This is a genomic window from Sphaerisporangium krabiense, from assembly GCF_014200435.1.
GTDB lineage: Bacteria > Actinomycetota > Actinomycetes > Streptosporangiales > Streptosporangiaceae > Sphaerisporangium > Sphaerisporangium krabiense.
The window spans coordinates 1-404,476 of the sequence record NZ_JACHBR010000003.1 but is presented as its reverse complement, the minus strand read 5'-3'; the positions used below and the strand labels follow the sequence as shown (position 1 = coordinate 404,476).

The window sequence follows — 404,476 nt, the reverse complement described above, 5'->3', positions numbered from 1 at the left end:
CGGCACGGTCCCCGCCCCGAGGCCCACGTCGACGAGCAGGTCGAACACCTCGCGGCGGCGGGCGGCGGTGGCGATGGCCGCGTCGATGAAGCCGGGCGACTGCGCGGCGCGCGCCAGCAGGTCGGTGGTGCGCAGGTGCCGTCCGAGCGCCTCGCGCAGCTTGCGCCGGTACGCGCGCAGCGGGTCGCCGTCCGCCTCGACGGCCGCCTGGCCCGCGAGCCGTCCCGACAGCAGCGCGTAGTAGATGCCCTCCCCCGTCAAGGGGTTGATCAGGCCGGCGGCGTCCCCGGCGAGCAGCACGCGGCCCGCCCCGGGCTTCGGCCGCCCCGGCGACAGGGGCAGATGGTGGGCGCGCAGGTTCCGCGCGGGCAGGTGGGGGAGCAGTTCGGCGAGGCGGCCGTGCAACACCTGCCTGCCGGGCAGCCCGGTCGCGCGCAGGCGGGGCAGCAGCATGCCGAACCCGACGTTGGCGGTTCCGTCCCCGATGGGGAACGACCACGCGTACGCGGGCCAGCCCTCGGCCTGCATGGCGATGTGCTGGACGTCGTCGCCGGCCGGCACGTCGGCGTACCCGCGGACGGCGATGGCGGTGTGCCGCGGCGGGGCGGCGGGCAGCCCGATCAGGCGGCGCACGGCGGAGTTCGCGCCGTCGGCGCCCACGACCACCCGCCCGCGCAGCGCGCCCCCGGACAGCAGGACGTGCCCGCCGGCGAAGGTCAGGTCGCGGACGTGGTGGCGGCGCACCTCGACGCCGCGTCGCCTGGCGGCCTCGACCAGCCGGGCGTCGAAGACCATGCGGGGGACGACGTGGTTCGGCCGGGCGACGGTGGCGCGGACGCGGGCCCCGCCGGGGGAGATCACCTCCAGGTGCGGGACGGGGCGGTGGTCGTCGATGAGGCCGGGGACGCCGAGCAGGGCCAGTTCGTCGCGGCCGTGCGCGGCGATGCCGTCCCCGCACGCCTTGTCCCGGGGAAAGTCGGATTTGTCGAGCAAAAGCACCCGCGCGTCCGGCCGCACGCGCTTGGCGCCCAGCGCCGCCGCGGCCCCCGCGGGACCACCCCCGACGATGATCAGATCCCACCCGTCGCCCACACGGATCAGCCTGCCATGCCCCGCCCGCCCGATGCCCGACCGGCGGGGCACAGGGACCGGAAGAGGGGCCGTGCGGTGGCAAGGCTTTGTCGGTGGCCGGTTGTAGAGTTCGCGACGTTCTTCGACGCGGGGAGGGTTCGATGGGGATTGGTTTCAGACGATCGTGGATGTCCAGGTGTCGCCGGAGAAGGCGGACGCGCTGGCGGCGGAGGTCCGGGATTGGCTGACCTCGTCGGGGATCGTGTCGGCCGAGCGTAAACCGTGTGTGCTGGGCGGTCATCTCGGGTTTCCGCCGGGTCCGCGCGCCGACGAGGTGGTGGACGTCTCGGGCTGGAGCCTGCCCTGGCAGGACGTGTGGTTCAACGGCCTGGACGTCGCCGCCGGCCGCACCGTGTTCGACGCGGGGCAGGGGGAGCCCATGGCGGTGACCTGCCCGCACTGCTCGGTGAGGATCGAGCTCGTCGATGAGAACTTCGCGCTGGTGCACACGGCGTGGGACCCCTTCCACGAGGTCGTGGACGGCTGGCGCGAGGGACGCGACGTCGTCATCCCCTGCCCGGCCTGCGCCCGGCCGGTCGAGCCGGCCTCCTGGATATGGGCCGATGACCACTTCGCGTTCGGCCATCTCGGCTTCACCTTCTGGAACTGGCCACCACTACGGCCGGAGTTCGTCGCCGAGCTCACCCGCCGCCTGGCAGGCCACCGCGTCGTGCTCCTCGAGGGTAAGTTCTGACCGCCAACGGCTCCGCCTGGGCGTGATCTCCCAGGTCTTCACCATGGAGGATCTGGAACGCTTGAGCGGGGCGTGACAGGGGTAGCGTGGCGTTGGAGTGGATCTCGGGAGTGCGGCCCGCGGGGGAGGGGCGCCGCCGAGGTCGTCCGGCGGGGACGGCGGCGCCCGGCTCGGGCGGGCTCGGACCGGGGCCGATTCCGCGGGAACGTCAGGGAAGGGAAGTGCCATGGAGGACCGCGCCGGAGCGCCGATGCCGGAAGAGATCGGCGCGGAGGAGTGCTTGACGCTGATCTCGCCGGGAGGTGTGGGCCGGGTCGGGTTCGGCGCGCCCTCGGGCCCGCTGATACTCCCGGTCAACTACACGGTCCACCAGGGCTCCGTGCTGTTCCGCACCGCGTTCGGCGGGCCGATGGACCAGCAGCTCGACACCGGTGTCCGCGGCGTGGAGTTCAAGATCGCCTTCGAGGTGGACCACATCGACCCGGCGTCCCGCCAGGGCTGGAGCGTGCTCATCCAGGGCGCCGCGCACCGGATCTCCTCGGAGGAGGAGCTCACCGCCGCCAAGGCCGCCGCCGTGGAACCGTGGGCGGGCGGGGAGCGGCGGCTGTACATCCGCATCACCCCTGTCCAGATCACCGGCCGCCGCATCGTCCGTTCATAGTCCCGTGCCCCGGTGCCGGGTGGCCGGGCGCGATCGCGGCGAAACCGCCGGCGTGGTCGTTTCTGACCCGGCACCGAGCGGGAATGGCGTCAGGGCGGGACATGGCGCGCTTGCCTGTCGGAAGGTGCCATTCCCTCGCTTTCCCGCCGGTGCCGGGAGCGATCAGAGGGATTCTGGCAGCGTGCCGCATTATCAGCCCCATGACAATATGTAACGAGATATCTACCGATCGTTATATCCGTTCGGCATGACGATCATCCGGGCTCGCGTCCGGGCACGAATAACAGGCAGGGCCCCCGGCGCGAGCCGCCCGGCGCTCGCGGCGGCAGGTCCGCCGGCCCGTCCGGTGACGCCGCGACCCGCCGCGCCCGGTCGGGATCGGGGTCCGTGTCGCGGTGCCAGGACGCGTGTCGAGGGAACGATCCGGCGGCGGTTTCCTCACGGCCGAGTGCATCCCGGCGTGTCCCGCCATATAACGAGAGCCGGAAGGCTAGCTCTTTCGCTGTCATATGGTGCCAGTCGCTTAGAAACGGACCGACATGAGCGAGATCCCCGCCGGACACCGCCCCTCGAACGACCTCAGAACCGACCTGCCGCATTCCGCGCGCATCTGGAATTACTGGCTCGGTGGAAAGGACAATTACCCGGCCGACCGCGAGGCCGGCGACATCGTCGAACGCATGATCCCTGGGATCATCGACTCGGCCCGCGCCGACCGCGCGTTCCTGACCCGGGTCGTCCGGTACCTGGTGGCCGAGGAGGGGATCCGGCAGTTCCTCGACATCGGCACCGGCTTACCCACGGCCGACAACACCCACGAGGTCGCCCAGCGCTTCGCCCCGGAGTCGCGCGTCGTCTACGTCGACAACGATCCCCTGGTGCTGGTGCACGCCCGCGCGCTGCTGGTCAGCAGTCCGGAGGGCGTCTGCGACTACATCGACGCCGACGTGCGCGACACCCGGCGCCTCCTCGACGCCGCCGCCGCGACCCTGGACTTCTCCCGTCCGACGGCCCTCATGCTGCTCGGCATCCTGAACCACATCGTGGACGACGAGGAGGCCAGGTCGATCGTGCTCGAACTGCTCGACGCCCTGCCGTCCGGCAGCTTCCTGGCCATCGGGCACCCGACCGCCGAGGTCCACGGCGAGGCCATGCACGAGTCCATGCGGGAGGTCATGAGGCGGGGCGGCACCCCGATCGTCGCCCGCTCGGCGCGCGAGCTCGAAGTGTTCTTCGACGGCCTCGAGCTGCTGGAGCCCGGCGTCGTGTCCTGCTCCCGGTGGCGGCCCGAGCCGACGCCGTTCGGCGAGCCGCCCGAGGTGTCGCAGTTCTGCGGCGTGGGCCGCAAGCCCTGACATCCCGTCACGACAGGACACGCCACCCGTGAATCGGGCCGGCGAGGACCGAGACGGGCCGGACCGGCCGAGACGGAGGTCGCGGGCGCCCGCGACTTTCGTCTCGGCCGGGCGGGGGAGGGGCGACGTCGGTCGCGGTGGAGCCTCCCGATGCCCGATGCCCGCCGGGGCCGCCCGCTCCTAGCGTCGGTGACATGCGCAAACCCATCCAGTTCCTGGGGATCTTCCTGGTCCTCGAAGGCGTGAGCGGCTTCCTGGACCACGTCTTCGTCCAGCCGTTCTTCGGCATCGTGCTCAACTTCTTCAACCGGGTCGTCATCCCGCGCGTGGACCTTCTGGCCGGCCACGAGATCTTCGCGAACCTGTCGCTGGCCGCCCTCGGCGTCGTCGTGGTCGTGGCCGCCGAGCACGCCGGACGGTGACGCGGTTTGACAACGGTTCGGGTCCTCCTGTATTTAACCTATCGGTTAGATAACCGAGTGGTTGGATGGAGATGGCAACGGACACCCTGAGCGTCACCTTCGCCGCGCTCGCCGACCCGACGCGGCGCGCGATCCTCGCCCGCCTCGCGCAGGGCCCCGCGACGGTCAAAGAGCTCTCGTCGCCGTTCGCGATGAGCGGTCCCGCCGTGTCCAAGCACCTGCGCGTGCTCGAACGCGCCGGGCTCATCGCCCGCGGCCGCGAGGCCCAGTGGCGTCCCTGCACGCTGGAGGCGGCGCCGCTGAAGGCCGTCGCCGAGTGGGCCGCGACCTACCGGCGCTTCTGGGACGAGAGCCACGACCGGCTGGACGACTACCTGCGGCGCCTGCAGGGGCGGGAGGACGACGATGGACATCGCGCATAGGCTCGGCGGCGGCACGACCTTCACCACGCCGTCGGACCGCGAGATCGTCGTCACCCGCGTGCTGGACGCGCCGCGGCGGCTCGTGTTCGACGCGTGGACCAGCCCCGAGCACATCCCGCACTGGATGGGGCCGAAGGCGTGGACCATGCGGGTATGCGAGATCGACCTGCGCCCCGGAGGTGGGTACCGCTTCGCCTGGAGCGGCCCGGACGGCGCCGAGATGGGCATCAGCGGCGTCTACCGCGTGATCGACCCGCCCGGCCGCCTGGTCACCACCGAGTCGTGGGACGAGGGGCCCGAGGTGCTCAACACGCTCGTCCTGAACGAACAGGACGGCGTCACGACCATGACCTGCACGGCTCTCTACCCCTCCAGGGACGTCCGCGACGCGGTGCTCGGCACCGGCATGCGCGCGGGCATGTCCGAGGGTTTGAACCGTCTCGAAGAACGCCTGCGCGCTCGCGCGGGCTCGTCCGAAGGGAAGACCACCGTGGATTGGAAGCTGGAAGCCGTTCCGCTCCCCGTCACCGACGTGGACAGGGCCAAGCACTTCTACGGCGAGATGGCCGGCTTCACCGTCGACCACGACCACCGGATCGGCGAGGACTTCCGCGTGCTGCAGCTCACCCCGCCCGGCTCGGCCTGCTCGATCGTCGTCGGCACCGGCATCGTCGCCACCGAGCCCGGGTCCGTGCAGGGCCTCACCCTGGTCGTCCCCGACATCCACGCCGCCCGCGCCGAGCTGACCGGGCGCGGCGTGGAGGTCAGCGAGGTCGAGGACCTCACCGCGCCCGGCAAGCCCACGGTCTCGCACGCCTACTTCAGCGACCCGGACGGCAACGGCTGGGTCCTCCAGCAGCGCATCCACTTCCCCGGCTGAAGGACGGACATGGCCGCGTCAGAAGACCAGATCGCCCTGCTCGGGCGCGCGCTCGACCAGACCGGGGCCCTCATCGCGGGCATCCGCCCCGAGGAGGCCGGGCTGCCGACCCCCTGCCGATCATGGGACGTGCGCGCCCTGGTCGACCATGTCGTGGACGAGGTGCGCCGGTTCGCCGCCGTCACGGCCGGAGGCAGACGCGACCACCAGGGCACCGACCTGATCGGCGACGACCGGCACGGCGCCTACCGGGCGGCGGCGAGGGAACTGCTCGCCGCCTGGCACGGCCCCGGCGCGCGGGAACGGCCGCACCGCCTGCCCTTCGGGGAGATCCCCGCCGAGTGGGCCGTCGGCCAGCACATCACCGAGCTGGTGGTCCACGCCTGGGACATCGCCAAGGCCACCGGCCGGCCCACCGACCTCGACCCCGAGCTCGGCGAGGCGGCCCTGGCGTGGGGGCTGGCCAACCTCACGCCGGAGCACCGCGCCGACGAGGCGGACGGCGGCCACATCGGCCCGCGGGTCGAGGTCCCCGAGGACGCCCCGCTGTACGACCGCCTCGCCGCGTTCGGCGGCCGCGACCCCCGCTGACCACGCGCCGCGTCCCGGCCCCGCCGGCGGCCGTCACCGGGCGGGGCCGGGATGCGCGGGCGCGGCGCGGTGGGGTAATCTGCCTGTCCTACGACGGACCTACCGGGGAGGTGAGACCCATTACCGCCAGATCGGGCAGGGTGCTCTCGCCGCACGGCCGTGGGGTCCACCGGGGTTAGGTGACCTGCGGAGCGCCCACGGCACTCCGTTAGGACCTTCATGTCGCTCTCACCTTCCTTGTCCATGTCAGACGTCGTGAGCACGCTGCGCGCCGCCGGGTGCGTCTTCGCCGAGGACGAGGCGCGGCTGCTCGTCTCCGCGGCCGGAACCCCCGCCGGTCTCGCCGCCATGGTGGAACGCCGCGTGTCCGGGGAGCCCCTGGAACACGTCCTCGGCTGGGCCGGGTTCCACGGCCTGCGCGTCGCCGTCGACCCGGGGGTCTTCGTGCCCCGCCGCCGCACCGAGTTCCTCGTCGACCAAGCCCTCGCCGTCACCCCGCCGCGCGCCCGGGCCGACCAGGCCCTCGCCGTCGCCCCGCTCCACGCCCGGCCGGTCGTGGTCGACCTGTGCTGCGGAACGGGGGCGGTCGGCGCCGCGCTGGCCGCGGCCCTCGGACCCGTGGAACTGCACGCCTCCGACCTCGACCCGGCCGCCGTCCGGTGCGCCCGCCGCAACCTCGCCGCCCTGGGCGCCCGGGTGTACGAGGGCGACCTGTACGAGCCGCTGCCCGCCACGCTGCGGGGCCGCGTCGACCTCCTCGCCGCCAACGCGCCGTACGTCCCCACCGCCGCGGTGGCGCTGCTGCCGTCCGAGGCGCGCGACCACGAGCCGTTGACCGCCCTGGACGGCGGCGCCGACGGCCTGGACATCCTCAGACGCGTGATCGCCGAGGCCCCGCCCTGGCTGACCCCCAGCGGCCACCTGCTGGTCGAGACCAGCGAACGGCAGGCCCCCCACCTCGTCGAGACCGCGGACCGCCACGGCCTGCACGCCCGCGTGGCCGTCTCCGACGAGGCGGACGCCACCGTCGTCATCGTCACAACGCCTGCCACCCCGTCATCGACGGGTCCCGCGGGCTCAGTCCCTCAAGGGTGAAAGGCCCTGCCACCAGGCGTACAGCGGGCGTGGGGTCCAGGCCTCGGCGGTCATGGCCACGGACCGGCCCTTGTACGTCCAGGACATGGCGTAGTACGGCCCGTTCATGGTGCAGAGCAGCCTGCCCCTCATCCAGGTGCCTTTGTACTCGGCCCCGGTGGCGCAGTCTCCTGCCCGGCCGTCGTGCAGGGCCCACCAGTACGAGTCCACCCACGTCTCGGCGTCGGTGTCGGTGTCGAACAGCACGATCATCGGATCGTGAACGGGACCGGAGCGGACGGCCGCGCAGTCGAGTGCGGCCACCGCGCCGGCCGGAGGACGAGCGGCGGGCCGGCAGTCCCTCAGGTCCGCCGAACCGAGCATCTTCTCCAGGCGGCACTCGCGCGGCGTCATGACGCACGCCGACCCCACCCGCCTCGTCGGCGGGTCCTCCGCCGTCTGAGCCGATGGGGTCGGCGGGTCCTCGTCGGTCCGCCCTCTCGGAGTGTTCTCGTCGGCCGTCGGCTCCGGTGTTCGGGAAGGAGGGCCGGAAGTGGGCGTCGCCGACGCGGTGCCGGGAATCGAGCCGGTCACCGTCACGGCCGGCGTAGGCGTCGGTGGCGCGGGTTCAGGATCTCCCCCTCCACCCGTCCGAAGCGCGACGAGAGCGACGATCAATCCGGCGATGCCCGCCAGGGCGCTCACCATCTCCCAGTGAATGCGTTTGTACAGGGATGTCCGGGCTTGCTGAGCCGGTCGTGCGGTGTCCTTCGATTCGGGGGCCGAGGGGCCGACCGGAGTCACGTCTGACCTCCTGCTCATGGAAAGACCAGACGCCGAGCATGACATCACCATCGACACCCGCACTACCGGCCGGCGCGAGGATCATGCCGTCAGGAGCCGGTGTGGACCGATTGGTCCCAGTCGATGCGGTAGTCGTAGATCCAGCGGCTCGGGTCCTCGCCCCTGCGGGCCATACGCTTCAGCGCCGCCGCCATGATGAGGTCACGGGGGATACGGGCCACGGGCCCGAGTCCCTTCCAGGCGCCGGTGCTGTTGCCCTGGGCGACGACCCGTTCCACGCGCTCGCGGCGAAGCCGTTCGTAGGCGGTGAAGGCGGCGGTGACGCCGGGGCTGTCACGAAGGCACTTGGCCAAGACGACGGTGTCCTCGATGGCCATCCCCGCGCCCTGCCCGATGGAGGGGGCGGTGGCGTGGGCGGCGTCCCCGATGATGATCATCCGGTCGCGGTGCCACCGGGGTACGGCCGGGACGTCATAGGTCTTCCAGGCGGCGAAGATCTTGCCGGAGGCCGCGATGAGGTCGGTGGCGGGGCCGTGGTCGTGCCGGAACAGGTCGAGCAGGTGGGCTCGCCATTCCTGCGGGCTGATCGCGCTCAGCTCGGCGGGGGTGGGCTCGGCTTTCCTGGCCGGGTTCGCCGCCCACCAGACCTCGCCGTCCGGATGGGTGAGGTGCAGGAAGAAGGCGTGCCTGCCGAAGACGGCGCACATCACGCCCGGCTCGGCGCCCGTGCAGACGCCGCGCGCGTAGCCGCCGGTGTTGAGCAGCCCGGAGTAGCGGACGCCGGGGGCATGCGGGTCGATGATCTCGCGGGTGCGTGACCACAGCCCGTCCGCGCCGATCAGCAGGTCGCCCTCGGCCGTGCTGCCGTCGGCGAAACGCGCCAGCACCGCGCCGCCCCCGCTCTCGGCCTCGACGAGCCGCTTGCCGTACTCGATCCGCACGCCTCGCCGTACGGCGTGCTCGCGCAGCAGCCGGTAGAGGTCGGCGCGCTTGACGGTCCTGCTGACGGTGCCGTCCTGCAGGGGGGCGCCGTACTGGAGTTCGCCGAGCTTCTTGCCGGAGCCGCTGGTGAGGGCCATTTTCGGCGTCTCGAAGCCGATCTCGCGGACGTCTACGCCGAGGGTGCGTAAGGCGTCGAGCGCGTTCACCGCGAGTGTCAGGAAGGCGCCCACGTTGTCGGCGTCGCGATCGTAGGCCTCGTAGATGACCGACCCGATGCCCGCCTTGCGAAGCGCGATCGCGCTCAGCGTGCCGGCGATGCCGCCGCCCACGATCAGTGATGTGTACGTCATACACTGACTGTATGGCATACACTTCGAAGGGAGGCAAGAGTGAGGCGGAGCGATGAGAGAACAACTGCCGGCAGGGCTCGGCGAGCTGTGGGCCCGCCTCGACGAGCCCGAACCTGAGACGCGAAACCGGCTGACCCTGTCCCGCGTCATCGGGGCGGCGGTGGAGCTGGCCGACACCGACGGACTCGACGCCGTGTCGATGGCCCGGGTGGCCGAGCGGCTGGGCTTCACCACGATGTCGCTCTACCGGCACGTCAAGAGCAAGAACGAGCTGCTGCTGCTGATGCTGGACCGGGTCGCGGCCCTGCCCCCCGCGCTGGACGAGCCCTGTGACGGGTGGCGCCCGTGCCTGGAGCGCTGGTGCCACGCGCAGTGGGAGATGCTGCACGCCCACCCCTGGACCGTGCGCCTGCCGATCACCGGGCCGCCGATCACGCCCAACCAGCTGGCGTGGAGCGACCGCGCCCTGCGCGCACTGCGGGGCACCGGGCTCGCCGAAGCCGACAAGGCCGGGGTGGTGCTGCTGGTCGCCAGTCACATGCACACCATGGCGCGGCTGAACGCCGACCTCGGTCCGGCCGCCTCCGGGGAGTCGATCGCCGCCTACAACACGCTGCTGCACGGGCTGGTCGACGGGCGGCGCCTCCCGGCGCTGCGCGCCGCGATCGACGCCGGTGCCTACGACTACCCAGCGGACACGCCGCCGGGCGAACGACGGCTGGACTACCGGTTCGGGCTCGCCCGAATCCTGGACGGGGTGGACGCGCTGATCCGCGCCACGAACAGGTGAGCGGTCCCACGCGCCGCCGTCACCCCGGGCAGTTCCACGGGCCGACGCTCTGCCCGTCGCCGACGACGGTGATCTCGGCACGGCTTTGCGGCGCCGTGGCGGCGGCGGTGCACACGATCTGGGCGACGGCCAGTGGGGACAGCTCGCCGGCCGGAATGGACTGGGTCACCTTCAGACGGCCGGCCGGCTCGGCGGTCACCGAGAACGGGCCGGCTTCGGGCGGGACGTCGGTGGTCAGTCCGTCCGCCTGTTCCGTCGCGCTGGGGCCGGCGGCCAGCAGCGCGAGCGTGTCCGCTTGGGACAGCCGGCCACCGGGGCGCGTCACCACCCTGAGACGGCCGTTCCTCACCAGGTAGAGGGTGATCTTCAGGTCTGGTGCGATGGTCGGCGCGACGGGTCCGTTCGGCGGGTCGCCGGCGCGGATGGCGTCGCTGGGTTGCACGCCGCAGCCGGCCACGGCGACGAGCGATATGAGACCCGCGGCGAGCGCGCGGCGGGTGAGCCCGGTCCTCATTCGGGGCCTCCGTCCGGTTCGTGCGCCCGGCGTGGCAGGCGCAGCGTGAACACGGCGCCGCCGTCGGGGGCGTTGGCGACGGTGAGGTCGCCTCGGTGCAGGCGCGCGTTCTCCCGCGCGATGGCGAGGCCGAGGCCGCTGCCCTCGGACCTGGCCCTGGCCGCGCTGGCCTTGTAGAACCGGTCGAACACGTGCGGCAGCACCGCCTCGTCCAGCCCCGGCCCGTGGTCGCGGACCTCGAAGGCGATCCAGTGCGGGTCGGCGGAGAGCCGCACCGACACCGGTGGCTCGCCGTGCCGCAGGGCGTTGCCGACCATGTTCGCGAGGACGACGTCCACGCGGCGCGGGTCCAGCCGTGCCGTCACCCCGGGGGGAAGCTCGGTGCGCACCTCCTCCGACCAGCCCCGCGTACGCAGGGTCGCGCGCACCAGCTCGGCCACGTCGATGTCGTTCAGCGCGAGGGCCGCGACGCCGGAGTCGAACCTGCTGATCTCGATGAGGTCGTTCACCAGCCCGGTGAGGTTGAGCGTCTCCTGGCTGACCAGCCGGGCGGCCCTGCCGGCGGGCTCGGGCAGCCCGGCCGCCTCCTCGTCCAGGACGTCGGCGACCGCGGTGAGCGCGGCCAGCGGGGTGCGCAGCTCGTGGGACACGTCGGCCACGAACCGGCGGGCGTCGGCCTCCATCGCGCGGAGCTGCTCGACGTGCCGTTCCAGCTCCGCGGCGGTGTCGTTGAACGTGCGCGCCACGTCGGCCAGCTCGTCGGAGCCGCGGACCGCGATCCTGGTCCGCATCTCGCCCTGGCCCAGCAGGCGCGCCGCCCGGCCGAGCTCGCGCACCGGGCCCAGCACGCCACGGGTGGCGAGCAACGCGAGGACGACCGCGAACGCCAGGGCCGCCCCGCCGTTGCGCCAGGCGACCGCGGTGAGATCGTCTATGCTGCGCTGCTCGGAATCCAGGCTGTGCGCGATGTAGACCTCGATGCCGGACGCCCGCGTCGGCCGGTCCCCCTCGGTGATCATCAACGGTGTGCCGATGATCAGGAGGGGCTCGTCCTGCCACACCACGCGTTGCCACGCGATGTCGCCGTCGGCCACCATCCGCCGCAGCCCCTGGGGAATCATCTCGGGCTCCAGGCCATGACGGCATTGCCTGAGCAGAGGCAGGCATGGCCGGTCGCGGCCGGCCAGCGAGCGCGTCCCGTGGTAGATGGCGACCGCGTCGTCGTTCCCGTCGGTCACGGCGCCGGCGATCATGCCGAGCTCGCGCGGGCCCGGCGCCGGATTCCCCAACGGGTAGAGCGCCTGCAGGCGGCTTCTCATCGTCTGCACCGCGGCGTCCTGGGTCCGCTGCAGGATGGCGTTGCGGGCCTCGACGTAGATCCCGCCGGTCACCGCCGCCGCGGTGACCACGCACAGCAGCGCGAACGCGAACAACAGCCGGGCACGCAGCCCCAGGCTCGGCCGAGGTGTCACCGGCGCCTCACACCGGCCCGAACCGGTACCCGAACCCGCGTACCGTCTGCACGTAGACGGGCGCCGCCGAGTCGTCCTCGATCTTCGCCCGCAACCGCTGCACGCACGCGTCCACGAGGCGCGAGTCGCCGAAGTACCCGTGCTCCCACACCGACTCCAGCAACTGCTGGCGGGTGTGCACCCGGCCCGGCGTGCCGGAGAGCTCGAGCAGCAGGCGCAACTCGGTCGGGGCGAGGCCGACCGGCACGCCGCGGTGGGAGACCACCAGCCCGGCCCGATCGATGGTCAGGTCCCCATACCGCTCCAGCTCCGCCTGGTCCCGGCCGACCCGCCGGAGCACCGCGCGAATGCGCGCCTCCAGCACCCTGGGCTGCGCCGGCTTGACCACGTAGTCGTCGGCGCCCGCCTCCAACCCGGCCACCACGTCGATGTCGTCGCCGCGCGCGGTCAGCATGATGATCGGCACGTCACCGGTGGCCCGGATGCGGCGGCAGACCTCGAACCCGTCCATGCCGGGCAACATCAGATCGAGCACGACGACGTCGGGAAGGTCGGCGCGCAGCCGCTCCAGCCCCTGCTCGCCGGAGCCCACCGCGCGCACCCGGTGCCCGTGCCGGGTCAGGGCCAGCTCGAGGCCCTCCCGCACGGCAGGGTCGTCCTCGATCAACAACACTCGCGCCACGCTGCCGAGTTTCACCGCACGCTCCGTCACTCGCCCGCCGGTCGACCCCATCCACTGTCGACCGGACGTGTCCCCGCCTCGTCCGCACCATGTCATGGTCGTGTCACGATGGCGCCCACCGTGGCCGCCGTCGATAAACCATGACATGCAGCGGATAACGCGCGCACATTCGGCGCCGATCGTGGTTCGTCATGAACGAGCCACGTACCATCCCGTCCCGGCCCCGGGACCGGTTGTTCGCCGCGGCCACGCTGGTGCTCGCCGTGCTCCTGCTGCCCGCGGCGTTCGCCCGCCGTCCCCGCGGCGCCCGCGAACTGGCCGGCCGCTGGGCGTTACGGATGCGATTCCCCGCCGAGGACCTCACCGGGCTCACCGACGGCGCCCTCGCGGCGTTCACCGCGGCGCGCACCGAGGCGCTCTGGCGTCACGGCCAGCTCATCGGCCTCACCTCGGGATACCGCTCTCCCCTCGTCCAGCAACGGATGTTCGACGAGGAGGTGCGCCGTTCCGGCTCCCCGGCCCTGGCGCGAATGCTCGTGCTGCCACCGGCGGAATCCCCCCACGTCAGGGGCATCGCGCTGGACGTGCGCCCCCACGAGGGCGCGCGCTGGCTGGAGGAACACGGCGCCCGCTACGACCTCTACCGCATGTACGACAACGAGTGGTGGCACTTCGAGCACCGCCCGGACAGCGGCGGCACGCCCCCACGACGACGACCTCACCCCGGCGTGCGCTACGTGAGCGAGTACGGGGACCGGCCATAGCCCCGGATCGGGTCCATCCATGACCGACGGGACGTCCGACCAGGGGTTAGGGGTATGTCAGTGGGAAGCACGAACAAGTCCGGGTCGCTGGGATGGCGCCTGCGAGCAGCGCGCGAGATGGCCTTCGTGGGGCGGGAGGAAGAGCTCGCCGTTTTCGGCGCGGCGTTGCGCGGCGACGGCCGCGGCGTTCTGTACGTGCACGGTCCCGGCGGCATCGGCAAGTCGGCCCTGTTGCGGCGATTCGCGCACGAGGCCGCGGTGGCGGGGCGGCCGGCGACCCTGGTGGACGGGAGCACGCTGGAGCCGTCGCCGGCGGCGTCCGAGGCCGAACCGGTGCTCCGCGACGCGGACGCGGTGCTTCTGATCGACGGCGTCGAACGAATCCAGGGCCTGGAGGGATGGCTGCGCGAGCGGTTCCTGCCGCGGGCGCCCATGGGGGCGCTGGTGGTGATCGCGGGGCGGAACCCGCCGGACCTGCGGTGGCGGGCGGATCCGGGATGGGCGGGGACCCTGGAGGTGCTGCCGCTGCGCGGCCTGCGGGCCGGAGACGCGCGGGCCCTGCTGGACTTCTCCGGGGTGCCGGCCGAATCGTGCGCGCCGCTGCTGGCCTTCGCCGGTGGTCATCCGCTGGCGCTGCTGCTGGGGGCGGCCGTGGCGGCGAAGGACGGTGGGCGCTGGTCGCCGAGTCAGGACATGGTGGCCACGTTGCTGGATCAGCTGGTGGGCGAGCCGCCCACGGCGGCGCATCGGCACGCCCTGGAGATCTGCGCGCACGCGTACGCGACGACGGAGGACCTGCTGCGCGCCGCCTCGCCGGAGGACGCCGGGACGTTGTTCCGGTGGCTGCGGCGGTTGCCGTTCGTGGAGTCGGGCGGTCGCGGGCTGTTTCCGCACGACGTGGTGCGGGAGGCGCTGGAGACGGACCTGCGATGGCGGGACCCCGAGGGGTACGCGGCGATGCACGGCCGCGTCCACGCGCACCTGGCGGAGAAGGTGCGCACGGCGAACGACGCGGAGGTGCCCGGCGCGGTGGCGGCGCTGTTCTACCTGCACCGCGACAGGGAAGCGCCGGCCGGGTTCCACGGCCGCCACGACGAGGACGGGTTCCAGGAGGAGCCGCTGCGCGAGGACGACCTCGGGACGCTGCTCCGGGTGGCGACGGCGGCGGAAGGCACGGAGGGCGCGGCGGCCACGGACGGCGCGGCGTCCGCGGCGTGCGCCGCCTTCTGGGCGGAACGCCGGCCGGAGGCGTTCCGGCTGTATCGGCGGGCCGCGACGGGCGAGCCCGTGGCGTTCTCCGCGTGGCTGCGGTTGGCGGACCTCGCCGAGGAGGAGCTGACGGCCGATCCCATCGTGGCCATGGCGTGGGCGCACGCGCGTGCCACCACGCCGTTGCGCGCCGGTGAACATCTGGCGGTCGCCCGGCTGTGGGCGCCGCCGCGGTACCGCGGCGACTCGCCGCTGATGGATCTGATCCAGTGGCGGGCGATCGGCGATTGCCTGCGGTCCGAGCGGATGGCATGGTCATATATCGAGATACGGCATCCGAACCACGCGTGGATGGAGCGTTTACCGCGCTACGGGATGCGTGACATCTCCGCGCGGCCGGCGGATGACGCCTACGGCCTGTTCGTTCATGACTGGCGCGCGGTGCCCGCGCGGGCGTGGCTGGAGCGGATGAACCGGCCGCTCGTCGCGGGGCCCGCCGGCGGCCCGAGTGCCGCGACGGCGGAGCTGGCGGTGCTGTCCCAGGAGAAGTTCACCGAGGCGGTGCGCAAGGCGTTGCGCCGGCTGTCGCGGCCGGACGCGCTGGCCGCCTCCCCGCTGACGCGCACCAGGCTGATCGCCGAGCGGGACGGGCGGAACCCGGCCACGGCACTGGGCGACCTGCTCCGCCAGGCGATCGACGACCTGCGTGCGGATCCGCGCTCGGTCAAGTCCCACCGGGCGCTTTCCGTCACGTTCCTCCACGGCGCGCCCACCCAGGAGCTGGCCGCGGAACGACTCGGCCTCCCTTTCACCACCTACCGCCGCCATCTGACGGCCGGCATCGAACGCGTCTGCGCCGACCTGTGGCACCGGGAGCTGTACGGCACCGGCGCGCCGACTGCCCCCCGATCCACCTGAGCCGCCCCATCGTGCCGGCGACGAACGCTGCCGAGGGCATGTCAGCCGGCGAGCGCGAAGCCGGCCGCCGCCTCCGCGTGCAGCCGGGCGCTCGGCAGCACCGGGATGGCGCAGTCCTTCTCACCGATCAGCAGCTCGATCTCCGTGCAGCCGAGGATGACGCCTTCGGCGCCGTCGTCCGCGAGCTCATCGACGATCCGGGCGTAGGCGTCCCTGGACGAGGGCCGGAGCACCCCGCGCACCAGTTCGTCGAAGATCACGCGATGGACCAGTTCCCGCCGCTCACGCCGCGGGACGACCACGTCGAAGCCGTGGGCGGCCAGCCGATCCCGGTAGAAGGGCTGCTCCATGGTGAAGCGGGTGCCCAGCAGGCCGACCCTGCGCATGCCCCTGGCGCCGATCTCGGCGCCCACGGCGTCGGCGATGTGCAGCACGGGAACGCTCACGGCCCGCTCCACGTCGTCGTTCACCCGGCTGAAGGTGTTGCTGCAGATGAGCAGGAGGTCGGCGCCGAGATCCTCCAGTGCCCCGCCCGCGCCGGTCAGCAACGCGCTCACCTCGTCCCAGCGGCCGGCGAAGATGAGATCCTCGACGGTCGTGTAGTCCACCGACCAGATGAGGGTGTTGGCGGAATGGCTGCCGCCGAGTCGCTCGCGTACCCGCTGGTTGATGATCTGGTAGTAGATCACCGTCGATTCCCAGCTCAACCCGCCGATGAGACCGATAGTGCGCATGGAACTCCCTTTCGCCCGGCTTGTGGGCGTGCTCAGCTCGGCGGCGCGGCCAGCGCACGGGCCAGGGCGCCGAGCCCGATCTCGCTGGACGCCTTGACGAACACCACGTCTCCCGGTTCGACAAGCGCGGTGGCCAGCCTGAGGGCCCCGGCCACGTCCTCGGCGGCATGGACGGCCACGCCCGGGTTCGAGGACTCCGCCGCCTCCGCCATCGCGAGCGGATCCCCTGCTCCGACCGCGATCAGCACGTCGAAGCGGAGGTCGGCGACGAGCCGGCCCATCTCGGCGTGCCGGGCGCGGGAGGCGTCCGCCTGCTGCCCCATCGCGCCGAGCACGGCGACGGTTCGGCGGGCGCCGGCCAGGGCCTTCACCGCCCGCAGCCCGGCCCGCATGGATTCGGGGCTGGCGTTGTAGGCGTCGTTGACGACGGTGACGCCGTCAGGGCGTTCGACGATCTCCAGCCGGCCGGGGGAGCGCCGCCGCGCGGCGTTCAGCCCGCCGGCGATCTCGGCGACGTCCAGGCCGAGCGCGGTGGCGACGGCGGCGGCGGCCAGGGCGTTGCTCACCTGGTGCTCGCCGATGAGGTCGAGCGCGACCGGGGCCCGCCCCGAGGGCGTCACCAGCGTGAACGCGGTTCGCGCCCGGTCGTCCATCCGCACGTCCTCGGCCCGCACCTGCGCCCGCGCCGACCCGCCGTACGACAGGATCCGGGCCCTGGTGCGGCCGGCCATGCCCATGACGTACGGGTCGTCGGCGTTGAGCAGGGCGAACCCGTCCGCAGGAAGCGCCTCGACCAGCTCGCCTTTGGCCTCGGCCACGGCGGCCGGCCCGCCTCCCATGCGCTCCGCGTGCGCGGTGCCGACATTGAGCACCAGCCCCACCTGGGGCGGTGCGATCCCGGTCAGATACGTCAGGTCGCCCTTCCGGCTCGCGCCCATCTCCAGCACCAGGTATCGGGTGGTGGCGTCGGCACGCAGCACGGTGAGCGGCAGCCCGAGCTCGTTGTTGAACGACCTGTCGGTGGCGACCGTCGCGGCGTGCCGTTCGAGCACCTGGGCCAGCAGGTCCTTGGTCGTGGTCTTGCCCACGGAGCCGGTCAGGCCGATCACGGCCGGGCCGAGGTGTTCGAGCACGTGCCTGGCCAGCCGGCCGAGCGCGAGCTGGACGTCCTCGACCACGAGGGCGGGCACGCCGACCGGCCTCGAGGCCAGCACGGCGACGGCGCCGCCCTCGATGGCACGGGCCGCGTAGTCGTGACCGTCGACGCGGGCGCCGGGCGTCGCGGCGAACAGGCCGCCGGGCGCCACCTCGCGGGAGTCGACCGCCGAGGGCGCCGTCACCGGCTCCCGCGGGTCGCGCACGTCATGCAGGCTCGCCCCGACGACCTGCGCGATCTCGTCCAGCGTCATGGGGATCATGAGCCGCTCCTGGCGAACGCGAGGTCGATGAGGCGGCGCAGCAGGACGGGGTACGGGACACCGCTGGCGGCCCAGGCCCTGGCGTAGACGGAACGGGACGTGAAGCCGGGCATGGTGTTGACCTCCAGCACGTACAGGCGCCCCGTGTCCTCCTCATAGAGGAAGTCGACGCGGGACAGGCCGTAGCCGCCGATCGCCCGGAAGGCGCGCAGTGACAGCTCGCGCACGTCCTCGGCCACGCGTTCGGGCAGCGTCGCGGGGATGACGGCGATCTCGGCCCGGCTGAGGTACTTGGCCTCGTAGTCGAGCCAGTCGCCGGGCACGATGAGCTCGCCGGGCACCGAGGCGTCCGGAGTGTCGTAGCCGCCGAGCACACCGCAGATGAGCTCGCGTGCGGTCACGCCCTGCTCGACGATGACCACCCGGTCGTAGGACAGCGCCAGGTCCACGCCCGCGCGCAGCTCCTCCATGGAGGTGACACGGGAGATGCCGATGGAGGACCCCATGTTGGCCGGTTTGACGTACATCGGCCAGTCGAGCGACTTCACCAGACCCCAGTGGTCGGTGGTGGCGCGCCATTCGTGCGCGGTGAACCACACGTACGGGGTGATCGGCATGCCCTCCGCCAGGAGCGTCCGCCGCGTCGCGACCTTGTCCATGGCCACGGCGGAGGCCGTGACGCCGCAGCCCACGTACGGGATGCCCAGCGTCTCCAGGTGACCCTGGACGACGCCGTCCTCGCCGAACGGCCCGTGCAGCACGGGGAAGACCACGTCCGCCACATCGCGTCGCAGCTCCACCGGCCACCGGCCGTGCCGGTCGATGATGACGGCGACGGGCTCGTACAGATCCCTCGGCAGGGCGTCCAGCACGGCCTGCGCCGACTGCAGCGACACCTCATGCTCGGCGGACGGCCCACCCGCCAGCACGGCCACGCGCACGCGTTCAGCCACGATCAGCCTTCCTCAGGGGCACGGAGACGGCACCGGCGGCGGCATCCTCTCCGCCGTCGCAGGACCCTGAGTGTCGGCTCTTCGCCTGACCACTTCCCAGACCATTCGCTGTCCGTTTCCGCACCGCTACTTGACTTTATCTAGTACCTGACACAGTCTAGGAGTGTGACCTCAAGCCATGACCCGCAATTGCTGAAGGGAGTCCTGTCGCTTCTGCTGTTGCGACTGCTCGCCGAACGGGAGTCCTACGGGTACGAGGTGGTGCAGCGGCTGCACGAAACGGGCTTCGTCGACGTCCTGGAAGGCACGGTGTATCCGGCGCTGGCCCGGCTGGAGCGGGAGGGGCGGCTGGCGACGCGACTCGTCCCGTCGCCGAGCGGGCCCGCGCGCAAGTACTACCGGCTGACCCCCGACGGCCACCGATACCTGCGGACCGCGACCGACACGTGGAACCGCCACGTGGACGGCGTCAACGCGGTCCTGCGCAGACCACTCCCCAACGACCCGGAAGGGACGCCGACATGACGCACCCCGTGACCTTATTCGACCGCCTGCGCATCGAGCGCCTCGTGTGGACGCTGGACCAGCAACTCTACGACCTGCCGCACCACTCGCGCGTCGCCAAGCGCCGCGAGGTCCGCGCCAACCTGCTGGAGGCGTCCCGCGACGTCGGGACGTCGGCGGCGCTGAAGCGCCTGGGCGGCAGTCGCCGGCTGGCCGCGGAGTACCTCGACGCCGAACTCGGACGCCGGCGGCACTCCTGGATCGCCGCCGTCTACTTCCTCGGCGGTGTCCCGCTGCTGCTGAACTTCTTCCTCTCCGAGGCGGCCGGGGCCTACGAGCGGGCCATCACCGCGGCCGACCCCCACGCCACCGGCACCTACACCTGGCGCGGCGTCAGCTACCTGCAGTCCGCCATCACCTACACCTTCGACCAGGGGCACGCCAGCCACGTCGGCGGCGCGTGGAGCCCGCTCGTCTACGTCCTCTGGATCGGCGGAGCCGTCGCCTGCGGCCGGTTGTGGCGGCTGCTCCCGCGCGCCTGACCGGGGCACGACGCGGCCGCGGCCAGGGCGCTCCCCGTGCGGCGGCCGGCCTGGAGTTCTGGGCCGGTCTTCCCGCACGATGGTCTGGTCCGTGCGCGCGACGCGCGAACGGAGGGGGACCAGCGGTGGATCGAGACGAAGGAGTGTCCGATGCACGTGACCGACGCCTACCGCGCCGCCCGGGACCTGCTGATGGCGCTCCGTGAGGATCTTCCTCGTGCGGTGGCGGAGTTCCGCTGGCCGGAGCTGGGGGACCGGTTCAACTGGGCGGTGGACTGGTTCGACGCCATCGCGCGCGGCAACGACCGGCCCGCGCTCATCGTCGCCGAGGAGGACGGGTCCACGACGTCCCGCACCTTCGCCGAGATGTCACGGGACTCCGACCGGCTGGCGGCGTGGCTGGCCGCCCACGGGGTCGGCCGGCGGGACCCGGTGCTGCTGATGCTCGGCAACCAGGTCGAGCTGTGGGAGTCCACGCTCGCGCTCATGAAGCTGGGGGCGGTGATCGTGCCCACGACCGGCGCGATCGCCGCCGCCGACCTCGCCGACCGGATCACGCGCGGCCGTGTGCGGCACGTGATCTGCAACGCCGCGGACACCGCGCGGTTCGAGCGGGCGCCCGGCGACTACGGCCGCGTCAGCGTGGGCGGGGCGCCCGGCTGGGCCGACCTGCGCGGCGCCCGCGAGCTGGAGCACGTCCCGGCCGCCCATCCGGGCACGGCGCCGGACGACCCGCTGCTGCTGTACTTCACCTCGGGGACGACGTCGCGCCCCAAGCTCGTCGAGCACACGCAGGTCTCCTATCCGGTGGGACACCTGACCACCTTGTACTTCCTCGGGCTGCGGCCCGGCGACGTGCACCTGAACATCTCCTCGCCCGGATGGGCGAAGCACTCGTGGTCCTGCTTCTTCGCGCCGTGGATCGCCGAGGCGACCGTGTTCGTCCACAACTACCGGCGCTTCGACGCCGCCGCGCTCCTGGACCTGTTGCGCGAGCGGCGGGTCAGCACGTTCTGCGCGCCGCCGACGGTGTGGCGCATGCTGATCAACGCCGACCTGGGGGAGCGTCCGGCCGCGCTGCGCGAGGTGGCCGGAGCGGGGGAGCCGCTCAATCCCGAGGTGATCACGCGGGTACGCCGCGCGTGGGGCCTGACGATCCGGGACGGGTTCGGGCAGACCGAGACCACCGCCCAGATCGGCAACACCCCCGGCTCGCCGGTGCGGCCGGGGTCGATGGGCCGCCCGCTGCCCGGCGTGCCGGTGGTGCTGGTCGATCCGGTCGGCGGCCGCCCGCTGGACGGCCCGGGGGAGGGCGAGATCTGCCTGGACCTCTCCCAGGCGCCGCTGCCCTTGATGCGCGGCTACCGGGACGACCCGCTGCACACGACCGCGGCACTGGCGGGCGGCTACTACCACACGGGCGACGTGGCCGGCATCGACGCCGACGGGTACATCACCTACGTCGGCCGGACGGACGACGTGTTCAAGGCCAGCGACTACAAGATCAGCCCGTTCGAGCTGGAGTCGGTGCTGATCGAACACCCGGCGGTCGCCGAGGCCGCCGTGGTCCCGGCCCCGGACCCGGTGCGGCTCGCCGTTCCCAAGGCGTACATAGCGCTGGCGCCCGGGCACGAGCCGACGCGGGAGACCGCGCACTCGATCCTCCGGCACGCCCGCCGGAACCTGGCGCCCTACCAGCGGGTCCGGCGGATCGAGTTCGCCGAGCTGCCCAAGACGCTCTCCGGGAAGATCCGCCGGGTGGAGCTCCGGGCCCGCGAGGACGACCGGGCCGCCGAAGGCGGCGGCGGCGCCGAGTGGCGTGACGACCAGTTCCCCGATCTCGGGAACTGACGCGCCGGCCGCGGGGCAGGGCTCCGTCCCCCGGAGGGCTGGACGGCGCCCGCCCTCGTCAGGTACCTTACTCAACCTCAAGGTTGATAAACCGAAAGGTTGAACGCAATGCTCCTGGAGAACAAGGTCGCCGTCGTGTACGGCGCGGGCGGGACGATCGGGGGCGCGGTGGCCAGGGCCTTCGCGCGTGAGGGGGCGCGGGTCTTCCTCGCCGGGCGCACCGGGGCCACCCTGGGGAAGGTCGCCGCCGACATTCGCGCCGCCGGGGGCGCGGCCGAGACCGCCGAGGTCGACGCGCTGGACGAGGACGCCGTCGAGACCTTCGCCGCCGCGGTGGCCGCGCGGGCCGGCGGGATCGACGTCTGCTTCAACGCCATCGACGTCCAGGACGTGCAGAAGCCGCTGATGGAGATCACCGCGGAGGAGTTCGTCCGGCCGATCCTGACCGCCACGCGCACGCACTTCCTGACCACCAGGGCGGCGGTCCGGCACATGATCCCCCGCGGGTCCGGGGTGATCCTGTTGTTCGGCGGCGGCGGCCCCCAGACCGTTCCGGGGCTCGGCGGGTTCAAGGTCGCGCTCGACGCGCTGGAGGGCCTGCGCAGGCAATGGGCGTGCGAGGCCGGGAAGCACGGCGTCCGCGTCGTCACCATGGTCACGGGCGGCGTGCCGGAGAGCCTGCCGGAAGACTTCCCGGGCAGGGAGGAGCTCACCGCCGCGCTGAACGGCGAGACGCTGCTCGGACGGGCCGCCACCCTGGCCGACGTGGGGAACGTCGCCGCGTTCGTCGCCTCCGACCTGGCCAGGACCATGACCTCGGCGACCGTCAACGTCTCGTGCGGCGCCATCGTGGACCACTGACGTGCCAGGCGACCGGCTGAGCCTCACCTTCGCCGCCCTGGCCGACCCGACCAGGCGCGCGATACTCGCCCGGCTCGCGGAGGGCGAGGCGACGGTCAACGAACTGGCCGAGCCGTTCGACATGAGCCTGCAGGCGGTCTCCAAGCACCTGAAGGTGCTGGAAAGGGCGGGGCTGATCACACGGGGCCGCGACGCGCAGTGGCGTCCGTGCCGCCTGGAGACCGAGCCGCTGGACGCGGCCTCGGAGTGGATCACGCGCTACCGCGACCGCTGGGCCGCCCGGCTCGACCGCCTCGACCAGGAGATCAAGCGTATCCAGCGAGGAGAACACCATGAGTGAGACCCAGTTCGTCATCGAGCCCGGCCGCCAGGACATCGTCATGACCCGCGTCTTCGACGCCCCGAGAGAGCTCGTGTTCCGGGCGATCACCGACCCCGAGCTGCTGCCGCGCTGGTGGGGGCCGCACTCCATGGCCACCCGGGTGGACCGTATGGAGCTCAGGCCGGGCGGGCTCTGGCGGTTCGTCAACATCGACGCCGACGGCCTGGAATGGGGCTTCCACGGCGTCCACCACGACGTCGTGGCGCCGGAGCGGTACGTGCGGACCTGGGCGTTCGAGGGCGCGCCCGAGGACGTGGCGCTCGAGACGGTCAGCCTCTTCGAGACGGACCGCGGGACCGAGTACGTCGCCCGGACCGTGCACCCGTCGGTGGAGGCCCGCGACGCGATCATCCGCGCCGGCGGGCTAAGAGGCGGCCAGGAGTCGATGGACCGCCTCGCCGTCGTGCTCGCGCGCCGCGCGGCGGCGTCGTGATCGGTGTCAGGCCGTCGTGGTCGCGTCCGGGCCGGCGGGCGGGGGAGTGAGGCTCTCCGGCACGGGCGAACGCCGGGCCAGGGCCCAGAGCAGGGTGGCGAGGAGGGCGCCGAGGGCCAGGAGACCGAAGTAGGGGTCCTCGGCGCCCGCGCGGTCGTTGGCGAGACGGCCGGCGGCGGCGACGTTCGCCGGGCTCGTGTGCGGTACCCAGGACGCCGCGAACTGCAGCAGCCCGTCCGCCACGATGAAGATCGCCAAAGCCGCGACGACCGCCGCGCACAGCCCGGCGATCAGCACCTGATCGCCACCCTCGGGCCCGGAATCCTCCACCTGGGAACCCTCCGGCCCAGGACCTTGCGACCCGGGTACCTCCGCCTCGTGCCCGGCGTCGACCGGCCGTCTGGCGGTGATCAGCATGGCGGTCAGGGCGGCGCCCGCGAGCGCCGCGAGCGCCCGGCCGCTGGACGGGGGCAGCGGAGGCCACAGCAGCACGGGCGCCGTGAACGCGGTCGCCGCCGCGGCGCCGCAGCCGCCGCCGATCCGCAGGGCGCGCGCGGGCGCGGCCGACCGGAGGGACGTCACGGCGAGAAGAGCGGTCATGGAGACGCCGAGGACGCAGGTCAGGATCGGCAGGCCCACCCAGGCCCTCTCCTCCACGCGGCCCGTCGCCGCGCCGAACTCGGCGAAGACGAGCACGGCCGCCGCGCCCACCAGAGCGCAGCCGCCCGCCCGCAGCAGCCGGGTGGTCCCGGCGCGGGCCGCCGGGCCGAGCGGGCCGCGCAGCCGGCCGAGCCACGCGAGCACGAGCAGGACCACCACCAGTCCGACGAGGGCGTCGCGGAGCGGCCCGTAGGCGACCCCGCCGGTCGTGACCAGCGCCGCCGCGATCACTCCCAGCGTGAGCAGCGCGCACGCGGCGGTGCCGAGGAGGCGGGGGCGCGTCAGCGCGACCCGCAGGCAGCCGAGGGCGAACCGCCAGCGCGCGGGCGCGGGCTCGATCCCGGCCAGCTCGGCCCGCATGGCCGGTCCCCACTGCCCCCGTCCCTCCGGCAGCAGCCACGCCGCCACCGACAGCAGCCGCGCGGCCCCGTCCGCCGGGACGTTGTCCCGGGGGCCGGTCACCAGGCGTTCCTCGGGCGAGGCGAAGGGGCGTGTTCGGTGGCGGACGACGGGGCCTGTCCGGGAGCGGGGGCGTGGTCGGCGGCGTAGCGCAGGCCGGCGGGGGTGAGGCGGTACAGGTGGCGGGGTGGCCGGCCGGGGGGCGCCTCGGCCTCCCAGGTGTGTTCGAGCAGCTCACGGTCGCACAGGCGCATGAGGATCGGGTACAGCGAACCCGCCTTCAGCCCCACCTCGCGCCCGAGCTCGTACCCGTACCGCCAGGCGGCGGGGTCGGCGGCCAGGGCCGCCAGCACGGCCATGGTCTGCCGTGAGGGTCGTCGCGTCACGGCCGGAACTCTACCTATATAGAGTTAATGCCGGCAAGGCCGGGCCCGCGATGCCACGCGTCCGGGCGTAGGGGTGCCCCCAGAGCCCCGCCCTTCTCTCTTGTCTCCGCAACGCCGCCTTTCTAGCGTCCATGTCGTCTAGCACGGGTTCTCTCGTCGCCGGCCGCGGCCGGCGCGGGCAAGGGAGCGTACATGTCGAAGGAAGAGCACGCCACGTCACGGCGTGGAGTGCTGAAAGGTCTCGTGGCGACGACGGTGGCGGCGGCACCGCCGGTCTGGGCGGTGTCCCAGGCCTCGTCGGCGCTCGCCGAGTCGGCCACGGTGACGGCGGGGGGACTGGACCTGCCGCCCGCCACCGAGGCGATCACCCCGTTACGCCTGCACGTCCCCGCGTCGGTCCTGACCGACCTGCGCAACCGGCTGGCGAACATCCGCTGGCCCGGCGAAGAGCTGGTGACCGACTGGTCGCAGGGCACGCCGCTGCGCCGCCTGCAAAAGCTGACCGAGTACTGGCGCACCCGCTACGACTGGCGGCGCCTGGAGAACCGGCTCAACGCCGTCGGCCAGTACCGCACGCTCATCGACGGTGTGGCCGTCCACTTCCTGCACGCGCGGTCCCCGCACCGCGACGCCACGCCGATCATCCTCTCGCACGGCTGGCCGGGTTCGGTCGTCGACTTCCTGGACATCATCGGACCGCTCACCGACCCCACCCGCTACGGCGGGCGGCCCGAGGACGCGTTCCACGTCGTCGTGCCCTCCCTGCCCGGGTTCGGCTTCTCCGGCAAGCCGGAGGTGACCGGCTGGAACTCCGCCCGTATCGCCAAGGCCTGGATCGTGCTCATGCGGCGGCTCGGCTACCAGCGCTACATCTCGCAGGGCGGTGACTGGGGCGGCTGCGTCGCCACCTTCATGGGCAAGCTCCGGCCGAGGGAGCTCGCCGCCGTCCACCTGAACTTCCCGATGCTGATGAACGCGCCGCTGGTGGGCGAGCCGACGCCGGAGGAGCAGGAGGCCCTCGCGCAGATCGCCGAGCACGGGGCCAACGGCGCGGCCTTCTCGCAGGCGATGCGGACCGAGCCGCAGACGTGGAGCTACGGCCTGACCGACTCTCCGACCGGCCTGGCGGGCTGGATCTACGAGAAGCTCGCCCTGTGGAGCGACAGCGGCAGGAACCCCGAGGGCATCTGGAGCTACGACCAGATCCTCGACACCATCATGATGTACTGGGTGCCCGACAACGTGGCGTCCGCCGCCCGGCTGTACTGGGACGGCCTCGCCACCGACTACGTCACCCAGGAGCTGGACCTGCCGGTCGGCGTCAGCGTGTTCCCCAAGGAGCTGTACCGGCCGCCGCGGATCTGGGGTGAGCGCGTGTACCACGACCTGCGGTACTGGAACAAGCCCGAGCGCGGCGGCCACTTCGCCGCCTTCGAGCAGCCGGAACTGTTCACCGAGGAACTGCGCAGGTTCGCCCGCGTCGTGCGCTGACCTTCGCGGCGCCCAGGAGCTCCGGCCGGTGAGGGCGACCCGCGAGGTCGCCGTCATCCGCCGGAGCTCCGTCGCGTCGACGCGCCCCGGCGCTCAGGCGCGGGGCGCGCCGGGTGCGGGGGACAGCAGCTTGGTCAGCAGCGCGCGCAGTTCCTCCTCGGGGGCGGCGCCGAGGAGGCCGATGACTTCGGCGCGCAGGCCCACCATCGCGGCGCGGACGTCGGTCAGGCGGTCGCGCCCGAGCGGGGTGAGCTCCAGGGCGTAGCGGCGGCGGTCGCGCGGGTCCCGGCCGCGGGTGACGAGACCCGCCTCGGCCAGTTCGTCGATCACCTGGGCCGCGGACGGCTCGGTGATGTTCAGGTGGCGGGCGAGCTCCTGCTGCGGGCACGGCGCGAGCAGGGCGAGCGCGGACAGCGGGCCGAAGTGGCGGGTGCGCAGGCCGGCGCCGGACAGCAGCACGTCGCCCTGCCGGCGCAGCCGGTGGTACGCCTGGGTGACCAGGTACTCGATGCTCTGGACGGCCGGGGACTCCGGCTCGGGGAGCATCTTGGCGAGCAGCGCGGCGAGCCGCGCGCGCTCCTTCGAGGTCAGCGCCGCGGTGACGCGGGCGTCCCGGTCGGACACCGGCCGCCGCATGGCGTCGCGCGCCGCCCGCCCGGCCGGGGTGAGCGTCAGAACGTAGGAGCGCCGGTTCGCCGGGTTGCGCGTCCGGGTGACGTGCCCGGCCTCCTCCAGCCGGTCGATGAGCCGCACCATGATCGTGCGGTTGATGCCGAGCTTCTCCGCCAGGTCCTGCTGGGAGTGGCCGTCCTGGTCGGCGAGCGTGTCGAGGACGACGAAGTCACGTGACTGCGGGCCCTCGCGCATGGCCTCGGCGGTGAACAGCATGAACACCCGGCGCAGCATGTTCCCCACCGAGAGGCCGAGCAGCGCGGTCAGGGTCGTGTCCTCCGCGGGCTCCGCCTCGCCGTCTCGCCGCACGCGCCACCTCCGTCCCCACACCTTACCGAAGCCGTGATGGTTGGCTGGTTGATGGTTGGCAGTGAATTAGTTGGCATGTTGACAGTTAATCAAATGGACGATTAGCGTCGAGCCCGGACGGCCGGACGAACAAGGATCCGGCACAGGCCAGGACTGGAGACCGCCATGACCGGCACGACCGCCCGCCTCGACATGACGATGATGTACGCGACGCACGACGCCCTCCGGCGCGACGCCGAGCGCGTCGCCCGCATCACCGCCCGCGGGGACGACGACCCCCGCCGCCTGCTGCGCGCCGCCGCCGGATGGGAGATGTTCAAGAGCTACCTGCGCGTCCACCACACGACCGAGGACGACGTCCTGTGGCCGGACATGCAGCGAGTTCTGGCGGGCCGGCCCGACGACCTGGCCCTGCTGGACGCCATGGAGGCCGAGCACGGCGCCATCGACCCGCTGCTGCACGCCGTCGACGCCGCCCTCGCCGACCGCGAGTCCGGGCCCGAGCGGCTCGGCGGGCTCACCGACGCCCTGGTCACGACGCTGACCGGGCACCTGCGCCACGAGGAGGCCGAGGCGTTGCCGCTCATCGGCGCGACGCTGGGCGAGGCGCGATGGCGGCGCTTCGGCGAGGAGCACCGCGCCCGTATCGGCACGGACGTTCCCCGCTACCTGCCGTGGGTGCTGGACGGCATGGCCGCCGAGCGCGCCGCGCGGATACTCGACGCCATGCCCGAGCAGGTGCGCGCGGACTACCACGACGCGTGGCGGCCGTCCTACGCCGGGCTCGCCCCCTGGGGCCGCGGGGAGGAGGCGTGACCGGCCCGCGAGGCCCCGGCGCGCGGGCCGCGCGCTGGTGGTGATCGCCGCGGCCACGCCACGGGCTTCCTGGCCGCGGGCGTCCTGTACGGCGCGGCGCCGGCCGGCGCGGCGTGGCTGCCCGCGTGCCTGGCGGCCTTCGGTCAGGTCCTGAACCAGGCGGTGGTGGACGGGGCCACCCTGCCCGGGGCGGCGTCGTCCGAGGCCAGGACCGGTTCCCCCCACGGCGCCTCGTACGGCTCGGCGCCGAAGACCGTGACGCTGACCAGGTCGCCGCGCCGGAACGCGACGACGTCGGAGCGGCCGGCGGGCACCCATTCCAGCGGGCCGCCGATGCCGCGCCGGACCTCCAGGGCCCGCCGGTGCAGATCCCACGTCGAGCCGGGCGTCCCGATCTGCGACTCGATGGCGAAGCCGGCGAACCAGTCCGGCTGCGGCAGCCACGTGTCGCCGGAGGAGGAGAAGCCGAACGAGGGGCCGGCGGCGGTCCAGGGGAGGGGGACGCGGCAGCCGTCCCGCCCGTAGTCGGCGGTGCCCGAGCGCAGCCAGGCCGGGTCCTGCCGTGCCTCGTCGGGCAGGTCCATCACCTCGGGGAGCCCGGCCTCCTCGCCCTGGTAGAGGTAGACCGATCCGGGCAGCGCCAGCACCAGCATCATCGCGGCCCGCGCCCGGCGCACCCCGAGCGGGACGTCGACCTCGCCCCTCGGCCGCGTGGGCGGCCCGCCCGTGTAGGACGTCAGGCCGTACCGGCTGACCGCGCGGTGCACGTCGTGGTTGGCCAGCGTCCAGGTGATGGACGCGCCGGTGGCGGCGATCTGCTCCAGGCCGCCGCTGATCGAGGTGTGGAACCGGGCGGCGTCCCACGGGCACAGCAGCAGGTCGAAGTAGAACGCCTGGGGCAACTCGTCGGGACGCAGGTAGAGGGCCAGGTCGTCGATCGTGGGCACCCAGATCTCGCCGACCAGCGTGAGGTCGCGGCCGTACCCGTCGGCGATCTTGCGCCAGCGGCGCAGCACGTCGTGCACCTCGGGCTGGTTCTGGGCGAGGATGTTGTACTCGGGGTAGTTCGGCCAGTCGGGCAGGTCGGCGTGCTTGAACAGCATGTGCGCCACGTCGATGCGCATCCCGTCCACCCCGCGGTCGAACCAGAACCGCAGCACCTCCTCGAAGTAGGCGGCGACCTCGGGGTTGCGCCAGTTGAAGTCGGGCTGCCCGCGGTCGAAGCTGTGCAGGTACCACTCGTCGCCGGCCCTGGTCCAGGCGGGACCGCCGAACGCCGACCGCCAGTTGTTCGGCGGCAGGTCCCCGACGCCGGGGCGGAAGATGAACCGCTCGCGGGCCGCGGCGTCGCCCGCGAGCGCCGCCTGGAACCACGGGTGCTCGGCCGAGCAGTGGTTCGGCACCAGGTCCATGAGCACCTTCAGGCCGCGGGCGTGCGCGTCGGCGAGCGTCCGGTCGAAGGCGGGCAGGCCGCCGTACCGGGCGTCGATGCCGGTGTAGTCGGACACGTCGTAGCCGTGGTCGGCGCCGGGGGAGGGGTAGATGGGGTTGAGCCAGAGGCCGTCCACGCCGAGGGACCTGAGGTAGTCCAGCCGCCGGCGGAGCCCTTCCAGGTCGCCGACGCCGTCGCCGTCGGTGTCGGCGAAGGAGCGCAGATACACCTGGTAGATGACGGCGTCCTGCCACCATGTTCCGTTCACTCGGCCTCCTGGGAAGATGGGCGACACATGGTAGGTCCCTTGCCCGCCCGCCACCGTCCTGCACCTGGTGATGCCCGTCCCGGCCGCCGGCGGCGCCGGGCGGAATAACCGCGGCCCCGGTGCGCTTATCTCTACCATCCCTGCGGGAAAACCATGGATTCTGGAGGAGTCACATGCCGAAGGCGTACGTCTTCACGCGGTACGGCGGACCTGAGACGGAGAGCCTCACCGACCTCCCCCGGCCGGTCCCCGGGCCGGGCGAGCTGCTGGTCGCCGTGCGCGCCGCCGGCGTCAACCCCGTCGACTGGAAACGGCGCGCGGGCTACCTGGCGGCGTTCGCGCCGGTCGAGTTCCCGGCGGTGATCGGCTCTGAGGTCGCCGGGGTCGTGGTGGAGGCCGGCGAGGGCGTCGAGGGGTTCGCCCCCGGCGACGCGGTCTTCGGCAACCCTCTCACCGGGGGCTACGCCGAGTACACCCTGCTCCCCGCGGAGACCACCGGCCGCAAGCCCGAGGCCGTCTCGTTCGCCGACGCCGCGACGCTGCCCGTGGCCGCGGCCACCGCCTACGACGGCGTGCACCAGCTCGGGCTGCCGCCCGGCGCCACGCTGCTGATCACCGGCGTCGGCGGGGGCGTGGGCGTGGCGGCCGCGCAGATCGCCCGGCACGCCGGGCTCACCGTCGTCGGCACCGCGAGCGTCGCCAAGAAGGAGTTCGTCGAGTCCCTCGGCGTCACCTACGTCGAGCCGGGCCCGGGGCTGGCGGAACGGGTGCGGGCCGCCGCGCCCGGCGGAGTCCAGGCCGTCTACGACCTGGTCGGCGGCGCCGCGCTCGAGGAGGCCGCCGAAGCGCTCGACGACCGGTCCAAGCTGATCACCGCCGCGGACCGGGAGACCGTGGCGCGGCTCGGCGGCTCCCCGGTGGAGCGGGCCCGGAGCCGCGAGGTGCTGGAGGAGGTGGCGGCGCTGGTGGAGCAGGGGGTGCTGCGGCCGTTCGTCACCGCCACCCATCCTCTCTCGGAGGCGTCGACGGCGCTGCGGGCGGTGGAGGAGGGACACGCCCGAGGCAAGATCGTCATCGAGGTCCCCGGTGACTGATCCGCATCCCTTGGATTATCCCGCCTGGTCGTCGCTGACCGGCGCGCACGCCCGCCTCGCCGAGCGGCGCGGCAACGCGCTGCGCTACCCGCCGGACGTCTCCCCGTTCGTCGCGCTGCCGCCGCAGCCGGAGGCCGCCGACTGGGCCGACATGGCGGCGCTGGCCGGCCCCGGCGGGCTCGTCCCGCTCGCGGGGGTGGAACTCCCGCCGCCGGACGGCTGGGAGGTCGTCACCGAGGTCCCGGGCGTGCAGCTGACCGGCGAGGACGTCACGGGCACGCCCGAGCCCGAGGCCGTACGGCTCGGGGCGGCGGACGTGCCCGAGATGCTCGACCTCGTCGCGCGGTGCAGGCCGGGCCCGTTCCTGCCCCGCACGGTCGAGATGGGGACCTACCTCGGCATCCGGCACGGCGGCGCGCTGGTGGCGATGGCCGGCGAACGGCTGCGCCCGAAGGGCTGGACCGAGATCAGCGCCGTGTGCACCGACCCCGGGCACCGGGGGAAGGGGCTGGCGTCCCGGCTGGTGCTGGCCGTGGCCGCGGGGATCCGGGCCCGTGGCGAGACGCCGTGCCTGCACGCCGCCGCTGCCAACACCACGGCGATCCGCCTGTACGAGACCCTGGGCTTCCGGCTGCGCCGCCCCGTCCCCTTCACCACCGTCCGCACCCCCGCCGACGTCCCCGTCGCCTGAACCTCCCCGCCCCGGCTCTCAGGCGGCCGGGGCGGCGGTGCGGTGGCTCAGGTGGTGGTCAGGGGCTTGCGGTAGACGTGGATGTCGCAGGGGGTGGCCAGCAGCGGGGCCAGGTGCGGGTGGCCGTCGGTGACGTCGCGCGTGCCCGCGAGACGGTAGCCGCGGCGGGTGTACCACTCCCGCAGGAAGACCTTGCCCGGGTGCCTCCAGTCGCGCGGGACCAGCAGCTCCAGCCGCATGGCGGCGAGCCCGCGGCCGCGGCTCAGGTCCTCGGCGAAGCGGACCAGCTCGCGTCCCACGCCGGACCCGCGGTGGGCCGGCGCCGACACCAGCATGCCGAACTCGCCCTCCCCGCTCTCCAGCCGCCGCACCCGCACCCCGCCCGCGATCTCGCCCGACACCCGGGCCACGGCGATCTCGCCGGCGGCGACCAGCTCCGCCATCTCGCCGGCCGTGGTCCGGGCGGCGCCCTCGGCCCACAGGCCCCGCTCCGCCACGGCGTACACCTGGTTGACGAGCTCGGTGAGCCCGGCCACGAGCGCGGGGTCGTGGCCCGCGGCGGAAGGGAGCATCTGGATCTCGGCGGCCGGCATCGCGCCCTCCTCGCTCGGGGACCTGCCCGGCCAACCTACCCCGCGCGGACCCGCGCCGGTCGCCCGCGCACGGCGCCTGCGCCGCGGCTACCGCTCCGCCGAGTCCGCCGTCTCGGGCGCGGCCAGCGCGAGCGTGAAACGGTCCTCCAGGACGGCGGGGTCGGACGGCAGCGGCTGCCGCTCGCCGGTCGGGGAGAAGCCGTGCCGGGTGTACAGCGCGCGGGCCCGGTCGTTGGGGACGGTCACCCACAGCTCGACCTCGCGCGCGCCGCGCTCCCGCGCCCACTCCAGCACCGTCGCGATCAGGTGGTCGGCGGCGCCTGAGCCGCGGGCGGCCGGGTCCACCCACATGCCGACCAGGTGCACGGTGCCGGGAAGCTCGCTCACGAAGCCCGTGGCCGTCCCGACCGGCCGGCCGCCGTCCTCGGCGAGGAACACCGCCGAGTCCTTCCCGGCCACCCGCTCGGCCCATACCTCCGGGCCGAAGGCGCGCTCGCGGTCGAGCGTCGAGGCGAAGGCCGAGGGGGCGTCCTCGAGCGCCCTCAGCCTGATCTCGCGCAGCCGCTCCTCGTCGCCCTTCCCCAGCCGCCTGATCTCCATGCATCCGGACCTTACCGGCAGGGCGCGCTTCTTCTCACAAGGAGGGGCCGACCAGGGCGACCAGGACGACGTTCAGCGTGATGATCACCGCGGAGGCGCAGGCGGCGGCCAGCGTCGTGGCCCCCCGGTTCACCCACGGGCCCATCACCTCCGCGCGGCGGGTCAGCAGCACCAGCGGGACCAGCGCGAAGGGGATGCCGAACGACAGCACCACCTGGCTCAGCACGAGCGCGTGCGTCGGGTCGACGCCGAACGCCAGCACGGCCAGGGCCGGCACCACCGCGACCAGCCGCCGCGCCCACAGCGGGATCCTGCGGCGCAGGAAGCCCTGCATCACGATCTGCCCGGCGTACACCCCGACGCTGGAGGAGGCCAGGCCCGAGGCCAGCAGCGCGACGCCGAACAGCAGCGCGGTGAGCGCCCCCGAGCCCTCGGCGAACCGGTCGAAGGCGCCGTGCAGGGTCGGCTCCGCGCCCGTGCCGCGCAGCAGGGTGGCCGCCGACACCAGCATCGCCATGTTGACGAGCCCGGCCACGCCCATGGCGAGCACGACGTCGAACCGCTGCGCGCGCAGCAGGATGCTCCGCTGAGGCTCGCCCATGCCCGCGAACCGTTCCTGGGTGAGCGCCGAGTGCAGGTAGACGGCATGGGGCATGACCGTCGCGCCGACGATCCCGGCCGCGAGCAGCACGCTCGCGGCCCCGTCGAACCGGGGCGCCAGCCCGCCCGCCAGCTCGCCGTACGGCACCGGCGCGCTCAGCGTCTGGTACAGGAACGCCCCCACGACGACGGCCAGCAGCGCGGTGATGGCCGCCTCGAACCTGCGGTGCCGCGCCGACCGCACGGCCAGCACCACGAACGACGCGACCGCGATGAGGACGCCGCCCTGCAGCATGGGCAGCCCGAACAGCAGGTTCAGCGCCACCGCGCCGCCGATGAACTCGGCCAGGTCCGTCATGATCACCACGATCTCCGCCTGGAGCCACAGCCCCCAGACGACCGGCCGGGGATACCGTTCCCGGCACAGCTCGGGCAGGCTGCGCCCGGTGGCGATGCCGAGCTTGGCCGACAGGTACTGGAGCAGCATCGCGACGACGTTGGCGGTCAGCACCACCCACAGCAGCAGGAACCCGAACCGCGTGCCGCCCTCGACGTTGGTCGCGAAGTTCCCGGGGTCGACGTACGCGACGGCGGCCACGAACGCGGGGCCCATCAGCCCCACCACGCGCTGCCGCATCCGCCCCGGGGCGGGCGGCGAGGCCGCCGGGGACGGCGCGGCGGCGGGCTCCGAGGCGCTCTCCGGTTTCGGGGCGTGCGGAACGGGATTCACGGCACCTGCCTTCGGGGTCGTGGACGGACGAGAGGACACGGCCTGGACGCCGGCGGCGGTGCGGAGGACGGGTCCGCGGATGCGGAGCGACCATCGTGTGACTTACACGCTTTGTTGTACTGCGTCGATTCATTACCGTAACTAGGCGACTACGCTACGTTTCGCTAACCGCCAACCGCGCCCGCGATCGTGGTCGTTTGACGGCGTCCGAGGCGTTTGCGATCATCGGCCGGGTGGCGGACACCGTGACGTTGCGCGCGTTCACCGAAGACGACCTCGGGTTCCTCGATCGCCTCGGCCGCGATCCCGACGCCGCCGGCTCCTTTCTGTGGACCGGGTTCACCGATCCCCGGGCCCGCCGCCGTCGCTGGGAGGAGGACGGCTACGTCAGCCCCCACTCCACCGCGCTCGCCGTGCAGCTGGCGGACGGGACCGTGGCGGGCCTGGTGAGCTGGCAGGCGAGCGGCGTGGCCGCCCACAACCTCGGGGCCAGGTACGAGATCGGCGCCGCGCTGCTGCCCGAGCACCGGGGGAGGGGCATCGGCGCGCTGGCCCAGCGCGCGCTCGTGGACCACCTGTTCAGGTACACGCGCGTACATCGGCTGGAGGCGTTCACCGAGAGCGGCAACCTCGCCGAGCGCAAGACGCTGGAGCGCGTGGGCTTCACCCTGGAAGGCGTGCTGCGTCACACGCACTTCCGGGACGGCGCCTGGCGCGACGCGGCGGTCTACGCGCTGATCCGCGACGACGGCCCCGCGTAGGGCCGCGGGGCCGGTCGCGGCGGTCACAGGAAGCGGGGGCCTCTGGTGGCCGGGATCTCGGCGCGCGGACGGCGCGGGGTGTCCCCGTAAGGGGTGCGGGGGCGGGGGAGCGGGCGGTCGCAGGACTCCTCGCCGCCGTTGACGACGACGATCGGGCAGTGGGCGTGGCGCAGGCAGGCCAGCAGCAGCGGGCCGAGGTGCGTCTCGGGCCCGCCGGGGGCCGAGCCGACCACCAGCAGGTCCGCGGCCTCGCAGTGCCACAGCAGGTCCCGCACGGGGTTGTCCCCGCTCAGGTGGCGGTCCACGGCCAGTCCCGGATACCGCTGCTCGATGGCCGAGACCGCCCGGTCCAGCGCCGCGCGTTCGCGGGCCCGCCGGCGCTCGGCCTCCGCCCGCCGGGCCACCGGCGCGTACGGCGCGGGGCTAGGCGCCTCCAGGGCGTGGACGACGACCAGGTCGGCCCCCCGCCGGAACGCCTCCGCGGCCGCCCAGGCCAGCGCGCCCCGTGACTCCGCTCGATGGTCCACTCCGACCACGATCCGCTCGACGCGTTCTTCGCTCATCTCCGCCTTCTCCGCTCGCCGCGGCCCTCGCCGGGGCCGCGCCCGTCCCCCGTGTCGCGGCCCGGGGCCCCGCCCGCCCGCGCGGGAAGGCGTCCCGAGGCGGCCCGGCACCGTACGCCCGCCATCGCGGGCCGCGCGTGCCTTCGATCGTCACCCACCGTCGCGTCCGGCGGGAAGCGCGCGGGCGAAGCTCAGGTGTTCTTCGTCAGGCACGGCCGTGTCACGGGGTGGTCCGCGGGGCCCTTAGCCTTCTGGGGAGGGGGATCGGAGGGCGGTACGACGGTTCCCGGAGAGCGGGAAGAGCACGGAAGGGGGCCGGGCGCGGTGCCGGACAGGGCGGCCAGACCGGATCTGCGGGCGGACTGCGCGAGCTGCTTCGCGCTGTGCTGCGTCGCGCTGCCGTTCGCGGCCTCGGCGGACTTCGCCGTCGACAAGCGGGCCGGAACACCCTGCCGGAACCTCGGCGCGGACTTCCGCTGCGGGATCCACCGCGAGCTTCGCCCGCGCGGTTTCGCCGGGTGCGCGGTGTTCGACTGCTTCGGCGCGGGGCAGAAGGTCTCGCAGGTGACCTTCGGCGGCCGTGACTGGCGCGGCGACCCGCGGACGGGGGCGCGGATGTTCGAGGTGTTCCCCGTCATGCGGCAGCTTCACGAGCTGCTGTGGTACCTGAACGAGGCGCTGGCCCTGCCGGCGGCCCGCCCCCTGCGCGAGGAGATCGGCGGCAGGCTGGCCGCGATCGAGCGCCTCGGCATGGGCTCCCCGGCCGAGCTGCTGGAGCTGGACGTCGCGGCGCTCCGGCGCGAGACCGCGCCGGCGCTGCGCGCGGCGAGCGCGCTGGCACGGGCGGGGCGCGGGAACGCCGACCACGCGGGCGCGGACCTCGCCGGCGCCGGCCTCAGGAACGCGCGGCTGAGCGGCGCGGACTTCCGGGGGGCCCTGCTGATCGGCGCGGACCTCAGGGGCGCCGACCTGAGATCGGCCGATCTGCTCGGCGCGGACCTGCGGGGCGCGAAGCTCGGCGGCGCCGATCTGACCGGCGCGATCTTCCTGATCCAGGCCCAGCTCGACGCCGCCCGGGGCGACGCGGCCACGCGGCTGTCCCCGTGGCTGGCCCGCCCGGCGCACTGGAGCGCGGACGGCGCCCCCTCCGGCCGTCGCAGGGCGTCCGCATGAGTGCGGCGCGGCCCTGCTCTGGCCGCGCCGCACGTTTCTCTGCCGGGCCGCACGGTCAGGGGCCCGGCATGCGCCGGAGAGGGTGCCGGGAGGTCAGCGCACGTCGACCCGGATCTGGACGATCGTGTGGTAGGGGATCCTGGTGTAGGAGGTCTGCCCGGCGGGCACCCACGGTCCGTCGATGGGGATGTAGCCCACCTCGGCCAGGAAGTGCTTCTCCATGACGAAGATGCGGTGCTCGCCCGTGCCGCCGGAGCAGTAGCTGCTGGCTCCGTGCTCGCCGGGGATGGGGTCGAGGGTGTAGGTGCAGCCGGTGGGGGAGGCGGAGGCGCCGGTGGCGGTGGCGGCCACCAGCCCGGTCGTCGCCAGGACGGTGGCGAATGCGGTCGCGGCCAATCTTCTCGCGTTCATGCGTGGCTCCTGGGGGGTGGCGGGAAGGCGTCTGCGGACCAGCGCGTTTTCAGTTAGGAAACTTTCTTAATAGAAAGTAATCCGGCCGGGGAAGGCCGTCAATATCCCGGGCGGCGACGCCGCTGTCCGGTTCCGGACATCCGTTCCGCCGATAAACGGGTCTCCTCAGCCCCAGCGCAGCTCGTCCAGGTTGACGACGACGGCCTCCTGCGTGCTGCGCGCGATCACCACCACGGCCTCGGACTCCGGATCGGGGTTCTCCTCGCGGTGCGGCACGAACGGCGGCACGAAGACGTAGTCCCCGGGCTTGGCGTCGATGCGCACCTCGCGCGGCTCGTCCCCCTCCATGTCGAGGAAGACGAACGACGGCGTGCCGCTGACCACGTAGATGGCCGTCTCGGACTCGCCGTGGTGGTGGTTGGCCGACACGGTGGAGGGCGCGACGTGCGTCTGCCCCATCCACAGCCGGGACGAGCCGACGCTCGCCCCGCTGATCGCCGCGCGCCGCACCATGCCGCCGGTCTGCGCGGTCTCCGCGCTCAGCCCCGCCGGGACGATGTGGTGCAGCCTGCGGTGGAACGGATCCTGCGGCGGCTCGCTCGCCATCATGACTCCAGCCGTGTCTTCCGGGTGATCGGACGGGCACCATCCTCGCGCATCGCCGGCGCCGAGGGCCGTCACCGCACGAGGCTGTGCTTGTCCTTGGGCAGCGCCTCGATCCACTCGCGCGGGAGGTTCAGCGTGTCCGCGCCGACCTGCGCCGGGGTGTTGGCCAGCCACTGCGCCGCCGAGACGTCGGCGAAGTACGGATCGCGGAACATCTCCAGGAACACCAGCGGCTCGTCGCCCAGGTTCTCGATGTAGTGGCCGAAGGCGAACGGCACGTACCCGACGTCCCCGGCCTGGAAGTCGAACGTGCGGGCCATCCCCGAAGCCGCGAACACCCCCATACGCCCGAAACCGGAGATGTAGTACTGCCACTCGTCATTGGTGGGATGCCAGTGCATCTCCCGCAGGCCGCCGGGCTCCAGCTCCACCAGCGCCGCGCAGATCGTGGTGGCCGCGGCGAAGGTCACGTTGTCGGCGACGCGCACCCGGCCCCCGTCGAAGCGGAGCGGTTCCTGGGCGAGCATGCGGTGGGTGAAGGAGCGCGGCACGTCGCCGGTCGGGCTCACGACCCGGTCGGACTCCAGCGGCGGCGGCACCTGCCCGGGGAAGATGTACCTCTCCTTCTCCGGCAGGCTCCCGAGCCGCCCGGACGGCCAGCCGAAGTTCTTGGCCAGCACGCTCCTCGGCGTGTGCGCGAACCAGTCGCTGACCAGGAAGGTCGAGTTCTCCGAGAAGTCGCCGTCGTCGAACACCAGCAGGAACTCCACGCCCTCGTCCAGGGCCTGGATGTGGTGGGGAACGCCCTTGGGGAAGAACCACAGGTCCCCCCGCCGCACGTCGTCGAGGAAGTTGCGTCCCTCCTGGTCCACCGCGCCGATCCGGCAGCTCCCCTCCAGGACGTAGGCCCACTCCGCCTGCTTGTGCCAGTGCAGCTCGCGGTAGGCGCCCGCGTTGAGCTTCATGTTCACCCCGGCCAGTGTCGTGGCGACCGGCAGCTCCCGCCGCGTCACCTCGCGCGCCCACCCGCCCTCCTCGATCCGGGTGTGGGCCATGGAGAAGGAGAACTTCATGTTGGGCAGGGTGCCGCTGTCGGTCGGCGGCGGGGTGAGCAGGTCGGGGTTCTGCCGGTCGAGTTCGAGGTTCCTCGGCCCCGTGTCCGTCCCTCCCTCGCCGTCGCGCTGCGGCTGGGGAACCCTCTCGTACGCGGTGCGGTCCATGGCGTCTCCTTTCCTGCGCGCCCCGGCGGATCCGCCGGCGGCGTCGAGCGGGGCCCGCGTCGTCGCCCGCGGGTCAGTGTCCGACGACGGTGGTGAGCGCCAGGACGCAGCCGAGCAGCGCGACCACCCCTCCTGCCGCGCCCGCGACGCGGGTGGTGAGCGGGGCGTTGACCAGCGGCCCCATCACCGAGCGGTCGCGGCAGAACAGCACCAGCAGGAACAGCGCCACCGGCACGCCCAGCGAGATGACCACCTGGCTGGCGATGAGCAGCCCGGTCAGCGACGCCCCGAGGAGCAGGGCGGCCACGGCGGGTGCCATCGTCACCAGCCGGCGCGCGTGGACGGGCACCCGCCGGCCGAGGAACCCCTGCATGACGACGTCGCCGGCCAGCGTGCCGACCCCGGAGGAGGAGACGCCCGAGGACAGCAGGGCCACGGCGAACGCCAGGGCCGCCGCTCCGCCGACGCGGGAGGCCAGCTCGGCGTGCGCCTCCAGCAGGTCCCCGGCCCACCGCCCGCCCGTCGCGGCGCCGAGCCCGGCGCCGAGCGCCACCATGGAGGTGTTGACGACGGTGGCGACGCCGAGGGCGAGCACGCAGTCCAGCCGCACGGCCCTGCGGATGAGCGCCGGCTGCCGCCAGGCGGCGTCGGAGGCGGCGTCGTGCCCCTGCACCAGCGCCGAGTGCAGGTAGACGGCGTGCGGCATCACGGTGGCGCCGACGATCCCCATCGCCAGGACCAGCGAGGCGTGCCCGTCCAGGACCGGCAGCAGCCCGGCGGCGAGCCCGGCCGCCGACTGGTGCCCGGTGACCAGCACGTCGTAGCCGATCCCCGCGCCCACCAGCAGCAGCGCGGCGGCGCTCGCGAGCTCGAACGGGCGCGTCCTGCCCCGGCGGCGCAGCTCGAGCAGCAGCAGGGACGCCGCCGCGGTCACCACGGCCGACAGCGCGACCGGCATGCCGAACAGCAGCCGCATGCCGATCGCCGCGCCCACGAACTCGGCCAGGTCCGTGGCGAGCACCACGACCTCGGCCTGCAGCCACAGCAGCCGGTTGCCCCACACGGGGAACCGCTCGCGGCACAGCCGCGGCAGGCTCCTGCCGGTGGCCATGCCGAGCTTCGCGGCCTGGTACTGCACGAGCATCGCCACGAGGCTGGCCGCCACGACCACCCACACCAGCAGGTAGCCGGACGTGGCGCCCGCGGTGAGGTTGGTGGCGACGTTCCCGGGGTCGACGTACGCGATCGCGGCCACGAACGCAGGGCCGATGACCTGCCGGGCGCGCGCCACGCCGGGCGGGGACGCCGCCCGCGCCTTCCCCGGACGGCGCGGATCTGTCGTTCTGCTGGGGACGAGCACTGATTCGCCTCATATCGCCGCCCGCGACGGATCGCGGTCTCTGCTGCGCGGGGCCGGCCGCGCCGGCGTGAACGAGGAATACCCTCGCGGCGCGGCGCGTGATCTCCCGTCCGGGCAAACGAAGAGCGGTGATCACGGAAAACGCGAAACGGCGGCCGCGTGGTCATCGGGGTGACCACGCGGCCGCCGGGTTGCGGGGCCGGCCCGGGACCTCACTTGAGGATCGGGAACCGGCGGACGATGGCGGTCCTGCCCCACCAGCCGCCGAGGCCGAGGGTGTCGCCGGCGCCGGCCAGCGCCAGCCCGGCCAGGACGACGGCGTAGACGAGGTGCTCGTCCATGAAGGGGTTGGTGGCCAGCGGCAGCTCGGCCGCCCACATGAAGACCAGGAGCAGGCCGCCGGCGGCGGCGGCGATCCGCATGCCGGCGCCGAGGATGAGCGCGGCGCCGATGCCGAGCAGGCCCGTCATGAACAGCCAGTCGACCCAGCCCTGCCCGGCCAGGGTGCCGAAGGCGTCGCCGAGGGCCTTGTCCGCGGTCCCCTTGAGGAACCCGGTGGTCGGGCTGCCGCCGTTGATCCAGGCGCGCTCGGCGGGGGTGGCGAAGCCCCAGCCGAACAGCTTGTCGAGGAAGGCCCACAGGAAGACCCATCCGAGGCCGATGCGGGCCGCGGCCCAGACGTAGGCCTGGGCGGTACGGGTCCGGCGCGGGGGTGCGGTCTCGGCGGTGGGCCGGGGAACCGCGTCGTATCGGGCGTTGATCTGGTGACGGCGCCCTTCGGTGATCGTCATGGCCGGACCTTTCGGTGCTGGGGGACTGTGTCCGCCGATTCCTGTTTTCCTTCGCGCTCCAATCACACCGTTGCGCCGCCGCGCGGTGCAGTGCCGTAGTGCTCGCCTCCGGCGCCGGACGGCCCGGCGGGAACGGGACTTTCGGCCCTGCCCCCGCCCCCGCCGCCGGCAGAAGTCTCTGAGGGGGAAGGCGCCGGGGCCGCTCGGCGCCGCCCTTCGATCGGGAGGAGTGGCCATGCCGTACCCCACCGCCACCGACCTCGGCGTCCGCCGGCTGCTGTGCGCCGCCGGTCAGGCGCCTTCGGTGCACAACACCCAGCCGTGGCGGTTCAGGGTCGCGCGCGAGGGCGCCGTCGAGCTGCTGGCCGACCCGGCACGACGCCTGGTGAGGAGCGACCCGCGCGGCAGATCCCTGCACGTGAGCTGTGGCGCCGCGCTGTTCAACCTGCGCCTGGCCGTCCGCGTGGCCGGATATCAGACGTTCACGCGGCCGCTGCCCGCGGAGGGCGGCTCGCGCCTGCTCGCCGTCGTCCGGCCGGGCCCGGCCGCCGCGCCCACGCCGGCCGAGCTGGAGCTGTACGCCGGCATCGGGCGGCGGCGCACCAACCGCGAGCCGTACGAGGACCGGCCGTTGCCCCCGGCGGTGGTGGCCGACCTGCGCGTCGCCGCCTCCCGGGAGGGGGCCGCCCTGGTGCCGCTCGGCGGGTACGCCGCCACCGAGCTCCTCGACCTCGTCGCCGCCGCCGAGGACGAACTGGCCGCCGACCACGCCTACCAGGCCGAGCTGCGGACGTGGACCACGCGCGAGAGTCACCACGACGGCATGCCCGCCCGCGTGCTCGGCCCGCGCCCGGCCGGCGACCTCCCGCCGACCCGCGACTTCGGCGCGCACGCCGCCGGTTCCCGCGCGCGGTTCGAGCCCCGCCCCCGGCTCATGGTGCTCACCACCCGGGGAGACCGGCCCGCCGACTGGCTGCGCGCCGGGCAGGCCCTGCAGAGGGTGCTGCTGGTGGCGTGCGCGCACGGGGTCTCGGTGTCGTTCCTCAACCAGCCGCTCGACCTGCGCGACATGCGGCTGCGCGGCGACCCGGGCCACCGGCGCGGCCACGCCCAGATGATCCTCAGACTCGGCTACGGCCCCGCCGTGCCGCGCGCGCCACGCCGCCCTCCCGCCGAGCTGATGGCCGGTGTGCGCGAGAACCCGCCCGCGCGGGGCTTCCGTCTCCTGCCCCCTGCCCGCGCCCGCGGATGAGATCGGGACAGAGGCCGCCCCTGCGGGCTCGCCTCCCCGCCTTACGGGGGAGGGGAGCCGGCGGAGGCGGCTCAGCCGGACGGCTGCCCGGCCCTCAGCGCGGCGGACACCGACGCGGCCCAGGCGGCCACGTGGCCGCGGTCGCGGTGGTCGCCGGCCATCTTCCTGGCGAGGGACGCCGCCATGACGCCCTGCGCGTCCGCGGCCAGCCGCCCGCCGAAGGTCGCGTGCCCGCGCGCGCCCAGCCGGGCCATCCGCCTGGCGACCCCCCGCACCGGCGGGATGTCCTTCTCCTCCGCCGAGCGGTCCAGGGGGCCGCTGCTGAACAGCCACACCGGGCGCTCGCGCAGCGCCCGCGCGTTGCGGCGCGCGAAACGGCGGGCGTCCTTGTGCCAGATCCCCGCGTACAGCGCGCCGCCGATGACGACCGCGTCGTAGCCGGCCACGTCCGTCTTGCCCCCGGCCTCCAGCGCGGGCACCACGTCGGCGCGGTGCCCGTCCCGCCGCAGCGCCTCGCCGACCCACCGCGCGATCTCGGCGGTCGATCCTCTCGTGGACCCGTAGGTCACCAGCACCCGCGCCATGCGGATCACCTCCGGCCCCAGCGTGCTCCTCGCCGAGGCGGCCGGGCAGGGACGGAGGTCCCGGATCGCCGGGACGTCCGCCCGGTGCGCGCGGTGCGCGACGTGTGATGGCATGACGGTGGAAATAACGTCCGGCCGGTCCGGCGGAAGAAGGGTTGTGCATCATGTCTGGAACGATCGTCGTCGGAGTCGACGGTTCCTCGCCCGCGACGGCGGCGGTGGAATGGGCCGCGCGCGACGCCGCGCGCCTGAACGCCGCCGTGCGCATCGTCCACGTGCGGGAGCCGTGGAGCGACGCCGCCCCCTTCCACAACGTCCCCGGCTTCCAGGACTCCCTGTCGGAGTTCTGCGAGGGCGTCGTGGCCGCCGCGGCCGAGCGGGTCCGCGCGGCCGCGCCCGACGTCGAGGTGTCCACGGTCCTGGCGGCGGGCACCGTCGTCGACACCTTGCTGCGCGAGGCGCGTGACGCCGAGGAGGTCGTGCTGGGCAGCAGGGGCATGGGCGGCTTCGCCGGGCTGGTGCTGGGCTCGGTCGGGCTCGGCGTCGCCGGGCACTTCCCCGGCCCCGTGGTGGTCGTGCGCGGCTCCGCCGAGACCAAGACCGGCGAGGTCGTCGTCGGCTACGACGGGTCGCCCGCCTCCGAGGCGGCCATGGACTACGCCTTCTCCCAGGCCGAGGCGCGCTCGGCGCGGCTGCGCGTCGTCCACGCCTGGCAGAGCCCGCTGTTCTCGTCGTTCGCGGTCGCCTACACCGACCTCGTCTCGGACCTGTACGAGACCCACGCCGAGGAGTTCCAGCGCTCCCTGGAGCCGTGGCTGCGCAAGTACCCCGGAGTCACGGCCGTCGGATCCTCGGTGTGCGGGGCGGCGGTGCCGGCGCTGGCGGAGGCCTCGCGGCACGCGGACCTGGTCGTGGTCGGCTCGCGCGGCCTCGGCGGCTTCGGCTCGGCCGTGCTCGGCTCGGTGGGCCACGGTGTGCTGCACCACTCCCACTGCCCGGTGGCCATCGTCCGCCCCCGCGCCGGGGACTCCCGCGACGGCGCGTGACGGCGCTCGCGGAGGGTCAGGCCGTCGCCTCGCCCTGAAGGCGCTCCGGCCTCGATCGGCGGATCGGGGTCGCGAGCGCCGACAGGGCGACGGCCGCGCACACCGTCCCCGCGGCCAGGCAGGCGGCCGCCACGCCGTAGCGCGCCGCCGCCGCGGTCAGCAGGGCGGCGCCGAGCGGGCCGAGCGCGCTGTGGATCGTCCAGAACGCCGAGGTGACCCGGCCCAGCAGGTGCCCGGGCGTGACCTCCTGGCGCAGCGACATGGAGCAGATGCCCGCCAGGCCCGTGCAGAAGAGCTGCGCCGTCGCCAGCGCGCCGACGGCGAGCGCGCCGGGGGAGAACCCGAGGAGCGCCACGGTCACCCCGGCGAGCGCCCACGCCCCGATCCAGCACGCGCCGAACCCCAGGCGCCCGCGCGCGGGGGCCACGACGGTGGCCGCGAGCAGCGAGCCGACCGTGGCGGCGGCCAGGACGTACCCGACGGTGCTGTCGGGGGTGCCGAGGTCGTTCTTCAGGTAGTAGACGATCACGTCGGTCACGCCGAACGTGACGAAGACGAGCAGGGACAGCAGGACGGTCAGCGAGCGCAGCACCGGGTGCCCCCACAGGAACCTCGCCCCGGCCAGGAAGTCCGCGACGAGCACCCGGCCGCGCGGCGCCGGCGGCACGGACGCGTCCTGCTCCGGAGCGCCCGAGGTCTCCGGTGTGGCGGGGGCGAGCCCGCCGGGCGCGGGACGAGGGCGGACGAGCAGCAGACCGGCGGCGGAGATCGCGAAGCTCGCCGCGTCGATCGCGATGGCCGCGGCCGGCCCCGCCAGACCGGACAGCACGCCCGCGAGCGTCGGCCCCGCGACGCCCGCCACCGAGTAGGCGGCGTACAGGTGCCCGTTGGCGCGGGTGATCTGACCGGCCTCCACCAGCGCGGGCACGAAGGTCACGTACGTGACCTGGAACTGCATCCCGAACGCCGCGGCGAGCGGCACGACGGCGTACAGCAGCCAGACCTGCGGCGAGACCAGCCACACCACCGGGACCAGCGCGAACAGCAGGCACCGCGCCACGTCGCAGGCGATCAGCAGTCGCCGCCGGTTCATCCGGTCGGCCAGGTAGCCGGCGACCAGGCCGGTGACGATCGAGGAGACCCCCGCCAGCGCGGTGACGGCGCCCATCTGGACCACCGAGCCGGTCGTGTGCAGCACCAGCAGGGGGATCGCCACGTAGGAGAAGGAGTCGCCGAGCGAGGACAGCGTCTGGGCGACCAGGAAGACGCGGAAGTTCCGGTTCCCGCGCAGCGAGCCCGTCGCCGGGGACCGCCCTTCGGGATGCGCGTCCTCGTCCGGCATCGGCTTCCCTTCGCGAGCGACGGTCGGCACCGAGAAGATCCGGACCAGAAGATCAGGCCCCGGGACCGCCTGTCAAGAACGGCCCGGGACGCGGGCGTCGAGCAGGCGCACCGTCTCGGGCAGGACGTCGCCGAGCCGGGCGTCCACGGTGAGCGTCGCGTAGTCGTCGCCGCGCGTCGCGCCCTGGTTGACGATCGCGACCGGGATGCCGAGCTTGGCGGCGCGCAGCACGAACCGGCGGCCGGACATCACCGTGAGCGAGGAGCCGAGGACCAGCAGCAGCCCGGCCCGCTCCACCAGGGCGTAGCACCGGCTCACCCGGCCGGGCGGCACGGTCTCGCCGAAGAAGACCACGTCCGGCTTGAGCACGCCGCCGTCGCAGGCGCGGCAGCCGACGGTGCGGAACCTCTCGGCCTCGGCGTCGGGCAGGTCGACGTCGCCGTCGGGGTTGACCTCGCGCGCCTCCGCGCCGAACCGCGGGTTGGCCAGCGCCAGGCGCTCGTGCAGCTCCTCGCGGGAGGTCAGGTCGCCGCAGCCGAGGCAGACGACCCGGTCGAGGCTGCCGTGCAGCTCGATGACGTCGCCGGCGCCGCCCGCCTGGTGCAGGCCGTCGACGTTCTGGGTGATCAGGCCGCTCAGCAGGCCCCGTCGTTGCAGGGCGGCCACCGCGCGGTGGCCGTCGTTCGGCGCGGCCCCCGCGATGGTCCGCCACCCGATGTGGCTGCGGGCCCAGTAGCGCCGCCGCGCGGCGACGTCCCCGGTGAAGGTCTGGTACGTCATGGGGGTGTGCCGGACCAGCGCCCCGCTCGGCCCGCGGTAGTCGGGGATGCCCGACTCCGTGGAGATCCCCGCCCCGCTCAGCACGACCACGTCACCGGTGGCCAGCATGTCCGCCAGCACGCTCGTCCCATCCACCACCCCTCCATGCTGCCCCATGGCCGGGGATGCGAGGGCCGCGGCCTCAGACGGGCAGCCGCGCCACCCGCCGGGCGGACGCGGGCGGCGTGCCGAGCAGGAAGTCGTCCACGACCAGCGTGGCCGCGCCGAGCGCCACCGCCTCCGGCCCAAGGCCGCCCGCCACCACCGAGACCGCCTCGTACGGCTGGACCAGCGAGTTCTCCGCGACGGCCCCCTTGATGCGGGCCAGCTCGTGCCGGGCCAGGAGCAGCCCCACCCAGCCGCCGATCACGACGCGCTCGGGGTTGAACAGGTTGACCAGGTTGGCCAGCCCCGCCCCCAGATAGCCGACCGCCTCCTGGACGGCCGGGTGGCCCGCGCGGACCAGCTCGCCGAGCGCCTCCTGCTCGCGATCCGGCCCCGCGGACACCTCGGCCCGCGTCAGGATGCCCTGCGCGCCGACGTAGGCCTCCAGGCAGCCGCGCCCGCCGCAGCGGCACGCCCGCCCGCCCGCCACGATCTTGGTGTGGCCCCACTCGCCGGCGCTGCTGTTGGCGCCCCGGTAGGTCAGCCCGCCGGTGATGATGCCCGCGCCCACGCCCGAGCCGAGCAGCACGACGACCGCGTGCCGGCAGCCCCGGCCCGAACCGAACCACAGCTCGGCCTGCCCCATGACCTTGGCGCCGTTGTCGACGTACAGGGGCAGCGAGGTGCCGGCCCGCAGCAGCGCGCCGAACGGCACCGCGTCCCAGCCGAAGGCTTCCGCGTGGACCAGCGCGTCCCGGCCGCTCTGCACGATGCCCGGCACGCCGACGCCCACGCCGAGCACCCGGTCGGGGGAGGCGCCGGAGGCGGCCAGCACGGCGTCGACGCCCGCGAGGACGTGGCCGGCGATCACCTCGGCGTCGCGCTCCCCGGCGCGCAGGGCGGCCTCGGCCTCGCCGCGCAGGGTCATGTCCAGGTCGAACAGCTGGACGCGCACGTGGGTGTCGTCGACGTCCACGCCGATCGCGTACCCGAAGTCGCGGTTGACGCGCAGCAGCGTGCGCGGCCGCCCGCCGTCGGAGTCGACCAGGCCGGCCTCCACGACGATGTTCTCGCCCAGGAGGTCACCGGTGACGTTGCTGACGGAGGCCGCGCTCAGGCCGGTGAGGTGGCTGAGCTCCTGGCGGCTGGCCGGGCCCGCGAAGAACAGGTTGCGCAGCAGCACCGCCCGGTTTCCGCGCCGCAGGTCGCGCACCGTGCGGCGCTCGGGGCCGGCCATCCCTCCCACGTACGTTCCTTTCCGGTGCCGCGAGCCGGATCACGCGCCGGCCACGCCGCGCAAGGGCGCCGCCGCCGGTCATCGTGGGGCGATTCGATCGAACCTGAGGAAAGCGTACGCCCTCCGCGGACCCCTCGTGATCTTTACGGCGCGCGGGCGCCCGGCCCGGCTAGCGGCGGGTCACGGAAGGCGGCCGACGTGGGCGAGCGCCTGCTTCAGCAGCACCCCGTGCCCGCCGGTCATCTCCTGCTGCACCTGCGGGGAGGCGGCCTCCTCGGGGGTGAACCAGATCAGGTCCAGCGCGTCCTGGCGGGGACGGCAGTCGCCCGCCACCGGCACGATGTAGGCCAGCGACACCGCGTGCTGGCGCGGGTCGTGGTAGGCGGTGACGCCGGGGGTGGGGAAGTACTCGGCGATGGTGAACGGCTGCGGCGAGGGGGGGATGTTCGGCAGGGCCACGGGCCCGAGGTCCTTCTCCAGGTGGCGCACCAGCGCGTCGCGCACCCGCTCGTGCAGCAGGACGCGCCCGGAGACCAGCGCGCGGCTGATCGTCCCGTCCGACCCGATGCGCAGCAGCAGGCCGACGCGGGTCACCACCCCGGTCTCGTCCACGCGCACCGGCACCGCGTCGACGTAGAGGATCGGCATCCGGCCCCGCACCGCCTCAAGCTCCTCGGGAGCGAGCCAGCCAGGTGCGGTTTCGGTGGTTTCGGTCACCCACCGATGGTACTTCCCCCGGGCGGGTCGATCGGTGCGGGACCTCCGGGCCGGTTCCGATCACGGCCATCGGAGGCTCCCGCGCACCCCCCGGCGCGTTCCCTCGGAAAAGCGAGCGAGGAATATCCCGCAAAACCGGATAAAAGCCACTTATCCATTCACGGTGTGTGCCGGCCGCCGCGGGGATCCTTCCCGTGCCGTGGCCGTTTTACGGAAAGCCGCAATTCGCCGCGCCGGGCCGGGGCGGGTGCGCGCCGGCGCGAAGGTCTTTCGCGGGTTCGCCGTGCGCGGCGCAGGTTTTCGCGTCCGGCCCCCGGATCACCCGTGGCGTTCCGCCCCCGAGCGATCCGGCGCCGGGGCGGAGGCGGCGGCGTGACAGGCGCCGCGGCCGTCGGCGCGGGCGACCACCCGGCCGCCGGCCACGCGCAGGGCGGTCTCGGTGTCGTCGCCCGCCGCCACGCCCGCCGCCGCCGCCAGGGCCCCGGAGTCGTCGGGCACCACGCGCAGCCGGGGCCAGGCCGCCGCGGGGAAGGACTCGCGCAGGCAGCCGCACAGCCCGGCGACCACCAGCCGGGCCAGCGCCGCCAGCTCGCCCGGATCGCCGGTCACCATGACCGCGGTGACCTGCGCGCCGGGCGGGGCCGCGCGCACGGCCTCCTCGACCGCCTCCAGGCGGTGCAGGCCGAGGACCGCCACCACCCCGTCCGCCGTGAGGTCGGCTTGCCCGCCGCGCACCAGGTCCGCCGGCTCCGGCTCGCGCGGCGGGCTCCACGGCCGGTCGAGCGGCCGCGCCGGGGGCACCGGCGGGACGATCGGCAGCCCGCCGCCGAGCTCCAGGCCCACCAGCCGCTCGCAGACGCTGACCACGTCGAAGGGCTCGACGAACCCGGGCGCGGCCGCGGCCATCTGGGTGGCGCCGTGCAACGTGGTGAGCGCCGCCTCGGCGACCCGCACCTGACGCTCCGGGGGAGCGCCCGGCGGGCGCAGCCGTTCGAGCGCGAGCCCGAGCAGGATGGCGTCCAGCTTCATGAGCTGCGCGAACGGGCGCCGCGTACGCTCGTCGGCGAGGATCTCGGGCATCAGGTCCATGGCGAGCCAGGCCGGGCCGTGCGCGCCGTCGGTGGCGAGGGGGAGCCGGCCCACCCAGGCCCGGGCGAACGCGCCGAGCGCCTCGCGGGCGTCGCGCCCCGGCTCGGGGCCGGGTGCCTCGGGGGCGCGCGCGGCCAGGTCGGCGAGGACGGCGAAGTACAGGGCCCGCTTGCCGGGGAAGTTGGAGTAGACCGCGCCGCGGGTGAGCCCCGCGCGCTCGGCGATGCCGTCGATCTTGGCCTCGCGGAAGCCCAGCTCGGTGAACTCCTCGCGCGCGGCGGACAGCACCCTGGCGCGGTTGCGCTCCTGGGACTGCGCCCTGGTCAGCCTCGCCATCGGCGCCCTCGCTCCCTCCCTCGGCAACGGCATGGAACCGCACGGTACCGAACGGCGCCCGGCCCGGTGCGCGGGCTGCGCGGGCGGGCCTCCAGGTTTGCCGTGCGCCGGGATCCAAGATACCGTGACCATCCGAATGATGAGATCATATGGTCCGGCCATTCGAAACCTCCGGAGGTTCCCATGACCGCCGCCGGCCAGGCCGCGAGCGCCGTCCCCGAGATCGAGCTCACGGCCGAGGTCCTGCGCGACCCCTTCGCCGTCTACGGGCGCGCCCGCGAGCGTGCGCCGCTCGGCCGGCTGCTGATCCCGGGCCTCGGCCCGGTGTGGGCCGTGCTGCGGTACGGGCCCGCCAAGGCGATGCTCGGCGACCCGCGCTTCCAGCCGAGCTCCGCGAGCTTCATGCGCCCCGGCGTGCCCGGCGACTGCCTGCCGTACATGACGACCATGACCGAGCGGCCCGCGCCCGAGCACGCGCGGCTGCGCAGGCTCGTCTCCCCGGCCTTCACCCCGCGCCGCGCCGCCGAGTTCCGCCCCCGTGTCCAGGCCGTCGTCGACGCCCTGCTCGACGCGCTGCCCGCCCACGCCGGCGAGGACGGCGTCGTCGACCTGCTGCGCCACTTCGCCTGGCCGCTGCCCATGGAGGTCATCTGCGAACTGGTCGGCATCCCCGAGGCCGGCCGTCCCGTCTGGCGCGAGTGCGGCGCCTTCATCGCGGCCGGCGCGGGCCGCGGCTTCGCCGAGTCCCTGCCGGGCGTCATCGCCGGGGCCAGGGCCGCCGTGGCGCGCCGCCGCCGCGAGCCGGCCGACGATCTGCTGTCCGACCTGGTCCGCGCCCAGGCCGACGACGGCGACCGCCTGACCGACACCGAGCTGGTCACCATGGTGTGGCACCTGGTGCTCGCGGGCCAGACCCCGGCCAACCTCATCGCCAACGCCGTCGCGGCGCTGCTGTCCCACCCCGGCCAGCGGGCCGCCCTGCGCGACGAACCGGGGCTCATGCCGCGCGCCGTCGAGGAGCTCACGCGCTGGTGCGGGCCCACCCTGCTGTCCATCCCGCGCTACGCCCGCGAGGACGCCGAGCTCGGCGGCGTCACCGTGCGCGAGGGGGAGGGCGTGGTCGCCGTGGTCGCCGCCGCCAACCGCGACCCGCGCGCCTTCGCCGACCCCGACCGGCTCGACGTCACCCGCGCCCCCGGCCCCGCCGCCCACCTGGGCTTCGCCCACGGGCCGCACTTCTGCGTGGGCGCCGCGCTGGCCCGCGTCCAGGCCGAGGTCGCGCTCACGACGCTCCTCGGCCGCCACCCGGGCCTGTCCCTGGCCGCCGGCGACCCGGTCCCCGCGCCCGACCCCGGCGTCTGGCGCCCGTCCGCCCTGCCGGTACGGCTCTGATCCGCCGGCCCCCGCCCAGGCCCGGCGACCGCCCGGGCCCCGACCTGTCGAGGAGGCATTCCCTGTGGCACACACCGGCGACACGCTGACGTGCTCGTTCTGCGGCAAGAGCCGGCGGCGCGTGCGCAGGCTCATCGCGGGGCCGGGCGGAGTGACCATCTGCGAGGAGTGCGTCGAGATCTGCAAGGAGCTCATCGAGGAGGAGTTCGGCCCGCCCGGCCCTGCCGCGCCCCCGCGCGCGCCCAAACCCCGTGAGATCGACGAGTTCCTCGGGCGGCACGTCGTCGGGCAGGAGGCCGCGCGCATGGCCCTGTCGGTCGCCGTCTACAACCACTACAAGCGCGTGCGGCCCGCCGCGCCGCCCCGCCGGAGGCGTTCCGGCGACGAGCCTCCGGTCGAGCTCGGCAAGTCGAACATCCTGATGGTCGGCCCCACCGGCTCGGGCAAGACCCACCTGGCCCAGACCCTGGCCCGCATGCTGGACGTCCCCTTCGCGATCGCCGACGCCACCACGCTCACCGAGGCCGGCTACGTCGGCGAGGACGTCGAGAACATCCTGCTCGCGCTGCTCCGCGCCGCCGACCACGACGTCAGGAGGGCCGAGACCGGCATCGTCTACCTCGACGAGATCGACAAGATCGCCCGCAGGGGCGAGAACCCGTCGGTCACCCGGGACGTCTCCGGCGAGGGCGTCCAGCAGGCCCTGCTGAAGATCATCGAGGGCGCGGTGGTGAGCGTGCCGCCGCAGGGCGGACACCGGCGCCCTGACCGGGAATTCGTCCAGATGGACACCAGCCGCGTCCTGTTCATCGCCGGCGGCGCGTTCACCGGGCTCGAGCAGATCATCGAACGGCGCGCCGGGCGGACGGCCGCCGGCTTTCGCGCAGAACCCGCCGGGGCGCGCGGCGAGGACGACGTCCTGGCGCGGGTCACGCCCGGCGACCTGCTGGAGTTCGGCCTGATCCCCGAGCTGGTCGGGCGGCTCCCCGTGGTGACGGCGCTGCGGCCGCTCGGGCTGACGGCGCTGACCCGGGTGCTCACCGAGCCCCGCGACGCGCTGGTCAAGCAGTACCAACGGCTCTTCGCCCTCGACGGCGTCGAGCTGGAGTTCACCGAGGAGGCCCTCGCCGCGATCGCGGGGCAGGCCCTGCTGCGCCGCACCGGCGCCAGAGCGGCCCGCGCGATCCTCGAGGAGGTGCTGCTCAACGTCATGTTCGAGGTGCCAGGCCGTGACGACGTCGCCCGGGTCGTGATCACCCGGGACACCGTGCTGCACCACGTCAACCCGACCCTGGTGCCCCGCGAGCCGCCCGGCCAGGGCCACGCGCGCCACGGGAAATCCGCCTGACGCGCGGACAGAACGCCATTTCGGCCGCCATTGTCATGAGCCGCGCTCGCGATTTTGGGTTTCCATATCGTACGGCTATATACGCAGATACATGACCGCCGGTCAATGGCCGGTCTCGCGAATATCGCCTCGGTCGTGAATAAGGGCGAGTCCGCTATATCGGCCACCCCATACGGGCCTCGGGCGTGGCGGAACTCCGGGGCGGCCGCACGGGAACGGGTGGCGGCGTTCCGGAGGCGGAGGACGACCGGCGAAGCTCCGGAGGGCAGGGCGTCCGGGCGCGGGACCGACCCGCGCGATCACCGCTGGTACGTGGGCGGACACGGTACGCGCGCACACGTGACGGGCTGCCGGGCGGCTCTGGGCCCCTGCCGGGGTGGAGCATGCCCCCCGGACTTGACAGGCGAATTTTCGACATTTGACCGAAAGCGGTCATCTGATCGTCGGGTGCGTCGAGTGGGGGAGTGGGGAGCCGCCCGAGAGGAGGCGTCTCGGACGTGACCCTGCCGGACCGGGCTGGGCGGCGATGCGGGCGGCCCTCGGACCGGGACGCCGGTAGGGGTCCTGACCGGCGGCGTTGTGCCGTCCGCCGTGGCGTCGCCCGGTCTCGTGCGCCGCGCCAAGGCGTGCGAGGTGACACGGCGGCGGGGGAGTGGCCGCGACGCGGGCGCTCTATCAGAAATTTCCGGGAATGTATATAAATTTCGGATAAAGATTAACTTACGCCGTTCGCCTCGGTTAAATGCGAGCATTTGGAACCTTGACGAAGATCCTCCGTTTGGTAAGAATTCGTGCCAATTGCGCGCTTCCTGTAGGGATGCCCCTATCCCGGGTCGCGCGCCAACTGGAGGAATCTCATGAGGACTTCTCTTGGCAAAGGCAGGAGGCACGCCCGCGTCGCGCTGGCGCTGGCCCTGCCCATTACCCTCTCCCTCTCCCTGAGCCCGATCCCGGTTCTGGCCCAGCCGTCCCCGCCCGTCAGTGAAGTGGCGCCCGACCGGCAGTCGAGCGGCGAGCAGAACGGCGTGGCGCTGATGCGCGTCGTCGTCCCGGACGAGGCGGCCCTCGACCGGCTCAACTCCATGGGCCTGGACCTGGCCGAGTACAAGAAGCCCGTCGAGGACGGCATCGAGGTGCACGCCGTCCTCAGCCCGCAGGAGACTAAGAGCCTGCGCGACCAGGGCGTCGACGTGCGCGGCGCCATCTCCGACCAGGGCGACGCCGCCGCCAACGCGGCCGAGCGGCGTTCGGCGATCGCCGAGTCCAAGGAGGCGGCGTCCGAGACCGACACGCTCACCGTGCTGCGCTCGGAGTGGTTCACGAGCCTCGACGGCCAGCGCTTCCTGTCCATCGAGGTCAAGTCCAGCGCCACCGGCGCCGAGACCGTGCTGACCGCCGCCTGGGACAGCGGCAAGGGGACGCCCCCCGGCTCCGGCGGCACCGCGACGATGTCACGCTTCACCGACGCCGGCCAGTACATGTACCACCGGTTCACCACGCCGCTGCCCGTCGACCAGGCCCCCACCAGGGCCACGATCACCAGCAGCGGCGGCGGCACCGTCACCGTCCCGGTGACCAAGTGGCTGGGCGAGCCCCGTAAATCTCCCGGCAGGCACTACGTCGCCGACTTCGTGGACCACTACATGGACCCCACCGAGGTCACCGGCCGCATCACCGCGCTGGCCAAGGAGTTCCCGAAGATCTCCGAGATCGTGGACCTGCCGTACAAGACCAACGGCTACCGCAGGGCCGCCCAGGCGCAGTTCGGCACCGCCGCCGCGAGCACCTTCTACGTCACCTCCAAGACCTACGGGCACGAGGGCGGCAACGACATCAGCCTCGCGCTGGTCAAGCCCGACGCCCCCTCGGCCGCGCTCGGCGTGACCGTCACCGGCAAGGACATCGTGGTGAGCCTCGCCACCGACGCCTCCGCCGCGATCGCGAGCACCGCCCGCCAGGTCGTGGACGCCCTCAACGGCGCCGCCGCCGCCTCCGCGCTGGTGACCGCCTCGACCTACCGGGGCAACGCCGGGGCCGGCCTGGTGGCCGCCGCGCAGGCCACCAGGCTGACCGACAACCTGAAGGCCCCGCAGGCCATCAAGCGCGAGCCGTTCCAGGTGAAGGCGCTGCGCGTCGGCAAGAGCCGCACCGGCGCCAAGACCGGGGTGTTCCTGTACTGCCAGGAGCACGCCCGTGAGTGGGTCACGCCGCTGACCTGCGTGGAGACCGCGGAGCGCCTCCTGCGCAACTACGCCAGGGACGCGGCGACCAGGAAGCTGGTCGACGACCTCGACATCTTCATCATGCCGACGATCAACCCCGACGGCGCCCACTACAGCATGTACGACTACAACTTCCAGCGCCGCAACATGACCAACCACTGCGCGGCGAACCTCGGCGACCCCGCCGCCCGCAACGCCTGGGGCGTGGACCTGAACCGCAACTTCTCGGTGGGCTCGCTCTTCGACGGCTACAGCGGCGCGTCGGCGAACTGCAGCAGCGACAACTACGCGGGCCCGGCCGAGCTATCGGAGCCGGAGTCGCGCAACGAGGTGTGGCTGACGCACAAGTTCCCCAACATCAAGTTCGCGATGAACACCCACTCCTACGGCGGCTACTTCATGTGGCCTCCGGGCGCCTACAAGGCCCAGGGCCGTGAGACGCTGCCCCGCGTCGACTTCGGCACCGAGGAGTACTTCTGGAAGTCCTCCGGCCACATCCTGTCGGCGGTGCAGTCCTGGCGCGGCACGGCGATCTGGCCCGGCCGCACCGGCCCGGTCCCGGACGTGCTGTACTCGGCGGCGGGCAACAGCGCCGACGAGCACTGGTTCAACCGCGGCATCATCGGCTGGGACTTCGAGGTCGGCGCGGACGTCTACAACCAGGCGACCAAGCAGTTCGACCCGGTCGGCTTCCAGCCGCCGTTCGCCGAAGGGCACGAGGAGGCCATGGAGTTCTCCTCCGGCCAGATCGCGATCCTGGAGGTGGCCCGCGCGTTCGCCCGCGACGAGGAGCGTCCCGGCTCCGACCTGAAGGTGACCGGCAGGACCGACACCTCCGCGACGTTCACCTTCACCGTCGACGAGCCCGCCAACGTGTACTACACGCTGGACGGCAGCCGTCCCACGCTGAACTCGCCCAAGCTCACCGCCGCGGGCGTGCGCGAGGGCGCGCAGCGGATCACGGTCGGCAAGACCACCGAGGTCCACTGGTTCGCGGTGGACATCGCCGGCAACGTCGAGCACGGCTACAAGCCGGACGGCCACGGCAACAACTACCGCAAGGAGAGGGTGGTGGTCCGCACGCCTTGATGACGCGCCCTTCCGCATGACCTTGTGACCATCCTGTGGGGATGCGCGGCGGCCGCCGGTCCACCCGACCGGCGGCCGCCGCCTTTCCCGGCGTCTCGCTATGAATCTACAACGTAAAGGGCTCCGGACGTTTCAGTCGCCTCTCCCGTCAGGAGATGACCGGACTGCGGCGCTCCACGAGGACGACATCGCGCCAGAGGCCGTGGTGGCGACCGATACGCTCGCGGGTTCCGACCACGCGGAAGCCGGCGCGGGCGTGCAGGGCGAGGCTGGCGGTGTTCTCCGGGAAGATCCCCGACTGGATGGTCCAGATCCCGGCCGCCTCGGTCGAGGCGATCAACGCGCGGAGCAGCGCCAGGCCGGCGCCTCGTCCCCGCGCGCCGGGGTGAACGTAGACGGAGTGCTCCACCACCCCCGCGTACGCGCAGCGGTCCGACACCGCCACGGCCGCCGCCCAGCCGAGCACCCGCCCGTCGCCGTCCAGGGCCACGTGCCGATGGGCGGCCAGCTTCGCGGCGTCGAACCGCTCCCAGGTGGGGGCGGCGGTCTCGAACGTCGCCTGGCCTTCGTCGATGCCGAGCCGGTAGATCGCCAGCACCTCGCCGGCGTGCTCAGGCGTCATGGCGGCGACGCGCGGGCTGTCAGCGGGCACCGGTGCTCCGCCCCGGGAGGAGTTCGGCGAGCAGGCCGCGCACCCGCCGCTCGATCTCGTCGCGGATCGGGCGGACCGCCGCCACGCCCCGGCCCGCGGGGTCGTCGAGCCGCCAGTCGAGGTAGCGCTTCCCGGGGAAGAAGGGGCAGGTGTCGCCGCAGCCCATGGTGACGACGACATCGGAGGCGCGCACCGCGTCGGTGGTGAGCACCTTGGGGAATTCGGCGGAGATGTCGATGCCGATCTCTTTCATCGCCTCGACCACGGCGGGGTTCACCGCGTCGGCGGGCGCCGACCCCGCGGAGCGGACCCGGACGCGGCCCGGCGCGAGATGAGTGAGGAAGGCGGCGGCCATCTGCGAGCGGCCGGCGTTGTGGACGCAGACGAACAGCACTTCCGGGATGTCGGACACGAGACGGCTCCTCGCAAGGGCGGTCAGGCGGGCTGGGGGTGGATGCGGCGGCGTAGGGCCAGGGAGAGGTAGACCAGCGCGACGAGGGCGGGAACCTCGATCAGCGGGCCGACCACTCCGGCGAGGGCCTGGCCGGAGGTCAGGCCGAAGGTGGCGATGGCCACCGCGATGGCCAGCTCGAAGTTGTTGCCCGCGGCGGTGAACGCCAGCGTCGCGGTGCGCGCGTACCCGAGCCCGGCGAGCCGTCCCAGCGCGAACGAGCCGCACCACATGATGGCGAAGTAGGCCAGCAGCGGCAGCGCGATCCGGGCCACGTCCCACGGTTTGGCGGTGATGGCCTCTCCTTGCAGGGCGAACAGGATCACGATGGTGAACAGCAGTCCCCACAACGCCGCAGGCCCGATCTTCGGCAGGAAGCGGGTCTCGTACCAGGCCCGGCCCTTGAGCTTCTCGCCCAGGCGGCGGGTGAGGTAGCCGGCGACCAGCGGGACTCCGAGGAAGATGAGGACGGAGCGGGCGATGTCCCAGGTGGAGACGTCCAGCCCGGTCGTGGGCAGGCCGAGCCATCCGGGCAGGACGCCGAGGTAGAACCAGCCCAGGGCGGCTAAGGCGATGACCTGGAAGACGCTGTTGAGCGCGACCAGGACGGCGGCCGCCTCCCGGTCGCCGCAGGCCAGGTCGTTCCAGATGACGACCATGGCGATGCAGCGGGCCAGGCCGACGATGATCAGCCCGGTCCGGTAGGCGGGCAGGTCCGGCAGGAGGATCCACGCCAGAGAGAACATGATCGCCGGGCCGAGGATCCAGTTGAGCACCAGCGAGGAGACCAGCAGGCGCCGGTCGCCGGTCACCGTGTCGAGGCGGTCGTAGCGCACCTTGGCCAGCACCGGATACATCATGACCAGCAGGCCGAGCGCGATCGGCAGCGAGATGCCGTCCACCTGCACGGCCTCCAGCGCGCCGCCCAGGCCGGGAATCGCGCGGCCGGCCGCCAGGCCGAGGGCCATGGCGGCGGCGATCCAGAACGGCAGCAGCCGGTCCAGCATCGACAGCCGTGCCACCACCGCCGCGGTGCCGCCGGTGTTTCCTGAGGCCACCGCGGTCCTGGGCGTGCCGGTCATGCCCCCGCCGCCACGCGCGGTCCAAGGATCGCCGACAGCCGCTCCAGCGCTCCGGGGTTGATCCAGTAGTAGACCCAGGTGCCGCGCCGCTCGCAGTCGATCAGGCCCGCCTTCCTGAGGACCTTCAGATGGTGGCTGATGGTCGGCGCGGTCAGGTCGAAGGCGTCGGTCAGGTCGCACACGCACGCCTCGCCGCCCTCGTGGCAGGCGATGAGGGACAGCAGCCGCAGCCGCACCGGGTCGGCGATGGCCTTGAACAGCGGGGCCAGCTCTTCGGCCTCGTCCTGACCGAGAGGCTCACAGGCCAGCGGCGTGCGGCAGGCCGTGCCGCAGGCGTCGCCCGCGAGAGGCTGGATGACCGGCAGCCCTTGTTTCGACATGCTTCTAAGTTGACAGACATCTAAGCAAGCTGCAAGCTGACGGCGGGTCGCTGATTAGACGTACATCTAAACAGCAGCCTTCGGTGGTGGATGCCACCGCTCGCTCGCCCGTCCGAGGAGGAACCATGTCCCGCGTCCAGCTCGCCCTGCGCGTCTCCGACCTGGAAGGCTCGATCGCCTTCTACTCCAGGCTCTTCGGCGTCGAGCCGGCCAAGCGCCGCGAGGGGTACGCCAACTTCGCCATCGCCGAGCCGCCGCTGAAGCTCGTCCTGATCGAGGGGGAGGCCGGGCAGGAGACCCGCCTGGACCACCTGGGGGTCGAGGTGTCCTCCACCGGCGAGGTCACCGCCGCCACCGAGCGGCTGAAGGAGGCGGGCCTCGCCACCTTCGAGGAGAACGACACCTCCTGCTGCTACGCCCTGCAGGACAAGGTGTGGGTCCACGGCCCCGGCCGTGAGCCGTGGGAGGTCTACGTGGTCAAGGCCGACGCCGGCACTCTCGGCAGGTCGGCCGCCCCCGGCGACCCGGCGGCTCCTTGCGTCTGCGGCGGCCCCGGCGCCGAGGACGCTCGGCCGGCCACCTCCGGCTGCTGCTGACCGTCACCCGCGCCCGGTTCCGCCCTGAGGCGGCCGATGGGGGTCGGCGTGTACGTGCGCGCGCATTCCCTGCGGGTCGAAGAGGATGAGAAGTTCGACGACGCCGCCGTCGGCGGTGCCCAGCCAGTGGGGCAGGGACGTGTCGAACTCGGCCGCCTCGCCGGGCGGCAGCGTCAGGTCGCGCTCGCCGACGATGAGCCGCAGGCGTCCGTCGAGGACGTAGAGCCACTCGAAGCCGTCGTGGGTCTGCAGGGCCGGCGTGAGCGGTTCCGGCTGGGCGGGGATGATCATCTTGAACGCGTGCGTCCCGCCCGGCCGCCGGGACAGCGGCACGAAGGTCATCCCGAACTTCCGGATCGGCGTGAGGTGGATCCGGGGGTCGCCGGTGCGCGGCGCGCCGACGAGGTCGTCCAGCGGGACGTCATAGGTGCGAGCCAGCGGCAGCAGCAGCTCCAGGGTCGCGCGGCGCTGCCCGCTCTCCAGCCGGGACAGGGTGCTCTCCGACACGCCGGTCGTCGCCGCGAGGGCGGCGAGGGTGATGCCGCGGTGCCGGCGCAGCGCACGCAGTCGCGGCCCGACGGCGTCGAGCACCTCGTCCGTCTCAGGGTCCACGGCACCATCTTGCCAGAACCGCAAGATTTCGTGCCAATTCATGGCGTGGCTGGTCAGACTGGGCGGCGTACCGACAGAAGGAGGCTTGATGAGCACCACCGACGCGGTCACGTTCTGGGACGACGTCTACGCGGACCGACCGGCGGCCGTCGACCCGCGGCCGAACGCCCGTCTCACCGAGACGGTCACCGGCCTCGCGCCCGGCCGCGCGCTGGACCTCGGATGCGGTGACGGTGGCGACGCGCTGTGGCTCGCCCGCCAGGGGTGGCACGTCACCGCCGTCGACATCTCGGCCGTGGCGGTCGACCGGCTCGCCGCCCTCGCCCGCGCCCGCGACCTCGCCGACCGGGTCGTCACCGCGCGGCACGACCTGCAGGAGTCCTTCCCCTCAGGCGAATTCGACCTGATCTGCGCCCACTACCTGCACACGCCCCTGGACCTGGACAGGGCGGCCGTGCTGCGCGCGGCCGCGCACGTCCTGCGCCCTGGCGGGCGGCTGCTGGTCGTCGACCACGGCTCGACCGCGCCGTGGTCATGGAACCAGGATCCCGGCATCCGGTACCCGGCCCCCAGGGAGGTCGCCGCCGGTCTCGATCTGGACGCGGCGACGTGGACGGTCGAGCGGGCCGGCTCACCCCGCCGGATCGCGACCGGGCCTGGCGGGCGCACCGCCGAGGTCACCGACCACGTGCTGCTCATCCGCCGCACCGCCTGACACGGCGAACAGCGCCGTCCCCACCCCACGAAGGAAGGAGACCACCATGTCCGACCCCGCGCGCCGCCGCCGCGACACCCCGCCGCCCCGCACCGGGAGCGGCGAGGCCGAGGTCCTGCGCGGCTTCCTCGACTACCTCCGGGCCTCGGTCGCCGCGAAGGTCGACGGCGCCCCCGAACCACAGGTGCGAACGGCCGCCGTGCCGTCGGGCACGAACCTGCTCGGCCTGCTCAACCACCTGACCTGGGTCGAACGCGCGATCTTCCTGGGGGAGGAGGTCACCGACTGGCAGGCGACGTTCCGGGCCGCCCCGGCGGACGGCGTCAAGGATGTCGTCGCCCGCTACCGCGAGACGGTCGAACGCGCGAACGACCTGCTCGACCGGTGCGCCGATCTCGGCGCACCGGTCCCGCGACCGCGGCAGGGCCGCCCCGCGCCCAGCGTCCGCTGGGCGCTCACCCACATGATCGAGGAGACCGGCCGCCACGCGGGCCACGCGGACATCCTCCGCGAACTGATCGACGGGACGACCGGACGCTGACCGCTCACGCCTCGATGGTGGCGAGGTCGTCCAGCCCGTTCCTGGCGTAGGCGTTCTCCACGCCGACCAGGAGGTCGACGACCTCGAAGTACCGATCCCAGAAGGAGGTGTCGCGCAGCGCCTCGATCAGGAGCCGGTACGCCTGGTGGTCGCGTGCCTCCCACACCCAGACGTCGGTCACGCGTGCCGAGTAGAACTCGGTGTCGTAGAACCGCGACCGGACGTCCCTGACCTTGCTCGTGATCGCGGGGACGATCTCGGTCCTGAAGACGTCCACCCGTTGCTCGACCGACAGGCCGAGCCACTCGGGTGTGGTCTTCACCAGCATGAACGCCGTCAAGCCGGCTTCGGGTGACTCCGTGGGCATGGCATCTCCCTATGTTGTCTGGGCTCAGGCTTCGGCGTACGCGCCGGCCTCGATGTCCTCGATCAGGGTCGGCCCGGCGGGGGTCCAGGACAGCAGGTCGCGGGTGCGCGCGCTGGAGGCGGACATGTCCATCCCGAAGAACCGGCCGACGAATCCGAAGTGTCCGACGGCGTTCCCGGGCGCGACCGACACGACCGGCAGCCCGAGCGTGCGCCCGATCCCCTCCGCGATCTCGCGAACCTGAACCTGCTGCGGGTGTTCGACGCGCTGCTCCAGGACGGCAGCGTCACGGCGGCGGCCGAGCGCCTTCACCTGTCCATCCCCGCGACCAGCCGGGCGCTCGGCCGGTTGCGGCGGGCGATGGGCGACCCGATCCTGGTGCGCGCCGGTCGTCAGATGGCGCCCACCCCGTTCGCGCTTCGGACCGCGCCCCGGGTCCGTTCACTGCTCCAGGAGGCGTCGGCGCTGATCAGCGCCGACCGTGAGGTCACGATCGCCGACCTCACGCACACCTTCACGATCCGCATCAACGACGGCGTGGCCGCGACCCTGGCCTCGGCGGCGGTCGAAGCCACGGCCGCGGACGCCCCGGGCGTGACGCTGCGTTTCGTCACCGAGGGCACTGAGAGCGTCGAGGCGCTCCGCGACGGTTCGGTCGATCTGGACATCGGCGCCGGCGACGCCGCCGCTCCCGACATCCGGACGGCCGTGCTGTACCGCGAACGCATGGTCGGCGTCGTCCGCGCCGACAGCCCCCTCGGCCGTCACCGCCGGCCGACGCTGGCGCAGCTGTGCCGGTATCCGCACGTCTCGGCCTCGCGCCGTGGCCGTGCCCGAGGACCACTCGACGACGCGCTCGAAGCCGCGGGTCTGCGACGCCACGTCGCGGCCGTCGTCCCCACCTTCGCCGTCGCCGCGCTCCTGGTGGCGTCCACCCCTTACATCGGGCTCGTCCCGCAACGCCTCGCCGAGCAGTACGGCCAGGCCCTCGGGGTCCGCTGGTTCCCCGTCCCCGCGGACCTGCCGGAAGTGGACGTACGCCTGCTCTGGCACGCACGCCTCGACGCCGACCCGGCACAGCGCTGGCTCCGTGACACGATCCGCGACGCGTTCCGCTCTCCGTCCTGACGTCGGATGTAGCGAATCTACAATGTAAAGACACTGGGTTGGTTGTTCTACCAGCAACCGATGACACCCTTCAGCTCCAAGGACGAGAGCATCGCCGCGGCGCTCGCGGGGCCGACAACAAATCTCCGTCCGGTTTTTCGTCGATCACGTCAGGTGCTTGGCCGGGCGTGCGCTGGCAGCGTTGACGCTGGATGTCCTGGTTCATCCGGGACGCAGGGTCGTCGAGGGGAGACGGGTATGAACGCGGGCGCCTCGGTCACCGGGATGGGGGCGACCACGCCGCTGGGCGGGGACGTGGCCTCCACCTGGGAGGGCATGCTGGCGGGACGGTCGGGCGTGGTGGCGGTGGAGGAGGAGTGGGCGCGCGAGCTGCCGGTGCGGATCGCCGGGCGCATGCGGGTCGACCCGGCCGAGGTGCTCGGCCGGGTGAGCGCGCGGCGGCTGGACCGCTGCCAGCAGGCCGCCGTGGTCGCGGCGCGGGAGGCGTGGGCGGCCGCGGGCGCGCCGGAGGTCGAGCCCGAGCGGCTGGCCGTGGTGATCGGCACGGGGGTCGGCGGGGTGCTGACCACGCTGGCGCAGGACGACCTGATGGAGGCGTCCGGGGCGCGGAAGGTGTCGCCGTACACGGTGCCCATGTTGATGCCGAACGGGCCGGCGGCGGTGGTGAGCATGGAGCTCGGGGCCAGGGCCGGGGCGCACACGCCGGTGAGCGCGTGCGCCTCGGGGGCCGAGGCGATCGCGATGGGGCTGGACCTGATCCGGCTCGGCAGGGCGGACGTGGTGGTGGCCGGGGGAGCGGAGGCGTGCCTGCACCCGCTGACCATGGCGGGGTTCGGGCAGGCCAGGGCGCTGTCCACGCGCAACGAGTCCCCGCGGGAGGCCTCGCGTCCTTTCGACGCCGGGCGGGACGGGTTCGTGCTGGGGGAGGGGGCGGCCGTCATGGTGCTGGAGCGTGAGGAGTTCGCGGCGGCGCGTGGTGCGGGGGCGCACGCGCGGCTCGCGGGGGCGGGCACCAGCTCGGACGCCCATCACATCACCGCGGCGGATGTGGCGGGTCAGGCGCGGGCGATCCGGCTGGCGCTGGCCTCGGCGGGGCTGGCGGCGCTGGACGTGGGGCACGTGAGCGCGCACGCCACTTCGACGCCGATCGGGGATGTCACGGAGGCGCGTTCGATCGCCGAGACGATCGGCACGCACGCGGCGGTGACGGCGGTGAAGTCGATGGTGGGGCACCTGTGCGGGGCGGCGGGGGCGCTCGGCGCGATGGCGGCGGTGCTGGCCCTGCGTGACGGGGTGATCCCGGCGATCCGGAACCTGGAGGAGCCGGACCCGGAGGTCAAGCTGGACCTGGTCGGCGGGGAGCCGCGCCGTGGCCGCTGGGACGCGGCGCTGGCGAACGCGTTCGGCTTCGGCGGCCACAACGCGTCGCTGATCTTCACCAGGGCCTGAGGCGCCGGCGGGTCGCTCCGGGCCCCGCGTTGGGGCGCCTGGGGTGACCCGCGTCCGACGCCGGGTCCGGAAACTTTTGTCGAGATCGTGCTGTCACCGCTGCGACATGCGGTTTCGTAGTCAAGCGTGATGACGACACGCTGACTACGGCCTTCACTGTTAGGAAACTTTCTTTTATATTAGGCTTATCACCCCCCAGTGAAGGAAGCGCGACATGCGAAGAGTAGTCACGTTGCTGTCCTCGGCGGCCATCGCCGCGGCCAGCGTGGTGTTCGTGGCGACGCCGGCCTCCGCGCACGGCTACATCGTCTCGCCCCCCAGCCGGCAGGCGAACTGCGCCCAGGGCAAGGTCTCCAACTGCGGCCAGATCATCTGGGAGCCGGCCAGCGTCGAGGGTCCCAAGGGCCTGAAGAACTGCAGCGGCGGCGACGGGCGCTGGGCGCCCCTGGACGACGACAGCAAGGCGTGGCCGGTGGCCAAGGTCTCCGACACCGTCAACTTCCAGTGGACGATCGAGGCCCGGCACGCCACCAGCACCTGGGAGTACTACGTCGGCGGCACCCGGATCGCGGTCTTCGACGACAAGGGCAGGCTGCCCGGCTCGACCGTCTCGCACACGGTGAGCCTGGGCGGCAGGACCGGCCGCATCAAGCTGCTGGCCATCTGGAACATCGCCGACACGGCGATGGCGTTCTACAACTGCGTCGACCTGCAGGTCGGCCCCGGTGGCGGCGACCCGACCCCCACCCCCACGCCGACCATCACGCCGACCGTGACCCCCACGCCCACCCCGACCCGGACGCCGACCCCGACCCCGACGGTCGTCCCCACCGGTCCGTGGACGGCGGGCACCGCCTACACCGTGGGTTCGCAGGTCACCTACAACGGCGCCACCTACCGGTGCCTGCAGCCGCACACCGCCCTGCCCGGCTGGGAGCCGCCGAACGTCCCGGCGCTCTGGGCCCGCGTCTGATCGGTTTCCACTGACCCCCCGGCCCCTGGCGCTTAGGAGCGGCCCAGGGGCCGGGGCTTTTCGTCATGAGCACCGGGGACGCCGATCCGCGGCGTACCGGGCGGGTGCGGCGCGGGCACTGTCGCGGGCGGCGCCGGCCTGGGCGATCAGGGGCACGGCCGCGGCCGCGAACCGCCGGCCCGCGGAGGTCACGGCGAGCACACCCGCAGGATCGCGCTCGACGAGGGCGACTCCGAGTTGTCGTTCCAGACGCCGGACGCGCTTGGTCAACGCCGACGAGGTCAGGTGCAGCCGCACGGCCGCACGCCCATAGTGCCGCTCCTGTACGAGAACCAGGAAGTCGGCGACCAAACCGAGATCCAGATCCATACCCACCTCTGCGTGGTGGATGAGCCAGGCGACCGATCCGGGAAGGCGAGTCAGGGACTCTGCTCACGTTTCGGGCGCCCTTCTCCTTTGACGCTCCTGGTCCGCGTTCGTGAATTACGCCCGGTGCTCACGCGTCCACGATTCAGGGCGGGAAGAGGGGCGGCATCGGTACCCCCTACGCAAATTCCCGCCGGGCTATCTCGTAGATCATCACATGGGCCCTCGGTTCCCGCACATCGTCGGACAGGTCTTACGGCTGCGCACCACCGCGCAACCGTACATTCCAAAACTCGCCGCAGAATTACGGGGCACGTAATACCAATTCGGTCCGGGTGCTACCCTGCATACCCGCTGATCCGGAGGGCAGGGAATCCACCGGTCTTCCTGGCTCGAAAGCGGGTTTCGTCCGGATCCCCGCCATTCCCCGCGACGGCCGTCGCGGAGAACTCAGGCCGACAGGTGGGTGGGGCCGAACAGCACATCGTGGTTGTTCACCGGATATCGACCGTTTGCCGAACTGTCCGTACCTTACTGTTATGCGAGGCTTATGGCCGTTCGTCGCGCGGGCATCGGAGCTGGGCCGGGTACGCTCGGCGAGCCTCCGGGGTAACGGGCTCGTGGTCGCCGGGCCGGCGGGAGTGGGGAAGACCCGTTTGGTCACCGAAGCGCTCGACGGCATCGCCGGTCGTCCCGTCGTCCAGGTGTTCGGGACCAACGCCGGGGCCGCCATCCCGCTCGGCGCGTACGCCCACATGCTCCCCGCCCGGTTTCCCGTCGGGGGATGGGGCAACCTGTTGCGCTGGGCCGCCGACGCCGTCGCGCCGTCCCCCACGCTGCTGCACGTCGACGACGCCCACCTGCTGGACGCGACCTCGGCCGCCCTGGTACACCACCTGGTCGTGCACGGCCGGGCGACGGCGGTGGTCACCGTCCGCAGCGGCGAGCCCTCACCCGACTCGATCATGGCACTGTGGAAGAACGACCTGATACCCCGGCTGGAACTCGCCCCCCTGTCGGCGGAGGAGACACGTCTGCTGCTGTCGCGGGCCCTGGGCGGGCAGGTCGCCCTATGGACCGCGCGACGCCTGCACGCGGCCGCCCTGGGCAACATTCTGTTCCTGCGCGAGCTCGTGCTGGCCGGGCAGGAGCAGGGATGCCTGCGCAGGTCACCTCAGGGAGTCTGGCAGTGGCAGGGCGAACTGCGCGTCTCCTCCCGGCTCAGGGAGCTGATCGAGGCCCGGCTCGGCGGTGTCGGCGACGCCGAGCGCGAAGTGCTGGAGTTCGTCGCCCTCGGCGAGCCGCTGGACGCCGACATCCTGTCGGGCCTGGTGCCTCGCCCGGCCGTCGACCGGGCCGAGGCCGGGCAGTTCATCACCACCGGCTGGCAGGAGGACCGGCTCGTGGCTCGGCTCGCGCATCCGCTCTACGGCGACGCGGTTCGCAGCGCGATGGGACCCTTCCGGACCCGCTCCCTGGTACGCCGGCTCGCCCAGGCCGTACAGGCGGCCGGGATGCGGCGTCGCGGCGACCTCGTCCGGGTGGCGGTCTGGCAGCTCGACGGCGAGCGGGCGGCCGACCCCGCCCTCCTGATACAGGCATGCCAGGCCGCGTGGGCGGCGTGGGACCTGGATCTGGCGATCCGGCTCGGCCGCGCCGCCCTGGACGCCGGTGGCGGCGCCACCGTGGCGGCGACGCTGGGATCGCTGCTGCTCTTCACCGGCCAGGGCCGGGAGGCCGAGGCGGTGCTGGTCCGTACGCGGGAGCTGATCGCCTCCGACGAAGAGCTGGTCGCGCACCACGTCGTACGCGCCTGGAACCTGATCTTCGGCCTGGGCCGGGAAGCCGAAGCCTTCCAGGTGCTGGCGGTCGCGGAGGGGGCGACCACCGTTCCCGCCCTGCTGCAGCACATCTTGTCGATGAGGGCCGGGTTCCACATGTACGCCGGGCGGCTGCGGGAGGCCGAGCAGGACCTCGACCGGGCACGCGAGCTGGGGGAGCTGGAGACCTGGCTCACCGGCATGATGAACGCGCTCTCGGCGTGGATCCTGGTCCTGCGGGGGCGGCTGGGGGAGGGGCTGGCCCTGGCGGCCGGCACGCTCTCCGGTAGTGAGACCTGGCGGGAGAAGACGCCGTTCGTCGAGCATGTCCTGGAGGACGCGATCTGCCTGGCCCATCTGTTCGCCGGTTCCCTCGACGCCGCCGAGGCCGTCGCCACCGAACGGCTGGCGCTCGATGGCCCGCGGCCGGGCCCCCGGGCGACCTCCAGCGGAGTCCTCGGTATGGTTCATCGGCTCCGCGGCCAGGTCCAGGACGCGCTGCGGTGGTGCGGCGACAGCGCCGAATGCTGGGACTCGATCCCGCTGGTGACCACGGCCCCCTGCCGGGGCGAGTTCGCGATCGTGGCGGCCTTGGCGGGCGATCTGGAGGCTGCCCGGAGGGTGTTCCCCGGCGACGAGGAGTCGGCGCCGCTCCTCTCGTTCACAGGGGTGGGCTTCTTGCTGCCGCTGGCGCGGACATGGATGACGGCGCTCGCGGGAGACACGCAGGGCGCCATCGCGCGTGCGCTGGCCGCCGCCGACGACGCCGAACGGCACGGTCTGCACAGCTGGCAGGTTTTCGCGTTGCACGATGTGGTGCGGCTGGGCGCGGCCACGCGGGTCGCCGGCCGGCTCGCCGGTCTCGCCGATCTGGTCGAGGGTGAACTGGTCGTGCTCTGCGCCAGGCACGCCGCGGCCCGTACCGGCAAGGCGCTGGAGGAGGTTTCCGCGGACTTCGAGAGGCTCGGAATGATCCTCTATGCCGCCGAGGCCGCCGCCCAGGCGAGCCTCGCCCACGCCGCCGAGGGACGCGAGCGTCACGCGCGGGCCTTGGCGGGACGCGCCTATGACCTCGCGAGCCGCTGCCAAGGCGCGCACACGCCCGCCCTGGCGCACCTGTCCGCTCCCCGGCTGACCGCGAGCGAATGGGAGATCGCCCGGTTGGCCGCCGCGGGGCTGACCAACCGCCAGATCGCCGGCCGGCGGGTCATCTCCATACGGACGGTCTCCAGCCATCTGAACCGCGTCTACCACAAGCTCGGAGTCAGCGACCGGACCGGCCTGGCCCGCAGGCTGAACACCCTCAGCCCGCACCAGGCCGGCCCTTGGACCGGGACAGGTTCAGGTGACGGGGGCCGATTTGATCAGACTGCTACGTAGTGCGTCCAGATGCAGAGGTTCGATCCCCACTCGACCGTCACCCAGGTGCGGTGGGCGTCGCTTGTGCGGCTGGGTGGTGCATGCGCTCAGGGGCTGAGGCCTTACCGGCTGAGGCACTCGGTACCGAGAAGACCACCGATCGCGGCCGCGGCGGCTGCGATCAACGCCGCACGCGCGATGCCGGCCGACACGCCTTCTCGCATCGACCTTCCCATGGCGGTGAATGTGAATCGCATGAAACTCTTCTTCGGTCGGTCCGGGCGGCATGGCCAACGGCCACGTGCCTTGATGGGCGGTTCCGTAAGCCACCCCTGCATACGGAGCCGATCGCTGCACTCCTGGAGGGGCCGGTATTCGTCCGGTATCCAGATATGGCCGACGCCGATATCGACGGGGTGGCTTCGCGGCCCCCCACGAGATCCGGAGTGCTGGTAACCCGTTTCTACGCGTATCGGCGGACCATGCCCTCCCCTCGTTCCAATGAGGAATCGGGTCTTGACAGGTCGGTTCGCTGACCAGGCTCAGGTCATCAGGACGCCTTCGCTGTGGGGGCGGGTTCGGAGCGGGCGGCGGGCGTGCGGGGACGGCCGGGTAGCAGCGGGGTCGCGGCGAGCGCGCCGACGGCGGTAGCCGTCGCGGAGGACTACGCCGATCAACGCCGGCAGTGGCCCATCCAGACGAGCGTCCCGAGAACCCTTCGGCGCTGCTGCGGCTTGAGAGGTCGGCGAGCAGGACCGGCTGACCGGCCTTTTCAATAATGATCTACATTGTAAAGGACGTCGGTTGCAAGAAAAACACCCAAACAGCCCAAAAAACCTCGCCGCTGCGAAGCAGCCCGTGCGCGATTCATCGTTTGTGCCGCATTATCGACGGTGACGCGATCTCGTTTTCGGACGCCTGCGAATGAGGTCGCGGATCGGGGCCTGGATCACGGTCGGTGGCATTCGGGTGAGGGAGTGGACATGGTGGCTGTTCGGGAGAGCACCGCGGTCGTGATCGTCGGTGCGGGGCCGGCGGGGCTGACGCTGGGGAACCTGCTGCTGCGGGCGGGTGTGGAGTGCGTGGTGCTGGAACGGCGGAGCCGGGCGCACGTGGAGGAGCGGCAGCGGGCGGGCGTGCTGGACCACGCCGGTGCGCGGATCTTCGAGGAGTGGGGGCTGGCGGACGGTGTGCTGGCGGGTGTGCCGGGGGACGGGGGGCTGGAGATCCGGGTCGACGGGGAGCCGCGTTACCTGGACTTCGCCGAGTTGTCGGGGGGCAGGACGGGCCGGTTGATTCCGCAGCAGATGCTGGTGCGGCGGCTGATGGGGGCGTTCGAGGAGGGGGGTGGGGATCTGCGGTTCGACGCGGGTGAGGTGGCGTTGCACGGGCTGGACGGGGACGGGCCGTGGGTGTCGTACCGGGACGGGGGCGGGGTGGTGCGGGAGATCGGGTGCGCGTATGTGGCGGGGTGTGACGGTCATCATGGGGTGAGCCGGGCGAGTGTGCCGGCGGGGGCGTTGACGACGTATTCGCATGATCATGGGATCGGCTGGTTGACGGTGCTGGCGGATGTGCCGCCGCCGCGTCGTCCGTTGATGGCGGTGGCGTCGGAGGGGTTCGCGGCGCATTTCCCGCGGGGGCCGATGGCGAGCCGGTTCTATCTGCAGTGCGCGCCGGAGGAGGGGGTGGGGGATTGGGGCGAGGAGCGGATCTGGGCGCAGTTGCGGTCGCGTCTGGGGGATGCGGGTTTGCCGGCCGGGCGGATCACGGAGATGTCCGTGGTGGAGATGCGGAGTTTCGTGGTGGATCCGATGCGGTTCGGCAGGCTTTTTCTGGTGGGGGATGCGGCGCATATCGTCACGCCGATGGGTGGTAAGGGGATGAATCTGGCGATCGGTGATGCGGATGTGCTGGCGCGTGCGTTGCGGGCGGCGGTGCGTGAGGGGGATGGGGAGGGGGTGGCGGCGTATTCGGCGGTGTGTCTGCGGCGGGTGTGGAATTACCAGGAGTTCTCGCGGTGGTTGACGGAGATGACGCACGACGCGGGGGATGTGCGGGTGGCGGGTGAGTTCCGCCGCCAGTTGGCGAGGGCGCGCCTGGAGCGGTTGTTCAGTTCGGGGGCGGCGGCACGGGCGTTCGCCGATCTGGTGGCGGGCGGGTGAGGGCCGGTGCCGGTCGTGGTGGTGCGGGGCACCTGTTGGCGGTGCTGAACGTGTCCCCAGCCGCCAGGCGAGGGTGATCTCGGCGATGTGTGCGGAGCGTTCGCGGCTGGTGTCCGCGTCGGGATGTCGCATCGCGGCGAAGGCGCCCGCGACGATTGCCGTTATCTCGTCGACTGTCACGTCGTGACATACGACACACCCGTGGTGGTCCTGTTGACAGGCAGACGTGATCAGCTTGCCGAGCCGGTAGAGCGCGTCAGGCCCCTTGCGCCGCTCGGTGGGAATGAACAGATCGGGATGGGTCTGCTCGACGGAATCACCGGCGGCGCGGCGGCGCGGCACGGTGTGCGACATGTCGTTGGTGATGACCGGTGCGCGGCCACCGTGCTTGCCCTTGCGGGCGGCTCGTCCAGGCCCTCCAAGGTGGCCTCATGGATGTTCTCGCGCCCGGTCTCGGCCATCGCGGCGAAGAAGGCGAACAGCGGCCGGCTATCTGATCTTGATGATCACCTTTCCGAACGGGCTGGCCGATTCGTAGTACCTGTACGCCGCCACGGCTTCTTCGAAGGGGAACACCTGGTCGAGGACCGGCCGGAGGCGATGCGCGGTGATGACGTCGTTCATCTCGATGAACTGGGCGCGACTGCCGACGGCCAGTGCGCGCACGGTGGCGGCGACGCCGAACAGCAGGCGAGGGTCGACCGGTGGCCACTTGCCGGAGAGGGACCCCACGAAGGCGATGTGTCCGTCGACGGCGACTGACTTCAGCGACTGCTCAAGCGTTCCGGCGGTGTCGACGACGCGGTCGACTCCTCGCCCGGCGGTGCGTTCGCGGGTGGCGGTGTGCCAGTTCGGGATGTCGCGGTAGTTGATCACCTCGTCGGCTCCCAGATCGCGAAGGCGCTGTTCCTTGTCCGCGCGGCTTGTCGTGGCGATCACTGTCGCGCCCAGGAGTTTGGCGAACTGCACCGTGAACAGCGACACGCCGCCGGAGCCGGTGACCAGCATGGTCTGTCCGCGCTGGATTCCGCGGCCGTCGCCGGTCAGGGCGTTCCATGCCGTGACGGCGGCGCAGGGAAGAGTCGCCGCCTCGGCGTAGGAGAGGTGGTCGGGGATGTGCACGAGCGCGTCCTCGGGGAGGATGGCCAGTTCGGTCAGCATTCCGTCGAGCGAGCCACCCAGTTGCGGCAGGTATGCCGGTTCCAGTGGGCCGTCCAGCCATCGCGGGAACAGTGCGGCGGTGACGCGGTCGCCTGGGCGTACCCGCCGGACATCCGGCCCGACGGCGACTACCTCGCCGGCACCGTCCGAGACGGGTATGACGTCCGGTTTGACGGGCAGCACGTAGTGCCCTCGTAGTACCAGGAGTTCGCGGAAGCTGAGTGAGGTGGCGTGGACCGCGACCGCGACCTCCCCCTCCCTGGGGGTGCGTGGTTCGTGCGTGCGCAGCGACAGGCCATCGGTGCCGCCGCCGGTGGTGGCGTGGTAGCTGCGCACCATCGATGGGCGTATCGCGATCATCGCGGTCATCCTTCGATGAACTGGTAGTCGCTGACGATGCGGCCGTCGGGGCCGAGCATGAGGATCTCCAGCCCGACGCCGGCGACCTCACCCCCGTCCCGGGGTGCCATCTCCCAGTTGAACTTGACAACGTCGTGGAGCCGGTCGGGGTTGCCGCGCGACCGAAAGACGAAGGTGCCTGGCGCGACGAACTCCTCGTAGGCGCGAGTCACCCGGAACTCCAACGCGTGGTGCCCGCGCGCCTCCAGAAGGAGACGGGCGAAGCCCAGCCCTTCGGCGGTCTGCAGGAGCTCTTGGGGAGGCTGCAGCACATGGACCGCGTCGGCGGACCACAGCTCGCGAATCGCGGTGCTGCGGCGCTCCGCGTCGGGTTCGTTCCATACGGCAACGTAGCGGTCGGTGAGGTCGTGGATGTCGATGTCAGCCATGGTTGATCCCTCGGTTGCTCATGGTCGGCGTGCGGCAACGACCTTGCTGCACCGGTCGTCGCGCGGCAATTCCTCGCAGGGAATCGCGGTTCAGCAGCCGATTGGGTTACACAAGAGGGGTGATCAGCGAATCGACCAGAGGCGGGCTCGCCGGAGCGTTGCGTGAATGGCGCAGTCGGCGGCGCGTCAGCCAGCTGGAACTGGCCATGCGCACCGGCACCACGCAGCGGCACGTCAGTTTCATCGAGAGCGGACGGTCGACCCCTGGCCGATCAATGATCATCCGGCTGGCCGAATCCCTGGAGGTGCCGATCCGCGAGCGCAATGAGCTGCTCCTTGCAGCCGGATTCGCACCGGTCTACCCGCAGACCCGCCTGGACGACCCTCAACTCGAACCAATTCGCACCGCCCTCGAACGGATCCTGCACGGCCACCTGCCGTACCCGGCGGTGGTCGTCGAGCGGCACGGAGACCTCGTCTCGGCCAACGCCGCCTTCCACGCCCTCACCGCGGGTGTGGCTCCGCATCTGCTCGTACCGCCGGTGAGCGTTCCCCGGGTGTTGCTGCATCCGCAGGGCCTCGCGCCACGCATCGTCAACCTCGACGAGTGGGCGTGGCACATCATCGGCCGCATCCAGGCCGAGAGCGTGCGCAACCCGGACGAGCAACTCCAACGCCTGGCCTCCGAACTCAGCGACCTGGCGCCACCACGTCCGCGCGAGTCACCGGACCACCTCGGCTTCGCCGTACCCCTGCGCCTGCGGGCACATGATCCAGCCGACGGCAGAGAGTTGACGCTCATCACCACGCTCACCCATTTCGGCACCGCCATCGACGTCACCATCGCCGAACTACGACTGGAGGCGTTCCTGCCGGCTGACCTGGCGACCAGTGCCATGCTGGCCGAACTCCTCGAGCGGTAACCGATCCGCCCGCCACAGCCCCGCGCAGCGACTGAACCGCCAGATGCGTCATGCGCTCGCTCACCGCATTCGAAGCCACCGACCCCTTGGACTTGATCATCTGAGGAGGTGGAGCCCAGTCGCCGCGAGGCCGTCGTGCGGTCGGATCGCTGACAACCGGCGTCCCGGAAATTCTGCGCAGAAATCCGGGAGGCGGTGTCGGATCGGGGCGGTGGCGTTCGTAGCAGGGGTGAGGCCGCCCGCAGGGGGGGCGGCGCCAAGGCAAAGGAACCGCGATATGAAGCTGACGACCATGACTCAGGTCACCATCGATGGGGTGATGCAGGGGAACGGCGCCGCGTCGGATGACCGCAGGAACGGGTTCGAGCGCGGCGGGTGGGCCCGGGGGAAGGGTGACGACGAGACCAGGACGTTCATCACGCAGGCGTATCAGCGCGCCGAGGCGTTCCTGTTCGGCCGGCGCACTTATGAGCTGTTCGCCGGCTCTTGGGGGGCAATCGACCAGATGCGTGCGCATCCCATCGGCGTGGCCTTGAACGAGGCCCCCAAGTACGTTGCCTCGACCACGCTCACCGCCCCGCGGTGGCAGGACACGACCGTTCTCCGCGGTGACCTCGCGGCGGCCATCAGTGAGCTGAAGGCCAAGCCCGGGGGTGAGCTGCAGGTGCACGGCAGTGGCATCCTGATCCGGTGGCTGCTGGAGAACGACCTGGTCGACGAGATGACTCTGATCACCGTCCCGGTGGTCGTCGGCCAGGGCGCGCGGTTGTTCCCCGACGCGGGCCCGGATCTCGCGCTCGACCTGGTCGAATCGCGGGTCGACTCCAAGGGTGTGTCGATCCAGGTCTACCAGCCGGCTGGGCGCCCGCAGTATGCGACGGCCTGAAGTCCCTGACCACCGGACCACGCTGGCTCGACGCCATAGGAGTTGATCTTCAAATGCGGTACCTGGTTTCCGTGATCGATGACAAGAGCGATCCTGGCAGCACGGACAGACGGCCCGCTATCAGCGCGTTCAACGAACGGCTGATCGCCGAGGGTTACTGGGTCTTCTCGGGCGGACTCGCGGACACCGACGCGGCCACGGTCGTCGACAACCGGGGCGAGCAGGCGGTGTTCAGCGACGGGCCGTTCGTGGAGTCGAAGGAGTACCTCGCCGGCGTCTGGGTGTGGGAGGCCCCCGATCTGGATGTGGCGCTCAAGCTCGCCGCCGAGGCCTCGAAGGTCTGTGATCGGAAGATCGAGGTGCGGCCGTTCCTGTGAGCGACGTCGAGGAGGCGGTCACCCGGGCCCACCAGGGGGAGTGGGCCCGGGTGGTCGCCGCCCTGACCAGGCGTTTCGGTGACCTCGACATCGCCGAGGAGGCGGCCGCCGAGGCGTTCGCGACCGCCGTCGAGCGGTGGCCGGCCGACGGTACACCCCCCAACCCCGGCGCCTGGCTGACCACCACAGCCAACCGCAAGGCCATCGACCGGATCCGCCGTGAGAACAAGCGCGACGACAAGCACAAGGAGGCTCAGATGACGTACGACGGCCCGCCCGAGCCTGTCGGCGCCATCGACGACGACCGGCTCCGGCTGATCTTCACCTGCTGCCACCCGGCGCTGGCGATGCAGACCCGCGTAGCGCTGACCCTGCGCATGGTCGGCGGTCTGACCGTGCCCGAGATCGCCCGCGCCTTCCTGGTGGCCGAGACCGCCTTGGAGCGGCGGATCACCCGCGCGAAGGCCAAGATCAAGGCGGCTCGCATCCCGTATCGGGTGCCGTCCGCCGAGGATCTCCCGGCACGCGTCTCCGGCGTACTCGCCGTGCTGTATCTGGTGTTCAACGAGGGCTACCTGGCGACCGGCCCCGACACCGATCCCCTGCGTCACGACCTGACCGCCGAGGCGATCCGGCTCACCCGCCTGATCCGTGCTCTCATGCCGGGCGACGGCGAGGTGGCCGGGCTGCTGGCGCTGATGCTCCTCACCGACGCCCGCCGCACCGCCCGGATCTCGGCCGGCGGCGAACTGGTCCCGCTCGACGAGCAGGACCGTGGGGCCTGGGACACTGGCCTGATCGCCGAGGGCCACGGGCTGGTGCGCGAGCGCCTCGCCGCTGCCGCCGCCGGGGTGGCTCCGGGCCGCTACCAGATCCTCGCCGCGATCAACGCCGTGCACACCTCCGCCCGCGACATCCGCGACACCGACTGGTCACAGGTCCTCGCCCTCTACGACCAGCTCGCCCGCCTGGACCCCTCGCCGATCATCGCCCTCAACCGGTCCATCGCGGTCGCCGAACTCGACGGCCCGCGGGTGGCATTGGCGGCCGTCGACCGCCTTGAGGACGAGCTGGCCGGCTATCACGCCTACCACGCCACCCGCGCCGACCTGCTGCGCCGGCAGGGCCACAGCCGGCAGTCGCGCGCGGCCTACGACAGAGCCATCGAACTTGCGGGCAACACCGCCGAGACCGCCTACCTGACCCGCCGCCGCGACCAACTGCGGTAGCGCCCGCCGATACTGCCTTGCAGAACGCGGTCGAGTGCTGCCCGGCCGGCGGGTCTCCATGTTGGCTTGCCGCCGGGGAGGCCCTGGTCTCCGTTCTGGCCTATCAGCATGAGGATCAGGCTTTTCAGGGCGGCGAGCCCGCGGGCGCGCCGGAGCGTCGCCTCGTCCGCGTGTCCGTATACGTCGAAGAAGCGTGAGGCGCCGCCCGCGGGAAGGACCACCCATGCGGCCGCGAGGTCCCACGCCGGGTCGCCGGCGCACAGGTCACCGAAGTCGATCACGCCGGAGAGCGTCCCGTCCGAGATGATGACGTTCGCGGGATGAAGGTCGCCGTGTACCCATACCGGCGGGCCCTCCCACTCGGGGGCCGCGACGGCGTCATCCCAGACGGCCCGGACCTCGTCGGCGATGCCGCCCAGGGCGACGGTTTGGAAGAAGTGGTCGAAGCCGTCGGTGTACCGCTCGGGGTGGGCGCCGCGGTCGGAACCGGTCGGTGCCTCGGCGGGTGCCTTCACGTGGAGCGCTCTGAGGAAGCCCGCCAGAGTGTCGGCCGCGTGCTCGCCGCGGCTGATCGAGGCGTGGTCCAGTGGCTCGCCGGGGACCCACGTCATGATGGTCCAGGGTCTCGGGAAGCGCGCGGACGGTTCGCCGATCCGTACAGGGTTCGGGACCGGGAGCGGTAGGCGCGGGGCCAGGACGGGCAGCCAGCGGCGCTCCTTGCGCTGCAACTCCGGGGCACGTTTCGTACGCGGCATGCGCACGGCCAACTCGTCCCCAAGGCGCCACTGCTGGTTGTCCCATCCGCCCGCCACCTCACGTATGGCCAGCCCCGCAAGGTCGGGATGCTGCTCCTTCAGCAGGCTGTGGACCAGGTCTGCGGTGATCTCGATCTCGGGGTCGTTCATACGACGCGACGGTACTAGGGCAGGCGCCGACTCCGGCTCCGCTCTCTGGCAGTTGCCCCGACGCGTGCGGCCGTCCGGACGACAGGGAAGGCTTCGATGCTCGGCCGCCCGGTCACGGACATCAGCCGCCGACTCGAACGGGGCCAGGGCATAGGTCTCAGAGGCCCGCGTCTTGGCGGATGTCGAAGGCGTCGCGGGCGTGTTCGATGGCGGGCATGTGTTCGGACGCCCAGGCGAGCAAGACGTCGATGGGCTGTCGCAAGGTCTTGCCGAGCGGTGTGATCCGATACACGATCGCCACCGGCCGGGTGGAGAGGACCTCGCGTTCGATCACTCCGTTGCGCTCGAGGCGGCGAAGGGTCGCGGTCAGCGACTTCTGCGTGACCGCGGGCATGGCCCGGCGTAGCTGGTTGAAGCGGCAGGGGCGTTCGCAGAGCTCGTTGAGCACGCCGAGGGACCACTTGTCGAGCACTTGATCGAGGAGTTCGCGGTGTGGGGCGTCGATGCGGAGTTCGCTGTCGGTATCCATGGTGAAACCTGGTCTCGTTGAAGTGTCCTTCTCCTACTAGGTAGCTTACAGATACCTACGTTGACGAGGAGAAACAGCTGTGGCCGTCAAGTACTTCACCCCTGAAGGTCTGCTCCAGCCCACCCCTTACCACCATGTCGCCGTCGGCACGGGCACGACGCACGTCCATGTCAGCGGGCAGGTCGCACGGCGGGCCGACGGGACCCCGGTGGCGCCCGGCGATCTGGCCGGACAGGTCGCGGAGGCTCTGCGCAACACCGCCGTCGGCCTGGCGGGCGCAGGTGCCTCGTTCGCGGACGTGTTGCGCCTGACGTTCTATGTGACCCGGTGGAGCCCGGAGAAGATCGGCGACTTCATGGCCGGAGTCGAGGCCGTCGCCGAGGAGATCGGCCTTCGGCTCCCCATGCCGCCGGCCTCCCTCATCGGCGTCGACCACCTCTTCGAGCCGGACGTGCTCGTCGAGGTCGAGGCGACCGCGCTGCTCGACTGATCCGGTCGAGCCGGCGCCGAGACGTCCCGCCACCCGGTCACGCCGTATCTATGCCGCGGGCCCGAGCCTGCACGTCCATTTGCCTAAAGCTATTAGGTGAATATGCTAGAGCCTTAGCTATAAGGGAGGAATGTTATGGTAAGGGCAGGGCTGAGCCCGGAGCGTCTGACGCGGGAAGGGGCAGAACTCGCCGACGAGGTCGGCTTCGATCAGGTGACCGTGTCGGCGCTCGCCCGGCGGGTCGGCGTCAAGGTCGCGAGCCTGTACTCGCACCTGAAGAACTCCCAGGACCTGAAGACCAGGATCGCGTTGTTCGCCCTGGAGGAGCTCGCCGACCGGGCGGCCGCCGCCGTGGCGGGGCGGGCCGGGAAAGACGCTCTGGCCGCGTTCGCCGAGGCCTACCGCGGCTACGCCCGTGAGCATCCCGGCCGCTATGCCGCCGCCCGGCTCCGGCTCGACCCCGAGACGGCGGCCGCCAGTGCCGGCGTCCGGCACGCGCAGATGACGCGTGCCATCCTGCGCGGCTATGACCTGACGGAGCCGGACCAGACGCACGCGGTCCGGATGCTCGGCGGCGTCTTCCACGGCTACGTCAGCCTGGAGCTGGCCGGTGGCTTCGGCCACACCGCCGTCGACTCGCAGGAATCCTGGGCCTGGATCATCGACTCCCTCGACACCCTGCTCCGGCGGCGAGCCGCAGCCTGACCGGCAGCGGGCGAACCGGAGAGGGCCGCCGCACACCACCATCGGCAACACCGATCAACAGGTAGAGACCATGCAGACCGAACACGACTGGATCACCACACCCGTCACCGCGGACATGCTGCGCGGCTTCCTCGACGTCGAACAGACCGCTCACGGCCTGCTCCCGCACCGGCTGCCCGCTCCCGCACGCCGGCAGATCCCCGACGACCAGCTGGCCATCGCCGAGGCGCAGCCCTCCGGCGTCCGGCTCGCCTTCCGCACCCGCGCCACCTCCATCGAACTGGACGCGCTGCCCACCAAACGGGTCTACCGGGGTTTTCCCGCCCCGCCGGACGGCACATACGACCTGCTGGTCGACGGCCGTCTCACAGCGCAGGCCACGGTGCCCGGCGGCAGGGTCCACGCCATCACCGACATGCTCACCCAGTCCGCCGAACTCCACGAGGGGCCCTCCGGCACCGCCCGCTTCACCGATCTGCCGGCAGGCGACAAGGACATCGAGATCTGGCTTCCGCACACCGAGATCACCGAACTGATCGCCCTGCGCAGCGACGCCCCGATCGACCCGGCGCCCGCCGGCGGGCGCCGGGTGTGGCTGCACCACGGCAGCTCCATCAGCCATGGCTCCAACGCCGCCCACCCAAGCGCCACCTGGCCGGCCCTGGCGGCGGCCCACGGCGGAGTCGAGCTGGTCAACCTCGGCTTCGGCGGCGGCGCACTGCTGGACCCGTTCACCGCCCGTGCCATGCGGGACGCTCCCGCGGACGTGATCAGCGTCAAGATCGGCATCAACGTCGTCAACACCGACGCGATGCGCCTGCGCGCCTTCGCCCCGGCGGTGCACGGTTTCCTCGACACCATCCGCGAGGGACACCCGCGAACGCCGCTGCTGGTCGTGTCGCCCATCCTGTGCCCGGTCCAGGAGGACACCCCCGGCCCCCTCGTACCCGACTTCGGCGGCGGGATGCTGCGGTTCAAGGCCACCGGCGATCCCGCCGAGCGCGCCGCCGGCCGCCTGACGCTCACCGTCATCCGCGACACACTCGCCCGAATCGTCGAGCAGCGCGCGGCCGGCGACCCGAACGTGCACTACCTCGACGGCCGTGACCTGTATGGCGAGACGGACTACGCCGAACTCCCGCTGCCCGACGGGATCCACCCCGACCCGGCCGGACACCACCGCATCGGCGAGAACTTCGCGCGCCTGGTGTTCGGCGACCACGGCCCCTTCCACCGCTGAGACCGGCTCCAGCGGCCACCTCGATCTCGTGACGGCGGGGCCGGTCAGGTGCTCGCGGGCGGTTCGCCTTTCACCACGGTGGCCAGGAACGCGCGGAACAGCTCGCCGATCGCCACGTCCCGGGAGTTGAGCAACCATTGGAGCTGGAGCCCGTCGTTGACCGCGATGATCAGGGGCGCGGCCTGATCCGGGGTCAGTCCGCCTGGTAACCGGTCGCCGTGCTGTGCGCGCAGGCTGTCGGCCAGGGCGTGGCGGGAGCGGTCGTAGCGTGTGGTGAAGAACTCGTGGGCGGGGTGGTCCTCGGCGACGCTCTCCGCGGACAGCACGGTGTAGGAGTGCACTAGGCCGCGCCAGTCGAGGTTGAGGTCGACCAGCCGGGCCATCGCCTCGATCGTCAGTCCCATGTCGGCGACGATGCCCAGGTTGTGAAGGTCTCGGCGTTCCAGCACGGCGACGAGGAGGTGTTCCTTGGTCGGGAAGTGGTGGAGCAGGGTCTGTTTGGAGATGCCCACGGCCTCGGCGATGGCGGCGAGTGAGCCGGCTCGGTAGCCGCGTTCGGCGAAGACGCTCTCGGCGGCGGCCAGGATCTCCGCACGTCGCTCATCGGCACGCTTGCGCCGCTTCTGGTGCACGGCAACCACCTCCAAAAATAACGAAAATATAACGTAATCTACCGCTCGGTCGATTAACCGGTGATGCTGTCCCTGTACCTCCACGACCGTGTCCGGACGCTGCCCTTCGACCGCTTCAAGGGGAGTTCTATGATCGAGCTGTTTCCCCGCCCTCGGCTCATGACAGTCGCAGAAGAGGGTGCCGGCCTTTCCGTCCCCGTCGCCGAGATCGTCGACGGGAGCCTTCCAGTCCAAGGCTTCACCCTTGACACCACCGGACCGGACGTCACCCTGCGGCACGCCGACGACGCCGGACTCCGCTACGGCAGGGACATCCTCCAGCAGCTGCGCGCCCAAGGCGACGGCGCCTGGCCGGCGGTTCACATCGAGGACTGGCCGGACCTTCCCGTACGGGGCTTCCTGCTCGACGTCAGCCGCGGCCGCGTCCCCACCAGGGAGAGCTTCGTCCACCTCATCGAGGTGCTGCGCCTCGCCCGCTACAACCAGCTCCAGCTCTACACCGAGCACACCTTCGCCTACACCGGCCACCAGGAGGTGTGGCGCGGCGCATCCCCCATGACCGCCGCCGAGATACGCGACCTCGACGCGCTGTGCGCCGGCGCCGGCATCGAGCTGGTGCCCAACCAGAGCACCTACACCCACATGGAGGCCTGGCTCTCCCACAGCACCTACCGTCACCTCGCGGAATGCCAGGACGGCTTCGCCGTGGCCGGATTCCCGATGCCCTCCGCCACCCTCAAGGCAGACGAGGAGAGCGCGGCGTTCGCCCACGGCCTGCTCGCCGAACTGCTGCCCAACTTCACCAGCCGCCAGGTCAATGTCAACTGCGACGAGCCCTTCGAGCTGGGCAGGGGCGCCGGCGCCGCCCAGGTGGCCGAACTCGGGACCGGCGAGGTCTACCTCAGGCATCTACGCCGCCTGATGGAGCCCCTGCTCGCCCAGGGCCATCGGCCGCAGTTCTGGGCGGACTTCATCACCCACCACCCGGAACTCGCCGAAGGCCTGCCGGCGGGCTGTACGGCCATCGCCTGGACCTACGAGTCTCCCCGCCCGAACGGGGAACGCGTCGAGATCCCGCCGGACTTCCAGCGGCTCATCGACGAGCTGGGCGTCAACATCGCCTTCGACGGCTTCTCCGAAGCCCTCAAGGGGCTGCCGGGCAGCGGGGTGCCGTTCCTGGTCGCACCGGGCACCGGCACGTGGAACTCGCTGGTGGGCCGCATCGACAACGCGATGGGCAACATCGCCGACGCGGTGCGCACCGGCCTGGCGAACGGAGCATGCGGCCTGTTGCTCACCGAATGGGGGGACAACGGCCACTTGCAGGCGTTCTGTACGTCCTACCCGCCTATCGTGTACGCGGGTGCGGCGAGCTGGTGCCTGGCGAGCAACGCGGACATCGAGCCGGCGGCGGTACTCGACCGGCATGTCTTCCGCGACCGCGCCGGCGTGCTCGGCGGCGTGCTCGACGCCGTCGGGCGGGTATGGGGAGGTACCGGCCAGCGCTCGTTCAACAGCAGCCCACTGCAGGCGGCCCTGATCCCTGAGCAGCGGCATCTGGTCACGCACGAACCCGACGCCGGCCTGGTCGAGGCGGTCATCGCGACGCTGGACCAGGCGCTGAGCGAGCTGGAACAGGCCCGGCCGGCCTCGCGTGATGGCGCGCTGGCGGTACGCGAACTCGCCGCGGCCATCGGTCTCGCGCGGCACGGGGCCTGGCGGCTGGGCCGTACGGCGGGGCTGGCCGGCCCCGGAGACCTCGCGCTGCGCGCCGACCTCAACGCGTTGATCACCGAGTATCGGCGATGCTGGCTCGCGCGCAACCGGCCGGGCGGGATGGAGCGCGGCTTCGAACCGCTGACCTCGACGCTGAAGTCCTACGCGCGGTGACGGCCCGGCCTCGGTACGGCGATGACCGCTCCCGACCGGTCGTGCGGGCGCGCGAAATGGGGGCGGGTGGAGTACCCGCCCCCTTCGTCACCGTGGTGTCACGGTGTCATGGTGTCGCAGTGGTGCCCGGCGGTCAGAAGCCGGCGGTGATGCGGGTGAACTCCCACTCGGCCTGCGGCAGGCCGCCGCCGTTGGCGCGGTCGCGGTTGACGGCCCAGAAGGTGAACCGGGTCAGGCCCTTGGACTTGGCCCAGTCGCGGATCTGCGTCCAGATGGCGGGGGTGGTGCTCTCCCCCTGGTCGGACTTGCCGTTCATGCCGGAGATGCCCATGTGGGCGTAGGCCTCGGCGTCGCTCCAGCCGAAGGCGCTCTTGAGGGAGCTCTTCAGGCCTTCGGAGGCGTTGATGGTGTCCTGGTACATGTCGGTGCCGCTGAAGTCGAACGGCATGATCGTGTAGTTGTCGATCGGCACGCCCAGGGCCTTGGCCTGGTTGACCAGGCGGATGCCCGTGGCGCTCAGGCCGGTCTTGAAGGTCGGGATGGTGACGACGATCTTGACGTTGGGGTTGGCCTGACGGACGAGCTTGAGGCCGTTAAGGATGCGGTCCTGGACGGTGTAGTTCTCGAACTCGTCGGTGTTCTCGATGTCGAAGTCGACCACGGCCGGGCCGTGGGCGTTGATGACCTGCTGCACCGCCTGGGCGAAGGCCTGCGGGGTGGAGCAGTTCGGGCCGAGCTTGTTACCGCTCCAGCCGCCGAAGGAGATCTCGACGCTGCCGCCCTTGGACTTGATCGTGTTGATCGCCTGGGCGTCGGTGCCGCCGGTCAGCGGGCGCTGGCCGTCCCAGGCCGGGGTGCAGCCGCCCTGGGCCAGGATGAAGGCCATGGTGAAGGACTTGATGCCGGTGGCGTCCATGACGGTGCCCGGGTTCGGCGGGTTGCCCCAGCCCATGTACAGGTAGGGGGCGCCGGGGAGCTTGCTCGGGTTGGGGTTGGTGCAGCCGGTGGTGGTGGCGCTGACGTCACGGCCCGCCGACTCGCCCTGGGCGTTGTAGGCCTTGATGGTGTAGGTGTGGTTCTCGCAGGTGCCGAGGCCGGAGATGGTGGCGCTGGTGCCGGTGACCTGGGCCTTCTGGGTGGTGCCCTCGTAGACGCGGTAGCCGGTCACGGTGCCGGTGGAGGCGCCCCAGGACAGGGCGATGCTGGTGTCGGTCGTGGTCGCCGAGGCGGTGCCGGGCTGGCCGGGCGCGCCGCTGTTGCCGCCGGTGGTGGTCGCCGACACCGCGGCGCTGGCCGCCGAGCGGTTGCCCGCCGCGTCACGGGCCCGCACCGTGTAGCTGTAGGTCGTCTGCGCCGTCAGACCCGAATCGGTGTAAGAGGTACCGGTCGCCGTCGTCACCAGCGTCGTGCCGCGGTAGACCTCGTAACCCGTCACACCGACGTTGTCGGTGGAGGCGTCCCAGGACAGCGAGACGCTGTTGGAAGTCGTGGCGGTGACGCGGACGTTGCCGGGGACCGAGGGCGGCGTGGTGTCGCCGGGGTTGCCGGTGGCGACCTTCCACAGGGCCGGCACGTTGGAGGGCTCCCAGCCGGGCAGCGAGGTGTGGCTCTGCAGGCACTGGTAGTCGACGCCGTTGTAGGTGACGACCGTGCCGGCGGTGTAGGCGGTGTAGGGGGCCCATGCGGCTGCGGCGGCCTGGACGTTCGCCTGCCGTGCCGCGCTGGCTTCGGCCAGCGTCGGGAGGCCCACGCCGGTCACGAAGACGGCGAGGAGTGTGAGGACGAGTACACGGAATCTCACGTGACACTTCCAGGGGGGTGGGGGGTGGAGTGTGCCTATGGCTCGCCCGCGGCCGTCCTCCCCGCGGGGGCGGGGGGTGGCCACGGGCCGGGTTGTATGCACCGCCGGGCGTTGCCGTGCCGTGTTCGGCACAGCGTGGCCTGCCGGTCGGACCGCGAGGCCGCTTCGGCGCGGGTAAGCGTGGTGGAGCGGCCTCAGAGAGGGTGAAGAGGCAGGGTGGCGCCCCTGTACCCAGCTTAATCTTTAGTAAACTTTACTAATAGTTTCGGATTGTAGCCTCCCCTGTCAGACGCTGCAAGGGCCCAAGTCGACATGCGCCCGGGGTGTCCGGCGCGCCGACGCGGCCGGGCGGGCCCCGCGCGGGGACGGCCCTAGGATGTCCTGAATGGTGGTTCCTGCCGTTGCTGTCACTGATGAGATTGAGTTGCGGTCGCTGACGCAGGGGGATGCCGAGGCGCTGTGGCGGGCCTATGTGCGTAACCGGGAGCATCTGCGGCCCTGGGAGCCGCGGCGCGGGGAGGACTTCTTCACCATGGAGGGCCAGCGGGCGTTCGTGGCCGACCGGCTGGCGCAGCGGGCCGCGGGCCGGGCGCTGCCGCTGGTGCTGGCCCAGGGGGAGCGGATCGTCGGCTCCATGACCCTGTCCACCATCGTGCTCGGCCCCTTCCGCAGCGCGAGCCTGGGCTACTGGATCGACGCCGGGCACAACGGCCGCGGCCTGGCCACCACGGCGGTCCGCCTGGTGTGCCGCACCGCCGACGAGTACCTCGGCCTGCACCGCCTGGAGGCCAGCACGCTGGTGCACAACGCCGCCTCCCAGCGCGTGCTCGGCAAGTGCGGCTTCTCCCAGATCGGCGCCGCCCCCGACTACCTGCACATCGACGGCGCCTGGCGTGACTGCCTGCTGTTCCAGCGCATCTTGAACCGGCGCTCCCCGATGCCGTAGCCGGGCAGCCCCTTTCAGGCGTCGCGCCGGCGCAACAGCAGATAGGCCGCCAGCAGGGCCGCGCCGGCCCAGCAGGCCAGCACGCCGAGCCCCGCCCAGGGGCCGAGGGGCATCGACTCCAGGCCCCGGGTGGCCTGGACGGCGAGCCCGGCGTTCATCGGGGTGAGGCTCCACAGCGTGCGCCGCAGGTCCTGGTCGGAGACCAGCGTGGCGAGCAGCGGCAGCAGGTAGAGCAGGCCGAGCACGACGCCGGCCGACAGGGCCGCCTCCCGCGCCGCGGCGCCGACGCCCAGCGCGAGCAGCGCCACCAGCACCAGGTACAGCACCGTCCCGGCGGCCGCGCGCAGGGTGGGCCCGTCGGCCAGGGACAGGGCCGGGTACCCGCGTCCGGGCAGCAGCAGCCGCCCGGCCAGGGCGCAGCCGAGCACCGCGGCGGTCCCGGCGGCGAGCGTCAGCCCCGCCACCAGCACCGCCTTGGCCGCCAGCAGGACGCCGCGGCGCGGCGTGGCCGCCAGCGTGGTGCGGATCATGCCGGTGCCGTACTCGCCGCAGACCACACCGACGGCCAGCAGGACGGCGAACACCTGGCCCGCCTGGACCCCGCTGAGGGTCAGCTTGACCGCGTCCTCGTCGCAGCGGCCGTAGGGGCAGGTCACGGTCGCGGCCAGCACGGCGCCCACGGCGACGGTGAGCGCGACGGCGGCGGCCTGCAGCCACGCCGGGCCGGGCAGGGTGCGCAGCTTGGTCCACTCACCGTGCAGCGCGCCCCTCACACGTCCCTCCGGCGCAGCCTGAAGATCGCCAAGGCGAGCGCGAGCGCGGCGTACCCGCAGGTCACCGCGAGACCGGCCCACGGCGGCAGCGGGAAATAGCCGGTCTGGGGCGCGTAGTAGCCGGTCACGTGCGCGTACTCGGGGATGCTCTGCTGGACGGCGAACCCGGCCGCGGGGGTGAGGCACAGCAGCCACCGCGCCAGGCCGGGCGGCAGCACCGAGGCGGTCGCCAGCACGTACGGCAGCACCAGCACGCCGATCGCGGTGATGACGGCCGCGGCGCCGCGCCGCAGCAGGGCGCCCAGCGCCACGGCGAGCACGGCCGCGGCGGCGGCCAGCGCGGCCACCCCGGCCGGCACGCGCAGCCAGGTGAGCGCCGGCACCGGCAGCACGAAGGTGCCGCCCGCCTCCAGCAGCCGCGTGGCCGCCGGCAGCGTCACCGCGGCGGCGGCCAGCGTGACGGCGAAGGTCGCCGCGGCGGCCACCACGGCCTTGGCGGCCAGCACCCGGCCCCGCCGCGGGCTCGCGGTCAGCGTGGTGCGGATCAGCCCGCGCCGGTACTCGGCGGTGACGAACAGCACCGCCACCACGATGGCCGGGACCAGCGCGGGCAGCGCGCCGGTCAGCGTCCGCTCGACCGGCATGCCCTCATCGGCGCCGAGCGGCGCCATGTCGCCGTTCCCGGTCACGGTGAACGCCCCGCCGGCCTCGCGGACCTGGCCGGGGTGGTGGACGCCGCCGGGTCCCTGGCCGGGGGAGGCGCCGATGTCGGCGCGCTGCCAGGCGCCGGGCGCGCCGGTGTGGGTGACGTGGTCGAACACGGCGGTGGCGGTGGCCAGCCGCGCCTGGGTGGTCAGCCCGCCGAGCTCGCCGCGCTCCACCGACAGGTCGCTGGGGGAGGTGACGAAGAACCCCGCCTGCACGGTGGCCGGCAGGCCCGGCAGGCGGGCGGTGCCCACGGTGGTCCAGGTGCGGCCGTCGGGCGACTCCTGGCCGGTGAGGGTGTCGCCCGAGCGGGTCAGCCGCAGCCAGCGCGGCGCTTCGGCCGAGACGCCGCCCGGCCGCCCGGCGACGTCGTGGACGAAGTCGTACTGCATGCGGGTGCCGTGCGCGGCGGTGACCATGACGGCGGCGTAGGAGGAGCCCTGCCGGGCGCCGTCCTTGACGATCACGCCGGCCTTGGCCCACGGCACCAGGCCCGGGACGATCTGGTCGTGGTCGGGCGGGGGGTAGGTGATGAGGCCGCTCATCGCGGTGAGGCGGGCGGTGATGGAGCCGTCGCCGGTCAGCGGGCGGTGCACCAGGTAGAGCTTGTCGCGCACGGCCTCGCCGCCGGGTCCGCGCGGGGGGACCGGGCAGGGCACCTCGACCGGTCCCTGGCTGCAGGAGCTGCGGCTGCCCGCGGCGAAGGTCAGGCCGAGCTGCGGGATGAGCAGCGCCATGACGGCCAGGCCGAGCATCCAGCCGCGCACGGTGCGCAGCTTGGTCCACTCGGCGCGCAGCAGTCGGGTGAACCGGCCGGCACGCGGCCCGGCCGGTGCGGCGGCGGGCGGGCGCGCGGCGGTGGACCCGGCGGCAGCTCCGGCAAAGGACGCGGCAGAGGGTGCGCCGGAGAGGGACGGGCCGGACAGAGGCGGGTCGGAGGGAGGCGGGCCCGGCGGGACGGGAGGGGGGGCGGCCGGGGTCATCGGGCCGGCTCCGGGTGGGTGGCGGCGCGGAACTCCACCGCGTCGCGGGTCAGCTCCATGTACGCCTCCTCCAGCGTCGCCCGGTGCGCGGCGACCTCCGAGAACGGCACCGCCGCCGTGCCGAGCAGCTCCACGACCCGCTCGGCCGCCAGGCCCGACACGGTCAGGGCGTCGGGGCCGGTGGCGGCCACGGTGGCGCCGGCGGCGGCCAGCGCGGCCATCGCCTCCGGCCGTGCCGTGGTGCGCACGTCGACCCGGCCGCCGGAGGCCGCCGCGATGAGCTCGGCCACCCCGGCGTCGGCGATCACCCGGCCGGCGCCGGCCACCACCAGGTGCCCGGCGGTGTCCTCCAGCTCGCTCATCAGGTGGCTGGACACCAGCACCGCGCGGCCTTCGGCGGCCAGCGAGCGCAGCAGGCCGCGCATCCACACGATGCCTTCGGGGTCCAGGCCGTTGAACGGCTCGTCCAGCATGAGGACCGGCGGGTCGCCCAGCAGCGCGGCGGCGATGCCGAGCCGTTGCCGCATGCCCAGGGAGTAGCCGCCGGCCTTGCGCCGGGCCGCGGCGCCGAGCCCGACCAGCTCGATCACCTGGTCCACCCGGCCGGCGCCGAACCCCTGGGAGTGGGCCATCCACAGCAGGTGGCCGCGGCCGGTGCGGCCCGGTTGCAGCGCGTCGGCGTCTAGCAGCGCGCCGAGGCGCGTGAGCGGGGCGGGCAGGGCGGCGTAGCGGCGGCCGCCCACCACGGCGGTGCCCTCGTCGGCGGCGTCCAGGCCGAGGATCACCCGCATCGTGGTGGACTTGCCCGCGCCGTTGGGGCCGACGAAACCGGTGACCCGCCCCGGCGTCACGGTGAAGGTCATCCCGTCCAGTGCGAGGGTACGGCCGAACCGCTTGCGCAGCCCGGTGACTTCGATGGTCGCTTCCATGCCCGGCAGGCTAGGCCGCGGCGGCCCCCGGGGACGTCACGGCGCCGAGCGATCTTCGCCGTCGCGGGCGCGAGGGAGGGCATCCCTCGTGTGAGGGATGCCGGAGGGCCCCGGTCACGGGACAATGACCTGCGTGGATCGACCGCACGACCGGCACACCGGACCTCGCGCGCCCCGCCCGGCCGCGGCCCGGCCGCCGCGATGACCGCCCCAGGGCCGGCGCCCCGCACGCGCCACGGCCGCCGGCCGGATGCCCGCGGCCCCGCCGCGCCGGCCGGCGCGAACGGCGGCCGGCGGGCCGGAGGTGCCTGGGCGCCGGGCCGGGTGACGGGGCGAGTGGCGGGGCGGATGCGCGCGGTGGCCGCGGGCGGGCCGGTGGCGGGGCCGCGCGCGGTGGCCGTCGGCGGGGTGGTGGCGGTGGTGCTCGCGCTGGCCGAGACGATCGTCCGCGGCCACGGGGTGCCGGCGCGTTTCGCGCACACCGTCAGCGTGCCCGCCGGCGGGACGGTGCCGGTGATCGCGCCGCCGGCCGGGCCGCGCGACGTGACGGCCCTGGTGGTGCTCTGCCTGCTCGCGCTGGCCACCACGCTGCCGGTCGCGCTGCTGTGGTCGCAGCGGGCCGCGGCGGGCGTGGTGGTCACGGCGACGGTCGTGCTGTCGTTGACCGCCTTCCAGACCTTGACGGCGGCCGGCCTTGTCGCGCAGCTCGTGGCCGGGTACCGGCTCGGGCACGGCGGCCGGGGCGGCCTCGCCGTGGCGCTGGCCGCGCCGTTCCCGCTGCTGGCCCTGGCGGGGCCGCCGGACGGCGAGGCGGGCGTGCTGACGGTGCTGCTGGCCTCGCTGGCCCCGGCCGCGGCGCTGGCGGGGATCGCCCGGCGGGCCCGCGGCCAGGCGCGGCGTGACACCGCCGCCCGGCAGGTCGCCGCCGAGAGCCTGCTGGAGCACACCGCGCGCGGCGAGCGCGCCCGCATCGCGCGCGAGCTGCACGACGTGGTGGCCCACCACATCTCGATGGTGGCCGTGCAGGCCGAGACGGCCCGGCTGACCACGCCCGGCATGCCGCCGGCGGGGGCCGAGCGGCTGTCGGCCATCGGCGACACCGCCCGGGCGGCGCTGACCGAGATGCGGCGGCTGCTCGGGGTGTTGCGCGAGGACGCCAAGGGCGAGGCCGAGGGGGCGCAGCGGCGGCCTCAGCCGGGGCTTCGGCTGGGGGAGCTCAACGAGCTGGTCGACGGCGCCCGCCAGGCGTCGGGGTCGGCCACGCGGCTCATCCTGCGCGGCCCGGCCGAGCCGCTGGATCCCGGGGTCGAGCTGGCGGCCTACCGTATCGTCCAGGAGGCCCTGACCAACGCCCGGCGGCACGCGCCCGGCGCCGCCGTCGACGTCGAGCTGCACTACACCGGCCAGGACCTGCGGCTCCGCGTCCGCGACAACGGTCCCGGGCCTTCGGCGTCCGCGGCGGGGCACGGGCTGGCGGGCATGCGCGAACGCGCGGCGGCCGTCGGCGGCGACCTGCGCGCCGGCCCCGCCACCGGCGGCGGGTTCCTGATCGAGGCCCGCCTGCCCGCGGGCGGGGAGCGGTGAGGGCCGGTGCGCCGGCCGCAGGGACGCGGGAGCAGGGCCGGTGAGCGACGCCGGGTCCGTCGGCGCCGATGTCGCCGGGAGGGGGGATGAGGATGCCGGGTGCCGTGCGGGTCGTGGTCGCCGATGATCACGCCGTGGTGCGGAGCGGGTTCGCCGGGCTGCTGGCCACCCAGGTGGACTTCGAGGTGGCCGGGACCGCCGCCGACGGCGCCGAGGCCGTGCGCCTGTGCGAGCAGGTGGCGCCGGATGTGGTGCTCATGGACGTGCGCATGCCGGTCATGGACGGCATCGAGGCCACCCGCCGCCTGGCCGCCGCGGGCGGCGGCGGGCCGCGCGTGCTCATCCTCACCACCTTCGACCTGGACGAGTACGTCTACGACGCGCTGCGCGCCGGGGCCAGCGGGTTCCTGCTCAAGGACGTCACCGCCGAGCGGCTGTTCGACGCCGTGCGCGTCATCGCGGCCGGGGAGGCGCTGCTGGCCCCGGCGGTCACCCGCCGCCTGATCGGCGAGTTCGCCCGCCTGCGCCCCGGCGCGGGGCCGTCCTCCCCGGCGGCGCTCGCGGCGCTGACCCCGCGCGAGACCGAGGTGCTGCGCCTGGTCGCCGAGGGCCTGTCCAACCCGGAGGTCGCCGCCCGGCTGACCGTCACCGAGGAGACCGTCAAGACCCACGTCAGCCGCGTGCTCGCCAAGCTCGGCCTGCGCGACAGGACCCAGGCGGTGGTGGCCGCCTACGAGACCGGCCTGGTGGTGCCCCGCTCACGCGGCGGCTGACCTCCGCCCCGGCGGGATCACCGGCGGCGTCCCGGTCAGGCGGGCACGTCCCACAGTTAGGGTACGGGCGCCGACGAGCCGGCCGATGCGGGCGAGCACCTCCCCGCATGGGCGGGCAGGCGGCGGCCGTCGCGCAGGCGCAGCGCCACCTCCTCGGCGGCGGCCTCCCGCGAGCCGATCACGGCCTGGTAGGGCGCCAGCCGCTCGCGCCGCACCCGCGCCGCGAGCCCACCCCGCTCCGGGCCGCAGACCCGCGCGCGCAGCCCCTGGCCCAGGCAGCGCTCCAGCAGCCGCCCGCCCGCCTCGCGCTCGGCGTAGGAGAAGCGCGCGCCCCTGGCGCGTCGGCCGGGCCTACGCGGAACGGCTAGTCCGAAGACCCTATTTTGGGACGGTTCCATAATGTCGCGATAGGACCGAAACGATAGTTCCGCTTGCAACGGGTCGGCGGGCTACGGTGGCGGCGCATCCCCCAACCTTCTAGGAGTACCCATGCTCCGAAACCGCGCGGTCACCGCCGCATGCGTTCTCGCCGCCGGCGTGCTGGCCCTGCTGGTCTCTCCGGCCGGTGCAGAACCCAAAATTTCGGACCAGTCCGCAAACGCCTCAATCAAGCCCCCGCCGGGTATGGTCCAGGCTCTCCAGCGGGACCTCGGACTCACCGCCGCGCAGGCCGAGTCGCGCCTGCTCAACGAGTCCCGCCTGACGAACGTCGAGGCCAAGATCCGCAAGCAGCTCGGCGGGGGCTTCGCGGGCTCCTGGCTGAGCGGCCCGACCTCCTCCACCCTCACGGTCGCCACCAGCGACGCTTCGGCGACGTCGCAGGTGAGCGGTGCCGGCGTCCAGGTCAAGGTGGTCAAGCACAGCCTGGCCTCCCTGAACGCCGCCAAGGACGCCCTCGACAAGGCCAGCGCCAAGACCGCCACGAGGTCGGCGCCGGTGTGGTACGTCGACGTGCGGACCAACAGCGTCGTCGTGCAGGCCTCCAAGCCCGCCGACGCCGAGGCCTTCATCGCGGCCAGTGGCGCCGACCGGAGCGCCGTGCGCGTCGAGGTGTCGAACGAGACTCCGCAGACGTTCTACGACCTGCGCGGCGGCGACGCCTACTACATCGGCAGCGGCAGCCGCTGCTCGATCGGCTTCCCGGCCACCCGCGGCACCCAGGGCGGCTTCGTCAGCGCCGGCCACTGCGGCTCGGCCGGCGCCACGACCACCGGCTCCAACCGCGTCGCCCAGGGCACCTTCCAGGGTTCGTCCTTCCCGACCAACGACTACTCGTGGATCGCGACGAACTCCAACTGGACCCCGCAGCCGTGGGTGAACCAGAACGGCGGCAACCTGCAGGTCGCCGGCTCGACGGTGGCGGTCGAGGGCGCCTCGATCTGCCGCTCCGGCTCCACCACCGGCTGGCACTGCGGCAGCGTCCAGCAGCGCAACAGCAGCGTCACCTACTCCCAGGGCACCGTGTACGAGGTCACCCGTACCAACGTGTGCGCCGAGCCCGGTGACTCCGGCGGTTCGTTCATCTCCGGCAACCAGGCGCAGGGCGTGACCTCCGGCGGGTCGGGCAACTGCTCCTCGGGCGGCACGACCTACTTCCAGCCCGTCAACGAGATCCTCTCGGTCTACGGCCTGACGCTGAAGACCACCGGCAGCGGCCCCGGCCCCAGCCCCACCTCCGGCCCCACCGACCCGCCCAGTGGGTCGTGGGCGGCCGGTACGGCGTACAAGGCCGGTGACGTCGTGACCTACAACGGCGTGACCTACCGCTGCCTGCAGCCGCACACCGCCCTCCAGGGCTGGGAGCCGCCGAACGTTCCCGCTCTGTGGGCGACCGCCTGACCCGATCCCCTGCGGGCTCCGCTTCCGTGAACGTCCCACGTGAACGCCAGCGGAGGCGGGGCCTGCCGGCACGTGAGCACTCTGACCGACGATGCTGTATCCCAGGCAGACCTGGGGGGACGGAACCCAGCCAGGGCAGGGTGCGCAACTGGACGGCAAGCCCGAGGCGATCGGCTGGTCCCCGCCCCCGGCCTGGATCGATGAACTCCACGTCCGCCGCCGTCAACGTGAAGAACCGGATCAGCTCCTCGCGGCCGATCTCCGGGAACGACCGCAGTCGCGCCTGGTCTCTTCGTCGGTGAGCACCCGGGTCGCCAACGCGCCTCACCCGCCCAGTTCAACCCCCCCGAAGCCGTGCAGCCCGCTCCGGCCGCATGGACGCGCGTCCTTTTCCCCGCGCGGTCAGCCGCCGGTGACGCAGGCGCGCACCGCCGCGACCAGGCGGGTGGCGCGTGCGTCTCCGTAGCCGACCATGCGGTTGGCGACATAGGCGAAGCCCACCCCGAACTCGTCGTCGCCGAACGCGAACTGGCCGCCCGCGCCGTCGTTGCCGAAGCCGCGCGGGCCCAGCAGGGGACGGAACGCGCAGTCCAGCAGGAAGCCCGAGCCCCAGCGCTGGCCGGCGTCCATGCCCGACCAGGTCTTCCCGGAGGAGACCTCGCCGACCGCGCCGGTGAGGGTGTCGCGGGTGAGCAGCGGAGCCGTGCCGTCGATCCCGGTCACGGCCGCGGCGTACACCCCGGCCAGGCCGCTCGCCGAGGCCACCGCGCCCGCCCCGGGGATCTCGGCGCCGAGCAGCGCCGGGTCGTTCCACCCGCGTGGCTCCTCCAGGCCGGGGAAGGCGAAGGCGCCGTTCATCGTCACCATGCGCATGATCAGCGACTCGGCGGGCGGCATCGGGGGCCGTCCCTCGGCCTCGGCCAGCCGGGCCAGGTGGCTCGACTCCCGCGCCGGCAGGCCGATCCAGGCCCGCAGCCCGAGCGCGTCGCCGAACGCGCGGCGGAAGTAGGCGCCGGGGGTGAGGCCGGTGATCCGGCGGATCACCTCGCCGACCAGGAAGCCGAAGACGTGCGCGTGGTACTCGTAGGCCGTGCCCGGCTCCCACAGCGGGCGCTGCTCCTCGATCGCGCGCACCACGGGCGTCCAGGCCAGCACCTCCTCGAAGGACAATGTCCGGTCCAGCACGGGCAGCCCGGCGCGGTGGCCGAGCACCATGCGCGTGGTGATGGCCTCCTTGCCCGCGGCGGCGAACTCCGGCCAGTAGCGGGCCACGGGGGCGTCCAGGTCCAGCCGTCCTTGCTGGGCGAGCAGGTGGGCGCAGACGCTCACGATGCCCTTGGCGCAGGAGAAGACCGGGACGACGGTGTCACGCTCGAAGGCGCGGCCGGTGCGCGCGTCGGCGACGCCGCCCCACAGTTCGACGACCTTGCGCCCGCCCGCGTAGACGGTGACGGCCGCGCCCAGCTCGCCGGGGTCGGCGAAGTTCGCGGCGAACGCCTCCGCCACGGCTCCGAAGCCTTCGTCGGCCCAGCCGTTGTGCTCCACGTCCCGATCTCCTTGCTCGTGCCGGCGGCGGATCCGCGCACGGCACCTGACCGGCACCGTCACCGGCGTTGTGACCGGGACAGGCTACGCGGCGCACGGCGGCCCGCTCCAGCGATTTACCGGCGCGCGCGGCGGTGGACGTGGTCAGGCGGCCTGCCCCGCGAGGGCCTCCTGGGGGCAGGTGACGAGGATCTCGCCGGTGTCGCGGTCGGAGACGGCCGAGTAGCCGGCGCCGGTGAGCACGGTCAGCAGCGCCAGGTGGACCGCTTCCCGTACCAGCCGGTGGGCGGCCGGGTTGCGGGTGCGCAGGGCGGCGGTCTGCCAGCTCACCACCACTCCGCGGGCCGGATCGTCATGGAGCCGCACGTCGGACTCGATGGCGCCGGCGGCCGCGTCGACGAGGTAGCCGGCGCGGGTGAGCTCGAGGCGGATCGCGTCGATCGAGGGGGAGGGGGCGGCCAGGCAGGGCATCACGACAGTCTCCGCTGGGCTGATCAGGCGGCCGGCAGGTCCAGGCCGGGCAGATGGGCGGTGCGGGAGAAGAACGCGTTGATGTGCTGGACGGTGGCGGTCAGGCCGGTGAAGTCGACCGGCTTGGTGACGTAGGCGTTGGCGTGCAGCTGGTAGGAGGCGGTGATGTCCTCCTCCAGGCCCGAGGTGGTCAGGACGATCACGGGGATCGTGCGCAGCGCGGGGTCGGACTTGATGTGCGCCAGTACCGTGCGCCCGTCGCATTTGGGCAGGTTCAGGTCGAGCAGCACCAGGTCGGGACGGGAGGCGCCGGCGTAGTCCGCGTTCCGGTTCAGGTAGCTCAGGGCCTGCTCCCCGTCCGCCACCACGACCACCTCGGGGGAAGGGGTCAGGGCGTGGTGGGCCAGGGCTTCGCGGATCAGCAGCTGATCGCCGGGGTCGTCTTCCACGACCAGCAGGGACAACGCCCGCCGGGTCTGGCTCATCGGCTCACACCTCGCCGTGGTGGCGCGACGGCTGGTCGGCCGGGCGGACCTCGTCGTGACTGGTGAACATCGCCAGCAGCCCCGCGACGCGGTGGTCGGCCTCCGCCGGGTGGCGGAACGGGCGGCTGGCGTCGACGCTGTAGTGGTTGCGCCGTCCCACCCGGGTGCGGGTGAGGTAGCCGGCCTCCTCCAGGTCGGTCACGATGGTCTGGGCGGCACGCTCGGTGATGCCGATGCCGGCGGCGATGTCGCGCAGGCGCGCGTCGGGGGAGCGGGCGATCTCGACCAGCACCCGGGCGTGGTTGGTGAGGAAGGTCCAGCTCTTGTGGTCGGCTGCGTTCTCCGTCCCGTTGCGGGTCAATTGCCCGGCGAGTTCCACGGCCTCCTCCTTCGCCCGCGACTCCGGCCCCTGTGACCGGAACAGCAATGCACGATACACGACTACCGAATAATACTTCCTGAATCGTATCTCGTCACTAGTCGTTCGTGTGACGCGTGCGAGGCGGGGGTCACGGCTCGATCAGGCCCGCGCGGATGGCGTGGCGGGTGAGCTCCAGACGGTCGCGCAGGCCGAGCTTGGCCAGGACGTTGGCGCGGTGCCGTTCCACCGTCTTGACGCTGATCACCAGCATGTCGGCGATCTGCTTGCTGGAGTTGCCCTCGGCGATGAGCTTGACGATCTCCTCCTCGCGCGGGGTCAGCACGGACTCGGGCGCCGGCTCGCCCTGCCGGTGGCGCAGCAGGTAGTCGCGGATCAGCGCGGTCACCGCGCCCGGGTAGAGGAACGGCTCGCCGCGCATGGCGGCCCGGCAGGCCTCCAGCAGGTCGCGGTCGGCGACCGACTTGAGCACGTATCCGCAGGCGCCCGCCTTCAGCGACTCGAACAGGTACTGCTCGTTGTCGTACATCGACAGCATGAGCAGGCGGATGCCCGGCGCCCGGCGGGAGATCTCGCGGGCGGCCTGGATGCCGGTCATGCGCGGCATGGCGATGTCCAGGATCGCCAGGTCCACGCCGGGGTCCGCCCCGGAGCGGGTGGCCAGCTCGACCGCCTCGGCGCCGTCGCCCGCCTCGGCCACCACGGTCAGGTCGGGCTCGGCGTCCAGGATCATGCGCAGCCCGTGCCGGACCAGCGCGTGGTCGTCGGCGAGCAGGATCCGGGTCGGGCGGCCGCTGGTCATGTCGCCTCCCGCGACGAGGAGGGGACGGCGCGCGCGGGGCCCGGGGCGGGCACGGTGAGCCGCACCTCGGTGCCGCCGCCCGGCCGCTCGCCGATGGTCAGGTCGGCGCCGATGAGCAGCGCGCGCTCGCGCATGCCGCGGACGCCGGTGCCCTCGCGGATCGGCCCGCCGCGCCCGTCGTCGGCGATGCGCAGCACCACCGCGCCCTCGCCCTCGGCGCGCAGGGAGACCTCCACGCGGGAGGCGCGGGCGTGGCGCGCCACGTTGGTCAGGCCCTCCTGGGCGATGCGGTAGATCACCAGCTCGGCCTCCCCGCCCAGCCCGGGCAGCCGCGCGTCCAGCAGACGGGTGACCGGCACGCCGCTGACCTCGGAGAACTCGCTCATCAACGCGTTCATCGCGGCCCGGAGGCCGAGATCGTCCAGCACGCCGGGCCGCAGACGGCGGGCGATGCGGCGCACCTCGTCCAGGCTGGCGCGGACGGTCTCCTGCACCGTGCGCAGGTCCTCGCGCAGATCCTCCGGCGCCCGGTCCACGCCGCGCTTGAGGCCGAGCAGCACCACGGTCAGGCTCTGGCCGATCTCGTCGTGCAGCTCGCGGGCGATGCGCTGCCGCTCGGCCTCCTGGGCGGCCAGGGCATGGGCGCTGCTGGTGCTGCGCTCGGCCTCCAGCCGGTCGAGCATGGCGTTGAACGTCCCGACCAGGGCGCCGAGCTCGCCGCCGCCCGGCTCGGTGCAGCGCGCCGAGGGACGCAGCAGGTCCACCCGTTCCATCAGCGCGGTCAGCGCGGTCAGCGGCGCCAGGCCGCGGCGCAGCAGCAGCGCGTTGGCGCCCAGCATCAGCGCGAGCCCGGCCGCCAGGACGGGCACCTCGGTGAGCAGCACAGGGGAGGAGATCGTCGCCGGGGACACCGCCAGGAACGTCAGCCCGGCGGCGAACACCAGCCCGTTGATCAGCATGATCCGCCCGAGCAGCGCCGAGGCCATCGGACGGGCGCGCTCGCGCGCGTCCCTTCCCGGCCCGGCGTGGCGGCTGGCTGCAGCGGTCATGCCTCCAGCCTGCCGGACCCGGGCGCGCGGCGTCCATCGGCGTCCCCCCTCATCCGCGCGGCACGCCACCCGCACGCGCCGTCCCGGTCTACAGGGTCACCACCAGCGAAAATGGGTGCCGGCACCGATGGCGGGGCTCCGGTGGCGGGCGAGAGACTGGACGACGGGGATCCCCACCAGATGACGCCGCCCGCGGCGGCCCGGCGAAAAGGGGCCGCGCCGGGCGGGGGCCGGGCGGGACGACCGGCCGTGGCAGGACGGCGGGCCCGGACCGGCGGGCCGGCCACCCCGGCCACCACGCACCACATATCGACATATCGACGGAGGTTCTTTGGTGAACGCCCCACCGGCCGCCACGGTCACCGGCTCACCCCTGGCGATGGTCGCCAGAATCGTGCCCATCGTGGCCGTGGCCATGCTGATCGGGGTGTGGGGACGCGAGCTGCCCGTCCCCGTCGAGGTCGTCGTGGTGGGGCTGCTGGCGGCCGCGGTGCTGGCCGCGGTCCACCACGCCGAGGTGGTCGCGCACCGGGTGGGGGAGCCGTTCGGCTCGCTGATCCTGGCCGTGGCCGTCACCGTCATCGAGGTCGGCCTCATCATCACCTTGATGGTCAGCGGCGGGCCGGCCACCGCCTCCCTGGCCAGGGACACCGTCTTCGCCGCCGTCATGATCACCTGTAACGGCATCGTGGGACTGTCGCTGCTGGTCGCCGCCCTGCGCACCCGCACCGCCCGCTTCAACGCCGAAGGCACGGGCGCGGCGCTCACCACCGTGATCACGCTGGCGACGCTCAGCCTGGTGCTCCCCACCTTCACCACCAGCGCCCGGGGCCCGGAGTTCTCCACCCCGCAGCTCGCCTTCGCCGCGTTCGCCTCCCTCATCCTGTACGCGCTGTTCGTCTTCGTGCAGAACGTGCGCCATCGCGACTACTTCCTCGCCCCCGGCGCCCGCGAGTCCCGAGACGGGGAGGAGGACGACACCCACGCGGCCAGCCCGTCCAACCGCACCGCCATGATCAGCCTCGTGCTGCTGCTGGCGGCCCTGGCCGCGGTCGTCGGCCTGGCCAAGGTGGAGTCCGGCACGATCGAGCACAGCGTCGCCGCCGCCGGGTTGCCGCAATCGGTGGTCGGCGTGGTCATCGCGCTGCTGGTCCTGCTGCCGGAGACCCTGGCCGCCGCGCGCAACGCCCGCCGCAACCGTACCCAGATCAGCCTCAATCTGGCCCTCGGCTCGGCCATGGCCAGCATCGGCCTGACCATCCCGGCCATCGCCGTGGCCTCGATCTGGCTGTCGGGCCCGCTCGTGCTCGGCCTCGGCGCCACCCAGATCGTGCTGCTGGCCCTCACCGCCGGGGTCGGCATCCTCACCGTCATGCCCGGCCGCTCCACCCTGCTCCAGGCCGCCGTCCACCTCGTGCTGTGCGCCGCCTACCTGTTCCTCGCCGCCAACCCCTGACGCCGCGCCACGAAAGATATGCTCGGCCTCCCCCGGGCGATGCGCCCGGGGACCGCTCCGAGTGAAGGGCCGGGGAGGACACGCCATGGCCACCGCTTCGCCCGTGTCGTTCGACGACGTCCGCGCGGCGGCCGCCCGCCTGGAGGGCGTCGCGCACCGCACCCCCGTCCTCACCTCGCGCACGCTGAACGCCCTGGTCGGCGCCGAGGTGTTCGTCAAGTGCGAGAACTTCCAGCGCGCCGGCGCCTTCAAGTTCCGCGGCGCCTACAACGCCGCCGCCCGGCTCGCCCCCGAGCGACTGGCCAGAGGCATCGCCGCCTACTCCTCGGGCAACCACGCCCAGGCCACGGCGCTGGCCGCCCGCGAGCTCGGCACGAGCGCCGTCATCCTGATGCCCGCGGACGCCCCCCGCTCCAAGACGGCGGCCACCGCCGCCTACGGCGCGCGGATCGTCACCTACGACCGCTACACCGAGGACCGCGCCGCGCTCTGCCGCGCCCTGGCCGAGGAGCACGGCCTGGCGCTCATCCCGCCCTACGACCACCCGGACGTCATCGCCGGCCAGGGCACCGCCGCCCTGGAACTGCTCCAGGAGACCGGGGAGCTCGGCGCCCTCGTCGTGCCCGTCGGCGGGGGCGGCCTCATGGCCGGCAGCGCGATCACGGCCCGGGCGCTGCACCCCGCGATCCGGCTCATCGGCGTGGAACCGGAGAACGGCGACGACACCAAGCGCTCCCTGGAGAGCGGGGAGCGCGTCACCATCCCCGTGCCCCGCACCATCGCCGACGGCCAGGCGCTGGCCACCCCCGGCGAGATCACCTTCGCCGTCAACCGCGGCCTGGTCGACGCGGTCGCGCTCGCCGGCGAGGAGGAGATCGTCCAGGCCATGCGTTTCGCCTTCGAACGCCTGAAGGTCGTCCTGGAACCCAGCGGCGCGACCGCGCTGGCCGCCCTCATGGCCGGGCGCGCCGGCCCCCTCCCGCGCCGGGTCGGCGTCATCGCCTCCGGCGGCAACATCGACGCCCGCAGGTTCCGCGAACTCCTCGGCGACTGACCCCCGCCCGCCGCCACGGCGGGCGGGTTCGCGGCGCTCCAGGCGACGGGCGGGGCCGGTGCGGCCGCTCGGCCGGCGGGCGCACCACGGTGGCCGGATCAGTCGGCGGGCGTGCCGAACCAGCGGGAGAGGTGGTCGTCCAGGTCCTGCTGATCGTCGCCGATCCAGGCGACGTGGCCGTCGGGGCGTAGCAGGACGCACGGGACATCCAGCACCGCGGTGGGGTCCGCGAGGTGGTCGACCCGGTCCGACCAGCGGCCGGCGGTCAGGCGTTCGGTGCGGTCCAGCAGCAGGCCGCGGCCGCGATGCAGCAGACCGTAGAGGCGGCCCTGTTTCACGTCGATGTCGGGCAGGCGGCGGCCGAGCAGGTCGGGGCCCTCGCCGAAGTCGTAGCGGATGCCGATCGCGGTGATCTTCTCGATCAGGTGGCGGTTCACCTCCTCGAAGTCCATCAGTTCGGTGAGCAGCCTGCGCACGGCCCGCGGGCCCGGTTCGGGGGACAGCAGCTCCATCTGGGCGCGGGTGTTGTCCAGCACGTCCGCGGCGACCGGATGACGTTCGGCCTGGTAGGTGTCCAGCAGGGTTTCCGGCGCCCAGCCGCGGATCTGCGCGGCCAGTTTCCAGCCGAGGTTGATCGCGTCCTGAACGCCCAGGTTGAGGCCCTGACCGCCGGTGGGCGGGTGGATGTGCGCCGCGTCGCCGGCCAGCAGCACCCGCCCGACCCGGTACCGCTCGGCCAGCCGGGTGGCATCGCCGAAGCGGGACAGCCAGCGCGGGGAGTGCACGCCGAAATCGGTTCCGGCGATGGCGCGCAGCTGCTGCCGGAAATCCTCGAGGGTGGGCGGTTCCGCGCGGTCGCCGACTCCCGCGGCGGGGACCACGACGCTGTAGACCCCTCCGCCGAAGGGCCGGAGCCAGAACGGCCGGTGAGGCTCGCCGACCTCGGCCACCTTGGCGGCGATCTCCTCCTGCGGCACACCCACTTCCATCTCGCCCATCAGCGTCTCGTTCCGCGAGGGCTCGCCGGGGAAGCCGACGCCGAGCAGTTTGCGCACCGTGCTGCGCCCGCCGTCACAGCCGACGAGATAGCGCGACCGCAGCCGTTCCCCGCCGGCCAGCTCGACGGTCACCCCCTCCTCGTCCTGCGCGAAACCGGTCACCGCACAACCGCGCCGGACGTGCGCGCCCCGTTCGATCGCATGCTCTTCCAGCAGACGTTCGATGACCGGCTGCGGGATGCCCAGCAGATAGGCGTGCGCGGAGTCCAGGCCCTTGGGCGCGGGTTTGGCGATGGCGGCGAAGAAACCGCCGGCCGGACGCGGTCTTCCATGCGGGAGAAGGCGATCCAGCAGGCCGCGCATCGCCATCAGCTCGAGGCTGCGAATGTGCAGGCCGACAATGCGGACGAACGACTTGGGCGCGGTTTCCTTCTCCAGGACGAGTACCCGCACGTCGTGCAGCCGTAGTTCGGCGGCCAGCATCGCGCCGGTCGGCCCGCACCCGGCGATGATCACATCGAACATGAGGGGTGCGCGGTCGGCGCCGGAGTCCGGCGAGCGGAGTCCGGGGACGTCGCCCGAGGCGGAGCCGGGCTCGGCCATGTCGTGCGGCGACGGCTCGGCGTTGAACTGCGGAGCATGCATAGGTGTTGCCTTTCGGGAGTGCCTTGGTGGCGAGGCGCTCCCGGCGACACCTACGTCAATCGCCCGGCCGTGACGGAAAGGGGGAGCACCCACATCGATACAGCGTTCATGGGTCTCACCTCCTCGGGCGGTGTCACGGTCGAGTGCAAGCTACAAGCCCGAGCGTCATGCCGTCCACCCCTTTTCCAGCCACATGATCACGGCTCCGAAGGGGCCCGTACGGCTACCCTGTGATACCGTATAGTGGTACTTGGTGCCACATAGTACCGAGGCGGCGAAGAGGATCGGGATGGACGACCTGACGGAGATGCTGAAGGGCACGCTCGAGGGCTGCGTGCTCGAGATCATCGGCAGCGAGGAGACCTACGGGTACGCCATCACGCGCCGGCTGAACGAACTCGGCTTCGCCGGCGTCATCGAAGGAACGGTGTACACCATCCTGCTGCGACTGGAGAAGAACGGGCTCGTCCAGGTGACGAAACGACCGTCCGGGCTGGGCCCGCCGCGAAAGTTCTACGCGCTCAATGACGCGGGGCGCGCAGAACTCGCGACGTTCTGGGCGAAATGGGAGTACCTCTCATCGCGGATCGACAAGCTCAAGGAGGGGGGGAGATGAACTTCTGGGAGACCATCACCGGCAGCGATCTCACCAGGGAATGGAAGACGTTCGAAGCCCGGGCCGCGGCATTGCCGGCCGACCACCGGGCGGCGTGGGAAGAGATCAAGGTTCATCTTCTTTCCTACGGGGACTTCACAGGCCGAAACCTGATGCCGATTCTCGACGGCGCTCTGGGACTGCTCGAAGAGACGGCGTCGGAGGGGCAGAGCGTTCACGAGGTGCTCGGGGACGACATCGGGGGCTTCTGCGCGGCGCTGGCCGGCGGTGAGGGGGCCCGGAACTACCGCGACCGGTGGCGCGAGCAGTTGAACAGGAACGTCGCGAGGAAATTGGGCCGGCCAGGAGGCTGACGTGGGCATCCAAGACATCATCGAGGGCAAGAAGCAGTGGCGGGCGCACATGGCCCGGGTCAAGGCGCTCCCGCGGGACTACCGGATCGTCTACAAGGAGATCCAGAGGTACTTCTTCAAGGTCGGGCCGGTCGGGCTGACCGACGGGACCCTGCTCTCGGGGATCCTCGACTTCTTCGAGGAGGGGGCCGCCGCCGGCAAGGGAGTCCTGGAGCTCATCGGCGACGACGTCGCGGCCTTCTGCGACGACCTGGTGAAAGACTCGCCCACCTACGCGGACATCTACCAGGAATCCCTCCGCGGGGAATCCGGCACGGCCGAGAAGTAGCACCTGCGCCCCACGCCGCCGGCGGGCGCTCCTCGACCGGGACGCCCCTTTCTCCGGTCCGGGCGTTCATCGCCGGCGGGCGGGGCCGCCGAACGCTTAGCAACCTTGGTTGACTAACGCGGAATCAGTCAACTATGGTTGCTTGCATGCCGGGAGAAGAACCGTCCGTTCCCGAGGAGCCCGCCGAGGCGCTGGCGGCGGTGGTGGCGCTGCGCCGCCTGGCCGACCGGCTGGAGGACGCCGCCGTCGAACGGGCCATGCGCGAGGGCTGGAGCTGGCCCGAGGTGGCCGAGGCCCTCGGCGTCACCCGCCAGGCGGTCCACAAGAAACACGCCAAGCGGCTCATCGCCGCGGGCGTCGCGCTGCGAAGGCGACGATGAGCGCGATCGGCCACCACAGCACCGCGATCATGAAGCGCCCGCACGCCGAGGCCGCGGGCCGGATGACGAGCGCCCGCCGCACCTTCGCGCACGAGAGCCGGTAACCCGCTCTCCACGGCCCCGGCGGCGCCATCCCCTTCCCTTGTCGCACCACGGCCCGGCGCCACGCCGCGCCGCGATGCGTCATGCCCTCCTCCCGGGCGCCCCCGCGGGGCATGCCCCCACCCGAGAAAGGCGACCACATGACCACGAGCGGGAAGGTCGCGCTCGACGTCGACGGGCTGCGCATGCGCTACGGCGCCGTCGACGTCCTGCGCGACGTCACCTTCCAGGCGCACCACGGCGAGGTGCTGGCCCTGCTCGGGCCCAACGGCGCGGGAAAGACGACGACGATCGAGATCCTGGAGGGCTTCCGCTCCCGGTCCGACGGCCGGGTGGAGGTGCTCGGCAGCGATCCCGCGCACGGCGGCGAGGCGTGGCGGGCCCGGCTCGGCATCGTGCTGCAGTCCTGGCGCGACCACGGCAAGTGGCGCGTGCGCGAGTTCCTCGCCCACCTCGGCGGCTACTACGCCGCCTACTCCACCGCCCGGATCACCCGCCCCTGGGACCCCGACGAGCTGATCCGGGCGGTCGGCCTCACCGAGCACGCGGCCAAGAAGATCAGGACGCTGTCGGGCGGCCAGCGCCGCAGGCTGGACGTGGCGATCGGCCTGGTCGGCCGCCCCGAGCTGCTGTTCCTCGACGAGCCCACCGCCTCGTTCGATCCCGAGGCCAGAAGCGAGTTCCACGACCTGGTGCGCGGCCTGGCCGGCGCGCGGGAGACCACCGTCCTGCTCACCACCCACGATCTGGACGAGGCCGAGAAGCTCGCCGACCGCATCCTGATGCTGCACGGCGGCCGCATCATCGCCGACGGCACGCCCGGCGAGCTGGCGCGGCGGATCACCGGCGAGGACGAGGTGCGCTGGCTGCGCGACGGGCGCCGCTTCACCCGCAGAACCGCCGACTCCACCGGCTTCGCCCGCGACCTGTTCGCCCGGTACGGCGCGCGGATCCAGGAGCTGGAGGTGCACCGGGCGTCCCTGGAGCAGACCTACCTCACCCTGGTACGCCAGGCCGAGTCCACCAGCGGGCCCGCCACGCGGGACACCACGGAGGCCACCCGATGAACCCGGTCACGACGGCGCTGCGCGCGGGCCGGTCCCGCGGGCTGATCGAGCTGCGGCAGTCCTTCACCAACGGCGCCGACCTGGTCTCGCACTTCGTGTGGCCCGGGCTGATGGTGGCCGTCCTGTTCTTCATGCGCGACGCCTCCTTCGGGTCCGGCGGGCTCCTGCTGGGCACGCTCGCCCTGCCCGGCGTGCTCGGCATGAACGCCGCGTTCGGCATGATCGGGATGAGCCAGCAGCTCACCGCCGACCGCGAGGACGGCACCCTGCTGCGCGCCAAGGCGACCCCGCACGGCATGCCCGCCTACCTCACCGGGAAGGTGATCTCGGTCTCCGGCGTCCTGCTCGCCGACCTGGCCATCTTCCTGCTCCCCGCGACGCTGATCGTGGAGGGCCTGCGCACAGGCCCCGGGGCGTGGCCCACGCTGGCCTGGGTGCTGGCGCTCGGCATGGCGGCGACGCTGCCGCTCGGGGCGATCATGGGCTCGGTGTTCACCAGCGTCCGCGCCCAGGGCCTGCTCCAGCTCCCCGTCTTCGCCGTCGTCGGCATCTCCGGCGTCTTCTACCCGATCACCGCGCTGCCCGGCTGGGTGCAGGGCGTCGCCCAGGTCTTCCCCGTCTACTGGATGGGCCTCGGCATGCGCTCGGCCCTGCTGCCGGACGCGGCGGTCGCCGTCGAGATCGGCGCGTCCTGGCGGCCCCTGGAGACCGCCGGCGTCCTGACGGCGTGGGCGGCGCTCGGCCTGCTGCTCGCCCCGGTGGTGCTGCGGCGGATGGCCCGCCGCGAGTCCGGCTCCCGCGTGGCCGCCCGCCGCGACCGCGCCCTGCGACGGGTCGGCTGACCCGCCCGCGCGAGCGGGCCGAGGAGATCCGCGATCGCGCCCGGGGGGCCCATAACGCCTGGATATGAGAAGTTGTTGCTTTCCGTAGCGGGTGTCCGGTGTCAGCGTGAGGGGAGGCGGTGTGCGGCCCGGTCGCGCCGCGGACGTGGAAGGGAGGCACGTGACGTGAAGCGCCTGGTCCGCCTGTGCGCGGTGGTGCTGGCGGCGGTGATGGCCGGAGGCCTCGCCGACCCCGCGCTCGCCACCCCGCCCGAGCCCGACTACACCGTCGCGCTGACCGAGACCTCGGGCACCACCGACCAGGGGGGCGTGGCGAGCACCACGTTCACCAGCACCGTCATCACCGGAGGCACGACGATCGCCCTGTCGGCCCGTGGCGCGCCCGAGGGGGTGACCGTGACCTTCGCCCCCGAGTACACCTACAGCGGCGGCGGCTCGGCCATCGCGATCACGACCTCGCGCGCCACGCCGCCGGGCACCTACCCGATCGCCATCGACGCCCGGGCCGGCATCAGCCACTCGGTGACCTACACCCTCACCGTCCTGCCGGTCGATCCGGCCAGCGACTTCACCGTGGCGCTCGGCGACCCGGCGCCCACCGTCGACCGCGGGACCTCCGGCGCCGTCACCCTGACCAGCGCCACGGGCGGCGCGGCGCCACAGACCGTGGCGCTGTCGGCCGTCGTCGCCCACCAGGGCATCGGCGTGTCCATCGCGCCCGCGACGATCACCAGCGGCGAGAGCAGCGTGATCACGCTGTCCCCGGCGAACCTGCCGTTCGGCTCCTACAACGTCATCGTCTACGCCACCGGTACCGTCAGACGTGCCGCCGTGCTGCGCCTGACCGTACGGGACGGGCGTCCCGACGACTTCTCCGTCCGGCTGCTGCCCGCCACCGCGACCGTCGACCCCGGGCAGGGGGCGAGCACGACGGCGCTGCTGCAGACCACCCAGGGCCGCAGGCAACGGGTCACCTTCTCCTCCTCCGGCGCGCCGGAGGGCGTGACCGTCACCGGGTGGCCCAGCCCGGCCGACAGCGACGCCTACGTCGCGGTGCGGGTGGTGGTGGGCCAGAAGGTCCCCGGCGGCACCTATCCGATCACCCTGGCCTTCACCGGCGCCGTCACGCGCACCGCCACCTACACCCTGACGGTGCGGCCCCGCGTCATCCCCGCCTGGCAGGCCGGCCACGTCTACTTCGTCGGCGACCTGGCGCTCTACGACGGCGTGGTCTACCGGTGCACCTACCAGCACACCTCCATGCCCGGCTGGGAGCCGCCGCGGATGCCGAGCCTGTGGGCCCTGTGGTGACGGGTGGAGAAGGGGCCCGCAGCGCTCAGCCGCCGCGGCCGCCCGGGGACGGTTCGTGCCGGCGGGGCACGCCGGTGCGGCCGGTGGTGACCAGGACGCCGGTCTCGGTGTAGCCCGCGGCGCGTTCCCCGACCTGCGGCGGGCCGGAGGTCAGGGACGCCGCGCGGCCGCCGGCCGGCAGCGTGCCGCGGGGGCGGACGCCGTGATGCGCGTGCCCGCCCGGGCGGGCGCGGCCCGCCCGGTCAGAGCGGCCGGAATCCCCGCCGTGGTCATGACCGCGATGCTCTTTGTGAAAGCCATTTTCGTTTTCCTTTCGCGTGGGCTGAAATGCGCGGCCGGCCGGCGCCCCGGCGGCCGTCCGTCCTTTTGCAGAAGCGGCGTGCGGCCGTTTTCCGTGCCGGTGGCCGGCGTGGGCCTTTGACGGTTCCGAGCGTGCCGCCCGCCGCGCGAGTACCGCTTTCATGGCGCCTTAGTGGCTGGTCAGAGGGGTTCGCCGCAGATTGTTCCGCTCGCCTTCCCCCGCGCGGGCTACCGTAGATTCAGGGCGGGGGTCAAGGGAGGTCGCGTGGCGGATGCCCTGGAGACGATTCGGTTTTCGTTACTGGGTCCGCTGAAAGCGTGGCGGGATGAGGAGGAAATCGACCTGGGCTGGGCCCGGCAGCAGGCGGTCCTGGCGGTGCTGCTGCTGGAGATGAACAGGCCCGTGTCCGTCACCGCGCTGGTCGACGCGGTCTGGGGGCACGACCCGCCGCGTAACGCGCGCAGCACCGTGCAGACCTACGTCAGCCGCCTGCGGCGCGTCCTGCAACCGGGCCTGACCTCGAACGCGCCGCAGGCGATCCTGGTCTCCACCGACGCCGGCTACCAGGTGCGCGGCGATCCGTCCGAGCTGGACGTCGTGGCCTTCGAACGGCATCTGACCGCGGCCCAGGACCATCGCGAGCGGGGCGACCACGAGGCGGCGGCCCGGCGGGTGACGGCGGCGCTGGCGCTGTGGCGGGGTGAGCCTTTGGGCGGCCTGCAGGGGCCCCGGGCGGAGGCCGAGCGCAGGCGGCTGTCGGAACGTCACGGCCTCGCCAGGGAACTGCTGGCGGCGATCCGCGTGGAGCTCGGCCAGAGCACCGAGGCCATCGCCGAGCTGACCCGGCTGATCGGCGACTTCCCGTTGCAGGAGCGCCCGCGCGGCCTGCTGATGCTCGCGCTGTACCGCGCCGGCCGCCAGGCGGACGCCCTGGCGGCGTTCCAGGACGTCCGCCGGCTGCTGGCCGAGGAACTCGGAATCGACCCGGGACCGGAACTGCGCGACCTGCACGAGCGGATCCTGCGCGGCGAGGACGACCTGGCGGGACCGGTGCCGCGGCTCCCGGCCGCCGAACCGGTTCCCGAACCGGCTCCCGCACCGGCTCCCGTCGCGGACGAGGACGCCGGGCGCGTCGCCGCCCCCGGCGCCCACCACCGCCTCGACCGGGCGGCACGTGAGCTGGCGCTGGCCGTCGCCCACCAGTGGACGGCCGAGGCCGCGCGGTCCCTGTACCGGCCGAAGCCCGTCCGCGTGCGCTGGTCCAGTACGGGCCGGCCCATCACCGCCACCGCCTCCGCGGTGCTGGGCGAGGAGCGGGCGGCGCGGGCCGAGCGCGTCGATCTGCGCGGCGATCTGGAGGAGCTGGTCGCGGCCTTCCGGCGGCTTCCGGCGCGTCAGCTCGTGATCCTCGGCGAGCCGGGCGCGGGCAAGACGGTTCTGGCGACCCTGCTCACCCTCGGCCTGCTGGAGGCCCCCGAGCCGGGCGAGCCGACACCGGTGCTGGTGCCGCTGTCGTCCTGGAACCCGCGCCGCGATCACCTGCACACCTGGCTCGCCGGCAGGCTGGTCGAGGATTACCCGGGCCTGGCCAACCGGACGGCCTACGGCCCGGACGCCGCGGCGCGCCTGGTGAGCACCGGACGCGTCATGCCGGTCCTGGACGGCCTCGACGAGACCCCGCCGGGCCTGCACGCGCTCGCGATCGACGCGCTCGACCAGGCGATCGCCGGCGGCCGCCCGCTCGTGGTGACCTGCCGCAGCACCGAGTACGAGAAGGCGGTCCAGCACGGCGGCGCCATCCTGGCCAGGGCGGCGGTCGTCGAGATCGAACCCGTGGACCTCGACGAGGCGATCACCTACCTCACCGCCCGCCGCCGCCTCGGGGAGGACCGCTGGAACCCCGTCGCCGACCACCTGCGGGCCCATCCGGAGGGCCCGCTGGCGTCCGCGCTGGCCACCCCGCTCATGGTGGACCTCACCCGAGGCGCCTACGCCGACCCCACCGGCGACCCCGCCGAACTGCTGGACGCCGTCCGCTTCCCCGGCCAGGCCGAGATCGAGGAACACCTGCTCGACGCCTTCCTGCCCGCCGCCTACCGGCCGCGTCCGCCCGCCCCCGGCGCGCCGCCTAACCCCGCGCCCCGATACCGGCCCGAGCAGGCCGAGCGGTGGCTGACCTTCCTCGCCGGTCACCTGCGGCGCCGGCACACCCAGGATCTCGCCTGGTGGGAGCTGGCCGACGGCCTCCCGCGCCGCACCAAGGGGCTGGTCCTCGGACTCCCGCCCGCCCTGCTGTCCGGGCTCACCGGGTGCCTGGCGGCGGGACCGGCGACCGGGCTGGTCTACGGGGCCTCGTTCGCGCTGGCCGGCGTCATCGCCGGCGGGCGGGGGAGACGGCGGGGGCCGGTCCGGGTCGAGACCCGGTTCCGCGGCACCACCGTCCGCTTCCTCAGCCGGTTCGCGATCGGCCTCGCGGTCGGCGTGGGGCTCGGGCTCGGCTGGTCGCTTCCGCTGCCGGTGACGCTCATGCTCTGCGCGGTCTTCGGGCTGGCGACCGGCTCGCACGTGTGGCTGGACACCCCGGCCGACGCGACGCGGGCCTCCAGCCCCTCGGCGGTCCTGCGGCAGGACCGCGCCGCCACCCTGTCGCTCACGCTGTCCACCGTGCTGACGCTGGGCCTGTTCTACGCGACGGCCTACACCTTCAGCGGCGACGTGCGGGTGATCCCCGTGGTCGGCGGCGTCTTCGACCTCGAACTGGCCGTGCCCGCCGGCCTGGCGGCGGCCCTGCTCGGCCGTTCCCTGTTCGGCCGGGTCGGCGCGGTGACCTACGGGCTCGCGGGCGCGGCCGTCGCCGGCCAGGTGATCGCCACCACGAGCACCTTCGCGTTCGGGCTCCTCGTCGGCCACCTCTTCGGGCTCGCGGTCGGACTCGCCGTCGCCTCCTCCCGGGCGTGGGGCGCGTTCGCGCTCACGCGCGTCTGGCTGGCCGTGACGGGACGCGCGCCGCTGCGCCTGATCCGGTTCCTGGACGACGCCCACCGGCGCGGCGTGCTGCGCCAGACCGGCGGGGTGTACCAGTTCCGCCACGCCCGCCTGCAGGACCACCTCGCCAACGGCCGCTAGCCCGCCGCTCGCCGGGCCGGTCATCTCCGGCCGGCCTCCTCGACGGACTTGAGGACGGCGTCGGCGATCGAACGCGGGTCGACGCCGAAGTGCTCGCGTACGGACTCTCGGGTGCCGGAGAGGCCGAACCCGTCGGTGCCGAGGGAGGTCCACGGCCGGTCGATCCACGGGCTGATCTGATCCGGCACGGCGCGCATCCAGTCGCTGACCGCGATCACCGGGCCCTCGGTCCCGGCCAGGGCCCGCTGGAGGTAGGGCACTCCGGAGGAGGTCATCGCGTCGCGGCGCAGCTCGCTCCACGAGGTGACCGACCAGACGTCGACGCCCACGCCGTACTCCTCCTGGAGCAGCCGCTGCGCGGCCAGCGCCCAGTGGATCGCGGTGCCGCTGGCGAGCAGATGGGCCTGGCCGCCGCCGGAGGAGTACCGGTAGATGCCCTTGAGAATGCCCTCGCGCACCCCCTGGGGCATCGCGGGCTGGGCGAGCGGCTCGTTGTAGAGGGTGAGGTAGTAGAAGACGTCCTCGCCATCGGGCCCGTACATGCGCCGGAGCCCGTCGCGCACGATCTCCGCGACCTCGTAGCCGAAGGCGGGGTCGTAGGCGAGACACGCGGGATTGGCGGAGGCGAGCAACTGGGAGTGCCCGTCGGCGTGCTGCAGCCCTTCGCCGGTCATCGTGGTCCGTCCCGCGGTGGCGCCGATCAGGAATCCGCGGCCGAGCTGGTCGGCCAGCGCCCACATCTGGTCGCCGGTCCGCTGCCAGCCGAACATCGAGTAGAAGATGTAGAACGGGATCATGGCCTCGCCGTGGGTGGCGTAGCTGGAGGCGGCGGCCGTGAACGACGCCATCGATCCCGCCTCGGTGATGCCCTCGATCAGGAGCTGGCCGTCGACCGCCTCCTGGTAGGACAGCAGCAGGTCCCGGTCGACCGACTCGTAACGCTGCCCCAGCGGAGAGTAGATCTTCGCGGTGGGGAACAGCGACTCCATGCCGAAGGTCCTGGCCTCGTCGGGGACGATGGGCACCCAGCGGCGGCCGGTCTCCGGGTCCTTCATGAGGTCCTTGACCAGGCGGACGAAGGCCATCGTGGTGGCCACCGGCTGCTTGGACCCCTTCTGCAGGGACTGGAACGGCCGCTCGGCCGGCGCCGGCAGCGGCCGGTGGGACACGGTTCGGCGGGGGATGGGCCCACCCAGGGCGCGGCGGCGCTCGGCCACGTAGCGGACCTCGGGCGAGTCGGGCCCGGGGTGCAGGTACGGCGGCAGGTCCGCGTCGAGTGCCTCGTCCGGCACCGGCAGTCCGAGCCGGTCGCGCAGCGCCCGGAACTCGTCCTGGGTGAGTTTCTTCATCTGGTGGTTGGCGTTGCGCGCCTCCACGCCGGCCCCGAGCGTCCACCCCTTGACGGTCTGCACGAGGATCACCGTCGGCGCGCCGTGGTGGTCGAGGGCCCGGCGGTAGGCGGCGTGAACCTTGCGCGGCTCGTGGCCGGCCCGTGAGCCGCCGACGACGCGCCGCAGGTCCTCATCGGAGTACGGCACGTCCAGCCCGTGGAACAGATGCCGCCTGATGTAGGCCCCGGTCGAGGTGGCGAAGGTCTGGAACTGCCCGTCCGGCATCTCGCCCAGCCGGGACACCAGCTCGTTCGAACCGAGCAGCCCGTCCCATTCGGCGCCCCACAGGGCCTTGACGACGTGCCAGCCCGCGCCCCTGAAGACGCCTTCGAGCTCCTGCACGATGCGGGTGTTGCCGCGTACCGGCCCATCGAGCCGCTGCAGGTTGCAGTTGATCACGAAGGTCAGGTTGTCCAGCCCTTCGCGGGCGGCCAGGGTGATGGCCGCCGTGGACTCCGGCTCGTCAATCTCGCCGTCGCCGAGGAAGGCCCAGACGTGGCTGAGCGAGGTGTCCTTGATGCCGCGGTTGTGCAGGTAGCGGTTGAACCTGGCCTGGTAGATCGCGTTGAGCGGCCCAAGTCCCATGGACACCGTGGGGAACTGCCAGAACCCGCTCATGCTGCGCGGGTGTGGGTACGACGGCAGCCCGCCCTCGGGCTCGCGCCGGAACAGGTCGAGTTGGCCCTCGGTCAGCCGTCCCTCCAGGAACGCGCGGGCGTAGACGCCCGGGGACGCGTGGCCCTGGAAGTAGACCTGGTCATGACCGCCGTGGAAGAAATGGTTGAACCCGACCTCGTACAGCCAGGCCGCCGAGGCGTAGGTGGCCAGATGGCCACCGAGGCCGAGCCGGCTGCCCCTGGTGATCATCGCCGCCGCGTTCCACCGGTCGTAGGCCGCGATCCGCTCCTCCAGTTCGAGGTCACCGGGGTAGCCGGGCTCCTCCGACGTCGGCACGGTGTTGATGTACCGGCTGCTCGTGGCCAGCCGCTTCAGCAGGTATTCGGCCCGTTCGGGGCCTGCCGCCCGGCGGACCGCCTCCAGCGATTCCAGCCATTCCGCGGTCTCCTGCGGGTCAATGTCCTTCTCCATATCTGCATTAAACACCCTATGATCGATCATCGGATGTTTCTGTCCGGCATTATGGGACTGTGAAACCCGTCATGCGACTCCCGCTTCGTGAACAGATCCGGCAGGCCGTGCTCGACGGCCTGATCAGCGGCCGATGGGAGCCCGGTGACCGCGTGGTGGAACGGCGCATGGCGGCGGAGCTGGGCGTCAGCCAGGCTCCGGTGCGCGAGGCGCTGCGCGAGCTGGAGGCGCTCCGGCTCATCGAGTCCTCGCCGCACAAGGGCGCGCGGATCCGCCGGATCACCGCGACCGACCTGCGCGAGATCTACGAGGTGCGGGCGGGCCTGGAGGAGACGGCCGTGCGGCTGCGTCGCCCGCCCGTCGAGGCGCTGCGGGTCCACCTCGCCGGCCTGCGGCAGGCCGCGGCCGCCTCCTCCCTGTTCGACCAGGTACGCCACGGCGTCGCGTTCCACCGCGAGATCGTCGAAGCCTCGGGCAACGACGTGCTCCTGTCGGTGTGGGAGTCACTCGGCATCGAGGTGTGGACGCACCTGTCGATACGGCTGTTCCGGATGCGGCTCTGTGAGAACGCCGCCGACCACGAGCCGCTCATGGCGGCGTTCGAGCGCGGGGACCCCGACGCGGGGACTCTGCTTCGCGACCACATTCTCGGCTACGCCCCGCTTGACTGATCACACCTGGTCTCCGCCGTTCCCCGGCCTCGGTCAGGGGGAGAGCAGGTGGGTGCGCCGGCCGTCGTGGTCGAGGATGGCGAGGACCTCGGCCGGGCCGTCGTGGGAGCCGAAGGCGTGGGGGATCATGGTGGAGAACTCCGCAGCCTCGCCGGCCTGGACGCGGATGGTGCGCTCGCCGAGCAGCAGCACCAGCGTCCCGGACAGCACGGTGAACCAGTCCCTGCCGGGGTGGACCTTCATCTCGTCCACGCCGCGCCGCACGGGCTTGGTGAAGCGGATCCTCGCCACGGTGAAGCCGTGCGGGCCGGAAGCACCGCTCAGCGTCCAGGAGGTCCGGCCCCGCGCCTCGTCGTGCCGGGGTTTGATCACCACGTCCTCGTCGCCGACCGGTTCGACGAGCTGGTCCAGGGTGGTGCCGAGGGCGCGGGCGAGGGAGGTGAGCTGGTCCAGGCCGATGCGCCGGTGGCCGGTCTCGATGCGGCTCAGCGTGGAGGGGCTCATGTAGCAGCGCCCGGCCAGCTCGTCCAGCGACCAGCCGAGGGCCACCCGCATGCCCCTGATCCGCTGGCGCACCAGGACGTCCACGGGATCCTCTTGCGTCATACGCAAGATGGTATGCCCACCGAGCAAGCGGCTCGTAGGGTCGGACCATGACGAACCACACCCACCATCATGGTCACGCCGGTCACGGCCACCACCACGGCGCCGCGCACGACGACGCCGCCCTGGCGGAGATGCTGGACCTGGACGCCGAGATCCTGCACCCGATGGTGTCGGAGATGACCGCCTGGCTGGCGGACCTGGCCGGCGAGCCGGCTCCGCGGCGGATCCTCGATCTCGGCAGCGGGACCGGCTCCGGCGCCTTCGCGCTGCTGCGCCGGTTCGACGGCGCCGAGGTGACCGCCGTGGACGCCTCGGACACCATGCTGGACCGCCTGCTGCGCAATGCCCGCGAGCAGGGGCTCGCCGGCCGCATCCACGCCGTCCGCGCCGACCTGGACGAGGGGTGGCCCGCCGTGGGCGCCGCCGACCTGGTGTGGGCCTCGGCGTCCCTGCACCACCTGGCCGACCCCGGCCGGGTGTTCGGCGAGGTGCTGGCCGCGCTGCGCCCCGGCGGGCTGTTCGCCGTGCTGGAGATGGAGTCCTTCCCGCGGATCCTGCCCGACGACCTCGGCGTGGGCCGTCCCGGGCTGGAGGCGCGCTGCCACGCCGCCCTGAAGGAGCGCCGCCGCCATGACATGCCGCTCATGGGCGCCGACTGGGGCGAGCTGCTGTCGGAGGCCGGCTTCGCCGTCGAGGCCCGGCGCGACCTCACCCTCACCCTGACCACCCCGCCCCCGGGCCTCGCCGGCCGCTACGCCCAGGTCATGCTGGACCGCCTGCGCTCCCACCTGCGCGACGACCTGGACGCCGGCGACCTGGCCACCCTGGACGCCCTCCTGGAGACCGGGGGACCCCACGACGTCCGGCACCGGACCGACCTGACGGTCCGCGCCACCAGACCGGCGTGGGTGGCCCGCCGCCCCTGAGCCGGCCCCGGCAGGTCACATCGACATCCCCCCGTCCACGGGCAGCACCGCCCCGGTGATGTACCCGGCCTCGCGGGAGGCCAGGAACCCCACGGCCGCGCACATCTCCGTGGGGTCGGCGAACCGGCCCATGGGGATGGCGGCCGTCATCTCCTCCCGCTTGGGCGGCGGGATGGAGGCGATCATGCGGGTCTCGGCGTTCGGCGACACCGCGTTGACCGTGATCCCGAAGCGGGCCAGTTCCTTGGCCGCGGTCTTGGTGAACCCGACGATGCCCGCCTTGGCCGTGGAGTAGTTGGCCTGGCCGACGTTGCCGCGCAGCCCGGAGTAGGAGGTGACGTTGACGATCCGGCCGTAGCCGCGGGCGCGCAGGTGGGGCACGACGGCCCGGGTCATGCGGAAGGTGCCGCCGGCGTGGACGGCCATCACCCGCTCCCAGTCGTCGTCGGTGAGCTTCCACAGCACGGTGTCCCTGAGGATCCCCGCGTTGTTGACCAGCACGTCCACCCGTCCGTGCCGTTCCACCACGGCCGAGACGGCGGCGTCCACCGAGGCGGTGTCGCTCACGTCGCAGCGGGACCACCCCGCGCCGATCCCGGCCGCCGCCGCGGCAACGCCGTCGCCGTCGGAGTCCAGCAGGTGGACCCGCGCGCCGGCGCCGGCGAAGAACCGGCCGATCGCGTGGCCGATGCCCTGCGCCCCGCCGGTGACCAGGACGACCTGCCCGGAGTAGTCGAAGGTCATCGTGGTCACGACAGGCGCTCCAGGAGCATCGCCATGCCCTGGCCGCCGCCCACGCACATGGTCTCCAGGCCGATCTGGCGGTCACGGGAGCGCAGCGCGTTGATGAGCGTGGCGGTGATCCGGGCCCCCGTCATGCCGAAGGGGTGCCCGAGGGCGATGGCCCCGCCGTTGACGTTGAGCTTGTCCTCGCCGACGCCGAGCGCCCGCGCCGAGGGGATCACCTGGGCGGCGAACGCCTCGTTGATCTCGACGAGGTCGACGTCGCCGATCGTCATGCCCGCGCGGGCGAGCACCCGCCGGCAGGCGTCCACCGGGCCGAGGCCCATGATCTCCGGGGACAGGGCCGACACCGCGGTGGCGACGATCCTGGCCAGCGGGGTCAGGCCCAGTTCGGCGGCCTTGGCGTCGCTCATGACGACCAGGGCCGCGGCGCCGTCGTTGAGCGGGCAGCAGTTGCCCGCCGTGACGGTGCCGCCGGGGCGGAAGACCGGCTTCAGCGCGCTCACCGCCTCCAGGGTGACGCCCGGGCGCGGCCCGTCGTCGGCGGTGACCACGGTGCCGTCGGGCAGTGTGACCGGGCTGATCTCGCGGGCGAAGAACCCGTCGGCGATGGCCTTCTCGGCGAGGTTCTGGCTGCGCACGGCGAAGGCGTCCTGGTCGCGCCGCGACACCTCGGCGTGCTGGGCGACGTTCTCGGCGGTCTGACCCATGGTGATGTAGAGGTCGGGCGGCGCGCCCGTCCCGCGGGGGTCGGTCCAGGGGCCCGCCTCGTCGATCCGGTCCCGGGTGCGGCGTTCGGCGGCGGCCAGGCGCGGGTTGTGCGTGCCGGGCAGGTCGTCGGCCACGCCTTGGCCGTAGCGGCTGACCGTCTCCACGCCCGCGGAGACGAACACCTCGCCTTCGCCGGCCCTGATGGCGTGGAAGGCCATGCGGGTGGTCTGCAGGCTGGAGGAGCAGTAGCGGTTGACCGTCACACCGGGCAGGTGGTCCATGCCGGCCAGCACCGCCACCGCGCGCGCCAGGTTGTGGCCCGACTCCCCGGCCGGCTGGGCGCATCCGAGCATCAGGTCGTCGATGTCGTGCCGGTCCAGCCCGGGCACCTTGGCCAGCGCCGCCTCGACCATCTGGACGGCGAGGTCGTCGGGCCGCATCGCGGCCAGCGCCCCCTTGCGCGCGCGTCCGATCGGCGACCGCGCGGCCGCGACGATCACTGCTTCCGGCATGGGTGTTCTCCTTCGTGTGTCACCGGATCGTGCCACCGGTCCAGGTCACGGGCTCGTGTCACCGGCCCGCTCACGACGCCGGCCCCTCGAGCGCCTGCCAGCGCGGGACCGGCGTCCTGCCGTTCGGGACGCGCAGCAGCCGGGGGTAGCCGTACTCGCGCAGCGTCTCCAGGGTGTGCTCCCGGCCGTAGCCGCTGGCCTTCACGCCGCCGAAGGGGCTTCCGGTCAGCATGCGGTTGTAGTTGTTGACCAGGGTCATGCCGACCTCCAGGCGGCCGCAGATCGCCATCGCCCGCGAGACGTCCGCGGAGAAGACGCCCGCGATGAGGCCGTACTCGGTGTCGTTGGCGATCGCGACGGCCTCGTCGTCGCCGGCGAAGCCCATGATCGCGGTCACCGGCCCGAAGATCTCCTCGCGGGCGACGCGCATGTCGCGGGTCACCCCGTCGAGGACGGTGGGGGCGACGTAGTACCCGCCCGCGAGGCCGGGGTCGGCGGGCAGAGGCGCCTGCGCGCGGACCGTCGCGCCCTCGGAGACGCCGATCCTGATGTGGTCGAGGATCCGGTCGCGCTGGGCGGCGGTGACCACCGGGCCGACGTGCGTGCCCGGCCGGGCGCCCGAGCCGACGACCAGCCGCTCGGTGGCCCGCGCGAACAGCGACACGAACTCCTCGCGCACGGACTCCTGGACCAGGATCCGCGACGCGGCGGTGCAGGCCTCGCCCTGGTTGAAGAAGGCCCCCTCGACGGCCCAGGCCACGGCCGAGTGCAGGTCGGCGTCCTCACAGACGATCAGGCAGTTCTTGCCGCCGAGCTCCATCAGGGTCGGGGTGTGGTTGACCGCCGCCGCCTGGATGACGGCCCGGCCCGCGCCCGGCGAGCCGGTGAACGCCACCTTCCTGACGCCCGGGTGGGTCACCAGGATCCGGCCCTGCTCCGGCCCGCCGTGCACCACCGACACCACGTCGTCGGGGAGCACTTCGGCGACGAGCTCGCAGATGCGGGTCGGCGTCATCGGGGTCTGCTCGCCGGGCTTGAGCACGACGGCGTTGCCGGCCGCCAGGGCCGGCGCCAGCTTGCCTCCGGTGTGGATCGGCGGCCAGTTGAACGGGATGATCGCGCCGACCACCCCGTACGGCACCAGCTCGGTGGTGTCGAGCGAGAACGGCGTGTGCCGGGCCTGGCCGTGCTCGGCGACGATGGCTCCGGCGAAGAAGTCGAACAGGCCGACGCAGGCGAACACGTCGCCGCGCGCCTGGTCCAGCGGCTTGCCGTTCTCCCGGGTCTCGATCCGGGCGATCTCCTCGGCGTGGGCGCGGAGCGTGCCGGCGACGGCGTTCAGCGCCCTGGCCCGCTCGGCGGGAGGCCGGGACGCCCACACCGCCTGGCCGGCGGCCACGCGTTCGACGGCCTGGCCGATCTCCTCGCCGCTGTGCGGGCGGACCCGGGTGATGGGCGAGCCGTCGGCGGGATCGTTGACGACGAAGGGGTCGAGATCGCTGCGGCTCGCCCATCGGTGCTGGTAGAGCTCCACTGGTGCAGTCCGTTCTGCTGGTTCCGGTGCGGACGGGTTCACAGGCCGAGCACGCGGCGGGCGTTGCCGTGCGCGACCTTCTCCTTGACCTCGTCGGAGAGGTTCGCCTTCTCGACCGACGCCACCGCCGCCGCGGTGTCCTCGTAGGGGTAGTCGACGGAGAACATCACCGCGTCGGCGCCGGCGGTGAGCACCGCCGCCTCGACCGCCTCGGGGGCGAGCACGCCGCTGGTGGTCAGCAGGATGTTGGTGCCGATGTACTCCGACGGCATGCGGTTCAGCGGCGCGTCCACGCGCAGGGTGCGGTACCGGGAGTCCAGGCGGGAGCGCTGGAAGGGCAGGAACTCGCCGAGGTGGCCGAGGATGAGCGTCGCCCGCGGGTGCCGGTCGAACACCCCCGCGTAGACCAGGCGCATCGCGTGGCCGCCGGTCTCTGCCTGCCAGCTCCAGCTCGCGCCGTACATCTCGGGCCGGCCGCGCATGACGTGCCAGTCGTCGGCGGGCACCGAGCCCGGGTGCAGGTAGAGCGGCACCCCGAGCTCCTCCAGCGCGCTCCACACCTGCTCGTACGCCGGGTCGTCCAGGTACCGTCCCTGGGTGTGGTCGTTGACCAGGGCGCCCACGAAACCGAGGTCCCGCACGCAGCGCTCCAGTTCGGCCACCGCGGCCGCCGGGTCCTGCATCGGCAGCGCGGCGAACCCGCGGAACCGGGAGGGATGGCGGGCGACGGCCTCGGCGAGGAAGTCGTTGGCGAACGCGGCGTTGTCCACGGCTTTGCGAGCGTCGGTGTCGGCCTGGATGCCGGGCACCGTCAGCGACAGCACCTGGATCTCGACGCCGTGGGCGTCCATGTCGGGCAGGCGGTACTCCTCGAAGTCGGGGAGCCTGCGCCCGCACAGCTCGGCGTACTCGCCGGTCACGCGGATGCGCATCGGGGTGGCGGGCTGGCGCGCGGCCAGCTCGGGGATCGCGAACGCCTCTTCCAGGGCGATGTAACGCATGCCGTCCTCTCAGGTCGACGCCGTGCGGCGGCGGACGATGGTGGCCACGGAGACGGCGATGATGAGCGCGGTCCCGTAGAAGACGTTCTCGATCCACCCGGTGTAGCCGAGCATCTGCAGCCCGAGGATCCCGGTGGCGAGGAAGTAGATCGCCACCATCGTGCCGATCGGGTTGTGGCGGCCGGGCCGCACGACGGCGGTGCCGAGGAAGGTCGCCGCGAAGGCCGGCAGCAGGTAGGTGGGGGAGACGGTGGAGTCGTAGCCGCCGACCGAGGCGACCAGCAGCACCCCGCCGATGCCCGCGAGCGTGCTGCCGACGACGAAGGCGCCGAGGCGGATGCGGTTCACCGCGACCCCGGCCAGCCGGGCGACCTCACGGTTGGCGCCGACGAAGGTCATGTGCCGGCCGAGCGGCGTGAAGGTGAGCACGTAGCCGATCACCAGGGCCAGGGCCAGGCCGTAGAAGAAGCTGATCGGAAGCCCGGCCACCTCGAACAACGCGATGTCGGCGAAATCGGACGACAGGCCGGACACGGTGGTCTGGTGCGAGACCAGCGAGGCGATCCCGAGCATCAGCGTGGAGCTGCCCAGCGTCACGACCAGCGCCGGGACGCCCACCTTCACCACGAGGAACCCGTTGACCAGCCCGCCGAGCGCCGCGGCGAGCACGGCGACCACGCAGGCCAGCGCCAGGTTCCAGCCGTGCAGGATGGCCAGCACCGGCACCAGCGTGGCCGACAGGCCGAGCGCCGAGGCGATCGACAGGTCGAACTCGCCGACGACGAACGTCATCATCGCGGCCATCGCCAGGAACACCAGCGCCTGCTGGGAGGCGAAAACGCTGCGGAACGTCGAGCCCTGCAGGAACGTGTCGGGCATCAGCACGGCGTAGAAGGCGCACATCAGGATCCAGATCCCGACGATGGCGTAGCGGCTGGTGAACCGCTGCCAGTCCAGGCCGCCCTCGCGCGTGCGGCGGCGGTCCTGCCGGGCGCCGGCCTGGCCGGGCTCGGGCCCGCGGGCCGGCGCGGCGACCCCGCCCTGGTGCTTCATCTGGGACATGGGTCGGCCTTTCCGTGTGGATCCGGGCGTGGATCCGGGTGTGGATCCGGGTGCGCGGACGGTGAGGTGTCGGCGTACACCGCCTCGACGACGGCGTTCTCGGTGGGCGCGGTGATCTCGCCGTCCACGCGGCCCTCGCGGAAGATCAGCACCCGGTCGCAGACGGCCGCCAGGTCGCTCGGCTGGATGGAGGCGACGACGACGGCCACGCCCCGCCGGGCCGCCTCGGAGATGGCCCGCAGGATGTCCTCGCGGGCGCCGACGTCGACGGCCTGGGTGGGCTCGTGCAGCACCAGCAGCTCCGGGCTGCCCGCGAGCCACTTGCCGAGCATCACCTTCTGCTGGTTGCCGCCGCTGAGCTGCCCGACGGGCATCTCGGCGCGGCGCGGCCGCACGTCCAGCGACTCCAGGACCGCCTCGATCTCCGAGCGCTGCCAGCCCCGGCCGATGGTCCAGGGACGGCCTTGCCGCCGGACGCGGGGCAGGGTGATGTTCTCGCCCACCGGCATCGTCAGCGCCAGGCCGTCGTCGATGCGGTGCTCGGGCAGCAGGGCGATGCCCGCGGCGATGCAGTCGGCGCTGCGGGCGCGGGCCAGATCCAGGGTGGCGGCGCCGATCGTGACCGAGCCGCGGGACGGGCGGCGCGCCCCGGTCAGCAGGTACGGCACCTCGTCCCAGCCGGCGCCGGCGACGCCGGTGAGGCCGAGGACCTCACCGGGCCGGATGTCCATCGTCACCTCGTCCACGGCGCGGCCGGTGAGCCCGCGCACCGCGATCGGGGCCGCCGGGCCGGGCGCCTGGTCGCGGGTGTGGACGCGCTGCTCCACGACGCGGCCCAGCATGCGGCGCGCGATGTCCTGCTCGGAGGTGGCGGCCGTCTCCAGGGTGCCGTCGACGACGGCGCCGTCCCGCAGCACGGTGACCCGGTCGGTGACCTCCCTGATCTCCTCCAGGTTGTGGGAGACCATCAGGGCGGCGCCGCCCTGGCCGACCACGCTGCGCAGCACCCGGTAGAAGTCCTCCAGGCCGTCCTTCGGCAGCGCCCGCGTCGACTCGTCCAGCACGATCAGCCCCTCGCCGGGCCGCTGCGCGCGCAGGGCGCGGGCGATCGCGACGATCGAGCGGTCGGCGGGGCCGAGCGCGCCCACCGGCCGCGCGGGGTCGATCCAGGTGACGTCGAGACGGTCCAGGATCTCGGCCGCGCGGCGCGCCTCGGCCCGCCAGTCCACCCGGCGCGTCCACCGGGTGGTGATGAAGGACCCGACGGCGATGTTCTCGGCGACCGACTTGTCCTGCACCAGGCCGAAGTCCTGGTGGACGATGGCGATCCCGGCCGTGCGCAGGTCCCGCAGCCTGATCGGCGTGGCCAGGTCCCGGCCGTCGACCAGGATCCTTCCGCCGCGGTCCGGCGGGTGGTACCCGGCGAGGATCTTGATCAGCGTGGACTTGCCCGAGCCGTTCTGGCCGACCAGGCCGTGGATCTCACCCGGTCCGACCGTCAGGCCGACGTCGCGCAGCGCGCGGACCGTGCCGAAGGACTTGGACAGTCCCGCGAGCTCCAGGCGAGGCGGCGCGGAGGTCACCGCGCGCTCCACAGGCCGGTGAAGGCCTTCTGGAAGACCGACGGGTCGCCGAACCACTCGCCGCTGACCTCGGCCTGCGGGGTCAGCTTCAACTGGCCGATGTTGCCCTTGGTGATGGCCCGGGCCATCGAGGGGTACTCCGCCGGCGGGGCCTCGCCCGCCAGCATGCGCAGCACCGAGTCGGCGATGGTCCAGGCCAGGTACGGCGGGTTCACGCCGACCACCGCGATGAGCCGGTCGTTGGTCTTGACCTGCTGCACCGCCGCCAGCGTCGCCCCGCTGGTGGCGATCTTGACGCTGCGGGCCTTGCCGCTGGACTGCAGGCCGGTGGTGACCGCCGACAGGTAGGTGTCGTACTGGGGGACCACGTAGTCGATGGACGGGTCGGTGATCAGCGCGCTGCTGACCAGCGACGGCACGTCCTTCATCCGGCTGAGGTTCACCTGCTTCTCGGTGACCTCGCAGCCGGGGCAGGCCTGCTTGAGGTGTTCCAGGGCGTGCACGCCCGAGCGGCGGGTGCTGGAGCTGTCGGTCACCGACAGGAACAGGATGTGCGCCTTGGCGTCGGAGTCGGCGATGACCGCGTCGCCGATGCCGTCCATCAGCACGAACCCCTGCGGGTCGGGGTCGCCGAACGCGAACGTCGCCGACTGCCGCGTCCCCTCGGGGCCGGCCGCGCCCGCCACGTACAGGGGGATGCCGCTCTTGCGGACCCGTTCCAGGGCGGTGGGCACCATCTCGTAGGGGACGTAGTCGGTGATCACGGCCGCGGGCTTGGCGGCGATCGCCTGGTCGAGGCAGGCGCTGATCCCCGATGGGTTCCCCTGCCCGTCGCAGGGATAGACCTTGACCCCGACGCGGCCGAGCGCGTCGGTCAGGTTCTTCTCGACCAGCGGGAAGTGGCCCACCTTGAGCGCGATCGGCACGTAGTAGACCGTCTTGCCGGCCAGCTTCGAGGTGTCGACGGGCTTGCCCGGCTCGGCGATCTCGCCGGCGGGCTCGGCCCGCGCGGCGAGCGCCGCCTGCGCGGTCTTGCCGGCCGCCGACGCCGGACCGGACGCGGCGGAACCGCCGCCGTTCCCGGAGGTCGCGGAGGTGCTGTCGTTTCCGTTGCCGCACGCGGCCAGGGTGACCGCGAGCGCCGCGGCCAGGCCGGCGGCCGCCAGGCGGGTCGCGGTGACGGAGAGGGCCGTTCGGGTGAGGGCGGTGGTTTTCATGCGGACTTCCAGGGGTTCAGCGGTGGGGCGGGGGGTCCAGCAGGACGGCGGTGGTGGTGACCGCCTTGCGGGCGAGCGCGGCGAACAGGGGCTCGCCGCCGGTGTCGGCGACGGTGGCCAGCAGGCGGCCGCGGTCGTCGAGGCAGCAGGCGATGGGAAAGCCGGGCGAGGTGCCGATCGACTCGGCGAGCTCGCCTTCGCGGACCCGGGCGACCACCTGCCCGGTGGTGGTGGCCACCCAGACGCCGTCGCCGGCGGGCCAGATGCCGTCCGGCCTGGCCTCCGGGCCGACCAGGCGGGCGATGTCGGCGTAGGTGCGCCGGTCGTGCAGGGTGCCGTCGGCGGCGACGCGGAAGGCGGTGAGCCGTTGCCGCGAGGTCTCGGCGACGACGAGGGTGGCGCCCCCGTCGAGGAAGGCGAGCCCGTTGGGGAACTCGACGTCCTCGGCGGCGACCGCGGTGGTCCCGTCCGCGCGGACCAGGATGATCCGCCCGGGGCGCGGCGACTCGCCGCGGGCGGCGGCGAAGGCGACGTCGTCGACGTACAGGTTGCCCGCGGCGTCGCCGACCAGGTCGCCGAGCGGGCCGACGCCGAGGGGGGCCAGGTCGGCGTAGGTCTGCCAGCGGCCTCCGTCCCACACGCCGATCCGCTTCTCGTCCATCATCGCGCCGGTCAGGCGGCCGTCCGGCAGGAACCACAGGCCGTTGGACACCGACTCCAGCGGCGTCGCGGTCCAGGCGCCCCCGGCGTCGGTCCACAGCCGGCGTCCCTGGGTGTCGGACAGCCACAGCGCGCCGTCGTGCCAGCGTGGCCCTTCTCCCCAGGTCATCCCGGTCGCGTAGGTCCTCATGCCGCCGCCCGGGCGGGCAGGAGGCGCTCGCTCAGCGCGCGCGTGGCCTCCTCCAGCGCCGCGGCGCCGGCGACGGCGGCCTGGGTGTACCGGTCCGGCCGGACGATCACCGCGTCGGCGCCGTGGGAGGCGAGCCAGGCGGCCAGCGCCGCGGGCGGCTCGTCGAGCACGACCGCGCCCAGCCGTTCCCACGCCTCGCGGGTGTCCTGCGACACCGCCCCGATCGTGGCGCGGTCGCCGGCGACCAGGAAGCGGTAGCCGACCAGGTCGTCCAGCAGGACGCCCTCGGCGGTGCGCGGCTGCGGGCTGAGCTGCCCGGCGACGCCGTCCGGCGCGGCCACCAGGCCGGGGCCGAGCAGCGGGCGGTAGCGCTCCAGCACCTGGGCGGGGCCGGGTTCGGGCCGCGCCGCGGGGTCGGCGAACGCCTCGATCATGTTGGACTGCCGCGCCGACTCCACGATGTAGGGGCGCACGTGGGGCGCCCGTTCGCTCTCGTAGGTGTCCAGCAGCGCGGCGTCCGCGCCGGACAGCACGGCGCTGAGCTTCCAGGCCAGGTTCATCGCGTCCCGCAGGCCCGAGCACATTCCCTGGCCGAGCATCGGCGGCATCTCGTGGGCGGCGTCGCCGGCCAGCAGCACGCGTCCCTGGCGCCAGCCGCGCACCAGGCGGGCGTGCCACTCGTAGACGTCGGTGCGCAGGATCCGGTACGAGCCGGGCGTCAGCCACCGCGACAGCAGGTCGTAGGTGCGGGCGGGGTTCTCCAGGGCGCGGGCGTCGTCGCCGTCCTTCAGCATGAACTCGAACCGCAGCTTCGGCGGGAAGATCGGCACGTAGGTGACGGGCCGCTCGTCCTCGCAGTAGATGAAGCCGCTGGTGACGGGCAGGCTCGCCGGGTGCTCGAAGGGGTGGACGTCGATGATCAGGGAGCGCTGGGTGCCCTGGAGGTCCTCGACCTCCACGCCGGTCCCGCGGCGGACGAAGGAGTTGGCGCCGTCGGCGCCGACCAGGTAGGCGGCCCGCAGGACGCGCTCCTGGCCCGTACGGCGGTCGAGCACCCGTGCCGTGACGGCGTCGCCGGTCTGGGAGAAACCGGTCAGCTCCGCGCCGAGCAGCAGCTCCACGTGCTCGTCGGCCAGCAGGCCCCGCAGCCGGGACTCGAAGTCGGGCTGGTGGAACTGGTAGTCGGCGAACCAGCCCTGGTCGGACTCCCGGGCGGGCATCTCGAAGGTGAGGAACACCGAGCCGTCCGCGCCGCGCAGCTGCCAGCCCTCCTGGCGCAGGAAGCGGGGTTCGAGGTCGGCGGCGCCGAGCGTCTGCAGGGTGCGCATCGTCTCGTCGTCCAGATGGGTGGCGCGCGGGTGGTGGCAGACGACGCGGTTGGGGTCGACGAGCGCGACGCGGTGGCCGCGCATCGCCAGCAGCCGGGTGAGGGCCAGGCCGACCGGCCCGGCGCCGGCGACGATGACGTCGTGGGTCGCGGTGGTGGGGTGGGTCATGGGGGTTCCTCCTGGCCGCTCAGGGGGCTCGGTGGGCGCCGGCCATCAACGCGGCGAGGTCGTCGGGGGCGATGAAGGACGGGGGAGGCGGCGGGCCCCAGCTGTAGAGGCTGTGCGCGGCGTCCCAGACCTCGGGCTTCCAGAGCGCGTCGTCGACGACGCAGTCCAGGTCGGAGTAGTACTCCGAGAAGTTGCCCGCGGGGTCCTTGAGGTACCAGAAGAAGTTGGAGCCGATGTGGTGCCGGCCGAGGCCCCACACGTGGCGTTCGGGGTGCTCGCGGAGCATCTCGGTCGCGCCGCGGCCGATCTCGTCGACGTCCTCCACCTGCCAGGAGGTGTGGTGCAGGAAGTTGACCGGCGCCTGGCTGACCAGGACGTTGTGGTGGTCGGTCGAGCAGCGCATGAAGGCCGCCATCCCGGGCACCACGTCGCTGACCTTCAGGCCCACGCCCTGGGTGAAGAACCGCTCGGTGGCGGGCTGGTCGACCGAGCCGATGACGACGTGGCCGAGCTTGCGGGGGCGGACCGGCGTCTCGCGCAGGATCGCCGGGGCCCGCGTCGTGCCGCGGGCGGGGTCGCCGGGGGCGTTGTAGGGCGGGGCGGGGACGCCGGGCTGGTCCAGCCGGTCGCCGACCCGCGCCACCACCCGCACGCCGCTGACCGGCTCCTGCACCGACAGCCGGTCCTCGGTCACGGCCACGTCCAGGTCGAGGGCTCGCAGGCTCCGGCTCATGCGGGCGACGTCGTCGGGGTCGTCCACTCCGATCTCCAGCTCGACCAGGCGGCGGGTCGGCGTCGTGACCAGGCGGAGCTGGCGGCCGCCGTCGACGGTGGACAGCCAGCCGCCCTCTTCGGGGCGCAGGCCGAAGTCGCGGTAGTAGGCGATCGCCGGGGCGAGGTCCGGGACGCCGATGGTGATCGAGGTGAGTCGGTGCAGTGCCATGGCTACTCCTGGGCGGAGACGAAGGTCTGGGTGAGCCGGCCGACGTTCTCCACGAAGGACACGAGCGTGTCCCCGGGCGCGAGGAAGCGCGGCGGGTTCTGGGCGCCTCCGACTCCGGAGGGCGTGCCACTGAAGATGACGTCGCCGGGGAGCAGGGGGGCGACGGCCGACAGCTTGGCCAGGAGCACCGGCACCGAGAAGATCATGTGACGGGTGCGCGACTTCTGGACCGTCTCGCTGTTGACCGCGCAGCCGATGGCGAGGTCGTCGGGGTTGTCAAGCTCGTCGACGGTGACCAGGAACGGTCCGGTCGGGCCGAACCCAGGATAGGACTTCGCCAGACTGAACTGCGGCAACGGGCCGACGTGCTGAAGCCTGCGCTCGGAGAGGTCCTGGCCGGCGGTCACGCCCGCGACGTACTCCCACGCCTCCTCCCGCGAGACGTTGCGCGCCTCGCGGCCGATGACCACCACGAGCTCGACCTCCCAGTCCACGTTGCCCTCGGGCAGGGTGACCTTGGTCACCGGCCCGGTCAGCGAGGTGGGGAACTTGGTGAACACCGCGGGCTCCTCGGGCACGCCGACGCCCGACTCGCCGGCGTGCTCGGCGTAGTTCAGCCCGATCGCGAAGACCTGCCGCGGCGAGGGGGCGGGCGCGCCGATCTCCTCCTCGGTGAAGTGGCGGACGCCGGCGTCCAGCGGCGCCCGCGCGGCCCAGGCGCGGAAGTCGGTCCAGCGGTCGTAGAGCGACTGCATGGACGGGCCGAAGGCGCCTTCGCTGGCGGTGGCGATGTCGATCCCGGTGTTGTCGCCGGTGATGAGAAGCGCCCGTCCCCCGACGTTTCCGATGCGCATCGATGGTTCCTCTCTCAGATGGGCTGGTCACACAAGATGCGGCACGACTTTCGCATGTGTCAAGAGAGTTTCGAATGTTGCCGGTAAGTTTCGTATCCAGCTAGGCTGCGCTGCATGCCCCAGCAGCAGAACGGCCCGAAGAAGACGCGGACCGACCGGGTCTACGAGCAGATCCGGGCCGACATCTTCGCGGCGCGCCTCAAGCCCGGCGCCCGCCTGAAGTTCCCCGACCTGTGCGCGGCCTACGACACCAGCGTCGGCGTCGCCCGCGAGGCGCTCGCCCGGCTCGCCGCCGAACGCCTGGTACGGCCACAGCCCCACCAGGGCTACACCGTCGCCGAGCTCTCCCAGGACCAGCTCACCGACCTGACCATGGCGCGGGTCGAGATCGAGGCGATGACCTTCCGCCAGGCCGTCGTGCACGGTGACATGGCCTGGGAGGGCGAGATCGTCGCCGCCCACCACGTCCTGTCCCGCATCGACCCCCGCGAGTTCGCCGAGGCCACCGCCGACGTGCTGGAGGAGTGGTACGCCGCCCACGAGGTGTTCCACCGCGCGCTCCTGCGGGCCTGCCCCAGCCGGCGCATGGTCGACATCGCGCTCGCCCTGCGCGACGAGGCCGAGCTCTACCGCCGCTGGGCCGGACCGCTCGGCAACGAGAAGGACCGGGACGTCGCCGGCGAGCACCGCGCCATCCTGGAGGCGGCCCTGGCCCGCGACGCCGACCTGGCCGCACGGCTGCTGCGCGACCACATCGCCCACACCACGCAGGTACTGATCTCCGGCGTCGAGTCCGTCGACGCGCTCACCCCCGAGTGATCGCCCGCCCGCCCGGGAAGGAGCCCTCGCCATGCCCCACGTCCTTCCGGACTGGACCCCGTCCGCCGACGCCGTCGCCGGCGCCCGCATCACCGGCTTCGCCGCCTACGCCTCCGAACTGACCGGCCGTGACCTCACCACCGGCTACCACGACCTGTGGCGGTGGTCGGTGGAGGACCTCGACGGCTTCTGGTCCGCCCTGTGGGACCACCTCGGCCTGCCGCCCCGTCCCGCCGGCGCCCCGGCCCTGGCCGGGGAGGACATGCCGGGGGCGGTGTGGTTCCCCGGCACCGTGCTCAACTACACCCGCGAGGTGTTCCGCGGCCGGCCCGATCACGAGGTCGCCGTCATCGCCGTCGAGGAGTCCGGGCGGACCCGGGAGGTCACCTGGGCCGAGCTGCGCGCCCAGGTCGCCTCCCTCGCCGCCACCCTCACCGGCCTCGGCGTCCGCCCGGGGGACCGGGTCGCCGGCTACCTGCCCAACGGTGTCGAGGCGGTGGTCGCCTTCCTCGCCACGGCGAGCCTCGGCGCCGTGTGGGCCATGTGCGGGCTCGACTACGGGGTGTCGGCGGCGCTGGCGCGCCTGGCGCAGCTCCGCCCGGCCGTGCTGGTGGCCGCGGCCTCCTGCGTGTCGGCGGGACGGCGCGTGGACCGCGGCCGCGAGCTCGGCGAGCTGCGCGCCGGCCTGCCCGGCCTCGCCGCGACGGTGCTCGTGGGAGACGCGACGCTCCCCGGCACCCTGCCCTGGGCCGAGGCCGCCGGCCGGACCGGCGTCCCGCTCACCCCGCTCGACGTGCCGTTCGACCACCCCCTGTGGGTGCTGTTCTCCTCCGGCACCACCGGGCGGCCCAAAGGCATCGTGCACGGCCACGGCGGCGTCGTGCTGGAGCACCTCAAGACCACCGCGCTGCACTTCGACCTGCGCGCCGGCGACCGCATGTTCTGGTACACCAGCCCGAGCTGGATGATGTGGAACTACCTGGTCGGCGCGCTGCTGGCCGGCGTCGCCATCGTCTGCTACGACGGCAGCCCGGCCCACCCCGCGCCCGACCGGCTCTTCGACATCGCCGCGCGCACCCGTGTCCAGGTGCTCGGCACCAGCCCCGGCTACCTGGCGGCGTGCCAGAAGGCGGGCGCCGACCTCGGCGCCCACGACCTGGAGGCCCTGCGCTGCCTGGCCGTCACCGGCTCCACCTTCCCGGCCGACCTGCACCGCTGGGCCGTCCGCGGCCTGGGCTCCCGGGTGCCGGTGGTCACCACCAGCGGCGGCACCGACGTGGTCACCGCCTTCGCGGGCGGCGTCCCCACCGTGCCGGTGTGGGCGGGGGAACTGTCCGCGCCGTGCCTCGGCGTGGCGCTCGCCGCCTACGACGCCTCCGGCGCGCCGGTGGAGGAGACCGTGGGAGAGCTGGTCGTCCGCCGGCCGATGCCCTCCATGCCGCTGCGGTTCTGGGACGACCCGGGCGACGCGCGGCTGCGCGAGGCCTACTTCGAGACCTTCCCCGGAGTCTGGCGGCACGGCGACTGGGTCACGATCACCGGCCGCGGGTCGGTCGTCATCCACGGGCGCTCCGACGCCACCTTGAACCGGCGCGGCGTCCGTATGGGCAGCGGGGACATCTACGCGCCCGTGGAGGAGCTGCCGCAGGTCGCCGAAGCCCTGGTCATCGGCCTGGAGGAACCCGGCGGCGGGTACTGGATGCCGCTGTTCGTCACCACGGTTCCCGGCGTCGAGCTGGACGAGGCCCTGCGCGAGGCCATCAGGACCGCCATCAGGACCCACGCCTCGCCCCGGCACGTGCCCGACGACATCATCGCCGCGCCCGGCGTCCCCCACACCCGCACGGGCAAGAAGCTGGAGGTGCCCGTCAAACGGATCCTGCGCGGCGACGACCTCGCGAGCGTGGTGGACCCCGCGGGCATCGACCGGCCCGACCTTCTCACCTGGTACCAGCAGATCGGCGCCCACCGCCGCGCGACCATCTCCTAGCCGTGGAGTCAGCATGGGCATTCTCGACAGGTTCCGCCTGGACGATCGCGTCGTCCTGGTGACCGGGGCCTCGTCCGGGCTGGGCGTCGGGTTCGCCCGCGCCTTCGCCGAGGCGGGCGCCGACGTCGCGCTCGCCGGACGGCGCGCCGACCGCCTGGAGCGGACGGCGGAACTGGTGCGCGAGACCGGGCGCCGCGCGCTGCCGGTCACCGCCGACGTGTCCGACCCCGACCAGGCCTACGCGCTCGTCGACACGGTCATGGCCGAGTTCGGCAAGGTCGACGTGCTGGTGAACAACGCCGGCGTCGCCAGCGCGCACCCGGCGCTGCGGGAGACCCCCGAGCAGTTCCGCCAGGTCATCGACACCAACCTCAACGGCTGCTACTGGGTCGCCCAGGGATGCGGGCGCGTCATGCGGCCCGGCTCCTCCATCATCAACGTCTCCAGCATCCTCGGCGTGGCCACCGCCGGGCTGCCGCAGGCGGCGTACTCGGCCAGCAAGGCCGCGCTGATCGGCCTGACCCGGGACCTGGCCCAGCAGTGGACCGGCCGCAGGGGCATCCGCGTCAACGCCGTCGCGCCCGGCTTCTTCGCCTCGGAGATGACCGGCCAGTACACCCCCGGCTACCTCGAACGGATGATGCCCCGGGTGCTGCTCGGCCGCATGGGGGAGGTGGAAGAACTGGCCGCCACCCTCGTGTGGATGGCCTCCGACGCCGGCGGCTACCTGACCGGCCAGACCGTGATCGTGGACGGCGGCTACACCGTGAGCTGACCCGCGGACCGGCCGCTCGTCCGCGCGTGGTCAGCGGCGGCGCAGCGACGGGTCCAGCAGGGCGGGCGGGGTGTCGTGCTTCTCGTCCGGGGCGAGGTCGAGACCAGGCGGGACGATCTCGTCGATGGCGTCGAGGACGTCGGCGGAGAGCACGGTGTCGGCGGCGGCGAGCTGCGCGCGCAGGTGGTCCAGGGTGCGGGGGCCGAGGATCGCGCTGGTCACGCCCGGGTGGGCGGTGACGAAGCCGAGGGCGAGCTGGATCATCGTCAGGCCGGCCTCGGCGGCGACCTTCGCCAGCCGCTCCACCGCGTCCAGCCGGGCGCGGTTGGCCGGGATCGCGGTGTCGAAGCGCTCCGGCATGAGCGTCGCGCGGTGGGTGTCGATCTCCCGGCCGGCGCGGACCGCGCCCGACAGCCAGCCCGAGGCCAGCGGGCTCCACGCCAGCACCCCGAGCCCGTACTGCTCGGTCACGGGCAGCACGTGGGTCTCGATCCCGCGCTGCAGGATCGAGTAGCTGGGCTGCTCGGTGACGTAGCGGCCCAGGTGGTTCTCCCGGGCGGCCCACTGGGCCTGCACGATCCGGTACGCGGGGAAGGTCGAGGAGCCGAAGTAGCGGATCTTCCCCGCGCGCCGCAGGTCGGTGAGCGCCGACAGCGTCTCCTCGTCGCCGGTCTCCGGGTCCCACCGGTGGATCTGGTACAGGTCCACGTGGTCGACGCCGAGGCGGCGCAGGCTGGCGTCCAGCTCGGTGACCAGCCAGCGGCGTGAGGAGCCCTGGTGATTGCGCCCGCCCATCGGCATGCCCGCCTTCGTGGCCAGCACGATGTCGTCGCGGCGGCCGGCGATGGCCTTGCCGACGATGACCTCCGACTCGCCGTCGCCGTACCTGTCGGCGGTGTCGATGAGGTTGACCCCGGCCTCCAGGGCCGCGTCGACGATGGCGGTGGCCTCGTCCTGGGTGGTGCGCCCGATCGCGCCGAAGTTCATCGCGCCGAGCACGAGGGAGCTGACCTGCACGCCGGTGCGGCCCAAGGTGCGGTACTGCATGACTTCTCCATCTACGGGTGGGATGCCTGGCTTGGTCTGCCGGCCGCCGCTCTGGCATCATGAGCAAACGGAACCTGGTTCCGCTAACGATACGGAACTCGGTTCCGTTTGGCAAACCTGGCAGCGAAGGGGACGGCACGGTGAAGGACGGCGACGGGGGAGCGGGGCGGGCGGCCCCGCGCAAGCGGGCCGACGCGCGGCGCAACGAGAGGACGCTGCTCGACGCCGCCGCCGCGGTCTTCGTGACCTCCGGCGTCGAGGCGCCGGTGCGCGACATCGCGGCCAGGGCGGGCGTCGGGGTGGCCACGATCTACCGCCACTTCCCGACCCGGGCGGATCTCATCATCGCCGTCTACCGGCACCAGGTGGAGGCGTGCGCCGAGGCCGGCCCCGCCCTGCTGGCGAGCGGCGCGAGCCCGCACGCGGCCCTGGGGCGGTGGATCAACCTGTTCGTGGACTTCCTGGTCACCAAGCACGGGCTGGCCGCCGTGCTCCGATCCGACGACGCCGGCTTCGACGCGTTGCACGCCTACTTCCTCGACCGGCTCGTGCCCGTGTGCGCCCACCTGCTGCGAGCCGCGGCCGACGCCGGGGAGATCCGCTCCGACGTCGACGCCTACGAACTCATGCGCGGCGTCGGCAACCTCTGCATCGGCGCGGACAGCGACCCCCGCTACGACGCGCGCCGGCTGGTGGAACTCCTCGTCGCGGGCCTGCGCCTCCCGCACTGACTCCCTCTACGGGCGCCGACCGGTCCAATTCCTGAGCGCGGGCCTGCCGCGGCCCGGAAACGCTTGTTCCCATACGTGGGTGAGTCGGCGCCATGCGGATCGGAGTTCCGGCTGCCCTGCGGCTCGTCCGCCGGGGTGTTCAGCCTCGCGGCGCATCGGGGTCGCCGTCGGCGCCGAGAGCGATCGCCGCGCGGGCGAGCTCGGTGCGGTTGGCGACCTGGAGCTTGGCGTAGACGTGCGCCAGGTGCGTCTTGACCGTGCCGCGGCCGACGAACAGGCGGGTGGCGATCTCGGGGTTGGACAGCCCCTCGGCGGCGAGCCGCGCCACCGACCGCTCGGCGGGCGTGAGGCTCTCCCACCCCGACTCCGGCCGGCGGCGCGGCCCGCGGGCGCGGGTGGCGTAGCCGACGGCCGTGGCCAGGTCCATCGCGCGCCCCCGCGCCACGGCGTCACGCAGGTCCGGCTCCTCCAGCCGCGCCCGCCACTCCGCGTTCGTGACGGTGACCCGCCGCGCGGCCCCGAGGTCGGCGCGGGCGCGTTCCGCGGCGCCCGCGAGGATCCCGGCCGTCTCGGCCGCCCCGCGCCGCAGGTTGACCGCTGCCAGGTGTTCCAGGCCGTCGACCTGCCCGAGGACGAGGTCGTGGTCTGTCCGGATCCGCAGGGCCTCATGGTGCAGCCGCAGCGCCTGCTCGATGTCGGCCGCGTGCAGCGCCAGCTCGTCCAGCACGCCCGCGCGGATGCGCGGCATCTGCCCGGTCACCGGCGCGTCGGACAGGGCCCGCAACACGCGCGCCGCGGCGGTGTGGTCGCCCGCCTCGCGCAGGGCGGTCGCCAGCACGAGCTGGGTCTCGGGCGCGAGCCATTCGGTGCTCGGCTTCTCCTGCCACCGTCCCTCATGCCGGCACCAGTCCGCCGCCTCCTCCGGGCGGCCGTGCTCGAGCGCGAGCAGCGCCTTGCAGCGCTCCCAGCCGGTGATGAACGGCAGCGGCCCCGATCCGGCGATCAGGCGGTCGATGGGGGCCAGCGCGGCGGCGGCCTCCTCCGGGCGGCCCTGAAGGAGGCGGATCTCGGCCAGGATCACCCGGGCCGAGCCGGTCCAGTGCAGGTCGCGCAGGGGTTCCGCCGTGGTCACGGCACGCTCGGCCGCCTCGCCCGCACGCCGGAGCGCGCCCGACCTGGCGGCGGCCAGCGCCAGCCAGCCGAGGGCGAAGGACCCCGTGCCCCGGTCGCCGCGCCGCAGAAGCCCTTCCACGGCGTGCTCCAGGCATCCGATCGCCTGACGGTAGTCGTCGGCGAGCACGTGCATGAGCCCGATGAACGCCTCGGCGGAGTCGGCGACGAATCCGTCCCCGGCCGCGACGGCCTCGCCTCTGACCGCCCGTGCCTCCTCGAGAGCTTCGGGCAGGCCCACGGCGAGCCGTCCGATGGCGTCCAGCGATCGGGCCAGCCGTCCCGCCGCCGGCGCGCCGGTCTCCTCGGCCATGGCCCGCGCCGTCCGCGCCACCTCGAACGCCTCGATGCCCGGCTCGGCGGTGTTGAGGACCAGCGCCAGCGCCGCCAGCACCTCCGCCTGCAGCGGGCCGCGCTCGTCCGCGCCGCGCGCCACGGCCTTCCGCAGCAGCCGCGCCCCGTCGGCGCCGCGCCCCTCCAGGTGCCACAGCCACGCGCAGGCCGCGGCAAGGCGCCGCCCCCGGGCCGGGTCGGCGCGCGACAGCCCCCACTCGATCGCGGCACGGACGTTGGGGTAGGCGGCGCCCAGTCGCGCCCGCCAGGCGTCCTTGTCGGTGTCCAGCAGCGGCGCCAGCCGCTCCAGCAAGGACGCGTAGACCTCGAGGTGCAGGTCGCGGGCGGCGTCGGCCTCCCGCGCCTCCTCCAGGCGGGCGAGCGCGTACGCCCGGACGACCCCGAGCATCCGGTACCTGGCCACCTCACCGGTCGTGTCCGCTACGACCAGCGATTTGTCGATCAGCCCCCGCAGCCCTCTGAGCAGGCGTTCGCGGCCGGGGCCGCCGAGCGCGGCCAGGCGGGTCACGGCGTCCGCGGTGAAGCCCGGCTCGAAGACCCCGATCCGCCGGAACAGGACCCGCTCGTCGTCGTCCAGCAGGTCGTGGCTCCAGTCCATCGAGCCCTGGAGCGTCCGCTGCCGGAACGGCGCGGTCCGCGCGCCGCCGTCCAGCAGGTCCAACGGCGCGCTGAGAGAGTCCGCGATCTGGGCCGGCGACAGGGTGCCCGCCCAGCCGGCGGCCAGCTCCAGCGCGAGCGGCAGCCGGTCGAGCCTGTCGCAGATCCGCCGCGCCCCCGAGCGGACCTCCGACCCGCCCGCCGCGTCCGGCGCGCCGGCGCGGACGCGTTCGAGGAACAGCTCCAGCGCGTCGGCCAGGCCCATCGGCGGCACCGGCCACACGCGCTCGCCGGCGACGCCGAGCCGGGCGCGGCTGGTGGCGAGCACCGCCACGCGCGGGCACTGCGACAGCACCGCCGCGACGACCTTGGCGGCGTCGTCCAGCACGTGCTCGCAGTTGTCGACCACCACGAGCAGCTCACGGTCGCGCAGCGCGGCGACCAGCGCCGGCAGCGGGTCCGGCCCGGAGGGCAGCGGGAGGTCCAGCGCCGCCGCCACCCGGCGGGCGACCTGGCCGCCGTCCGTCTCCTCCTCCAGACCGACCCAGAACACCCCGTCCGGCCACGCCTGCGCGGCCGCCTGGCAGACGCGGATCGCCAGCCGGGTCTTCCCGCACCCGCCCGGCCCGGTCAGCGTCAGCACCCGCCCGGCCGCCACCGCGTCGCCGATCGCCGCGAGCTCCGTGGCCCGGCCGACGAACGACGACAACTCCGGCGGAACACGATGGACGGCAGGCATCCAGGAAGTATGCCAGCAGATCGGCCACCGGCCGGTCGGCATCTCTGCCAGATGGCAGATGTTCCTGACCTGCGCGGACGAGAGGATTGCCGTACACGGCGCCGCCCGGTGCCGCTCACCGAAGGAAGACCGCGAATGTCGCACGACTCCCACGCCCGCGCCCGCAAGGTCGTCGCCAACATCTCGCTCTCCCTGGACGGCAGGGTCAGCGGTCCCGGCGGCGAGGCGGACATGAGCTGGATCGTCCCCCACGCCCTCACCGACGCCTCCCGCGACCACATGGTGCGGGTGACGGGCGCCGCCACCACCGTCCTGCTCGGCCGCAAGAACTACGAAGGCTTCGGCTCCTTCTGGCCGGCGGTCGCGGGCGACGACAACGCCGACCCCCGGGACCGCACCTTCGCCCGATGGCTCGACGAGACCGAGAAGGTCGTCTTCTCCTCGACCCTGACCGAGGCGCCGTGGCGGAACTCCCGGCTCGCCGAGGCCGATCCCGCCGCCGAGGTCAAACGGCTCCGCGAGCGGCCCGGCGGCGACATCATCGTCCTGGCCAGCGGCAGCGTCATCAAGGCCCTGCTGGCCGCGGACGAACTCGACCGGCTCAGCATCACACTCTGCCCCGAACTCGCCGGCGCCGGCGCCCGCCTGTTCGACGACGGCCTTCCCACGACATCCTGGTCCCTCACCGACCTGTCGACCACCGAGTCCGGCGCGATCTGCCTCATCTACGACCGCGTCAGAAACGCGGACTGACCTCCATGACGAGAACGGGCGATATCCCCTGGCACCTGATATCAGAAGCCACACAGCCCCGGCTTCTGATATCACGGTCCTGAGCTACGTACCGACCTCCGAGCCGCGGCGTCATGGTCACCTCCCGCCGCGACGGCAAGGAGGTGCTGTGTCGCGGCGATCGCGACAGCGTCGCCCGCATCCTCAGCGCACCAGCCCCGGTACCACGTTCAGGCCGTCCTTACGCAATGCGAAGAGTTCTCTGCTCTTGCCCGTCCGCACGTCCACCGCGTAGACCACGGACGGGGTCCCGCTCGGAGAATCGGGGACGGCCAGCACGGTCACCTCCGTGGCGTTCAACCAGGCCCCCAACCGCGAAGGACGGAGCCCCTCCGGTAGCCCGGAGATCGAGGTACGGCTCTCCCGACCGGCCTGCGTCGCATCGAAGGTCACGATGGATCCGTCTCCCTGCGCCATCGGTCGCCGATTCCGGTCGACGGTCTGTCCTAGTCGGGCGAGTGTCCGTCCGTCAGGTGCGAGGCCGCTGTAGTGGTACGTGAAGTCCTGGATGGTGATCGGGGCGTGGCCGAGCACCCATACCTGGCTGGTCATGTCGTACGGCTTGGCCAGCACGACGGGTCCCGGACCGTCCGAAACGCTCACCGGCCACCATCCCCGCTTGAGGTCGGTCACCGTCCCGCGTTCCACGTCCACCAGCTTGTTCGGCTCGCGCCGGCCGCCCCACCCGGACACGACGAACCGCAGCCCGTCAGGCGACAGCCGCAGCGCGTACTCGACCGCGAAGTCCTCTGCGGGCTGCTTCAACGGCGCCTGCCACGTCTTGCCGCTCGCCAGGTCGCGCACGACGATGCCGCGATGCTTCGCGCTGTAGTACGCGATCCTGCGGCCGTCCGCCGTGACCTCCAGCGGTCCGGTCGCCTCCTTGCCCAGTTGGTAGGTGTCGCCCTGGCGCGTCACGATGTGCCAAGGACTTCCGGCGCACGAGCCACCGAGGCAGCCCGGCCGGAAGGCCTGCTCCACCGGCCCGACTCCCTTCGCGGGCAACAGGGGGGCTTTCGTCTCCGGCGGTACGAACACGATCGGGGGCGTGGGCCGTACCCGCAGCAGCAGGGATCCGCCGCCCAGCGCGATCAGGCAGGTGACGGCGGCGGCCGCCACGGCCAGCCGGGTCGCGCGCCTCCTGCGCGCGCCCCGCACCGCCTGTGCCGCCAGATCGACGGTGGGCGCTTGCTCGGCCAGCGCGTGCAGGTCCTCGCGCAACGTGTGATTCATCGGTACACCTCCTTCGGGGTGAGCGCGCGCAGCTTGGACAGCGCGTAGCTGGTCTGGCTCTTGACAGTGCCGATCGAGACGCCCATGAGCTGCGCGGTCTCGTGCTCCGAGCGGTCTTCGTAGAAGCGCAGTACGATCACGGCCCGCTGCTTCGGCGTGAGCTTCGCCAGCGCGTTGCGCAGGGCGAGACGGCGCACGGTCGCCTCGTCGTGCTGCCCCGACTCGGCCGGCTCCGGCAGCTCGGCTCCCGGTAACTCGACCCGCTTGCGCCTGCGCCACGAGATGGCCTGATTCACCAGGGCTTTACGGGCGTACGCCTCGGGGTTACCGTCCTTGGCGAGTTTCGCCCAGTGGGAGGCGACACGGGTGAGGACCGTCTGCAAAAGGTCCTCGGCGAGATGGGGGTTCCCGGTGAGCAGGTACGCCGTCCGCATCAGCGACTGCTGACGCGTGCGTACGAACTCGTGGAACCCCTCGTAATGGTCCATGTATCGAACCAACTCCGGTGAGGGACTCCAGGTTGGAACGCCCAGCGTAATCTTCCGCGGACAAGGCCCCCGACTTCCGGGCCAGGCCCAGATTCGTGGACACGCGATGAGAGCCGCCAGGATGTCGCGCTTGGTCTCGGTCGAGGTGGCGGTGGGTGGGCTTCGCCGGGCTGACAGACTGCTGGCCATGGCGGAGGCGATCGAGTCGTGGGGCGACGGTGGACCGGTGCGGGTCGGCGTCCTCGGTTCGCTGGTGCTGGACACCGCCAGCGGCCCGACGCGGGTCGGCGGCGCGCGGCTGCGGGCGTTGCTGGCCCGGCTGGCCTTGGACGCCGGGCGTGCCGTCCGTCCGGCGACCTTGGTCGAGGCGCTGTGGGACGAGGCGGCACCGGCCGACCACCTGCACGCGCTGCAACTGCTGGTCTCCCGGTTACGGCGCGTGCTCGGCGACCCCGGGCTGCTCACCCTGGACCCGGCCGGGTACCGGCTGGCCGTCGAGCCGGACGCGATCGACGCCGTCCGTTTCGAGCGGCTGGCCCGCGCGGGCCGGCGGCTGTACGCGCAGGACCGCCCCGCCGAGGCCGCCGCCACGCTGCGGGAGGCGCTGAGCCTGTGGCGCGGCCCCGCCTTGGCGGACGTGCGCGAGGCGCCGTTCGCCGGCGCCGAGGCCGAGCGGCTGGAGCGGGCCCGGCCGGCCGCCCTGGAGGACCGGATCGAGGCCGAGCTCGCGCTGGGCGCCGACCTGGACCTGGTCGCCGAACTCGAAGCACTGACCGCCGCCCACCCGTTGCGCGAACGGCTGCACGCCCAGCTCATCCGTGCCCTGGCGCGGAACGGCCGCGGCGCCGAGGCGCTGGCCGCCTATCAGCGGATCCGCGACCTGCTGGCCGAAAGTTACGGCAGCGATCCCGGGCCGCTGCTCCAGGAGGCACACCTGGCGGTGTTGCGCGGCGGCCTGCCCCCTCCCCGCCGGTCGCACGGCGATCTGGACGTCCCGCTCACCAGCTTCGTGGGCCGCGACGAGGACGTCCGCCGCGTGGTCGGCCTGCTCGGCCGGGGCCGGCTGGTCACGCTGGTCGGTGCCGGGGGAGCGGGCAAGACCCGGCTGGCCAACAGCGTCGGCCGGCGGCTCTCGCCGTCCGGCGGGGTGTGGTTCGTCCCGCTGGCGCCGGTCGGCGCGGACGAGGTGCCCCGCGTGCTGCTCGACGTGGTGCGAGCGCGCCAGGAGGGCGCACCGCAGCGGCACGTCACCCCGGAGTCGGTCCTGGACCGCCTGGTCGAGTCGCTCGCGGACGACGATCTGGTGCTGGTGCTGGACAACTGCGAGCACGTGATCGAGGCCGTCGCGGCGCTCGCCGGCGCCCTGCTCGGCCGGTGCCCGAGACTGCGGGTGCTGGCCACCAGCCGGGAACCGCTGCGGATCGACGGGGAGACGCTGCACCCGGTGCTGCCGCTGGAGCTGCCCGAACCGGGGGCGACGGCGGAGCGGGCCCGAGCGTGCGCGGCGGTCCGGCTGTTCCACGACCGGGCCGCCGCGGTGCGGCCCGGCTTCACCGCCGAGGGTGACGCGCTGGCGGCGGTGGTGGAGATCTGCCGCCGCCTGGACGGCCTGCCGCTGGCGATCGAGCTGGCCGCGGCACGGCTGCGCGCCCTGCCGGTCGAGGCGGTCGCGGTACGGCTGGACGACCGGTTCCGGCTGCTCACCGCGGGCAGCCGCACCGCACTGCCGCGCCACAGGACCTTGCGCGCCGCGGTGGCCTGGAGCTGGGACCTGCTCGACCCCGACGAGCGGACGCTGCTGGAACGGCTGTCGGTCGTGCCCGGCGGCTTCACCGAGGACGCGGCGCAGGCGATCGGCCGGTCGGGCGAGGTCGGGGAGCTGCTGGCGGCGCTGGTCGACAAGTCCCTGCTGCACCCGGTGGAGCCCGCCGACCCGCTCGAACCGCGCTACCGCGTGCTGGAGACCATCCGGGAGTACGGCCTGGAGCGACTGGCCCGGCGCGCGGAGGCCGACCTCGTACGCGGATGGCACGCCGGGTTCTTCCTGAAGCTGGCCGAGACCGCGGATCCGCAGCTGCGCACGTCCGGCCAACTGCGCTGGCTGGCCCGCCTGTCGGCGGAACGGGACAACCTGTCGGCCGCGATCCGCTGGGCGGCCGAGTCGGGGGAGGCCGCCCTGGCGGTCCGGTTCGGCGTCGCGCTGAGCTGGTTCTGGTTCCTGCGGGACCATCCGCCGGAGTCGGTGGACCTGCTCGGCCGGGTGCTCCAGGTCCGCGGCCCGGCCGAGCCGCGGGCCCGCGCGCTGGTGGTGCTCGCGCACGCGCTCGCCACCACGGAGGCCGTCGGCCGGCCGGAGGAGGCGGAGGCGGCCTTCGCCCGGATCAGGACGGCGCTGGAGTGCGTCGCCCCCGGCGCCCACCCCATCGTGGAGATGGCCCGGTTGGCGCTGGCCATAGGCGCGGGCGACCGGGCGGCCTCGGAGGTGTCCCTGGAGGCGTGGACGGATCCGTGGCACCGGTCGCTGGCCCTGCTGGTCCGAGGCGTGGTGGCCATGAACACCGGGCGCGCCGCCGAGGCGAAGGACCTGCTGTCGCACGCGTTGGCCGGCTTCGAGGAGCTCGGCGAGCGGTGGGGCCTGGCCACCACGATGAGCACTCTGCACTCGGCGTCGCGGCGGGCCGGTGAACCGGACGGCGCGCCCGCGCTCGCCGAGCGGGCCACCCGGTACTTCCGGGAACTCGGCATGCCCGAGCACACGATGGAGAACGAGGTGGCGGCCGCGCTGCACCGGGCCCGGACCGGCGACGTGGCCGGCGGGCGGCGGCGGCTCACGGACCTGCTCGGCCAGGTGGAGCGGACCGGGTCGGCGGAGTCGCACGCGCAGGTGTGCCTGGGCCTGGCGCGGCTGGAATGGCGGGCCGGACGGCCAGGCGCGGCCCGCGAACACGCCCGGGCCGGCCTGGCCAAGGCGTCACCCGGCCGGGCCACCCCGCACCTGGCCGCGTTGCTGCTGGGCGTGCTCGCCCAGGTGGACGTCGCGGAGGGTCTCCCCGACGAGGCGATGCGCCGGCTCGACCACCCGGCGGTGCACCTGACGCTGACCTGGCACACGCCGGTCGCGGCCTCGATCGCGAACGTGGTCGCCGCGATCGAGCTGTGCCGCGGGCGGGCGGCGCGGGCGGGACGGCTGCTCGGGGCCGCCACCGTGCTGCGCGGCTGGGACGACCTCGATGACACCGGCATACCGCTGACCACGCGGCGGGCCACGGCCGCCCTCGGCGCCGCCGAGTTCGCGGCCGCGCACGCCGCGGGCGCGGCGATGTCGCGGTCCGAGGCCGAGCACCTGGTGTCCACGACCATCACCGCACCCCGCACGGGAAGCGCAAAGGAAGCGGTCGGCGGGGCGGCGACAACGCGTTGAGAGCGGTTTGAGAGTGGCGGGTCGGAGGGTGGGGTCGTCCGCGTCACTTATCAACCCGGAGGAACGGGTCAATGTCTCAACGTGTTCTCTCGTCGGATCGTGCGGTGCGGTCACGGGTGCCGCGCGTGGTCACGGCGTCGGCGCTGGTCGTGAGCCTGGCGCTGGCGGCGACGCCGGCCGTCGCCGCGGCCACGCCGGCCGCGGGCCGGAGCGACACCACGGCGCAGCGCGCGCGGCTCCAGGAGCTCGCGCGCAAGCTGGTGGACGCCGGGGCGCCCGGCGTGATCGTGCGGGTCGACGACGGCCGTGGCCGGCCGGTCGAGATCGCCGCGCAGGCCCCCTGGACCAGACGGGATCACCTGCTGACCGCGGCGGACGAGTACCGGATGGGCTCCAACACCAAGACCATGATGGCCACGCTCGTGCTGCAACTGGTCGCCGAGGGCAGGCTCGCCCTGGCCGACCCGGTGGACAAGTGGCTGCCGGGCAAGGTGCCGGGCGGTACGGCGATCACGTTGCGCATGCTGCTCAACCACACCAGCGGCCTGTTCGACTACACCAAGGACGCCGCGATGCGGCGGTCGATGCTCGGCACGGACCGGCGGCGGTGGACCTCGGAGAAACTGCTCGCCCTGGGGGTGAAGCACGCCCCGCTGTTCGCGCCGGGCGCGAAATGGTCGTACAGCAACACCAACTACGCCGCGATCGGCGCCGTCCTGGAGCGGGTCACCGGGGCGAGCCTGGCCGATCTCGTACGGGACCGGATCGCGCGGCCGCTCGGCCTCGAACACACCTACTTCGCCACCGACGGCACCTGGCGTGGCACTCATGCCCACGGCTACGAACCGGACGCCGCCCACATGCCGCCGGGCGTGCCGGCCGGGTTCCGGCACTTCGCCGGGCCGCGCCGCCACGGTCACGTGGACGTCTCCGGCAATGACCCCGGTTGGGGCGGGGCGGCCGGCGCGGTGGTGTCCAGCACGCGGGACTGGTCCCGGTTCTTCACCGCGCTGATGTCCGGCACGCTGCTCCCCGCCGCCCAACTGGCACAGATGCGCACCACCGTGCCGGTGGACCCGCGGCAGCCGGACGGGCCCGGCTACGGGCTGGGCATCCAGACCGGCCCCCACCCGTGCGGCACGTTCTGGGGGCACGACGGCGGCATCCCCGGTTACCTCACCGTCAACGTCACCGACCGCGCCGGCGGCCGCACGGCGATGGTCCTCGTCGCGACGGAGTCCTGGATCGAGTTCGAGACCGACCCGAAGATCGCCGAGGCCGCCGGCGCGCTGCAGACCGCCGCGATCTGCGCGATGTTCGGCAAGCCGGCGCCGGCCGCTGGTTAGAGGACGGTTGTGACGCCGGCGAGCCCGTTCAGGGCCTGCGGCCGTGGAAGGTGCGGCGCAGGTCGTTCACCCAGGCGTCGGGGTTCTCCCAGGGGATGAAGTGGCCGCCGTGGTCGTGGGCGTTGACGTTGACGTGGTTGAACCAGCCGCCCTGCGGGCCGGTCTTGAACGCCTGGACGCGCTCGGCGGCGGTGTGGATGCCGGGCGGGTTCTCGTAGGTGACGAAGGTGAGGCCGACGGGGGCCTGCACGACGGGGGTGCGGTCGTGGGCGGGGGCCCAGGGGTAGCGGTTGGCGTTGGCGTAGTAGCGCATCGACGTGGCGATGGAGTTGTTCACCCAGTAGATCGTGGCGTGGGTGAGCAGGTCGTCCTTGGTGAAGACGGTTTCGACGTCGCCGCCGTTGTCGCTCCAGGCGTTCCAGCGCTCCAGCAGCCAGGCGAGCAGTCCGGCGGGTGAGTCGCTCAGCCCGTGGGCCAGGGTGGCGCCGTCGAGCATGTGCACGGCGAGGTGGCACGCCGAGCGGTGGTCCAGCTCGACGATCCGGGCGCGGACGTCGGCGGGCTGGTCGTCGGTGAGGGGGCGGTTCCGGGCGAAGTCCCAGGCCCGGGGGCCGGTGAAGAAGTCGAGCGGCAGCCCGGAGCCGATGTGGATGCCGTACAGCTCGCCGGCGTACTTGTGGCCGAGCTGGCTGGAGACGATCCCGCCGATGTCGCAGCCCCCGGCGGCGTACTTCTCGTAGCCCAGGGTCTCGGTCATCAGGGTGTGCCAGAGGTCGGAGACCTTCCAGAAGTTGACGTCCGGGAAGCCGGTGAGCGGGCCGGGGAAACCGAAGCCGGGCAGGGACGGCACGATGACGTCGAAGGCGTCGGCGGGGTCACCGCCGAACGCGGCCGGGTCGGCGAGCGGGTCGATCACCTTCGACCAGTGCCAGAACGTCCACGGCCAGCCGTGGGTGAGGATCAACGGAATCGGACGCGGGCCGCGGCCGGGCTTGCGCATGAAGTGCACCGGGACGTCGGCGACGCTCACCTGGTAGTGCTCGTAGACGTTGATCGCGGCCTCGGCCTTGCGCCAGTCGTAGCCGTCCCGCCAGTAGGCGACCAGCTCACGCAGGTAGCCGTCCGGCACGCCGTAGGACCAGTCCTCGTTCCCCTCGTCCAGCGGCGGACGGGTCAACGCCAGACGGGCGCGCAGGTCATCGAGGACCTCGTCGGGCACATGGATCGGAACGGGCGTCAGAGGGAAGGCGTGCGGGGTGCTCATCGCGAGGTTCCTTACTCGGGGTGTGCCGTCGGCCTGCTGGGCGGCGAACCGTGACGGCCTTCCGCCAGAACTCTCCGGCCGTCCGGCCCGTCGGCGAACGACCGAATGACGACAGGCACCGCGAGCGCCCAACGAACCAGGACATTCCGGTGCGAAGATGCGTCGCCAATCCAATCACATCCGACGTCGCGATGCTGTGGCGCATGCGGAGCACAGCTGTTCACCGGCGCGTGAAGCGGGGCCGCAGGCCGGGGCCTTCAGGACAGGAACCGGTCGAGCATCGTCGTCAGGGCGGCCCTCACGGGCCGGAGGTGAAGAACGCGGCCAGCTGCTCCAGGCCCCGCTCGCCGAACATCGTGTCCAGGCTGGCGGCGGACTCGGCGGCGGACGCCTCGCCGCGCGAGAAGAGTGCCTCCTCGTACGCGGCCAGGGCGGCCTCGGTGTCGCCGGGATGGGCGGCGATGGCCAGGGCGAGTTCGGCGCCGTCGACCATGGCGAGGTTGGCGCCCTCCCCGGCGAAGGGGGACATCAGGTGGGCGGCGTCACCGAGCAGCGTCATGCCTGGGACGCGGTCCCAGCGGTGCCCGACGGGCAGGGCGTGGATACGGCGCGGGATGATCGTGTCCGCGTCGGCGACCAGGCCGCGCAGGCCCTCGTCCCAGCCCTCGAAGTGGGCGAGGACCGCGGCCTTGGCGGCGGCCTGGTCGGTGAAGTCGACCGTGTCCAGCCAGCCTTCGTCGATCTTGAGTGCCGTGTAGACGTGGAGGCTGCCGTCGGTCTCCCGGTGCGCGAGAACACCGCGTTCGTGCCCCACGGCGATGAAGAACCCGCCGCCGATGAGCGCGGCGCCGCGCGGGTGGCGGGTGTCGGCGTCGAAGAGGTCGGTCTCGACGAAGGAGATGCCGGTGTAGGCGGGCCTGGCGTCCGATACCAGCGGCCTGATCCGGGACCAGGCGCCGTCCGCGCCGATCAGGAGATCGGTGGTGATGGTCGAGCCGTCGGCGAACGTCACCTCGTGGCGCCCGTCGCCCAGCGCCCGGGCACCGGTGACCTTTCGTCCCCAGTGGACCGTGCCGCCGGGCAGAGAGGCGAGCAGCAGGTCACGCAGGTCGCCGCGGTCCACCTCCGGCCGGTCGCCGGTGTCGTCGTCCTGCTCGGCCACGTGCACCGTGCCGTCGGGGCCGAGCAGGCGCATGGCCTGTCCGCCCTCGTGGACGATCTGCAGGAAGTCGTCGTGGAGGCCGGCGGTGTGCAGTGCCTTCTGCCCGCTGTCCTCGTGGATGTCGAGCATCCCGCCCTGGGTACGGGCCGCCGCCGACGCCTCCCGTTCGAAGATCACCGACTCGATGCCCTTGACGTGCAGGACACGGGCGGCGGTCAGGCCGCCGAGCCCTCCGCCGATGATCGCGACAGGAGAATGACTCGTGCTCATGGGGCTGCCTCCGGAAGAAGTAGGGGAGCACCTCTGTCCGCCGAGTGATCGCCGCCGACGCCGCACGGCCCTTCGAAGGGCGGTGTCCGCGACGGGGCGGCAAGCGATGCCTCGGCCACTCCCGTCAGCGTAACGAACATGTTCGTTGCGAACAAGTTCGTCGAATCGAGCGCCGACAGCGGGCGGCGAGATCTCGGCTCCCAAGCCCCCTCCGCCGACAGGGCGGCCCACGCGCCCAGAGCTCAGTCCACTGTGCCCGGAACCGGCGTGTGCGTGATGCCGTTGACGAGGACGTCGAAGCTCCAGTGCATCCTGTCCCGCACCGAGCCGCCGATCAGGGCGGGCATGTGCGCGGTGATCGCCGGATGCGTGGTGGCGTCCACGGCGTGCAGCGCATCCACGGCGGCGTTCCAGTCGTCCTCGGAGGCGGGGTCGTGCTCGTGCGTCGCGTGCTCGGCAGCGGTGACCGTCGCATCCTGGAGCAGTTTGTCCACCCCCCAGGCGACCTGTTCGCGGCCGACGCCACTGCACGAAAGGAGAGCCAGGATGCGCTCCACCAGACGCAGATAGTTCTCCCCGCTCGGGCGGGCGACGAGCGCGGCCCGCGCGAGCTGCGGGTGCTCGAACAGCACCAGGGTGTACGACGTCATGACGGCACGGAGCTGCTCGCGCCAGTCCTCACCGCCGTCCCGTCCGGTCAGGTCGACCTCGCCGAGCAGAGCATCCAGAACGGCCGCGTGCAGCTCGGCGGTGTTGGCGACGTAGACGTACAGCGACGCCGGGCCGGTGTCCAACTCCTGCGCCAGGCGGCGCATCGTGACCTTCCCCAGCCCCTCCGCTCGCATGATCCGCGCGGCGGCGTCCACGATCCCGCGCCGAGACAGTGCGGGCTTCGCCGGACGCTCCCGGCGGCTGATCGGCTCTCTTCTCCCACTCACGACCCGATCGTAACGAACATGTTCGCGATGACCCGGCGTGGTACCGGCCGGCGGGGGTCCCGGTAACGGGACGAGGGATGTCCGGTTGTTGGCGCCGTTCCCAGGGCGCCGGCCACGTCCCGCCGTCGATGCCTGTTCCGCCGGTCACCGCTGGATCAGCTCCTGAGTCCGAACGCTTGCTTGGCCAGTTCGATGTGGCTGCGCTGCGCGCTGTCCAGAGTGCGCGGTCCGCCGGTCCGCAGGTCGTTCATCGCCCTCATCAGCCAGCCCAGCGACGTCCTGGCGCGGAAGAACGCGTCCGCTTCGGGGGTCGTGCTCGCGCCGCCGGTGCCGGCGTACGCCTGCCGGAAGACGTCTTGGAGCTCGGCTATCTCGGGAGGCGTCAGCTTGAGGTTGACGCTGTAGTGCGCCACCTGCTGGGCGAAGTTGGCGACGTCCCGGGACGGAGCGCCCATGGGCCGGCCGCGGGCGTCGATGGAGAAGTGCAGCGTCGTGGTGTCGATCATCGTGACCCCGGTCGCCGGGTTGTAGAAGTAGTTGCCGGGATGGGAGTCGCCGTGCACCAGGGCCGCCCCGCCGGGGTTCGCCCGGAACCCGGCGACCAGCGTGTCGATTCTCGACTGCAGCTCGGCCACGTCGATTCCCACCCTGGCCAGCTCGGTGCGAAGACCGGTCAGCTGGGAACGCCTGCGGAGCATGTCGTCGATGTGCCGCCCCATGAACGCGGGTGCGACCGCGCCGCCTGAGCCGGTCGGGGCGTTGTGCAGCCTGGCGAGCGTGCGTGCGATCCCCGCGACCGCCGCATGGAGTTGCCCCAGCTGTCGTCGACGTTCCGGGCCCGCCGGGGTGGCCCCGGTCTCGCGCATCATCCCCTCGACGTCCTTGCCGGAGGCCGGGCTCAGTACCACCATGCCGGCGGCCCCGGGCTTCTTCGACGTGCGGGCGACGCCCAGCGCGTACACGGCCCGGCCGTCCACGATCCGCACCCTGCCGAGCCGGGCCAGCGCCGACAGTTCCATGGCGAACTCCTCCCGGTTCGGGAAGATCTTCAGCACGCCGAGAAGCGTGTTCCCGGCATCGAGGATCCGCAGGACCGGCGCGCCGGAGAACCCGCCGCCGACGGGGGCCAGGGTGATGTCACCGGCGGCGTTGACGACCTGCCGGGCGAACCGCCTCATCGCCGGCTCCACCCGCGGCACCACCGGCAGTGATTCCATCAGCCTGCCGAGGGCGTCCGGCTCGACGCCCCCCGTTCCCGTCCGTGTTCCGGCCGCGCGTTTCGATGCCTGGCTGGTGAAGAAGCGCCGTCGTGCCACGCTGGTCGCGGCCTTGGCCCCGCCCTCGTCCAGGATCTGCTGCCGGCCCTCGCCGAGGGGCGTTCCGTCGCGCCTCAGCTCGCGCCAGTACCCGGGGACCGGTGCCTGCAGGATGCGCAGCGGGTCGTCGCCCCATTCCATGCCGTGGAATCTCAGGGGGAGCTTCCTGCGCAGGTTGGCCTCGGTCTCCCGCACCGCGGGGAGCTCGATGTCGACGAGCACCGAACCGGTCGCGTACTGCCGCAGGAAGATGTGGATCTCCTTGCGCAGCCGGCTCGCGTAGCGCTCCGAGAACGCCTGCCACACCGGACGGACGACGGGCCAGTTGTCGAGCAGGACCAGCCCCTGCGTGACGTTGTAGAACTCCTGCGCCTCCAGCGTCACGAACCCGAGGGTTATGGCGTAGTCGCTGAGGTCCTCGCCCTTCGACCAGAGCGCGCCCTTGCCCGGCGGGATCCGCATGGTCGTCATCAGCGCGTCCGCGACGACCTCGAAGTGCGCCGCGTTCCTGTCCCGGAGGCCCGCGATGACCAGGTACCACAAGCGCTCCGCCCGCACGGTGGAGAGTTTGATCTTGGCCGCGCCCGCCATCCACTTGGGGCGCTCCGGATGGTCGTACGGAACCCGCAGGTGGACGTCGGTCAGGTGGACGAAGCTGTAGACCACACGGCCTCGCGCCGTGGTCTTCTTGGTGAGCTTGCCCTCCTTGACCCACTGCTCGGCGTACTTGCGCGCCTGCGTCTCGCCCAGCCGAAGGACCTTCGCCAGTCCTGGCACGGGATCGCCCATCGTGCCGGGCATCTCGGTGAGGGCGAACGCGCGGTTCGTCTCCTTGAAGACCTTCTTCGCGTCGAGCAGGTACTGGTCGGTCGCCAGGTGCTCGAACCTGGCGCGCGGGTTGATCGCGCCGTCGAAGACGAAGAGCACGGCGGCGCCGGACCTGGGGTGGACGGCCACGGACAGCAGGGTCAGGCGGTGCCGCCTTTTGATCGCGGGCAGCCCGCGCCGCACGGCGTCCACGTCACCGGGGGTGCGGTCGGCCAGTCGCCCCGCCTCGTGTAGCGCGGCCATGAGCTCCCGGCGCAGCCGTTCCGGCGACGTTTCGTCCTTCCTGCGCTTCTTGCGCTGGTCGGTTCTTCTCGGGGGTCTGCGCCGATCGTGCACGCGCGGCCTGCGCCGCGGGGTGATCGGGCGGCCGTCCGGGGCGCCTCCGGGTCCGCGGGGCTTCCTCGAGCGGGGTTTGATCTTCGCCCAGAGCTTCTTGACCAGGTCGACGATCTTGTCGATGACCCGGTCGATGGCGCGGTTCACCGGACGGGAGAGCTTCTGGAAGACCTGCCGCACCTTGCCGGCGATGCCGCCGATGCCCAAGAGCGCGGCCAGGGCGCCGATCAGCACCGGGATGGAGCGGGCCAGCGCGCGTTCCACCAGGGCGGGTACGCCGCCGCTGCCGCCGCGTGCGATGGCGATGACGGCGTCGAGCACCGCGTTGACGAAGTCGATGATCTGGCGGGCGTTGGTGACGATGAACCGGACGATGTCGATGATCATCTTGACCGCGCGGACGAACGCCGAGGCCGGGTTGAACAGCGACAGGATCCAGGTGACGCCGGCCATGATGATGGTCGGCAGCAGGTAGGAGACCAGGTTCCCGATCAGTTCCTTCTTCAGGTCGCCGACCCGCGTTCTCAGGTCCTCGTACATGCCGGCCACGCCGCGGCGTTTGACCTGGGCGACCAGCGGCACGGCCGTCTCGGCGGCCGTGATGGCCTGGTCGGGGACCCTGCGGGCCAGGCGGGCGCGGATGTTGGGCCACGACAGGCCCAGCATCGCGGCGATCATGGTCAGGATGCCGAGGACGTCGAAGCTGCCCGGCAGTTGGAGACCGGCGGCGGCCGCGGAGCCCAGCAGCCACGCGAGGACGCCTTGCTCCAGGTGGCGGCCGGCGTTCTTCATGAACAGCCGCAGGCCGCCGCCGACGGCGGTGACCAGGTTGCCGAGGAAGCCGATCGGGTCCCGCAGGATCGCCTCGATCGCGGTCACGGCCTTGCGCAGGACGCCCATCAGCATGCGGCCCAGTTCGAGGATCGCCTCGATCGCGCCGCCGACGGCGTCCACGGCCTTGGCGACCAGGCCCTTGTTCTTCTCCTTCTCCGCCGCTATCTCCTCGTCGACCGCCTTGACGGCGTCGGTGTACTTGGTGGCCAGGGTGTCGACGAGTTCGGTGCCCTTGTCGTTGACCGTGTCCTTCAACTCGTCGAACCTGCCGGCGAAGTCGGCCGCCGCTTCCCGGCCGATGGCGCGCAGGTCGGCCGGCAGCTTGTCCACCGCGGCCTTCAGGTCCTTGCGGCCGGTCGCGATGCGGTCCTTGGCGCGGCGCAGTTCCCGCTCCACCGTGCCGGCGATGTCGGTGATGATCTGGTTCATCGCCGTCAGGTAGTTGTCGCGGGCCCGCTCGTAGATCCGGTCGGCCTCCTCGGGCAGGCCCGCGAACAGGTCCCTGGTCCACCGCAGCCAGCCGTCCCAGCCGCCGTACCGCTCGTCCTTGTAGCGGCGCATCCCCTCCTCGTGCTCGGTGGTGAAGCGGTCTCGTGCGCGCCTCTCCTTCGTGGTGAACTCCTCGTCGACCTTCTTGTCCAGGTCGGACAGGATCTTCTCGACGTCGGTCTTGGCCTGGTCGAAGACCTTCTGCAGGAGGTCGGTGACCTGGTGCCGCCTGTCCTCGTCGCGGCTCTTGGCGCCGGCCTTGCCGGTGCCGACCTGCTTGCCGGTGGACACACGGGTGGCGTGGATGCCCGCCATCGCGGCCGAACCCTGCGCCGCGGCGGTGTTCCTGACGTTGGTGAGTTCGCGGGACTCGCCGGCGCGCAGCTGTTTCGGGGCGGCCGCCGCGTGCGCCTCCATCGCCTTCTTCTCCCGTACCGCCTTGTCGAAGGCGGGTTCCCGGGAGTTCTTGAACGCCAGCTGCCGCTCGGTGACCTTCGCCTCGGCCATCTGCCGGTCGACCCGCTGCGGGCCGGCCGACATGTCCGTGGCCGAGGCGGGCAGCGGGTCGGGGACGGCGTTGCCGGGGTTCGGGACGCCCGGCCGGGCCGGCACGTTGTCCGGGCGCATCGGGACGACCTGCTTGGCGTCCGGCGCCGGCTGCGGCACCGCCGCCGTGGTGTCGGCGATCTCCCGCGCCGAGGCGTCCTTGCCCGCGCCGACCTTGCCCTGGACCTCGGTCTTGACCTCCGCGGCCTTCCCGGACTCGCCGAACTTGTCCGCTTCGTCAAGGTTCTTCGGCGCACGGTCGGCGACCGCCTTGGTGACCGCGTCGATGAACGCCTGCTTGTCGAACTCCTTGGGCTCGGCCGCGTCCATGACCTCGGCGTGCGCCGCCTTGCCGCGGGCCTCACGATCGTCGGCCGGTGGCACCGCCGCGGCCTGTGCCGCACCGGCCTCGGCCGTCGCCGGCGGGTGACTGGAGCCGATGGTCTTCTTCTTGGCGGCGACGTCCTTCTTCAGCGCCTGGAACTTCGGGTCCGCGCCCGGTGAGCGCCGGCCGGCGGCCTTCTCCTTGCCCGCCCCCTTGTCCGGGCGCTCCGCGGTGGAGGTGTCCCTCACGGCCTGCTCCCGCTCGGGGACGGCCGCGGGCGGCGCGGCGGCCTTCGGACCGATGGGCGAGGCCGGTGGTTTCCGCGCCGCGGGGGCGGGCGCGGCGGCACCGGGCAGGGGGGCGCCCGGCGCGGGGGAGCGGGGCACGGCGGGCGCCGGAGCCGACGTGGCGCCGCTCGCCACGGCCTGGTTGCCGACCAGGTTCTGCCCGGCCAGCAGGATCTGCGCGCTCCACGCGGCCGGTCCCGGTTCCGTGCCACGTGGCGCAGCGCCCAGGGCCGTCACCGCCGCGTTGCCCATCAGCGTGTGGGCGCGGACGACGTCCGCGGGGCCGGAGTCCTTGGCGGGGTTTCGGGTGTCCGGGTGGCGCAGGCGCACCGCCGGCGCCACCACCGGCGCGGGCGGTCGTGGACCGCGGGCCTTCACGGGAGCGGGCATCGGCGCCTTCGCTGATCAGGAACCAGGAGGGCCTCAGGATGTCACCCTGCCCATCGCGGGACCGCGATCCGGGCGTCACCGAGGCGTCGCGGGGACCTTCACGTCGTCAGGCTGTTCAGGACGGACAGGATCTCCTCCCGTGCGTGACCCGTGGCCGAGCCCAGCAGTTCACGCAGCGGCTCGATCGCCCGGTGGACGCCCAGCCGGCCCGCCGCCCGGACCGCGCGGCGATCCGCGTGCAGGCGGAGCAGGACGAGGTTCTCCACGAGGGTGCGTTCCCGGCCGGTCAGCTCGCCCAGTCCTTCGACGCGGAAGTCGGCCCTGGTGCTGTCGATGCTGTCGATGAACCGGCGAAGCGGCCGGTTCCTCATGTCGGCATGCCAGGTCAGCCCCAGTTCCTCGGAGGTCTTGCCCGCCTCCCACTCGGCGAGCACCGCGCGCAGCTCCGCGGCGGCCTCGTCTCGCACGGTCGCCAGGGACGACAGCAACCGGCCGCGGATGCTCAGCAGCACCTCACCCAGCGCCGTCTCCTCGCCGTCCAGGCCCACCACGCGCAGCAGGGCGTAGGTCGCCTCCGACCGGGCGGTACTGTCCGGATCGGTCGACGCCACCTCCAGCAGGAGTTCCTTGTCCGGGTCCGGAAGCCCGGCCAGGAGCCGGGCGGCGCCGCCGCGGTCGGTTCCGGTGCCCTCATGCGCGCGCAGGATCCGCACGAGAGCGGCGCGGCCCGCGTCGTCGTCCAGCCTGAGCAGCGCTCCGGCCGCGAAGACCCGCATGGCGGGCTCTGCCGCCTCGGTGGTCGCCTCGATGAGCGCGGGAATGGCGCGGACGCAGCCCGCGTCGGCGAGGGCGACCGCCGCCCGGCCGTCGTTCTCGGCGAGCTTGGCGATGAGGATGTCCTCCGCCTCGATTCGCTCCGCACCGTCCAGCAGGTACAGCGCCTCGATGCCGGGGATCTCGTCGAGTGAGTCACGGGTGAACGCCACGGGCGTGTTCACCCCCGCCAGGAATTCCTGGAACGCCTCCGAACGCGCCATGGCCACCAGCCTCATCTCAGGACTCGCCGTGCTCACACCGGGCCGCGACGCGGCGCGGGGCGGGGTGCCGAGACCAGTGTGCCTCTGTTCGCGTGAAGACAGGGCTGGAGCACCCTCAAGCCCCTCCGGATAACTTGCGGGAACTCACATTCCCGTGGGTTACCGGCTGCCGATCGCCACGCAACGGATCTTATTTTTCGGATTTGAATTTCTGGAAAATAAAAAATGCTAGGGTGCTCGGTATGACGGTGCGGGCGGGCGAGGGCCCGGCGGGGGCTCAGGACGGCGAGGCCGAGGCGGTCGCAGGGGCGGCGGTGCGGCCGTGCCGGCACTGCGGGACCGCGGTCGAGCAACGCGGCGGGCGGGGAAGACCCCGGGAGTACTGCGCGCAAGGCGACTGCCAGGCCGCCGCCAAACGGGAACGCGAGCTGCGCCGGGCCACCCCCGGCCTGGAGGGGTCGCTGGCCCGCGCCGAGGAACTGTACGAACGCATGGAGAAGGGGCTGGCCGCCGCGATCGCCCCGCTGGCCCAGGTCCTGGCCGACGAGCTCAGCCCGGCGGGCGTCGAGGCCAGGATCAGCGCGGTCCAGGCCGAGGCGCACACCCGCGTGGCCATCGCCCGCACCGAGCGTGAGCAGGCCTTCGAGCAGGTACGGCTGGCACGTGAGGCCACCGAGCACGCCCGCAGGGAACGCGACGGGATGCGCCGCCAGGCCGAGGAGGCCCTGGCCGAGCGCGACACCGCGCTCGCCGACGCCGAGACCGCGCGCGAGCAGGCCCTGGCCGCCCTGCGGGAGGCCGCCTCCACCGAGCGGGTGGCCAAACAGGCGGCCGAGCAGGCCGCCCGGCGCGCCACCCGCGCCGAGGCCGCCCGTGACCAGGCGGTCCGCGAGATGCACGAGCGCGTCGAGGCCGCCACCACCGAGGCCGAGCAGGCCCGCGCCGACGCCGAGCAGGCCCGCGGCGAGGCCGCCCGTTCGGCGCGGCAGGCGGACAAGGCCCGCGCCGACCGCGACGCCGCCCGGGCCGAGGCCGAACAGGCGCGGACCGCACGCGTGCAGGCCGAGCACGCCGCCGCGGCGGCGACGGCCCGCGCCGAGGCCGCCGAGGCCGAACGCGACCGCGCGCAGTCGCGCGCCGACACCGCCGAACGCGCCCGCGCCAAGGCGACGACCCAGGCCGCCCGCGCCGAGGCCGACGCCGAACTGGCGCGCCGCGACGCGGCCGAACGCATCGAGCAGGCCCGGCGGCAGGGCGACGCCCGGGCCGAGACGGCCGAGCGCGACGCGGCGGCCCGCGTCCAGGCCGCCGAGCAGGCGGCGACCACGTCCCGCGACCGGGAACGCACGGCCACCACCGAACGGGACCGGCTCACCGCCCTGCTGGAGATCGAACGCGCCCGCGTGGAGGATCTGCGCGCCCAGGCCGAATCCCTGCGCGCCGAGGCGGCCCAGCTCCGCGAGCGCGCCGTAACCGCCGAACTCCACGCCACCCTCGGCAGCAGGCCCCCCGCCCCCGGCGGCGCGGCCCCGGCCGGCGCCTGACGAGCACCGGCCTCCGAAACCGGGCGGGGGCCGTGCCCGGACCTGGGCCGTGACGGCGGTCGGCACTTGGAGACGATCACGTCGGCAAGCCCTCTACCGTGGGGCGGATGACGATGGAGATCGATGAGGTCGGGGAGTGGCTGCGGGAGCGGCTGCCGGGGCTGGCGCAGGAGCACGGGGTGCCGGGGGTGGCGGTCGCCGTCGGCGCCGGCGGGCGGGTGGTCGAGGCGGCGGCGGGGGTGCTGAGCACGGCGACCGGGGTGGAGGCGACGGTCGACTCGGTGTTCCAGATCGGGTCGGTCACCAAGGTGCTGACGGCGACGCTGGTGATGGGGCTCGTCGCGGAGGGGCTGGTGGAGCTCGACGCGCCGGTGGGGAGGTACCTTCCCGGGTTCCGGGAGGCGACCGTCCGGCAGCTGCTGTGCCACACGGCCGGGTTCGAGGGGGACGTGTTCACCGACACGGGCAAGGGGGACGACTGCCTGGAGAGGTACGTGGACCTGCTGGCCGACGTGCCGCAGATCTTCGCGCCCGGGGAGATGTTCTCCTACAACAACGCGGGCTACAGCGTGCTCGGGCGGATCGTCGAGGTCGTGCGGGGCGAGCCGTTCGACCGGTGCATGCGGGACCACCTGTTCACGCCCCTGGGCATGACGCACGCGGCGAACGATCCGTACGAGGCGATCCTGCATCGCGCGGCGGTGGGGCACCTCGGCGGGCGGCCCGTCCCGGTCTGGGCGATGGCGCGCTCGAACGCGCCCGCCGGGTCGATGCTCGCCATGACCCCGCGCGACCTGCTGGCCTTCGCCCGGGCGCATCTCGCCGACGAGGGGCTGCGGGCCATGCGGGAGCCGCAGGTCGTCCTGCCGGACATCGGCTGGGGGACGGCCTGGGGCCTGGGCTGGACGCTCTACGACCTGCCGGGCGGCCCGGTGTTCGGCCACGACGGCAACACCATCGGGCAGTCGGCCGTCCTGCGGGTCGACCCCGGCCGCGACGTGTCCGTGGCGATCTTCACCAACGGCGGCGACCGCAAGCCGCTGATGAAGGAGATCCTCGACAGGGTCGTCGAGTCCCCCGCCGAGCCCGTCCCGGACCCCGCGGCGCGCCCGGACGCCAGGCGCTGCGCGGGCGTCTACCTGTCGAGCACGAGCGAGACCACGGTGAGCGCAGACCAACGGGGACGGCTGTGGCTCGAGCAGATCCCCCTCGGCCTCGCGGCGGAGGCCGGCGACGAGCCGTACCGCACAGAGCTGCTCGGCTGGCGGGGGAACTCCCTGCTGCCCGCGGAGCCCGGCCACCGTCCCGTCGCGTTCCTGGGAGACGACGGCGAGGGCCGTGCGCGTTACCTGCACACGGGCCGCGCCGACGTTCGTGCGGCCGGACGAATCGAAGCCTGAACTCTCGCTGGACCGGACGAGCACCGTCCCGGGCGGGCCCCCGATATCAGCGAGTGGATGCGCGGAAGAACCTGGCGATCCTGGACTTGTCGGTTGAAATCCGGCACGGGTCCCCGGTCGCTCGGCCCGTCAGCAGATATGACGACTTCGTGAAGTCGCATCGTCGAATAGGGCATGCTTGCCAAAAAGGACGTAGGTGAAATATGCGACATCTTAGAATACGGCCTGTGCAAAAATGGTCACCTCGGAGAATTTCGTACCTGCGAAGTCGGCGGCGCCGGAGAAGGTCACGTGAGAGAGCCAGACGCTCCGACGGAATTTCACACACGGGAGAAGCGCGCCGCGGTGAACAGGCCGAGCTCTCTTGAACCGTGCGTAGCCGAAATCCGTGAAGTTCATAGAAAGTTCGCGTCACCGCGAAAGACGGCCTCCTCGAAACGCCCAGGACCGTGAAACGTGCTCTGATGAAGTGCGCTTCAGCGATTCGGCATTCCGAGAAGTCTGCATCGATGAGCCGCAGGTGAACGCAGATGAGATCGACGATGACCTGCCGGTGCTCGGGGGCGTCCTTGCCCGGGCGCTTCAGGGCGTACAGCCTGGCCAGGCCGATGGCGGCCTTGGTCAGGTTGTCCCCCCGCCCGGGCTTGGTCACCTAAGGAATCACGTCCATTACATCGGTTGATTCTCCATCGAAGTGTCACCAATTCCCCCGCGGGCCGAGACGCGACGGCCCACCGTTCGCCGTCTACGCGAAGGCGTGATCCGGCTCAGACCACGCACGGAGTTACGCAACCCGCCCAGCCCTGACGCTGACCCTTTTCAGCGCCCCAGCGCGGCCGAGAACCGCCGGCTCACGCCGGGACCGGCCATCTTGTCTGACATTCGATTCCAGCGACGGATCCATTCATATCGGACGCCACATTTCCGTTCCGACCTGGCCCTGCATGAATCGTTGACCGCCCTCGACCACGCCCGTACCTTGAAGGCATCGCCACTCGGCCGACCCCGGCCGTGGGAGTCAAGGAGGAGCATTATGGGTACACCATTCAGGCGCGGTTCCGCCTGGTTAAGGTACTCGCTGAAAACCGCCTCCGGTACGGCGGCCGTCGCGCTGTTCGGCACGCTCACAATCGCCACACCCGCCCACGCGGCGAACCTGGCGCTGTTCTGCCCGCCCTCGGGGACCACCGGGACGATCGGCCTCCAGGCGTATCAGTCTCCGAACAACACCGACCGCTGCGCCGGTCCCTTCCACAGCTCGGTCAACTGGATCGAGGCGCGCAACACGACGGTCGGGATCTGGAAGTGCGCGGTCCTCAAGCCCAACTCCAACGGCAGCGGCGGCAACGTCGGCGGCGTCGCGGCGGCCTGCACACCGGGAACCACCACCGCCGTACAGGTCCTCTCGCCGCCGCGCGGCGGCTACTCGACGATCATCAACCAGGACACCTTCACGGCGGGCGGCTTCTCGGGACGGCTGGAGTTCAACTAGGAGAGCCCGTGAACGTCGGCACAAGCGCGAAAGGGATCGCCATCTGCGGGGTGGCCGTCGTGGCACTCAGCGCCTGCTCTTTCAGGGCCGATCAGGTCTCAACCGGCACCGCGAGTGCGGACGCCCGCAACGGCGCGCGTCCGCCACTGGCGGTGCTGGACGACCCACCGCCGACGCGTCGCATTCCCTACCTCGCGGATAACCCGGACATCGCGGCGGCGTCTGGAATGGACTTGGCCGGTGCGCGCGTCGCGGCGACCGACGCGGCCGGAAGCGATCTGATCGCGCTCACCCGGCACGGCGACAAGGAGGTCTGTGTCATAGCGACCGACCCGGTGGTGCTCCGCACCGGTGCCGGATCGTGTGCGAGCGTCACCGCCTTTGCGACCAAAGGGGTGTTCGCCGTACTTCTCGCCAAGGATTTCCGGGAGGTCGTCGGGCTCGTTCCCGACGGCGTCGCAACGGTCGTCGCCGGCGATGCCCACGGACACCACACAACGCTCCCGGTGCACAAGAACGCGATCCGCGTCCCGCTCGACCATGTGACCACCCTGACCTTCTCGATCAGCGGACGGCAGGTCGTCCAGGACTTCACGCAAGCACCTACCAAGATCTGACCACTCGGCCCGTGGCCCGTCTCCGCTGTCCGCCCAGGGAGAGCACAGGCGGGCCACGTCCGCCCTACGAGAGATCGAAGGGGGCGGGGGAGTGGCCTTCCCAGATCAGGCGGGAGGCCTGTTCGGGGTAGGGCAGAGTCTCCGACTCGGCGTCCAGGACGCGGGTGAGCCGCTGGTCGGGCCGGTAGGCGGGCCATCCGGCGTCGCCGGTGGTGACGAAGCGGACCCATGCCTCCTTGAGTTCGCGGGAGAGCGCGACGGCCTCGGGGGTGGGCTCGTCGCCGAGGAGTCGCGCGCCGACGGGGCTGGCCGGCGTACCGAACGCCAGGGGGACGTCGAGGCTGTGGCAGGCGCCCAGGGCGCCGCCGAGGGCCGGGGCGGTCCAGCGCAGTTCGAACAGGTACGAGGTGCCGCCTGCCGCGGCGTTCGCCTCGGCCAGCTGCTGCGACGGCATGCGGAACAGGGCGTCGGAGTACACGGTCTCCACCAGCTCCTCCGGCCCGGCCTGCGGAAACGCGGCACGGTACGCCTCCGCGCCGTGCGGCTTCGGGGCGAGCAGTTCCAGGGCCGCACGGACGTCCTGCTCGGTGAAGGTGCCCTGCCGTCCGCTCATGACGCTGAACAGCCGGAACTCGTCCCGGGCGTGGCCGACGAGCAGCTCGGTCCCGCTCGCGCGCGCGCCGGTCAGCGCGGGCCAGGGCGTTTCGGGGAGGACCTCGCCGTCGACGACGGGGCACAGGGCGGTGCCGGTCTCCGTGAGCCGTCCCCAGCTCTCCCGGTGTGCGTGGAGTCCGGCGTTGAAGGAGGTGAGCTCCGCGGCCAGGCGCCAGGGGTCGGTGTCGCGCAAGGCCGCGGCGGTGGGGGCCGCCGCGCCGAGCCGGCCGGCGAGCGCGGCGGTGACCTGCCGTGCCAGCGCGGGGGTGCTGTGCAGCCCCGGCACCGAGTGGGCGATGGCCCGCCGGAACAGGCCGCGGGCCGGCTTCATCGTCAGGAGGGCGGCGACCGACCCTGCCCCGGCGGACTGTCCGGCCACGGTGACCTGGTCGGGGTCGCCTCCGAAGGCGGCGATGTTCCGCCGCACCCACTCCAGCGCCGCGATCTGGTCGAGGAACCCGCGGTTGGGCGGCGCGTCGTCGAGGAACGCGAAACCCTCCACGCCCACGCGGCAGTTGACGGTCACCACGACGAGTCCCGCCTCGGCCAGCGCCGCCGGGTCGTACATCGGGTCGCTCGACACCGCCGAGATGTAGCCGCCCACGGGGAACCACACCAGCACCGGCAGTCCTGCCGCGCCCGGATCGGGAGTGCCGACGTTGAGCGTCAGCCAGTCCGTGCCCTGCGGTGGACCCGTGTCGACCGGCAGGGACAGCGGCACCACGGGGCCGAACTCCGCGGCCTGCCTCGTCCCCTCCCAGCGGTGCGGCGGGGCGGGCGCGGCGAAGCGGAGCGCTCCCACCGGGGGCTGGGCGTAGGGGATGCCGCGGAACACCGCGTGCCCCTGCCGCCGGCGCCCCTGCACCACGCCTTCGGTGGTCCGCACCCTTGGCCGTCCGGGCAGTGGTTCAGGCATGACGCTTCCTTCCCTCGAGTGGACTCCAGGGTTATAGGTCAACTGTATTATGTCAACCGTATTGGAAAGGCGCCGTGGTAGGAGGGAGAGGCCGGCGATGCCGAAACAGGTGGACCACCGCGGACGCCGCGAAGCGATCGCCCGCGCGCTGTGGCGGGTGGTGGAGCAGCGCGGCGTCGCGCATCTGACGATGCGCGTGGTGGCGCAGGAGGCGGGCATCTCCCTCGGGCAGCTGCAGCACTATTTCGCCTCCCGGGCCGCCATGCTCTCCTTCGCCATGGACTTCGCCTCCGAGCAGACCTCGCTGCGCGTCGGCCAGGGACTCGAAAGGCTCGGTGACCGTCCGCACCCCCGCGACGTGCTGCGCCTGACGCTCGCGGAAATGCTCCCCCTGCATGCCGACGCCCGCGCGACCAGCCGGATGAGCGCCGCCTACGTCCTGGAGGCGCTGCACGACGAGGCCGTCCACGAGCAGGCCCGCCGCGGCCTCGTCCAAGGACGGGCCCTCATCGAGCGGTTGGTCCGCCAGGCGATCGCCGACGGGCACATCGGCGCCGACCGCGACCCGGCGACCGAGACCAACCTGCTCCTCGCCCTCACCGGCTTCACCCCCCTGATCGAACTGGACGTGATCGGGCCCCGGGACGCGCTCAGCGCGATCGATCTGCATCTGGACAGGCTGTTCAGCGGGAACGATCGGAGGGCGTGACCCACGCCCGCGCGCAGGGATCACCCGTCATGGAGCGGGCGCCTCCAGGCTTTGACGACCTTGTCGAGCACTGGACGGCCGAGGTGAGATGGAGTGATGGTGGTGGCGGAGATCGAGACCGGGGTCGTCGTCGCGGGCGCCGGCCCGACCGGGCTGATGCTGGCGTACGAGCTGGCCCTGGCCGGGGTCGAGACCCTGGTGCTGGAGAAGCTGTCCCAGCGCGTCGACCAGGTGAAAGGCGGCGGCATCCAGCCCCGCACCGCCGAGCTGCTGGAGTCACGCGGGCTGCTCGAACCGTTGCTGCGGCGGACCACGCCGCAGGAGCCGGTCGGCGGGCACTTCGCGGCCCTGCCCGTTCCCCTGGACTGCACCCCCTGGCGGACCAGGCACCCTTTCCCGATCGCGATCCCCCAGGGGGAGATCGAGGAGGTGCTCGAAGAGCGGGCGAGCGTCGCCGGCGCGCGGGTTCTGCGCGGCACCGCCGTCTCGGGGGTCGAGCCGGGCGACGACGCCGTGGTCGTGACGGCGGAAGGACTGCGGGCGCGGGCGCGCTACCTGGTGGCTTGCGACGGCGGCCACAGCACGGTGCGCAAACTGCTCGGCCTGCCGTTTCCCGGCAGGCCCGGAACCCATGAGGCGGTGCTGGCCGACATCCGCCTGTCCGCCGTTTCGCCGCTGGTGCCCCGGCGGAGGGGGCACATGAGCAGCCTGACCCGTCAGGCGGGCGGCTACTGGGCCATGCTGGTCCCTCTCGGCGGCGACCGGTACCGGATCACCTTCGGACGGGCGGACCAGGCGGACATCGACCGCGACACCCCGGTCACCCCAGACGAGATCAGCGCCGGGCTCCAGGCCGTGTACGGCGATCAGACCACCCTCGGCACCGTGGACAACGCCTCCCGGTTCACCGACGCCACACGGCAGTTGGAGCAGTACCGCGCAGGCCGCGTCCTGTTCGCGGGCGACGCCGCGCACATCTACCCGCCGCTGGGCGGACAAGGTCTCAACCTCGGCATACAGGACGCGTTCAACCTCGGGTGGAAACTGGCCGCGACCGTCCAGGACCGGGCGCCGAGCGGCCTGCTGGACAGCTACCACGCCGAACGGCATCCGGCCGCGGCTCAGGTCCTGCAGCACACCTCGGCGCAGCGCGTCCTGGCGGCTCCCGACCCGAGCGAGGACGTGGCCGCCCTGCGCGCCATCTTCATCGATCTGCTGCGCCTGCCCGACACCAACCGCCACCTCGCCGGCCTGATGTCCGGCCTCTCGCTGCGCTACGAACTACCCGGCGATCACCCGCTCACCGGACAGCGCACACCGGACGCCGCCCTGGTCACCGAAGCCGGCCCCACCCGGCTGTCGGCACTGTTCCGTTCCGGGCACGCCGTCCTGCTCGACCTGGCAGGAGCCGTTCCCGACGGCCTCCGGCTCCCCCCACGAGTCGACCTCGTCCGCGCCACGTGCGCCGACGATCTGGGCGCCGCCGCCCTGCTCATCCGTCCCGACGGCTACGTCCGCTGGGCCGCGGACGGCACCGCCTGCCACGACACCCTGCTCCCCGCGCTCGCCGCCGGCGTCGCGAAGACGCCCTGAGCCTGGACGCACGAGCAGGCTCACTCGCCGGAAGCCGAGCCCGCGCGGTTCGGGAGCGGTCGATTCCTTTGCGTGGTGGCCGAGGTCTCCATGGTGGGAGGCGCGGTTCGCGCGACGGGCCGGTCGGTCTCTCTCATGTACGCCTATAAGAAAGGGCTGATCGCCAATGAGCGTTCCGGCGACCATGCGCGCGCTGCAGCAGACTTCCCTCAACGGCCCGCGGGACATGCGCCTGATCACCGACGCGCCGGTGCCGAGCCCGGGCCAGGGCGAGGTCCTGATCCGCGTCACCGCCGCCGGGGTCAACTTCGCCGACATCTCGAAGGCCCACGGCACGTTCGCCGGCGGCCCGCGGCCACCGTACCTGGCGGGTTTCGAGGCCGCCGGTGAGGTCGTCGCGGTGGGCGAGGCGGTGATCGGCCCGCAGCCGGGGGCCCGCGTGGCCGGCGTCGCCGACGGCGCCTTCGCCGAGTACACGGTCCTGCCCGCGGCCGCGGCGGTACCGGTGCCTTCGGGCTGGACCGAGCAGCAGGCGCTGGGTCTGGTCGTGAACTGGCCCACCGCGCTGGCCGCGCTCAAGCCTCTGGGCGGCATCGCCGCCGGGCACGTCGTGCTGATCCACGCCGCGGCGGGCGGGACCGGCCAGGCCGCGGTGCGAATGGCCAAGCACTACGGCGCGACGGTCATCGCCACCGCCTCGCCGGGCAAGCACGAGACGGTACTGGCACTGGGAGCCGACCACGTCCTGGACTCTCGCGGCGGCGACCTCGCCGCCGAGGTGGCGGAGCTGACCGGCGGCTGCGGCGCCGATGTGGTTCTGGAGTCCGCGGGCGGCGCCACCTTCACCGCCGGCCTGGCCGCGGCCAAGCGGGTCACCGGCCGGGTCATCGTCTACGGCCTGGCAGGCGGCGAAGCCCCGATCACCAACCGGGAGCTGGTGTACAAGCACCAGGTCCACGTGATCGGCCTCAACATCGGCGTGCTGATCCAGGCCGCGCCGCAGATCTTCGGCGAACTCATGGGTGAGCTGTCCGCGCTCATCGCGGCCGGCGTTCTTCCCCCCAGCCGGCCCACCGCGTACGAACTGGCCGACGGTCCGAAGGCGCTGATGGAGCTGGAAGCCAGGGCCACCACCGGCAAACTGGCCCTGCTGCCCTGAGAAAGCCCCCGTGTCCGCGCCATGATCCTGCGACTCGACGAGGTCTGATCGTAGATGCCGCCTCCGCCAGAGAGAGCCCGTGTCGTCGATGGCGGCCAGAGAAAAGAGGTCTGGCGTCGCCGGCGACATCGGCACGTGAACCATGCCCGGATGTGTCGCGGCCCTAGGCTCGCGGCGTGACAGCGCATCCGCGGGCGGCACCGGACCACGACCGGTTCACCGCCGAGACCGAACGGTTCCGCCGGGAGCTGCTGGCGCACTGCTACCGCATGGTCGGCTCGGCGCACGATGCCGAGGACCTGGTGCAGGAGAGTTATCTGCGGGCGTGGCGGTCCTACTCCGGATTCGAGGGCCGGGCGTCGATCCGGTCCTGGCTCTACAAGATCGCCACCAATGTCTGCCTGACCGCGTTGCGGCCGCGCCCGATCCGGGTGCTGCCCTCAGGTCTGACCGGCCCGTACGACGGACCCGATCGTCCGCCGGGTACCGTCGCGCCGGACGAGGTCTCGTGGCTGGAGCCGCTGCCGGACGCATGGATCGCCCCGCCCGCCGACGATCCGGCCGCGGTGGTGATCGAACGCGAGTCGCTGCGGCTGGCGCTCATCGCCAGCCTGCAGTACCTGCCCGCCCGCCAGCGCGCGATCCTCATCCTGCGCGAGGTGCTGGCGTTCTCGGCGGCCGAGACCGCGGAGATCCTCGGCACCACCACGGCGGCGGTCAAGAGCGGCCTGCAGCGCGCCCGCGCCCGGCTGGACGAGTCAACGCCGCAGCAGGAGGAACTGCTCGAACCGACCGACCAACGGGCACGCGCGCTGCTCGACGGTTACATCGCGGCCTTCGAGCGCTCCGATGCCGCTCTGCTGGAACAGGTGCTGCGCACGGACGCCACGCTGGAGGCGACGCCGTTCCGTGACTGGCAGGCGGGCCGGGCGATGTGCATCCACGTACTCGGCGCGTACGTGCTGGGCACACCGGGCGACTGGCGGATGATCGCGACCACCGCCAACGGCCAGCCCGCCGCCGTGGTGTACCACCGGGACGCGGACGGCGCCCTCCGAGCCGACGGCGCCGTGGTGCTGGCCCCCACCGCCACCGGCGTCCTCCACGTGATCAAGTTCCATGATCCCGCGCTGGTCGCGGCGTTCGGCTTCCCGGACGTGCTCGCGCACTGACCCGCCAATCGGTACGGCCGAGCGAGCCTGTTCGAACCCTCGGCGTTTCGCGTCGCCGTCAGCACGTTCCCGCAACCGTTCGGCCGCGCAAGGCGGCGACGTTCGCGACGGCCGAACGGCCCCCAGCCGCGCTGAGGGCCGTTCGCCGCGTTCGTAGAGCGGGAGATCAGACGCCGAACGCCGCGGGGTAGCGGATGACGCCGCTCGGGACCGGCCGTGCGGGGTCGAGGGCGAGCGCCATCATGTACTTGTCCTCGACGTCGAAGGGCGGGCGGATGCCGTACCCGGAGGCCGGGGTGAAGCCGAAGCGCGGGTAGTACTCGGCGTGGCCGAGCACGACCACCAGGTTCTCGCCCTGCTCGCGTGCCGCGCGCAAGGCGGCGCGGATGGCGGCGGAACCCGAGCCCCGCCGCTGATGCTCGGGCTTGACGGCGCACGGGCCCAAGGCGAGGGCGGGTGAGTCGCCGACGTGGCAGCGGGTGAGCAGCGCGTATCCGGCGAGATCGCCGCCCGGGGCCTCGGCCAGCCAGGACAGGCCGGGCAGCCACGCCTGCGGGTCGGCCCGCAGCGCCTCGACGAGGTCGGCCTCGTGCGGACCGGGGAAGGCGGCGAGGTTGATGTCGCGGATGGCTGCGACGTCGCCGGCCCTCTCGGGACGGGTGGTCCAGGAAGGGGTCATGGTCGGGTTCGTCTCCTTGTCCTTCTGCGGATGCAGGACGTGGCCGGTGTACTGGTGGTCCGCGCCGTGCTCGCGGCGCATGATGATCTCTTGCAGGGGGACCGCGACCATCTCGCGCATCCCCGGTACGGCCAGGTGTGCCGCGTGGGCGCTGTGACGGCGGCGTGTGGTGCTCCTCGGACCGGCCGCGGTCGGGGAGGGCGGTCGGACGCGGCCGGTCATGGCTGCCGGTCCCGGAACCTGTAGGTGGCGCGCAGGTGACCGGTGATGGCCTTCTGCTGGTCGACGCGTTCCTCACGCAGCCGGGCATCGGTACGTGAGGCCGCCCAGGCGTTCTCCCGTTGCAGCTTTCGGTAGCTGCGCAGGCGACGTTCGGGCAGTTCACCCGCCGCGATGGCGGCCTGGACCGCACATCCCGGCTCGGTGTCGTGGGCGCAATCGCCGAAGCGGCAATGCGCGGCGAGGTCTTCGATCTCGGCGAAGACCTGCTCCAGGCCGTCGGCGGCGTCGTGCAGGCTGATCCCGCGCAGGCCGGGCGTGTCGATGAGGACCCCGCCGCCGGGCAGGGGGAGCAGCTCGCGGCGGACGGTGGTGTGGCGGCCCTTGCCGTCCTGCGCGCGTACCGTGCCGGTGGCCAGCGACTCCTCGCCGAGCAGCGTGTTGCCGAGGCTGGACTTGCCCGCGCCCGAGGGGCCGAGCAGCACGGTGGTGCCGCGCAGCAGCGCGGCCAGCACGTCGATGTTGTGACCGGTGGCGGCGCTGGTGACGAGGATGTCCACTCCAGGCGCCAGCGCTTCTGCCTCGGCGTGGACGGCCTCGGGATCGTCGACCAGGTCCGCCTTGGTCAAGACGATCACCGGCTGCGCCCCGCTCTCCCAGGCCAGGGCGAGCAGCCGCTCCAGTTTGGCCGCGTCCAGGGGCGTGGTCAGGGACAGGGCGATGACGACCGTGTCGACGTTGGCGGCGAGCACCTGTCCGTGGGAGGACCTGGACGCCGACGAGCGCACGATCGCGCTGTGCCGCGGCAGCAGCGCCACCAGGTGCGGAACGGCGCCCGGGCGCAGCGCGGCCCAGTCACCGGTGCAGGGCGTCAGGAGCGGGCCGGGCGGGTGCGGCGCGACGAACCTGGCCCGCATCGGGCCCGATGCGGTGATCGCCGTGCACAGGCCGCGGTCGACCCGGGAGACCCGGGCCGGCACGAGGCCCGCTTCGTAATGTTCGGAGAAGGTGTGGTCGAGTGCGCCGGTCCACCCGTACCGGGACAGGCCGGATGGATCGGTGTACGAGTCTGGCAACGTGAGACCCTTGCGGAGAAGGGGCCCCGACGAGACGCGGAATCACCCCGCCTGACGAGCCGGACGGCTCAAGGCTGGGGGAAGAAGTGGGTCAGACCGGGGCCCGGGACGTGAGGTCGGTCCGGGCGCTGCGCAGCGCAGCGGTCTTCACCGCGGTCATCGAACCTCACCTCCCTCCCATGCTGCTCCAATACCGATCGAACGGCAGCCTAGCACCCGGTCAGAGGCAGCGGTACCGCTGCCATTCCCGCTCTTAGCCGGTCATACGCGTGCCTGGCGGGCGAGACGGCGGCCCGAACGGCCGGGTCCACTGGCCTGCCGTGCCTGGACGATGCCGTTAAGGGCACGGGCCTGTTCAGGGGAGTCGCCGGGCAGGAGCTCCAGGGCGTGCCGATGGTGCTCGACCGCCTGGGCGGGAGCTCCGGCGAGCAGGCACAGCTCGCCCAGGGCGTTCCACGCGCACGCCTCGCCCTTGCGATGGTTGAAGGCCCGTGCCAGGTGCAACGCACGGGTGTGCTGCTCATGGGCCAGACGGTGAGCCCCCAGGCTCTGGCAGACCAGGCCGTGCCCGGTCAGCGCGAGTACGTGCATCTGGCCGCCGATCTGGGCGGCCAGGTCGAGCGCCTGCTCGGAGTAGGTCAGCGCCTGCCGGAAGTCGCGCATGCCCAGATGGACGGCGGCCAGGTCGTTCAGGCTCTCGGCGCGCAACGTGCGGTCCACGTCCGGTCCTGCCGCCAGGGCGAGCCCTCGCAGGCAGCAGGAACGTGCCCGGTCGTGGTGGCCGAGCCGTAGGTAGGTCTCTCCCATCGATACCAGGGCGTTGACCTGCATGTCGGGTGGATCTGGCGGACCTGCTCGCCGGCGGCCCGCTTCGACAGTTGCCGATAGGACAGACCGGACCACAGGCGAAGCCGCCGTAACGCCGACAGGAACTCGGCCGGGGTCTGTATCGAGGACGGGTCAGGAACCGTCTCCTTGTCCAACGCGCAGCCCTCCGCACTTGGGAAGGGCGGTCCCCTGTGCTCAACGGCCATCCGCACCGGCCACCCGTACAACACAACAGACCACATCGAGGCGCGCCCTCACAAGCATCAATGGTCACCCACACTCGGCATCGGCGAGCGGCCCCGCAGGCGTCCCGGCGTCGTCCTTGGTGACCTGCTCCGACCACGACATCTTGCGGGCGACGCGCGTATCAGGAGGACCTGCGGCGGGTGTCGCGTCGTGATCGACGCACACCACGCCACGAGGTCCTCCCCATTTCACAATCCTCGACGGCGGGTCTCGAATCTCATTCTTCTGTCACCGGCGGCCGAGCTCAGGACGACTAACTCCGCGGATGCGGCACCGCGTGCGGTGCGTAGCACTTGTCAGTGTCCATCCATGACTCCGTCTGGGATTGATGAGCGTAGTCGAGCGGTACGACGTACGGCCTGCCGAGGGTTCCCGTATCGATATCGACCTCGATGGCATGGCCGATGCAATTCCAGATCCCCCTCGTCCCGGTCTTGGTGAACTTGAAGCCCCGCGGCGGAGCCACATGCTCGAGCGTTGCTTTGTAAACGCCCTTCTTGTCGAAGTACGCCGTCCTACCCGAGTAGTCGATCACATGGCATCCGGCCGCGCCGCCGAGGTCCACCGACGGTGCCGGTATGGAGAGGGACAATCCGCTGAGACCGACTGCGGAGATGCACAGAAGGTCCTTGTGGCGCGGGACGTCATATCGCCAGTAGACCTTGCGCTTGCGCCACTGGTACTTGTCCTTGAACTCCCGGATGATGTCCTGTTTGTCGACTGGAACCTGATAGAGCGCCAGGAAACCGAGAGAGGTCGTCACCACCCAGTGGTTGGCGACCGCGTTCTGGCGGCACCACAGATCGTAGTACTTGACCTGGGCGAGGAGCCTGCCCGGCCAGGGATCCCAGGACGCCCAGCGAAAGTCCTTCTGTGCCCGCGGATTCATGATCCTTTTGACGCCGCGGTTGCTGCGCACCCAGGTGACGTATTCCTTTCCCCTGTCCTCGTCACGGTAGCAGTGTTCGTCGGGCAGGGACGTGGTGGCGTCGGCCCGGACGGAGGAGGCGGATGGTGCTTGCGCCTGGATTTCCGTGTCGGTGATCAGATCCGGTGGGCCGGCGAGAGTCGCGTCGTTGTCGACCGTGTTCATGAGCTTTCCGGCACGGTCGAAGTGAAAGAGTTTCCGGTCGGTAGTGCTCTCCTCCGTCCTCTTCTCGTCCACCGTGCCCCTGTTTCTGATGACGGTGGCGTTCTGCTTGATGTTTCCCCTGACGACGACCTCCCCGTCCGCGGCGGTGAACACCACGGGCTCGGCCATCGTGACGCTGACGTTCTCTCTGGTGGAATCGCTGGCCGCCAAATCGTCGCGCGTGGCCACGAGTTCCTGATTGGCCAGGGCGAGTGCTCCGGAGACAGGCTGGTCGGGCGCGCTGGCGGGTAACGCCCAGACGTTGGCCGCCGTGCCGTCGATGACGGCGTTTCGCGCCTCGTAGAGGGCACGGATCGCGGCCGTGTACCGGTCAGCCGATCCGGATATCGCATGAGGTGAGACCGGGCCGCCGTCCGTCCAGGGGCCGGCGCCGTTCGGGGAGGTGGCACGGAGGCGGATGCGATAGGCGCTGTCGTTGGTCAGCGCCGTGAAAGCGGCCTCCTGCTCGCTCGTCCGCTTCGTCGCCACGACGGCGTCAGCGGCGTCCAGGATCTGAACTTCGTAGTCGTCGATACCGGACGCGGATCCGGTCTCGTCCACTCCTTCCCACCGTACTAGGGCGCTGCCGTCGCCTGCCATGACGGACGCACCGGTGACCTGGCCGGGCGGGCCCGGCGGGAAATAGGTGACGATCAGCGACGCCTTGGGCTGGTCCTCCACCCCTCCGAAGGTGATCGGCGTGCTGCTGTCCGACTCGAAGATGAACGCCGCCCACTCCTCCAAAGTGATATCGGTCATTCGGGGTGAGTCGAACTCCGGTATCGAGTCGACTGGCTGTGCCACACCGAGTTCGGCTGCGGGCGCGCCGACGTCGCTTCGGCCATGGCTGATCCGCCCATGTGCGGAAGCGCCCTCGCAGAGGTCAGGGAAGAGATCGCACCACGGGTCTCGCGTGGGAGTGGGTGTCGGCGTGGGAGTGGGAGTGGGTGTCGGCGTGGGAGTGAAAGTCGGCGTCGGCGTGGGAGTGGGCGTCGGCGTGGCGGTTGGAGTCGGAATCGGTGTTGGCGACGGCGACGGACTGTTAATAGGGGGTTGGTTGACGAACTGCCAACGCCGGCTATCAGGATCGGCCCCGACCACCAACTCCGCGCCCGTCTTGCGTGCGAGTGAGGTGGCCGTGGACTGTGCGACCGTCCAATTGACGTCCGCAGGGCATGGCCCCCCCTCACAGGAGGGCATCCCTGGGTCGAGCACGAGCTTGGTGATGCGTGACCCGGGCGGCAAGGCGCTGATGTCCACGGTGACGGCACTCGCCAGCTTGCCGTCCCCCGTGCCGCCGGCCTTGATCGTGTCGCTGTCCGCCAGGACGCAGCCGCCCCCGTCGCACGCTGTGGCACCGACCTTGGCGGACTTGATGCGGAGCTTGTCCGCCCCGAACACGATCCTGTGCGTACCCGTGGCCGGATCCACCTCACCACCTGGAACGGTGAACGTGACCGGCGCCGATTTGGCCGAGCACACGTCCTCGACGCACGCTTGCAACTGCCACTTGTACGTAAGCCCAAGGAAGACCAGGTCGTCGGGCACCCTGGCGGACACGCGCTGCCCTCCCACGACCGCGGCCTGAGCCAGTGGGCTGCCGCCGACCGGGTTGCCGTTGGCATCGTAGAGATAGAACTTGCCGGTCACCGGCCCGCCGGAGGGCCTCGATACGACCCCGGACAGCACAGGATTGGCAGGCTGTACCAGCCCGGTATCGAGGTCGCTGGGAACCAACGGGGCATCGGAGGTGATCCGGTAGGTCGGGGTCAGGTCGCTGCACTTGCCGTTGCGGCAGGCGCGAACCTGGAAGGTCCAGCTCTCCGGGTTGCGCAAGGTGGTGGTGAAGGTGGCTTGCTGCCCGGAAGGGATGCCGCGGACGTAGGAGATGCCGGGCATGGGGCTGATCGAGCTGCGGGTGTAGATCTCGTAGTCGATCGGGCCGCCGTCCTGGCTCTGCGCGGTGAAGCCGATGGTGACGTTGTTCGTGCGCACGATCGCGTGGGTGCCGTCCATGGAGTCGGCCGACGAGACCGACACCTCCGGCGTGGACGGGCGCAGGTTGTGGTTGACGGTCAGCACGGGCCGGTAGGCGGCGGAGTTGATCTCGTTGGAGTAGACGGTGGTGTAGATGGTGCCCGAGACGGTCTCGTCGGGCACCTTGAGCTGGATGCCGTGGTTGGCCACGCCGGACAGCCACTTCTTGACCATGCCGGTCACCGGGATGGTCATGGGTACGCAGCCGGTGTTGTACTGGGCGTCCTCATCGGTGGTGGCAGGTTGGTCGCCCCAGTCGAGCCAGTACGGGTCCCAATGTTCGGTGACCCGGCGGGCCTGCACCTTCTTGGTGACGTTGCCGCTGGCCTCACCGTTGCAGGTGCTCTGCTGGTAGACCTTCAGATTCAGGAACGCCGACTCGACGATCTTGTCGCGCAGCGGGGCGACGTCGAACAGCAGGTAGGAGCGGGCGATCTCGCCGCTGGCCCACTTGCCGATGTTGAGCGCGTTGGAGGCGGCGTTGGAGCCGGGCCAATTGGGGTCGACCCAGGCGTCGGTGAGCACCCCGAGAGTGGTGGTGGGGTCCACGCGTACCGGGTACGTGACGGCCGGGTCGGCGAGGAAGGCCGGATCGGGGCGAAGCACCAGGGTCGAGACGCCCCCGCGGGTCTCGACCGTGGTGGCGACCGTGGCCCGGCGCGGGGCCGCCGGCGGCGACAGTGCCGTCCCGTGGTCCCACATCATCGGCTGCGGCGCGGAGGCGATCACCTTGCCCTCGGGGTCGGTCAGCTCCAGCCGTCCCTGGCCCGCGCGGCTTTTGCCGTTGCGTGCCCGGGACTGGGAGAGCTTGAGGCCGGAGAGCGTCAGCGGCAGCCGGATCTCCAGTGGGCCTTCGGGGCGCCGGCGCAGCAGCACGTCGTGCGTGAAGCCCGTGGGCAGGGCGGTCACGACCAGGTCGGCGCCGGGTCCCGCGGCGTCGGGGTAGGTGGCGGTGGCGCCGTTGACGACGGGCTTGGGCAGGGCCGTGGGCCAGGCGACGCCGAACGTGCCCTTGCCGTGCGTCAGCCGGGCGAAGGGAGCGCCGCCGCCGGTGGAGAACTCCACCTGCGCCTTGCCCAGGCGGGGGCGCAGCCTGCCGTCGCGTTCGACCAGGGTGGTGTCGATCCACTGCCATCGACCGTCCTGCTTGACCCGCATGGGGCCGGCGTAGAAGTCGGTGGCCATGGTCCCGTCGGGCCGGACCCAGGTGGAGGAGTCCTCGGCCGCCTCGTCGAGGACCTCGACCGGCCGGTTCCGCCTACGCGCCTCGGCCAGCGCCGCGATCCGGGCCGGTGCCGTGTCACGTACGCCCTGGGCAAGGGGGAACGCCCGCCACTGCGGAGGGCTTTCCATCGGTGCGGCGAGGGGAGAAGGGGGGACCACGGCGGTCGCCTCCGGCACGGACGCCAGGGAGGCGATCAGCCCCGTGACGGCCAGCGCGGACCACAACCGCATGAACCTTTCGCGTTTTCTCATCGGCAGATCTCCAGGAATGACAAAGTCGCCTCCAAAGAGGGCGGACACGTGAATGCGCGTCACGATTACGTCGAAGAGCACCGCGGATCACCTCTTTTAGAGGGATTCCTTTTCTTCGCGTGACTCACGAAGTGTCAGTCGGGCGCACCGGCTTTGCAATATCGCCATGTGTTCTGCCATGTCCCGCATTGTTCAGAGACATCTGGCCAGTTCAGCGAGCTGCCCGTCGACCAGAACGGACCAGTTTGGAACGGCGGGCGGCGCGCCCGTCCCCTCCGGGATCTGTCGCCCCGCCCTGGAGCCGGACTTTGTGATTCCAATCACAATCTATCCCTCTGGTGATCCATTGCTGCGAGGATCTGCTGTATGGCTAGCGCCCGCGCACGGCATCGGATGTGACGGATGGCCGGTGTTCGCCAGTGGTTGGACAGGACGACCGAGACATGGGCGCCGCCGGCATCCGGTGATCTGACCAGCTCGTTCCGCTTCCTTCTCTGGCTCACTCGATCGCAGTCACGACGGGTCGCGCTGGGTGCGGTGTTGAGCAGCTGCTGGATGGCCGGCTTGGCGGTGACGCCATGGGTGATGGCCCGCGTGGTGGATGAAGGGCTTGTCGCAGGGGATGCCGCCGCCCTGGTCGGGTGGGCTTCGGTCCTGCCGGCCGTCGGCGTGCTGAACGCGCTGTTGGGGGTCGGCCGGCATCGCACGATGACCAAGATCCGGATGGACGCGTCGTTTCGCTCGATCCGGGCGACGGTGTGGCACACGTCCCGTCTGGGGGCGTCTCTGGCGCGTCGCGTGAGCGCTGGGGAAGTGGTGACGGTCGGCATGGCCGACGTCCAGACCGTCGCGCAGGCGCTGACCGTCACGGGGCCCGGCGTCGGCGCGGTGGTCGCCTACGCCGCCGTCGCGGTCGTGCTGTTCACGATTTCCCCCTTGCTCGCGGCCGTGGTCCTCGCCGGGGTTCCCCTCCTTGCCATCGCGGTCGGCCCCTTCTTGCGGCGCATCGAGCGAACGAGCGGCGAGTACCGCGTGCACCAGGCGCGGTTGACGACTGGTCTGGTCGATGTGCTGGCCGGACTCCGCGTGCTCAACGGCCTGGGCGGGAAGACGTTCATGGCCGAGCGGTATGGACGGCAGTCGCGGGAGTTGGTGGATCGCGGCTACCGGGTCGCCGGACCCTCGAGCTGGGTCGGCGCACTGTCAGGCGGTTTGCCGGCACTGTTCCTGGCCGCGGTGGTGTGGTCGTCGGCGCGGATGGCCGCCGCCGGGGATATCACGATCGGTGATGTCGTCGCCGTCTACGGCTATGTCGCCGTGCTGATCGTTCCCGTGTCGTCTCTCATCGAGGGTGGCGGTGACCTCGTTCGTGCCCGGGTGGCCGGTCAACGGATCATCGATCTGCTCAACCTGCCGGTCGCTCACGACGGCGACCGCGATCCCGTGACGATCCCGGCCGGCTGCGGCCCGCTGGCCGACCCTCACTCGGGAGTGATCGTTCGTCCCGGCCTGTTCACCGCGTTGGTGGCCGCCCGACCGGCGGAGGCGATCGCGGTGATCGAGCGGCTGGGGCGCCTGAGCGGCGATTCCGAGGCGGGGGTGACGTGGGCGGGTGTGCCGATCGCCGAGGTCGCTCGCGAGGAGTTCAGACGCCGGTTGGTCGTCGCCGACAACGATGCCGAGGTGTTCGCCGGTTCGGTTCGTGACATCGTCGCCGGACGTCTGAAGCCTGACGACGGCCGGATTCGTGCGGCTCTGCGCGTCGCCGTGGCCGAGGACGTCGTGGAGGCGTTGCCCGGCGGCCTGGACGCGGCGGTCGCCGCCGGCGGGAGCGATCTCTCCGGTGGGCAACGGCAACGGATCCGGCTCGCCCGCGCCGTCTACTGCGCACCTGACGTCCTGCTCGCCGTCGATCCGACCTCCGCGGTCGACGCGACCACCGAAGCGGTCATGATCGACCGGCTCCGCGAGGCACGGCGCGGCCTGACCACGGTGATCACGACGACGTCGCCGCTCGTGCTCGACCGTGCCGACGAGGTCATCGTCCTGGCCGACGGTCACGCGTCGTCGGCCGGGACGCACGCGGAACTTCTGCGCGGCGATACCGGCTATCGCGGTCTGGTGTCCCGTGCGCTGGACGACACCGAAGGCGATCAGGTGGGCCGATGAGCAGGCCGCTGCCGGTCGCGGGCCCGGCCGAGGTCCGTGCCGCGGCGATACGTGACCTGGGCGCGGACCGTGGCGCCGTGGCCGGGGTCGTCCTGGTCAACGGGCTCGCCTCCGCGGCGGGTTTGATGGGTCCGTGGCTGCTCGGCAGAGTCATCGACACGATCCAAGCCGGGTCCGGCGACGTGCTCGGCGCGGTGGACCGTCTCGCATTCGGCGCTGTGCTGTTCACCGTCGCGCAGACGGTGCTGGCGTGGTGGGCGCTCAAGATCGGGTATCGGTTCGGCGAACGCACCGCGGCACGTGTTCGCGAGCGATTGCTGAAGCGGGCCTTGGCGCTGCCCCCTCGAGTGGCGGACCGGCTTCCCTTCGGGGATCTGATCGCCCGCGGCAGCACTGACGCCTCTCTTGTGGCCGCGACTCTGCGGTTCGCGGTCCCGGAGGTTCTCGTGGCCGTGGTGCACGCCCTGTTCCTCATCGTCGCGGTGCTCGTCCTGAACCCTCTGCTCGGGCTTTGCGGGCTGGTGTGCTCGATCGGCGTCGCAGCGGCGGTGCGCTGGTACCTGCGACGCGCCAGGCCGGCCTATGCGGCGGTCGCGGCATCCGGCGCCGAGCTGGCCGATGTCATCGCCGGCACCGCCAAGGGCGCCCGTACGGTCGAACTACTCGGGCTGGAGCATCGCCGGACACAGGCGACCGAGGCCGCCTTGACGCACGCCCGGTCGGCACGCCTGTGGGCATTGTGGCTGCGAACGGTGCTGTTCTCGTGGTCGGACGTCTCGCTGGCACTCCCCGTGGCGGGCGTCCTTCTGGTCGGCGGCGCCCTGTACACCAATGGTCTGGTCAGCCTCGGAATCGTGGTGACGGCCACGGTCTACTTCCGTCAGCTCGTCGGCCCACTCGACACCCTGATGCTCTGGATCGAACAACTCCAAGGCGCCGGAGCCTCCTACGCCCGCGTCGAAGGGGCGGCCGGCATCCCCGGCGAGGAACCCCCGCCACCCCCGAACGCACAAGACGCCGGCCCCGCCGACGGTGACCGTATCGAGGTGAGCGACGCTCACTACAGCTACACGGGTGCTCGGGACGTACTCCACGGAATCGATCTCGTCGTGCGGCCCGGCGAACGGCTGGCCGTGGTCGGCACCTCCGGAGCGGGGAAATCGACGCTCGCGCGTCTTCTCGCCGGGCTCGACCGCCCGCACACCGGGTCGGTGACCATCGGCGGCACACCGGTCGCCGACCTGCCGCCCGACCACCTGCGCGAGCACGTCGTGCTCATCACCCAAGAACATCACGTCTTCCACGGCACCGTGCGCGACAACCTGCGTATCGCGCGGCCGAACGCGACGGATGAGGAGATGCACGCCGCGTTGGACGCCGTCGGAGCCGCGTGGCTCGCCGGCCTGCCACGCGGGCTGGACACCGAGGTCGGCCACGACACCCACCTCGACGGCGCCGGCGCCCAGCAACTCTCCCTGGCGCGAGTCGTCCTCGCCGATCCCCACACCGTGATCTTGGACGAGGCCACCGCGCAACTCGACCCCGGCACCGCGCGGCGAACAGAACGGTCACTGGCGGCCGTCCTTCGGGGCCGGACGGTCATCGCGATCGCGCACCGCCTGCAGACCGCGCACGACGCCGACAGAATCGCGGTCATGGAAGCCGGTGAACTCGTCGAGCTCGGCACCCACGACGAACTCGTCAGCGCGGGACGCGTATACGGCAGACTCTGGCGGTCATGGCATTCAGGGTCAGAGAACCGTCGTCGTCCGGGGAACCGGGACCAGGTCAGCAGGTAGCGGGCGTCCCGGTCGGCCTCCTATCGTCCTCATCGGGGAGGACACCGGGGGCGGAACGGGGGTGGTGAGGGCCGTGAGAAATTCTGGAAATCGGCACGCGCCGGGTGTCGAGAATCTGGGGGCGGCTCCGTCCCAGGGGCACGAGCGGCCACGACGGGCCGCGTGACGAAGGAGAACTGCCATGAAGTACCTGCTGCTGAAGCACTACCGAGGTGGCCCGTCCCCCGTCGTCGACTATCCGCCGATGGACCAATGGAAGCCGGAGAGGGTCGACGCGCACGTGCAGTACATGCGCGACTTCGCGGCCCGTCTGGAGGAGACCGGCGAGTTCGTCGACGAGCGGGCGCTGGCTCCCGGGGGCACGTTCGTGCGGTATGACGGCGAGGGGCGCCCCCCGGTGACCGACGGCCCGTTCGCCGAGACCAAGGACCTCATCGCCGGCTGGATGATCATCGACGTGGAGTCCTGGGATCGCGCCGTCGAACTCGCCGGGGAGCTGTCCGCCGCTCCCGGCGCCGACGGCGAGCCGATCTACGAGTGGTTGGAGGTCCGGCCGTTCCTCTCCGAGTCGCTCACGGTCACCGAGTGAACGAGTCGCTGCTGCGGGAGCTCGTGCCCGCGGTGATCGGTGTCCTCGTCCGACGCGGAGCCGACTTCGCGTCGGCCGAGGACGCCGTGCAGGAGGCCCTGATCCGGGCACTGGAGACCTGGCCGGACGATCCGCCGCGCGATCCGAAGGCGTGGCTGGTCACGGTCGCGTGGCACAGGTTCCTCGACGCCGTCCGTGCCGAGGCGTCGCGGCGGGGCCGGGAAGTGGCCGTGGAGGTCGAGCCTCCGGCCGGCCCGGCGCCCGCCACGGACGACACGCTGCGGCTCTACTTCCTGTGCGCGCACCCCACCCTGCCGCCGAGCTCGGCCGTCGCCCTGACGCTGCGCGCGGTCGGCGGTCTGACCACGCGGCAGATCGCGACCGCCTACCTCGTCCCCGAGGCGACCATGGCGCAGCGGATCAGCCGGGCCAAACGCCGGATCGCGGGGCTGCCGCTCGACCGGCCCGGCGATCTCGGGACGGTGCTGCGCGTGCTCTACCTGGTCTTCAACGAGGGGTACGGCGGGAACCTCGACCTGGCGGGCGAGGCCATCCGTATCGCCCGCCAGCTCGTGGCCCTGACCGACGAGCCCGAGGTCGCCGGGTTGCTCGCGCTCATGCTGCTGCACCACGCGCGCCGCGCGTCCCGCACCGGCCCGGGAGGCCGCCTGGTACCCCTCGCCGAGCAGGACCGATCGCGCTGGGACACCGCCCTGATCGGCGAGGGGGTGGCGATTCTGCAGGCCGCGCTGGCCCGCGACCGGCTGGGCGAATACCAGGCACAGGCCGCCATCGCCGCCCTGCACGCCGACGCCCGGAGCGCCTGCGAGACCGACTGGGTGCAGATCGTGGAGTGGTACGACGAGCTGCTGCGCCTGACCGGCAGCCCGGTGGTGCGGCTCAACCGCGCGGTGGCGGTCGGGGAGGCCGACGGAGCGCAGGCAGGTCTGGCGGCGCTGGCCGGCGTGCGCCCCGACCTGCCCCGGTACGCCGCGGTGACGGCGTACCTGCACGAACGCGCCGGCGACCTGGAGCGCGCCGCCGACCTGTACGCCGAGGCGTCGCGCGCCGCGACCAGCGTCCCGGAGCGCGACCACCTCACCCGGGAGGCCGCACGGGTGCGGCACCTGTCCGCCAACGGCGCACCTTGAACCTCAGGTGGAGCACTCCTTCGCCCTGGATGACGACGTGGGGCTGCTCCAGGAGGTGCCGGCCGTCGATGCCGCCGAAGAAGCGTCTGCCCGACCCGAACACCACCGGCACCACGTCCATCGCGACCTCGTCCACGAGACCGGCCGCGAAGATCTGGCCGCCCACGTCGCCGGCGTTCACGGCGACGGCTCGATCGCCGGCGAGTTCCCTGGCCTTGTCGATCGCGGCGGTCACGTCATCGACGAAATGGTACGACGCCTCAGGGTGCCAGCCTTCGGGCTTGGGCCGGTGGGACACCACGACCACGTGGTCGCCCGTGGGAGGCCGCCCCTCCCAGCCGTTCACCAGGTCGAACAGGCGGCGGCCCATCACGATCGTGCCGATCGTGTCCCACGTCGACTGGACGTACTCCGCCGATTCACCGGAGACCTTGAGGCCGGTCCCGGCTCCGGAATGGTCGTACTCCCGGTCACCGCCCGCGGTGATCGGGATGTCGCCGTTGAAGTACCAATCGTGGAGTGGCGCGACGTCGTCGTTCTCGTCGGCGATGAAGCCGTCCACCGACACCACGTTGTGCATGATCACTGTGCCCATGGGTTCCCCCGTAGTCTCCTCGCGTGTTCGCCCCCGATCCTGCCGTCCGGTGGGGTGAGGAGGCTTGTAAAAAATCACTCGGCGGGCATCGGACCGCTGTCCGGCGGGAACCCCCGCTCGGCGGGGAACCTGCGGCGCAGGGCCAGGTAATCCGTCGGGGTGTGGCCGGTGAACTGCTTGAACTCCCTGCTGAAGTGGGCCTGGTCGAAGTAGCCCGCCGTCTGGGCGAGCCGCGCCCAGTCGACCGGACGCAGAGCGTCCACGGACACGATCAGCCGCGCGAAACGGTAGATCCGCGCCACCCGCTTGGGGGTGACCCCGACATGGGACTTGAACTGCGCGGCCAGGTGATTGCCGCTCACCCCGGCGGCATCGGTCAGCGCACCGATCGGGACCGCGCCGTGAGAGGTCTCCAAACGCCCGCCTACATGCCGGACCAGGTCGAGACCACGCCATGGAGCCTCGGCGAGTCGCGATCGCAGCTCCGCCTCCAACACCCGCAGCGTCTCGCCGGCCGACGCGGTGTCGCCGACCTGGTCGCGAATCCGCTCCAGAGACCGCTGCCAGACGGCGTCGACCGGCACCCACCGGTTCCGCAGCTCGGTCGCCGGCATGTCGGCGAACGGCGAGATCCCCCAAGGCTTGAAGTGCACCCCGACGAGCCGCACCGGCGTGGGGTACTCGAAGAGGAAACGCCTGGTCCAGACACCCATGAACCACCCATCGGTCAACACCGCCGGCGGTACCGAAGGGTCGGAATCCCAGAGGCGGACGGGGCCGCCCAGGTTGACGAACAGGTGTGCCGACGGCATCGGCGGCACGTTCATCCGGCGGTGGCGCGGCACCCCGGACAGGCAGTAGATGTCGTCGATGAACCGGTCGAGCGGCGGCGCGGGCACCCGGACGACGTATTCCATGACGTCAGTGTGGCCGACGAGCGTTCGACTGCGGTGACCCGGGCAGATTCTCGGGCCAGGCGCCGCGCTTGTGCGCGGCCATGCCGAATGACGCCTGCCACCTGGAGCCGGTCGGCCGGTGTCGTCGTGGATGCCCGGCAGGCTACGCTTTTCGGTCATGCAGGGGACACGGCTTGACACCGCTCGTATCCGGGCGGCTCGCCGGATGATCGACCCGATGTTCCTCGACACCCCGCTGTACCGGTGCGAGGCGCTGGAGCCCGACCTCGGGTGCGCGGTGAGCGTCAAGCTCGAAACGGCGAACCCGGTCCGCAGCTTCAAGGCCCGTGGCACCGAGCTGGTCGCGAGCCTGCTCGCCGGCCAGGGCCCGCGCGCCGCGGTGTGCGCCAGTGCGGGCAACCTGGGCCAGGCTCTCGCCTGGTCCGGTCGCGCCCGGGGGCTCGACGTCACCGTCGTGGCGTCACGCTTCGCGCCCGCGGTCAAGCTGGACCGCATCCGCGCGCTGGACGCCAGGTTGGAGCTGGTGGACGGCGACTTCGACATGGCCCGCGAGCGGGCGGCGGCCATCGCCGAGCACGACGGCATCCGGCTGGTCGAGGACAGCCTGGACCTCGAGACCTGCGAGGGCGCGGCGACCGTCGGCCTGGAACTGGTGGACGCCGCGTCGTCCTTCGACGCCGTCCTGATCGCCCTCGGCGGCGGGGCGCTCGCCACGGGTGTGGGTCATGTGGTGAAGGCTCTGGCGCCCGGAGTCGAGGTGATCTGCGTGCAGCCGCTGGGCGCGCCGGCGATGACGTACTCCTGGCGCAGGCGGCGCGTCGTCACCACCGACTCGACCGACACCATCGCCGACGGCGTCGCCGGCCGGCGACCCATCCCGGCCGTCCTGGACGACCTCCTCCTGGTCGCCGACGACGCCGTCCTGGTCCGGGAGGAGTCGATCATCGCCGGGATGCGGATGCTCCTGCACCACGCCGGCCTCGTCGTCGAACCGTCGGCCGCGCTCGGCGTCGCGGCGATCCTCGAAGACCGTGACCGCTTCGCCGGCCGGCACGTGGTCACCATCGTGTGCGGCGGCAACGTCGACCTGGACGCCTATCACGGCTGGGTCGGCGCGGCTCCGCTCCGCTGACCTCGACGACCGCCCACGCGACGGACGCCTCGCGAACTACTGGATTGACGCGGGACGCTCGGACGGCCGCTCGCGGGCGCGGAGGTAGGCGTCCAGGTCGGTGGCGCCCTTGAGCATGGCGCGGCCCCGGGTGGACAGGCGGGCCTGCCAGTCGTGCAGCGTCGACTCCAGTGGGGTGATGCCGCCGGCGGAGCGGACCTGGGCGATCAGCGGGGCGATCTGCTCCAGCAGGTAGCCGCCCCGCCTGAGCTGGTGGGCCAGCCGGACGTCCCGCACGTCGGCCGCACTGTAGATCCGGTAGCCCGTCCGCGGATCGCGGCGCGGCCGGACCAGCCCGGCGTTCTCCCATTTGCGCAGGGTGGCGGCGCGGAGGCCGAGCCGTCTGGCGAGGGGGCCGATGAACGTGTCGCCGCGCTCCTGCGGCACGGGCGCCAGGTCGCGGAGCGCGGCTTCGACGGCCTGGAGGGTGCGCCGGTCGTCGAGGAGCTGGCCGTGGCTCTCGTCGATGAGCCGCAGCGCGTCCTCGGTGGCGCCCGCGTTGACGGCCCGCATGATCGACGTGGCCGTCTGGTGGCCGTGCCCGGGCACCAGGGCGAGGAACGCGCGCAGGGCTTTCGCGTGCAACGGCGTATAGGTGCGGTAGCCGTGCACGGTGCGGTCGGCGGCGGGCAGGATGCCGGCGTCCTCGTAGTTCCTGATCGCCTGGGTGGACAGGCCGTGCTCGCGCGCCATGTCCACTGGCCTCATGGATTCATCACCGATTGAAGGTCCGTCGCGACGAAGGTGGGGATTCCCGGGAAAAGTTTACATTGAAGGTTCAACGATACCGTTGAAGGCATGGACATCAAGGACACGGCCCGCCCGCTCGACGGCGCGGGACTCTCGGCGTTCCTCCGATCGCTCCCCGCCAAGCCCCTGCTGCTCGGCCTGGGCGAGGCCCGGCACTTCGTGGGGGAGCTGGGCGACCTGCGCAACGAGATCTTCCGGCACCTGGTCGCGCACGAGGGCTACCGGTCGTTCGCCATCGAGAGCGACTCCCTCATGGGCCTGGTGGTGGACGACCACATCACGACGGGCGCGGGCACGCTCGACGACGTCATGGAACGCGGCTTCAGCCACGGCTTCGGCGCGTCACCGGCCAACCGCGAGCTCGTGCGCTGGATGCGGGCGTACAACGAGGAGCACGAGGAGCAGGTCCGGTTCTTCGGGTTCGACGGCCCGCTGGAGTATTGGGCGGCGAGCCCGCGCCAGGCGCTCACCGCCCTCCACGCCCTGCTCGACGGCCCCCTCCCTTGCAGCGGCGAGACCCTCGACGCGCTGCTGGGCCCGGACGAGCGGTGGTCGAACGAGGCCGCGGCCATGGACCCGTCCCAGTCGATCGGCCGGTCGGTCGAGGCCCAGCGGCTGCGGCTGATCGCCGACGACCTGGTGGCGCTGCTCGACACGCAGACGCCGCGGCTCAGCGCGGCGGACAGGGAGCGGGCGGCGCTGTACGGGCGCACCGCCGTCGGCCTGCTCCGCTACCACGACGGGATGGCCGACGCGTCCCCGGCGCGGTGGGCCCGGCTGTCGGCCCTTCGGGACGCGATGATGGCCGCCAACCTGCGTGCCGTCGCCGGGCACGGCCCGGCCCTGGTCTTCTCCCACAACCTCCACCTGCAGCGGAACAGGAGCCTCATGCCGTTCGGTGACCAGTTGCTGGAGTGGTGGAGCGCGGGGGCGATCACCGCGGCGCACCTCGGCGACCGGTACGCCTTCCTGGCCTCGGCCCTCGGCACGGCCGGCGACGACACCCCGCCGCCGGACACCGTCGAGGGCCTGCTGTCCACGCTCCCGTGGGACCACTCGCTCATCGACGCCCGCCGCCTGGCCGAGGCCGTCACGAACCCCGCCCCGCGTACCTCCGACGATTTCCGCTACTTCCCGCTGGACCCGGCCCGGCTCGACATGATCGACGGCATCGTCTTCCTCAAGCGGGCGGTCAGGCTGGGCTAGCGAGGCCCGGGGGAGTCGTCTCAGGTCACGTTGAGCTGGTGTGCCGCCGCCTGGACCGTCTGGGCGAGCAGGACGGCGATGGTCATGGGGCCTACGCCGCCGGGGACTGGGGTGATCAGGCTCGCCCGGTCCTTGGCGGTCTCGAAGTCGACGTCTCCGACGTTGCCCGGGTTGTAGCCCGCGTCGATCACCACGGCGCCGGGCTTGATGTCCCGGCCGCCGATGAACCGCGGCCGGCCCACCGCGGCCAGCAGGACATCGGCCTGTCGCACGATCGACGGCAGGTCGGCGGTACGGGAGTGGCAGTAGGTCACCGTGGCGTTCCTGCCGAGCAGGAGCATGCCCGCGGGCTTGCCGAGAATGGCGCTGCGGCCGACCACCACCGCGTGCTTGCCGGCCAGTTCGACCCCGTACTCGTCCAGCAGGCGCATGATCCCCGCCGGCGTGCAGGACACGAAGCCCGGCAGGCCGAACGCCGTCGCCGCGAAGGAGCGCATGGTGACGCCGTCCACGTCCTTGTCCGGGGCGATGGCCTCGAAGGCGGCGCGTTCGTCGATGTGCGGTCCCACCGGGTGCTGGAGCAGGATGCCGTGCACGCCCGGGTCCTGCGACAGCTCGGTGATGGCGTGGACCAGGTCAGCGGTGCCGACCGAGGCGGGCAAGGCCACGTGCCGTGACTGGATGCCCGCCTTCGCACACCGGGCGCGCTTCATCTGGACATATGTCACCGAAGCGGGGTCTTCTCCGACCAGCACGGTCGCCAGGCACGGGGCCGTTCCCGTGCGCCGCCGGATGTCCTCGGCGGCGGCGGAACTGGTCTCGATGATGCGGGCGGCGAGGCGGGTGCCGTCCATCAGGCGAGCGGTGTGCGTCTGGGCCATGTGCGACTCCTGGAATCCGCGGTGGGGTCGCCCAGGCGCACGGCATCGACGAGTCGCCGGGCCGCTCCCCGGTGGTACTCCACCTCAGCGCCAGTCACGGCCCGATCCCACCATAGCCAACACCGGCCGAGCCCACAGGCCGATCCGCTGCCGCCCGCGGTGGATGCTCGAGGTGGCCCTCGGCCAGGGGTTCGCGGACGGGGCTCAGGAGGCCGGGTCGCGGGGGCGCAGGCCGCTGAGGGCGGTGGTGACGACGCTGTCGGCGTAGTCGGTGGTGAGGGGGGCGGCGCGCTGCAGCCAGCGGTTGAGCACCGGGCCCCACACCATGTCCACGGCCACGTCCAGGTCGAGGTCCTCGGCGAGCTGACCGGCCCTCTGCGCGCTGCGCAGCCGCTGCTTCTTGACCTCCTTCATCGGGCCGTCCAGCCGTTCGGCGTAGGCGGCGGCCAGGACGGAGTCCTCCGTGATCGCCGTGTTGAGCGCCCGCATCGGCTCGTCGTAGCTCGGGTCGTTCAGCTCCTCGACCGTCGCGCGCAGGACCGTCTTCAGGTCCGCTTCGAGATCGCCGGTGTCGGGCAGCGCCGCCGGCTCTCCGTCCTCACCCTCGTTGAGCATGAGGAACGCCTCGAAGAGCACCGTGCCCTTCGACGGCCACCAGCGGTAGATCGTCTGCTTGCCGACGCCGGCGCGCGCGGCGATCCCCTCGATGCTGAGCTTGGCGTAGCCGACCTCGTTCACCAGCTCCAGGGCCGCGGTGAGGATGGCCCGCCGGGAGGACTCGCTGCGCCGGGAGGCATTGGGGTGCGTCACCATGCCCACATTCTAGACGAACCGGACCGTCTTGACTCGTGCGCCGCAAGGGATTATCGTCGTCGCCTGACAAGACGAACCGTCTCGGTTCGACGTGGTGACGGCCGTCCGAGGCCGACGAACAGGAGCTCTCCCGTGCGTACTTCCCCCGCTTCTTCCCGCACCTGGTTCATCACCGGCGCGAGCCGCGGCCTCGGCCGTGCTTTCGCCCAGGCGGCTCTGGAACGCGGCGACCGGGTGGTCGCCGCCGCCCGCGGTATCACGCCGGGCGCCTTCGAGGAGCGGCACGCCGACCGGCTGCTCGCGCTGCCGCTGGACGTGACCGATCGTGCGGCGGTGTTCGCCGCCGTCGCACGTGCCGCCGAGCACTTCGGAGAGATGGACATCGTCGTCAACAACGCCGGGACCATGTCGTCCGGCATGGTCGAGGAGTTCACCGAGGCCGAGGCCCGGGCCCAGTTCGAGGTCAACTTCTTCGGCGCCCTGTGGGTCTCCCAGGCCGCCCTGCCCCACCTGCGCGCCCGCGGCACCGGCCATATCGTGCAGATCTCCAGCATCGCGGCCCTCGGCGGCTTCCCGTCCACCGGCATGTACAGCGCGAGCAAGTTCGCCCTGGAGGGCATGAGCGAGGCGCTGGCCATGGAGGCGGCGGCCTTCGGCGTCAAGCTCAGCATCGTCCAGCCCGGTGGCTACTGGACGGATCTCTACTCCCAAATCGCCGTGACCGACCCGATGGAGCCCTACGCGTCACTGCGCGTCGAACTGGAGAGACAGTGGGCGGAGGGCTCCGTCGACAGCGAACCCCGCCTGGCGGCCGAAGCCCTCCTTAAACTCGTCGACAGTGACGACCCGCCGCTACGCCTCCTGCTCGGCAGCATGGTCTACGACCTGGCCGTCGACATCTCCCAACGACGCCTGCGCACCTGGGCGGCATGGGAAGAGATCAGCCGCGCCGCCGAACACGCCGTCCCCGCTCCCGGCACTCCCACATGAGGCACGGGGCGGTGCTCCGCGCCGCCTTCGACCCCCAGGAGCACGACCGGTACCGCGTCTGACCTGGGCTAGCGTCAGAAAAGGCGCCGGGAGACCGCCCCCGATGCCGAGACCAGCACCGGTCGGTCAGTGGGGACGGTGCCGGTGTTTCAGGCCGGGCCCGCGAGTTCCCTGCCGGGACCCATGCCTTCAGCGCGGCTGGGTGGGGGCGTGAGGGTAGTGGCCGATTCGGCGAAGGCGGTGGCCGTTGGGAGCGGGTCGGCAGGCAAGGCGAGAAGGATGGCGCGCTCAGCAGGCGGGTCCAGCGGGATCGCATGCACGCCCGGGCGATGGGCGGGCAGCGACAGTTCAGGGACGATGCTCACCCCGAGCCCCTCGGCGACCATGGCGAGAATGCTGCTGGTGTCGCGCACCCGGTAGTGGCACTTCAGGCTCGCCCCGGCCGCCCGCGCGAGTGCCGTGATCAGAGGCTCACAGCCGCCCGTGGACATGATGAACGGGTGCCGGGACAGTTCGACCACCGATGCCGAGTCGCGGACGGCCAGTTCGTGACTGCTGGACAGGACGGCCAGCATGCGGTCGGTGGCGAGCGGTCGCGCCATCAACCCTGCGGGGAGCGCGGCCGTGGTGGCCCGTGCGCCCGCCACCCCGGCTGACACGGTGGCGATATCCGCCGCTCCCGTTTCGAGCCACTCCAGCACCTCGTCGTCCGAGCCCTCCATCACCGTGAGCCGCACCTGCGGATGCGCATCCTCGAACCGCCGCAGGATCGGCGGCAGCAGCCGGACGTTGGCGCTGGGGATGACACCGACGCGCAGGCTGCCACGCTCATGCTTCCGGGTTGCGGCCACCTCCTGCTCCAGCGCTTCCACCTGGGTGAGGATGAGCGTGGCGCGGCGGCACACGGCACGCCCAGCCGCTGTCAGGCTCACCCCGTGGTTGCCCCGCACCAGCAGCGCGACCCCGAGCTCGCCCTCCAGGGCGCGCAGCGCGTGGCTGACGGCAGACTGCGTGGTGGCCAGCTCTTCGGCGGCCCGGGTCATGTTGCCGGTGCGTGCGACCGCCTGCAGGATCCGCAGTTGGGTGAAGGTCACAGCGCCGCACGCAGCAGGCCGACGACCAGCGGGTGCGGGGCCCCGGGACGCGAGCGGGTCTGCGGCACGAACAGTGTGGCCACGTAGTAGGGGTGGCCGGGAATCTCCAACACCCGGGCCTCGCCGTCACCGTCCACTCCGATGACCGAGAATCCACCGTCGTGCAGGGTCTCCTGCCGGCTGGGGTCGAGACCGAAGTTGCAGTAATACTCCTCGTCGACCTCGGTCCGTCCGTACAGTGCGGCCACCCGGGTACCGGGGACCAAGGTGACGGGCATGGTCTTGCCGGCCGGCGAGCAGGTCAGTTCCGACACGAAGAGGGTGGAGGCGTATGGGTCGTACTCCGCGTGCTGTGCGTCCTCGTAGCCGAGCACGTGGCGGGCGTACTCGATGATCATGTGCTGGCAGCCGCCGCACGTCCCCAGGGTGGGCACGCTGTGCTCACGGCCGTGCCGAAGCGCGGCGAGGGCACCGCGCAGGCTGCGGTACGGACTGCCGGGCGCGCACCACAACACGTCGGCGGCCTTGACCTCGGCCAGGTCGGATTCGAGCGGTTCGGTGGCCAGCCAGCGGATGTCCACCCTGATGCCGAGGTACGCGGCGGCGTGCCGCAGCGCATCCTCGGTGGCCAGGTGCGAGGGGAAACGTGGGTCGCGGTCGCCAATGACCGCGACGCGCAGAGATCGGTCCATGCCCTCACTATGCGACGTTCCGGCCTGAGCGCCAATACCAGACCATGCGTCCGCCATGAGCGAATGCTCATATCCAGATCTCGGCGGGAAGCGCATCCCCTCGCCTCTTGCCGAGGGCCGTGCGGCCTGTCGCCCTGCCCACCGGCGGGGTCAGGCAGGCCGGCCTGTACGGGTTGGCGGTGCCGGGGGCGCCGGCCATCGCCACCTCCGCCTGGAGGGTTTCCAGGTGGGAGCCGGTCGACGGCCTGCGCCCAGGGAGCCGTCCCGCCGCGGCCTGAGGGTAGTCGTCCGCCGCGGTCGGCAGGCTGGGGGAGGACCTCGAAGACCTGTCCTACCTCCTGTGCTCGTCTCCGTTCACCGCAGCGGCTTGGTCTCGTTGGCCGACCCGGCCGGCGTGCCGCAGAACACTTCCTCGACCAGCCCGTCCAGCAGCTTCTGGAAGTCCTTCACCGGTCCCCGGGTGGCCGAGTCGACCCAGGTCACCGAGCCGGTCAGGGTCGTCTTGCCATCGGGCGAGCTGTACATCAGCGCGCCGTAGCCGTGGGGCGGGCTGCCGTTGTGCTGGTAGACGGTGCCGCAGTCCGGGCCCAGGTCCTGGACGAACACCCCGAGACCGTAGCCGAGCTTCCCGTACGGCTCGCGCATCTCGGCCAGCAGTTCGGCGGGCAGCAGCTTGCCACTGTTCAGCGCGGAGAAGAACGTGGTCAGATCCTGGGTGGTGGAGATCAGGTCACCGGCGCCGACCAGCAGGGACAGGTTCTGACGGGAGATGTCGACCGTCTTGCCCTGGTAGCTGTAGTAGGCATGGGCGTGCGGCCCGGGCAGCTGTGTCCGGTCGCCCGCGGTCCTGGTGGCCGACATCCCGAGCGGTCGCAGGATCCGTCGTTGCAGCTGTTCGTCGTAGGAGCGGCCGGTGACCTTCTCGATCAGCAGCCGGATGAGCGTGTAGTTGGTGTTGGAGTAGTTCTGGTCCGTGCCCGGCTCGAACCTCGCCGGCTTGGACAACGCCAGCCGTACCAGCTCCTCCGGCTGGTAGCTGTGGAACCGGTTGTTCAGCCATGCGTCGCCGGTGGCGGGGATCCCCGGCACGAACCTGCCGTCGTCGTAGTACTCGCCGGTGTAGTTGAACACCCCGCTGGTGTGCCGCAGCAGCATCCGCACGGTGATCCGCCGGTCCAGCCCGAACCCGGGCAGGTAGCCGGCCACCGGATCGTCCAGTCCGATCTTGCCCTCGGCCACCAGTTGCAGCACCAGGGTCGCGGAGAAGGTCTTGACGACGCTGCCCGTCCAGAACCGCCCGTTCGTCGGCGGCTTCGCGGCCGCACCCAGCTTGCGCACTCCGGCGCTGGCGGCCCACTCACCCCGCCGGTCGTTCACGCGCAACTGCACCCCGGTGAAACCGGCATCGACGAACGCCTGCATGGCCTTCCGCAGCTCCGGGCGGTCCTGGCTGGCAGCCGCTGCCGGCACGGTCACGCCGCTGTCCGCGATGGCCGACCCGGGGGTGGCCGTTCCGGCCAGCAGCGCGGCGGCCACCGCTGTGACGGCTACGTGCCGCAGCGCCTTGGTCGCCGGTGGGGGTTGGGTTCTCATCGTTCCTCGTCTTCAGTGTCTTGCCCATGCGAACAGCTCGCCGGGCAATGGGGGGATGGGAGGCCGGGTGCCGGTGGGCGGCCGCGTGTGCCGTCGGCTCGCCTACCGGCAGGTGCGTCACTCCGGGGGTGTTTCCGGTGCTCGAGCCCCGGTCATTGAGCCGGTCCGGCCTGGCCGCTGCCGAACACCTCGGCGACGAGACGCCGCGTCGCCTGCTGGAACGCCGCCCCCACGGACATGGCGGAGTCGTCCACGTAGTTCAGCGCGGCGGTCAGCGTCCTGGCTCCGTCGGGCGTGCTGTACATCAGCGCCGCGTGGCCCGCCATGCCGCCGTTGTGCGTGATGACCGTGCCGCCGTCCGGCGCCGGCTGCACGAACACGCCCAGCCCGTAGCCGGCCTTGGACTCCGGCGTGCACATCTCGGCCAGCAGCTCGGCCGGCAGCAGCTTGCCGCCCAGCAGCGCGGTGATGAACGTCCGCAGGTCCCGGGTGGTGGAGATCATGTCGCCGCCGCTGGAGATCCAGGAGGGGTTGTGCCGGGTGACGTCGACCGTGTGGGTCTGGCCGTCCTCCTCGTAGCGGTAGTAGGCGTGCGCGTGCGGTGCGGGGATGTCCTGCTCGGTGGTCGGCTGGACGGTGCCCGTCAGGCCGAGCGGCCCCAGGATGAGGCGCTGCATCTCCTCGGCGACCGGGCGGCCGGTGACCTTCTCGATCAGCAGCCGGGCCAGCACGTAGTTGGTGTTGGAGTAGCTCCAGTCGGTGCCCGGCTCGAACCTCGCCGGCTTGGACAGCGCCAGCCGTGCCAGTTCCTGCGGCCGGTAGCTGTGGAACCGGTTGTCCACCCACTCCTTGCCCGCGGGGGTGGCGGGGATCCCCGGCACGAACGTGCCGTCCTCGAAGTACTCGCCGGTGAAGTTGAACACCCCGCTGGTGTGCTGCAGCAGCATCCGCACCGTGATCCGCCGGTCCATCCCGAACTCGGGCAGGTAGTCGTCCACCGGGGTGTCCAGTCCGATCCGGCCCTCGGCCACCAGCTGCAGCACCACGGTGGCGGTGAACGTCTTGGTGTTGCTGCCGATCCGGACATGCCCGTTCGTCGGCGGGGCTTCGGTTTCTCCGAGCTCGCCCGCCCCGGCGCCGCCGACCCACTCGCCTTGCTCGTCCTGCACGCGCAGCGTCACCCCGACGAAACCGGAATCGACCATCTCCTGAATGATCTTCCGCAACTCCGGGCGGTCCGGTCCGTCAGCGGCACGCGGCGCGGCCCCGCCGTCCGCGCTGCCGGACGGGGCGGCGTCGAGGGCCTCAGTGATCTTTCGCGCCATCTCCGCCAGGGTGGGGCCAGGCGCGCCCAGCTGGGGCCGGGTGCTGGCTTCGATGGCGACAAGGAGGGTACGACGGAAGTTACCGGCCTCGGCCGGATCCTGCTGGTTGAGCAGGCTCATGGACGCCGTCAAGGCCGGCAGCACCTGGTCGGCCAGTTCGGCCACCGTCCTGCCGTACTTCACCCCCTTGGGCGCCTTGGCGAGCACGTGCCCCACCAGGCCGGTCGCTGAGGTCAAAGCGATGGAGCCCTCGGTGGCGACCTTGTGGGCCGAACCGGCGGCACCGGCGGCCGACATCAACGAAACCGCGCCCCACGCGGCCGTTCGCAGGGTGGATTCGTCCTGTTCGGACAGAGTGATGGACATGCTTGCATGCTCCTTGCACCAAATCGGAAATCGCGGGAACGGACCGATGATGGTTGTGCGGTCCGCTGGTGCCCGAGGTCTGGATGCGCTCGGGCCGGGTCGGGGCGGGTGGACCGCCGGCGTCGAGGCCGCGATCATCGATGCCGGTGATGGCGGCTGACATGACGCGTCGGCCGGGTCGGCGTCAGCCCGTAGGCGGCGCGATCCACTCGGTGAGCTGGATCGCCACGCCGTTGGGGTCGCTGAGCTGCATCGTCAGCTCCCCCCATGGCTCCCGCCGGAGCGGGACGGTGATGGCGGCGCCTTCGCGACGCAGCCGTTCGCACTCCGCGGCCAGGCCGGTGACGGCGAACACCACGATCGCGTCCGTGTGTTCCTGCCTTGGTCGCCAGTGCTCGGCGTCGCGCTCCACCAGGAGCAGATCGACGGCCGCGTCGTCACGGCCGAGCGCGATGAATCCGTCGCCGGCCAGGGTTTCGCGGAAGCCGAGGTGACTGGTGAAGAACCGGCTGGAAGCGGCCGGATCGTCAACGGTCAGGGAAACCGCGGAAGAGACGATGTTCATGCCTTAGCACCAGAAAAGGACACGTTCCCATTCACCTCCCGACAGGGGCGTGTTCTTCAGACGGACCAAGCATCACGTCGGCCGGTGCCGGGGATCAACGGCGACCATCGCAACGGTCGTCAACCCGGGGTCAATGGTCCCAGCCGGGCAGCGGTCCCACCTCGCGCACCACCCGGGCGAGGGCGCGGATCATGTCGTTCTCCGCGTCGCTGCGCCACACCAGCGCGTATGGCAGCGGCTCCATGTCGGTGACCGGCCGGTAGACGATGCCGGGGCGCGGGTAGTAGCGGGTCACGTGGGCCGGGAACAGGGAGATCGTTTCCCCCATGGTCGTGTACAGGAGGATGTCCTCGATGTTGTGCACGACGGCGGTGCGTTCGATCGGGCGGCCCTTGGGGGTGAGCTTGGGAACGTAGCGATCCATCCAGTCACCGGGCACCGACTCGACGATCACGTGCCGGTAGTCGCCGACCGCCTCGATGGAGGCCGTGGACCATGTGGCCAGGTTGTTGTCCTCGGCCATGGCCAGCACCCTGGGCTCGGCGAACAGTAGTGGGCCCACGGTCAAATCGGGCTCCTCCGGCGGCCAGGTGACCAGGACATCGACTTCCCCGTCGCGCAGCTGGGCGAACGGATCCGGATAAGCCGACACCCGCAGCCGCAGCTCCCACTGCGGGTGTCGGGAACGGAAGGTCTCCCAGTACCGGCGCATCTCCTGGATGTTGACGGGAAACAGGCTGACCCGCAGCGTGCCGGTCTTGCCCCGGGCCGCCAACCGGGCCCGCTCCAAACTCTTCGTCAGCCCCTGATGCAGCTCACGTAGGTCGTCGCGAAGCTGCTCTCCCACCGGCGTCAGCCGTACATTGCGACTGTTCCGGGCGAACAGCTCGACCCCGATGGCCCGTTCCTGCTTCTTGAGCGCCTTGCTCACCGCCGCCACCGACACGTGCAGCCGCTCAGCGGTCCGGCCGAAGTGCAACTCCTCGGCCAGGGTCAGGAAGATCTCGATGTCACGCAGCTCCACCTGTCCCCCCCTCGTCCCACCTGCCAGAACTGTTCATTCGGTGCGAAGTATGACAGGTCTGCCGGTTTCGCCGGCTGACCTGTGGCGGCCGGGGATTCCCTTACGGGCGCGGATGGTGCCGTCAAGTCTTCAAGCGCGGCCGCTGCCGCACCGATTAGGTTTCCGCGCCGCGCCCGTCTGTACGTGTGAGAGCGACTCACGAGAGGCTGGCACGATGCGGAAACTGATATTCGGCATGAACGTGACCCTGGACGGCTTCATCGCCGCGACCGGCGACGACATCAGCTGGGGTGGGGGAGAGGGACCGGACTCATCGTCGAGCGCCGAGCTGTTCCAGTGGTGGTATGACCAGATGCGGGCGAGCGAGCTGTCGCTGTACGGGCGCAAGCTGTGGGAAGCGATGAGCTCCCACTGGCCGACCGGCGACCAGCTCCCCAACGCCACCCCGGCGGAGATCGAGTACGCGCGCCTCTGGCGGGACATGCCGAAGGTGGTGTTCTCATCGACGATCGACAAGGTCGACTGGAACACCCGCCTGGTCTCCGGCGACGCGGTCGCCGAGATCACCCGGCTCAAGGCCGAGGACGGCGGCCCGATGGACATCGGCGGCGCGACGCTCGCCGGGGCGGCCATGCGGGCCGGGCTGGTCGACGAGTACACGCTGGTCACCGTGCCGGTCCTGGTGGGCGGCGGCACGCCGTTCTTCACCGCGCTGGACAGCTGGGTGAACCTGAAGCTGATCGAGACGCGGACATTTCCCGGCGGCGTGGTGCTGACCCGATACGAGAGGAGGCGATGAGCACGGGCCGAACGCTCGGCTCGTAAGGCCGGGTCGAGATCCTTCCTGGCGTGCTCACCGTGACCTTCGGCGATGAGGGAACCTTTTCCCGCCCCTTCCTCGCGTTCCGAGTGAGCTGTTGGCCGACTCGCCGAAGATGAGCACGACGGTGGCGCCGGCCCGTGCGCTGGACTCGTCGGCGATGGGGACTTGCCTGGTCACAGCGTCGCGGGCAGGCTCAGCCATGGTTTGTCGGTGGCGTCGAACCCGGTGAGTTCGGCGACCTTTCCCCCGACGATGCGCAGGACCGCGATGTTCAGCAAACGGTATTCCGGGTCGTCGGGGGTTCGGAGGTACAGCGCGGCGGCAGGCATGCGGTTGACCGTCGTGGCGATGCAGCGCCAGTCGTCGTGGCCGCGCTGGAAGAGCCCACCGGAGACCCAGCCGTCCACCGCGTCCTTGGCCGTGACGATCAAGGTGCCCGGCTCGGGCAGCATCGCGAAGCGCAGGTCGTCGCGCAGCAGGGCCATCAGCCCGTTGAGGTCGTTGCGCTCATGGGCGTCCATATACGACTTCAACACGCCGCGCTCGTCATCCGACAGCTCGTACGTGGCAGGGCTCCGCCAGTCGAGGCGCCGGTCGGGCAGCTGCTCGCGCATCGTCACGCGCGCCCGCTGCAGTGCGCTGGTCACCGATGCGACGGTCAGCTCGAGGGCGTCGGCGGCCTTCGACGCCGGCCAGCCGAGGACGTCGCGCAAGATGAACACCGCCCGCTGCCGCGGCGGCAGGTGCTGGACGGCGACGATGAACGCCAGCTCGATCGTCTCCCGCGCCACCACCGATTCCTGGGGGTCCTCCGGGAGCATCCGGTCCGGATAGGGCTGCAGGTACCGCACTTCCGAGCCCTCGCCCGGCAGCTCGGCAGGTACGGGTGTGCGGTCGTTGCGCTTCTCCAGGAAGTCGAGGCAGGCGTTCGTCGCGATCCGGTACAGCCAGGTCCGCAGCGCGGCGTGGCCCTTGAACGACTCCCGCTTGTTCCACGCCCGCAGGAACGTCTCCTGCGTCATGTCCTGGGCGTCCTCGTAGTTCGCGAGCATCCGGTAGCAGTGCACCTGCAGCTCACGCCGGTAGCGCTCCGTCATGAGCGCGAACTGCGCTGCGTCGGCCGAGCGGGCCGCCGCGATGAACGCGGCCTCGTCGCCGCCTGGCAGTCTGGCGTCGGTCATGGTCGTCAATCCTTCCGCGGATGGCGAGGGGCTACCAGAACCGACGACGTGGCGGAAGATTTCTGAGCGGTGAAGCCGCTGACACCGGGCCGTTCGTCAGCCCGGATGGGTCAGGTCGATCGAGGGGACGTGTCCGGGCCGGGCACACCCTCGATGCCGAGGTGGATCCCCGTAGTGCTGGGGAAAGATCGGGGGGACCGGTTCAGGTCGCGACTCAACCCACCGCTGAACGCGGCCGACAAGAGGGACTCAACGGCCTTTCCGGGCAAACAGCAGTAGCAAGTCACGGAAGACTCGATACCGGAGCTTCGCCTGCCGCTCGTCGGTGGCGAACAGGGCTGCCAGCATGGCAACGCCGACGTACACCGTGAACACAGCAATGATCGCCGCGACGAACACGGCGACCCAGGTCGCTACCGGAGCGAGCTCGGCCAGCGCCTGAAACAACAGACTCGCCATCAGCATGACTCCTCATGCTTCAGGCGGGAGTGCGTGACCTGATGGGGTTATCAGGACGCCTCACCCGCTGAACGGGTGCAGTGCGCGCGGTTCGCGGGTCGACCGAGACGCTTCACCCGTCGCAGATGGGAGGGGACCTGGGCGAGCCTGAGACTGGTGCAACGACGTGCATCGCGCTCCCCTTTCCACTCCAACGCCCGTGGCACTAGGCGGGCCTGTCTCCTGGTGCTACGACGCTAACTGTTCAGACGGGGCGTACCGGTAATCGGTTCACAGCCACATCCCACTTACTTCCGACAGGCGTGCGGCCGCGTCACGGCTGCCTCGATCCAGTACAGAGAGTTCGCGTTCGATCATGAGCGCCAGGCCACGCGAGGGCCTGCGCGCCGGGCTCGTCGACGGCGCCGCGCGGGCTGTGTCGGTCCCTGATCCTCTCAAGATCCTCGAGCAGGTCGGGCTGAATCTGCTCGACGGACTCGCCTCCCGCGCCAGCGTCCACGGAAGGTGCTAGCGTAGGTGTCCGAGCGATGACCAGTTCGCTCACGGAGATCTGAGGAGGTGTGTTGATGACCGTCGTGGAGAAGCCCGCTGTGTGCGGCGCCCGGATCATCCTCACCTCCCGGGCCTCGTCCTGACCTTCGCCTGCCTTCCTCCTTCATAGGGAGTGTTCTCGGCACGCCTGTCGTCCGGCGGGGCCCCCGTTCAAGGGTCTCCACGTTGTTTCATCAATCCACTTCATCCCCACCTGCTCTCTCTGGTGAGCGAGTCCTGACTCTGGCCGACTACGGCTGGGACACGGAACGTGAGCGCTCCTTCGCCCCGTCGCGGGCCGAGGGACCGGTTCCGGGCCGTGTCGTGCGGGCCGAGCGCGGCCTATGCGGCGTCGTCGCCGAGCCTCGCGGTGGCAGCCACCACCGGCTGCAGCGCGAGAACACCTACGCCGCCTCCCGCACCGAAGCGCGGCTGCGCGCCGAGCTGGAACGGCCCCTGAAGCAGATCTCGCGCCAAGTGCGCGCCCTCAAGCAGTCTCCCCAGGCATGACGAAAAGGAATCAGGTCATGGACCTTCCCCGCATCTTCACCATCCGCGAGAGCAACCACCGCATCCACAACCCGCTGACCGCGGACAAGTTCGCCGCCCTGGGCGAATCCCTCCGACTCCCCGCTGGGACACGGGTACTCGACCTGGCCAGCGGTTCGGGCGAGATGCTGTGCACCTGGGCACGTGACCTGGGCTTCGCGGGCACCGGGGTGGACATCAGCACGGTCTTCACCGAGCAGGCCCAGGCCCGTGCCGCCGAACTCGGCGTCGCCGACCGGGTCGAGTTCATCCACGGTGACGCCGCCGGCCACGTGGCCGACCAGCCGGTCGATCTGACCGCCTGCGTCGGCGCCACCTGGATCGGCAACGGCGTCGCCGGAACAACCGAACTCCTCCAGCGCAGCCTGCGCCCCGGCGGAATGATGCTGATCGGCGAGCCGTTCTGGCGGCAGACCCCTCCGGACGAGGAGACCGCCAAGGCATGCCACGCCACCTCCATCGCCGACTTCCTGCTCCTCCCCGCTCTGATCGAGCAGTTCCAGGAACTCGGGTATGACGTCGTGGAGATGATGCTGGCCGACCAGGACAGCTGGGACCGGTACGCCGCGGCCCAGTGGCTCAGCATGCGCCGCTGGCTCGATGAGAACCCGGACGACGAACTCGCCCCCGAGGTACGGGAAGAACTCACCACCGAGCCCGCCCACTACGCCCGTTACGGGCGTGAGTACCTCGGCTGGGGCGTCTTCGCCCTTATGAAGCGCTGACAACCCCGTCCCGTGAGGGGCCCAGACGTCATCCCGTCTGGACCCCCTCACGGGACACGTCGTCACCGCGCCGCTTTCTAAGGGCACAGCGCAGAGGTCAGCAGGGTCATGGCCGCCTGGTGAGGGTCGCCGGAGAACGGGGTGATCGACAATGTGACCTGTCGCGAACCGTCGGCTGAGTTGAACGCCACCGTGAGGTAGCCCGGGGCACCGCCGCCGTGGCCGAACGCAGTGCCGCAGGGAAGAGGCGCCAGCTCCAGCCCCAGCCCATACCCCTCGGTCGTGCCGGGATCCTTCATCTCCTTCAGCAGACCAGGGCGGAGCAGCTTGCCCTGGAACAGGGCGCGGTAGAACCGGTTGATGTCCCCGGTGGTGGAGATGATCTCGCCCGCCGCACCGGCCATCGTGGGATTGAACCGCGTGACGTCAACGGGGACGATCTTGCCACCCCTGGTGACCGGCACGTATGCGTGGGCGTGCGGGCCGTACACCTCCGGCGAGGATCCCGGCACGCGGGTGTGCCGCAGGCCGAGCGGTCGCAGGATCCGCTCCCTGATCTCTGTCGCGTACGGCCTGCCGGTGACCCTCTCGATCAGCATGCCGAGCACGATGTAGTTGGTGTTGGAGTACCTGTACTCAGACCCGGGTGGGAAGTCGCGCGGGAGCCTTTCCGCTCTTTCCACCAGTTCGCGTGCCGACCAGGTGCGGTAGCGCTCCTTGGGGATGCCCGCCTCGTCCATCATGCCCGTCGAGTACTCGGGAAGGCCGCTGGTGTGCTGGAGGAGGTGCCTGATCGTGATGTCGGCGCCCCTGTCCACGAGCTCCGGCAGCCACTGCTCCACACTGTCGGACAGGTGCAGCTTTCCCTCTCCCACCAGTTGAAGCACCGCGGTCGCCGTGAACGACTTGGTCACGCTCCCGGCCCGGAAGCGCCCGTCCACCGGGGCAGGCTGGGCATGGTTCATCTTCGCCTTGCCGCTGGCGGCTCGCCAGGTCGTGTCCCCGTCGCGAACCTCGGCGATCGCGGCGACCGCACCGCCTGCGACGACCTCGTCCAGCATCGCCTGCAAACTCGGCCGACCGCTCGGGCTCGCGTCCGCCGCCGCGGTGGCGGTCACGGCAGGCGTCGCCGGCAACGACACGGTCAAGCACGCCACGACGGCCGCGCTGGTGCGTCTTCCCTTCACGTTGCTCCTCCGATGCACGGAGTCCGGCTCTCGGCCTCCGCCGTATCAAGATCCGGCACGAGAGGGCGGTACCGCATCGGAGTCATCCCCTACGGAAACCCTGATTCCACACCGACGATCTCCCACTCGGGAAGGACGCCTGCTGCCGGAATCTCTCATGCCACCAGGGCCGCTCCGCCGCGCGCGTGCGCGACGGCGACCTCGTTGAACGCGCGGATCGCCGCGGTCTCCGCGGCCTTCACCCAGGCCAGGGCGAGGATCGAGGGAGGCAATCCCACGACGGGGACGAAGCTGATGTCCGGGCGCCGGTGGTGCAGCGCCGTGGGGGTGCAGAAGAGCATGCCGCCCCGGTTGAGCGCCACCTGGGTCAGGCCCTCCTGGCAGGTGGCCACGGTGCCGCCGCGGGGAATGGGGCGGCCGGAAGGAGTGAGGGACGGTGCGACGAGCTCGCGCCAGGTGCGTGGAGCCGGGTCGTCCAGGCCGATCAAAGACACCTCGGTCAGTTCCTCCGCGCTGATGCTCGCACGCGCGGCCAGCGGATGACGTTTGGAGACGCCCAGCCGGTAGGAGACCCGGTTCAGCGCTTCACCCGTCGCCAGGTCGGACTCCTCCACCGGCAGCAGCGTGAACGTGATGTCCACCTGCCCGGCCCGCAGCTTTCCGAAGGGGTCGGAGAGCGGGATCTCCACGAGTTCCGTCTCGCACCCCGGGTACCGGCGCTCGAAGGCGCGCACGCTGTCGGTGACGACGTCGGTGGGCGTGGCCAGGAAGCCGAGTCTGATCACGCCGGTCACCTCGCGGGCGGCGGCCTTGGCCCGGCTGATCGCGTTGGCGAGACCTTCGTAGGAGGGACGCAGGTCGGCCAGGAAACGTTCGCCCAAGGGCGTGAGGCTCACGTGCCTGCTGGTCCGGTGGAAGAGCCGGCCGCCGACCCTGGTCTCCAGCGAGCGCATGAGCTGGCTCACCCGGCCGGGGGACAGGTAGAGGCGCTCGGCCGTGCGGGCGAAGTGCAGTTCCTCGCTGAGCACGACGAAGCACTCCAGCTCCCGGAACTCCATCTCCGCCTCCCTCTGATCGCTTAGTCCTCCTAAACCAAGCCTTCGAGCTTGGCGATTGTTCCCGCCGGTGGTCCGCAGAAGGCTGACTGGCATGACCATGACCGACATTTCCCTCGCTACCCGGGCGCGCTGGCTCGCCGTGTTCTCGGTCTCGGTGGGCACCTTCACCCTCGTGACCAGCGAGATGCTGCCCGTCGGCCTGCTGACCTCGATCGCGGCCACCCTCGGCGTCTCCGACGGAACGGCGGGGCTGATGATGTCGGCGCCGGGGCTGGTCGCCGCCGTCTGCGCGCCCGTGCTGGCGTTCGCCACCCGGGGGCTCGACCGGCGGGTCACGCTGATGGGGCTGATGGCGCTGCTGGCGGTGGCCGACCTGGCGGGCGCGTTCGCGCCGAACTACCCCGTCATGCTGGCCGCCCGGGTGCTGACCGGGGTGAGCATCGGCGGGTTCTGGGCCTTCGCCGCCGGACTCGGGGTGCGCCTGGTCCCCGAAGGGGCCGTCGGGCGGGCCACCTCGATCATCTTGGCCGGGGTGTCGGTGGCGTCGGTCCTGGGCGTGCCCGTGGGGACGTTCATCTCGTCGTTCGCGGGCTGGCGGACCGCGTTCGCCGCCATGGGCGTGCTGGCCCTGGCCCTGGTCGCGCTGCTCGCCACCACCCTGCCGCCCCTGCCCGGCGAACCGCGGACCCGCGCGTCCGAGCCGTCGCCCCGGGCGACCCCGGTCCGCGCGCCGCAGGCGTGGCTCTCCGGCCCGCTCAAGGTCGTCCTCGTCCTGACCGTTCTGATCGTGTCCGGCCACTTCGCGGCCTACACCTACGTCCGGCCGTTCCTGGAGCAGATCTCGCACGCCGGTCCGGCGTTCGTCGGCGCCGCCCTGCTGCTGTACGGCGCGGCGGGCGTGGCCGGCAATTTCGCGGCGGGCGCGTGGGCGGCCAGGAACCCCAGGCCGGTCCTGGTCGTGCTGGCCGTGCTGATCGCACTCGCCACGGTGGCGCTGCCCCTGATCGGCCTGCCCCTGGCCGTGCTGGTGGTGTGGGGCCTCGGCTACGGCGGAGTGGGGGTGACGTTGCAGCTGTGGATCATGCGGTCCGGCGGCGGCGAGATGGGCACGGCGCTGTTCGTCGGCGCCTTCAACGTCTCCATCGCGCTCGGCTCGTTCGCCGGCGGCCGGGTCGTGGACGGCGTGTCACTCTCGGCGGTGATGTGGGTGGGCGCCGCGCTCGCCACGGTCAGCGCGGCCGTCGCCGCCCTCTCGGGCCGCGCCTTCGGCGACGATCCCCGGGGCCGCTCTCGCCGTTGACGTGCATACACAGCCGCCGATTGCCTTCTCATTATCGATAATGATAACGTCCAGGTGTGGGCATTTCGACTGAGCGGTGGGCCGAGCTGGCGCTCCATCCCGTGCGCATCCGGATCCTGACCGCCGTGGCCGGGACTCGTCGCACGGCATCCGACCTGGCCGGCCTGCTGCCCGACGTGCCGCAGGCCACCCTCTACCGGCAGATCGCCGCGCTGGCCAAGGCCGGACTGCTGGAAGTGGTGGAGGAGCGGAAGGTCGGCGGCGCGACGGAGCGGGTCTACGCCCTGCCCGAGGACGGCCTGACGCCATCCGCCGAGGCGCTGGCCTCGGCGTCGCCGGAGGAGCACGCGCGGTACTTCACCGCGTTCGTCTCCACCCTCCTGTCGGAGTTCTCGCGCTACCTGACCAAGGAGCACATCGACCTGGTGGCCGACGGCGTCGGCTACCACCAACTGGTGCTGCACCTGGACGACGAGGAGTTCGCGCGGTTCGCGCAGGGCTTCGCCGAACTCGTGCAACCCCTGCTCGCGAAGGAACCGGGAGGGGACCGGACGCCCCGGCTGCTGGCGACGATCCTCCTCCCGTTGACGAAAGGTGGAGACCCATGGCCACAGTCATGATCACGGACGGTTCGATCGCCATCGAGTTCGGCCCGTGGGAGAGGATCTTCACGGGCCGATCCCGGCACACCATCCCCCTGCGCGCGGTGCGACGGGCGGCCGTCACCGACCGGCCGCTGCGGGTCGCACGCGGCGCGAGACGCGGACTCACCGTGTCCGGGCACACCAAGATCGGCGTTTGGGGCCTGTTCGGCGGCCCTCGGCAGTTGGTGGCGGCCGACCGCCACCGGCCCGGCGTACACCTCGTCCTGGATCGCGATGGATCCGGCGGCGAGTTCGACGAGGTCGTCGTGTCGGTCCCCGACGCGGCCCGGCTCGTCGAGACCATCAGGCGCGTGGCCACGTGACCGGCGTAGAGGTGCGCGACCTGACCAAGACCTATGGCCGGGTCACCGCCGTGGACCACCTGAGCTTCACCGTACGGCCGGGCGCCGTGACCGCGTTCCTCGGCCCCAACGGCGCCGGCAAGACCACCACGGTGCGCATGATGATCGACCACGTGGCGCCCACCTCGGGGGGCGTGACCATCGGCGGGCGCCGCTACCGGGACCTCCCGCGTCCGACCCGCGTGGTCGGAGCGGCCTTCGACGTCGCCTCCTTCCACCCGCGCCACACGGCGTGGGACCACTTGCGGATCTATGCCACGATGGGCGGCCACCCCGGCGGCCGGGTCCCGGAACTGCTCGATCTGGTCGGGCTGGCCGGGGTCGCGGGACGCAGGACCGGCGCCTTCTCCACCGGCATGCGCCAGCGGCTCAACCTGGCCACCGCCCTGCTGGGCGACCCCCAGGTCCTGTTGCTGGACGAACCGGGCAACGGCCTGGACCCCGAAGGCATGACGTGGCTGCGTTCGTTCCTGCGCGGGCTGGCCGACGAGGGGCGGACCGTCCTGGTCTCCAGCCACGCGCTCGGCGAGATGCAGCAGATCGCCGACGACGTGGTGGTCATCCGGCAGGGACGGTTGCTCGGCGCCGGACCGCTCCGCGAGCTGTCCGGCCCGGCGCCGGCCGTACTGGTGCGGACGCCGGACGGCGCGGCGCTGAGCCGGATCCTCGCGCGGCAGGCGCGGGTGGAGGCCGACGGGGCAGGCGAGCTGCGGGTCCGCGGGCTGGAGGCCGCGGCCATCGCCGACCTCGCCGCCACGCACGGACTGCGCGTCCACGGCCTGACCAGCGAACGGCCCAGCCTCGAACGGCTCTTCCTCGACCTGACCGGCGAACGGACGAACGCATGACACCCCTGATCCGCGCGGAGGTGCGCCGGCTGCTCGCGACCCGGATGTGGCTGGGCGCCCTGCTGGCGGCCGCCCTGCTCGGCGGCGGCCTGATCGGCCTGCTGGCCGTCGTCGGGCCGGAGAACTTCCAGCCCCCGATGCCCGGACTGCACACCGAGGCCGGGGTGCGAGCCGTCCTGGGTTTCCTCGGCTTCACCGCCTTCGTCCCCGCCGCGCTCGGCACCCTGGCCGTGACCTCCGAGTACCGGCATCGGACCGTGAACTTCACCTTCCTGTTCGTGCCGGGCCGCTGGCGGGTGCTGGCCGCCAAGCTGGTCACCTACGGCCTCGCGGGCATGGTCTACGGGCTCGTCCTGTCGGGCACGGCCGCGCTGGCCCTGTTCGGCGCCGCCGCGGCCCGCGGCGTGGATCTGGGACTGCCCGCCGGGACCATCGGGGGACTGCTGGCCCGGCTGGCGGTCGCGATGGTCGCCTACACGGTGCTCGGCGTGGGCATGGGAGCCCTGATCCGTCACCAGGTCGCCGCCCTGTGCGTGGTGGTCGGCTACCTGTACGGGGCCGAGCTGCTCCTGATGACGATCCCGGGTGTCCGCCACCTGTATCCGTGGCTGCCCGGCGGCGCGACCTCGGCGTTGACCGACTTCACCGCCGTGGCCGACGCCCTGTCCCAGCAGTTGGCCAGTGAACCGGTCCGGCTCCTCTCGCCGCAGGCCGGCGCGCTGCTACTGCTCGGATACACGGTGCTGGCGAGCGCCTTCGCGCTCCTCAAGCCGATGCGCCGCGACGTGACCTGACCGCCCGGCCGCTCGCCGGTATCCGGCGTGCGGTCGGCTGTCGTGCTCATCTGGTGGATCGGCGTGCCCGTCGTACTTCGCGGTCGATCGCCCAGGCGTCCGCCACCGGGCCCACGTGCCGGAGCTTGTCGGGGTTGATCACCGAGCGGATCGTCTGGATCCGCCCGTCGAGCACGTCGAGCGTCATCGTCTGCAGCACCTTGCCGTCCCGGTCACGGAAGATCGCGCCCGGCTGGCCGTTGACCTGGTTCGGCTCGGCCAGCACGCCGATCCCGGCCAGCTTGGCGTAGACGGAGGAGAGCAGCCGGGCCACGTTCGCGGCGCCGACGATGGCCCGGGCGAGTTGCGGGGCCTTGCCGCCGCCGTCGCCGGCCATCGAGACGTCGGCGGCGAGCAGCTCCTGCAAACCGGCGACGTCACCTTCGCGCAGCGCGTCGAAGAACCGCGACGCCAGCTCCTCACGCTCCTGGCGGAGCGCTTCGAAGCGCGGCCGTCCGGCCGTCACGTGCCGCCGGGCCCGTACCAGCAACTGCCGGCACGCCGCCTCCGAGCGCCCCACCGTCGCGGCGATCTCGTCGAACCCGAAGCCGAACACCTCCCGCAGCACGAACACGGCCCGCTCCAGCGGGCTGAGCCGCTCCAGCAGCAGCAGCGCCGCCATCGACACCGAGTCGGCCAGCTCCGCCGACCGCGCCGGGTCCTGGTACGGATCGCTCAGCAGCGGCTCGGGAAACCACGGGCCCACGTACTCCTCCCGCCGGGACCGCGCGGAGCGCAGCACGTCGATCGAGATGCGCGTCACCGTGGTCGCCAGAAACGCCTTGGTCGAGGTGGGACGGGTCGCCGAGCCGTCGAAGCGCAGCCACGTCTCCTGCACCGCGTCCTCGGCCTCGCCCACGCTGCCGAGGATCCGATAGGCGATCGAGAACAGCAGCGGCCGCAGCTCCTCGAACTCCTCGACCTCGCTCACGGCCGATCCCCTTCCGTGAAGCCCTCCTGCCGGGCCGTGCTCGCTGGAGCAGGCGTCATCCGGTGAACAGGCAGGCCAGAGTAGCTGCCCCGCACCCGTCGGCCCGGAGGCGGACCCCCGGGCCGGCGGCCGATGCCGTTCAGTGGAATCGGCCGGGCTCGTAGTCGCCGGCCGGCTGCCGGGTGATGATGTTCAGCCGGTTCGCCGTGTTCATGAAGGAGATCAGCAGCACCAGGGCGGTGAGCTGCTCGTCGTCGTAGTGCGCGGCGGCGCGCGCCCACACCTCGTCGCCGACGCCGCCGGCCGCGTCCGCGACCCGGGTCCCGTCCTCCGCCAGTTCCAGCGCGGCGCGTTCGGCCTCGGTGAAGACGGTGGCCTCCCGCCACGCCGCGACCAGGTTCAGCCGCACCGAGGTCTCGCCGCCGGCGGCGGCGTCCTTGGTGTGCATGTCGACGCAGACGGCGCAGCCGTTGATCTGACTGACGCGAAGCGCGACCAGCTCCTGCGTGGCGGCCGGCAGCGAGGATTCCTTGAGGGCCTTGCCTGCCGACATGAGGTGCTTGAGCGCCTTGCCGGCGGTGGGGGAGGCGAAGTAGTCCAGTCGCGCGTCCATGAAGTGCTCCTCTGTGGTCGTCGGTTGCTCCACCCCCTGAGACGAGGTGGCCCGGCCCCCTGTGACATGGACGGATGTGACGTGCCTCACCGGTCCGGCGGCGCGGCGCCCGCACCTGTGAGGTGACGCGCCGGCCTGACATTTCACCCCGCCGTCTTGTCGAACCGGTGAGAGCGGACGGTCTCCCACGAGCACAGGATGGATGGACGGATGACGACACAAGCGCTGAAGGCGCCGCTGCACATGCGGCGGAACGGGTTGGACCCGGTCGAGGAACTGGCCCGGGCCCGCGAGGACGAGGGTGTGGTGCGGGTGGAGACGCCGTTCGGTCCGCCCGCGTATCTGATCTGCCGCCATGAAGATGTCCGCCAGGTGCTGGCCGATCCGACCCGGTTCAGCAGTGCCCTGGCGCCGTTACCGGGATCCGGATACGTGGACGCCGACGAACTGGAGCGGCTGCGGGCCGGGCAACTGTTCAGGTTGGACCCGCCCGAGCACTCGCGGCTGCGCCGGATGCTCACGCCCGAGTTCACGATGCGGCGGATGCGCGGCCTTGAGCCGCGGATCACCCAGATCGTCCACAAGGCCCTGGACGATCTGGAGCGGGCCGGCAAGCCGGCCGATCTGGTGGAGCACTTCGCGCTGCCGGTGCCCTCGCTGGTGATCTGCGAGCTGCTGGGCGTGCCCTACGCCGACCGCGCCCGGTTCCAGGAGCGTGCCGTGCGCCTGCTGGACACCTCCTTGCCGATGGAGCGGCGCGTCGCGGCACAGCGGGAGGACCGCGCCTACATGGCCGACCTGGTCGCCCGCGCCCAGGCCGCCCCGGGCCAGGACATGCTCGGCATGCTGGTGCGCGAGCACGGCGACGACCTCAGCACCGACGAGCTGATCGGCATCGCGGAACTGCTGCTGCTGGCCGGGCACGAGACCACCTCCAACATGCTCGCCCTGGGCACCCTGGCCCTGTTGCGGCACCCGGACCAGCTCGCCGTGATCCGCCAGGACCCGGCCCAGGCCGAACCCGCCGTCGAGGAGCTGTCGCGCTGGCTGTCCGTCGTGCAGTCGCTGCCACCGCGGATGACCACGACGGATGTCGAGATCGCCGGGCAGGTCATTCCCTCGGGCTCGCTCCTGATCTGCTCGCTTCCCGCCGCCAACCGCGACCCCGCCTTCGTCCACGATCCCGAGACCCTCGACGTCACCCGCGCGGCGGCCGGCCACCTCGCCTTCGGCCACGGGGTGCACCACTGCCTCGGGGCGCCGCTGGCGCGGATGGAGATGCGCATCGCCTTCCCGGCCCTGCTGCGGCGCTTCCCCGGGCTGGCCCTGGCCGACCCCGACGAACAGGCGGACTTCCGAATCTTCACCACCGTGTACGGCGTGAACGCCCTGCGAGTGACCTGGTGAACGGACGGCCCCCAACGTGGAGCGAGCTCTCGGCTCCTGGCGCGCCGGGAAACCTTTTGCGGGCAACCGCGAAGCGCGGGCACAGTGACCGGATGAGCGACCGTATCGAACTCTTCTCACGTTCTTGGGCGGCGTTGCGCGCGGCGGTGGCCGAGACCGCGGACGAGGACTTCGCGCTGCCGTCCGGGTGTGCCGGCTGGCTCGTGCGGGACCTGGTGTGCCACCTGGTCATCGACGCCCAGGACGTCCTGATCACCCTGGTCACGCCCGCCGCGACGGAGCCGACCGTGGACGCGGTCACCTACTGGAACCTCGTCGAACCTCCCACCGGGGACGACCCGCTCGACGCGCTGATTCCCCGGCTGGCCGCCGCGTACGGCGAGCCGGGACTGCTGAAGTTCCACCTGGACGACGTCGGCTCCGCCGCGGGCCGCGCCGCCGGGCTCGCCGACCCGGCGGCGCGCGTCGGCACCCGCGACCAGGTGCTCACCGTGGGCGACTACCTGTCCGCGTACGTGCTCGAATGGGCCTTGCACCACCTCGACCTGGTCGCGTATCGGCCCTCGGCCGCCCAGCCGGCCGCCGAGACCCTCGCGGCGGCGCGCGACTCCCTGGAGAAGATCGCCGGGACCTCGTTCCCCGCGTCGTTCTCCGACGAGGACGTGCTGCTGGTCGGCACCGGACGCCGGGCGGCGAGTGAGGAGGAGAAGGCCGCGCTGGGCGGTCTGGCGGCGAGGTTGCCGTTCGTGGTCGGCTGATCGGGGCGGTCCCCGTGTGGCGCCGGCGGGCGGGACGGAAGCGGTCAGGAATGGAGAAGCGCCGGTCAGCGGGCCGCGGCTAGCGTTTCTGGCGTACGGCGGGTCGCGACGACCCACGACGTCAGGAGTGACCATGAGCGATTCTTCCCTCCAGGGGATCAAGACCGTCCTGCACCCGGTGTCCGACGTGGCGAAGGCCAAGGCGGTGTACGCCGCCCTGCTCGGCGTGCAGCCGCAGGTCGACGACTCCTACTACGTCGGCTTCGAGGTCGCGGGCCAGCACGTCGGGCTGGTTCCGGGCGGCGGGTCGCAGGGCATGAGCGGGCCGGTGGCCTACTGGCACGTGTCCGACATCGAGGCGAAGCTGGCCGAGGTGACCGCCGCCGGCGCCACCGTCAAGGACGCCGTGCGCGACGTGGGCGGCGGCCGCCTGGTCGCCACCGTCACCGACCTGGACGGCAACGTCCTCGGGCTGCTCCAGGACCGGTAGGCGCCGCGCGAAGAACCGGACAGATTCCCCTAATCTGGTCAGCCCCAGCCAGGCGACGTTGACAGGAGCCCGCGAAGGCGGCCCGCCCGAAGAGCAGATGGAGACACGATGAGCAAGGCCCCGAGGACGGACACGCGCTCGCCTGCGCCGCACGTCGCCGACAGCCACGATCTGATCCGCGTGCACGGCGCGCGCGAGAACAACCTCAAGGACGTCAGCATCGAGATCCCGAAGCGCCGGCTGACGGTGTTCACCGGGGTATCGGGTTCGGGCAAGAGCTCGCTGGTGTTCAGCACCATCGCGGCGGAGTCGCAGCGGCTGATCAACGAGACCTACAGCGCCTTCGTGCAGGGCTTCATGCCGACGCTGGCGCGGCCCGAGGTGGACGTGCTCGAAGGGCTGACGACCGCGATCATCGTCGACCAGCAGCGCATGGGCACCGATCCCCGCTCCACGGTCGGCACCGCCACCGACGCCAACGCGATGCTGCGCATCCTGTTCAGCCGGCTCGGGCGGCCGCACATCGGCTCGCCCAACGCGTTCGCCTTCAACGTCCCTTCGGTGCGGGCGAGCGGCGCCATCACGGTCGAGCGCGGCAACAAGAAGACGGTGCGGCAGGACTTCACCCTCACCGGCGGCATGTGCCCGCGCTGCGAGGGCCGGGGCACGGTGTCCGACATCGACCTCACCCAGCTCTACGACGACTCCAAGTCGATCGCCGAGGGCGCGTTCACCATCCCCGGCTGGAAGTCCGACAGCTTCTGGACGGTGCGGGTCTACGCCGAGTCGGGCCTTCTCGACCCGAACAAGCCGATCCGCAGGTTCACCAAGAAGGAGATGCAGGACTTCCTCTACGGGGAGCCGACCAAGGTGAAGGTCGAGGGCGTGAACCTCACCTACGAGGGGCTGATCCCGAAGATCCAGAAGTCCTTCCTGTCCAAGGACCGCGAGGCGCTGCAGCCGCACATCCGCGAGTTCGTGGACCGGGCGGTCACCTTCACCACCTGCCCGGAGTGCGGCGGCACCCGGCTCAGCGAGGGGGCCCGGTCGTCGCGGATCAAGGGCGTCAACATCGCCGAGGCGTGCGCGATGCAGATCAGCGACCTGGCCGAATGGATCGGCGGCCTCGACGAGCCGTCGGTGGCGCCGCTGCTCGCCACGCTGGGGCGCACGCTGAATTCGTTCGTGGAGATCGGGCTGGGCTACCTGTCCCTGGAGCGGCCCTCGGGCACCCTGTCGGGCGGCGAGGCGCAGCGCGTCAAGATGATCCGCCACCTCGGCTCCTCGCTCACCGACACCACCTACGTCTTCGACGAGCCCACCACCGGCCTGCACCCCCATGACATCCAGCGGATGAACGACCTGCTGCTGCGGCTGCGGGACAAGGGCAACACGGTGCTCGTCGTGGAGCACAAGCCGGAGACGATCGCGATCGCCGACCACGTCGTGGACCTCGGCCCCGGCGCCGGCACGGCGGGCGGCTCGGTCTGCTACGAGGGCACCGTCGAGGGGCTGCGGGGCAGCGGCACCATCACCGGCCGCCACCTCGGCGACCGGACCTCCCTGAAGGAGAAGGTGCGCACGGCCACCGGCGCGCTGCAGATCCGCGGCGCGACGGCCAACAACCTGCGCGACGTCGACGTGGACATCCCGCTCGGCGTGCTCACCGTCATCACCGGCGTCGCCGGGTCCGGCAAGAGCTCGCTGGTGCACGGGTCGATCCCCGCCGGCGCGGGCGTGGTGTCGATCGACCAGGGCGCGATCCGCGGCTCGCGACGGAGCAACCCGGCGACCTACACCGGGCTGCTCGACCCGATCCGCAAGGCGTTCGCGAAGGCCAACGGCGTGAAGCCGGCGCTGTTCAGCGCCAACTCCGAGGGGGCCTGCCCCGCCTGCAACGGCGCCGGCGTCATCTACACCGACCTGGCGATGATGGCGGGCGTCGCCACCACGTGCGAGGAGTGCGACGGCAAGCGGTTCCAGGCCGCGGTGCTGGAGCACCGCCTCGGCGGCCGTGACATCAGCGAGGTGCTCGCGATGCCGGTGACCGAGGCCCGGGAGTTCTTCGGCGACGGCGAGGCGCGCACGCCGGCCGCGCACGCCATCCTCGGCCGGCTCGCCGACGTCGGGCTCGGCTACCTCAGCCTCGGCCAGCCGCTCACCACGCTGTCCGGCGGCGAACGGCAGCGCCTCAAGCTGGCCACCCACATGGGCGAGAAGGGCGGCGTCTACGTCCTTGACGAGCCGACCACCGGCCTGCACCTGGCCGACGTCGAGCAACTGCTGGGCCTGCTGGACCGGCTCGTCGACTCCGGCAAGTCGGTCATCGTCATCGAGCACCACCAGGCGGTCATGGCGCACGCCGACTGGATCGTCGACCTCGGTCCCGGCGCCGGCCACGACGGCGGCCGGATCGTCTTCGAGGGCACCCCCGCCGACCTGGTCGCCGCCCGCTCCACCCTCACCGGCGAGCACCTCGCGGCCTACGTCGGCGCCTGATCGAAGCCACCCGCCGGCGTCCCGCCGCCGGCCCCCGTCAGGCCTGGAGGTGGCGCAGGACGGCGAGGACCCGGCGGTGGTCGGTGTCCGACGCGGGCAGGCCGAGCTTGGCGAAGATCTGCGACACGTGCTTCTCCACCGACCCGTAGGACAGGAACAGCGCGGCGGCGATGGCGGTGTTGGACCGCCCCTGCGCCATCATCGCCAGCACCTCGCGTTCCCGGGGGGTGAGCGCGCCGAGGGCCTCGCTGCGCCTGCTCGCGCCCATGATCTGGGTGACGACCTCGGGGTCCAGGACGGTCTCCCCGGCGGCGATCCTGTCGAGCGCGGCGAGGAAGTCCTTGACGTCGGCCACGCGTTCCTTCAGCAGGTACCCCACCCCGTGGGCGCCGCCGGCGAGCAGCTCGGCGGCGTAGCGGGTCTCGATGTACTGCGAGAACACGAGCACGCCCACACCGGGATGGTCGCGGCGGACGCGGATCGCGGCCCGCAGGCCCTCGTCGGTGTGGGTGGGCGGCATGCGCACGTCGACCACGGCGACGTCCGGCGCGTGTTCGGCCACGGCCGCCCGGAGCGCCTCGCCGTCGCCCACGGCGGCGACCACCTCCCGGCCGCGGGCGGTGAGCAGCATGCGGAGGCCGTCTCTGAGGATCACGGCGTCCTCGGCGATCACGATGCGCATGCGCGGGTCCGTTCAGATGTGCGGGGGAAGCTCTACGGTGATCACCGTAGGGCCTCCGGCCGGGCTGCGGACGCCGAAGGCGCCGTCCACCATCGCGACCCGGTCGGCCAGTCCGCGCAGCCCCGACCCGCCGCCCAGCACCGCGCCGCCGGCGCCGTCGTCCCGCACGAGCAAGGTCAGCAGGCGATCGTCCGCCCGGACGACGACCGAGGCGCCGGCCGCGCCGCTGTGCTTGACCACGTTGGCGAGCAGTTCCGCCGCGCAGAAGTAGGCGATGGCCTCGATGGCAGGGTCCGGCCGTTCGGGCAGGCGGACGTCGAGCTCGACGGGGATCGGGACGCGGGCGGCCAGCGTGGCCAGGGCCGTCTCCAGCCCTGTGTCGAGCGCGGCGGGGAGAATGCCGCGGATCAGATCGCGCAGTTCGGCCACCGCCTCCTTGGCGCTGCGGTGCGCGCCGTCGACGAGGGCGCGGCCACGCTCCAGCCGCTCGGGGTCATGGGCGTGTTCGAGTTCCTCCTGGACCATGCCGAGGCTCAGCGCCAGCGTCACCAGTCGTGCGGCCGTCCCGTCGTGCAGGTCACGCTCGACCCGGCGGAGCCGCGCCACCGCGTCGTCGACCGCCATCGCGCGCGCCTGCTCCAGCCTGCGGATCCTCGTGTCACCCGGTGCCGGGCCGAGCAGCGCCCTGGCGAGCGCCCGCTCGGGGGCCAGCGCGACGTGAACGCACCAGGGGGCCAGGAGCAGCAGGATCAGCCCGGCCGCGCTGACCAGCACCGCCCCCGGCAGGCCGCCGGGGGACGGTAAGGCGGTGAACCGCCACCACAGCGGATGGCAGAGCAGCAGCAGGCCGCACCCCCAGGTCCCGGCGGCGACGGCGACGGCGAGGGCGGCGGCGGGCAGCCGGGTCAGGCCGTGGACGACGGCGCGCCATCCCGTCACATCGCCGAGCACCGCCCTGAACCGGTTGACCAGGCCCGGCCGGGAACGCAGCGGGGGAGGGGCGGGCACCGGCACCCCGGCGAGCGCGCGGGCCAGCCCCAGGTTGGCCGCGCCGAGACCTCTGGCGGCGCGCACGCTGAGGGCCAGTAGCGGCACGCCGATGAGGTTGAGCGTCGTGAGCAGGCTCAGCGACACGAGGACGAGATGGACCAGGCCGATCCCGGCCATCACCGGCATCAGCGACGCGTAGGCCAACTCCCGCCACGCCCGCCGTGCGACCGATGCCCACCATGGGCCCGCGCCGCCTCGCGTCCGCTCGTCCACGCGCCTCCTCGCCCCGGCGACGGCTCGCCGGCCGCGTCGCCGTACAGCTTGGCGGAGGTTCGCCGCCGTGGGCCAGCCGGACGGCCCCGGGGGGACATCCCGAAGCGGATGTGGAGGATGTCCCGGTGGTGGCGGGCCGTCCGCGTTCGCCATCGTGATCTTCATGATGACGACGAGGGAACGGCGGCCGCGCGGCGCGGCCACGTGGCTGCTGGCGGGGGCGACGGTGGCGGCGCTGGTGGGCGCGGCCCCGGCGTCGGCCGAGGAGCGGCCGGCGTGGCGGGACTGCGCGGGTGAGGGCGCGCCGACGGGGCTGCAGTGCGCCACGATCGAGGTGCCGGTGGACTGGGCCGCGCCGGACGGCCGCAGGATCCGGCTGGACCTGGCCCGGCTGCCGGCCACCGAGCCCGCGCGGCGGATCGGCAGCGTGCTCGGCGTGCCCGGCGGCCCCGGGGCCGAGGGCATCGAGGACCTGAAGCTCGCCGCCGGCGACCTCACCGAGCTGCGGCGCAGGTTCGACCTGGTCGGCTACGACCCCCGCACCACCGTGTGGCGCGACCGGTGGCCGCAGGAGTGCGCGCGGCCGGGCGCCGCGCTGTCCGACCCCCGTGACCAGAGGGAGTACGCGGCGCTGGCCGCGGCGATGACCAGCGCGTTCACGCGATGCCGCGCCGCGGACACGACCGGGCTGTTCGCTCACATGGACTCGCTGTCGGTGGCCAGGGACATGGACGCGGTGCGGCGGGCCCTCGGCGAGGAACGCCTGAGCTTCATGGCCAACTCCTACGGAGGGGTGGCCGCCGCCGCGTACGCCCGGCTGTTCCCCCGGCGGATCCGGGCGATGTACCTCGACGGGGCGGTGAACCAGGTGGACGGCTGGCCCGGCCAGCACCTGCGGGCCCTGCCCGTCCGGGAGCGGATCTTCACGCGGTTCACCGCCTGGTGCGCGGCGACCCCCGCCTGCGCCTTGCACGGAGAGGACGCCGGGGCGGTGTGGCGCGGGCTCACGCGTGCGGCCGACCGCGAGCCGATCCCCGTCACCTCACCCGAGTTCGGCAGGGGCGAGCTGACCGGATGGCATCTGAGGAGCTTCGCCTTCCCCGGCGACCCGGGGCCGGGCGACTCTCACTGGCTGGCCTTCGCCGAGGCGGTCGGCAAGGCGCGGCACGGGGACGGATCCGGGTTCGCCGACCTCGCCCTCGGCAACGCGCGGGTGTGGGCCATGCCGGCGGCGCTCGCGATGACCTGCGCGGACGGCCGCGGATACCGTGACTACGCCGAGCTGGACAGGTTCGGCGCGCAGGCGCGGACGGTATCGCCGAACTTCGGGGGAGCCTCGTTCGACGCCCTCGGCTGCGCCGGCTGGCCGCTCCCGGTGGTCAACCCGGCCCGGCCGCTGCGCACCCGCGGGCTGCCGCCGTTCCTGGGGGCAGGCAGCACGTGGGGCGACTACGTGTGGACCGAGAGCTTCACGCGGATGGTCCCCGGATCGGTCACCGTCGCCTACGACGGACCCGGCCACGTCCTGTACCTGGCGGGCAAGAGATGCCCGATCCGCTACGCCACCAGCTACCTGACCGAGCTGAAGCTACCCGAGCCGGGGACCACCTGCCCCGCCGAGTGACCGTCACGGCGTCGGGCACGCCCGCCGCGCGGTCACGCTCCGGACGTCGCGGCGGGCCGCGGCCAGTTGCGCAGGGTGACGTCGAGGGCGTCGAGCATCCGCTCCCAGGACGGGTCGGCGCCGCGCGAGTGATGGCGGAACCCGCCCGCCCGTTCCAGGCTCACGAAGCCGTGAAAGGCGCTGCCCAGCAGCCGGACGGCGTCGGTCTGGTCGGGCTCGCCCAAGGCGTACCCGCGCAGGATCGCGCGCATCATGTCCGAGTGCCGTCGCGCCGCGCTCGCCTTCGCCGTCTCGGTGTCGAGTTCGACCTGCGCGGCGGCGTACCTGCCCGGATGCTCCCTGGCGTAGTCGCGGTAGGCGGTGGCGAAGGCGACGAGCGCGTCCTTGCCCGCCCGCCCCGCCAGCGCGCCCGCCGCCCGGTCGGCGAGCTCGGCCAGGGCGAGCACGGCGACCCGCACCCGCAGCTCGTGGGCGTTCCTGACGTGGGAGTAGAGGCTGGCGTCCTTCACGCCGAACCTGCGCGCGAGCTCCGCGAGCGTCACGTTCTCCAGCCCCACCTGGTCGGCGAGCTCCGCCGCCGCCTCCGCCAGCCGTTCGGCCGTCACCCCGGCACGTGCCACGCACCACGCTCCTTTCCTAGGACTCCTAGGATAGAGACTATTCAGTTGCCGTGCCTGCTTACGGTGGATAGCTTCGTGCCATGAGACCGCTCGCCGAGCCGGAGATCCGCGCTTCTTTCGTCAACTGCACCAAGGGCGAGGCCAAGCGCCTGGCCGTGCCCAGGGACCTGAACGCCAGGCCGTGGGACGACCTGGACTTCCTCGGCTGGCAGGACCCCGCGTCGCCGGCCCGCGCCTACCTGGTCGCCGAGCACGGCGGACGGCTGGTCGGCGTGGCGTTGCGCCGGGCCGCGCCGCATGCCGGGCACGTGCGGCGCAGCATGTGCTCGCTGTGCCTGACCACGCACACCGGGGACGGCGTCTCGCTGATGACGGCCCGCCGCCCCGGTGGCGGCGGCAACTCCGTGGGCGCCTACATCTGCACCGACCTGGCCTGCTCCCTGTACCTGCGCGGCAAGAAGGACGTCGGCCCCGGCGGGCGCATGCACGAGTCGCTCACGCTCGACGAGAAGATCGGCAGAACCGCGGTGAACGTGACCGACTTCCTGGAGAAGGTCACCCAGTGATCAGCTCCGGCCGGTCGCGCCGCGGCTCTTGCGGTGCCGGGCGATCAGGGCGGCGGCGCAGCCCAGCGCGACCAGCCCGAACCCGGCCGTGATGAACCCGTTGAGGTCGGCCACGTGGGCCACCATGCCGCCGACCGCGCTGAGCAGCAGCACCAGCCACAGCACCACGCGCGCCGCGCCGCGCTGGGCGCCGTCCTTGGGGGATGAGTGGGGGCCGGCCATGCTGCGCTCCCGGTGCCGTGCGGAGTCCCGCGGTGTGTACGTCGATGAGGCACCAAGCTAGGCGCCGCCACCGCCGCCGCCGATCCCGCAGACGAGACCCGAACGGTAGAGCAGGCTGTACCACGTACCGGGATCCGCGTGTCCGGCGTCGCCGGCTCCCGGTCAGCGCGGCGTCGCCGCGAGCTCGCGCCGGGCGAGTTCGCGCAGTTCGGCGGTGCACATCATGAACCTGCCGGTGGGCAGGTGCGCCACGTAATGGTCCAGGTCGGCGCCGAGGGCGAAGACGTGGACCGGGGTGCCCGCGCCGGCGCCGGACTCGACCGCCTGGCGCAGACCGTCCAGGACGGCGGGATGCCGGGTCTGGTAGGAGGGGGCGACCAGGTGGTTGCCCCGGTCGGCGGCCAGGTAGAACTGGGTCAGATCCTTCGTCCCGACGAACAGCTCGCTGGCTCCGGCGGCGCAGAACCCGGCCGCGGAATGGACGGCGGCGGGAGTCTCGACGAACACCGAGAGAGGGAGGTCGCCGGGCAGGCCGAGGTGCCGGCGAAGGCGCAGGAACTCGTCCTGGTCGTTGACGAAGGGCACCGCGAAGCTCACCCGCGCCGCCTGCGGGCCGAGCCGTTCCCGCACGTGCGCGCGAAGCGCGCCGAACGCCCGCGGGTAGTGCTCCTCGTTCAGCAGCCCGCGCGCGCCGTGCAGGCCGAGTTCGGGGTTGGGTTCGTGGTCGACCTCGACCTCGGTGGTGATCCGCGCGGCGTCGTCGGAGCGGAGGTCGAGCAGCCTCATGACGATCCGCTGGCCGGGCAGCAACTCCCGGACCAGCGCGCACAGCTCCGCGGCGACCGCGGCGCCGTAGCGTTCGGCCTCGCCGGCGCCTGCCCGCAGCGCGTCCAGCGGGCTCAGCCCGGCCGACAGGCAGAGGAACTCCTCGCGGATGAAGAAGCTCTCCACCTGCTCGACGCGCGGGGTGAGCGTGTTGATCGTCCGGACGTCGGTCGCGGCGGCGACGACCACGCAGATCGACCCGAGGTCGCCGGGAGTGACGACCGGGGAATCGGGAGCGCGCGCCGGGGTCTCGGCGTCGCCGAGCAGGACGGACTGGCGGTCGGCCGAGACGGTGACGTATCCGCTGACCTCCGCGAGGTCGGACGGGGCGACGCGCAGGACGGGAATCCCCCGGGTGCGGCACAGGGACTGCATGTGGCCGGTCCGCCCGCCGCGCGAACAGATCACGGCGGAGGAGGCGATGACGGCCTTGTACAGTTCCGGGCCGAGCGCCTCGACGACCAGCACGGACCCCTCGACCGGCTTCCCGGTGCGATTACAGAACCCCCCGACGGTCGTCGACGGCGAACCGGCGAGCAGAACTCCCGGAATCTCGCGAGCACTCAAGGTCGTCTCCCATGGCCACAGGTCGGTGACGACGACGAGAGCGCCGGCGGGCGGCTGCCTCGGCGTCGTCATGGCTCCGCCGGAATCCGATGGAGCCATGAAACGAGCGTCGCAGCCGTCCGTCGGGCCACGCGTCTTCTCGAATGCTGATCAGCCGTGAGAGGCGTCGCCGGGGGCCGGCGGGGTTCAGGTGGCCGGTTCGGCGAGCCCGAGGAGGGAGCGGAGGTCTCGGGGGGTGACGGACAGGTCCGTCATCTTCACCGTCGCGGCGGCGTTCACCGCGAACCGCAGGGCGGGAGTCGTCGCGGGGGTGCCGCCGGCGCGTGTCGTGATCTCGCGGATCCTCTGGATGCTGTCTTCGAGGCGGCCCTCCAGGGCCTGGCGGTCGGCGCGTCGCCGGGACGCCATCCGCCGCACGTCGAGCATGATCGAAAGGCCGGCCTCCTCGGTGGCGCCGGTCAGCGCGGCGACGTCATCGGCCCGCTCGTCGTAGCAGGATTCCAGCCGGTGCAGGACGGTGGCCGCGACCTGGACGGAGTGGTTCTTGATGGCGGCGAGGTTGAAGGCGAACGCCCCCGTCCGCCCGTAGCGGACGATCTCGTCGCCCTCGCGCGGGCCGCCCACCACGGAGATCGGGCCCGACGGGACGCCCGACGGGCCGAGCAGGACGCCGCGCTCGTCCACCTCGACGCCCCGCCCGGTACGCCCGTGCGGCAGCGCGAGTCCCTTCCGCAGGAGGTTCGCCCAGAGTGCCGAGTCGACGCGCTCGTAGTCGGACTCCCGCCCGAAGTTCAGGATCACCAGGTCGGCCTCGACGGTCCGGGTCGAACTCCGCCCCTCGACCGACAGGGCGAGCCTGCCCGCCTCGGCGTCGCGGATGTCCGCGATTCTCCCGGTGGTGAGAACGATCTGCCCGCCCGCGGCCATCGCGGCGTCGACCAGTTCCGTCGTATACGCCACGGCGCCCACGCGCAGGACGGCCAGCAGACTTCCGTAACCGTCGAGAAGCGCGCGGAGATCGGCGGACGGCACCCGCCGCAGAATCTCCGGCATATAGGGTTCCCACGATTTGGCGACCCTTTCCGTTATCACCTCCGACGGCACGTCGGGATACTCGCGTGCGACGGCGGCGCAGGCCCGTTCCCATTCCTCCGTGAGGCACCGGACGAATTCCTGGAGCCCTTCGTAGGCGTCGCGGTGCAGCCGGGGCGGTGGCAGGCGGAGCACCTGGTGCCGGTGGTCCGGGGGATATGTTCGCAGCGTCAGGCCGGAGCGGGAGATCATGTGAATCGTCCCCGTGTGGCCGCGGCGCAGCAGCAGCGCCGCCGAGTCGTAGGCGCTGAGCAGCGTGCCCACGATGGCCACGACGGCGTCCCGCCTGACGTCGAGAATCCGCGCGATCCCCGCCTCCGAGTACGGATGCCGTACGAGCGCGGGATGGTCGATGACGCGGGCCGCGAAGGCCGGCCGCTTTCTCTCGAGGCCGGTCGCCAGCACGACGTGGTCGGCTTCGAGCACCGTCCCGCCGGATCCGCCGACGTTCTCTGACGTGGGGAAACCGTCGAGACCTTCGATGACGACGCGCACGTGGCCGCCGACGACGCCGAGGTCGACCACCTCGCCGCCCGCCTCTACCAGGGTCACGCCCGGGGACGCCTCGCGCGCGGCTTCGGCCAGGCGGCTGGCGAGATAGTCGGGATAGATGCGCCGGGGAGCCGGACCGGATTCGGTGAACTCGGTGCTCCGCCATTCCGCGGGCCAATCGGTCCGGTCGGCCTCGTGGTTGGCCCACAGCACGAAGTCGTCGACGTCCTCGCGGAACATCGACATGCGACCGGCCTGAATGTTGAAAACGTGGTGCCAGTGGTTGCCGGCCCGGTGATACGCCACCCCGGCCCCCCGATATTCGGGGAGCCGTTCGAGTAACACGACCTGCAATGGTTCCCTGGCGAAACGAAGAAGACGGATCGCGGTGGCGGTACCTGCCAGGCCCGCCCCGACAATGACGACCCTGCGAGTACGGCCGGCGCGCGTCACCCTGCTTCTCTGTCCTTTCCGGCACGGCCGGTGAGAACCGGAGGACTCGACCGGGGTCGCGTCGTTCCCGTGCGTCGAATCGAGCTGCCAGTGGGCACGCTACCGCCGCCCCGTGCCGGGAAATAGCGGACCCCATAAAGACCCCCGGAACGATAGGGGTGGTTATGGGGTCCGTTTCCTTCAGGGGCGCCCGAATACGGCGCGGCCCTCGATTTCGACGACCGTTCGAGCGCCGTTCATGGTCGTTTCCGCGATGGACGCCGGTGCGCGGAGGAAGGGGTCGGGTGCGCTCAGGTCGCGGGGTCCTGGCGGGCCTTGGCGTAGTGGCGGGCGGCCCTGGCCCGGTTGCCGCAGCCGGCCGAGCACCATTCCCGCCGCCCGGTCTCGCAGCGGAAGTAGAGCACGCAGCCGGGGCCGTGGCAGGCGCGCAGTTCGTGACGCGCCGCTCCGGCGAACAGGTCCACGGCCTCCTCGGCCATGGCGGCGAGGACCGCCGAGACCGGGCGTCCCGCCGCGCACACCGTCGCGTGCGGCTCGGGGGCGGTGCGCAGCTCGCGCCACCGCGGGGTCAGGCGGGCGTGCCGGTTGAGGGTGGCGACCGCGCCGGGGTCGGCGTCGCGGCCCGCGATGGCCGCGGCGGCCAGGGCGCGGACGGCTTCCCGGATCTCCCGGGCGGCGCGCAGGTCGTCGCCGGTCACGCCCCCCAGGTCGGCGTCGGTGAGCGCGACGGCCAGGCGCGGGCGCACGTCGCGCAGCCACGCGGCCAGGTGTTCGACGGTTTCCAGGCCGTCCTGGGGACGGCCCCTGACCGCGTAGGCGGTGTTGCCCAGTTCGATGGGCGGCGGCTCGCCGAGGATGGGCGCGCCGCCGCCCTCAAGGTTCGCGACGTCCACGCTTCTAACGCTACCGCCCGGTTGACACCGTTAGAAGCCGCACGGCATATTCTAATGGCAGCAGGGCCGTCCAACCATTAGAAATGGTGTCGTCCCTGGTGAGCGCCCTTGTCCGCCGAAGGGCCCGCTCACACGTCCACGCGCGTCCATATCGGGGGATCCCATGAGCACACCCGCCCTGCGGACCGGGCACGTCGGCCTCAACGTGACCGACCTCGGCCGTTCCACCGCCTTCTACCGCCGGGTCTTCGACTTCGAGCTCCTCGCGGAGCGCGCCGACGGCGACCGCAGGTTCGCCTTCCTCGGCCGGGACGGCAGCCTGCTGGTCACCCTGTGGCAGCAGAGCGGCGGCGCGTTCGCCGCCGACCGCCCCGGACTGCACCACCTGGCGTTCCAGGTGCCCGACATCGAGGCCGTCCGCCGCGCCGAGGCCGCCCTGCGCGACCTCGGGGTGCAGCCCCTGCACGACGGCATCGTCCCGCACGGCGAAGGCGCCTCCTCGGGCGGCGTCTTCTTCACCGACCCCGACGGCATCCGCCTGGAGATCTACGCCCCCACCGGCGCCGACATCGCGCCCGCGCCCGTCAAGGACGCGCCCACCTGCGGCTTCTTCTGACGGCTCCCTCCGAACGGAACGCACGTGCGCCCGGACCGCGTGCCGCCGGTCCGGGCAGGCGACGAGAAGGGATCCGCCCATGCTCCACCACGGCGAACAAGCGGTCCAGCGCCGCGCCGGCGTGACGGCCGCCGGCCTCGGATCGGCCGGCGTCGGCGCGACCATCCCGCCGGTCGCCGCCGAGTTCCTCGGCGCGCAGCGGCTGGCCGTGATCGCGGCCCCCGACGAGACCGGCGCGGTGTGGGCCGGCGCGCTGACCGGTCCGCCCGGGTTCATCACCGCCCCCGACGAGCGCACCGTCCTGGCCGACCGGCTGCCCGGCCCCGGCGACCCGCTGGCGGGCCGCTTCGACACCGAACGGCAGGTCGGCATGATCGTGATCGAGCCCGCCACCCGCAGGCGGATGCGCGTCAACGGCCGGGCACACCGGCACGGCGACGCCCTGGTCGTCCGCACCGACCAGGTGTACGCCAACTGCCCCAAGTACATCCAGACCCGCACCCCCGCCGAGGACGCGCCCGCGCCTGACAGGACCGCGGCCGTCACCGGCGACCTGACCGACGCCCAACGGCGGTGGATCGCCGCGGCCGACACCTTCTTCGTCGGCACCTACGCGGCCGGGCTCGGCGCCGACGCATCCCACCGCGGCGGCAACCCCGGCTTCGTCACGGTGACCGGCCGCGCCCGGCTGACCTGGCCCGACTACGCCGGCAACTCCATGTACATGACGCTGGGCAACCTGGAGGTCGACCCGCGCTGCGGGCTGCTGTTCCTGGACTGGGACAACGGCCGCACCCTGCAGCTCACCGGCCGCGCCCGCGTCGACTGGGACCCCGAGCGGGCGGCCGCGGTCCCCGGCGCCCAGCGACTGGTGGACTTCGACGTCGACAAGGCCGTCGAGATCGCCGGCGGCGTCCCCCAGCGCTGGTCCTTCGGCGGCTACTCCCGCTTCAACCCCGCCTGAACACGCCCGGAGACGAGGGAGCCATGCGCGTCCGTGTCGACATGACCCTGTGCCAGATCCACGCCCAGTGCGTGTTCGCCGCCCCGGAGGTGTTCGCGCTCAACGACGACGACGAACTGATGTACGACGCCGCGCCGGACGACGCGCTCGCGCCGTCCATCGAGGAGGCCGCCCGCGCCTGCCCCGTCCAGGCCATCCACCTGGACGACTGAGCCGTGGCGCATGGTCCCGGCGGCGCGAAGGGCCGGTCTCGCCGCCGGACTCAGGCCTCCGACGGGGAGCTCGGGGTGAGAGGTGTCCGGGCGGGCGAGGTGGCGGCGCGGGGGCGGTCGAAGAGACGGAAGGCGGCCCAGCACACCAGCAAGGCCAGGGCGAACGCCGGGTGCCAGGCCAGACGGGCGAGCACCCAGGCGGGCGAGTCGGGCACGGTGTGCAGGCCGGGCAGCGCGGCGCCGCTCAGCATGCCCAGCGCGGTGACGGCGATCATGGCGGTCTGGTGCCACAGGAACACCGTCATCGCGGACAGGTTGAGCAGCGCCACGGCCGCCCACGCGGCGGGACTCCGTCCCAGCAGCCGCCGCAGCGGGCCGAGCAGCAGCGAGGCCGCCCCGCACTGGGCCAGGCCGAAGGCGACGGCCGCCAACGTGGGCGGGGCCTGGTTGGAGACGGCCGCCCCCGGCACGCCGACCATGGCGGCCGGGTAGCCGCCCCACACCACGAGCACGGCGGTCGCGGCGGCCCCGCCCGCCAGCAGCCCCCACCCGGTCGCGCGACCGCGCGACCGGCCGCGTGCCCAGGCCGCGCCGAGGCAGTACGGGACCATCCAGCCGGCCATCACGTTCGCCCACGCGGGCCAGGCGGGGCCGCCGAGGCCGAACCTGACCAGGTCGGTGAGCGCGACGACGGCCAGCGGCCACGCCGGGTGCAGCCGGGCGGCCAGTGGAGTGACCGCCGTCAGCGCCGCGAACACCGGCAGGAACCACAGCGGCCCCCAGACCAGCTTGGCCAGCGCCCGCACGGTGTCGGGGTCGGCCCCCGCGGCCAGCGAGCCGGACACCACCACGCTCCACACCGCGGCCACGGCCACCACCGGCCGTGCCAGCCGCGCCGTGCGGACGCGCAGCCACCGCCCGTACCTGATGCCCTCGGCCCGGGCACGGGCGTGACTCTGGGCGGCCATCTGCCCGCCGACCAGGAAGAACACCGCCATGGTCTGCAGCAGCCACGACGCGGCGGCCAGGCCGGGCATGTACTTGAGCGGGCTGGTAGTCCGCAGGGTCCCGCTGTCGGCGACCAGGGCCGTGACGAGCCAGTGGCCGAGCACCACACCGAGGATGGCCAGCGCGCGCAGGGCGTCGGCGGCGCGGTCGCGGCCGGGCGGCGTCCGCGCGCTGATCCGGCTGACGAGGTCACCCATCGCGTCCCCCCGTGGATGGCGCCGGGACGACGGTCACGGGGGAGAGGACGGACGGAGCCCTGAACCCGCTGCTCGCGAGGGGATGGTCGTGAGGGGACGGCCGGGGTGGTGTTCGGATCACGGGGTAACCGTGGCGGGTCGCGGGGTGAGGCGGCATCGGACCGCCGGCCACTTCCACGCGGGCCCAGGTCACCCACGGGAGTACGTCCGCGGGCCGATGCCCGGCCGTGCGGGCGCTGGCTACGATCGACGCATGTCCGCCGCACCGCTCGCCCTCTCGCGCCCCCGGAAGGTGGTGCGCTCGGCGCCGGCCTGGTGCGGGGCGCTGGTGTTCCTCGTGGTGGTCGCCGCCGAGTCGAGGAGCTGGCCCCGCGACCCGCTGGCGCTGAGCCTGCTGCTCACGCTGCTGGTCACGGCGATGCCGGTCTGGCTGCTGCGGCGCAGGCCACTGCCCGCCCTGGCGATCATCCTGGCCGGGACGCTCATCGTGGCGACGACCGCCCACTCCTGGCTGATCACCTATCCGCTGGTCGCGGCGGGGGACGCCGCCGTCGCGTACATCGCGGCCACCCGGAGGCGCCCGGTCGCGGTGTGCGGGGCGCTGATGGCGCTGGGCGCGCAGATCGCCTGCGCCCTCTTCTTCACCAACGGCGGGGGCGTCTTCACCTCGACCGTCGCGCTGCTGGTCCTGGGGGTGGCCACGAGCTGGATGGCCGGCCACTCGGTGCGCGAGCGGCGTGAGCACGCCACGGCGCTGCGCGAGCGGGCCACGGCGCAGGCGGTGACCGCCGAGCGGCTGCGCATCGCCCGCGAGCTGCACGACATGATCGCCCACAGCATCGGCCTCATCGCCATCCAGGCCGGGGTGGGCAGCCGGGTCATGAACACCCAGCCCGGCGAGGCGCGCAACGCGCTCATGACCATCGAGGCCACCAGCCGCGAGACCCTGGCGGGGCTGCGGCGCACGCTGGTGGCGCTGCGGCACGGCGACCTGGGCAGCGGGCCGGGGGAGCCCGCGCCCGGGCTGGGCGACCTCGAGCGGCTGGCCGCGGCCACCACCGAGGCCGGGGTCCGCGTGCGGGTGGTGTGGCACGGGCGGCGGCGCGCGCTTCCCCCGGACGTCGAGCTGGCCGCGTTCCGCATCGTCCAGGAGTCCCTGACCAACGTCGTACGCCATTCCGGCGCCCGCGACGCCCGGGTGACCGTCGATCTCGGCGAGGACGAGCTCACCATCGAGGTCCTCGACGACGGCCGTGGCGGCGGCGGACGCGACGGACACGCCATTGGATTCGGCCTCGTCGGCATGCGCGAGCGAGTAGCCCTCCTGAACGGCCACCTCACCGCGGCCCCACGACCTGAGGGCGGCTTCCGCGTGCAGGCCCGGCTCCCCGTGCCGGCGGCCATGGAAGTCACCCCGGCCGCCGGCACGGCGATGCCCGCAAAGCCCGCCACGAAGCTGAGCGCGGGGCCGGACACACCCTCGGCCGCGAGGACGGGTGCGCGGGCCGGCGCGGAGGTAGGGGTGGAGACGGGCGGACCCTCGGGTGCAAAGACGGGTGCGCGGGCCGGCGTGGAGGTGGGGGCGGAGACGGGCGGACCCTCGGGTGCGAGGACGGGTGCGTGGGCCGGCGTGGAGGTGGGGGCGGGCAGGGACGCACATTCGGGTGCGGGGCCGGGCACGCGAACAGCCGCAGAGGTGGAGGCGGAGGCGGTCGCAGGTGGGGGGAGGGGCGGTGATGGTTCGGGTCGTGTTGGCTGATGATCAGCCGTTGGTGCGGGCGGGGCTGCGTGTGCTCATCACCGATACCGCTGACATCGAGGTGGCCGGCGAGGCCGGCACCGGAGCGGAGGCCGTCCGGATCGTCAGGGAGCTCGGGCCGGACGTGGTGCTCATGGACGTCCGCATGCCGGGCATGGACGGCATCGAGGCCACCCGCAGGATCATGACCGGCCCCGGGCACACCCGTGTGCTGGTGCTGACCACCTTCGACGACGACGAGTACGTCTACGGCGCCCTGCGCGCGGGCGCGAGCGGGTTCCTGGTCAAGGACATGGCGCTGGACGACATCCTCGCGGCCGTCCGCGTGGTCGCCGCCGGGGACGCCCTGATCGCCCCGAGCGTCACCCGCCGCCTGATCGCCCGCTTCACCGGCCGTCCCGACCCGGCACCGCCCCGGCTCCTGCCCGAGGGCGTCACCGAGCGGGAACGCGAGGTGCTGAGGCTGATCGCCCGGGGCCTGACCAACGGTGAGATCGCCACACGACTGTTCATCAGCGTGGCCACGGTCAAGGCCCACGTGGCGCGCCTCCTGGCTAAACTCGGCGCCCGCGACCGCGTCCAACTCGTCATCGCCGCCTACGAGGCCGGCCTGGTGTCCGCCTCGGCGTGAGCGTCACCGTATCGGCGTAGATGTCTCCCTCGGCGTGAGCGTCATGGCCTAGGCGTGAGCGTCACCGTCTTGGGGTGAGCGTCACCGTCTTGGGGTGGATGTCTCCCTCGGCGTGGGGGTCGGCGCGGTAGTTGCCGGCACCGCTGGGTACCGCGTTGGGCGGCCCGCCGGCCGGGGCGCTCAGCGGGGCGCGGACGTCGCAGGTGTCCGCGGCGGCCATCGTGGTGCTGGGCGTGGCCGCCGCGGTCGTCCTGCTCGTCAGGCGCGGTCGACGTACTCGCGCAGGTGGAGGGCGGTGAGGGAGGTGCCGGTGTCGACCAGGTCGGCCGGGGTGCCGGAGAAGACGACCTGGCCGCCGTCGTGGCCGGCGCCCGGGCCCAGGTCGATGATCCAGTCGGCGTGGGCCATCACGGCCTGGTGGTGCTCGATGACGATGACGGTGTTGCCGTCGTCGACGAGCCGGTCGAGCAGTTCCAGGAGCTGGTCGACGTCGGCCAGGTGCAGCCCGGTGGTCGGCTCGTCCAGGACGTAGGTGGTGCCGTTCTTGGCCATGTGGATGGCCAGTTTCAGGCGCTGGCGCTCGCCGCCGGACAGCGTGGTGAGCGGCTGGCCGAGGCCGAGGTAGCCGAGCCCCACGGCGGCCAGGCGGTCCAGGATCACGTGGGCCTGGCCGGTCGGGAAGAACGCGCACGCCTCGGCGACCGGCATGGCCAGGACCTCGCTGATGTTCTTGCCGCGCAGCGTGTAGGACAGCACCTCGGGGGTGAAGCGCCTGCCTTCGCACTTCTCGCACACCGTGGCGACACCGGCCATCATCACCAGGTCGGTGTAGATGACGCCCGCGCCCTTGCAGGCCGGGCAGGCGCCCTCGGAGTTGGCGCTGAACAGGGCGGCCTTGACGCCGTTGGCCTTGGCGAACGCGGTGCGGATCGGGTCCAGCACCCCGGTGTAGGTGGCGGGGTTGCTGCGGCGCGAGCCGCGGATCGGCGACTGGTCGGCCACCACCACGCCCTCACGCCCGGCGACGTACCCGTGGATCAGCGAGCTCTTGCCCGACCCGGCCACGCCGGTGACGACGGTGAGCACGCCGAGGGGGATGTCGACGGCGACGTCCTTGAGGTTGTGCAGGGTGGCGCCGGTGATGGACAGGTGGCCGCTCGGCTGCCGCGGCTTCTCGCGCAGGTGGACGCGGTGGTCCAGGTAGCGGCCGGTCAGGGTGCCGGAGGCGCGCAGGCCCGCCAGGTCGCCGGCGTAGCAGAGCCGCCCGCCGGCCGTGCCCGCGCCGGGGCCGAGGTCGACGACGTGGTCGGCGATGGCGATCGTCTCCGGTTTGTGCTCCACGACCAGGACGGTGTTGCCCTTGTCGCGGAGCTGCAGCAGCAGCCCGTTCATCCGCTGGATGTCGTGCGGGTGCAGCCCGGCGGTGGGCTCGTCGAAGACGTAGGTGACGTCGGAGAGGCTGGAGTTGAGGTGGCGGACCATCTTCACCCGCTGCGCCTCGCCGCCCGACAGCGTCGCCGACTCCCGGTCCAGGCTGAGGTAGCCGAGGCCGATGGCGACCAGGGAATCGAGGGTGTCGCGCAGGCTGTCCAGCATCGGCCCGACCGAGGCGTCGCCGATCCCGCGCACGAACGCGGCCAGGTCGTCGATCTGCATGGCCGCGCACTCGGCGATGTTGCGGCCGTCGATCCTGGCCGCCAGAGCGGCCTGGTTGAGCCGGGCCCCCTCACAGGCCGGGCACGGGGAGAGCTTGATGGCGCGGTCGGCGAAGGCGCGGGCCGAGGGCTGCATCGACTCGCGGTCCTTGGCCAGGTAGATCCGGCGGACCTTGACGGCCAGGCCCTCGTAGGTGAGGTTGTTGGACCCGACCTTGACCTTGGTGGCGGGCTTGTGGAGGAAGTCCTCCCACTGGGCGGAGGTGTAGTCCTTGAGCTTGACGGCGGGGTCGAAGAACCCGGAGTGGGCCATCACCTGCCAGTACCAGGTGTCCACGCCGAACCCGGGCACCTTGATGGCGCCCTCGTTCAGCGACAGCTCCCGGTCGACGAGCGCGTCGACGTCCATGTCGGAGACCTTGCCGAGCCCCTCGCACTCCGGGCACATGCCTTCGGCCAGGTTGAAGCTGAAGGCGCCGGCCGAGCCGACGAAGGGGGTGGCGATCCGGCTGAACACGATGCGCAGCATGGTGTAGGCGTCGGTGGCGGTGCCCACGGTGGAACGGGCGTTGGCGCCCATCCGCTCCTGGTCGACGATGATCGCCGCGCTCAGGTTGCGCAGCGCGTCGACGTCCGGACGGCTGAGGCTCGGCATGAAGCCCTGGACGAACGCGGTGTAGGTCTCGTTGATCAGCCGCCGGGACTCGGCGGCGATGGTGTCGAAGACCAGGGAGGACTTCCCCGATCCCGAGACCCCGGTGAAGACGCTGAGGCGCCGTTTTGGGATGTCCAGGGACACCCCGGTGAGGTTGTTCTCCCGGGCGCCACGGACCTCGATGGAGTCGTGGCCGTCGGCGGCCGCGTGGTCGGATCGGCGGCCGGTGTCATATCCGGCCGTGTCATATGGCGTGGCGTCAAATCGGGCGGTGCTTGGCTGGTCGCTGGAGACCACGGAACCCTTCCATCGTCAATGGTCGATTCGGCCGGCGATCACGGCAACGGCCGTGGTCGCCGGTGGGGGAGCCGCCCGCGTTCGCGGGCGTGACAAGGGTGCTGCCGGCCTTGGGGGAGGGGGATCCGGACAGCCTACATCGGGCGTCGCATGGCCTTTTCCCGTTTCGCCGCCACGCTGGAACCCGACTCGCGGCGCGCCATCCGGCGCAGCACGATGGGCGCGAGCACGAGCCCGGCCACGGCCCAGGCGCCGAGGACTCCGGCCGTCTCCAGGTGCCGCCAGGAGGCGCCGATCTCGGCGGCGGCCATCCCGTCCGGCAGCAGCGCCGAGCGCAGCCCGAGCCCCATCCAGTACAGAGGGAAGACCTGCGCGACGACCTGCACCCAGCCGGGCAGGGCGGTGATCGGGTAGAACACCCCCGAGACGGCCAGCAGCACCATGATGGGCAGGCTGACCACGCTCAGGCTCTGGGTGCTCGCCGTCAGGGAGCCGATGACGGCGCCGAGCGGCAGGACGGCGGCCAGGCCGAGCGCCAGCACCCACGCCACGGTGAGCCACGAGGACACCGAGGCCAGCCGCAGGCCGTCGAACAGCAGCGCGGCGGGGACCAGGGGGACCAGCACACTCAGCACGACCACGCCCGACCGGCCGGTCACCTTGCCGACCAGGTAGCCGAGCATGCCGCCCGGGATGGCCTTGGCACGCAGCAGCGTGCCGTCCTCGCGGTCCATGGTGAGCACCACGGCGACGGCGGTCAGCCCGTTGAACACGACGTTCATCGCCAGGATGCCCGGCACCGAGTGCGACCCGACCGAGAAGCCGGTGCCCGGGACGGTGTTGCCCCGCAGCAGGAACATCACGACCAGCGCGATGAGAGGGAAGAACAGCGCGCCCCACAGGTCCTGGGCGCTGGTGACGCTCTGGCGGAACTCGATGCGCCCGCGCTCCAGCCCGGCGCGCACGGCGACGGCGGTGGGGTTCACGCGTCCACCCCCGTCAGCTCGCCGGGCGCCGTGGCGGGCCGTCCCGACTCGAACTCGCGCACCATGGCCAGGTAGACCTCCGCCAGGCTCGGCCGGCGCACCTCCAGGTCGCCGATCGCCGCGCCGTGCCGGGCGAACAGCTCGCGCACGTACCCGGTGGCGTCCTCGACCGAGACGGCGTGGTGCTCGCCGTCCTTGCTGTAGCGGACCTCGGCCTTGGCCGAGACCCGCGCGGCCAGCTCCGCCGCGCTTCCCTCGGCGACGATCCGGCCGCCGGCCAGCAGCGCGATGCGGTCGGCGAGGCGTTCGGCCTCGTCCAGGTCGTGGGTGGTGAGCAGGATCGTGGTGTCCTCCAGGTCCGAGAGACGGCGCACCAGGTCGTGGAAGTCCTGGCGGGCCACCGGGTCGAAGCCGACGGTGGGCTCGTCCAGGAACAGCAGGTCGGGCCGGCCGACCAAGCCGACGGCCACGTCGAGCCTGCGCCGCTGGCCGCCCGACAGCCGGGCGACCATCGTCTCGGCCTGCTCGGTCAGCCCGACCAGGCCCAGCAGCTCGCCGGTGTCGTAGGGGCGGGGACGGCCGGGCGTGCCGTAGGGGGTGTAGTAGCGGCCGAGGTGGGCCAGCAGCTCGCGCACGCGCCAGCGTCCGTGGTCGCGCCAGGACTGCAGCACGATGCCCAGGCGGGCGCGCCAGGCCTCGTCGCCGTGGCCCGGGTCGGTGCCGAGGACGCGCGCCTCCCCGGCCGAGCGGCCGCGGAAGCCTTCGAGGATCTCGATGGTGGTCGTCTTGCCGGCGCCGTTCGGGCCGAGCAGGGCGAGCACCTCGCCGCGGTGGACGCGCAGGTCCACCCCGTGCAGCACGTCGGTGTTCCCGTAGCGCATCCGCAGGCCGCGGGTCTCGATGACCGGGTCGCCGTCGCTCTGGTCAGGGAGCCGGCCCGGTGATATGTGACGAACGGGATCCGTCGTCGCGACATCTGGTTCGCGGGAATCCATGCCTTCAAGTCTCTCATTGAAGCACCTGTGGAGGCTTTTCCCCGTGAATCGGCTGCTGTTCTGGGAGTGAGCACCGGTAACCTTCAACCAGTAGAGGAAAGTCTGATGTGAAGGGGCCGGGGTCGTGGGGCGTGAGGATCCGGGGCTCCGGCCCATCGATCTGGCGCGGCTGGCCGGTGTCTCGGCGCAGCAGATCCGCAACTACGCCGACGCCGGCGTGCTGCCGCCCACCCCGCGCACCCCGTCCGGTTACCGCAGGTTCGACGCCCGCCACCGCCTGGCCCTGATCACCTACCGGGCGCTCGGCGCGGGGTACGGCTGGGAGCCCGCGCGGCAGATCATGAAGGCCGTGCACGCCGGGCAGGAGGCGGAGGCGCTGGCGCTGGTGGACGCCGTGCACGCCGCCTCGCACGAGCGCAGGCTCTCGTTGCGGGCGGCGGGCGAGGCGCTGGAGGCGGTCGCCGGGCAGACCCCGAACTCCACGGCCGCGCCGCGGGCGGGACTGCGCATCGGGGAGGTGGCCGCGCTGCTCGGCGTGCGCACCTCGGCGCTGCGCGTGTGGGAGTCGTGCGGCCTGCTGACGCCCGCGCGCGAGCCGATGACCGGATACCGCCGCTACGGCCCCGCCGACGTGCGGGACGCGCGGATGGTCGACATGCTGCGGCGCGGCCGCTACCCGCTGCCGCAGGTGCGGGCCGTGCTGGACGGCCTGCGCCGGACCGGGAGCACCGACGCACTGCGCACGGCCCTGGCCGAACGGCAGGCCGAACTGACCCGCCGGGCCGCGGCGATGCTGGAGGCCGCCGGCCGCCTGCACGCCTACCTGGCCACCCTGCACGAGCGCACCGCCTCGCCCGGCGCCGGTCCCTGGCGGCCCAGAACTCCCATGGCCGCGGCGAGGGGCGGAGTGGGCGGCGATCCCGCGTTCTACCTGGGGTTTTCTGGGGAGTGGTCCGGGTCACGATCGGAGGTGGACATCGAGTAGGAACGCAGTTCGGGAACTCGCCATGCGATCGCGGCGACGGCCACGGTGGTCAGGAGACCTCCGGCGCAGATCGCTGTTCGGGGCCCGAGGAGCGACGCGGTGGTCCCGTGCAGCAAGTTCGCGAGCTGTGGTCCACCGATGAGAACAACGGTGAGCGCTCCTTGGATCCGGCCGCGCATGGCGTCGTCGGTAAGGGCTTGGGAGATGGCGTTGCGGAAGGTGCTGAGCACGAAGTTCACGGCTCCGCCGAGGACGAGTGCGGTCAGCGCGATCCACAGCTGTGCCGCCACGCCGAGTACGACCACGGTGATGCCCCACGCGGCGGCGGCTGCCGCCATGAGAGCGCCTTGGCGGCGGGCGCGGGTGAAGGTGCCCGAGAGGAGACCGATCGCGAACACCCCGGCCGGGTAGGCGGCGTAGAGCAGTCCCAGTGCCGGACCGCCGCCGCTCGGGCCGCCGTAGGTCCGCTGGGCCAGTTCGGGGAAGAGTGCGACCGGCATGCCGAAGACCATCGCCGAGAGGTCGACCGCCAGCACTGCCACGAGCAGTCGGCTGGCTGCCAGGTACCGGAACCCGGCCAGGATCTGGGCCAGGGCCGGATGATCCCCGCGGTGCGGTCCGGCCGGAACGTTCGGCGCTCGGGCCGGCTCCAAGCGGGGCAACTTGGCGACGGCCCACACGACGGCCGGCAGCGCGAGCGCGTCGAACAGGTACAGGGTGCCGAGCCCGACGAGCGGGATCAGAAGGCCGGCGAGCACGGGGCCCAGAATCGACCCGGCGTAGCGGACCAGCGAGCTGAGGCCGTTGGCCGCTGGGAGCAGGTCGACCGGGACGAGGCGGGGCAGCACGGCGCCCATCGTCGTCATGATCGATCCGAAGGTCAGTCCCTGGCACGCCACCAGCATCATCAGGATCGGGACGGATCGGGCGTCCAGCACAGACTGAGCCCACAAGGCCGCGTAGGTCACCGTCAGGCCGCAGTGCGCCGCCAAGAGTATCGTTCGCCGGTCTCTGACGTCGGCGAGAGCACCTGTCCCCAGAGCCGCCACCACCAGCGCGACGAACGACACGACGGCCGAGGCGCCCACGGCCGCCGATGAACCGGTCATGGTGAACAACTGCGTCGGGATCGCGGCCAGGCTGAACGACCCGCCGACCGCGCACACCGCCGACGCCACCCACAACCGCCGGAATGCGCCGACCCCCAGCGGCCGACGATCGACGATGATGCCGCGCCCCGCCTTGAGCGTGGGGGCGCGCGTCACCGGCCGGCGACGTTCCGGACGGCGTCCGCGGCGTCCAGCGGTACGACGTCGGCGACGACACAGGCGATGTTGTCGGGAGCACCTGCGGCGTACGCTCGCGCGATCAGTTCGTCGAGTGCCCGCTGCGGGCCGTCCTCCTCGGTCAGCACCTTCCGCAGGGACTCGGCCGAGATGACGGCCGACAATCCGTCGGAGCACAAGAGGTAGCGGTCACCGGCGGCGGCCTGGTGAAGTGACAGGTCCGGCCGCGTCCCGCCCGTGCCGGTCAGTGCTCGCACCAGCAGTGAGCGCTGCGGGTGCGAGGCCGCTTCGTCGGGGGTCAGCCGTCCTTCGTCGATCAGGGACTGCACGAAGGTGTGGTCATGGGTGATCTGGGAGAGCTCACCGTCTCGCAGGCGGTAGGCGCGGGTGTCGCCGATGTGCACCAGTCCCAGGTGGGAGCCGGACCACAGCAGTGCGGTCAGGGTGGTGACGGCCTCACCATCCGATGACGCCGCGGCGATCGTCCCGATCTCGGCGTCGGCATCGCCGACCGCGTCGGCCAGCGCGCCGAGGAGGTCTTCGGCGGGCATGGCGAGAGCCTCCAGCGGTTTGAGCGCCTCGATGACGGTCGCGCTCGCGAGGTCTCCGGCTCCGCCGCGGACGCCGTCGGCCACCGCCAGCAAGCGGGGGCCCGCATAGGCGGTGTCCTCGTTGCTCGTCCGCACCAGTCCCGACTCCGAGCGGGCGACGTAACGGATGCCGAGCATGGTCGCGGAATCGTCCATAGAGCTGCCTCTTCCCGTCAGGTAGTCGACGAGGAAGTTCGCCAACCGGCCGCGAGCGGCGGTCTCGGCCAGGAACCGCTCCCAGTAGCCGGCGATCTCCTCGGCCGCCGTCTCGGCAGGTAGATCGCACACATGCCGGATACGCGCCAAGGGCATGCCCAGACGCCGCAGCCAGGCGATCAACCGGGCTCGCTCCAACTGCTCCGGACCGTAGAACCGGTATCCCGAATCGCCATCGACGGCGGCCGGCGGCAGGAGCCCGAGTTCGTCGTAGAGCCGCAGGGCCTTCGGTGACAGCCGAGCCGCCCGAGCGAACGCTCCGATCGTCAGCAGCTCCCGCACCACTCCTCCTCGTCCCGGCCACGACGACCGGTGTCAACGATGCTGGGGCTTCACCCAAGGGGAAGGTCAACGACATCACCACCCTTCCACGCGCCTTGGCAGGACCGCTCCGAGCTCCCTGGCGATCGCTGCGCGCCGACCCCGAGATCGAGACGGCTGTCCACGTCGAGGCGGAACCGGCCGTAGGGGGCGAGGCTCGGTCCGGTGGAGCGATCCATATGCCGGGTTCCCGGGAAGCTGGGAGTATCGCCGGACCTATCTGGAGGGGGATTGACGTGAGTGAGCCCGCGGTCCGGCCGAACGAGACGACGGTGCCGTTGATGCCGTGTGCGTCGGTGGAGGAGACTTTGGCCTTCTACACGGCGCTGGGGTTCGAGGCGACCTACCGGCAGACCAGACCCTATGTGTATCTGGCCCTGCGGTGGAGCGGCTTCGACCTGCACTTCGGCCCGGCGCCCAAGGATCTGGACCCGGCCCAGGAGCAGGCCGGGGGCTGCCTGGTCCTGGTCGACGCGGTGGCGCCGTACCACGCGGCGTTCGTCGCGGCGATGCGCCGGGCCTACGGAAAGGCGCTGAGCTCCGGCCGTCCGCGGATCACCCGCTACCGGCCGGGCGCCTCCCGGTTCACCCTGGTCGATCCGTCCGGGAACTCGATCATTTTCATCCAGCGCGACGAGCCCGCCGAGCTGGAGTACGGCGGCTCCAAGCGGCTGACCGGCCTGGCCAAGGCGCTCGACAACGCCCGCATCCTGCGCGAGTTCAAGAACGACGACCTGCAGGCGTTCCGCGCGCTGAAGTCCGCGATGCGCAGGCACGGCGCGGACGCCGCGCCGGTCGAGCGCGCCCTGGCCTTGGGCCATCTCGTCGATCTGGCCACGGTCCTCGGCGAGCCCGCCGACCCGTGGGCCGCCGAGCTGCGCGGCCTGGAACTCACCCCCGCCGACCGGCGGCACGTGGAGTCGGAGCTCGGCCAACTGCCCGGGCTGCGGGAGTGGCTTGCCTGAGCGGGCGGCCTCCGGCGGGCGGGATATGTCCACTCATGTCGCCATTGTCCAAGTTTGTCGTATCCTCTCTGTACTCCATTGCCAAGATCCTCAAGGGGTAAGTCTCATCATGAGCAGCACCGAAAGCGGCGCGTACGAGGGATTCACGGCCGAGGAACGTGCCGCGATGAAGGAGCACGCCAAGGAGCAGAAGAAGGCGGCGCGACGCGGCTCGCGCGCGGACAAGGCGGCCGAGGCGGCCCAGGACGTGCTCGCGAAGATCGCCGAGATGAACGACCCGGATCGCATCATGGCCGAGCGGGTCCACGCCGTCATCATGGCCAGCGCCCCGGCCCTGGCGCCGAAGCTCTGGTACGGGATGCCCGCCTACACGCTGGACGGCAAGGTCGTCTGTCACTTCCAGCCCGCGGAGAAGTTCAAGACCCGCTACGCGACGCTCGGGTTCAGCGACCAGGCGAACCTGGACGAGGACGCGATGTGGCCGGCCGCGTTCGCCCTGACCGAGGTGACGCCCGAGGTGGAGGAGCGGATCGGCGCGCTGGTGAAGCGGGCGGTGAGCTGAACCGAGGTGCGGCGGCGGCCGGGATTCCGGTCGCCGGACTCCCCGGCACCGCCCGCGTCGCGGTCACACGTCCCAGGTGACCGGGAGGCTCTTGACGCCGTAGATGTCGGCGGTCTCCGGGCGCAGGGCGACCTCTTCGGCCGGTACGGCCAGCCGCAGGGTGGGGAAGCGGGTGAGCAGCGCGGGGAAGGCGACCCGCATCTCGACGCGGGCGAGCTGCTGGCCCAGGCACTGGTGGATGCCGTGACCGAAGGCCAGGTGTCCGCCGTCCTGCCGCCGGAGGTCGAGCGTGTGGGGGTCGGGGAAGCGCTCGGGATCGCGGTTGGCGGTGTTCAGGGACAGGATGACGGTCGTGCCGGCCGGGATGGTGTGGCCGCCCAGCTCGACGTCCTCCAGCGCGACCCTGAAGAACTGCTTGGCGACGCTCAGGTACCGCAGCAGCTCCTCCACGGCCTGCTCGGCGAGCGCGGGGTCGGCGCGCAGCGCGGCGAGCTGCTCCGGGTTCCGCAGCAGCGCGAAGGTGCCGAGCGCCAGCATGTTGGCGGTGGTGTCGAACCCGGCCGACAGCAGGATCAGGGCCATGCCCCTCAGCTCCTCGTCGGTCAGGTCGCCGTCGGTGAGGTCGCTGAGCACGTCGTCGGTGGGGTCGGCGCGCTTGGCGGCCACCAGCTCGGCGAGGTAGTGCTGGACCGCGGTGTAGGACGCGATCAGCTCCTCGTCGCCGACCTCTCCGCCGAGGAACTTGTCGATGTGCTCCTGGAAGAAGCCCCGGTCCTCGTACGGCACCCCCAGCAGATCACGATGGCGGGGACGGGCTTGGCGAACGCGGTCACCAGGTCCACCGGAGGCCCGGCCTTCTCCATGGCGTCCAGATGGTCGGCGGTGATCTGCTCGACGCGCTCGGTGAGCGCTCGCATCCGCCGTACGGTGAACTTTCCGATGAGCGGTTTGCGGTAGCGGCCGTGCCGCGGCTCGTCCATGAGCAGGAACTCGCCGGGCGGCGCCGGGGGGACCTCGATGTCGCCGTAGTCGATCAGCGGGTGGTGGCGCATGAGCTCCTTGCGGGCGCTGAACCGCGGATCGGCCAGGACGGACCGGACCAGGTCGTAGCCGGTGATCAGCCGGCCCTGGTGTCCGTCGGGGAAGGGGAAGCGGCTGATCGGGCCGTGCTCACGGGCCTGGAGCAGCTCCGCGGGAGGGTCGAAGGGACAGCCGGGCGGACGCGCCGCCGGCATCGCCGGGACGGTGTGGACGGACTCGGTCATGATTCTTCCTTGCTGCCAGGACCTAGGAGATCTTGCGGCGGTAGGTGTTCATGGCGAAGAGGTACGCGACGACGAGGATGCCGGCGCACCAGGCGAGGGCGATCCAGATGTCGGTGCCGACCGGCTGCTGGGTGAACAGGCCGCGGATGGCGTTGACGATGGCGGTCACCGGCTGGTGCTCGGCGAAGGCGCGCACCGGGCCGGGCATGGTGTCGGCGGGCACGAACGCCGAGCTGACGAACGGCAGGAAGACGAGCGGGTAGGAGAACGCGCTCGCGCCGTCCGCGGACTTGGCGGACAGACCGGGGATGACGGCGATCCAGGTCAGCGCCAGGGTGAACAGGAGCAGGATGCCGGCGACCGCGAGCCAGGCCAGTACTCCCGCCCCGGACCGGAAGCCCATCAGCAGGGCGACGAGCACGACGACCACGAGGGAGATCAGATTGGCGACCAGCGAGGTCAGCACGTGCGCCCACAGGACCGACGACCGCGCGATCGGCATCGACTGGAACCGCTCGAAGATGCCCCCCTTCATGTCCAGGAAGAGCCGGAACGCCGTATAGGAGATGCCCGAGGCGATGGTGATGAGCAGGATGCCGGGCAGCAGGTAGTTCACATACGAGTCCGACCCCGTTCTGATCGCGCCGCCGAACACGTAGACGAACAGCAGCATCATGGCGATCGGCATGACCGCGGTCGTGATGATGGTGTCCAGGCTGCGCGTGATGTGGCGCAGGGATCGTCCGAGCAGGGTGATGGTGTCGCCGAAAAAGTGCTTGGTCATCGTCGGTCCTCACTCGCCGGTGCCGTCGTGCGGTCATCGCCGGCGTCGCCGTCCTTGCCCCCGCCGACGAGCGCGAGGAAGACGTCCTCCAGGGTCGGCTGCTTCTCGACGTACCGGACCTCGGCGGGCGGGAGCAGCCGCTTGAGCTCGTCGAGGGTGCCGTTGACGATGATCCGGCCCTCGTGGAGGATCGCGATCCGGTCGGCGAGGTGTTCGGCCTCGTCCAGATACTGCGTCGTGAGCAGCACCGTCGTGCCGTGCTCGGCGAGTTCCCTGACGGCCTGCCACACCTCGATGCGCGCCTGGGGGTCGAGCCCGGTCGTCGGCTCGTCGAGGAAGACGACCGGCGGATTCCCGATGAGGCTCATCGCGATGTCGAGGCGGCGGCGCATGCCCCCCGAGTACGTCGCCACCTTCCGCGCCGCCGCGTCGGTCAGCGCGAAGCGTTCGAGCAGGTCATCGGCGATCCTGCCCGGATCCTTGAGATGTCGCAGGCGGGCGACCAGCACGAGGTTCTCGCGCCCGCTGAGGATCTCGTCGACGGCGGCGAACTGTCCTGTGAGGCTGATGGACTCTCGCACGTCCGCGGCCTGCGTGGCGACGTCCGACCCGTTGACGGTGGCGGTCCCCGCGTCGGCCTTGAGCAGCGTGGAGAGGATCTTCACGACCGTGGTCTTGCCCGCGCCGTTGGAGCCGAGCAGGGCGAAGATGCCGCCCCGCGCCACGGCGAAGTCCACGCCGCGCAGCACCCGCAGTGTCTTGTACGACTTCTCCAGGCCCCGCACCTGGATCGCCTCGGATGTCGTCATCGGTCCGTCCCGTCCTGTCCGGTGTCTTCGCCCGCGGCGCGCTGGATGGCGCTGGTGAAGCGGTTGCGCTCCCGGGCTCTGTACTGACCGGCCGGGTAGTTGGCCATGAACGCCTCGACGAACTCCACCGGGTCCGCCCCGAAGATGTCGCGAATCGGGGTGCCGTCCGCGACGCTCTGTTCGAACAGGTCGGCGAGGTCCTCGTACATCGACATCGCTCCGGCGCCGTCGGCCGGTCCGAAGTGCATCAGATACCGCTCCAGCGCTTCGACCGCCGTGCGATAGTTCTCGGGAAGCCGCTTGACGCGCGCCTTGTACTGCCGGTAGCGCCGCTTTTCCTCCAGCGACCCCGTGACGACCTCCAGGTACTGCAGGTAGCGGCTCTTGGGTTCGTTCGGCCCTGCGGCCATGTTCACTCGCCTCCTTCGCGGAGCTGTTCGAGCCTTTCGGCAAGGAAGCTCCAGGTTCTCCAGAACTCTTCGAGGTACTCCCGCCCCTGGGCGTTCAGGGAGTACACCTTGCGCGGCGGCCCCTTCTCGGACGGGACCTTCTCCACGTCGACCAGGCCGCGCTGCTCGACCCGGACCAGCAGCGCGTAGATGGTGCCTTCCGCGATGTCGGTGAAGCCCTGATCCCGCAGCCACGCCGTGATCTCGTAGCCGTACGCGGACCGGCCGGACAGGATCGCCAGGACGATGCCCTCCAGCGTTCCCTTGAGCATTTCCGTCACCTGCTTGCCCACGGATCACTCCCTCTTGGCTACTTGGTGACGCTGACTACCGGTACAAAGTAACACTGACTACCGGTACTCAGCAATACCGATTAGCGGAAGACGCGGGCCGGGACCGCGGTCGCGCATGAGAGGGGGCGGCGCGGGTAGGAGGTGATAAAGGTGCAAATCCCTCCAAACCACGACAGATCGGGGTGTGGATGTGCAGGTGCCCTCGCCACGCGGCCCTCTCACCTGGTGGCTCCTGGAGGCCCTTGCCCGCCCCCCGCACGAGCTGGGGCCCTGCCCGGTTCCGTCCGGCGCCTGCGCGCTGACCGACGAGGACATCCAGCTCGCGCTGTTCGCCTGCTACGAGCTGCACTACGGCGGTTTGGACGGCGTGGACGACCGGTGGGAGTGGAACCCCTCGCTTCTGGAGCTGCGAGCACGGCTGGAGGAACGGCACGCGGCGGACCTGGCCGCGGCCGTGCCGGCGCCGCCGCCCGCGGCGGCCGGGGAGATCCCGCAGGCCCTGGCCGAGCTCATCGCCTCCCAGGAGGAGGGAGCCGCCATGGCGATCTTCCTGCACCGCGCCGCGGACGCCGAGCAGTTCCGCGAGTTCCTGATCCACCGGTCGCTGTACCACCTCAAGGAGGCCGACCCGCACACCTGGGCGATCCCCCGGCTGCGCGGACCGGCCAAGGCGGCGCTGGTGGAGATCCAGGCCGACGAGTACGGGGGCGGTCGCCCGCACCGGATGCACTCGGAGCTGTTCCGCGCCACCCTGCGGGAGATGGGCCTGGACGACTCCTACGGCGCCTACGCCGACCGGGTGCCCGCGATCACGCTGGCGATCGGCAACACCATGTCGATGTTCGGCCTGCACCGGCGGCACCGGGGCGCGATCCTCGGCCACCTGGCGGCCCTGGAGATGACCTCCTCGCTGCCCAACCACCGCTACAGCCAGGGCCTGCGCAGGCTCCGCGCCGGCGCGACGGCGCGGCGCTTCTTCGACGAGCACGTCCAGGCCGACGCCGTCCACGAGCAGATCGCCGCCAACGACATGTGCGGCGCGTTCGCCGCCGAGCACCCCGGCCTGGCCGGGGACGTGCTGTACGGCGCGGCCTGCGCGGTGACGCTGGACCGGCTCTTCGGCGAGCACGTGATGCGCCACTGGTGCGCCGGCCGCACGTCCCTGCGCGACCACGCCGGGGCACGCCGGTGATGGACCTGGACTACGTCCTGCCGCTGCGCTGGGACGACGACGCCGATCCGGCGGAGCTGACCGGTTACCTGCGCCGCCTGGCCGGGCAGGTCCGCGTCATCGTGGTGGACGGCTCACCCCCGCGGCAGTACCGGCGGCACGCCCGGGCGTGGGAGGGGATCGTGCGCCACGTGCCGCCGCGGGCGGTGACCGCCAACGGCAAGGTCGGCGGGGTGCTCACCGGCGTGCGGCTGGCACGCTCGGACTACGTGGTCATCGCCGACGACGACGTCCGCTACGACGCGGCCGGGCTGGCCGCGCTGCGGGCGCTGCTGGAGGAGGCCGAGGTGGTCCGGCCGCAGAACCACTTCGACCCGCTGCCCTGGCACGCCCGCTGGGACACCGCCCGCACGCTGGTCAACCGCGCCTTCGGCGCCGACCATCCCGGCACCCTCGGCGTGCGCAGATCGTTCTTCGAACGCATGGGCGGCTACGACGGCGAAGTGCTGTTCGAGAACCTGGAGCTGGTCCGCACCGTCCTGGCGCACGGCGGGCGTGAGCGCCACGCGCCCGGCCTGTACGTGCGCCGCCTGCCGCCCGACGCGCGGCGGTTCTGGGCGCAGCGCGTCCGGCAGGCCTACGACGACCTCGCGCAACCCGCGCGGATGGCGGTCTTCCTCGCGGTCGTCCCCGGGCTGGGGTACCTGCTGGCGCGCGGGCGCCTGGCGAGCGTGCTCGGGTGCGCCGCGCTCACCGCCGCTGTGGCCGAGGCCGGACGGCGCAGGGCCGGCGGGCGCCGGGTGTTCCCCGCGTCCTGCGTGCTGTTCGCGCCGGTCTGGGTGCTGGAACGCGGGGTGTGCAGCTGGCTGGCCCTGTACCGGCGCGGGCGGGGCGGCGTCCGCTACGCGGGCCGGACCATCCGCGTGGCGGCGCACTCGGCCCGCGAGCTCAGGGCCCGCCGTCAGGGCGGCGTCTCGGGCTCGCTGGGCGCCCGGAAGCCGACCACCTTGTGCGAGCCGTCGCAGAACGGCTTGGTCGCCGACCGGCCGCACCGGCACAGCGCGACCGTCGCCCGGCCGGGGTCGATGACGCGGCCGTCCTGAGTCGTGATCGTGAACCGGCCCCGGACCAGCAGGGGCCCGTCCCGGCACGGCGTCACGGTGACCTCGCCGTCCTGCTCCTCCACGCCGGCCCCTCTCCGTCGCGCTCCCCGTCAGGACCGATTGCCCTGCTGGGAGCCCGCAAACCCCCGGCCTGCGGCGCCCGCCGGTCAGGACCCGGCCGGCCGTAGGTGGCGCCGCCGTTGCCCCAGACCGTCACGCCGCAGGGCAGCCTCTGGGAGAAGACGCCGAGGCCGTAGCGGGTGCCGGGAATCCACGGCCTCGATGTCGGACACACCCGCCGAGCCGAACCAGACCCCCGCGCGGTCGCGCACCGCGATGCTGCCCGCCGGTGAGACCTCGAATCTGCGGACCGGGTCCCCGGAGCCGCGCCGCATGCGCGGGACCCGGCCCAGATCGGATGGTCCTCGGCCGGGGTGGGATCGGCCTGCCGGTCAGTTGGCCATGTCGGTGAACTGGCCGGACCGGTAGGAGCCGCCGGGGTTGCGCACGATCACGTTGAGGCGGTTGTTGGCGTTGATCATGGCGATCAGGGAGACCAGCGCGGCGATCTGGTCGTCGTCGTAGTGCTCACGCGCCTTCGCCCAGGTCTCATCCGACACGCCGTGGTGGGCGTCGGCGATCCGGGTGCCCTCCTCGGTGAGCGCCAGCGCGGCGCGCTCGGCGTCGGTGAACACGGTGGACTCGCGCCAGGCGGCGACCAGGTTCAGCCGGGTCTGGTCCTCTCCGGCGGCGGTGGCGTCCTTGGTGTGGTAGTCGACGCAGAAGCCGCAGCCGTTGATCTGGCTGGCGCGCAGCATCACCAGGTTCTGGGTGGCCTCGGGCAGCGGCGACCGGACGATGGCCAGGGCGACGTTGTAGATCCGCTTGGCGATCTTGGCGCCGAGCTCGTTGGTCATCAGGTCGAAACGGGGTTCCATGACGGGGTCCTCACTCTGGTGGGAATCTGCTGGTGTAGCCGGTCGGACAAGAGATGCCGGCGACCCGATCCTTGTGACAGCTCGGCCGTGTGACCTACGCCACCGGGCACGGATGTCACACGGCGGCAGGGGCCGGCGTCCTGTGTGCGTGGCACGATCGAGAGCGAACAGGCAGAGGAGCCGGCGATGAGCGAACACGGCGAGCCGACCGGGGACACGGCAGGGCCACTCGCTGACGGCGGCGGGATGGACTCCGCGACCGAGACCTTCGTGACCCACCGCAACCTGCTGTTCACCGTCGCCTACGAGATGCTCGGCTCGGCCGCCGACGCCGAGGACGTCTTGCAGGAGACCTGGCTGCGGTGGGCGGACGTCGATCTGGCCACCGTGCGAGAGCCGCGTGCGTACCTGGTCCGGATCACCACCCGCCAGGCGCTGAGCCGGCTGCGCACGCTCGGCCGCCGCAAGGAGTCCTACGTCGGCCCCTGGTTGCCCGAGCCGTTGCTGACCGCGCCCGACGTGGCCGAGGACGTCGAACTGGCCGACAGCGTCTCGATGGCCATGCTGCTGGTGCTGGAGACGCTGGCGCCGACCGAGCGGGCGGTGTTCGTGCTGCGTGAGGTGTTCGATCTGGAGTACGATGAGATCGCCGAGGCCATCGGCAAGACCCCGGCCGCGGTCCGCCAGATCGCCCACCGGGCACGGGCGCACGTCGCCGCGCGCCGGCCACGCGGAGTCGTTTCCGCGACCGAGACCCGAGAAGCGCTCGAGGCGTTCCAGCGAGCGATCGCGACGGGCGATCTGCAAAGCATGCTCGACATCCTCGCGCCGGACGTCGTCTTCCTCGGTGACGGCGGCGGAATCAAGGAGGCCGCGCCGGCACCCATCGTGGGGGCCGATCGAGTGGCCCCTCTGGCCGTAAGCCTGCGCAGGTTCAGCGCCACGGCATCGCTGCGGCCCGCACAGGTCAACGGCTATCCCGCACTGATCCTCCGGCTCGACGGCGAGATCGACACCGTCATCGCGGTGCGCGTCGACGGCGGCCTCATCACCGGCCTGTACGCCGTGCGCAACCCCGAGAAGCTGTCACGTGTCGAGCGGGAGACCACCCTGCGCCGCTGACCCTGTTCTCTGGGACGCCGTTCTTTCTACACTTTCCGGCAGGAGGTGAGGGCCGATGCCGGGAGGCAGGCTCACCCAGGAGGACCGCCGGACGATCGCCGCCGGGCTGGCCGAGGGGCTCACCTACACCCAGATCGCCTCACGGCTGCGCCGGGTCGCCGCCGATCCGCACGGGCGCGACCCGGCCCTCACGCGGGCGCTCGAAGACCGGTTCGTCGCGTTGCTCACCAGGTCAGGGCTGTCACGCATGACGGCCGGGGTGCTGACCTTCCTTTACCTGACCGACAGCGGCGCCCTCACCGCCGCCGAGCACTGGCGCCAGGTCTACTCCGAGCGCCGTTGACGACCCTGTCACCGGCCGCGCGCGATCAGCCCACGCAGAACTCGTTGCCTTCGGGATCGTGCAGGGTCACCGCGTAATGATCGATGGCCGGCTCTTCCGGCACGCGGACCACGGTCGCGCCGAGCGCGGTCAACCGCTCGACCTCGGTGTCGACCTGCTCCCGGCGCGTCTGGAGTGCCGCCGTTCGATCAGCGACCTTGATGTCCAGGTGCAGCCGGTTCTTGACGGCCTTGGTCTCGGGGACCGGCTGGAACCAGATCCGTGGCCCGGCCCCGTCAGGGTCGACGATGGAGTCCGCGTCATCGTCGGCCATCTCTTCGAGCTCCTCCTCGGGGACTCCGAGAGAGCGGTAGTACGCCTTCCAGGTCGCGTGGCCCGCGGGCGCCGGTTCCCGCACGTAGCCGAGCGCGGCGGCCCAGAAGGCGGTCTGCCGCGCCGGGTCGGCACAGTCGATGACAAGCTGAAAACGCGCGCTCATCCACCGAACCTAACGCGAGCCCGCCGCCGCCGCGACGTAAGGCTCACGACGGGCTCTCCGCCTTCCCCGTTCGTCGGTCGATGCGACCCAGCCAGGCGTCCTGGGCGTCGGCCAGTCGCTCTGCCAGCGGTATCGGGACGAAGCGGCACGCGAACAAAAGACCGGCATCCCCGCCATCGCCGTGAACATGGTGATGCCATGTGTCATCACTGTCTGCAGGGGCTGTGAGCTGGAAGAACGTGGTCTGCCGTGGCTGCCCGGTCTCGGGGTGCGGTCTGTCGTCCACCGCGATGGGCCGGATGATGGAGACTTCGGTCAAGCCGGTCTCCTCTGCGACTTCCCGCAAGACAGCCTCTTCCAGGCTTTCGTCCGGCCGTCCCCCTCCCGCCGGCACTTGGGTACCGGCTTCGGGCGCGCCGATGTGATCGAAGACAAGGAGCTCCGGGGTGGATCGGTAACGGATCACGTAGGCGGCGACACGAATCCGCGGAGGAGACATCCGACCATCATCTCAGATAACGATCTTGAGGCGAAGGTCCGCTCGACGACCCGGCGTTGTTCGCCCAGGCCGGAGCCCTGCTCGGTGCCGCGCCGGGCGATCAGCGGCCTGATCTGCAGCTGGGGGACCAGACGGCGGTGGTCGAGGTGGGATATCTTGACGGGACGGCGTCCGTCCGCGCCGAACCTTCGGCGACCCGCCCCAGCCGGGTCACCCACGAAGGCAAAGGGAGGTCCACCTCTCGGCCGGAGCTTCGTTGCCGATCGCGCGTCCGCCGCACCGGTCGCTGGGGGATCTGCGGATGGGCCGCGCGGGAGATGACCATGACGAAGCGGCCCGACTTCAAACGGCGCGTGCGTGCCCGAATGGCCAAGACCGGCGAGTCGTACGCGACCGCCCGCGGCCGGATCCTCGCCGGGCGGCCGGCCGACGACCGGATGGTCGCGGCGTTGCATGTCGGCAACGGCGACGCCACGGACCTGCCGGGCACCGGGCTCGCCCGGCGCGTGGTGTTCTGGCGCGACGTCCTGCACGATGGCCCGGTGCCCGCGGTGGGGGCCGAGGAGCTCCGCCGTATCAGAGCCGCCTTCCTCGTCGAGGCGGGCGCGGATGAGCGCGGTGAGGCCGCGGCGATGTTCGCCGAACGTGACCGCATCCTGGAAGCCAACCGAGACGGCGAGTACGTGCTGTGGTTCGAGGCCGACCTGTACGACCAGTTGCAGATCATCCAGATCCTCGCCCGCCTCGCCGACCTCGGCGTGCCCGCGCGGCGCATCACCTTGATCTGCATCGGCGAACACCCCGGCATCGCCCGCTTCGGCGGCCTCGGCCAGTTGACCGCAGAACAGCTGCGCGAGCTGCCCGCGACGAAGGCGTGCGCCCGGCTGACCCCGGCCGCGCTGCGGCTCGCCGGCCGCGCCTGGGCCGCCTTCCGTGCGCCGACGCCCGACGGCCTCGGCACCATCGTCGCGAGCCGCTCGGCCGAGCTGCGGTTCCTGGGCGAGGCGTTCGACCGGCTCAGCCGGGAGTACCCGGCCACCCGCGACGGGCTGTCGCTGACCGAACGACGGGTGCTCGCCGCCGTTGCCGACGGCGCGCCCGACGCCGGAACTGCGTTCGCCCGCGCGGCGGCGCGGGAAACACGCCCGTACCTCGGCGACATCTGGTACTTCGCGATGATCGACCGAATGGCTCGCGCGCCGGTCCCGCTCCTCGACGTCACACAGGCGGGCCATCGAGTCGGCCGCGCCACCCGCCTGCGCCTGACCGACACCGGAGCACGGGTGCTCGCAGGCGAGGCCGACCACGTCACGCTCAACGGCCTCGACCGCTGGATCGGCGGCGTCCACCTGCGCGGCCACCACGCGCGCTGGCGCTGGGACGACGGGATCGAAACCATCACCGGGCCCACCGAACCCGGCTCTTGACCCTCACGTGGCGTCAGGCTGCATATTCGGTGCCGTGGAGGATCACTGGACCGTGGGACATGTGGCCGAGCTGGCCGGCGTGAGCGTCCGCACGCTGCATCACTATGACGAGATCAGGCTCGTTCGGCCGTCGGCGCGAACCGCGGCCGGGTACCGGGCCTATTCGGCGGGCGACGTGGAGCGGCTGCGGGAGGTCCTGGCCTATCGGCGGCTGGGCTTCGGGCTGCGGGAGGTCGCTGAACTGGTCGGCGACCCGTCCACCGACGCGGTCGCGCACCTGCGCCGGCTGCGCGGCCTGCTGCTGGAGCGGCGGAATCGCGCTGAGGCCATGGTGGCGGCCATCGACAGGGAACTCGAGGCACGGGCGAGGGGACTGAAGGTGACACCGGAGGAGCAACTGGAGATGCTCGGTGCACGGCTGTACGACGCGATCGGCGGCGCTTACCCCGCGACACGGCGTACCGAGCCGCGGATCGCCGCGCAGATCTGGGACGCGCTCGGCGACGCGCGGACGGTGCTGAACGTCGGTGCCGGCACCGGCTCCTACGAGCCTGCCGATCGTGACGTGACCGCGGTGGAGCCATCGGCGGTCATGCGGGGGCAGCGGCCTGCCGGCGCGGCGCCGTGCGTGGCCGCCGCCGCGGAGAGCCTGCCGTTCGAGGACCGGTCCTTCGACGTCGCGATGGCCGTCTCCACCGTTCATCACTGGGGGGACCCGATAGCGGGGCTGCGCGAGATGCGGCGTGTGGCCCACCGCGTGGTGGTGCTCACGTTCGACACCGACGAGCCCGGATGGCAGGACCGGTTCTGGCTTACCCGTGACTATCTGCCCGAGTTCGCCGCCGTCCTCGCGGAGTTTCCCTCGCTTGCGGGGATGGCCGGCGCGATCGGCGCCCGGGCTGAGCCGGTGCCCATCCCGTGGGACTGCGCCGATGGCCTGTTCGAGGCGTACTGGCGCCGGCCGGCGGCGTATCTGGAGGATCGCGTGCGCCGTGCGATGTCGGTGTGGACGAGGGTCGGGCCGGAGGCCGAGCAGCGGGCGGTGCGAAGCCTCGGCGACGACCTCGACTCCGGCCGGTGGGCCGTGCGCAACGGCGATCTCGCCGACCTCGACGCGGCAGACCTCGGCCTCCGCCTGCTCATCGCCTGAACCGCGTCGCGGCGTCAGCGTCTGGGCGGTGCCGTCCCGTGAAGCCGTGGCGAGCCGCCGGTGCCGCGGCGTTCGGCGGTCAGGAGGGCTGGACTTGGTCGAAGAAGGCGATGGCTTCGGCGGGGTCCGGGCTCACGAGGCGTTCCAGGCCGGCGGTCGTGATCTTCGCCCACTTGCCGGCCCGTGCCCACATCTGTTTCTCGAAGGCGCGGACGGCCTCGTCCAGTTCGCCAGGGCCGGGGGCGGCGGCGACGGACTCGGCGAGCTCGGCGCCTTCCAGCATCGCGAGGTTCGCGCCCACCCCCAAGGGGGGCATCAGGTGGGCGGCGTCGCCCAGGAGCGTCACCCCGGGGACGTGGGCCCAGGTGTGGGACACGGGCAGGACGTGGAGGGGACGGTGGGCGAAAGCGGTGCCGTGGCGCAGGAGGTCGAGCAGGGGAGCGGCCCAGCCGTCGAACAGAGCCAGCAGGCTGGATCGCACGGCCTCGACGTCGGCCAGGTTCAGGTTCGTGTGCCAGTCCAGCGGGGCGCGGAACTGGGCGTACACCTTGACGTGGCCGCCGCTGTTGCGCTGGGCGACGAGGGCGCGGTTCACGCCGTACACGGCCATGGAACCGTCGCCGACCAGCCGGGCGAGGCCGGGGTGGCGGGTGTCGATGTCGTCCAGGGCGGTTTCGACGAAGGTGACGCCGGTGTAGCGCGGCGTCGCGGGCGAGACGGCCGGGCGGACCCGGGACCAGGCGCCGTCCGCACCGGCCACGAGGTCGAACGTCTCCTGCCGCCCGTCGGCGAAACGGACCAGCACGCCGTCCGGGGTCCCCGGCACCACCTCGGTCACGCCCCGGCCCCACTGAACGTCCAGGGGGCCGAGCAGCAGGTCACGGAGTTGCCCGCGGTCGATCTCGGGGTTGGCGTGGTCACCCGGACGGGGGCGCCAGTCGCGCAGGACGGTCCCGTCCGCATCAAGGATGCGCATGGCCTGCCCCTCGGGACGGGACAGCGCCTGGAACTCCGTCAGCAGCCCCGCCTTGTCCAGCGCGAGCTGGCCCATCCCTTCGTGCATGTCCAGCGCGCCACCCGGGGGACGGGCGTCGGGGGCGGGGTCGCGTTCGAGGACGGTGACGGGGTGATCGTGCCGGTGCAGGACGCGGGCGAGGGTCAGGCCGGCGGGGCCGCCCCCGACGACCGCGATACGATGTCTCATGTCGATACACTGTATTTAGTCGATACGGCGTATCGCAACAGTACGATGTAACCCATGACCGTGTGGGACCGGCCGGAGCCGCCGACTCGCCCCGCCCCGCTCGACCGGGCGCGAATCGTCGCCGCCGCCATCGCGCTGGCCGACGAGGGCGGGCTGGAGGCGGTGTCGTTGCGCAAGGTCGCCGCCCGGCTCGACGTCGGCCCGATGCGGTTGTACGGCTACATCTCCACCAAGGAAGAGCTGTTCGACCTCATGGTGGACGAGGTCCACGCCGAGATCCTCCCCGAGGAGCGGCCCGGCGACTGGCGGGAGGCGCTGCGCGGCCACGGCCACCGCGCCAGGCGAGCGGCCCTCCGTCACGAATGGCTGGCCGACCTGCTCGGCGGCCGCCCGAGCCTGGGCCCGAACGCCTTCGCCGTGGCAGAGGGCACGCTGGCCGCCCTCGACGGCCTCGCCGACCTCGACACGGTCATGCGCGCCGTGGAGACCGTCAGCGCCTACATCAACGGCGCGATCAGGCGCGAGATCACGAACCTGCGCGCCGAGCGCGCCACGGGCCTGTCCAAGCTCGACTGGCAGCGCGCCCACGGCCCACATGTGAGCAGGATGCTGGCCACGGGCCGCTTCCCCGCGGTGGCCAAGGCCGTGTACGACGGCACGGAGGTGGAAGCCGAGACGTCCTTCACGACCGGCCTGGACTGGGTCCTCGACGCCGTGGCCGCCAAACTCACCCAGCCGCCGGAGTGAACGCCCGAGATTGACCAAGCCGGCCCGGCCCGCGACGCCGTCGCGACGCCCGGATCGCGGTGCTGCGACGGGCATGATGACTTCCTGAGGGCCTCCTGGTTCCTGACCAGGAAGGCTCATGGGTGCGGGTGCGGTGGCTCAGAACCGCTGTAGCCCGGTCACCCTCAGGAGATCGAGCGCCGCCGCTTCGGAGGAGCCCGGTTCCGCGGAGTACATCAGCACCGTCTGGTCGCCGTCAGGGAGCAGGAGGACGTCGCAGTCGAGGGTGATCGTCCCGAGCGCCGGATGGTTGACGCTCTTGGCCGCGGCGCGCCACGCGGCAGAGCGCCGCCGCTTCCAGAGCTCGTCGAAGCGCGTACTGCCACGCCGCAGCTCATCGATCAGCCGGACGAGGTCGGGGTCCCGGGGATCCCGGGCCTGGGCGGCGCGCAAGGTGCCGACCGAGGCGCGGGCGGCGTCCTCGCCCGCGTCCAGAGCGACCTGACAGCGGCTGCTGCCGAGAAAGCGCTGCCAGATGAGATTGCGCCGGTGGCGGGGCCAGGCGGACATGTCACCCTGCAGCGCCGCCGCCAGCGGATTCCATGCCAGTACGTCTCCCTTGGCCGACAGCACCAGCACGGGCAGGTCCGCCATGCGGTCCAGCAGTCGCAGCACGCTGGGCCGGACGACCATCTGGACGCGCCCGGACCGGCGGCTCGTGCCCGGCGAGCCGCCTCCCTGGCCAACGCCGCCGACCCCGCCCGCCCCGAGCACGGTTTCCTGGCCCTGGACTACGCCTCGTCCAAGACGGCGCTCAACGTGATCGTGTCCCAGTACGCCCGGGCGCTGCCCACGTTCAAGATCAGTGCCGCGGACCCGGGCAACCCCGCCACCGACATGAACCATCACACGGGCATCCACACGGTGGCCGAGGCCGCGGAGGTGATCGTCGGGTTGGCTACGCTGGACCAGGACGGACCGACCGGCGGCTTCTTCGGCGGCGACGGCCCGATCCCCTGGTAGGAGACGACATGACCAAGATTATCTCCATCGGCCTGCACCCGAGCGCGATCGACTACAGCCGGCTTCCCGGCCTCGACGAGCAGACCCTCACGGCCCGCATCGAGCAGGGCGACGCGGCGCTGCGAGCGGCAGGACTCGACGTGACGACCTGTCTCGTCGGAGCCGACCCGGATGCGGCGGAGAAGACCGTTCGCGAATGCCTGGAGTCCGGGCCCTCCTTCGGCGTGGCCATGATCGGAGCGGGTGTGCGGGCGATCCCCGAGCACACCCTGCTCTTCGAACGACTGATCAACGTGCTGGCCACCGCGGCGCCCGGCATCCGCTTCTGCTTCAACACCTCGCCGGAGACGACGATCGACGCGATCCGCCGCCAGTTGTAGGGGACCCCGGACCGAGCCGGGCCTCGGCGGGTGGCACGCTCGCGCGCGCCATGAGCTGTCGCGGCACCACTCGCCTGGGCCGTGTGCCGCGATGATCGCCAGCGGGCCGCCTACCGGATGATCTGTACCTCCGCACCGGGTAGATCGGACCACCAGCGGTCATAGCGGCGGTACACCCCCGGCTCGCGGTCGGCAAGCAGTGCCGCCAGCGCCTGCGCCTCGGCGGCCAGCTCGTCCCACACCTGGCCGGGCACACCGTGCACCCGCCGGACCTCTTCGCCGTGCACCCCTTCGCCCGCCTGGACGACGGCCAGGCCCATGCCGAGAAGATCGGCTTAGACGACCTTCTCGAGCAGGGCGTCCGCGCTGCCGACACCCTGCCGGACGAGATGGTGTACGCCGGTTGGTCGCTCGGCGTCATACCGGCCCAGACGCTGGCACAGACCCGGCCGAGGGCCCGCGGGGCGCTGCTGCTGGAGGCCTGCCTACCCGCCGCGGAGTGGCCGCAGGAGCTGCCCGTGCAGATCCACGGCATGGACGCCGACCCGTTCTTCGCCGGCGAGGGGGACCTGGACGCGGCCCGCACGCTGGTCGCCTCGGCGAAGCACGGCGAGCTGTGCCTCTATCCGGGTGACCGGCACCTGTTCGCCGACGCCGGCCTGCCCTTCTTCGACGCCCAGGCGAGCGCGCTGCTCATGCGCCGCGCGCTCGACTTCCTCGGCCGAACCGCACCGTGACCAACAGGCCGCCCGCGGGGCGTGCACGGGTGGTGAGGTGGTGGGGAGCGCCCGAGTGACGGCGGCTGGGGCTGCCAGGGGTGAGGGGCGCGGTCAGCCGGTCACGACGCGGGCCAGGACGAAGCCGAAGGCTCCCGCGCCGAGGCCGGCGGCGATGCCGGCCACCACGTTGGCCACGGCGGCGAAGCGGGCGCCGTCCTCGATGAGCCGCAGCGTCTCGTAGCTGAAGGTCGAGTAGGTGGTGAGCGCGCCGCAGAAGCCGATGCCGGCGCCGGTCATCACCACCTGGTCGGCCGGCAGGGCGGCCAGGAAGCCCAGCACCGCCGACCCGGCCATGTTCACCGCGAAGGTGCCCCACGGGAACACGGTGTCGTGGCGGGCCTGGACCAGGCGGTCGGTCAGGTAGCGCAGCGGCGCGCCGATCGCCGCGCCGGCGGCGACCAGCAGCACGGCCAGCGGGCCGGTGAGCGCGCCGCTCACCGCGGGCCTCCCGGGGAGCGGCCGGCGTAGCGGATCACCTCGACCTCGTCCAGGATGACCAGCCCTTCGCCGATCAGCTCGTCCAGTTGCGGGAGGAAGGCCCGGATCGGCTCGGGTTCGTCGACGATGACGATCGCCACCGGCAGGTCCTGCGACAGCGACAGGATGCGGGTGGTGTGGATGAGGCTGGAGGCGCCGTACCCCTCGACGCCGCGGAACACGCTGGCCCCGGCCAGCCCCGCCGCGTGCGCGCGGTGCACGATCTCGTGGTACAGCGGCCGGTGATGCCACAGATCGGTCTCGCCGACCAGCACCGTCAGCCGCAGCGCGGCGCCGTGCGGCCTCATCGCGCGCTTCCTTCCCCGCGGGCGCCGACCTTCCGGGTGGCCGCGCTGCCCGCCCACACCGCCGCCAGCGCCAACACCGGCGTGACCAGCAGGTACGCCATCGCCGCACGGGCCTGCCCGCCGGCCAGCAGCCGCCCGATGTCCACGACATAGGTGGAGAAGGTGGTGAATCCCCCGAGCACTCCGACCCCCAGCAGGGGCCGTACCCAGCCGGGCGCGGTCCACAGTTCGGTGATCGCGACCATCAGCACCCCGATCAGCAGGCTCCCGCTGGTGTTGATGGCCAGAGTGGTCCACGGGAAAACCCCCGCCGGCTGCGGGAAGGCCACGCCGAGGCCGTAGCGGGCCAGGGACCCGGCCGCGCCGCCCGCCGCGATGACCCCCAGCGTGGCCCACGGCGCGCGCCGGAGCTCGGCGCGCTGGGCGGGCTGGTGAAGATCGACGTCGGAGTCGACGGGACGGCCGGGGTCGTGACGCGACATGTGAATCCTCCTACCAGCAGCACGACATCACCTCTGGTAGGGACCGTTGGCGAGCGACGGTCGCGGTTCCCTGCGCCGCCTCTTCGCGAGGTGCGAGGACGGCGGGCCCCACCGCCGTGGCCCCGTCCCGCGGGGCGTGCCCTCACCCTACCAACCGCCCGCCTCAGGTCCGCTCGTACACCGAGACGTGCTGCCGGTCGGCCGCGGTGAACGGGGCGCGGTCCCAGCCGGCGTACCGATCCCGCAGCCGCATCCCGGCCAGCCGGGCCATCAGGTCCAGCTCGCTCGGCCAGCAGTAGCGCAGCCGCAGGGGACGCAGCGTCGTGCGTCCCGCCTCGAAGGCGACCCGCTGGTAGGTGATGACCTGACGCACCGGGTCGTGCCGCTGGAACTCCATGTCCACCGAGTCGTCGGTCAGGGACCGGGTCGCGACGAGCTGGTCGTCCCGGAACCCGGTCAGGTCCTGGACGAAGGCCTCGACGACGAACAGGCCGCCCGGGGCCAGGACCTTGGCCACGTTGCGGAAGCAGTCGACCTGCCGGTCCTGGCTGGTGAGGTTGAACAGCGTGTTGTACACCAGGTAGGCCAGCCGAAAGGGGCCCTGGACGGGCACGTCGGCCATGTCGCCGGTGGTCACGGGGATGGCGGCGCCGCCGGGCTTGGCGCGCATCCGCTCGGTCATGGCCTCGGAGGCCTCGACGCCCTCGACGGCGAGGCCGCGCCGGGCCAGCGGCACCGCGACGCGGCCGGTGCCGCTGGCCAGCTCCAGCACCCGGCCGCCGCCGGGGACCAGAGCGGCCAGGAACTCCACGGCCGGGGCCGGGTCCAGGGGATGACGCTCGTCGTACTCGTGGGCGTAGCGCTCGCCGAAGAAGGCCGGGTCGTCGAATCCGCTCATGCGGGCAACCCAACCAAGCCGCGTCCGGGCGGCGCCATCGAATATCGGGGCGGCCGGTCAGGGGGCCGGGGCGTCCAGGAGCGGCACCAGGTGTTCCTCCTCGTAGTCCAGGTGGGCCTCCAGTTCGGCGGTGAGCCGCTCGACCTGTTGCGACAGGCGCGCGGGGTCGGCGGCGGCGGCGGACAGCACGGCCTTGAGCTGCTCCATCAGCGCCGCGATCGCCTCGTGCTCGCGGCCCAGCCGCTCCAGGACCGGGGCCAGGTGGGGGTGGTGCTCGCCGAGGTAGGGGAAGATGCCGGTGTCCTCGCCGACGTGGTGGTGGTGCAGGCCCTGGCAGACGGTCAGGCAGTTGACCCGCAGCTGGGCGCCCAGCACCGGGCCCGAGCGGGCGACGTCCTGGCGGATCAGGGCGAGCTCCCTGCGGAAGGACTCGTGGATGAGCTTGAGCGTCGCGCCGAACGAGCCGGCCCTGGGCGGCCCGTCCATGATCTGGTACAGGGCGACCACGGGCAGCGCCCGCCCGGACTTGGCCTCGTAGCCGGTCCAGCCGGGGTCGGCCTCGGCGGCGCGGGCGAACAGCCGGTCGCGTTCCTCGCCCTGCAGGACCACGGCGCGGGCCTTGACGGTGAACAGGCCGAACTCGACCGTGACCTCGGGGTCGGCGAGCACGTTGTGGAACCAGTCGGGGTGGCGGGGCGAGCCGCCGGCCGAGGCGATGACCAGGGTGCGCTCCACGCCGTCGGGCAGATAGGCGAGGGGCGTGGTGTGCGGGCGTCCTGACCGCGCTCCCGTGGTGGTCAGCAACAGCAGCCGCCCGCCCGCGAAGGGCCCGCCGACCTGTCCTTGCCGGGCGCGGAACTCCTCGATGACCTGCTGGTTGAAATCAATGGGCATTGTGGTGGTGTTCTCCGTTTCCTGGGCCGCCGCGAACCGTTCGCGGGCATGGCGAAGAACCGCCCGGCGGGCGGTCGGGATTACCTCACGGCGTCGTCGCGCGCCATGGGGGTGGTAAATGCGGTCGCGCGCGCGAATTCCGGTCCTATCGCGCGGGAATTCGCCTCCGGCCCGCGACCGTCCCACCGGCGTCGTGGCATGGGAACCGCAGGTGGAAGCGGTGCCGGCGAGGCGGGGGAATGCGGGAGGAAATGCGCGGATGAGGGGGAGGCGGGGCTCTGGCCCGCCCGGCGCTCACGTGGAGGCCGGGTGACTCTCTCGCTTTTGGCCCATGGCCGACCCGGCAGTCACGAAGAAAACCCTAGTGCGGCCGCCGCGCCGGGGCAACCGGCGTTCTGCGGAGAATTTCGCGGCTCACGATTCGACGCCGCTCCGTCACCGCGCGCCGTTTTCCACGGGGAATGCCACCGTGGGGGAATCGCGGCGCGCGGCGGGCGTCATCGCCGGTGCGGCGTGCCGCCGGGCCGGTCCCGGGGGAGCAGGGCCGGGTCGGCGTCGGTGATGCGGGTGCGCAGCGGACGGCGGTCCAGGGCCCGCAGGGTGTCCTCGATCAGCCGGCTGAGCGGGTAGGGCAGCTCGGCCTCCAGCTCGGCCGCCGCGGCGGCGGTGGCGTCCCATTCGGCGCGCAGCAGGGGCAGCAGCTCCTCGGCCCTGGGGGTCAGGCCGGCGACGCGCTCGCGGGCGTCGGCGCCGGGAGTGAGCGTGACCAGGCCGTCCTTGGCCATCTGGGCGACGGTCTGGCTGGCCGCCGAGTGGGTCACCCCGGCCGCGCGGGCCAGGTCGCGGATGGAGGCGGGGCCCGAGTCGGCCAGGGATCGCAGCATGGGGGTGTAGCGCGGGCGGAACCCGGCCAGGCCGAGCCCGGCGTAGACGGCGGCGACCTCGCCGTCCAGCAGGTCGATCAGGTGGCGCAGGCGGGTGCCGAGGAACGCGGGGCCGTGCGGGCCCGGGCCGGGAGTGGACACCCCCATAATGTAACAGCACTGTTGTATCGAGGAAGGGAACCCCCGCCATGGACGCGCTGTACCCCCCTGTGGAGCCCTACGCGCACGGCATGCTCGACACCGGCGACGGCGACCGCGTCTACTGGGAGACCTGCGGCGATCCCGCCGGCAGGCCCGCACTGGTCGTGCACGGCGGCCCCGGCGGCGGAGCCGGGAGCGGCTACCGGCGCTACTTCGACCCCGGCCGCTACCGCGCCGTGCTGTTCGACCAGCGCGGCTGCGGGCGCAGCACCCCGCACGCCGCCGACCCCGCCACCTCCCTGCGCCGCAACACCACCGACCACCTGATCGCCGACATGGAGCGCCTGCGCGAGCACCTGGGCGTGGAGCGCTGGGTGCTGTTCGGCGGCTCGTGGGGCTCGACGCTGATCCTGGCCTACGCCCAACGCCACCCCGAGCGGGTCGGCGGGATCGTCATCTTCGACGTCACCACCACCCGCCGCTCGGAGATCGACTGGCTGTACCGGGGGGTCGGCAGGTTCTTCCCCGAGCAGTGGGAGCGGTTCCGGGCCGCCTCCGGCCTGTCCGGGGACGGCGACCTGATCGCGGCCTACTCCCGCCTGCTGGAGGATCCCGACCCGGCCGTGCGGGCCCGGGCGGCGGCCGACTGGTGCGCCTGGGAGGACGCGGTGGTCTCCATGGAGCCCGGCGCGCCGCCCGCCCCCTACGGCTCCAAGCCCTCGGCCGACCGGCTGGCGCTGGTGCGCCTGGCCGCGCACTACTTCGCGCACGGCGCCTGGCTGGAGGAGGGGGTGCTGCTGCGCGAGGCGGGCCGGCTGGCCGGGATCCCCGGCGTGCTGATCCACGGCCGCCTGGACCTGAGCAGCCCCCTGGACACCGCCTGGCGCCTGGCGCGCACCTGGCCGGACGCCCGGCTGGTCGTCGTCGACGACGCCGGCCACATGGGCAGCGACACGATGCGCCGCGAGATCCGCACCGCCCTGGACGCCTTCGCCGCCCCGTGAACCCGGCGAGCACGTCCCGCCCGGGGAAGCCTCGCGGCGAAAAGGGACCGGTGGAGGGTGTCGCCGCCCGTAGCGGGACTGCGAGTCAGGCGGGCCGCGCGACGGCCTCGCCGGCTTTGCGGGCCTTGCCGGTCTCGCGGAGGGTCAGCAGGCCGGTGACCACGATCAGCGCCGACGTCAGGCCGTGGACGCCGAACGCGGCTGCCGTGGAGCCGTGGTGGGCCAGCACGTCGATCATGTCGCCGAACGGGGTGACGGCCTCCATCAGCAGGACCCAGCCCAGGGCCCGGCGGTGGCCCGTCAGCAGCAGGATGCCCAGGACCAGGCCTGAGGTGATATCGCGGATGCCCTTCAGGATCAGGAAGCCGTCGCCGTCGCCGGAGGGCCGGTTCGGCAGGCCGAAGCCCGGGGCGGTCGTCTCGGGGGTCAGAACGTAGGACACCCCGATGTAGAGGATGAACAGGACTCCGGCGGTGGCCAGGAAGGTGTTGAGGGTCCTCAGCGACATGAATCTTCTCCTTCGACGTGCGAACCAGGGGCGGGGCAGGGTTCAGCCGCGGACGCGGCGGATGTGGCGGGGGCGGCCGATGACGTGTCAGATGACACGGACCGGCGCGGGGCCGCTGAGGACCAGGGCGCGCTCGGCCGGGTTCGCGTCTTCCAGGACGGCGCCGAAGACCGTGAGCAGGGTGCGCTCGGGCGTGTTCTTCACCAGGTGATCGCCCAGGGAGGCCCCCTCCCGCTCGGTGCTGTGCTCGGCCGCGAGCGGGAGGAGGGTGGCCTCCTCGTCGTCGAGGTGTTCCAGCGGGACCGCGCGGTGTTCGGCGAGGGCGGCCAGGAGGATGTCGCGTTCGTCCTCCTGGGTGTTGACGCCCATCTGTTCCTGCCCTTCATCGATTGCGACGTGTTCAGGCTGCTCCTGGGTGTTTGGAGGGGATTTGGAGGCGGCTTGGAGTGGTGCAGGACGTGGGTCATGGTCTTCGCCGGGTGCTGGGCTCGTTCGCGGCCGAGGTCGGCGGTGAGCTCGCTCGCCTGGGCGGATCGCGGGCACGGAGTCGCGCCCCGACCGTGAGGACCACCTCCGCACCGGTCGCGCGCAGCGGGGCAGCCCCCCGGACGGCGGGCACGGCCGGCGGGGGCTCGGTCGGTCTCAGTGGGTCAGGCGGGCGGCGCGGGAGTCCAGGTAGCGCTGTTCGGGCAGGCTGGTGGTGCGGCGGGCGGCGGCGCGATAGGCGGCGCGGGCGCCGTCCAGGTCGCCGTCCATCTCCAGCAGGTGGGCGCGCACGGCGTCCGGCCGGTGCGAGCCCGCCATGCGCTCGTCGCCGTCGAGATCGGCCAGCAGGTCCAGCCCGGCCCGTGGGCCCTTGACCATGGCCACGGCGACCGCGTGGTTGAGGGTGACCACCGGGTTGGGGTCGATCCGGCCGAGCAGCCCGTACAGCTCGACGATCTGCGCCCAGTCGGTCAGCGCGGCCTCCGGCGCCTCGGCGTGCACCGCGGCGATGGCCGCCTGGAGCTGGTAGGGGCCGAGCGGCGCCCGCGACAGCGCCTCGGTGATCAACGCCACGCCCTCGGCGATGTGGCCACGGTTCCACAGCGCGCGGTCCTGCTCGGCCAGGGGGATCAGCGCGCCGTCGGGGCCGGTGCGGGCCGGGCGGCGGGCCTCGGTGAGCAGCATGAGCGCCAGCAGCCCGGAGACCTCGCCGTCCTCGGGCAGCAGGCGGCGCACCGCCCGGGTCAGGCGCAGCGCCTCGCCGGTCAGCTCCGCCCGGTGCAGGTCGGGGCCCGAGCTGGCGGTGTACCCCTCGTTGAAGATCAGGTACAGCACGTGCAGCACGGCGGCCAGCCGGGCGGCCCGCTCGGCGGCCGGGGGCGGGGCGAAGGGGATGCCGGTGGCCTTGACGCGCTGTTTGGCCCTGCTGATGCGCTGGGCCATGGTCGCCTCGGGCACCAGGAACGCGCGGGCGATCTGGGCGGTGGTCAGGCCGCCGACGGCGCGCAGGGTGAGCGCGATCTGCGAGGCGGCCGTCAGCGCCGGGTGGCAGCACAGGAACAGCAGGGTGAGGGTGTCGTCCTGGTCGGGAGTCCACTCGCCGGGCTCGGGCGGCGCGGCGTCCTTCGCCGGGGTCATCGCCGCCAGGGTGACCTCGCGGGCGCGGCGAGCGTGGTCGCTGCGCCACTGGTCGGTGAGCCTGCGGGAGGCGACGGTGATCAGCCACGCCTTGGGGTTGCCGGGCACGCCCTCACCGGGCCACTGCAGGGCGGCGGCCAGCAGCGCCTCCTGCACGGCGTCCTCGGCGGTGTCGAAGTGGCCGTGGCGGCGGATCAGCGCGCCCAGGACCTGCGGCGCCAGCTCGCGCAGCAGCTCCTCCACGCCCGCGGTTCCCGCCATGCTCCCGATCGGCCCTTCCCCGCCCCGCGACGGCCCCCTGAGGTGCCCCTTTTCAGGACATCAGAATGTACCCCACGCCGCGCCGGCGGGAGCGCCGATCGCGGGGGCCGGCGGCGGGATCAGCGCCAGCCGCCCTCCTCCACCCCGCCGGGCACGGGCGCGGCGGGGTCGTAGGGCCGGCGGGTGAAGATGAAGGTGTTGAGGTCGATGTGGCTGGCGGTGCCGTCGGGGCGGCGCACCACGCGCAGGACCTCGCCGGCGTAGTAGCCGTCCAGACCCAGCCAGGTGCCGTCGGCGCGGGCGGCGAACCGGGAGGCGCGGCCGTGCGGGCCGAGCGGGGTGAGCTGCAGGTCGCGGCCGGGCAGCAGCCGCAGCAGGTAGGCGGCCGGGCCCCAGTACCAGGGGCCGGTGAGCTCCAGCAGCTCCGGGTCGGCGGCCGCGGGCGACCACTCGGCGGGGATGGCCGGCTCGTGGGTGTCCAGGATGTCCAGAAGGTCGGTGGCGATCGAGCCGCGCAGCCCCGAGGTGGTGTTGGCCATGCACACCACGCCGGTGCGGTCGGCGGGGTCGACCCACACCACCGCCAGGAACCCGGGCATCGACCCGCCGTGCCCGGCCAGGCGCCGCCCCCGGTGGCGCAGCAGTTGCACGCCGAGCCCGAAACCGGCGCTCCAGACCTCGCCGTCCTCGACGACGGCGGCGGGCTCGCGCATCTCGGCGAGCGTCGCGGCCGGCAGCACGCGCGCGTCGCCCGCGGCCAGGAACGCCGCCCAGCGGGCCAGGTCGGCCGGGGTGGACCACATCTGGCCCGCGGGGGCCATGGCTCCGGCGTCGTGCTCGGGCTCGGGCAGCAGCACGTCGGCGAAGGGGTGCACGGCGTAGCCGCGGGCGTGCGGCTCACGGGGCCGGGGGGTGGTGTCGTTCATGCCGAGCGGGCGCAGGACCTCCTCGGTCACCGCCTCGTCCCAGCCGACGCCGCGGTGGCGGGCGACCAGCTCGCCGAGCAGCGCGAAGCCGACGTTGGAGTAGTGGAACCTGCGGCCGGGGCGGTGGCGGGCGGTCTCGGCGTCCAGCGAGCCGGTCAACGCCTCGGCGGTCACGCCGGGGGTGCGCTCCCACCACGGGCCGGGGGGCTCGGCGGTCAGGCCGCCGGTGTGGGACAGCAACTGGGCGACGGTGACCTCGCCGACCGGGGTCGCCGGGACGTGCTTGCCGATCGGGTCGTTGAGATCGAGCGCGCCCTCGTCGCGCAGGCGCATCACCATCGTGGCGACCATGGTCTTGGTGATGGAGCCGATGCGGTACTGGGTGTCGCGGGTGGGGGCGGCGCCCTCGACGGCGCCGCGGGCGGCGAACCAGGCCGGCGCCCCGTCGCGGACCACCGTGACGGCCAGCGAGGGCACGCGCGCCTCGGACTGCTCGATCGCCACGCGCCGTAGCAGCGCCCGCGCCGTGACCTCCAGAACCGCCGTCATCGGGTCGCCTCCCCGTCATCCGTACGCCGCTCGCCGGCAACCCTGCCACACTAGCGGGGATCTTCGCCCGCCCGGCCGCGGATCCCCGCCTGCGGCCATGACCGCGTGATCGCCCCACCGCCACGCGACCGGACGCGCGAGCCCCCCGGGCGCGTCCCCGCCCCGCTCACGGCCTGGAGGCTTGTCATGATCACCCTCGACCTGGTCGTCGTCTACACCGACCGGCTGGAGGAGGTCCGCGCCTTCTACGCCGGGCTGGGCCTGGAGTTCACCGGCGAACGGCACGGCCAGGGGCCGGCGCATCACGCCGCCGTGCTCGGCTCCACCGTCCTGGAGCTGTACCCGGCGGGGGAGCGCCCGCCCACCGGCCGGCTGCGCCTGGGCCTCACCCTGTCCGCCGGGCCGCCGTGCCCCCTGCCGCCGGGACGTCACACGCTGACCGATCCCGACGGGCGGACCGTGGCCGTGACCGTGACGGCGTGAACGCGGGTGGACCAGTGACCCTCGAGGGGAGTCGCCGGGCTTTCGTCTGTTCGATCGACCCGGGCGGCACCCTCGAGCCTCACTACAGCCGGCCGGCGCTTCGTTATGTGAGCCATTTCGGCGGCGTGCGTCCCGATACCCGGGCCGCTTTCGACTTCTGCGATGTGAATTCGGGCGCCCTTGTCTCCTCGCGCACCATCACCGGCGAGTGCGGCGCCGGACCGGTCGGCCCGCGCCTCGGCCACCTCGGCATGGCCGCCTGAGCCGCTCCGGCGGCGCCCGCCGGGCCGATCGGGCTCATCGCCGGCGAATCCGGCGATCTCTCGGACAGGGCCCGGCTGCTCTACTCTTGGCGAAAGCGCTGGGGGGAGGGGGCTTCGGTGACGACGGCCGGATCGGACGCTCCCCCTGGTGTGACCTTGCAAGGCGTGCTGGAGCGCATCACCTACGCCAACGAGGAGACCGGGTACACCATCGCCCGGGTGGCCCCCGAGCGGGGCGGGGCCGATCTGGTCACGGCGGTCGGCCCGCTGCTCGGCGCGCAGGTGGGCGAGAGCCTGCGGCTGCGCGGCCGCTGGGGCTCCCATCCCAAGTACGGCAGGCAGTTCGAGGTGTGGTCCTACACCACCGTGCTGCCGGCCACCGTGCAGGGCATCCAGCGTTACCTGGGGTCGGGGCTGATCAAGGGCATCGGCCCGAAGATGGCCGAGCGCATCGTCGGCCACTTCGGCACCGACACCCTGGAGGTGATCGAGTCCGCGCCCGAGCGGCTGGTGGAGGTGCCGGGCCTGGGGCCCAAGCGCACCAAGATGATCGCGGCGGCGTGGGAGGAACAGAAGATCATCAAAGAGGTGATGATCTTCCTGCAGGGGGTCGGGGTGTCCACCTCGATCGCGGTGCGCATCTTCAAGCAGTACGGCGACTCCTCCATCACCGTGGTCAAGTCCGAGCCCTACCGGCTGGCCGACGACGTGTGGGGCATCGGATTCAAGACCGCCGACACCATCGCCCAGGCCGTGGGCATCCCGCACGACAGCCCCGAGCGCGTCAAGGCCGGCCTGCGCTACACCCTGTCGCAGGGCGCCGACGCCGGCCACTGCTTCCTGCCGGCGCCCAACCTGGTCGGCGACGCGGTGAAGATCCTGGAGGTGCCCGCCGAGCTGGTGGCGAGCTGCCTTGAGGAACTGGTGGCCTCCGAGGGCGTGGTGCGCGAGGAGGTCCCCGCCGCCGAGGGCCCGGTCCCGGCGGTCTACCTGCCGCCCTTCCACCGCGCCGAGCAGGCGCTGGCCGGGGGGTTGCGCCGCCTGCTGGACTCCGGGCACGACCGGCTGGCCGCGTTCGCCACGGTGGACTGGGAGGCGGCCTTCGGCTGGCTGCGCGGGCGCACCGGCGCCGAGCTCGCCCCCGAGCAGGCCGACGCGGTGCGCCTGGCGCTGACCTCCAAGATGGCCGTGCTGACCGGCGGCCCCGGGTGCGGCAAGAGCTTCACCGTGCGCTCCATCGTCGCCCTGGCCCGCGCCAAGAAGGCCCGGGTGATCCTCGCCGCCCCCACCGGCAGGGCGGCCAAGCGCCTGGCCGAGCTGACCGGGCACGAGGCCACCACCGTGCACCGCCTTCTGCAGCTGCGCCCCGGCGGCGAGGCCACCTTCGACCGCGACAACCCCCTGGACGCCGACCTGCTGGTGGTCGACGAGGCCTCCATGCTGGACCTGCTGCTGGCCAACAAGCTGGTCAAGGCCGTGCCCTCCGGCGCGCACCTGCTGTTCGTGGGGGACGTCGACCAGCTGCCCTCGGTCGGCGCGGGGGAGGTGCTGCGCGACCTGCTGGCCGCCGACGCCGTCCCGCGGGTGCGGCTGACCCAGATCTTCCGCCAGGCCCAGCAGTCCGGGGTCGTGGTCAACGCCCACCGGGTCAACACCGGCCTGGCCCCGGTGCTGGAGGGGATGACCGACTTCTTCCTGTTCCCGTGCGAGGAGCCGGAGGAGATCGCGGCGCTGACCGTCGATGTGGTCGCCCGGCGCATCCCGCGCAGGTTCGGCCTGAACGCGCGCCGCGACGTGCAGGTGCTCGCGCCGATGCACCGGGGCCCGGCCGGGGCGGCCAACCTCAACACCGTCCTGCAGGAGTCGCTCACCCCCGCCCGGGACGGCCTGCCGGAGCGGCGCTCGGGCGGGCGGGTGTTCCGGATCGGCGACAAGGTCACCCAGCTGCGCAACAACTACGACAAGGGCGCGGCCGGGGTGTTCAACGGCACCGTCGGCGTGGTCACCGACCTGCGCCCGGAGGACGGCAAGCTCACCGTCCTGACCGACGAGGACGAGAGCGTGGAGTACGGCTTCGACGAGCTGGACGAGCTGGCCCACGCCTACGCGGTCTCCATCCACCGCTCGCAGGGCAGCGAGTACCCGGCCGTGGTGATCCCCCTGTCGACCAGCGCGTGGATGATGCTGCAGCGCAACCTGCTCTACACCGCCATCACCCGCGCCAAGAAGCTGGTGGTGCTGGTCGGCTCGCGCCGCGCGCTCGGGCAGGCGGTGCGCACGCGCGGCGCCGGGCGCCGTCACACCGGGCTCACCCACCGGCTCCGCCAGGACTGACCCCCGCCGGCGCCCGGCGGCGGGCGCCCGCGTAATGATCTTCATCACCCCGCCGGACGGGCGTTTCCTGACCCCGCGCGGAGATCTTCCTGACCGCACACGGTGATCTACGGAACCACATTCCACACACACAGTGACCGAAATGTGATCTAAGTAGCCCAAAAGATGTGCGTCCAGGTATGAATCCCCATTAGGGTTTTTTAAAGGGACTTTGCCGCTATGGGGGAGAGGTCTGTGCGGGACTTTAGTCAGCGTCTGAGAGCTCCGCTCTCCGTGCTCGCCGTGGTGACGGCCGGCGTGCTGACCGCGTCATGTTCGAACGGGACACCGGGGGCGGGCCCGGGATCCACCGGCAAGGGCGCCTCGGCGGCGCCCACGCCGCTGCCCGTCATCCAGATCAGCCCCGTCAAGGGCGCCAGCAAGGTCCGCCCCGAGAAGAACGTCGTGGTCACCGCCAGCAACGGGGAGCTGGAGGAGGTCACCGTGCAGGCCGAGGGCGCGGGCGGCAAGGTGCTGGAGGGCGAGTTCGACGCCGGGCGCACCAAGTGGGTCTCCAAGGGCCCGCTCAAGCCCGCCAGCGACTACACCGTCTCGGCCCGTGCCACCGGCAAGGGCGGCCCGGCCACCGTCACCTCCAGCTTCACCACCCTCAAGCCCGCGCAGGAACTGCGCATCGCCGACATCACCCCCAACGTCAAGGGCGAGACCGTCGGCGTCGGCATGCCCATCATGGTGCGCTTCGACCAGCCGGTCGCCGACAAGAAGACCATCGAGAAGGCGCTGCAGGTCACCGCGGAAAAGCCCGTCCAGGGGGCCTGGCGCTGGATCGACGACAAGTTCGCCATCTACCGGCCCGCCAAGTTCTGGCCCGCCCACCAGAAGATCCGCTTCACCGCCGAGCTGGAGGGCGTGCGCGCCGGCAAGAACATGTACGGCGTGAAGAACTACGCCACCACCATGCGGGTGGGCGCCGCGTGGATCAGCAGCGTCGACACCCGCACCCACCAGATGGTGGTCCGCAAGGACGGCAAGGTCGTCCAGCGGATGGCGATCAGCGCCGGCAAGGCCACCACCCGCGAGTACACCACCACCAACGGCGTCCACCTGACCATGGAACGTGGCAGCCCGGTCACCATGATCTCCCCGGGCAAGAAGGAAGGCGACCCCGGCTACTACAAGGAGGTCGTCGACCACGCGGTCCGCATCTCCAACAGCGGCGAGTACGTCCACAGCGCCCCCTGGTCGGTCGGCTCCCAGGGCCGCGCCAACGTCAGCCACGGCTGCGTCAACGCCCGCCCCGACCAGGCCAAGTGGTTCTATGAGAACTTCCACCGCGGCGACGTCGTCAAGATCGTCGGCACCAACCGGGCGCTGGAGTGGAACAACGGCTGGGGCTACTGGCAGATGTCCTTCAAGCAGTGGAAGAAGGGCAGCGCCCTGAACGGCTGAGCGGCCCCGCACCCGGGCCTGCGAGCCGGCCCCGCCGGTCTCACGGCCCGGTGTGGACGTAGGAGGCCCACACGCTCGGGGCCGCCGGGTGCGCGGCGCGCAGAGCCCGCACGGCCTCGTGCAGCGCGACCGCCGGCCCCACCCCCTTCGCCAGCGCCCCGTACACCGCGCGCGTGACCTCCACGCTCGGCAGGTCGTACACGCTCCACAGCGTGGCGATGACGTGCCGGAACCCGGCGATCTGCAACGCCGAGGCCAGGTGGACGCCCTCGTCGGGCAGCTCGGCCCCGCCCGTGGCGGTCTGGCACGCCGACAGGAACGCCAGCTCCCCGCGCACGTCGAGCCCGGTCAGGTCCCGCACCGCCAGCACCCCGTCGTACAGCACCAGCCCGCCCCGCGACGGCGCGGTCAGCTCCTGGGTGCCGTGCCCGCTGAAGTGCAGCGCCCCGCAGCCGGGCAGCGCCGCCGCCACCGCCGCGCGGGTGGCCTGCGCGCCGTGCAGCCGCACCGGCGGCACATCCAGCACGCGCCGCAGGAACGCCGCCTCCTGGTAGGGGCCGGTCAGCGTGCGGACGCCCGGCGCGGCGGGCACGGTGACCACCAGGGCGGGCGCCCCCGGACGGGGCTCGCCCTGCCGCGCCCGGTCCAGCGCGCCCAGGGTGGGGGTGTAGGAGGACACCACCCGGTCAAGGACGCTGTCCCCGTCCTGCCCGGTCCCGGCGGCGTGCAACGGCAGCAGCGTGAGCGCGCCGGTCGGGCACCACCACACCCGGGGCCACGGCCCGCCCCCCGCCGGAGCGCGGGTGTGGCCCAGATGGGCGAGCACGGGCTCGGCGACCGCCGTCCACAGCCAGGCCAGCACGTCCCCCAGGAAGCCCTCGCTGCCCCGCAGCAGGCCCGAACGCCGCTCACCCGGCTCCATGGCCATGGGCACCGCCATGGAGCCGAGCACGTCCAGGTACATGGCGGCGCGGAAGGCCGCCTCGCGCGAGGTCAGGCCGGGCAGCGGGACGGCGGCCACGCCGCCGGAGGTGACCACCAGCGCGTCGCAGCGCCGCTCGGACAGGTTGACCACGACCACGGCGCCCTCGCGCGCGGCCTCGCGCAGCCGGGCGAAGCGGACCGGCCGCAGGAAGTCCTCGAACCCGGGCAGCCGCCTGGCCTCGGCCAGCAGCCGGTCCCACCCCCGCGCGTCCTCCACGGCCCGCGCCGGGGCGCCGGCCCGCTCGGCGGCGGCGTCCAGGCGGGCCCGGACCTCCCGCAGCGCCCCGGCCAGGCCGGGGGCGGCCTCGGCCAAGGCGTCCAGATCGCCGCGGCGGTGCAGCAGGCTCGACCACATGACCGCCCGGCCGCGTTCCACCAGCTCCACGGCCGTCTCCACCTCGCCGGCCTCGATCGCGCACGCGCAGGCGTCCACGCCCAGGCCGGTGAGCGACCTGCGGGTCTGGATCTCCTGGTCGCTCCAGCTCAGCCCGTGCCAGGCGACCGTGGGCACCAGGTCGATGGCCAGCCGGTAGGCGCGCAACGCCTCGGCGTGGTCCCCGTGATCGGCGGCCAGGTCCGCCCACAGCCGCGCGGCGGGCAGCCGGTGGGCCATCGTCCCGGCCTCGGCCAGCGCCGCCTCCCGCGCGGCGGCCAAGGCGTCCTGGTAGTCGCGTTCGTCCCCGTGGTCGCGGTAGCGGGCCTCGGTGACCGAGGCCAGGTTCAGCAGGAACGCCGCGCGCAGCCCGTGCCCGGCCGGCACCGAGGCCAGCGCCGCGCGCAGCCGTGCCACGGCGGCGTCCGGGTCCTGCTCGGGCGCGCCGGCCGCCGCCCGCATCCGCGCGGCGACGGCGAGGTTGGACAGGTGGACGGCCAGGCGGGGATCCCCCTCGGGCGTGGCCGCCACCGCCCGCGTCAGCACCTCGAAGGCGGCGGCCAGGTCGCCTTCGTCCCGGCCGTGCTCGTAGCGGTGGACCAGCGCCATCCCGTGGGCGTTGAGCCGGGCCGCCTGGCCGGGGCCGGGGACCTGCGCGGCGGCGCCCAGCAGCGGCAGGGCCTCGGCGATGTCGCCGGGCGCCCCGCCGACCCCGTAACGCACGGCCAGCGCCTCGCCCAGGCTGACCTGCGCCCCCTCGCCCGCGCGGTCGGCCGGCATCGCCTCCACGGCGCGGCGCAGCATGACGATCGCCTCGTCGATGTCGGCCGAGGCGCCCTGAAGGTGGTAGCGCAGCCGCAGCGCGTTGCCCAGGTTGGCCGGCCACCGCCAGGACTCGCGCCCGGCCTGCTCGGATGAGGCCGCCTCGCGCAGCACGGCGATGGCGGCGTCCAGGTCGCGCGGGTCGCCGAAGCGCTCGTAGCGCGTCCTGAGGGCGAGCCCCTGGTTGGACAGGTAACGGGGACGGTCGCGGTCCCCCGGCGGCACGGCGGCGACGGCCTCGGCGTGCAGGACCAGCGACGCCTCCAGGTCGGCGTCGTCCTGGGCGCGCTCGAACCGCGACTGCACGATCAGGCCGAGGTTGGACAGGCGGGACGCGCGGGCGGGGTCGGCGGGATCCATCGCCTCCACCGCGGCGGTGTGCGCGGCGACCGCCGCGTCCAGGTCGGCCGGGTCCCCGGTCAGGTCGTGGCGGGCGTGCAGGGCGTTGCCCAGGTTGCCGTGCAGATCGGCCAGGTGCGGGCCGCCGGCGAGATGATCGGCCCGCGCCTGCGACAGCAGGTCCACCACGGCGGTGAAACCCTCCGGGGTCCCGGCCAGCTCGGCGCGGGCGTGCAGCGCGGCCGAGAGGTTGACCAGGACGACCAGGTGCCCGGGGCTCCCGGGCCGGGCCTCTCGCAGGGCGTCCTGCAGGAGCGCGACGGCCCGCTCGAGGTCGGCCGGGTCGCCGTCGCGTTCGAACCGGCGCAGCAGCACACCCGCCAGATCCTCCGGCGAGGGCACGGCCCCCGCCTCCCGCCCCTCACCGGCGTCCAGGACGGTCGTGTGGTCCGGGGCGGCCGCGCCGAGGACGGTGACGGCCTCGTCCAGGTCGCGGGCCGGGCCGCCGTGCCGGTAACGGTCGGTCAGGGCCTGCCCGAGCGCCACCCGCGCCGGCTCCCCGGCCGCGCGCAGCACGGCGATGGCCTCCTCCAGATGCGCGGGATCGCCGGTGTGCCGGGACCACGCCTGCAGGCTCTGGGCCAGCTCCATCAACGCGGCCGGGCGGCCCTGACCGTCCTGGCCGCTCAGGTCGCCCTCGGCCAGCACCTGCCGCCCCAAGGCCAGCGCCTCCTGCAGGCCGGCCCCGTCACCGGTGCGCTCGGAGCGGATCCTGAGCATCGCCGCCAGGGCCAGCGCCGTGCCCGCGTCGTCGGACCAGGCGCCGCGCACCTCGCGCTGCGCCTCGATCGCCGCCTCCAGACCGGCGAGGTCGCCGTCGAGCTCGAAACGCCTGGCCAGCAGCTCGGCCAGGAAGTACAGCACGGCCGTGCGGCCCTCGCCCACCACGACGGGGAAGTCCAGCGTGCGCCGCAGGCCCGCGATCGCGCCGTCCAGGTCGGCGGGGTCGCCGGTGAGCTGGTGGCGCCTGCGCCGCACCAGCGCGGCCCGGCCGATCACCGTGGCCTGGGCCTGAAGGTCGCCGGGGTCCTGCAGGGGCAGCGTGCGGGCCAGCAGGTCCAGCGCGGCGTCCACGACCGCCAGGTCACCGGTCCGCTCGGCCTCCTCGATCAGGGCGTGCGGGTCGTCGCGGACCACCACCCGGGGGTCTGACTCCAGCATCGGCATGACCTCTTCGCCGACCAGGTGCGGCGCGGTGGAGCGCAGCCGCGTGAACAGCGCGACGGCCTGCTCCAGGTCGGCCGCGTCCTCGCCGAACGGCAGCACCTGGTAGCGGGCCAGGTGGGCGTACGCCAGCACCGCCAGGCTCTCGTCCGCCGGATCGCCGCGGGACAAGGCCTGTCGCGCGGCGGCGATGTCGGCGAGCGCGTCCTGGCCGGACAACGCCTCGTGATCTCCTCCGGAGAATCGCCGCAGACGTTCCCGGAGCCGTGATTCCGGATCGTTGCCCATCGGTGATTCCTTCCGTGGACGGATTTAACCCGATACTACGAGAATCGGCTCTGCGCCGATTACCGGGAATGGGAGGCTTATATGGCGGGCGAATGGGTGGACGCCGATTCGGGCGAGACCCGCGGACGCGATTCGGGCGGTGATTCGGCCGCCGATTTGATGACCGGCGATTTCGTGATAAAGACGCTGGGCGATGTGGTGCCCCCGGCCGGCTCCGACCCGGTGACGGTCGTGCTCGGCGAGGACGGCGCCGCCCGGTTCGTCGTCGGCCCCGAAGGCCCGGGACCCGCGCTCATCGTCCCCGCGACCGCCTCGCTGACCGCGATCGCCGCCACCCCGCGCCTGGTCGCCGCCGCCTACGACGGCCTGCCCCTGCTCGTGCGCGCCGAGGACGGCACGATCGCCGGGATCATCAGCCCCGACGCCCTGGCCCCCGTACTGCTCTACACCGGCACCCGCGGCGGGCCGGACACCACCCTGCACGGCGACCCCGAGCCCGTCGCGGGCGCGATCGAGATCCGCTGCCGGTGCGGGCGCGTCAACCTCTACGACTTCTACCTGCCCGGCGACCAGGTGGCGTGCGCCGCCGGGCACCCTTTCCAGCCCGAGTGGGGCCGGTGATCTGAGTGGGCGGGCTCCTGGAGACGGCCACGGGCCTGGTAGACCAGCGGCTGCTGCGCACCACCTGGGCGCCGGTGCTGGCCTTCGCCGGCGCCCTGCTGGCGCTGGCCGCCACCGGGGCGGGCTGGGCCCGGTCCTGGGCGTGGTGGGGCGGCCTGCCCGCCGACGTGCGCGCGCTGTCGGTGGCCGCGCTGGCCGCCGTGACGATCCTGCTCGCCCAGATCCTGGCCTCGGCGCGGGCCCGGCTGATGCGCCTGTACGAGGGGTACTGGGAGGGGCTGCCGTTCGGGGCGGCGCTGGCCGGGCGGGGACGGGCGCGGCACCTGCGCCGCCAGCGGGAGCGGCGCGGCGCGGCGGAGTACCCGCTGTCGGCGGCCCGCGTGATGCCCACCGGCGTCGGCAACATCCTGCGCGCGGCCGAGGAGCACGCCCGCCGCTACGGCATCGACGCGGTCACCGCCTGGCCCCGCCTGTACGTGGTGCTGCCCGAGCCGTTCACCCAGGCCTTCACCGCGGCGGCGGTGAACGTGGAGACGATGGTCGCCATCAGCGTCCTCGGCGCGGCGTTCGCGCTGGCGGGCGGGGTCCTGGCGCTGGCGGTGCTGCCGTGGTACGCGGTGGCGCTGTGCGTGTGGGCGGGGGCGGCGGTGGCCTGGCTGGGCTACCGGGGCCTGGTCCGCACCGCGCTGCCCTACGCCGAGCTGATCCGCACGGCCTTCGACGTGCACCGCTGGCAGTTGCTGGAGGCGATGGGCCTGGAGCTTCCCTCGACCTTCGAGGCCGAGCTGCGCCAGTGGGGCCTGCTGGACAAGCTGTGGCGGCGCGGCGCCATCGACTCCGGCGCCTCCCTCCTGATGGGCTACCCCCAGCCGCCCGCCCCCGCCGACGACACCGGGCACCCCCGCCCCGCCCGCCGGGCGCGTCGCAAGGACGTGCCGGCCCCTCCCGGTTCCTCCGGGTCGCGCAGGGCCCCGGTGCGGCCCTCCGCCGTGACGGGATCCGGCGTGGGACAGGTCGTGACATCCACCGAGACACCCACCGAGCCCGTAGCTCCCACGGCGGCGGGCGCGCCGGCCGAAGGGACCTCTGGAGGGCCTTCCCCGCAGCCGCGGCCGTCTACGGCGGGTTCCGGGGACGGCTCGGCGCAGGGGACGGCGGCGACCGGGACGGCCACGGTGGCGGGAACGGTCGCGGGAGCGGAGGCCGCGCGGGGCGGGGTGCGGGGGTGGTGGCGGGCGGCGTCGGTGCCGGTGGTCGCCGGGACCGCCATCGCGGCCACCGGCGGGGCCGCGGCCGTGCTGGCGCTGGCACGGCCGGACACGGCCCAGCCCGCGGCCGGGCGCACGCTTCCCGCCTACCACGTGCTGACCGCCGCCGACCTGACCCCCGCAGACCCGGCCCTGACCGGCCGCTACACCCTGCGCCCGCTGAAGGACCACGAGGTCCCCGACCCCGAAGCCCTCGGCCCCCGGCTGCCCGCCGGGATCCTCACCGGCCGCGCGGTCACGACACTGCGCGCCCAGCCGGGCGCGGCCGCGCTCTTCGCGCGGGGCTCCCGCGTCGCGCTGGTGGCCACCCCGGGCAAGGGCGCCCAGGTCACCGCCCGCGACGTGCTCGTACTCGACCACGGCTCCGGCGACCGCCTGGTGGTGGCGATCCTCCCCGCCGACCTGACCCGCCTGCTGGCCGCCCGCGCGACGATCTGGGCCTGGTCGCCCCCGGCCTGACCGTCACGACACCCGCCGACACGGCTCTCGGGGCGGGACGGGGCACGCGGCACGGCGTCCTGGCCGCCGGGATCGGCGCCGGCGACGTCAGCCGTCCTTTCGCACGAAGGTCGTGTCGACGCCGGCGGGGTCGCCGCTCGCGCCGATCGGCCGAAGCTGCGCGAGCGGGAGGCCGAGGCCGTCGACCAGGACGGAATGGGTCTCCCCGGGGGCGAAGGCGTGACGTTCGCCCCACTGGCGCAGGGCCACGATGACGGTGAACAGGTCGCGCCCGGCAGGGGTGAGCGTGTAGAGCCGCCGCCTGCCCGAGGGCGCGGCCTGCCGGTCGAGGATGCCTCGTTCGACCAGCCGGCGCAGCCGGTCGGTGAGGATGTTGCGGGCGATGCCGGTGCGCTGCTGGAAGTCGGTGAACGCCCGCGCGCCGTCCATGGCGTCGCGGACGATGAGCAGGCTCCAGCGGTCGCCGATCACATCGAGGGTCCGCGCCACGGGGCAGGCCGGGTCGGTCCAGGTCACATCCTCGGCGCCGATCGCGTCGGCCATCACGCCTCCCGAAGAGTTGCTGATTGAAACCATTCTGCCGTACGGTCAATCAGTTGCAATCTGCTACTGATTGGGGGGCGGATGGGTCTGACCACCGGCCGAAGGACGTTGTTCGCCGCGATCTGCGCGGTCGCCGTCGCGAGCATCTACGCCGCGCAGCCGCTTCTCCCCCTGATCGGAAGAGACCTGGGCGTACCCGAGGCGCGCCTGGGATGGGTCGTCGCCGCCGGGCAGCTCGGCTACCTGGCAGGACTGGCCGTCCTCGTCCCGCTCGGCGACATGATCGACCGGCGCAGGCTCATCGCGGGGCATCTTGCGCTCACCGCGCTCGGCGCGGTGCTGGCCGCGACGGCCACCCGGGCCTGGGTGCTGCTCGCCGCCCTGGCGGTCGCGGGCCTGTTCGCGGTCGTCGTGCAGACGACGGTCGCCTACGCCGCCGCCCTGTCGGCCCCGGGGGAACGCGGCCGCGACCTCGGCGTGGTGACCTCCGGTGTCGTCATCGGCATCCTCGGGGCACGCGTGGTGGCCGGCGCCTCGGCCGCGGTGTGGGGGTGGCGGAGCGTGTACCTCGCGCTCGCCGTGCTCCTGGTGACGCTGGCGTGCCTGCTCCACGCGACCCTGCCCCCGGACACCCGCGCCGGCCGTGCGCGGTATCGGCAGGTGCAGGCGTCGCTGGGCGCGCTGTTCCGTGACCGCCTGTTCCTCTCGCGCGGGCTGATCGCCTTCTTCCTGTTCGCCTCCTTCGGCACGCTGTGGAGCGGCCTGGCGCTCCCGCTGGCCGCCGCCCCGTGGCATCTGAGCACGGCGCAGATCGGCCTGTTCGGCGTCGCCGGCCTGGCCGGCGCTCTGGGCGCCGCCCGGGCGGGACGCATGGCCGACGCCGGATCAGCGAACGCCGTCACCGGCGGAGCGCTCGTCATCCTCGCCGCCTCGTGGCCGGCCGTGGGGCAGGCGTCGTGGTCGCTGTGGCTCGTCGCCGCCGGCGTGGTCGTGCTCGACTTCGCCGTGCAAGCCGTGCACGTGAGCAACCAGCACCTGCTCACCATGGCCCACCCGCACCGCACCAGCAGCGTCATCGGCGGCTACATGGTCTTCTACTCCCTCGGCTCCGCGCTCGGCGCCACCGCCACGACCACCGTGTTCGCCGGCGCCGGATGGACCGGCTCCAGCGTCCTCGGCGCGGCCTTCGCGGCCTGCGCCCTGGTCGTCTGGGCCGCGCCGCAGGCTCTCACCCGCAGGCGGTCAGGCCGCCCAGCCGGGTCAGCGCCTCCTGCGAGAGGCTGCCCGGATCGGCCTGGTAGACCACCAGTTGCCGGCCCGGGGCGCTGTTGACGGTGAACGTCTCGTAGTGCAGCGTCAGCTCACCCACCAGCGGATGGCGGAAGCGCTTGGTCTCGTGGCTCGCGACCGCAGCAGCTCACGACGGGCGCGCAGGAACCGTCCGAGCGCGTTGTGGCCGTCCATGACCCCAACATATGCCCGCGCGCCCCCGCCAGGGCGCCGCGCGCGGACCCGCCGGACCGGCGGGGTTCACAGCAGGGCGAGCTGGCGGTCGGCCAGGCGGCGAGGGCTCCACGGGGCGCGGCGGGCGCCGATGCCGTACAGGCGCGCCAGCTCCGACACCTGCGCGACGACGCGGCGCCGGTAGTCCTCCCCGGCCGGCGGCCCGCCGGCGTACAGCTCCTCGTACCGGGGGAGCAGGCGCGGGTGCTCCTCGGCCAGCCACCGCAGGTACCACTCGCGGGCGCCGGGCGGCAGTTGCAGCACCATGGGGGTGAGGCTCACGGCGCCCGCCTCGGCCACGCGGCGCACCACCGCCCGCAGCTGGTCCTCCGAATCGGTCAGGCAGGGCAGGATCGGCCCCATCAGCACCCCGCACGGCACGCCCCGCTCGCCGAGCTCCGCGCACAGCTCCAGCCGCTTTTGCGCGCTCGGGGCGGCGGGCTCGACGGCGCGGCGCAGCCGGTCGTCCACGAAGCCGATCGACACCCGCACCTCGACCTCGGCGACCTGGGCGGCCTCGGCCAGCAGCTCGGCGTCCCGCAGGACCAGCGCGCTCTTGGTCATCACCCGGAAGGGGTTGCCGGCGTCGCGCAGCGCGGCCACGATGCCGGGCATCAGCTGGTAGGTCTGCTCGGCCTCCTGGTAGCAGTCGCCGTTGAAGCCGATGCCCACCGGCTCGCCCGCCCAGCGCGGCGCGGCCAGCTCGGCGCGCAGCCGCCGGGCGGCGTCGGTCTTCACCACGATCGCCGAGCCGAAGTCGCGCTCGCCGTCCAGGCCGAGCTGGCGGTGGCCGCCGCGGGCGGCGCAGTACAGGCAGGCGTGGGCGCAGCCGCGGTAGGGGCTGACCGCCCAGGAAACCCCGAGGCCGGCGGTCTCGGGCACCCGTTCGATCACCGTGCGCGCCGGCACCTCGTAGAAGGTCGTGGCCCCCACGGCACGGCGCACCGCCCGCCGTTCGATCCGCGGGCGCGCCGCGGGGCTCTCCTCGACGAGGGGAAGGGCGTCGAAACGCATGACCAATAGTGGAACACGCATTCGATACCCGTGGCAAGCGAACCCGCCACCCCGGCCCGCCGCCGCCACAACTCCCCGCACGTCACCTGGGCGGTTTCCCGCAGACCCGCCGTCCGCACCTCATGGACCCGCCGCGCGCGTCAAAGACGCCCCCCATGGCCGATGCGCGAACTTCGTAAAGTGGTGCAGGTGTACCGGTACCCGGAGCCGGTCCGAGCATGGGGAGGCCGGAGCCATGGCGTGGGTGCTGCTCGCCGCCGCGATCGTCTCGGAGGTGCTGGCCACCACGGCGCTGAAGCTGAGCGACGGGTTCGCCCACAAGGGCTGGGCGGTGGTGGTGGTGATCGGTTACCTGACCTCCTTCGCCATGCTGGGGCGGGCGCTGAAGCTCCAGATGGAGATCGGCGTGGCCTACGCGGTGTGGTCGGGGGTGGGGACGGCGGCCATCGCCGTGATCGGGGCGCTGTTCCTCGGCGAGGCGCTCAGCCCGGCCAAGGTGGCCGGGATCGTGCTGATCATCGCCGGAGTGGTCCTGCTGAACCTGGCAGGCTCCCATTGACGCCTTCCATGGCCCCCCGGCCCGGGATGTCGCGTGGCCTGCCCCCGGGTCGGCCCCTTCCCTCACGGCCGGAACGGTCTTTGCGCGCGCACGCGGCCCATTTCGGCCGTTCCATTGGCGTAACCCGCGGCGGTACCGAATACCGCGCCGGCGGCCCCCGTTTAGGAACGGCATTGGCGGCCATTTATTACCGACCGATTCACCCGCGCCTTTGCCGTCCGCCCACCCGTGCGACCTCCCGAAATGCGGCGGCGGGACGCCTGCCGGGGGAGGCCGGGAATGGCGGCGGGCCGCGGTTTGAAGCGTCCACAAAATATGCGGGTGCAAAAGTTGATATATCAACTTCCGCGTGCGATTCTTGGGCGGTGACTCCGTTCCGATCCGTGGTCGCCTACGCCGGGCAGGAAGTCAGCGCCTTCGGCTTGGGCGTGATCAGCAAAGTCTTCGCCGACCGCACCCATCTCGGTCTCCCTTCCTTCTCCTTCCAGGTGTGCACCGACGAACCGGGCCCGGTGTACACCGATCTCGGGCTGCGGCTGGAGGTCCCGCACGGGCTGGAGCTGATGGCCGGGGCCGACCTGGTGGTGCTGCTGCCCAACGAGCGTCGCCCGCCGGCGCTGTCGCCGGAGGTGGTGGCGGCCGTGCGCGCCGCCCACCGGGCCGGGGCGATCCTGGCGAGCTTCTGCACCGGCTCCTACCTGCTGGCGGCCACCGGCCTGCTGGACGGCCGCCGCGCCACCACGCACTGGAGCCTGGCCGCCGACCTGGCGGCCCGCTACCCGCGGGTCACGGTCGTGCCCGAGGCCCTGTACGTCGACGAGGGCCGCCTGGTGACCGGCGCCGGCGACGCGGCCGGGATCGACATGAGCCTGCACCTGCTGCGCCGCGAGCACGGCGGGGCGGTGGCCAACGCGATCGCCCGCGAGACGGTGACCGCGCCGCACCGCGACGGCGGACAGGCCCAGTACATCCCCGCGCCGGTGCCCGCGGCGGGCGAGGACGAGCGGCTGGCCGAAGTCCTGGAATGGGTGCGCGCCAACCTCAGCAAGCCGCTGTCGGTGAGCGACCTCGCCGCCCAGGCGCTGATGAGCCCGCGCACCTTCGCCCGCCGTTTCAAGGCCGCCACCGGCACCACCCCGCAGGCGTGGATACGCGGCCAGCGCCTGCTGGTGGCCGAGGAACTGCTGGAGACCACCGACCTGCGCATCGAGGAGATCGCCCGCGACGTCGGGTTCGGCTCGGTCACCGTGCTGCGCGAGCAGATCGTCAAACGGCGCGGGGTCTCCCCGCGCGCCTACCGCCGCACCTTCAGCCGCCGCTGACCCCGCACGCCCCGCCGATTCCCCCGCGCACAGCGGTGATCTACGCTGTCGCCGGTGACGATTCTTCATCTGGCGCTGGCCGGTGACTGGACGGCGGCGGTGCGGGCGGGGGAGTACCGCGTGTCCACCCTGGGGCGGACGCTGGCGCAGGAGGGGTACATCCACGCCTGCGCCGATCTGGAGCAGTTGCGCGGGGTGGCCGGGCGCTACTACGGCCAGGTGGCCGAGCCGCTGGTGGTGCTGGCCATCGACGAGCAGCGGCTGGAGTGCCCGGTGGTCCTGGAGGTGCCGGCCGGAGCGGGCGAGGCCTTCCCCCACATCTACGGCCCGCTGCCGGTGAGCGCCGTGGTCGAGGTGACCCCCTTCACCCCCTGACCCCCTTCAGACCGTGAGGGTGCGCCGCAGGCGGCGGGCGGCGAACAGCAGGCCCACCGCCATCATGGCGAGCAGGTACAGGATGTGGGGCAGCAGGCCCCAGCCGGCCTGCCCGATGGCCGGCGCGCGCACCAGCTCCACCGCGTGGTACAGCGGGGTCAGCTGGACCAGGACCTGCAGCGGGGCGGGGTAGTCGGTGACGGGGGAGAAGGTGCCCGAGAACAGGAACAGGGCGAACTGGCCGGTGGACATCAGATCGAAGTCCTGCCAGCCGCGCATCAGCGTGCTGACGGCCATGCCGATCGCGCCGAAGGCCAGCCCCACCAGCACCGTGGCGGGGAAGGCGGCCAGCGCGCCGAGCGGGGAGGTCAGCCCGAGCGCCACCATGACCACCAGGAACAGCGCGGTGTACACCGAGCCGCGCACCATGGCCCAGCCGAGCTCCCCGAGGGCGACCTCCAAGGGCCGCACCGGTGTGGCGAGCACGGCCTCGAAGGTCTTGGAGTACTTCATCTTGAAGAAGAAGTTGTAGGTGGTCTCGGCCAGCGCGCCGGACATGGCGGAGACCGCGAGCATGGCGGGGGCGACGAAGGTGGCGTAGTCCAGGCTGCGGCCGCCCACGGGCAGCTCGCCCACCAGGGCGCCGACCCCCACCCCGATCGACAGAAGGTACAACAGCGGCTCGAAGAAGCCCGACACCAGCACCAGCCAGTACGCCGGGCCCGAGCGCAGCGCCCCGACGTTGCGGCCGATCACCGCGCCGACCCGGCCGGGGGAGATCCGGGCGGCGATCCACGTGGTCACCATGTGTTCTCAGTCCTGGAGTCGTCGGCCGAAGGCGTGAAGGGCCCAGGCCATGCCCGCGGCGGTGAACGCCAGCAGGTAGCCGAGGTGGGCGGCGGCCGGCCAGGGCGGGGCGGCGCCGAGGGTGGCGGCGCGGTTCAGCTCGACGCCGTGCCACAGCGGGGAGACATAGGCCAGCGGCCGCACCGGGCCGGGGAGCTGGCCGACGGGGAAGAACACCCCGGAGAACAGCGTGGCGGGGATCATCACGAAGCGGAACAGCAGCGCGAAGTAGCTGTCGTGGTCGATGGAGGCGGCGAAGGCCATGGTGGGGGCGGCCACCGCCAGCGTCACCAGAGCGCACACCAGCGGGGTGACCAGCGCCCACGGCGAGTGCAGCGTGCCAAACAGGGCGGTGACGCCGAGGAACACCACCACGGCGATCTCGACGCGGATCAGGATGTACAGCAGGTGGCCGCAGACCATGTCGCCGACCCCGACGGGGGTGGCGCGCATGGCGTGGAAGCCGCGCGTCCACTTGAAGTCGCCCAGGATGGGGTAGGTGCACTCGCCGACGGCCATCTGGAAGGCGGTGGAGGCCATCACCCCCGGCACGATCCACGCCAGGTAGGACACCCCGCCGACCTGGCCGATGTGGCCGCCGACCCCGATGCCGATGCTGACCAGGAACAGCACCGGCAGCACGAAGGAGCCGAACACCGACGCCCGCCACAACCGGCGGTACAGGGTGAGCCCGCGCTCCAGCACGGCCAGGGTGGAGCGGGCGCTGAGACCAAAGGAGGGCGCGGCCATCAGTCCACCAGGGTGCGGCCGGTGAGGTGCAGGAAGACGTCCTCCAGCGTGGAGCGGCGCACCAGCACGCTGGAAGGGGTCAGGCCGCGGCGGTGCACCTCGGCGGTGGCGACGTCGCCGTCCTCGGCGTACACCAGCAGCCGGTCGGGCAGCGGGTCGACGCGCCGGCCGACGCCGGCGAGCTTGCCGGCCAGGTCGGCGGGGCGTTCGTCGCCGAAGCGCAGCTCGACCACCTCGGGGGTGGAGTAGGTGGTGATCAGCTGCCGGGGGGAGCCCTCGGCGACGATGCGCCCGCCGTCCATGACCACCAGCCGGTCGCACAGCTGCTCGGCCTCGTCCATGTAGTGGGTGGTGAGCACCAGGGTGGTGCCGCGGCGCTTGAGCTGGAACAACCGCTCCCACAAAAGGTGGCGGGCCTGGGGGTCCAGCCCGGTGGTGGGCTCGTCCAGCAGCACGATGTCGGGGTCGTTGACCATGGCGCGGGCGATGGTGAGCCGGCGTTTCATGCCGCCCGACAACGGCTCGACCTTGCTGCCGGCACGGTCGGCCAGCTGCACGAACCGAAGCAGCTCCTCGGCGCGGCGGCGCGCCTCGGCGCGGGGGATGCCGAAGTAGCGGGCGTAGGTGAGCAGGTTCTCGCGGACGTTGAGGTCGACGTCGAGATTGTCCAGCTGGGGGCACACCCCGAGCCGGGCGCGGATGGCCGTGCCCTGGCGCACCGGGTCCATGCCGAGGATGCGCAGCTCGCCGGCGGTGGGCAGGGACACACAGCCGATCATGCGCATGGTGGAGGACTTGCCGGCGCCGTTGGGGCCGAGGAAGCCGAACGCCTCCCCGGGCGCCACCGCCAGGTCGATGCCGTCCACCGCGGTGAAGTCGCCGAAGCGTTTGACCAGGCCACGCGCGTGGATGAGAGGTTGCTCGGACACGGAGGAAAACCCTAGCCAACAGGTCCGACATTTTCCCAGCCGATTTCGCCCGCGGCCCGCCCGCAGGCGGGGTGAGGGCCCGCCCGCCAGGGGGCCGCCAGGGGCCGGGCCTTCCTCCCGGCGTCCGCACGCACCACCCGGCGGGGGAGCGGGCAGGCATAACCGCGCGCGAATGGGAACGCTCGTAGACATGAGCGAGCTGGAACGCATCGACGCCTACTGGCGTGCGGCCAACTACCTGTCGGTCGGCCAGATCTACCTGCTGGACAACCCGCTGCTGCGCGAGCCGCTGCGCCCGGAGGACGTCAAACCGCGGCTGCTCGGCCACTGGGGCACCACGCCGGGCCTGAACTTCTGCCTGGCCCACCTGAACCGGATCATCACCGAACGCGACCAGGACATGATCTTCGTGTGCGGGCCGGGGCACGGCGGCCCGGCGGTGGTGGCCAACGCCTGGCTGGAGGGCACCTACTCGCAGGTGTACCCCGAGGTCTCCCAGGACGCCGAGGGGATGCGGCGGCTGTTCCGCCAGTTCTCCTTCCCCGGCGGCATCCCCAGCCACGCCGCCCCCGAGACCCCCGGGTCGATCAACGAGGGCGGCGAGCTCGGCTACTCCCTGGCCCACGCCTTCGGCGCCGCCTTCGACAACCCCGACCTGGTGGTGGCCTGCGTGATCGGGGACGGCGAGGCCGAGACCGGCCCCCTCGCCACAAGCTGGCACTCCAACAAGTTCCTCAACGCGGCGCGGGACGGCGCGGTGCTGCCCATCCTGCACCTCAACGGCTACAAGATCGCCAATCCGACGGTGCTGGCCCGCATCCCCGAACCCGAGCTGCTGCGCCTGATGGAAGGCTACGGCTACCGCCCGCACGTGGTCGCCGGCGAGGACCCCGCCGAGGTCCACGCGCTCATGGCCGCCACGCTGGACACGGTGTTCGACCAGATCGCCGAGGTCAAGGCGGGCACCGGAGCCCGATGGCCCATGATCGTGCTGCGCACCCCCAAAGGCTGGACCGGGCCGCGCGAGGTGGACGGCCTGCCCGTGGAGGGCACCTGGCGCGCCCACCAGGTCCCGCTGTCCGCCGTCCGCGACAACCCCGAGCACCTGGCCGCCCTGCGGGAGTGGATGCTGTCCTACCGCCCCGGGGAACTGTTCGACGCCGACGGCCGCCCCCTCGCCCCCGTGCGGCGGGTCGCCCCGCGCGGCAACCGCCGCATGAGCGCCAACCCCCACGCCAACGGCGGCGAGCTGCTGCGCCCGCTGCGCCTGCCCGACTTCCGCGACCACGCCGCCGAGGTCAAGGCCCCGGCCGCCGCCACCAGCGAGCCCACCCGCCTGCTCGGCGCCTTCCTGCGCGAGGTGATCGCCGCCAATCCCGCCACCTTCCGCCTGATGGGCCCCGACGAGATCGCCTCCAACCGGCTGTCGGCGGTGTTCGAGGTGACCGGCCGCGCCTGGGACGCCGGCCGCCTGCCCACCGACGAGGCCCTCTCCCCGGACGGCCGGGCCATGGAGGTGCTCAGCGAGCACCTGTGCCAGGGCTGGCTGGAGGGCTACCTGCTCACCGGCCGCCACGGCCTGTTCACCTCCTACGAGGCGTTCATCCACATCGTCGATTCGATGTTCAACCAGCACGCCAAATGGCTGGAGGCCTCCCGCAAGATCCCCTGGCGCCGCCCGGTCGCCTCGCTGAACTACCTGCTGTCCTCCCACGTGTGGCGGCAGGACCACAACGGCTTCAGCCACCAGGATCCCGGCTTCCTGGACGTGGTGGTGAACAAGAAGTCCACCGTGGTGCGGGTCTACCTGCCCCCGGACGCCAACTGCCTGCTGTCGGTGGCCGACCACTGCCTGCGCTCCCGCGACTACGTCAACGTCGTCATCGCCGGCAAGCAGCCGGTACTGGACCTGATGACCATGCCCGAGGCCGTCGCCCACTGCGCCCGGGGCCTTGGCGTGCTGCCGTGGGCCGGCACCGACGACGGCGCCGAACCCGACGTGGTGCTGGTCTGCGCCGGGGACGTGCCCACCCTGGAGACCCTGGCCGCCGCCGCGCTGCTGCGCCGCCACCTGCCCGAGCTGAAGGTCCGCGTGATCAACGTGGTGGACCTGATGCGCCTGCAGCCGCCCGGCGAGCACCCCCACGGCATGCCCGACGCCGAGTACGACGCCCTGTTCACCACCACCCGCCCGGTGATCTTCAACTTCCACGGCTACCCGTGGCTGATCCACCGCCTCACCTACCGGCGCACCGGCCACCCCCACCTGCACGTGCGCGGCTACAAGGAGGAGGGGACCACCACCACCCCCTTCGACATGGCCATGCTCAACGACATCGACCGCTACCACCTGGTCATGGACGTCATCGACCGCGTGCCGGGCCTGGGGGAGCGCTGCGCGCTGCTGCGCCAGCAGATGGTGGACGCCCGCCTCGCCGCCCGCACCCACACCCGCGAGCACGGCGAGGACCCGCCGCAGATCCGCGACTGGACCTGGCCCTACTGAAGCACTCCCGGCCCCCGCCCGGGGCCGGGAGGCGGGGGTCAGCCGCCGCTGCCGTAGGGCCGGGTGATGATCTCCAGCGCGTGCCCGTCGGGGTCGTCGAAGTACACCCCGCGGCCGCCGTCGTTGTGGTTGATCTCCCCGGGGCCGTGGTGCAGGGGCCCGGCCCAGTAGGGCAGCCCGGCCGCGCGCACCCGGCCGAAGATCTCGTCGAACTCCCGCTCGCTCACCAGGAACGCGTAGTGCTGGGGGATGATCGTCTCGGTGAGGGAGTCGGCGTAGTCCAGCGTCACCGCGTTGGAGGTCTGCACCGGCAGGAACGGCCCGTAGGGCGGCCCCACCTCAAGGCCCATGATGCGGGCCAGGAACTCCGCCGAGGCGCGCTTGTCGCTGGAGTGGACGATGGTGTGGTTGAGCTGCACGGACACGGCCCCGAGCCCCTTCCGCGGCGCGCCCGCGCCCCGCGCGCGGGCCTGGAGACGGCGCGCGCGGGCGCCCCGTCCCCCCCGATGTGCCTTCTCCTTTCCGACTATAGACCGCGCCGCCGGGGGAGAGGCGCTCTAGATCCCCCGGCGCCCGCCGGCCTCGGAGGGCAGCCGCTGCAGCAGGTCGGCCAGGTCGTCGGCGTGGTCCTCCTCATCGGCCAGCAGCACCTCGAACAGCCGCCGGGTGGTGGGATCGCCGTCGCCGATCCACTGGGCGATCTCGGTGTAGGAGGCGATGGCCACCCGCTCGGCGACCAGGTCCTCCCTGATCATCTCGATGAGGTCCAGCGACTGGTCGTAGTGGGTGTGCGCCCGGGTGCTCAGCCGCGCCGGGTCGAAGTCCGGCTCGCCGCCGAGCTGCGATATGCGCTCGGCCAGCAGGTCGGCGTGCCGCTGCTCGTCGGCGGCGTGCTCGGCGAACTCCGCCGCGACCGGCTCGGCGTGGATGCCGGTGGCGGTGTAGTAGTGCCGCTTGTAGCGCAGGACGCACACGATCTCGGTGGCCAGCGCCTCGTTGCACACCTGCACCACCCGGGGCAGGTCGGCGCCGTAGGCCTGGGTGACCGGCCCCTTGTCCATCTCGGCCCGGGCGCGGTCGCGCAGGGTCTGGATGTCGGTGAGAAACTCCGCCATGCCGTCGGTGTACCCCGGCCCGACGCCGGAAATGCGCAGAATGTCCGACTCGGGTCAGGCGCGGCGCGCCACCAGCGTGATCAACGGCTGCACCAGCCGCGCCGCCAGCGGCCCGAACGCCGCCAAGATCAGCACATACCCCGCCGCCAGCGGCCCCAGATCCGGATGCGCCCCCGCCGCCACCGCCAGCCCCGCGATCACGATGTTGAACTCCCCGCGCGGGATCAACGCGATGCCCGCCCGCGCCTGCCCCGCCCGCGCCACCCCCGCGCGCCGCGCCGCGTACGCCCCCGTCGCCAGCTTGGTCACCATGCTCACCACCGCCAGCGCCGCCGCGATCCCCGCCATCGGCAGGATCGACCCCGGATCGGTCTGCAACCCGAAGAACACGAAGAACACCGCCGCGAACAGATCACGCAGCGGCATCAGCAGCGCCCGCGCCTCATGGGCCAGCTCACCCGACAGCGCGATCCCCACCAGGAACGCCCCCACCGCCGCCGACACCTGCAACTGCTGGGCCACCCCGGCCACCGCCAGCGCCAGCCCCACCACCTTCAGCAGCAGCACCTCGGAATTCGGACTGGCCACGAACGCCTCGATGAACCGCCCGAACCGCAACGCCGCCACCAGCACCACGCTGACCGCCCCGAGCGCGATCGCCACCGTCACCGCCCCGCCCGCCAGGCTCACCCCCGCCAGGATCGCCGTCAGGATCGGCAGGTACATCGCCATCGTCAGGTCCTCGAACACCAGCAGCGACAGCACCACCGGCGTCTCCCGGTTGCCGATCCACCCCAGATCCGACAAGACCTTGGCCGTGATCCCCGAGGAGGTGGCGTAGGTCACCCCCGCCATCGCCACCGCCGCCACCGGCCCCCACCCGAGCAGCAACGCCACCACCGCCCCCGGCGCGGCGTTCAGCACCAGGTCCACAAGGCCGCCGCGGGCGTTGCCCCGCAAACTCGCCACCAGCTCATCGGCGTTGTACTCAAGACCGAGGGTCAAAAGCAGCAGCACCACCCCGAGCTCGGCGCCCACCGCCACGAAATCCTCGCTGGTGGCCAGCGGCAGGATCCCGCCCTTGCCGAACGCCAGCCCCGCCAGCAGGTACAACGGAATGGGGGAGATCCCCGCGCGCAGGGCCAGCGCCCCGAGCACGCCAAGAGCGAGAACGATACCGCCGAGTTCGATGAAGATCGTCGCAGTGTGCACGCGAGCCTATCCGCGCACGAGGATGTCGGCGACCGCGGCCGTGCTCTCCGGACTGCCCACCACGACCACCACGTCCCCGGCCATCAGGCCGAAGTCGGGGGAGGGGCTGGCGTGCACCTGACCGGCGCGCACCACCGCCACCACCGAGGCCCCGGTCCTGGTCCGCGCCCGCGCCTGCCCCATCGGCCGCCCCGCGTACGGAGACCCCTCCGCGATCGGCAGCTGCACGCTCACCAGACCCTCCACCTCACGGTGCAGGTCGTTCAGCCGCTGCACGATGCGCGGCGCGCCGAGCAGCTCGGCCAGCGCGTCGGCCTCCTCGTCGTTCAGCTTGACCGTCTCACACGCCCGGTCGGGATCGTGCCGGTCGTACACCACCACGTCCCGGCGGCCGGTGCGGTGGGACACCACCGCGATCCTGCGCCCGGACTGCGTGGTGAACTCGTGTTTCAGCCCGATGCCCGGCAGCGCGGTCTGCTCGATCTCCACCGGGACTCGCCCCCTGCTGCTCGAATCTGCCCACGACCGCCCCACATGACGGATAAATGGTCATATACAGGGCGAATGTTTGTGAGGCTAGCACGTCCCCGCCTACAGCACCGCCGCCAGCCCCAGCACCAGCACCAGCCCCGCCACCGAGATCACCGACTCCATCACCGACCAGGTCCGCACCGTCTGCCCGACACTCACCCCCAAATACTCCTTCACCAGCCAGAACCCCGCATCGTTCACATGAGAGAAGAACAACGACCCCGCACCCACCGCCAGCACCACCAGCGAGGTCTGCGCCGGCGCCAGCCCCGCCACCAACGGCGCCACGATCCCCGACGCCGTCACCGTCGCCACCGTCGCCGACCCCGTCACCAGCCGGATCGACACCGCCACCAGCCAGGCCAGCACCACCACCGGCACCCCGCCCTCACGCGCCCACCCCGCCACCAGCGTCCCGATCCCGCTGTCCACCAGCGTCTGCTTGAACCCCCCGCCCGCCGCCACGACCAGCAACACCCCCGCGACCGGCCCGAGCGACCGCTCCAGACACCCGGCGATCCCCGCCCGATCCAGCCCCGCCCCCACCCCGAAGGTGAACACCGCCACCAGCACCGCGACCAGCAACGCCACCAGCGGCGTCCCGGCGAAGTCCAGCACCACCCGCACCGGCGACCCCTGCGCCGGCGCCAGATCCGCCACCGCCTTGCCCATCATCAGCACCACCGGCAACAGCACCGTCGCCAGCGTCACCGCCAGCGACGGCCGCCGCCCGCCCGCCACCGCACCGTCCTCCCGCGGCCCCTCCACCCCGGCGCCGCCCGGCCCGGCGTCACCGCCGCGCCCACCCAGACCGGCCCCGCCCGAAGCACCCGCGCCGTCCGAGCCCTCCGCCCGCGCCCCGACGCCCTGACGCGCCCGCGACCGCTCCGCCCCCGCCTCCCCGTCCACCTCCGCAGCCGTCACCGGCACCCACCGCGCCGCATGCCGCGACAGCACCGGACCGGCCAGCACCACCACCGGCACCGCCACCACGACCCCAAGCCCCAGCGTGATCCCCAGATCCGCCTTCAGCGCGTCCACCGCCACCAACGGCCCCGGATGCGGCGGCACCAGCCCGTGCATCGCCGACAACCCCGCCAGCGCAGGAAGCCCCACCCGCACCAGCGGCAGACCACTGCGCCGCGCGACCAGGAACACCACCGGCATCAGCAGCACCAAGCCGATCTCGAAGAACATCGGCAGCCCGATCAGCGCCCCGACCCCCGCCATCGCCCACGGCAGCGACCGCCTCCCCGACCGCGCCACGATCGCCCCGACGATCGTCTCGGCCCCGCCCGACCCCGCCAAAAGCCCCCCGAACATCGCCCCGAGCGCGATCAACGTCCCCACCCCGGCCGCGGTGTCGCCGAACCCCGCCGAGAAACTCTCGATCACCTCGCCCATCGGCAGCCCCGCCACCGCGCCCGCCACCAGCGCCCCGAGCGCCAGGCTCACGAACGCGTGCAACCGCGCCCAGGTGATCGCCACCACGATCAGCGCGATCCCGGCCAGCACCGCCACCACCAGCCGCCCCGCAGACCCCGCCGCCGCCTGCGGCGCCGCCCCCAAGACCCCCGCGCAGGCCGCCCGCCCGCTCAGGACGGCCGGCCCGGCGCCGGCGAACACCTCCAGCGTCCCCATGACGCCCGCCGCCTCAGCGCCCGCCCCGCCCCGGCCGCCCCCCGCACGGCCCGCCCCGCGCCACCGCCGCCAGATACTCCTCCACCAGCTCCTCCACCCCGTGCCCCAGATCCAGCACGATGCCCGGCTCGTCGGCCTCCAGCGGCTCCAGCGTCGCCAGCTGCGAGTCCACCAGCGACTCGGGCATGAAATGCCCCCGGCGCCCCGCCACCCGGCGCCGCACCTCCCGCGGGTCACCGTCCAGGTGGACGAAACACACCCCCGGCGCCGCCGCCCGCAACACATCCCGATAGGAGCGCTTCAACGCCGAGCAACTCACCACCGCACCGCCCGCCGCATGCCCGGCCAGCCACGCCCCGATCGCCCGCAGCCACGGCATCCGATCACCGTCGTCCAACGGCACGCCCCGCGACATCTTCGCGATGTCCGCCGCGCTGTGAAACTCATCGGCGTCGGCGAACGGCAGCCCCAGCCGCCGGCCCAACGCCACCCCCACCGTCGTCTTCCCCGACCCGCTCACCCCCATGACCACCACCAGCGGCGCCGGACCTCCCCCCGCACCGCCCAGAGGAGCGGCCGACTCACCCCCGGCGGGCCCACCCGCCTCCGGCCCCGGACCACCGGAGGAGACCGAACCCAGGGGAGCGGCGGCGGCATGGCGATCGGCGCGGGTCATCGGCGATCCTCTCCAGCGACGACAAGTTCTCGCACATCATGACCCCGAATCGCCGCATTACTCCCAAACGATCAGTTCTTTCGCCGGGCAGCTCACCCCACCGGGAACACCGCCTCCACCACGGTGCCGCCCCCCTCCCCATCACGAACCGAACACCTGCCCCCCACCTCGGCCGCCCGCTCCCGCATCGTCGACAACCCCGAACCCGACCCCGACACCACCCCGACCCCCACCCCATCGTCGGACACCACCACCCGCAGCTCACCCGCCCGCTCCAGCACCACCCGCACGACCCCCGCCCCCGAATGACGCCGGGCATTGGTCAACGCCTCCTGCACGATCCGGTACACCGCCACCTCCACCACCGGCGGCAACCCCTCCAAACTCCCTGCCACCGTGACCGGCACCTCCGGCGCCAGCATCCGGATCGACCGCTCCAGCCCCACCGCCTCCAGCGCACCCGGCCGCAACCCCTGCACCAACTCCCGCATCTCCCCGTTCACACTCTCCAACCCCACCCGCAGATCAGAAAGCAGCCGATACGCCACATCGGGGGAGTGCCCCAACGACCGCCGCGCCGCCTCCAGCGCGATCGACATCCCCGTCAACCGGCTCCCCAGCCCATCGTGCAGATCCCGATGCAGCCGCCGCCGCTCCTCCTCCCGCGCCACCGCCGCCCGCTCCCACGACCGCCGCAGGTCACCGGCCATCCGCAACGCGTGCGCCGCATCCGCCACGATCGGCACCAAGACCGCCAGCATCCGCCGCTCATACGCCCGCGGAAAACGCCGCGCCCCCGGCGGACCGAGCAGCAACGTCCCGGCCGGCTCCCCATGCCACACCAGAGCAATCCCCCGAGGATCCTCCCCGAGCTCACCCACCACCACCCGCTCCCCGCCCTGAACCCCCGCCCCCCGCACCGCGAGCCCGCCCGCCACCGCCCGCACCGCCGCCTCCAGCGCCTGCGCCGGACCCGCGTACTGGATCTGCCGCCGCAACGCCTCGGCATGCGCCCGCGGATCCCCACTCCTGCCGTACAACAGCCGATCGAGCAGACGCTGCAGACGCCGCTGCACCGGCAGAAACGACAACCCCGCCACGATCGCCGCCGCAACCCCGAACAACTCCCCGTAATCAGCCAGGAAAAGCCCGGCCAGCGCACCGGCCGCCAGATACGCCGCGGCGACGCACCCCACCAGCGCGCCCCCCACCACCGCCCGGCTCACCAGCGTGTCGATCGCGTACAACCGGTACCGCAGCACCGCCACCGCCACCGCGACCGGCACGGCCGCCTCCCCGACGGTGTCCAGCCACAGATAGTCCCAGCCGAGGATCTCGGTGAACTCCAGATCGTCGAACGCCACCACCGGCGCCAGCCAGGCGATCTGCCGCCGCACCTCCGGACCCGCACGCCAGAACCGCAGGCACAGCACCAGCAGGCTCACCCACAGCAACGGCCCGCACACCACCGCCGACACCTGGGCGAACCCCGCCCACGGCCCCGCCGACTCGTGCCACCGCGCGAGCGCCACCCCCAGCAGCAGCACCTGCCACACGATCAGCGCCAGGTAGACCCACCGCCACCGAGGCCGCAGCAACCCCGCGTCCGGATGCGCCAACGGCAGCATCAACGCCGCACACGTGGTGATCGCACTCCGCAAGCACACAAGCCAGTACAAAGACGGCGGAAGCGGCACCGCGCCCCGCCCGAACACCTCATGCCACGAGATCGCCAGCGCCACCCACCCATTGGCCGCCCCCACCAGCAACAACAACCACCCGGCGATCAACCCCGGCCGGCGCAGCACGATCAACATCCCCAGCGGCGTACTGAGCAACGCCTGCACCCGCGCGGTGTCACCCACACCCGGCGGCCGGGGATTCACCGCGACCTCGATCACCACATGCGCGCCCAGCGCCGCCAGACCGAGCACACCCAGCGACACCGCCACCACCCGCGGCACCCAGCCCGCTCTCCACCTCATTGATCCCCCCGAGAGGGGATTGTGAGGCCGGCGCAGACCTGTCAGCAAACTCTGACGCCCAGGTCAGACCCCCAGTGACGATCTTCCCCGCCCGGCACGGCGGCGCTCACGGGCCAGGGGAGGGGAGGGGCCACCGGCTGAGGCACCGCGGGCGGCGAAGTACGCGCTCCCGGCCGCACCGGCGAGCAGGCATCCGCGACCGGCGGGCACCGGGGCACGGCGCGTGACGGTCTGAGCGTCTCCGGGGGACTCGCGCGGGGGATTCGGCGATTTCCAGCGGCTTTGCGGGCCAACGAACCCCTTTCGCCGAACCCTTCCTATACCTAACAGAATCGAGCTTCTGTCCGGTATGGACCGTGAGCACGCATACGCACCCACACGAGCACCCCGCCGGACGGCTCGTCTCGCAACGCACCACGCGTACGCCTGTTCCGCGTCGCGCCCCGGGAACCGGCGTGGACGGCGGACCGCCCGGTGGGCGGTATCGGCGGGCGGGCCGCCCGCGGCGACCTCATCCGGCGACGCCGGGCGTCGCGGACGCGGGGCCATGGCCGCTCGAGGCCCGTGCCGTCGCCCGGAAGGCGCGAGCGCGCCCGGCGGGCCATGGCCGTCCTCAGACGGCGCCGGACGGGGATTGGATGCAATCCCGGGAGCGCCTTGCGGGCCGTACCGGGGCGATGGGTTGCGGTGAGCGGGCATTATGTGTCATCTTAAACACGCATTCCCGACATGTTTAGTTGGTAAAGCGGCATCGGCCCCCCGCCGGTGTATCCAATCTCCTCGTTCCACTGGAGGTCCCGATGGGGCGTGCCGTGCTGGTGTTCCTGCTGCCCGTCATCCTCCTGGCCGGGTGCGCCGACAATCCCGGCGCCTCACCCCCCGCGCCGCCCTCGTCGCGAGCACAGGCGCAAGGCAACGGCGGGGTGACTCCGCCGGCCTCGCTGGAGGCGCTGCGGGCCAAGGTCCAGGGCAAGAAGCTGTCGATCGCCAGCGCCGCCTTCCCCAATCCCACGCTGACCGGCCTGTACAAGGTGCTGGAGCTGCTGAAGAGCGACTTCGGGGTGGAGTCGGAGTTTCGGATGATGGACTCCACCCCGCTCAACGCCGCGCTGATCTCCGGTCAGGTGCAGGTGGGGCATGTGTCGCTGGGCGGGCTGGCGGCGGCCAAGGAGGCGGGCGCCGATCTGGTGGCGGTCGCGGGCAACGACCAGAAGAACGTCTTTCTGGTGGCCGCGCGGGGCGGCGCGGCGTCGCTTTCGGATCTGAAGGGCAAGCCGTTCGCGGTGTCGCAGAACCTGACCTCGATCGTGGGGCAGACGGCGTCGCGGTGCTTCGCCGGGGCGGGGCTGGATGTGACCAAGGATGTGCGGTTGCTGCACCTGGCCAACGTCGGGCAGATCGTGGAGTCGCTGGAGGCGGGCAGGATCGAGGGCGGGATGTCGGCGACGTTCCGGCAGACCGAACTGGAGCTCGCCAAGCCGGGCGCCTACCGGGTGCTGTGCAAGGGCTGGGAGGCCAATCCGCAGCTCAACGACGTGTGGGCGGTGAGCAGGTCGTGGCTTGGCGCCAATTCCGATCTGGCGCTGGCGCTGGCGATCGCGGAGATCAAGGCGGCGCGGTGGACGCACCAGGACAAGGCGGGGTGGGTGGCGCTGGCCCAGGCGAAGATCGATGGGTTGAGCGCGCAGGCGGCCGAGCGTAACTACGCGACGCTGGTCACCGAGCTGGACGACTGGCCGGTCAACGGGGCGCTGGATGAGAAGATGTGCGCCTACACGCTGGCCACCTCCCGGGAGTTCGGGGTGGTCAAGCGGGACTATTCGTGCGCTGATCTGGTGAGTTTCGACTACCAGAAGGCGGCGCTGGACTTCTTGGGCGCCCGGTGAGCCCGGTTCGCCCGCCCTCCCCGGCGGTGTCCCCCACGTCCCCTGTGCCGGTCGCGCCCGCCGTCTCGCCGCGGCGGGGTGCGCCGCGGGCGTGGGCGGGGCTCGCGCCGGGGGTGCGGGACTGGCTGGTGCGGGCCGGCACGCTGGTGGTGCTGCTGACGGTGTGGCAGCAGGTGGCCCAGCGCACTCCCGCGGCGATCCTTCCCACGCCGGCGCGGGTGGCTGGCGCGGCGGTGGAGCTGGCCGGCGGCGGTGAGCTGGGCCGGGCGTGGGGCGAGACGGCGCTGCAGGTGGCGGCGGCGATGGTGGTGGCCGCGGTGGGCGGGGTGGGGCTGGGGGTGCTGCTGGGCTGGTACCGGCCGCTGGACCGGCTGGTCTCCCCTGTGCTGGGCGCGCTGTTCCTGACGCCGCGCATCGCGCTGGTGCCGCTGGTCGCGTTGTGGTTCGGGCTGGAGGACCTGGCCAAGATCGTGCTGATCGTGGCGTTCGGGTTCTTCGAGGTGTTCTTCACCGTGCGCGACGGGGTGCGGGCGCTGGAGGCCTCGCACGTGGAGCTGGCCCGCTCCTACTGCGTGCCGCGGAGCCGGATGCTGTACGCGGTGGTGCTCCCCGCGGCGCGGCCGTATGTGCTGGGCGGGCTGCGGCTGGGATTGCTGCACGCGCTGGTGGGGGTGGTGCTGGCCGGGTTCTTCCTGGAGAGCAGCGGCATCGGCGGGCTGATCTACACGCTGGGGTCGGCGTTTCGCACGGCGGAGCTGATCGCGGCGCTGGCCTCGGTCATGGCCGTGGGCCTGGCGGTGAACGTGGGATTGCGCCGGTTGGAGCTGCGCCTGACCCCGTGGCAGGTGGCCTCGTGAGGGCGGCGGGTGTCGTGGTGGCGCTGGTGGCCTGGCAGGTGGCGGGGCTGGTGTGGCCGCAGGTCACCTCCTCGCCGGTGCGGGTGGCCGGTGAGCTGGCCCGCCTGGCGGTCGAGGGCGACCTGCCGGGTCTGGTGGCCGGCACGGTGGGCACGCTGCTGGCCGGGTGGGCGGCGGCCGCGGTCCTTGGAGTGGCGGCGGGGTATGTGATCGGCCGGTACCGGACGGCGGCCGTGGCGCTGGAGCCGTATCTGGTGGCGCTGTACTCGGCGCCGCTGATCGCGCTGGTGCCGCTGATGGTGGTGTGGTTCGGGATCGGTGAGCGGTTCCTTGTGGCCACCATCGTGCTGGCGGCCGGGGTGATGCTGGTGTTCCCGGCGGCGGCCGGCACCCGGCAGGCGTTGCACGCCTATGGGGAACTGGCCCGCGCCTACGGGGTGGGCGGGCGGCGGTTGCTGACGGCGGTGGTGCTGCCGGGGGCGCTGCCGCACATCGCGGCGGGGCTGCGCATCAGCGTGCAGCGCGCGCTGATGGCCGTGGTGGTGGGCCAGTTCCTGGTGGGTCATCCCGGGATCGGCACGCTGCTGAGCGATGCCCGTGCCCGGCTGGACGCCGATGAGGTGTTCGCCGTGGCGCTGGTGGCGCTGGCGGTGGGGGCCGCGCTCACCGGCCTGGTCGGCTTGGCCGGCCGTCGTCTGTCGGCGGGGCGTGCGGAGGTGGGCGCGTGAGCGCGATCGAGATCGAGGCCGTGACCAAGTCCTACCCCGCCGGGCGCCGGGGTTCGCCGACCCCGGCGCTCGCGGGGGTGGATCTGCGGGTCGAGGCCGGCGGGTTCGTCAGCCTGCTCGGGCCGAGCGGCTGCGGCAAGACCACGCTGCTGAAGGCGATCGACGGGCTGGTGCCGGTCAGCGGCGGGCGGATCGGGGTGGGCGGGGTGGCGGTGAGCGGGCCGGGCCGCGACCGGGCGTTCGTCTTCCAGGATTTCCGCCTGTTGCCGTGGCGGACGGTGCTGGGCAACGTCGCCTTCCCGTTGGAGGGCGTGGTGCGTTCGCGGGCCGAGCGGGAGCGGATCGCCGCCGAGTACGTGGAGATGGTCGGGCTGTCGGAGTTCGCCGGGCACCGGCCGCACGAGCTGTCGGGCGGCATGCAGCAGCGGGTGGGCATCGCCCGCGCCCTGGCCGTGGATCCGCAGGTGCTGCTGATGGACGAGCCGTTCGGCGCGCTGGACGCCCAGACCCGCGAGCTGATGCAGGTGGAGTTGCTGCGGATCTGGCGGCTCACCGGCAAGACGATCGTGTTCGTCACCCACAGCGTGGACGAGGCGCTGTTTCTGTCCCAGCGCGTGGCGGTGTTCACCCCGCGCCCAGGGAGGGTCGCCGCCGAGCTGGAGGTGCCGTTCGCCTACCCGCGCGATGAGCACGCCGTGCGCGGGGACCCGCGTTTCACCGATCTGCGCCAGGAGATCTGGCGCCTGCTCAAAGGGGACACCCATGCCTTCTCCGAGTGACCATCTGCTGATCCGGGGGGTGAGCGCGCTCACCGTCGATGACGATCTGGGCGACCTGCCGGTGGCCGACATCGAGGTGCGCTCCGGGCGCATCGCCGCGATCGGCCCGGATCTCTCCGCGCCCGGGGCGCAGGTGATCGACGCGGCGGGGATGATCGCGGTGCCGGGGTTCGTGGACACCCACTGGCATCTGTGGGGCACGTTGCTGCGCGGCGTGGTGGGCGATGGCCCCGAGGAGGGCTGGTTCGCCCGCAAGGGCCTGCTCGGCCCCTACTTCACCCCGCAGGACACCTATCTGGGGGTGCGGCTGGCCGCGGCCGAGGGGCTGGCGGCGGGGATCACGACCGTGCACGACTGGGCGCACAACGTGCTGGGCCCCGAGCACGCCGACGCCGATGTGGCGGCGCTGGCCGAGCTCGGGGTGCGGGCGCGTTTCTCCTACGGCGCCCCCTCGGCCCACCCGTCCATTCCCGCCGAGCGGATGCGCCGCCTGATGGGCGGCCGCGGCGCGGGCTACGACGAGGCGATGGACTTCTCGGATGTGGCGCGGCTGGCCGCCGGGCACGCCGGGCAGGGGCTGGTGTCGGTGGGGGTGAACGTGCGCGGCCCGGCCCGCTCGGCGCCGCAGGTGTACCGGGCGGAGTTCGCCGCGGCGCGTGAGCTGGGCCTGCCGGTGGCGATGCACTGCGCCGGGACGCGCGGGGAGGTGGAGCGCATCCGCCAGGTGGCCGTGCTGGACGGCGAGGGGCTGCTGGGTGCGGACCTGCTGCTGGCGCACTGCCTGTATCTGGACCAGGAGGATCTGGGCAGGCTGGCGGCGCACGGGGTGGCGGTGACGGTGAGCCCGCTGTCGGAGCTGCGGCTGGCGATGGGGCTGCCGTCGGTGCTGCGGTTGCGGCGGGCGGGGGTGCGGGTGAGCCTGTCGCTGGACACCACCGCCATCGCCGCGAGCGCCGACCCCTTCCAGGCGATGCGTGTCGCGCTGGGCCTGGCCAACACCGCCGCGGGTGACGCCGGGGCGGTGACTCCGCGGGACATTCTGCGGGTTGCCACCTTGGAGGGGGCGCACGCGCTGGGGCTTTCGCAGGTGACCGGGTCGCTGACGGTGGGCAAGCGGGCCGATGTGGTGCTGATCCGCACCGGCGGGCTGGACATGGCGCCGGTGGCCGACCCGGCGGTGGCCGTGGTGCACTCCGCCCAGCCCGCCGACGTGGACACCGTGCTGGTCGACGGGCATGTCCGTAAGCGGCACGGCCGGCTGGTCGGGGTGGCGCAGCAGGAGCTGGTGGCCGCCGCGCAGGCGGCGCTGCGGGCGCTGTGCGGCCGCGCCGGCCTGCCCTGGCGGCCGGGCTGGATCTCCACGCCTTTCGTGGCGGCGGGTGCGGGAGCCGGGGAGGGCGCATGGCCGTCCGCGTGAGCGTCGGCGCCGCCGAGATCGTCGCGCTGCGCGACGGCGAGCACCCGCTTGACCGCGCCTGGCACTTCCCGGGCGTTCCCGCTCAGGCCTGGGAGGGGCAGGACGGGCGGCCGCTGAACTTCGGCGGCTACCTGGTGGAGACCGACGGCAAGGTCGTCCTGGTCGACACCGGCTGGGGTCCCTACCTCGGCCCGCCCGGCGGCCTGGCCCGTCCCGCTGCCCTGCTGGAGGAGCTCGCCGAGGCCGGGTACACCCCGGCCGAGGTGGACCTGGTGGTGTTCACCCACCTGCACCCCGACCACGTCGGCTGGAATCTCGTCCTGGACCCCGGCCAGGATCCGCGGCCGCGTTTCCCCAATGCCCGCTACCTGGTGCCGCGCGCCGACTGGGAGCACTACCGCGACCTTGAGCACAAGCACCCCAACATCGTCCAGCAGGCCCTGCCTCTGGAGGAGCTGGGCGTCCTGCGGCTGATCGAGGACGGCCACCGCGTGACCCCCTCGCTGCGGGCCGTCGCGCTGCCCGGCCACACCCCCGGCCACACCGGGTACGCGCTCGGCGACCGCGAGGCGTTCCTGCTGGGCGACCTGGCCCACCACCCGGTCGTGCTGCGGGAGACGGGGTGGGCGCAGCGCTTCGACTTCGACCCCGAGCAGGCCGTGGCCACCCGTGAACGCACCCTGGCCGAGCTGGAGGACACCGGCACGCTGGTGGCCTTCGGGCACTTCCCCCATCCCGGGCTCGGACACGTGATCAGAAAGGAGGGGCGGCGCGCATGGCTGCCCTGGTAGACGCCGACTGGCTGGCCGCACGGCTGGAGGACCCCGCGACCGTCGTCGTGGAGGTGCAGTACGAACCCGACATCGACGACTACTCCGCCGGGCACATCCCCGGCGCCCGGCACGTGTTCTGGAAGGACCTGTACTGGGACCCGCGTGAGCGGGAATTCCTGACCCCGGCGCAGGCGGCCGCGGTGCTGGGCGGGCTCGGGGCCGGACCGGACTCCACGCTGGTGCTCTACAGCGGCCGCGGCCAGTTCGCCACCTACGGCTACTGGGTGTTCAAGCAGCTGAACGGGCACGCCGACGTGCGCGTCCTCAACGGCGGCCGCGGCGCCTGGACCCGCGCCGGCCACCCGCTGACCACAACCGTGCCCGAAGTGACCCCCGTGCCCTACCCGCCGGCCGGCCGGGACCGCGACGACGCCACCCGCATCTACCGGCAGGAACTGCTCGGCCTGGTCGGCGACCCCGGCACGCTGCTGCTGGACGGCCGCTACCCCGAGGAATACCACGGCGAACGCGTCAAACCCGGCACCGGGCCCGACCACGGCGCCGAACGGCACGGCCACATCCCCGGCGCGGTCAGCCTGCCCTTCAACAGCCTGCTCGACGACACCTTCACCCTGCGCCCGCCCGGCCAACTGGAGGCGCTGTTCCGCGCCGCCGGCGCCGCACCCGACCAGACCGCGCGGGTCGTCGCCTACTGCCGCCTCGGCCACCGCGCCAGCCTGCTGTGGTTCGCGATGCGCGAACTGCTCGGCTGGGACCACGTACGCATCTACGACGGCTCCTGGACCGAGTGGGGGAGCACCGTCGGATCACCCATCGAAAAGGAAGCACGATGAGCCACACCACCCTGCCCGCGCCGGGCCTGTGGGAGATCGACCCCCGGCACACCACCGTCCAGTTCACCGTGCAGCACCTGGTCGTCGCGCGGGTCCGCGGCCGTTTCGACGCCGTCGCCGGGAACATCGCCATCGACGCCGAGCCCGGGCGGTCGCGGCTGGACGTCACCATCGACGCCGCCTCGGTCAGCAGCGGCGTCGCCCGCCGCGACGAGCATCTGCGCTCACCGGACTTCCTCGACGCCGCCGCCCACCCCTCCATCACCTACACCTCCACCGGCCTGGAAGCAGGCCACGACGGCGCCTTCACCGTGCTGGGGGAGCTGACCCTGCGGGGGGTCACCCGCCCCGTCCCCCTGGAGGCCCGTTTCCTCGGCCGTCACGCCGACAACGGCGTCCCGCTGCTGGCGTTCGCCGCCACCACCGCCATCGACCGCGAGGACTTCGGCGTCACCTTCAACCGCGCCCTGGAGGCCGGCGGCCTGGCCATCGGCGCCCAGGTCGACATCGAGATCCTCGCCGAGGCCCTGCCCGAGGGCACCCCCAGGCACGTCGCATGAGCGAGTTGTTCGGCCGGCTGGTCGCGGGACACCCCCGGGACGGCCGCACCGCCGGGCAACTGGCCTACGAACTGCTGCGCCAGGGCATCATCACCGGCGCCCTGGCCCCGGGCCTGCGGCTTCGCCAGGAGGAGCTCGCCGAACGCATCGGCGTCTCCCGCATCCCCGTGCGCACCGCCTTGATGCAACTGGAGAGCGAAGGGCTGGTGTCCTTCCACCCTCACCGCGGCGCGGTCGTGCGCACCCTGACCGTCGAACAGGTGCGCGAGATCTACGCGCTGCGCGCGCTGGTGGAGACCCACGCGTTGCGCGCGTCCATCGCCACGATGACCTCCGCCCGCGCCGCGCGGCTGCGGGAACTGGGGGAGGCGCTGGACGGGCCGCACGAACCGGGCGGGCTGCGGGACGAACGCGTCGCGTTCTACCGCGAGCTGTACGACGCCGAGGGCAACCCGTTCACCATGGGCGTCATCGAGGACCTGCGCGACATCGTCAACCGCTACCTGGCCGGGCGGCACGTCGCCCACGGGCTCCAATATCACCGCGAGCTGGCCCGCCTGGCCGCCCGCGGCGACACCGAGCACGCCGAAGGCGTCCTGCGCGACTACCTGTCGCAGTACTGCCGCCGCGTCCTGGAAACCCTCGCCGACACCACCGACCCCGCCGGGCCCCCGCCGGCCACGGATAGTGACCGGCCGTGACGGTATGCACGGGCGAGGGGACCCTCCCCGAGGGAGGATCCTCGGGGAGGGGCTTCAAGGTGTGGCGCGGGCGGACCGGCCGCGCGTACGGCCCGGCGGTCCGAGGACTCAGGGCACGTATCGGCTGACGACAGGCGCACGGCATCGATCTGGGCTCTCAGGCATGGAACCTGTGGGTGGTGCCGTGGTGCGACGGCCGGGCGGCGCTGGCGGGCACGTATGTCCGGTACCGAGCCGCCGGCGGGTCCTTGCGCCGTCGTGATCTCCGTGAGTGCTGCGGGGCCGGCGACGCTCGAGGCCATGCGCGACCGCGGCGGTTCCGCGGTGTGGCCGCGTGCGGCCCGCGCTGCGGCTCGGTCCGCGCGCGCGGAGCTTGTCACGGTGGCGGCCGAGGCGCGCAGCACGTGGATCTCCACGAGGGTGGGTGTTATCGTGGGCGGTCGCGGGTGGTGTGCAGGCCCCTATCGAGCCCCTCTCACCTGCATTTGATGCATAATCGCACTTATGCATCAAACACGGGACGCCTCCCCTCGCCGCTGAGAACCCCTCGGATCCGGCCGGGGCGCACGGCGTGCAGGACTGGCGTCGCGCCGCTGGACGGATCGCCGGCCGCTCCGTCGTCGGGTGCGCGGTCCCGTACGGCGCCAGGACGCCCGCAGGAACGTGGCGTTCCCGCCGCGCCTACACCGGCCGAGCCCCTCTCGTGTCCCGGCTCGTCTGCCGATCATCGACCGTGCCGGGCCGTGACCGCCGGTGTGGTTTTCGGCTTGCTTCGTCTCGGGACGGGTCGAGGCGTGATCGTCACATGAGCGCTACCCCGGCGTCGGCGCCGACGGTGGCCGGGCTGCCGCGCCTGCCCGGCTTCGGGACTGCGCCGCCGGGGTTCAGGCCGTGGCCGCCACCATTGAGCCCCGGAGTGTCCGTATCCCACGGCCTCCTCCTCTGCGATCTTCTCCTCCTCTCCCCCGGGTGTCGTTCAGGCCCGGGCGGTTCGATGGAGCGTGCCAAACGGGGGTGAGGTCAGGGCTGGTGGGGGCCGGTTCCGGCGGGATGGGGTTTAGGCCTTGTGACGGGTTGGGAACAAAAGCTACGATCTCGGCAACTCTTAGGAAACTTTCCTAAAAGAAAGCGTGGTCCCCGACAACGCGCGCCCAAATCCCCCCAGGCCGAGGACTCCCATGCGCCCGAAACGAAATCCCATCATTCTGCTCGCCACCCTCGTGCTCAGCACGGCGGCCGTGTCCCTCACGCCCGGGGCCGCCGTCGCGGCCTCCCCCACCGCCATCGTCGCCAAGACCTCCTCCTCGACGGTGGCCGCCGCGGCTGCCGCCTGGGCGCCGAACACCGCTTACACCGCCGGTACGATCGTGAGTTACAACGGGCAGGACTACCGGTGCGTGCAGGCCCACACCTCGCTGCCCGGCTGGGAGCCGCCGAACGTGCCGGCGCTGTGGGCCCCGGCGGGCGGTAGCGGAACCGACACCACCGCGCCGTCGGTCCCCGGCAACGTCCGCGTCACCGCCACGACTTCCAACAGCGTCTCGCTGGCGTGGAACGCCTCCACCGACAACGTCGGTGTGACCGGTTATGAGGTCTACCGCGGCACGACGCTGGTGACGACGGCGACCGGCACCAGCTACACCGACTCGGGTCTGACCGCTCAGACGACCTACAGCTACACGATCCGGGCCCGTGACGCCGCGGGCAACCGCTCGGCGGCCAGCGCCGCGGTGTCGGCGACCACCACCGGCGGCAACACCGGCGCCCCCGGCCAGCCCGGCACCGCCTCGGCGACCACGACCGACACCAGCATCGCGCTGAGCTGGGGCGCCTCCACCGGCACCGTGACCGGCTACCGCGTCTACGAGGGCACCACGCAAAAGGCCCAGGTCACCGGCACCAGCACCACCATCAGCGGGCTCGGCACCTGTGAGAGCCACACCTACACCATCAAGGCCTACAACTCCGTGGGCGAGTCGGCGGGCCGTGACGTGTCCGCCACCACCACCGGCTGCGCCAGCGTCCCCGGCAAGCCCGGCACGCCCACCGCCACCGCCGGCGCGACCTCGATCGCCCTGTCCTGGAGCGCCTCGTCCGGCACCGTGACCGGCTACCGCGTCTACGAGGGCACCACGCAGAAGGCCCAGGTCACCGGCACCAGCGCCACGGTCGGCTCGCTGGGCAGCTGCGAGTCCCACACCTACACGGTCAAGGCCTACAACGCCCAGGGCGAGAGCCCGGCCAGCGACGCCGTCACCGCCACCACCACCGGCTGCACCACCGGCGGCCCGCTGCCCAAGCACTTCCTCACCGGCTACTGGCACAACTTCGTCAACCCGGCCGTGGAGCTGAAGCTCAGCGCCGTGCCGAACGACTACGACCTGATCGCCATCGCCTTCGCCGAGGCCACCTCCACCCCCGGCCAGCTGTCCTTCCAGCTCGACCCCGCCCTGGCCACCGCCGTCGGCGGCTACACCGAGGCCGAGTTCAAGGCCGACATCCAGTCCCTGCACGCCCGCGGCAAGAAGGTCATCCTGTCGGTCGGCGGTGAGGCCGGCCGCGTCCAGGTCGGCAGCTCCTCCGCCGCCACCGCGTTCGCCGACAGCGCCTACGCCCTCATGCAGAGCTACGGCTTCGACGGCGTCGACATCGACCTGGAGAACGGCCTCAACGCCACCTACATGGCCGACGCCCTGCGCAAGCTGCGCGCCAAGGCCGGCGCCGACCTGATCATCACGATGGCCCCGCAGACCATCGACATGCAGTCCACCGGGATGACCTACTTCCAGCTCGCGCTGGCCATCAAGGACATCCTCACCGTCGTGCACACCCAGTTCTACAACTCCGGGTCCATGCTCGGCTGTGACCAGTCCCAGGCCTACTCCCAGGGCACCGTCAACTTCATGACCGCCCTGGCCTGCATCCAGCTGGAGAACGGCCTGCGTCCCGACCAGGTCGCCCTCGGCCTGCCGGCCGGACCGGGCGCCGCCGGCGGTGGCGTGGTCTCCCCCGGCCTGGTCAACCAGGCCCTGGACTGCCTGGCCACCAAGACCAACTGTGGCAGCTTCGTCCCGCCGCGCACCTACCCCGGCATCCGCGGCGCCATGACGTGGTCGATCAACTGGGACGCCTCCAACAACTGGAACTTCTCCCGCACGATCAAGCCCCACCTGGCGACCTTGCCGTAACCCCTGACCGCCGGAATCGGCGGACATCTCTTGAGGCCGCACCCCCGACTCCCCGGGGGGTGCGGCCTCGCCACGTTCGACCCGGACCTGAGGCTTCTTCCGCGACCGGCGCCTAGGGCGGAGCGGGCGCCGGGGTCACCGAGGCCGACTCCCACTCCCCCGCGCCGAAGCGGGTCTTCGCGCGCACGCGGACAAGGAGGCCGCGGCAAGAACCGGACGAGCTCTCGGCGGCGGTACGCACGCGAGACGGCGCGCCGGGACAGGCGTCACACCTCATGCCGCCGGCCCGCCCACGGGCGAAAACCTCGTCCACGTCGCCGCTGATCACGCGGCCCCCCACAGCGTCGGCCACTCCCCCGGGCCCCGACAAGATCTCGCCGCCGCCCCTAACAGGAATCGGACTGTCCTGGACAGGCCGCGTCCCTCGGCCGATCAGCCTGCGGGAAGCCGCTCGAAGCGGACGACCTGCCCTGCCGTCGACGGCGAACAGGGCGGCGGTGCCGCTCGTACACCACGACCCAGGCGGTGATCCTTTCTCGTTATGGACGACAGGGTCGTCTAGTGGAGGGTTTTGACGTCTTTTTTGTATGAGTGGTTTTGTAACTACCGACGACCTTTACATTGTAGATTTATGGACAATTCGAGGGAAAGCGCATCCGCTGGACCGTGCGGCGGCGTGCCCGACGTACCGGAACAGTGAGCGCGCCGGCACCTCGCCGACATCCACGGCCGGCTCCCCCTCGGCGCGGCCTCCCCACGTTCCGGCCCCCGCCCCTCCTCCGAACGAGTCGCGCGGCCGCTACCAAAGAGACTCCCCCGGCACGCCCATCGGCCGATGTGCCCGCGCCGCCGGTGGAGCACAGTGGCGGCCATGCCTCACACCGCCATCCGCGCATGGGCGACGATCCCCGCTCTCACCCGCCACGGCACCTGGTTCCCCGGCCGGGTCATCGGCGGCGCGGCTCTGGTTCTCGGTCCTGTGGCCTGGACCGTCGCGCTGCTGCTGCGCTACCTGGCCCTGCGCGCCGGTCCCTTCACCGCCGCCCAGATGGACTGGTTCGACCGTCAGGAGTTCGCCGCCGCCTCGCAGCTGGCCGCCTACCAGGCCAGCCCCGCTCTGGCGCTGGCCGGGCAGGCCTGCTTCGCCGCCGGGGCCCTGCTGCTGTGCCCGGCCTACATCACCCTGGCCCGGCTCATCGCGCCGCGATGCCCGCAGCTGGCCGCCTGGGGCGGCACGCTCACCGTGCTGGGCCTGTTCGCCCGGCTGTACTTCGCCGGCGTCGACCAGACCGCCTTCCAGCTCGCCGACGCCCACGGGGCACAGGCCGCCATGCGGTTCGTCTCCTCCTCCTACGTCGACATCTCCTACGGGCCGTGGTACGTCCCGGTGCTCGCCTCCGCCTGCCAGTACCCCGGCATGCTGGTGCTGGCCATCGGCGCCTACCGCTCGGCGACCTTCGGCCTGGCCCGCGGCCTGCTGCTCCTCATGGCCGGGACGCTGTGGGGCGGCGTGCTCAAGGCCGCCGACCTCGCCGACGTGCTCTGGTACGCCGGCCTGTGCCTGGCGCTGATGCCGCTGGGCGTGCGCGTGCTGCGCGGCACTCTCCCCGGCGCGCCCGCCGACCCTCTCCCCGGCCGGACGATCACGCCTCCGCCGCGCCGGTTGCGCCTGCTGAGCTGGTGAGCGTTCTAGGCTGCACCCGATGACATCCCGATGGACGCGCCCGCGGCCGGGCAGGCTCGCCCTGCCCGCCGCCGCCCTGGGCGCCGCCCTGATTCCGCTCGGCGGGCCGTACGTCCTGTGGGACCTGGCCGCGGTGCCCTTCCCTCTCCAGGCCGCCGTCCTGGCGCCTCTGGCCGTCGCCGCCGCCTGGGCCCTGCCCCGCAGACGCGGGCCGCTGCTGCTGCTGGCGGCCGTCGACGCGGTGATACGCGGGCCGGGATTCCTGCTCGGGGTCACCACCTACGTGGCCGCGACCACCTACCGCCGCCCTCTCCCCCTCGCCGGCCACGCCGCCGCGGCCACGCTCCTGGCGGCCGCCCCCCGTCCCGGCGTCCCGTTCGCCTCCTCCCTGGGCGCCGCCTGCCTGTTCGCCTGGCTGCCCCTGGCCCTCGGCCTGTGGACGGCCGCCCGCAGGCAGGTCGTCGCCGCCCTGCGCGAGCGCGCCGAGCGGACCGACCAGCAGCAGCGGGCCCGCGCCGAGCAGGCCCGCGCGCAGGAACGCGCCCGCATCGCCCGCGACATGCACGACGTGGTGGCCCACCGCATCTCCCTGATGGTGCTGCGCGCCGGCGCCCTTGAGATCAACGCCACCGACGACAGGACCGCGGCCGAGGCCGAACTCATCCGCGCCACGGGCGCCGACGCCCTGGACCAGCTCAGAGCCGTTCTCGGCGTCCTGGGCCAGGAGGACGGCGAGTCGTTCCGCCCCCAGCCCGTGCTCACCGACCTGGACCGGCTGCTCGACCAGTCCCGCTCGGCGGGCGTTCCGGTGGAGCGGCACGAGGAGGGCATCCCGGGTGCGCTGCCGATCCTGGTCCAGCACACCGCCTACCGCGTCATCCAGGAAGCCCTCACCAACATTCACAAACACGCCGGCCCCGTCCCCACCCACGTCCTGCTGCGCCATCTGCCCACGGCGCTGGAGGTCATCGTGCGAAACGCCGCGCCGCGCGAGGCGCCCGCCGTCCCGCCCGCCGTCCCGGGCGGTGGGCCGGGCGGTGGGCCGGGCGGTGGGCCGGGCGGCGGGCCGGGCGGCGGGTTCGGCCTCATCGGGCTGCGCGAGCGCGTCGAACTCCTCGGCGGCCACTTCGCCGCGCGGCCCGACGCCGGCGGCGGCTTTCTGGTCCACGCGAGGCTGCCCACATGATCCGCGTCCTCATCGCCGACGACGAGGCCCTGGTGCGCACCGGCCTGCGCATGATCCTCCAGGCGGCCGGCGACGTCGAGGTGGTCGCCGAGGCCGCGACCGGCGCCGAGGCGGTGGCCGAGGCCACCCGCTTCCGGCCCCAGGTGATCCTCATGGACGTCCGCATGCCCGGCATGGACGGCGTCACCGCGCTGAGCGAGCTCAACCGCTTCCCCGGCCCGCCGAAGGTGATCATGCTCACCACCTTCGACCGCGACGAGTACGTCTACGGCGCCCTGCGTGCCGGGGCCGCCGGATTCCTGCTCAAGGACACCGCTCCCCGCGACCTGATCGCCGCCGTCCGCGCGGTGGCGGCCGGCAGTGCCATCCTCTCCCCCACCGTGACCAGGAGGGTCATCGACGCCTTCGCCGCGCGGGAGGCCGTGGACGTGCGTGCGGCGCGGGCGCGGCTGTCGGTGCTGACCGGGCGGGAGGGCCAGGTCGTCCAGGCCGTGGCGCGCGGGCTGTCCAACGGTGAGATCGCCCGCGAGCTCGCCATGAGCGAGACCACGGTCAAGGCGCACGTCAGTCGTGCGCTGGCCAAGCTGGGGCTGGCCAACCGGGTCCAGATCGCGCTGTTGGTGCGCGACGCCCGCTAGAGCGGTCCTGCTGGGCGTCGCGTCGATCCCTTGCCACGGCAGGGCGGATCTCTCGTGGTAGAGGGTCTTGCTCTTCTGCGACTGTCAGGGTTTCTCGGCCTTCCCCCGGCCTTTACATTGTAGATTCTCTAGGTGATCGGGGTGGCGCGCATCTGCTCGACCAGTGCGGTGGTGTGCTTGGCGTAGCGGAACAGCGGGTGGGCGAGGACCTCGCGCAGGAACGCCACGTTCGTGCGAACGCCCTGTCCCCGGATCGTGCACTCCTCCAGCGCCCGGTCCGCCCGTGCCAGGGCCTCGGCCCGGGTCGGCGCCCACACCGACACCTTCGCCAGCAGCGGGTCGTAGTCGGCGGTGATCCGCGTCCCGGCCACGGCGTGGGTGTCGACCCGGGTGAAGGGGCCGCCGGGCGGGACGAACTCCTCCACCACCCCGGGCGTGGGCAGGAAGCCCCGCGCCGGGTCCTCGGCGTTGAGGCGGCACTCGATCGCCGCGCCGCCCGCCGCGACCTCCTCCTGGCGCAGTGAAAGCCGCCCGCCGGCCGCGACCAGGAGCTGTTCGCGTACCAGGTCGATGCCGGTGACCATCTCGGTGATCGGATGCTCCACCTGCAGCCGGCAGTTCACCTCGATGAAGTAGCAGGCGCCGTGCTCGTCCACGACGTACTCGAAGGTCCCGGCGCCGGTGTACCCGGCGGCGTGGGCGGCCCGCACGCTCAGCTCCCCCAGCCGTTCCACGGCGGCGGCCGGCAGCCCGGGCGGAGGGGTCTCCTCGATGAGCTTCTGGCGGCGCCGCTGCACCGAGCAGTCGCGCGCCCCCAGGTGCAGGACCTGGCCGTGGGCGTCGGCGAGGATCTGCACCTCCACGTGGCGGGCGGCGTCCAGGTACTTCTCGACGTAGACGCGCGCGTCGCCGAACAGGACCACCGCCTCGCGGCGGGTGGCGGCGTAGGCGCGGGCCAGGTCGCCCGGGTCGTGCACCACCGTCATCGCCCGGCCGCCGCCGCCCGCCGCGGCCTTCAGCACCACCGGGTACCCCACCGCGGCGGCCGTGCGGGCGGCCTCGCCCACCCCGGCGGCCGGGCCGTCGCCGCCGGGCAGCAGGGGCAGCCCCGCCTCGGCGGCGAACTCGCGCGCCGACACCTTGTCGCCCAGGCGGGCGATCACGGCGGGCGCGGGGCCGATGAGGGTGATGCCGTGCGCCTGGCAGATCTCGGCGAACTCCGCGCTCTCGGACAGGAAGCCGTAACCGGGGTGGATGGCCTCGGCCCCGCTCTGCCGCGCGGCGGCGATGAGCGCGGCCGCGTTGAGGTAGCTGCGCCGGGGGGCGGCCGGGCCGATCTGGATGGACTCGTCCGCCAGGCGCACCGCCGGGGAGTCGCGGTCCACGGTCGAGTGGGCGACCACCGTGCGGACGCCCATCTCGCGGCACGTCCGAAGCACGCGCAGGGCGATCTCGCCCCGGTTGGCGATCAGAACTGTGGTGAACATCGCGCTCCAGGTTCCAAGCGTCCGGGTGTGCCCGGGTGAACGGTCAGTGGCTGTCGCAGGGCGCCAGGGCCAGCAGCGGGTCCTCGTACTGCACGGGGGCGCCGTCCTCGGCGACGATCTCGCTGACCCGCCCGGCGCGCTCGGCCTGCACGGCGTTCATCAGCTTCATCGCCTCGATGACGCCGACCTGCTGGCCCGCCTCGACCAGGTCGCCGACCTGGACGAACGGGGGCGCCCCCGGTTCGCGGGCGCGGTAGAAGGTGCCGACCATCGGCGCGGTCACCAGAACCGCGCCCTCCCGCCCTCTGTCCCCCTCCTCGGCGGAGTGGCCCGCGGCGGGGGGCTCCTCCCCTGCCGCGGGCGGCTCCGGCGGGCAGGACCATTGGACGTCGACGGCCAGGGTGGCGGTGGAGACGGTGATCCTGCGCAAGGGGGCGCGGCCGGCCGAGCCGAGCCGGGCGGCCTGCCCGACCACCCAGTCCAGGACCTGCGCGCGCTCGTCGGGGACCGGCGGCGGCACGGCGGGAGGGGGTGGCGTGGTGGTGTCGGCTGTCATGGGCGTCCTCCTTCGAGGGTCGGGCGATTACCGGGATGCCGGGGAGCGGGACGGGCAGGCCGGGTGGGTCAGGCGGGCAGCCCGTAGCGGCGGAAACGTGCCTTGCGGGCCCGCACCAGGCGCGCGGGGTCCTCGGGGATGAGGTCGTGCAGGGCGGCGGCGACGGCGCGTCCGACCGCGTGGGCGGTGCGCGCCGGGTCGCGGTGGGCGCCGCCCTCGGGTTCGGGGATCACCGCGTCCAGGATCCGGTGGCGCAGCAGGTCGCGGGCGCCCAGGCGCAGCGCGGCCGCCGCGGCGGGCGCGGCGGAGGGGTCGCGCCACAGGATGGCCGCGCACCCTTCGGGGCTGATCACCGAGTAGACGGCGTTGGACAGGGCCAGCACCCGGTCGGCCACCCCCAGCGCCAGGGCTCCGCCGCTGCCGCCCTCGCCGGTCACCACCGAGACGACCGGCACCGGCAGGCGTGACATCAGGCGCAGGCTCGCGGCGATGGCGTGCGCCTGGCCGCCCGCCTCGGCCTCGACCCCGGCATAGGCGCCGGGGGTGTCGATCAGGGTGACCACCGGCAGGCCGAGCTTGCCGGCCAGCAGCATCGCGCGGGCCGCCTTGCGGAACCCGGCGGGGGTGCCCATGCCGAAGTTGCGTGCCACCAGCTCGCGGGTGTCGTGGCCCTTCTGGTGGCCGACCAGCATGACCGGCACCTGGTCCAGGCGGCCGATCCCGGCCACGATCGCCGGGCAGTCCCCCGAGGCGCGGTCGCCGCGCAGCTCGCGGAAGTCCTCCAGCAGGTGGGCGGCGTAGTCCAGGGTGGTGGGACGGCCGGGGTCGCGGGCCAGCGCGACGGCGGCCCAGGCGTCCGGCTGCCGCCCGCCGGGCGGGTCGCCGGGGTCGGTCACCAGCGGCGGGGCCGTGGCCCAGGCTTGCGGGACGGGGCGGCCCCGGCGGGCCCAGGAGGCCGCCGCCAGCAGCCGGGCCACGGCGGCGCGCAGCTCGGCGCGGCGCACGACGCCGTCCACCAGGCCGCCGGCCAGCAGGGTCTCTGCGGTCTGGAAGCCCTCCGGCAGCGTCTGGCCGAGGGTGCCGGCGATCACGCGGGGGCCGGCGAAGCCCATGTGCGCCCCGGCCTCGGCGAGGATGACGTCGGCCAGGGTGGCGTAGGAGGCGGCCACTCCCCCGTAGGTGGGGTCGGTGACCACCGAGACCGTCAGCAGCCCGGCCTCGTCCAGCTCGCCCAGCGCCTGGCTGGTCTTGGCCATCTGCATCAGCGCCAGCGCGCCCTCCTGCATGCGGGCGCCGCCGGAGGCGGTGACCAGCACCAGCGGGATGCCCGCGGACAGGGCGTGCTCGGCGGCGGCGGTCACGCGCTCCCCGACCGCGCAGCCCAGGCTGCCGCCCATGAACGCGAAGTCCATGACGGCCACGACGGCGTGGTGCCCGCCGATGGCGGCCCGGCCGCACAGCACGGCCTCCTCCAGGCCGGTGGCGCCGCGCGCCTGCTCCAGGCGAAGGGGGTAAGGGCGGGTGTCGGTGAAGCCCAGCGGGTCCTCCAGCGTGGGCGCGGCGGGCAGGGGGGTGAAGGATCCGGGGTCCACCAGGTGGTCCAGGCGCTCGGCGGCGCCGAGCCGGTCGTGGTGGGCGCAGGCGGGGCAGACCCGCAGGTCCCGCCGGAAGTGCTCGCCGTACAGGGGGGCGGCGCATCCGGGGCACCGCACCCACAGCGGCGGCTCCTCCCCCGGCGGCCCGGCGGCCTCCGTCGCGGATGAAAGGACGGCCTTGGGTGCGGCCGCCGCCGGAGCGTGCCTCGGAGGGGGTGGCGGAGAGGGGGACGTCGGAGCCGCCGTCGGCAGGGACGTCGAAGCGGACACCGGCGCGGACGGCGGGGACGGGCGTCGTGAGGCCGGCTCAGCGGCGGAGGTGGCGGTCACGCGGCCCACCCCCGTACCTGCGGCCGTCGCCTCGCCGTCCCGATCGCCGTCCCGATCGCCGTCACGGCCTCGGGCATCCCCTCGGCCACGACCCCGCTCACCGACCTGGCCCCGGCCCCGGACAGGGACCCGATCGCGGCCTCGGTCCCGGAGATGGCCTCGGTGCGGCCGCCGGCCCTGCGGGGGGTCGCGCCGGTGGGGCCGGGTGTGGGGGCGGTCGCAGGCGTGGTCATGGGTGTGATGCCCGCGTGTGGTCGCATGACTGTCCTCCCGTACTGCCGCGGGGCGCGCCGGGCGAGCGGCGGGCCTCCTTCCGCACACCATCGCGCGGGACGCTGGTCGGCCGCTTGGGGGGTGATGGAGCCGCCCTGGTCCGGGACGGCGGACCACCGCACACCAAGGCGGTCGCTGGGTGGGAGCGGGGCGCCCGGACGATGCCGGGCGGCGTGTCTCTGAGGCCGCGCGGAGGGTTCCCGGCGGGCCCTCCCACCGGCTCGGGCAGTTTATACCGGAATTATGTCCTAATTCATATCAAAACAGACAGCACCGGAGTCGTGTTTCAGCGCCGGGAACCGGCGCACGATCACCGGATAATCCCGGGCGAGGTCAAGAATAGAGGGGCAGACCAGGACTTTTTCGCAGTTTTTATGCTCATGAGCCATCTTTCCGGAAGTTCCGATAAGCGAGTTCATCTAAATTCGAGAGGTCCACCAGACGCCGGGCCTCCCCGGCGCCGCGGCCGGCACGACGCCGAGGATCATGCGGAGATCACATGGAATTCCGGGTGCTGGGTTCGCTGCAAGTCCTCGACGACGGCGCCGATCTGACGCCGAGCGCGGCCAAGGTGCGCGCGGTGCTGGCGATGCTGGTCCTGCGGCACAACCAGATCGTGTCCACCCGTGAGCTCATCGACGAGCTGTGGGGCGAGCGTCCCCCCGCGACCGCGCTGCCCACCCTGCACACCTACGTCTACAAGCTGCGCAAGATGCTCGGCGCCGGCGGCCCGGCCTCGGTGGTCACCCAGCCCTACGGCTACCTGCTGGCCACCACGCCCGAGACCATCGACGTGTTCCGCTTCGACCGGCTGGTGGCCGAGGGGTGGAACGGCCTGGAGCGGGGCGACCCCCGGCACGCCACCGACACCCTCTCCCAGGCGCTGGCGCTGTGGCGGGGGCCGGCGCTGGCCAACCTGGCCGCGGGCGAGCTGCTGTCGGCGCAGATCACCCGCCTGGAGGAGAGCAGGCTGCGGGCCCTGCAACTGCGCCTGTCGGCCGATCTGCGCCTGGGCAGGCACCGGGAGCTGATCAGCGAGCTGAAGGAGCTGATCGCGACCTACCCCCTCAACGAGGACTTCTACGCCAAGCTCATGACCGCGCTCTACCAGGTGGGACGGCGCGGCGAGGCCCTTGAGGTGTTCCAGAACCTGCGGCAGGTGCTGGTCGGGCAGCTCGGCCTGGAGCCCTCCCCCGCGCTGTGCCGGCTGCAGCAGCGCCTGCTGTCGGCCGATCCCGGCCTTGATCAGCCGGGGCTGGACCAGCCGGGCCTGATGGACCGGCCGCCCTCCGCCGAGGCGCCCGCGCCGCCGCCCGCGCGTCCCGCGGAGGTGAAACCGGCGCAGCTTCCTCCTGACATCGGCGACTTCGTGGGGCGTGGCCCGGTGGTGGAGCGGATCGCGGCGGCGCTGGCCGAGGCGGGGACGGCGGTGCGGGTCATCTGCGTCGGCGGCATGCCGGGGGCGGGCAAGACGGCGCTGGCCGTGCACGCCGCCCACCGGGTGCGCGCCGCCTTCCCCTCCGGCCAGTTGTTCGCCGGGCTCGGCGGGGCCGTCCCGGCCGAGCCCGGGGAGGTGCTGGCGGGATTCCTGCGGGCGGCGGGGGTGGCGCCGGGGGACGTGCCCGCCGACCGGGACGAGCGCAGCAAGCTGTTTCGCAGCTGGTGCAGCGACCGGCAGGTGCTGATCGTGCTGGACGACGCCGCCGGGGCCGCGCAGATCCAGCCGCTGCTGCCCGGTTCGCCGGGGTGCGCGGTGATCGTGACCAGCCGGTTCGGCCTGCACGGGTTCGCCGGGGCGTGCGTGGTGGAGCTGGACGCGCTCACCCAGGAGGAGGGCCTGGAGCTGCTCGGCAAGATCGTGGGGCCGGCGCGGCTGAGCGCCGAGCGGCACGCGGCCGAGCGGATCGTGCGATTGTGCGGGCGGCTGCCGCTCGCGCTGCGCTGCGCGGGGGCGCGGCTGGCCGCCGGGCAGGGCCTGACGCTGGGGGGGTTCGCCGACCGTCTTGAGGATCCCCGCACGCGGCTGGCCGATCTGTCGGTGGCCGACCTGGACGTGCGCACCGCCTTCCGCGGCACCTACGACCGGCTCGGCGGCCCCGAACGCAGCCTGTTCCGCCTGCTCGGCCTGCTGCAGACGCCCGGCATCACCACGCGGCAGACCAGCGCGCTGCTGGGCTGCGAGCCCGACCACGCCGAGCGGCTGCTGGCCCGGCTGGCCGACTGCCGCCTGCTGTCGGCCCGGCCGGGGCAGGGCGAGGTGCGCTACGGCGTCCACGAGCTGGTGCGGCTGTACGCGCGCGAGTGCCTGGAGCGTGAGCTGGACGCCTTCGGCGCCCCCGAGGGCGAGCGTGCCGTCTCCGAGCCCGCGCGGGCCGGGCAGGGGCCGGGCACCGCGGAGGAAGCTTCGGGCGGATCGGCGCGGGCCGCGGCCGTCCCCGGCACCCGCGCCGCCGAGCCGGCCGGCGGGCAGCCCGCCGAACGCCCCCGCGAGCACGCCGAGCGGACCGGGCCGGTCCTGGTGCCGCGCGCCCCGTGCGGCAACGGCGCCCCCGCCCACGTCCTCGGCCCGTGACCGGCGGGCGGACCGGCGGACCAGGCGGGCTCTAGGCCGGCATCAGCGGCGTTCCAGAGGCTCCGGAAACCATTGCGGTCGAAGGATGAAAGGAGACGTCTGGTGCATCGGACGCTAATCGTGGCACGGATGGAGCCCTCCGAGACGGAGGCGGTCGCCAAGATCTTCGCCGACTCGGACTCCAGCGACCTGCCCCACCTGATCGGGGTCTCCCGGCGCACGCTCTTCCGCTTCCACGAGCTCTACTTCCACCTCGTCGAAGCCGACCAGGACATCACCCCCAACCTGTACAAGGCGCGCAGCCACCCGCTGTACGGGGAGATCAACCAGCGGCTGAGCGAGCACATCCGGCCCTACGACCCCGGCTGGCGCGAGCCCAAGGACGCCATGGCCGAGCCGTTCTACACCTGGGAGGCCGAGCGCCGTGACTGACATCCGCCTCACCAAGGTCGCCGCCGACCAGGTCGCGCCCAACCGCCGCCGCGGCGGCGACATCCGGGTCATGCTCTCCCCCAAGACCGCCGGGGCCACCTCCGGCTTCATGGGCGTGGCCCACCTGCGCCCCGGCGAGCACTTCATCGAGCACTACCACCCCTACTCCGAGGAGTTCCTGTACCTGGTGCACGGCAGGGTGTCGGTCCTCATCGAACGCGACCAACTGATCGTGCTGTCACCCGGCGAGGGCCTGATGGTGCCCAAGGGCGCGCGGCACCGGGTCGCCAACGACGGCGCCGAGGACGCGAGCCTGGTGTTCCACCTGTCGCCGCTGGCCCCGCGCCCCGAACTCGGCCACGTGGACACCGAGGACAACCCCCACACCGGCGCCCACCCCGAGGTGGGGACCGCGCACCCGACCGGCCCCGGCGCGCCGGCCCCGGTACAGGCGGCGGGCGAGGCCCCGGCAGGGAGCCGGCGGTGAACCAGCCCGGCGCCACCACCGCCCGGCGCCGCACCCGCGCCCGGCCCGCGACGCGGCGGCCGCGCCGCCCGGTCCGGGACCGCCGGGTCGTCATCACCGGGATCGGCGTCACCGCGCCCGGCGGCATCGGCACCCGCGCGTTCTGGGACCTGCTCACCTCCGGGCGCACCGCCACCCGCGCCATCACCCTGTTCGACGCCACCGGGTTCCGCTCCCGCATCGCCGCCGAGTGCGACTTCGACCCCGCCGCCTGCGGCCTGTCGCCGCAGGAGATCCGCCGCATGGACCGCGCCGCCCAGCTCGGCGTGGTCAGCGCACGCGAGGCCCTGGCCGACAGCGGCCTGACCTGCCAGGACGTGCCGCCCGAACGGCTCGGCGCGACCGTCGGCAGCGCCGTCGGCTGCACCATGGGCCTGGAGGAGGAGTACGTCGTCCTCAGCGACGGCGGCCGCCGATGGCTGGTCGACCCCGCCTACGGGGTCCCCCAGCTGTACGGCTACATGGTCCCCAGCACCATCGCCACCGAGGTCGCCTGGGCCGGGGGCGCCGAAGGCCCGGTCGCGCTGATCTCCACCGGCTGCACCGCCGGCCTGGACTCGGTCGGCCACGGCTACCAGCTCGTCAAGGAGGGCAGCGCCGACGCCGTGCTGGCCGGAGCCGCCGACGCGCCGATCTCGCCCATCACCGTGGCCTGCTTCGACGCCATCAAGGCCACCACGCCCGACAACGACCGGCCCGCCACCGCCTCGCGCCCCTTCGACCGGGACCGCAACGGCTTCGTCCTCGGCGAGGGCGCCGCCATGTTCGTCCTGGAGGAGCGCACCGCGGCCCTGCGGCGCGGCGCCAACGTCTACGCCGAGATCGTCGGGTTCGCCGGCCGCAGCAACGCCTACCACATGACCGGCCTCAAACCCGACGGCCGCGAGATGGCCGAGGCGATCCGCACCGCCATGCGCCAGGCACGGCTGCGCCCCGACCAGGTCGACTACATCAACGCCCACGGCTCGGGGACCCGCCAGAACGACCGCCACGAGACCGCCGCGTTCAAGGACGCGCTCGGCGAACGGGCCTACCAGGTGCCGGTCAGCTCGATCAAATCCATGATCGGGCACTCGCTCGGCGCGATCGGCTCCATCGAGGTGGCCGCCTGCGCGCTGGCCATCACCCACCACGTCGTCCCGCCCACCGCCAACCTGCGCACCGCCGACCCCGAGTGCGACCTGGACTACGTGCCGCTCACCGCGCGCGAGCACAAGGTCGAGGTGGTGCTCAGCGTGGGCAGCGGATTCGGCGGATTCCAGACCGCGATGCTGCTGGCCCGCCACCGCGACGGGCTCGCCGGCACGAGAGGCGGCCCCGATGACTGACACCTCCCCGCGGCGCGCCCGCCGCCGCGACACGCGGCCGGTGTTCACCGGCATCGGCGTCGCCGCGCCCAACGGCCTCGGCACCGCCGCCTACTGGGCCGCCACGCTGGACGGCAAGAGCGGCCTCGGCCGCATCACCCGCTTCGACGCCGAGCACTACCCGGTCCGCGTGGCCGGCGAGGTCTCGGAGTTCGACGACACCGAGCACGTCCCGAGCCGCCTGGCCGTCCAGACCGACCACTGGAGCCACCTGGGCCTGACCGCCGCCGACTGGGCGCTGCGCGACGCCGGCCTGGACCCCTCCGCCCTGCCGGAGTACGAGATGGCCGTGGTCACCGCCAGCTCCTCGGGCGGCACCGAGTTCGGCCAGCGCGAGATCGAGAAACTGTGGTCCCAAGGACCCGGATACGTCGGCGTCTACCAGTCCATCGCCTGGTTCTACGCCGCCACCACCGGCCAGATCTCCATCCGGTACGGCATGCGCGGCCCCTGCGGCGTGATCTGCGCCGAACAGGCCGGCGGCCTGGACGTGCTCGCCCAGGGCAGGCGCCTGCTGCGCCAGCAGGCCCGCGTCGTGGTCACCGGCGGCACCGACGCCTCCCTGTGCCCCTACGGGCTGGTCGCCCAGATCTCCACCGGCCTGCTCAGCACCCGCGACGACCCCGAACGCGCCTACCTGCCCTTCGACGCCGACGCCTGCGGCTACGTGCCCGGCGAGGGCGGCGCGATGCTCATCATGGAGGACGCCGCCACCGCGCGCGAGCGCGGCGCGCGCCCCTACGGCGCGCTGGCGGGCCACGGCGCCACCTTCGACCCGCGCCCCGGGCCCGGCCACCCGCCCGTCTCCAACCTGCGCCGCGCGATCACCCTGGCCCTGCAGGACGCCGGGGTCGAACCCGGCGAGGTGGACGTCGTCTTCGCCGACGCCCTCGGCGTCCCCGAACGCGACCGGCTGGAGGCCCAGGCCATCTCCGCGGTCTTCGGCCCGCACGGCGTGCCGGTGACCGCCCCCAAGACCATGACCGGACGCCTGTACGCCGGCGGGGCCCCGCTGGACGTGGCCACCGCGCTGCTGGCCGTCCGCGACGGCGTCATCCCGCCCACCGTCGGCGTGCGCGCCGCCGCGCCGTCCTACGAGCTGGACCTGGTGCGCAGCACGGCCCGCGACGGCCCGGTCCGCAACGCCCTGGTGCTGGCCACCGGGCACGGCGGCTTCAACGCGGCGCTGCTGCTCACCGCCCCCGACCCGTCCTGACCGGCCCGTCCTCACCGGCCCGCCACGCCCGGCGGCCCGCCGCCCTTCGGCGGCGCCGCCGCACGCCGCCACGCCGCGCGGCGGCCACACCCGACCCGACCTCACCCACTCGACTCACCCAGGAGGACCAACCATGCCCGCGTTCACCCTCGACGACATGAGGACCATCATGGGCGGCTGCGCCGGCGTCCCGGAGAGCATCGACCTCGGCGACGACATCGGCGAGATCTCCTTCGCCGAACTCGGCTACGACTCCCTGGCCGTGCTGGAGATGGCCGCCCGCATCCAGCAGCGGCTCGGCGTCCGCATCCCCGACGACGCCGTCGAGGAGATGCGCACCCCGCAGGCGGCCGTCGACTACGTCAACCGCCGCCTCGCGGCCTGACATCGGAGGGACCACATGGCAGGACACACCGACAACGAGATCATCATCTCCGGGCCGATGAACCTGGTCTGGAACATGACCAACGACGTGGAATCCTGGCCCACGCTGTTCAGCGAGTACGCCGCCACCGAGATCCTCGAACGCCGCGGCCCGACCGTCCGCTTCCGCCTCACCATGCACCCCGACGCCGAGGGCAACCAGTGGAGCTGGGTCTCAGAACGCACCCCCGACCCCGCCACCAGGACCGTGCGCGCCCACCGCGTCGAACCCGGCTGGTTCAAGTACATGAACCTGTTCTGGGAGTACACCGAGGTGCCCGACGCGGTGCGCATGCGCTGGGTCCAGGACTTCGAGATGAAACCCGACGCCCCGCTCAGCGACAAGCAGATGACCAAACGGCTCAACGACAACACCGTGATCCAGATGAACCGGATCCGCCAGCTCGTCGAAGAGGCCGCCGCCGCCTCCCCCGCCCGCCTCTGAGACCTCCCGGTCACGGCTCCCAAGCCCCCGCCGCACCACCCATCCACACCACGTCCGACGGAAAGAAGAGAGTGGGCATGAACGCCAAGGACTCAAGGACCCAGCAGGACGAGCGGCGCGACGGCCGCGCCCGGGCCGGCGCGACCCGCGCCAGGGCCGGGGCACGCCCGGCGGGCGAGGACAGCGTGTACCGGGTCATGGTCAAGCTGCGCATCCACCCCGGCATGGAACGGGACTTCGAGCGGACCTGGCGCGAGATCGCCGCCACCATCTCCCGCCAGCCCGCCAACCTCGGCCAGTCGCTGGCCAAGAGCCCCGACGAGGACGGCGTCTACTACATCGTCAGCGACTGGGAGAACGAGGAGAGGTTCCGCGAGTTCGAGCACAGCCCCGAGCACGCCGCCAACCGCATGCGCCTGGACCCCTTCCGCGACCCCGCAGGCACCTCCATGACCCCGATGCTGGTCGCCTCCCGCCTGGGCGCCCAGCCCGCCCCCGGCCGCGTACGCGTCGCGCTGTACCTCAACGAGCCCGAATCCGACCGGGGCTCGGTCGAGAACGCCTACCACCAGATCAGCACCACCCTGGCCGGCCGCCCGGGCCTGCGCGGCAACGAACTGCTGCGCTCCCTGCGCGACCCGCGCCGCTACGCCGTGCTCAGCGAATGGGACGACGTGCCCACCTACCGCGAATGGGAGCGCAGCCCCGAGCACCTGCCCACCACCTCGCCGCTGGCCCGCTACCACGACAAGGGCCTGGGCATCTTCGGCTCCTACGAGGTCGTGGCCGCCTACTGACCGGCCACCGGGCCGCCCGCCCGGGTGACACACCCCATCCGGGCGGGCGCCCGCCACACCGGCCGCGCCTACCGGGCCGGTGCCATCGGCGCGCCCGCGCCCCACCACGACACCACCCACCACCCCGCCCACGACCATGGAGGAATCCCATGCCCTACGCGGCGCTCACCTTCCGCGTCCGACCCGGACACGAGGACGAACTGGCCGAGGTCTTCACCAGCGGGCCCGCCCTGGAGTCGCCCGTCATCACCGACGAGCACGGCCGCGAGACCGCCCGCCTGCTCGGCACCGGCGTCTTCGTCAAGGACGACGTGCTGGTCCGCTTCATCCACTACGAGGGCGACTTCTCCGGCATCGCCCGCCACCTGGCCTCCCAGCGGCACGTCCACGTCATCGAGGACCGCATCGTGCCCTACCTCGCCGACGCCCGCGACACCGCCACCGCCGACGGCTTCGCCGCGTTCTTCCGCGCCGCCTCGATGCGCTGCCTCACCCAGTCCTCGGCCGACACCCAACCCGCCCGGACCTGACACCGGCCACCGACCCGCCGCGACACCGGCGGAACGGCGGAGCGGCCACCTGCCGCTCCGCCGCACCCGGGCCCGCACGCCGAACCCGGCGCCCGCGCCCCGCCGCGAAGGGAGTGACCACGACATGGCCCGCCACCCCACCCACCCCCGCCGCACCCCCGCCCCCCAGACCACCACGGGACCCCGGTCCGGCGCCCCCGGCGACAGGGCGGGACAGGACGGGGTCGCGCTGCTGGAGGCGGTCGAACGGGAGGCCGCCGGCCTGGCCGCGCAGAGCCGCCGCCTGGTGGAGGCCCTGGCCGCCCGCGCGGGCCTGCGCGCCGCCGAATTCCGCTGCCTGTGCGCCCTCACCCGCCACGGCCCCCTGACCACCCGCCGCCTGGCCGCCCTGTCCGGCCTCACCAGCGCGGCGGCCGAACACGCCGTGGACCGGCTGGAACGGCACGGCTGCGCCGTGCGCGCCGGCGCCCCCGGCCACGTCCTGGTCCACCCCTGCCACCCCGCCTGCCGCGCCCGCGCCGAGCCCGCCCTGCGCGAACTGCGCGAGGCCTGGCACCCCCTCACCCGCCACGGGGCCGACGACCTGGCCCTGATCGCCGCCCTCCTGGCCGACGGCCGCAGGTTGTCCGGTCTGGTGAGTGTCATGCGCGCCCAGTCCCCCGCCTTTACAACGTAGATCACAAGGGGGGCGGGAGGCCGGGCGGCCGGGGTCTGCCCTAAGATCGGCGGCGTGGACGTGCCCGCCGTACGCGGCCCCGGCGCCGAGGCGATCGCGCGCGAGGGCGACCCCTACCACGCCTACCTGGCCTCCCTCAGCGGCGCGGAGTCCCGCCGCACCATGCGCGGCTGCCTGGACCGCGTCGCCCGCCTCATCACCGGCGACGAGGCCGCCACCGGCGCGGGCCAGCCCTGGCACCTGCTGCGGTACGAGCACACCGTGCGCGTCCGGGCGATCCTCGCCGAGCAGGGCTGGTCCCCCGCCTACGTCAACAAGCACCTGGTCGCGCTGCGCCGCGTCATGCGCGAGGCCTGGCGCCTGGGGCAGATGACCGCCGAGGACTACCACCGCGCCGCCGACCTGCCGACCCTGCGCCACACGCGCCTGCCGGCCGGGCAGCACGTCCCCGCCGAGGTCGCCGGCGCCGTCCTGGCCGCCTGCGACGGGGACGACTCCCCCGCCGGGGTCCGCGACGGCGCCCTGCTGGCGGTGCTGTACTCCACCGGCTGCCGCCGCGCCGAGATCGCCGCGCTCGGGCTGGACGACTACGACCCCGCCGCCCGCTCCCTGCGCGTGCGCGGCAAGCGCGACAAGGAGCGCCTGGTCTATCTGACCCGCGAGGCCGTGGCGCGCCTGGAGGCCTGGCTCGCGGTGCGCGGGACGGCGCCGGGCGCACTGTTCCCGCCGGTCAACAAGGCCGGGCGGCTGCGCGCCCCCGGCGGGCGGCCCGCCCCGATGAGCGGGCAGGCCATCGCCGGCATCCTGGCCAGGCGGCTGGCCGCCGCCGGGGCTGCCAAGCGCACCCCCCACGACTTCCGCCGCACCTTCATCGGCGAGCTGCTGGACGCCGGGGTGGACCTGGCCACCGCGCAGGCGCTGGTCGGGCACGCCTCCCCCGTCACCACCGCCCGCTACGACCGCCGCCCGGAGAACCGCCGCAGAGAGGCGGTCGACCGCCTGACGATGCCCACCGCCCGCCCCCTCAGACCCGGCGGCCCCTGACGGTCTCCCGCCCCGGGCGCGCCCTCAGGCCGGGGCCGCGGCGCGGCGGCGCGTCCACTCGGCCGCGCGCAGCCGGTACAGGACGTGCGGGCGCAGCGGGCTGCCGGGCGGGACCGCGGGGTGCTCGAAGTCCTCGGCCGGGTCGCGGGTCATGCCAAGGCGCCGCATCACCGCCTGGGAGCGCACGTTGGACACCGCGGTCATCGAGATCACCTCCGTCAGGCCCGCGGGGCCGAAGCCGTGGTCCAGCGCCGCGCCGGCCGCCTCGGTGGCGTACCCGCGGCCCCAGCACTCGGGGCGCAGCCGCCAGCCGACCTCGACGGCCGGGGTGAACGGCGCCGGGAAGGTCTGCCAGACCAGGCCGGTGAACCCGGCGAACTCGCCGCTCTCGCGCACCTCGACCACCCACAGGCCGAACCCGTGCTCCTCCAGGCGCGCCCGCGCCCGCTCGGCCAGCGCGTCGCTCTGGTCGCGGGTCAGCGTGGCGGGAAAGTGCTCCATCACCCGGGGGTCGGCGTTCATCACGGCGAAGGGGGCCAGGTCCTCCTCGCGCCACTGGCGAAGGATCAGGCGCGGCGTCTGCGGCATGTCCCCATCTTCCCGAAAATCTCGGTGCGCACGGCAATCGCACGTGGACGAGGGGCTTTGCCATTCGGGCCCCGGGCGCGCACCCCGTACGCACCCCGGGATCGCCGTTCCGGGTGGCGGTGATGGAGGGACGACCTCCACGGGTGGGCTACAGTCGGTAGTAGCCGATGTGGTTTGTGTCCCCCGGGCCGCAATTACCGCCTTCACGGAATACCGTTCGGCTGGAGCCGTGTTGTGCCTCTCGCCGAGGAGGCGACCGCCACATCGGCCACAACGTAGAGCCCCGCGGGCGCGCCCGCGGGGCTCTACGTTTTCCCGCCACGCCGTCGCCGCGCTCCCTTCCCCGCGGCGGGTCCTCCGCCGTCTCACCACGCGACGTCACAGTTTGTGCACACCCGTAACACCCCGTAACGCATCATTGCCCTGGCGAGCCGTATGGTGGTCATTGCCGTCCGCACACCGGGAGAGTACGTGCTGTACCACATCATGAAGATCGCCAGCCGCCCCTTCCTTCGGCTGCTGTGGCGCCCCGAGGTCACCGGGGCGGAGCACGTCCCCGCCTCCGGCGCGGCGCTCCTGGCCTCCAACCACCTGTCCATCCTGGACTCGGTGTTCCTCCCGGCGATGCTGCCGCGCCAGGTCACCTTCGTCGCCAAGTCGGAGTACTTCACCGGCAACCGCCTGATGGCGATGTTCATGCGCGGCACCGGACAGGTCGCCATCGACCGCGAGAGCGCCGCCGCCGCGCAGGCCATGCTGGACACCGCGCTGCGGGTGCTCGACAGCGGCGAGCTGTTCGGCATCTACCCCGAGGGCACCCGCTCCCCCGACGGGCGGCTGTACCGGGGGAAGATCGGCGTGGCGTGGCTGGCGCTGACCGCCGGGGTGCCGGTCATCCCGGTGGCCATGGTCAACACCGACCGCGTCCTGCCGCCGGGGGCCGCGGTGCCGCGCATCGCGCGCATCGGCGTGCGCATCGGCAAGCCGCTCACCTTCACCGGCGACCCGGGCCGCGCGCAGGACCGCCGGGCGGTCACCGACGAGGTGATGCGGGCCATCCAGCGGCTGTCGGGCCAGCAGTACGTCCCCGCCTACGCCCGCAGGGAGGCGCCGCGGCGCGCCGCCTGAACGCCACGCGACCACGTGCCCCCTCACGTGGGAAGATCCGCCGGTGAGGCGGTGACCAGCCTCGATTCCCGGCGAGGGCCGGGCGGCCCGCGCTAAGCTCGGCAGGACGTCGAGACATCGGGGGTAACGTGCGGCGCGGCCGTATCATCGCGATCACGTCCGTCGCGGCCGTCGTGGTCGCGGGCGCCGCCGCCGGAGGCGCCTACTACGTCCTGCACACCAGAGGCAGCGCGCAGGAGACCGCGCGCCACTTCGCCGCCGCCTGGGAGCGCGGCGACCTGGCCGCCATGAAGGCCGACCTGGCCGCGCCGGTGAGCGGCTTCGAGGCCCGGTACGCCGAGGTGGCGAAGAACCTCGGGGTGTCGCGCACCGGCGTGCGCGTCGGCCGGGTCGCCCCGTCCGGGGACGACCGCGCGACCGCCGCCTACACCGCCACCCTGGCGCTGAAGGACGCCGGCCGGTGGACCTACACCGGCGCGCTGGACCTGGTGGTGAAGGACCGGCGGTGGAAGGTCGCCTGGACGCCCGCCGCGGTGCACCCCGCGCTCACCGCCGCCACCCACCTGGACCTGAAGACCACCTGGCCCGAGCGCGCGGCGATCGAGGACTCCTCCGGCGCCCGCGTCGACGGGCCGGACGCGGGCGGCTCGGTGCAGCAGCTCGTCGGCTACCTGGACAAGGCCACCGCCAAGGACGTCGCCAAGCTCGGGGCGCCCTACCGGCCAGGCGACGCGATCGGCAGGTCGGGGCTGCAGCAGACCTTCCAGGATCAGCTCGCCGGGACGCCCGCCACGCAGGTCGTGGTCACCGACGGCGCCAAGAAGGCCCTGCGGACGCTGACCACGATCGAGGGCTCCCCGGGGCGGCCGGTGCGCACCAGCCTGGACCCCCGGGTACAGCGGGCCGCGGTCGCCGCGGTGCGCGACCTGCCCAAACCCGCCTCGCTGGTGGCGATCCGCCCCTCCAGCGGCGAGATCCTGGCCGTGGTGAACAACCGCGGGGGCTTCAACCGCGCGCTCGACGGCCGCTACCCTCCCGGGTCGACGTTCAAGACCGTCACCGCGGCCGGGCTGATCGCCGCGGGCGTCACGCCGCGGCAGAAGGTCACCTGCCCCAAGAAGGTCAACGTCGGCGGGCTGGAGATCCGCAACTCCGACCACGAGGCGTTCGGCTCGCTGTCCTTCCTGGACTCCTACGCCCACTCCTGCAACACCACCTTCGCGCCGCTGGCGGCCCGCCACCTGGGCGAGGGCGGGCTGGAGCGCATCGCCGGCCGCCTGGGCTTCAACCAGCCGCTGAACATCGGCGTCCCGGCGGCCCGGGGCAGCATGCCCGCGCCGACCGGCCTCGCCGACCTGGCGGCCGAGTCCTTCGGCCAGGGGCGCATCACCGCCAGCCCGCTGGTGATGGCCACCGTGGCCGCCGCGGTGGCCGACGGCTCCTGGCGGCCGCCCACGCTGGTGCCCGCGCTGCCGCAGAAGGCCGCGCCGCAGCCGCTGCCGCCGGGCGTGGCCGGGCGACTACGCGACATGATGGCCGCGGTGGTCACCAAGGGGACGGCCAAGCGTGCGGGGCTGCCCGCGGGCACCGTCGGCAAGACCGGCACCGCCGAGTTCGGCACCGGGCCCAAGCTGGACTCCCACGCGTGGTTCATCGGGTTCCGCGGCGAGGTGGCCTTCGCCGTGGTGGTGGAGGCCGGAGGGATGGGCGGGGAGGTCGCCGCGCCGGTGGCGGCACGCTTCCTGCGCGGCCTGGGCCACTGACCGGGGCGCCCGGCCGGCGCCGGGCGTCACATCGGCAGGGCCGCCGCCTCGTTGCGGAACACCATGATCAGCAACGTCGCGATGAGCGTGGCGATCAGGATCCAGCTCACCAGGATGATGATCGTCGACCTGCTCGGGCCTCTTCGCCGGCGGCCGGCGCGGGCGGCGCGCTTGCGGTCACCGGCCTCCTTGCGCACGACGCGCTCGTTGAACGACTCCAGGCGGGCGGCCAGCCGGGGGTCGTCATCGGTGAGATGACTCTCGATCTGGGCGAGCAAGCGCTCCTCGTCCTGCGACCAGGCCATGCCGAACCTCCGGCGACGCAAGCGGTGTGAGCACGATCCTCCCCATCATGAAGATCCTTAGCCGTCCCGTGGCCCGCTTTTTGCCCGGCGTTTCACCGAGTTGCGATCTCGCTCGAATGCCTGTTCTAATCAAGGGCATGCGCTGGGACAACTTGCGCCTGACCGATCCGCCGGAGCCGGCGGCGGCCGCCGTGCCGCTGATCCCCCGCGGCGCGGTGGCGACCACCTTCGACACCCCCGAGTTCCGCGGCATGACCTTCTACGAGGTCCAGGCCCGCTCGATCATCAACCGCGTCCCGGCCGCCAGCCACGTCCCCTTCCAGTGGACGATCAACCCCTACCGCGGCTGCACCCACGCCTGCGTCTACTGCTTCGCCCGCCGCAGCCACGAGTACCTCGAGCTGGACTCCGGGCGCGACTTCGACTCCAAGGTCGTGGTGAAGGTGAACGCGGCCGAGCTGGCCCGCCGCGAGCTGGCCGCGCCGCGCTGGGGCGGCCATCCGATCGCCATGGGCACCAACGTCGACTGCTACCAGCGCGCCGAGGGCCGCTACCGCCTGATGCCCGGCATCCTGGCCGCGCTGCGCGACTTCCGCAATCCCTTCTCCGTCCTCACCAAGGGCGCGCTGATCCTGCGCGACCTGGAGCTGCTGGCCGAGGCCGCCGAGGTCACCGACGTCGGCACCGCGGTGTCGGTGGGCTTCACCGACGAGGATCTGTGGCGCGCGGTCGAGCCGGGCACGCCCCGCCCGTCCCGCCGCCTGGAGGTCTGCGCCACGCTGTCGGCCCGCGGGCTGCGCTGCTCGGTGCTGATGGCGCCGATCCTGCCCTACCTGTCGGACTCCCCCGCGGCGCTGGCCCGCGCGGTGCGCGCCATCGCCGCGGCCGGGGCCACGCAGGTCACCCCGATCGTGCTGCACCTGCGCCCGGGGGCGCGCGAGTGGTTCATGGCCTGGCTCGCCCGCGAGCACCCCGGCCTGGTGCCGCGCTACCAGGAGTTGTACGGCCGGGGCGCCTATGCTCCCAAGGCCTACCAGCAGCGCGTCGTCCATCAGGTCCGTGAGCTGGCCGAGGCGTGCGGGCTCGGCCGCCGGTCGCCGTCCTCCCCGCGCGGGGCCCCGCCCGAGCGGCGCGGGCCGGCCGCCTCCGCCGGGCCGGAGCAGCTGACCCTGCTCTGACGGCCCGAACGGAATCCACATATGGGTGGTTCACTCCGGTGATGGGTATTTAACGCGGCGATGCTGCCTATATGGCGCATTGTCAGCCAATAGCGACTCAGCCATACGGGGGAAACCATGGCCGGTACGCGGAAGAAGTCCACCAAGGCCACCGGAAAGGCCAAGAAGGCGTCCATCAAGGCCACGCGCGAGACCAGACAGGACAAACGCGAGGACGAGGACAAGCGCGAGGTCAGGGCCGACGAGACCCGCTGACCCTCCCGGGCGCCGCCCCGGCCGCCACCCGAGGCCGGGACCGCGCGCCCGCCCCCACCCCCCGGCTCGCGCCCGCCGGGGCTCGGGCGAAGCCGTCGCGTGACCGCGCCCGCCCGGCCGGTCGCCCGGGGGTATTACTCTCTGACCTGGAATGACAGGTATTGCGAAGTACGCGGCTTTCATTGACGGCGAACGGACGCGTTCACGTCTCGACGCGCGCGCCCCGGGTGCCTGATCATGGATACCCCCGTCCCCCCGAACGCGAGGATCGATGTCGGCATACGCGCGCTTCCCCACGATCTTCGGCGATGAGATCGTCTTCGCCGCAGAGGACGATCTGTGGATGGTCCCCGCCACCGGCGGGCGGGCCTTCCGCCTGACCGCCGGGGTCGCCGAGGCCGCCTATCCCCGCTTCTCCCCCGACGGCTCCCAGATCGCCTACGTCGGCCGCGAGGAAGGCCCGGAAGAGGTCTACGTCATGCCCGCGGAGGGCGGCGCGGCCACCCGGCTGACCTACGACGACGCCGTGTGCACCGTCGCCGGCTGGGACGCGGGCGGCGCCGTGCTGTACGCCAGCGACGAGGGCCAGCCCATCGGCCGCCGCCGATGGCTGCACCGCATCCGCCCCGGCGGCCGCGCCGAACGCCTGCCCTACGGCCCGGCCAACACCATCTCCCACGGCCCCGGCGGCGGCGTGGTCATCGGCCGCAACACCGCCGACCCGGCGCGCTGGAAGCGCTACCGCGGCGGCACCGCCGGCGACCTGTGGGTGGACGCCGGCGGCGACGGTGAGTTCGCCCGGCTCATCACCCTGGCCGGGAACCTGGCCTCCCCCTGCTGGATCGGCGGGCGCGTCTACTTCCTGTCCGACCACGAGGGCGTGGGCAACGTCTACTCCTGCACCCCCGGCGGCCGGGACCTGCGCCGCCACACCGACCACGCCGACTACTACGCCCGCAACCTCACCGGCGACGGCCGGCGCCTGGTCTACCACGCCGGCGCCGAGCTGTACGTTCTGGACGCGGCCGAGGGCGAGACGCGCCGCGTGGAGGTCCGCCTGGGCAGCCCGCGCACCCAGCGCAACCGCCGGTTCGTCCCCGCCGCCCACTACCTCGACAGCGCCACCCTCTCCCCCGATGGCAGCGGCCTGGCCGTCACCACGCGCGGCAAGGCCTACTCCTTCGGCGGCTGGGAGGGCCCGGTCCGCCAGCACGGCGAGCCCGACGGCGTCCGCTACCGCCTGCTGACCTGGCTGCGCGACGCCGAGCGGCTGGTCGCCGTCGCCAGCGACGAGGGCGACCGCGAGGTGCTGGTCGTGCTCGGCGCCGACGGCGCCACCCCCGCCCGGCGGCTGGACCACCTGGACACCGGCCGCGCCATCTCCCTGGCCGTCTGCCCCGGCGCCGACCGCGTCGCCATCGCCAACCACCGCAACGAGCTGCTGATCGTCGACCTGCCCGCCGACGGCGAGGCCGTCATGACCGTCGCCGACCGCAGCGGCTTCGGCCGCATCGAGGACCCGGTGTGGTCCCGCGACGGCGACTGGCTGGCCTACACCCGCCCGGAGTCCGCGCAGACCACCGCGATCCGGCTGTACGAGACGGCGACCGGCGAGTCGCGGGCGGCGACCCGGCCGGTGCTGCGCGACCGCAGGCCCGCCTTCGACCCCGAGGGCCGCTACCTGTACTTCATCGGCGAACGGGTCTTCAACCCCGTCTTCGACGAGCTGCAGTTCGACCTGGGCTTCCCCCTGGGCACCCGCCCGTACGCGGTGGCCCTGCGCGCCGACGTCGGCTCGCCGTTCGTCCCCGAGCCGAAGCCTTTGACCGGCGAGGCGGGCGCCTCGGGCAAGGACGACCCCAAGGACGATGCGGGCGACGACCCCGGCGAGGACACCGCACCCGACGGCGACACCGGTGACGGCGCCGACGGCGACCAGGGCGAGGAGGACACCGGCGGGCTGACCATCGACTTCGAGGGCATCGACCGCCGCGTCGTCGCCTTCCCCGTCCCCGAGGGCCGCTACGAGCGCGTGGCCGCCACCAAGGACAAGGTCCTGTTCACCTCCTCCCCCGTCCAGGGCAGCCGCGGCGACGACTACGCCGACCCGCCCTCGGCCACCCTGCAGGCCTACGACCTGACCCGGCAGAAGCTGGAGACGCTGGTCTCGGGCGTCACCGACTTCCAGATCGGCCCCGACGGCGCGACCCTGCTGTACCGCTCGCGGCGGCGCCTGCGCGTGGTCAAGGCCGGCGAGACCCCGCCCGAGGACGACTCGGCGACCCGCTCCGGCGGGTGGATCGACCTGGACCGGGTCAAGGTGTCGGTGAACCCCGCCGCCGAGTGGCGGCAGATGTTCCGCGAGGCCTGGCGGCTGCAGCGCGAGCACTTCTGGGACCAGGACATGGCCGGGGTCGACTGGGACGCCGTCTACGACCGCTACCTGCCCCTGGTCGACCGGGTCGGCACCCGCGGCGAGTTCTCCGACCTGCTGTGGGAGGTCCAGGGCGAGCTCGGCACCTCCCACGCTTACGAGAGCGGCGGGGAGTACCGCCCCCGGCCCCACTACTCCCAGGGCAAGCTCGGCGTCGACTGGTCCTACGCCGACGGCGTGCACACCGTCGCCCGCGTGCTGCGCGGCGACCCCTGGGATCCGGACTCCACCTCGCCGCTCAACCGCCCCGGCCTGGACGTACGGCCGGGCGACGCGGTGGTGGCGATCAACGGCCGTCCCGTCGAGGGCCCCGACGGCCCGGCGCGGCTGCTGGTCAACCAGGCCGACCAGGAGGTCGAGCTGACCATCAGGCGCGGCGACGACAAGCCCCGCACGATCGTCGTCAAGGCCGCCTCCGACGAGCAGCCCGCCCGCTACCGCGACTGGGTGGAGTCCAACCGGCGGCGCACCCACGAGCGCACCGGCGGCAGGATCGGCTACCTCCACATCCCCGACATGGGCGTGGGCGGCTACGCCGAGTTCCACCGGGGCTTCCTGGCCGAGTACGACCGCGAGGGCCTGGTGGTGGACGTCCGCTTCAACGGCGGCGGCTTCGTCTCCGGCCTGCTGATGCAGAAACTCGCCCGGCGGCGGCTGGGCTACGACTTCCCGCGCTGGAGCGTCCCCGAGCCCTACCCCGCCGAGTCGCCGCGCGGCCCGCTGGTGGCCATCACCAACGAGTTCGCCGGCTCCGACGGCGACATCTTCAGCCACACCTTCAAGCTGCTGCGCCTCGGCCCGCTGATCGGCAAGCGCACCTGGGGCGGGGTGATCGGCATCTGGCCGCGCCACCGGCTGGCCGACGGCACGGTCACCACCCAGCCGGAGTTCTCCTTCGCCTTCGACGACGTCGGCTGGCGGGTGGAGAACTACGGCACCGACCCCGACATCGAGGTCGACATCACCCCGCAGGACTACGCGCGCGGCGTGGACACCCAGCTCGAACGCGCCATCGACGTCGCGCTGGAGCAACTGGCCGAGAACCCGCCCCACACCCCACGCCCCGCCGACCGCCCCCACCTCGGCGCCCCACCCCTGCCCCCCCGCGCCTGACCACCCGGCCCGAACGCCCACGGCCCGCCGAGCCGTGGCCGTCCCTGAGTGGTCAACCGGCCGGGGTGGCGGGCTCGCGGGCGGCGTAGGCGTGCAGCCGGGCGGCGAGGGCGGCCACCTCCCGCCGTAGCGCGTCCGGCGCCAGCACCGTGAACGGCACGCCCAGGCTCGCCAGCATCCTGGCCATGCCGTCCAGCCGGTCGGCGCGGGAGGTCACCAGCACCCCGTCCTCGGTCTCGGCCAGCGTGGCCACCGAGCGCGGCAGCAGCCGCCCGGCCTCGGCCAGGGTCGTCTCCAGCACCACGCGCACCTCGTGCCGGTAGGGCACCGAGGACAGCGCGTCCATGACCCGTGCCACCGGGTCGAAGTCCCCCGGGTCGGGGAAGACCGTCTCCAGCGGCTCGGCGGCGGCCACCCGGTCCAGCCGGAAGGTGCGCACCTCGCCCTTGAGGTGGTCGAACCCGGTGACGTACCACCGGCCCGCGTGGAAGACCAGGCCGTAGGGGTCCAGCTCGCGCTCGCTGGCCTCGCCGCGCCAGGAGCGGTAGGCCAGCCGCACCCGCCTGCGCCGCCGGGCCGCCCCGGCCAGGGTGAGCAGCGTGCCCGCGGCCGGGCGCGGCGCCGTCGCGGCCCTTCCGGTGACGTCGACGGCGCCCGCCACCGCCTCCACCCGTTCGCGCAGCGCGGCCGGCAGCACTCTGCTGATCTTGGCGAGGGCGCTCCCGGTCGCGCTCTCGCCCACCGCCAGGCCGGTGCGCCGGCCCGCCATCAGCCCCAGCACCACGGCGGCGGCCTCGTCCTCGGACAACATCAGCGGCGGCAGCTTGTACCCCGGGAGCAGGCGGTACCCGCCGTACCGGCCGCGCTCGCCCTCCACCGGCACGCCGAGCTCGACCAGCCGCAGCACGTACCGGCGCACCGTGCGCTCGTCCACCTCCAGGCGGCGGGCCAGCTCGGCGCCGGTCAGCCCGGGACTGGCCTGCAGCAACTCCAGCAAGGTCAGCACCCGCGTCACCGGATGGGGCATATCCGAGAACTCCTGTCGTCATCCGGACGGGTTTCGCCCGGATTCGAGCCTACGGTGAAGCCGTCACCCCGACATTCACCGGCAAGGGAGAAATGGACATGAGCACCTTCGTACTGGTCCCCGGGTTCTGGCTCGGCGCGTGGGCCTGGCGGGAGGTCACCGAGCGGCTGCGGGCGGACGGGCACACGGCGTACCCGCTCACCCTCACCGGCCTGGCCGACCGCGAACACCTGGGCGGCCCGGAAACCCGCCTGGACACCCACATCGACGACATCGTCACCACGATCCTCCACGAGGACCTGCGCGAGGTCGTGCTGGTCGCGCACAGCGGCGCCGGAGGCCCGGTCACCGGCGCCGCCGACCGCGTCCCCGACCGGATCGCCAAGGTCGTCTACCTCGACAGCGGCCCGCTGCCCGACGGCCTGTGCCAGCTCGACTTCTACGAGCCCGAGGGCAGGGACTTCGTCCGCTCCCGCCTGTCCGACGGCTGGCGGTACGGCCCGCCGACCTGGCAGGAGCAGACGGCCCTCGGCGCCAGCACGGCAGGCATCCCCGAGGACGCCAAACCCGGCATCGCCGCCCGCATGACACCCCAGCCGTACGGCACCCTCACCCAGCCACTGCGCCTGGCAGGCGCGGGCGCCGACCTGCCGAAGGCCCTGGTGAGCTGCTCGTTCCCCCTGGACCAGGTCAAGGCGATGATCGCCGCCGCCCACCCGTTCTTCGCCGCCCTGTCAGGCCCGGAATGGGAACTCCACGCATTGCCCACCGGCCACTGGCCGATGTTCTCCCGCCCGTCCGACACCGCACACCTGCTCGGCTCCCTGTGATGCGAACAGGTCATTGAACCCGAACCACGTCCTTTACGTTGTAGATCACACGGCTGGTCACCCGCCCGCGGCCGACGACTCGCGGGTGAGCGGGACGGTGGCGTCCCAGGGGAAGCCGGTTTTGAACGTGGCGCGGGCCAGGGCCTTCTGGCCGTCGGCGTTGGGGTGGAAATAGTCCCATCTGCTGATGTGGTCGAGCGTGAAGGGGTAGTCGAAGACCGCGCCGCCGTCGCTGCGGCACCCCGGCGTGTAGGCGGCGCAGGCCGCGGCCATCTCGGCGTTGTAGTCGCGCACCCGGTCGCGGACCCGCTCCCTGCGGGCGCGGTCCTTCTTGGCGTCGGAGGAGGCGCGGGCCAGCATCGAGGGGCAGATGTGGCCGAGCGCCCAGAACGAGCGGGCCACCACGTTGTCCTTGCCCAGCCGCCACAGCCGCTTGACGTCGGGGATGCTGGCGGCGAAGACCTTGGCACCCGTGGTGGCCAGCACGGCGAAGGCCCGGTCGACGCGGGCCCGGTACACCGGCACCGGGGTCATCTTCTCCTCGTCGTCCACGCAGGCGTCCTGGGCGCCGATCAGGATCGTGACGTACCCGGCCTTGGCCGCCACCGCCTTCTGCGCCTGCGCGACCAGGTCGGCGCTGGCGGACCCGGGCACCGCGAAGTTCAGGCCGTGCCCCTTGATCTCCGGGTTTAGCGCCAGCAGGCGCAGGTAGTGGCTGTTGACACCGGTGTCGTCGCCGGCCGACCAGGAACGCGAGGTGCACGAGACGTACCAGCCACAGGCGTTGAAGCCGGCGCTGATCGAGTCCCCGAGCGCCGCCATCACCACAGGCGCCGGATCGGCCGCCGCCGCGGCCGCCGTCAGCGGCGTCCACACCACCGCCGCGGCCACAACGAACGCGATCTTCGCGACCATGATCACCTCTATCCGTCACGATCGAGCGGGGCAGGAGAGCGGACACCAACGTAGGGATCATCGGCGGCGCTCTCTATGACCTGCGGGCGAGGCGTTGCTAGCGTTGACCGAGTTCCTATCCCTGCTTGACATGGCCCCCGACCTGTGTAGACGGCGTTGACGGCGGACCGGGCGGGCGGCACGGGTACGCCCATATCGGCACCCGATGTCGAACGCGTTCAGTTTCCGAATAAGGTGGGCAGAGTGAGTGTCGCGCTCGGGATAACCCGCCCCCCGCTGGTTCGTACCGTCCCCGTCCACCACCCCGAAGACCTGATCGCGCGACTGCCGCAGGCCCCGCCGTACGCCTGGGTCCACCAGGGCGAAGGGCTGGTGGCCTGGGGCGAGGCCGCCCGGGTCGCCGTCCCGCCCGGCGCGGGACGCTTCGACTGGGCGCGCCGCTGGCTGGCCACGGTGTTCGGCGAGGCCCACATCGACGACGACGTCCACCTGCCCGGCTCGGGACCGGTCGCCTTCGGGTCCTTCACCTTCGACCCCGACGCCGCCGGGTCGGTGCTGGTGGTGCCGCGCGTCCTGCTCGGCCGCAGGAACGGCCGGGCATGGCTGACCACCGTCGGCGAGGCCCCCATCGACCTCATGGCGCCCGCCGTGCCCCCCGGCCGGGTGGTGTACGGCGACGGCACGCTGACCGCGCCGGAGTGGCAGGACGCGGTGGCCCGCGCGGTGAAGGAGATCCGGTCCGGGCGGCTGGAGAAGGTCGTGCTGGCGCGCGACCTGGTGGCCACCGCCGAGCGCGACATCGACCCGCGCGTGCTGCTGGACCGCCTGGCCCGCGCCTACCCCGACTGCTACACCTTCTCCTGCGCCGGGCTGGTCGGCGCCACCCCCGAGCTGCTGGTCCGGCACACCGGCGAGTCGATCGAGTCGCTGGTGCTGGCCGGCACCACCTACCGGGGCGCCACCCCGGCCGGTGACCGCGCCCAGGGGGCGGCGCTGTTCGCCTCGGCCAAGGACCGCCACGAGCACGCCTGCGCGGTCGCCTCGGTGCGCGAGGCGCTGACCCCGTTGTGCGCGACGCTGTCGGTGCCCGACGAGCCTGAGCTGCTGGTGCTGCCCAACGTCCAGCACCTGGCCAGCCGGGTGCGCGGCCGGCTGGCCGCCGGCGCCTCGGTGCTGGACGTCGTGGCCGCCATGCACCCGACCGCGGCCGTCGGCGGCACGCCGACCGCGGTCGCGCTCGAGGTGATCCGCGAGCTGGAGGGCATGGACCGCGGCGGGTACGCCGGCCCGGTGGGCTGGATCGACGCCCGCGGCGACGGCGAGTGGGGCATCGCCCTGCGCTGCGCCCAGATCGAGGGCCGCCGCGCCCGCCTGTTCGCCGGCTGCGGCATCATGGGCGGCTCCGACCCCGAGTCCGAACTCACCGAAGCCCGGGCCAAACTCCGCGTCATGCGCCACGCCTTGGAGGGCTGACCGTCCGGCGCGCTTCCCTGGACGAAGAAGAGGCCCGGCGAGATCGCTCACCGGGCCGGGGGGAGACCTGCCTCTCAGCTCAGCTTGCGCACGATACGGAGGATCTCGTCCAGCTTCCCACTGTGATCGTCGAGCTTCTTGGTGTGCCCGTCCACCGTGGCCGTGAGCACGTCCAGCTTCTCGGTATGGCCGTCCACCGTGGCCGTGAGCACATCCAGCTTTTTGGTGTGCCCGTCCACCGTAGCCGTGAGCACATCCAGCTTCTCGGTATGGCCGTCCACCGTAGCCGTGAGCACATCCAGCTTCTCGGTATGGGCATCGACCGTGGCCGTGAGCACGTCCAGCTTTTTGGTGTGCCCGTCCACCGTGGCCGTGAGCACGTCCAGCTTCTCGGTGTGCTCATCGAACTTCTTGGAGTGCTCCTCCAGCACTCGGGTGTGCCCGTGGACGGTGGTCGCGACGTGCTCCAGGATCTTGTCCTGGTGCTCGAAGAGTGACGTGTGGACCTCCTGCTGCGCACGGATGCCCTTGATGTCGGTGACGACGAACGTGTAGAACTCGCGCGCCGTCTCCGCGGTGCGCTTCGCCTCGCCGGCCACGTAGGTCATGGCCACGGTCTGGTTGTGCATCTCGTCGAGCTTGCCCTCGATCCGGGTAACGCGCTGTTCAAGATCTGTGGTTGACATCCTCATCTCCTTCCGCGACGAACACTACCGATGGATCATGACCCTTCGCTTACGATCGGCGACTCTACGTGAGAATTTTTCACCGTGCGAGGGGAGGGCGGGTCACGACCCGTATGCCGGGGTTCGGCGCGTGACGCGTGAGCGGAACCGGCTCACCGCAGGGCGGCGATGGCCTTGTCCGTGGTGTCGTAGAAGGAGAAGAGGCGGTCCAGGCCCATGATCTGGAAGATGTGGGCGATGTCGGAGTCCATGGCGGCCAGGCCCAGCGCGGCGCCGGCCTGCTGGGCGCGCTGGTGGGCGGCGATCAGGATCGAGATGCCGGTGGAGTCGCAGAAGGTCAGCGCCGACAGGTCGATCACCAGCGCGTCGCCGGCGGCGAGCGTCAGCTCGTCCAGGACCGCCCGCAGGCGGCGGGTGGTGTGGTGATCGAGGTCACCGGCCACGACCAGCACCTGCACGTGAGGCGAGTGCGGCTGGAGGGTGACGGTCAGAGCGTGGTCATGCGGCACCAAGGCTCCTGAGAGGCTGCGATCGTCTGGCGGGCGGGACGGACAGGGCGAGCACCGCGGTGTCGTCCGAGACGCCCTCGCCCAGGGACCCGATCAGTTTATGCACCTCGGCGAGAAGGTCGTCGGCGTCGGCGGGCGCGGCGGGGGCCAGGTAGGCGGCGAGGCCCTCCTCGTCCAGCCTGGACCCGGCCTCGGTGCGGGCCTCGGTGAGGCCGTCGGTGTACAGCAGCATCGCGTCTCCGGCGCGAAGGCGCGTGCTCACCTGGACGAACCGCGGCTCGCGCAGGATGCCGATGAGCTGCCCGCCCTCGGTGCGCAGCGCCTCGACGCCGCCGTCGGCGCGCACGACCAGGGCGGGAGGGTGTCCCCCGCCGGCGAGGGTGACGGCGAAGCCGTCCGTGGCCGGTTCCAGGACCCCGAAGACGGCGGTGCAGTACGGCGACGGCGCGCCGCCGGCGTGCTCCTGCTGCAGCACCGCGTCCAGGTTGGCCAGGACCCGGCACGGGTCGGGGTCGTAGACGGCGGCGGCGCGCAGCGTGTACCGGACCAGGGAGGTCAGGACGGCGGCGTCGGCGCCCTTGCCGCAGACGTCCCCGAGGAAGAATCCCCAGCGGTTGCCGTCGAGGGGGAACAGGTCGTAGAAGTCCCCGCCGACCTCGTCGGCGGAGTAGGGGTGGTAGGCCGCGGCCGCGGACAGGCCCGGCACCTGGGGCAGCGCCGGGGGCAGCAGCGTGCGCTGCAGGATGCGGGCCAGGCGTTCGGCGTCGGCGCGCATCTGGCGTTCGGCGGCGACCACGCGGGCGGCGGCCAGCCGCAGTTCCAGCTCGTTGGCCACCAGGGCGGCCAGGTCCCGCAGCGCGTCGAGCTCCTCGGCGCCGGGCTGCCGGGGGTGGACGTCCATGACGTTGACGCTGCCCAGGCGGTGGCCGTCGGGGGTGTCGATCGGGGCCGCCGCGTAGAAGCGGGCGCCGGGCACGCCGCCGACCATCGGGTCGGCCTCGGCGCGCGGGTCGGCTCCGGTGTCCGGGATGACCAGGACGCCGTCGTGGCCGGCGGCCGCGGCGGACAGGCTCACGGCGCGCCTGACCGGGCGGGTCTGCGCCGGGGTTCCGTGGGCGGCGCAGCAGCGGACCCACTCGTCGTCGACGAGGGTGACGGTGGCCATGGGGGCGCGGAACACGCGCGCGGCGAGCGAGGCCACCCGCTCCAGGGCGTCGTCGCCGGGGGCGTCGGGGATCGCGTAGCGGCGCGCGGCCGGCGGCCGGCGGGCTTCCTCGGCGGTGCTGACGTCAGGCTCCCTTCCACCATGCTCCTTGAGGCGGACACAGGGCCTAGAGCGATTTGCCCTATTCTACGTAACCGTCGAGCCGGTCCTCGCACGACCGGCCCAGGCCGGCGGGACCAGGCCGATCAGGCCGATCAGGTCCTGGGCCGCATGGGGAGGCGGCGAGGTTCGCGAACGCTGCTGCGGCCGGGGTGATAAGACGGGCGCGGGGGGCAGGGCTCGGCGTGAGCGAAAGGGTGTCAGGTGACGCACTGTGACGACGCCGAGGACCGGCCGGTGACGATGGACGGGGCCGGGATCTTCACCGTCGAGGACGAGGTCGGCCGCGATCTGGCGGTGGTGGACTGGAGGGCGACCCCGCTGGGGCCGCCGGAGGCGTGGCCGCAGAGCCTGCGGACGGCGGTGAGCATCGTGCTGTCGTCCCGGTTCTCCATGTGGATGGCATGGGGGCCGCAGTTGACGTTCTTCTGCAACACCGCCTACCGCCGCGACACCTTGGGCCGCAAGTACCCGTGGGCGCTGGGCCGCCCGGCCGCCGAGGTATGGGCGGAGATCTGGGACGACATCGGCCCGCGGATCGAGACCGTGCTGGCCACGGGGACGGCGACCTGGGACGAGGCGCTGCTGCTGTTCGTGGAGCGGGCCGGCTTCCCGGAGGAGAGCTACCACACCTTCTCCTACAGTCCGCTCCGCGACGACGCGGGCGCGGTGGTCGGCATGCTGTGCGTCGTCAGCGAGGACACCGAGCGGGTGATCGGCGAGCGGCGGATGGCGACGCTGCGGGATCTCGGCTCCGATCCCAGCGTGGTCCGCACCGAGCAGGAGATGCTGGCCTTCGCCTGCCGGCAGCTCGGCGGCAACCTGCGGGACCTTCCGTTCACCCTCACCTACCTGTTCGACGAGGGCGGCGGCGCGAGGCTGGCGGGGGCGACCGGGATCGGCGCCGGGCATCCGGCCGCCCCCGAGACCCTGCCGCTCGGCGAGCCGGGCGGGGTGTGGCCAGCGGCGGCGCTGGCCCGGGGCGAGTCGGTGCTCGTGCCGCTCGACGGTCCTTCGTTCGCCGGTCTGCCCTCCGGTGACTGGCAGGAGCCGCCCACGCAGGCGCTGGTGGTGCCGCTCCTGCGGCAGGGCGGCGCGCCGTACGGCTTCCTGGTGGCCGCGCTCAACCGCTACCGGCCTCTCGACGACTCCTACCGAGGCTTTGTGGAGCTGGCCGCCGGGCATGTCGCGGCGGGGGTCGCCAGCGCCCGCGGCTACGAGGCCCAGCAGCGGCGCGCCGAGGAGCTGGCCGAGCTGGACCGCGCCAAGACCGTCTTCTTCTCCAACATCAGCCACGAGTTCCGCACCCCCCTCACCCTGATCATGGGGCCGGTGCGTGACCTGCGGAACACGCTGGCCGGCGCCGGGGAACAGGTGCGCCAGGACCTGGAGCTGGTCCACCGCAACGGCCTGCGCCTGGGCAAGCTCGTCAACACCCTGCTCGACTTCTCCCGTATCGAGGCCGGGCGCATGCAGGCGCGCTACGAGCCGGTGGACCTGGCGGCGGTGACCGCCGAGCTGGCCAGCGTCTTCCGCTCCGCGATCGACAAGGCCGGCCTGGCCTTCGCGGTGGACTGCCCTCCGCTGGCCGAGCCGGTGTACGTCGACAGGGGCATGTGGGAGAAGGTGGTGCTCAACCTGCTGAGCAACGCGCTGAAGTTCACCTTCGAGGGCTCGGTCGGCGTCACGGTGCGCGGGGAGGGCGCCCACGCGGTGGTGACGATCACCGACACCGGCATCGGCATCCCCTCCCAGGAGCTGCCGCGGCTGTTCGAGCGGTTCCACCGCATCGAGAGCGCCCGGTCGCGCTCCAACGAGGGCAGCGGCATCGGCCTGGCCCTCGTCCAGGAGCTGGTCGGCCTGCACGGCGGCACGATCACCGCCGACAGCGTCGAGGGCGTGGGCACGACCTTCACCATCCGGCTGCCGCTCGGGTCCGCCCACCTGCCCGCCGACAGCCTGGTCTCCCCCGGCGCGGCGGAGGCGGCCTCGGGCACCGCCGGTCCGTTCGTCGAAGAGGCGTTGCGCTGGCTCCCCGGGGACGGATCGACCGCCGAGGACTCCACGGCCCCCGGTGTCTCCCCCGGCGGCCTCCCGGCGGCCGCCGATGACGGCGCGCCGGTCCGGGTGCTGATCGCCGACGACAACGCCGACATGCGCGAGTACCTGTCCCGCCTTCTCAAGGGCGCCGGGTACCTGGTCGGCGCGGTCGGCGACGGGCTGCTGGCCTTGGACGTCGTGCGCGCGGAGATGCCCGATCTCGTGGTGAGCGACGTGATGATGCCCCGCCTCGACGGCCTGGCCCTGGTCGCGGCGCTGCGCTCCGATCCGCGCACCGCCGGGGTGCCGGTGCTGCTGCTGTCGGCCCGCGCCGGGCAGGAGGCCGCCATCGAGGGCCTGGAGGCGGGCGCGGACGACTACCTGGTCAAGCCGTTCTCCGCCGCCGAGCTGCTGGCGCGGGTCCGTGCCACGGTGGAGCTGTCCCGGATGCGCAACCACCACACCCGGTGGCGCAACGCGATGATCGACTCCCTGCAGGAGGCGTTCTTCGTCGCCGACGAGCACGGCGCGGTGATCGAGATCAACGCGGCGTTCACCGACATCCTCGGCTACGGACCCGAAGGGCTGCCCTACACTCCCCAGCACCCCTGGTGGCCGGACCAGGACGACGACCCGCAGGCCCACGCGATCACCGCCGAGGCGTTCGCGCGGATGGTCGGCGAGGGCAAGGGGAGCTGCGTCGTCCCGGTCGCCCACCGGGACGGGCACCGGATCTGGGTCGCGGTCACCTACAACGACGTCGTCGACCCCGACACCGGCCGGCGCCGCGTCGTGGGCACCCTGCGGGACGTCACCTCCGAGCGCTACCTGGTGCAGCGCGAGAGCGCGCTGGCCGCGATCAGCGTGCGCGTCTCGCAGGCGGACGACCTGGACGACGCCCTGCGCGGGGGGCTGGAGGCGCTGCGGGAGGTCTGGCAGGCCCGCCAGATCTCGGCGGCGGTGTGGAAGGACGACGCCCCGCCGCGGCTTTACTGCGCGCCGCCCGGCGACGGCTGGCAGGACCTGCCGGAGCAGGTGCGCGAGCGGCTGACGGCCCTGCGCGAGCAGGCGCCGCTGCGTCCCCTCGCCGCGGAGGCGGGCGGGGCCGGCATCACCCTGGAGCACCCCGAGGGCACGCTCGCCATCTGGGTGGACCTGGGCAGGAACCGGCCCTTCACCGGGGAGGACCAGACCCTGCTGGCGCTGCTGACCGGGCACCTGGGCCAGGGCCTGCACCGGGTACACCAGCTCGACCAGCAGCGCGCGGCCGCCGTGGCGCTCCAGCGCGCCATCCTGGGCCCGTCCCGGCTGCCCGACGGCTTCGCCGTGCGCTACGAGCCGGCCGGCCGCCCGCTGGAGGTGGGCGGCGACTGGTACGACATCGTGCCGCTGGACGGCCCGCGCGTCGGGATCGTGGTCGGCGACTGCGTGGGGCACGGGCTGGAGGCCGCGGCCGTGATGGGGCAGTTGCGCAGCGCCTGCCGCGCCCTGCTGCTGCAGGACGCCGATCCCGCGCAGGTGTTCACCGCCCTGGACCGGTTCGCCGCCCTGGTGCCCGGCGCCCGGTGCACCACCGTCTTCTGCGGCATCCTGGACACCGCCACCGGCGACCTGGTCTATTCCAGCGCCGGGCATCCGCCGGGCATCCTCGCCCACGCCGACGGGACCACCCTGCTCCTGGAGGGCGGCCGCTCGACCCCGCTGGCCGTGCGGCCGGGCCATCCGCGGCCGGAGGCCCGGTGCACCATGCCGCCCCGGTCCACCCTGCTGCTGTACACCGACGGCCTGGTGGAGCGGCGCCGGCGTCCGCTGACCACCGGCATCGGCCAGGCGGGCCTCGCCCTGCAGGCCGGCCGGTCCACCCCCATCGAGGACCTGGCCGCCGACGTGATGAGCATTCTGGCGCCGGAGGGCGGCTTCAACGACGACGTCGCCCTGCTGCTGTACCGTCAGCCCGCCCCGCTGGAGGTGGCGTTCCCCGCCGAGTCCGCGCAGCTGGCCCCGGTGCGCACCGCGTTGCGGGACTGGCTCGCCCGCTGCCAGCTCACCCCGTCGATGATCCAGAACGTGCTGGTCGCGGCCGGGGAGGCCTGCGCCAACGCGATCGAGCACGGGCACCGCCACGCCCCCGGCCGCACGATCCTGCTGCGGGCGGTCGCCACCGTCGACGACCTGCATCTGACGGTCGCCGACTCCGGCCGCTGGAGGCCTCCACGGCCGGAGGCCGACTCCCATCGCGGCCGGGGCGTCGCCCTGATGCGCGCCCTGATGCAGGAGGTCACCATCCACCCCGGCGCCGCCGGGACCATCGTCGACATGCATGCGAGGATCTCCTGATGACCACCCCCCTGACCGTGGTCGCCTCGGAGCGGCCCGACGGCACCCCGGTCCTCGCCGTCACCGGTGAGATCGACATGAGCAACGCCGGTGTCCTGGACGACGCGCTGACGACCTCGACCGGCGACGGCGCGCTGCTGGTCGACCTGAGCGGGGTGGAGTATCTCGACAGCGCGGGCCTGACGGTCCTGTTCGCCCACGCCGCGCGGATCCGGGTCCTCGCCAACCCGGTGATCACGCCGGTCCTGACGATCTCCGGTCTCACCGAGGTGACCACGGTCGAGTGAACCGCCCGGCGATCACGGCGGACCGTGCGGGCTCGTCGCCCTGACCGGTGCGGGGAGGTTTTTGTCCGGACATCTTGATGTCCGCTACCCTGGTCAGTCAGCGATCGGACACGAGGCCGGGAGAAGGCATGGGCACGCCACTCGACATCGATCTCGATCGCTCCAGCCCCGTGCCGCTGTACTTCCAGGTCGCCGAGCAGATCGCCGAGGCCATCCGGCGGGGCGACCTCGCCCCGGGGGCGCGGCTCGACAACGAGATCCTGCTCGCCGACCGCCTCGGGCTGTCACGCCCGACGATCCGCCAGGCCATCCAGTACCTCGTGGACAAGGGCCTGCTGGTGCGCAAGCGCGGCGTCGGCACGCAGGTGGTGCACGGCCAGGTCAAGCGCTCGGTGGAGCTGACCAGCCTGTACGACGACCTGCGCCGCGCCGGGCAGGACCCGACCACCCGGGTGCTGTCCCTGGCGCCGGTCGGCGCCGACGAGCAGATCGCCGCGATCCTCGGCGTCCCGGCGGGCGCCGAGGTGCTGCGCCTGGAGCGGGTGCGCTACGCCGGCGGCGAGCCGCTGGCCCTGCTGCACAACTGGCTGCCCGCCGCGGCCGGGCTGACCTCCGAGGCGCTGGCGCGGCGCGGCCTGTACGAGCTGCTGCGGGCGGCCGGGGTGCGCATGCGGGTGGCCAACCAGCGCATCGGCGCGCGGGCGGCCACCCCCGCCGAGGCGCGCCTGCTGGACGAGCGCAGGGGCGCCCCGCTGCTGACCATGGTGCGCACCACCTACGACGACCAGGGCAGGGCCGTGGAGCACGGCTCGCACGTCTACCGCGGCTCGCACTACTCGCTGGAGGTCACGCTCATCGAGCGCTGATCCGCCGGCCCGGCCCCGGTGGCGGCCACGCGGCCCGCGCGGCGCTTGATCAGCAGCGTCGTGCCGAGGCCGAACAGCAGGGCGACGACCAGCGCCACCCAGGAGAAGCCCTTGAGCCACCGGTCGGCCGCCACGCCGAGGTAGTAGATGACGGCGGTTGTGCCGCCCGCCCAGGCGATGCCGCCGAGCACGTTGGCGACCAGGAACCGCCAGTACGGCATGTGCAGCGCGCCCGCCAGCGGGCCGGCCAGGATGCGCAGCAGGGCGATGAAACGCCCGAAGAACACCGCCCACATTCCCCACCGGTCGAACGTCTGCTGGGCCTTGGCGATGTGGGCGGGCCCGAAGTGCTTGGGGAACCGCCGGGCGAGGCGGTCGAAGAGCGGCTGCCCGCCTCGGCGGCCGATGGCGTAGCCGATGGAGTCGCCGACGATGGCGCCCGCGCTGGCGCACACCCCGACCCACAGCGGGCTGACGACGTGCTGCGCGGACAGCAGCGCGGCGCTGACGAGGACGACCTCGCCGGGCAGGGGGATGCCCAGGCTCTCCACGCCGATCACACCGCCGACGATCACGTAGATCCAGATGGCCGGAATCGCCTGGAGCCACTCCTCGACATGCATGGCTCACACCCTATGCCGTGCGATGGGCGTTCCCTCCCCCGCGCGGCCCCCTATGCGGGTTCCATACGGTGTCCTGCCGATACTGAAGGAAAGCCGCCGGACGGCGGACTTGGGCGGTATGGCGGAAAGGGGATCGCGGATGGCCGACTGGCGCCGGTCGCGCCTGATCGCGAGGGTCTACGACTTCTGGATCACCCATGAACGGCTGGGCGCGCCCGGGGGACGGCTGCTGTGGGGCGCCGACATGCGGCGCTTCTACCGTGACCTGCGAAGCGCGGCGCGGCCCGGCGCGGGCGAGCGGGTGCTGGACGTGCCCTGCGGCGGAGGCACCGCCTTCACGGCGCTCCCGCCGGACGCGGGCGGCTATGTGGCGGTGGACGTGTCCGCGCTGATGCTGCGCCGGGCCCGTGACCGGGCGCGGCGCCGTGGCCTGCGCCTGGCCGGCCTGCTCCAGGCGGACGTGACCCGGCTGCCGCTGGCGGACGGCGCGTTCGACCGGTGCCTCAGCTCGCTGGGGCTGCACTGCTTCGCCGACCCGGCCGCGGCGCTGGCCGAGATGGCCCGGGTGCTGCGCCCGGGCGGGGCGTTGCGGGGCACGGCGGTCGTGTGCGGGACCGGGTGGCGGCGGGACGCGTTGATCGGCGTGCTGCGCCGCGCGGGCGCGTTCGGCGCCGTGTTCACGGCCGGGGACCTGGCCCGGATGCTGGGGGCGGCGGGGTTCCGGGACGCCGAGGTGCGCCTGGACGGCGCGATCGCCCGCTTCTCGGCCCGCCGGGCCTGACCGCGTCCGCCGTGCCGATCCCGTGCCGATCCCGTGCCGGTCCCGTGCGGGTCCCGTGCCCGGCGCGGTGACGGGGCGGCGTCAGGCCAGGGCGCGGACGGCGTGGTGGGCGGCGTCGCGCATCGCGGCGTGGACGCGGGCGTTGTCCTCGCGGCCGGTGCGGGCCTCCACCAGGCGCAGGCCCTCGCCGCGGACGGCCTTCGGCAGGTCGCCGATCGTGGCCAGGGAGGTGTAGGGGATGCCGGTGGCGGCGGCGACGGCCGACAGGTCCACGCCGTGGGGGGTGCCGAAGACGCGTTCGAAGGAGTCGGGCAGGGCGGCCTGCGGCAGCAGGGAGAAGATGCCGCCGCCGTCGTTGTTGACCACGACCAGGCACAGGTCCGGGCGAGGCTCGCGCGGGCCGAGGATGAGCCCGTTCTGGTCGTGCAGCAGGGTCAGATCGCCGAGCAGGGCGTAGGAGGGCCCGTTGTGCGCCAGGGCCGCGCCGACGGCGGTGGACACCAGCCCGTCGATGCCCGAGGCGCCGCGGTTGGCCAGCAGCCGCAGGCCCCGGCGCGGGCGCATGGCCTGGTCCAGGTCCCTGATCGGCATGGAGGAGCCGGTGAACAGCAGCGCGTTGTTGGGCAGCAGCTCGGCCAGGTCCCTGGCCAGGCGCGGCTCGCTGAGCCCGCTGTCGTCGAGCACCTCGTCCACGGCGCGGCGGGCGGCGGCCTCGGCCGTGCGCCAGGAGCGCAGCCAGCCGTCGTCGCCCGAGGCGGCGGCGATCTCGACGGCGGCGGCGACCTGGGTGGCCGAGCGGGTCGGGTCGGGCCAGCGCGTCAGGTCGGGGCTGACGACGATGTGCTCGTGGACGCGCTTGAGCCACGACATCAGGGGCCGCGACAGGCTCGGACGGCCGAGGGTGACCACGACGTCGGGGCTGTGGGCGTCGGCGAACTCCGGGACGCCGAGCAGGAAGTGGTAGGCCGAGATGGCGTGGTCGCCGTAGCGGGCGCCGCCGCTGGGCTCCGACAGCACCGGCCAGCCCGCCATCCCCGCTGCGGCGACGTGGCGGCGCACGTTGACGGCGCCGTCGCCGACCACCAGCACTCCGCGCCGGGTCGGGGGGACGTGCAGCCCGGCCGAGGGGGGCGCCACCCGGGCCCGCACCCAGGGGCCGTCGCCGCCCTCCAGAGGCTCGCACCAGGTGGTGTCGCCGTCGGGGATCAGCGGCTCGCGGAAGGCCAGGTTGAGGTGGACGGGGCCGGGGTCGCCGGGGCCGAGGGCGCGCTGGTAGGCGCGGCAGGCCAGCGAGCGCCAGTAGGCGACCTGGCCGGGACGCTCCTCGGGCACGCCGACCTCGGCGAACCAGCGGACCGACGGCCCGTACAGCTTGAGCTGGTCGATGGTCTGGCTGGCGCCGGTGCCGCGCAGTTCGGGCGGGCGGTCCGCGGTCAGCAGCAGGAGCGGGACGCCCGACTCGCTCGCCTCGATCACCGCGGGGTGGAAGTTGGCGGCGGCGCTGCCGGAGGTGCAGACGAGGGCGACCGGCCGCTCGGACCTGCGGGCCAGGCCGAGGGCGAGGAAGGAGGCCGACCGCTCGTCGATGCGCACGTGCAGCCGCAGCCGCGGGTCGCCGTGTGCGGCGATGGCGAGCGGCGCCGACCGGGAGCCCGGGGCCAGCACGAGGTCGGTCAGCCCGCAGCGCACCAGCTCGTCGACCAGTACGCCGCTCAGCGCCGTGGCGGGGTTCACCGGGCCTCCCCCGGGCGGGCACGGCGACGCCTGACCGCGTGCGGGGCGAGGTGGGGGGCCCTCATGTACGCGCGGAGGGGCGGCCGCAGGAGCGGGGACGGCACGGGGCCGGCACGGCGACGCGGACCGGACGAATACCCACCGGACGAACACGGACCCGAGGAACGCGGACTAGATGAACGCGGACTAGATGAACGCGGACCGAGTGATCGCGGGCCGGGCCGACACCGAACGGACCGATACCGACCAGATGATCGCGGACCGGCCGGACGCGGGCGGGATGGACGCTGAGGGGATGCTGGTGCTCGCCGGGCCGGTTCCAGTCGACGGTGCCCACTGTCAGTCTCGCTCCTCACTCGGCCCGGCACGGCCACGAGGCGCCCCGCGCGGGGGACGCCTCCCATCGGGACTAACCTTACGACCGTGGGTGAGCGTCCGGTGCACGCGGTACTCGGCACTCCCGGCCCGCTGGTTCTGGAGAAGGTCCGTGAGGCGCTCCTCGGCGGCGGCCCGGCCGTGCTGCCGCTCGATCCTTCCCTGCCGGGCCCCGCGCTGCGGGCGACGCTGGCGGCCCTGCGCCCCACGCACCTGGTCACCGCCGGCGGCGTCGAGGCCCTGCCCGGCGGGGTGCCGGCGGACGGCGCGGTCGCGGCGATCATCGCGACCAGCGGGTCCACGGGCACGCCCAAGGGGGTGGAGCTGCCCGCCGCCGCGCTGGTCGCCTCGGCGACCGCCTCGCTGGAGCGGATCGGCGCGCGCCCGGGCGAGCGCTGGCTGTGCTGCCTTCCCCCCTCGCACGTCTCCGGCCTGCAGGTGCTGGTCCGGGCGCTGCTCGGCGGCACGGAGCCGGTGGTCCACGAGCGGTTCTCCCCCGGCGCGGTGGCCGCCGCGGGCGCCGACCACGTCTCTCTGGTCCCCACCCAGCTCCGCCGCGTGCTCGACGCCGGGGTGCCCTTGGCGGGGCTGCGCACGGTGCTGCTCGGCGGCGCCGCGCCCCCGCCCGGCCTGCTGGAGGCGGCCCGCGACGCGGGGGTGCGCGTGGTGACGACGTACGGCATGAGCGAGACGTGCGGGGGCTGCGTCTACGACGGCGTGCCGCTGAACGGCGTACGGGTGGCGGCCGGCCCCGGCGGGCGGATCCGCCTCGGCGGGCCGGTGCTGTTCGCCGGGTACCGGCTGCGGCCCGACCTGACGGCGGCGGCCATGGACGGCGGCTGGTACGTGACCTCCGACCTGGGCACGGTCGAGGGGGGCAGGCTGCGGGTGCTGGGCCGCGCGGACGACGTGATCAACACCGGGGGGCGCAAGGTCGTCGCCGGGACGGTGGCCGGGGTGCTGGGCGGGCATCCGGGCGTGCGGGAGGCCGTCGTGCTGGGCCGGCCGCACCCGGAGTGGGGACAGGAGGTGGTCGCGGTCGTCGTGCCCGCCGATCCCGCCGCTCCCCCGGCGCTGGCGGAGCTGCGCGCGCACGTGAAGACGCGCCTGCCGGGGTACGCGGCGCCGCGCGCGGTGCGGCTGGTGGACCGGTTGCCGCTGCTCCCGAACGGCAAACATGACCTTGTCGCGATAAGAGAAGAGATTTCCCGGTTTGTTGGCACAGGCGATCTTTCTTGACCACAATGTCCCGTCAAGGGAACCGGAAGCAGCCTCCGGCGCGTCTTAAAGGACAGCTGGACCCAGGAAGGACGCCTTGATGAAGCCAACCCGCAAGATGTGGATCTCCGCCGCGGTGACCGGTGTGGTCCTCGCCGGGGGAATCTCCGTCGCGGCCGCCGCCGCGTCCGGCCGGGTGGAACAGGCCGACAAGGCCGGGTCGAAGACCTCCGAGACCTACGGCCCGGGCGAGGCTCCCGGCCAGATCCCCGGCCCCGAGATCCCCCAGAACGCCGAGCCGACCCGCTCGCCGGAGACGTTCGTGGTCACCGACCCCGACGTCAACGGCGACCCGCGCAAGGTGGCGGAGTTCTGGACCGAGAAGCGCCTCGAGGACGCCGAGCCGCTGCCGATCCCGGTCCTGACCCCGGAGAAGACCCCCACCAAGAAGCCCACCGGCTGACGCCGGGGCCGCGAGCCGGGGAAGGCGGGCGCCAGGACGGCGGCCCGCCTTCTTTCATGCCGCGCCGGTTCCGCGCCGGGAACGGGCCGCGCGGACGGGCCGGAACCGCCCCCGAGGGGGATCCCGGGGCCGCCTCGCGGCGGGCGGTGTCGAAGGCCCGATCCGGGGCAGAGGGCATGCCACCAGGGACGATGAAGCCGAGGAACAGGAGTTGATCAGGCACGGTCTTGCGGGCGGCGGGAACAAACCACGGCCTCCGGCGTTATTGATACTGGTGCGCCGAACGCGAACGCCGCGCCATCCCATCGACTGAAACCGACGACTCCGTGACGGAGGAGGTGTGCTCATGCCCAGAACCACCGCGGCGGCCCCGGCCGAGAGCGAGGCGCCCGCGACGGCCCTCGCCCGGATCCTCGACCAAGGACGAGCGCAGGGTCACCTTTCCCTCGCGGATCTCCGCGAGGCGTTCTCGTCGGCGGGGGTCGGCCCGGCCAAGGGCCGTTCCATCCTGCGCGAGCTCACCGAGGCCGGCGTGAGCCTGGCGACCGAGAACGAACCCGCCACGCAGGCGGGCGCCCCGGCCGGGAAGACCCGTAAGAGCACCACAGTGAAGACCACGGCGAAGAGCGCAATGACCAGCACCACCACCTCCAAGCCCGCGCACACCGGCGTCCGGGCGGCCGGCGCCGCGACCACCGCGGAGACCGCCGAGGCCCGCCCCCGGCGCGGCCGGGCCGCACACAAGACCGCCGCCCCGCCCGCCCCGGCGCGGCCCGCCTCCAAGGACGAGCCCGGCCCGGAGGACTCCTGGGAGGAGCCCGACGAGGCCGAGCTGCAGGGCGAGACCCTCGACCTGGACGACCAGTCCTCGGTCATGGGCGACTCGGTGCATACCTACCTCAAGTCCATCGGCCGCCGCACGCTGCTGACCGCGGCCGAGGAGGTCGAGCTGGCCAAGCGCATCGAGGCGGGCCTGTACGCCGAGCACAAGCTGGAGACCGGCTCGCCCGGCGAGCAGGAGCGCACCGAGCTGGAGTGGGTCGTCGAGGACGGCCGCCGCGCCAAGGACCACATGCTGGAGGCCAACCTCCGCCTGGTGGTCTCGGTCGCCAAGAAGTACACCGACCGCGGCATGGCCCTGCTGGACGTCGTGCAGGAGGGCAACCTCGGCCTGATCCGCGCGGTGGAGAAGTTCGACTACTCCAAGGGGTACAAGTTCTCCACCTACGCCATGTGGTGGATCCGCCAGGCCATCCAGCGCGGCTTCGCCGACTCGGCGCGCACGATCCGCCTGCCGGTCCACGTGCTGGAGCTGCTGTCCAAGCTGTCGCGCGTCGAGCGCGACATGCACCAGCGGCTGGGCCGCGAGCCGACCCCTGAGGAGCTGGCGGTCGAGCTGGACAAGACCCCCGACCAGATCGAGGAGCTCCTGCGCACCAGCCGCCAGCCGATCAGCCTGAACGCGACGATCGGCGAGGACGGCGAGACCACGATCGGCGACCTGATCGAGGACGTCGACGCGCCCGAGGCCTCCGAGGTCGTGGACCGTCAGCTCCTCGGCGCCGAGCTGCGCGGCGTGCTGGACAACCTGACCCCGCGCGAGGCCAAGATCATGGCGCTGCGCTTCGGGCTGATCGACGGCAAGCCGCACACGCTGGACGAGATCGGCAAGCACCTGGGCCTGACCCGGGAGCGGATCCGCCAGTTGGAGAAGGAGTCCCTCTCCAAGCTCCGCCACCCGAGCAACACCCGGCCCCTGCTCGACTGGGCGAGCTGACCACCCGCGCGCCGTTCGTCCCGGCTGGCTCGGTCCACCCGAGCCGGCCGGTCCGTTTTCCGGCGCCGTTCTCTAGTGCGTGGGGGCGGTGCCGGCGCCGGAGGGGTAGGCGCGCGGGGCGCGGACGATGCCGGTGAGGCGGTTCTCCTCGCGCAGGGTGCGCAGACGGTCGACCTCGGCGGTCCACCTGGCGCCCTCGGGCGTGGCGACCCCCTTGCGGCGGCGGATGCGGTCGTCGTAGGCGCGCACGCCCAGAGTCGCCCGGCGGGCCGCCTCCGCGGTGCGCAGCGCGTCGGTCAGCGCGCGGTCGAAGGCCAGGCCCGCGGCGCGCAGCTCGGCGGTGCCCGCGCCCTCGGCCTGCGCCCGGCGCAGCTCGCTCTCGGCCTCGCGCGCCTTGTGGAGCACCTGGGCGAAGCCCTTCCCGACCTCCTGGTCGGCGTGGTGCCTGACCTCCGCCTCCCGGCTCACCCTCGGACGGAAAAACGCCATCGCCCTGCCCTTTCTCGGCCTTTCGCCGGTGATCCGGCGCTTGTCGCACGCCCTAGCGTACGCCGCTCCGGGAGCGCCCGGGTTCGCGGACCGGCGTGGCGCCCTTTACAAAGTAAGCCAAATTGTGGATCATGGCGGCATGCCGGCGAAACGACCTCCCGTTCCCCTGTCCCGCGAGCGCATCATCGAGGCGGCGCTCCACATCGCCGACGGCCAGGGCCTGCGGCGGCTGACCATGCGCCGTCTCGGCGACGCGCTGCAGGTGGAGGCGATGGCCATCTACCACCACCTCCCGCGCGGCAAGGAAGCGCTGATGGACGCGCTGGCCGAGCACGTCACCACCGTCGCCGTCGAGCCGTCCGGCGCGGCGAGCTGGCAGGAGGTGGCGCGCGCGTGGGCCCGCGCCGCCAGGACGGCGCTGCTCGACCACCCCGGCGTGCTGGCCCTGGCGCTGACCAAGCCGCCCCGGGGCACCGCGCTGATGGCGATCCGCGACCAGACCGAGCAGCTCGCCGAGGCGGGCCTGGACGACGCGGCGCGCGCCGTCCGCACCCTGCGGGCCTTCGTGATGGGCAGCGTCGCGGTGGAGATCCAGCGCTCCGGCTGGGCCGCGGGCCCGGACGGCGACGAGGAGGACGCCCTCCCCCTCCCGGAGCCCGGTCCGGCCGCCCTTTCGGGGCCCGGGGGCGCCGAGCCGGCCGAGGAGGCCGTGGACGCCTTCGAGCGGGGCCTGGAGGCCGTGCTCAGAGGGCTCGCCCCGGCGTAACCATTCGTTTATCCGTTCGGCGGCGAGTCGTATTGAGACCGTTATCTTGGCTGGGGCACGCTTGTGCCGCAGGTCACACCGCATGAGACCAGCCCTGTCGGCCCCCTTGACCCCCCTAATCGAAGGATCTAAACCGTCCTAATGGGCTATGTCGCCCGCGTGTGACCCGCAGCACACTTACTCTGTAAGTGTGTGCCAGCACACACATCGACAGCAAAGCGTTCGGCCCCGTCCGACGGGGGCGGGGGAATCGGGGCGGGCGAAAGCCCCCACGCCGAGAACCCCGGCCGGACACCAGACCGAGAGAGAGATCCGGAGGCACGCCGATGTGCCCGCATGAGCCGTCCTGTCCGACCACCACCGCGCCGGACCGCGAAGCCGCCCGCACGATCGCGGCACACCCTGAGCAGGGGTGGAGCCTGTTGTGCAACGGCATCGTGCTTTTCGAGGACACCGGGGAGCTCCTGCCCGACGGTGCGATCATCGCGCCGCACCGCCCCACCGACCTCGCGATCAGCGCGGCCTGACACCCTCACGCGTAACGGGGGCCGAGCCACCGCGCGACCACCTCGCCCACCCGGGCGGGGTTTTTCTTGAACTCGTGCGCCTCTCCCGGCAGCACGACCAGTTCGGCGGCGTCCGCGACGTCGGGGACGCCGAAGGGATCGCGGTCGCCGTTCACCACGAGTACGTCCACGCCCGCCTCGCGCAGCTCGCCGGCCCGTGAGCGGTCGGGCCTGCCCGGCGGGCGCAGCGGGAAGGCCAGCGCCACCACGGCCTCGGCCCCGGCGGCGCGCGCGGTCCTGCACGCCACCCGCGCCCCGTTGCTCCGCCCTCCCTGCACGAGGGCCAGGCCGGGGAACCGGCGCCGCAGCTCGGCCACCAGCGCCGTCCACGCCGCGTCCTGGCGGACGGCCGACCCCGGAGCCCGGGCCCCGGCCACCCGGAACGGCTGAAGCACCCGTGCCACCGTCCCGCCGACGCCGGTGACCGCGTCGCGCACCGCCAGCAGGTCGGGCGACTCCACTCCCCCGGCGGACCCGTGGGTGAGCACGAACAGGAACCGCGGATCGGGGACCTCGTCCACCTCCACGATCGCCGGGCCGCTCGGCGTCACGATGCGCATGGCGCACACCGTACCTGCGGAGGACTCCGCTACTTCTCACGGGGGATGCCCTCGGCCGGACGTCCATGACAGATTATGACGGTGCCGGATAATCCACGCGATGAGCTGCGGGCGACCGTCGAGGCCAGACGCGATCTCGGGCCCGACTACGAGAACGCGCTGATCGAGTCGTTCCTCGACAAGCTGGACACCACGATCGACGCCCGGGTGCGCGCGGCGGTGGCCACCCAGAACGGGCACCCGGACGGCTACGCCCCGCCCCTCGGCGGCCCGCAGCCCGCGCCGGGCAAGCACCACGCCCAGCGGGTCGACCCCTCGCTCCCGATCGCGCTCGGATCGCTGGGCATCGGCGTCCCGCTCACGGCGATCGCCGCGGCCGGCGCCGGGCCCGGGGGGCTGTTCCTGGCCTGGACGGGCATCGTGCTCGTCAACGTCGCCGCCGCCTTCGGCCGCCGCAAGGGCCGATGACCACCGATCCCACGCCGGCCCGGATCGGCCAGGGGGTGGAGTTGCATCACCACCAAGGTCAGCGTGACGCCGCCCGCGACCTGTTCGCCCAGATCTGGGAGGACATCGGCGGCGAGCAGGGCGATCCGCTGCACGTCTGCGTCCTCGCCCACTCGATGGCCGATGTGCAGGACGACGTGCGGCAGGAGCTGACGTGGGATCTGCGGGCGCTCGCCGCCGCCGACCGGGTCACCGACGAGGGGATCGCGCAGGCCGGGGTGACGATCTCGGTGGCGGGCCTGTATCCGTCGTTGCACCTGAACCTGAGCGAGTGCCATCGCAAGCTGGGCGATCTCGATCGCGCCCGTGAGCACCTCCAGCGGGCCCGGGCCGGGATCGGCGCGCTCGGCGACGACGAGTACGGGCGGCTCATCAAGGGCGGCCTGGAGCGGGTGGCCGAGCAGTTGGGCGAGAGCGTCTGACCGCGCCCGCCCGGAGAGACGCCGCAGGAGAGTGAATCACCGGCGGGAGCGCCGCCATCGCGTCCCGGGTGCGATGGCGGCGCCCTCACCGCGGTCAAGCCCGGCGACGCCGTCTCACGAGCGCCGGTCCTCGTCCTCGTCCTCGCCCGCGTCCGGAGCCCGCGTGTCGTCCGGGGCGTCGCCGGCGAAGGCCGCGTCGTCGCGGGCCCGGCGCAGGCGCACCTGGGAGGCGACCTCCTCGTCGGGGTGGCCGAGGCCGTACTCCCACACCGTGGCGGCGTCGGCGTCCCTGCCGCGCAGCGGGAGCACGCGGGCCAGCAGCTCGATCGCCAGCGCCGTGCCGTCGGGGTCGCCGCCCTCCTCGGCGGCGGAGGCGAACTCGCCGCACGCCAGGTCCAGGTGGGCCATGCCGAGCATCACGCGCAGCCGGCCCTGCTCGGCGGCGTCGGGGACCTGCAGGGCCTCGAGGACCACGTCGGCGGCCTCCCCCGGCGCGCCGTCCTCCAGCAGCCGCCCGGCCAGGAGCTGGGCCGCCCGGGAGGCCGTCACGGGGTCGCCGGTGGCCAGCGCCGCCCGCAGCGCGGTCTCGGCCGCCGCGTCGTCGCCCTGGCCCTCGGCGATGCGGGCCAGCGCCATGTGGGCCGCGGGCAGGTAGGCCGGCGTGCCGAGGCCGATCACCGCCTGCCAGGCGGCGCGGGCCTGGTCGCCGAGGTCCTCCTCCTCGAACCCGCGGGCCAGCAGGCAGGCCGCCTGGGCGGCGTACTCCGGGTGGCCGGTGGCCAGGGCCGTGCGGGCGGCGGCCCTGGACCCGGCGACGTCGCCGCGCCGCTCCAGGACCACGGCCAGGCCGACGGCCGCCTGGGCGCGGTCGGCCTCACCGTCGTCGGCGGCCAGCTCGGCGAAGATCTCCGCCGCCGCGTCCAGCTCGCCGCTCTCGGCGAGCCGTCGCGCGTCGTCGATCCGCCGGCCGGAGTCCACCTCGTGCGCCGCCATCAAGACCTCTTCTCCGCGTGGGGGGAGTGGGGGAACCGCGGGTCTCGCGACGCGGAAGGCGCCGTCGCGCGCGACATATTATGCCGATCGGGACGGCCTCCGGGGCGGCGTACGTCAGTCCTCGTAGGCCTCCAGCGGGGGGCAGGAGCACACCAGGTTGCGGTCGCCGTAGGCCTGGTCGATGCGGCGGACCGGCGACCAGTACTTGCCCTCGCGCAGCGCCGGGACGGGGTAGGCCGCCTCGGTGCGGGTGTAGGGGTGCTGCCAGTCGTCGGCCACCAGGCAGTCGGCGGTGTGCGGGGCGTTCCGCAGGGGGTTGTCGGCGCGGTCGTAGGCGCCGGAGGCGACCTTGGCGATCTCGCCCCTGATCGCGATCATGGCGTCGACGAAGCGGTCCAGCTCGGCCAGGTCCTCGCTCTCGGTGGGCTCGATCATCAGGGTGCCCGCCACCGGGAAGGACATGGTGGGCGCGTGGAAGCCGTAGTCGATCAGCCGCTTGGCGACGTCGTCGACGGTGACGCCGGTCTCCTTGGTGATCTGGCGCAGGTCCACGATGCACTCGTGCGCCACCAGGCCCTCGCGGCCGGTGTAGAGCACCGGGTAGTGGGGGGCGAGCCGGCGCGCGAGGTAGTTGGCCGACAGGATGGCCTGCTCGGTGGCCGCCGTGAGGCCCTCACCGCCCATCATGCGCACATACGCCCACGAGATGGGCAGGATGCCCGCCGAGCCGTAGGGCGCCGCCGAGACCGGCCCGACGGGCCCGCCGTCCCGCAGCGGGTGGCCGGGCAGGTAGGCCGCCAGGTGGGCGCGCACCGCGACCGGGCCGACGCCCGGGCCGCCGCCGCCGTGCGGGATGCAGAAGGTCTTGTGCAGGTTCAGGTGGGAGACGTCGGCGCCGAACGCGCCGGGCTTGGCCAGCCCGACCAGGGCGTTGAGGTTGGCCCCGTCGACGTAGACCTGGCCGCCGGCCTCGTGGACGCGCGCGCAGATCGCGGTGATCGTCTCCTCGTACACCCCGTGCGTGGAGGGGTAGGTCACCATGATCGCGGCGAGCCGGTCCCGATGCTTGCCGATCTTGGCGTCGAGGTCGGCGAGGTCCACGTTGCCCTGGTCGTCGCAGGCCACCACGACCACCCGCATGCCGGCCATGACGGCGCTGGCGGCGTTGGTGCCGTGCGCCGAGGACGGGATGAGGCACACGTCGCGCTCCAGGTCGCCGTTGGCGCGGTGGTAGGCGCGGATGGCCAGCAGCCCGGCGAACTCGCCCTGGGAGCCGGCGTTCGGCTGCAGCGAGACCGCGTCGTAGCCGGTGACCTCGGCCAGCCAGCGCTCCAGGTCGGCGATGAGCGCGAGGTAGCCCTCGGCCTGCTCGGCGGGCGCGTAGGGGTGCAGGCCGGCCAGCTCGGGCCAGGTGATCGGCTCCATCTCGGTGGTGGCGTTGAGCTTCATCGTGCACGAGCCGAGCGGGATCATCGACCGGTCGAGCGCGATGTCCTTGTCCTGGAGCCTGCGCAGGTAGCGCAGCAGCGCGGTCTCGGAGCGGTGCGCGCGGAACACCGGGTGGGCCAGGTACTCGGTGGAGCGCAGCAGCTCGCCGGGCAGGGCGTCGGAGGCGGAGGTGTCCACGTCCTCCAGCACGACGCCCTCGAGGCCGAAGGACTCCCAGACCGCGGCCAGGTGGCCGCCGGTGGTGGTCTCGTCGCAGGCGACGCCCACGTGGTCGGCGTCCACGTGGCGCAGGTTGATCCCGCGGGCGCGGGCGGCGGCCACGACCTCTCCGGCCCGGCCGGGCACCCGGGCCAGGACCGTGTCGAAGAACGCCTCGTGCACGACCTCGACGCCCGCGCCGCGCAGCCCGGCGGCCAGGACGGCGGCGTGCCGGTGGACGCGCTGGGCGATGCGCCTGAGCCCCTCGGGGCCGTGGTAGACGGCGTACGTGCCGGCGATGACGGCGAGCAGGACCTGGGCGGTGCAGATGTTGCTGGTGGCCTTCTCGCGGCGGATGTGCTGCTCGCGGGTCTGCAGGGCCAGGCGGTAGGCGGCCCGGCCGTCGGCGTCCTGGGACACCCCGACCAGGCGCCCGGGCATCTGCCGCTGCAGGCCCTCGCGGACCGACATGTAGGCGGCGTGCGGGCCGCCGAAGCCGAGGGGGACGCCGAAGCGCTGGGAGGAGCCCACGGCGATGTCGGCGCCGAGGAAGCCGGGCGACTCCACCAGGGTGAGGGCCAGCAGGTCGGCGGCGGCGACCACCAGCGCGCCGCGGGCGTGCGCCTCCTCGGCCAGGGCGCGGAAGTCCTTCAGCCGGCCGCTCGCGCCCGGATACTGGACCAGGACGCCGAACAGCTCGCCGCCGGGCAGGCCCTCGGACAGGTCGGCCTCGGCCAGCTCGATGCCGAGGGGCTCGGCGCGGGTGGCGAGCACGGCCTTGGTCTGCGGGAGCGCGTCGGCGTCCACGACGAACACCGGGCTCTTGGCGCGGCCCGCGCGGCGGGCCAGCGTCATCGCCTCGGCGGCGGCGGTGGCCTCGTCCAGCAGGGAGGCGCCGGCGACGTCCAGGCCGGTGAGGTCGGCGATCACGGTCTGGAAGTTCAGCAGGGCCTCCAGGCGGCCCTGGGAGATCTCCGGCTGGTAGGGGGTGTAGGCGGTGTACCAGCCGGGGTTCTCCAGCAGGTTGCGCCGGATGACCGCCGGGGTGATCGTGTCGTGGTAGCCCAGGCCGATCATGGAGGTGAGCAGGCGGTTGCGCCCGGCCAGGGCGCGCAGCTCGGCGATGGCCTCGGTCTCGCTCGCCGCCGGGGGCAGGCGCAGCGGGCCCTCGGCGCGGATCATGCCGGGGACCGCGACGGCGACCAGGTCGGCGACCGAGGCGTAACCGACGGCCTGCAGCATGCGGGCCTGTTCGGCGTCGGAGGGGCCGATGTGCCGCGTGGCGAAGGGCGGCGCGGACAGGTCGCGAAGCGGTGACCGATCGGTCATGGAGGCCCTCCTGAAGGGTTGAGACCGGGCGCGTGGCGCGCGTGTGCCGTCTCCCCCTCTGTCAGCGCGGCGCGTGCCGCGACCTGAGAGCTTCACCCCCCGCGGGGGGCTTGCACCGTCGGTGAGGCACGCCTGGCGGGCATGCCTGCTTTCCAGAGTCGCCTCACCCGCGCGGTACGTGTGCCTGAGAGATTCCGGGGAGGTTGCTCCTTCGGCGCCCGGGCCAGCGGGCGGGCGCCGCGGCCGCGGCGCCTGCTCGTGCCCTCGGGACTCTCCCGCGCGGGGTCGTAAGCCTTGCACCAACTGTACCCGCCCGTCACGGGCGGAAGGCTACCCCAGTACCGCCCCGCCACGCGGGCGCGCGCCGGCGCCGGGTTCGCCGCGTGCGGCCCCACACCGCCGTCCCGCGAACCCGGGGACCGTCCTGCCGATTCCCGCCGCTCCCCCACCGGGGGGCGGGAGCCGGTCAGCCCGTCCTGCGGGCCTTCCTGCGCCGAGCCAGCTCGTCACCCGGGTGGTCCTCCGTGGTGGCGGCCGGCTCCACGCGTTCCCCCGGCAGCTCCGCCAGGGTGCCCTCGACCTCGCGCCAGACGCCGCCGAGGGCGATGCCGAACACGCCCTGGCCGCCTTCCAGAAGGTCGATGACCTCGTCGGCCGAGGTGCACTCGTACACGCTCACGCCGTCGCTCATCAGCGTGATCTGCGCCAGGTCGTTGACCCCGCGCTCGCGCAGGTGCTGGACCGCGGTGCGGATCTGCTGGAGCGACACCCCGGTGTCGAGCAGGCGCTTGACCACCTTGAGCACCAGGATGTCGCGGAAGCTGTAGAGCCGCTGCGAGCCCGAGCCATGCGCCGGCCGCACCGACGGCTCGACGAGCTGGGTCCTCGCCCAGTAGTCGAGCTGCCGGTAGGTGATGCCGGCCGCCGAGCAGGCCGTCGGGCCGCGGTATCCCACGTCGGCGGGCAGCGACGCCGGCCGCTCGTCGAACAGCAGGCCCTGCTCTCCCGCGCGCTCCCGAGCCGACCGGCGCTGGGCCGGATCGTGCTGGTCGGCCGTCTTTCCCTCGCCGCTGCTGACCGCCACTGCGGACCTCCGGCTTTCTCTCATCCCACGGTCTGATCTGGGGGTTCGTGAATTACAACCGTGGTTTCCCTTGCACCGTAGGACCGGTGCGATGCTCAGTCAACGATCCCGCCCGGCGCGTCGTGAAGCGTAAATGCCCGATATGGCGCACTGGGCTACCCCGCACGGCCGAAGTCCTCCGGGGTGATCGTGTCCAGGAACTCGCGGAACTTCTCGACCTCGTCCTCCTGGTCGTCGGGAATGATGACACCGGCCTCGCGCACCACGTCCTCACTGGCGAAGATGCTCGTGCCGGTGCGCAGCGCGAGCGCGATCGAGTCCGAGGGGCGCGCGCTCACCTCGACCCCGTTGGAGAACACCAGGTCGGCGAAGAAGATCCCGTCGCGCAGCGCCACGATGTTGACCGCCTGCAACCGCACGCCGAGGGCTTCGATCACGTCCTTGAACAAGTCGTGGGTGAGCGGCCGCGGAGGTGGCTCCTCGGCCTGTGCCAACGCGATGGCCGTGGCCTCGGTCATGCCAATCCAGATCGGCAGATATCGCTCACCCTTCGCCTCCTTCAGAAGGACGATGGGTTGGTTGGTGGGCATCTCCACGCGGACCCCCACGACCTCCATCTGCAACACACGCGGCTCCGTCCCATTGGGTCACCGGCCCGCTCCGGGCCTGCTCCCTTACGGCTCTCAGCTCGCGGCGTGACCATCGCCGCAAAATTCAACGTAACATCCTCCCACCCCGAAATGTCCGGGCGGCTCCGTCACCGGCCGAGAATGCCCCGCAGACCGGTCCTCACCAGGGCGGTGCGCAGTTCCTGGAGCAGCCCGGAGATCTCGCGGGCGGTCTCCTCGGCCTGGCCGGCGGCGCCCGGGGCGCGGCGGCGCATGAGGGGCGCGACGGCCTGCTCGACGAGCCCGGCCTCGCGCTCGGCGGCGGCCCGCAGCGTCCGCAGGTGGCGGGGGTGCAGGCCGAAGCCGGCGAGCGCGCCGCAGGCCCTGGCGACGGTGAGGGCCTCGGCGTCGTACCAGCGGGCGACGGGCGTGATCAGCCCGTAGTCCTCCAGCTCGGCGAGGGTCTCCTCGTCCAGGCCCGCGGCCTCCAGCAGGTCGGGGCGGGTCAGCCGGACCTCGGGCGCGGGAGGGTCGCCGACGGGGCGGGGGCCGCCCAGCGGCGCGTCCTGCGGGCCGGCGGTCATCAGATGGTCCTTGATGACGCGCAGCGGCAGGTAGCGGTCGCGCTGGGCGGTGAGGATGTAGCGCAGGCGCTCGACGTCGGCGTGGGTGAACTTGCGGTACCCCGAGGGCGAGCGCTGGGGCTCGATGAGCCCCTCGCCCTCCAGGAAGCGGATCTTGGAGACGGTGACGTCGGGGAAGTCCGCCCGGAGGATCTCCAGGACCTCCCCGATGCTCATGAACGCCCGGGCGGCCTGCGCGCTCATCACCGTCCCACCTCACCCACGCGTGAGGAACACCAGCCGGAACTTGCCGATCTGGACTTCGTCACCGCCGGTCAGAGGGTGCTCCTCGATGCGCTCCCGGTTGACGTAGGTGCCGTTGAGGCTGCCGACGTCGCGGGCGGTGAAGTAGTCGCCGCGCCGGTAGAACTCGGCGTGGCGGCGCGACACCGTCACGTCGTCGAGGAAGATGTCGCTCTCGGGGTGGCGGCCCGCGGTGGTGAGGTCGCTGTCGAGCAGGAAGCGGCTCCCGGCGTTCGGCCCGCGCATCACGACCAGCAGCGCCGTGCCCGGCGGCAGCTGGTCGACGGCCGCGCGATCGGGTAGGAGCGTCTGCCCGGTCGTCTCCGAGTCCATCGCCTCGATCCCGCTGAGGGAGATCGTGGAGGTGGTGTCCCCCAGCGGCGTGCTCTCGGGACGGCTCAGCGGCGACCCGCAGCGTGAGCAGAAACGGGCGTCCTCAGGGTTGGCATTGCCGCACTGCGTGCAGTAGACGCTCGGCATCGATCGGCTCGGCCTCCTACCGCGAAGTCGCGGCGACGGTGCTCATGGCGGCGTGCCTCGGGTCTTCGCTTCTCATGGGTCAGACTGCGAATGCCGCAACATACGCTGATGAGTCACAAAGGTCAAGATGAGGGCATGCTCGCGGGTTCGGACATACTAGCGGGGCTCGCTCGGGCTCTCGCTCCGGGGGGCCGGCGGTGCTCCTGACCGGCGCTCGCCGTGCGCGCCGCGCCCACGATGTTCCGCTTCGCCCCTTTCTCGCTCCTGCCCGGCTCGCCACGCCGGTCCAAAGCTACCGCCCGCGCAGCCCTGTGGTCCATGCGGCGCGCCGTTCGAATGTGACCGGAATCGATGGTTTCGCGGTGGATCGCACCCCGGCCGCGGGGGTCAGGTGCCGACCGCGTGCTCGACCACGCGGGCCCAGCGCTCCAGGAGGGCCTGGGCGACGTCCAGGTCGTCCCCCTCGGCCCACAGGTGGGTGACGGCCTCGGAGGGGTCGGGCAGGATGAGCGCCCAGCCGCCGTCCTCCTCGATCACCCGCACGCCGTCGGTGGTGTCCAGGCGGTGGCCGTCGGCGGCCTCGACGACCGAGCGCATGACGGCCCCCTTGGCCGCCCACGGGGTCGGGACGGTGCGCTTGAGCATCTTGGCCTGGGGGATGCGCGCGTCGATCTGGCTGAGGGAGAGCCGCGTGCGCGCCACGAGGCCGAGCAGGCGCAGGAACGCGGCCAGGCCGTCCACGGTGGGGGCGAACTCCGGGACGATGAACCCGCCGCGCCCGTCCGCGGCGAAGATCAGCTCGGGGTCGGCGGCGGCGGAGGTGAGGGCGTCCAGGGCCGTGGAGGTCCACTGCACCTGGGCGCCGTGGAAGCGGCACACCTGCTCGGCGACGCGCGTGGTGGTCACCGGCAGCGCCACCCGGCCGCCGCGCCGCTCGGCCGCCACCAGGTCCAGCACGACGAGCTGGGCGCGCTCCTCGCTGATGAGCTGGCCCATCTCGTCCACCAGGGAGATGCGCTCGCCGACCGGGTCGAAGCGGACCCCGAAGGCGGCCCGCGAGGACCCGACGAGCTCGGCCAGCCGCTGCAGGTCCCTGCGCCGCTCGGCCAGGGTTTCGGTCGGCGAGAACTCGTCCAGGCGGTTGTTGACGGTCAGGACGTCCACCCCGACCCGGCCGAGCAGGCTGGGCAGCACCAGGGCCGAGGTGCCGCCGGCGCAGTCGACCACGACCTTCATCTCGGCGTCCCTGACGCCCGACATGTCCACCCAGCGCAGCAGTTCGCGGGTGTAGTCCTCCACGGCCCTGGCGGGGAAGCTCAGCTCGGCGATCTCGCCGGGGAAGGCGCGCCGGAACTCCTGGCGGGAGAAGACCCGCTCCAGCTTGCGCTGGGCGTTCTGCGACAGGTCGGCGCCGTTCTCGTCCATGAAGACGATGTCGACGCTCTGCGGGTCGCCCGGGGTGGTGCGCAGGGCGATGCCGCCCGAGGCGCTCTCGTTGGAGGTGTGGAAGCGCGCGACGGGCAGGGGCGCGGCCTCCAGGTCCAGCACGTTGATCGCGCCGGCGTTGAGCGCGCTGATCACGGCGCGCTTGAACGCGCGGGCGGCGCGGGAGGCGTCGCGCGAGGTGATGACCGAGGCGCCCTTCTTCAGGGTGGTGGCGTAGGCGCTGGCGAGGCGCACGCACAGCTCCGGGGTGATCTCGACGTTGACCAGGCCGGAGACCCCGCGCGGGCCGAACAGGCTGCGCTGGCCGCGCGACTCCCAGATCACGCTGGTGTTGACGACCGCGCCCGCCTCGATGGTCTTGAACGGGTAGATCTTCACCCCGGAGGAGACGTACGCCTCGGCCTCGATCACGCACTCGTCGCCGACGACGGCGTTCTCCTCGATGCGGGCGCCGGTCATGATGTCGGTGTTCTTGCCGACGACGCAGCCGCGCAGGTGGGCGCTCGGGCCGATGTAGACGTTGTCGTGGACGACGGCGCGGTGCAGGAACGCCCCCTCCTTGACCACCACGTTGTCGCCGAGGACGGTGTACTCGCGCAGCTCGGCGCCGGCCTCCACCTTGGCGTACCCGCCGATGTACAGCGGGCCCTTGAGGATGGCGTCGGGGTCCACCGAGGCGCCCTCGGCCACCCACACGCCCGGCGACATCTCGAAGCCGTCGGCGTCCAGCCGCACCCGCCCGGACAGGGCGTCGGCCTGGGCCTTGAGGTAGCTCTCGTGGGTGCCGACGTCCTCCCAGTAGCCGCCCGCGACGTAGCCGTACAGCGGCGCCCCGCGGGCCAGGAGCTTGGGGAAGACGTCGCCCGACCAGTCGACCGGCGTGCCGGGGGCGACCTCGTCCAGGACCTCGGGCTCCATGATGTAGACGCCGGTGTTGACGGTGTCGGAGAAGACCTGGCCCCAGGTGGGCTTCTCCAGGAAGCGCTGCACCCGGCCCTGCTCGTCCACGATGATGATGCCGAACTCCAGCGGGTTCGGGACCCGCTTGAGCCCGATGGTCACCAGGGCGCCGTTGCGCTCGTGGAACCGGATCATGTCGGTGAGGTCGATGTCGGTCAGCGCGTCCCCGGAGATCACCAGGAAGCGCTCGTCGCGCAGCTTGTCGGCGGCGTTCTTGACGCTGCCCGCGGTGCCGAGCGGGATCTCCTCGGTGGCGTAGTGCAAACTCATGCCGAGCTCGTCGCCGTCGCCGAAGAAGTTGCGGACGAGCGCGGCCAGGAACTGCACGGTCACGACGGTCTCGGTGAACCCGTGCCGCTTGAGCAGGCGCAGCACGTGCTCCATGATCGGCCGGTTCACCACGGGGAGCAGGGGTTTGGGCTGGTTGGCGGTCATCGGCCGCAGCCGAGTCCCCTCTCCGCCCGCCATCACCACGGCCTTCACGAATCACCCTCCGGAGGTAGCGTCACGGTGGGCACGCGGCCGCGCGCACGCGGATGATCGCGGTGAGATGCCGCGCAGGCGGGCCGCCCGGTGCGATCATGCCCGGCCCGCCGCCTCGATGAGCCGGCGTCCCTGAACCACGTACAGCGCCCCCGCCCACCAATACAGACCTGTTCCCCAGATGGCGAAGGCCCATCCCATGATCCGGGCGGCGTCGGCGTACCAGCCGGCGTGGGAGGCCAGGAACAGCAGCGGGAAGGCGTACAGCAGGCCGGCCGTCGCCGCCTTGCCGAGGAAGTGGACCGGCAGGGCCGACCCCAGGTTGTGCCGGCGCAGGACGGGCACGCCGAGCAGCAGCACCAGGTCCCTGCCGACCAGGAGCGCGGTGAGCCACCAGGGGATGACCTCGCGCACGGTCAGGCCGATCAGCGTGGCCAGGATGTAGAGCCGGTCGGCCAGCGGGTCCAGCAGCCTGCCGAGCCTGCTGGTCTGGTTGAAGGCGCGGGCCAGCTTGCCGTCGAGCCAGTCCGACAGGCCCGCCGCCATGAGCAGCGCCAGGGCCCACCCGTCGGCCTTAGGCCCGAGCACGAGCCACAGGAACACCGGCACGCCGAGCAGCCGCAGCATGCTCAGCGCGTTCGGAACCGTCCAGACGCGGTCCTCGGCCGATCTCACCGGTCGCTCCCCTCCCGCCGAACCTGCTGCCGACCCTACCCGGGGCCGGGCGCGCAGTGGCGGGGCGGCTCCTCCTCCCCAGGGGCGAGGCGGGACACCCGACAAGATCGGCCGAACGGGGGAAGCGAGCACCCCCCGGGGTTCTCTAGGGTCGGAGGCATGGCCGATGACGTCGAGGACGCCAATGACACCGCCCTGTTCTTCCGGCAGTTCGTGCGCTCGCCCGCCACGACGGGCGCGGTGGCGCCGAGTTCCCTGCGCCTGGCGCGCGTGGTGTCGGCGCCCGTGCCGGAGCGCGGCGACCCGGTGATCGTCGAGCTCGGGCCCGGCACGGGCGTGTTCACCGGCGAGATCCAGCGCCGCCTGGCGGGCCGCGGTCACCACCTGGCCGTCGAGATCAACCCGCTGCTGGCCACGCGGCTGGCCCGGCGCCACCCGGGCGCGACGGTCGTGGTCGCCGACGCCGCCGACCTGCCCCGGCTGCTGGCCGAGCACGGCCTCGACCACGCCGACGCGGTGGTCAGCGGGCTGCCGTGGGCGGCCTTCCCCGGCGCGCTGCAGGACCGGCTGCTCGGGGCGATCAGCGATGTGCTGGTGAAGGGCGGGGCGTTCACGACCTTCGCCTACGTGCACGCCCGCGCGCTGCCGCCGGCCCTGCGGTTCCGCCGCCGGCTGCTGGAGACGTTCGAGGAGGTCGTGGCGGGGCGCACGGTGTGGGCGAACCTGCCGCCCGCGTTCGTCTACCACGCCAGGCGGCCGCGCGCCTGACCCTCGCCCGCGGGCCGGGCGCCGTTCTAGCATGTCGCCCCCGACGGGTCGCAGGGGAACGGAGAGATCGCCGTGGACTTCACGCTTCCGGACGGCGCCGAGGCGGTAAGGCAGGGCGTCGCGGCCGTGTGCGCGCGCTACGACATGGATTACTGGCAGCGGTGCGAGGCCGAGAAACGCTGGCCGGAGGAGGTCTGGGCGGACCTGGCGGAAGGCGGCTGGCTGGGCCTGGCGGTGCCGGAGGAGTACGGGGGCGGCGGGCAGGGCCTGCTGGAGCTGGCCGTGGCCACCGAGACGCTGGCGGCCTCGGGGGCGGCGGGCGGGTCGGCGTTCACCTACGTGCTGACCCCCGGGTTCGGCGCGCTGACCGTCGCGCGCCACGGCTCGGCCGCGCAGCGCGCCGCGCTGCTGCCGGGCATGGCGAGCGGCGAGGTCGAGACGTGCTTCGCGCTCACCGAGCCCGACGCCGGGTCCAACTCGCTGGCGATCTCGACGTTCGCGCGGCGCGACGGCGGCGAGTTCGTGATCAACGGGCAGAAGGTCTGGATCACCGGGGTCCAGCGGGCCGCCTGGATGCTGCTGGTGGCGAGGACCGTCCCGGCGGCCGAGGCCAGGCCGCGCACCCACGGGCTGACGGTGTTCCTGGTGAACGTGCCCGACGCGGTGGCGCGGGGACGGCTGACCTACCGGCCGATCCCGAAGATGGGCGCCAACACCACCCCGTCGAACATGGTCTTCCTCGACGACCTGCGGGTGCCGGAGCGGGACGTGCTCGGCGAGGTGGACCAGGGGGCGGCCGTGCTGTGGGACATCCTCAACCCCGAGCGGATCCTGCTCGGGGCGAGCGCGCTCGGCGGGGCGGAGGTGGCGCTGCGGGTCGCGGTCTCCTACGCCAAGGAGCGGGAGGTCTTCGGCCGCCCGATCGGCGCCAACCAGGCGATCGCCTTCCCTCTGGCGCGGGTGAAGGCCCAGATCGAGCTGGCGCGGCTGATGCTCCACAAGGCGGCCTGGCTGTTCGACCGGGGGCGGCCCTGCGCGACCGAGGCCAACATCGCCAAGCTCGCCGCCTCCCAGGCGGCCTGGGAGGCGGCCGACCACGCCTTCCAGACCCACGGCGGCATGGCCTTCTCGCTGGAGTACCCGGTGGCGCGGCTGCTCGCGGACGCCAGGATCGGCAAGGTGGCGCCGGTCACCGAGGAGCTGCTGCTCAACTACCTCGCCACCCAGGTTCTGGGGCTGCCGCGCGGCTTCTGATCGGGCCGGGGGACGCCGCCCCGCCGCGGTCAGGCGAGGGCGGCCTCCACCAGCGCGTTCACCAGGCGGTTGTCGTCGCCGCGCTCGGGGTGCCACTGGACGCCGACGCAGAACCGGTGGCCCTGCAGCTCCACGCCCTCGACGATCTGGTCGTCGGCCCAGGCGACGGCCATCAGCCCGGCGCCGAGCCGCCGCACGGCCTGGTGGTGGGGGGTGGAGACCTCGATGTGGTCGCCGATCGCCTTGCCGACCTTGCTGGACACGCTGACCTGGATGGCGTGCGGCGCCGTCTGGCCGTGCCGGTCGTGGTGGACGGCCTCGGGCAGCCACCGGATCAGCGAGCCGCCGAGGGCGACGTTCAGCACGTGCATGCCGCGCGCCACGCCGAGGACCGGGACGTCGGCCTCGATGGCGGCCTTGGCCAGGGCCGTCTCGAACCGGTCGCGGCGCGGCTGCGGCTCGTCCACCCGCTCGTCCCACTGCTCGCCGTAGAGCGCGGGATCCACCTCCACGCCGCCGGCGAGGATCAGCCCTTGCAGGCCGCGCACGTAGCCGTCGACGGCCCCCAGGCTCAGCGGGGGGATCAGCACGGGCGCGCCTCCCGCCTTGTCCACCGCCTTCGCGTACGCGGGGGGCGAGATCGCGGCCTCGCGGACCCAGGTGCCCCAGCGGGCGGCGTCGAAGTATGTGGTGATACCGATGAGCGGTCGGGGCATGCGTTCTCCAGGGGCTCGCGCACGGTCGTGCCGCACCCTGCGGCGGCACCCAGCCCAGTAGCGGTGGCAGACCCCATCATGGCGCAGAACTTTTCCGGTATGTCGCGTATCCCGGGTATCAGTCCCGTCTCACCGGCCTCACTGGTCCCACCCGTCACACAAGGCCCGCCCCCCCGCCGCCCCTCCGCGGCGCCCGGCACGGCGCCGCGGCGGGCGGAGAGGCGGATCGGAAACGGATTCACGATTTCTCACGACCGCGACGCGCGAGCGCGTGAATGGCGACGGCGAAGCCGAAGGGGCCTCTCGTTTTCCCGGGTGTTTTCCGCCGTCCCGATCCGCCATTACGGAGAATCAATGCCCAATTACGAACGGTTCGCTTTCCCGTCACCTTGTGGTGAAACGGTTGTGACGCTCATGACGGAATGGAAGACTCCATTTCGAGCGATCGGCCGAGCCGGGGCCGCCGGACGCTCACCGACCCGGACCCGTCAGGAGGTGGCACGACAAGACCGGAGCGCGTTTCCGGTCTATTAGGGTGGCGTCGATAAATGTCGTTGAATCCGCGTCTCGTCAAGGAAAGCTTCTCTGAGATCGAGCCCGTCATGGGCAAGGCCGCCGCGTACTTCTACGGACGGCTGTTCGCCGAGAGTCCCCATCTGCGGGGGCTCTTCCCGCCCGCCATGGACATCCAGCGGGACCGCCTGTTCGGGGCGCTCACCCGCGTCGTCTGGAGCCTGGACAGCCCCGACGGCCTGCGTTGCTATCTCGGGCAACTCGGCAGGGACCATCGCAAGTACGGCGTGCTGGCCGAGCACTACACCGCGGTGGGCAACGCCCTGCTGGCCACGATCCGGCGCTTCGCCGGAGACGGCTTCACCCCCGAGGTCGAGGCCGCCTGGGCCGCCGCCTACACCGCCGCGGCCAACATGATGATCGAGGCCGCCGAGGCCGACGCCGGGACCTCCCCCGCCTGGTGGACGGCCGAGGTCGTCGACCACGAGACCCGCGCCCCGGGCGTGGCCGTCCTCACGCTGCGCCCCGGCGCGCCGTTCCCCTTCACCCCGGGCCAGTACGTCAACGTGCAGACCAGCCGCTGGCCGAGGGTCTGGCGCACCTACTCCATCGCCAACGCCCCCCGCCACGACAACACCCTCCGCCTGCACGTGCGCGCCGTCCCCGGCGGCTGGGTCAGCACCACCCTGGTCTCACGCACCCGCGTCGGCGACGCCGTCCTGCTCGGGCCGCCCGTCGGCACGATGGCGCCGCCGGGCGCCGGCAACTCCCGCAGCCTGCTCTGCGTGGCGGGCGGCACCGGCCTCGCCCCGCTCAAGGCCGTCGTCGAGCACGTCATCGCCTCCGGCCGGCGCCCCAACATCCACCTGCTCTTCGGCGCCCGCACCGCCGCCGAGCTGTACGACCTCGGCGACCTCATCCGCATGGAGGCCGAGTACCCCTGGCTGCGGGTCGTGCCCGTGGTGTCGGCCGAGCCCGGCTACGACGGCATGCGCGGCACGCTCCCCGACGCCGTGCGCCGCTTCCACTCCTGGACCGAGCACGAGGTGTACGTGTGCGGCCCGCCCGCCATGGTCTGCGAGACCGTGCGGCAGCTCGAGGACGACGGCGTGCCGCCCTCGCGCATCCACCGGGATCCGGTCCGCGATCCATGAGCGCCGCCTGGCCCCGGCGCGGCCCCTGGCGGCGGGCAACCACTTATCGGAGGACGATCCGGGCGATCTGCCTACCAAATCGCCGGGAGCCCGGCGGGAGCCCCGGCGACGTGACACGATGATGCCGATCCGCGCGCAGCGGCCGACATGTCGGCCGGGCCGCGCCGCGCCGTGACGGGGGACGGCGGCGACGCCACGCGGCCCCGGCACCGCGAAAGGAAGGGCCATCATGCAGGGCACGCCCGCCGCCGACCCCAGGCGGACCTCTCCCCCCGCCTCCCCGGTCCCCCTCGCCACGCCGGCCGCCCGCTGACTCCCATGGCCAAGCCGGTCACGCTCGTGACGTTCGTGCTGCCCAGCGTGCTCGGCCACTGGGGCAGCGGGGCGACCGAGGTGCGGGTGTTCGCCGTGGCGGACTCCGACCAGGGTCACCCGACCCTCGGCGCCGCCCTGCACACCCTGCGCCGCACCCACCCCATGCTGGAGAAACGCCTGTGCGACGAGCACGGCGGCATCCGCCGCCACATCAGCATGTTCGTCTGCGGTGAGAACGCCCGGCGCCTCGGGGGGCTGGCCTGCGCTTTGCCCCCCGGGGCCGAGGTGTACGTGCTGCCGGCGCTGTGATCAGGGGGCGACGCGGCCCGAGGCGTTGAAGGCCGCGTGGGTGAGGGGCATCAGCCCCGCCCAGAGCGCCTCCATCTTCTCGGCGACCATCTCGATCTCGCGCTGCGGGAACGAGGGCACCGTGGCCCGCTCGTCCTTGGTGCGCAGCGACAGGAAGTGCATCAGCGACCGGGCGTTGCAGGTGGCGTACATGGAGGAGAACAGCCCGACCGGCAGCACCGCGCGGGCCACCTCGCGGGCGACGCCGGCCTTCAGCATCTCCTGGTAGGCCTCATAGGAGTGGCGGTAGGAGTCCTCCATGGCCTCGGTCACGAGCTTGTACTGCTCGTCGTCCCCCGCCACGAAGTCGTACCGCCCGGGCTTGCCCTGCTGCACGAGCTTCCGCTCCCGCCCCGGCACGTAGAAAACCGGCTGAAGCTCCCGATATCTACCACTTTCCTCGTTGTAGGACCAGCCGACGCGGTGGCGGTGGAACTCGCGGAAGACGAGGATCGGGGCGCTGATGAAGAAGGTCATCGAGTTGTGCTCGAAGGGGCTGCCGTGGCGGTCCCGCATCAGGAAGTTGATCAGGCCCTTGGAGCGCTCGGGATCCTGGTGGAGGGCCTCCAGGGACTGCTCCCCCGCGGTGGAGACCCGGGCGGCCCACACCACGTCGGAGTCTGCGGCGCTGTGCCGGACCAGCTCCACGGTCACGTCGCTCACGAATTCCACGCCAACGGCTCCCCTCGTCCGCCCGTCGATGGCCGCGGCCATCGTACTTGAGCCCGGCCGGGCGCGTTCAGAGGCGGTAGACGCGGCGGGCGTTGTCCGACCCGATCATGTGCGCGACGCGGGCGGCGCCGGCGGCGTCCCACTCCCCCCGCTCCAGCCGGGCGGCGAGCGCCCGCGCGAGGGCGCGGCGGAAGTGCAGGGCGCCGAGGTGGCAGCTCTCGGCGAGGCCGCGGCCGTGCGAGCCGAACAGCATCTTGTGGTACGGCACCAGGTCCAGCAGCTCGCCGACCGCTGAGGCCGGGGACGCGGCGGGGCCGGGCGGGGCGAGGTCGAGGTAGACGTGGGGGAAGACCGCCGCCAGGTGGGCGGCGCCGCGGTGGTAGGGGTGGCAGTTCAGCAGGATCAGCGGCACCCCGGCCGGGTGCAGCGCCTCGGCCAGGCCCGCCGCGAGCGCCGGGTCGCGCCCGCCGTACCCGCGGTCGCGCCCCTGGTCCCCGGGGGCGCCGTAGCCGGTGTGGATCTGCAGCGGGAGGCCGTGCTCGCGGGCGACGGCCGCCGCGGTCCAGAGCAGGTGGCGCAGCAGGACGGGGTCGTCGAGGGGCTCCTTGGGGGCGGCGAGCCGCCGGCCCGCGGCGGCGACGACCGCGGCGCGGGCGGGGCGGGCCGGGTCGAAGGCGAGGCCGCGGCGGCCGGGGACGGCGGACTTCAGCGCGACGGCGCCGCCGGCGAGGGCGGCGAGGCGCTCCTCGAGGGCGCGGGCGTATCCGGCGGCGGCCGGGTCCTCGCGGGCGACCTCCTCCTCGACGGTCTCCAGGCTGAGGATCTCGTCGGCGGCGGCCCCGCCGAGCCGTCCCATCTCGGCGGCGCTCAGGGTCTCGTCCGGGGCCTCGGCGGGGTCCACCAGGAAGGCCACGACCCCGGCCGCCCGCAGGAGCCGCCTGTTGACCTCCTCGGCGCCGAGCTCGGCGCGGCGGGCGAGGTAGACGGCGGGCGGGGCGTGCGGCTCCAGGCCGAGCACGGGGGCGCACCAGCGGCGGACCGCGGTGCCGGCGGGGGTGTCGAAGTGGGTGGTGCCCGGGGCCGGCGGCGTGCCGGCCCCGGCGATGAGCCTCTCGTACGCCGCGCGGGACAGCGCGCCGCCGCGCACGCCGTGACAGTGGTGGTCCACCAGAGGGGCCAGCAGGGCCCGCCTGACCGGGCCGGGAAGGGTGGACGGCACCGCGCCCGCCATGCCCGCCGGTTCCATCGGCCCCTCCCCCGTGCTCGGCGTCACGGGCGCCCGCCCGCCGCGCGAGGACTCTACGGCCGGGCGGGGCCGCCGGGCGCGCCTTCGTCCCCGGCTTTACTCAACTCCGGGACAGCCGGAGCACGTTGGCGATGATCCTCGCGCCGGCGCCGCCCTCGACGGTGAGGATCGACTCGGGGTGGAACTGGACGGCGAAGCGCCGGGCGGCGGTGTCCTCCAGGGCCATGACGGCGCCGTCGGGGGTCTCGGCGGTGACGGTGAACCCCTTGACGCCGGGGCGCTTGGCGTGCAGGGAGTGGTAGCGGGCGGCGGTGAACTCCTCCGGCAGCCCCTCCAGCAGGGCGCTGTCGCCCGTGCGGGCGACGCGGCCGCGCTTGCCGTGCTCGGGGTGGCCGAGCAGGGACAGCTCGCCGCCGGCGTGCTCGACCATGGCCTGCAACCCGAGGCAGACGCCGAAGACGGGCAGCTCGCGAGCGTAGAGGGCGTCCAGCAGGGCCGAGGTGCCGAAGTCGGTCGGCCAGCCGGGCCCGGGCGAGAGCACGACCAGGCCGGGGCCGATCTCGTCGAGCACGGTGAGCGGGAAGCCGTGGCGCAGGGTGACGACGTCGGCGCCGTGGCGGCGGAAGTAGTCGGCCAGGGTGTTGACGAAGGAGTCCTCGTGGTCGACGAGCAGCACCTTGACGCCCTCGCCCGGACGTTCCTGGACGGGGACCGGGGCGGGCTCGCGCAGGGTGTCGCCCACGGCGGCGAGCGCGCCGAGCAGGGCGCTGGCCTTCAGCTCGGTCTCGCGCTCCTCGGCGGCGGGGTCGGAGTCGAACAGCAGGGTGGCGCCGGCCCTGACGACGGCCACGCCGTCGCGGACCTGGGCGGTGCGCAGGGTGAGGCCGGTGTTCATGGACCCGTCGAAGCCGAGGTAGCCGACGGCGCCGCCGTACCAGCGGCGGGCGGTGGCCTCGTGGTCCTCGATGAACTGCATCGCCCAGGTCTTGGGGGCGCCGGTGACGGTGACGGCCCACATGTGGGTGAGGAAGGCGTCCAGGGCGTCGAAGCCGGGGCGCAGCCGGCCCTCGATGTGGTCGACGGTGTGGATGAGGCGGGAGTACAGCTCGATCTGGCGGCGGCCGATCACCTGCACCGAGCCGGGGACGCAGATCCGCGACTTGTCGTTGCGGTCGACGTCGGTGCACATGGTGAGCTCGGACTCCTCCTTGACCGAGCTGAGCAGCGTGCGGATGGCCTCGGCGTCCTCGACGGGGTCGGCGCCGCGCGCGATGGTGCCGGAGATGGGGCAGGTCTCGACGCGGTCGCCCTGGACGCGGACGTACATCTCGGGCGAGGCGCCGACCAGGTGCTCGCCCTCGCCCAGGTTGAACAGGAACTCGTAGGGGGCGGGGTTGCTCAGGCGCAAGTGGCGGTAGAAGCCCGCGGGGTCGGCGCAGGGGGCGTGGAAGACCTGGCCGGGCACGACCTCGAACAGGTCGCCGCGGCGGAACTTCTGCTTGGCGGCCTCGACGACGACGGCGTACTCGCCGGGGACGGGGTCGGCGGGCAGTTCGGCGGGCGGGACGGGCAGCGGCACGGAGTCGCCGTCGCGGGCGAGGCCGCGGGTGGAGACGCCGTCGACGGTGAACTCGTAGCGGTACTCGCGGCTGGTCTCGCGCTTGCGGTCGATGACGATGACGCGGTCGGGCAGGTGGAGGACCAGGTCGCGCTGGTCGGGGGCGCGTTCCAGCGACCGGCGGATGGGCTCGAACTGGAAGGCCAGGTCGTAGCCGAAGGCGCCGTACAGGCCGAGGTGCTCGTCCTGCCCGGCGAAGGCGGCGATGACCTCGCGGATGGCGGTGAACACCGTGGGCCTGCGGCTGCGCATCTCTTCGGGGAGGATGTCGGAGCTCTCGGCGATGTGGACCTCGACGTGGTCGGGGCCCGGCTCGGCGGTGGGCTTGCCGGCGGCCAGCAGGCAGGAGGTCACCGCGGGCATGACGACCCGGCCGCGGGCGTTGAGCGCGCGGGCGGAGATGGCGCGCCCGCGGGCGACGATCTCCAGCACGGGGTCGGCGTAGGCGAGGTGCCACCGGCTGTAGCGGCCGGGGTACTCCATGCCGGAGGAGAGCACGCCGCCGCGTCGCTCGCCGAGCGAGGAGACGACGTCCTCGAGCACCGACTCCGGAACGTCGGCGGTCGTCACCTCGACCTCGATGCCCCCGGCGGTGGTATATGCGCTCGTTTCCACCCTTGCCCCGCCCTTCTCGATCTTCGATTGGCCCCGGGCGGGCATGAAGAAGGCCGCCTCCCGGGGCGGCCTGTCCGTGGGTATGCGAAACACGCGCCGCCTATGCGGGGCGCCACCACTGAACGGAAGAGCTGTTTCGCATGGTCCGAATGCTAGCGGCACCGGCGGGCCGCGCGCCACTCGTTCCGTGCGGCACGCCGGGGCTGGCTCGCGCGCGGGAGTGACCTGCGTCACAGCGTCTCTCGCACAATAGCACTAGCATGTTACCAGCGAGTAACGCACACCTCACATCGACCGGGGGTATGAATCCGCCACAACGAGGAGCGCTCATGACTCGGTTCCCGCACAGGGTGGTCGTGCACAAGGACCTGCCGGTTCCCATGCCGGACGGCGTCGTGCTGCTGGCCGACCGCTACATCCCGATCGGCGTGAGCGCTCCCCCGGCCATCCTCATCCGCTCCCCGTACGGCCGGCGCGGCCTGTTCGGGTACGCCTACGGCCGGGCCTTCGCCCGCCACGGCTTCCAGGTGATCCTGCAGAGCTGCCGGGGCGGGTTCGGCTCCGGCGGCGAGCTCACGCCGCTGGACGAGCAGGACGACGGGCTGGCCACCGTCGAGTGGATGCGCGCCCAGCCCTGGTACGGCGGCAGCTTCGCCATGCACGGGCCGAGCTACCTCGGGTACGCCCAGTGGGCCATCGCCCCCCACGCCGGCCCCGACCTCAAGGCCATGGCCACCCAGGTGACCGCCTCCCAGTTCCGCGACGCCGCCTATGTGGGCGGCTCGTTCGCCCTCGAGGCCACGCTGAGCTGGAGCACGCTGACCGCGCTGATGTCCGGCCCGCTGGCCGGGGCCGCCGTCCTGTTCGCCCCGCGCCGCACCCAGCGTGCGGTGATGTCGGGCCGGCCCGTCGGCGAGTTCGACCTGCTGGCCGCCGGGCGCACGCTGCCCTTCTTCCAGGAGGTGCTCACCCACCACGCCGACCCCGCCGTGCCGTTCTGGAAGAAGCGCGACTTCTCGGCCACCGTCGGCGAGGTCGACGCCGCCGTCACCATGACCGGCGGCTGGTACGACGTGTTCCTGCCCTGGCAGCTCAAGGACTACGCGGCCATGCGGGCGGCCGGGCGGCGGCCCCACTTGACGATCGGGCCCTGGCACCACGCCGACGTGCGCCACGGCCGCCTGGCCAACCTGGACGCGCTGCACTGGTTCCGCGCCCACCTGCTCGGCGACGTCTCGGGCCTGCGCGCCAGCCCCGTGCGGCTGTACGTCACCGGGGCCGGCATGTGGCGCGACTACGAGGACTGGCCGGTGCCGGGGATGACGCGGCGGCGCTGGCACCTGCAGCCGGGCTTCCGCCTGGGAGAGACCGGGCCCGCCGACTCCCCTCCGGACCGCTACCGCTACCACCCGGCCAGGCCCACCCCCGTCATCGGCGGCCCCACCCTGCTCGGCAACTCCGCGCCCCGCGACAACCGGCGCCTGGAGGCCCGCTCCGACGTGCTCGTCTACACCGGCGAGACGCTGCGCGAGGACCTGGACCTGATCGGCCCGGTCACCGCCGAGATCTACCTGCGCTCCAGCACCCCCTACACCGACCTGGTCGTGCGCGTCTGCGACGTCCAGCCGGACGGGACCTCGCTCAACGTGTGCGAGGGCGTGCGGCGGCTGCTCCCGGGCCTGCCGCCCGTCGACGAGGAGGGGGTGCGCCGGGTCGAGGTCGACCTGTGGCCGATCGCGCACCGCTTCCGCCGGGGGCACCGGGTGCGCGTCCAGGTGGCGAGCGGCGCCTACCCCCGGCTGGCGCGCAACCTCGGCACCGGCGAGCCCCTGGGCACGGGCCGCACGGCGGTCCCCGCCGACCAGGAGGTCTTCCACGACCCCGCCCGCCCCTCCGCCCTGCACCTCCCCCACGCCCGCGCCTGACGGCCGTGGCGTCCCACGCCTGACGGGCCGTGTGCCTCGACGCCTGAACGCCGTACGGCACCCCGGCCGCGGGCGGCCTCCGGCGGGCACGTACGGTGAGCCCCATCGGTCCGCGCGCCTCCCCGGCGGACGGTGCCCCGAAGCCGGTCAAGGGCGCTGTCCCAGCGTCAGGGCCGCTTGTCAATACCCGGACGGCCCATGGTCGCCGACCGGGCCCGGCTCGTCGCCGAACGCGCCCTCCCCGCCTCGATTCTCACCCGGTCACGCCTATGACCTGCGACGATGTCCAGGCGACGCGGGTGAGCGCCCGTTCGCCGCGCCGACGGGCCCGCTCACCGATCGCGGCGGGCCCGGGCGCGCACGCGAAACTACGCTTCGGCTCGACCGGATCACCGGCCCCGCCAGGACCGGTGCCGCCTCTCTCTCGCGGAGGAGAGTGAGTTGACCACGCCACCCGGCGGCCGGCCCCCGGCCAAGGGCGACCGCAGCCCGTGGAACTGGCTGCTGCTCGCGCCCATCGTGATCCCCCTGATCACGCCGCTCTACAACGCGGACGAGCCCCGCCTCCTGGGCTTCCCGCTGTTCTACTGGCTGCAGCTCGCGTTCATCGTGCTGGGCGTCGCGACCACCACGCTCGTCTACCGGATGGGCGGGAGGAAGGGCGGCCGATGACCGAGAACCTCACCGAGATCATCGTCTTCACCGTCCTGTTCCTGCTGGTCAGCGGCATGGGCTTCGTCGCGGCCCGCTGGCGGCGCCCCACCGACCTGGCGAGCCTGGACGAATGGGGCCTCGGCGGGCGCAGGTTCGGCACGTGGATCACCTGGTTCCTCGTCGGCGGCGACCTCTACACGGCCTACACCTTCGTGGCGGTCCCCGCCCTGATGTTCGGCGCCGGGGCGACGGGCTTCTTCGCCCTGCCCTACACGATCGTCACCTACCCGCTGATCTTCCTGGTCGTGATCCGCCTCTGGTCGGTGTCGCACGCGCACGGGCTAGTCACGCCCGCCGACTTCGTCCGCGTCCGGTTCGGCTCGCCGACGCTGGCCCTGGCGGTCGCGATCACCGGGCTGGTGGCGACGATGCCGTACATCGCGCTGCAGCTCGTGGGGATCGAGGCGGTGCTGAAGTCGATGGGCGTCGGCGGCGAGCTGCCGCTGATCATCGCGTTCGCCATCCTCGCGGCCTACACCTACCAGTCGGGACTGCGCGCGCCCGCGCTGATCGCCTTCGTCAAGGACACGCTGATCTACGTGGTGATCCTCGTGGCGATCATCTACATCCCGGCCCGGCTCGGCGGGTGGGGGTCGATCTTCGACGCCGCGCGGGCCAAGTTCGAGGCCACCCCCGCGCCCGGCGACGGGTACCTGCTCAACGCCAACAACCAGCTCCAGTACGTCACGCTGGCGCTGGGCTCGGCGATGGCGCTGTTCCTGTACCCGCACAGCGTGACCGGCGTGCTGGCCGCCCGGAACCGGGGCGTGATCAAGCGGAACATGTCGGCCCTGCCCGCCTACAGCCTGCTCCTCGGCCTGATCGCGCTGCTCGGCTACATGGCGATCGCGGCCGGGGTGAAGCCGGTCTCCTCCGGCGGCAAGGCCGACCCCAACACGGTGGTGCCGCAGCTCTTCGACGCGATGTTCCCGAGCTGGTTCACCGGCGTCGCCTACGCGGCCATCGGCATCGGCGCCCTGGTGCCCGCGGCGATCATGTCGATCGCGGCGGCCAACCTCTTCACCCGCAACATCTACAAGGAGTACTTCCGGCGGGACGCCACCGACGCGCAGGAGGCGTCGGTCAGCAAGATCGCCTCCCTGGTGGTGAAGATCGGCGCGGTGCTGGTGATCCTGCTGATCGACCCGCAGTTCTCCATCGACCTCCAGCTCATCGGCGGCGTGATCATCCTGCAGACCCTGCCCGCCGTCGCGCTCGGCCTGTACACGCGCTGGTTCCACCGCGCCGGGCTGATCGCGGGATGGGCGGCGGGCCTGACGGCGGGCATGGTGCTGCTCTACAACATCGCCAACCCGGCCACCGACCACGCGCACTTCGGCGGCTCGGCCTTCCCGCTGGGGAAGCTGGGCCTGGACACCAAGGTCACCGTCTACGCGGGGTTCCTGGCCCTGATCGTCAACCTGGTGGTGGCCGTGGCGGGCACGCTCATCGCCCGGGCCGCCGGGTCCCCCGAAGGCGAGGACGCCACCCGTCCCGCCGACTACTTCGCCGACGAGGGCGACCCGCGCGTCCAGCCCGTCGAACTCACCGGCTCCCACTGACCCTCTCCTCCCGCCCCCGGCACGCCCGGCCTCCCACAAGGAGATCGCCGGGCGTGCCGCCTTTTCCGGGAGTGACGCCCTCCTCGCCGGCCCCGCGTCCACCCGCCTCGGCCGCCCAGGCGTGCGGGAAATAAGGGTCTATGCGCTGATAGGGGGAGATCGTTCCGGTAGGGTGCCGCTCGCGGGCCGGGAGAGAGGTGGCGGGTGAGCGAGCCTGGGGCGCCGGAGGTGCCGGGATACGAGGTGCTGGGCATTCTCGGGCAGGGCGGGTTCGGCGTGGTGTACCGGGCCCGGCAGCTCGCCGTGCGCCGCGAGGTCGCGCTGAAGATCGACAACCGCGTCCTCGCCTCCGAGCGGGACCGGCGGCGCTTCATGCGCGAGGTCAGCTCGGCGGGGGCGTTGTCGGGCCATCCGCACGTGGCCGACGTGTACGACGCGGGCGTGCTCGGCGACGGACGGCCGTACATGGTGCTGGAGCTGTGCCCCGGCGGGTCGCTGGCCGACCGGCTGCGCGAGCGCGGGCCGCTGAGCCCCGCCGAGGTGCGCGACATCGGGGTGCGGATCGCCGACGCGCTCGCCGCCGCCCACGCCGCCGGGGTGCTCCACCGGGACGTGAAGCCGGCCAACATCCTGGTCAACGGGTACGGCATGGTGGCGCTGTCCGACTTCGGGCTCGCGGCCACCGGGCACGCCGACGGCGACATGTCGGTGACCCGCGAGTCGCTGACCCCGGCGTTCGGGCCGCCGGAGGCGTTCGAACTGGCCGAGCCGAGCCCGGCCGGGGACGTCTACTCGCTGTCGGCGACGCTGTACGCCCTGCTGAACGGGCGTCCCCCGCGCTTTCCCGAGAGCGGCGTGGTCAACGTGGCGATGATCATGGCGATGCACCGCAGGCCGATCCCGGAGATCCCCGGGGTCCCGCCCGAGCTGACCGCCGTGCTGCGCGCGGGCATGGCCTCCGACATCCGCGAGCGCGTCCCCTCGGCCGCCGCGCTGCGCGACGCGCTGGCGGCCGTCCCCGCCGAGGCCCTGCCGGACCACCCGGGCACCGCGTCCCGCTCCGGCCCGCCCACCCCACCGGGCCTCTCGCCCTCCTCCAGGCCGTCGGCGTATCCGGGAGCGGCCGCGGGACCCCACACGCCCGCCGGCCCGGCACCCCACCCGGCGTCGCAGGCGGCGGCCCCCTCGGGGCACCATGCGGCCGCCCGGTCGGGCCCGTACGCGGCGGGACGGTCAGGGCCCTATGGAGGAGCGGGGCAGTCCGGCCGGTCAGGGCCGTACGCGGCGCCTCATCCCGCGCCGCACTCCGACCCCCGGTCGGGGGCGCGCTCCGAACCCCCAGCGCGATCACGGCCCTCGCGGGCGTCGCAGGACGCGTATGACGGTCCACGACGGCCAGGTCGGCAGGACCGTCCGGCGCGGCCGGGGCACGGGCCGGGGCTTCGTGACGCGCCGACCGGGCCCGGGATGCGTTCGGCGGCCACGCTGCCGCCGCCCGCGCCGCGGCAGAACGCGAACACGGGCGTGTACGTCGCGGTCGCCGGGGTGTTCGCCCTGCTGCTCGTGATCGGCACCGCCCTCGTGATCCACGAGAGCGGGACGCCCGGGACCGTCACCCCGACGACTCAGGCCGGCGGGCCGTCCGCGACCTCGGCCGCCACGGGCGGGAACGGCGGCACCGGTGGCACGGCGAGCCCGTCCGCGGGGACCGTGCGGACGGTCACGGCCGACTGCCCCGCGGCGGCGGTGGCCGGGGCCGGGGCGGCGTGCGGCCAGGAGGCGGAGTGCTGGGGCGGGATCGTCTCGATCGCGGGTTCGGTCACGGTCAAGCGGCGCGGCTGCGAGGAGACCCACTCGTGGGAGACCTTCGCCGTGGCCCCGCTGCCGGTGGACACGATCACCTACGACATGCAGGACCTCGAAGCGCATCCCGTGGTCAAGAAACTGTGCTCGATGCAGGTGCTGATCAAGTCCCGGTACGGCACGGCCAAGGAGATCCCCCCGGCCAAATGGATGGTCTCGGTGCTTCCGCCGAGCCCCGAGGCATTCGAAAAGGGCGTGCGCATCTACCGCTGCGTCGGCGGAGTAACCGGCCGCGACCGCCCCGGAACCTACTTCCGCCCTTTGACCTGACGCCCGAACACGGGCCGGCGACCATGCCCCTCACAAACGAGACCTGACACCGAAAACCCCGACCGCGAACAACACCCGGAAACCACCGCCCCGGAACGACACCTCGCTCACGTCGAACCACAGGCACGCCGAAAACAGAGGCGCACCAAAACACGCTCACCCTTACCCGAGCCGACAGGATTCCCAGCGCCGCACTCGGACCACCCGGCCGTCGCGAACCTGGTTGTCGTCGCGAACTTGGCCGTCGCACGTCGCGTACTTGGCCGTCGCGAACCCGGGCGTCGCGAACCGCGGTCTCGGTGAAACGCGGTCAGGCGCGGAACATGGTCCGGACGCGACACGACCCGGACGCAACACGGTCGGGGTGAAACGCGGTCGCGACCTGCGACCGGCGCCGGGGGCGCGTATCTGGGGATCGACATGGCGTGGGACGACACGGGAGAGGGTGAATCCTGGAATTGTCTGGAACTTGTGGGAACTGTTGATACTCTCCGTGCGTGAGTGAAAGGCTGGACGCGCTGGAGGAGCGGATCACCGTCCTGCGCGCGGAGGTCCGGCGGGCCGTGCGCGCGCGTGACGCCGCGCTGGCCAGGTCCCTGCGCGCCGAACTGCGCGGGGCCGAGCGCGCCTGGGACCAGGCGCTCGCGGCCGACGACGCGGCCGACGACCTCGGCGGCCATTCCGGCGTCCCCGGAGACGACCTCGGCGGCGGGCCCGGAGCCGTTTCCGCCGGCTCCGCGCCGGGTTCCGGCGGGGCCGGACTCGATCACGGCAAGCCCCGACCGGGTTCCGGCCGGCCTGGACTTGATTCCGGCGGGCACGGGCATGGTCTCAGTGCGCCGGGATCCGGTCTCGGTGGGGTGGACGCGCCGCTGGTGCCGGTGCGCGAGCAGGTCCACCAGGCCCTGGCGCTGCTGGGGGTCCCGGCCTCGGCGAAGATGATCGTGGCCGTGCACGGGGCGCTGCGGGCGGGCTCGCTGCGGGGCACGCAGTTCGCCAGCCTCCGCAGGGACGAGGAGCGCTCCTTCCGGTCCTCCCCGTTCTCCCGGCCCTACTACCTGTGCGCGGCGCTCACCGACCGGTTGTCGCCCTCGCGCGGCCTGCTCACGGTGAGCACCTGGCCGCTGGAGCGACGGACGATCGGCCCGCTGAGCCCGCGCGTCGACTTCCTGACCACCGCCATCCGGGTCGCCGAGCACGTCGCACGCCTGGAGGAGGAGGCGGGCGAGCCGCCGCTCCCGGCGGCGGGACGGCTGCTGGCGCGGCTCGCGCACAACGTCCCCGGCGTCCCCCCGACAGGCCCTGGCGCCTTCCCGGACCCGGCGCTGGTCGTCAAGGCGGCCCGCGCCGAGCTGGAGTTCCACGCCGAGGCCGACGCCGCGGCCCGCGCCGAGATCGCCGCCCGCGCCCGCGCCCGCCTCGGAGACGCCGAGCGCCTCTTCGGCGGCGCAACCCTGAGGCCCATCCGCGAGGAAGCCTCATGACGACCCCACACGACGGGGACTCGCGCGGCACAGACCCGCACGACGCCAACCGGCACCGCACGGACGGGCACCGCACGGATCCGCAGTGCGCAGTCCAGCGCGGCAGGGCTTCGTACGGCACAGACTTGCACGGCACAAATGGACACCGTGTGGACTCGCACGGCAGGAACCCGCACGGAACGAACCGGCACGGCGCGGATCCGCAAGGCAGAGGAAGGTGTGAGGTGGATCGGATCGATCGGTTGCGCGGGGGTGGGGCGGCGCGGGCGCATGATGCGCGGGGGATCGCCGCGTTGGCCGCGAATCCCGGGTGTGAGAGGCGGGCGGTGTTGGACGCGGCGGGGGTGGACAAGGACGCCACCGCCACCCATCTCGGGTTTCCCGCGCCGTTCGGCCAGTCACCGTTCGCGATCACGCGGGGCAACGTGTTCGAGTCGCTGGTCAAGGACTCCGGGTGCGCCGAGCTGCTGCGGATGCTGCGCGAGCTGCTCGGCCTGCCGATCCCCCTGGCGTCCTACACCGATCTGGGCGACGTCGGCGGCAACCCGTCGGCGCACCTGCGGCACGCCCACACCCGGGCGCTGATCGACAGGGCGGCCCGCGACGACGACGGCGCGGGCACGCTGTACGACCACCCGCTGCTGCGGCTGGAGATCGCCGGACGGCACTCCTACCTGGAGCCGGACGTGGTGGCGTTCCGGCTGGCCGGCCGGTTCCACATCGTGGAGATCAAGTCGTTCGCCGTCGTGGACGGCCAGGCCGAGCCGGACAAGGTGGCCGCGGCGGCGCGCCAGGCCGCGGTGTACGTGCTGGCGCTGCGCACGATGCTGGAGGAGCTCGGCCACGACCCGTCCCGGGTGTCGCACGACGTCGTGCTGGTGTGCCCGGAGAACTTCGCCAACCGCCCGGTCGCGACGCTGCTGGACGTGCGCAGGGAGCTGGCCGTGCTCACCCGGCAGCTGTCGCGCATGGCCAAGGTCGGCGCGATCGTCGACACCCTGCCGGACGACCTCACCTTCGACCTCGCGCCCGACGCCGACGGCGTGCCGACCCGCCCGGTCGCCGAGTTGCGCGCGGCGGTGGGCGCGGTGGACGCCCGGTACGCCCCCGAGTGCCTGTCGACGTGCGACCTGTGTTTCTTCTGCAGGGACGAGGCCGCCGGCGCCGGCTCGACCGAGCTGCTCGGACGGCAGGTCCGCGACGCGCTCGGCGGGGTGGCGACGGTGGGCGAGGCGCTGGGCCTGGCCGACGGCTCGCTGCCGCCCGGCGAGGGCCAGGAGGAGATCGCCCGCCTGCTGCGCCTGGCCGCGCGCATGTCGGCCGAGATCTACGCGGAGGCGGGATGAGCACGCTCGCCGCGCTGGCCCGGCTGCGCGCCGTGCGCACCGGCACCGCGCAGCGGCTGGCCACCGTGCGCCACTGCCACCTGTCGGAGCGCCCGATGGTCTTCGTCCCGCTGCGGCTCGCGGGCGAGGCCGCCGCGCCGCTGGCGGCGATGGCGGGCACCGACCCGGACCACCCGCGGCTGCTCGTGGTGCCGCAGCCCCGCGACCGCGACCTGCGGTTCGCCTTCGCCGCCGAGCTGGCCGAGATCGTGCTGCCGTACGTGGAGAGCCTGCAGAAGGAGACCGAGACGGTGGAGCGCCGGGGCGCCGAGCCGTACGAGCGGTGCGCCGACGCCCCGCAGATCCTGGTCCCGAACCGCGGCGCGGTGGCGTTCACGCAGCTTCTCGGCCGTTCGACGCGGTTCCGCCGCGCGGAGGGGCCGCACGCCGTCCACCCTTCGGTGCCGATCCTCGGGCGGTGGCTGACGTTCTTCGCCCAGCGGGCCCGCCACCCGGGCTCGGCGCTGCTGCTGGCGGCCACCGAGGCGCTGTCGCTGCACTGGGCGACGGGGCAGAGCGCCCTGGAGGACGCCAACCTGGCGTCGCTGGCGGCGTGGATCGACCCGCCGCCCGGCATGAGCGGGGCGCGCGCCGCGCGTGAGGCGGAGGACCCTCTGGTGTGCCCGCCCGCCGGGCCGGTGACCGATCCGGGGTTCGACGCCGAGGTGCTGGCGCCCGCGATCCGCGCCTACGAGGAGGCGCCGGGCCCGCGGACGGCCGGGCGGGTGACCGAGGCGGTGCGCACGCAGCTCGAACCGACGTGGCGGCTGATGTGGCGGGCGGTGGAGCTGCTGCGCGCGCTGCCGGAGAGCCGGGGCGCGGCGACGCGCTGGGAGGGCGACCGGGGGGCGTTCACGGCGTTCACCGAGCAGCTCGCCGAGGGCGGCCCGCCGCAGCCCAAGCACGACGGCGCGGTGGCGGCGGCGTCCCGGCTGGCCCGCATGGAGCGCGCCCAGGCCTCCTACGACGCCCAGCGGGCCTACGACGATCCGCTGGTGATGGCGTCCTACCGCCTGACCGGCGAGGCGTTCACGGGCACGGTGACCGAGGCCGACCCGTCGCACGCCGAGGGCGAGGGCAGGGGGCGCAAGCTGCGGCCGCTGATCACGGTGCGGACGCAGGACCCGGTGCGGCTGGCGGCGGGCGCGAAGCTCGGCACGCCGGACCGGCGCGGCCAGCAGGCCGAGGTGGTCGCGGCCGAGGACGGACTGGTGACGTTGAAGATCGTCAAAGGCATGGGGCGCGGGAAGACCGCGACCCCGGGCGCGGTGCCGGAGGTGGGCGAGACGGTGTGCTACGCCGCGCTGAGCGAGGAGTTCCAGCCGCCCGCGAGCCTGCCCGCGCCCGAGGACACCCCCTGGACGCACGGCGGCCCGCCGCCGGAGTACGTGCCGAGCGCCGAGGACGACCGGGAGGAGTGGTCGTGACCCGGCGGCTCGCGGCCGCCGGGCCGCTCACCCCGGGTGCCGAGGCGGCGGCGGTCGTGGACGCCGTGCTGGACGACCTGCCGCGGCACCGGGGCGTGGTGGTCGACTCGCCGCCGGGCGCGGGCAAGTCCACGCTGGTGGTGCGCGCGGCGGGGCACATCGCCGCGACCGGCGAGCCCCTGATGATCATCGCGCAGACCAACGAGCAGGTGGACGACCTGATCGTCCGGCTGGCCGAGGAGCATCCGCGCCTGGCGCTCGGGCGGCTGTCGGCGTCCGACTACGTCGTGCCGGCCCGGGTGATGGGCAAGGCCGCCGTGGGCACCAAGCTGCCCGACCTCGGCGATCCGGACGTGGTGGTGGCCACCGCCGACAAGTGGGCCTGGGCGGGCGACCGCGTCTGGCCGTGGGCGATCGTGGACGAGGCGTACCAGATGCGCTCGGACAAGCTGCTGCGGGTGGCGGGGATGTTCGAGCGGGCCCTGTTCGTGGGCGATCCCGGCCAGCTCGACCCGTTCTCGGTGGTGGACGGCGACCGGTGGGCGGGCCTGTCGTGGGATCCGCTGCAGAGTGCGGTGGCGGTGCTGCTGCGCCACAATCCCGGGCTGCCGGTGCACCGGCTGCCGGTCTCCTGGCGGCTGCCCGCCTCGGCCGCGCCGGTCGTCTCGCGGGCGTTCTACCCGTTCACGGGCTTCCGCGCCGGCACCGGCCCGGACGAGCGGCGCCTGACGTTCACCGCGGGCGGCATGCGCACGGCCTACGACCGCGCGCTCGAGGAGGCCGCCGCGAGCGGGTGGGCCCTGTACGAGCTGCCGAGCCGTCACACGCTGCGGACCGACGCCGAGGCCGTCCAGGCGGTCGCCGTGCTGGCCACGCGGCTGGTGCAGCGGGCGCCGGTGGCGTCCTCGGAGCGGGGCGAGCGGCCGGTGACGGCCGAGCGGATCGCGATCGGGGCGGCGCACCGCGACCAGGTGGCGGCGATCCTGGCGGCCGGTCCCCCGCCGGGGGTGACCGTGGACACGGCCAACCGGTTGCAGGGCCGCGAGTACGACGTGACGATCGTGCTGCATCCCCTGTCGGGGCGCAGGGACGCGACCGCCTTCCATCTGGAGTCGGGACGGCTGTGCGTGCTCACCTCGCGTCACCGGCACGCCTGTGTGGTCGTCGCCCGCGCCGGGATCCCCGAACTGCTCGACGCGCATCCTTCCGCCGAGCCGGTCCGGCTGAACGTCCCGGTGAAGTTCCCCGACGGGTGGGAGGCCAACCAGGCCGTGCTGGCCCACCTGGCCGATCACCGCGTCGGGGCCGCGCCGCTCCGCTGAGCCCGGTGCGGGCGCGTGACCTCACGGGACTCCGGGGTGGCCTTCCCTTCTCATGATGACGGCCCGGCCCCGCGCCATCAGCGCGTGCCCGTCCCCGCGTCCCCGTACTTGACGGGGACGCGGCGCGGGCGCGGCCGGTGCGGGTGAGGGCGCCTCGGAAGGCTCCCCGCGCCGGGCCGCCGCGCCGAGATCGGGCTCGGGGCTGGTGGTCGAGGCCATCAGGGCCAGAAGGATCAGCGCCACCACGGCGATCAGTATGAGGGCGAGTCCCGCGAGCATCAGGACGACCAGTACCGTCCAGGCCGTACCGATGATCTCCATCATCGCCCGTTCCTCCCTGTTGTTTTGTGATCGTGGGGACGTGCCCCGGGCGGGCACGCTCACACTTCTCCCCACCCAGGTGAAACTACTGATTCCCGGGGGGCGACACGCGGGCGGGGTGCGTGGCGTTACCCAAGCGACGCCGGGCGGCTCATGTGCCGGACATGGTGTCCAGGCGGCGCAGGATCACTCCCTCGCGCAGCGCCCACGGGCAGATCTCGAGCTGGGTGAGCTCGAACAGGTCCATGGTGGCGTCGGCGACGACCGCGCCGGCGAGCAGCTGGGGGGCGCGCCCGGCCGAGACGCCGGGGAGCCCGGCGCGCTGGGCGTTGGTCATGCCGGCCAGCTTCTCGGTCCAGGCGGAAAGGCTCTTGTGGGACAGCGTGCGCCGGACGTAGGCGCCCTCGGAGGAGGGGGCGGCGCCGGCGATGCGGGCGAGCTGCTTGAAGGTCTTGGAGGTGGCCACCGCGTGGTCGGCCCTGCCGTACTTGACGACGTCGCCGACGATCCTGCCGATCTGGGCGCGGACCTGCCGGCGCATGTCGCGCACCTGGTCGGCGGGCGGCGGGTCGCCGGTGAACCAGCGGCGGGTCATGCGGCCCGCGCCGAGGGGCAGCGAGACCGCGACGTCGGGCGCCTCCTCGACGCCGGAGGCGATCTCCAGGGAGCCGCCGCCGATGTCGAGCACCAGCAGCCTGCCGGAGGACCAGCCGAACCAGCGCCGCACCGCCAGGAACGTCAGCGTGGCCTCCTCCCGCCCGGACAGCACCCGCAGGTCCACACCGGTGCCGTCCCGCAGGCGCCCGAGGACCTCCTCGCCATTGGAGGCCTCGCGCACGGCCGAGGTGGCGAAGGCGATGATCTCCTCGACGCCCTTGTCCTCGGCGATGCGCAGGGACTCCTCGATGAACCCGCGCAGCTCGCGCTCGCCGTTGGCGGACAGCGTGTCGCCGTCGTGCAGATGCTCGGCCAGCCGCATCTCGGCCTTGTGGGAGTAGGCCGGCAGCGGCTGCGCGCCCTGGTGGGCATCCACCACCAAGAGATGCACCGTGTTGGAACCGATGTCGAGGACGCCTAGTCGCATGAGCCGACGCTACTCCCTGAGAGGGATCAAGAACGTAATCACCCGCAACGGTCAGGATGCGGTAAGGGGCGCGGAGAAGTGCGGCGGCGGGGGCGGGGGTCAGGGGCCGAAGGCGGCCACCGCCGCCGAGACGACCAGGAAGACGACGCCGATGACCGCGAACACGACGCCGATGACGTTGCCGCCCGCCCAGAGGCCCTCCAGGCGGATCCGGGTGGGCCGCTCGGGGTCGTACAGCACCGTCACCCGGCCGCCGACCGGCGCCGCGGGCGGGCTGCTGCCGATGCCGTTCTCGGCCTCGATGTATTGGCCGTGCAGGGTGGTGAACCCGACGGTCGGGTAGTAGACGGTCCCGTCGCCGCCGTCGCTCGCGCGCAGCCGTACGACGTGGCCGGGCACGCGGTGGGCGATGCGGCGGAAGTCGCGGGCGGACATCAGCAGGGCGGTTCCGACGCCGCCGAAGATGAGGGCGATCAGGCCGAAGCCGAGCACCATGAGGGCTGTGGAGGACACCGGGGCTCCTTGTCGGGCGCGGAGACGACGCGGGCGTCGCCGCGGGTTTCTCGCGGGGGCGCGCCCGACGTTAGGAGCACGGGCTTGCACGCTGCTTGCCGGGTGCCTGCGGACGACCGTCGTGCCCGGCACGCCGCGGCGGCCCCGGCCACGAGGGTGACCGCGGCCGCCGGGGCGGGCCACAGGACGGACGGCGGAGCCGCGGGGTGTCAGTCGAAGGCGGCGACGGGCGCGGCGTCCTTGACCGTGCCGTCCTTCGGGCCCTCCTGTGCCTTGCCGTCCGCCGCTCCGTCGCCGCCGGAGTCCGCGGGCGGGGCGCTGGGGCCGGAGCGCAGGGGGATCTGCTTGATGAAGGCCGCCAGCAGGGGCACCAGCACCGCGAAGAAGATGGCCCACAGGAACACGCTGGAGATGGAGTCGGCGAGCGAGCTCAAAAACCCTTCGCGCACCGGGGCGGGCAGCGCGGCCAGCGCGGTCGGGTCGAGGCGTCCGCCGCCCCCGCCGCCCTCGGCCATGGCCGCGGCCTGCGGGCCGAGCCTGTCGGTGAGGTTGGCGCTGAGGTGGTGGTTGAACACGGCGCCGAAGACCGACACGCCGAACGAGCCGCCGATGGAGCGGAAGAACGTGGAGGCGCTGCTGGCCACGCCGAGGTCCTTCTGCTCGACGCTGTTCTGCGCGATGAGCATCGTGGTCTGCATCAGGCCGCCCATGCCGAGGCCGAGCACGGCGATGAACACGCCGGTCTGCCAGGTGGTGGTGTTCACGTCCTGCAGGGAGAGCAGCCACATGGCGAAGGCCATGAAGACGCCGCCGGCGATGGGCCAGATCTTGTACTTGCCGGTCTTGGTGATGGCCTGGCCGACGAACAGCGAGACCACCATCATGGCGGCCATCATCGGCAGGAGCAGCAGGCCGGAGTTGGTCGCCGAGGCGCCCTGGACGGTCTGCTGGAACAGCGGCAGGAAGTTGATCGCCCCGAACATGGCGAAGCCGAGCAGGAATCCGATCAGCGAGACCAGCGTGAAGTTGCGGTCGCGGAAGACGTGCAGCGGCATGATCGGCTCGGCGACCCGGCGCTGCACCGGGATGAAGATCGCCAGCGTCACGACGGCGACGGCCGCGAGGCCGAGGATCTGCCAGGACGTCCAGTCGTACTCGGTGCCGCCCCAGGTGGTGATGAGGACCAGGGCGGTGATGCCCACGGCGAGCAGGCCGGCGCCCCACCAGTCGATGCGGTGCTCGGTGCGGTACTTCGGCAGGTGCAGGCGCAGCAGCAGCCAGACGAACGCGACGGCGCCGATGGGCAGGTTCACGTAGAAGGCCCAGCGCCAGTCGAGGTTGTCGGTGATGAAGCCGCCGACGAGCGGGCCCGCGACCATGGCGAGCGACATGATCGCGGCCATGATGCCCTGGTAGCGGCCGCGCTCGCGGGGCGGGACCAGGTCGCCGATGATGGCCATGGCGTTGACCATGAGGCCGCCGGCGCCGAGGCCCTGGATCGCGCGGAAGCCGATGAGCTCGCCCATGCCCCCGTCGGTGCCGCCGAGCAGGTCGGATCCGGCCATGCCGCACAGCGCCGAGCCGATCATGAAGATGGCGATCGACGCCAGGAAGATGGTCTTGCGTCCGTACAGGTCGCCGATCTTGCCCCAGATCGGCGTCGAGACGGTGGTGCCGAGGACGTACGCCGTGACGACCCAGGAGAGGTGCGCCAGTCCGCCGAGCTCGCCGACGATGCGCGGCATCGCGGTGCCGACGATCATGTTGTCCAGCATGGCCAGCATGATGGCGAGCATCAGTCCCGGCAGGACGACCATGACCTCCCGTCGGCGGCCGGGAACTATCTCGGCCTCGGTCTCCGTCATTCTTTGAGCCCCCTTGGTAGTTGCTTTGCAGTCGCATGCTTACTTGCCGACCGGCTAGTGACTATACTGCCAAGGTAGCACTTACTTGTCGGCCGTCAAGTTAATAACAGCGGACAGGAGCGAAACGGGAGTCATGAGGGAACATTCCGATACTCGGGCTCGCATCCAGGAGATCGCCCTCAGGCTCTTCACCGAGCAGGGCTACGAGGGGACCTCGCTGCGCGAGATCGCCGAAGAACTGGGTGTGACGAAGGCGGCGCTGTACTACCACTTCCGCACGAAGGACGACATCGTCGCCAGCCTCAGCGAGGACCGGCACACCGAGATGGAGAACCTGATCAAGTGGGCTCAGGACCGGCCGCGCGGCCCCGAGACCCGGCGCGAGTTCGTGCTGCGGTACGCCGACTCGCTCTATGACTCCAACCACCACGCGTTCATGCGGTTCATGGAGCGCAACCAGACGGCGCTGCGCGACAATCCCAAGGTGGCCCGCATGCGCGACCTGATGAAGGGCGTGATGGACATCCTGTGCGACGAGGGCGACTCGACGGCCGAGCGGCTCAGGAGGTCCATGGCGATCTTCACGCTGCACGCCGCCTGGTTCGTCCTCAAGGACGAGGAGGTCTCCGAGGAGGAGCGCAAGGACGCGGCCGTGAAGGTGGCCCTCGACTACATCGAACTGCCCCCCGCCGCCTGACCCGCGCGTTCGTCAGGTCAGGGCGCCGTGGAGGAACACCTCCACGATCTCGGCGGGGTCGGCGGCCTGGCCGGCCGCGAGCCGGGGGCGGCTGAACAGCATGCCCAGGAAGATCGCGGCCAGGCGCTCAGGGGGCAGGCGCAGCGAGGCCCGCTCCGGCTCGAACAATTCGGCGACCGCCTCCACGGTCCGCGCCATCGACGCCTCCCGGCTCGGCGCCGTCCCGGCCTCCGCGCCGCCTTCCCGCGCCTCCGCCCCCCTCTGAGATCCTCCGGCGTCTTCCGCGCGCACGCCTGCTCCGCCTCCCCCGGCGGCGCGGCCGGGACCCTCCGGGTCGTGGCGCGGGTGGGCGCGGCCGCGGCGCAGGCCGGTGGCGTGCAGCGCGCCGAGCACCGAGCCCATGCGCGCGAAGTGGGCGCCGAGCGCGTCGGCGGCCTCGGTGAGCCGCGCGGCCAGGGGCTGGTCCAGCGGCACGGCGGCGATCTCCCCCAGCACGTGCCCGGGGTCGAGGGCGGCCAGCACGCAGGCGTCGAGTAACTCCTCCTTGTCGGCGAAGACGCGGAAGATCGTCGCCTCGCCGATCGCGGCGGCCCTCGCCACCTGGGCGGTCGTCACGGCGGCGCCGTGCTCGGCCACCAGCGGCAGCGCCGCCTTCACGATCATGTCGCGCCGCCGCTCGGGCGTCATTCCCGGCGCTCTGCGCCGGCTCTGTGTTTCCGTCATGCGGCCAACAGTACGGAGTGAGCACTCACTCCGTCCAGTGGATATTCCCGGCCCCGCCGGGGGAACACGGGCGGCGGCCGCGAGGGGGCGGCGGTTCGTTCTCACGCCGCCCCCTCGCGCGTGAGCCCCGCCCCCTGGACGGCGCAGACCTCCCGGAGGGGTCAGGACGAGTCGCGCGCCTCGGCCGCGTGCAGGCGGCGGCGGTGCTCGGCGAAGACCTCGTCGTTGGACTGCACCGTGGCGCCGGGCACCGTCGGCGAGACGAACGTCGGGATCTCGACGCCGCGCCGGGCGAGCACGGCCGCGGTGCGCGTCACGATCTCGTGGCTGACGACGCAGGCCACGACGGTGGAGGCGCCGCCGACCGGACGGTCCCAGCCCTCGACGTCGACGATGGCGTCCTGGACCGGCACGCCGGTGTCCACGGTGACGTCGCAGATCTCGGCGATGCGCCGGCCGCTGGAGTGCTCGGCCGGGCGCTCCAGGTTGGCCACCGAGGTCACCGCGACGGTGAACAGCCCGCGCTTGGCGCCGTACATCGCGGCCTCGACGGGAGCGGCGTTGCGCCCGCCGTGGGAGTACACGATGAGCACGTCGCCGGAGCTCAGCGGCTCGTGGTCGAGGTACTGCTGGACGTAGCCCTCGGTGCGCTCCAGCCACAGCAGCTCGCGGACGCCGCCGGGGCCGAGCACGTTGTGCCACATCAGCCGCGGGTCGGTCAGCGGGTGCAGGCCCGCGAAGCTGCCGTACCGGGGGAAGGCGTCCATGGTCGGGATGACCGAGTGGCCGCTGCCGTACAGGTGGATGAGCCCGCCGTTCTGGACGGCGTCGGCGCACTTCTCGGCCACGGCGTTCAGGTTCTCGCCCTGGGTGGTGTCCAGCCGGTCGAGGATATCGAGGAGCGTGCGCGTGTACGTCACGGATGGTTCCTTTCAGTGGGTTCAGCGGGTGGTCAGTGGGGGTCGCGCAGCGCCAGCCGCACGCGGTATCGGTCACCGCGCATGACGCTGCGCACGTATTCGAAGGGGCCCGCCGCGTCGAAGGTCAGACGTTCGACGTAGAAGGCGTGGGCGCCGGGGGCGACGCCGAGGGTGGGGGCGTCCTCGCCGAGCACCCCTCCGACGGTGAAGGTCTCGATCGCCTCGCGGGGGATGACACCGAAGTTCTCCCGGAGGGTCTCGTAGAGCGACCGGTCGGTGAAGTCGACGTCGGCGAGGCCGGGGAAGCGGCCGATGGGGAGCAGCGCGGTCTGCACGCCGACCGGACGGGAGCCGTCGGTCCTGAGCCTGCGCAGCCGCAGCAGGGAGTCCCGCGGGTCCAGGCCCATCTCGGGGGGCAGGTCGGCCTCGCCCGCGGTGACGACCACCTGTTCCAGGACGCGGGCCCCGGAGGTGTGGCCGAGACCCCGCAGCTCGGCGCTGAAGGAGGTGACCCCGCGCGCCCCGGCGGTCAGGCTGGTGTCGCGGACGAAGGTGCCGCGGCCCTGCTCGCGCACGAGCGCGCCGCGGTCGACCAGCCGGGCCAGCGCCTGGCGGACGGTGACGCGGCTGACGCCGTAGGCCTTGCCGAGCTCGCCCTCGGTGGGGAGCTTCTCCCCGGCGCGCCACTCCCCCGCGTCGATGCGGCGGCGCAGGCTCCGCTCGACCTGCATGTAGAGGGGGACGCCCGAGCTGGGGTCGAGCGCGGGCACGATCACCACTCCTCCCCGCGGCGCGCGGCCAGCAGGGCGCCGACCACTCCGGCGCGCGACCCGAGGGCCGCGGCGCGCACCGGGACGCGCCGGCCGTCCGGGGAGGCCCACCGGGCGACGTGCGCGTCCAGCAGCGGCCCGAGGACGTCCATCGCGTCGGCCATGCCGCCGCCGATGAGCACGACGTCGGGGTCGAGCCCGCTGGCCAGCGCGGCGATGCCGCGCCCGAGGTGGCCCGCGTAGTCGTCGAGCATGGCGAGCGCGTCCTGGTCGCCCGACCGGGCGGCGGCGACGAGCGCGGGACCTCCGGGCAGCGTCGAGCCGGCCGCGACGCGTTCGAACGGGCCCTGGTGCGGGTCCGGGGGCACGGGCGTCGGGAGCCAGCCCCACGCGCCGGCGCTGCCGTGCGCGCCACGCCAGATGCGGCCGTGCACGAGCAGGGCCCCGCCGAGGCCGGTGCCGACGGCGACCAGGACGGCCGAGCGCAGTCCCTTGGCGGCGCCCTCGGCGGCCTCGGCCAGCAGCGTGAGGTGGCCGTCCAGCGCCAGCGTCACCGGCGCGCCGGCCCGCGCGGCGAGGTCGGCGGCGAGCGGGCGCCCTGCCAGCCAGGGAAGGGCGGGAACGAACGCCGGGACGCCCGCCGCGGAGGTGCCGGGCAGGCCGACGGTGATGGCGCGGGCCCCCGCGGGGAGCAGGGCGGCGAGCTGGCCGAGGAACTCCTCGTACCCGGAGGCGACCGGCGCCGCGACCGGCTCGCCGCGGACGCCGCCGGTCTCGGTGAGGACCCGGACGGAGGTGCCGCCGACGTCGACGCCGGCGTACAGGTGGCTCATCCCTTCACCCCCGTGCGCGAGACGCTCTGCACGAAGGCGCGCTGCGCCAGCAGGAACACCAGGATCGTCGGCACGCTGGCGATCAGGGCGCCCGCCATGACGACGTTCTGGTAGCGGACGCTGGTGCTGTAGGACAGCAGCTGGCTGAGCGCCAGCACCACCGGATACTTCCCGTCGTCCTGCAGGATCGACAGCGGCCACAGGAAGTTGTTCCAGTAGAAGACGAACGCGAACAGCGCCAGGCTGACCAGCGCCGGGCGCAGCAGCGGTGTGATCACCTTCCACAGGATGCGCATCTCGCCCGCGCCGTCGACGCGGGCGGCCTCGATGAGCTCGTCGGGGACGTCGGCGATGAACTGGCGCATCAGGAAGATGCCGAAGGCGTTGGCCAGCCAGGGAAGCATGACGCCGGCGTAGGAGTCGGCCAGGCCCATCGTCGAGACCAGCCAGTACAGGGGCACGAGGGTGACGATGGGGGGCAGGAACATGGTTGCCACGACAGCCCAGAAGATCACATCTCTGCCGCGGAAGCGGTACTTCGCGAAAACGTAGCCCGCCATCACGCTGGTGACCAGCACCGACAGCGTGGACACCCCGGCGATGAGCGCGCTGTTGAGGAAGGCGCGCCCGAACGGCACCACCGAGAAGACCTCGGAGAACGCGCCGAAGGTGATGTCGCCGGGGAACCAGGTGGGCGGCGTGGTGGCCAGCTCCTCGGGCCCCTTGAGGCTGGAGATGAGCATCCAGTACAGCGGGAACAGCGGCGGCAGCATGACCAGGGCGATGAGCAGCGAGACGGCGGCGCGCTTGAGCAGCCGTCCGGGGCGTGCCCGGCGCGCGGGCGTGATCGGCCCGCCGGCGGCGTGCGCGGTCATGAGCGCCTCCTCATCGCGGCGAGGACCAGGCCCGCGATGGCCAGCAGCACGATGAGCAGGCTGAACGCCATCGCGCTCGCCTGGCCTGCCATGCCGTACTGGAACGCCTCGCGCTGGATGGAGAACGACACCACCGAGGTGCTCTCGGCCGGGCCGCCCTGGGTGAGGATGTAGACCGGGTCGAACACCTGGATCGCGTTGATGACCGTGATGAGCGTCATGAAGAGCGTGGTGCGGCGCAGCAGCGGCAGCGTGACGCTGATCGTCTGGCGCCAGAAGCCCGCGCCGTCGATGCGCGCCGCCTCGTACAGGTCGGGCGGGATCTGGGTGAGCCCGGCGATGACGAGGATGGTGTAGTAGCCGATCATCTGCCAGATGTGGAAGATGACGAGCGAGACCAGGGCGGTGGACGGCTCGCTGAGCCAGGACGGCGCGCTCAGGCCGACGGCCTGGAACATCTGGGCGAAGGGCCCGTAGTCCGGGGCGTACAGGGCGCCCCACACGATCGCGGTGGCCACGGTCGGCACGACGTAGGTCGAGAACAGGACGGCGCGGGCCACGCCCTTGACGGCGGTCTTCGGGAAGTAGAGCAGCATTCCGAGGGCGACGGACAGCGGCAGCGTGATCGCCACGACGAGCACCACGTACAGCAGGGTGTTGCGCAGGGCGGTGAAGAAGTCCTTGTCCGACAGCAACTCCTGGTAGTTGGCCAGGCCCCGCCACGCCATGTCGCCGAGCGGGGTGAACATCGACCATTCGTGGAGGCTGATCCAGAAGGTGAGGCCGATGGGCACCACCACGAACAGGACGATGACCGCCATCGCCGGGGAGAGGAACACCACCGCGGCGCCGCCCCGGCGGCGGGCGGCCCGCCGCCGGGCGGACGGAGCCCGCCCGGCGGTCGTGGTCGTCACCGGCGGTGAGGTCATGCCCCGGCCTTGGACAGGATGCCGGCGACCTCCCGCTGCGCGGCGTCCATGGCCTCCTTGGCCGTCTCCTTGCCGAAGACGACGTTCTCGATGTGCTTCTGGACGGCCTGGCTCATCTCCTCGCCGCCGAGGACGGCGGGGAAGGGCTTGGCCTTCGGGAGCTGCTCGACGTAGGAGGCGAGGAACGGGTCCGACAGGTCGGCCTTGTGGGCGGACAGGTCGCTGGTGCGGCTGGGCAGGATGCCCATGGAGACGAGGATGTCGCCCATGGCCGAGGAGCCGTTCTTGCCGCTGTCCGGGCCGTTGAGGAAGGTCAGGAACTTCCACGCGGCGTCCTGCTTGGCCTTGTCGGCCTTGCCGTTGACCATGGTCAGCCAGGAGTACGACACCGGCGCGGACGCCGTGCCGTCCGGGCCGACCGGCACCGGCGCGACCCCGACGTCGGAGTAGCGGTCGCCCATGGCCTCCTTGAGCGCGCTCTGCCACCAGTTGGCCATGATGATCATGCCGGTCTTGCCGTTGACGAAGTTGTCGAGGTAGGGGCCGGTGGTGTTGGCGTTGGCGTTGCTCATGGACGGCTGGGTGACGCCGTCCTTGACCAGCTTGGCGTACAGCTCGGTGGCGGCCTGGACCTTCGGGTCGTCCAGCTTGGGCGTGGCGCCGTCGACCAGGGTGCCGCCGTTGGAGTTCACCAGCGACAGCCACGGGTGGACCACGCCGGCGGCCCAGCTCGTGATGACGCCGAAGCCCTGCCGGGTGACCTTGCCGCCCTCGCGCTTGGTGAGCTTGGCGGCGGCGGAGGCGAGCTCGTCCCAGGTCTTGGGCGGCGCGGTGATCCCGGCCTCGGCGAACAGCTTCTTGTTGTAGTTCAGCGCGTACAGGTCGACCTCGTTGGGGTAGCCGCGCGGCTGCCCCTGCTTGGTGACGCCCTCGACGAGGTTGGCGGGCCAGGCGCCGGTCAGGTCCTTGGCCGCGTCGGCGGGGGCGGGGGCGGCGAGCCCGTCGCGCACCAGCTCGGGCAGCCACAGGTCGTAGATGCCGGCCATGGTGGGGCCGTTCGGGCTGGCGCCCTGCGTGCGCAGCGTGGTGAGCAGGTTGGCGAAGGGCACGGCCCGGACGGTGACGGTGATGCCGGGGTTCTTCTTCTGGAACGCGGTGGCGGCGGCCTTCAGCGCCGTGACCTGCTCGGGGCCCCAGTGGGTGAGGAACGAGATGTTCTGCGACCCGCCGCCTCCCCCGCCGGAACCGCCGTCGTCGGCGCCGCCACCGCATCCCGCGGCCGCGAGGGCCAGCGCCGCGCCCAGCGCGACGACCCCGGCCCGGCGGCCCCTGCTCATGGTGATCCTCAAGACTCCTCCTCCCCGCCCGGCGCCCCCTTCGCGAGCGTCGTTACGTTGATAGGTTGTTATAACGAATTTGGCGTCCCATGGGAACCCCTTTGACCGGGACTTTCCATAAAGTCCGCTTCGAGGGGAGATCGGGGCCCGTGGCCCAGCGCACGGCGTCGCCTAGGATCGGAGGCATGTATCGGGGGATCGTGAAGGGCCTTTACCGCTGGCCGGTGAAGTCCATGCGCGGAGAGCGGGTGGAGTCCGCGCGGCTGGACGAGCGCGGCATGGCCGGCGACCGGGCCTACGCCCTGTTCGACGCGCGGCCCGAGCGCGAGGGGAACCGGCTCACCGTCCGCCAGATGCCCGCCATGCTGACCTGGGAGGCCGCCTACCCCGCGACCTGCGACGGCTCCCCCGAGCCCGCGGGCCCGCCGGTCCTGTACTCGGGCACGGCGGCGTGGGCCTGGGACGATCCCGATCTCCCCGCCGCCCTGTCGGAGTCGTACGGCATCCCCCTGACCTTGCGCGCGCTGGTGGGCCAGCAGGACCGCGGGCCGACGGTGCACGTCACCTTCGAGGCCTCGCGCCGGGCCCTCGAGGCGGAGATGGGGGCCGAGGTGGCGATCGAGCGGTTCCGCCCGAACGTCCACCTCGACCTGGACGCGCCCGCCTTCGCCGAGGCGTCCTTCGGCCCCGGCACGACGATCTCGGCCGGGGAGGTGACGCTCGCCGTCACGGGCGAGAACGCCGGGCCGTGCGTGCGCTGCGCGGTGCCGAGCTGGGAGCCCGCCGGGCGCGAGCGCTGGCCGGAGCTGCAGCGCCGCCTGATCTCCGCGCACGGCAACACGTTCGGCCTGATCATGCGGGCGGTGACGCCGGGCGTCACGCGCGCGGGCGACGCCGTCACGCTGCTGGAGCGCGTCCGGCGGGCCGAGGCGTCCCGCGCCTAGGCGGGGCCGTTCAGTCCAGGGACGCGGGCCTGCCGCCCGCGCCGAAGTGCGACTCGTGGTCCCACAGGTACGCGCAGCGCGGGCACTGCACGTGCAGCACGCTGCCGGTGTTGCTCAGCAGGTAGCGCCAGTGGTCGCGGCAGTTGCGGCCCGCCCCGCAGTCGGCGCAGCCGCGGTCGTCGCGGCATCGGGGGCAGGCGATCCAGGCGCGGCGGCCGAGGTCGGCGTGCGGGTCAATCGGCAGCACGGCCCACCCCGCGACACGGGAGCACTCCGGCCTCGACCAGCATCTCGTACGTCCGGAGCTGTCCCTCGTCCAGGCCCGAGTACAGCAGGTCCAGGGCCTCCTCCTCGGCGCGGGCGACGGCGGGCGGGTCCCAGTGCGGGCCGAGGGCGGCGACCACCTCGGCGCGGCGGCGTGCCTCGTGCAGGGTGAGGTCCATCTCGAACACGCCGGGCTCGGCGCTTTCGTGGCTCATGACGCGACTTTCCGTGGTGTGAGTGGGGTGACGAGGGGGTGGCGGGGGCGCCGTTCGGGAGGAACGGAGATCCCGGCGCGCGGCCTGCCGTGGTGGGTCCGGCCCACGGCGAGGACCAGAACTGCCGGGTTACATCATCAATGTCCGCTTTCAAGCCTATGGACAACCCAACACGTTGCCAAGAGAAGTGACACGCCTCACGCCAGGGTGAACGGCCCCGTCCGGCCGGCGAGCCGCCCCCTCGGTCATGCGGCCTTCCTCCGAGAGCCGCCGTGACACCCGCGTGGGACCGGGGTTCTCAGGCGGTGCCGTCGCCCGCGTCGATGGTGGCGACGTAGACGGACCTGGTCGCGGGCGCGCCCAGGTCCTCCTCGGCGAGGCGGCCGAGGACGCGGTAGGAGAGCTGGGTGAGCAGCGCCGTCTCCTCCGGGCCGAGCTGGTCCACGAACAGCCGCCTGACGACCTCGACGTGACCCGGGGCCGCCTCCTCGATGGCGCGCGATCCCTCGCCGGTCAGCCGGATCACCGTGCCCCGGGCGTCGCCCGGGCACTCCTCGCGGGCGATGAGGCCGCGCTGCTCCATGCGGCGGATCTGGTGGGAGAGCCGGCTGCGGTCCCAGTCGACGATGCGGCGCAGCTCGCGGGCGCGCAGGCGGCGGCCGGGCGCCTCCGACAGCGGGACCAGGAGCTGGTAGTCGGCGCTGGACAGGCCTACGGCGGCGAGCTGCCGCTCCAGGGCGGCGTCGAGCCGCCTGCGCATGTCGCCGAACGCGCGCCACATGCGCGCCTCGGTCTCGTCCAGCCATCGCGGCTCCGTCACAGGGTCGATCTTAAATGATTCCGACTTATGTTGACGCATCAGCATTTTGCCCCTAACTTTGCTGACGCATCAGCATTCCGGACCCGGCGCGGGTCCCCGACCATCGAAGGCATGGCATCGACATGAGAATCGCGATCATCACCGGCAGCACGCGCCAGGGGCGCAAGAGCGAGGCCGTCGCCCAATGGGTCCACGACCTCGCCGTCAGGCGCGGCGACGCCGAGTACGAGGTCCTCGACATCGCCCGCTTCGGCCTGCCCCTGTTCGACGAGGCGGTCCCCCCGGCCGTGGCCCCCGGCACGCTCCCCCACACCACGCGGTGGGCCGAGGCGATCCGCGGGTTCGACGCGTTCGTCTTCGTCACCCCCGAGTACAACCACGGGACCTCGGGCGCGCTGAAGAACGCGATCGACTTCCTGTACGAGGAGTGGCACGGCAAGGCCGCCGGGTTCGTCGGCTACGGCGTCGCGGGCGGGACGCGGGCCGTCGAGCAGCTCCGGCTGATCATGGGCAACCTGCGGGTCGCCGACGTCAGCCCGCAGGTGTCGCTGTCGCTGTTCACCGACTTCACCGACATGACGGCCCTCTCCCCCGCGCCGCACCAGGAGCAGGCGGTGACGGCCATGCTGGACGAGGTGGCCGCCTGGGGCGGCGCGCTGCGGGCGCTGCGGGCCCCGGCCGGGGCGGCCGCCGCCTAGCTCAGGGGTCGAGCATGCCGGCGTCGTGGGCCAGCAGGGCGATCTGCACGCGGTTGTTGAGGCCGAGCCGGGTCAGGATGCGCGAGACGTGCGTCTTGACCGTCGGCACGCTCATGTAGAGCTCGGCGGCGATCTCGGCGTTGGACCTGCCACGCCCGACGGCCGCGGCGACCTCGCGCTCGCGGTCGTTCAGCTCGGCGAGCAGGGCCAGGGCCCGGGTGCGGCGCTGACCGGGGGCGCTCGCGGCGACGTGCGCGATGAGCCGCCGGGTGACCGCCGTGGACAGCACCGGGTCGCCGGCCGCCACGCGGCGCACCGCGGCCACGATCTCGGCGGGCGGGGTGTCCTTGAGCACGAAACCGGCCGCGCCCGCCCGCAGCGCGCGCAGCACGTACTCGTCGGCGTTGAAGGTGGTCAGGATGATCACCTCGGGGGCGCGGGCCCGGCCGCGCAGCGCCTCGGTCGCGGCCAGCCCGTCCATCTCGGGCATCCGGACGTCCATGAGCACGACGTCGGGGGCGTGCCGGTCGGCGAGGGAGACGACCGCGGCGCCGTCGCCCGCCTCGGCGACGATCTCGAGGTCGGGGGCGCCGCCGAGCATCAGCGACAGTCCCGCCCGCACCAGCGGGTCATCATCGACGATCATGACACGGATCGGGGGGTTCATGACGGCCAGGGTAGCCAGGCCAGCACGCGGAACTCTCCGGAGGCGAGCGGGCCGCTCGCCAGGCGGCCTCCGGCCAGCGTGGCGCGCTCGGCCAGCCCGATGAGGCCGCGCCCGGCGCCGGGAATGCCGGTCCCCGCGCCACCGCGCGCGGGCAGGGGGTTGCGCAGCTCGACGGTGAGCCCGTCGCCGGGGCCGCCCGACACGCGGACGAGGACGTCCGCGCCGGGGGCGTGCTTGCGGGCGTTGGTCAGGCCCTCCTGGGCGACGCGGTAGGCGGTGCGGCCCACGGCGGCGGGCGCGGCGCGCGGGTCGCCGACCTCGTCCAGGAGCGTGACCCGCATGCCGGCCTGGCGGGACTCCTCGATGAGCCGGGGCAGCCCGGCCAGCGTGGGCTGCGGACGGTCCGGGTCCGCGGCGCCGGAGGTTCCGGTGAGAGCGCCGGTGGGGGCGCGCAGCACGCCGATGACCTCGCGCAGCTCCTGCAGGGCCTGATGGGCGCTCTCGCGGATCACGGCCGCCGCCCGGGCGACCTGCTCGCGCGGGGCCTCCGGGTTGAACTCCAGCGCCCCGGCGTGCACGCTGAGCAGCGAGAGCCGGTGGCCGAGCATGTCGTGCATCTCGCGGGCGATCTGCTCGCGCGCCTCGCGCTGGGCCTGCTCGGCGCGCAGCCGTCCCTGTTCGGCGCGCAGGCGCGCCTCGGTCTCGGCCCGGTCCACCCGTTCGCGCAGCGACAGCATGAGCCGGCGCTGGGCGCGGACGAACATGCCCCAGCCGACGGCGGCCGCGGCGACGGTGACGCCGAAGGCCACGACGACGAAGCCCGGCATGTCCGGCTCGGGGCGCAGGACGGCGTATCCGAAGGTCGTCACCACCGACAGCACGCCGATGCCGGCGACGACGCGCAGCGGGCGGTGCACCGCGACGGTGAACAGCGCCACGATCATCGCGCCCGCGACGAACTCCGAGTAGGTCCCGGCCAGCGTCAGGGCCACGGCCAGGCCGACCGGCCACCTGCGGCGCAGCCACAGCGCCGCGCAGCCGAGGGCGCCGGTGAGCTGGTCCAGGGCCAGCAGTTCCTCCGGCAGCGCGGGCGAGGTCTCGACGCGCATCGCCACGGTGACGATGGCGGCGGCGATGGCCAGCAGGAACGCGGCCACGTCGACGATCCAGTCGCGCGTGGTGCGGCGGACGCGCCGCCCGCCGGCGCCGGCCTCGGGTTCCCAGGCCTCGGCGACGGAGCCGGGCAGCAGCCAGCGGTGGCGCGGGGCGCCGTCCTGCCGTGCGGCCTCCGAGGGGGACATGCGCAGAATCTAACCCGCGCGGCCCGGCGCGGCGCCCGCCCCTGCGCATCAGGCGACTTAAGTCGGCGCGCTCCAGACTTTCGGCACCACCCGGAAGAGGGGTGCACGGCCGGAGCGCCGCAGGTGCACGACGCCGGAGCCCACGCCGGCCGGGCGCGTCCCGCGGTGGCCGCGGAATGGACGGCGGGCGGCGGGGCGGCGACGGAAGGCCATCCGGGCTACAGGTTGATACTTGGACGTCCTACAATTTACTAGGACGTCCAAGTAACTTACTGAGGAGCGCCGGTGCACGTACCTGCAAACCCCGTGCGGGTGGTCACCGCGGCCGCCCTGTTCGACGGGCACGACGCCGCGATCAACATCATGCGGCGCATCCTGCAGTCCCAGGGCGCCGAGGTCATCCACCTCGGCCACGACCGCTCGGTGGACGAGGTCGTCACGGCCGCGATCCAGGAGGACGCCCAGGCCGTGGCGGTCAGCTCCTACCAGGGCGGTCACGTCGAGTACTTCACCTACCTGGTCGACCTGCTGCGCGAGCGCGGCGCCGGGCACGTCAAGGTGTACGGCGGGGGCGGCGGCGTGATCGTCCCCGACGAGATCGCCGGGCTGGAGCGGCACGGCGTCGCCAAGATCTTCTCCCCCGAGGACGGCCACCGGCTGGGCCTGGCCGGGATGATCAACACGATCATCGAGGCGTGCGACGTCGACCTGACCGAGGGCGCCGAGCCCCCGGCCGTCCAGACCGGCGACCAGCGGGCCGTGGCCAGGGCCGTCACCTTCGTCGAGGCCGGGCGGGCGGACGCCGCGTACCTGGAGGCGCTGCGGGCGGCGGCGGACGCCCGCCACGTGCCCGTGCTCGGCATCACCGGCACGGGCGGCTCGGGCAAGTCCTCGCTCACCGACGAGCTGATCCGCAGGCTGCGCGTCGACTACGAGGACAAGGTCAGGGTCGCGGTCATCGCCGTGGACCCGACCCGGCGCAGGGGCGGCGGCGCGCTGCTCGGCGACCGGATCCGCATGAACAGCCTCGGCGGCGGCCAGGTGTTCTTCCGCTCGCTGGCCACGCGCGGCTCCCACGAGCTGCCCGAGCACCTCGCCGACGTGATCACCGTGTGCCGGGCCGCCGGCAACGACCTGGTGATCGTCGAGACTCCCGGCATCGGGCAGGGCGACGCCGCGATCGTCCCCTTCAGCGACGTCTCCCTGTACGTCATGACGCCCGAGTTCGGGGCGAGCTCCCAGCTCGAGAAGATCGACATGCTGGACTTCGCCGACGTCGTGGCCATCAACAAGTTCGACCGGCGCGGCGCCGAGGACGCGCTGCGCGACGTGCGGCGCCAGCTCGTGCGCAACCGCGAGGCGTTCGGCACCGCCCCCGACCGGATGCCCGTCTACGGCACCGTCGCCTCCCGCTTCAACGACGACGGCGTCACCGCCCTCTACCACGCGCTGCGCGGGCTGCTGCGGGACAAGGGCCTGGCCGACGGGCCGGGCCTGCTGCCGGCCACCGATGTCACCACCTCCAGCATCGGCGCCGCGATCGTGCCGCCCGCCCGGGTGCGCTACCTGGCCGAGATCGCCGACACCGTCCGCGGCTACCACGGGCGCACCGCGGAACTCGCCGAGACGGCGCGCCGCCGGCAGCGGCTGGCCGAGACCGGCGCGCTGCTCGCGGCCGAGGGCGCCGACACCGCCGCGGTGGACGCGCTGCGCGAGCGCGCCGACGGCGACCTGCCCGCCGACGCGCGGGAGCTGCTCGACGCGTGGCCGAAGACCGCCGAGGAGTACGCGGCCGACGAGCTGGTGGTGACCGTGCGGGGCAAGGAGCTGCGCACGCCGCTGTGGCGCACCTCGCTGTCAGGCAACCGCGTCCCCCGTGTCGCGCTGCCCCGGTTCTCCGACCACGGCGACCTGCTGCGGTTCCTGCGCGCGGAGAACCTGCCCGGCCGGTTCCCCTTCACCGCCGGGGTGTTCCCCTTCAAGCGCGCCGACGAGGACCCGACCCGCATGTTCGCCGGCGAGGGCGACCCGTTCCGCACCAACCGGCGCTTCAAGCTGCTGTCGGAGGGCCAGCCCGCCGTCCGCCTGTCCACCGCCTTCGACTCGGTCACCCTCTACGGCAACGACCCCGCCGAACGGCCCGACGTGTACGGCAAGGTCGGCACCTCGGGCGTGTCGATCGCCACGCTGGAGGACATGAAGGCGCTCTACGACGGCTTCGACCTCACCGCGCCGAGCACCTCGGTGTCGATGACCATCAACGGCCCCGCGCCGACGATCCTCGCCTACTTCCTGCACACCGCGATCGACCAGGCCCTGGACCGCTTCCGCGCCGACAACGGCCGCGAGCCCACCGCGCAGGAGGAGGCCGAGACGCGCGCCCGCACGCTGGCGACCGTGCGCGGCACCGTCCAGGCCGACATCCTCAAGGAGGACCAGGGCCAGAACACCTGCATCTTCTCGACCGACTTCAGCCTGCGCATGATGGCCGACGTGCAGGAGTGGTTCATCCAGAACGGGGTGCGCAACTTCTACTCGGTGTCCATCTCCGGCTACCACATCGCCGAGGCCGGGGCCAACCCCATCACGCAGCTCGCGTTCACGCTGGCCAACGGTTTCACCTACGTCGAGGCGTACCTGGCGCGGGGCATGGCGATCGACGACTTCGCGCCCAACCTGTCGTTCTTCTTCTCCAACGGCATGGACCCCGAGTACAGCGTGCTCGGCCGGGTGGCCCGGCGCATCTGGGCCGTCGCCATGCGCGACCGGTACGGCGCGGGCGAGCGGGCGCAGAAGCTGAAGTACCACATCCAGACCTCCGGGCGGTCGCTGCACGCCCAGGAGATGAACTTCAACGACATCCGCACGACGCTGCAGGCGCTGATCGCCGTCTACGACAACTGCAACAGCCTGCACACCAACGCCTTCGACGAGGCGGTCACCACGCCGAGCCCGGAGTCGGTGCGCCGTGCCATGGCCATCCAGATGATCATCAACAGGGAGTGGGGCCTCGCCTACAACGAGAACCCGCTGCAGGGGTCGTTCGTCATCGACGACCTCACCGACCTGGTGGAGGAGGCGGTGCTCGCGGAGTTCGAGCGCATCTCCGACCGGGGCGGCGTGCTCGGCGCCATGGAGACCGGCTACCAGCGCGGCCGCATCCAGGACGAGTCGCTGCTGTACGAGACCCGCAAGCACGACGGGTCGCTCCCGATCGTCGGCGTGAACGTCTTCCGCAACCCGGCGGGCGCCACCGAGCACGGCTCGCTGGAGCTGGCCCGGGGCACGGAGGAGGAGAAGCGCGGGCAGCTCACCCGGGTGCGGGACTTCCAGGAGCGGCACGCCTCCGACGCGCCCGAGGCGCTGCGGCGGCTCAGGGAGGTGGCGATGTCCCGCGAGAACGCCTTCGGCGCCCTGATGGACGCGGCCCGCGTCTGCTCCCTCGGCCAGATCACCGACGCCCTGTTCGAGGCGGGCGGCCAGTACCGGCGCAACGTCTGACCCGCGCGACGCCCGGCCGCGCGCGGCGGCCGGGCGTCCCCATGACGGCGAGCGGCCCGCGAGGATGACGTTCCTCGCGGGCCGCTCGGCGTGATACGGCGGCCGGGCCCTGCTGGGCCCGGCCGGGTCCGGGTCAGGTGTGGCGCCAGCGGGCCTCGCAGAAGCAGTAGGCGGCGAACACCACCACGCCGATGGCCACCACGGCCAGCAGCCAGGGGCCGAGCGGCGTGTCGGCGAACGACCGCAGCGTGGCGTCGATGCCCTTGGCCTCGTCGGGGTCGTAGACGATCGCCGCGCGGATGAAGAAGACGCCGGCGGCGAGGGCGATCACGCCGCGGGCGCAGTAGCCGACCATGCCGAGCTTCTCGACGACGTTGCGCGCCCGCGGGGACATCTCGCCGGTGCGCAGGTTCTTCAGGAAGGTCTTCTTGACGCCCTGGTAGATCCAGTAGGCGCCGAGTGCCATGATGCCGAGGCCGATCGCCCCGACGATGAGCTGACCGCCCGGCCACTCCATGACGGTCGCCGTGAGGTCCTTGGACTGCTCGTCGGTGGAGCTGCCGGTGGTGCCGCGCAGCAGGAAGCTCAGGACGGTGCCGACCACCAGGGCGTACACCACGGTACGTCCCGCGGCCTCGGCCCGGTGCTTGGCGTCGAGGCCGGTGCCGAGCACGGCCTCCGAGAGCTGCCAGAGGGCGAGCGCGACGAACCCGACGGCCATCAGCCACAGCAGGGCGGTGCCGAACGGCTGCTCGGCCACGGTGCGCACGGCGCCGGTCTTGTCCGCCTCCTTCCCCCCGCCGCCGAAGGCGATCTGCAAGGCCAAGATGCCGATCAGCGCGTACAGGGCGCCCCGGCAGGCCAGTCCGAAACGTGCGAGCCGGTCGAACGTCCGGCTGTTCGTCACCTGCCGCGCGGTTCCCCGCGCCTGGTTCCCCGCTGAGGCCACGGAGTTCATGACGGCTCCTTTCGAGTCGCCCCCTCTCTACACGAATGCCGCGAAAGTAAACTTCCTTGCGCATTGCCCCACTTCAGCGGGCGCGCCCTATGAAATGGTGACGCCCGGTCGTGACCGCGTGAGGCGGACAATGGCGGGGACCGGGAAGAGCATGAGGTAGAGGTTCGGCAGCCACCAGGCCGGTGAGAAGTCGCCGCGCAGCGTCCAGAACGCGATCGCCATCAGGCCGGACGCCATGGTCAGCACGAGCGAGACCAGCATCAGTCCCGGCCCTGACGGGGAGCCACGGCGCAGGAGGCACAGGCTGCCAAGACCGGTGGCGCCGGCGAGCAGGTCGATCCAGAGGAACGACCAGTTCCAGTCGGTCATCAGCGGGTCGGTGTAGTCGGCGAAGGCCCACGCGGGCGGGATCAGCCGCAACCCCGTGACGGTGAAGTAGGCGACGAACGCCAGATCCGTGAGCAGCATCAACGCCTTAGTGACGCGCAGCACGGCCGATCGCCTCCCGCAGGTAGCTCCTGGTCCGCTCGTGCAGCGCCGCGTCCGGTTCGCCGAGTCCGAGGAGCCTGACCGCCCACCAGCCGTCGATGGCCAGCCGTATCGCCGTCGCCGCGGCCGGGTCGATGCCGTCGTCGGTCAGCCTGGCCTGCCAGGCGGCGAACCTCTCTCGCAGCGGCGCGAGCCCCGCCGGGTCCACGAGCACCGCGGCCAGCAGCGCGACGGCGACCCGGTCGGCGGGAGCCGTGGCCGCGGTGTGGCGTTCCGGGATCGTCGCGTCCAGGTAGGCGCGCAGGAAGTCGCCGGGCTCGGCGCCCGTCTCGGCCAGCGCCCGGTCGAAGGCCGTGGTCAGGCGGTCGACCATGGCGGCGACCAGTGCCTGCTTGGTGGGGAAGTGGTAGAACAGGCCCCCTTTGGACACCCCGGCCTGCCGGGCCACCGCTTCCAAGGTCAGGGCCTCGGCCCCCTCGCTCAGCAGGACCTCGGCCGCGGCGTCGAGCAGTCGCTCCTTCGAACTGGGTCGTGGCATACCGGAAACTATACCGGCCGACCGGTACAGTATGCGCCGCCCGGCGCCGGTGCGTTGGTGTGAACCGGATCGGCGTGGCCGAACCGGATGGCGGGGAGGAAAGCCGTCATGAAGGCATCGAGCACCTTCGCCGCGATGGCGGTCCTGCGGGGCAGGCGGCGGCGGCCCGCCGGCCGGGCCGCCGGGAGGCGCGCGGGCGGACCGGCCGTGCCGCTGCTGCCCGCGGCGCTGGCGCTGACGTTCCTCGCGCTGCCGCTCGCCGCGCTGCTCTCCCAGGCCCCGTGGCCGTCGCTGGCCGGGCCCGGCGTGCTCACCGCCCTGCGGTCGGCGCTGGTCACCGCGCTGCTGGCCACGCTGGTGTGCCTGCCGCTCGGCGTCCCGCTGGGGTGGGCGCTCGCCCGCGCCGCCGTGCGGGGCGAGCGGGCCCTGCGCGCCCTGGTCACCGTGCCGATCGTCCTCCCGCCCGCCGTCGCCGTGGTGGCCGTGCCGCTCGCCATGGGGGGCGTGAACGGCACGGGCGACCTCGGGGGGCCGCAGGCCACGGGTCCCGGGACGGGGGCACTGGTGGGGGCGGCCGCGTTCACCGGGCTGCCGTTCCTGGTCGCGGGCGTGGAACGCGCGCTCAGGGCCGCCGATCCCGGGCTGGAGGAGGCGGCGGCCACGCTCGGCGGGTCCCGCTGGACGGTGTTCCGGCGGGTGACGCTGCCCGCGGCGGCTCCGGGCATCGCCGTGGGCGCCGTCCTGTGCTGGGCGCGGGCCCTCGGCGAGTACGGCGCGGCGGCGGCCCTGGAGGGCAACGCGCTGTGGGGGGTGCGGGTGATGCCGCCGGAGGTCGCGCGCGTCCTGCACGCCGACCCGCCCGCGGCCCTGACCCTCAGCCTGACCCTCCTCGCCGCGTCCGCGGCCACCCTCGCCTACCTCCGCCCCCACTGGACGACCACCCCGTGACCCGGCTCCCCACGCCGGCGACCCGCGAACGTCCCCGGAGCGTGCCCCCGCGACGGTGGAGGTTCTCGACCGGGGAGCACCTGGCGGGCGAGGTGGGGCGGCGCGACGGAGGCGCACCCGGCCGGGAAAGGGAAGGCCGCGTGATCGAGGGGCGCCTGGTCAGGGTGGGGTGGATGACGTGATCGAGGCCCGTCTGGTGGGTGAGCGGCCGGCGTCGCGGCTGGATCTCAAGGTGGTCCTCGCTTTCGGGGAGGTGGTGGGCCTGGTCGGTCCCGAGGGGGCGGGCAAGACGACGGCGCTGCGGGTGCTCGCGGGGCTCACCCCCGCGAGCGGCGGGTACGTCCTGGTGAACGGGGCCGCCGTCCACACGAGGCCGCCGGGGCGCAGGTCCGTGGCCATGGCCGGGCGCGACCCCCTGCTGTTCCCGCGCCTGACGGCCCTGGACAACATCGCCTTCGGGCCGCGCTGCCACGGGGACTACAAAGAGCAGGCGCGCCGCGCCGCCGCGGCCTGGCTGGACCGGATGGACCTCGCCGGTCACGCCCGGTCCTTGCCGCGCGAGCTGTCCCCCGGGCAGGCGCGGGCGGTGGCTCTGGCCCGCGCGCTGGCCGTCCGGCCCCGGCTGCTCCTGCTGGACGAGCCGCTCGCCGGGCTGGACGCCACCGAGGCGGATGTCGTACGGGCCCTGCTGCACCGCCATCTGCCGGACTTCCCCGGCGCCTGCCTGATGGCGACCGGCGACCCGCTGGACGCCCTCGCGGCGGCGGACCGGCTGCTGGTCATCGAGGACGGCGCCCTGGCGCAGGAAGGGACCCCCGCCGAGGTGGCCCGCCGCCCGGGCACCCACCACGCCGCGCGCCTGGCCGGGCTCAACCTGTGCCGGGGCCACGCCGCCGGGCGCTCGGTCGCGGTGGGCGGCGCCGCCGGGCCGACGTTCACCGTCCGCGAGGCGCTGCGGGGCCCGGTGTTCGTCGCGTTCCCGCCCGCGGCGGTCGCCCTGTCCCGGGCCCGGCCGGACGGCGCCCCGGGGAACCTCTGGCGCGGCGGCGTCGAGGCGGTCGAACGGCACGGCGAGCGTGCCCGCGTCCGCCTGGACGGCCCGCTCGCGGCCGTCGCGGAGCTGACGCCCGGCGTCCTCGCCGCGCTGGCGCCGGCCCTCGGCGAACAGATGTGGGCCACCGTCCCGGCGAGCGAGACCATCGCCTACCCGGCCCCGCCCTGACCCGCCGGCCGGACGCCCGCGGAGTCGCCCTCAGGTTGATGGCGGCGATCGCGCTTGCCGGGCCGCTTCCGGGGCAGAGGTAAGGGATCGGGACCGCGTCGGACCGACGCCCGCGCACCCCCACGCCCGCGCACGGATCACGGAAGGAGCGATCGCCGATGCCGAGGCAGATCGCCGCGTATCAGCCCCCGTCCCCTCTGGACCTGGAGGCCCGGGTCCAGTCCCTTGAGATGCAGGTGGCCTCGCTGACCGAGGCCGTGCGAACGCTCACCCACCGCGTGAGCGACCCCGACGCCACCGGCTCGGACTGACCACCCGGGTTCCCGGCACGCCTCCCCGTGGAGGCGGAGCCGTCCCCTTCCGCGCCCGCCTTTCCCCGCGCCGGTCTCAGGAGGTGCGGCGGAGGGTCGAGGCGGGGAGGGGGATGGCGGGGAAGGGGTTGTCCGGGAGCAGGATCATGCGGCGCGGCTCGGTGGCACGGCCGGCGGCGTCCAGGTGGAGCAGGGCCGCGCCGATGCCCGCCGCGCCGATCATGTACCCGGTGTCGGCGGTGACCTCCCAGGGGCGCAGCCGCCGGTAGGCCTGGTACCAGCGGTAGCCCGCCTGGTCGTGGCCCGTGGCGCGGCCGATCAGGTTCTCGGCGAGCGTGCGGGCGAAGTCCAGGTGGCCGGTCTCGCCGGTGGCGGCCCACAGGCCGACGAACAGCTCCAGCAGGCCGGCCGCGCCGCAGCACTGGCAGGCGACGTTCCAGAAGCCGGCGGTCTGGCGTCGGGGCACGCCGCTGCAGACGATGCCGGCGGCGAGGCGGTCCACCCAGTCCCGGTCGCCCGGGTCGCCGGTGACGCGGTGCAGCTCGTAGAACAGCCGGGCGACCCCGGCCGAGCCGGAGCACAGGCCGAGGTAGTGCAGGCCGCGGCCCTGCGGGACGTGGTGCGGCACCAGGACGTGCCGGTCGGTGACGACGCTGACGGTGCGGACGAAGTCGGCGCCGCGGCGGGCGGCCTCCAGGAACTGCTTGTCGCCGGTCACACCGTACAGGCGGGCGAGCAGGAAGGCCGTGCCCGCCGTGCCGGACAGGAAGCCGGGGGTGACGGCGTCCACGGGGAGGTCGGGGCAGCCGTCCTCGCCGAACTTGTGCCCGGGGACGACGCGCCCGGCGACGCTCGCGCCGGCCTCGACCGCGACCTGCTCGTACTCCGAGACGCCGAGGATGCCGGCGGCGTGCAGCAGGCCGAGGATGATGCCGCCGTCGCCGCGCTGGGCGGGGTCGCCGGTCCAGCCGACGCCGTCGCCGGTCCTGCGCAGGCTGCGGACGACGCGGTCGGCGGCGGACCTGGCGGCGGCGGACAGGCTCTCGTCGCCGGTGGCCCATCCGGCCTCGGCGAGCGCGAAGACCATGCCGGTGAGGCCGTGGTAGAGGGTGAGGTCGGGCTCGTCCTGCCAGGTGGCCGCGAGGTAGCGGGCGCCGCGCCTGGCGTCGTCGAGGTAGGCCTCGTGCCCGGTGGCCGCGGCGAGCTCCAGGAAGAACAGCACGATGCCGGCCACGCCCGCGTACAGGGAGGCGGGCTGGCCGGAGCGCGCGGACTGGCGGCGGGGGTCGGGGTTGGCGACCCAGTGCCGGCCGCGTTCGTCGTCGACGGCGGCCGAGCGGATCCAGCGGCCTGCCATGATCGCCGTGGTGAGCGGGGTCTCGGCGCGCGGCCACGATGGATGGTGGATCCGCTCCTGGCTCATGTCGCCTCCTCCACGCGGCCAGTCTCCCACAAACCATATGAATTTGGTAGGAAAACTAGGCAATGGCTCTACATTTTGGCAGGGTCCGTGGTGGGCTCCGTTACCCGCCGCATACCCGCCGTATCAGAACACTCTCACAAACCGCGCCCCCTCGGGGCCTTCCGCCCGCAACGTGACGGGCACAATCCCGTGCGTGACCACTCCCCTGGCGGCGCGGCATGGAACGCGGCCCGGTCGTGGCCGAGACGTCCCGCCCCGCGCTCCGCGGGGCCGCCGTCCGCGCCTCCGGCCCCGCGCACATCCGGAAGCACGCGCGGAGGTTCGCCGCCCCATGGCCTTCCCGTCCGCGTTTGCGATGATTCTTGTGGCGCGCCGGGGACGACGGGCCCCGGCACCGGCGCCGCCGCCCGCAAGGGCGCGGCCGACACGGAGGGGGTGGCCGGGTGGGCGTCAGCACGCCGATACTGGCGGACTCTGTACGGATCACCGGCGACGGCGTGGACATCCTGGACCGCCGCGTCTACCCGTTCGAGCGCCGGTGGGTGCACTGCGCGTCCCTGGAGGACGTCGCCGTGGCCATCGAGCGCATGGTCACCCAGAGCTCGGGCCCGCTGTTCGCCACCACCGCCGGCATGACGCTGGCCGCCCGCGAGATCGCCGGGTCCGGCCCCGAGGCCGCCGAGGAGCGGCTGCGCGCCGCCGGGCGCCGGCTCATCGCCACCCGCCCGACCAACAACCACATCCGCGACGCGGTCCGCGCGATCCTGGCGGCCACCGTGGACGGCCCGCTCGCCGGGGCGCCCGGCGAGGAGCTGGCGCCCGCGGTCGCCAAGGCGGCGGCCGGCCACGACGCCGCCTACCGGGCGGGCGCCCGGGCGCTCGGCCGGCACGCCGCCGCGCTGCTGCCGGACGGCGCGCGGGTGCTGACCCACTGCTGGGGTGACGCCTACCTGGTCGGAGCCGTCCAGGCGGCCCAGGAGTCGGGCAAGCGGCTGGAGTTCGTCTGCACCGAGACCCGCCCCTACCTGCAGGGCGA

The 404,476-nt window shown here is 72.8% G+C and carries 380 protein-coding genes, 4 pseudogenes and 2 riboswitches; of the genes and pseudogenes, 189 read left to right on the top strand and 195 right to left on the bottom strand.

Going from position 1 to position 404,476, the window contains the following annotated elements; translation table 11 throughout:
• Positions 1–1,092 (bottom strand): NAD(P)/FAD-dependent oxidoreductase (locus BJ981_RS36870; RefSeq protein WP_311745969.1); only part of this gene is annotated, 1,092 nt, incomplete at its 3' end.
• A gap of 175 nt (positions 1,093–1,267) precedes the next feature.
• On the opposite strand from BJ981_RS36870, the gene BJ981_RS36865 reads away from it, so the two are divergent.
• From BJ981_RS36865 to BJ981_RS36825, 8 genes are all read left to right on the top strand, one after another.
• Positions 1,268–1,825 (top strand): hypothetical protein, encoded by a 558-nt coding sequence (locus BJ981_RS36865; RefSeq protein WP_204070114.1) that lies wholly within the window; start codon positions 1,268–1,270, stop codon positions 1,823–1,825.
• Positions 1,826–2,051: 226 nt separating this feature from the next.
• The gene (locus BJ981_RS36860) at positions 2,052–2,486 is read left to right on the top strand and encodes a pyridoxamine 5'-phosphate oxidase family protein (RefSeq protein ID WP_184618122.1); all 435 of its coding nucleotides are present in this window, start codon (positions 2,052–2,054) and stop codon (positions 2,484–2,486) included.
• Between the two features lie 539 nt (positions 2,487–3,025).
• Complete coding sequence (locus tag BJ981_RS36855) at positions 3,026–3,841, top strand: SAM-dependent methyltransferase (protein ID WP_184618121.1); 816 nt, start codon at positions 3,026–3,028, stop codon at positions 3,839–3,841.
• A 194-nt stretch (positions 3,842–4,035) separates the two neighbouring features.
• Complete coding sequence (locus tag BJ981_RS36850; protein WP_184618120.1) at positions 4,036–4,263, top strand: hypothetical protein; 228 nt, start codon at positions 4,036–4,038, stop codon at positions 4,261–4,263.
• Positions 4,264–4,334: 71 nt separating this feature from the next.
• Positions 4,335–4,685 (top strand): ArsR/SmtB family transcription factor, encoded by a 351-nt coding sequence (locus tag BJ981_RS36845; protein ID WP_184618119.1) that lies wholly within the window; start codon positions 4,335–4,337, stop codon positions 4,683–4,685.
• Positions 4,669–5,565, top strand: a complete 897-nt coding sequence (locus BJ981_RS38900) for an SRPBCC domain-containing protein (RefSeq protein WP_239139089.1) — start codon at positions 4,669–4,671, stop codon at positions 5,563–5,565. Before BJ981_RS36845 ends, BJ981_RS38900 begins: the two co-directional genes overlap by 17 nt.
• 9 nt (positions 5,566–5,574) lie before the next feature.
• Complete coding sequence (locus tag BJ981_RS36830; RefSeq protein WP_184618118.1) at positions 5,575–6,156, top strand: TIGR03086 family metal-binding protein; 582 nt, start codon at positions 5,575–5,577, stop codon at positions 6,154–6,156.
• 243 nt (positions 6,157–6,399) lie between these two features.
• Positions 6,400–7,251, top strand: a complete 852-nt coding sequence (locus tag BJ981_RS36825; RefSeq protein ID WP_239139088.1) for a putative protein N(5)-glutamine methyltransferase — start codon at positions 6,400–6,402, stop codon at positions 7,249–7,251.
• Here the strand turns inward: BJ981_RS36825 and BJ981_RS36820 are convergent.
• Entirely contained in the window at positions 7,234–7,644 is a 411-nt protein-coding gene (locus BJ981_RS36820; protein WP_184618116.1) for a hypothetical protein, read from the bottom strand. The genes BJ981_RS36825 and BJ981_RS36820 overlap by 18 nt on opposite strands.
• A 479-nt stretch (positions 7,645–8,123) precedes the next feature.
• On the bottom strand, positions 8,124–9,326 hold the full coding sequence (locus tag BJ981_RS36815) for an FAD-dependent monooxygenase (protein WP_184618115.1): 1,203 nt from the start codon (positions 9,324–9,326) through the stop codon (positions 8,124–8,126).
• Between the two features lie 52 nt (positions 9,327–9,378).
• On the opposite strand from BJ981_RS36815, the gene BJ981_RS36810 reads away from it, so the two are divergent.
• Positions 9,379–10,116 (top strand): TetR/AcrR family transcriptional regulator, encoded by a 738-nt coding sequence (locus BJ981_RS36810; RefSeq protein ID WP_184618114.1) that lies wholly within the window; start codon positions 9,379–9,381, stop codon positions 10,114–10,116.
• Positions 10,117–10,135: 19 nt separating this feature from the next.
• Here the strand turns inward: BJ981_RS36810 and BJ981_RS36805 are convergent, their stop codons facing one another.
• The 3 genes from BJ981_RS36805 to BJ981_RS36795 are packed head-to-tail and all read right to left on the bottom strand — an operon-like array spanning position 10,136 to position 12,784.
• Positions 10,136–10,630, bottom strand: coding sequence for a hypothetical protein (locus tag BJ981_RS36805; protein WP_184618113.1), 495 nt, complete (start codon positions 10,628–10,630; stop codon positions 10,136–10,138).
• Positions 10,627–12,102: an ATP-binding protein gene (locus BJ981_RS36800; RefSeq protein WP_184618112.1), complete on the bottom strand. Its 1,476-nt coding sequence runs from the start codon at positions 12,100–12,102 to the stop codon at positions 10,627–10,629. The genes BJ981_RS36805 and BJ981_RS36800 overlap by 4 nt, the downstream gene beginning before the upstream one ends.
• A 7-nt stretch (positions 12,103–12,109) precedes the next feature.
• Positions 12,110–12,784 (bottom strand): response regulator, encoded by a 675-nt coding sequence (locus tag BJ981_RS36795; protein ID WP_184618111.1) that lies wholly within the window; start codon positions 12,782–12,784, stop codon positions 12,110–12,112.
• A 191-nt stretch (positions 12,785–12,975) separates the two neighbouring features.
• On the opposite strand from BJ981_RS36795, the gene vanY-N reads away from it, so the two are divergent.
• Together vanY-N and BJ981_RS36785 are read left to right on the top strand one after the other, a co-directional pair.
• Positions 12,976–13,548: a D,D-peptidase/D,D-carboxypeptidase VanY-N gene (gene vanY-N / locus BJ981_RS36790; RefSeq protein ID WP_184618110.1), complete on the top strand. Its 573-nt coding sequence runs from the start codon at positions 12,976–12,978 to the stop codon at positions 13,546–13,548.
• Between the two features lie 54 nt (positions 13,549–13,602).
• Positions 13,603–15,675: an ATP-binding protein gene (locus tag BJ981_RS36785; protein ID WP_184618109.1), complete on the top strand. Its 2,073-nt coding sequence runs from the start codon at positions 13,603–13,605 to the stop codon at positions 15,673–15,675.
• Between the two features lie 41 nt (positions 15,676–15,716).
• On the opposite strand, the gene BJ981_RS36780 is transcribed toward BJ981_RS36785, so the two are convergent.
• From BJ981_RS36780 to BJ981_RS36770, 3 genes are read right to left on the bottom strand one after another with little or no spacing between them, the layout of a single operon-like run.
• On the bottom strand, positions 15,717–16,409 hold the full coding sequence (locus tag BJ981_RS36780; protein ID WP_184618108.1) for an aspartate/glutamate racemase family protein: 693 nt from the start codon (positions 16,407–16,409) through the stop codon (positions 15,717–15,719).
• A gap of 32 nt (positions 16,410–16,441) precedes the next feature.
• Complete coding sequence (locus BJ981_RS36775; RefSeq protein WP_184618107.1) at positions 16,442–17,827, bottom strand: UDP-N-acetylmuramoyl-tripeptide--D-alanyl-D-alanine ligase; 1,386 nt, start codon at positions 17,825–17,827, stop codon at positions 16,442–16,444.
• The gene (locus BJ981_RS36770; protein WP_184618106.1) at positions 17,824–18,780 is read right to left on the bottom strand and encodes a D-alanine--D-alanine ligase family protein; all 957 of its coding nucleotides are present in this window, start codon (positions 18,778–18,780) and stop codon (positions 17,824–17,826) included. Before BJ981_RS36770 ends, BJ981_RS36775 begins: the two co-directional genes overlap by 4 nt.
• A 165-nt stretch (positions 18,781–18,945) precedes the next feature.
• Here BJ981_RS36770 and BJ981_RS36765 point away from each other — a divergent pair, with 165 nt between their 5' ends.
• The 6 genes from BJ981_RS36765 to BJ981_RS36740 all read left to right on the top strand — a co-directional run bounded on the left by BJ981_RS36765 (position 18,946) and on the right by BJ981_RS36740 (position 23,353).
• A complete protein-coding gene (locus BJ981_RS36765) occupies positions 18,946–19,305 on the top strand; it encodes a PadR family transcriptional regulator (protein ID WP_184618105.1) in 360 nt (119 codons plus the stop codon).
• Positions 19,306–19,313: 8 nt separating this feature from the next.
• A complete protein-coding gene (locus BJ981_RS36760) occupies positions 19,314–19,826 on the top strand; it encodes a hypothetical protein (protein ID WP_184618104.1) in 513 nt (170 codons plus the stop codon).
• A 150-nt stretch (positions 19,827–19,976) separates the two neighbouring features.
• On the top strand, positions 19,977–21,677 hold the full coding sequence (locus tag BJ981_RS36755; protein ID WP_184618103.1) for an AMP-binding protein: 1,701 nt from the start codon (positions 19,977–19,979) through the stop codon (positions 21,675–21,677).
• Between the two features lie 108 nt (positions 21,678–21,785).
• A complete protein-coding gene (locus BJ981_RS36750; RefSeq protein ID WP_184618168.1) occupies positions 21,786–22,538 on the top strand; it encodes an SDR family NAD(P)-dependent oxidoreductase in 753 nt (250 codons plus the stop codon).
• A gap of 1 nt (position 22,539) precedes the next feature.
• Entirely contained in the window at positions 22,540–22,878 is a 339-nt protein-coding gene (locus BJ981_RS36745; RefSeq protein WP_184618102.1) for an ArsR/SmtB family transcription factor, read from the top strand.
• Positions 22,871–23,353: an SRPBCC domain-containing protein gene (locus tag BJ981_RS36740; protein ID WP_184618101.1), complete on the top strand. Its 483-nt coding sequence runs from the start codon at positions 22,871–22,873 to the stop codon at positions 23,351–23,353. The genes BJ981_RS36745 and BJ981_RS36740 overlap by 8 nt, the downstream gene beginning before the upstream one ends.
• 6 nt (positions 23,354–23,359) lie before the next feature.
• Here BJ981_RS36740 and BJ981_RS36735 read toward each other — a convergent pair whose 3' ends face one another.
• Both BJ981_RS36735 and BJ981_RS36730 read right to left on the bottom strand, forming a co-directional pair.
• Complete coding sequence (locus tag BJ981_RS36735) at positions 23,360–24,475, bottom strand: hypothetical protein (RefSeq protein WP_184618100.1); 1,116 nt, start codon at positions 24,473–24,475, stop codon at positions 23,360–23,362.
• The gene (locus BJ981_RS36730) at positions 24,472–24,798 is read right to left on the bottom strand and encodes a PadR family transcriptional regulator (protein ID WP_204070113.1); all 327 of its coding nucleotides are present in this window, start codon (positions 24,796–24,798) and stop codon (positions 24,472–24,474) included. Before BJ981_RS36730 ends, BJ981_RS36735 begins: the two co-directional genes overlap by 4 nt.
• 192 nt (positions 24,799–24,990) lie before the next feature.
• Between BJ981_RS36730 and BJ981_RS36725 the strand changes: the two genes are divergently transcribed.
• The gene (locus BJ981_RS36725; RefSeq protein ID WP_184618099.1) at positions 24,991–26,289 is read left to right on the top strand and encodes an epoxide hydrolase family protein; all 1,299 of its coding nucleotides are present in this window, start codon (positions 24,991–24,993) and stop codon (positions 26,287–26,289) included.
• A 93-nt stretch (positions 26,290–26,382) separates the two neighbouring features.
• On the opposite strand, the gene BJ981_RS36720 is transcribed toward BJ981_RS36725, so the two are convergent.
• Positions 26,383–27,270, bottom strand: coding sequence for a MarR family winged helix-turn-helix transcriptional regulator (locus BJ981_RS36720; RefSeq protein WP_239139087.1), 888 nt, complete (start codon positions 27,268–27,270; stop codon positions 26,383–26,385).
• A gap of 165 nt (positions 27,271–27,435) precedes the next feature.
• Here BJ981_RS36720 and BJ981_RS36715 point away from each other — a divergent pair, with 165 nt between their 5' ends.
• Positions 27,436–28,086: a hemerythrin domain-containing protein gene (locus BJ981_RS36715; protein ID WP_184618098.1), complete on the top strand. Its 651-nt coding sequence runs from the start codon at positions 27,436–27,438 to the stop codon at positions 28,084–28,086.
• Between the two features lie 143 nt (positions 28,087–28,229).
• On the opposite strand, the gene BJ981_RS36710 is transcribed toward BJ981_RS36715, so the two are convergent.
• Entirely contained in the window at positions 28,230–29,786 is a 1,557-nt protein-coding gene (locus BJ981_RS36710) for a glycoside hydrolase family 13 protein (protein WP_239139086.1), read from the bottom strand.
• A gap of 173 nt (positions 29,787–29,959) precedes the next feature.
• Here BJ981_RS36710 and BJ981_RS36705 point away from each other — a divergent pair, with 173 nt between their 5' ends.
• The gene (locus BJ981_RS36705) at positions 29,960–30,880 is read left to right on the top strand and encodes an NADP-dependent oxidoreductase (protein ID WP_184618096.1); all 921 of its coding nucleotides are present in this window, start codon (positions 29,960–29,962) and stop codon (positions 30,878–30,880) included.
• On the top strand, positions 30,873–31,571 hold the full coding sequence (locus tag BJ981_RS36700) for a GNAT family N-acetyltransferase (protein ID WP_184618095.1): 699 nt from the start codon (positions 30,873–30,875) through the stop codon (positions 31,569–31,571). Before BJ981_RS36705 ends, BJ981_RS36700 begins: the two co-directional genes overlap by 8 nt.
• 47 nt (positions 31,572–31,618) lie before the next feature.
• Here the strand turns inward: BJ981_RS36700 and BJ981_RS36695 are convergent, their stop codons facing one another.
• The 3 genes from BJ981_RS36695 to BJ981_RS36685 all read right to left on the bottom strand — a co-directional run bounded on the left by BJ981_RS36695 (position 31,619) and on the right by BJ981_RS36685 (position 34,094).
• The gene (locus BJ981_RS36695) at positions 31,619–32,164 is read right to left on the bottom strand and encodes a GNAT family N-acetyltransferase (RefSeq protein ID WP_184618094.1); all 546 of its coding nucleotides are present in this window, start codon (positions 32,162–32,164) and stop codon (positions 31,619–31,621) included.
• 87 nt (positions 32,165–32,251) lie between these two features.
• Positions 32,252–32,764, bottom strand: coding sequence for a GNAT family N-acetyltransferase (locus BJ981_RS36690; protein ID WP_184618093.1), 513 nt, complete (start codon positions 32,762–32,764; stop codon positions 32,252–32,254).
• A gap of 34 nt (positions 32,765–32,798) precedes the next feature.
• Complete coding sequence (locus BJ981_RS36685; protein ID WP_239139085.1) at positions 32,799–34,094, bottom strand: Nramp family divalent metal transporter; 1,296 nt, start codon at positions 34,092–34,094, stop codon at positions 32,799–32,801.
• Positions 34,095–34,327: 233 nt separating this feature from the next.
• Between BJ981_RS36685 and BJ981_RS36680 the strand changes: the two genes are divergently transcribed.
• Positions 34,328–34,855, top strand: a complete 528-nt coding sequence (locus BJ981_RS36680; protein WP_184618092.1) for a GNAT family N-acetyltransferase — start codon at positions 34,328–34,330, stop codon at positions 34,853–34,855.
• A 23-nt stretch (positions 34,856–34,878) separates the two neighbouring features.
• Here the strand turns inward: BJ981_RS36680 and BJ981_RS36675 are convergent, their stop codons facing one another.
• A complete protein-coding gene (locus tag BJ981_RS36675) occupies positions 34,879–35,418 on the bottom strand; it encodes a universal stress protein (protein ID WP_184618091.1) in 540 nt (179 codons plus the stop codon).
• Positions 35,419–35,742: 324 nt separating this feature from the next.
• On the opposite strand from BJ981_RS36675, the gene BJ981_RS36670 reads away from it, so the two are divergent.
• On the top strand, positions 35,743–36,591 hold the full coding sequence (locus BJ981_RS36670) for a pentapeptide repeat-containing protein (RefSeq protein ID WP_239139084.1): 849 nt from the start codon (positions 35,743–35,745) through the stop codon (positions 36,589–36,591).
• A gap of 93 nt (positions 36,592–36,684) precedes the next feature.
• On the opposite strand, the gene BJ981_RS36665 is transcribed toward BJ981_RS36670, so the two are convergent.
• The 5 genes from BJ981_RS36665 to BJ981_RS36645 form a co-directional block, all read right to left on the bottom strand.
• Complete coding sequence (locus tag BJ981_RS36665; protein WP_184618089.1) at positions 36,685–37,002, bottom strand: hypothetical protein; 318 nt, start codon at positions 37,000–37,002, stop codon at positions 36,685–36,687.
• A gap of 165 nt (positions 37,003–37,167) precedes the next feature.
• On the bottom strand, positions 37,168–37,611 hold the full coding sequence (locus BJ981_RS36660; protein WP_260325492.1) for a cupin domain-containing protein: 444 nt from the start codon (positions 37,609–37,611) through the stop codon (positions 37,168–37,170).
• A gap of 68 nt (positions 37,612–37,679) precedes the next feature.
• Positions 37,680–38,828, bottom strand: coding sequence for an oxalate decarboxylase family bicupin (locus BJ981_RS36655; protein ID WP_184618088.1), 1,149 nt, complete (start codon positions 38,826–38,828; stop codon positions 37,680–37,682).
• Between the two features lie 73 nt (positions 38,829–38,901).
• Entirely contained in the window at positions 38,902–40,188 is a 1,287-nt protein-coding gene (locus BJ981_RS36650; protein ID WP_184618087.1) for an Nramp family divalent metal transporter, read from the bottom strand.
• A 212-nt stretch (positions 40,189–40,400) separates the two neighbouring features.
• On the bottom strand, positions 40,401–40,979 hold the full coding sequence (locus tag BJ981_RS36645; RefSeq protein ID WP_184618086.1) for a hypothetical protein: 579 nt from the start codon (positions 40,977–40,979) through the stop codon (positions 40,401–40,403).
• A gap of 235 nt (positions 40,980–41,214) precedes the next feature.
• Here BJ981_RS36645 and BJ981_RS36640 point away from each other — a divergent pair, with 235 nt between their 5' ends.
• Positions 41,215–42,231, top strand: a complete 1,017-nt coding sequence (locus BJ981_RS36640; RefSeq protein WP_184618085.1) for an Acg family FMN-binding oxidoreductase — start codon at positions 41,215–41,217, stop codon at positions 42,229–42,231.
• Positions 42,232–42,302: 71 nt separating this feature from the next.
• On the opposite strand, the gene BJ981_RS36635 is transcribed toward BJ981_RS36640, so the two are convergent.
• Positions 42,303–42,929, bottom strand: coding sequence for a flavodoxin domain-containing protein (locus tag BJ981_RS36635; protein ID WP_221315601.1), 627 nt, complete (start codon positions 42,927–42,929; stop codon positions 42,303–42,305).
• 50 nt (positions 42,930–42,979) lie between these two features.
• Here BJ981_RS36635 and BJ981_RS36630 point away from each other — a divergent pair, with 50 nt between their 5' ends.
• Positions 42,980–43,861 (top strand): universal stress protein, encoded by an 882-nt coding sequence (locus BJ981_RS36630; RefSeq protein ID WP_184618084.1) that lies wholly within the window; start codon positions 42,980–42,982, stop codon positions 43,859–43,861.
• A 16-nt stretch (positions 43,862–43,877) separates the two neighbouring features.
• Here the strand turns inward: BJ981_RS36630 and BJ981_RS36625 are convergent, their stop codons facing one another.
• The 5 genes from BJ981_RS36625 to BJ981_RS36605 all read right to left on the bottom strand — a co-directional run bounded on the left by BJ981_RS36625 (position 43,878) and on the right by BJ981_RS36605 (position 49,506).
• Positions 43,878–45,203, bottom strand: coding sequence for an MFS transporter (locus BJ981_RS36625; protein WP_184618083.1), 1,326 nt, complete (start codon positions 45,201–45,203; stop codon positions 43,878–43,880).
• Between the two features lie 72 nt (positions 45,204–45,275).
• Positions 45,276–46,139: an NAD-dependent protein deacetylase gene (locus BJ981_RS36620; protein ID WP_184618082.1), complete on the bottom strand. Its 864-nt coding sequence runs from the start codon at positions 46,137–46,139 to the stop codon at positions 45,276–45,278.
• A 25-nt stretch (positions 46,140–46,164) separates the two neighbouring features.
• Entirely contained in the window at positions 46,165–47,364 is a 1,200-nt protein-coding gene (locus BJ981_RS36615; protein WP_184618162.1) for an ROK family protein, read from the bottom strand.
• Positions 47,365–47,544: 180 nt separating this feature from the next.
• On the bottom strand, positions 47,545–48,081 hold the full coding sequence (locus BJ981_RS36610; RefSeq protein ID WP_184618081.1) for an NUDIX hydrolase family protein: 537 nt from the start codon (positions 48,079–48,081) through the stop codon (positions 47,545–47,547).
• Positions 48,082–48,399: 318 nt separating this feature from the next.
• Entirely contained in the window at positions 48,400–49,506 is a 1,107-nt protein-coding gene (locus tag BJ981_RS36605; RefSeq protein ID WP_184618080.1) for a TetR/AcrR family transcriptional regulator, read from the bottom strand.
• A gap of 183 nt (positions 49,507–49,689) precedes the next feature.
• On the opposite strand from BJ981_RS36605, the gene BJ981_RS36600 reads away from it, so the two are divergent.
• From BJ981_RS36600 to BJ981_RS36590, 3 genes are all read left to right on the top strand, one after another.
• Positions 49,690–50,898: a cytochrome P450 family protein gene (locus BJ981_RS36600; RefSeq protein ID WP_184618079.1), complete on the top strand. Its 1,209-nt coding sequence runs from the start codon at positions 49,690–49,692 to the stop codon at positions 50,896–50,898.
• Between the two features lie 64 nt (positions 50,899–50,962).
• On the top strand, positions 50,963–52,246 hold the full coding sequence (clpX, locus tag BJ981_RS36595; RefSeq protein WP_184618078.1) for an ATP-dependent Clp protease ATP-binding subunit ClpX: 1,284 nt from the start codon (positions 50,963–50,965) through the stop codon (positions 52,244–52,246).
• A gap of 857 nt (positions 52,247–53,103) precedes the next feature.
• Positions 53,104–55,557 carry a M14 family zinc carboxypeptidase gene (locus tag BJ981_RS36590; RefSeq protein ID WP_184618077.1) on the top strand — a complete coding sequence of 818 codons (2,454 nt, stop codon included), beginning with the start codon at positions 53,104–53,106 and terminating at the stop codon, positions 55,555–55,557.
• Between the two features lie 148 nt (positions 55,558–55,705).
• Here BJ981_RS36590 and BJ981_RS36585 read toward each other — a convergent pair whose 3' ends face one another.
• The 4 genes from BJ981_RS36585 to BJ981_RS36570 are packed head-to-tail and all read right to left on the bottom strand — an operon-like array spanning position 55,706 to position 58,122.
• A complete protein-coding gene (locus BJ981_RS36585; RefSeq protein WP_239139083.1) occupies positions 55,706–56,209 on the bottom strand; it encodes a GNAT family N-acetyltransferase in 504 nt (167 codons plus the stop codon).
• A complete protein-coding gene (locus BJ981_RS36580; RefSeq protein ID WP_275422288.1) occupies positions 56,199–56,621 on the bottom strand; it encodes an arsenate reductase ArsC in 423 nt (140 codons plus the stop codon). The genes BJ981_RS36585 and BJ981_RS36580 overlap by 11 nt, the downstream gene beginning before the upstream one ends.
• 23 nt (positions 56,622–56,644) lie before the next feature.
• The gene (arsB, locus tag BJ981_RS36575; RefSeq protein ID WP_221315600.1) at positions 56,645–57,742 is read right to left on the bottom strand and encodes an ACR3 family arsenite efflux transporter; all 1,098 of its coding nucleotides are present in this window, start codon (positions 57,740–57,742) and stop codon (positions 56,645–56,647) included.
• Positions 57,739–58,122, bottom strand: coding sequence for an ArsR/SmtB family transcription factor (locus BJ981_RS36570; RefSeq protein WP_184618076.1), 384 nt, complete (start codon positions 58,120–58,122; stop codon positions 57,739–57,741). The genes arsB and BJ981_RS36570 overlap by 4 nt, the downstream gene beginning before the upstream one ends.
• Before the next feature lie 125 nt (positions 58,123–58,247).
• Between BJ981_RS36570 and BJ981_RS36565 the strand changes: the two genes are divergently transcribed.
• A complete protein-coding gene (locus BJ981_RS36565) occupies positions 58,248–58,718 on the top strand; it encodes an ArsI/CadI family heavy metal resistance metalloenzyme (protein ID WP_184618075.1) in 471 nt (156 codons plus the stop codon).
• A gap of 3 nt (positions 58,719–58,721) precedes the next feature.
• Here the strand turns inward: BJ981_RS36565 and BJ981_RS36560 are convergent, their stop codons facing one another.
• Entirely contained in the window at positions 58,722–59,330 is a 609-nt protein-coding gene (locus BJ981_RS36560) for a helix-turn-helix domain-containing protein (protein WP_184618074.1), read from the bottom strand.
• A gap of 88 nt (positions 59,331–59,418) precedes the next feature.
• On the opposite strand from BJ981_RS36560, the gene BJ981_RS36555 reads away from it, so the two are divergent.
• On the top strand, positions 59,419–60,045 hold the full coding sequence (locus BJ981_RS36555; protein WP_184618073.1) for a class I SAM-dependent methyltransferase: 627 nt from the start codon (positions 59,419–59,421) through the stop codon (positions 60,043–60,045).
• Between the two features lie 46 nt (positions 60,046–60,091).
• Entirely contained in the window at positions 60,092–60,586 is a 495-nt protein-coding gene (locus BJ981_RS36550) for a DinB family protein (protein WP_184618072.1), read from the top strand.
• A 4-nt stretch (positions 60,587–60,590) separates the two neighbouring features.
• On the opposite strand, the gene BJ981_RS36545 is transcribed toward BJ981_RS36550, so the two are convergent.
• Entirely contained in the window at positions 60,591–60,953 is a 363-nt protein-coding gene (locus BJ981_RS36545) for a darcynin family protein (protein ID WP_184618071.1), read from the bottom strand.
• 159 nt (positions 60,954–61,112) lie between these two features.
• On the opposite strand from BJ981_RS36545, the gene BJ981_RS36535 reads away from it, so the two are divergent.
• The 3 genes from BJ981_RS36535 (at position 61,113) to BJ981_RS36525 (ending at position 64,503) form a co-directional block, all read left to right on the top strand.
• Positions 61,113–62,081, top strand: coding sequence for a LysR family transcriptional regulator (locus tag BJ981_RS36535; RefSeq protein WP_184618070.1), 969 nt, complete (start codon positions 61,113–61,115; stop codon positions 62,079–62,081).
• A gap of 237 nt (positions 62,082–62,318) precedes the next feature.
• The gene (locus tag BJ981_RS36530) at positions 62,319–63,530 is read left to right on the top strand and encodes a beta-ketoacyl-[acyl-carrier-protein] synthase family protein (RefSeq protein WP_184618069.1); all 1,212 of its coding nucleotides are present in this window, start codon (positions 62,319–62,321) and stop codon (positions 63,528–63,530) included.
• A 214-nt stretch (positions 63,531–63,744) separates the two neighbouring features.
• Positions 63,745–64,503, top strand: a complete 759-nt coding sequence (locus BJ981_RS36525; protein ID WP_184618068.1) for a lytic polysaccharide monooxygenase — start codon at positions 63,745–63,747, stop codon at positions 64,501–64,503.
• 63 nt (positions 64,504–64,566) lie between these two features.
• Here the strand turns inward: BJ981_RS36525 and BJ981_RS36520 are convergent, their stop codons facing one another.
• Positions 64,567–64,872, bottom strand: a complete 306-nt coding sequence (locus BJ981_RS36520) for a LysR family transcriptional regulator (protein WP_184618067.1) — start codon at positions 64,870–64,872, stop codon at positions 64,567–64,569.
• A gap of 653 nt (positions 64,873–65,525) precedes the next feature.
• Here BJ981_RS36520 and BJ981_RS36515 point away from each other — a divergent pair.
• Entirely contained in the window at positions 65,526–68,069 is a 2,544-nt protein-coding gene (locus tag BJ981_RS36515; protein WP_221315598.1) for a helix-turn-helix transcriptional regulator, read from the top strand.
• Positions 68,070–69,031: 962 nt separating this feature from the next.
• Positions 69,032–70,213 carry a 4-hydroxybenzoate 3-monooxygenase gene (locus BJ981_RS36510; protein ID WP_184618065.1) on the top strand — a complete coding sequence of 394 codons (1,182 nt, stop codon included), beginning with the start codon at positions 69,032–69,034 and terminating at the stop codon, positions 70,211–70,213.
• Between the two features lie 489 nt (positions 70,214–70,702).
• On the opposite strand, the gene BJ981_RS36505 is transcribed toward BJ981_RS36510, so the two are convergent.
• A complete protein-coding gene (locus BJ981_RS36505) occupies positions 70,703–71,734 on the bottom strand; it encodes a zinc-dependent alcohol dehydrogenase family protein (protein ID WP_239139082.1) in 1,032 nt (343 codons plus the stop codon).
• Positions 71,735–71,739: 5 nt separating this feature from the next.
• Positions 71,740–72,162, bottom strand: a complete 423-nt coding sequence (locus BJ981_RS36500) for a hypothetical protein (protein WP_184618063.1) — start codon at positions 72,160–72,162, stop codon at positions 71,740–71,742.
• Between the two features lie 119 nt (positions 72,163–72,281).
• Between BJ981_RS36500 and BJ981_RS36495 the strand changes: the two genes are divergently transcribed.
• The 4 genes from BJ981_RS36495 to BJ981_RS36480 all read left to right on the top strand — a co-directional run bounded on the left by BJ981_RS36495 (position 72,282) and on the right by BJ981_RS36480 (position 75,577).
• On the top strand, positions 72,282–73,085 hold the full coding sequence (locus BJ981_RS36495) for a helix-turn-helix domain-containing protein (protein ID WP_184618062.1): 804 nt from the start codon (positions 72,282–72,284) through the stop codon (positions 73,083–73,085).
• A 277-nt stretch (positions 73,086–73,362) separates the two neighbouring features.
• Positions 73,363–73,971, top strand: a complete 609-nt coding sequence (locus BJ981_RS36490; RefSeq protein WP_184618061.1) for a dihydrofolate reductase family protein — start codon at positions 73,363–73,365, stop codon at positions 73,969–73,971.
• Between the two features lie 53 nt (positions 73,972–74,024).
• The gene (locus BJ981_RS36485) at positions 74,025–74,348 is read left to right on the top strand and encodes a YciI family protein (protein ID WP_184618060.1); all 324 of its coding nucleotides are present in this window, start codon (positions 74,025–74,027) and stop codon (positions 74,346–74,348) included.
• Positions 74,345–75,577, top strand: a complete 1,233-nt coding sequence (locus tag BJ981_RS36480; protein WP_184618059.1) for an RNA polymerase sigma factor — start codon at positions 74,345–74,347, stop codon at positions 75,575–75,577. The genes BJ981_RS36485 and BJ981_RS36480 overlap by 4 nt, the downstream gene beginning before the upstream one ends.
• On the opposite strand, the gene BJ981_RS36475 is transcribed toward BJ981_RS36480, so the two are convergent.
• Positions 75,544–76,482 carry an aminoglycoside phosphotransferase family protein gene (locus tag BJ981_RS36475; RefSeq protein WP_184618058.1) on the bottom strand — a complete coding sequence of 313 codons (939 nt, stop codon included), beginning with the start codon at positions 76,480–76,482 and terminating at the stop codon, positions 75,544–75,546. The two genes, BJ981_RS36480 and BJ981_RS36475, sit on opposite strands and share 34 nt — an antisense overlap.
• 157 nt (positions 76,483–76,639) lie before the next feature.
• On the bottom strand, positions 76,640–77,011 hold the full coding sequence (locus tag BJ981_RS36470) for a winged helix-turn-helix transcriptional regulator (RefSeq protein WP_184618057.1): 372 nt from the start codon (positions 77,009–77,011) through the stop codon (positions 76,640–76,642).
• 79 nt (positions 77,012–77,090) lie between these two features.
• On the opposite strand from BJ981_RS36470, the gene BJ981_RS36465 reads away from it, so the two are divergent.
• The 3 genes from BJ981_RS36465 (at position 77,091) to BJ981_RS36455 (ending at position 79,446) form a co-directional block, all read left to right on the top strand.
• Positions 77,091–77,501 (top strand): RidA family protein, encoded by a 411-nt coding sequence (locus BJ981_RS36465; RefSeq protein WP_184618056.1) that lies wholly within the window; start codon positions 77,091–77,093, stop codon positions 77,499–77,501.
• Positions 77,502–77,636: 135 nt separating this feature from the next.
• Complete coding sequence (locus BJ981_RS36460) at positions 77,637–78,206, top strand: TetR/AcrR family transcriptional regulator (protein ID WP_184618055.1); 570 nt, start codon at positions 77,637–77,639, stop codon at positions 78,204–78,206.
• A 70-nt stretch (positions 78,207–78,276) separates the two neighbouring features.
• Positions 78,277–79,446: a GDSL-type esterase/lipase family protein gene (locus tag BJ981_RS36455; protein WP_184618054.1), complete on the top strand. Its 1,170-nt coding sequence runs from the start codon at positions 78,277–78,279 to the stop codon at positions 79,444–79,446.
• A gap of 44 nt (positions 79,447–79,490) precedes the next feature.
• Here the strand turns inward: BJ981_RS36455 and BJ981_RS37635 are convergent, their stop codons facing one another.
• A complete protein-coding gene (locus BJ981_RS37635) occupies positions 79,491–80,078 on the bottom strand; it encodes a TetR/AcrR family transcriptional regulator (RefSeq protein WP_204070112.1) in 588 nt (195 codons plus the stop codon).
• Between the two features lie 159 nt (positions 80,079–80,237).
• Between BJ981_RS37635 and BJ981_RS37630 the strand changes: the two genes are divergently transcribed.
• Complete coding sequence (locus BJ981_RS37630; RefSeq protein ID WP_204070111.1) at positions 80,238–81,968, top strand: beta-N-acetylhexosaminidase; 1,731 nt, start codon at positions 80,238–80,240, stop codon at positions 81,966–81,968.
• Positions 81,969–82,101: 133 nt separating this feature from the next.
• Here BJ981_RS37630 and BJ981_RS36440 read toward each other — a convergent pair whose 3' ends face one another.
• Positions 82,102–83,769, bottom strand: a complete 1,668-nt coding sequence (locus BJ981_RS36440; RefSeq protein ID WP_239139081.1) for a carbohydrate-binding protein — start codon at positions 83,767–83,769, stop codon at positions 82,102–82,104.
• A 424-nt stretch (positions 83,770–84,193) separates the two neighbouring features.
• Between BJ981_RS36440 and BJ981_RS36435 the strand changes: the two genes are divergently transcribed.
• On the top strand, positions 84,194–84,715 hold the full coding sequence (locus tag BJ981_RS36435; RefSeq protein ID WP_239139080.1) for a GNAT family N-acetyltransferase: 522 nt from the start codon (positions 84,194–84,196) through the stop codon (positions 84,713–84,715).
• A gap of 14 nt (positions 84,716–84,729) precedes the next feature.
• On the opposite strand, the gene BJ981_RS36430 is transcribed toward BJ981_RS36435, so the two are convergent.
• From BJ981_RS36430 to BJ981_RS36420, 3 genes are read right to left on the bottom strand one after another with little or no spacing between them, the layout of a single operon-like run.
• A complete protein-coding gene (locus BJ981_RS36430; RefSeq protein WP_184618050.1) occupies positions 84,730–85,488 on the bottom strand; it encodes an ABC transporter permease subunit in 759 nt (252 codons plus the stop codon).
• Positions 85,485–87,176 (bottom strand): ABC transporter permease subunit, encoded by a 1,692-nt coding sequence (locus BJ981_RS36425; protein ID WP_184618049.1) that lies wholly within the window; start codon positions 87,174–87,176, stop codon positions 85,485–85,487. Before BJ981_RS36425 ends, BJ981_RS36430 begins: the two co-directional genes overlap by 4 nt.
• Entirely contained in the window at positions 87,173–88,105 is a 933-nt protein-coding gene (locus BJ981_RS36420; protein WP_184618048.1) for an ABC transporter ATP-binding protein, read from the bottom strand. The genes BJ981_RS36425 and BJ981_RS36420 overlap by 4 nt, the downstream gene beginning before the upstream one ends.
• Positions 88,106–88,453: 348 nt before the next feature.
• Between BJ981_RS36420 and BJ981_RS36415 the strand changes: the two genes are divergently transcribed.
• Positions 88,454–89,689 carry a sensor histidine kinase gene (locus BJ981_RS36415; protein WP_184618047.1) on the top strand — a complete coding sequence of 412 codons (1,236 nt, stop codon included), beginning with the start codon at positions 88,454–88,456 and terminating at the stop codon, positions 89,687–89,689.
• Between the two features lie 92 nt (positions 89,690–89,781).
• Positions 89,782–90,462, top strand: a complete 681-nt coding sequence (locus BJ981_RS36410) for a response regulator (protein ID WP_184618157.1) — start codon at positions 89,782–89,784, stop codon at positions 90,460–90,462.
• Between the two features lie 56 nt (positions 90,463–90,518).
• Here BJ981_RS36410 and BJ981_RS37625 read toward each other — a convergent pair whose 3' ends face one another.
• Positions 90,519–90,860, bottom strand: coding sequence for a hypothetical protein (locus BJ981_RS37625; protein WP_204070110.1), 342 nt, complete (start codon positions 90,858–90,860; stop codon positions 90,519–90,521).
• A 226-nt stretch (positions 90,861–91,086) separates the two neighbouring features.
• Between BJ981_RS37625 and BJ981_RS36400 the strand changes: the two genes are divergently transcribed.
• Complete coding sequence (locus tag BJ981_RS36400) at positions 91,087–92,301, top strand: carbohydrate-binding protein (RefSeq protein ID WP_239139079.1); 1,215 nt, start codon at positions 91,087–91,089, stop codon at positions 92,299–92,301.
• Between the two features lie 127 nt (positions 92,302–92,428).
• Here BJ981_RS36400 and BJ981_RS39745 read toward each other — a convergent pair.
• The 7 genes and pseudogenes from BJ981_RS39745 to BJ981_RS36365 all read right to left on the bottom strand — a co-directional run.
• A pseudogene (locus BJ981_RS39745) lies at positions 92,429–92,629 on the bottom strand (DUF4158 domain-containing protein); the annotation flags it as partial.
• Positions 92,630–92,703: 74 nt separating this feature from the next.
• A complete protein-coding gene (locus BJ981_RS36390; protein WP_184618045.1) occupies positions 92,704–93,846 on the bottom strand; it encodes a serine hydrolase domain-containing protein in 1,143 nt (380 codons plus the stop codon).
• Between the two features lie 144 nt (positions 93,847–93,990).
• Positions 93,991–94,320: a hypothetical protein gene (locus tag BJ981_RS36385; RefSeq protein ID WP_184618044.1), complete on the bottom strand. Its 330-nt coding sequence runs from the start codon at positions 94,318–94,320 to the stop codon at positions 93,991–93,993.
• A gap of 20 nt (positions 94,321–94,340) precedes the next feature.
• Positions 94,341–94,802 (bottom strand): response regulator, encoded by a 462-nt coding sequence (locus tag BJ981_RS36380; RefSeq protein ID WP_184618043.1) that lies wholly within the window; start codon positions 94,800–94,802, stop codon positions 94,341–94,343.
• A gap of 4 nt (positions 94,803–94,806) precedes the next feature.
• A complete protein-coding gene (locus tag BJ981_RS36375; protein ID WP_239139078.1) occupies positions 94,807–95,241 on the bottom strand; it encodes a helix-turn-helix transcriptional regulator in 435 nt (144 codons plus the stop codon).
• 70 nt (positions 95,242–95,311) lie between these two features.
• A complete protein-coding gene (locus tag BJ981_RS36370; RefSeq protein ID WP_184618042.1) occupies positions 95,312–95,983 on the bottom strand; it encodes a response regulator in 672 nt (223 codons plus the stop codon).
• Positions 95,980–97,032, bottom strand: coding sequence for a HAMP domain-containing sensor histidine kinase (locus BJ981_RS36365; RefSeq protein WP_184618041.1), 1,053 nt, complete (start codon positions 97,030–97,032; stop codon positions 95,980–95,982). The genes BJ981_RS36370 and BJ981_RS36365 overlap by 4 nt, the downstream gene beginning before the upstream one ends.
• A 334-nt stretch (positions 97,033–97,366) precedes the next feature.
• On the opposite strand from BJ981_RS36365, the gene BJ981_RS36360 reads away from it, so the two are divergent.
• Together BJ981_RS36360 and BJ981_RS36355 are read left to right on the top strand one after the other, a co-directional pair.
• Entirely contained in the window at positions 97,367–98,488 is a 1,122-nt protein-coding gene (locus BJ981_RS36360; RefSeq protein ID WP_204070109.1) for a calcium:cation antiporter, read from the top strand.
• Positions 98,489–98,573: 85 nt separating this feature from the next.
• Complete coding sequence (locus tag BJ981_RS36355; protein ID WP_184618040.1) at positions 98,574–99,542, top strand: pyridoxal-phosphate dependent enzyme; 969 nt, start codon at positions 98,574–98,576, stop codon at positions 99,540–99,542.
• Between the two features lie 98 nt (positions 99,543–99,640).
• Here BJ981_RS36355 and rox read toward each other — a convergent pair whose 3' ends face one another.
• On the bottom strand, positions 99,641–101,065 hold the full coding sequence (gene rox, locus BJ981_RS36350) for a rifampin monooxygenase (RefSeq protein WP_204070134.1): 1,425 nt from the start codon (positions 101,063–101,065) through the stop codon (positions 99,641–99,643).
• Between the two features lie 409 nt (positions 101,066–101,474).
• Between rox and BJ981_RS36345 the strand changes: the two genes are divergently transcribed.
• From BJ981_RS36345 to BJ981_RS36315, 7 genes are all read left to right on the top strand, one after another.
• Complete coding sequence (locus tag BJ981_RS36345) at positions 101,475–101,801, top strand: PadR family transcriptional regulator (RefSeq protein ID WP_184618038.1); 327 nt, start codon at positions 101,475–101,477, stop codon at positions 101,799–101,801.
• Positions 101,798–102,154, top strand: a complete 357-nt coding sequence (locus BJ981_RS36340; protein WP_184618037.1) for a DUF1048 domain-containing protein — start codon at positions 101,798–101,800, stop codon at positions 102,152–102,154. The genes BJ981_RS36345 and BJ981_RS36340 overlap by 4 nt, the downstream gene beginning before the upstream one ends.
• A 1-nt stretch (position 102,155) precedes the next feature.
• Positions 102,156–102,482, top strand: coding sequence for a DUF1048 domain-containing protein (locus BJ981_RS36335; protein ID WP_184618036.1), 327 nt, complete (start codon positions 102,156–102,158; stop codon positions 102,480–102,482).
• Positions 102,483–102,628: 146 nt separating this feature from the next.
• A complete protein-coding gene (locus BJ981_RS36330; RefSeq protein ID WP_184618035.1) occupies positions 102,629–102,862 on the top strand; it encodes a helix-turn-helix domain-containing protein in 234 nt (77 codons plus the stop codon).
• Positions 102,863–103,104: 242 nt separating this feature from the next.
• The gene (locus BJ981_RS36325) at positions 103,105–104,031 is read left to right on the top strand and encodes an ABC transporter ATP-binding protein (protein ID WP_184618034.1); all 927 of its coding nucleotides are present in this window, start codon (positions 103,105–103,107) and stop codon (positions 104,029–104,031) included.
• A complete protein-coding gene (locus BJ981_RS36320) occupies positions 104,028–104,873 on the top strand; it encodes an ABC transporter permease (protein ID WP_184618033.1) in 846 nt (281 codons plus the stop codon). Before BJ981_RS36325 ends, BJ981_RS36320 begins: the two co-directional genes overlap by 4 nt.
• A gap of 165 nt (positions 104,874–105,038) precedes the next feature.
• On the top strand, positions 105,039–106,184 hold the full coding sequence (locus tag BJ981_RS36315) for a carbohydrate-binding protein (protein WP_184618032.1): 1,146 nt from the start codon (positions 105,039–105,041) through the stop codon (positions 106,182–106,184).
• Positions 106,185–106,334: 150 nt separating this feature from the next.
• On the opposite strand, the gene BJ981_RS36310 is transcribed toward BJ981_RS36315, so the two are convergent.
• A complete protein-coding gene (locus BJ981_RS36310) occupies positions 106,335–106,484 on the bottom strand; it encodes a hypothetical protein (protein ID WP_184618031.1) in 150 nt (49 codons plus the stop codon).
• A gap of 265 nt (positions 106,485–106,749) precedes the next feature.
• Between BJ981_RS36310 and BJ981_RS36305 the strand changes: the two genes are divergently transcribed.
• Positions 106,750–109,611 carry a BTAD domain-containing putative transcriptional regulator gene (locus BJ981_RS36305; RefSeq protein ID WP_204070106.1) on the top strand — a complete coding sequence of 954 codons (2,862 nt, stop codon included), beginning with the start codon at positions 106,750–106,752 and terminating at the stop codon, positions 109,609–109,611.
• 20 nt (positions 109,612–109,631) lie between these two features.
• Here the strand turns inward: BJ981_RS36305 and aceE are convergent, their stop codons facing one another.
• Positions 109,632–112,091, bottom strand: coding sequence for a pyruvate dehydrogenase (acetyl-transferring), homodimeric type (aceE, locus tag BJ981_RS36300; protein WP_239139077.1), 2,460 nt, complete (start codon positions 112,089–112,091; stop codon positions 109,632–109,634).
• 71 nt (positions 112,092–112,162) lie between these two features.
• Here aceE and BJ981_RS36295 point away from each other — a divergent pair, with 71 nt between their 5' ends.
• Entirely contained in the window at positions 112,163–112,762 is a 600-nt protein-coding gene (locus tag BJ981_RS36295; RefSeq protein ID WP_184618029.1) for a GntR family transcriptional regulator, read from the top strand.
• A 33-nt stretch (positions 112,763–112,795) separates the two neighbouring features.
• Here BJ981_RS36295 and BJ981_RS36290 read toward each other — a convergent pair whose 3' ends face one another.
• A complete protein-coding gene (locus tag BJ981_RS36290) occupies positions 112,796–113,368 on the bottom strand; it encodes a helix-turn-helix domain-containing protein (RefSeq protein ID WP_184618028.1) in 573 nt (190 codons plus the stop codon).
• A gap of 47 nt (positions 113,369–113,415) precedes the next feature.
• On the opposite strand from BJ981_RS36290, the gene BJ981_RS36285 reads away from it, so the two are divergent.
• The gene (locus tag BJ981_RS36285) at positions 113,416–114,294 is read left to right on the top strand and encodes a class I SAM-dependent methyltransferase (protein WP_184618027.1); all 879 of its coding nucleotides are present in this window, start codon (positions 113,416–113,418) and stop codon (positions 114,292–114,294) included.
• Between the two features lie 15 nt (positions 114,295–114,309).
• On the opposite strand, the gene BJ981_RS36280 is transcribed toward BJ981_RS36285, so the two are convergent.
• From BJ981_RS36280 to BJ981_RS36230, 11 genes are all read right to left on the bottom strand, one after another.
• Positions 114,310–115,038 carry an SDR family oxidoreductase gene (locus tag BJ981_RS36280; RefSeq protein WP_204070133.1) on the bottom strand — a complete coding sequence of 243 codons (729 nt, stop codon included), beginning with the start codon at positions 115,036–115,038 and terminating at the stop codon, positions 114,310–114,312.
• 5 nt (positions 115,039–115,043) lie between these two features.
• Positions 115,044–116,261: an acetyl-CoA C-acetyltransferase gene (locus BJ981_RS36275; protein ID WP_184618025.1), complete on the bottom strand. Its 1,218-nt coding sequence runs from the start codon at positions 116,259–116,261 to the stop codon at positions 115,044–115,046.
• Positions 116,262–116,331: 70 nt separating this feature from the next.
• On the bottom strand, positions 116,332–117,795 hold the full coding sequence (locus BJ981_RS36270) for an aldehyde dehydrogenase family protein (RefSeq protein ID WP_204070105.1): 1,464 nt from the start codon (positions 117,793–117,795) through the stop codon (positions 116,332–116,334).
• Positions 117,796–117,833: 38 nt separating this feature from the next.
• Positions 117,834–118,796 carry an amidohydrolase family protein gene (locus tag BJ981_RS36265; RefSeq protein WP_184618023.1) on the bottom strand — a complete coding sequence of 321 codons (963 nt, stop codon included), beginning with the start codon at positions 118,794–118,796 and terminating at the stop codon, positions 117,834–117,836.
• Between the two features lie 9 nt (positions 118,797–118,805).
• Positions 118,806–119,858 (bottom strand): ABC transporter permease, encoded by a 1,053-nt coding sequence (locus tag BJ981_RS36260; RefSeq protein WP_204070104.1) that lies wholly within the window; start codon positions 119,856–119,858, stop codon positions 118,806–118,808.
• Positions 119,846–121,441, bottom strand: a complete 1,596-nt coding sequence (locus BJ981_RS36255) for a sugar ABC transporter ATP-binding protein (protein WP_184618022.1) — start codon at positions 121,439–121,441, stop codon at positions 119,846–119,848. The genes BJ981_RS36260 and BJ981_RS36255 overlap by 13 nt, the downstream gene beginning before the upstream one ends.
• Positions 121,438–122,658, bottom strand: a complete 1,221-nt coding sequence (locus BJ981_RS36250) for a sugar ABC transporter substrate-binding protein (protein WP_184618021.1) — start codon at positions 122,656–122,658, stop codon at positions 121,438–121,440. The genes BJ981_RS36255 and BJ981_RS36250 overlap by 4 nt, the downstream gene beginning before the upstream one ends.
• A 16-nt stretch (positions 122,659–122,674) precedes the next feature.
• On the bottom strand, positions 122,675–123,508 hold the full coding sequence (locus tag BJ981_RS36245) for an SMP-30/gluconolactonase/LRE family protein (RefSeq protein WP_184618020.1): 834 nt from the start codon (positions 123,506–123,508) through the stop codon (positions 122,675–122,677).
• Positions 123,505–125,004 (bottom strand): bifunctional 3-(3-hydroxy-phenyl)propionate/3-hydroxycinnamic acid hydroxylase, encoded by a 1,500-nt coding sequence (locus BJ981_RS36240; protein WP_184618019.1) that lies wholly within the window; start codon positions 125,002–125,004, stop codon positions 123,505–123,507. The genes BJ981_RS36245 and BJ981_RS36240 overlap by 4 nt, the downstream gene beginning before the upstream one ends.
• A gap of 19 nt (positions 125,005–125,023) precedes the next feature.
• Entirely contained in the window at positions 125,024–125,947 is a 924-nt protein-coding gene (locus BJ981_RS36235) for a VOC family protein (RefSeq protein WP_184618018.1), read from the bottom strand.
• 2 nt (positions 125,948–125,949) lie between these two features.
• Entirely contained in the window at positions 125,950–126,801 is an 852-nt protein-coding gene (locus tag BJ981_RS36230; RefSeq protein WP_184618017.1) for a fumarylacetoacetate hydrolase family protein, read from the bottom strand.
• A 114-nt stretch (positions 126,802–126,915) separates the two neighbouring features.
• On the opposite strand from BJ981_RS36230, the gene BJ981_RS36225 reads away from it, so the two are divergent.
• Genes BJ981_RS36225 through BJ981_RS36215 form a run of 3 tightly spaced genes read left to right on the top strand, consistent with a single transcriptional unit; the run spans position 126,916 to position 130,385 of the window.
• Complete coding sequence (locus tag BJ981_RS36225) at positions 126,916–127,620, top strand: GntR family transcriptional regulator (protein WP_184618016.1); 705 nt, start codon at positions 126,916–126,918, stop codon at positions 127,618–127,620.
• Between the two features lie 31 nt (positions 127,621–127,651).
• Complete coding sequence (locus BJ981_RS36220; protein WP_184618015.1) at positions 127,652–129,610, top strand: acetoacetate--CoA ligase; 1,959 nt, start codon at positions 127,652–127,654, stop codon at positions 129,608–129,610.
• A gap of 13 nt (positions 129,611–129,623) precedes the next feature.
• Positions 129,624–130,385 (top strand): SDR family NAD(P)-dependent oxidoreductase, encoded by a 762-nt coding sequence (locus tag BJ981_RS36215; protein WP_184618014.1) that lies wholly within the window; start codon positions 129,624–129,626, stop codon positions 130,383–130,385.
• Positions 130,386–130,415: 30 nt separating this feature from the next.
• On the opposite strand, the gene BJ981_RS36210 is transcribed toward BJ981_RS36215, so the two are convergent.
• Positions 130,416–131,432 (bottom strand): aldo/keto reductase, encoded by a 1,017-nt coding sequence (locus BJ981_RS36210; protein ID WP_184618013.1) that lies wholly within the window; start codon positions 131,430–131,432, stop codon positions 130,416–130,418.
• 140 nt (positions 131,433–131,572) lie between these two features.
• Here BJ981_RS36210 and BJ981_RS36205 point away from each other — a divergent pair, with 140 nt between their 5' ends.
• A complete protein-coding gene (locus BJ981_RS36205) occupies positions 131,573–132,163 on the top strand; it encodes a TetR/AcrR family transcriptional regulator (RefSeq protein ID WP_239139076.1) in 591 nt (196 codons plus the stop codon).
• Positions 132,164–132,302: 139 nt separating this feature from the next.
• Here the strand turns inward: BJ981_RS36205 and BJ981_RS36200 are convergent, their stop codons facing one another.
• Positions 132,303–135,023 carry a helix-turn-helix transcriptional regulator gene (locus tag BJ981_RS36200; protein WP_184618011.1) on the bottom strand — a complete coding sequence of 907 codons (2,721 nt, stop codon included), beginning with the start codon at positions 135,021–135,023 and terminating at the stop codon, positions 132,303–132,305.
• Between the two features lie 135 nt (positions 135,024–135,158).
• Between BJ981_RS36200 and BJ981_RS36195 the strand changes: the two genes are divergently transcribed.
• Positions 135,159–135,776, top strand: coding sequence for a dihydrofolate reductase family protein (locus BJ981_RS36195; RefSeq protein ID WP_184618010.1), 618 nt, complete (start codon positions 135,159–135,161; stop codon positions 135,774–135,776).
• Between the two features lie 183 nt (positions 135,777–135,959).
• On the opposite strand, the gene BJ981_RS36190 is transcribed toward BJ981_RS36195, so the two are convergent.
• Together BJ981_RS36190 and BJ981_RS36185 are read right to left on the bottom strand one after the other, a co-directional pair.
• Positions 135,960–137,048 carry a hypothetical protein gene (locus tag BJ981_RS36190; RefSeq protein ID WP_184618009.1) on the bottom strand — a complete coding sequence of 363 codons (1,089 nt, stop codon included), beginning with the start codon at positions 137,046–137,048 and terminating at the stop codon, positions 135,960–135,962.
• On the bottom strand, positions 137,045–137,536 hold the full coding sequence (locus BJ981_RS36185) for a SigE family RNA polymerase sigma factor (RefSeq protein ID WP_184618008.1): 492 nt from the start codon (positions 137,534–137,536) through the stop codon (positions 137,045–137,047). Before BJ981_RS36185 ends, BJ981_RS36190 begins: the two co-directional genes overlap by 4 nt.
• Positions 137,537–137,723: 187 nt before the next feature.
• Here BJ981_RS36185 and BJ981_RS36180 point away from each other — a divergent pair, with 187 nt between their 5' ends.
• A complete protein-coding gene (locus BJ981_RS36180) occupies positions 137,724–140,957 on the top strand; it encodes an AfsR/SARP family transcriptional regulator (RefSeq protein ID WP_184618007.1) in 3,234 nt (1,077 codons plus the stop codon).
• A gap of 104 nt (positions 140,958–141,061) precedes the next feature.
• Complete coding sequence (locus tag BJ981_RS36175) at positions 141,062–142,303, top strand: serine hydrolase domain-containing protein (RefSeq protein WP_239139075.1); 1,242 nt, start codon at positions 141,062–141,064, stop codon at positions 142,301–142,303.
• 28 nt (positions 142,304–142,331) lie between these two features.
• Here the strand turns inward: BJ981_RS36175 and BJ981_RS36170 are convergent, their stop codons facing one another.
• The 5 genes from BJ981_RS36170 to BJ981_RS36150 all read right to left on the bottom strand — a co-directional run bounded on the left by BJ981_RS36170 (position 142,332) and on the right by BJ981_RS36150 (position 152,325).
• A complete protein-coding gene (locus BJ981_RS36170; protein ID WP_184618005.1) occupies positions 142,332–143,567 on the bottom strand; it encodes an epoxide hydrolase family protein in 1,236 nt (411 codons plus the stop codon).
• Between the two features lie 298 nt (positions 143,568–143,865).
• Positions 143,866–144,999, bottom strand: a complete 1,134-nt coding sequence (locus tag BJ981_RS36165; protein WP_184618004.1) for an FAD-dependent oxidoreductase — start codon at positions 144,997–144,999, stop codon at positions 143,866–143,868.
• Between the two features lie 242 nt (positions 145,000–145,241).
• Positions 145,242–145,937: a TetR/AcrR family transcriptional regulator gene (locus tag BJ981_RS36160; RefSeq protein ID WP_184618003.1), complete on the bottom strand. Its 696-nt coding sequence runs from the start codon at positions 145,935–145,937 to the stop codon at positions 145,242–145,244.
• A 155-nt stretch (positions 145,938–146,092) separates the two neighbouring features.
• Entirely contained in the window at positions 146,093–151,288 is a 5,196-nt protein-coding gene (locus BJ981_RS36155; protein WP_184618002.1) for a phosphotransferase, read from the bottom strand.
• A gap of 98 nt (positions 151,289–151,386) precedes the next feature.
• Positions 151,387–152,325 (bottom strand): HEAT repeat domain-containing protein, encoded by a 939-nt coding sequence (locus BJ981_RS36150; RefSeq protein ID WP_184618001.1) that lies wholly within the window; start codon positions 152,323–152,325, stop codon positions 151,387–151,389.
• A gap of 242 nt (positions 152,326–152,567) precedes the next feature.
• Here BJ981_RS36150 and BJ981_RS36145 point away from each other — a divergent pair, with 242 nt between their 5' ends.
• The 4 genes from BJ981_RS36145 (at position 152,568) to BJ981_RS36130 (ending at position 157,378) form a co-directional block, all read left to right on the top strand.
• On the top strand, positions 152,568–153,869 hold the full coding sequence (locus BJ981_RS36145) for a coiled-coil domain-containing protein (protein WP_221315597.1): 1,302 nt from the start codon (positions 152,568–152,570) through the stop codon (positions 153,867–153,869).
• Between the two features lie 107 nt (positions 153,870–153,976).
• A complete protein-coding gene (locus BJ981_RS36140) occupies positions 153,977–155,269 on the top strand; it encodes a serine hydrolase domain-containing protein (RefSeq protein WP_184618000.1) in 1,293 nt (430 codons plus the stop codon).
• 1,033 nt (positions 155,270–156,302) lie between these two features.
• Positions 156,303–156,761, top strand: coding sequence for a phage holin family protein (locus BJ981_RS36135; protein ID WP_184617999.1), 459 nt, complete (start codon positions 156,303–156,305; stop codon positions 156,759–156,761).
• An 8-nt stretch (positions 156,762–156,769) separates the two neighbouring features.
• Positions 156,770–157,378 carry a hypothetical protein gene (locus tag BJ981_RS36130; RefSeq protein WP_184617998.1) on the top strand — a complete coding sequence of 203 codons (609 nt, stop codon included), beginning with the start codon at positions 156,770–156,772 and terminating at the stop codon, positions 157,376–157,378.
• A 64-nt stretch (positions 157,379–157,442) separates the two neighbouring features.
• Here BJ981_RS36130 and BJ981_RS36125 read toward each other — a convergent pair whose 3' ends face one another.
• Positions 157,443–158,948, bottom strand: a complete 1,506-nt coding sequence (locus tag BJ981_RS36125) for a carboxylesterase/lipase family protein (protein ID WP_204070098.1) — start codon at positions 158,946–158,948, stop codon at positions 157,443–157,445.
• 97 nt (positions 158,949–159,045) lie between these two features.
• Here BJ981_RS36125 and BJ981_RS36120 point away from each other — a divergent pair, with 97 nt between their 5' ends.
• The 4 genes from BJ981_RS36120 to BJ981_RS36105 all read left to right on the top strand — a co-directional run bounded on the left by BJ981_RS36120 (position 159,046) and on the right by BJ981_RS36105 (position 163,581).
• A complete protein-coding gene (locus tag BJ981_RS36120; protein WP_184617997.1) occupies positions 159,046–159,657 on the top strand; it encodes a TetR/AcrR family transcriptional regulator in 612 nt (203 codons plus the stop codon).
• A gap of 102 nt (positions 159,658–159,759) precedes the next feature.
• The gene (locus BJ981_RS36115) at positions 159,760–161,250 is read left to right on the top strand and encodes an FAD-dependent monooxygenase (RefSeq protein WP_204070097.1); all 1,491 of its coding nucleotides are present in this window, start codon (positions 159,760–159,762) and stop codon (positions 161,248–161,250) included.
• A gap of 166 nt (positions 161,251–161,416) precedes the next feature.
• Positions 161,417–162,409, top strand: coding sequence for a zinc-binding dehydrogenase (locus BJ981_RS36110; protein WP_184617996.1), 993 nt, complete (start codon positions 161,417–161,419; stop codon positions 162,407–162,409).
• A 176-nt stretch (positions 162,410–162,585) separates the two neighbouring features.
• On the top strand, positions 162,586–163,581 hold the full coding sequence (locus BJ981_RS36105; RefSeq protein WP_184617995.1) for a sigma-70 family RNA polymerase sigma factor: 996 nt from the start codon (positions 162,586–162,588) through the stop codon (positions 163,579–163,581).
• Between the two features lie 166 nt (positions 163,582–163,747).
• On the opposite strand, the gene BJ981_RS36100 is transcribed toward BJ981_RS36105, so the two are convergent.
• From BJ981_RS36100 to BJ981_RS36085, 4 genes are all read right to left on the bottom strand, one after another.
• Positions 163,748–164,260, bottom strand: a complete 513-nt coding sequence (locus tag BJ981_RS36100) for a GNAT family N-acetyltransferase (protein ID WP_204070100.1) — start codon at positions 164,258–164,260, stop codon at positions 163,748–163,750.
• 218 nt (positions 164,261–164,478) lie between these two features.
• Positions 164,479–165,555, bottom strand: coding sequence for a ribosome small subunit-dependent GTPase A (rsgA, locus tag BJ981_RS36095; RefSeq protein WP_184617994.1), 1,077 nt, complete (start codon positions 165,553–165,555; stop codon positions 164,479–164,481).
• Positions 165,556–165,816: 261 nt separating this feature from the next.
• A complete protein-coding gene (locus BJ981_RS36090) occupies positions 165,817–166,386 on the bottom strand; it encodes a tetratricopeptide repeat protein (RefSeq protein WP_184617993.1) in 570 nt (189 codons plus the stop codon).
• Positions 166,387–166,882: 496 nt separating this feature from the next.
• A complete protein-coding gene (locus BJ981_RS36085; RefSeq protein ID WP_184617992.1) occupies positions 166,883–171,355 on the bottom strand; it encodes a DNRLRE domain-containing protein in 4,473 nt (1,490 codons plus the stop codon).
• A gap of 321 nt (positions 171,356–171,676) precedes the next feature.
• Between BJ981_RS36085 and BJ981_RS36080 the strand changes: the two genes are divergently transcribed.
• From BJ981_RS36080 to BJ981_RS36065, 4 genes are all read left to right on the top strand, one after another.
• Positions 171,677–173,443 carry an ABC transporter ATP-binding protein gene (locus tag BJ981_RS36080; protein ID WP_184617991.1) on the top strand — a complete coding sequence of 589 codons (1,767 nt, stop codon included), beginning with the start codon at positions 171,677–171,679 and terminating at the stop codon, positions 173,441–173,443.
• A complete protein-coding gene (locus BJ981_RS36075; RefSeq protein WP_184617990.1) occupies positions 173,440–175,242 on the top strand; it encodes an ABC transporter ATP-binding protein in 1,803 nt (600 codons plus the stop codon). Before BJ981_RS36080 ends, BJ981_RS36075 begins: the two co-directional genes overlap by 4 nt.
• A gap of 181 nt (positions 175,243–175,423) precedes the next feature.
• Positions 175,424–175,831 carry a YciI family protein gene (locus tag BJ981_RS36070; RefSeq protein ID WP_184617989.1) on the top strand — a complete coding sequence of 136 codons (408 nt, stop codon included), beginning with the start codon at positions 175,424–175,426 and terminating at the stop codon, positions 175,829–175,831.
• Positions 175,828–176,982: an RNA polymerase sigma factor gene (locus BJ981_RS36065; protein WP_184617988.1), complete on the top strand. Its 1,155-nt coding sequence runs from the start codon at positions 175,828–175,830 to the stop codon at positions 176,980–176,982. Before BJ981_RS36070 ends, BJ981_RS36065 begins: the two co-directional genes overlap by 4 nt.
• Here the strand turns inward: BJ981_RS36065 and BJ981_RS36060 are convergent.
• Together BJ981_RS36060 and BJ981_RS36055 are read right to left on the bottom strand one after the other, a co-directional pair.
• Positions 176,930–177,577, bottom strand: a complete 648-nt coding sequence (locus BJ981_RS36060; protein WP_184617987.1) for a dihydrofolate reductase family protein — start codon at positions 177,575–177,577, stop codon at positions 176,930–176,932. The two genes, BJ981_RS36065 and BJ981_RS36060, sit on opposite strands and share 53 nt — an antisense overlap.
• 74 nt (positions 177,578–177,651) lie before the next feature.
• Entirely contained in the window at positions 177,652–178,494 is an 843-nt protein-coding gene (locus tag BJ981_RS36055) for a helix-turn-helix domain-containing protein (RefSeq protein ID WP_184617986.1), read from the bottom strand.
• A gap of 205 nt (positions 178,495–178,699) precedes the next feature.
• Between BJ981_RS36055 and BJ981_RS36050 the strand changes: the two genes are divergently transcribed.
• Positions 178,700–179,626 (top strand): threonine ammonia-lyase, encoded by a 927-nt coding sequence (locus tag BJ981_RS36050; RefSeq protein ID WP_221315596.1) that lies wholly within the window; start codon positions 178,700–178,702, stop codon positions 179,624–179,626.
• 36 nt (positions 179,627–179,662) lie between these two features.
• On the opposite strand, the gene BJ981_RS36045 is transcribed toward BJ981_RS36050, so the two are convergent.
• Complete coding sequence (locus BJ981_RS36045) at positions 179,663–180,373, bottom strand: TioE family transcriptional regulator (protein ID WP_184617984.1); 711 nt, start codon at positions 180,371–180,373, stop codon at positions 179,663–179,665.
• A 90-nt stretch (positions 180,374–180,463) separates the two neighbouring features.
• Between BJ981_RS36045 and BJ981_RS36040 the strand changes: the two genes are divergently transcribed.
• The gene (locus BJ981_RS36040; RefSeq protein ID WP_184617983.1) at positions 180,464–181,621 is read left to right on the top strand and encodes an erythromycin esterase family protein; all 1,158 of its coding nucleotides are present in this window, start codon (positions 180,464–180,466) and stop codon (positions 181,619–181,621) included.
• A gap of 20 nt (positions 181,622–181,641) precedes the next feature.
• Here BJ981_RS36040 and BJ981_RS36035 read toward each other — a convergent pair whose 3' ends face one another.
• Complete coding sequence (locus BJ981_RS36035) at positions 181,642–182,502, bottom strand: bifunctional 5,10-methylenetetrahydrofolate dehydrogenase/5,10-methenyltetrahydrofolate cyclohydrolase (protein ID WP_184617982.1); 861 nt, start codon at positions 182,500–182,502, stop codon at positions 181,642–181,644.
• 22 nt (positions 182,503–182,524) lie between these two features.
• Positions 182,525–182,610: riboswitch (ZMP/ZTP riboswitch) on the bottom strand.
• Positions 182,611–182,706: 96 nt separating this feature from the next.
• The gene (locus BJ981_RS36030; protein ID WP_184617981.1) at positions 182,707–183,315 is read right to left on the bottom strand and encodes a TetR/AcrR family transcriptional regulator; all 609 of its coding nucleotides are present in this window, start codon (positions 183,313–183,315) and stop codon (positions 182,707–182,709) included.
• Between the two features lie 132 nt (positions 183,316–183,447).
• On the opposite strand from BJ981_RS36030, the gene BJ981_RS36025 reads away from it, so the two are divergent.
• Complete coding sequence (locus BJ981_RS36025) at positions 183,448–184,305, top strand: SDR family NAD(P)-dependent oxidoreductase (protein WP_184617980.1); 858 nt, start codon at positions 183,448–183,450, stop codon at positions 184,303–184,305.
• A 149-nt stretch (positions 184,306–184,454) separates the two neighbouring features.
• On the opposite strand, the gene BJ981_RS36020 is transcribed toward BJ981_RS36025, so the two are convergent.
• The 6 genes from BJ981_RS36020 to BJ981_RS35995 form a co-directional block, all read right to left on the bottom strand.
• The gene (locus BJ981_RS36020; protein WP_184617979.1) at positions 184,455–185,399 is read right to left on the bottom strand and encodes a LysR family transcriptional regulator; all 945 of its coding nucleotides are present in this window, start codon (positions 185,397–185,399) and stop codon (positions 184,455–184,457) included.
• Positions 185,396–186,091 (bottom strand): CTP synthase C-terminal region-related (seleno)protein, encoded by a 696-nt coding sequence (locus BJ981_RS36015; protein WP_184617978.1) that lies wholly within the window; start codon positions 186,089–186,091, stop codon positions 185,396–185,398. Before BJ981_RS36015 ends, BJ981_RS36020 begins: the two co-directional genes overlap by 4 nt.
• A 354-nt stretch (positions 186,092–186,445) precedes the next feature.
• Entirely contained in the window at positions 186,446–187,684 is a 1,239-nt protein-coding gene (locus BJ981_RS36010; protein ID WP_184617977.1) for a serine hydrolase domain-containing protein, read from the bottom strand.
• A 152-nt stretch (positions 187,685–187,836) separates the two neighbouring features.
• Entirely contained in the window at positions 187,837–189,375 is a 1,539-nt protein-coding gene (locus BJ981_RS36005) for a serine hydrolase domain-containing protein (protein WP_239139074.1), read from the bottom strand.
• A 184-nt stretch (positions 189,376–189,559) separates the two neighbouring features.
• Complete coding sequence (locus BJ981_RS36000; protein WP_184617976.1) at positions 189,560–189,940, bottom strand: VOC family protein; 381 nt, start codon at positions 189,938–189,940, stop codon at positions 189,560–189,562.
• Positions 189,941–190,070: 130 nt separating this feature from the next.
• The gene (locus BJ981_RS35995; protein WP_184617975.1) at positions 190,071–190,964 is read right to left on the bottom strand and encodes a LysR family transcriptional regulator; all 894 of its coding nucleotides are present in this window, start codon (positions 190,962–190,964) and stop codon (positions 190,071–190,073) included.
• Positions 190,965–191,178: 214 nt separating this feature from the next.
• On the opposite strand from BJ981_RS35995, the gene BJ981_RS35990 reads away from it, so the two are divergent.
• Positions 191,179–191,763: a dihydrofolate reductase family protein gene (locus tag BJ981_RS35990; RefSeq protein ID WP_184617974.1), complete on the top strand. Its 585-nt coding sequence runs from the start codon at positions 191,179–191,181 to the stop codon at positions 191,761–191,763.
• Between the two features lie 197 nt (positions 191,764–191,960).
• Here the strand turns inward: BJ981_RS35990 and BJ981_RS35985 are convergent, their stop codons facing one another.
• Both BJ981_RS35985 and BJ981_RS35980 read right to left on the bottom strand, forming a co-directional pair.
• Positions 191,961–192,968, bottom strand: a complete 1,008-nt coding sequence (locus BJ981_RS35985) for an RNA polymerase subunit sigma-70 (protein WP_184617973.1) — start codon at positions 192,966–192,968, stop codon at positions 191,961–191,963.
• 249 nt (positions 192,969–193,217) lie between these two features.
• Complete coding sequence (locus BJ981_RS35980) at positions 193,218–193,433, bottom strand: hypothetical protein (protein ID WP_221315595.1); 216 nt, start codon at positions 193,431–193,433, stop codon at positions 193,218–193,220.
• A gap of 349 nt (positions 193,434–193,782) precedes the next feature.
• Here BJ981_RS35980 and BJ981_RS35975 point away from each other — a divergent pair, with 349 nt between their 5' ends.
• The 3 genes from BJ981_RS35975 (at position 193,783) to BJ981_RS35965 (ending at position 195,232) form a co-directional block, all read left to right on the top strand.
• Positions 193,783–193,938 carry a hypothetical protein gene (locus BJ981_RS35975; protein ID WP_184617971.1) on the top strand — a complete coding sequence of 52 codons (156 nt, stop codon included), beginning with the start codon at positions 193,783–193,785 and terminating at the stop codon, positions 193,936–193,938.
• Between the two features lie 344 nt (positions 193,939–194,282).
• Positions 194,283–194,468 carry a hypothetical protein gene (locus BJ981_RS35970; RefSeq protein ID WP_184618147.1) on the top strand — a complete coding sequence of 62 codons (186 nt, stop codon included), beginning with the start codon at positions 194,283–194,285 and terminating at the stop codon, positions 194,466–194,468.
• Between the two features lie 17 nt (positions 194,469–194,485).
• Positions 194,486–195,232 carry an SAM-dependent methyltransferase gene (locus tag BJ981_RS35965; RefSeq protein WP_184617970.1) on the top strand — a complete coding sequence of 249 codons (747 nt, stop codon included), beginning with the start codon at positions 194,486–194,488 and terminating at the stop codon, positions 195,230–195,232.
• A 77-nt stretch (positions 195,233–195,309) separates the two neighbouring features.
• Here the strand turns inward: BJ981_RS35965 and BJ981_RS35960 are convergent, their stop codons facing one another.
• Complete coding sequence (locus BJ981_RS35960) at positions 195,310–196,419, bottom strand: serine hydrolase domain-containing protein (protein ID WP_184617969.1); 1,110 nt, start codon at positions 196,417–196,419, stop codon at positions 195,310–195,312.
• Positions 196,420–196,574: 155 nt separating this feature from the next.
• Positions 196,575–197,477: a LysR family transcriptional regulator gene (locus BJ981_RS35955; protein WP_184617968.1), complete on the bottom strand. Its 903-nt coding sequence runs from the start codon at positions 197,475–197,477 to the stop codon at positions 196,575–196,577.
• Positions 197,478–197,568: 91 nt separating this feature from the next.
• Here BJ981_RS35955 and BJ981_RS35950 point away from each other — a divergent pair, with 91 nt between their 5' ends.
• Genes BJ981_RS35950 through BJ981_RS35930 form a run of 5 tightly spaced genes read left to right on the top strand, consistent with a single transcriptional unit; the run spans position 197,569 to position 201,425 of the window.
• Positions 197,569–198,777 (top strand): MFS transporter, encoded by a 1,209-nt coding sequence (locus tag BJ981_RS35950; protein WP_184617967.1) that lies wholly within the window; start codon positions 197,569–197,571, stop codon positions 198,775–198,777.
• 56 nt (positions 198,778–198,833) lie between these two features.
• Positions 198,834–199,397, top strand: a complete 564-nt coding sequence (locus tag BJ981_RS35945) for a helix-turn-helix domain-containing protein (RefSeq protein ID WP_184617966.1) — start codon at positions 198,834–198,836, stop codon at positions 199,395–199,397.
• Positions 199,382–199,744 (top strand): hypothetical protein, encoded by a 363-nt coding sequence (locus BJ981_RS35940; protein WP_184617965.1) that lies wholly within the window; start codon positions 199,382–199,384, stop codon positions 199,742–199,744. Before BJ981_RS35945 ends, BJ981_RS35940 begins: the two co-directional genes overlap by 16 nt.
• The gene (locus tag BJ981_RS35935; RefSeq protein WP_184617964.1) at positions 199,741–200,631 is read left to right on the top strand and encodes an ABC transporter ATP-binding protein; all 891 of its coding nucleotides are present in this window, start codon (positions 199,741–199,743) and stop codon (positions 200,629–200,631) included. The genes BJ981_RS35940 and BJ981_RS35935 overlap by 4 nt, the downstream gene beginning before the upstream one ends.
• Positions 200,628–201,425 (top strand): ABC transporter permease, encoded by a 798-nt coding sequence (locus tag BJ981_RS35930; protein WP_184617963.1) that lies wholly within the window; start codon positions 200,628–200,630, stop codon positions 201,423–201,425. The genes BJ981_RS35935 and BJ981_RS35930 overlap by 4 nt, the downstream gene beginning before the upstream one ends.
• A 46-nt stretch (positions 201,426–201,471) precedes the next feature.
• On the opposite strand, the gene BJ981_RS35925 is transcribed toward BJ981_RS35930, so the two are convergent.
• Together BJ981_RS35925 and BJ981_RS35920 are read right to left on the bottom strand one after the other, a co-directional pair.
• Entirely contained in the window at positions 201,472–202,395 is a 924-nt protein-coding gene (locus tag BJ981_RS35925) for an RNA polymerase sigma-70 factor (RefSeq protein ID WP_184617962.1), read from the bottom strand.
• Positions 202,396–202,534: 139 nt separating this feature from the next.
• Positions 202,535–203,008: a carboxymuconolactone decarboxylase family protein gene (locus tag BJ981_RS35920; RefSeq protein ID WP_184617961.1), complete on the bottom strand. Its 474-nt coding sequence runs from the start codon at positions 203,006–203,008 to the stop codon at positions 202,535–202,537.
• A 210-nt stretch (positions 203,009–203,218) separates the two neighbouring features.
• On the opposite strand from BJ981_RS35920, the gene BJ981_RS35915 reads away from it, so the two are divergent.
• From BJ981_RS35915 to BJ981_RS35900, 4 genes are all read left to right on the top strand, one after another.
• A complete protein-coding gene (locus BJ981_RS35915) occupies positions 203,219–204,415 on the top strand; it encodes a cytochrome P450 (protein ID WP_239139073.1) in 1,197 nt (398 codons plus the stop codon).
• 104 nt (positions 204,416–204,519) lie between these two features.
• Entirely contained in the window at positions 204,520–205,173 is a 654-nt protein-coding gene (locus BJ981_RS35910; protein ID WP_184618145.1) for a maleylpyruvate isomerase N-terminal domain-containing protein, read from the top strand.
• 133 nt (positions 205,174–205,306) lie between these two features.
• Complete coding sequence (locus BJ981_RS35905; protein WP_184617960.1) at positions 205,307–205,663, top strand: VOC family protein; 357 nt, start codon at positions 205,307–205,309, stop codon at positions 205,661–205,663.
• 108 nt (positions 205,664–205,771) lie between these two features.
• Positions 205,772–208,162 (top strand): ATP-binding cassette domain-containing protein, encoded by a 2,391-nt coding sequence (locus BJ981_RS35900; protein ID WP_184617959.1) that lies wholly within the window; start codon positions 205,772–205,774, stop codon positions 208,160–208,162.
• A gap of 37 nt (positions 208,163–208,199) precedes the next feature.
• Here the strand turns inward: BJ981_RS35900 and BJ981_RS35895 are convergent, their stop codons facing one another.
• Both BJ981_RS35895 and BJ981_RS35890 read right to left on the bottom strand, forming a co-directional pair.
• Entirely contained in the window at positions 208,200–208,844 is a 645-nt protein-coding gene (locus BJ981_RS35895; RefSeq protein ID WP_184617958.1) for a LuxR C-terminal-related transcriptional regulator, read from the bottom strand.
• Positions 208,845–208,856: 12 nt separating this feature from the next.
• Positions 208,857–210,107 carry a sensor histidine kinase gene (locus BJ981_RS35890; protein WP_184617957.1) on the bottom strand — a complete coding sequence of 417 codons (1,251 nt, stop codon included), beginning with the start codon at positions 210,105–210,107 and terminating at the stop codon, positions 208,857–208,859.
• Positions 210,108–210,270: 163 nt separating this feature from the next.
• Here BJ981_RS35890 and BJ981_RS35885 point away from each other — a divergent pair, with 163 nt between their 5' ends.
• Complete coding sequence (locus tag BJ981_RS35885) at positions 210,271–211,731, top strand: alpha/beta fold hydrolase (RefSeq protein ID WP_184617956.1); 1,461 nt, start codon at positions 210,271–210,273, stop codon at positions 211,729–211,731.
• Between the two features lie 32 nt (positions 211,732–211,763).
• On the opposite strand, the gene BJ981_RS35880 is transcribed toward BJ981_RS35885, so the two are convergent.
• Positions 211,764–212,351, bottom strand: a complete 588-nt coding sequence (locus tag BJ981_RS35880; RefSeq protein ID WP_184617955.1) for a TetR-like C-terminal domain-containing protein — start codon at positions 212,349–212,351, stop codon at positions 211,764–211,766.
• 80 nt (positions 212,352–212,431) lie between these two features.
• Here BJ981_RS35880 and BJ981_RS35875 point away from each other — a divergent pair, with 80 nt between their 5' ends.
• Complete coding sequence (locus BJ981_RS35875; RefSeq protein WP_184617954.1) at positions 212,432–212,917, top strand: FBP domain-containing protein; 486 nt, start codon at positions 212,432–212,434, stop codon at positions 212,915–212,917.
• On the opposite strand, the gene BJ981_RS35870 is transcribed toward BJ981_RS35875, so the two are convergent.
• The 4 genes from BJ981_RS35870 to BJ981_RS39565 all read right to left on the bottom strand — a co-directional run bounded on the left by BJ981_RS35870 (position 212,918) and on the right by BJ981_RS39565 (position 217,461).
• Entirely contained in the window at positions 212,918–213,139 is a 222-nt protein-coding gene (locus tag BJ981_RS35870) for a hypothetical protein (RefSeq protein ID WP_184617953.1), read from the bottom strand. It abuts the gene before it with no gap.
• 162 nt (positions 213,140–213,301) lie between these two features.
• Positions 213,302–214,603, bottom strand: a complete 1,302-nt coding sequence (locus BJ981_RS35865) for a putative PEP-binding protein (RefSeq protein WP_184617952.1) — start codon at positions 214,601–214,603, stop codon at positions 213,302–213,304.
• Positions 214,604–214,717: 114 nt separating this feature from the next.
• Entirely contained in the window at positions 214,718–216,568 is a 1,851-nt protein-coding gene (locus tag BJ981_RS35860) for an FAD/NAD(P)-binding protein (RefSeq protein ID WP_184617951.1), read from the bottom strand.
• 290 nt (positions 216,569–216,858) lie between these two features.
• On the bottom strand, positions 216,859–217,461 hold the full coding sequence (locus BJ981_RS39565) for a CGNR zinc finger domain-containing protein (protein WP_204070086.1): 603 nt from the start codon (positions 217,459–217,461) through the stop codon (positions 216,859–216,861).
• Between the two features lie 163 nt (positions 217,462–217,624).
• Between BJ981_RS39565 and BJ981_RS35850 the strand changes: the two genes are divergently transcribed.
• The 3 genes from BJ981_RS35850 to BJ981_RS35840 all read left to right on the top strand — a co-directional run bounded on the left by BJ981_RS35850 (position 217,625) and on the right by BJ981_RS35840 (position 219,253).
• Positions 217,625–218,077 carry a VOC family protein gene (locus tag BJ981_RS35850; protein ID WP_184617950.1) on the top strand — a complete coding sequence of 151 codons (453 nt, stop codon included), beginning with the start codon at positions 217,625–217,627 and terminating at the stop codon, positions 218,075–218,077.
• Between the two features lie 79 nt (positions 218,078–218,156).
• Positions 218,157–219,041: a pyridoxamine 5'-phosphate oxidase family protein gene (locus tag BJ981_RS35845; protein WP_184617949.1), complete on the top strand. Its 885-nt coding sequence runs from the start codon at positions 218,157–218,159 to the stop codon at positions 219,039–219,041.
• 23 nt (positions 219,042–219,064) lie between these two features.
• Complete coding sequence (locus BJ981_RS35840) at positions 219,065–219,253, top strand: ferredoxin (protein ID WP_184617948.1); 189 nt, start codon at positions 219,065–219,067, stop codon at positions 219,251–219,253.
• A 50-nt stretch (positions 219,254–219,303) separates the two neighbouring features.
• On the opposite strand, the gene BJ981_RS35835 is transcribed toward BJ981_RS35840, so the two are convergent.
• The gene (locus BJ981_RS35835; RefSeq protein WP_184617947.1) at positions 219,304–220,458 is read right to left on the bottom strand and encodes an acyltransferase family protein; all 1,155 of its coding nucleotides are present in this window, start codon (positions 220,456–220,458) and stop codon (positions 219,304–219,306) included.
• Positions 220,459–220,711: 253 nt separating this feature from the next.
• Between BJ981_RS35835 and BJ981_RS35830 the strand changes: the two genes are divergently transcribed.
• Positions 220,712–222,217, top strand: coding sequence for a sensor histidine kinase (locus BJ981_RS35830; protein ID WP_204070085.1), 1,506 nt, complete (start codon positions 220,712–220,714; stop codon positions 222,215–222,217).
• The gene (locus BJ981_RS35825) at positions 222,195–222,848 is read left to right on the top strand and encodes a response regulator (protein WP_204070084.1); all 654 of its coding nucleotides are present in this window, start codon (positions 222,195–222,197) and stop codon (positions 222,846–222,848) included. The genes BJ981_RS35830 and BJ981_RS35825 overlap by 23 nt, the downstream gene beginning before the upstream one ends.
• Before the next feature lie 61 nt (positions 222,849–222,909).
• Here BJ981_RS35825 and BJ981_RS35820 read toward each other — a convergent pair whose 3' ends face one another.
• From BJ981_RS35820 to BJ981_RS35805, 4 genes are all read right to left on the bottom strand, one after another.
• A complete protein-coding gene (locus BJ981_RS35820; RefSeq protein WP_184617945.1) occupies positions 222,910–223,068 on the bottom strand; it encodes a hypothetical protein in 159 nt (52 codons plus the stop codon).
• Positions 223,069–223,106: 38 nt separating this feature from the next.
• Positions 223,107–225,341, bottom strand: coding sequence for an ATP-binding cassette domain-containing protein (locus BJ981_RS35815; protein WP_239139072.1), 2,235 nt, complete (start codon positions 225,339–225,341; stop codon positions 223,107–223,109).
• 248 nt (positions 225,342–225,589) lie between these two features.
• Entirely contained in the window at positions 225,590–226,441 is an 852-nt protein-coding gene (locus BJ981_RS35810; RefSeq protein ID WP_184617943.1) for an ABC transporter permease, read from the bottom strand.
• Complete coding sequence (locus BJ981_RS35805; protein WP_184618143.1) at positions 226,438–227,322, bottom strand: ABC transporter ATP-binding protein; 885 nt, start codon at positions 227,320–227,322, stop codon at positions 226,438–226,440. Before BJ981_RS35805 ends, BJ981_RS35810 begins: the two co-directional genes overlap by 4 nt.
• Positions 227,323–227,560: 238 nt before the next feature.
• On the opposite strand from BJ981_RS35805, the gene BJ981_RS35800 reads away from it, so the two are divergent.
• On the top strand, positions 227,561–228,421 hold the full coding sequence (locus tag BJ981_RS35800) for a MerR family DNA-binding transcriptional regulator (protein ID WP_184617942.1): 861 nt from the start codon (positions 227,561–227,563) through the stop codon (positions 228,419–228,421).
• Here BJ981_RS35800 and BJ981_RS35795 read toward each other — a convergent pair.
• A complete protein-coding gene (locus tag BJ981_RS35795) occupies positions 228,364–229,686 on the bottom strand; it encodes an MFS transporter (RefSeq protein ID WP_204070082.1) in 1,323 nt (440 codons plus the stop codon). The genes BJ981_RS35800 and BJ981_RS35795 overlap by 58 nt on opposite strands.
• A complete protein-coding gene (locus tag BJ981_RS35790; RefSeq protein ID WP_204070081.1) occupies positions 229,683–230,795 on the bottom strand; it encodes a MerR family transcriptional regulator in 1,113 nt (370 codons plus the stop codon). The genes BJ981_RS35795 and BJ981_RS35790 overlap by 4 nt, the downstream gene beginning before the upstream one ends.
• Positions 230,796–231,070: 275 nt before the next feature.
• Between BJ981_RS35790 and BJ981_RS35785 the strand changes: the two genes are divergently transcribed.
• Positions 231,071–231,799, top strand: a complete 729-nt coding sequence (locus tag BJ981_RS35785; protein WP_184617940.1) for a DUF8817 family protein — start codon at positions 231,071–231,073, stop codon at positions 231,797–231,799.
• 109 nt (positions 231,800–231,908) lie between these two features.
• Entirely contained in the window at positions 231,909–232,361 is a 453-nt protein-coding gene (locus BJ981_RS35780) for an iron chaperone (RefSeq protein ID WP_184617939.1), read from the top strand.
• A 63-nt stretch (positions 232,362–232,424) separates the two neighbouring features.
• Here BJ981_RS35780 and BJ981_RS35775 read toward each other — a convergent pair.
• The 5 genes and pseudogenes from BJ981_RS35775 to BJ981_RS35755 all read right to left on the bottom strand — a co-directional run bounded on the left by BJ981_RS35775 (position 232,425) and on the right by BJ981_RS35755 (position 235,961).
• Positions 232,425–233,626: pseudogene (locus BJ981_RS35775) on the bottom strand (cytochrome P450).
• 22 nt (positions 233,627–233,648) lie between these two features.
• Complete coding sequence (locus tag BJ981_RS35770; protein ID WP_184617938.1) at positions 233,649–234,410, bottom strand: ABC transporter permease; 762 nt, start codon at positions 234,408–234,410, stop codon at positions 233,649–233,651.
• The gene (locus tag BJ981_RS35765) at positions 234,407–235,219 is read right to left on the bottom strand and encodes an ABC transporter ATP-binding protein (protein WP_184617937.1); all 813 of its coding nucleotides are present in this window, start codon (positions 235,217–235,219) and stop codon (positions 234,407–234,409) included. Before BJ981_RS35765 ends, BJ981_RS35770 begins: the two co-directional genes overlap by 4 nt.
• A complete protein-coding gene (locus BJ981_RS35760) occupies positions 235,216–235,629 on the bottom strand; it encodes a DUF1048 domain-containing protein (protein ID WP_184617936.1) in 414 nt (137 codons plus the stop codon). Before BJ981_RS35760 ends, BJ981_RS35765 begins: the two co-directional genes overlap by 4 nt.
• 2 nt (positions 235,630–235,631) lie before the next feature.
• On the bottom strand, positions 235,632–235,961 hold the full coding sequence (locus BJ981_RS35755) for a PadR family transcriptional regulator (protein WP_184617935.1): 330 nt from the start codon (positions 235,959–235,961) through the stop codon (positions 235,632–235,634).
• 196 nt (positions 235,962–236,157) lie between these two features.
• Between BJ981_RS35755 and BJ981_RS35750 the strand changes: the two genes are divergently transcribed.
• Together BJ981_RS35750 and BJ981_RS39560 are read left to right on the top strand one after the other, a co-directional pair.
• The gene (locus BJ981_RS35750) at positions 236,158–237,153 is read left to right on the top strand and encodes an iron-containing redox enzyme family protein (RefSeq protein ID WP_239139064.1); all 996 of its coding nucleotides are present in this window, start codon (positions 236,158–236,160) and stop codon (positions 237,151–237,153) included.
• Positions 237,153–238,235, top strand: a complete 1,083-nt coding sequence (locus BJ981_RS39560) for a glycosyltransferase family 2 protein (RefSeq protein ID WP_184618140.1) — start codon at positions 237,153–237,155, stop codon at positions 238,233–238,235. The genes BJ981_RS35750 and BJ981_RS39560 overlap by 1 nt, the downstream gene beginning before the upstream one ends.
• Here BJ981_RS39560 and BJ981_RS39555 read toward each other — a convergent pair.
• Positions 238,199–238,291: pseudogene (locus BJ981_RS39555) on the bottom strand (hypothetical protein); the annotation flags it as partial. The gene BJ981_RS39560 and the pseudogene BJ981_RS39555 overlap by 37 nt on opposite strands.
• A gap of 396 nt (positions 238,292–238,687) precedes the next feature.
• Complete coding sequence (locus BJ981_RS35740; protein ID WP_184617934.1) at positions 238,688–239,173, bottom strand: carboxymuconolactone decarboxylase family protein; 486 nt, start codon at positions 239,171–239,173, stop codon at positions 238,688–238,690.
• Between the two features lie 186 nt (positions 239,174–239,359).
• On the opposite strand from BJ981_RS35740, the gene BJ981_RS35735 reads away from it, so the two are divergent.
• Positions 239,360–240,295: an RNA polymerase sigma-70 factor gene (locus tag BJ981_RS35735; RefSeq protein WP_184617933.1), complete on the top strand. Its 936-nt coding sequence runs from the start codon at positions 239,360–239,362 to the stop codon at positions 240,293–240,295.
• Between the two features lie 55 nt (positions 240,296–240,350).
• Positions 240,351–240,638, top strand: coding sequence for a helix-turn-helix domain-containing protein (locus tag BJ981_RS35730; protein WP_184617932.1), 288 nt, complete (start codon positions 240,351–240,353; stop codon positions 240,636–240,638).
• A gap of 25 nt (positions 240,639–240,663) precedes the next feature.
• Here the strand turns inward: BJ981_RS35730 and BJ981_RS35725 are convergent, their stop codons facing one another.
• Together BJ981_RS35725 and BJ981_RS35720 are read right to left on the bottom strand one after the other, a co-directional pair.
• Complete coding sequence (locus BJ981_RS35725; RefSeq protein WP_184617931.1) at positions 240,664–241,116, bottom strand: VOC family protein; 453 nt, start codon at positions 241,114–241,116, stop codon at positions 240,664–240,666.
• 43 nt (positions 241,117–241,159) lie between these two features.
• Positions 241,160–241,615, bottom strand: a complete 456-nt coding sequence (locus BJ981_RS35720) for an NUDIX hydrolase (RefSeq protein WP_184617930.1) — start codon at positions 241,613–241,615, stop codon at positions 241,160–241,162.
• A 323-nt stretch (positions 241,616–241,938) separates the two neighbouring features.
• On the opposite strand from BJ981_RS35720, the gene BJ981_RS35715 reads away from it, so the two are divergent.
• Complete coding sequence (locus tag BJ981_RS35715; RefSeq protein ID WP_239139063.1) at positions 241,939–243,042, top strand: DUF1835 domain-containing protein; 1,104 nt, start codon at positions 241,939–241,941, stop codon at positions 243,040–243,042.
• Positions 243,043–243,103: 61 nt separating this feature from the next.
• Positions 243,104–244,192, top strand: coding sequence for a MerR family transcriptional regulator (locus tag BJ981_RS35710; RefSeq protein ID WP_204070079.1), 1,089 nt, complete (start codon positions 243,104–243,106; stop codon positions 244,190–244,192).
• Between the two features lie 79 nt (positions 244,193–244,271).
• Here the strand turns inward: BJ981_RS35710 and BJ981_RS35705 are convergent, their stop codons facing one another.
• A complete protein-coding gene (locus BJ981_RS35705; protein WP_184617929.1) occupies positions 244,272–245,396 on the bottom strand; it encodes an FAD-dependent oxidoreductase in 1,125 nt (374 codons plus the stop codon).
• Positions 245,397–245,450: 54 nt separating this feature from the next.
• Between BJ981_RS35705 and BJ981_RS35700 the strand changes: the two genes are divergently transcribed.
• On the top strand, positions 245,451–246,143 hold the full coding sequence (locus tag BJ981_RS35700; protein ID WP_184617928.1) for a TetR/AcrR family transcriptional regulator: 693 nt from the start codon (positions 245,451–245,453) through the stop codon (positions 246,141–246,143).
• Positions 246,144–246,281: 138 nt separating this feature from the next.
• On the opposite strand, the gene BJ981_RS35695 is transcribed toward BJ981_RS35700, so the two are convergent.
• Positions 246,282–246,797 carry an MmyB family transcriptional regulator gene (locus BJ981_RS35695; RefSeq protein ID WP_184617927.1) on the bottom strand — a complete coding sequence of 172 codons (516 nt, stop codon included), beginning with the start codon at positions 246,795–246,797 and terminating at the stop codon, positions 246,282–246,284.
• Between the two features lie 144 nt (positions 246,798–246,941).
• Here BJ981_RS35695 and BJ981_RS35690 point away from each other — a divergent pair, with 144 nt between their 5' ends.
• Together BJ981_RS35690 and BJ981_RS35685 are read left to right on the top strand one after the other, a co-directional pair.
• Positions 246,942–247,145 (top strand): Rossmann-fold NAD(P)-binding domain-containing protein, encoded by a 204-nt coding sequence (locus BJ981_RS35690; RefSeq protein ID WP_184617926.1) that lies wholly within the window; start codon positions 246,942–246,944, stop codon positions 247,143–247,145.
• 8 nt (positions 247,146–247,153) lie between these two features.
• Positions 247,154–247,525, top strand: a complete 372-nt coding sequence (locus BJ981_RS35685; RefSeq protein ID WP_184617925.1) for a hypothetical protein — start codon at positions 247,154–247,156, stop codon at positions 247,523–247,525.
• Positions 247,526–247,635: 110 nt separating this feature from the next.
• Here the strand turns inward: BJ981_RS35685 and BJ981_RS35680 are convergent, their stop codons facing one another.
• On the bottom strand, positions 247,636–247,779 hold the full coding sequence (locus BJ981_RS35680; RefSeq protein WP_184617924.1) for a hypothetical protein: 144 nt from the start codon (positions 247,777–247,779) through the stop codon (positions 247,636–247,638).
• Between the two features lie 3 nt (positions 247,780–247,782).
• On the opposite strand from BJ981_RS35680, the gene BJ981_RS35675 reads away from it, so the two are divergent.
• A complete protein-coding gene (locus tag BJ981_RS35675) occupies positions 247,783–248,262 on the top strand; it encodes a dienelactone hydrolase family protein (RefSeq protein WP_184617923.1) in 480 nt (159 codons plus the stop codon).
• 93 nt (positions 248,263–248,355) lie between these two features.
• Here the strand turns inward: BJ981_RS35675 and BJ981_RS35670 are convergent, their stop codons facing one another.
• The 6 genes from BJ981_RS35670 to BJ981_RS35645 all read right to left on the bottom strand — a co-directional run bounded on the left by BJ981_RS35670 (position 248,356) and on the right by BJ981_RS35645 (position 252,388).
• Positions 248,356–248,718, bottom strand: a complete 363-nt coding sequence (locus tag BJ981_RS35670; protein ID WP_184618137.1) for a fluoride efflux transporter FluC — start codon at positions 248,716–248,718, stop codon at positions 248,356–248,358.
• Between the two features lie 20 nt (positions 248,719–248,738).
• Positions 248,739–249,089, bottom strand: a complete 351-nt coding sequence (locus tag BJ981_RS35665; RefSeq protein ID WP_184617922.1) for a DUF190 domain-containing protein — start codon at positions 249,087–249,089, stop codon at positions 248,739–248,741.
• Positions 249,086–249,571 (bottom strand): fluoride efflux transporter FluC, encoded by a 486-nt coding sequence (locus tag BJ981_RS35660; RefSeq protein WP_184617921.1) that lies wholly within the window; start codon positions 249,569–249,571, stop codon positions 249,086–249,088. Before BJ981_RS35660 ends, BJ981_RS35665 begins: the two co-directional genes overlap by 4 nt.
• Positions 249,572–249,734: 163 nt before the next feature.
• A complete protein-coding gene (locus BJ981_RS35655; RefSeq protein WP_184617920.1) occupies positions 249,735–250,469 on the bottom strand; it encodes a class I SAM-dependent methyltransferase in 735 nt (244 codons plus the stop codon).
• Between the two features lie 57 nt (positions 250,470–250,526).
• Positions 250,527–251,363: a nitroreductase/quinone reductase family protein gene (locus tag BJ981_RS35650; RefSeq protein WP_184617919.1), complete on the bottom strand. Its 837-nt coding sequence runs from the start codon at positions 251,361–251,363 to the stop codon at positions 250,527–250,529.
• Between the two features lie 497 nt (positions 251,364–251,860).
• The gene (locus BJ981_RS35645; RefSeq protein WP_204070078.1) at positions 251,861–252,388 is read right to left on the bottom strand and encodes a MarR family winged helix-turn-helix transcriptional regulator; all 528 of its coding nucleotides are present in this window, start codon (positions 252,386–252,388) and stop codon (positions 251,861–251,863) included.
• 47 nt (positions 252,389–252,435) lie between these two features.
• Between BJ981_RS35645 and pip the strand changes: the two genes are divergently transcribed.
• The gene (pip, locus tag BJ981_RS35640; protein ID WP_184617917.1) at positions 252,436–253,392 is read left to right on the top strand and encodes a prolyl aminopeptidase; all 957 of its coding nucleotides are present in this window, start codon (positions 252,436–252,438) and stop codon (positions 253,390–253,392) included.
• A gap of 85 nt (positions 253,393–253,477) precedes the next feature.
• Here pip and BJ981_RS35635 read toward each other — a convergent pair whose 3' ends face one another.
• The 4 genes from BJ981_RS35635 to BJ981_RS35620 form a co-directional block, all read right to left on the bottom strand.
• Entirely contained in the window at positions 253,478–253,900 is a 423-nt protein-coding gene (locus BJ981_RS35635; RefSeq protein WP_184617916.1) for a DUF4267 domain-containing protein, read from the bottom strand.
• A gap of 87 nt (positions 253,901–253,987) precedes the next feature.
• Positions 253,988–254,269, bottom strand: coding sequence for a hypothetical protein (locus BJ981_RS35630; protein ID WP_184617915.1), 282 nt, complete (start codon positions 254,267–254,269; stop codon positions 253,988–253,990).
• Positions 254,270–254,542: 273 nt separating this feature from the next.
• Positions 254,543–255,784, bottom strand: coding sequence for an RNA polymerase sigma factor (locus BJ981_RS35625; protein ID WP_184617914.1), 1,242 nt, complete (start codon positions 255,782–255,784; stop codon positions 254,543–254,545).
• Positions 255,785–255,903: 119 nt separating this feature from the next.
• Complete coding sequence (locus tag BJ981_RS35620; RefSeq protein ID WP_184617913.1) at positions 255,904–257,259, bottom strand: serine hydrolase domain-containing protein; 1,356 nt, start codon at positions 257,257–257,259, stop codon at positions 255,904–255,906.
• 186 nt (positions 257,260–257,445) lie between these two features.
• Here BJ981_RS35620 and BJ981_RS35615 point away from each other — a divergent pair, with 186 nt between their 5' ends.
• The 4 genes from BJ981_RS35615 to BJ981_RS35600 all read left to right on the top strand — a co-directional run bounded on the left by BJ981_RS35615 (position 257,446) and on the right by BJ981_RS35600 (position 261,788).
• Positions 257,446–257,742 (top strand): glyoxalase/bleomycin resistance/dioxygenase family protein, encoded by a 297-nt coding sequence (locus tag BJ981_RS35615; RefSeq protein WP_184617912.1) that lies wholly within the window; start codon positions 257,446–257,448, stop codon positions 257,740–257,742.
• A gap of 14 nt (positions 257,743–257,756) precedes the next feature.
• Positions 257,757–258,005: a hypothetical protein gene (locus BJ981_RS35610; protein ID WP_184617911.1), complete on the top strand. Its 249-nt coding sequence runs from the start codon at positions 257,757–257,759 to the stop codon at positions 258,003–258,005.
• 156 nt (positions 258,006–258,161) lie between these two features.
• Positions 258,162–260,339 (top strand): SF1B family DNA helicase RecD2, encoded by a 2,178-nt coding sequence (gene recD2, locus BJ981_RS35605; protein WP_221315624.1) that lies wholly within the window; start codon positions 258,162–258,164, stop codon positions 260,337–260,339.
• A 234-nt stretch (positions 260,340–260,573) separates the two neighbouring features.
• Entirely contained in the window at positions 260,574–261,788 is a 1,215-nt protein-coding gene (locus BJ981_RS35600) for a L,D-transpeptidase (protein ID WP_239139062.1), read from the top strand.
• A gap of 40 nt (positions 261,789–261,828) precedes the next feature.
• Here the strand turns inward: BJ981_RS35600 and BJ981_RS35595 are convergent, their stop codons facing one another.
• Positions 261,829–265,818: a CHAT domain-containing protein gene (locus tag BJ981_RS35595; protein ID WP_184617908.1), complete on the bottom strand. Its 3,990-nt coding sequence runs from the start codon at positions 265,816–265,818 to the stop codon at positions 261,829–261,831.
• 81 nt (positions 265,819–265,899) lie between these two features.
• On the opposite strand from BJ981_RS35595, the gene BJ981_RS35590 reads away from it, so the two are divergent.
• Together BJ981_RS35590 and BJ981_RS35585 are read left to right on the top strand one after the other, a co-directional pair.
• Entirely contained in the window at positions 265,900–266,439 is a 540-nt protein-coding gene (locus BJ981_RS35590; protein WP_184617907.1) for a hypothetical protein, read from the top strand.
• Positions 266,440–266,444: 5 nt separating this feature from the next.
• On the top strand, positions 266,445–268,166 hold the full coding sequence (locus tag BJ981_RS35585; RefSeq protein WP_184617906.1) for a hypothetical protein: 1,722 nt from the start codon (positions 266,445–266,447) through the stop codon (positions 268,164–268,166).
• Positions 268,167–268,253: 87 nt separating this feature from the next.
• Here BJ981_RS35585 and BJ981_RS35580 read toward each other — a convergent pair whose 3' ends face one another.
• Positions 268,254–268,709 carry a winged helix-turn-helix transcriptional regulator gene (locus BJ981_RS35580; protein WP_221315593.1) on the bottom strand — a complete coding sequence of 152 codons (456 nt, stop codon included), beginning with the start codon at positions 268,707–268,709 and terminating at the stop codon, positions 268,254–268,256.
• Between the two features lie 81 nt (positions 268,710–268,790).
• On the opposite strand from BJ981_RS35580, the gene BJ981_RS35575 reads away from it, so the two are divergent.
• On the top strand, positions 268,791–270,041 hold the full coding sequence (locus BJ981_RS35575; protein WP_184617904.1) for an MFS transporter: 1,251 nt from the start codon (positions 268,791–268,793) through the stop codon (positions 270,039–270,041).
• Here BJ981_RS35575 and BJ981_RS39550 read toward each other — a convergent pair.
• Positions 270,022–270,078, bottom strand: a pseudogene (locus tag BJ981_RS39550) (hypothetical protein); the annotation flags it as partial. The gene BJ981_RS35575 and the pseudogene BJ981_RS39550 sit on opposite strands and share 20 nt — an antisense overlap.
• A 161-nt stretch (positions 270,079–270,239) precedes the next feature.
• Positions 270,240–271,226, bottom strand: a complete 987-nt coding sequence (locus BJ981_RS35570; protein ID WP_184617903.1) for a radical SAM protein — start codon at positions 271,224–271,226, stop codon at positions 270,240–270,242.
• Between the two features lie 235 nt (positions 271,227–271,461).
• On the opposite strand from BJ981_RS35570, the gene BJ981_RS35565 reads away from it, so the two are divergent.
• The 3 genes from BJ981_RS35565 (at position 271,462) to BJ981_RS35555 (ending at position 273,482) form a co-directional block, all read left to right on the top strand.
• Entirely contained in the window at positions 271,462–271,785 is a 324-nt protein-coding gene (locus BJ981_RS35565; protein ID WP_184617902.1) for a DMT family transporter, read from the top strand.
• A 365-nt stretch (positions 271,786–272,150) separates the two neighbouring features.
• A complete protein-coding gene (locus BJ981_RS35560) occupies positions 272,151–273,107 on the top strand; it encodes a GlxA family transcriptional regulator (RefSeq protein ID WP_204070077.1) in 957 nt (318 codons plus the stop codon).
• A 54-nt stretch (positions 273,108–273,161) separates the two neighbouring features.
• Positions 273,162–273,482 carry a DUF952 domain-containing protein gene (locus BJ981_RS35555; protein WP_184617901.1) on the top strand — a complete coding sequence of 107 codons (321 nt, stop codon included), beginning with the start codon at positions 273,162–273,164 and terminating at the stop codon, positions 273,480–273,482.
• 6 nt (positions 273,483–273,488) lie between these two features.
• On the opposite strand, the gene BJ981_RS35550 is transcribed toward BJ981_RS35555, so the two are convergent.
• Genes BJ981_RS35550 through BJ981_RS35540 form a run of 3 tightly spaced genes read right to left on the bottom strand, consistent with a single transcriptional unit; the run spans position 273,489 to position 276,007 of the window.
• Positions 273,489–274,289, bottom strand: a complete 801-nt coding sequence (locus BJ981_RS35550) for an ABC transporter permease (protein ID WP_184617900.1) — start codon at positions 274,287–274,289, stop codon at positions 273,489–273,491.
• 6 nt (positions 274,290–274,295) lie between these two features.
• Positions 274,296–275,078, bottom strand: a complete 783-nt coding sequence (locus BJ981_RS35545) for an ABC transporter permease (RefSeq protein WP_184617899.1) — start codon at positions 275,076–275,078, stop codon at positions 274,296–274,298.
• Entirely contained in the window at positions 275,078–276,007 is a 930-nt protein-coding gene (locus tag BJ981_RS35540; RefSeq protein ID WP_184617898.1) for an ABC transporter ATP-binding protein, read from the bottom strand. Before BJ981_RS35540 ends, BJ981_RS35545 begins: the two co-directional genes overlap by 1 nt.
• A 172-nt stretch (positions 276,008–276,179) precedes the next feature.
• Here BJ981_RS35540 and BJ981_RS35535 point away from each other — a divergent pair, with 172 nt between their 5' ends.
• On the top strand, positions 276,180–278,513 hold the full coding sequence (locus tag BJ981_RS35535; RefSeq protein ID WP_184617897.1) for a phosphoketolase family protein: 2,334 nt from the start codon (positions 276,180–276,182) through the stop codon (positions 278,511–278,513).
• Between the two features lie 38 nt (positions 278,514–278,551).
• Here BJ981_RS35535 and BJ981_RS35530 read toward each other — a convergent pair whose 3' ends face one another.
• The 7 genes from BJ981_RS35530 to BJ981_RS39545 form a co-directional block, all read right to left on the bottom strand.
• Entirely contained in the window at positions 278,552–278,938 is a 387-nt protein-coding gene (locus BJ981_RS35530) for a VOC family protein (protein WP_184617896.1), read from the bottom strand.
• Positions 278,939–279,070: 132 nt separating this feature from the next.
• Entirely contained in the window at positions 279,071–279,628 is a 558-nt protein-coding gene (locus BJ981_RS35525) for a ferritin-like domain-containing protein (RefSeq protein ID WP_184617895.1), read from the bottom strand.
• Positions 279,629–279,682: 54 nt separating this feature from the next.
• Positions 279,683–280,840 carry a cation:proton antiporter gene (locus BJ981_RS35520; RefSeq protein WP_184617894.1) on the bottom strand — a complete coding sequence of 386 codons (1,158 nt, stop codon included), beginning with the start codon at positions 280,838–280,840 and terminating at the stop codon, positions 279,683–279,685.
• 6 nt (positions 280,841–280,846) lie between these two features.
• Positions 280,847–281,329: a cation:proton antiporter regulatory subunit gene (locus BJ981_RS35515; RefSeq protein WP_184617893.1), complete on the bottom strand. Its 483-nt coding sequence runs from the start codon at positions 281,327–281,329 to the stop codon at positions 280,847–280,849.
• Positions 281,330–281,431: 102 nt separating this feature from the next.
• Positions 281,432–283,012, bottom strand: coding sequence for a GntP family permease (locus BJ981_RS35510; RefSeq protein ID WP_184617892.1), 1,581 nt, complete (start codon positions 283,010–283,012; stop codon positions 281,432–281,434).
• A gap of 13 nt (positions 283,013–283,025) precedes the next feature.
• Positions 283,026–283,688 (bottom strand): gluconokinase, encoded by a 663-nt coding sequence (locus BJ981_RS35505; protein WP_184617891.1) that lies wholly within the window; start codon positions 283,686–283,688, stop codon positions 283,026–283,028.
• Positions 283,689–283,780: 92 nt separating this feature from the next.
• Positions 283,781–285,652: a sensor histidine kinase gene (locus BJ981_RS39545; protein WP_184617890.1), complete on the bottom strand. Its 1,872-nt coding sequence runs from the start codon at positions 285,650–285,652 to the stop codon at positions 283,781–283,783.
• A gap of 833 nt (positions 285,653–286,485) precedes the next feature.
• Here BJ981_RS39545 and BJ981_RS35495 point away from each other — a divergent pair.
• The 13 genes from BJ981_RS35495 to BJ981_RS35435 all read left to right on the top strand — a co-directional run bounded on the left by BJ981_RS35495 (position 286,486) and on the right by BJ981_RS35435 (position 300,924).
• Positions 286,486–287,559: an ABC transporter substrate-binding protein gene (locus tag BJ981_RS35495; protein WP_239139060.1), complete on the top strand. Its 1,074-nt coding sequence runs from the start codon at positions 286,486–286,488 to the stop codon at positions 287,557–287,559.
• Positions 287,560–287,585: 26 nt separating this feature from the next.
• Positions 287,586–288,416 (top strand): ABC transporter permease, encoded by an 831-nt coding sequence (locus BJ981_RS35490; RefSeq protein WP_239139059.1) that lies wholly within the window; start codon positions 287,586–287,588, stop codon positions 288,414–288,416.
• Positions 288,413–289,144 carry an ABC transporter permease gene (locus BJ981_RS35485; RefSeq protein ID WP_184617888.1) on the top strand — a complete coding sequence of 244 codons (732 nt, stop codon included), beginning with the start codon at positions 288,413–288,415 and terminating at the stop codon, positions 289,142–289,144. Before BJ981_RS35490 ends, BJ981_RS35485 begins: the two co-directional genes overlap by 4 nt.
• On the top strand, positions 289,141–289,923 hold the full coding sequence (locus BJ981_RS35480) for an ABC transporter ATP-binding protein (RefSeq protein ID WP_184617887.1): 783 nt from the start codon (positions 289,141–289,143) through the stop codon (positions 289,921–289,923). Before BJ981_RS35485 ends, BJ981_RS35480 begins: the two co-directional genes overlap by 4 nt.
• Positions 289,907–291,340 (top strand): amidohydrolase family protein, encoded by a 1,434-nt coding sequence (locus BJ981_RS35475; RefSeq protein WP_184617886.1) that lies wholly within the window; start codon positions 289,907–289,909, stop codon positions 291,338–291,340. The genes BJ981_RS35480 and BJ981_RS35475 overlap by 17 nt, the downstream gene beginning before the upstream one ends.
• On the top strand, positions 291,325–292,131 hold the full coding sequence (locus tag BJ981_RS35470) for an MBL fold metallo-hydrolase (protein ID WP_184617885.1): 807 nt from the start codon (positions 291,325–291,327) through the stop codon (positions 292,129–292,131). The genes BJ981_RS35475 and BJ981_RS35470 overlap by 16 nt, the downstream gene beginning before the upstream one ends.
• Positions 292,116–292,967: a sulfurtransferase gene (locus BJ981_RS35465; protein WP_184617884.1), complete on the top strand. Its 852-nt coding sequence runs from the start codon at positions 292,116–292,118 to the stop codon at positions 292,965–292,967. Before BJ981_RS35470 ends, BJ981_RS35465 begins: the two co-directional genes overlap by 16 nt.
• The gene (locus BJ981_RS35460) at positions 292,964–293,527 is read left to right on the top strand and encodes a YceI family protein (RefSeq protein WP_184617883.1); all 564 of its coding nucleotides are present in this window, start codon (positions 292,964–292,966) and stop codon (positions 293,525–293,527) included. The genes BJ981_RS35465 and BJ981_RS35460 overlap by 4 nt, the downstream gene beginning before the upstream one ends.
• Positions 293,524–294,228 (top strand): GntR family transcriptional regulator, encoded by a 705-nt coding sequence (locus tag BJ981_RS35455; RefSeq protein WP_184617882.1) that lies wholly within the window; start codon positions 293,524–293,526, stop codon positions 294,226–294,228. The genes BJ981_RS35460 and BJ981_RS35455 overlap by 4 nt, the downstream gene beginning before the upstream one ends.
• A 1,178-nt stretch (positions 294,229–295,406) precedes the next feature.
• Positions 295,407–297,416 carry a fibronectin type III domain-containing protein gene (locus tag BJ981_RS35450; RefSeq protein ID WP_184617881.1) on the top strand — a complete coding sequence of 670 codons (2,010 nt, stop codon included), beginning with the start codon at positions 295,407–295,409 and terminating at the stop codon, positions 297,414–297,416.
• Between the two features lie 871 nt (positions 297,417–298,287).
• Complete coding sequence (locus BJ981_RS35445; protein WP_184617880.1) at positions 298,288–299,100, top strand: hypothetical protein; 813 nt, start codon at positions 298,288–298,290, stop codon at positions 299,098–299,100.
• A gap of 19 nt (positions 299,101–299,119) precedes the next feature.
• Positions 299,120–300,286, top strand: coding sequence for a sensor histidine kinase (locus tag BJ981_RS35440; protein ID WP_184617879.1), 1,167 nt, complete (start codon positions 299,120–299,122; stop codon positions 300,284–300,286).
• Positions 300,283–300,924: a response regulator gene (locus BJ981_RS35435; RefSeq protein ID WP_184617878.1), complete on the top strand. Its 642-nt coding sequence runs from the start codon at positions 300,283–300,285 to the stop codon at positions 300,922–300,924. Before BJ981_RS35440 ends, BJ981_RS35435 begins: the two co-directional genes overlap by 4 nt.
• 128 nt (positions 300,925–301,052) lie before the next feature.
• Here the strand turns inward: BJ981_RS35435 and BJ981_RS35430 are convergent, their stop codons facing one another.
• The 4 genes from BJ981_RS35430 to BJ981_RS38860 form a co-directional block, all read right to left on the bottom strand.
• Positions 301,053–302,411 (bottom strand): acetyl-CoA carboxylase biotin carboxylase subunit, encoded by a 1,359-nt coding sequence (locus BJ981_RS35430; protein ID WP_184617877.1) that lies wholly within the window; start codon positions 302,409–302,411, stop codon positions 301,053–301,055.
• Between the two features lie 43 nt (positions 302,412–302,454).
• Positions 302,455–302,967 carry an acetyl-CoA carboxylase biotin carboxyl carrier protein gene (locus tag BJ981_RS35425; protein ID WP_184617876.1) on the bottom strand — a complete coding sequence of 171 codons (513 nt, stop codon included), beginning with the start codon at positions 302,965–302,967 and terminating at the stop codon, positions 302,455–302,457.
• Between the two features lie 68 nt (positions 302,968–303,035).
• Complete coding sequence (gene accA / locus BJ981_RS35420; protein ID WP_239139058.1) at positions 303,036–304,679, bottom strand: acetyl-CoA carboxylase carboxyl transferase subunit alpha; 1,644 nt, start codon at positions 304,677–304,679, stop codon at positions 303,036–303,038.
• Between the two features lie 209 nt (positions 304,680–304,888).
• Positions 304,889–305,125: a hypothetical protein gene (locus tag BJ981_RS38860; protein ID WP_184617875.1), complete on the bottom strand. Its 237-nt coding sequence runs from the start codon at positions 305,123–305,125 to the stop codon at positions 304,889–304,891.
• A gap of 539 nt (positions 305,126–305,664) precedes the next feature.
• On the opposite strand from BJ981_RS38860, the gene BJ981_RS35410 reads away from it, so the two are divergent.
• The 11 genes from BJ981_RS35410 to BJ981_RS35355 all read left to right on the top strand — a co-directional run bounded on the left by BJ981_RS35410 (position 305,665) and on the right by BJ981_RS35355 (position 315,193).
• On the top strand, positions 305,665–307,737 hold the full coding sequence (locus BJ981_RS35410; protein ID WP_184617874.1) for an AfsR/SARP family transcriptional regulator: 2,073 nt from the start codon (positions 305,665–305,667) through the stop codon (positions 307,735–307,737).
• A 102-nt stretch (positions 307,738–307,839) separates the two neighbouring features.
• Positions 307,840–308,169, top strand: coding sequence for a TcmI family type II polyketide cyclase (locus BJ981_RS35405; protein WP_184617873.1), 330 nt, complete (start codon positions 307,840–307,842; stop codon positions 308,167–308,169).
• Complete coding sequence (locus BJ981_RS35400; RefSeq protein WP_239139057.1) at positions 308,162–308,656, top strand: cupin domain-containing protein; 495 nt, start codon at positions 308,162–308,164, stop codon at positions 308,654–308,656. Before BJ981_RS35405 ends, BJ981_RS35400 begins: the two co-directional genes overlap by 8 nt.
• Entirely contained in the window at positions 308,653–310,023 is a 1,371-nt protein-coding gene (locus BJ981_RS35395; protein WP_184617872.1) for a beta-ketoacyl-[acyl-carrier-protein] synthase family protein, read from the top strand. Before BJ981_RS35400 ends, BJ981_RS35395 begins: the two co-directional genes overlap by 4 nt.
• Positions 310,016–311,278, top strand: a complete 1,263-nt coding sequence (locus BJ981_RS35390) for a ketosynthase chain-length factor (protein ID WP_184617871.1) — start codon at positions 310,016–310,018, stop codon at positions 311,276–311,278. The genes BJ981_RS35395 and BJ981_RS35390 overlap by 8 nt, the downstream gene beginning before the upstream one ends.
• A gap of 133 nt (positions 311,279–311,411) precedes the next feature.
• Positions 311,412–311,663 carry an acyl carrier protein gene (locus tag BJ981_RS35385; RefSeq protein WP_184617870.1) on the top strand — a complete coding sequence of 84 codons (252 nt, stop codon included), beginning with the start codon at positions 311,412–311,414 and terminating at the stop codon, positions 311,661–311,663.
• Positions 311,664–311,678: 15 nt separating this feature from the next.
• Positions 311,679–312,146: an SRPBCC family protein gene (locus tag BJ981_RS35380; protein WP_184617869.1), complete on the top strand. Its 468-nt coding sequence runs from the start codon at positions 311,679–311,681 to the stop codon at positions 312,144–312,146.
• Positions 312,147–312,223: 77 nt separating this feature from the next.
• Positions 312,224–312,943 carry an antibiotic biosynthesis monooxygenase family protein gene (locus BJ981_RS37620; protein ID WP_204070074.1) on the top strand — a complete coding sequence of 240 codons (720 nt, stop codon included), beginning with the start codon at positions 312,224–312,226 and terminating at the stop codon, positions 312,941–312,943.
• Positions 312,944–313,092: 149 nt separating this feature from the next.
• Positions 313,093–313,473, top strand: a complete 381-nt coding sequence (locus tag BJ981_RS35365; protein ID WP_184617868.1) for a SchA/CurD-like domain-containing protein — start codon at positions 313,093–313,095, stop codon at positions 313,471–313,473.
• A gap of 124 nt (positions 313,474–313,597) precedes the next feature.
• Positions 313,598–314,149 (top strand): MarR family transcriptional regulator, encoded by a 552-nt coding sequence (locus tag BJ981_RS35360; RefSeq protein ID WP_184617867.1) that lies wholly within the window; start codon positions 313,598–313,600, stop codon positions 314,147–314,149.
• 54 nt (positions 314,150–314,203) lie between these two features.
• Entirely contained in the window at positions 314,204–315,193 is a 990-nt protein-coding gene (locus BJ981_RS35355) for a tyrosine-type recombinase/integrase (RefSeq protein WP_239139056.1), read from the top strand.
• A 24-nt stretch (positions 315,194–315,217) separates the two neighbouring features.
• Here the strand turns inward: BJ981_RS35355 and BJ981_RS35350 are convergent, their stop codons facing one another.
• Positions 315,218–315,781 (bottom strand): GNAT family N-acetyltransferase, encoded by a 564-nt coding sequence (locus tag BJ981_RS35350; RefSeq protein ID WP_184617866.1) that lies wholly within the window; start codon positions 315,779–315,781, stop codon positions 315,218–315,220.
• Positions 315,782–316,252: 471 nt separating this feature from the next.
• Here BJ981_RS35350 and BJ981_RS35345 point away from each other — a divergent pair, with 471 nt between their 5' ends.
• On the top strand, positions 316,253–316,909 hold the full coding sequence (locus tag BJ981_RS35345; protein ID WP_184617865.1) for a lysophospholipid acyltransferase family protein: 657 nt from the start codon (positions 316,253–316,255) through the stop codon (positions 316,907–316,909).
• A gap of 128 nt (positions 316,910–317,037) precedes the next feature.
• Positions 317,038–318,672, top strand: a complete 1,635-nt coding sequence (locus tag BJ981_RS35340; protein ID WP_184617864.1) for a penicillin-binding transpeptidase domain-containing protein — start codon at positions 317,038–317,040, stop codon at positions 318,670–318,672.
• 26 nt (positions 318,673–318,698) lie between these two features.
• Here the strand turns inward: BJ981_RS35340 and BJ981_RS35335 are convergent, their stop codons facing one another.
• Positions 318,699–318,977, bottom strand: a complete 279-nt coding sequence (locus tag BJ981_RS35335; protein WP_184617863.1) for a DUF3040 domain-containing protein — start codon at positions 318,975–318,977, stop codon at positions 318,699–318,701.
• Positions 318,978–319,114: 137 nt separating this feature from the next.
• On the opposite strand from BJ981_RS35335, the gene BJ981_RS35330 reads away from it, so the two are divergent.
• The 3 genes from BJ981_RS35330 (at position 319,115) to BJ981_RS39540 (ending at position 323,957) form a co-directional block, all read left to right on the top strand.
• A complete protein-coding gene (locus BJ981_RS35330) occupies positions 319,115–320,155 on the top strand; it encodes an Rv2578c family radical SAM protein (protein WP_184617862.1) in 1,041 nt (346 codons plus the stop codon).
• Between the two features lie 117 nt (positions 320,156–320,272).
• Positions 320,273–320,410, top strand: a complete 138-nt coding sequence (locus BJ981_RS35325; RefSeq protein WP_184617861.1) for a hypothetical protein — start codon at positions 320,273–320,275, stop codon at positions 320,408–320,410.
• Positions 320,411–320,681: 271 nt separating this feature from the next.
• A complete protein-coding gene (locus BJ981_RS39540) occupies positions 320,682–323,957 on the top strand; it encodes a S41 family peptidase (protein ID WP_184617860.1) in 3,276 nt (1,091 codons plus the stop codon).
• A gap of 52 nt (positions 323,958–324,009) precedes the next feature.
• Here BJ981_RS39540 and BJ981_RS35315 read toward each other — a convergent pair whose 3' ends face one another.
• Complete coding sequence (locus BJ981_RS35315) at positions 324,010–324,984, bottom strand: helix-turn-helix transcriptional regulator (RefSeq protein WP_184617859.1); 975 nt, start codon at positions 324,982–324,984, stop codon at positions 324,010–324,012.
• A 98-nt stretch (positions 324,985–325,082) separates the two neighbouring features.
• On the opposite strand from BJ981_RS35315, the gene BJ981_RS35310 reads away from it, so the two are divergent.
• Positions 325,083–325,814: an alpha/beta fold hydrolase gene (locus BJ981_RS35310; protein WP_184617858.1), complete on the top strand. Its 732-nt coding sequence runs from the start codon at positions 325,083–325,085 to the stop codon at positions 325,812–325,814.
• A gap of 57 nt (positions 325,815–325,871) precedes the next feature.
• Here the strand turns inward: BJ981_RS35310 and BJ981_RS35305 are convergent, their stop codons facing one another.
• Positions 325,872–326,729 carry an SGNH/GDSL hydrolase family protein gene (locus tag BJ981_RS35305; protein ID WP_184617857.1) on the bottom strand — a complete coding sequence of 286 codons (858 nt, stop codon included), beginning with the start codon at positions 326,727–326,729 and terminating at the stop codon, positions 325,872–325,874.
• Between the two features lie 243 nt (positions 326,730–326,972).
• Between BJ981_RS35305 and BJ981_RS35300 the strand changes: the two genes are divergently transcribed.
• Positions 326,973–328,202 carry an isochorismate synthase gene (locus BJ981_RS35300; RefSeq protein ID WP_184617856.1) on the top strand — a complete coding sequence of 410 codons (1,230 nt, stop codon included), beginning with the start codon at positions 326,973–326,975 and terminating at the stop codon, positions 328,200–328,202.
• Positions 328,203–328,276: 74 nt separating this feature from the next.
• Here BJ981_RS35300 and BJ981_RS35295 read toward each other — a convergent pair whose 3' ends face one another.
• The 3 genes from BJ981_RS35295 to BJ981_RS35285 all read right to left on the bottom strand — a co-directional run bounded on the left by BJ981_RS35295 (position 328,277) and on the right by BJ981_RS35285 (position 330,607).
• On the bottom strand, positions 328,277–328,888 hold the full coding sequence (locus BJ981_RS35295; protein WP_184617855.1) for a hypothetical protein: 612 nt from the start codon (positions 328,886–328,888) through the stop codon (positions 328,277–328,279).
• A 152-nt stretch (positions 328,889–329,040) separates the two neighbouring features.
• Positions 329,041–329,397 carry an STAS domain-containing protein gene (locus BJ981_RS35290; RefSeq protein ID WP_239139055.1) on the bottom strand — a complete coding sequence of 119 codons (357 nt, stop codon included), beginning with the start codon at positions 329,395–329,397 and terminating at the stop codon, positions 329,041–329,043.
• A complete protein-coding gene (locus BJ981_RS35285) occupies positions 329,387–330,607 on the bottom strand; it encodes a PP2C family protein-serine/threonine phosphatase (RefSeq protein ID WP_260325505.1) in 1,221 nt (406 codons plus the stop codon). Before BJ981_RS35285 ends, BJ981_RS35290 begins: the two co-directional genes overlap by 11 nt.
• Before the next feature lie 318 nt (positions 330,608–330,925).
• On the opposite strand from BJ981_RS35285, the gene BJ981_RS35280 reads away from it, so the two are divergent.
• From BJ981_RS35280 to BJ981_RS35270, 3 genes are all read left to right on the top strand, one after another.
• Positions 330,926–335,098: a SpoIIE family protein phosphatase gene (locus BJ981_RS35280; protein ID WP_239139054.1), complete on the top strand. Its 4,173-nt coding sequence runs from the start codon at positions 330,926–330,928 to the stop codon at positions 335,096–335,098.
• On the top strand, positions 335,098–335,385 hold the full coding sequence (locus BJ981_RS35275; protein WP_184617854.1) for an STAS domain-containing protein: 288 nt from the start codon (positions 335,098–335,100) through the stop codon (positions 335,383–335,385). Before BJ981_RS35280 ends, BJ981_RS35275 begins: the two co-directional genes overlap by 1 nt.
• Positions 335,386–335,513: 128 nt before the next feature.
• Positions 335,514–336,251 carry a GntR family transcriptional regulator gene (locus tag BJ981_RS35270; protein WP_184617853.1) on the top strand — a complete coding sequence of 246 codons (738 nt, stop codon included), beginning with the start codon at positions 335,514–335,516 and terminating at the stop codon, positions 336,249–336,251.
• Here the strand turns inward: BJ981_RS35270 and BJ981_RS35265 are convergent.
• Positions 336,218–336,874: a DedA family protein gene (locus BJ981_RS35265; RefSeq protein ID WP_184617852.1), complete on the bottom strand. Its 657-nt coding sequence runs from the start codon at positions 336,872–336,874 to the stop codon at positions 336,218–336,220. The genes BJ981_RS35270 and BJ981_RS35265 overlap by 34 nt on opposite strands.
• 139 nt (positions 336,875–337,013) lie before the next feature.
• Between BJ981_RS35265 and BJ981_RS35260 the strand changes: the two genes are divergently transcribed.
• On the top strand, positions 337,014–337,655 hold the full coding sequence (locus tag BJ981_RS35260; RefSeq protein ID WP_184617851.1) for a class I SAM-dependent methyltransferase: 642 nt from the start codon (positions 337,014–337,016) through the stop codon (positions 337,653–337,655).
• Positions 337,656–337,736: 81 nt separating this feature from the next.
• Here BJ981_RS35260 and menD read toward each other — a convergent pair whose 3' ends face one another.
• On the bottom strand, positions 337,737–339,389 hold the full coding sequence (gene menD / locus BJ981_RS35255) for a 2-succinyl-5-enolpyruvyl-6-hydroxy-3-cyclohexene-1-carboxylic-acid synthase (RefSeq protein ID WP_184617850.1): 1,653 nt from the start codon (positions 339,387–339,389) through the stop codon (positions 337,737–337,739).
• A 423-nt stretch (positions 339,390–339,812) separates the two neighbouring features.
• Between menD and BJ981_RS35250 the strand changes: the two genes are divergently transcribed.
• The 3 genes from BJ981_RS35250 (at position 339,813) to BJ981_RS38850 (ending at position 343,222) form a co-directional block, all read left to right on the top strand.
• A complete protein-coding gene (locus tag BJ981_RS35250; RefSeq protein WP_184617849.1) occupies positions 339,813–341,003 on the top strand; it encodes an AMP-binding protein in 1,191 nt (396 codons plus the stop codon).
• Positions 341,004–341,082: 79 nt separating this feature from the next.
• The gene (locus tag BJ981_RS35245) at positions 341,083–341,445 is read left to right on the top strand and encodes a hypothetical protein (protein WP_184617848.1); all 363 of its coding nucleotides are present in this window, start codon (positions 341,083–341,085) and stop codon (positions 341,443–341,445) included.
• 346 nt (positions 341,446–341,791) lie between these two features.
• Entirely contained in the window at positions 341,792–343,222 is a 1,431-nt protein-coding gene (locus tag BJ981_RS38850) for an RNA polymerase sigma factor (RefSeq protein WP_239139053.1), read from the top strand.
• 72 nt (positions 343,223–343,294) lie between these two features.
• Here the strand turns inward: BJ981_RS38850 and BJ981_RS35235 are convergent, their stop codons facing one another.
• Positions 343,295–343,690, bottom strand: a complete 396-nt coding sequence (locus BJ981_RS35235) for a hypothetical protein (protein WP_239139052.1) — start codon at positions 343,688–343,690, stop codon at positions 343,295–343,297.
• Between the two features lie 160 nt (positions 343,691–343,850).
• On the opposite strand from BJ981_RS35235, the gene BJ981_RS35230 reads away from it, so the two are divergent.
• Both BJ981_RS35230 and BJ981_RS35225 read left to right on the top strand, forming a co-directional pair.
• A complete protein-coding gene (locus BJ981_RS35230; protein WP_184617846.1) occupies positions 343,851–344,477 on the top strand; it encodes a TetR/AcrR family transcriptional regulator C-terminal domain-containing protein in 627 nt (208 codons plus the stop codon).
• Positions 344,478–344,803: 326 nt separating this feature from the next.
• Positions 344,804–345,004: a DUF5999 family protein gene (locus BJ981_RS35225; protein ID WP_184617845.1), complete on the top strand. Its 201-nt coding sequence runs from the start codon at positions 344,804–344,806 to the stop codon at positions 345,002–345,004.
• Positions 345,005–345,009: 5 nt separating this feature from the next.
• On the opposite strand, the gene BJ981_RS35220 is transcribed toward BJ981_RS35225, so the two are convergent.
• Positions 345,010–345,603: an alpha/beta hydrolase family protein gene (locus BJ981_RS35220; RefSeq protein WP_184617844.1), complete on the bottom strand. Its 594-nt coding sequence runs from the start codon at positions 345,601–345,603 to the stop codon at positions 345,010–345,012.
• Positions 345,604–345,684: 81 nt separating this feature from the next.
• Between BJ981_RS35220 and BJ981_RS35215 the strand changes: the two genes are divergently transcribed.
• Together BJ981_RS35215 and BJ981_RS35210 are read left to right on the top strand one after the other, a co-directional pair.
• The gene (locus BJ981_RS35215; protein WP_204070071.1) at positions 345,685–346,071 is read left to right on the top strand and encodes a hypothetical protein; all 387 of its coding nucleotides are present in this window, start codon (positions 345,685–345,687) and stop codon (positions 346,069–346,071) included.
• Positions 346,068–346,532, top strand: coding sequence for a tetratricopeptide repeat protein (locus tag BJ981_RS35210; protein WP_184617842.1), 465 nt, complete (start codon positions 346,068–346,070; stop codon positions 346,530–346,532). Before BJ981_RS35215 ends, BJ981_RS35210 begins: the two co-directional genes overlap by 4 nt.
• Before the next feature lie 114 nt (positions 346,533–346,646).
• On the opposite strand, the gene BJ981_RS35205 is transcribed toward BJ981_RS35210, so the two are convergent.
• The 8 genes from BJ981_RS35205 to clsA all read right to left on the bottom strand — a co-directional run bounded on the left by BJ981_RS35205 (position 346,647) and on the right by clsA (position 357,103).
• Positions 346,647–347,525 (bottom strand): hypothetical protein, encoded by an 879-nt coding sequence (locus tag BJ981_RS35205; RefSeq protein ID WP_184617841.1) that lies wholly within the window; start codon positions 347,523–347,525, stop codon positions 346,647–346,649.
• A gap of 114 nt (positions 347,526–347,639) precedes the next feature.
• A complete protein-coding gene (gene gcvP, locus BJ981_RS35200; protein WP_184617840.1) occupies positions 347,640–350,501 on the bottom strand; it encodes an aminomethyl-transferring glycine dehydrogenase in 2,862 nt (953 codons plus the stop codon).
• Between the two features lie 162 nt (positions 350,502–350,663).
• A riboswitch (glycine riboswitch) is annotated at positions 350,664–350,789 on the bottom strand.
• 178 nt (positions 350,790–350,967) lie between these two features.
• Complete coding sequence (locus tag BJ981_RS35195; protein WP_184617839.1) at positions 350,968–351,585, bottom strand: MerR family transcriptional regulator; 618 nt, start codon at positions 351,583–351,585, stop codon at positions 350,968–350,970.
• 155 nt (positions 351,586–351,740) lie between these two features.
• On the bottom strand, positions 351,741–352,211 hold the full coding sequence (locus tag BJ981_RS35190) for a bifunctional nuclease family protein (protein ID WP_184617838.1): 471 nt from the start codon (positions 352,209–352,211) through the stop codon (positions 351,741–351,743).
• A 131-nt stretch (positions 352,212–352,342) separates the two neighbouring features.
• Positions 352,343–353,020 (bottom strand): transcriptional regulator FtsR, encoded by a 678-nt coding sequence (gene ftsR, locus BJ981_RS35185; protein WP_184617837.1) that lies wholly within the window; start codon positions 353,018–353,020, stop codon positions 352,343–352,345.
• A 12-nt stretch (positions 353,021–353,032) separates the two neighbouring features.
• The gene (locus tag BJ981_RS35180; RefSeq protein ID WP_184617836.1) at positions 353,033–353,539 is read right to left on the bottom strand and encodes an FHA domain-containing protein; all 507 of its coding nucleotides are present in this window, start codon (positions 353,537–353,539) and stop codon (positions 353,033–353,035) included.
• Between the two features lie 387 nt (positions 353,540–353,926).
• A complete protein-coding gene (locus BJ981_RS35175; protein ID WP_184617835.1) occupies positions 353,927–356,428 on the bottom strand; it encodes a mannose-1-phosphate guanyltransferase in 2,502 nt (833 codons plus the stop codon).
• A gap of 96 nt (positions 356,429–356,524) precedes the next feature.
• Complete coding sequence (gene clsA / locus BJ981_RS35170) at positions 356,525–357,103, bottom strand: cardiolipin synthase ClsA (protein ID WP_239139051.1); 579 nt, start codon at positions 357,101–357,103, stop codon at positions 356,525–356,527.
• 159 nt (positions 357,104–357,262) lie between these two features.
• On the opposite strand from clsA, the gene BJ981_RS35165 reads away from it, so the two are divergent.
• Both BJ981_RS35165 and BJ981_RS35160 read left to right on the top strand, forming a co-directional pair.
• Positions 357,263–357,871: a class I SAM-dependent methyltransferase gene (locus tag BJ981_RS35165; protein WP_184617834.1), complete on the top strand. Its 609-nt coding sequence runs from the start codon at positions 357,263–357,265 to the stop codon at positions 357,869–357,871.
• Positions 357,872–357,943: 72 nt separating this feature from the next.
• A complete protein-coding gene (locus BJ981_RS35160) occupies positions 357,944–359,125 on the top strand; it encodes an acyl-CoA dehydrogenase family protein (RefSeq protein WP_184617833.1) in 1,182 nt (393 codons plus the stop codon).
• A 29-nt stretch (positions 359,126–359,154) separates the two neighbouring features.
• Here BJ981_RS35160 and BJ981_RS35155 read toward each other — a convergent pair whose 3' ends face one another.
• On the bottom strand, positions 359,155–359,841 hold the full coding sequence (locus BJ981_RS35155; RefSeq protein ID WP_184617832.1) for a gamma-glutamyl-gamma-aminobutyrate hydrolase family protein: 687 nt from the start codon (positions 359,839–359,841) through the stop codon (positions 359,155–359,157).
• Between the two features lie 548 nt (positions 359,842–360,389).
• On the opposite strand from BJ981_RS35155, the gene BJ981_RS35150 reads away from it, so the two are divergent.
• Both BJ981_RS35150 and BJ981_RS35145 read left to right on the top strand, forming a co-directional pair.
• A complete protein-coding gene (locus BJ981_RS35150; RefSeq protein ID WP_184617831.1) occupies positions 360,390–361,508 on the top strand; it encodes a globin domain-containing protein in 1,119 nt (372 codons plus the stop codon).
• 318 nt (positions 361,509–361,826) lie between these two features.
• Entirely contained in the window at positions 361,827–362,132 is a 306-nt protein-coding gene (locus BJ981_RS35145) for a ubiquitin family protein (RefSeq protein WP_184617830.1), read from the top strand.
• On the opposite strand, the gene thyX is transcribed toward BJ981_RS35145, so the two are convergent.
• From thyX to BJ981_RS35130, 3 genes are all read right to left on the bottom strand, one after another.
• Entirely contained in the window at positions 362,133–362,843 is a 711-nt protein-coding gene (thyX, locus tag BJ981_RS35140) for an FAD-dependent thymidylate synthase (RefSeq protein WP_204070070.1), read from the bottom strand.
• Positions 362,844–362,910: 67 nt separating this feature from the next.
• Entirely contained in the window at positions 362,911–364,089 is a 1,179-nt protein-coding gene (locus tag BJ981_RS35135) for an amidohydrolase family protein (RefSeq protein WP_239139050.1), read from the bottom strand.
• 100 nt (positions 364,090–364,189) lie between these two features.
• Complete coding sequence (locus tag BJ981_RS35130) at positions 364,190–366,322, bottom strand: anthranilate synthase component I (protein ID WP_184617828.1); 2,133 nt, start codon at positions 366,320–366,322, stop codon at positions 364,190–364,192.
• 329 nt (positions 366,323–366,651) lie between these two features.
• Here BJ981_RS35130 and BJ981_RS35125 point away from each other — a divergent pair, with 329 nt between their 5' ends.
• The 8 genes from BJ981_RS35125 to BJ981_RS35090 all read left to right on the top strand — a co-directional run bounded on the left by BJ981_RS35125 (position 366,652) and on the right by BJ981_RS35090 (position 378,274).
• A complete protein-coding gene (locus BJ981_RS35125; protein ID WP_239139049.1) occupies positions 366,652–368,247 on the top strand; it encodes a CocE/NonD family hydrolase in 1,596 nt (531 codons plus the stop codon).
• Positions 368,248–368,688: 441 nt separating this feature from the next.
• A complete protein-coding gene (locus tag BJ981_RS35120) occupies positions 368,689–368,919 on the top strand; it encodes a DUF3311 domain-containing protein (protein WP_184617826.1) in 231 nt (76 codons plus the stop codon).
• Positions 368,916–370,523 (top strand): monocarboxylate uptake permease MctP, encoded by a 1,608-nt coding sequence (mctP, locus tag BJ981_RS35115; protein WP_184617825.1) that lies wholly within the window; start codon positions 368,916–368,918, stop codon positions 370,521–370,523. The genes BJ981_RS35120 and mctP overlap by 4 nt, the downstream gene beginning before the upstream one ends.
• 204 nt (positions 370,524–370,727) lie before the next feature.
• Positions 370,728–372,656 carry a serine/threonine-protein kinase gene (locus tag BJ981_RS37615; protein ID WP_204070069.1) on the top strand — a complete coding sequence of 643 codons (1,929 nt, stop codon included), beginning with the start codon at positions 370,728–370,730 and terminating at the stop codon, positions 372,654–372,656.
• A 497-nt stretch (positions 372,657–373,153) separates the two neighbouring features.
• Entirely contained in the window at positions 373,154–374,140 is a 987-nt protein-coding gene (locus BJ981_RS35105) for a hypothetical protein (protein WP_184617824.1), read from the top strand.
• A gap of 326 nt (positions 374,141–374,466) precedes the next feature.
• Complete coding sequence (locus tag BJ981_RS35100; protein ID WP_239139048.1) at positions 374,467–375,486, top strand: hypothetical protein; 1,020 nt, start codon at positions 374,467–374,469, stop codon at positions 375,484–375,486.
• A complete protein-coding gene (locus BJ981_RS35095; RefSeq protein ID WP_184617822.1) occupies positions 375,483–376,952 on the top strand; it encodes a hypothetical protein in 1,470 nt (489 codons plus the stop codon). The genes BJ981_RS35100 and BJ981_RS35095 overlap by 4 nt, the downstream gene beginning before the upstream one ends.
• Positions 376,949–378,274, top strand: coding sequence for a DEAD/DEAH box helicase family protein (locus BJ981_RS35090; protein ID WP_184617821.1), 1,326 nt, complete (start codon positions 376,949–376,951; stop codon positions 378,272–378,274). The genes BJ981_RS35095 and BJ981_RS35090 overlap by 4 nt, the downstream gene beginning before the upstream one ends.
• A 21-nt stretch (positions 378,275–378,295) precedes the next feature.
• Here BJ981_RS35090 and BJ981_RS35085 read toward each other — a convergent pair whose 3' ends face one another.
• The 4 genes from BJ981_RS35085 to BJ981_RS35070 form a co-directional block, all read right to left on the bottom strand.
• Complete coding sequence (locus tag BJ981_RS35085; protein WP_184617820.1) at positions 378,296–378,598, bottom strand: hypothetical protein; 303 nt, start codon at positions 378,596–378,598, stop codon at positions 378,296–378,298.
• Positions 378,599–378,746: 148 nt separating this feature from the next.
• Positions 378,747–379,679 (bottom strand): Ppx/GppA family phosphatase, encoded by a 933-nt coding sequence (locus BJ981_RS35080; protein WP_184617819.1) that lies wholly within the window; start codon positions 379,677–379,679, stop codon positions 378,747–378,749.
• A gap of 99 nt (positions 379,680–379,778) precedes the next feature.
• Positions 379,779–380,192, bottom strand: coding sequence for a DUF3592 domain-containing protein (locus tag BJ981_RS35075; RefSeq protein ID WP_184617818.1), 414 nt, complete (start codon positions 380,190–380,192; stop codon positions 379,779–379,781).
• Positions 380,193–380,401: 209 nt separating this feature from the next.
• Positions 380,402–382,057 (bottom strand): MDR family MFS transporter, encoded by a 1,656-nt coding sequence (locus BJ981_RS35070; RefSeq protein ID WP_184617817.1) that lies wholly within the window; start codon positions 382,055–382,057, stop codon positions 380,402–380,404.
• Between the two features lie 133 nt (positions 382,058–382,190).
• Between BJ981_RS35070 and BJ981_RS39535 the strand changes: the two genes are divergently transcribed.
• Positions 382,191–382,754, top strand: coding sequence for a TetR/AcrR family transcriptional regulator (locus BJ981_RS39535; protein ID WP_184617816.1), 564 nt, complete (start codon positions 382,191–382,193; stop codon positions 382,752–382,754).
• A 12-nt stretch (positions 382,755–382,766) separates the two neighbouring features.
• Here the strand turns inward: BJ981_RS39535 and BJ981_RS35060 are convergent, their stop codons facing one another.
• The 7 genes from BJ981_RS35060 to BJ981_RS35030 all read right to left on the bottom strand — a co-directional run bounded on the left by BJ981_RS35060 (position 382,767) and on the right by BJ981_RS35030 (position 389,153).
• Positions 382,767–383,477, bottom strand: coding sequence for a TetR/AcrR family transcriptional regulator (locus tag BJ981_RS35060; RefSeq protein WP_184617815.1), 711 nt, complete (start codon positions 383,475–383,477; stop codon positions 382,767–382,769).
• A 161-nt stretch (positions 383,478–383,638) separates the two neighbouring features.
• Entirely contained in the window at positions 383,639–384,397 is a 759-nt protein-coding gene (locus BJ981_RS35055; protein WP_184617814.1) for a sugar isomerase domain-containing protein, read from the bottom strand.
• Positions 384,398–384,429: 32 nt separating this feature from the next.
• Complete coding sequence (locus tag BJ981_RS35050) at positions 384,430–385,167, bottom strand: GntR family transcriptional regulator (RefSeq protein ID WP_184617813.1); 738 nt, start codon at positions 385,165–385,167, stop codon at positions 384,430–384,432.
• 2 nt (positions 385,168–385,169) lie between these two features.
• Positions 385,170–386,000, bottom strand: a complete 831-nt coding sequence (locus tag BJ981_RS35045) for an ROK family protein (protein WP_184617812.1) — start codon at positions 385,998–386,000, stop codon at positions 385,170–385,172.
• Complete coding sequence (locus tag BJ981_RS35040; protein WP_184617811.1) at positions 385,997–386,875, bottom strand: carbohydrate ABC transporter permease; 879 nt, start codon at positions 386,873–386,875, stop codon at positions 385,997–385,999. Before BJ981_RS35040 ends, BJ981_RS35045 begins: the two co-directional genes overlap by 4 nt.
• A complete protein-coding gene (locus BJ981_RS35035; RefSeq protein ID WP_184617810.1) occupies positions 386,872–387,804 on the bottom strand; it encodes a carbohydrate ABC transporter permease in 933 nt (310 codons plus the stop codon). The genes BJ981_RS35040 and BJ981_RS35035 overlap by 4 nt, the downstream gene beginning before the upstream one ends.
• Entirely contained in the window at positions 387,801–389,153 is a 1,353-nt protein-coding gene (locus tag BJ981_RS35030) for an ABC transporter substrate-binding protein (RefSeq protein ID WP_204070068.1), read from the bottom strand. Before BJ981_RS35030 ends, BJ981_RS35035 begins: the two co-directional genes overlap by 4 nt.
• A gap of 173 nt (positions 389,154–389,326) precedes the next feature.
• Between BJ981_RS35030 and BJ981_RS35025 the strand changes: the two genes are divergently transcribed.
• A complete protein-coding gene (locus BJ981_RS35025) occupies positions 389,327–390,085 on the top strand; it encodes an MOSC domain-containing protein (RefSeq protein ID WP_184617809.1) in 759 nt (252 codons plus the stop codon).
• A gap of 10 nt (positions 390,086–390,095) precedes the next feature.
• On the opposite strand, the gene BJ981_RS35020 is transcribed toward BJ981_RS35025, so the two are convergent.
• From BJ981_RS35020 to BJ981_RS35010, 3 genes are all read right to left on the bottom strand, one after another.
• Complete coding sequence (locus tag BJ981_RS35020) at positions 390,096–390,332, bottom strand: hypothetical protein (protein ID WP_184617808.1); 237 nt, start codon at positions 390,330–390,332, stop codon at positions 390,096–390,098.
• Positions 390,319–390,564, bottom strand: a complete 246-nt coding sequence (locus BJ981_RS35015; protein WP_184617807.1) for a DUF6400 family protein — start codon at positions 390,562–390,564, stop codon at positions 390,319–390,321. Before BJ981_RS35015 ends, BJ981_RS35020 begins: the two co-directional genes overlap by 14 nt.
• 298 nt (positions 390,565–390,862) lie before the next feature.
• A complete protein-coding gene (locus BJ981_RS35010; protein WP_184617806.1) occupies positions 390,863–391,384 on the bottom strand; it encodes a MarR family winged helix-turn-helix transcriptional regulator in 522 nt (173 codons plus the stop codon).
• Positions 391,385–391,506: 122 nt separating this feature from the next.
• Between BJ981_RS35010 and BJ981_RS35005 the strand changes: the two genes are divergently transcribed.
• Positions 391,507–392,082, top strand: a complete 576-nt coding sequence (locus BJ981_RS35005; protein ID WP_184617805.1) for an NADPH-dependent FMN reductase — start codon at positions 391,507–391,509, stop codon at positions 392,080–392,082.
• A 1-nt stretch (position 392,083) separates the two neighbouring features.
• On the opposite strand, the gene BJ981_RS35000 is transcribed toward BJ981_RS35005, so the two are convergent.
• Both BJ981_RS35000 and BJ981_RS34995 read right to left on the bottom strand, forming a co-directional pair.
• Positions 392,084–392,749 carry a response regulator gene (locus tag BJ981_RS35000; RefSeq protein WP_184617804.1) on the bottom strand — a complete coding sequence of 222 codons (666 nt, stop codon included), beginning with the start codon at positions 392,747–392,749 and terminating at the stop codon, positions 392,084–392,086.
• On the bottom strand, positions 392,746–394,050 hold the full coding sequence (locus BJ981_RS34995) for a sensor histidine kinase (RefSeq protein WP_184617803.1): 1,305 nt from the start codon (positions 394,048–394,050) through the stop codon (positions 392,746–392,748). Before BJ981_RS34995 ends, BJ981_RS35000 begins: the two co-directional genes overlap by 4 nt.
• Before the next feature lie 285 nt (positions 394,051–394,335).
• Here BJ981_RS34995 and icmF point away from each other — a divergent pair, with 285 nt between their 5' ends.
• The gene (gene icmF / locus BJ981_RS34990; RefSeq protein ID WP_184617802.1) at positions 394,336–397,551 is read left to right on the top strand and encodes a fused isobutyryl-CoA mutase/GTPase IcmF; all 3,216 of its coding nucleotides are present in this window, start codon (positions 394,336–394,338) and stop codon (positions 397,549–397,551) included.
• A 133-nt stretch (positions 397,552–397,684) separates the two neighbouring features.
• Here the strand turns inward: icmF and BJ981_RS34985 are convergent, their stop codons facing one another.
• From BJ981_RS34985 to BJ981_RS34975, 3 genes are all read right to left on the bottom strand, one after another.
• Positions 397,685–398,509, bottom strand: coding sequence for a DUF1206 domain-containing protein (locus BJ981_RS34985; protein ID WP_184617801.1), 825 nt, complete (start codon positions 398,507–398,509; stop codon positions 397,685–397,687).
• Positions 398,510–398,596: 87 nt separating this feature from the next.
• Positions 398,597–399,001 (bottom strand): DUF5360 family protein, encoded by a 405-nt coding sequence (locus tag BJ981_RS34980; RefSeq protein ID WP_204070067.1) that lies wholly within the window; start codon positions 398,999–399,001, stop codon positions 398,597–398,599.
• Entirely contained in the window at positions 398,985–399,536 is a 552-nt protein-coding gene (locus tag BJ981_RS34975) for a TetR/AcrR family transcriptional regulator (protein ID WP_184617800.1), read from the bottom strand. The genes BJ981_RS34980 and BJ981_RS34975 overlap by 17 nt, the downstream gene beginning before the upstream one ends.
• 108 nt (positions 399,537–399,644) lie before the next feature.
• On the opposite strand from BJ981_RS34975, the gene BJ981_RS34970 reads away from it, so the two are divergent.
• The 3 genes from BJ981_RS34970 to BJ981_RS34960 all read left to right on the top strand — a co-directional run bounded on the left by BJ981_RS34970 (position 399,645) and on the right by BJ981_RS34960 (position 402,017).
• On the top strand, positions 399,645–400,484 hold the full coding sequence (locus tag BJ981_RS34970) for an ABC transporter permease subunit (RefSeq protein WP_184617799.1): 840 nt from the start codon (positions 399,645–399,647) through the stop codon (positions 400,482–400,484).
• Between the two features lie 178 nt (positions 400,485–400,662).
• On the top strand, positions 400,663–401,706 hold the full coding sequence (locus BJ981_RS34965; protein WP_184617798.1) for an ABC transporter ATP-binding protein: 1,044 nt from the start codon (positions 400,663–400,665) through the stop codon (positions 401,704–401,706).
• Positions 401,707–401,864: 158 nt separating this feature from the next.
• The gene (locus BJ981_RS34960; RefSeq protein ID WP_184617797.1) at positions 401,865–402,017 is read left to right on the top strand and encodes a hypothetical protein; all 153 of its coding nucleotides are present in this window, start codon (positions 401,865–401,867) and stop codon (positions 402,015–402,017) included.
• Between the two features lie 76 nt (positions 402,018–402,093).
• On the opposite strand, the gene BJ981_RS34955 is transcribed toward BJ981_RS34960, so the two are convergent.
• Positions 402,094–403,440 (bottom strand): lanthionine synthetase LanC family protein, encoded by a 1,347-nt coding sequence (locus tag BJ981_RS34955; protein ID WP_184617796.1) that lies wholly within the window; start codon positions 403,438–403,440, stop codon positions 402,094–402,096.
• A gap of 443 nt (positions 403,441–403,883) precedes the next feature.
• Between BJ981_RS34955 and BJ981_RS34950 the strand changes: the two genes are divergently transcribed.
• On the top strand, positions 403,884–404,476 hold a 593-nt coding region (locus BJ981_RS34950), incomplete at its 3' end, for a translation initiation factor eIF-2B alpha/beta/delta subunit family protein (RefSeq protein ID WP_221315589.1).

Excerpts from the sequence above, each read along its gene's own strand:
- BJ981_RS36860 (WP_184618122.1), top strand. The coding sequence starts at position 2,052 with ATGGAGGACCGCGCCGGAGCGCCGATGCCGGAAGAGATCGGCGCGGAG.
- BJ981_RS36855 (WP_184618121.1), top strand. The coding sequence starts at position 3,026 with ATGAGCGAGATCCCCGCCGGACACCGCCCCTCGAACGACCTCAGAACC.
- BJ981_RS36850 (WP_184618120.1), top strand. The coding sequence starts at position 4,036 with ATGCGCAAACCCATCCAGTTCCTGGGGATCTTCCTGGTCCTCGAAGGC.
- BJ981_RS36845 (WP_184618119.1), top strand. The coding sequence starts at position 4,335 with ATGGCAACGGACACCCTGAGCGTCACCTTCGCCGCGCTCGCCGACCCG.
- BJ981_RS38900 (WP_239139089.1), top strand. The coding sequence starts at position 4,669 with ATGGACATCGCGCATAGGCTCGGCGGCGGCACGACCTTCACCACGCCG.
- BJ981_RS36830 (WP_184618118.1), top strand. The coding sequence starts at position 5,575 with ATGGCCGCGTCAGAAGACCAGATCGCCCTGCTCGGGCGCGCGCTCGAC.
- BJ981_RS36825 (WP_239139088.1), top strand. The coding sequence starts at position 6,400 with ATGTCAGACGTCGTGAGCACGCTGCGCGCCGCCGGGTGCGTCTTCGCC.
- BJ981_RS36820 (WP_184618116.1), bottom strand. The coding sequence starts at position 7,644 with ATGACGCCGCGCGAGTGCCGCCTGGAGAAGATGCTCGGTTCGGCGGAC.
- BJ981_RS36815 (WP_184618115.1), bottom strand. The coding sequence starts at position 9,326 with ATGACGTACACATCACTGATCGTGGGCGGCGGCATCGCCGGCACGCTG.
- BJ981_RS36810 (WP_184618114.1), top strand. The coding sequence starts at position 9,379 with ATGAGAGAACAACTGCCGGCAGGGCTCGGCGAGCTGTGGGCCCGCCTC.
- BJ981_RS36805 (WP_184618113.1), bottom strand. The coding sequence starts at position 10,630 with ATGAGGACCGGGCTCACCCGCCGCGCGCTCGCCGCGGGTCTCATATCG.
- vanY-N (WP_184618110.1), top strand. The coding sequence starts at position 12,976 with ATGAACGAGCCACGTACCATCCCGTCCCGGCCCCGGGACCGGTTGTTC.
- BJ981_RS36785 (WP_184618109.1), top strand. The coding sequence starts at position 13,603 with ATGTCAGTGGGAAGCACGAACAAGTCCGGGTCGCTGGGATGGCGCCTG.
- BJ981_RS36780 (WP_184618108.1), bottom strand. The coding sequence starts at position 16,409 with ATGCGCACTATCGGTCTCATCGGCGGGTTGAGCTGGGAATCGACGGTG.
- BJ981_RS36775 (WP_184618107.1), bottom strand. The coding sequence starts at position 17,827 with ATGATCCCCATGACGCTGGACGAGATCGCGCAGGTCGTCGGGGCGAGC.
- BJ981_RS36755 (WP_184618103.1), top strand. The coding sequence starts at position 19,977 with ATGCACGTGACCGACGCCTACCGCGCCGCCCGGGACCTGCTGATGGCG.
- BJ981_RS36750 (WP_184618168.1), top strand. The coding sequence starts at position 21,786 with ATGCTCCTGGAGAACAAGGTCGCCGTCGTGTACGGCGCGGGCGGGACG.
- BJ981_RS36740 (WP_184618101.1), top strand. The coding sequence starts at position 22,871 with ATGAGTGAGACCCAGTTCGTCATCGAGCCCGGCCGCCAGGACATCGTC.
- BJ981_RS36725 (WP_184618099.1), top strand. The coding sequence starts at position 24,991 with ATGTCGAAGGAAGAGCACGCCACGTCACGGCGTGGAGTGCTGAAAGGT.
- BJ981_RS36715 (WP_184618098.1), top strand. The coding sequence starts at position 27,436 with ATGACCGGCACGACCGCCCGCCTCGACATGACGATGATGTACGCGACG.
- BJ981_RS36705 (WP_184618096.1), top strand. The coding sequence starts at position 29,960 with ATGCCGAAGGCGTACGTCTTCACGCGGTACGGCGGACCTGAGACGGAG.
- BJ981_RS36695 (WP_184618094.1), bottom strand. The coding sequence starts at position 32,164 with ATGCCGGCCGCCGAGATCCAGATGCTCCCTTCCGCCGCGGGCCACGAC.
- BJ981_RS36690 (WP_184618093.1), bottom strand. The coding sequence starts at position 32,764 with ATGGAGATCAGGCGGCTGGGGAAGGGCGACGAGGAGCGGCTGCGCGAG.
- BJ981_RS36675 (WP_184618091.1), bottom strand. The coding sequence starts at position 35,418 with ATGAGCGAAGAACGCGTCGAGCGGATCGTGGTCGGAGTGGACCATCGA.
- BJ981_RS36665 (WP_184618089.1), bottom strand. The coding sequence starts at position 37,002 with ATGAACGCGAGAAGATTGGCCGCGACCGCATTCGCCACCGTCCTGGCG.
- BJ981_RS36660 (WP_260325492.1), bottom strand. The coding sequence starts at position 37,611 with ATGATGGCGAGCGAGCCGCCGCAGGATCCGTTCCACCGCAGGCTGCAC.
- BJ981_RS36655 (WP_184618088.1), bottom strand. The coding sequence starts at position 38,828 with ATGGACCGCACCGCGTACGAGAGGGTTCCCCAGCCGCAGCGCGACGGC.
- BJ981_RS36645 (WP_184618086.1), bottom strand. The coding sequence starts at position 40,979 with ATGACGATCACCGAAGGGCGCCGTCACCAGATCAACGCCCGATACGAC.
- BJ981_RS36640 (WP_184618085.1), top strand. The coding sequence starts at position 41,215 with ATGCCGTACCCCACCGCCACCGACCTCGGCGTCCGCCGGCTGCTGTGC.
- BJ981_RS36635 (WP_221315601.1), bottom strand. The coding sequence starts at position 42,929 with ATGCCATCACACGTCGCGCACCGCGCGCACCGGGCGGACGTCCCGGCG.
- BJ981_RS36630 (WP_184618084.1), top strand. The coding sequence starts at position 42,980 with ATGTCTGGAACGATCGTCGTCGGAGTCGACGGTTCCTCGCCCGCGACG.
- BJ981_RS36625 (WP_184618083.1), bottom strand. The coding sequence starts at position 45,203 with ATGCCGGACGAGGACGCGCATCCCGAAGGGCGGTCCCCGGCGACGGGC.
- BJ981_RS36620 (WP_184618082.1), bottom strand. The coding sequence starts at position 46,139 with ATGGGGCAGCATGGAGGGGTGGTGGATGGGACGAGCGTGCTGGCGGAC.
- BJ981_RS36615 (WP_184618162.1), bottom strand. The coding sequence starts at position 47,364 with ATGGCCGGCCCCGAGCGCCGCACGGTGCGCGACCTGCGGCGCGGAAAC.
- BJ981_RS36605 (WP_184618080.1), bottom strand. The coding sequence starts at position 49,506 with ATGGCGAGGCTGACCAGGGCGCAGTCCCAGGAGCGCAACCGCGCCAGG.
- BJ981_RS36600 (WP_184618079.1), top strand. The coding sequence starts at position 49,690 with ATGACCGCCGCCGGCCAGGCCGCGAGCGCCGTCCCCGAGATCGAGCTC.
- BJ981_RS36590 (WP_184618077.1), top strand. The coding sequence starts at position 53,104 with ATGAGGACTTCTCTTGGCAAAGGCAGGAGGCACGCCCGCGTCGCGCTG.
- arsB (WP_221315600.1), bottom strand. The coding sequence starts at position 57,742 with ATGACCGGCACGCCCAGGACCGCGGTGGCCTCAGGAAACACCGGCGGC.
- BJ981_RS36570 (WP_184618076.1), bottom strand. The coding sequence starts at position 58,122 with ATGTCGAAACAAGGGCTGCCGGTCATCCAGCCTCTCGCGGGCGACGCC.
- BJ981_RS36565 (WP_184618075.1), top strand. The coding sequence starts at position 58,248 with ATGTCCCGCGTCCAGCTCGCCCTGCGCGTCTCCGACCTGGAAGGCTCG.
- BJ981_RS36555 (WP_184618073.1), top strand. The coding sequence starts at position 59,419 with ATGAGCACCACCGACGCGGTCACGTTCTGGGACGACGTCTACGCGGAC.
- BJ981_RS36550 (WP_184618072.1), top strand. The coding sequence starts at position 60,092 with ATGTCCGACCCCGCGCGCCGCCGCCGCGACACCCCGCCGCCCCGCACC.
- BJ981_RS36545 (WP_184618071.1), bottom strand. The coding sequence starts at position 60,953 with ATGCCCACGGAGTCACCCGAAGCCGGCTTGACGGCGTTCATGCTGGTG.
- BJ981_RS36530 (WP_184618069.1), top strand. The coding sequence starts at position 62,319 with ATGAACGCGGGCGCCTCGGTCACCGGGATGGGGGCGACCACGCCGCTG.
- BJ981_RS36525 (WP_184618068.1), top strand. The coding sequence starts at position 63,745 with ATGCGAAGAGTAGTCACGTTGCTGTCCTCGGCGGCCATCGCCGCGGCC.
- BJ981_RS36520 (WP_184618067.1), bottom strand. The coding sequence starts at position 64,872 with ATGGATCTGGATCTCGGTTTGGTCGCCGACTTCCTGGTTCTCGTACAG.
- BJ981_RS36510 (WP_184618065.1), top strand. The coding sequence starts at position 69,032 with ATGGTGGCTGTTCGGGAGAGCACCGCGGTCGTGATCGTCGGTGCGGGG.
- BJ981_RS36505 (WP_239139082.1), bottom strand. The coding sequence starts at position 71,734 with ATGATCGCGATACGCCCATCGATGGTGCGCAGCTACCACGCCACCACC.
- BJ981_RS36500 (WP_184618063.1), bottom strand. The coding sequence starts at position 72,162 with ATGGCTGACATCGACATCCACGACCTCACCGACCGCTACGTTGCCGTA.
- BJ981_RS36490 (WP_184618061.1), top strand. The coding sequence starts at position 73,363 with ATGAAGCTGACGACCATGACTCAGGTCACCATCGATGGGGTGATGCAG.
- BJ981_RS36485 (WP_184618060.1), top strand. The coding sequence starts at position 74,025 with ATGCGGTACCTGGTTTCCGTGATCGATGACAAGAGCGATCCTGGCAGC.
- BJ981_RS36475 (WP_184618058.1), bottom strand. The coding sequence starts at position 76,482 with ATGAACGACCCCGAGATCGAGATCACCGCAGACCTGGTCCACAGCCTG.
- BJ981_RS36470 (WP_184618057.1), bottom strand. The coding sequence starts at position 77,011 with ATGGATACCGACAGCGAACTCCGCATCGACGCCCCACACCGCGAACTC.
- BJ981_RS36460 (WP_184618055.1), top strand. The coding sequence starts at position 77,637 with ATGGTAAGGGCAGGGCTGAGCCCGGAGCGTCTGACGCGGGAAGGGGCA.
- BJ981_RS36455 (WP_184618054.1), top strand. The coding sequence starts at position 78,277 with ATGCAGACCGAACACGACTGGATCACCACACCCGTCACCGCGGACATG.
- BJ981_RS37630 (WP_204070111.1), top strand. The coding sequence starts at position 80,238 with ATGACAGTCGCAGAAGAGGGTGCCGGCCTTTCCGTCCCCGTCGCCGAG.
- BJ981_RS36425 (WP_184618049.1), bottom strand. The coding sequence starts at position 87,176 with ATGACCCCGGCCGCCCCCCCTCCCGTCCCGCCGGGCCCGCCTCCCTCC.
- BJ981_RS36420 (WP_184618048.1), bottom strand. The coding sequence starts at position 88,105 with ATGGAAGCGACCATCGAAGTCACCGGGCTGCGCAAGCGGTTCGGCCGT.
- BJ981_RS36415 (WP_184618047.1), top strand. The coding sequence starts at position 88,454 with ATGCGCGCGGTGGCCGCGGGCGGGCCGGTGGCGGGGCCGCGCGCGGTG.
- BJ981_RS36410 (WP_184618157.1), top strand. The coding sequence starts at position 89,782 with ATGCCGGGTGCCGTGCGGGTCGTGGTCGCCGATGATCACGCCGTGGTG.
- BJ981_RS37625 (WP_204070110.1), bottom strand. The coding sequence starts at position 90,860 with ATGGAACCGTCCCAAAATAGGGTCTTCGGACTAGCCGTTCCGCGTAGG.
- BJ981_RS36400 (WP_239139079.1), top strand. The coding sequence starts at position 91,087 with ATGGTCCAGGCTCTCCAGCGGGACCTCGGACTCACCGCCGCGCAGGCC.
- BJ981_RS36380 (WP_184618043.1), bottom strand. The coding sequence starts at position 94,802 with ATGAGCCAGACCCGGCGGGCGTTGTCCCTGCTGGTCGTGGAAGACGAC.
- BJ981_RS36370 (WP_184618042.1), bottom strand. The coding sequence starts at position 95,983 with ATGACCAGCGGCCGCCCGACCCGGATCCTGCTCGCCGACGACCACGCG.
- BJ981_RS36365 (WP_184618041.1), bottom strand. The coding sequence starts at position 97,032 with ATGACCGCTGCAGCCAGCCGCCACGCCGGGCCGGGAAGGGACGCGCGC.
- BJ981_RS36355 (WP_184618040.1), top strand. The coding sequence starts at position 98,574 with ATGGCCACCGCTTCGCCCGTGTCGTTCGACGACGTCCGCGCGGCGGCC.
- rox (WP_204070134.1), bottom strand. The coding sequence starts at position 101,065 with ATGTTCGATGTGATCATCGCCGGGTGCGGGCCGACCGGCGCGATGCTG.
- BJ981_RS36345 (WP_184618038.1), top strand. The coding sequence starts at position 101,475 with ATGGACGACCTGACGGAGATGCTGAAGGGCACGCTCGAGGGCTGCGTG.
- BJ981_RS36340 (WP_184618037.1), top strand. The coding sequence starts at position 101,798 with ATGAACTTCTGGGAGACCATCACCGGCAGCGATCTCACCAGGGAATGG.
- BJ981_RS36330 (WP_184618035.1), top strand. The coding sequence starts at position 102,629 with ATGCCGGGAGAAGAACCGTCCGTTCCCGAGGAGCCCGCCGAGGCGCTG.
- BJ981_RS36325 (WP_184618034.1), top strand. The coding sequence starts at position 103,105 with ATGACCACGAGCGGGAAGGTCGCGCTCGACGTCGACGGGCTGCGCATG.
- BJ981_RS36320 (WP_184618033.1), top strand. The coding sequence starts at position 104,028 with ATGAACCCGGTCACGACGGCGCTGCGCGCGGGCCGGTCCCGCGGGCTG.
- BJ981_RS36310 (WP_184618031.1), bottom strand. The coding sequence starts at position 106,484 with ATGGCTTTCACAAAGAGCATCGCGGTCATGACCACGGCGGGGATTCCG.
- aceE (WP_239139077.1), bottom strand. The coding sequence starts at position 112,091 with ATGGAGAAGGACATTGACCCGCAGGAGACCGCGGAATGGCTGGAATCG.
- BJ981_RS36295 (WP_184618029.1), top strand. The coding sequence starts at position 112,163 with ATGCGACTCCCGCTTCGTGAACAGATCCGGCAGGCCGTGCTCGACGGC.
- BJ981_RS36290 (WP_184618028.1), bottom strand. The coding sequence starts at position 113,368 with ATGACGCAAGAGGATCCCGTGGACGTCCTGGTGCGCCAGCGGATCAGG.
- BJ981_RS36285 (WP_184618027.1), top strand. The coding sequence starts at position 113,416 with ATGACGAACCACACCCACCATCATGGTCACGCCGGTCACGGCCACCAC.
- BJ981_RS36280 (WP_204070133.1), bottom strand. The coding sequence starts at position 115,038 with ATGACCTTCGACTACTCCGGGCAGGTCGTCCTGGTCACCGGCGGGGCG.
- BJ981_RS36275 (WP_184618025.1), bottom strand. The coding sequence starts at position 116,261 with ATGCCGGAAGCAGTGATCGTCGCGGCCGCGCGGTCGCCGATCGGACGC.
- BJ981_RS36265 (WP_184618023.1), bottom strand. The coding sequence starts at position 118,796 with ATGCGTTACATCGCCCTGGAAGAGGCGTTCGCGATCCCCGAGCTGGCC.
- BJ981_RS36260 (WP_204070104.1), bottom strand. The coding sequence starts at position 119,858 with ATGTCCCAGATGAAGCACCAGGGCGGGGTCGCCGCGCCGGCCCGCGGG.
- BJ981_RS36250 (WP_184618021.1), bottom strand. The coding sequence starts at position 122,658 with ATGAAAACCACCGCCCTCACCCGAACGGCCCTCTCCGTCACCGCGACC.
- BJ981_RS36245 (WP_184618020.1), bottom strand. The coding sequence starts at position 123,508 with ATGAGGACCTACGCGACCGGGATGACCTGGGGAGAAGGGCCACGCTGG.
- BJ981_RS36240 (WP_184618019.1), bottom strand. The coding sequence starts at position 125,004 with ATGACCCACCCCACCACCGCGACCCACGACGTCATCGTCGCCGGCGCC.
- BJ981_RS36235 (WP_184618018.1), bottom strand. The coding sequence starts at position 125,947 with ATGGCACTGCACCGACTCACCTCGATCACCATCGGCGTCCCGGACCTC.
- BJ981_RS36230 (WP_184618017.1), bottom strand. The coding sequence starts at position 126,801 with ATGCGCATCGGAAACGTCGGGGGACGGGCGCTTCTCATCACCGGCGAC.
- BJ981_RS36225 (WP_184618016.1), top strand. The coding sequence starts at position 126,916 with ATGCCCCAGCAGCAGAACGGCCCGAAGAAGACGCGGACCGACCGGGTC.
- BJ981_RS36220 (WP_184618015.1), top strand. The coding sequence starts at position 127,652 with ATGCCCCACGTCCTTCCGGACTGGACCCCGTCCGCCGACGCCGTCGCC.
- BJ981_RS36215 (WP_184618014.1), top strand. The coding sequence starts at position 129,624 with ATGGGCATTCTCGACAGGTTCCGCCTGGACGATCGCGTCGTCCTGGTG.
- BJ981_RS36210 (WP_184618013.1), bottom strand. The coding sequence starts at position 131,432 with ATGCAGTACCGCACCTTGGGCCGCACCGGCGTGCAGGTCAGCTCCCTC.
- BJ981_RS36200 (WP_184618011.1), bottom strand. The coding sequence starts at position 135,023 with ATGCCTGCCGTCCATCGTGTTCCGCCGGAGTTGTCGTCGTTCGTCGGC.
- BJ981_RS36195 (WP_184618010.1), top strand. The coding sequence starts at position 135,159 with ATGTCGCACGACTCCCACGCCCGCGCCCGCAAGGTCGTCGCCAACATC.
- BJ981_RS36190 (WP_184618009.1), bottom strand. The coding sequence starts at position 137,048 with ATGAATCACACGTTGCGCGAGGACCTGCACGCGCTGGCCGAGCAAGCG.
- BJ981_RS36185 (WP_184618008.1), bottom strand. The coding sequence starts at position 137,536 with ATGGACCATTACGAGGGGTTCCACGAGTTCGTACGCACGCGTCAGCAG.
- BJ981_RS36180 (WP_184618007.1), top strand. The coding sequence starts at position 137,724 with ATGGCGGAGGCGATCGAGTCGTGGGGCGACGGTGGACCGGTGCGGGTC.
- BJ981_RS36170 (WP_184618005.1), bottom strand. The coding sequence starts at position 143,567 with ATGAGCACCCCGCACGCCTTCCCTCTGACGCCCGTTCCGATCCATGTG.
- BJ981_RS36165 (WP_184618004.1), bottom strand. The coding sequence starts at position 144,999 with ATGAGCACGAGTCATTCTCCTGTCGCGATCATCGGCGGAGGGCTCGGC.
- BJ981_RS36155 (WP_184618002.1), bottom strand. The coding sequence starts at position 151,288 with ATGCCCGCTCCCGTGAAGGCCCGCGGTCCACGACCGCCCGCGCCGGTG.
- BJ981_RS36150 (WP_184618001.1), bottom strand. The coding sequence starts at position 152,325 with ATGGCGCGTTCGGAGGCGTTCCAGGAATTCCTGGCGGGGGTGAACACG.
- BJ981_RS36145 (WP_221315597.1), top strand. The coding sequence starts at position 152,568 with ATGACGGTGCGGGCGGGCGAGGGCCCGGCGGGGGCTCAGGACGGCGAG.
- BJ981_RS36140 (WP_184618000.1), top strand. The coding sequence starts at position 153,977 with ATGACGATGGAGATCGATGAGGTCGGGGAGTGGCTGCGGGAGCGGCTG.
- BJ981_RS36135 (WP_184617999.1), top strand. The coding sequence starts at position 156,303 with ATGGGTACACCATTCAGGCGCGGTTCCGCCTGGTTAAGGTACTCGCTG.
- BJ981_RS36125 (WP_204070098.1), bottom strand. The coding sequence starts at position 158,948 with ATGCCTGAACCACTGCCCGGACGGCCAAGGGTGCGGACCACCGAAGGC.
- BJ981_RS36120 (WP_184617997.1), top strand. The coding sequence starts at position 159,046 with ATGCCGAAACAGGTGGACCACCGCGGACGCCGCGAAGCGATCGCCCGC.
- BJ981_RS36110 (WP_184617996.1), top strand. The coding sequence starts at position 161,417 with ATGAGCGTTCCGGCGACCATGCGCGCGCTGCAGCAGACTTCCCTCAAC.
- BJ981_RS36100 (WP_204070100.1), bottom strand. The coding sequence starts at position 164,260 with ATGACCCCTTCCTGGACCACCCGTCCCGAGAGGGCCGGCGACGTCGCA.
- BJ981_RS36090 (WP_184617993.1), bottom strand. The coding sequence starts at position 166,386 with ATGCAGGTCAACGCCCTGGTATCGATGGGAGAGACCTACCTACGGCTC.
- BJ981_RS36080 (WP_184617991.1), top strand. The coding sequence starts at position 171,677 with ATGGCCGGTGTTCGCCAGTGGTTGGACAGGACGACCGAGACATGGGCG.
- BJ981_RS36075 (WP_184617990.1), top strand. The coding sequence starts at position 173,440 with ATGAGCAGGCCGCTGCCGGTCGCGGGCCCGGCCGAGGTCCGTGCCGCG.
- BJ981_RS36070 (WP_184617989.1), top strand. The coding sequence starts at position 175,424 with ATGAAGTACCTGCTGCTGAAGCACTACCGAGGTGGCCCGTCCCCCGTC.
- BJ981_RS36060 (WP_184617987.1), bottom strand. The coding sequence starts at position 177,577 with ATGGGCACAGTGATCATGCACAACGTGGTGTCGGTGGACGGCTTCATC.
- BJ981_RS36055 (WP_184617986.1), bottom strand. The coding sequence starts at position 178,494 with ATGGAATACGTCGTCCGGGTGCCCGCGCCGCCGCTCGACCGGTTCATC.
- BJ981_RS36050 (WP_221315596.1), top strand. The coding sequence starts at position 178,700 with ATGATCGACCCGATGTTCCTCGACACCCCGCTGTACCGGTGCGAGGCG.
- BJ981_RS36045 (WP_184617984.1), bottom strand. The coding sequence starts at position 180,373 with ATGAGGCCAGTGGACATGGCGCGCGAGCACGGCCTGTCCACCCAGGCG.
- BJ981_RS36040 (WP_184617983.1), top strand. The coding sequence starts at position 180,464 with ATGGACATCAAGGACACGGCCCGCCCGCTCGACGGCGCGGGACTCTCG.
- BJ981_RS36035 (WP_184617982.1), bottom strand. The coding sequence starts at position 182,502 with ATGGCCCAGACGCACACCGCTCGCCTGATGGACGGCACCCGCCTCGCC.
- BJ981_RS36030 (WP_184617981.1), bottom strand. The coding sequence starts at position 183,315 with ATGGTGACGCACCCCAATGCCTCCCGGCGCAGCGAGTCCTCCCGGCGG.
- BJ981_RS36015 (WP_184617978.1), bottom strand. The coding sequence starts at position 186,091 with ATGGACCGATCTCTGCGCGTCGCGGTCATTGGCGACCGCGACCCACGT.
- BJ981_RS36010 (WP_184617977.1), bottom strand. The coding sequence starts at position 187,684 with ATGAGAACCCAACCCCCACCGGCGACCAAGGCGCTGCGGCACGTAGCC.
- BJ981_RS36005 (WP_239139074.1), bottom strand. The coding sequence starts at position 189,375 with ATGTCCATCACTCTGTCCGAACAGGACGAATCCACCCTGCGAACGGCC.
- BJ981_RS36000 (WP_184617976.1), bottom strand. The coding sequence starts at position 189,940 with ATGAACATCGTCTCTTCCGCGGTTTCCCTGACCGTTGACGATCCGGCC.
- BJ981_RS35990 (WP_184617974.1), top strand. The coding sequence starts at position 191,179 with ATGCGGAAACTGATATTCGGCATGAACGTGACCCTGGACGGCTTCATC.
- BJ981_RS35985 (WP_184617973.1), bottom strand. The coding sequence starts at position 192,968 with ATGACCGACGCCAGACTGCCAGGCGGCGACGAGGCCGCGTTCATCGCG.
- BJ981_RS35980 (WP_221315595.1), bottom strand. The coding sequence starts at position 193,433 with ATGCTGATGGCGAGTCTGTTGTTTCAGGCGCTGGCCGAGCTCGCTCCG.
- BJ981_RS35975 (WP_184617971.1), top strand. The coding sequence starts at position 193,783 with ATGAGCGCCAGGCCACGCGAGGGCCTGCGCGCCGGGCTCGTCGACGGC.
- BJ981_RS35965 (WP_184617970.1), top strand. The coding sequence starts at position 194,486 with ATGGACCTTCCCCGCATCTTCACCATCCGCGAGAGCAACCACCGCATC.
- BJ981_RS35955 (WP_184617968.1), bottom strand. The coding sequence starts at position 197,477 with ATGGAGTTCCGGGAGCTGGAGTGCTTCGTCGTGCTCAGCGAGGAACTG.
- BJ981_RS35950 (WP_184617967.1), top strand. The coding sequence starts at position 197,569 with ATGACCATGACCGACATTTCCCTCGCTACCCGGGCGCGCTGGCTCGCC.
- BJ981_RS35940 (WP_184617965.1), top strand. The coding sequence starts at position 199,382 with ATGGCCACAGTCATGATCACGGACGGTTCGATCGCCATCGAGTTCGGC.
- BJ981_RS35930 (WP_184617963.1), top strand. The coding sequence starts at position 200,628 with ATGACACCCCTGATCCGCGCGGAGGTGCGCCGGCTGCTCGCGACCCGG.
- BJ981_RS35920 (WP_184617961.1), bottom strand. The coding sequence starts at position 203,008 with ATGGACGCGCGACTGGACTACTTCGCCTCCCCCACCGCCGGCAAGGCG.
- BJ981_RS35915 (WP_239139073.1), top strand. The coding sequence starts at position 203,219 with ATGACGACACAAGCGCTGAAGGCGCCGCTGCACATGCGGCGGAACGGG.
- BJ981_RS35905 (WP_184617960.1), top strand. The coding sequence starts at position 205,307 with ATGAGCGATTCTTCCCTCCAGGGGATCAAGACCGTCCTGCACCCGGTG.
- BJ981_RS35900 (WP_184617959.1), top strand. The coding sequence starts at position 205,772 with ATGAGCAAGGCCCCGAGGACGGACACGCGCTCGCCTGCGCCGCACGTC.
- BJ981_RS35895 (WP_184617958.1), bottom strand. The coding sequence starts at position 208,844 with ATGCGCATCGTGATCGCCGAGGACGCCGTGATCCTCAGAGACGGCCTC.
- BJ981_RS35885 (WP_184617956.1), top strand. The coding sequence starts at position 210,271 with ATGATGACGACGAGGGAACGGCGGCCGCGCGGCGCGGCCACGTGGCTG.
- BJ981_RS35875 (WP_184617954.1), top strand. The coding sequence starts at position 212,432 with ATGAGACCGCTCGCCGAGCCGGAGATCCGCGCTTCTTTCGTCAACTGC.
- BJ981_RS35870 (WP_184617953.1), bottom strand. The coding sequence starts at position 213,139 with ATGGCCGGCCCCCACTCATCCCCCAAGGACGGCGCCCAGCGCGGCGCG.
- BJ981_RS35865 (WP_184617952.1), bottom strand. The coding sequence starts at position 214,603 with ATGACGACGCCGAGGCAGCCGCCCGCCGGCGCTCTCGTCGTCGTCACC.
- BJ981_RS35850 (WP_184617950.1), top strand. The coding sequence starts at position 217,625 with ATGAGCACACCCGCCCTGCGGACCGGGCACGTCGGCCTCAACGTGACC.
- BJ981_RS35845 (WP_184617949.1), top strand. The coding sequence starts at position 218,157 with ATGCTCCACCACGGCGAACAAGCGGTCCAGCGCCGCGCCGGCGTGACG.
- BJ981_RS35840 (WP_184617948.1), top strand. The coding sequence starts at position 219,065 with ATGCGCGTCCGTGTCGACATGACCCTGTGCCAGATCCACGCCCAGTGC.
- BJ981_RS35835 (WP_184617947.1), bottom strand. The coding sequence starts at position 220,458 with ATGGGTGACCTCGTCAGCCGGATCAGCGCGCGGACGCCGCCCGGCCGC.
- BJ981_RS35830 (WP_204070085.1), top strand. The coding sequence starts at position 220,712 with ATGTCCGCCGCACCGCTCGCCCTCTCGCGCCCCCGGAAGGTGGTGCGC.
- BJ981_RS35825 (WP_204070084.1), top strand. The coding sequence starts at position 222,195 with ATGGTTCGGGTCGTGTTGGCTGATGATCAGCCGTTGGTGCGGGCGGGG.
- BJ981_RS35820 (WP_184617945.1), bottom strand. The coding sequence starts at position 223,068 with ATGGCCGCCGCGGACACCTGCGACGTCCGCGCCCCGCTGAGCGCCCCG.
- BJ981_RS35805 (WP_184618143.1), bottom strand. The coding sequence starts at position 227,322 with ATGCGCTACGGGAACACCGACGTGCTGCACGGGGTGGACCTGCGCGTC.
- BJ981_RS35780 (WP_184617939.1), top strand. The coding sequence starts at position 231,909 with ATGAGCAGCACCGAAAGCGGCGCGTACGAGGGATTCACGGCCGAGGAA.
- BJ981_RS35770 (WP_184617938.1), bottom strand. The coding sequence starts at position 234,410 with ATGACCAAGCACTTTTTCGGCGACACCATCACCCTGCTCGGACGATCC.
- BJ981_RS35765 (WP_184617937.1), bottom strand. The coding sequence starts at position 235,219 with ATGACGACATCCGAGGCGATCCAGGTGCGGGGCCTGGAGAAGTCGTAC.
- BJ981_RS35760 (WP_184617936.1), bottom strand. The coding sequence starts at position 235,629 with ATGGCCGCAGGGCCGAACGAACCCAAGAGCCGCTACCTGCAGTACCTG.
- BJ981_RS39560 (WP_184618140.1), top strand. The coding sequence starts at position 237,153 with ATGGACCTGGACTACGTCCTGCCGCTGCGCTGGGACGACGACGCCGAT.
- BJ981_RS35740 (WP_184617934.1), bottom strand. The coding sequence starts at position 239,173 with ATGGAACCCCGTTTCGACCTGATGACCAACGAGCTCGGCGCCAAGATC.
- BJ981_RS35735 (WP_184617933.1), top strand. The coding sequence starts at position 239,360 with ATGAGCGAACACGGCGAGCCGACCGGGGACACGGCAGGGCCACTCGCT.
- BJ981_RS35730 (WP_184617932.1), top strand. The coding sequence starts at position 240,351 with ATGCCGGGAGGCAGGCTCACCCAGGAGGACCGCCGGACGATCGCCGCC.
- BJ981_RS35725 (WP_184617931.1), bottom strand. The coding sequence starts at position 241,116 with ATGAGCGCGCGTTTTCAGCTTGTCATCGACTGTGCCGACCCGGCGCGG.
- BJ981_RS35720 (WP_184617930.1), bottom strand. The coding sequence starts at position 241,615 with ATGTCTCCTCCGCGGATTCGTGTCGCCGCCTACGTGATCCGTTACCGA.
- BJ981_RS35715 (WP_239139063.1), top strand. The coding sequence starts at position 241,939 with ATGACGAAGCGGCCCGACTTCAAACGGCGCGTGCGTGCCCGAATGGCC.
- BJ981_RS35705 (WP_184617929.1), bottom strand. The coding sequence starts at position 245,396 with ATGAGACATCGTATCGCGGTCGTCGGGGGCGGCCCCGCCGGCCTGACC.
- BJ981_RS35700 (WP_184617928.1), top strand. The coding sequence starts at position 245,451 with ATGACCGTGTGGGACCGGCCGGAGCCGCCGACTCGCCCCGCCCCGCTC.
- BJ981_RS35685 (WP_184617925.1), top strand. The coding sequence starts at position 247,154 with ATGACCAAGATTATCTCCATCGGCCTGCACCCGAGCGCGATCGACTAC.
- BJ981_RS35665 (WP_184617922.1), bottom strand. The coding sequence starts at position 249,089 with ATGAGGCCGCACGGCGCCGCGCTGCGGCTGACGGTGCTGGTCGGCGAG.
- BJ981_RS35660 (WP_184617921.1), bottom strand. The coding sequence starts at position 249,571 with ATGTCGCGTCACGACCCCGGCCGTCCCGTCGACTCCGACGTCGATCTT.
- BJ981_RS35655 (WP_184617920.1), bottom strand. The coding sequence starts at position 250,469 with ATGAGCGGATTCGACGACCCGGCCTTCTTCGGCGAGCGCTACGCCCAC.
- BJ981_RS35650 (WP_184617919.1), bottom strand. The coding sequence starts at position 251,363 with ATGCCCATTGATTTCAACCAGCAGGTCATCGAGGAGTTCCGCGCCCGG.
- pip (WP_184617917.1), top strand. The coding sequence starts at position 252,436 with ATGGACGCGCTGTACCCCCCTGTGGAGCCCTACGCGCACGGCATGCTC.
- BJ981_RS35635 (WP_184617916.1), bottom strand. The coding sequence starts at position 253,900 with ATGTCGCTGAGGACCCTCAACACCTTCCTGGCCACCGCCGGAGTCCTG.
- BJ981_RS35630 (WP_184617915.1), bottom strand. The coding sequence starts at position 254,269 with ATGGGCGTCAACACCCAGGAGGACGAACGCGACATCCTCCTGGCCGCC.
- BJ981_RS35625 (WP_184617914.1), bottom strand. The coding sequence starts at position 255,784 with ATGGCGGGAACCGCGGGCGTGGAGGAGCTGCTGCGCGAGCTGGCGCCG.
- BJ981_RS35620 (WP_184617913.1), bottom strand. The coding sequence starts at position 257,259 with ATGACGGCGGTTCTGGAGGTCACGGCGCGGGCGCTGCTACGGCGCGTG.
- BJ981_RS35615 (WP_184617912.1), top strand. The coding sequence starts at position 257,446 with ATGATCACCCTCGACCTGGTCGTCGTCTACACCGACCGGCTGGAGGAG.
- BJ981_RS35595 (WP_184617908.1), bottom strand. The coding sequence starts at position 265,818 with ATGGGCAACGATCCGGAATCACGGCTCCGGGAACGTCTGCGGCGATTC.
- BJ981_RS35590 (WP_184617907.1), top strand. The coding sequence starts at position 265,900 with ATGGCGGGCGAATGGGTGGACGCCGATTCGGGCGAGACCCGCGGACGC.
- BJ981_RS35580 (WP_221315593.1), bottom strand. The coding sequence starts at position 268,709 with ATGGCCGACGCGATCGGCGCCGAGGATGTGACCTGGACCGACCCGGCC.
- BJ981_RS35575 (WP_184617904.1), top strand. The coding sequence starts at position 268,791 with ATGGGTCTGACCACCGGCCGAAGGACGTTGTTCGCCGCGATCTGCGCG.
- BJ981_RS35570 (WP_184617903.1), bottom strand. The coding sequence starts at position 271,226 with ATGCGTTTCGACGCCCTTCCCCTCGTCGAGGAGAGCCCCGCGGCGCGC.
- BJ981_RS35565 (WP_184617902.1), top strand. The coding sequence starts at position 271,462 with ATGGCGTGGGTGCTGCTCGCCGCCGCGATCGTCTCGGAGGTGCTGGCC.
- BJ981_RS35550 (WP_184617900.1), bottom strand. The coding sequence starts at position 274,289 with ATGGTGACCACGTGGATCGCCGCCCGGATCTCCCCCGGCCGGGTCGGC.
- BJ981_RS35545 (WP_184617899.1), bottom strand. The coding sequence starts at position 275,078 with ATGGCCGCGCCCTCCTTTGGTCTCAGCGCCCGCTCCACCCTGGCCGTG.
- BJ981_RS35535 (WP_184617897.1), top strand. The coding sequence starts at position 276,180 with ATGGGAACGCTCGTAGACATGAGCGAGCTGGAACGCATCGACGCCTAC.
- BJ981_RS35525 (WP_184617895.1), bottom strand. The coding sequence starts at position 279,628 with ATGGCGGAGTTTCTCACCGACATCCAGACCCTGCGCGACCGCGCCCGG.
- BJ981_RS35510 (WP_184617892.1), bottom strand. The coding sequence starts at position 283,012 with ATGGGGACGCTGGAGGTGTTCGCCGGCGCCGGGCCGGCCGTCCTGAGC.
- BJ981_RS35505 (WP_184617891.1), bottom strand. The coding sequence starts at position 283,688 with ATGACCCGCGCCGATCGCCATGCCGCCGCCGCTCCCCTGGGTTCGGTC.
- BJ981_RS35475 (WP_184617886.1), top strand. The coding sequence starts at position 289,907 with ATGCCTTCTCCGAGTGACCATCTGCTGATCCGGGGGGTGAGCGCGCTC.
- BJ981_RS35470 (WP_184617885.1), top strand. The coding sequence starts at position 291,325 with ATGGCCGTCCGCGTGAGCGTCGGCGCCGCCGAGATCGTCGCGCTGCGC.
- BJ981_RS35465 (WP_184617884.1), top strand. The coding sequence starts at position 292,116 with ATGGCTGCCCTGGTAGACGCCGACTGGCTGGCCGCACGGCTGGAGGAC.
- BJ981_RS35460 (WP_184617883.1), top strand. The coding sequence starts at position 292,964 with ATGAGCCACACCACCCTGCCCGCGCCGGGCCTGTGGGAGATCGACCCC.
- BJ981_RS35455 (WP_184617882.1), top strand. The coding sequence starts at position 293,524 with ATGAGCGAGTTGTTCGGCCGGCTGGTCGCGGGACACCCCCGGGACGGC.
- BJ981_RS35450 (WP_184617881.1), top strand. The coding sequence starts at position 295,407 with ATGCGCCCGAAACGAAATCCCATCATTCTGCTCGCCACCCTCGTGCTC.
- BJ981_RS35445 (WP_184617880.1), top strand. The coding sequence starts at position 298,288 with ATGCCTCACACCGCCATCCGCGCATGGGCGACGATCCCCGCTCTCACC.
- BJ981_RS35440 (WP_184617879.1), top strand. The coding sequence starts at position 299,120 with ATGACATCCCGATGGACGCGCCCGCGGCCGGGCAGGCTCGCCCTGCCC.
- BJ981_RS35435 (WP_184617878.1), top strand. The coding sequence starts at position 300,283 with ATGATCCGCGTCCTCATCGCCGACGACGAGGCCCTGGTGCGCACCGGC.
- BJ981_RS35430 (WP_184617877.1), bottom strand. The coding sequence starts at position 302,411 with ATGTTCACCACAGTTCTGATCGCCAACCGGGGCGAGATCGCCCTGCGC.
- BJ981_RS35425 (WP_184617876.1), bottom strand. The coding sequence starts at position 302,967 with ATGACAGCCGACACCACCACGCCACCCCCTCCCGCCGTGCCGCCGCCG.
- BJ981_RS38860 (WP_184617875.1), bottom strand. The coding sequence starts at position 305,125 with ATGACCACGCCTGCGACCGCCCCCACACCCGGCCCCACCGGCGCGACC.
- BJ981_RS35410 (WP_184617874.1), top strand. The coding sequence starts at position 305,665 with ATGGAATTCCGGGTGCTGGGTTCGCTGCAAGTCCTCGACGACGGCGCC.
- BJ981_RS35390 (WP_184617871.1), top strand. The coding sequence starts at position 310,016 with ATGACTGACACCTCCCCGCGGCGCGCCCGCCGCCGCGACACGCGGCCG.
- BJ981_RS35385 (WP_184617870.1), top strand. The coding sequence starts at position 311,412 with ATGCCCGCGTTCACCCTCGACGACATGAGGACCATCATGGGCGGCTGC.
- BJ981_RS35380 (WP_184617869.1), top strand. The coding sequence starts at position 311,679 with ATGGCAGGACACACCGACAACGAGATCATCATCTCCGGGCCGATGAAC.
- BJ981_RS37620 (WP_204070074.1), top strand. The coding sequence starts at position 312,224 with ATGAACGCCAAGGACTCAAGGACCCAGCAGGACGAGCGGCGCGACGGC.
- BJ981_RS35365 (WP_184617868.1), top strand. The coding sequence starts at position 313,093 with ATGCCCTACGCGGCGCTCACCTTCCGCGTCCGACCCGGACACGAGGAC.
- BJ981_RS35360 (WP_184617867.1), top strand. The coding sequence starts at position 313,598 with ATGGCCCGCCACCCCACCCACCCCCGCCGCACCCCCGCCCCCCAGACC.
- BJ981_RS35350 (WP_184617866.1), bottom strand. The coding sequence starts at position 315,781 with ATGCCGCAGACGCCGCGCCTGATCCTTCGCCAGTGGCGCGAGGAGGAC.
- BJ981_RS35335 (WP_184617863.1), bottom strand. The coding sequence starts at position 318,977 with ATGGCCTGGTCGCAGGACGAGGAGCGCTTGCTCGCCCAGATCGAGAGT.
- BJ981_RS35330 (WP_184617862.1), top strand. The coding sequence starts at position 319,115 with ATGCGCTGGGACAACTTGCGCCTGACCGATCCGCCGGAGCCGGCGGCG.
- BJ981_RS35325 (WP_184617861.1), top strand. The coding sequence starts at position 320,273 with ATGGCCGGTACGCGGAAGAAGTCCACCAAGGCCACCGGAAAGGCCAAG.
- BJ981_RS39540 (WP_184617860.1), top strand. The coding sequence starts at position 320,682 with ATGTCGGCATACGCGCGCTTCCCCACGATCTTCGGCGATGAGATCGTC.
- BJ981_RS35315 (WP_184617859.1), bottom strand. The coding sequence starts at position 324,984 with ATGCCCCATCCGGTGACGCGGGTGCTGACCTTGCTGGAGTTGCTGCAG.
- BJ981_RS35310 (WP_184617858.1), top strand. The coding sequence starts at position 325,083 with ATGAGCACCTTCGTACTGGTCCCCGGGTTCTGGCTCGGCGCGTGGGCC.
- BJ981_RS35305 (WP_184617857.1), bottom strand. The coding sequence starts at position 326,729 with ATGGTCGCGAAGATCGCGTTCGTTGTGGCCGCGGCGGTGGTGTGGACG.
- BJ981_RS35295 (WP_184617855.1), bottom strand. The coding sequence starts at position 328,888 with ATGTCAACCACAGATCTTGAACAGCGCGTTACCCGGATCGAGGGCAAG.
- BJ981_RS35275 (WP_184617854.1), top strand. The coding sequence starts at position 335,098 with ATGACCACCCCCCTGACCGTGGTCGCCTCGGAGCGGCCCGACGGCACC.
- BJ981_RS35270 (WP_184617853.1), top strand. The coding sequence starts at position 335,514 with ATGGGCACGCCACTCGACATCGATCTCGATCGCTCCAGCCCCGTGCCG.
- BJ981_RS35265 (WP_184617852.1), bottom strand. The coding sequence starts at position 336,874 with ATGCATGTCGAGGAGTGGCTCCAGGCGATTCCGGCCATCTGGATCTAC.
- BJ981_RS35260 (WP_184617851.1), top strand. The coding sequence starts at position 337,014 with ATGGCCGACTGGCGCCGGTCGCGCCTGATCGCGAGGGTCTACGACTTC.
- BJ981_RS35245 (WP_184617848.1), top strand. The coding sequence starts at position 341,083 with ATGAAGCCAACCCGCAAGATGTGGATCTCCGCCGCGGTGACCGGTGTG.
- BJ981_RS38850 (WP_239139053.1), top strand. The coding sequence starts at position 341,792 with ATGCCCAGAACCACCGCGGCGGCCCCGGCCGAGAGCGAGGCGCCCGCG.
- BJ981_RS35230 (WP_184617846.1), top strand. The coding sequence starts at position 343,851 with ATGCCGGCGAAACGACCTCCCGTTCCCCTGTCCCGCGAGCGCATCATC.
- BJ981_RS35225 (WP_184617845.1), top strand. The coding sequence starts at position 344,804 with ATGTGCCCGCATGAGCCGTCCTGTCCGACCACCACCGCGCCGGACCGC.
- BJ981_RS35220 (WP_184617844.1), bottom strand. The coding sequence starts at position 345,603 with ATGCGCATCGTGACGCCGAGCGGCCCGGCGATCGTGGAGGTGGACGAG.
- BJ981_RS35210 (WP_184617842.1), top strand. The coding sequence starts at position 346,068 with ATGACCACCGATCCCACGCCGGCCCGGATCGGCCAGGGGGTGGAGTTG.
- BJ981_RS35205 (WP_184617841.1), bottom strand. The coding sequence starts at position 347,525 with ATGGCGGCGCACGAGGTGGACTCCGGCCGGCGGATCGACGACGCGCGA.
- gcvP (WP_184617840.1), bottom strand. The coding sequence starts at position 350,501 with ATGACCGATCGGTCACCGCTTCGCGACCTGTCCGCGCCGCCCTTCGCC.
- ftsR (WP_184617837.1), bottom strand. The coding sequence starts at position 353,020 with ATGAGCGCGCAGGCCGCCCGGGCGTTCATGAGCATCGGGGAGGTCCTG.
- BJ981_RS35180 (WP_184617836.1), bottom strand. The coding sequence starts at position 353,539 with ATGCCGAGCGTCTACTGCACGCAGTGCGGCAATGCCAACCCTGAGGAC.
- BJ981_RS35165 (WP_184617834.1), top strand. The coding sequence starts at position 357,263 with ATGGCCGATGACGTCGAGGACGCCAATGACACCGCCCTGTTCTTCCGG.
- BJ981_RS35155 (WP_184617832.1), bottom strand. The coding sequence starts at position 359,841 with ATGCCCCGACCGCTCATCGGTATCACCACATACTTCGACGCCGCCCGC.
- BJ981_RS35150 (WP_184617831.1), top strand. The coding sequence starts at position 360,390 with ATGTCGTTGAATCCGCGTCTCGTCAAGGAAAGCTTCTCTGAGATCGAG.
- BJ981_RS35145 (WP_184617830.1), top strand. The coding sequence starts at position 361,827 with ATGGCCAAGCCGGTCACGCTCGTGACGTTCGTGCTGCCCAGCGTGCTC.
- BJ981_RS35135 (WP_239139050.1), bottom strand. The coding sequence starts at position 364,089 with ATGGAACCGGCGGGCATGGCGGGCGCGGTGCCGTCCACCCTTCCCGGC.
- BJ981_RS35125 (WP_239139049.1), top strand. The coding sequence starts at position 366,652 with ATGACTCGGTTCCCGCACAGGGTGGTCGTGCACAAGGACCTGCCGGTT.
- mctP (WP_184617825.1), top strand. The coding sequence starts at position 368,916 with ATGACCGAGAACCTCACCGAGATCATCGTCTTCACCGTCCTGTTCCTG.
- BJ981_RS35095 (WP_184617822.1), top strand. The coding sequence starts at position 375,483 with ATGAGCACGCTCGCCGCGCTGGCCCGGCTGCGCGCCGTGCGCACCGGC.
- BJ981_RS35085 (WP_184617820.1), bottom strand. The coding sequence starts at position 378,598 with ATGATGGAGATCATCGGTACGGCCTGGACGGTACTGGTCGTCCTGATG.
- BJ981_RS35080 (WP_184617819.1), bottom strand. The coding sequence starts at position 379,679 with ATGCGACTAGGCGTCCTCGACATCGGTTCCAACACGGTGCATCTCTTG.
- BJ981_RS35070 (WP_184617817.1), bottom strand. The coding sequence starts at position 382,057 with ATGACGGAGACCGAGGCCGAGATAGTTCCCGGCCGCCGACGGGAGGTC.
- BJ981_RS39535 (WP_184617816.1), top strand. The coding sequence starts at position 382,191 with ATGAGGGAACATTCCGATACTCGGGCTCGCATCCAGGAGATCGCCCTC.
- BJ981_RS35060 (WP_184617815.1), bottom strand. The coding sequence starts at position 383,477 with ATGACGGAAACACAGAGCCGGCGCAGAGCGCCGGGAATGACGCCCGAG.
- BJ981_RS35045 (WP_184617812.1), bottom strand. The coding sequence starts at position 386,000 with ATGAGCCACCTGTACGCCGGCGTCGACGTCGGCGGCACCTCCGTCCGG.
- BJ981_RS35040 (WP_184617811.1), bottom strand. The coding sequence starts at position 386,875 with ATGACCGCGCACGCCGCCGGCGGGCCGATCACGCCCGCGCGCCGGGCA.
- BJ981_RS35035 (WP_184617810.1), bottom strand. The coding sequence starts at position 387,804 with ATGACCTCACCGCCGGTGACGACCACGACCGCCGGGCGGGCTCCGTCC.
- BJ981_RS35025 (WP_184617809.1), top strand. The coding sequence starts at position 389,327 with ATGTATCGGGGGATCGTGAAGGGCCTTTACCGCTGGCCGGTGAAGTCC.
- BJ981_RS35015 (WP_184617807.1), bottom strand. The coding sequence starts at position 390,564 with ATGAGCCACGAAAGCGCCGAGCCCGGCGTGTTCGAGATGGACCTCACC.
- BJ981_RS35005 (WP_184617805.1), top strand. The coding sequence starts at position 391,507 with ATGAGAATCGCGATCATCACCGGCAGCACGCGCCAGGGGCGCAAGAGC.
- BJ981_RS35000 (WP_184617804.1), bottom strand. The coding sequence starts at position 392,749 with ATGAACCCCCCGATCCGTGTCATGATCGTCGATGATGACCCGCTGGTG.
- BJ981_RS34995 (WP_184617803.1), bottom strand. The coding sequence starts at position 394,050 with ATGTCCCCCTCGGAGGCCGCACGGCAGGACGGCGCCCCGCGCCACCGC.
- BJ981_RS34985 (WP_184617801.1), bottom strand. The coding sequence starts at position 398,509 with ATGAACTCCGTGGCCTCAGCGGGGAACCAGGCGCGGGGAACCGCGCGG.
- BJ981_RS34975 (WP_184617800.1), bottom strand. The coding sequence starts at position 399,536 with ATGCCACGACCCAGTTCGAAGGAGCGACTGCTCGACGCCGCGGCCGAG.
- BJ981_RS34970 (WP_184617799.1), top strand. The coding sequence starts at position 399,645 with ATGAAGGCATCGAGCACCTTCGCCGCGATGGCGGTCCTGCGGGGCAGG.
- BJ981_RS34960 (WP_184617797.1), top strand. The coding sequence starts at position 401,865 with ATGCCGAGGCAGATCGCCGCGTATCAGCCCCCGTCCCCTCTGGACCTG.
- BJ981_RS34955 (WP_184617796.1), bottom strand. The coding sequence starts at position 403,440 with ATGAGCCAGGAGCGGATCCACCATCCATCGTGGCCGCGCGCCGAGACC.